The sequence below is a fragment of the Micavibrio aeruginosavorus ARL-13 genome, from assembly GCF_000226315.1.
Taxonomy (GTDB): domain Bacteria; phylum Pseudomonadota; class Alphaproteobacteria; order Micavibrionales; family Micavibrionaceae; genus Micavibrio; species Micavibrio aeruginosavorus_B.
Map to the genome: position 1 here is coordinate 346030 of NC_016026.1, position 454717 is coordinate 800746.

Annotated in this window: 452 protein-coding genes, 8 tRNA genes and 3 rRNA genes (2 of these 463 running past the window's edge); 238 read left to right on the plus strand and 225 right to left on the minus strand. The window is 55.1% G+C overall.

From position 1 onward, the window contains the following. From MICA_RS01465 to MICA_RS01485, 5 genes are all read left to right on the plus strand, one after another. Nucleotides 1-243 carry the end of a glycosyltransferase family 4 protein gene (locus MICA_RS01465; protein ID WP_014101886.1) on the plus strand. The gene continues 885 nt to the left of window position 1, outside the view, so the window shows 243 of its 1128 coding nt (coding positions 886-1128); its start codon lies off the left edge, out of view; the stop codon is at nt 241-243. A gap of 60 nt (nt 244-303) precedes the next feature. Next, nucleotides 304-2001 carry a DNA polymerase III subunit gamma/tau gene (locus MICA_RS01470; protein ID WP_014101887.1) on the plus strand — a complete coding sequence of 566 codons (1698 nt, stop codon included), beginning with the start codon at nt 304-306 and terminating at the stop codon, nt 1999-2001. Nucleotides 2002-2014: 13 nt separating this feature from the next. After that, a complete protein-coding gene (locus MICA_RS01475) occupies nt 2015-2335 on the plus strand; it encodes a YbaB/EbfC family nucleoid-associated protein (RefSeq protein ID WP_014101888.1) in 321 nt (106 codons plus the stop codon). A 25-nt stretch (nt 2336-2360) separates the two neighbouring features. Beyond that, nucleotides 2361-3176, plus strand: a complete 816-nt coding sequence (gene xth, locus MICA_RS01480; protein ID WP_014101889.1) for an exodeoxyribonuclease III — start codon at nt 2361-2363, stop codon at nt 3174-3176. A gap of 158 nt (nt 3177-3334) precedes the next feature. Beyond that, a complete protein-coding gene (locus tag MICA_RS01485; protein WP_014101890.1) occupies nt 3335-4009 on the plus strand; it encodes a hypothetical protein in 675 nt (224 codons plus the stop codon). Here the strand turns inward: MICA_RS01485 and MICA_RS01490 are convergent. The 3 genes from MICA_RS01490 to MICA_RS12400 form a co-directional block, all read right to left on the minus strand. Next, nucleotides 4006-5202: an MFS transporter gene (locus MICA_RS01490; RefSeq protein ID WP_014101891.1), complete on the minus strand. Its 1197-nt coding sequence runs from the start codon at nt 5200-5202 to the stop codon at nt 4006-4008. The two genes, MICA_RS01485 and MICA_RS01490, sit on opposite strands and share 4 nt — an antisense overlap. Next, nucleotides 5199-5816 carry a GNAT family N-acetyltransferase gene (locus MICA_RS01495; protein ID WP_014101892.1) on the minus strand — a complete coding sequence of 206 codons (618 nt, stop codon included), beginning with the start codon at nt 5814-5816 and terminating at the stop codon, nt 5199-5201. Before MICA_RS01495 ends, MICA_RS01490 begins: the two co-directional genes overlap by 4 nt. A gap of 115 nt (nt 5817-5931) precedes the next feature. Continuing rightward, complete coding sequence (locus MICA_RS12400; protein WP_014101893.1) at nt 5932-6060, minus strand: hypothetical protein; 129 nt, start codon at nt 6058-6060, stop codon at nt 5932-5934. A gap of 118 nt (nt 6061-6178) precedes the next feature. Here MICA_RS12400 and MICA_RS01500 point away from each other — a divergent pair, with 118 nt between their 5' ends. Beyond that, nucleotides 6179-6439: a DUF6356 family protein gene (locus MICA_RS01500; RefSeq protein WP_014101895.1), complete on the plus strand. Its 261-nt coding sequence runs from the start codon at nt 6179-6181 to the stop codon at nt 6437-6439. Nucleotides 6440-6634: 195 nt separating this feature from the next. After that, a complete protein-coding gene (gene rimO, locus MICA_RS01505; RefSeq protein ID WP_014101896.1) occupies nt 6635-7966 on the plus strand; it encodes a 30S ribosomal protein S12 methylthiotransferase RimO in 1332 nt (443 codons plus the stop codon). A 40-nt stretch (nt 7967-8006) separates the two neighbouring features. On the opposite strand, the gene MICA_RS01510 is transcribed toward rimO, so the two are convergent. Continuing rightward, a complete protein-coding gene (locus MICA_RS01510; protein WP_014101897.1) occupies nt 8007-8480 on the minus strand; it encodes a hypothetical protein in 474 nt (157 codons plus the stop codon). Nucleotides 8481-8492: 12 nt separating this feature from the next. Beyond that, nucleotides 8493-8798: a hypothetical protein gene (locus MICA_RS01515; RefSeq protein WP_014101898.1), complete on the minus strand. Its 306-nt coding sequence runs from the start codon at nt 8796-8798 to the stop codon at nt 8493-8495. 272 nt (nt 8799-9070) lie between these two features. Here MICA_RS01515 and MICA_RS01520 point away from each other — a divergent pair, with 272 nt between their 5' ends. Next, nucleotides 9071-9637, plus strand: coding sequence for an EF-hand domain-containing protein (locus MICA_RS01520; protein WP_014101899.1), 567 nt, complete (start codon nt 9071-9073; stop codon nt 9635-9637). Nucleotides 9638-9780: 143 nt separating this feature from the next. Here MICA_RS01520 and typA read toward each other — a convergent pair whose 3' ends face one another. Further along, complete coding sequence (typA, locus tag MICA_RS01525) at nt 9781-11625, minus strand: translational GTPase TypA (RefSeq protein ID WP_014101900.1); 1845 nt, start codon at nt 11623-11625, stop codon at nt 9781-9783. A 201-nt stretch (nt 11626-11826) separates the two neighbouring features. Between typA and MICA_RS01530 the strand changes: the two genes are divergently transcribed. Both MICA_RS01530 and MICA_RS01535 read left to right on the plus strand, forming a co-directional pair. Continuing rightward, entirely contained in the window at nt 11827-12111 is a 285-nt protein-coding gene (locus MICA_RS01530) for a chorismate mutase (protein WP_014101901.1), read from the plus strand. A 5-nt stretch (nt 12112-12116) separates the two neighbouring features. Continuing rightward, nucleotides 12117-12662: an NUDIX hydrolase gene (locus MICA_RS01535; protein ID WP_014101902.1), complete on the plus strand. Its 546-nt coding sequence runs from the start codon at nt 12117-12119 to the stop codon at nt 12660-12662. On the opposite strand, the gene MICA_RS01540 is transcribed toward MICA_RS01535, so the two are convergent. Both MICA_RS01540 and MICA_RS01545 read right to left on the minus strand, forming a co-directional pair. After that, a complete protein-coding gene (locus MICA_RS01540) occupies nt 12659-13750 on the minus strand; it encodes a DUF6782 family putative metallopeptidase (protein ID WP_014101903.1) in 1092 nt (363 codons plus the stop codon). The genes MICA_RS01535 and MICA_RS01540 overlap by 4 nt on opposite strands. Nucleotides 13751-13866: 116 nt before the next feature. Beyond that, nucleotides 13867-14907: a DUF6782 family putative metallopeptidase gene (locus tag MICA_RS01545; protein WP_014101904.1), complete on the minus strand. Its 1041-nt coding sequence runs from the start codon at nt 14905-14907 to the stop codon at nt 13867-13869. A gap of 265 nt (nt 14908-15172) precedes the next feature. Here MICA_RS01545 and rpe point away from each other — a divergent pair, with 265 nt between their 5' ends. Both rpe and MICA_RS01555 read left to right on the plus strand, forming a co-directional pair. Continuing rightward, nucleotides 15173-15835: a ribulose-phosphate 3-epimerase gene (gene rpe, locus MICA_RS01550; RefSeq protein ID WP_014101905.1), complete on the plus strand. Its 663-nt coding sequence runs from the start codon at nt 15173-15175 to the stop codon at nt 15833-15835. Nucleotides 15836-15868: 33 nt separating this feature from the next. Then, nucleotides 15869-17509 carry a heparinase II/III family protein gene (locus tag MICA_RS01555; protein WP_014101906.1) on the plus strand — a complete coding sequence of 547 codons (1641 nt, stop codon included), beginning with the start codon at nt 15869-15871 and terminating at the stop codon, nt 17507-17509. Between the two features lie 227 nt (nt 17510-17736). On the opposite strand, the gene MICA_RS01560 is transcribed toward MICA_RS01555, so the two are convergent. Continuing rightward, nucleotides 17737-18696, minus strand: a complete 960-nt coding sequence (locus MICA_RS01560; RefSeq protein ID WP_236619937.1) for a metallophosphoesterase — start codon at nt 18694-18696, stop codon at nt 17737-17739. A gap of 114 nt (nt 18697-18810) precedes the next feature. Between MICA_RS01560 and radA the strand changes: the two genes are divergently transcribed. The 6 genes from radA to MICA_RS01590 all read left to right on the plus strand — a co-directional run bounded on the left by radA (nt 18811) and on the right by MICA_RS01590 (nt 25097). Continuing rightward, nucleotides 18811-20256 carry a DNA repair protein RadA gene (radA, locus tag MICA_RS01565; RefSeq protein WP_014101909.1) on the plus strand — a complete coding sequence of 482 codons (1446 nt, stop codon included), beginning with the start codon at nt 18811-18813 and terminating at the stop codon, nt 20254-20256. A gap of 103 nt (nt 20257-20359) precedes the next feature. Further along, complete coding sequence (locus tag MICA_RS01570; protein WP_014101910.1) at nt 20360-21115, plus strand: CvpA family protein; 756 nt, start codon at nt 20360-20362, stop codon at nt 21113-21115. 14 nt (nt 21116-21129) lie between these two features. Continuing rightward, a complete protein-coding gene (locus tag MICA_RS01575; RefSeq protein ID WP_041793726.1) occupies nt 21130-21837 on the plus strand; it encodes an SDR family NAD(P)-dependent oxidoreductase in 708 nt (235 codons plus the stop codon). A 103-nt stretch (nt 21838-21940) separates the two neighbouring features. Next, nucleotides 21941-22231, plus strand: coding sequence for a hypothetical protein (locus MICA_RS01580; protein WP_014101912.1), 291 nt, complete (start codon nt 21941-21943; stop codon nt 22229-22231). A 178-nt stretch (nt 22232-22409) separates the two neighbouring features. After that, nucleotides 22410-23762, plus strand: a complete 1353-nt coding sequence (locus MICA_RS11810; RefSeq protein WP_014101913.1) for a hypothetical protein — start codon at nt 22410-22412, stop codon at nt 23760-23762. Nucleotides 23763-23831: 69 nt separating this feature from the next. Then, the gene (locus tag MICA_RS01590; RefSeq protein ID WP_014101914.1) at nt 23832-25097 is read left to right on the plus strand and encodes a hypothetical protein; all 1266 of its coding nucleotides are present in this window, start codon (nt 23832-23834) and stop codon (nt 25095-25097) included. Between the two features lie 9 nt (nt 25098-25106). Here MICA_RS01590 and der read toward each other — a convergent pair whose 3' ends face one another. From der to MICA_RS01605, 3 genes are read right to left on the minus strand one after another with little or no spacing between them, the layout of a single operon-like run. Then, on the minus strand, nt 25107-26534 hold the full coding sequence (der, locus tag MICA_RS01595) for a ribosome biogenesis GTPase Der (RefSeq protein ID WP_014101915.1): 1428 nt from the start codon (nt 26532-26534) through the stop codon (nt 25107-25109). Beyond that, nucleotides 26534-27856, minus strand: coding sequence for an outer membrane protein assembly factor BamB family protein (locus tag MICA_RS01600; protein WP_014101916.1), 1323 nt, complete (start codon nt 27854-27856; stop codon nt 26534-26536). The genes der and MICA_RS01600 overlap by 1 nt, the downstream gene beginning before the upstream one ends. A 25-nt stretch (nt 27857-27881) precedes the next feature. Further along, complete coding sequence (locus MICA_RS01605; RefSeq protein ID WP_014101917.1) at nt 27882-28544, minus strand: DUF2659 family protein; 663 nt, start codon at nt 28542-28544, stop codon at nt 27882-27884. Nucleotides 28545-28709: 165 nt separating this feature from the next. Between MICA_RS01605 and MICA_RS01610 the strand changes: the two genes are divergently transcribed. The 3 genes from MICA_RS01610 to MICA_RS01620 all read left to right on the plus strand — a co-directional run bounded on the left by MICA_RS01610 (nt 28710) and on the right by MICA_RS01620 (nt 31747). Beyond that, nucleotides 28710-29063 (plus strand): hypothetical protein, encoded by a 354-nt coding sequence (locus MICA_RS01610; protein ID WP_148260399.1) that lies wholly within the window; start codon nt 28710-28712, stop codon nt 29061-29063. A 119-nt stretch (nt 29064-29182) separates the two neighbouring features. Next, complete coding sequence (locus MICA_RS01615; protein ID WP_014101919.1) at nt 29183-30406, plus strand: NADP-dependent isocitrate dehydrogenase; 1224 nt, start codon at nt 29183-29185, stop codon at nt 30404-30406. A gap of 39 nt (nt 30407-30445) precedes the next feature. Next, a complete protein-coding gene (locus MICA_RS01620) occupies nt 30446-31747 on the plus strand; it encodes a L,D-transpeptidase family protein (protein ID WP_236619938.1) in 1302 nt (433 codons plus the stop codon). 8 nt (nt 31748-31755) lie between these two features. Here MICA_RS01620 and MICA_RS01625 read toward each other — a convergent pair whose 3' ends face one another. Both MICA_RS01625 and MICA_RS01630 read right to left on the minus strand, forming a co-directional pair. After that, the gene (locus MICA_RS01625; RefSeq protein ID WP_014101921.1) at nt 31756-32049 is read right to left on the minus strand and encodes a hypothetical protein; all 294 of its coding nucleotides are present in this window, start codon (nt 32047-32049) and stop codon (nt 31756-31758) included. 519 nt (nt 32050-32568) lie between these two features. Beyond that, nucleotides 32569-33900: an N-acetylmuramoyl-L-alanine amidase gene (locus MICA_RS01630; RefSeq protein ID WP_236619939.1), complete on the minus strand. Its 1332-nt coding sequence runs from the start codon at nt 33898-33900 to the stop codon at nt 32569-32571. Nucleotides 33901-34520: 620 nt separating this feature from the next. Between MICA_RS01630 and MICA_RS01635 the strand changes: the two genes are divergently transcribed. The 4 genes from MICA_RS01635 to MICA_RS01650 all read left to right on the plus strand — a co-directional run bounded on the left by MICA_RS01635 (nt 34521) and on the right by MICA_RS01650 (nt 40922). Beyond that, nucleotides 34521-37454, plus strand: a complete 2934-nt coding sequence (locus tag MICA_RS01635) for an Rne/Rng family ribonuclease (protein WP_014101924.1) — start codon at nt 34521-34523, stop codon at nt 37452-37454. A 562-nt stretch (nt 37455-38016) separates the two neighbouring features. Next, complete coding sequence (locus MICA_RS01640; protein ID WP_014101925.1) at nt 38017-38667, plus strand: hypothetical protein; 651 nt, start codon at nt 38017-38019, stop codon at nt 38665-38667. Nucleotides 38668-38854: 187 nt separating this feature from the next. Then, entirely contained in the window at nt 38855-40141 is a 1287-nt protein-coding gene (locus tag MICA_RS01645) for a hypothetical protein (protein ID WP_014101926.1), read from the plus strand. Nucleotides 40142-40178: 37 nt separating this feature from the next. Next, nucleotides 40179-40922 carry a hypothetical protein gene (locus MICA_RS01650; RefSeq protein ID WP_014101927.1) on the plus strand — a complete coding sequence of 248 codons (744 nt, stop codon included), beginning with the start codon at nt 40179-40181 and terminating at the stop codon, nt 40920-40922. Nucleotides 40923-41090: 168 nt separating this feature from the next. On the opposite strand, the gene MICA_RS01655 is transcribed toward MICA_RS01650, so the two are convergent. Then, entirely contained in the window at nt 41091-42125 is a 1035-nt protein-coding gene (locus MICA_RS01655) for a COX15/CtaA family protein (RefSeq protein WP_014101928.1), read from the minus strand. Nucleotides 42126-42191: 66 nt separating this feature from the next. Beyond that, nucleotides 42192-42947 (minus strand): AIM24 family protein, encoded by a 756-nt coding sequence (locus tag MICA_RS01660; protein WP_014101929.1) that lies wholly within the window; start codon nt 42945-42947, stop codon nt 42192-42194. A 167-nt stretch (nt 42948-43114) separates the two neighbouring features. On the opposite strand from MICA_RS01660, the gene MICA_RS01665 reads away from it, so the two are divergent. Then, complete coding sequence (locus tag MICA_RS01665; protein ID WP_014101930.1) at nt 43115-44164, plus strand: NAD(P)/FAD-dependent oxidoreductase; 1050 nt, start codon at nt 43115-43117, stop codon at nt 44162-44164. A gap of 43 nt (nt 44165-44207) precedes the next feature. Continuing rightward, on the plus strand, nt 44208-45047 hold the full coding sequence (locus MICA_RS01670) for a hypothetical protein (RefSeq protein WP_014101931.1): 840 nt from the start codon (nt 44208-44210) through the stop codon (nt 45045-45047). Here MICA_RS01670 and MICA_RS01675 read toward each other — a convergent pair. Beyond that, on the minus strand, nt 45039-45413 hold the full coding sequence (locus MICA_RS01675) for a hypothetical protein (protein ID WP_014101932.1): 375 nt from the start codon (nt 45411-45413) through the stop codon (nt 45039-45041). The genes MICA_RS01670 and MICA_RS01675 overlap by 9 nt on opposite strands. Before the next feature lie 288 nt (nt 45414-45701). Between MICA_RS01675 and MICA_RS01680 the strand changes: the two genes are divergently transcribed. Then, a complete protein-coding gene (locus MICA_RS01680) occupies nt 45702-46031 on the plus strand; it encodes a 2Fe-2S iron-sulfur cluster-binding protein (RefSeq protein WP_014101934.1) in 330 nt (109 codons plus the stop codon). Between the two features lie 132 nt (nt 46032-46163). Further along, nucleotides 46164-47258: a hypothetical protein gene (locus tag MICA_RS01685; protein WP_236619940.1), complete on the plus strand. Its 1095-nt coding sequence runs from the start codon at nt 46164-46166 to the stop codon at nt 47256-47258. A gap of 10 nt (nt 47259-47268) precedes the next feature. Here the strand turns inward: MICA_RS01685 and MICA_RS01690 are convergent, their stop codons facing one another. Continuing rightward, entirely contained in the window at nt 47269-47535 is a 267-nt protein-coding gene (locus MICA_RS01690) for an usg protein (protein WP_014101936.1), read from the minus strand. Between the two features lie 279 nt (nt 47536-47814). Between MICA_RS01690 and MICA_RS01695 the strand changes: the two genes are divergently transcribed. From MICA_RS01695 to argS, 11 genes are all read left to right on the plus strand, one after another. Continuing rightward, complete coding sequence (locus MICA_RS01695) at nt 47815-48105, plus strand: co-chaperone GroES (protein ID WP_014101937.1); 291 nt, start codon at nt 47815-47817, stop codon at nt 48103-48105. A 63-nt stretch (nt 48106-48168) separates the two neighbouring features. After that, nucleotides 48169-49818 (plus strand): chaperonin GroEL, encoded by a 1650-nt coding sequence (groL, locus tag MICA_RS01700; protein WP_014101938.1) that lies wholly within the window; start codon nt 48169-48171, stop codon nt 49816-49818. A 113-nt stretch (nt 49819-49931) separates the two neighbouring features. Continuing rightward, complete coding sequence (locus tag MICA_RS01705) at nt 49932-50618, plus strand: hypothetical protein (protein ID WP_014101939.1); 687 nt, start codon at nt 49932-49934, stop codon at nt 50616-50618. Nucleotides 50619-50620: 2 nt separating this feature from the next. Beyond that, nucleotides 50621-51457 (plus strand): bifunctional DNA-formamidopyrimidine glycosylase/DNA-(apurinic or apyrimidinic site) lyase, encoded by an 837-nt coding sequence (mutM, locus tag MICA_RS01710; protein ID WP_014101940.1) that lies wholly within the window; start codon nt 50621-50623, stop codon nt 51455-51457. A 19-nt stretch (nt 51458-51476) separates the two neighbouring features. Then, nucleotides 51477-51872: a hypothetical protein gene (locus MICA_RS01715; protein ID WP_014101941.1), complete on the plus strand. Its 396-nt coding sequence runs from the start codon at nt 51477-51479 to the stop codon at nt 51870-51872. A 248-nt stretch (nt 51873-52120) separates the two neighbouring features. Continuing rightward, complete coding sequence (gene rpsT / locus MICA_RS01720) at nt 52121-52390, plus strand: 30S ribosomal protein S20 (RefSeq protein ID WP_014101942.1); 270 nt, start codon at nt 52121-52123, stop codon at nt 52388-52390. Between the two features lie 757 nt (nt 52391-53147). Further along, entirely contained in the window at nt 53148-54563 is a 1416-nt protein-coding gene (gene dnaA, locus MICA_RS01725; RefSeq protein ID WP_014101944.1) for a chromosomal replication initiator protein DnaA, read from the plus strand. A 231-nt stretch (nt 54564-54794) separates the two neighbouring features. Further along, nucleotides 54795-55910, plus strand: coding sequence for a DNA polymerase III subunit beta (gene dnaN / locus MICA_RS01730; RefSeq protein ID WP_014101945.1), 1116 nt, complete (start codon nt 54795-54797; stop codon nt 55908-55910). A 68-nt stretch (nt 55911-55978) separates the two neighbouring features. Further along, on the plus strand, nt 55979-57175 hold the full coding sequence (gene recF / locus MICA_RS01735) for a DNA replication/repair protein RecF (RefSeq protein ID WP_014101946.1): 1197 nt from the start codon (nt 55979-55981) through the stop codon (nt 57173-57175). Between the two features lie 260 nt (nt 57176-57435). Continuing rightward, a complete protein-coding gene (gene gyrB, locus MICA_RS01740) occupies nt 57436-59898 on the plus strand; it encodes a DNA topoisomerase (ATP-hydrolyzing) subunit B (protein ID WP_041793730.1) in 2463 nt (820 codons plus the stop codon). A gap of 81 nt (nt 59899-59979) precedes the next feature. Beyond that, the gene (argS, locus tag MICA_RS01745) at nt 59980-61746 is read left to right on the plus strand and encodes an arginine--tRNA ligase (protein WP_049782159.1); all 1767 of its coding nucleotides are present in this window, start codon (nt 59980-59982) and stop codon (nt 61744-61746) included. Between the two features lie 3 nt (nt 61747-61749). On the opposite strand, the gene MICA_RS01750 is transcribed toward argS, so the two are convergent. From MICA_RS01750 to MICA_RS01765, 4 genes are all read right to left on the minus strand, one after another. Next, nucleotides 61750-62520 carry a hypothetical protein gene (locus MICA_RS01750; RefSeq protein ID WP_041793731.1) on the minus strand — a complete coding sequence of 257 codons (771 nt, stop codon included), beginning with the start codon at nt 62518-62520 and terminating at the stop codon, nt 61750-61752. Next, nucleotides 62501-65083, minus strand: a complete 2583-nt coding sequence (locus MICA_RS01755) for a TraM recognition domain-containing protein (RefSeq protein ID WP_014101951.1) — start codon at nt 65081-65083, stop codon at nt 62501-62503. Before MICA_RS01755 ends, MICA_RS01750 begins: the two co-directional genes overlap by 20 nt. Nucleotides 65084-65163: 80 nt before the next feature. Continuing rightward, entirely contained in the window at nt 65164-65745 is a 582-nt protein-coding gene (locus MICA_RS01760) for a hypothetical protein (RefSeq protein ID WP_014101952.1), read from the minus strand. A 48-nt stretch (nt 65746-65793) separates the two neighbouring features. Continuing rightward, the gene (locus tag MICA_RS01765; protein WP_014101953.1) at nt 65794-67008 is read right to left on the minus strand and encodes a secretion/conjugation apparatus DotM-related subunit; all 1215 of its coding nucleotides are present in this window, start codon (nt 67006-67008) and stop codon (nt 65794-65796) included. Nucleotides 67009-67336: 328 nt separating this feature from the next. Between MICA_RS01765 and MICA_RS01775 the strand changes: the two genes are divergently transcribed. From MICA_RS01775 to MICA_RS01785, 3 genes are all read left to right on the plus strand, one after another. After that, nucleotides 67337-67963, plus strand: a complete 627-nt coding sequence (locus MICA_RS01775) for a TetR/AcrR family transcriptional regulator (RefSeq protein WP_014101954.1) — start codon at nt 67337-67339, stop codon at nt 67961-67963. A 145-nt stretch (nt 67964-68108) separates the two neighbouring features. Beyond that, nucleotides 68109-68948 (plus strand): hypothetical protein, encoded by an 840-nt coding sequence (locus MICA_RS01780; RefSeq protein WP_014101955.1) that lies wholly within the window; start codon nt 68109-68111, stop codon nt 68946-68948. A 98-nt stretch (nt 68949-69046) separates the two neighbouring features. Then, nucleotides 69047-69121: transfer RNA gene (locus MICA_RS01785), tRNA-Thr, on the plus strand. Between the two features lie 44 nt (nt 69122-69165). On the opposite strand, the gene MICA_RS01790 is transcribed toward MICA_RS01785, so the two are convergent. Beyond that, complete coding sequence (locus MICA_RS01790) at nt 69166-70626, minus strand: helicase HerA-like domain-containing protein (protein ID WP_014101956.1); 1461 nt, start codon at nt 70624-70626, stop codon at nt 69166-69168. 145 nt (nt 70627-70771) lie between these two features. On the opposite strand from MICA_RS01790, the gene MICA_RS01795 reads away from it, so the two are divergent. After that, nucleotides 70772-71002 carry a SlyX family protein gene (locus MICA_RS01795; RefSeq protein WP_014101957.1) on the plus strand — a complete coding sequence of 77 codons (231 nt, stop codon included), beginning with the start codon at nt 70772-70774 and terminating at the stop codon, nt 71000-71002. 14 nt (nt 71003-71016) lie between these two features. Next, entirely contained in the window at nt 71017-71571 is a 555-nt protein-coding gene (gene greB, locus MICA_RS01800) for a transcription elongation factor GreB (protein WP_014101958.1), read from the plus strand. A 6-nt stretch (nt 71572-71577) separates the two neighbouring features. On the opposite strand, the gene MICA_RS01805 is transcribed toward greB, so the two are convergent. Together MICA_RS01805 and MICA_RS01810 are read right to left on the minus strand one after the other, a co-directional pair. Then, nucleotides 71578-72831, minus strand: coding sequence for a hypothetical protein (locus MICA_RS01805; protein WP_014101959.1), 1254 nt, complete (start codon nt 72829-72831; stop codon nt 71578-71580). 225 nt (nt 72832-73056) lie between these two features. After that, nucleotides 73057-73458 carry a flagellar basal body rod protein FlgC gene (locus MICA_RS01810; protein WP_041793733.1) on the minus strand — a complete coding sequence of 134 codons (402 nt, stop codon included), beginning with the start codon at nt 73456-73458 and terminating at the stop codon, nt 73057-73059. 102 nt (nt 73459-73560) lie between these two features. Here MICA_RS01810 and MICA_RS01815 point away from each other — a divergent pair, with 102 nt between their 5' ends. After that, a complete protein-coding gene (locus MICA_RS01815; protein ID WP_236619941.1) occupies nt 73561-74040 on the plus strand; it encodes a hypothetical protein in 480 nt (159 codons plus the stop codon). Here MICA_RS01815 and MICA_RS01820 read toward each other — a convergent pair. The 7 genes from MICA_RS01820 to hflK form a co-directional block, all read right to left on the minus strand. Further along, complete coding sequence (locus MICA_RS01820; RefSeq protein ID WP_014101964.1) at nt 74010-74501, minus strand: OsmC family protein; 492 nt, start codon at nt 74499-74501, stop codon at nt 74010-74012. The genes MICA_RS01815 and MICA_RS01820 overlap by 31 nt on opposite strands. Before the next feature lie 5 nt (nt 74502-74506). Further along, on the minus strand, nt 74507-74929 hold the full coding sequence (locus MICA_RS01825) for a hypothetical protein (RefSeq protein ID WP_014101965.1): 423 nt from the start codon (nt 74927-74929) through the stop codon (nt 74507-74509). A gap of 97 nt (nt 74930-75026) precedes the next feature. Further along, the gene (miaA, locus tag MICA_RS01830) at nt 75027-75977 is read right to left on the minus strand and encodes a tRNA (adenosine(37)-N6)-dimethylallyltransferase MiaA (RefSeq protein WP_014101966.1); all 951 of its coding nucleotides are present in this window, start codon (nt 75975-75977) and stop codon (nt 75027-75029) included. Continuing rightward, nucleotides 75970-77592, minus strand: a complete 1623-nt coding sequence (locus tag MICA_RS01835) for a DegQ family serine endoprotease (RefSeq protein ID WP_014101967.1) — start codon at nt 77590-77592, stop codon at nt 75970-75972. Before MICA_RS01835 ends, miaA begins: the two co-directional genes overlap by 8 nt. A gap of 87 nt (nt 77593-77679) precedes the next feature. After that, nucleotides 77680-77883: a DUF2065 domain-containing protein gene (locus MICA_RS01840; protein ID WP_014101968.1), complete on the minus strand. Its 204-nt coding sequence runs from the start codon at nt 77881-77883 to the stop codon at nt 77680-77682. 12 nt (nt 77884-77895) lie between these two features. After that, on the minus strand, nt 77896-78855 hold the full coding sequence (hflC, locus tag MICA_RS01845; RefSeq protein WP_014101969.1) for a protease modulator HflC: 960 nt from the start codon (nt 78853-78855) through the stop codon (nt 77896-77898). 12 nt (nt 78856-78867) lie between these two features. Further along, nucleotides 78868-80076: an FtsH protease activity modulator HflK gene (hflK, locus tag MICA_RS01850; RefSeq protein WP_014101970.1), complete on the minus strand. Its 1209-nt coding sequence runs from the start codon at nt 80074-80076 to the stop codon at nt 78868-78870. A gap of 108 nt (nt 80077-80184) precedes the next feature. Between hflK and MICA_RS01855 the strand changes: the two genes are divergently transcribed. Continuing rightward, nucleotides 80185-81300 (plus strand): Mrp/NBP35 family ATP-binding protein, encoded by a 1116-nt coding sequence (locus tag MICA_RS01855; protein WP_014101971.1) that lies wholly within the window; start codon nt 80185-80187, stop codon nt 81298-81300. Here the strand turns inward: MICA_RS01855 and MICA_RS01860 are convergent. The 3 genes from MICA_RS01860 to MICA_RS01870 form a co-directional block, all read right to left on the minus strand. After that, nucleotides 81253-81780: a dihydrofolate reductase gene (locus MICA_RS01860; protein ID WP_014101972.1), complete on the minus strand. Its 528-nt coding sequence runs from the start codon at nt 81778-81780 to the stop codon at nt 81253-81255. The two genes, MICA_RS01855 and MICA_RS01860, sit on opposite strands and share 48 nt — an antisense overlap. Before the next feature lie 6 nt (nt 81781-81786). Next, a complete protein-coding gene (locus MICA_RS01865; protein ID WP_014101973.1) occupies nt 81787-82581 on the minus strand; it encodes a thymidylate synthase in 795 nt (264 codons plus the stop codon). A gap of 86 nt (nt 82582-82667) precedes the next feature. Beyond that, complete coding sequence (locus MICA_RS01870; RefSeq protein ID WP_014101974.1) at nt 82668-82991, minus strand: hypothetical protein; 324 nt, start codon at nt 82989-82991, stop codon at nt 82668-82670. 722 nt (nt 82992-83713) lie between these two features. Between MICA_RS01870 and MICA_RS01875 the strand changes: the two genes are divergently transcribed. The 8 genes from MICA_RS01875 (at nt 83714) to MICA_RS01910 (ending at nt 92876) form a co-directional block, all read left to right on the plus strand. Beyond that, entirely contained in the window at nt 83714-84253 is a 540-nt protein-coding gene (locus tag MICA_RS01875; RefSeq protein WP_049782078.1) for a Dps family protein, read from the plus strand. 97 nt (nt 84254-84350) lie between these two features. Continuing rightward, entirely contained in the window at nt 84351-86336 is a 1986-nt protein-coding gene (locus tag MICA_RS01880; RefSeq protein ID WP_014101978.1) for an O-antigen ligase family protein, read from the plus strand. Between the two features lie 154 nt (nt 86337-86490). Next, nucleotides 86491-87009, plus strand: a complete 519-nt coding sequence (locus tag MICA_RS01885) for an SspB family protein (RefSeq protein WP_014101979.1) — start codon at nt 86491-86493, stop codon at nt 87007-87009. A gap of 11 nt (nt 87010-87020) precedes the next feature. Next, entirely contained in the window at nt 87021-88004 is a 984-nt protein-coding gene (locus MICA_RS01890; RefSeq protein WP_014101980.1) for an alpha/beta hydrolase family protein, read from the plus strand. Between the two features lie 201 nt (nt 88005-88205). Next, nucleotides 88206-89393, plus strand: a complete 1188-nt coding sequence (locus MICA_RS01895; protein WP_014101982.1) for an efflux RND transporter periplasmic adaptor subunit — start codon at nt 88206-88208, stop codon at nt 89391-89393. Next, a complete protein-coding gene (locus MICA_RS01900) occupies nt 89390-91324 on the plus strand; it encodes a MacB family efflux pump subunit (RefSeq protein ID WP_014101983.1) in 1935 nt (644 codons plus the stop codon). The genes MICA_RS01895 and MICA_RS01900 overlap by 4 nt, the downstream gene beginning before the upstream one ends. A gap of 1 nt (nt 91325) precedes the next feature. Then, entirely contained in the window at nt 91326-92702 is a 1377-nt protein-coding gene (locus MICA_RS01905) for an efflux transporter outer membrane subunit (RefSeq protein WP_014101984.1), read from the plus strand. Between the two features lie 97 nt (nt 92703-92799). After that, a tRNA-Arg gene (locus MICA_RS01910) sits at nt 92800-92876 on the plus strand. Between the two features lie 182 nt (nt 92877-93058). On the opposite strand, the gene MICA_RS01915 is transcribed toward MICA_RS01910, so the two are convergent. Beyond that, nucleotides 93059-94435: an ABC1 kinase family protein gene (locus MICA_RS01915; RefSeq protein ID WP_014101985.1), complete on the minus strand. Its 1377-nt coding sequence runs from the start codon at nt 94433-94435 to the stop codon at nt 93059-93061. 141 nt (nt 94436-94576) lie between these two features. Here MICA_RS01915 and MICA_RS01920 point away from each other — a divergent pair, with 141 nt between their 5' ends. From MICA_RS01920 to MICA_RS01940, 5 genes are all read left to right on the plus strand, one after another. Beyond that, nucleotides 94577-95209, plus strand: coding sequence for a COQ9 family protein (locus MICA_RS01920; protein WP_014101987.1), 633 nt, complete (start codon nt 94577-94579; stop codon nt 95207-95209). Next, nucleotides 95206-95988 carry a DotI/IcmL family type IV secretion protein gene (locus tag MICA_RS01925; RefSeq protein WP_014101988.1) on the plus strand — a complete coding sequence of 261 codons (783 nt, stop codon included), beginning with the start codon at nt 95206-95208 and terminating at the stop codon, nt 95986-95988. The genes MICA_RS01920 and MICA_RS01925 overlap by 4 nt, the downstream gene beginning before the upstream one ends. A gap of 7 nt (nt 95989-95995) precedes the next feature. Then, nucleotides 95996-96814: an N-formylglutamate amidohydrolase gene (locus MICA_RS01930; RefSeq protein WP_049782079.1), complete on the plus strand. Its 819-nt coding sequence runs from the start codon at nt 95996-95998 to the stop codon at nt 96812-96814. Nucleotides 96815-96903: 89 nt separating this feature from the next. Further along, on the plus strand, nt 96904-97191 hold the full coding sequence (locus MICA_RS01935; RefSeq protein WP_014101990.1) for a DUF2312 domain-containing protein: 288 nt from the start codon (nt 96904-96906) through the stop codon (nt 97189-97191). Between the two features lie 100 nt (nt 97192-97291). Further along, nucleotides 97292-99271 carry an O-antigen ligase family protein gene (locus tag MICA_RS01940; RefSeq protein ID WP_014101991.1) on the plus strand — a complete coding sequence of 660 codons (1980 nt, stop codon included), beginning with the start codon at nt 97292-97294 and terminating at the stop codon, nt 99269-99271. A 10-nt stretch (nt 99272-99281) separates the two neighbouring features. On the opposite strand, the gene MICA_RS01945 is transcribed toward MICA_RS01940, so the two are convergent. Continuing rightward, nucleotides 99282-99614, minus strand: a complete 333-nt coding sequence (locus MICA_RS01945) for a hypothetical protein (RefSeq protein ID WP_014101992.1) — start codon at nt 99612-99614, stop codon at nt 99282-99284. 205 nt (nt 99615-99819) lie between these two features. Here MICA_RS01945 and MICA_RS01950 point away from each other — a divergent pair, with 205 nt between their 5' ends. Further along, nucleotides 99820-100458, plus strand: a complete 639-nt coding sequence (locus MICA_RS01950; protein ID WP_014101993.1) for a hypothetical protein — start codon at nt 99820-99822, stop codon at nt 100456-100458. On the opposite strand, the gene acs is transcribed toward MICA_RS01950, so the two are convergent. The 8 genes from acs to tsaD all read right to left on the minus strand — a co-directional run bounded on the left by acs (nt 100433) and on the right by tsaD (nt 107698). After that, entirely contained in the window at nt 100433-102370 is a 1938-nt protein-coding gene (gene acs, locus MICA_RS01955) for an acetate--CoA ligase (protein WP_014101994.1), read from the minus strand. The genes MICA_RS01950 and acs overlap by 26 nt on opposite strands. A gap of 226 nt (nt 102371-102596) precedes the next feature. Then, a complete protein-coding gene (locus MICA_RS01960) occupies nt 102597-103481 on the minus strand; it encodes a DMT family transporter (protein ID WP_014101995.1) in 885 nt (294 codons plus the stop codon). A gap of 26 nt (nt 103482-103507) precedes the next feature. Next, on the minus strand, nt 103508-103918 hold the full coding sequence (locus tag MICA_RS01965) for an EVE domain-containing protein (RefSeq protein ID WP_014101996.1): 411 nt from the start codon (nt 103916-103918) through the stop codon (nt 103508-103510). Between the two features lie 99 nt (nt 103919-104017). Further along, nucleotides 104018-104428: a hypothetical protein gene (locus MICA_RS01970; RefSeq protein ID WP_014101997.1), complete on the minus strand. Its 411-nt coding sequence runs from the start codon at nt 104426-104428 to the stop codon at nt 104018-104020. 24 nt (nt 104429-104452) lie between these two features. Next, entirely contained in the window at nt 104453-105010 is a 558-nt protein-coding gene (locus MICA_RS01975; protein ID WP_014101998.1) for a hypothetical protein, read from the minus strand. A gap of 24 nt (nt 105011-105034) precedes the next feature. Beyond that, nucleotides 105035-105517 carry a hypothetical protein gene (locus MICA_RS01980; RefSeq protein WP_014101999.1) on the minus strand — a complete coding sequence of 161 codons (483 nt, stop codon included), beginning with the start codon at nt 105515-105517 and terminating at the stop codon, nt 105035-105037. 91 nt (nt 105518-105608) lie between these two features. Further along, the gene (locus MICA_RS01985) at nt 105609-106598 is read right to left on the minus strand and encodes an NAD(P)H-dependent glycerol-3-phosphate dehydrogenase (RefSeq protein WP_014102000.1); all 990 of its coding nucleotides are present in this window, start codon (nt 106596-106598) and stop codon (nt 105609-105611) included. 17 nt (nt 106599-106615) lie between these two features. Beyond that, a complete protein-coding gene (gene tsaD, locus MICA_RS01990; protein ID WP_041793737.1) occupies nt 106616-107698 on the minus strand; it encodes a tRNA (adenosine(37)-N6)-threonylcarbamoyltransferase complex transferase subunit TsaD in 1083 nt (360 codons plus the stop codon). Nucleotides 107699-107745: 47 nt separating this feature from the next. Here tsaD and hemC point away from each other — a divergent pair, with 47 nt between their 5' ends. From hemC to MICA_RS02010, 4 genes are all read left to right on the plus strand, one after another. Further along, nucleotides 107746-108681, plus strand: a complete 936-nt coding sequence (gene hemC / locus MICA_RS01995; protein WP_014102002.1) for a hydroxymethylbilane synthase — start codon at nt 107746-107748, stop codon at nt 108679-108681. Next, nucleotides 108678-109397 carry a uroporphyrinogen-III synthase gene (locus tag MICA_RS02000; protein ID WP_014102003.1) on the plus strand — a complete coding sequence of 240 codons (720 nt, stop codon included), beginning with the start codon at nt 108678-108680 and terminating at the stop codon, nt 109395-109397. The genes hemC and MICA_RS02000 overlap by 4 nt, the downstream gene beginning before the upstream one ends. Nucleotides 109398-109460: 63 nt before the next feature. Continuing rightward, nucleotides 109461-111008 carry a COG4223 family protein gene (locus tag MICA_RS02005; RefSeq protein ID WP_148260400.1) on the plus strand — a complete coding sequence of 516 codons (1548 nt, stop codon included), beginning with the start codon at nt 109461-109463 and terminating at the stop codon, nt 111006-111008. Nucleotides 111009-111043: 35 nt separating this feature from the next. Next, on the plus strand, nt 111044-112441 hold the full coding sequence (locus MICA_RS02010) for a heme biosynthesis protein HemY (protein ID WP_014102005.1): 1398 nt from the start codon (nt 111044-111046) through the stop codon (nt 112439-112441). On the opposite strand, the gene MICA_RS02015 is transcribed toward MICA_RS02010, so the two are convergent. Continuing rightward, nucleotides 112438-113196, minus strand: coding sequence for a rhomboid family intramembrane serine protease (locus MICA_RS02015; protein WP_014102006.1), 759 nt, complete (start codon nt 113194-113196; stop codon nt 112438-112440). The two genes, MICA_RS02010 and MICA_RS02015, sit on opposite strands and share 4 nt — an antisense overlap. Nucleotides 113197-113284: 88 nt before the next feature. Between MICA_RS02015 and MICA_RS02020 the strand changes: the two genes are divergently transcribed. Further along, complete coding sequence (locus MICA_RS02020) at nt 113285-114616, plus strand: aspartate aminotransferase family protein (RefSeq protein WP_014102007.1); 1332 nt, start codon at nt 113285-113287, stop codon at nt 114614-114616. A gap of 163 nt (nt 114617-114779) precedes the next feature. Here MICA_RS02020 and MICA_RS02025 read toward each other — a convergent pair whose 3' ends face one another. Together MICA_RS02025 and MICA_RS02030 are read right to left on the minus strand one after the other, a co-directional pair. Next, on the minus strand, nt 114780-115097 hold the full coding sequence (locus MICA_RS02025; protein ID WP_014102008.1) for a hypothetical protein: 318 nt from the start codon (nt 115095-115097) through the stop codon (nt 114780-114782). Between the two features lie 12 nt (nt 115098-115109). Continuing rightward, a complete protein-coding gene (locus tag MICA_RS02030) occupies nt 115110-115367 on the minus strand; it encodes a hypothetical protein (RefSeq protein WP_014102009.1) in 258 nt (85 codons plus the stop codon). Nucleotides 115368-115614: 247 nt separating this feature from the next. Between MICA_RS02030 and MICA_RS02035 the strand changes: the two genes are divergently transcribed. Genes MICA_RS02035 through MICA_RS02060 form a run of 6 tightly spaced genes read left to right on the plus strand, consistent with a single transcriptional unit; the run spans nt 115615 to nt 121374 of the window. Next, nucleotides 115615-116223 (plus strand): hypothetical protein, encoded by a 609-nt coding sequence (locus MICA_RS02035; protein WP_014102010.1) that lies wholly within the window; start codon nt 115615-115617, stop codon nt 116221-116223. Nucleotides 116224-116265: 42 nt separating this feature from the next. Next, nucleotides 116266-117072, plus strand: a complete 807-nt coding sequence (locus MICA_RS02040; protein WP_041794210.1) for a sulfite exporter TauE/SafE family protein — start codon at nt 116266-116268, stop codon at nt 117070-117072. Next, complete coding sequence (locus MICA_RS02045; RefSeq protein WP_014102012.1) at nt 117053-118333, plus strand: hypothetical protein; 1281 nt, start codon at nt 117053-117055, stop codon at nt 118331-118333. The genes MICA_RS02040 and MICA_RS02045 overlap by 20 nt, the downstream gene beginning before the upstream one ends. A 7-nt stretch (nt 118334-118340) precedes the next feature. After that, nucleotides 118341-119672, plus strand: a complete 1332-nt coding sequence (locus MICA_RS02050; RefSeq protein WP_014102013.1) for a glycosyltransferase family 4 protein — start codon at nt 118341-118343, stop codon at nt 119670-119672. Nucleotides 119673-119675: 3 nt separating this feature from the next. After that, a complete protein-coding gene (locus MICA_RS02055; protein ID WP_014102014.1) occupies nt 119676-120536 on the plus strand; it encodes a Wzz/FepE/Etk N-terminal domain-containing protein in 861 nt (286 codons plus the stop codon). Then, nucleotides 120529-121374, plus strand: coding sequence for a glycosyltransferase family 2 protein (locus tag MICA_RS02060; protein ID WP_014102015.1), 846 nt, complete (start codon nt 120529-120531; stop codon nt 121372-121374). The genes MICA_RS02055 and MICA_RS02060 overlap by 8 nt, the downstream gene beginning before the upstream one ends. On the opposite strand, the gene MICA_RS12490 is transcribed toward MICA_RS02060, so the two are convergent. Continuing rightward, nucleotides 121329-122282, minus strand: a complete 954-nt coding sequence (locus MICA_RS12490; protein WP_081463057.1) for a glycosyltransferase family 2 protein — start codon at nt 122280-122282, stop codon at nt 121329-121331. The genes MICA_RS02060 and MICA_RS12490 overlap by 46 nt on opposite strands. After that, nucleotides 122282-124939: an SLBB domain-containing protein gene (locus MICA_RS02070; protein ID WP_014102017.1), complete on the minus strand. Its 2658-nt coding sequence runs from the start codon at nt 124937-124939 to the stop codon at nt 122282-122284. The genes MICA_RS12490 and MICA_RS02070 overlap by 1 nt, the downstream gene beginning before the upstream one ends. Before the next feature lie 172 nt (nt 124940-125111). On the opposite strand from MICA_RS02070, the gene MICA_RS02075 reads away from it, so the two are divergent. The 12 genes from MICA_RS02075 (at nt 125112) to MICA_RS02130 (ending at nt 135239) form a co-directional block, all read left to right on the plus strand. Beyond that, the gene (locus tag MICA_RS02075) at nt 125112-125570 is read left to right on the plus strand and encodes a DUF1489 family protein (protein ID WP_014102018.1); all 459 of its coding nucleotides are present in this window, start codon (nt 125112-125114) and stop codon (nt 125568-125570) included. A 117-nt stretch (nt 125571-125687) separates the two neighbouring features. After that, a complete protein-coding gene (locus tag MICA_RS02080) occupies nt 125688-126344 on the plus strand; it encodes a hypothetical protein (RefSeq protein ID WP_014102019.1) in 657 nt (218 codons plus the stop codon). A gap of 4 nt (nt 126345-126348) precedes the next feature. Beyond that, entirely contained in the window at nt 126349-126879 is a 531-nt protein-coding gene (locus MICA_RS02085) for a hypothetical protein (RefSeq protein ID WP_236619942.1), read from the plus strand. A 74-nt stretch (nt 126880-126953) separates the two neighbouring features. Next, entirely contained in the window at nt 126954-127484 is a 531-nt protein-coding gene (locus MICA_RS02090) for a hypothetical protein (protein WP_014102021.1), read from the plus strand. 564 nt (nt 127485-128048) lie between these two features. Continuing rightward, nucleotides 128049-129533, plus strand: a 16S ribosomal RNA gene (locus MICA_RS02095). 155 nt (nt 129534-129688) lie between these two features. Then, nucleotides 129689-129765: transfer RNA gene (locus MICA_RS02100), tRNA-Ile, on the plus strand. A 13-nt stretch (nt 129766-129778) separates the two neighbouring features. Further along, nucleotides 129779-129854, plus strand: a tRNA-Ala gene (locus tag MICA_RS02105). A gap of 177 nt (nt 129855-130031) precedes the next feature. Continuing rightward, nucleotides 130032-132774 (plus strand): 23S ribosomal RNA (locus tag MICA_RS02110). Between the two features lie 133 nt (nt 132775-132907). Beyond that, nucleotides 132908-133022, plus strand: a 5S ribosomal RNA gene (gene rrf, locus MICA_RS02115). The 16S, 23S and 5S rRNA genes sit together here with 2 tRNA genes alongside, the layout of an rRNA operon. Before the next feature lie 144 nt (nt 133023-133166). After that, the gene (locus MICA_RS02120; protein WP_014102022.1) at nt 133167-133520 is read left to right on the plus strand and encodes a DMT family protein; all 354 of its coding nucleotides are present in this window, start codon (nt 133167-133169) and stop codon (nt 133518-133520) included. A gap of 144 nt (nt 133521-133664) precedes the next feature. Then, nucleotides 133665-133741: transfer RNA gene (locus MICA_RS02125), tRNA-Met, on the plus strand. 175 nt (nt 133742-133916) lie between these two features. Further along, nucleotides 133917-135239 carry a methyl-accepting chemotaxis protein gene (locus MICA_RS02130; protein ID WP_014102023.1) on the plus strand — a complete coding sequence of 441 codons (1323 nt, stop codon included), beginning with the start codon at nt 133917-133919 and terminating at the stop codon, nt 135237-135239. A gap of 62 nt (nt 135240-135301) precedes the next feature. Here MICA_RS02130 and MICA_RS02135 read toward each other — a convergent pair whose 3' ends face one another. Together MICA_RS02135 and MICA_RS02140 are read right to left on the minus strand one after the other, a co-directional pair. After that, entirely contained in the window at nt 135302-135832 is a 531-nt protein-coding gene (locus MICA_RS02135; protein ID WP_014102024.1) for a hypothetical protein, read from the minus strand. A 13-nt stretch (nt 135833-135845) separates the two neighbouring features. Continuing rightward, on the minus strand, nt 135846-136244 hold the full coding sequence (locus tag MICA_RS02140; protein WP_014102025.1) for a response regulator: 399 nt from the start codon (nt 136242-136244) through the stop codon (nt 135846-135848). A 299-nt stretch (nt 136245-136543) separates the two neighbouring features. Between MICA_RS02140 and MICA_RS02145 the strand changes: the two genes are divergently transcribed. The 4 genes from MICA_RS02145 to MICA_RS02160 are packed head-to-tail and all read left to right on the plus strand — an operon-like array spanning nt 136544 to nt 141671. Next, nucleotides 136544-139207, plus strand: coding sequence for a hybrid sensor histidine kinase/response regulator (locus MICA_RS02145; protein WP_014102027.1), 2664 nt, complete (start codon nt 136544-136546; stop codon nt 139205-139207). Between the two features lie 21 nt (nt 139208-139228). Next, complete coding sequence (locus MICA_RS02150; protein WP_014102028.1) at nt 139229-139711, plus strand: chemotaxis protein CheW; 483 nt, start codon at nt 139229-139231, stop codon at nt 139709-139711. A 6-nt stretch (nt 139712-139717) separates the two neighbouring features. Next, on the plus strand, nt 139718-140866 hold the full coding sequence (locus MICA_RS02155; RefSeq protein WP_014102029.1) for a protein-glutamate methylesterase/protein-glutamine glutaminase: 1149 nt from the start codon (nt 139718-139720) through the stop codon (nt 140864-140866). Beyond that, on the plus strand, nt 140856-141671 hold the full coding sequence (locus MICA_RS02160) for a CheR family methyltransferase (protein ID WP_014102030.1): 816 nt from the start codon (nt 140856-140858) through the stop codon (nt 141669-141671). Before MICA_RS02155 ends, MICA_RS02160 begins: the two co-directional genes overlap by 11 nt. Nucleotides 141672-141705: 34 nt before the next feature. Here MICA_RS02160 and MICA_RS02165 read toward each other — a convergent pair whose 3' ends face one another. The 3 genes from MICA_RS02165 to MICA_RS02175 all read right to left on the minus strand — a co-directional run bounded on the left by MICA_RS02165 (nt 141706) and on the right by MICA_RS02175 (nt 145047). Beyond that, entirely contained in the window at nt 141706-143091 is a 1386-nt protein-coding gene (locus MICA_RS02165; RefSeq protein ID WP_014102031.1) for a homospermidine synthase, read from the minus strand. A 166-nt stretch (nt 143092-143257) separates the two neighbouring features. Continuing rightward, nucleotides 143258-143956, minus strand: coding sequence for a hypothetical protein (locus tag MICA_RS02170; protein ID WP_014102032.1), 699 nt, complete (start codon nt 143954-143956; stop codon nt 143258-143260). Nucleotides 143957-144123: 167 nt separating this feature from the next. Further along, on the minus strand, nt 144124-145047 hold the full coding sequence (locus MICA_RS02175; RefSeq protein ID WP_014102033.1) for a hypothetical protein: 924 nt from the start codon (nt 145045-145047) through the stop codon (nt 144124-144126). A 292-nt stretch (nt 145048-145339) separates the two neighbouring features. Between MICA_RS02175 and MICA_RS02180 the strand changes: the two genes are divergently transcribed. Next, nucleotides 145340-146956 carry an SEL1-like repeat protein gene (locus MICA_RS02180; RefSeq protein WP_014102034.1) on the plus strand — a complete coding sequence of 539 codons (1617 nt, stop codon included), beginning with the start codon at nt 145340-145342 and terminating at the stop codon, nt 146954-146956. A gap of 124 nt (nt 146957-147080) precedes the next feature. Here the strand turns inward: MICA_RS02180 and galE are convergent, their stop codons facing one another. From galE to MICA_RS02200, 4 genes are all read right to left on the minus strand, one after another. Further along, nucleotides 147081-148100: a UDP-glucose 4-epimerase GalE gene (galE, locus tag MICA_RS02185; protein ID WP_014102035.1), complete on the minus strand. Its 1020-nt coding sequence runs from the start codon at nt 148098-148100 to the stop codon at nt 147081-147083. Further along, complete coding sequence (locus MICA_RS02190) at nt 148097-149233, minus strand: glycosyltransferase family 4 protein (RefSeq protein ID WP_014102036.1); 1137 nt, start codon at nt 149231-149233, stop codon at nt 148097-148099. The genes galE and MICA_RS02190 overlap by 4 nt, the downstream gene beginning before the upstream one ends. 84 nt (nt 149234-149317) lie before the next feature. Continuing rightward, on the minus strand, nt 149318-150559 hold the full coding sequence (locus MICA_RS02195; RefSeq protein ID WP_081463058.1) for an MFS transporter: 1242 nt from the start codon (nt 150557-150559) through the stop codon (nt 149318-149320). Beyond that, nucleotides 150560-152911: a tetratricopeptide repeat-containing sulfotransferase family protein gene (locus MICA_RS02200; protein WP_014102038.1), complete on the minus strand. Its 2352-nt coding sequence runs from the start codon at nt 152909-152911 to the stop codon at nt 150560-150562. A 340-nt stretch (nt 152912-153251) separates the two neighbouring features. Here MICA_RS02200 and MICA_RS02205 point away from each other — a divergent pair, with 340 nt between their 5' ends. The 14 genes from MICA_RS02205 to MICA_RS02270 all read left to right on the plus strand — a co-directional run bounded on the left by MICA_RS02205 (nt 153252) and on the right by MICA_RS02270 (nt 166050). Beyond that, nucleotides 153252-153776, plus strand: coding sequence for a DUF4402 domain-containing protein (locus MICA_RS02205; RefSeq protein WP_014102039.1), 525 nt, complete (start codon nt 153252-153254; stop codon nt 153774-153776). Nucleotides 153777-153891: 115 nt separating this feature from the next. Beyond that, a complete protein-coding gene (locus tag MICA_RS02210) occupies nt 153892-154461 on the plus strand; it encodes a DUF4402 domain-containing protein (protein ID WP_014102040.1) in 570 nt (189 codons plus the stop codon). Between the two features lie 128 nt (nt 154462-154589). Beyond that, nucleotides 154590-155456: a fimbrial biogenesis chaperone gene (locus tag MICA_RS02215; protein WP_014102042.1), complete on the plus strand. Its 867-nt coding sequence runs from the start codon at nt 154590-154592 to the stop codon at nt 155454-155456. A 314-nt stretch (nt 155457-155770) separates the two neighbouring features. Then, the gene (locus MICA_RS02220; protein ID WP_014102044.1) at nt 155771-158392 is read left to right on the plus strand and encodes a carboxypeptidase regulatory-like domain-containing protein; all 2622 of its coding nucleotides are present in this window, start codon (nt 155771-155773) and stop codon (nt 158390-158392) included. Nucleotides 158393-158520: 128 nt separating this feature from the next. Then, nucleotides 158521-159108 (plus strand): response regulator, encoded by a 588-nt coding sequence (locus tag MICA_RS02225; RefSeq protein ID WP_041793742.1) that lies wholly within the window; start codon nt 158521-158523, stop codon nt 159106-159108. Next, nucleotides 159105-159605 carry a hypothetical protein gene (locus MICA_RS02230; protein WP_014102046.1) on the plus strand — a complete coding sequence of 167 codons (501 nt, stop codon included), beginning with the start codon at nt 159105-159107 and terminating at the stop codon, nt 159603-159605. Before MICA_RS02225 ends, MICA_RS02230 begins: the two co-directional genes overlap by 4 nt. A gap of 179 nt (nt 159606-159784) precedes the next feature. After that, the gene (locus MICA_RS02235; RefSeq protein ID WP_014102047.1) at nt 159785-160174 is read left to right on the plus strand and encodes a hypothetical protein; all 390 of its coding nucleotides are present in this window, start codon (nt 159785-159787) and stop codon (nt 160172-160174) included. Nucleotides 160175-160252: 78 nt separating this feature from the next. Then, a complete protein-coding gene (locus MICA_RS02240; RefSeq protein ID WP_014102048.1) occupies nt 160253-161182 on the plus strand; it encodes a sterol desaturase family protein in 930 nt (309 codons plus the stop codon). A 124-nt stretch (nt 161183-161306) separates the two neighbouring features. Beyond that, nucleotides 161307-161594: a hypothetical protein gene (locus MICA_RS02245; RefSeq protein ID WP_014102049.1), complete on the plus strand. Its 288-nt coding sequence runs from the start codon at nt 161307-161309 to the stop codon at nt 161592-161594. Beyond that, complete coding sequence (locus tag MICA_RS02250) at nt 161591-161887, plus strand: hypothetical protein (protein WP_014102050.1); 297 nt, start codon at nt 161591-161593, stop codon at nt 161885-161887. The genes MICA_RS02245 and MICA_RS02250 overlap by 4 nt, the downstream gene beginning before the upstream one ends. 226 nt (nt 161888-162113) lie before the next feature. Continuing rightward, on the plus strand, nt 162114-163193 hold the full coding sequence (gene gmd, locus MICA_RS02255; RefSeq protein WP_041793744.1) for a GDP-mannose 4,6-dehydratase: 1080 nt from the start codon (nt 162114-162116) through the stop codon (nt 163191-163193). After that, nucleotides 163177-164136 carry a GDP-L-fucose synthase family protein gene (locus MICA_RS02260; RefSeq protein ID WP_014102052.1) on the plus strand — a complete coding sequence of 320 codons (960 nt, stop codon included), beginning with the start codon at nt 163177-163179 and terminating at the stop codon, nt 164134-164136. The genes gmd and MICA_RS02260 overlap by 17 nt, the downstream gene beginning before the upstream one ends. Before the next feature lie 3 nt (nt 164137-164139). Continuing rightward, the gene (locus MICA_RS02265; protein ID WP_014102053.1) at nt 164140-165006 is read left to right on the plus strand and encodes a mannose-1-phosphate guanylyltransferase; all 867 of its coding nucleotides are present in this window, start codon (nt 164140-164142) and stop codon (nt 165004-165006) included. 60 nt (nt 165007-165066) lie between these two features. Beyond that, complete coding sequence (locus MICA_RS02270) at nt 165067-166050, plus strand: arginase (RefSeq protein WP_014102054.1); 984 nt, start codon at nt 165067-165069, stop codon at nt 166048-166050. On the opposite strand, the gene MICA_RS02275 is transcribed toward MICA_RS02270, so the two are convergent. The 6 genes from MICA_RS02275 to MICA_RS02300 all read right to left on the minus strand — a co-directional run bounded on the left by MICA_RS02275 (nt 166025) and on the right by MICA_RS02300 (nt 173470). Further along, nucleotides 166025-166399 (minus strand): hypothetical protein, encoded by a 375-nt coding sequence (locus tag MICA_RS02275; RefSeq protein WP_014102055.1) that lies wholly within the window; start codon nt 166397-166399, stop codon nt 166025-166027. The genes MICA_RS02270 and MICA_RS02275 overlap by 26 nt on opposite strands. Before the next feature lie 15 nt (nt 166400-166414). Next, nucleotides 166415-167425 carry an L-histidine N(alpha)-methyltransferase gene (locus MICA_RS02280; RefSeq protein WP_014102056.1) on the minus strand — a complete coding sequence of 337 codons (1011 nt, stop codon included), beginning with the start codon at nt 167423-167425 and terminating at the stop codon, nt 166415-166417. A 15-nt stretch (nt 167426-167440) separates the two neighbouring features. Beyond that, a complete protein-coding gene (locus tag MICA_RS02285) occupies nt 167441-168100 on the minus strand; it encodes a helix-turn-helix domain-containing protein (protein WP_014102057.1) in 660 nt (219 codons plus the stop codon). A 191-nt stretch (nt 168101-168291) separates the two neighbouring features. Next, nucleotides 168292-170361: a M3 family metallopeptidase gene (locus MICA_RS02290; protein ID WP_014102058.1), complete on the minus strand. Its 2070-nt coding sequence runs from the start codon at nt 170359-170361 to the stop codon at nt 168292-168294. Between the two features lie 23 nt (nt 170362-170384). Then, nucleotides 170385-171197: a hypothetical protein gene (locus tag MICA_RS02295; RefSeq protein ID WP_236619943.1), complete on the minus strand. Its 813-nt coding sequence runs from the start codon at nt 171195-171197 to the stop codon at nt 170385-170387. Between the two features lie 149 nt (nt 171198-171346). Beyond that, nucleotides 171347-173470, minus strand: a complete 2124-nt coding sequence (locus MICA_RS02300; RefSeq protein ID WP_014102060.1) for a M3 family metallopeptidase — start codon at nt 173468-173470, stop codon at nt 171347-171349. A gap of 87 nt (nt 173471-173557) precedes the next feature. Between MICA_RS02300 and mnmC the strand changes: the two genes are divergently transcribed. Then, nucleotides 173558-175339 carry an FAD-dependent 5-carboxymethylaminomethyl-2-thiouridine(34) oxidoreductase MnmC gene (gene mnmC / locus MICA_RS02305; RefSeq protein ID WP_014102061.1) on the plus strand — a complete coding sequence of 594 codons (1782 nt, stop codon included), beginning with the start codon at nt 173558-173560 and terminating at the stop codon, nt 175337-175339. A 68-nt stretch (nt 175340-175407) separates the two neighbouring features. Then, a complete protein-coding gene (locus MICA_RS02310) occupies nt 175408-176502 on the plus strand; it encodes an MraY family glycosyltransferase (RefSeq protein WP_014102062.1) in 1095 nt (364 codons plus the stop codon). Here the strand turns inward: MICA_RS02310 and MICA_RS02315 are convergent. The 4 genes from MICA_RS02315 to MICA_RS02330 form a co-directional block, all read right to left on the minus strand. Further along, on the minus strand, nt 176499-177086 hold the full coding sequence (locus MICA_RS02315) for a hypothetical protein (protein ID WP_014102063.1): 588 nt from the start codon (nt 177084-177086) through the stop codon (nt 176499-176501). The genes MICA_RS02310 and MICA_RS02315 overlap by 4 nt on opposite strands. Before the next feature lie 105 nt (nt 177087-177191). Beyond that, on the minus strand, nt 177192-178520 hold the full coding sequence (locus MICA_RS02320; RefSeq protein ID WP_014102064.1) for a dicarboxylate/amino acid:cation symporter: 1329 nt from the start codon (nt 178518-178520) through the stop codon (nt 177192-177194). Between the two features lie 50 nt (nt 178521-178570). Next, complete coding sequence (trhO, locus tag MICA_RS02325) at nt 178571-179491, minus strand: oxygen-dependent tRNA uridine(34) hydroxylase TrhO (protein WP_014102065.1); 921 nt, start codon at nt 179489-179491, stop codon at nt 178571-178573. A gap of 11 nt (nt 179492-179502) precedes the next feature. After that, nucleotides 179503-180423: a hydrogen peroxide-inducible genes activator gene (locus tag MICA_RS02330; protein WP_014102066.1), complete on the minus strand. Its 921-nt coding sequence runs from the start codon at nt 180421-180423 to the stop codon at nt 179503-179505. A 148-nt stretch (nt 180424-180571) separates the two neighbouring features. Here MICA_RS02330 and MICA_RS02335 point away from each other — a divergent pair, with 148 nt between their 5' ends. Further along, nucleotides 180572-181135 carry a peroxiredoxin gene (locus MICA_RS02335; protein WP_014102067.1) on the plus strand — a complete coding sequence of 188 codons (564 nt, stop codon included), beginning with the start codon at nt 180572-180574 and terminating at the stop codon, nt 181133-181135. A gap of 88 nt (nt 181136-181223) precedes the next feature. Next, on the plus strand, nt 181224-181775 hold the full coding sequence (locus MICA_RS02340; RefSeq protein ID WP_014102068.1) for a carboxymuconolactone decarboxylase family protein: 552 nt from the start codon (nt 181224-181226) through the stop codon (nt 181773-181775). 56 nt (nt 181776-181831) lie between these two features. On the opposite strand, the gene MICA_RS02345 is transcribed toward MICA_RS02340, so the two are convergent. Beyond that, complete coding sequence (locus tag MICA_RS02345) at nt 181832-183181, minus strand: mechanosensitive ion channel family protein (RefSeq protein WP_014102069.1); 1350 nt, start codon at nt 183179-183181, stop codon at nt 181832-181834. Between the two features lie 2 nt (nt 183182-183183). Further along, a complete protein-coding gene (locus MICA_RS02350; protein ID WP_014102070.1) occupies nt 183184-183849 on the minus strand; it encodes a TetR/AcrR family transcriptional regulator in 666 nt (221 codons plus the stop codon). Between the two features lie 408 nt (nt 183850-184257). On the opposite strand from MICA_RS02350, the gene MICA_RS02355 reads away from it, so the two are divergent. Continuing rightward, nucleotides 184258-185289, plus strand: a complete 1032-nt coding sequence (locus tag MICA_RS02355; protein ID WP_014102071.1) for an ATP-grasp domain-containing protein — start codon at nt 184258-184260, stop codon at nt 185287-185289. A gap of 58 nt (nt 185290-185347) precedes the next feature. Here the strand turns inward: MICA_RS02355 and MICA_RS02360 are convergent, their stop codons facing one another. After that, a complete protein-coding gene (locus MICA_RS02360; RefSeq protein ID WP_014102072.1) occupies nt 185348-186694 on the minus strand; it encodes a penicillin-binding protein activator in 1347 nt (448 codons plus the stop codon). Between the two features lie 101 nt (nt 186695-186795). Between MICA_RS02360 and rsmI the strand changes: the two genes are divergently transcribed. The 9 genes from rsmI to glmM all read left to right on the plus strand — a co-directional run bounded on the left by rsmI (nt 186796) and on the right by glmM (nt 195769). After that, complete coding sequence (gene rsmI / locus MICA_RS02365; protein ID WP_014102073.1) at nt 186796-187665, plus strand: 16S rRNA (cytidine(1402)-2'-O)-methyltransferase; 870 nt, start codon at nt 186796-186798, stop codon at nt 187663-187665. Next, complete coding sequence (locus tag MICA_RS02370) at nt 187662-188027, plus strand: YraN family protein (protein ID WP_014102074.1); 366 nt, start codon at nt 187662-187664, stop codon at nt 188025-188027. Before rsmI ends, MICA_RS02370 begins: the two co-directional genes overlap by 4 nt. Before the next feature lie 30 nt (nt 188028-188057). After that, nucleotides 188058-188678 carry a BON domain-containing protein gene (locus MICA_RS02375; RefSeq protein ID WP_014102075.1) on the plus strand — a complete coding sequence of 207 codons (621 nt, stop codon included), beginning with the start codon at nt 188058-188060 and terminating at the stop codon, nt 188676-188678. A 17-nt stretch (nt 188679-188695) separates the two neighbouring features. Continuing rightward, complete coding sequence (locus MICA_RS02380) at nt 188696-189574, plus strand: SirB1 family protein (protein ID WP_014102076.1); 879 nt, start codon at nt 188696-188698, stop codon at nt 189572-189574. Nucleotides 189575-189786: 212 nt separating this feature from the next. Continuing rightward, complete coding sequence (gene pal, locus MICA_RS02385; protein WP_014102077.1) at nt 189787-190308, plus strand: peptidoglycan-associated lipoprotein Pal; 522 nt, start codon at nt 189787-189789, stop codon at nt 190306-190308. 26 nt (nt 190309-190334) lie between these two features. Then, nucleotides 190335-191315 carry a tol-pal system protein YbgF gene (gene ybgF / locus MICA_RS02390; RefSeq protein ID WP_014102078.1) on the plus strand — a complete coding sequence of 327 codons (981 nt, stop codon included), beginning with the start codon at nt 190335-190337 and terminating at the stop codon, nt 191313-191315. Beyond that, entirely contained in the window at nt 191303-192343 is a 1041-nt protein-coding gene (gene tilS, locus MICA_RS02395) for a tRNA lysidine(34) synthetase TilS (protein WP_014102079.1), read from the plus strand. The genes ybgF and tilS overlap by 13 nt, the downstream gene beginning before the upstream one ends. A gap of 132 nt (nt 192344-192475) precedes the next feature. Then, nucleotides 192476-194401, plus strand: a complete 1926-nt coding sequence (ftsH, locus tag MICA_RS02400; RefSeq protein ID WP_014102080.1) for an ATP-dependent zinc metalloprotease FtsH — start codon at nt 192476-192478, stop codon at nt 194399-194401. A gap of 6 nt (nt 194402-194407) precedes the next feature. Further along, complete coding sequence (gene glmM / locus MICA_RS02405; protein ID WP_014102081.1) at nt 194408-195769, plus strand: phosphoglucosamine mutase; 1362 nt, start codon at nt 194408-194410, stop codon at nt 195767-195769. 63 nt (nt 195770-195832) lie between these two features. Here the strand turns inward: glmM and MICA_RS02410 are convergent, their stop codons facing one another. Next, nucleotides 195833-196867, minus strand: a complete 1035-nt coding sequence (locus tag MICA_RS02410) for an aldo/keto reductase (RefSeq protein WP_014102082.1) — start codon at nt 196865-196867, stop codon at nt 195833-195835. Between the two features lie 170 nt (nt 196868-197037). On the opposite strand from MICA_RS02410, the gene MICA_RS02415 reads away from it, so the two are divergent. The 16 genes from MICA_RS02415 to MICA_RS02490 all read left to right on the plus strand — a co-directional run bounded on the left by MICA_RS02415 (nt 197038) and on the right by MICA_RS02490 (nt 213543). Beyond that, nucleotides 197038-197310, plus strand: a complete 273-nt coding sequence (locus tag MICA_RS02415) for an ankyrin repeat domain-containing protein (protein WP_014102083.1) — start codon at nt 197038-197040, stop codon at nt 197308-197310. A gap of 113 nt (nt 197311-197423) precedes the next feature. Continuing rightward, nucleotides 197424-198716 (plus strand): adenylosuccinate synthase, encoded by a 1293-nt coding sequence (locus MICA_RS02420; protein ID WP_014102084.1) that lies wholly within the window; start codon nt 197424-197426, stop codon nt 198714-198716. Nucleotides 198717-198840: 124 nt separating this feature from the next. After that, a complete protein-coding gene (locus tag MICA_RS02425; RefSeq protein WP_014102085.1) occupies nt 198841-200988 on the plus strand; it encodes a protein kinase family protein in 2148 nt (715 codons plus the stop codon). A gap of 12 nt (nt 200989-201000) precedes the next feature. Next, complete coding sequence (locus MICA_RS02430) at nt 201001-201522, plus strand: hypothetical protein (protein WP_014102086.1); 522 nt, start codon at nt 201001-201003, stop codon at nt 201520-201522. A 168-nt stretch (nt 201523-201690) separates the two neighbouring features. Continuing rightward, nucleotides 201691-202212 carry a TadE/TadG family type IV pilus assembly protein gene (locus MICA_RS02435; RefSeq protein WP_236619944.1) on the plus strand — a complete coding sequence of 174 codons (522 nt, stop codon included), beginning with the start codon at nt 201691-201693 and terminating at the stop codon, nt 202210-202212. Further along, a complete protein-coding gene (locus tag MICA_RS02440) occupies nt 202213-202755 on the plus strand; it encodes a TadE/TadG family type IV pilus assembly protein (RefSeq protein WP_014102088.1) in 543 nt (180 codons plus the stop codon). A 15-nt stretch (nt 202756-202770) separates the two neighbouring features. Then, nucleotides 202771-204111, plus strand: a complete 1341-nt coding sequence (locus MICA_RS02445) for a vWA domain-containing protein (protein ID WP_148260401.1) — start codon at nt 202771-202773, stop codon at nt 204109-204111. Nucleotides 204112-204510: 399 nt separating this feature from the next. Continuing rightward, on the plus strand, nt 204511-204750 hold the full coding sequence (locus tag MICA_RS02450) for a Flp family type IVb pilin (protein WP_014102090.1): 240 nt from the start codon (nt 204511-204513) through the stop codon (nt 204748-204750). 64 nt (nt 204751-204814) lie between these two features. Next, complete coding sequence (locus tag MICA_RS02455; RefSeq protein WP_269082934.1) at nt 204815-205360, plus strand: A24 family peptidase; 546 nt, start codon at nt 204815-204817, stop codon at nt 205358-205360. A 150-nt stretch (nt 205361-205510) separates the two neighbouring features. Then, a complete protein-coding gene (cpaB, locus tag MICA_RS02460; RefSeq protein ID WP_014102092.1) occupies nt 205511-206407 on the plus strand; it encodes a Flp pilus assembly protein CpaB in 897 nt (298 codons plus the stop codon). 74 nt (nt 206408-206481) lie between these two features. Continuing rightward, nucleotides 206482-207903, plus strand: a complete 1422-nt coding sequence (locus MICA_RS02465; RefSeq protein WP_236619945.1) for a type II and III secretion system protein family protein — start codon at nt 206482-206484, stop codon at nt 207901-207903. A gap of 35 nt (nt 207904-207938) precedes the next feature. Then, nucleotides 207939-208595 carry a CpaD family pilus assembly lipoprotein gene (locus tag MICA_RS02470; RefSeq protein ID WP_014102094.1) on the plus strand — a complete coding sequence of 219 codons (657 nt, stop codon included), beginning with the start codon at nt 207939-207941 and terminating at the stop codon, nt 208593-208595. 127 nt (nt 208596-208722) lie between these two features. Then, complete coding sequence (locus tag MICA_RS02475; protein WP_014102095.1) at nt 208723-209979, plus strand: AAA family ATPase; 1257 nt, start codon at nt 208723-208725, stop codon at nt 209977-209979. A gap of 16 nt (nt 209980-209995) precedes the next feature. After that, a complete protein-coding gene (locus tag MICA_RS02480) occupies nt 209996-211603 on the plus strand; it encodes a CpaF family protein (RefSeq protein WP_014102096.1) in 1608 nt (535 codons plus the stop codon). Further along, nucleotides 211603-212577 carry a type II secretion system F family protein gene (locus tag MICA_RS02485; protein WP_014102097.1) on the plus strand — a complete coding sequence of 325 codons (975 nt, stop codon included), beginning with the start codon at nt 211603-211605 and terminating at the stop codon, nt 212575-212577. Before MICA_RS02480 ends, MICA_RS02485 begins: the two co-directional genes overlap by 1 nt. A 6-nt stretch (nt 212578-212583) precedes the next feature. Further along, complete coding sequence (locus tag MICA_RS02490; RefSeq protein WP_014102098.1) at nt 212584-213543, plus strand: type II secretion system F family protein; 960 nt, start codon at nt 212584-212586, stop codon at nt 213541-213543. Nucleotides 213544-213609: 66 nt separating this feature from the next. Here MICA_RS02490 and MICA_RS02495 read toward each other — a convergent pair whose 3' ends face one another. The 27 genes from MICA_RS02495 to MICA_RS12005 all read right to left on the minus strand — a co-directional run bounded on the left by MICA_RS02495 (nt 213610) and on the right by MICA_RS12005 (nt 236525). Then, entirely contained in the window at nt 213610-214569 is a 960-nt protein-coding gene (locus tag MICA_RS02495) for a tetratricopeptide repeat protein (RefSeq protein WP_148260403.1), read from the minus strand. 84 nt (nt 214570-214653) lie between these two features. Then, nucleotides 214654-215406: a pilus assembly protein N-terminal domain-containing protein gene (locus MICA_RS02500; RefSeq protein WP_014102100.1), complete on the minus strand. Its 753-nt coding sequence runs from the start codon at nt 215404-215406 to the stop codon at nt 214654-214656. Between the two features lie 400 nt (nt 215407-215806). After that, nucleotides 215807-216043: a hypothetical protein gene (locus MICA_RS12100; protein ID WP_148260404.1), complete on the minus strand. Its 237-nt coding sequence runs from the start codon at nt 216041-216043 to the stop codon at nt 215807-215809. A 204-nt stretch (nt 216044-216247) separates the two neighbouring features. Continuing rightward, entirely contained in the window at nt 216248-216628 is a 381-nt protein-coding gene (locus MICA_RS02510; protein WP_014102102.1) for a M15 family metallopeptidase, read from the minus strand. Between the two features lie 232 nt (nt 216629-216860). Next, nucleotides 216861-217190: a hypothetical protein gene (locus MICA_RS02515; RefSeq protein ID WP_014102103.1), complete on the minus strand. Its 330-nt coding sequence runs from the start codon at nt 217188-217190 to the stop codon at nt 216861-216863. A gap of 14 nt (nt 217191-217204) precedes the next feature. Next, nucleotides 217205-217849: a hypothetical protein gene (locus MICA_RS02520; protein ID WP_148260405.1), complete on the minus strand. Its 645-nt coding sequence runs from the start codon at nt 217847-217849 to the stop codon at nt 217205-217207. 11 nt (nt 217850-217860) lie between these two features. Then, nucleotides 217861-218964 (minus strand): hypothetical protein, encoded by a 1104-nt coding sequence (locus tag MICA_RS11815; RefSeq protein ID WP_014102105.1) that lies wholly within the window; start codon nt 218962-218964, stop codon nt 217861-217863. Further along, nucleotides 218961-219797: a hypothetical protein gene (locus MICA_RS02530; RefSeq protein ID WP_041793749.1), complete on the minus strand. Its 837-nt coding sequence runs from the start codon at nt 219795-219797 to the stop codon at nt 218961-218963. Before MICA_RS02530 ends, MICA_RS11815 begins: the two co-directional genes overlap by 4 nt. Further along, complete coding sequence (locus tag MICA_RS02535) at nt 219797-221467, minus strand: hypothetical protein (RefSeq protein ID WP_014102107.1); 1671 nt, start codon at nt 221465-221467, stop codon at nt 219797-219799. Before MICA_RS02535 ends, MICA_RS02530 begins: the two co-directional genes overlap by 1 nt. Further along, nucleotides 221467-224904 (minus strand): tape measure protein, encoded by a 3438-nt coding sequence (locus tag MICA_RS02540; RefSeq protein ID WP_014102108.1) that lies wholly within the window; start codon nt 224902-224904, stop codon nt 221467-221469. The genes MICA_RS02535 and MICA_RS02540 overlap by 1 nt, the downstream gene beginning before the upstream one ends. Then, nucleotides 224901-225146: a phage tail assembly chaperone gene (locus MICA_RS02545; RefSeq protein ID WP_148260406.1), complete on the minus strand. Its 246-nt coding sequence runs from the start codon at nt 225144-225146 to the stop codon at nt 224901-224903. Before MICA_RS02545 ends, MICA_RS02540 begins: the two co-directional genes overlap by 4 nt. Before the next feature lie 62 nt (nt 225147-225208). Next, on the minus strand, nt 225209-225628 hold the full coding sequence (locus tag MICA_RS02550) for a hypothetical protein (RefSeq protein WP_014102110.1): 420 nt from the start codon (nt 225626-225628) through the stop codon (nt 225209-225211). Between the two features lie 122 nt (nt 225629-225750). Beyond that, entirely contained in the window at nt 225751-226677 is a 927-nt protein-coding gene (locus tag MICA_RS02555) for a phage tail tube protein (protein ID WP_014102111.1), read from the minus strand. A gap of 62 nt (nt 226678-226739) precedes the next feature. Continuing rightward, complete coding sequence (locus MICA_RS02560) at nt 226740-227144, minus strand: phage tail terminator-like protein (protein WP_014102112.1); 405 nt, start codon at nt 227142-227144, stop codon at nt 226740-226742. Further along, nucleotides 227141-227548, minus strand: coding sequence for an HK97 gp10 family phage protein (locus MICA_RS02565; protein ID WP_014102113.1), 408 nt, complete (start codon nt 227546-227548; stop codon nt 227141-227143). The genes MICA_RS02560 and MICA_RS02565 overlap by 4 nt, the downstream gene beginning before the upstream one ends. Next, the gene (locus MICA_RS02570) at nt 227545-227820 is read right to left on the minus strand and encodes a hypothetical protein (protein ID WP_014102114.1); all 276 of its coding nucleotides are present in this window, start codon (nt 227818-227820) and stop codon (nt 227545-227547) included. The genes MICA_RS02565 and MICA_RS02570 overlap by 4 nt, the downstream gene beginning before the upstream one ends. After that, nucleotides 227817-228185, minus strand: coding sequence for a hypothetical protein (locus MICA_RS02575; RefSeq protein ID WP_014102115.1), 369 nt, complete (start codon nt 228183-228185; stop codon nt 227817-227819). The genes MICA_RS02570 and MICA_RS02575 overlap by 4 nt, the downstream gene beginning before the upstream one ends. Beyond that, nucleotides 228182-228646, minus strand: coding sequence for a DnaT-like ssDNA-binding protein (locus MICA_RS11820; RefSeq protein ID WP_014102116.1), 465 nt, complete (start codon nt 228644-228646; stop codon nt 228182-228184). Before MICA_RS11820 ends, MICA_RS02575 begins: the two co-directional genes overlap by 4 nt. 3 nt (nt 228647-228649) lie before the next feature. After that, complete coding sequence (locus MICA_RS02585) at nt 228650-229048, minus strand: hypothetical protein (protein ID WP_014102117.1); 399 nt, start codon at nt 229046-229048, stop codon at nt 228650-228652. Then, nucleotides 229045-229848: a hypothetical protein gene (locus MICA_RS02590; protein ID WP_041793751.1), complete on the minus strand. Its 804-nt coding sequence runs from the start codon at nt 229846-229848 to the stop codon at nt 229045-229047. The genes MICA_RS02585 and MICA_RS02590 overlap by 4 nt, the downstream gene beginning before the upstream one ends. Next, complete coding sequence (locus MICA_RS02595; RefSeq protein WP_014102119.1) at nt 229848-230840, minus strand: major capsid protein; 993 nt, start codon at nt 230838-230840, stop codon at nt 229848-229850. The genes MICA_RS02590 and MICA_RS02595 overlap by 1 nt, the downstream gene beginning before the upstream one ends. 61 nt (nt 230841-230901) lie before the next feature. Beyond that, a complete protein-coding gene (locus MICA_RS02600; RefSeq protein WP_014102120.1) occupies nt 230902-231573 on the minus strand; it encodes a hypothetical protein in 672 nt (223 codons plus the stop codon). A gap of 66 nt (nt 231574-231639) precedes the next feature. Next, nucleotides 231640-232707 carry a minor capsid protein gene (locus MICA_RS02605; RefSeq protein ID WP_014102121.1) on the minus strand — a complete coding sequence of 356 codons (1068 nt, stop codon included), beginning with the start codon at nt 232705-232707 and terminating at the stop codon, nt 231640-231642. Continuing rightward, nucleotides 232691-234103 (minus strand): DUF4055 domain-containing protein, encoded by a 1413-nt coding sequence (locus MICA_RS02610; protein WP_014102122.1) that lies wholly within the window; start codon nt 234101-234103, stop codon nt 232691-232693. Before MICA_RS02610 ends, MICA_RS02605 begins: the two co-directional genes overlap by 17 nt. Beyond that, complete coding sequence (locus tag MICA_RS02615) at nt 234100-235401, minus strand: phage terminase large subunit family protein (protein ID WP_014102123.1); 1302 nt, start codon at nt 235399-235401, stop codon at nt 234100-234102. The genes MICA_RS02610 and MICA_RS02615 overlap by 4 nt, the downstream gene beginning before the upstream one ends. Further along, nucleotides 235385-235930 (minus strand): hypothetical protein, encoded by a 546-nt coding sequence (locus MICA_RS02620; protein WP_014102124.1) that lies wholly within the window; start codon nt 235928-235930, stop codon nt 235385-235387. Before MICA_RS02620 ends, MICA_RS02615 begins: the two co-directional genes overlap by 17 nt. A gap of 298 nt (nt 235931-236228) precedes the next feature. Beyond that, nucleotides 236229-236525: a hypothetical protein gene (locus tag MICA_RS12005; RefSeq protein WP_148260407.1), complete on the minus strand. Its 297-nt coding sequence runs from the start codon at nt 236523-236525 to the stop codon at nt 236229-236231. 798 nt (nt 236526-237323) lie between these two features. Here MICA_RS12005 and MICA_RS02635 point away from each other — a divergent pair. Next, complete coding sequence (locus MICA_RS02635) at nt 237324-237578, plus strand: hypothetical protein (RefSeq protein ID WP_014102126.1); 255 nt, start codon at nt 237324-237326, stop codon at nt 237576-237578. Here the strand turns inward: MICA_RS02635 and MICA_RS02640 are convergent. From MICA_RS02640 to MICA_RS12105, 8 genes are all read right to left on the minus strand, one after another. After that, the gene (locus tag MICA_RS02640; protein WP_014102127.1) at nt 237562-238074 is read right to left on the minus strand and encodes a hypothetical protein; all 513 of its coding nucleotides are present in this window, start codon (nt 238072-238074) and stop codon (nt 237562-237564) included. The genes MICA_RS02635 and MICA_RS02640 overlap by 17 nt on opposite strands. Next, nucleotides 238071-239075 (minus strand): DUF1376 domain-containing protein, encoded by a 1005-nt coding sequence (locus MICA_RS02645; protein WP_014102128.1) that lies wholly within the window; start codon nt 239073-239075, stop codon nt 238071-238073. Before MICA_RS02645 ends, MICA_RS02640 begins: the two co-directional genes overlap by 4 nt. Further along, entirely contained in the window at nt 239072-240208 is a 1137-nt protein-coding gene (locus MICA_RS02650; RefSeq protein WP_014102129.1) for a DNA-methyltransferase, read from the minus strand. The genes MICA_RS02645 and MICA_RS02650 overlap by 4 nt, the downstream gene beginning before the upstream one ends. Then, nucleotides 240205-240390, minus strand: coding sequence for a hypothetical protein (locus MICA_RS02655; RefSeq protein WP_014102130.1), 186 nt, complete (start codon nt 240388-240390; stop codon nt 240205-240207). The genes MICA_RS02650 and MICA_RS02655 overlap by 4 nt, the downstream gene beginning before the upstream one ends. Further along, nucleotides 240387-240587 carry a hypothetical protein gene (locus MICA_RS02660; protein WP_014102131.1) on the minus strand — a complete coding sequence of 67 codons (201 nt, stop codon included), beginning with the start codon at nt 240585-240587 and terminating at the stop codon, nt 240387-240389. The genes MICA_RS02655 and MICA_RS02660 overlap by 4 nt, the downstream gene beginning before the upstream one ends. Further along, on the minus strand, nt 240584-240934 hold the full coding sequence (locus MICA_RS02665) for a RusA family crossover junction endodeoxyribonuclease (protein ID WP_014102132.1): 351 nt from the start codon (nt 240932-240934) through the stop codon (nt 240584-240586). The genes MICA_RS02660 and MICA_RS02665 overlap by 4 nt, the downstream gene beginning before the upstream one ends. Further along, nucleotides 240935-241222 carry a DUF2312 domain-containing protein gene (locus MICA_RS02670; protein ID WP_014102133.1) on the minus strand — a complete coding sequence of 96 codons (288 nt, stop codon included), beginning with the start codon at nt 241220-241222 and terminating at the stop codon, nt 240935-240937. A 151-nt stretch (nt 241223-241373) separates the two neighbouring features. Beyond that, nucleotides 241374-241811, minus strand: coding sequence for a hypothetical protein (locus MICA_RS12105; protein WP_148260408.1), 438 nt, complete (start codon nt 241809-241811; stop codon nt 241374-241376). A gap of 50 nt (nt 241812-241861) precedes the next feature. Here MICA_RS12105 and MICA_RS02685 point away from each other — a divergent pair, with 50 nt between their 5' ends. After that, nucleotides 241862-242071 (plus strand): hypothetical protein, encoded by a 210-nt coding sequence (locus MICA_RS02685; protein WP_041793755.1) that lies wholly within the window; start codon nt 241862-241864, stop codon nt 242069-242071. Between the two features lie 106 nt (nt 242072-242177). Here MICA_RS02685 and MICA_RS02690 read toward each other — a convergent pair whose 3' ends face one another. Then, complete coding sequence (locus tag MICA_RS02690; RefSeq protein WP_014102136.1) at nt 242178-242375, minus strand: transcriptional regulator; 198 nt, start codon at nt 242373-242375, stop codon at nt 242178-242180. 95 nt (nt 242376-242470) lie between these two features. On the opposite strand from MICA_RS02690, the gene MICA_RS02695 reads away from it, so the two are divergent. Then, nucleotides 242471-242779, plus strand: a complete 309-nt coding sequence (locus MICA_RS02695; RefSeq protein ID WP_041793757.1) for a helix-turn-helix domain-containing protein — start codon at nt 242471-242473, stop codon at nt 242777-242779. Beyond that, nucleotides 242766-243485, plus strand: coding sequence for a helix-hairpin-helix domain-containing protein (locus tag MICA_RS12110; RefSeq protein ID WP_148260409.1), 720 nt, complete (start codon nt 242766-242768; stop codon nt 243483-243485). The genes MICA_RS02695 and MICA_RS12110 overlap by 14 nt, the downstream gene beginning before the upstream one ends. A gap of 48 nt (nt 243486-243533) precedes the next feature. On the opposite strand, the gene MICA_RS02705 is transcribed toward MICA_RS12110, so the two are convergent. Beyond that, the gene (locus MICA_RS02705; protein WP_041793758.1) at nt 243534-243863 is read right to left on the minus strand and encodes a hypothetical protein; all 330 of its coding nucleotides are present in this window, start codon (nt 243861-243863) and stop codon (nt 243534-243536) included. 143 nt (nt 243864-244006) lie between these two features. Here MICA_RS02705 and MICA_RS11825 point away from each other — a divergent pair, with 143 nt between their 5' ends. The 18 genes from MICA_RS11825 (at nt 244007) to MICA_RS02790 (ending at nt 255593) form a co-directional block, all read left to right on the plus strand. After that, the gene (locus MICA_RS11825; protein WP_014102140.1) at nt 244007-244642 is read left to right on the plus strand and encodes a helix-turn-helix transcriptional regulator; all 636 of its coding nucleotides are present in this window, start codon (nt 244007-244009) and stop codon (nt 244640-244642) included. Continuing rightward, a complete protein-coding gene (locus MICA_RS11830) occupies nt 244642-245253 on the plus strand; it encodes a hypothetical protein (RefSeq protein ID WP_014102141.1) in 612 nt (203 codons plus the stop codon). The genes MICA_RS11825 and MICA_RS11830 overlap by 1 nt, the downstream gene beginning before the upstream one ends. Nucleotides 245254-245434: 181 nt before the next feature. Next, on the plus strand, nt 245435-246016 hold the full coding sequence (locus MICA_RS02720) for a hypothetical protein (RefSeq protein ID WP_014102142.1): 582 nt from the start codon (nt 245435-245437) through the stop codon (nt 246014-246016). 236 nt (nt 246017-246252) lie between these two features. Next, the gene (locus MICA_RS02725) at nt 246253-246708 is read left to right on the plus strand and encodes a hypothetical protein (protein ID WP_014102144.1); all 456 of its coding nucleotides are present in this window, start codon (nt 246253-246255) and stop codon (nt 246706-246708) included. A 96-nt stretch (nt 246709-246804) separates the two neighbouring features. Further along, on the plus strand, nt 246805-247185 hold the full coding sequence (locus MICA_RS02730; RefSeq protein WP_014102145.1) for a hypothetical protein: 381 nt from the start codon (nt 246805-246807) through the stop codon (nt 247183-247185). A gap of 123 nt (nt 247186-247308) precedes the next feature. Then, nucleotides 247309-248433: an SAP domain-containing protein gene (locus MICA_RS02735; protein ID WP_041793760.1), complete on the plus strand. Its 1125-nt coding sequence runs from the start codon at nt 247309-247311 to the stop codon at nt 248431-248433. Nucleotide 248434: 1 nt separating this feature from the next. Beyond that, complete coding sequence (locus MICA_RS11835; protein WP_014102148.1) at nt 248435-249475, plus strand: AAA family ATPase; 1041 nt, start codon at nt 248435-248437, stop codon at nt 249473-249475. 23 nt (nt 249476-249498) lie between these two features. Further along, the gene (locus MICA_RS02745; protein ID WP_014102149.1) at nt 249499-250752 is read left to right on the plus strand and encodes an AAA family ATPase; all 1254 of its coding nucleotides are present in this window, start codon (nt 249499-249501) and stop codon (nt 250750-250752) included. Between the two features lie 263 nt (nt 250753-251015). Then, the gene (locus MICA_RS02750; RefSeq protein ID WP_014102150.1) at nt 251016-251222 is read left to right on the plus strand and encodes a hypothetical protein; all 207 of its coding nucleotides are present in this window, start codon (nt 251016-251018) and stop codon (nt 251220-251222) included. Further along, nucleotides 251219-251521: a hypothetical protein gene (locus MICA_RS02755; RefSeq protein ID WP_014102151.1), complete on the plus strand. Its 303-nt coding sequence runs from the start codon at nt 251219-251221 to the stop codon at nt 251519-251521. The genes MICA_RS02750 and MICA_RS02755 overlap by 4 nt, the downstream gene beginning before the upstream one ends. Next, nucleotides 251511-251879: a hypothetical protein gene (locus tag MICA_RS02760; RefSeq protein WP_014102152.1), complete on the plus strand. Its 369-nt coding sequence runs from the start codon at nt 251511-251513 to the stop codon at nt 251877-251879. Before MICA_RS02755 ends, MICA_RS02760 begins: the two co-directional genes overlap by 11 nt. Nucleotides 251880-251947: 68 nt before the next feature. Then, a complete protein-coding gene (locus MICA_RS02765; protein ID WP_014102153.1) occupies nt 251948-252373 on the plus strand; it encodes a hypothetical protein in 426 nt (141 codons plus the stop codon). Next, entirely contained in the window at nt 252373-252735 is a 363-nt protein-coding gene (locus tag MICA_RS02770) for a hypothetical protein (RefSeq protein ID WP_014102154.1), read from the plus strand. The genes MICA_RS02765 and MICA_RS02770 overlap by 1 nt, the downstream gene beginning before the upstream one ends. Next, nucleotides 252735-252938, plus strand: coding sequence for a hypothetical protein (locus tag MICA_RS02775; protein ID WP_014102155.1), 204 nt, complete (start codon nt 252735-252737; stop codon nt 252936-252938). The genes MICA_RS02770 and MICA_RS02775 overlap by 1 nt, the downstream gene beginning before the upstream one ends. 429 nt (nt 252939-253367) lie before the next feature. Further along, complete coding sequence (locus tag MICA_RS02780; RefSeq protein WP_148260410.1) at nt 253368-253982, plus strand: hypothetical protein; 615 nt, start codon at nt 253368-253370, stop codon at nt 253980-253982. Between the two features lie 59 nt (nt 253983-254041). Then, the gene (locus tag MICA_RS12440) at nt 254042-254485 is read left to right on the plus strand and encodes a hypothetical protein (protein WP_321162953.1); all 444 of its coding nucleotides are present in this window, start codon (nt 254042-254044) and stop codon (nt 254483-254485) included. Continuing rightward, a complete protein-coding gene (locus tag MICA_RS12225; RefSeq protein WP_014102159.1) occupies nt 254482-254757 on the plus strand; it encodes a helix-turn-helix domain-containing protein in 276 nt (91 codons plus the stop codon). Before MICA_RS12440 ends, MICA_RS12225 begins: the two co-directional genes overlap by 4 nt. A 26-nt stretch (nt 254758-254783) precedes the next feature. Next, a complete protein-coding gene (locus MICA_RS02790) occupies nt 254784-255593 on the plus strand; it encodes a tyrosine-type recombinase/integrase (protein ID WP_014102160.1) in 810 nt (269 codons plus the stop codon). Between the two features lie 65 nt (nt 255594-255658). On the opposite strand, the gene MICA_RS02795 is transcribed toward MICA_RS02790, so the two are convergent. Both MICA_RS02795 and MICA_RS02800 read right to left on the minus strand, forming a co-directional pair. Beyond that, nucleotides 255659-255733: transfer RNA gene (locus tag MICA_RS02795), tRNA-Val, on the minus strand. A 108-nt stretch (nt 255734-255841) separates the two neighbouring features. After that, a complete protein-coding gene (locus MICA_RS02800) occupies nt 255842-256198 on the minus strand; it encodes a response regulator (protein ID WP_014102161.1) in 357 nt (118 codons plus the stop codon). Nucleotides 256199-256323: 125 nt separating this feature from the next. Between MICA_RS02800 and glk the strand changes: the two genes are divergently transcribed. Continuing rightward, nucleotides 256324-257298, plus strand: coding sequence for a glucokinase (gene glk / locus MICA_RS02805; protein WP_014102162.1), 975 nt, complete (start codon nt 256324-256326; stop codon nt 257296-257298). Between the two features lie 106 nt (nt 257299-257404). On the opposite strand, the gene MICA_RS02810 is transcribed toward glk, so the two are convergent. Further along, nucleotides 257405-258466, minus strand: a complete 1062-nt coding sequence (locus tag MICA_RS02810; RefSeq protein WP_014102163.1) for a glycosyltransferase family 4 protein — start codon at nt 258464-258466, stop codon at nt 257405-257407. A gap of 104 nt (nt 258467-258570) precedes the next feature. Between MICA_RS02810 and MICA_RS02815 the strand changes: the two genes are divergently transcribed. The 3 genes from MICA_RS02815 to MICA_RS02825 all read left to right on the plus strand — a co-directional run bounded on the left by MICA_RS02815 (nt 258571) and on the right by MICA_RS02825 (nt 262610). Continuing rightward, nucleotides 258571-260094 carry a PQQ-binding-like beta-propeller repeat protein gene (locus MICA_RS02815; protein ID WP_148260411.1) on the plus strand — a complete coding sequence of 508 codons (1524 nt, stop codon included), beginning with the start codon at nt 258571-258573 and terminating at the stop codon, nt 260092-260094. After that, nucleotides 260091-261095 (plus strand): RluA family pseudouridine synthase, encoded by a 1005-nt coding sequence (locus MICA_RS02820; RefSeq protein ID WP_014102165.1) that lies wholly within the window; start codon nt 260091-260093, stop codon nt 261093-261095. Before MICA_RS02815 ends, MICA_RS02820 begins: the two co-directional genes overlap by 4 nt. Nucleotides 261096-261485: 390 nt before the next feature. Then, the gene (locus MICA_RS02825) at nt 261486-262610 is read left to right on the plus strand and encodes a Glu/Leu/Phe/Val family dehydrogenase (RefSeq protein ID WP_014102166.1); all 1125 of its coding nucleotides are present in this window, start codon (nt 261486-261488) and stop codon (nt 262608-262610) included. A gap of 67 nt (nt 262611-262677) precedes the next feature. Here the strand turns inward: MICA_RS02825 and MICA_RS02830 are convergent, their stop codons facing one another. Continuing rightward, complete coding sequence (locus MICA_RS02830) at nt 262678-264717, minus strand: YjbH domain-containing protein (protein ID WP_014102167.1); 2040 nt, start codon at nt 264715-264717, stop codon at nt 262678-262680. 215 nt (nt 264718-264932) lie between these two features. Here MICA_RS02830 and glpD point away from each other — a divergent pair, with 215 nt between their 5' ends. Genes glpD through MICA_RS02845 form a run of 3 tightly spaced genes read left to right on the plus strand, consistent with a single transcriptional unit; the run spans nt 264933 to nt 268345 of the window. Beyond that, the gene (glpD, locus tag MICA_RS02835) at nt 264933-266519 is read left to right on the plus strand and encodes a glycerol-3-phosphate dehydrogenase (protein ID WP_014102168.1); all 1587 of its coding nucleotides are present in this window, start codon (nt 264933-264935) and stop codon (nt 266517-266519) included. Between the two features lie 14 nt (nt 266520-266533). Continuing rightward, nucleotides 266534-268018, plus strand: coding sequence for a glycerol kinase GlpK (glpK, locus tag MICA_RS02840; RefSeq protein ID WP_014102169.1), 1485 nt, complete (start codon nt 266534-266536; stop codon nt 268016-268018). Next, nucleotides 268019-268345, plus strand: a complete 327-nt coding sequence (locus tag MICA_RS02845; protein ID WP_014102170.1) for a hypothetical protein — start codon at nt 268019-268021, stop codon at nt 268343-268345. It abuts the gene before it with no gap. A gap of 65 nt (nt 268346-268410) precedes the next feature. Here MICA_RS02845 and MICA_RS02850 read toward each other — a convergent pair. The 8 genes from MICA_RS02850 to MICA_RS12230 all read right to left on the minus strand — a co-directional run bounded on the left by MICA_RS02850 (nt 268411) and on the right by MICA_RS12230 (nt 273336). Next, nucleotides 268411-268486: transfer RNA gene (locus MICA_RS02850), tRNA-Phe, on the minus strand. A 105-nt stretch (nt 268487-268591) separates the two neighbouring features. Then, nucleotides 268592-269833 carry a ribonuclease E/G gene (locus tag MICA_RS02855; RefSeq protein ID WP_014102171.1) on the minus strand — a complete coding sequence of 414 codons (1242 nt, stop codon included), beginning with the start codon at nt 269831-269833 and terminating at the stop codon, nt 268592-268594. A gap of 2 nt (nt 269834-269835) precedes the next feature. Next, nucleotides 269836-270429, minus strand: coding sequence for a Maf family protein (locus MICA_RS02860; RefSeq protein WP_041793763.1), 594 nt, complete (start codon nt 270427-270429; stop codon nt 269836-269838). Then, nucleotides 270419-270637 (minus strand): translation initiation factor IF-1, encoded by a 219-nt coding sequence (gene infA / locus MICA_RS02865; protein WP_014102173.1) that lies wholly within the window; start codon nt 270635-270637, stop codon nt 270419-270421. The genes MICA_RS02860 and infA overlap by 11 nt, the downstream gene beginning before the upstream one ends. 75 nt (nt 270638-270712) lie before the next feature. After that, entirely contained in the window at nt 270713-271180 is a 468-nt protein-coding gene (locus MICA_RS02870; RefSeq protein ID WP_014102174.1) for a UPF0262 family protein, read from the minus strand. Further along, entirely contained in the window at nt 271177-272451 is a 1275-nt protein-coding gene (gene murA / locus MICA_RS02875; protein WP_014102175.1) for a UDP-N-acetylglucosamine 1-carboxyvinyltransferase, read from the minus strand. Before murA ends, MICA_RS02870 begins: the two co-directional genes overlap by 4 nt. 93 nt (nt 272452-272544) lie before the next feature. Continuing rightward, nucleotides 272545-273165, minus strand: coding sequence for a dCTP deaminase (gene dcd, locus MICA_RS02880; protein WP_014102176.1), 621 nt, complete (start codon nt 273163-273165; stop codon nt 272545-272547). Between the two features lie 3 nt (nt 273166-273168). Continuing rightward, entirely contained in the window at nt 273169-273336 is a 168-nt protein-coding gene (locus MICA_RS12230) for a hypothetical protein (protein ID WP_014102177.1), read from the minus strand. Between the two features lie 198 nt (nt 273337-273534). Here MICA_RS12230 and MICA_RS02885 point away from each other — a divergent pair. After that, nucleotides 273535-273609 (plus strand) — tRNA-Thr (locus MICA_RS02885). A 15-nt stretch (nt 273610-273624) separates the two neighbouring features. On the opposite strand, the gene arsB is transcribed toward MICA_RS02885, so the two are convergent. From arsB to MICA_RS02905, 4 genes are read right to left on the minus strand one after another with little or no spacing between them, the layout of a single operon-like run. Then, the gene (gene arsB / locus MICA_RS02890) at nt 273625-274683 is read right to left on the minus strand and encodes an ACR3 family arsenite efflux transporter (protein ID WP_014102178.1); all 1059 of its coding nucleotides are present in this window, start codon (nt 274681-274683) and stop codon (nt 273625-273627) included. Further along, entirely contained in the window at nt 274680-275090 is a 411-nt protein-coding gene (locus MICA_RS02895; RefSeq protein ID WP_014102179.1) for an arsenate reductase ArsC, read from the minus strand. The genes arsB and MICA_RS02895 overlap by 4 nt, the downstream gene beginning before the upstream one ends. Further along, a complete protein-coding gene (locus tag MICA_RS02900; protein ID WP_014102180.1) occupies nt 275090-275533 on the minus strand; it encodes an ArsI/CadI family heavy metal resistance metalloenzyme in 444 nt (147 codons plus the stop codon). Before MICA_RS02900 ends, MICA_RS02895 begins: the two co-directional genes overlap by 1 nt. Next, nucleotides 275530-275907, minus strand: a complete 378-nt coding sequence (locus tag MICA_RS02905; RefSeq protein WP_014102181.1) for an ArsR/SmtB family transcription factor — start codon at nt 275905-275907, stop codon at nt 275530-275532. The genes MICA_RS02900 and MICA_RS02905 overlap by 4 nt, the downstream gene beginning before the upstream one ends. Nucleotides 275908-275996: 89 nt before the next feature. Here MICA_RS02905 and MICA_RS02910 point away from each other — a divergent pair, with 89 nt between their 5' ends. Continuing rightward, nucleotides 275997-276473 (plus strand): invasion associated locus B family protein, encoded by a 477-nt coding sequence (locus tag MICA_RS02910; protein ID WP_014102182.1) that lies wholly within the window; start codon nt 275997-275999, stop codon nt 276471-276473. Between the two features lie 6 nt (nt 276474-276479). On the opposite strand, the gene MICA_RS02915 is transcribed toward MICA_RS02910, so the two are convergent. Further along, nucleotides 276480-277358: a hypothetical protein gene (locus MICA_RS02915; protein WP_236619946.1), complete on the minus strand. Its 879-nt coding sequence runs from the start codon at nt 277356-277358 to the stop codon at nt 276480-276482. A 200-nt stretch (nt 277359-277558) separates the two neighbouring features. Between MICA_RS02915 and MICA_RS02920 the strand changes: the two genes are divergently transcribed. Beyond that, nucleotides 277559-279349 (plus strand): potassium/proton antiporter, encoded by a 1791-nt coding sequence (locus tag MICA_RS02920; protein WP_014102184.1) that lies wholly within the window; start codon nt 277559-277561, stop codon nt 279347-279349. On the opposite strand, the gene xth (MICA_RS02925) is transcribed toward MICA_RS02920, so the two are convergent. Genes xth (MICA_RS02925) through erpA form a run of 3 tightly spaced genes read right to left on the minus strand, consistent with a single transcriptional unit; the run spans nt 279346 to nt 281081 of the window. After that, a complete protein-coding gene (gene xth, locus MICA_RS02925; protein WP_014102185.1) occupies nt 279346-280107 on the minus strand; it encodes an exodeoxyribonuclease III in 762 nt (253 codons plus the stop codon). The genes MICA_RS02920 and xth (MICA_RS02925) overlap by 4 nt on opposite strands. Before the next feature lie 3 nt (nt 280108-280110). After that, the gene (locus MICA_RS02930) at nt 280111-280740 is read right to left on the minus strand and encodes a hypothetical protein (protein ID WP_014102186.1); all 630 of its coding nucleotides are present in this window, start codon (nt 280738-280740) and stop codon (nt 280111-280113) included. Beyond that, on the minus strand, nt 280740-281081 hold the full coding sequence (gene erpA, locus MICA_RS02935) for an iron-sulfur cluster insertion protein ErpA (RefSeq protein ID WP_014102187.1): 342 nt from the start codon (nt 281079-281081) through the stop codon (nt 280740-280742). Before erpA ends, MICA_RS02930 begins: the two co-directional genes overlap by 1 nt. Nucleotides 281082-281175: 94 nt before the next feature. Here erpA and MICA_RS02940 point away from each other — a divergent pair, with 94 nt between their 5' ends. The 12 genes from MICA_RS02940 (at nt 281176) to MICA_RS02995 (ending at nt 293042) form a co-directional block, all read left to right on the plus strand. After that, a complete protein-coding gene (locus tag MICA_RS02940) occupies nt 281176-282417 on the plus strand; it encodes a deoxyguanosinetriphosphate triphosphohydrolase (protein ID WP_014102188.1) in 1242 nt (413 codons plus the stop codon). A 106-nt stretch (nt 282418-282523) separates the two neighbouring features. Next, nucleotides 282524-283507 carry an SPOR domain-containing protein gene (locus tag MICA_RS02945; protein WP_014102189.1) on the plus strand — a complete coding sequence of 328 codons (984 nt, stop codon included), beginning with the start codon at nt 282524-282526 and terminating at the stop codon, nt 283505-283507. Beyond that, nucleotides 283491-284492: a glycoside hydrolase family 3 N-terminal domain-containing protein gene (locus tag MICA_RS02950; RefSeq protein WP_049782087.1), complete on the plus strand. Its 1002-nt coding sequence runs from the start codon at nt 283491-283493 to the stop codon at nt 284490-284492. The genes MICA_RS02945 and MICA_RS02950 overlap by 17 nt, the downstream gene beginning before the upstream one ends. Continuing rightward, complete coding sequence (locus MICA_RS02955; RefSeq protein WP_014102191.1) at nt 284485-285462, plus strand: segregation and condensation protein A; 978 nt, start codon at nt 284485-284487, stop codon at nt 285460-285462. Before MICA_RS02950 ends, MICA_RS02955 begins: the two co-directional genes overlap by 8 nt. Nucleotides 285463-285465: 3 nt before the next feature. Then, complete coding sequence (gene scpB / locus MICA_RS02960; RefSeq protein ID WP_014102192.1) at nt 285466-286653, plus strand: SMC-Scp complex subunit ScpB; 1188 nt, start codon at nt 285466-285468, stop codon at nt 286651-286653. A gap of 5 nt (nt 286654-286658) precedes the next feature. Continuing rightward, the gene (gene tatA / locus MICA_RS02965; protein ID WP_014102193.1) at nt 286659-286841 is read left to right on the plus strand and encodes a twin-arginine translocase TatA/TatE family subunit; all 183 of its coding nucleotides are present in this window, start codon (nt 286659-286661) and stop codon (nt 286839-286841) included. A gap of 45 nt (nt 286842-286886) precedes the next feature. Beyond that, nucleotides 286887-287192 carry a Sec-independent protein translocase subunit TatA/TatB gene (locus MICA_RS02970; protein ID WP_014102194.1) on the plus strand — a complete coding sequence of 102 codons (306 nt, stop codon included), beginning with the start codon at nt 286887-286889 and terminating at the stop codon, nt 287190-287192. Continuing rightward, the gene (gene tatC, locus MICA_RS02975; RefSeq protein WP_014102195.1) at nt 287189-287965 is read left to right on the plus strand and encodes a twin-arginine translocase subunit TatC; all 777 of its coding nucleotides are present in this window, start codon (nt 287189-287191) and stop codon (nt 287963-287965) included. The genes MICA_RS02970 and tatC overlap by 4 nt, the downstream gene beginning before the upstream one ends. Further along, entirely contained in the window at nt 287962-289134 is a 1173-nt protein-coding gene (zapE, locus tag MICA_RS02980) for a cell division protein ZapE (protein ID WP_014102196.1), read from the plus strand. Before tatC ends, zapE begins: the two co-directional genes overlap by 4 nt. A gap of 183 nt (nt 289135-289317) precedes the next feature. Beyond that, nucleotides 289318-290682: a DUF2336 domain-containing protein gene (locus MICA_RS02985; protein ID WP_014102198.1), complete on the plus strand. Its 1365-nt coding sequence runs from the start codon at nt 289318-289320 to the stop codon at nt 290680-290682. 141 nt (nt 290683-290823) lie between these two features. Continuing rightward, a complete protein-coding gene (gene mdh / locus MICA_RS02990) occupies nt 290824-291774 on the plus strand; it encodes a malate dehydrogenase (RefSeq protein WP_014102200.1) in 951 nt (316 codons plus the stop codon). A gap of 143 nt (nt 291775-291917) precedes the next feature. Next, nucleotides 291918-293042 (plus strand): helix-turn-helix domain-containing protein, encoded by a 1125-nt coding sequence (locus tag MICA_RS02995; protein ID WP_014102201.1) that lies wholly within the window; start codon nt 291918-291920, stop codon nt 293040-293042. Between the two features lie 21 nt (nt 293043-293063). Here the strand turns inward: MICA_RS02995 and MICA_RS03000 are convergent, their stop codons facing one another. From MICA_RS03000 to MICA_RS03010, 3 genes are all read right to left on the minus strand, one after another. Further along, complete coding sequence (locus MICA_RS03000; RefSeq protein ID WP_014102202.1) at nt 293064-294041, minus strand: hypothetical protein; 978 nt, start codon at nt 294039-294041, stop codon at nt 293064-293066. Nucleotides 294042-294186: 145 nt separating this feature from the next. After that, nucleotides 294187-295209, minus strand: coding sequence for a lysozyme family protein (locus MICA_RS03005; protein WP_014102203.1), 1023 nt, complete (start codon nt 295207-295209; stop codon nt 294187-294189). A gap of 119 nt (nt 295210-295328) precedes the next feature. Beyond that, entirely contained in the window at nt 295329-297491 is a 2163-nt protein-coding gene (locus MICA_RS03010) for a coiled-coil domain-containing protein (RefSeq protein ID WP_014102204.1), read from the minus strand. A gap of 217 nt (nt 297492-297708) precedes the next feature. Between MICA_RS03010 and sucC the strand changes: the two genes are divergently transcribed. From sucC to MICA_RS03045, 7 genes are all read left to right on the plus strand, one after another. Further along, nucleotides 297709-298911, plus strand: a complete 1203-nt coding sequence (sucC, locus tag MICA_RS03015) for an ADP-forming succinate--CoA ligase subunit beta (RefSeq protein ID WP_014102206.1) — start codon at nt 297709-297711, stop codon at nt 298909-298911. Between the two features lie 14 nt (nt 298912-298925). Then, a complete protein-coding gene (locus MICA_RS03020; RefSeq protein ID WP_236619947.1) occupies nt 298926-299363 on the plus strand; it encodes a DUF2059 domain-containing protein in 438 nt (145 codons plus the stop codon). A gap of 36 nt (nt 299364-299399) precedes the next feature. Beyond that, nucleotides 299400-300281, plus strand: coding sequence for a succinate--CoA ligase subunit alpha (gene sucD, locus MICA_RS03025; RefSeq protein ID WP_014102208.1), 882 nt, complete (start codon nt 299400-299402; stop codon nt 300279-300281). Nucleotides 300282-300408: 127 nt separating this feature from the next. Continuing rightward, entirely contained in the window at nt 300409-300990 is a 582-nt protein-coding gene (locus MICA_RS03030; protein WP_014102209.1) for a hypothetical protein, read from the plus strand. A gap of 21 nt (nt 300991-301011) precedes the next feature. Continuing rightward, nucleotides 301012-301635 carry a hypothetical protein gene (locus MICA_RS03035; RefSeq protein ID WP_014102210.1) on the plus strand — a complete coding sequence of 208 codons (624 nt, stop codon included), beginning with the start codon at nt 301012-301014 and terminating at the stop codon, nt 301633-301635. A 174-nt stretch (nt 301636-301809) separates the two neighbouring features. Next, a complete protein-coding gene (locus MICA_RS03040) occupies nt 301810-304713 on the plus strand; it encodes a 2-oxoglutarate dehydrogenase E1 component (protein ID WP_014102211.1) in 2904 nt (967 codons plus the stop codon). Nucleotides 304714-304771: 58 nt separating this feature from the next. Next, a complete protein-coding gene (locus tag MICA_RS03045) occupies nt 304772-305797 on the plus strand; it encodes a hypothetical protein (protein ID WP_014102212.1) in 1026 nt (341 codons plus the stop codon). On the opposite strand, the gene sugE is transcribed toward MICA_RS03045, so the two are convergent. Next, nucleotides 305784-306104: a quaternary ammonium compound efflux SMR transporter SugE gene (gene sugE, locus MICA_RS03050; RefSeq protein ID WP_014102213.1), complete on the minus strand. Its 321-nt coding sequence runs from the start codon at nt 306102-306104 to the stop codon at nt 305784-305786. The two genes, MICA_RS03045 and sugE, sit on opposite strands and share 14 nt — an antisense overlap. Nucleotides 306105-306294: 190 nt before the next feature. Here sugE and odhB point away from each other — a divergent pair, with 190 nt between their 5' ends. After that, nucleotides 306295-307500 (plus strand): 2-oxoglutarate dehydrogenase complex dihydrolipoyllysine-residue succinyltransferase, encoded by a 1206-nt coding sequence (gene odhB, locus MICA_RS03055; protein WP_014102215.1) that lies wholly within the window; start codon nt 306295-306297, stop codon nt 307498-307500. 37 nt (nt 307501-307537) lie between these two features. Here odhB and MICA_RS03060 read toward each other — a convergent pair whose 3' ends face one another. Beyond that, nucleotides 307538-308533, minus strand: a complete 996-nt coding sequence (locus MICA_RS03060; protein WP_014102216.1) for a deaminase — start codon at nt 308531-308533, stop codon at nt 307538-307540. A 182-nt stretch (nt 308534-308715) separates the two neighbouring features. Here MICA_RS03060 and MICA_RS03065 point away from each other — a divergent pair, with 182 nt between their 5' ends. Next, on the plus strand, nt 308716-309951 hold the full coding sequence (locus tag MICA_RS03065) for a hypothetical protein (RefSeq protein ID WP_014102217.1): 1236 nt from the start codon (nt 308716-308718) through the stop codon (nt 309949-309951). Then, nucleotides 309944-310567, plus strand: coding sequence for a ribonuclease D (locus MICA_RS03070; protein ID WP_014102218.1), 624 nt, complete (start codon nt 309944-309946; stop codon nt 310565-310567). The genes MICA_RS03065 and MICA_RS03070 overlap by 8 nt, the downstream gene beginning before the upstream one ends. A gap of 65 nt (nt 310568-310632) precedes the next feature. On the opposite strand, the gene MICA_RS03075 is transcribed toward MICA_RS03070, so the two are convergent. Next, the gene (locus tag MICA_RS03075) at nt 310633-311718 is read right to left on the minus strand and encodes a CYTH domain-containing protein (protein WP_041793766.1); all 1086 of its coding nucleotides are present in this window, start codon (nt 311716-311718) and stop codon (nt 310633-310635) included. Nucleotides 311719-311914: 196 nt separating this feature from the next. Here MICA_RS03075 and lpdA point away from each other — a divergent pair, with 196 nt between their 5' ends. Beyond that, nucleotides 311915-313312, plus strand: coding sequence for a dihydrolipoyl dehydrogenase (lpdA, locus tag MICA_RS03080; protein ID WP_014102220.1), 1398 nt, complete (start codon nt 311915-311917; stop codon nt 313310-313312). 48 nt (nt 313313-313360) lie between these two features. On the opposite strand, the gene MICA_RS03085 is transcribed toward lpdA, so the two are convergent. The 5 genes from MICA_RS03085 to fsa form a co-directional block, all read right to left on the minus strand. Next, nucleotides 313361-314332, minus strand: a complete 972-nt coding sequence (locus MICA_RS03085; protein WP_014102221.1) for a tyrosine recombinase XerC — start codon at nt 314330-314332, stop codon at nt 313361-313363. Continuing rightward, entirely contained in the window at nt 314311-315012 is a 702-nt protein-coding gene (locus MICA_RS03090; RefSeq protein ID WP_236619948.1) for a DUF484 family protein, read from the minus strand. The genes MICA_RS03085 and MICA_RS03090 overlap by 22 nt, the downstream gene beginning before the upstream one ends. A gap of 132 nt (nt 315013-315144) precedes the next feature. Further along, nucleotides 315145-315459 (minus strand): hypothetical protein, encoded by a 315-nt coding sequence (locus MICA_RS03095; protein ID WP_014102223.1) that lies wholly within the window; start codon nt 315457-315459, stop codon nt 315145-315147. A 147-nt stretch (nt 315460-315606) separates the two neighbouring features. After that, nucleotides 315607-315942, minus strand: coding sequence for a hypothetical protein (locus MICA_RS03100; protein WP_014102224.1), 336 nt, complete (start codon nt 315940-315942; stop codon nt 315607-315609). A gap of 120 nt (nt 315943-316062) precedes the next feature. After that, nucleotides 316063-316719: a fructose-6-phosphate aldolase gene (fsa, locus tag MICA_RS03105; protein ID WP_014102225.1), complete on the minus strand. Its 657-nt coding sequence runs from the start codon at nt 316717-316719 to the stop codon at nt 316063-316065. Between the two features lie 54 nt (nt 316720-316773). On the opposite strand from fsa, the gene MICA_RS03110 reads away from it, so the two are divergent. Then, complete coding sequence (locus MICA_RS03110) at nt 316774-319443, plus strand: primosomal protein N' (RefSeq protein WP_014102226.1); 2670 nt, start codon at nt 316774-316776, stop codon at nt 319441-319443. Between the two features lie 2 nt (nt 319444-319445). Here the strand turns inward: MICA_RS03110 and MICA_RS03115 are convergent, their stop codons facing one another. Next, nucleotides 319446-320408, minus strand: a complete 963-nt coding sequence (locus MICA_RS03115; protein ID WP_236619949.1) for a DUF6782 family putative metallopeptidase — start codon at nt 320406-320408, stop codon at nt 319446-319448. Further along, nucleotides 320408-320896 carry a hypothetical protein gene (locus tag MICA_RS03120; RefSeq protein WP_014102228.1) on the minus strand — a complete coding sequence of 163 codons (489 nt, stop codon included), beginning with the start codon at nt 320894-320896 and terminating at the stop codon, nt 320408-320410. Before MICA_RS03120 ends, MICA_RS03115 begins: the two co-directional genes overlap by 1 nt. Nucleotides 320897-321027: 131 nt before the next feature. Between MICA_RS03120 and MICA_RS03125 the strand changes: the two genes are divergently transcribed. From MICA_RS03125 to MICA_RS03165, 9 genes are all read left to right on the plus strand, one after another. Beyond that, nucleotides 321028-321873, plus strand: a complete 846-nt coding sequence (locus MICA_RS03125; RefSeq protein WP_014102229.1) for a TraX family protein — start codon at nt 321028-321030, stop codon at nt 321871-321873. A gap of 170 nt (nt 321874-322043) precedes the next feature. Beyond that, nucleotides 322044-322601, plus strand: a complete 558-nt coding sequence (locus MICA_RS03130; RefSeq protein ID WP_014102230.1) for a F0F1 ATP synthase subunit delta — start codon at nt 322044-322046, stop codon at nt 322599-322601. Between the two features lie 60 nt (nt 322602-322661). After that, on the plus strand, nt 322662-324212 hold the full coding sequence (gene atpA / locus MICA_RS03135) for a F0F1 ATP synthase subunit alpha (protein ID WP_014102231.1): 1551 nt from the start codon (nt 322662-322664) through the stop codon (nt 324210-324212). A 74-nt stretch (nt 324213-324286) separates the two neighbouring features. Further along, nucleotides 324287-325198, plus strand: coding sequence for a F0F1 ATP synthase subunit gamma (locus MICA_RS03140; RefSeq protein WP_014102232.1), 912 nt, complete (start codon nt 324287-324289; stop codon nt 325196-325198). 84 nt (nt 325199-325282) lie between these two features. Then, the gene (locus MICA_RS03145) at nt 325283-325684 is read left to right on the plus strand and encodes a hypothetical protein (protein WP_014102233.1); all 402 of its coding nucleotides are present in this window, start codon (nt 325283-325285) and stop codon (nt 325682-325684) included. 99 nt (nt 325685-325783) lie between these two features. Next, nucleotides 325784-327205, plus strand: a complete 1422-nt coding sequence (atpD, locus tag MICA_RS03150; protein ID WP_014102234.1) for a F0F1 ATP synthase subunit beta — start codon at nt 325784-325786, stop codon at nt 327203-327205. A gap of 2 nt (nt 327206-327207) precedes the next feature. Then, on the plus strand, nt 327208-327459 hold the full coding sequence (locus MICA_RS03155) for a hypothetical protein (protein WP_014102235.1): 252 nt from the start codon (nt 327208-327210) through the stop codon (nt 327457-327459). An 11-nt stretch (nt 327460-327470) separates the two neighbouring features. After that, entirely contained in the window at nt 327471-327896 is a 426-nt protein-coding gene (gene atpC / locus MICA_RS03160; protein WP_014102236.1) for an ATP synthase F1 subunit epsilon, read from the plus strand. A 131-nt stretch (nt 327897-328027) separates the two neighbouring features. After that, the gene (locus MICA_RS03165; protein ID WP_014102237.1) at nt 328028-328360 is read left to right on the plus strand and encodes a hypothetical protein; all 333 of its coding nucleotides are present in this window, start codon (nt 328028-328030) and stop codon (nt 328358-328360) included. Here the strand turns inward: MICA_RS03165 and MICA_RS03170 are convergent. Further along, nucleotides 328352-328597: a hypothetical protein gene (locus MICA_RS03170; RefSeq protein ID WP_014102238.1), complete on the minus strand. Its 246-nt coding sequence runs from the start codon at nt 328595-328597 to the stop codon at nt 328352-328354. The genes MICA_RS03165 and MICA_RS03170 overlap by 9 nt on opposite strands. 188 nt (nt 328598-328785) lie before the next feature. Here MICA_RS03170 and MICA_RS03175 point away from each other — a divergent pair, with 188 nt between their 5' ends. Further along, nucleotides 328786-328971 carry a hypothetical protein gene (locus MICA_RS03175; protein WP_148260412.1) on the plus strand — a complete coding sequence of 62 codons (186 nt, stop codon included), beginning with the start codon at nt 328786-328788 and terminating at the stop codon, nt 328969-328971. Here MICA_RS03175 and MICA_RS03180 read toward each other — a convergent pair. The 3 genes from MICA_RS03180 to MICA_RS03190 form a co-directional block, all read right to left on the minus strand. Then, a complete protein-coding gene (locus tag MICA_RS03180; protein WP_014102240.1) occupies nt 328952-331756 on the minus strand; it encodes an ATP-dependent DNA helicase in 2805 nt (934 codons plus the stop codon). The two genes, MICA_RS03175 and MICA_RS03180, sit on opposite strands and share 20 nt — an antisense overlap. Nucleotides 331757-331888: 132 nt before the next feature. Continuing rightward, nucleotides 331889-332227 carry a hypothetical protein gene (locus MICA_RS03185; RefSeq protein WP_014102241.1) on the minus strand — a complete coding sequence of 113 codons (339 nt, stop codon included), beginning with the start codon at nt 332225-332227 and terminating at the stop codon, nt 331889-331891. A gap of 273 nt (nt 332228-332500) precedes the next feature. Continuing rightward, nucleotides 332501-333205 (minus strand): hypothetical protein, encoded by a 705-nt coding sequence (locus MICA_RS03190; protein ID WP_014102243.1) that lies wholly within the window; start codon nt 333203-333205, stop codon nt 332501-332503. A 105-nt stretch (nt 333206-333310) separates the two neighbouring features. On the opposite strand from MICA_RS03190, the gene lysS reads away from it, so the two are divergent. The 3 genes from lysS to MICA_RS03205 all read left to right on the plus strand — a co-directional run bounded on the left by lysS (nt 333311) and on the right by MICA_RS03205 (nt 335539). Beyond that, nucleotides 333311-334816: a lysine--tRNA ligase gene (lysS, locus tag MICA_RS03195; RefSeq protein WP_236619950.1), complete on the plus strand. Its 1506-nt coding sequence runs from the start codon at nt 333311-333313 to the stop codon at nt 334814-334816. A 118-nt stretch (nt 334817-334934) separates the two neighbouring features. Further along, nucleotides 334935-335222 (plus strand): type II toxin-antitoxin system HicA family toxin, encoded by a 288-nt coding sequence (locus MICA_RS03200; RefSeq protein WP_236619951.1) that lies wholly within the window; start codon nt 334935-334937, stop codon nt 335220-335222. An 11-nt stretch (nt 335223-335233) separates the two neighbouring features. After that, nucleotides 335234-335539 carry a type II toxin-antitoxin system HicB family antitoxin gene (locus tag MICA_RS03205; protein WP_014102246.1) on the plus strand — a complete coding sequence of 102 codons (306 nt, stop codon included), beginning with the start codon at nt 335234-335236 and terminating at the stop codon, nt 335537-335539. Here the strand turns inward: MICA_RS03205 and MICA_RS03210 are convergent. Next, complete coding sequence (locus MICA_RS03210) at nt 335511-336122, minus strand: nitroreductase family protein (protein ID WP_014102247.1); 612 nt, start codon at nt 336120-336122, stop codon at nt 335511-335513. The genes MICA_RS03205 and MICA_RS03210 overlap by 29 nt on opposite strands. An 87-nt stretch (nt 336123-336209) precedes the next feature. Between MICA_RS03210 and MICA_RS03215 the strand changes: the two genes are divergently transcribed. Both MICA_RS03215 and MICA_RS03220 read left to right on the plus strand, forming a co-directional pair. After that, nucleotides 336210-336989, plus strand: a complete 780-nt coding sequence (locus tag MICA_RS03215) for a hypothetical protein (RefSeq protein ID WP_041794273.1) — start codon at nt 336210-336212, stop codon at nt 336987-336989. A 2-nt stretch (nt 336990-336991) separates the two neighbouring features. Further along, nucleotides 336992-337261, plus strand: coding sequence for a hypothetical protein (locus MICA_RS03220; RefSeq protein WP_014102249.1), 270 nt, complete (start codon nt 336992-336994; stop codon nt 337259-337261). 14 nt (nt 337262-337275) lie between these two features. On the opposite strand, the gene MICA_RS03225 is transcribed toward MICA_RS03220, so the two are convergent. The 3 genes from MICA_RS03225 to MICA_RS03235 form a co-directional block, all read right to left on the minus strand. Beyond that, a complete protein-coding gene (locus MICA_RS03225; protein WP_014102250.1) occupies nt 337276-337956 on the minus strand; it encodes a response regulator transcription factor in 681 nt (226 codons plus the stop codon). Between the two features lie 15 nt (nt 337957-337971). Beyond that, nucleotides 337972-338466 (minus strand): CBS domain-containing protein, encoded by a 495-nt coding sequence (locus MICA_RS03230; RefSeq protein ID WP_236619952.1) that lies wholly within the window; start codon nt 338464-338466, stop codon nt 337972-337974. A gap of 404 nt (nt 338467-338870) precedes the next feature. Beyond that, entirely contained in the window at nt 338871-340349 is a 1479-nt protein-coding gene (locus tag MICA_RS03235) for an aminopeptidase (protein WP_014102252.1), read from the minus strand. Between the two features lie 124 nt (nt 340350-340473). Between MICA_RS03235 and uvrB the strand changes: the two genes are divergently transcribed. Further along, nucleotides 340474-342525 (plus strand): excinuclease ABC subunit UvrB, encoded by a 2052-nt coding sequence (gene uvrB / locus MICA_RS03240; RefSeq protein ID WP_014102253.1) that lies wholly within the window; start codon nt 340474-340476, stop codon nt 342523-342525. Between the two features lie 74 nt (nt 342526-342599). On the opposite strand, the gene MICA_RS03245 is transcribed toward uvrB, so the two are convergent. After that, nucleotides 342600-343343 (minus strand): SIMPL domain-containing protein, encoded by a 744-nt coding sequence (locus tag MICA_RS03245; RefSeq protein WP_014102254.1) that lies wholly within the window; start codon nt 343341-343343, stop codon nt 342600-342602. A gap of 159 nt (nt 343344-343502) precedes the next feature. Here MICA_RS03245 and MICA_RS03250 point away from each other — a divergent pair, with 159 nt between their 5' ends. Next, the gene (locus MICA_RS03250) at nt 343503-344132 is read left to right on the plus strand and encodes a hypothetical protein (RefSeq protein ID WP_014102255.1); all 630 of its coding nucleotides are present in this window, start codon (nt 343503-343505) and stop codon (nt 344130-344132) included. Between the two features lie 40 nt (nt 344133-344172). Then, on the plus strand, nt 344173-345159 hold the full coding sequence (locus MICA_RS03255; protein WP_236619953.1) for an N-acetylmuramic acid 6-phosphate etherase: 987 nt from the start codon (nt 344173-344175) through the stop codon (nt 345157-345159). Nucleotides 345160-345355: 196 nt separating this feature from the next. On the opposite strand, the gene MICA_RS03260 is transcribed toward MICA_RS03255, so the two are convergent. Next, complete coding sequence (locus tag MICA_RS03260; RefSeq protein ID WP_014102257.1) at nt 345356-345778, minus strand: organic hydroperoxide resistance protein; 423 nt, start codon at nt 345776-345778, stop codon at nt 345356-345358. A 290-nt stretch (nt 345779-346068) separates the two neighbouring features. After that, nucleotides 346069-347877, minus strand: coding sequence for a translation elongation factor 4 (gene lepA, locus MICA_RS03265; protein ID WP_014102258.1), 1809 nt, complete (start codon nt 347875-347877; stop codon nt 346069-346071). A 157-nt stretch (nt 347878-348034) separates the two neighbouring features. On the opposite strand from lepA, the gene MICA_RS03270 reads away from it, so the two are divergent. Next, nucleotides 348035-349063 (plus strand): DUF6782 family putative metallopeptidase, encoded by a 1029-nt coding sequence (locus MICA_RS03270; RefSeq protein WP_014102260.1) that lies wholly within the window; start codon nt 348035-348037, stop codon nt 349061-349063. A 96-nt stretch (nt 349064-349159) separates the two neighbouring features. Continuing rightward, nucleotides 349160-349510 carry an I78 family peptidase inhibitor gene (locus tag MICA_RS03275; protein ID WP_014102261.1) on the plus strand — a complete coding sequence of 117 codons (351 nt, stop codon included), beginning with the start codon at nt 349160-349162 and terminating at the stop codon, nt 349508-349510. Between the two features lie 70 nt (nt 349511-349580). On the opposite strand, the gene MICA_RS03280 is transcribed toward MICA_RS03275, so the two are convergent. The 11 genes from MICA_RS03280 to MICA_RS03330 all read right to left on the minus strand — a co-directional run bounded on the left by MICA_RS03280 (nt 349581) and on the right by MICA_RS03330 (nt 358132). After that, entirely contained in the window at nt 349581-349760 is a 180-nt protein-coding gene (locus tag MICA_RS03280; protein WP_014102262.1) for a hypothetical protein, read from the minus strand. 32 nt (nt 349761-349792) lie between these two features. Next, nucleotides 349793-350143 carry a hypothetical protein gene (locus MICA_RS03285; RefSeq protein WP_014102263.1) on the minus strand — a complete coding sequence of 117 codons (351 nt, stop codon included), beginning with the start codon at nt 350141-350143 and terminating at the stop codon, nt 349793-349795. 180 nt (nt 350144-350323) lie between these two features. Beyond that, nucleotides 350324-351007, minus strand: a complete 684-nt coding sequence (locus MICA_RS03290) for a hypothetical protein (RefSeq protein ID WP_014102264.1) — start codon at nt 351005-351007, stop codon at nt 350324-350326. 63 nt (nt 351008-351070) lie between these two features. After that, nucleotides 351071-351496 (minus strand): hypothetical protein, encoded by a 426-nt coding sequence (locus MICA_RS03295; RefSeq protein ID WP_014102265.1) that lies wholly within the window; start codon nt 351494-351496, stop codon nt 351071-351073. 85 nt (nt 351497-351581) lie between these two features. Further along, nucleotides 351582-352898: a hypothetical protein gene (locus MICA_RS03300; protein WP_014102266.1), complete on the minus strand. Its 1317-nt coding sequence runs from the start codon at nt 352896-352898 to the stop codon at nt 351582-351584. 24 nt (nt 352899-352922) lie between these two features. Continuing rightward, nucleotides 352923-353552, minus strand: a complete 630-nt coding sequence (locus tag MICA_RS03305; RefSeq protein ID WP_014102267.1) for a glycine zipper domain-containing protein — start codon at nt 353550-353552, stop codon at nt 352923-352925. Between the two features lie 182 nt (nt 353553-353734). Further along, nucleotides 353735-354601 carry a CheR family methyltransferase gene (locus tag MICA_RS03310; protein WP_014102268.1) on the minus strand — a complete coding sequence of 289 codons (867 nt, stop codon included), beginning with the start codon at nt 354599-354601 and terminating at the stop codon, nt 353735-353737. Between the two features lie 6 nt (nt 354602-354607). After that, the gene (locus tag MICA_RS03315; RefSeq protein WP_014102269.1) at nt 354608-354973 is read right to left on the minus strand and encodes a response regulator; all 366 of its coding nucleotides are present in this window, start codon (nt 354971-354973) and stop codon (nt 354608-354610) included. A 154-nt stretch (nt 354974-355127) separates the two neighbouring features. After that, a complete protein-coding gene (locus MICA_RS03320; protein WP_014102270.1) occupies nt 355128-355766 on the minus strand; it encodes a histidine phosphotransferase family protein in 639 nt (212 codons plus the stop codon). 16 nt (nt 355767-355782) lie between these two features. Continuing rightward, a complete protein-coding gene (gene pgmG, locus MICA_RS03325; protein WP_014102271.1) occupies nt 355783-357219 on the minus strand; it encodes a phosphoglucomutase/phosphomannomutase PgmG in 1437 nt (478 codons plus the stop codon). Between the two features lie 13 nt (nt 357220-357232). Next, on the minus strand, nt 357233-358132 hold the full coding sequence (locus MICA_RS03330) for a UTP--glucose-1-phosphate uridylyltransferase (RefSeq protein ID WP_014102272.1): 900 nt from the start codon (nt 358130-358132) through the stop codon (nt 357233-357235). A 130-nt stretch (nt 358133-358262) separates the two neighbouring features. Between MICA_RS03330 and MICA_RS03335 the strand changes: the two genes are divergently transcribed. Continuing rightward, nucleotides 358263-358880: a hypothetical protein gene (locus tag MICA_RS03335; RefSeq protein ID WP_014102273.1), complete on the plus strand. Its 618-nt coding sequence runs from the start codon at nt 358263-358265 to the stop codon at nt 358878-358880. A 99-nt stretch (nt 358881-358979) separates the two neighbouring features. Further along, nucleotides 358980-359834 carry a hypothetical protein gene (locus MICA_RS03340; RefSeq protein WP_014102274.1) on the plus strand — a complete coding sequence of 285 codons (855 nt, stop codon included), beginning with the start codon at nt 358980-358982 and terminating at the stop codon, nt 359832-359834. 6 nt (nt 359835-359840) lie between these two features. Here the strand turns inward: MICA_RS03340 and MICA_RS03345 are convergent, their stop codons facing one another. Continuing rightward, nucleotides 359841-360293, minus strand: a complete 453-nt coding sequence (locus tag MICA_RS03345) for a J domain-containing protein (RefSeq protein ID WP_014102275.1) — start codon at nt 360291-360293, stop codon at nt 359841-359843. A gap of 100 nt (nt 360294-360393) precedes the next feature. On the opposite strand from MICA_RS03345, the gene MICA_RS03350 reads away from it, so the two are divergent. Further along, entirely contained in the window at nt 360394-362244 is a 1851-nt protein-coding gene (locus MICA_RS03350) for an aminopeptidase P family protein (protein WP_014102276.1), read from the plus strand. Nucleotides 362245-362258: 14 nt separating this feature from the next. On the opposite strand, the gene MICA_RS03355 is transcribed toward MICA_RS03350, so the two are convergent. The 3 genes from MICA_RS03355 to rpsU all read right to left on the minus strand — a co-directional run bounded on the left by MICA_RS03355 (nt 362259) and on the right by rpsU (nt 363303). Then, the gene (locus MICA_RS03355; RefSeq protein WP_014102277.1) at nt 362259-362612 is read right to left on the minus strand and encodes a hypothetical protein; all 354 of its coding nucleotides are present in this window, start codon (nt 362610-362612) and stop codon (nt 362259-362261) included. A 112-nt stretch (nt 362613-362724) separates the two neighbouring features. Continuing rightward, nucleotides 362725-362940: a hypothetical protein gene (locus MICA_RS03360; RefSeq protein WP_014102278.1), complete on the minus strand. Its 216-nt coding sequence runs from the start codon at nt 362938-362940 to the stop codon at nt 362725-362727. Nucleotides 362941-363093: 153 nt separating this feature from the next. Further along, the gene (rpsU, locus tag MICA_RS03365) at nt 363094-363303 is read right to left on the minus strand and encodes a 30S ribosomal protein S21 (protein WP_041794280.1); all 210 of its coding nucleotides are present in this window, start codon (nt 363301-363303) and stop codon (nt 363094-363096) included. Between the two features lie 166 nt (nt 363304-363469). Between rpsU and MICA_RS03370 the strand changes: the two genes are divergently transcribed. After that, complete coding sequence (locus MICA_RS03370; protein WP_014102280.1) at nt 363470-364321, plus strand: esterase/lipase family protein; 852 nt, start codon at nt 363470-363472, stop codon at nt 364319-364321. A gap of 7 nt (nt 364322-364328) precedes the next feature. Here MICA_RS03370 and MICA_RS03375 read toward each other — a convergent pair whose 3' ends face one another. Beyond that, entirely contained in the window at nt 364329-365951 is a 1623-nt protein-coding gene (locus tag MICA_RS03375; protein WP_041793772.1) for an ABC transporter ATP-binding protein, read from the minus strand. A 135-nt stretch (nt 365952-366086) separates the two neighbouring features. Between MICA_RS03375 and MICA_RS03380 the strand changes: the two genes are divergently transcribed. Next, nucleotides 366087-366644, plus strand: coding sequence for a hypothetical protein (locus MICA_RS03380; RefSeq protein ID WP_014102283.1), 558 nt, complete (start codon nt 366087-366089; stop codon nt 366642-366644). Between the two features lie 32 nt (nt 366645-366676). On the opposite strand, the gene MICA_RS03385 is transcribed toward MICA_RS03380, so the two are convergent. From MICA_RS03385 to MICA_RS03415, 7 genes are all read right to left on the minus strand, one after another. Then, nucleotides 366677-367294 carry a GNAT family protein gene (locus tag MICA_RS03385; protein WP_014102284.1) on the minus strand — a complete coding sequence of 206 codons (618 nt, stop codon included), beginning with the start codon at nt 367292-367294 and terminating at the stop codon, nt 366677-366679. Nucleotides 367295-367460: 166 nt separating this feature from the next. Then, the gene (locus MICA_RS03390; protein WP_014102285.1) at nt 367461-368654 is read right to left on the minus strand and encodes a M20 aminoacylase family protein; all 1194 of its coding nucleotides are present in this window, start codon (nt 368652-368654) and stop codon (nt 367461-367463) included. Between the two features lie 76 nt (nt 368655-368730). Continuing rightward, entirely contained in the window at nt 368731-369468 is a 738-nt protein-coding gene (locus tag MICA_RS03395; RefSeq protein ID WP_014102286.1) for a hypothetical protein, read from the minus strand. A 142-nt stretch (nt 369469-369610) separates the two neighbouring features. Further along, nucleotides 369611-370411 carry a hypothetical protein gene (locus tag MICA_RS03400; RefSeq protein WP_014102287.1) on the minus strand — a complete coding sequence of 267 codons (801 nt, stop codon included), beginning with the start codon at nt 370409-370411 and terminating at the stop codon, nt 369611-369613. Nucleotides 370412-370519: 108 nt separating this feature from the next. Further along, nucleotides 370520-371560, minus strand: a complete 1041-nt coding sequence (locus tag MICA_RS03405) for an ABC transporter permease (RefSeq protein ID WP_014102288.1) — start codon at nt 371558-371560, stop codon at nt 370520-370522. Next, nucleotides 371561-372661, minus strand: a complete 1101-nt coding sequence (locus MICA_RS03410) for a microcin C ABC transporter permease YejB (protein WP_014102289.1) — start codon at nt 372659-372661, stop codon at nt 371561-371563. It abuts the gene before it with no gap. A 218-nt stretch (nt 372662-372879) separates the two neighbouring features. Beyond that, entirely contained in the window at nt 372880-374397 is a 1518-nt protein-coding gene (locus MICA_RS03415) for a carboxypeptidase M32 (protein WP_014102290.1), read from the minus strand. 99 nt (nt 374398-374496) lie between these two features. Between MICA_RS03415 and MICA_RS03420 the strand changes: the two genes are divergently transcribed. Next, nucleotides 374497-375297 carry an endo alpha-1,4 polygalactosaminidase gene (locus tag MICA_RS03420; protein WP_014102291.1) on the plus strand — a complete coding sequence of 267 codons (801 nt, stop codon included), beginning with the start codon at nt 374497-374499 and terminating at the stop codon, nt 375295-375297. A 2-nt stretch (nt 375298-375299) separates the two neighbouring features. Here the strand turns inward: MICA_RS03420 and MICA_RS03425 are convergent, their stop codons facing one another. The 7 genes from MICA_RS03425 to MICA_RS03455 form a co-directional block, all read right to left on the minus strand. Further along, nucleotides 375300-375899 carry a hypothetical protein gene (locus MICA_RS03425; RefSeq protein WP_014102292.1) on the minus strand — a complete coding sequence of 200 codons (600 nt, stop codon included), beginning with the start codon at nt 375897-375899 and terminating at the stop codon, nt 375300-375302. A 740-nt stretch (nt 375900-376639) separates the two neighbouring features. Further along, nucleotides 376640-377263 carry a histidine phosphatase family protein gene (locus MICA_RS03430; RefSeq protein ID WP_014102293.1) on the minus strand — a complete coding sequence of 208 codons (624 nt, stop codon included), beginning with the start codon at nt 377261-377263 and terminating at the stop codon, nt 376640-376642. Beyond that, nucleotides 377260-379077, minus strand: coding sequence for an O-antigen ligase family protein (locus tag MICA_RS03435; RefSeq protein WP_014102294.1), 1818 nt, complete (start codon nt 379075-379077; stop codon nt 377260-377262). Before MICA_RS03435 ends, MICA_RS03430 begins: the two co-directional genes overlap by 4 nt. Nucleotides 379078-379079: 2 nt before the next feature. Then, on the minus strand, nt 379080-379898 hold the full coding sequence (locus MICA_RS03440; protein ID WP_014102295.1) for a 3-deoxy-manno-octulosonate cytidylyltransferase: 819 nt from the start codon (nt 379896-379898) through the stop codon (nt 379080-379082). Further along, the gene (locus MICA_RS03445) at nt 379898-381706 is read right to left on the minus strand and encodes an extracellular solute-binding protein (RefSeq protein ID WP_014102296.1); all 1809 of its coding nucleotides are present in this window, start codon (nt 381704-381706) and stop codon (nt 379898-379900) included. Before MICA_RS03445 ends, MICA_RS03440 begins: the two co-directional genes overlap by 1 nt. A 116-nt stretch (nt 381707-381822) precedes the next feature. Next, entirely contained in the window at nt 381823-383325 is a 1503-nt protein-coding gene (locus MICA_RS03450; RefSeq protein ID WP_014102297.1) for an EAL domain-containing protein, read from the minus strand. 41 nt (nt 383326-383366) lie between these two features. Further along, nucleotides 383367-384446 carry a quinone-dependent dihydroorotate dehydrogenase gene (locus MICA_RS03455; protein ID WP_014102298.1) on the minus strand — a complete coding sequence of 360 codons (1080 nt, stop codon included), beginning with the start codon at nt 384444-384446 and terminating at the stop codon, nt 383367-383369. Between the two features lie 173 nt (nt 384447-384619). Between MICA_RS03455 and MICA_RS03460 the strand changes: the two genes are divergently transcribed. The 3 genes from MICA_RS03460 to MICA_RS03470 are packed head-to-tail and all read left to right on the plus strand — an operon-like array spanning nt 384620 to nt 389036. After that, the gene (locus tag MICA_RS03460) at nt 384620-385795 is read left to right on the plus strand and encodes a prepilin-type N-terminal cleavage/methylation domain-containing protein (protein WP_014102299.1); all 1176 of its coding nucleotides are present in this window, start codon (nt 384620-384622) and stop codon (nt 385793-385795) included. A gap of 32 nt (nt 385796-385827) precedes the next feature. Beyond that, nucleotides 385828-387906, plus strand: a complete 2079-nt coding sequence (locus MICA_RS03465) for a type II secretion system protein (protein WP_014102300.1) — start codon at nt 385828-385830, stop codon at nt 387904-387906. After that, nucleotides 387903-389036, plus strand: coding sequence for a type II secretion system protein (locus tag MICA_RS03470; RefSeq protein ID WP_014102301.1), 1134 nt, complete (start codon nt 387903-387905; stop codon nt 389034-389036). Before MICA_RS03465 ends, MICA_RS03470 begins: the two co-directional genes overlap by 4 nt. A 10-nt stretch (nt 389037-389046) precedes the next feature. Here MICA_RS03470 and pgsA read toward each other — a convergent pair whose 3' ends face one another. From pgsA to MICA_RS03500, 6 genes are all read right to left on the minus strand, one after another. Further along, complete coding sequence (pgsA, locus tag MICA_RS03475; RefSeq protein ID WP_014102302.1) at nt 389047-389601, minus strand: CDP-diacylglycerol--glycerol-3-phosphate 3-phosphatidyltransferase; 555 nt, start codon at nt 389599-389601, stop codon at nt 389047-389049. 37 nt (nt 389602-389638) lie between these two features. Next, entirely contained in the window at nt 389639-390607 is a 969-nt protein-coding gene (locus tag MICA_RS03480) for an endonuclease/exonuclease/phosphatase family protein (RefSeq protein WP_014102303.1), read from the minus strand. 3 nt (nt 390608-390610) lie between these two features. Further along, on the minus strand, nt 390611-391318 hold the full coding sequence (gene ctrA, locus MICA_RS03485) for a response regulator transcription factor CtrA (RefSeq protein ID WP_014102304.1): 708 nt from the start codon (nt 391316-391318) through the stop codon (nt 390611-390613). 317 nt (nt 391319-391635) lie between these two features. After that, the gene (locus MICA_RS03490; protein ID WP_236619954.1) at nt 391636-392670 is read right to left on the minus strand and encodes an ELM1/GtrOC1 family putative glycosyltransferase; all 1035 of its coding nucleotides are present in this window, start codon (nt 392668-392670) and stop codon (nt 391636-391638) included. After that, on the minus strand, nt 392667-393755 hold the full coding sequence (locus tag MICA_RS03495) for an ELM1/GtrOC1 family putative glycosyltransferase (RefSeq protein ID WP_014102306.1): 1089 nt from the start codon (nt 393753-393755) through the stop codon (nt 392667-392669). The genes MICA_RS03490 and MICA_RS03495 overlap by 4 nt, the downstream gene beginning before the upstream one ends. Before the next feature lie 5 nt (nt 393756-393760). Continuing rightward, complete coding sequence (locus MICA_RS03500) at nt 393761-395002, minus strand: ELM1/GtrOC1 family putative glycosyltransferase (RefSeq protein WP_014102307.1); 1242 nt, start codon at nt 395000-395002, stop codon at nt 393761-393763. A gap of 125 nt (nt 395003-395127) precedes the next feature. Here MICA_RS03500 and fliI point away from each other — a divergent pair, with 125 nt between their 5' ends. Further along, on the plus strand, nt 395128-396480 hold the full coding sequence (gene fliI, locus MICA_RS03505; protein WP_014102308.1) for a flagellar protein export ATPase FliI: 1353 nt from the start codon (nt 395128-395130) through the stop codon (nt 396478-396480). 14 nt (nt 396481-396494) lie between these two features. Beyond that, nucleotides 396495-396926: a flagellar FliJ family protein gene (locus MICA_RS03510; protein ID WP_014102309.1), complete on the plus strand. Its 432-nt coding sequence runs from the start codon at nt 396495-396497 to the stop codon at nt 396924-396926. Here the strand turns inward: MICA_RS03510 and MICA_RS03515 are convergent, their stop codons facing one another. Continuing rightward, nucleotides 396927-398909: a GGDEF domain-containing protein gene (locus MICA_RS03515; RefSeq protein ID WP_014102310.1), complete on the minus strand. Its 1983-nt coding sequence runs from the start codon at nt 398907-398909 to the stop codon at nt 396927-396929. It lies immediately after the preceding gene. 72 nt (nt 398910-398981) lie between these two features. Further along, the gene (locus MICA_RS03520; protein WP_081463060.1) at nt 398982-401153 is read right to left on the minus strand and encodes a hypothetical protein; all 2172 of its coding nucleotides are present in this window, start codon (nt 401151-401153) and stop codon (nt 398982-398984) included. A gap of 98 nt (nt 401154-401251) precedes the next feature. On the opposite strand from MICA_RS03520, the gene MICA_RS03525 reads away from it, so the two are divergent. After that, nucleotides 401252-401932, plus strand: a complete 681-nt coding sequence (locus tag MICA_RS03525; RefSeq protein ID WP_014102312.1) for an NMCC_0638 family (lipo)protein — start codon at nt 401252-401254, stop codon at nt 401930-401932. A gap of 159 nt (nt 401933-402091) precedes the next feature. On the opposite strand, the gene MICA_RS03530 is transcribed toward MICA_RS03525, so the two are convergent. From MICA_RS03530 to flhA, 4 genes are all read right to left on the minus strand, one after another. After that, nucleotides 402092-402928: a MinD/ParA family protein gene (locus MICA_RS03530; protein ID WP_014102313.1), complete on the minus strand. Its 837-nt coding sequence runs from the start codon at nt 402926-402928 to the stop codon at nt 402092-402094. A 4-nt stretch (nt 402929-402932) separates the two neighbouring features. Next, entirely contained in the window at nt 402933-404006 is a 1074-nt protein-coding gene (locus tag MICA_RS03535) for a flagellar biosynthesis protein FlhF (RefSeq protein WP_014102314.1), read from the minus strand. A gap of 129 nt (nt 404007-404135) precedes the next feature. After that, nucleotides 404136-405053, minus strand: a complete 918-nt coding sequence (locus MICA_RS03540) for a DUF3137 domain-containing protein (RefSeq protein ID WP_014102315.1) — start codon at nt 405051-405053, stop codon at nt 404136-404138. 190 nt (nt 405054-405243) lie between these two features. Continuing rightward, on the minus strand, nt 405244-407346 hold the full coding sequence (gene flhA, locus MICA_RS03545) for a flagellar biosynthesis protein FlhA (protein WP_041793777.1): 2103 nt from the start codon (nt 407344-407346) through the stop codon (nt 405244-405246). Between the two features lie 180 nt (nt 407347-407526). On the opposite strand from flhA, the gene MICA_RS03550 reads away from it, so the two are divergent. Further along, nucleotides 407527-408417 carry an OmpA family protein gene (locus MICA_RS03550; protein ID WP_014102317.1) on the plus strand — a complete coding sequence of 297 codons (891 nt, stop codon included), beginning with the start codon at nt 407527-407529 and terminating at the stop codon, nt 408415-408417. A gap of 59 nt (nt 408418-408476) precedes the next feature. Here the strand turns inward: MICA_RS03550 and MICA_RS03555 are convergent, their stop codons facing one another. From MICA_RS03555 to fliF, 7 genes are all read right to left on the minus strand, one after another. Beyond that, the gene (locus MICA_RS03555; RefSeq protein WP_014102318.1) at nt 408477-408785 is read right to left on the minus strand and encodes a hypothetical protein; all 309 of its coding nucleotides are present in this window, start codon (nt 408783-408785) and stop codon (nt 408477-408479) included. Between the two features lie 44 nt (nt 408786-408829). After that, the gene (locus MICA_RS03560) at nt 408830-410239 is read right to left on the minus strand and encodes a sigma-54-dependent transcriptional regulator (RefSeq protein WP_014102319.1); all 1410 of its coding nucleotides are present in this window, start codon (nt 410237-410239) and stop codon (nt 408830-408832) included. A gap of 105 nt (nt 410240-410344) precedes the next feature. Beyond that, nucleotides 410345-411220, minus strand: coding sequence for a motility protein A (locus MICA_RS03565; protein WP_014102320.1), 876 nt, complete (start codon nt 411218-411220; stop codon nt 410345-410347). A 31-nt stretch (nt 411221-411251) separates the two neighbouring features. Further along, nucleotides 411252-411500, minus strand: coding sequence for a flagellar motor switch protein FliN (gene fliN / locus MICA_RS03570; protein WP_407635804.1), 249 nt, complete (start codon nt 411498-411500; stop codon nt 411252-411254). Nucleotides 411501-411626: 126 nt separating this feature from the next. Then, complete coding sequence (locus tag MICA_RS03575; protein ID WP_014102322.1) at nt 411627-412364, minus strand: FliH/SctL family protein; 738 nt, start codon at nt 412362-412364, stop codon at nt 411627-411629. Between the two features lie 21 nt (nt 412365-412385). Beyond that, a complete protein-coding gene (fliG, locus tag MICA_RS03580; RefSeq protein WP_014102323.1) occupies nt 412386-413402 on the minus strand; it encodes a flagellar motor switch protein FliG in 1017 nt (338 codons plus the stop codon). 23 nt (nt 413403-413425) lie between these two features. Then, on the minus strand, nt 413426-415069 hold the full coding sequence (gene fliF, locus MICA_RS03585; protein ID WP_014102324.1) for a flagellar basal-body MS-ring/collar protein FliF: 1644 nt from the start codon (nt 415067-415069) through the stop codon (nt 413426-413428). A gap of 700 nt (nt 415070-415769) precedes the next feature. Between fliF and MICA_RS03590 the strand changes: the two genes are divergently transcribed. Next, nucleotides 415770-416246 carry a flagellar protein FlaG gene (locus tag MICA_RS03590; protein ID WP_236619955.1) on the plus strand — a complete coding sequence of 159 codons (477 nt, stop codon included), beginning with the start codon at nt 415770-415772 and terminating at the stop codon, nt 416244-416246. Nucleotides 416247-416599: 353 nt separating this feature from the next. Here MICA_RS03590 and flaF read toward each other — a convergent pair whose 3' ends face one another. From flaF to MICA_RS03605, 3 genes are all read right to left on the minus strand, one after another. Beyond that, nucleotides 416600-417061, minus strand: a complete 462-nt coding sequence (gene flaF, locus MICA_RS03595; RefSeq protein ID WP_014102328.1) for a flagellar biosynthesis regulator FlaF — start codon at nt 417059-417061, stop codon at nt 416600-416602. Next, nucleotides 417054-417437 (minus strand): flagellar biosynthesis repressor FlbT, encoded by a 384-nt coding sequence (locus MICA_RS03600; RefSeq protein WP_014102329.1) that lies wholly within the window; start codon nt 417435-417437, stop codon nt 417054-417056. The genes flaF and MICA_RS03600 overlap by 8 nt, the downstream gene beginning before the upstream one ends. A 566-nt stretch (nt 417438-418003) precedes the next feature. Next, nucleotides 418004-419755, minus strand: a complete 1752-nt coding sequence (locus MICA_RS03605) for a flagellin (RefSeq protein ID WP_014102332.1) — start codon at nt 419753-419755, stop codon at nt 418004-418006. A gap of 495 nt (nt 419756-420250) precedes the next feature. Here MICA_RS03605 and ppdK point away from each other — a divergent pair, with 495 nt between their 5' ends. Together ppdK and MICA_RS03615 are read left to right on the plus strand one after the other, a co-directional pair. Next, nucleotides 420251-422947, plus strand: coding sequence for a pyruvate, phosphate dikinase (gene ppdK, locus MICA_RS03610; protein WP_014102334.1), 2697 nt, complete (start codon nt 420251-420253; stop codon nt 422945-422947). Continuing rightward, entirely contained in the window at nt 422947-423792 is an 846-nt protein-coding gene (locus tag MICA_RS03615; protein ID WP_187287641.1) for a hypothetical protein, read from the plus strand. Before ppdK ends, MICA_RS03615 begins: the two co-directional genes overlap by 1 nt. Here MICA_RS03615 and ygfZ read toward each other — a convergent pair. Next, on the minus strand, nt 423789-424565 hold the full coding sequence (gene ygfZ, locus MICA_RS03620) for a CAF17-like 4Fe-4S cluster assembly/insertion protein YgfZ (RefSeq protein WP_014102336.1): 777 nt from the start codon (nt 424563-424565) through the stop codon (nt 423789-423791). The genes MICA_RS03615 and ygfZ overlap by 4 nt on opposite strands. Between ygfZ and MICA_RS03625 the strand changes: the two genes are divergently transcribed. Continuing rightward, nucleotides 424564-425550 (plus strand): glycosyltransferase family 9 protein, encoded by a 987-nt coding sequence (locus MICA_RS03625; RefSeq protein ID WP_236619956.1) that lies wholly within the window; start codon nt 424564-424566, stop codon nt 425548-425550. The two genes, ygfZ and MICA_RS03625, sit on opposite strands and share 2 nt — an antisense overlap. A 135-nt stretch (nt 425551-425685) precedes the next feature. On the opposite strand, the gene MICA_RS03630 is transcribed toward MICA_RS03625, so the two are convergent. Both MICA_RS03630 and MICA_RS03635 read right to left on the minus strand, forming a co-directional pair. Further along, nucleotides 425686-426234, minus strand: a complete 549-nt coding sequence (locus tag MICA_RS03630; protein ID WP_014102338.1) for a hypothetical protein — start codon at nt 426232-426234, stop codon at nt 425686-425688. Between the two features lie 86 nt (nt 426235-426320). Further along, nucleotides 426321-428081, minus strand: coding sequence for an extracellular solute-binding protein (locus MICA_RS03635; protein ID WP_236619957.1), 1761 nt, complete (start codon nt 428079-428081; stop codon nt 426321-426323). A 31-nt stretch (nt 428082-428112) separates the two neighbouring features. On the opposite strand from MICA_RS03635, the gene MICA_RS03640 reads away from it, so the two are divergent. Then, nucleotides 428113-428700 (plus strand): macro domain-containing protein, encoded by a 588-nt coding sequence (locus MICA_RS03640; RefSeq protein ID WP_081463061.1) that lies wholly within the window; start codon nt 428113-428115, stop codon nt 428698-428700. A 6-nt stretch (nt 428701-428706) separates the two neighbouring features. On the opposite strand, the gene MICA_RS03645 is transcribed toward MICA_RS03640, so the two are convergent. After that, nucleotides 428707-429714, minus strand: coding sequence for an adenosine kinase (locus MICA_RS03645; protein WP_236619958.1), 1008 nt, complete (start codon nt 429712-429714; stop codon nt 428707-428709). A 75-nt stretch (nt 429715-429789) separates the two neighbouring features. Between MICA_RS03645 and MICA_RS03650 the strand changes: the two genes are divergently transcribed. After that, the gene (locus tag MICA_RS03650) at nt 429790-430458 is read left to right on the plus strand and encodes a TetR family regulator (protein WP_014102342.1); all 669 of its coding nucleotides are present in this window, start codon (nt 429790-429792) and stop codon (nt 430456-430458) included. 94 nt (nt 430459-430552) lie between these two features. Here the strand turns inward: MICA_RS03650 and hemA are convergent, their stop codons facing one another. Continuing rightward, complete coding sequence (gene hemA / locus MICA_RS03655; protein WP_014102343.1) at nt 430553-431782, minus strand: 5-aminolevulinate synthase; 1230 nt, start codon at nt 431780-431782, stop codon at nt 430553-430555. 209 nt (nt 431783-431991) lie between these two features. On the opposite strand from hemA, the gene MICA_RS03660 reads away from it, so the two are divergent. After that, entirely contained in the window at nt 431992-432915 is a 924-nt protein-coding gene (locus MICA_RS03660; protein WP_041793783.1) for a ribokinase, read from the plus strand. A 1-nt stretch (nt 432916) separates the two neighbouring features. Here the strand turns inward: MICA_RS03660 and MICA_RS03665 are convergent, their stop codons facing one another. From MICA_RS03665 to MICA_RS03675, 3 genes are all read right to left on the minus strand, one after another. After that, nucleotides 432917-433096 (minus strand): hypothetical protein, encoded by a 180-nt coding sequence (locus MICA_RS03665; protein ID WP_014102345.1) that lies wholly within the window; start codon nt 433094-433096, stop codon nt 432917-432919. 77 nt (nt 433097-433173) lie between these two features. After that, nucleotides 433174-433692 carry a hypothetical protein gene (locus MICA_RS03670; protein WP_014102346.1) on the minus strand — a complete coding sequence of 173 codons (519 nt, stop codon included), beginning with the start codon at nt 433690-433692 and terminating at the stop codon, nt 433174-433176. Further along, on the minus strand, nt 433689-434276 hold the full coding sequence (locus MICA_RS03675) for a response regulator (protein WP_014102347.1): 588 nt from the start codon (nt 434274-434276) through the stop codon (nt 433689-433691). Before MICA_RS03675 ends, MICA_RS03670 begins: the two co-directional genes overlap by 4 nt. A 140-nt stretch (nt 434277-434416) precedes the next feature. On the opposite strand from MICA_RS03675, the gene MICA_RS03680 reads away from it, so the two are divergent. Then, nucleotides 434417-436069, plus strand: a complete 1653-nt coding sequence (locus tag MICA_RS03680; protein WP_014102348.1) for a thiamine pyrophosphate-dependent enzyme — start codon at nt 434417-434419, stop codon at nt 436067-436069. A 92-nt stretch (nt 436070-436161) separates the two neighbouring features. Here the strand turns inward: MICA_RS03680 and MICA_RS03685 are convergent, their stop codons facing one another. Beyond that, nucleotides 436162-436467 (minus strand): 4a-hydroxytetrahydrobiopterin dehydratase, encoded by a 306-nt coding sequence (locus MICA_RS03685; RefSeq protein ID WP_014102349.1) that lies wholly within the window; start codon nt 436465-436467, stop codon nt 436162-436164. Between the two features lie 71 nt (nt 436468-436538). Between MICA_RS03685 and MICA_RS03690 the strand changes: the two genes are divergently transcribed. Continuing rightward, complete coding sequence (locus tag MICA_RS03690) at nt 436539-436970, plus strand: metallopeptidase family protein (protein ID WP_014102350.1); 432 nt, start codon at nt 436539-436541, stop codon at nt 436968-436970. A 120-nt stretch (nt 436971-437090) separates the two neighbouring features. Here MICA_RS03690 and htpG read toward each other — a convergent pair whose 3' ends face one another. Beyond that, nucleotides 437091-439004 carry a molecular chaperone HtpG gene (gene htpG / locus MICA_RS03695; RefSeq protein WP_014102351.1) on the minus strand — a complete coding sequence of 638 codons (1914 nt, stop codon included), beginning with the start codon at nt 439002-439004 and terminating at the stop codon, nt 437091-437093. A gap of 105 nt (nt 439005-439109) precedes the next feature. Continuing rightward, a complete protein-coding gene (gene pdxH, locus MICA_RS03700; protein ID WP_049782089.1) occupies nt 439110-439727 on the minus strand; it encodes a pyridoxamine 5'-phosphate oxidase in 618 nt (205 codons plus the stop codon). Between the two features lie 117 nt (nt 439728-439844). On the opposite strand from pdxH, the gene MICA_RS03705 reads away from it, so the two are divergent. After that, nucleotides 439845-440315 (plus strand): RT0821/Lpp0805 family surface protein, encoded by a 471-nt coding sequence (locus MICA_RS03705; protein WP_014102353.1) that lies wholly within the window; start codon nt 439845-439847, stop codon nt 440313-440315. A 163-nt stretch (nt 440316-440478) separates the two neighbouring features. Here the strand turns inward: MICA_RS03705 and MICA_RS03710 are convergent, their stop codons facing one another. Continuing rightward, the gene (locus MICA_RS03710; RefSeq protein WP_014102354.1) at nt 440479-442023 is read right to left on the minus strand and encodes a hypothetical protein; all 1545 of its coding nucleotides are present in this window, start codon (nt 442021-442023) and stop codon (nt 440479-440481) included. 225 nt (nt 442024-442248) lie between these two features. On the opposite strand from MICA_RS03710, the gene fabI reads away from it, so the two are divergent. The 3 genes from fabI to sppA all read left to right on the plus strand — a co-directional run bounded on the left by fabI (nt 442249) and on the right by sppA (nt 446210). Beyond that, on the plus strand, nt 442249-443094 hold the full coding sequence (gene fabI / locus MICA_RS03715) for an enoyl-ACP reductase FabI (protein WP_014102355.1): 846 nt from the start codon (nt 442249-442251) through the stop codon (nt 443092-443094). A gap of 89 nt (nt 443095-443183) precedes the next feature. Continuing rightward, a complete protein-coding gene (gene aroC, locus MICA_RS03720) occupies nt 443184-444254 on the plus strand; it encodes a chorismate synthase (protein WP_014102356.1) in 1071 nt (356 codons plus the stop codon). Nucleotides 444255-444308: 54 nt separating this feature from the next. Further along, entirely contained in the window at nt 444309-446210 is a 1902-nt protein-coding gene (sppA, locus tag MICA_RS03725; RefSeq protein WP_014102357.1) for a signal peptide peptidase SppA, read from the plus strand. Here the strand turns inward: sppA and MICA_RS03730 are convergent, their stop codons facing one another. The 5 genes from MICA_RS03730 to MICA_RS03750 all read right to left on the minus strand — a co-directional run bounded on the left by MICA_RS03730 (nt 446211) and on the right by MICA_RS03750 (nt 450378). Beyond that, entirely contained in the window at nt 446211-446900 is a 690-nt protein-coding gene (locus tag MICA_RS03730; RefSeq protein ID WP_014102358.1) for an HAD family hydrolase, read from the minus strand. Further along, nucleotides 446900-448789 (minus strand): 1-deoxy-D-xylulose-5-phosphate synthase, encoded by a 1890-nt coding sequence (dxs, locus tag MICA_RS03735; RefSeq protein ID WP_014102359.1) that lies wholly within the window; start codon nt 448787-448789, stop codon nt 446900-446902. The genes MICA_RS03730 and dxs overlap by 1 nt, the downstream gene beginning before the upstream one ends. Before the next feature lie 61 nt (nt 448790-448850). Continuing rightward, nucleotides 448851-449135 carry a GIY-YIG nuclease family protein gene (locus MICA_RS03740; RefSeq protein ID WP_041793784.1) on the minus strand — a complete coding sequence of 95 codons (285 nt, stop codon included), beginning with the start codon at nt 449133-449135 and terminating at the stop codon, nt 448851-448853. Between the two features lie 57 nt (nt 449136-449192). Next, entirely contained in the window at nt 449193-450107 is a 915-nt protein-coding gene (locus MICA_RS03745; RefSeq protein WP_014102360.1) for a polyprenyl synthetase family protein, read from the minus strand. A gap of 40 nt (nt 450108-450147) precedes the next feature. Beyond that, on the minus strand, nt 450148-450378 hold the full coding sequence (locus MICA_RS03750) for an exodeoxyribonuclease VII small subunit (RefSeq protein ID WP_014102361.1): 231 nt from the start codon (nt 450376-450378) through the stop codon (nt 450148-450150). A gap of 190 nt (nt 450379-450568) precedes the next feature. Here MICA_RS03750 and MICA_RS12235 point away from each other — a divergent pair, with 190 nt between their 5' ends. Continuing rightward, nucleotides 450569-450739, plus strand: a complete 171-nt coding sequence (locus MICA_RS12235) for a hypothetical protein (RefSeq protein WP_014102362.1) — start codon at nt 450569-450571, stop codon at nt 450737-450739. A gap of 108 nt (nt 450740-450847) precedes the next feature. Here MICA_RS12235 and MICA_RS03755 read toward each other — a convergent pair whose 3' ends face one another. Continuing rightward, nucleotides 450848-451777, minus strand: coding sequence for a histone deacetylase family protein (locus MICA_RS03755; protein ID WP_014102363.1), 930 nt, complete (start codon nt 451775-451777; stop codon nt 450848-450850). Nucleotides 451778-451841: 64 nt separating this feature from the next. Here MICA_RS03755 and MICA_RS03760 point away from each other — a divergent pair, with 64 nt between their 5' ends. Then, a complete protein-coding gene (locus MICA_RS03760; protein WP_014102364.1) occupies nt 451842-453116 on the plus strand; it encodes an AGE family epimerase/isomerase in 1275 nt (424 codons plus the stop codon). A 34-nt stretch (nt 453117-453150) separates the two neighbouring features. On the opposite strand, the gene MICA_RS03765 is transcribed toward MICA_RS03760, so the two are convergent. Continuing rightward, entirely contained in the window at nt 453151-454029 is an 879-nt protein-coding gene (locus MICA_RS03765) for a hypothetical protein (protein WP_014102365.1), read from the minus strand. A 144-nt stretch (nt 454030-454173) separates the two neighbouring features. Between MICA_RS03765 and ispH the strand changes: the two genes are divergently transcribed. After that, nucleotides 454174-454717, plus strand: the 5' portion of a protein-coding gene (ispH, locus tag MICA_RS03770) for a 4-hydroxy-3-methylbut-2-enyl diphosphate reductase (protein ID WP_014102366.1). It continues 431 nt past the right edge of the window; 544 of the gene's 975 nt are visible here — the first part of the coding sequence; its start codon is at nt 454174-454176; its stop codon lies beyond the right edge, outside the window.

Here is a 454717-nt window from a genome sequence, read left to right on the forward strand (position 1 = left end):
GTGACTGATTTTCCGGGGCAGGCGGATTTGGTCCGTGAGCAGGGGTGTGGAGTCGTGATTCCGGCGGAAGATGCCGATGCATTGGCCCGAGCCGTGACCGATTTGGCAGCAAACCCAGAACTGGCATCGGCTATGGGCCGGATTGGGCGTGATTTGGTCCAGCGAGATTATCGCTGGCCTGTTCTGGCGCAGCGGACTGGGGCCTTTATTGATCGACAGATTTCGGGCAAAACCCCCGGATAAGCGCCGTTTTTAACCTTTGTCTGGTTGCCGGGTGCGGTTAAACCCATTAAAACGGAACCCATGGCAACAGAATCGCAAAGCACCGTCCCGTACCGCGTTTTGGCCCGGAAATACCGGCCGCAGAATTTTGACCAGTTGATTGGTCAGGATGCGCTGGTCCGTACGCTGACCAACGCTATCAATTCCGGGCGGATTGCCCATGCCTTTATGCTGACCGGCGTGCGCGGGGTGGGGAAAACCACCACGGCGCGTATTATCGCAAAGGCGCTGAATTATACCGGGGCCGATGGCACCGCTGGTCCGACCACGGGGCCGACCGATGATTGCGCCGTGTGCCAGGCGATTTCCGAAGACCGTCACCCTGATGTGATCGAGATGGACGCGGCGTCCCGCACCGGTGTTGATGATATTCGCGAAATTCTGGATGGTGTGCGCTACGCCCCTGTGTCCGCCCGTTACAAAGTCTACATCATCGACGAAGTGCACATGTTGTCCAAGCAGGCGTTTAACGCTTTGCTGAAAACGCTGGAAGAGCCACCGCCGCATGTGAAATTCATTTTCGCCACCACCGAAATTCGCAAAGTGCCCGTGACCGTGTTGTCGCGGTGCCAGCGTTTTGACCTGCGCCGCGTTGAAATTCCGGTGCTGGAAAAACATTTCACGAATATTTGCGGTTGGGAAAAGGTCGGCGCGGAAGATGCCGCCATTTCCATGATCGCGCGCGCCGCGGATGGATCGGTGCGTGATGGGTTGAGTTTGCTGGACCAGGCGATTGCGCTGGGTGGCGGTGTTGATATTACCGCCGCGCAGGTGCAGGCGATGCTGGGCTTGGCCGATCGTGGCCGTGTGCTGGATCTGCTCGAACATGCGCTGAAGGGCGAAGCGCCGGAAGCTTTGGAAATTATGGGCGACCTGCATCGTCTGGGTGCGGACCCGGCGGTGATCGTGCAGGATATGCTCGACCTGACCCATTTGATGACGCGCCTGCGTGTCGCGCCGAAAACCAAGGATATGCCCGTGGGCCTGTCGCCCGAGGCGTTGGAGCGTGCGATTGATCTGGCTGCGAAACTGTCTATGCCGACGCTGGGGCGCGCATGGCAGATTTTGTTGAAAGGGTTGGGCGAGGTTACGGCTGCCCCGAACCCGGTGGCCGCATCGGAAATGGTGATCATTCGCTTGATCTACGCCGCCGATTTGCCAGACCCGTCCGACCTGCTGAAAAAGATCAAGGACATGAAGGACACGGGCGTCACGGGTGCGCCGGGCATGAATGTGGATGCGGGACGCAGCCCGGAACCTGTGGGTTTGCGTGCGGTGTCCGGCGGAGCGGCTGTTGCGATGACCGCGCCGATGCCCGTGGTTGAAACCGCACCTGTGGCCGCACCGATGCAGGCTGTCGCGCTGAACAACCTGTCTGATGTGGTTGCCGTGTTGCAGGCCAATCGTGAAATTCGTTGGGCCACGGAGCTTTATAACTACGCCCATTTTGTCGCCATCCGTCCCGGCGTGCTGGAGGTGCGTATGGCGCCCGAGGCACATCCCAAAACAGCGCAGGAAGTGGGTGCCATTCTGACCCGCGCGATGGGTTCGCGCTGGCTGGTATCTTTGTCATCGGCGCCGGGCGCGGCCACCTTGGCCAGTGCTGAACGTGCGGAAATGGGTGCCAAAATTGAGGCCGCGCGCGCCCATCCGGTTGTATCGGAAGTTTTGGTACGCTTCCCCGGCTCCGACATCGCCATCAAAACCAAAGACAATTAAACGGAGAATTTCCATGAACATTCAGAAAATGATGCAACAGGCCCAGGCCATGCAGACGAAAATGCAGGAATTGCAGGAGCGTCTGGGTGAAATGGAAGTTCAGGGCATGTCCGGTGGTGGCATGGTACAGGTTGTGATGACCTGCAAGGGCGAAGTGCGCAAGCTGACCATCAACCCGGAAGTGATTAACCCGGACGATCGCGAAACGCTGGAAGATCTGGTGATGGCGGCGATCAACGCGGCGCGCGCCGTGGCCGACAACACCATGACCGAAGAAACCCAGAAATTGATGGGCCAGTTTGGTATTCCGGGTGGGGCAAAGCTGCCGTTCTAATCGAACGGGCTTTGGTTCTGTCTCTATGCGCATCCTGACATGGAATATCAACTCGGTTCGCCTGCGGATGCCGCTTTTAAAAAAGCTGGTTCGCGAATGCGCGCCCGATATGATCTGCCTGCAGGAAACAAAGACGCCGGACGACCTGTTCCCCCTGCGTGATGTTGAAAAGGCGGGATATGCCTACACCCACATTCACGGCATGAAATCCTATAACGGCGTTGCAATTTTATCCAAAATCCCGTTTACAACGACCGAAATTCATCACCGTGTTGGCCGTGAAGATTGCCGCCATATCGCCGCCCATGTGCAGGTCGCGGAATTTAAAAAACCCGTGCAAATTCATTGCCTGTACATTCCCGCCGGGGGCGATGTGCCCGATCGCACTGTGAATGATAAATTCGGCCACAAGCTGGATTTCGTTGATGAAATGGCGGGGTGGTTTGCGAAGGAAGGTAAGTCAGGCGACCCGATGATTGCGCTTGGTGATTTCAACATTGCCCCGCTCGAACATGATGTGTGGTCGCACAAACAATTGCTGGATGTCGTATCACACACGCCGGTTGAAGTTGAAAAACTGACCGCGATGCAGGATTCGCTGAAATGGCATGATGCCATTCGCCATTTCGTGCCGGATGATCAGAAATGTTACACATGGTGGTCGTACCGTAACCGGGATTGGAAAAAATCCAACCGGGGTCGCCGTCTGGATCATATCTGGGTGACCAAGACGTTGGTGCCGCATTTGACGGGGCATGACATTCTGGCGGCTGCCCGCGACTGGGAAAAGCCCAGTGATCATGTGCCGGTCATGATCGACCTTGATCTGAAGGCCGCTTGAAGTGCGCTTTTTATGCGCGAAAACCGTTCTGGATAACGCGTCCGTTAATTCTGCAATCAATTTGATTTAATTTGATTTATTTGACTTTTGTGACCCGTGCGGGCGATGATTAATTTATGCGTCACTGTGCATCGCTTTACCACGCGACATGATGGATCATGAATTTCGATTTGAATTTGCCGTATCACGTTTACTGTGAATCTGCCTCGTTCTTCGGGGTCTCCCAGCCATTGAATATTCTCTCTAACTTGGCGTTCATCGCCGGGGCGTTTTTGCTGTGGTCACAGGACCGGGGGCGCGGCACGTCATTGTCGCTGCTGGCCATGTTGATGGCGGTGGTCGGGTTTGCGGGCATGGTGTGGCACATCACCGGACAACAATTTGCCGCTGCCATTGATATTGGCGCGCAATTGGTGATGGGCGCGATCCTGACCATGATTTTGGCGCATCAAATTCTACGGTGGCATCCCGTCAATGCGGTGATTGTGGGCGTGATTATGCTGCTGTCCGCCATGTTGGGGCGGGATTTGGGCTTGCCGTTCATGTTGCAGAATGGCGGTGCGCTCCTGCCCGCCATGGTGTTTTTGGTTATTCTGGCGTTCGTGGAAATTCAACGTGGACGTATGCGTGAAGCCAAGTTTTTGATGGGCTCGGCCTACGTCTTGTTTGTCGGGTTGATCTTCTATTCGCTCGATTGGGCTTTGTGCTGGTCATTCCCGTATGGCCTGCATTTCATGTGGCATCTCTGCATGGCCCTGTCGATCTGGTTGGCGGTGGAAGCCATCTGGACCGATCGGCAGGATAATGCGAGAGAGGAAAAGCTGGCCGCTTAAACCACCAGTCTTTTTTCCGCCCGGATCAGGCCAATCATAAACGGCCCGCCCAGCAGCGCGATAAACCCGCCAAGTGCCAGCAATGCGCCATCAATACCGATCGACCCTTCCAATATGCCAAAAACCGTCATGGCGGGAATGGCCATCACATGCACCATCAAACTGGCGGTCGACAAAATGGTCGCGCGCCGCGTGCTGTCCACGCGTTTGTTCAATGCGGCCTGCATCCGGGGTTGACCCAGACCATAGACCAGATACCCACACAGGATCAGCACAACACCAACCCAGCCAATAAAAATCCCGGCTATGGCGCAAATCAACACCTCAAACGCCAATAACCCGCCCAGAACATACCGGTTGGGCCAATGCGCGGGCAGGATATGGCTGAATTGCCCGGCCACGGCGCTGATCAGGAACCCGCTGGCCCCCAATACACCGAACCATGCCGCAGGCACATCATTGGCGATGTAATAAGGCTGCTGCGTCCACAACAATACTTTCGTGCCGCAAAACATCACGGCCCCGGCGAAGATCAGCATGGCCACCTCGCGATGGCCGTGCAGGGCGTAACGCATGGTTTCGATCATATCGGCAATAGGGTGCTTTTCCGCCGCGCGTTTATGCCGTGCCGGTTCCACCAGCAAGGCCGCGCAGACAATGGCGAACGCATACCCAAATCCGGTCAAGCCCATGGCCAGATGCGGGTCGATGGCGTACAGGAACCCACCCACCGCGCTGGCCGCGGCAATCGAATAAAACCCGTACGAAAACCGTGTGCCCTCGCGTTTGGAAAATTCGTCTTCGCGCCCCTGATCCAGCAGCGTGTCATATAAAAACGCTTGTACCGTACCGGAATTCAAACTGACACCAACACCCAGCAAGCCTTGGGCAATGCAGGCATCCAGAAACGAATCCGCATTCCAGAGTAACGCAAACCCAACCATATTGATCGCGCTGCCAAGCATGAGGGTGTGTTTGCGTTTCCACACATCAGACAGCCACCCGCTGGGCACTTCCATCAATAAAACAACGGCGGAGAAAATCGCTTCCCCGATCATCAATTCACGGAACCCAATGCCGATCACGTCCTGATAATACAGCAGGAAAACAGGCAGGATAAAAATCGCACTGATCCCGATATTATGCAGGTTCAGAAGCAGGATGTTGCGGTTTGTAATCTGCTCTTTTGTCATTTTTCCAATCCCCATTCTATATCAAGGGCGGGTAATCCGTCTGTGTCAAAACGCACATAATCGTGATGATCCGTGACTGTGCCATCGGGCAGGGCCGCGTTCATTTTCCGAATCGTTTCCGGAATGAAACCCAGTTTTTCAATCACGCGGCGGCTGGCCTCGTTTCCGGCGGCGTGGGCAATATCCACACGACGTGCTTTCAGTGCGCCAAATGCATAACGGGTCAGGGCGTTGGTGCCTTCCGTGGCGTAGCCGCGGCCTTGCGCGCTTTTGGTCACCCAATAGCCGATTTCAAAGCGGCGCACGGTCCAGCAATAACGGTGCAGACCCGTACCCATCACGATGTGACCCGTTTCGCGGTCAATGCCGATCATCATCATGTCATCGCGCCGGATAAATTTGGCGTAGGCCTCGCGCACCGTGGCCTCGTCATTTTCTGCGGTGCCTATTGCTTTGGCCCACGGCATCCAGCGGCTTAATTGATCCCACGTTTCAATTTTATTGGCGTGGATGGCCGCGCCATCGCCCGGCATGGCGGGGCGAATAATTAAACGAGGGGTCACGATCGGCATCGGAATATCGATCAAAATCGGGCGAATATCGGTGGTCTGCATAAAAATCTCCTGTTCGGTTTGTTATGAACCGAAAGGCGGATGCAGATGATATTCCGGATGGTTTGGGAGGAGATCTGTCAGCCTTTCGGGGTGGTGGCTGACAGAGGAAGAAACCTTATTCCATCAACCCATCCATGGTGCGCACGGATACAACGAAGCCGCCCACAACTCCGGCCAGAATTTCTGTTTGGCCCGGATTTGCGGCAGGTGCCTTCGTGTTTAGTGGTGCCATAAGGCGGTCCATGGAAAGATCCTCAATGTCTGTTCATTCATGGAAACACAGGTCCGCATTGCGACGCAACACAAATTTGTGATGAAAAGGGGATTCAATCATCCGCGCACATTCGGTTATAATCACGCCCATGAGCGATTCATTCTTCACACGGCATCTGCACGATGCGGACGAACGGTATTTTGAACATCTGGCTTTCACGGTGAAGGTCGGTGGGGCGTTGATTGTTATTGCGTGTGTGGTGGTGATTCATGGGCTTTTGCCCTTCCTGTTCACCCATACCGGCAGCCGGATGCTGGACCGCCTGAATGCCGATATGGCCGCCCGCCGGGCGCATTGCCAGGCCAAATCCGGGGCCAAATGTGCGGCCAAACAGGGTAAAAACGGCTGAAAACGGCCCCCAATTCGTCCTTGGTATAGGGCGTAAATCACAAAAATCTCGCTTTTTACCCCCTGTTTCGGGTATATCTCCGCCATGTTGATGAGAGACGGATTCACGTTTTAAGCTGGTTTCCCGCAAGGGACAGCGTTTTAGATAATCCCGATCCATTGTTTTAATGGCACAGCTTAAGAACGATCCGGCTCTATGAAACAAGTCAAAAAAGCCCCCACAGTTGGTATGGTCTCCCTCGGTTGCCCCAAGGCGCTGGTGGATTCCGAACGCATCATGACGCAGCTCCGGTCCGAGGGGTACGATTTCTCCGCGACCCATGACGGGGCCGATGTGGTCATCGTCAACACATGCGGGTTCCTGGACTCGGCGAAGGAAGAATCGCTGGCCGCCATTGGCGATGCGCTGAAAGAAAACGGCAAGGTCATCGTGACCGGTTGCATGGGCGCCGAACCTGAATCCATTACCAAAATTCACCCGAAGGTGATGGCCGTGACCGGCCCGCAACAATATGAAGATGTGGTGGGTGCGGTGCATGATGTGGTCGCCCCGGTGCATGACCCGTATGTCGATCTGGTTCCGGAAGCGGGTTTGAAGCTGACACCCCGCCATTACGCATATTTGAAAATTTCCGAAGGTTGCAACAACCGTTGTACCTTCTGCATCATCCCGTCTTTGCGCGGTGATCTGGTCAGCCGCCCGGCCCACCACGTGTTGTTCGAAGCGGAAAAGCTGGTCAATGCGGGCGTGAAGGAATTGCTGGTGATTTCGCAGGATACGTCGGCCTATGGCGTTGACCTGAAATATGCCGACAGCCCGTGGAAGGGTGGTCGCGTGCGCGCGAAATTCTATGATCTGTGCGCGGCGTTGGGTGACATGGGCGTGTGGGTGCGTTTGCACTACGTTTACCCGTATCCGCATGTTGATGACGTTATTCCGCTGATGGCGGATGGGAAAATTCTGCCCTATCTGGATATTCCGTTCCAGCACGCCAGCCCGAACGTGTTGAAGGCCATGAAGCGCCCGGGTAACGTCGACAAAATTGCCGATCGTATCGGCAACTGGCGCAAGCAAGTGCCGGATCTGACGCTCCGTTCCACCTTCATCGTCGGCTTCCCCGGCGAAACGGAATCCGATTTTGAAATGCTGCTGGATTTCATGAAGGACGCGAAAATCGACCGCGCCGGATGCTTCAAATACGAAGCGGTGCAGGGCGCGAAGGCGAATGATATCGATGGCGCCGTTCCGGAAGAAGTGAAACAAGAGCGCTATGACCGCTTCATGCAGGTGCAACAGGAAATCAGCGCCGCCAAATCCGACGCCAAAATCGACACCATCGTTCAATGTATTGTTGACGAGGTCGATGGCGAAGGTGGGGCGGATGCCCGTTCCATGGCCGACGCCCCGGAAATCGACGGCAAAGTCTTCCTGCGCGACGTTCCATCCGATGTGAAGCAGGGTGACTATGTCAGCGTGCTGGTGGAAGATGCTGATGCGTATGATTTATACGGCGTTGTCGTTGAATAAATAAAAAAGCCCCGGGTGATCCGGGCTTTTTTATTGCGGCTCAGTTGAGCTTTAACCCAACCATCTTTGGCGTACGAATACGGCTTTCCTGCCATTTCAGCATGTCACGCTCCAGCGCTACGTCAATCTGGCCGAGGATGGTTGCGTGTTCGATCCCGTTTTTCAGGACATCGCTGTGCAGGTAAAAATCCCCGGTGGCCTCGTTGATGTGGATGTGGTCATCTTTCGGGCTGGTGCGCAACGGGCGGATTTGTTGCGCCAGCTCGGCCATGCGTGGCTGGGTGTAATACCGCATATCGGCGGACATGGACCAGCCCAGCAACGGGTCGGAACAATTCACGCTGACCGTGTAGGGATAGATATTCCGGCCATGTTTGGTCCGCACCGTGCCATCGGCTTGCAGGGTCTTGGGATCGGGGCTGATCTTTTTGATCAGGTCGATCCAGTCCTGTTCCTGCTTGGTCAGTGGTTTGAAGAACAGTGCGCGGAATGCTTTGGTCAAAAGGCCAGCCATCAGATGCAGTCCTTATCCATTCGCCGGGCGCGGTGTATTTGAAGCGTGTGCGATTTTCTGGCTGAGTATCTCGCGCGAGGCAAATTTGAACATGGTGATTTCGGTGTTCAAATCGATGCGACCCAGAGCCGTGGCCTGGTCCATGCCGTTCTTCTCAACATCGCTGCGCAGGTAAAAATCGCCTGTTTCGTGGTTCAGCATGATGCGGTCGTTGCGGACCGGGCTGGACAGCAGCGGGCGCATCTGGCGTTTCAATTCAGCCATACGGTGGTGCAGGTCGGCCAGATCAAAGGCAGGTTTCAAATCGCGTGTCATCATGAATATCCCTGTTTTTATAATTCAATGCCAAACCATAGCCCGGCGGCATCAAGGCGGCAAGGTGACCAAATTAAGGCATTGAAAAATAATAATTTTTTAAATCGGGGGTTGAAATGAGGGGGATGTGATCTCCCTTATTACGCAAGGGGGCAAGGCCTGTTTGTCGTGCCCTGAATAAGATTGGGCCGACGGCAGGCCTGTCTCCTGTATTGGGTGGGGTGTTTTGTTTGCAAACTTATAAACACCATGAATGAAGTCAATGGAGGCTCCACATGAAAAATCTGATGCGTAAAATATTGCTGACCGGTTCTGTTCTGGTCCCTGGGTTTCTGGCTCTGGGCGCGATACCGGCTGGGGCTGAAACCGTGATGCGTGATACATACGTCAAGCAAATCGATATGCCCAATACGACCGTCGTGAATTTCGGTGCCTTCGACACCAATAAGGACGGCATCCTGTCGCGTGACGAAGTGGGTGAACGTCTGTTCATCAGTTTTGACGGCGACGGCAATGGCGTCATTGATAACGTCGAATTTGATCAACGTAACGTGCTGACCTACATCCCCATGGAACGCGGCACGATTTTGTATTTTGATTATAACGATGACGGCATCATTGATGACATGGAAAAACTGAGCCAGCAAAGTTTCATTGAGAAATCCATGCTGGATCGTTTTGCCAAGGACTCACGCGGCCTGTCCCCGCGGGACTTCATTGAAATGGGGTTCTGGCAATTGGACACCGATCGGTCCCGTGTGATCGAGCTGAGCGAATGGAAACGCGGATATGAGGTCGCCCTGCGTCCTGAAGTCGCGGAATCCTATCTGTATAACCAGTAAGGTTCTTCTCTAAATCTCCATGTGGCATCCCCGCTTTCGCGGGGATGCTAAAAAGGGGCGGTCGTTTCCGACGGCCCCTTTTTGTTAGGTCTGAGCTATAGCGTTATTATTTACGTTACGCGCGCGCTATCGTTTGTTCACACTTACGCGCTCAGGGATTCCTTCGCGGATTTCTTCTTCGCAATCTCGCGGTCATTCGGCGAAAGGAATTTTTTGCGCAAACGCAGGGACTGCGGCGTGACCTCGACCAGTTCATCATCATTGATGTACGCGATCATGTCTTCCAGGCTCATCTTCCGCGGCGGGACCAGGGTCACGGCTTCGTCTGAACCGCTGGCGCGCATGTTGGTCAATTTCTTGCCCTTCAACACGTTGATGTCCAGATCGTTGTCGCGGCTGTTTTCACCGACGATCATGCCCTGATACACCTTGTCGCCATGGCCGATGAACATTGTGCCACGATCCTGCAGGTTGAAGATGGCGTATGCAACCGCGTCACCCTTGTCCGTGGAGATCAGCGCGCCGTTGCGACGGCCCGCCATATCACCCTTGTACGGGCCATAGGAGTGGAACAAACGGTTCATCACGCCCGTGCCGCGCGTATCGGTCAGGAACTGGCCCTGATATCCGATCAAACCACGGGACGGGGCCAGGAACGTAATACGGGTTTTGCCCGCGCCCGACGGGCGCATGTCGGTCATTTCCGCTTTACGCTGGGTCATTTTTTCAACGACCGCACCGGTATATTCCTCGTCCACGTCGATGAAGACTTCTTCATACGGCTCGGTCAACTGGCCGTTCTCATCTTTCTTGAACAGAACGCGCGGGCGGGATACGGACAATTCGAACCCTTCGCGGCGCATGTTTTCGATCAGAACGCCCAACTGCAATTCACCGCGGCCGGCCACTTCGAACGAGTCCTTGTTCGCGCTTTCGTTGACGCGAATGGCGACGTTGGTTTCGGCTTCGGCCATCAAACGGTCACGGATCATGGTCGATGTCAGCTTTTTGCCCTCGGTGCCCGCATACGGGGAATCGTTGACGGTCAGCGTGATGGACATTGTCGGCGGATCAATCGGGGTCGACGGAACCGGGTTGGTCACGGAGGGTTCGCAAATTGTGTCGGACACGGACGCGTTCACCATGCCGGCGATGCAGATAATGTCGCCCGCTTCGGCTGTTTCCACCGGAACGCGCTGCAATCCACGATAGGACAGCAATTTGGTCAGGCGGAAGTTTTCAACGGTTTTGCCATCCAGGCTCAGCGCCTTGACGGTCATGTTCACTTTCGCGCGGCCAGATGTCACACGGCCGGTCAGAACACGGCCCAGATACGGGTCGCGGTCCAGCAACGTGGCCAGCATCGTGAACGGGGCGTCCACTTCCAAGCCCGGAGGCGGAACGTGGGACACAACCAGATCCATCAGCGGCGACAGGTTTTCGCGCGGACCGTCCAGTTCCATCGAGGCCCAACCATCGCGGCCCGATGCGTACACAACCGGGAAGTCCAATTGTTCCGGTGCGGCGTCCAGCGACACGAACAGGTCGAACACTTCTTCCAGAACTTCGTCCGGGCGCGCATCCGGGCGGTCAATCTTGTTAATCACAACAATCGGGCGCAGACCTTTTTTCAAGGCCTTGCCCAGAACGAATTTGGTTTGCGGCAAAACGGATTCAGCAGAGTCGACAAGCAGCAAGACGCCGTCCGCCATGTTCATGATCCGCTCAACCTCGCCACCGAAATCGGCGTGGCCCGGTGTGTCGATAACGTTCACGCGTACATCTTTCCACTGCACCGCGGTGCATTTGGCCAGAATGGTAATGCCGCGCTCTTTCTCCAGATCGTTGGAGTCCATGGCGCGTTCGGCAACCTGTTGGTTGTCGCGGAACGTACCCGATTGTTTCAGGATGTTATCCACCAAAGTGGTTTTGCCATGGTCAACGTGGGCGATAATGGCGATGTTGCGAAGATTCTGGACGAACGTCATAAACTCTAAACCTATTGTTGCGATTGCGAAAAACTGGCTGCTGTGTACAGGAAATAGGCCGAGAATGCCATAAAAAAAGCCAGTTTCCGCGTCTTTCAGGGGTTTAATATCGCATTTTCCATGGATGGGGTTCCGCCAGAGGGAAAACGGGGGTAAAAATCGCTAAGATCCGCCTGAAATCAAGCCAAAGGATATGTGCCCATGGAACTCTTGAAACCCTATCGCGCCCGGATTGACGCGCTGGATGATAAAATCGTCGATCTTCTGGTCGAACGGGCTGGAATCATTGCCGAAGTTGGCCATCTGAAGGCCCGCGAAGGCATTCCGGCCATCCTGCAGGACCGGGTGGACCAAGTGCGTGAACGCAATGCCGCCCGCGCGGCGGAGAAGGGGCTGGACCCCGATCTGGTCCGGGCGCTTTACGCCATGCTGATCCAGTGGAGCTGCGATCTGGAAGAACAGATCAAGGCGGAGAAGGCCGCGTAATTTTCATGTTCGACCTGCGGACTGCGCTGAACAATCACATCCCGATTGATGACAAAGAGGCCACCGATCGCGATGCGATGCTGGCCTTTTTGGCCTCTGGTGCGCCGTGTTTTGACCGCGCCCATTGGCCGGGTCATTTCACCGGGTCGGCGTTGCTGATCAACCGGGATGGGTTGCGCGTATTACTCAACCATCACCGGGCGTTGAATGTCTGGCTGCAATTTGGCGGGCATGCGGATGGCAATGCCGATCTGCTGGATGTGGCCGCGCGGGAGTTGGTGGAAGAATCCGGCTTCAGCGCGTTCGAACCCGTGATGGATGGCATCTTCGATCTGGATATTCACCCGATTCCCTACAGCGCCAAACGCGGCGAACCCGCACACCTGCACTATGATGTACGCTTTATCTTTCGTTTGAATGCGGATGATGAACGCTTCACGCTCAGCGATGAATCGCTGGATATGCGCTGGTGCAATTATGACGAGGCCATCGCGCTGACCGGGCCGGGATCTGTGGCGCGGATGCTGGGTAAATGGCGGGCGCTGGCTTAGGGCTTGTATGATGGAAAGGCCGCTTTACGCGGTGATTCCTGTAACAGGATGTTGCGCAACCCACCGGCATCTTCGATGAAATTGATCCGATAGGTGGGCACTTCGCCCAATCGTCCCAGAATTTCATTGTCGGCATATCCGGGAATTTTGCTGGCCTTGAACGGGGCAAATCCGGAATCACGGAAGAACATGGAGCGATAGGTGGATACCGTCACCGGATGGTCATACCACGCATAGACAGCGGCGCGCATGGCGGCCCCATTTGTGACATTGTCCGGATTATCCTTGGCAACACGGGCAAACGCATCGGATACCGATTTGTAGCAGATGCCCGGCGTACTGCGGCATCCTTGAAACGTGTTGTGCCCGTGCCATGGGCCGGGGAAGCCGCTTTCCTTCATTTCCCACAGGGCTTGAACGGACAGGGCTTCTGCGGACGCTTCCTGGGCGAAGAACAGGTGCAGCAAGCCTTCTTCATCCAGCACGTTGCGCAGGGCATAGGGTGTCAGCCCCTCCAGCTCTTGCGTCAAATGCGCCAGCTCATGCGACGCGGCGGCGATTTGGGCGGCCATCGTCGACCGGTCATTCAGGACCAGCACGCCTTCGCCATTATAATATGCGCCGTGGCCGCGCATGTTTTTGTTGAAACAGATCCAGGCCGGGCCGGTTTTGTATTGGGCGGCGTTGGCCCATTGATCGCGGCCAATCGCGGACGTGCTGAGAATGGAATAGATATCGTGAACCTTGCCGTTCGCGTAATCATTCGGACCGGGGCCGGTCACGGGCGCGCACTGCCCATCGGCCTTGGCCAGAAAACGGTTGAGATTGCGCGGCGGATCGAGTCTCTGTGCGGTGGGGTCGTATGTCGTCGGCCCACTTGCCGCGTCCTGTTCCGCTGTGACCTTTGGCGCGCTCTTCATCGAATCCGGTAACATCGGTTGAATAACGTTGGAAACGCTGGTGCATCCGCCCAGACCCAGCGCGCCAAGCGCCAGCGCGGATCCCAGCAACACGGATCGCGCCTGCACCATGAAGGCGGGCTGGTCTTTGACGGTGGTGCCGCGGTTATAGAGGCTGGATAAACGCATGGGCCGGTCCCTGTTTTTCTAGATCTGTTTTTTATTATGAAAACAAAAGCATGGTTTGGCCCCCGCTGCCAAGTTTTTTGTGCAGACACAGGGAAAAACCAACGGTTTGGCCATTCTTACGGGGAGGGGTCGTCCCGGTAATAGATTTTTGTGCTGTGCGCGGGCTGTTTCAGGATTTTGGCCACATCCCCGCCCAGATAATCAAACCCATAGGGGGCGATGAACCCCAGGCCGGTGACGGCCTTGGCGAAATCATCCGTGGGTACGCTGTGGGATGACAGGCTGCCGCGGGGTGAAAAGTGACGCCCGCGCCCCATGTACCCGTAATGGTGTCGTTCATACCGGTCCATCAATTCCAGATCCGCATACCATTCGCGGAAGGCGGCGCGCGCGGCGGTTCCGTCTGTGATGGCGTTGGGGTCGGCTGTGGCCACGGCTTCAAATGTTTTTGAAATCATGGCGTAGCAATTGTTCATCGTCTCCGGGCACATGGCGGTGTTGTTGTGGGCATCCCATCCGGCGGGGTATCCCGCCTGTTTCTGTTCCCACAAGGTCAGCGTGGCGAAGGCTTCTGCATCGGCTTCCTTCGCCAGTTGCAGGTGCAGGCGAGCCTCTGTGTCGGTCATGCCCAACGCGTCGGCGGTAAAGCCGCGCCTCTCCTGTTCCAGATGGCGTAATTCATGCGGTATGGCGGCGATATGTTCAGCCTCGGGCAGGTCGCTGTTTAAAACCAAGACGCCCGCACCCGTGTAATAAAACGCATACATGTCCGATGAGGGCGTGAAGCAGATCCAGGCCGGGCCCTTTTCGTATCCGGCGGCCTGTTCCCATGCATGGCGGCCGAGCGGCGTTTTTTCCATCAGCGTGTTCAGCGCATGAACGCGGCGGTTGGCATAGTGGCTGGGGCCGGGGCCAGTGACGGGGGCGCACAGCCCGTCAAATTTTTGGGCATGATCCGCAACATGGGCGGGAACGGATTGTATGGGGGCCGAAGGGTTATAAAGCGGCGCAGGGGGCGCAGATATATCGTTGGCCCCAGTATCGTTTGCCCGAATATCATTGGCTGGTGCCGAAAGGGCGAGAAGCAGGGCCGTGCTGGTGCTCAATCCGGTGATCAGGTTCCGCCATGGGCGGACCTTGCGGAAGTGTGGAGTCATTGGTCTGGTATCCCTGTCTTTTATAACGCTTTGTCTTATGCAAAACGTGTGGCTCTAACGGCCTGCAACCACGATAGAGGTCTGCGGGGGGATGTCACGCCTAATCTTTGGGAATCTGTTGGAATCACAAAGAAATTTTACCCACAGGGTGAGGATAAGTGGTGAAAGCCCCTGATTTCTTTGGTACATTGAATCATGACGTATGCAGTTCCGCGCCCCGTCATTTCCCCATAAGCCCCGGTTTCCAAACGGTTTTTTCGCAATTATGACCGCCACCAGCCCGATTCGCATTGCGCCTTCGATCCTGTCCGCCGATTTTGCGGCGCTGGGTGAAGCTGTGCGCGCGATCGATGCCGCCGGGGCCGATTATATCCATGTCGATGTGATGGATGGCCATTTCGTGCCCAACATCACCATCGGCCCGAATGTGGTGAAGGCGTTGCGCCCGCACTCAAAGAAGATTTTCGATGTGCATCTGATGATCGCGCCCGCGGATCCGTATCTGGAATCCTTTGCCGCCGCCGGGGCTGATATCATCACCATCCATCCGGAAGCATCACCGCATTTCCATCGTTCCCTGCAAACCATTCGGGGTTTGGGCAAGCGCGCGGGCCTGGCCCTCAACCCGGCAACGCCGGTCGACGTGCTGGACCATGTGATGGATCTGGTGGATTTGATTTTGGTCATGACGGTGAATCCGGGCTTTGGTGGGCAGGCTTATATCCCGCTGGCCGATAAAATTCGTTCCGTGCGTCAAAAAATTGCCACATCGGGTCGCGACATTGATCTGGAAGTGGACGGGGGCATCAATCCCGAAACCGCACGTGAGGTGATTGCCGCCGGGGCGAATGTTCTGGTAGCGGGGACAGCGGTGTTCTCCGGGGGTGCCGAGAAATATGCGGCGAACATCGCTGCATTGCGTGGTTAAGGGCTGGGGCGTTTTCAAGGTTTTCTGAAGTTCATGATGAATCTGAATATCATTCATAAAATTAAACACCGTGTGCACGCAGCCACGTATAACAGCGCCCTCTATCGCTGGACCCTGAATGGTACCGTTCCCGAACATCTGATCGTAAAGCCGGCGGACCCGTGGCCGGGTGATGCCGCCGCCGGGCGTTTCCTGTGCAATGGCATTTTCACATTGCATGGCGAACAATTTCCCGTGGCACAGGGCGATTGGGCTCCGTCCGGATGCAGTGCGGTGTGGACCGCGCATATTCATGGTTTTGAATGGCTGCGCGATCTGCGCGCGCTGGGCGGTGATGCCGCGCGGCGTCAGGCCCGCATGATGATCGAAAGCTGGATCGAACAATGCGGTCATTGGCACGACAGCGCATGGGATGCCGCCATCACGGGCCGCCGCATGGCGCAATGGATTGCCCTGTACGATTTCTACGCGGGCAGCGCGGACGAAGATTTCCAATCTCTGGTGCTTGAATCTCTGGTGCGTCAGGGACGCCACCTCTCCCGCGTTCTGATGGGCCGTGGTGTTGAGGGCATGGGCGCATTCCACGCGATGAAGGGGCTGGCCTATGCGGGTCTCGGCTTCGAAGGACATGAAAATTGGCTGGAACAGGCGCTGGATATGCTGGACCGCGAATTGCCGCGCCAGATTTTGAGCGATGGCGGCCATGTCAGCCGTTCGCCTGCGGTTTTGCTGGATGTTTTGCGTATCCTGATCGACTTGCGCGGGGCGTTGCGCGCGGGTGGGTTCCCGGTGCCGGACGACATTCAACCCACCATTGATCGTGCTTCCCAGGCTTTGCGCTTCATGCGCTACAGCGACAAAGGTTTCGCTCTGTTCAACGGCGCGCAGGAGGGGGATGTCGCGTTGGTGGATGCCGTGTTGATGCAGTCCAACGCGCGTGGAAAAATCCTGCGTTCACTGCCTGATACCGGATTTGAACGCGCCAGCGTGGGCCGGTCCGTGTTGATGGTGGATGCGGGCCGTGTGCCGCCATACCCGCATGATGTCGATGCCCATGCTGCACCGTTGTCGTTTGAATTCTGTTATGGCCGCGAACGGATTTTCGTGGCCTGCGGGTCCAACCCGGTGGATGATGAATGGCGCAACATGCTGCGCGGAACCGCCGCGCATAACAGCGTAACGCTGGATTGGCGCAACGCCGCCGAAATTCGCAAAGACGGCCATTTTGGCCGCCGCCCGCGCAGCGTCGTGGTGAACCGCCAGGATACCGGCGATGCCTGCCTGATCGATGCGGTGCATGATGGCTATGTGCCGTTGAACGGCGTATCACACCGCCGCCGCCTGTATCTGTCGGAACAGGGGCATGATCTGCGCGGGGAAGAAACATTGACCTGCGCCACCAACCTGACCCGCGAAATCGGCGTGGTGGCCCGCTTCCATTTGCACCCGCGTGTGACGGTGTCATTGACCAAAGACGGGACGGAAGCGTTGTTGCGTCTGCCGGGTGGGGCGGGGTGGAGTTTTGTACAAAGCGGTGGCGTACTCAGCCTCGAAAACTCCATCTATATGGGGCAAGGGTGCCGCCCGCGCAAAACCAAACAACTGGTCATCACCACGACGATGAATGCTGATCTGGCTGTCCTGAAATGGGCCCTTCAGCGCGAAGGCGCGTGATGATCCTTCCCCCTCTCCCTCCGGGAGAGGGCCGGGGTGAGGGTGCGGTATCAACAATTCAATAAAACCAAAGATTACCGTCATTGCCCGGTTTATCCGGGCAATCCATCAGCCAGTGTGGATCACCCGGATAAACCGGGTGATGACGAAATATGGATGGGATTGTGTGGATCTGAGAGTGTGGCACCCTCACCCCAACCCTCTCCCGGAGGGAGAGGGGGATACCGTCAGGGCCGGTACGCCGGAATCGAAACCAGCCGTGCCGCGCTTAAAGGTTCGCCATCATCCCAGCGATACGCCGTCAAATGCTTGCGGTAATCCACGCCAACAATCGTATCCGACAGCAAGCGCAAAGGCTGGCTCAGTGAATAGTGACCGATGAAGGTCGGTTTGCTGGCCGCGTTAAACACATTTCTCAGTGCAATCGCCTGACGAATTTTTCCATGATGCTGGGCCGGGATGTTGGCCACGCGCGGGTCGGCAATGTCGGCCAGCGGTTTGTTCACATCGGCCCACCATTGCAGGCGGGCTTCGTCCCGGTCGTGCCCCATCGTGTCCTGAAACGTGATGCCATCGGGCAGCTTGACAACCGGACCCTTCAACGTTTCTTCCAGCGCCGTATAAACCGGTTCAATCCGACGGTCATAGGCATTCAAAATGCCTGTATTGATGCGGTTTCCATGATCCAGATGCGGGGCCAATGTGGTGATGTAATCATCATTCCAGCACGCGTGTACAACGCGCAGCGGACCCAGATCCAGATAAACGGGCAGGGTGCTCATCCACGCAATGGCGTCGGCGTGCTGGGCGCTGCCCAGCGGAAATTCGTGCAGGAACGCCTCGTGCTGGTGCCGGTTCTTGCTGCTGTGCGGGCGGATGTAATCGCCGTTGGCGTTGCGTGTGGCATAGCAGATGGCATTAAATTCGTGATTGCCCATGATGGCGTGGGCGGTGTCTGCATCGACCATGTCGCGGATGATGCGTAATGTTTGCGCTTCCTGCGGGCCGCGGTCGATCATGTCGCCGATGAAAATGACCTTGCGATCCTCCGGGTGGGTGAAGGCTGCGGATGTGTGTTGATAGCCCAAAATGCCCAGCAATCGCTCCAGCTGGTCGGCGCGTCCGTGAACATCACCGATAATGTCGTACCCCTGACTCAAATCAACGCCTCCCAGCGAATATGGCAAGAAGCCTATCGTTGCATTTTGCGGGGGTCAAGTTTATCCGGCGCGCGCATTGTTCTTGATTTGTTCGCGTGTTGCGGGCAGGATGAGGGGCATACTTCTATAAGGAACCCCATCATGGCCAAATCCCGATCCTCCTTCGTTTGCCAATCCTGCGGCGCGGTCACCACGCGCTGGGCCGGGAAATGTGAAGCCTGTAACGAATGGAACTGCATTGTTGAGGAGGTGGCCGAGGCCGCCATCCCGAAGGGCTTAGGCGCCGGGGCGGGTGCGGCGAAGAAGGGCCGCACGCTGGCGCTGGTCGATCTGAAGGGTGAAGATGCCAACAAACTGCCGCGCCGTGTAACCGGCATTGCCGAATATGACCGCGTGACGGGTGGCGGCATGGTGCCGGGATCGGCCATCCTGATTGGCGGCGATCCGGGGATTGGGAAGTCCACCCTGCTGCTTCAGGCGGTGTGTGCGCTCAGCGCGCGCGGGTCGCGATGCCTGTACGTCTCGGGTGAAGAAGCGGTGGATCAGGTGCGCCTGCGCGCCAGCCGTTTGGGTCTGGACGGGGCGAATGTTGAACTCGCCTCCGCCACCAACGTGCGCGATATCGTCGCGACGATGGAGGATACATCGACCTCCGGCGTTGATCTGATCGTCATTGACTCCATTCAAACCATGTATATCGACACGATCGACAGCGCCCCCGGAACGGTGACGCAAGTGCGCACATCGGCGCAGGAATTGATCCGTGTGGCCAAGCGGCGCGGCGTGATTATTCTGTTCGTCGGTCACGTGACGAAAGATGGCCAGATCGCGGGCCCGCGTGTGTTGGAACACATGGTGGATGCGGTTTTGTATTTCGAAGGGGATCGGTCGCACCAATTCCGTATCCTGCGTGCCGTGAAAAACCGTTTTGGTCCCACCGATGAAATCGGCGTGTTCGAAATGGCGAACGAAGGGTTGGTTGAAGTTGAAAACCCCTCGGCCCTGTTCCTCGCCCAACGGCAACAAGATGTTGCGGGCAGTGCGGTTCTGGCCGGGCTGGAAGGCACGCGGCCGGTGTTGGTCGAGGTGCAGGCCCTGGTCGCGCCCACGGCATTGGGCACGGCGCGACGCGCGGTGATCGGGTGGGATACCAGCCGTCTGGCCATGGTGCTGGCCGTGCTGGAAGCGCGGTGCGGCGTGCAGCTTTCATCTTCGGATATTTATCTGAACATTGCGGGCGGTATTCGCATGACTGAACCGGCGGCCGATCTGGCCGTTGCGGCGGCGTTGGTCAGTTCATGGACCGGCGTGCCGGTTCCGGCGGATATGGTGCTGTTCGGTGAAATTGGTCTGGGCGGTGAAGTGCGTCAGGTGGCGCAACCCGATGTGCGGTTGAAGGAAGCGGCCAAGCTGGGCTTTGGTCAGGCCTGTATTCCGAAACGGAAGAAAACCCCGGCCTCCGACGCGGCGGCCAAAACCGCCCCGGCCATTCGCGTGAATGAATTGGCGCAGGTGCAGGATATCGTCGATCTGTTCTCCGAGATGAAACGGGAAATGGGCGGCGGGATTAAATATGCGCAAGGATAGGGATTTTTCGGCTCCCATATCCCCCAAAAACCCTTGAAATCCGGCCCGCTTTCCCCGACAATCGGGGCAGGATTTCACGGGTTTTAAGGAAAATCGCCCCATCATGTTTATCGACATCGTCGTCGCCGTTATCGTCGTCATTTCCGCCATTATCGCCTTCCTGCGCGGATTTATCCGTGAGGTGCTGACCATTGCCGGGGTTGTCGGCGGTTTGGTCGCGGCTGTGGCGTTGGGCCCGGTTGTGCGTCCCTCTTTCAATGGCTGGCTGGGTGTGCCGGCGGATGAAACGGCGGACATGCCGAAATTGTTCGACATCGTGCCGATGGATATTGTGGCGCTGGTCTGTGCCTATGCCTCGATCTTTCTGGTCGTTGTGATCGCGCTGACGGTGGTTAGCCATTTGCTCTGCGGCTTTGCGAAGAAAATTGGTCTGGGTCCGGTTGATCGTACGCTGGGTGTGGTGTTTGGTATTGCCCGCGCGGCTGTTCTGCTGGCGCTGCTCTATCTGCCGGTCTATCTGATGGTGGACAAGGATGATCGCGATGAGTGGTTTAAGGACAGCCGCTCCGCCGTGTATATCGAAGGGTTGGCGGCATGGATGGCTGATTTCATTCCTGAAGATACGGCTGAGAAACTGGCCGAGGGCGCGGGGCGCACACGTGAAGACGTTGAAAATGCCCGTGAGCGGATCAACGCGCTGGATGCGTTGAAAGAGCAGATGCAGAATGTTGAGGAAGCCGTGCAGGATGGTGCCGAAGCCATTACCGCGCCCGAGGAATCCAGCGAAGGGTACGAGCCGGATCAGCGCGATACGCTGGATCAGTTGATCGAAGACACGCAACAAGATACGCAACAATAAACAGGAATACGACGATGAGTGTTGATTTGACCGGGCGCGTGGCCGTTATCACCGGGGCCAGCCGTGGCATTGGCGCGGCCGTCGCCCGCCGGCTCGCCGCCGCCGGGGCGCATGTTGTTCTGGTTGCGCGCACAACCGGCGCGCTGGAAGCGTTGGATGATGAAATTCGCAATGCCGGTGGCCGCGCGACCTTGATCCCGCTCAACCTGCTGGATTTTGACAAGGTGGATACGCTGGGCCCGGCGCTGGCCGAACGGTTTGGCCGTTGCGATATTCTGGTGGCCAATGCGGGGATGCTGGGCACGCTCGGCCCCCTGCCGCATGCGGATGCAAAAGAATGGGACCGCGTGATTGGTTTGAACCTGACCGCGAATTTCCGTCTGGTGCGTACACTCGATCCGTTGTTGCGCGCATCGGACGCGGGCCGTGCAATCTTTGTCACCTCTGGTGCAGCCGAAGGACCGCGCGCCTATTGGGGAGCCTATGCCGTTTCCAAGGCGGGGCTGGAGGCAATGGCGCGGTCTTACGCGGCGGAAAATGAAAAAACCAATCTGCGCGTCAACATCATCGACCCGGGCCGCGTGCGCACGAAAATGCGCGCCGCTGCCTATCCCGGCGAAGACCCGCAAAGCGTGATCCCGCCGGAAGATGTCGTGGATGCGTTTTTGGCCTTGGCCGACCCGGCCATGACGGCCCATGGCCAGCGCGTGAAAGCGGCGTAAAGACCTTATTTTTCAATGTCTTTCCGGTATTGTTTGCCCCGTCGGCGCGGTGGGGTTACAAAGACGTATCGAAAAATTAAAAATAAGACGAGGGAAGACGCCGATGACGAAACTGACCAAGGGGACTTTGCTCCGTTTGTTTGATGCGGTTGTAAATGCGCCGAAGGATGCGGCCTATGGCCTGCTGTTGCCCACGCCGGATGCGGACTGCGACGAATACAAACCGGGCATGATCGCGACGGGCGCGTTGGGGGCCGCGACCATGGTGGCCGGGTTCACCGTTGCGCCGATTGGCCTGTCTGTCATTGGTGGCTTTTTTGCCGCGCGCGCGGGGCTTTGGCTGGCGGCGCAGGGACGCGACATTCGCCGGGGCCTTGGCAACGGCCCGCAATAAGCCGATAGCGACAGAATGGAACGAAAAGCCGGGCCTTTGCCCGGCTTTCTCTATTTTAACCTATTGGTATTTCAGCAGAAAGTCAGTATTTCAAATCTGTTGCATCATTACGGAAAATGAGGCATTGTGTCGCATCAATATTATGGCAATTAATGGGCTTTATAGCCGAGGCTTATTCATGATGCGCAGTTTGAAATCTCTTTGGTCCTTGGGGCGCACCGCTAATGATAATGTGCAAACCGTAGCGCAATTGCCGGCCCCGGATGTGTCCGCGCCCGCCGATGAAAAATCATTGCGTGAACGCCTGCTCCAGGATTTTACCCGTGCCCATTATGGCGCAGTGTGCCGTACATTGGCCTTCCCCGGTGTGGTCGATGGCACATCTGTTTATTACCGCGCCGTGGCCGCCGATACGATCTTCAGCCAATGGGTGATTCAGCGCGTAACGGAATCATCTGTACAAATGGAAACGAATACCCTTCCGGTTCAGACGGACAACGCGAAATTCGACGTTGTTAAAACCGGTTTGGATTTTTTCCATGCGATCGAATATCTGGCCCGTACCGAGATGCTACAGGATAGCCCATCCATCGGCCCCACGCGGGATGATCTGAAATTGGGCCATTACGAATCCTTCGCCAAACTGCACCTGATCGGTTTTGATTTAAAGGGCATGCCCCAGCCGACCATGAACGGCCAGATTGTCACCGGCGGATCGTATTCCAAGGCGATGATGGATGATTTGCAACAATCGCTGAACGATCATGAAACCAAAGCCCACCTGGCGCAAAAAGCATGGGAAGGGGCGTTGGCCAATGTCGGTAAGCCCGCTGATCTGTACAAAGAAACATTGGCGCAGGCGCAGGATTTGAATGACCTGACACGCGCTGCGGGATTGTCCAATTTATGGGTCGATATTTTGGGCCGCGTATTGAAAAATGATTCTTTCTATTTAGCGGATGAGGAAGAAGATCAAATCCTTGCCGCTGAGCCCCACGGACGTTTCGTGGATCGAGATGGGGTATACTATTGGCTGTCTAGATTTACTGATAAAATTAGATCGGACCGTTTTTCTAACTTTTTTGACAACACAATGTTTCAAGTCAATCAAATTGAATCTGACGAGATTAAAATTCAGGCTACGCAATTCGTAAAAGATATTACTTGCTTTGCGCTGGTGCAGGATGCGGCATTTTTTCTTCGTATGCATGGCGATGATGCAAATATCAACATGATCGACCGCATGAATAAATACGAAACTGCGTATGTGAAGGTCAAAACTGGAAGCTGTCCTGATGGTGGCTGGAGGAATAAAATTGAGTGTCTGCAATGGAAAAGCGCAGAGAAAAAAGCGCGCGCCGAATTTACATCCTTGGTGGCATCAACCCCTAAAATTGAAGCGGTTCCGGCAAATTTCGTTGAGGTGGCGCAGCGTTTTGACGCGTTGCGCATGCAAGCGCAATATGACGCCGACCGTGCCATCACAAAAATCCGCCGTGGTCCGATTGGCGGGTCGCGGGAATGGGTGTAGGGCGAAGGGATGCGGCTATTGAATCACGATAAAATGAAAATCATACAGATGGGCAGGGAGCCGAAATAGGTGGTATTGAAAACGCTTTGGCCATTTGGTGCGGCATCGAATGTACAAACGCCGGCTTTGGAATTGCCGACGCCGGACGTATCGGAAAACCAATCCGGGGCGCGGTATGGACGGCGGTTTCGGACGCAGGCTTTTGTCAATCCGCATATGCCGGAAGGGGATGAAGAATATTATAAAGCCATTGCCAAAGGTCCCAATGATTGGCGCGTGATCAAATACACGAAAAAATCCGGTGATGTACAAACCTTGGTGATGGATGAATCTGTGTCGTTTGTAACGGCGGCGCAGAAGCTGGTGTCATATGAAACGGCGGCGGAGGATATGGGGTTGTTGCCACTGGGCAACGGTCCGGAAGAATTTGGTTTTGAACATGTGACGCAATTCTGCCTGCGCGAAGGTTTTGTGCCGGATCGTGGCGGGCGGTTGCATGAAACCGAAAACGGCGAAATTGTCACCGAGGGGCGTTTCGACGGGGCGGTTACGGCGCAATTGGAAGATATTGTGAACAGCGTGCGGTCGGGGCAATTGTTCCTGCGCGATGTGTGGGTGAATAATTTTATCCATGATCTGTTCAATGGCCGGGCCGAGCCACTGCGTTGGGTCGATTTTAGCGAGCGGTTGAAAGACACCGATGTCCTGCACAAGGCGGTCTTCCTGATCCGTGCGGCCATGATTGCGGAACGCCGCGTTGTTAAAAACGGCGGCAATGAAGGCGTGTGGAAGGCGGATCATTTTATCAATGAAACCAAATTCCTAAATTCGGCCTTTTCCGAAGGGTATGTGCAGAATGCGCTGAAATCCACGACGCCGTTGACGGAAGATTTGTTGAACCGTGCGGTGGATTTCCTGAAAAAAGACGGATCGACCTTGCCCGAAGACATTGGCAAGGAAGCCCAGCGTCTGGTCACCGATTTGCAGGTGTTTCAAATCACGCGCCGTGTGCGGTCCATGATGCGGGTCGGGGCGCAATATATGGATGGCACCGTACGCGATGATGTTGGCACGTTGGTCGGCAAGGCCAAGGATCTGATGCACGGTATGGGGTATGATGCGGCGATGATTGCCGACGCGGAAAGTTCCATGCTCTGCACCGAACCCGTGCGCGAGTTCCCCAAGACGTTTGAAGATCGCGTGGCGTCGTTTGAAGATCTGTACAAAACGTCCATCGACATTTTGAACAAGAAATTGTCACCGCAAATTGATGGGTTGGAGAAAAGCCCTCCAACGCGACCATCGCGGCCCCCTTTGGGTGTCGGGCCCCGCTAATCCTGTCCCTTAATCCACGTACGGGTTTTTACTGGTGCGGATCATCACGCGCACCGGAACGCCCGGAATGTCGAAATCGCGGCGCAACCCGTTAATCAGATACCGTTTATACGTATCCGGGAAATCACCGGGGCGTGACACCCACAATGCGAATGTCGGCGGGCGGGCCTTGATCTGCGTAATGTAACGCAGGCGGTTCGGGCGGCCATTGGCCATCGGGGCAGGGTTTTGTTCTTCCATCCCGCGCAGCCAGCGGTTCATACGCGATGTCGGCACGCGGCGGTTCCAAACGGCATGGGTTTGCAAAATCAAATCCAGCATCGGTTCCAGGTTTTTACCCTTCAATGCCGAAATGGTGATGACGGGAATTTCACGCAACTGGCCCAAGGATGCTTCGATACGGTCTTCGATGCGTTTCATGGCGGCGGCTTTGTCTTCGACCGCGTCCCATTTGTTGATGGCCAGGACCAGGGCGCGGCCCTCGTCAATAATATGTTCGGCAATCCCCAAATCCTGTTTTTCCATCGGATTGTTGCCGTCCAGAACCAGAACGCACACCTCGGCCAGGCGAATGGCGCGCAAAGAATCCTGTACAGCCATTTTTTCCAGACGGTCGTCAATACGGGCCTTGCGGCGCATACCGGCGGTGTCGACCAGACGGAACAGGCGGTCCTTGTACGTCCATTTCACGGCGATGGCATCGCGCGTTGTGCCCGCTTCGGGGCTGGTCATCACGCGTTCTTCTTGTAACAACGCGTTCAACAGTGTGGATTTGCCAACGTTCGGGCGGCCAACGAAAGCCACGCGCAACGGAATGGTGTCGGTGTCGACCTGCGGCTCAATGGCGCTGAGGTCGAAATCGTCGTTACCTTCCAGCGCGTCGATTTCTTCTTCGGTCAAAGACGGGCCGAATGATGCGGCGGCATCCTCGATCTCTTCTTCTTCCTCAAAATACGGGGACAGCATGTGGTACAGGTCATCCAACCCGTATCCGTGCGCGGCGGACATCGGCAACGGCTCGCCCAAGCCAAGGGCATAGGCCTCAGCCAATCCGGCGGCGGCGGCGTTTTCATGTTCGCATTTGTTGACGGCCAGAACGGTCGGAATGTCCTGACGGCGCAGCCAGTTGGCGAAATGCTTGTCCATCGGGGTGATGCCGCTGCGGCCATCAACCATGAACAACACGGCGTCGGCTTCCTGCAATGCCAGCTCCGTTTGGCGGCGCATCTTGCCGCGCATGGAATCGTCAAACGCTTCTTCCAACCCGGCGGTGTCGATCAGGCGGATTTTCTTGTCGAGCAACCAGCCCTCGGTCTCACGCCAATCGCGCGTCACGCCGGGGGTGTCGTCGATAATCGCCATCTGCTTGCGGGCCAGACGATTGAACAAGGTCGATTTGCCGACATTGGGTCGGCCGATAATTACGAGGGTAAACATTACTTATACGCCGCCAATGTCCCGTTATCAGACAGGATGTAAAGTGTATCGCCCGCAACAATCGGGGCAATATGCACGGGGCCTTCGGTGCGCCATTCGCTGGTGCCTTCGCCGGTGGCCGGGCTGACCTCTAGCACGTAACCGTGGCTGGATGCCACAAACAAACGCCCACCGGCCAGAACCGGGCCGGTCCAGGTGATTGCGTCCTTGCGTTTATCGGGGTTCTCATACTTTGGGAGGGGTTTAACCCAGGCAATGGCGCCGGAATCACGGCTCATGCCAATCAATTCGTTGTTGGCGGTAATCATGAAGACATGGTTGCCCGCCACCCACGGGGTTTCCGACCCCGGAATGTCGCGTTGCCAGACGCGCGCGCCGGTGCGTTCATCAATCGCGGCAATGCGTCCGCCATAAGACACGGCAATCACCATACCCTTGTCCAGAACCGGCAAGCCACGAATGGCCGCCATGCCGGACAATCCGCCCGTGCGGCGGAAGGAGGTCAGGTTATCCGTCCACGCCACCGATCCGTTTTCAACGCGCAGGGCAAAAATTTCACCGGATGAAAAGGCGGGCACAACCATTTCACGGCTGGCCGCGGGGCTGGCCGCGCCCAGCAGGCCGGTGGTTTCGGCCAATCCAGAGAATTCCCACAGCAACGCGCCATCGGCGGTGTTCAGGGCCAGCAATTTGTTATCCATCGTCATCACGAACACGCGGCCATCCATGACGGTCGGCGCGGCGCGGGACGGGGCAGGCAACGGTTTGCGCCATGCAATCGTGCCATCCTTTGGGTTCATGACCAGAATTTCGGCGTAGCCGTTGGTGACGAACAATTGGCCTTGGGAGTACGCGATGCCACCGGCAATCACCGGTTCGCCTTCTTCGGCTTCCGGTGCGATATCAACGGACCACAGGCGCTTGCCACTGGTCACGTCAAAGGCGGACATTTCCGCGCGCGTATCAATCGTGTACACGCGGCCATCAATCACAACCGGTTGCGACACCAGCGGCAGGCGGTCATTGCCGCCATCGCCAATATTGGTTTTCCAAACCCGCTTCAATGATCCTTCGCTTAAGGACAAATGTTGCATGGCGTGGTTCGGGTACCCGCCGGTTTGCGGCCAGAATTCGTTCTTCCACGGTTGCGGAGCGATAAAGCCCTGGGCGTCCAGTGCGATGTCATCGGGTTCCAGCGCACGCTGCATTTCCAAAACGGAAATCCGTGTGCCGGGCAGCGGGGCCTTGTCATCCGACGATCCGCAGGCGGCCAATGTGATGGCCGTGCCCAGCAACAGAAGATGCAGTGAAAAACGTTTCATGGTTTTTGTCCGTTCGTGATCTTATTTATTTTTGTTCCGACAGGCGCAACGCGTAAATGTGATCCAGCGCGCGGGCCCGTTCCTTCATGCTGGCCGGGGCCGTTTCGGATTGCAGAACGATGTTCAAATGGCCCAATGCGCCTTTATAATCGCTTAGGCCTTCGCCCGCGATGATGGCGGCCTGAATGGCGGCATGCAGGACCCAGGGGTTCTTCGCGTCATTGGCAATTTTCGCCACAGGGGCGTAGAGCGCTTTCAAATCTGTTGCATCGGTACGGCTGTCAAACGCGATGCGCGCCCCCATCACGCGGGCCAGATCGCGATAGTCGGACGGAACGGATCCATCATCGGCCAGCGTGTTATACAGCGCCAGTGCCTCGGCCTGTTTGTCATTGCGGATATGGTCGCCCGCAGCGTTCAGCAACGCCAGCGCCCGCGGCCCGCCCTTCAACAAATCGGCGGCGGCGATCAGGTCTTGCGGCTGGTTGGTACCGGTCATGGCGTCCATCAGGATGGCGGTCTGCTGGCGGGCGGTGTGGGCCTTCCACGCGTTCCAGCCAGAAAAAATCCCCGTGAACACAACCAGCATGACGGCACCGGCGATCAATGTTGGGCCGTTTTCTTTCCAGAATTTTTCGGCCTTGTCGCGTTTCAGGGCTTCGTCGATGTCGTTGAGAATATCGCTCATAATGCGTGGTCCACTCTAGATTGGGTCCGGGGTTCAATATCGGGGGCTATATTAGCCATTTTTCCTTCTGTTTCCAGTGCTTAATGACATAATTCGGGTGTGCGCGGTGCTTTTATCCCGGAAAAATCCGCTCCGCTCCGCCCCGCCGGGTGTTATAATGGCCCTATGACCCTGACTTTGATCAATAATCCAGCCTTTGAAACCCTCGAAAAAGCGGGGTTTACCCGGTTCCAGTTCCAGCGGCTGGACGCCCTGTTCCTGCGCGCGGCCCAGACCAAGGTGTTAAACGCCCGGTTTGTCGATTGTGATTTCGAGGAGGGGGTCATGACCTTCTCTTATGCAAAAACAAATGCGCATGCCCCGATGTTCACCTTCGTGATCCGCCAGGTTGGCCCGCGTCAGGTGATGTACGAACTGCATCAGGAGGGCAAGGGGCGGGCGTTCAAAAGCGGTCTGTTCGACCGGGTGTATGAAAAGCTGGAATCCGCCATCGACGCCATCCTGCCCCCGCCGCTTTAAACGCCGCCCTAAATCTCCAAAAAATCGCGGATTTTTGCGCCTCTCCTCTGGTTTTTTGGGGGGAAGGGGCTATACATTAACGGGACATTTTTTCAAAAACTTCAGGGGAGGCAAAACCCATGGCCAAGATCAAGGTTGATAATCCGGTTGTTGAAATCGACGGCGACGAAATGACACGCATCATCTGGCAGATGATCCGGGAAAAACTGATCTTGCCGTACCTTGATATCGACCTGAAATATTACGACCTGTCGATTCAGAACCGCGATGCCACCGATGACAAAGTGACGGTTGATGCCGCCGAAGCGATCAAGAAATATGGCGTTGGCGTCAAATGTGCCACGATCACGCCGGACGAGGCCCGCGTGCAGGAATTTTCCCTGAAGAAAATGTGGAAGTCGCCAAATGGCACCATCCGCAATATCCTGAACGGCACCGTGTTCCGCGAGCCGATCATTTGCAAAAACGTGCCGCGTTATGTGCCGGGTTGGACCAGCCCGATCGTGATCGGCCGTCACGCCTTTGGCGACCAATACAAAGCCACCGACTTCAAAGTGTCCGGCCCCGGCAAGCTGACCATGCGTTTTGAACCGGCCAATGGCGGCGCGGCACAGGAATTCGAAGTGTTCGATTTCCCGGCGGCTGGTGTGGCCATGGGCATGTATAACCTGGATGAATCGATCGAAGGGTTTGCGCGGTCCTGCTTCAACTATGCACTGGCCCGTGAATGGCCGTTGTACATGTCGACGAAGAACACGATTTTGAAAGCCTATGACGGCAAGTTCATCGAAGTTTTCCAACGTGTGTACGAACAGGAATTTAAATCGACGTTCGAATCCAAAAAAATCTGGTACGAACACCGTTTGATCGACGACATGGTGGCTTTTGCCGTGAAGTCGAACGGTAAATTTGTCTGGGCCTGCAAAAACTATGACGGTGATGTGCAGTCGGATGTTGTGGCACAGGGCTTTGGCTCGCTGGGCCTGATGACCTCCGTTCTGTTGACGCCGGATGGGCAGTGTGTTGAGGCTGAAGCCGCGCACGGCACCGTGACGCGCCATTACCGCGAACACCAGAAGGGCAAGGAAACATCGACCAACCCGATCGCATCCATCTTTGCATGGACGCAAGGTTTGAAATATCGCGGTCAGTTCGATGGTAACCATGCGCTGGTTGATTTTGCTGAAACGTTGGAACGCGTTTGCGTCGAAACGGTTGAAGCCGGTGCGATGACCAAGGATCTGGCGATCTTGGTTGGCCCGGACCAGAAATATCTGACCACCACCCAGTTTATGGATGCCGTGGTCGCCAATCTGGATTCCGCCATGCGGAAGGCCGCGTAAAAAAGCTGTAACGGGTTTAACAGGAAAGCAATGCGTATCATGACTCTCTCTCGCCTTCATTTGTCAGCCGCCTTGGTGCTGGGCCTTTTGCTCGGAACATCGTCCGTTCCGGCGCAGGCGGAGGAGATGAAGCTTGCGTTCCTGAAATTCCCGTTTGGGACCGAAAAGCAGGAGGAGAAGAAAGAAGACGCTCCTCCGGCTGAGGCTAAAAAAGAAGACAAGGGCGGCAAGGCCGAAAGCAAAAAAGCTGAGGCCAAGAAAGACGACGCTAAAAAAACAGCCAGTGTTCCGGATCCAGATAAGAAGCCGGCCAAACCCGCTCCGTTCACACCGTACGACAAAGACTGGGTCGGCACGATGAAAACGCACGTCGCCACCTATGACGACATGTTTGTCGAGCTGGCGCGGAAATATAATGTTGGCTATGTCGAACTGCGGTCCGCGAACCAGCATCTGGACCCGTGGATTCCGGGTGAGGGCAAAAAGGTCGTTATTCCAACCATGCATTTGCTGCCCCAGGCTGAACGCCGTGATGTGGTGATCAATCTGGCGGAAATGCGGATGTATATTTTCAAAACACCGGGCAAGGCCCCGTTGACCTATCCAATCGGGATCGGTCGCGAAGGGTTGCAAACGCCGGTGGGACAAACCACGATCGTGCGGAAAAAAGACGGCCCGCAATGGCGCCCGACCGCGCGGATGCGTGAAGAAAATCCGGCCCTGCCCGCCGTGGTCGAACCAGGGCCGGATAATCCGCTGGGCACACACGCCATGTATTTGGGATGGCCGGAATATTTGATCCACGGCACGGACAAACCGTACAGCATCGGCCGCCGTCTCAGCAGCGGGTGCATCCGTATGTATCCAGAGGATATTACCAAGGCCTTCGGCATGGTTCCCGTTGGTATGAGCGTCAATGTCGTGGACCAGTCGGTGAAGGCCGGATGGGTCGGCGATAAGTTCTTCGTCGAAGCCTCCCCCACAACCGCTCAGGTGGACCGCATGGAGATTGACGGCGGCTTGCCGGGCTATGTGTTCAGCAATGATGACATGGCCGTGATCATGAAAGTCGCCGGTGATTATGCGGATGATCTGGATTGGTCGGTGGTGCGTCGTGCCGTGCGTGAACGCCGCGGTTATCCGATCGAAGTGTTTCGCAAACCGGACCCGGTGAAGCAGGTTGCCGCCGAGGCTGGGGCTGTTCCCGCAGAGAAAGAGGCGCCGAAGGATGATGCTCCGAAGGAAGATGTAAAAAAATCCGATGACGAAAAGGCTGCAGCCGATCAGTCACAGGGCGAAGTAACGAAAGTTGCTGATGCGGAATCGCAGACGAACGATTGATACGGTTGTTACATCAAACGCATCAGTGTGACGATGCTGTACAGTAAGGGTAGGCTGAGGGGCAGGCTGGCCAGCACGGCGTAAAAACGCGGGCCGCTCATCAATGAAAACGCGCCAATCGCGGTGCCTGCAAGCCAGGCCCACATGGTGCCGCCCATATAGAATGTTTTAAATTGATCCATCTGCGCATCTGGCGGTAAAGCATCGTACAGTCCCAGCTGTAATCCCAGCGTCAAAACAAACGCGCCGCACGCGGAACCCAGTGCGACCATAACGATCCAGATGGTCAGTTTTTTTATCATGGCGCGTGTGTCCCCGTTTCCATTCCGTTCATCATAAATCAAACGCCCAAAAGAAAAAGACTGTCTGGCGAATAACCAGACAGTCTTTTGTATCCATTCAACCCCAGAGGGTCGAAGCAGGCAAATTATTTGCCTTGCTTGTGGTGGAATACCGGCTCGCCAGTGGAACCAACGGTACGCTCGTGAGCGTACGGAGCTTGGTCAACTTGTGCACTGTTCGTGCTGGAGCAAGCGGACAGACCAACGGCGGCAACAGCCATCGTGAGCAGGACGAATTTTTTCATTTTGTTCCTCATTATTTTCCAAAGATGGTTAGGTAGTCACGTAAGAATTACTACGTGTTTGTGCCCTCTGACCAGAGCAGAAGTCCGTATCTTTATACACGACTCACAGGAACTTGAATATGGTTTTTGCGAATTTTTGCTTTTTTTTCAAAACGTTTGCGGCATTTTCGTGGCGCGGGGCGCTTTATCGAAAATGAGCGGGCGTGCGGGTGTGCGCAGCGGGCATAAATTGCCCTTAGTTCCCGCCATTTCTGCGAACCTGTTCGAAGTAGGCATCGATGCCGCGGACGATGGCGGCGGCGATTCGGGCACGGTGGGCAGGTGTATTCAGTTTGTTGGCTTCCTGATTGTTCGACATGAACCCGGCCTCAATCAAAACGGATGGAACGTCCGGGGCTTTCAACACGGCGAACCCTGCATAACGATGCGGGTTGTCCAGCAGGCTCAGGCTGTGGCTTTGCATGACGTCCACAATCGTGTTGGCGAAAAATTTTGACTGGTTCATCGTATCGCGCATAGCCAGGTTGACCAGAATGCTGGCGACTTCCTCATCCTCAACGCTCAAATCCAATCCGGCGATCAGGTCGGATTGGTTTTCGCGTTCGGCTAATCGTGCGGACTCCGAGTCGGATGCCTTTTCCGACAGGGTATAGATGGATGCACCACTGACATGTTTGCGGTCGAGTGAATCGGCGTGCAGGGAAATAAACAAATCCGCGTTATGATGGCGCGCAATTTGAACGCGCTGGCCCAGGCGCAGATAAACATCCTTGTCCCGTGTCATCATAACGCGGTAACGGCCCGTATCCTCCAGGGCCTTTTTCAAATCACGGGCCATGGCCAGCGTGATATTTTTTTCCTTCAATCCGTTCGGCCCCAACGCACCGGGGTCGTTGCCACCATGTCCGGCATCCAGAACAATCAACGGACGTTCGCCTTTGGGGGCTGCGGTGTTGTTTTGGTTTTGTGGCGCGGAGGGTTTGCGTGTCGGGGTGATGGCCTGCACCGTCTGTGCGGCGGAGGCGCTGACCGTTTGTACGGGGGTTTGTAAATCGTTGTTCCCGGCCACCGCATCATTGATTTGCAGTGTGCCAAAGATCTGGTTTTGTCCGGCCGCATCCTTGGCGGCGGAGCTGTAATCAATCACCAGCCGGTCCCCGTTCTGGCCAGACCGGGGCAGCATCATCGTGCCGCGAATGGCGATGGCCTGATTCATATCAATAACGATGCGGGAGATGCCGGGTTGGGTTGGACCCTGACGAATGTCGGTGACAAGGGTGGATGTCGGGCGGGTGATCGTGCCGACGGTCCACCCGAAATGCGGCAGGTCAATCACCAGCCGGTCCGGCCCCTGCAGGGTGAAGGCCCGATATTGGGCTGGGGCGTTCAGGTCGATGACCAGACGGGTTTTGTCTTCGTGCGCCCCGAAACGGATTCCCGTGACGGTCAGCGGGGCTGTCCCAGCGCTTTTCTGGGCCAGAGCGGCTTGGGGGGCGATGGCGCACATCATCACCCCGGTCCACAGGGTGAGCATCAGGGCAATACGAACGATAGTTTTCATAAGCATGAGTGCGGCTGTGGTCATTGTGGGTTTCATACGCGTCGCAGGGTGGGTCAAATTGAATAAGCGTCTTTGGATCAGATGGATAGATACACTATAAGCGATCCATGTTCATATTATGGCACACGCCACGCCGGGAAACCAGTCTGTCCGCCCGATGGGCCGGGGGTTATAATGAGAGTTTGTGCGGGTATTTTGCCCCGGTGACGAACGCCGCAGGCCCCCAAAAACCGGGTTTTTTATAAAGGGATAGGGGCTGTACTTTGTTGTTGTACAGGGACCCCCACCTGGCGTATTGTGGACTTGTGCGACACGTTGCGGCTTTAGCATGTGCATGTGAGATGAAACAGGTTTCGCTAGCTGCAACGGTGAAGGAAGGTCTTGAACTTGCCTTTCTACCGGCGCTGGATAACGCGAAGATCTGCGTGTAACCGAGGGACCGATCCCCGTTTGAGTATGGATCCCACCCCTCCCGAATGGCGAGTCTATAAGCGCCATCCGACCGCGAAAAAACCAGCCCGATCAAGACCTGACGAATTTTTTAAGGCGCATTCCGCGCCGCATGACTGCATTTGTTGCATGGTGGTCATGGCGGGCGCGTGCGCTTGATCCATGAGGAGATAAACATGGCTAAACGTATGTTAATTGACGCAACCCACGCGGAAGAAACCCGGGTTGCGGTGGTCGATGGAAACCGTCTGGTTGAATTCGACTATGAAAGTAAAGTCCGCAAACAGCTTAAAGGCTCTATTTTTCTGGCCAAGGTGACACGGGTTGAACCCTCGCTGCAGGCCGCGTTCGTGAATTTTGGCGGCAACCGCCACGGCTTCCTGCCCTTCACGGAAATTCACCCCGACTATTACCGCATTCCAATCGCCGACCGCGAAGCCCTGCTGGCCGAACAACAGGCCGAGCTGGATGCACTGGCTGCCGAAGAAGAAGCGGAAGAAGCCGAAGCTCTGGCCCGTGCCGCCGCGCAACAGGCCCAGTCTGACGGTCAGCCCGCCATCGACATGAATAGCGATGAAGACGCTGAACAGGATCAAGCGGAGTCCGATGAAGAGGACGACGAGGATGAGGAAGACGACGAAGAGGAAGACGAAATCGTTGAGGAACTGGGTGGTGAAAACCGCGCAGTTGAAATGATCGACGAAGAATCTGAAGACGACGACGCAGATGATGAAAACAGCAACGAACCCGTATCGGTTCAGCTGATTCCCGTTCCAATCCCGGTCGATGGCGTGTTTGCCGATGAGCAGGATCAGGACGACGAAGCCGGCGATGTTGACGGCAATGATGGCGTGCGTGACGATGTCGAGGATGACGGCGAAATGGCCGCGTCCGAAGGCGAAGACCAGGCCGATGGAGAAGAAATCCCCGAAGGTGCCTCCGAAGAAGGGGGCGAGGGCGAAGGTAACAATGGCCGCCGTCGGGGCCGTGGCAATGATCGTGGCCGTGGCCGCGGTCGTGGTGGCCGTGATCGCGGTCGTGGCCGCGGGGGTCGCCATATGGCGGCCAGCAGCCGCCGCGTAGAAATGCTGGGCGGTGACGGCGTGGACGGTGATCGTCCGGTGCGCCCGTCCCTGCGCAAAAACTACAAGATTCAGGAAGTGATCAAACGCGGCCAGATCATGCTGATCCAGGTCAGCAAGGAAGAGCGCGGCAACAAAGGCGCGGCCGTGACGACCTATCTGTCTCTGCCGGGCCGTTACTGTGTTCTGATGCCGAACAGCCCGCGTGGCGGTGGCGTCAGCCGCAAGATTGCAAACTTCGAAGAACGTCGCCGGATGAAAGAAATCCTCGCCGAGCTGAACGTGCCGGAAGGCATGTCCGTGATTATGCGGACCGCCGGTATGTCTCGCACGAAACAGGAAATCAAACGCGATCTCGATTATCTGCTGCGTCTGTGGAACGATATTCGTGACCTGACCCTGCAATCATCGGCCCCGGCCCAGATCCACGAAGAAGGCAACCTGGTTCGCCGCGCCGTGCGTGACCTGTACAGCCGCGACATCGAAGAAATTCATGTTGCTGGTGAAGACGGTTACAAAATCGCCCGCGACTTCATGAAAGTCATGATGCCGTCCCACGCCAAACGCGTGGTGCATTATCAGGATGAACAAATCCCGCTGTTCCATCGTTATCAGGTCGAAAGCCAGATCCGCGATATGGGCAGCTCGACCGCGCAATTGAAATCCGGTGGTTATCTGGTCATCAACCCGACCGAAGCGTTGGTGTCTGTCGACGTCAACTCCGGTCGTGCGACCAAGGAGCGCCATATCGAAGAAACGGCATTGAAAACCAACCTGGAGGCCGCGGATGAAGTGGCCCGCCAATTGCGCCTGCGCGATCTGGGTGGTCTGGTTGTCATCGACTTTATCGATATGGAAGACCGCCGCAACAATGCAAAGGTCGAACGCCGTTTGAAAGAGGCGCTGTCTACCGACCGCGCCCGCATTCAGATGGGCCGTATTTCCAGCTTTGGTTTGCTGGAAATGTCACGCCAGCGTCTGAACCCCAGCCTGACCGAAGCGCAGTTTGAGAAATGCCATGAATGCGGTGGTGCCGGACACGTCCGGACCGAAGATTCCGCCTCTATTCTGGCCCTGCGTGCGTTGGAAGAAGAGGGCATTCGTGGCCGCGCCGCGACGGTGCACCTGACCGTTCCGCCGCGTGTTGCGTTGTACATCCTGAACCACAAACGCGCGATGATGGAAGATATTGAGCGTCGTTATGGTTTCACCATTCTGATCCGTGTCGATGAATCGCTGACCGCGTCCGATTTCAAGATTGAATCGATCAAGGCCCAGCCGCGTGATGACGATGAAGAAGGCCCGGCCCCGCGCCGCCGCCCGGAACAACGCGCGCCGATAGCCCGAAGCGTTGTTGAAGATGATCAGGACGAAAGCGGCGAAGACGAAGATCAATCGTCCGACACTGATGCAGAGTCCGATGGTGAAGCTGGTGAAGTCGATGCTGGTGCGCCGCGTGAAGAGGGTGAAGACGGTCAACGCCGTAATCGCCGCCGCCGTGGCCGCCGTGGTGGCCGCAACCGCAACCGTCGTGACCGTGATCCGAACGGGGGCGAGGATCGCCCGACCGATGAAGATGGTGAGATTGATGGCAACCGTGCCGAAGCCGATTTCGCCAGCGACGATGATGCTCAGCCGCGTGAAAATCATTCGCGTGAGCATGCGCCCCGTGAAGGTGCCCGTGAAGGTGGTCGCGAAGGTCAGCGAGGTCGTAACCGCAATCGCGGTGGTCGTAACCGCGGCGGTCGTGACAATCGCGGCAACCGTGATGATCAGCCCATGAACCAACAGGGGCAGGAACGCAACGACAATGTTGATCACGGCTATGCCGTGAACATTGGTGACGTTCCGGCTCCTGTGTCTACGCCTGCACCTGCGCGCGAACGTACACCGGCATTTGAAATGGCTCAGGCTCCCGCCCAAGAGCGGACGCAGGAGTCGACGCCGCCGGTCGCGCGTGAGTATGAGCGTGTGAACGAAGAGCCCTCGGAAAAGAAAAAAGGCTGGTGGAATCGTTTGATGGAGTAATCCATCCGGCGATCCTAACGTCATTAAAAGCCCGCCGGATTGGCGGGCTTTTTTTGTCCGTTGTGAAATAGATAGCATTTTAGGCAAAATTCACGGCCACTTTACCATAATACGCTAAAGTAAGAGAATGGAGTGCGGCGATTGCCGGATAGGACCTTCGCCCTTGGTCATGGGGGAGCGAAGGAGAGGCCGGGACGAGCGGCTCCACACGAATTTCTAGGCGAGTTTCTGGGTGCCTTTGCGTACCTGTACAAGTTTGTTTGTCCGTGAGCCAACGGTTGCCGCAGCCCCGCAGTCAGCGGTATGCCGTTTCTCCTCTGGCGTTGACCGGAGAAACAAAGTCCCCCCTCTAGGCCGCCGGGTTCATCCCGGCGGTTTTTTTATGGGGTTGGGGGGGAAGAAAATGGGTGAGGCCGGGTGCGGGGCTGCCGGGATGGGTCTTTGTTTGGATCTGCTGCGCAGATCGGGCCGGCGGTTTTTTGCACCCAGATGGTGGAGGTTTTTTTGTGCCGGGATTCCTGCTATTCTCGGCGCAGTTTTTCATTTGAGAAAAGGCCCTATCATGCGCATCGTTTCCGCTCTTCTGCTTTCCGCTGTTGTGTTGTCTGGCGTTCTGGCCGTTCCCTCTGTGGTATCAGCGCAGGAATTGAACAAGCCGGAAGCCGCGAAAAAATTTATGGAAGCGGAAAACCTGCATTTGAAAAAACTCAATGCCCGCACTGATGAATTAACCAGGACGCTGGGCGAAGCGGAGTTGAAGAACCTGTTCTATATCCGTGAAACCTTTGGCACGGTGCGTGCTGTGACCGTGGTGCAGCGTGATGTGGGCGCAGCGGTCAAAAGCTGTGGCAAGGCCAACCCTGATATGAAAGAGGCGATGGATGCCCGGTTCAAGGAATGGTCCGATTCCGTTGGCCCGGTGGTCAAAGATCGCGAAGCCATGATGGATAAAGCGATTACCGCCCAAACCTATATGAAGCCGAAGGAGATCCGCGATTATCTGAAGCTGATCCAGCAAACGGCCGAGTTTGCGGATAAGAGCATCGAGAAAAATTACGCCACCGCCAAGGAGGATTGCGAGTCCCTGCTGAAATCCATGGACCGCACGCAGGAGGTGGTGACAGAATTGCTGGCCGATCTGAAGATCCCGGCCTATGACCCGAAGGACGATACGTTTGAGGGCGTGCCCGAGGCCTATAAAAAGGCCGAGTGAGTCCGCGGACCCTCTCCAAAGGGTGTAAGGCACGGGAAACAAAGAGCAATCATGCTTTTGTGAAATTTGCTTTCGCGGGCCCGCCTGTGTCAAAATGGGTCCAAGAGATATGCGGGCGGGGTGCGGTATCCTGTTAACGTATTGAATTTCATCTCTTTTTCCGCATAAGGAAGAGGGGCTGAGGGCTGTGGCAAACACGATAGACGTCAAAAATGGGCCGAATTCCCCGGTGGATGAAGAATCCGCCCGCGATGGTGCGCCTGCATTGACCCTTGATGTTCCCGAGCCGGAACGCGCGGCCCAGGCCGCCGGCCCCGCCGCAGATGACCCATCCCCGGCCCAGGATGCCCCCGAAACGCCGGATCAAACCGATGCGGATGACCCCGCCATTGCACCGGACCCGGCGGCGCTTGACCCGCTGGCGATGAAGCTTGCACCGAAAAATGCGTCGACGCCGACCGATGAAAGCTGGAAAGCTGCGATGGATAATGCGGCGGAACGGATGGATGGTGCGGCGCTGGCGGATGCGGCGACGAAGGGCTCTGTCCTGAACGTGACGTTGAGTGATGAAGCCTTTGGTCTGGAGACCGCCGTGGATCAGGCGCCAGAGGAGGAGGTCGAGCTCTCGGCCTTCGATCGCGATGAAATCACCGACCCGACCGCCGATGGCATTGACCCGTTGATGCTCCTGATCGGTGGGGGCGAACGCCCATGGGAAAATGAAAGCCTGTCCTTCCTCGAACGGATGAGTTTGTACGGTTATAACCGGAATTTAGAGGCTGTTGACGCCGCACAGACCGGCCAGGTCGTCAGTGGTGCACGCATCGGGGCGGCAACCGTTGTTGCGGGGGCGGCCGTGGCGGGTATTGCGCTGGCTGTTGGGGCGAACCCGGCGTCCGCCGGGCCGCAAAATCGGGCCACGGATGCGCAAAACACACAAAATTCAGGTCCAAAACAAAACGATCCGCAACGATCCGAAACATCGGCTTTGGCCGCGCAAAAAAGTGCCAGTGACGCAAAAATGCAGGCCGAGGCACGTCAGATTGAAACAAAACTTTCGCGCGAAGCGCTCTACCGCCAGAATGTTGATGACGTCGCCGTGCGCCGGCTGCGCGAGGCCAGCGTCGCATCCGCCCTGACCCAGAAGCAGGGGCACGATATCGCAGATGAGATGATGCAGGGCGCATCGGGCGGGGATGCGCTGACATGGGAGGGGACAGGCGGCGGCAACCTGTTCGACCAGACCATGGGATATCTGTACAGCCAGTTGGGGGCAGACCCGGCCAATGACCCGTCCGCCGGCTGGCGCGTGTCGATGTGGGATGAAAAACGGGTGGAATTTACCGAAACCGCCCATTCCGCCACGGCCCCGGCGCAAACCGTGGAGATTCCGGTTTACGAGGGCCCGGCCATGCGTCCACCTGAGCCTGAGCAAAATTTCCAAATGTCTTTTGCGCCCGGTATGGGCATGTGATAGGATAAGGCGTTTCCAGAATGCGGGATTTTGAACGATGAGCGACCAGTTTCCGATTGTTCCAGATGACGACAAAAAACCATCAACGGCTTTGGTGGCGTTCAACCGCGCTGTCGCGGTTCAGGACGAGCCGGACGAAAAACCGGGCCACACTATTGAGGGTGAATTCCGCCGCATTGGTGTCGATGCCCGCCCGAAGTTAAACGGTCCCACGATTGAAGAAGAATTTGCTGAGGATGAACAGCGCCTGTTGCGCCATGAACGTGCGGGCCTGCTGCGCGCCGCGCACAAGAAAGCGGGCGAAACGGAACCGAAAAATTCCGACACCGTGTTTTCGCCGAAAAATCCGTTGATGCAGGGCCCGGACCAGCCACTGGCTTTGCCGGGGCCAAAGGCCGATGCTGCTGCCGTTGCGACGGCGGAAGGTTATCCGCGCAAGATCCGCTGTGCCGACGGGCGCTATGTTTATGATTATGGCCACGAACTGCGCACGCGCGAAGGCAAATTGTCGCAGGCCCAGGCCGCGAAAGTGGCCGAGCTGTCCTGTGAAAAGGGCTGGACGAAATTGTACGTCTATCGCGGGAATGGCCGCACCGTGAATCCGGACGCCGCAAATATCATCAACATGGTGTCGCGTGGCGCGGGCATCAATTTCAACTTCGTTATAGACCAGAAGAAAGTGGGCAGTGTTCGTTCGCATAAAAGCGAAGCGCTGCAAGCCATAGAAATGGCGGCGCGTTTGCATGAGGCCATTAAAGCGCAGCAGCAAAAGCCAAGCTGATTTACCCAATATTATAAAATTGAAATTCTATTGGCATCCCCGTGAAAACGGGGATCCATTGTTTTTGGCGTGTGCCATAGAGTGGATTCCCACTTTCTCACACTCAAGCTGTCACCCCGGAAAGAGCGCTTGAGCTCTTGTCCGGGATGACGAAAGAGTGTTTTGGGATTAGCCGCGAATGAGCCGATGCTGGGCATTCAGTAAGAGGCCGAGCAGAATAAACGCCCCGGCCTGGTGCGCTGTGGCGATGTGGATGTCCACTTGGGTCAGCAGGGTGGCGATCCCCAACCCGACCTGAATCAGGATCATGGCGCCCAAGGCCGCAACATCCCCGGTGATTGCGCCATCTTTGGTCCGCAGCCAGATATAAAATCCAGTGATGCACATTGTCGCGATGGCCAGCCAGCGGTGGGTGAACTGGACAGCCGCCGGGTTTTGCATGATGTCACCAATGAGCGTCGCATGTGTGCGAAAATCCGGCGGGATCAATCCGGTGCCCATATGCGGGAATTGGTTATAAATCATCCCGGCATCCAGTCCTGCGACAAATGCTCCCCAGATGATGGTGACCGATGTCATGGCCAATGCGATCCACCCGCTGATGATGGTGGATTTTGGTGTGGTTGTTGTGCGGGTCGTGCCGCGCCACAAGCCAATCGCCAGCCACAACATCAGGGCGAAGACCAGGGCCGCCATAAACAGGTGCAGGGACAGGCGGAAATGCGACACGGACGGACGATCCACCAGGCCGCTTTGCACCATGAACCAGCCGATAAAACCCTGCGCGCCACCAAGGGCGAGCAGGCCCAGAAATTTCAATCCATACCCCGGCGGGATTTGCTTGCGGATCGCGAACCAGACCAGCGGCACAGCGAAAACAATTCCAATCGCGCGGCCCCACAGACGATGCAGCCATTCCCAGAAATAGATTTTTTTGAAGTCTGATAATTCCATCCAGAAATGTTTGGCATCGTATTCCGGCGTCTGTTTGTACAAATCAAACTCTGCCTGCCAGGCGTCTTCGTTCAGCGGGGGCAATGTGCCCGTAATGGGTTTCCATTCTGTGATCGACAGGCCGGATTCAGTCAACCGCGTCACCGCGCCAATCATCGCCATGCTCAACACCATGAAACAGCAAATGAACAGCCACACGGCAATTTTGCGGTGGGGGGCAAATGATGTGGTTTGATGATCGGTGGACATGGTTTTACTCCTTCACTCACCGGGTTTAGCCCTGTGGGTGCGGAATGTCCAGTTTGATGGAGGAGTTTACCGTTTCGGGCCCAAAGCCTGTTTGGTTTCAAAGGGTTTGGATCCAACCCAGATCGTGCCCGGGCCCTCGGCCTTGGCGACGAACGCGCCTTCGCCGCCCGTAACCATGGTCAGTAAACCGCCCGACAGGGCCATGCCCAGCTTGACGGAGTCGCTGGCCGCGACCAGGCAGCGGGCATCGGTTTTGTACACTTCGCCCGCGTCCAGCTGGATGCATTGGACGTTGCCCGGCGCGTTCAGGAAGGTCCAGGCCTCGCCCTTGATTTCCTGCATCACAACGCTGTTGCTCAACATACCGAACAGCGAGAGTTTCATTTTCGATCCCAGTTGCGCGCCCTGTTCCGCAGCCAGAAAACTGCCGCGCTGGGCGACGATGCGCTTGCCGTGTTCGGCAATATCAATCGCAACGATTTCACCCGGCAGGGCGGCGGCTAAGCTCAACTTGCCCACCTTGTCCGATGCCATATTGACGTATTGGTTGATAAAGAAATTCTCGCCACCCATTTTGCGCATGACGGACCGGAACAGGCTGCTCAGGAAACCGGAATTGGACCCGTCACCCAGTGTGGATTTCATTTTTACGCTGTCGGATTGTCCCATCAATGTGCCCGCTTCGCCAACGAACGCCTGCCCCGGCTGCATGTGCAATTCCAGATAAGGTGTGTGCGCGCCGTTAATGCGGAATTCGAACCCGTGCGTCTGGGCCGTGCCGTTAAAGGCGGTGGAGGCTTTCGGGGTGTCGATGGTCGTCATGGCATTATCCTTACGCGCTTGATCCGGTTGGCATCTTTGGGTCAAAAAACTTTAAATTCGGCGGGGCCTGTGCTACCGCAAGATGGTTATAGCATGACCGCCCCCCTGTGCCAAGAAAATTATGGTAAATAAGCGGGTCAAATCAGGCGGTCCAGAATGGTGAAAACATGGAAAATCAATCGGTTAGAACGGATGTGGTGATCATTGGCGCGGGCCCCGTGGGGCTGTTCGCCGTGTTTGAGCTGGGCTTGCTGGATATGAAGGCCCATCTGGTCGATATTCTGGACAAGCCGGGCGGTCAGTGCGCCGAGCTGTATCCCGAAAAGCCGATTTACGACATTCCCGCCTGGCCGGTGATTACGGGTCAGGATCTGACCGATCGGCTGATGGAGCAGATCGCGCCGTTCAAACCGACCTTCCATCTGGGTCAGATGGCGGAGGCGTTGGAGCGGACGGATGACGGGTTCTGGCGTCTGACCACCGATATTGGCACCGTGATCGAAGCGAAGGTGGTTGTGATTGCCGCTGGCGGCGGATCGTTCGTGCCGAAGAAGCCGTCCATTCCGGGGCTGGAGGCGTTCGAGGGCACGTCGGTGTTCTACGCCGTGCGCGAAATGGAAAAATTCCGCGGCAAGAAAATTGTCATTGCCGGGGGCGGGGATTCCGCACTGGATTGGACGATCAATCTGCAACCCTTGGCCAAATCGATGCATTTGGTCCACCGCCGTGACGATTTCCGCGCGGCCCCGGACAGCGTCAACAAAATGCGGGCTCTGGTGGCCGATAATAAGATGGCGTTGGATATTGCCGCTATTACCGGGTTAGAGGGCGAAAACGGCATCCTGCGCGCCGTGCATATGAATTCGGCGGAGCGGGGCGATTACGTGGTTGAGGCGGATACGTTGCTTGCCTTCTATGGCCTGACCATGAAACTGGGGCCGATTGCCGATTTCGGGTTGCACCTGCATGAAAATCTGGTGCCGGTGGATACGGAAAAATTCGAAACATCGACCCCCGGGATTTTTGCCATCGGCGATATCAATTATTACCCCGGCAAGCTGAAACTGATCCTGTCCGGGTTCCATGAGGGGGCGCTGATGGCGCAGGCCGCGTTCCGTTATGTCTTCCCCGACAAAAAACTGCGGTTTCAGTACACCACATCATCGTCCGCCCTGCAGGACAAATTGGGCGTGCGCGAGTCCAAGGATGCGGCGTAGAGCCACCTTTTAACCCCGCCCATGCTGGTGTAGAGTAAGGCCCATGAAACAGACGGCTCCGGCCCTGCCTACATTCGATATCGTTGATGCCGCCAGCTTTGGTTACCAGCTGGCGTGGGCGGAGCGTCAATATCTGGTCCGTCTGGCCACCGTTCCGATTCTGGTCAGCATCGTCTGTCAATTGATCGTCACAATGCTGGGGTGGGAATCCAATTACCTGCGCCAGGCCATGGTGATGTTACCGGCCTATTTCGCCGAAGGGTGGATGGTGTGCCATATGGTGCGGCTGGTGTTTTTGGGGCAACGCTGGCCGTTCATGCCCAGTGGCGATCCGGTGCGCGATGAAACGGCGCTGGATGACCGGGCCTATGGCATCTTTGCCGGGACGCTGGTGTACGTGCTGATCAAGATGATCGCTTCGGCCCTGCTGGCGTTTTCATCGATGTTTCAGATGTCTGATGACATGGAGACATTGGTGCAATCGGGCGGCAACCCGCCTGCGGCGCTGCTGATCATGCAGGTTGTGATTGTCGTTGTCGGCGTGTGGGCGTTCCGGTTCTTGTGGGTGCACATTGGTGTTGCGGCGGGATATCGCATTCGCACGTATCTGCGTGCGGTGAACGGACTTGGCGTATCGGTGCAGATGCTGGGTGTTTCCCTGCTATGCTTTTTCCCGCTTTTTGTTCTTCTGTTATTTGTGACCATGGGGCTGGTGTCCAGCTATCACCAACAGAATGTGCCCGTTCCATTGTCCACGAAATTTATCGTGATTACCCTGCAGGTGTGCGGTGGCGCCGCCATTACACTGATCAACACAGCCGCCATTGCGCAAGGCTTTGGCAAGCTGGTTGATATTTACCTGCGCAAAAATCCCTCAGCATGACCAGCCGCCAAATCCAATCGCGCGTGCCGGGTTTTGGGCCGCGGCCGCAGTGATTCCGGTTGCGCGGTTATGCGCGGCCTGGGCTGTGATAATGCGTTCGGCCAGCGCGCGATTTGCACCCTGCTGGTTAAAATAATCTTTCAAATCATTCACGATCGCGGGTGTGGTGCCCAGCACGGTGCAGGCGGCGGTGATGTCGTCGCTTGCGGCAACGATTCGGGCGCGGGTCATCAGGCCGCTCAATATCGCCGCAGCCATCTGGGCCTGGGCCAGGTGTAATGTCTGATCCGGTGTGCGGGGCAGGATGGTTTGATGAAACTGATCCCGCAAGGTGGCCTGCATGGTTGTGGTGTGTGTGGGGGTCATGATTTTTGTCCTTGTCCTTAACGTGTGGTGTGTCTGTGTGGTTTGGAAAACCAGAAGGCCGGGACAGGGTGTGCAAAACGCATAAAAAAAGCCCGGACCCTTCGCGGGTTCCAGACCATTTCCATGTTTCGATTTATACCAAAAGAAATGCGCCGGGGCCCGCTATGACAGGGGCCACCACCAATTCATCGGCATTGTTGCGTTCATCGAAATCATGCATCACCCATACCGCAGGTGCCGTTCATTCGTCAAGAAAAGTTGAAATCATCGCCGCCCCGGTATAGATAGATGGGCATGAACACATACAAAATTCATGTCACGAACCCGGACGGCACCCGCACCAGCCTTGACGCGCTGGAGGGGTGGCAGGTCATGGAAATCCTGCGCGATTACGGTTTGCCGGTGAAGGCGGAGTGTGGCGGGGCGTGCTGCTGTGCCACCTGTCACGTGTATGTGGATGCCGATTGGCTGGATAAATTGCCGCCGATCGGGGACGAGGAAGAGTGCATGCTGGACAGTGCCCTGGCCCCAAAAGCCAATTCCCGCCTGTCCTGTCAGATCGTTATGACCCCGGAATTGGACGGGTTGAGCCTGACCATTGCCCCCAACGGGGTCTAGGGTTGTCTATTTTCTTTACATAACACAATCTTTGGGGTAGGTTGGCACCAGCGTTTTCTGGGTTCCATCCGTTTTTGAACGGGTGGTGTGTGATCGTTTGGACCCATCATGGTGATGGGCCGGGTGAGCGTGATGCCAAGACCTGACGATTTTATCGCCCTGTCTGTGGGGTCGGATTGTGACATTGACCTGTATAGCCGTCACGACCACGGCGATGCCGGGGACACGTGGTCGCGCACGCGCATCAGCATGGTCACGAAAAAAGTGCGGGTTCAAACCGGCCCGGTCGATTCATTTTCAAACCCCAGACGCCGTCTTCAATTCGCGATCGTCATTCCGGTGTCTGCCATGGCGGCGGGTCGCCTGCGCGATTTTTGTGACATGGCGTTTACGTGCGAACCCGATGGCAACACGGGGGAAACATCCCCCGATGTGATCTGCACCAGCCGGGAAATCCCGTATTATTTCACGCAGGATATGGCGCCGTTGGAGCCGTTTGAAAAAGACCGCGATGCCAAGGGGCTGGCACGGTTGTTCGGTGGGCCGGAAACGCGATATTTCCAACATGCGATTTCCGCTATTCATGGGCGTGCGGGTCGATTGGCGTCTGTGCAGGCCAATATCCGCAATATTTGGGCGCGGGCCAGTGCGCCATTCCGCACACGGGCGGATACATCAACAACGACGGATGATATTCTGCGCGCACGGTATAATTGCTGGACCGCGGCACAAGGCCTGTCGGAATATGTGGCGCGCGTGGATCTGGCTGACATTGATCCCGATTTATCGCGTTATCACCGCGCCTGGCAGGTGACCGCATGGTTCGGCGCGCAAATGCGCACGGGCGTGTTGTGCAAGGATCGCCAGGTGCAAGAGAATATTGAGAAGGTTGGTGCTGTGCGCCACCCGGTGCGCACGATGATTCCACCGCCCTATAATTCCGATGCGGTGTATGTGTTGGATAATGATGGCGCGCACGCGCCAGTGTTGCTGGTGCCGGAATTGGATTCCTTCACGACATTGGTGCGATCCAATTTCCGCGATTGGGATGCCGAAGGGCGCAGCATCAATTTGTGGCGCGACCTGTATGATGAAAACACGAAATTGTTTGGTGATGAGGCCATGGGGCATCCGTTGAAAGATGTAGCCGCACGGCCCGATCTGGATGGGCCGCATGCCTTGGTCGTGTCACGCCGTCGCAATCGTGACCCGCGATTTAATCTGTGATCCGTTGATTTTAATGCAGCTGAAATTCCGCGCGGATAAACCGGGATTCGCCGGGCGTGATCAGCTTGTGGCTGGCGACGTAAACGGAATGCAGTTTGCCGTCCAGATTATGGCTCCAGAAATCCAGGAATTTGTTCAGCACCGGGTATTTCGGGGCCAGGTCGTATTCCTGCCAGATATAGGATTGGAGCAAATCCGGATAATCCGGCAAATGGTACAGAATCTCCGCCGTGGTCAGGCGGTAGTCTTTCATGAATTGGGCGCGCAGATCGGCCATGGTCTAACCTCCTGATGTTCCATTCTGAATCGGGGGTTGGTTGCCGGGATTCCTTCCCGTTTTACCAGAATGCCATGAGGGCCCTTTCAAAATTCTTAATTATCCCAGTCTTTCCTATGGTTTCTGGGGGTTTCACCTGTGTGTGGATCGCACGGAGAGGCTTGAAATCCGGAGGCGATTGCCTTAAATCAAGGCCTAGCACTCCCCGGGTCAGAGTGCCAAATGGGCTCGGACGGGGAATGTTGTTGTAAATCAAAAGCTTAAAATTGGAGGAGTCGAATGAAGTTTCGTCCTTTGCATGATCGTGTTCTTCTGCGTCGCGTTGAACAGGATGAGAAAACCAAGGGTGGTATTATCATCCCGGATACCGCGAAAGAAAAACCGATGGAAGGTGAAATTGTCGCTGTGGGCTCCGGCCTGCGTGATGAAACCGGCAAGGTTGTGCCGCTGGATGTGAAGGCTGGCGACCGCGTCCTGTTTTCCAAATGGTCCGGAACGGAAGTGACGATTGATGGCGAAGACCTTCTGGTAATGAAGGAAGCCGACATCATGGGTGTTCTGGCTGCGTAATGCGGTTCCGTACCACCCCCCGTACGATCATTTAACAACGCAATTTTTAAGGAGAAGACAGCTATGGCTGCAAAAGATGTAAAGTTCCGCGGCGAAGCCCGCGACAAGATGCTGCGCGGCGTGAACATTCTCGCTGACGCTGTAAAGGTAACGCTGGGCCCGAAAGGTCGCCTGGTCGTGCTGGAAAAATCCTTTGGCGCACCGCAAGTGACCAAGGACGGTGTAACCGTTGCCAAAAGCATCGAACTGAAAGACCGCCACGAAAACATTGGTGCGCAATTGGTTCGTGAAGTGGCCAGCAAGCAGAACGACGTTGCCGGTGATGGCACCACCACCGCGACCGTTCTGGCGCAATCCATCATCCGCGAGGGCGTGAAAGCCGTTGCGGCGGGCATGAACCCGATGGACCTGAAACGCGGTATCGACAAGGCTGTTCTGGCCGTTGTTGAAGACCTGAAATCCCGTGCGAAGCCGGTAAAGGACAACAGCGACATTGAAAAAGTCGGTCTGATCTCTTCCAACGGTGATAAAGAAATCGCCGAATACATTGCCAAGGCCATGGACAAAGTCGGTAACGAAGGCGTGATTACGGTTGAAGAAGCCAAATCGCTGGAAACCGAACTGGACATCGTCGAAGGCATGCAATTCGACCGTGGTTACCTGTCCCCGTACTTCATCACCAACGCTGACAAGATGGTGTGCGAGCTGGAAAACCCGTACATCCTGCTGCACGAAAAGAAACTGTCCAACCTGCAATCCATGCTGCCGATCCTGGAAGCTGTGGTGCAGTCGGGCCGTCCGCTGCTGATCGTGGCGGAAGATGTTGAAGGCGAGGCTCTGGCAACGCTGGTTGTGAACAAACTGCGTGGCGGTCTGAAAATCGCTGCTGTGAAGGCTCCGGGCTTCGGTGATCGTCGTAAGGCGATGCTGGAAGACATGGCCGTTCTGACCAAAGGCGAAGTGATTTCCGAAGATTTGGGGATCAAGCTGGAAACCGTAACCTTGCCGATGCTGGGTCAAGCGAAGAAAGTCCGTATCACGAAAGACGATACGACGATCATCGACGGTGCAGGCGAGAAAGCCGACATCGACGCACGTTGTGCACAACTGCGCGCCCAGATTGGCGAAACCACATCTGACTACGACCGCGAAAAACTGCAGGAACGTCTGGCCAAACTGGCTGGCGGTATTGCTGTGATCCGCGTTGGTGGTGCATCCGAAGTTGAGGTGAAGGAGCGTAAGGATCGCGTTGATGACGCAATGCACGCCACCCGCGCCGCAGTTGAAGAAGGCATCATCGCCGGTGGCGGTGCAGCCCTGCTGTACGCAACCAAGGCGCTGGCCAACCTGAAGGGTGACAACCGCGATCAGGATGTCGGCATCGACATCGTTCGTCGCGCGATCCAGTCCCCGGTTCGTCAGATCGTTGAAAACGCTGGCGTTGAAGGTTCGGTCGTTGTTGGTCATATGCTGGAAAAAGGCGATGCCAACTGGGGTTACAACGCCCAGACCAACGAGTATGTCGATCTGATCTCGGCTGGCATCATCGACCCGGCGAAAGTCGTTCGTGCGGCTCTGCAGGATGCGGCCTCGGTTGCTGGTCTGCTGATCACCACCGAAGCGATGGTCACCGACGCACCGGAAGACAAAAAAGCCCACGACCATGGCGCCGATATGGGCGGCATGGGCGGTATGGGTGGCATGGGCTTCTAATAGCTCATGGGTGGCATGGGCTTCTAAGCTCTGCCGTTTAACCCGATTTATTGAAAAGGGCCGGATTGTTCCGGCCCTTTTCTTATGCGCCCTTTTGACGCATATTAGTGGGCATGACACAGACACCACCGAAGCCGAAAAAACCATCCAAGCCGTCCAAATCCACGCCGCCTGCGGCGTATCTGGTGCTGGTTTTTGGGGTTGCGGTGTTTATTGGCGTGGCTGTTTTGGTTGCGCAGCGTTTCATCACTGTGCCCACATCCAGTCAGACGGCCGAGCAGGCCGCGACAATCACAGCCCCCGTGGGGCCGCTGGAAGTGGTCACGCCGAAAAAACCGGAAATGCCAAATTTGCCGGAGCGTGATATCGCCGATAAAGACGTGCAGGGCAATTGGATCGCCAAGTTCCTCGACTACACCGCGTTGTTCCAGGTGCGCAACGGCGCATTCCAAATTCTGGTCAGCCGTGATGATCCGTCATCGCCGGTTTATTATTCGCGCGGGACATATACGCTAAACAAGACGACCATGACGTTGGTGCCGAATGCGGCTTTAGGGGCGCCCGAGGCCAACACGCAAACGCAATACCTGCCGCTGGCTGGTCGTGCGTTCGATGTCATCATGATGCTGGACAAGGATATGATGGTCTGGCGTCCCGGCAAGACGGACCCGAATTACCCGAACCGGAATGCCACGCATCCACTTATTCAGTACAGCAGCCAGGAATTTTTGGTGTTTGATCGTGACGATGCCGCACCGTCGGCCTCTCCGGAAATATCCCCGGCGCCGGTGACGCCGTAATCATGCCCGAATTACCCGAAGTTGAAACGGTTTGTCGCGGTCTGGCCAAGCCTTTTACCGGGCAGATTATTGCCTCCGCACACGTGCGCCGCCCGGATTTGCGCCGTCCATTTCCGCGTGGCCTGGTGAAAAATATTACCGGTCGTAAAATTGCGTCGGTGACGCGGCGGGCGAAATACGCGCTGCTGAATATGGATGATGGATCCGTGCTGGTTCTGCATCTGGGCATGTCGGGGCGCGTAAAAATTCTGCCTCCGGCACAGGCCCGCGTGTATAAACCCGAAACACACGACCATTTTTTATTTACCTCGGCGCGGGGGCACATGATGGTGCTGAACGATGCGCGCCGTTTCGGGCAGGTGATGTGGTTCAAATCCGAGGATGTGATGGCGAAAGATCCGTCCTTTGCCACGTTGGGGCCAGAGCCCTTGTCGAATGAATTCAGTGGTCCGGCCCTGCTGGCGGCGCTGGCGGGAAAGAAAACCGCAATTAAGGTCGCGTTACTGGATCAGCGTGTTGTTGCGGGGATCGGTAATATTTATGCCAGCGAGGCGCTCTACATCGCGGGGATCAAACCGACCCGTGCAGCGGGATCAATCCGCGCTGATGAGGCGGAGGCGCTGGTCGCCGCCATCCGCCAGATTTTGACCAAAGCGATCGAATCGGGGGGATCGTCCCTGCGGGATCATCGTCAGACGAATGGCGAAATGGGCTATTTTCAATTTGAATTTGCCGTCTATGATCGCGAAGGGGATGGTTGCGCCCGCTGCGGGAAACCCATTCAGCGTTTGGTCCAGGGTGGCCGGTCGACCTTTTATTGTCCCGCCTGTCAGAAGTGAGCCAGAGATGAGAGAGCATATGATCCGGTTTTTGACGATTATCGTGGTTGCGGTGATGATGCTGAGCGCATCAGCGCAGGCGGCGGAACAACGTTTTTTTAGCAATATCAGTGACTTGCCGTTGATGTCCGGCCTGTATGAACTGCCTGATGCGGCGGTTGTCTTTGACAAGGAAGAGGGGCGCATCGTCGAAAGTGCCGCCGCGGGTGAAGGGGTTCATCACACGCAAGTTATTGATTTTTATACAAAAACTCTGCCGCAATTGGGGTGGGTCGTGGTGTCGTCGGCCCCAGCGGCTGGGGTGGGTCTGTATCAGCGCAATGGCGAGATGCTCAGCCTGACGGCCAGACCTGAGGGAAATCAAGGGGATGGGGTGGTTATACTCCAGGTGTCGTTGGCTCCGCTGACCCGATAGGGCTGAAAAAGAGCCCTGTGCGCGGGAAAAGATGGCACCGGGGTGTAAAAACATCTAAAAAACCAAAGAAATCTGCGGCTTTCACCTGTGTATGAATCTCTTGACAAGGGTGGGGCCCGAAGCGTAAAACACACCGTTCCCGACCGGGCCCCTTTGAGGGTATTGGTGCGCGATTGTGACGCAGCACGGTGGGACGGCAAACAAGCCACAAAGAATTGAAACAATTGTAAGGATAAAGCGAGCAAACAATGGCCAACCATAAATCGGCAAAAACACGTATCCGTCGTAACGCACGCGCAGCCGCCATCAACGGCAGCCGCGTTGGCCGTATTCGTACCTTTGTGAAAAAGGTTGAACTGGCTCTGTCCGCGAACGATGCATCCGCCGCTGAAGCCGCTCTGAAAATGGCGCAGCCGGAACTGGACCGTGGCGTTGCCAAAGGCGTGATGAACAAAAATGCCGTTGCGCGCAAAATGTCCCGCCTGACCGCACGCATCAAGGCAATGAAAGCCGCGTAATATAAACGCGATTTCGAATTGAGTTTTTAAAAGCGCCGCAAATACTGCGGCGCTTTTTCTTTCTGCAGTCTGGGTCGATTCGCATCAGCGATTCTGATTCATCGCGCGGAGTCAGAAAGTGGTTGCCGCGTATCGATGCAAGCAAAAAATTTTTTATTTTTTTAGTGAATAAAAAATGCACGAAGTGCGAAAAAGCCAAGTGACATAAGCACTGAACGATTCTTGCTTTTTAGTTGTTCACATTTTGATCCAGTTGCATTGATAAAAAAATCTGGATAACGTCACCCCATCGAATGACGGACCGATGATCAAAAAATTGATCGCCACCATCAAACGATGTCACTCTTCAAAAATCGGAAGCGGCCGTTCGGTCCGTTTCGGGAACAGCCAGTTCCCCACCCGTGGTCTTCACCACGATTGAAGAACAGAGGATGTGTTGAACGCAAACGATCGCCTGCGATCGATTGATTCAGAAAGTCCCTAAAATTTTCGCTGATCTGTGTTGGGCTTCGAAATGAAATGCCCCGGATGTGATGGGCCCGGTCTTGTACCGCGGTGCAATCGCAATGGGATTGTTTTATCGCGTCGCCGGATATGCAAGCGGACATTTTTTGAAGAGTGCACGAAAAGAGTAAACAAAAAATAAACACCATTTGGCGGGGTTTGTTTTTTGGTTGGGGTCCGGTCCAGGGCCCTGTTTTATGGACTATTAAATTTGTGGGAGAAGTAATCCATGACGACTGAAGCCGGGGGAACTATGAAGAGCAATGAAGTCCTTTCTTTTAAGAATGATTCTTTCAAGCCAACACCTGAAATTCTTGATCTGTGGAACACGATCCACAACGCCCTGCGCGGTGAATTCGGCGAAGCCGTATTCCGCAGCTGGCTGAAGCCCCTGACACTGCAAGCCTATTACCACGGCACGCTGGAAGTATCGGTTCCCACCCGTTTCATGCGTGACTGGATTCAATCCCACTATTCCGCACGCATTCTGGAGATGTGCGCAGGTGTGAACGCCGACGTGCGCCGTCTGGAAATCGTTGTTGTTCAATCCGGTGCCCGTCCGGCCGAGGACGAGCAGGTTGCTGCCGCTCCGGCTCCGGTGGCCCCGGTCAAGTCCAACCAGAACGAAGAAGAAGATCCGTTTGGTCTGAGCGCGCCGTTCGACCCGCGTTTCACCTTCGACACGTTTGTTGTCGGCAAACCGAATGCGCTGGCTCATGCCGCCGCACGTCGTATTGTTGAAAGCCCGAACGTGCCGTTCAACCCGCTGTTCCTGTATGGTGGCGTTGGCCTGGGGAAAACCCACCTGATGCACGCCATTGGTCAAGCCATGAAAGACAAATGGCCGAACCGTCGCGTTGTGTATCTGTCGGCTGAAAAATTCATGTATCAGTTCGTGCGGGCTTTGCGCGCGAAGGATACGATGGCGTTTAAAGAAGCCTTCCGTTCCGTTGACGTGCTGATGATTGACGACATTCAATTCATCAGCGGCAAAGAATCGACCCAGGAAGAATTTTTCCACACGTTCAACGCCCTGGTTGACCAGAACAAACAGATCGTGATCTCTGCCGACAAGGCGCCGAGCGATCTGACCGGTCTGGAAGAGCGTTTGCGTTCCCGTCTGGCCTGGGGTCTGGTGGCTGATATTCACCCGAGCACCTATGACCTGCGTCTGGGCATTCTGCAGTCCAAGCGTGAACAGCTGGGGGCTGAGATTCCGGATGCCGTTCTGGAGTTTCTGGCGCTGAAAGTGACCTCGAACATTCGCGAGCTGGAAGGCGCGCTGAACCGCATTGTGGCCCATGCCGATGTAACGAAACAGCCGGTGACGTTGGAATCCACGCAGGATGTTCTTCAGGATCTGTTGCGTGCCCATGACCGCCGCATCACGATTGATGAAATCCAGCGCAAAGTGGCGGAACACTACAATATCCGCCTTCCGGATATGCATTCTGCCCGCCGTGCCCGCAACGTGGCGCGCCCGCGTCAGGTGGCCATGTATCTGGCCAAGCAACTGACCTCGCGCTCCTTGCCGGAAATTGGCCGTAAATTCGGTGGCCGTGACCACACGACCGTGATGCACGCCGTGCGCAAGATCGAAGAGCTGATGGTTGAGGACGCACAGATTGCCCAGGATGTAGACGTGATTCGTCGCTCGCTCACGGGCTGATTGGCGGGCTAAAATTTGCTGTTCTGGTTCACTGGTTCGCCCCCCGGCGGCCATTGGACCCGATCCTTGAACGGCCCCGCTCCGGTGGGGCCGTTTTTTTATCCAGAATCCCGTGAAAAGCGGTGGATTTCCGGGGGTTTTTGCCCTTTACCCCCCTTGGCGGGGCAGGGCCATCTGCTATAGTCCAAGCAATCTTTCAGGTTTTAAAATTATTACGACGGATGGGTGACCATGAAGCTGACGATTGATCGTGCCGCGCTGTTGCGTTCCTTGAGCCACGTGCAAAGCGCTGTAGAGCGCCGGAACACTATTCCAATTCTGGCCAACGTTCTGCTGCGCGCGGAAGACGGGGCTCTGGCCATGACCACCACGGATATGGATCTGGAAATCAACGAATCGGTCGCCGCAACGGTACAGGCCCCGGGCGCAACGACCGCTCCGGCCCACACGCTGCACGACATTATCCGCAAAATGCCCGATGGCTCCGCGATTGAACTGGCGGTTGATGGCTCTGGCAACACCATGACGGTGAAGGCGGGTCGTTCCACCTTCAAACTGTCCTGCCTGCCGGTTGGCGACTTCCCGGAACTGGGTGGCCACGATATGCCGGTGAATTTCGCGATGCCCGCGGCTGAATTGCGCGCCTTGATTGACCGCACCAAATTCGCGATGTCAACGGAAGAAACCCGTTATTACCTGAACGGTATTTATATCCATGCGGGCGCGAACGGAAACCTGAAGGTTCTGCGCGCTGTGGCGACCGACGGTCACCGTCTGGCCCGTTTTGAAATGCCGTTGCCGGATGGTGCGGATGCAATGCCGGGCGTGATTATTCCGCGTAAGGCCGTTGGCGAACTGCGCAAATTGCTGGACGAAGCGGCCGATACCATTGAAATCGGCCTGTCCCAAAGCAAGGTGCGTTTCGCGTTCGATCACATCGTGATGACCTCGAAGCTGGTTGATGGCACCTTCCCGAACTATGAACAGGTGATCCCGACCGGCAACACCAAAGTGGTCGAAGTGAACCCGAAACTGTTCTCTGGTGCGATTGACCGTGTATCGACCATTTCCGATGGTAAATCCCGTGCAGTGAAAATTGCACTGAACGGCAAAACCATGACCCTGTCCGCCAACTCTCCCGATTCGGGCAGCGCGACCGAGGATCTGGAAGTGAACGGCAACGACAACATGGAAATCGGCTTCAACGCCCGTTATCTGATGGACATTACAAGCCAGATTTCCGGCGATGGTTGCCGCATGATGCTGGCCGATGCCGCATCCCCGACGATCATTCAGGATACGAGCGATCCGTCCGCCCTGTACGTTCTGATGCCGTTGCGTGTCTAAACGCCAAATACACTGAATTTAAAAAAGGCACAGGGAACATTTTCCTGTGCCTTTTTTGTTCACGGTGCGTGCGTGATCGCGGCGATATGGTCTATGGTAAGGCCATGAGCTTTATCGAAACCCTGCATCTCAATCACTTCCGTTGTTACGATGACGGCGTGCTGGACGGATTGAAATCCGGGCCGGTGATTTTGTGCGGGCCGAATGGTGCGGGCAAAACCAATGTGTTGGAAGCGGTATCGTTTCTGGCCCCGGGGCGCGGATTGCGCACCGCCAAAATTGCCGAATTGCAGAAAAATGATTGCATCGAAAAACCATGGGCGATTTCCGCCCGGGTTGAAAGTGCCTATGGTCCGGTACGCATTGGCACGGGGCGTGATGGTGCGGATGATAAACGCATCGTGCGCATCAACGGTGAAAATGCCAAGGGTGGACAATCGGCATTGGCGGAATATCTGTCCATTCTGTGGCTGACGCCGCAGATGGATCGGTTGTTTACTGATGCCGCATCGGGGCGTCGCAAGTTTCTGGATCGCATGGTCTTTGCCTTTGATCCCGGCCATTCCGGGCGCATGACGCGGTATGAAAACGCCATGCGGCAACGCTCGAAACTGTTGCAGGACGGGGCTTTAGGCCGGACTCCGGATCCTGCCTGGCTCGATGCATTGGAAATCACGATGGCTGAAACGGGCGTATCCATTGCCGCCGCGCGGCAGGATTTCGTCCAGCGCTTGCAACAGGCGATCAACCGCGTGCCCGCGGATTTGGCGACGTTGTTCCCGCGAGCGCAGCTCACGCTTTCCGGCACGATGGAGGAATTGGTTCGCCGCGTTCCCGCGTTGGAGGTTGAGGAAATGGCGCGATACCAATTGCGCCAAAGCCGCATGCGCGATGCGCAAACCGGCGGGGCGGCCACGGGCCCGCATAAATCGGATTTGAATGTGACCTATATCGCCAAGGCGATGCCGGCCGACCAATGTTCGACGGGCGAGCAAAAGGCCCTGTTGATCGGGATCGTTTTGGCCCATGCGCGCATGGTGGCCGCCGAACGTGGGGCGCCGCCGGTGTTGTTGATGGATGAAATCGCCGCCCATCTGGATGAAAACCGCCGCGCCGCCCTGTATCGTCAATTACTGGATTTGCGGGCGCAGGTCTGGATGACGGGCACGGATCTGGCCCTGTTCGATTCGGTGGTCGATTCCGCAACCTTTATCGGCGTGGAAAACGGGCGTTTAAGCCCGGTTTTTACCCGCGCCGTGGCGTAAGCACGCCTGACCTTTTGCAGGGTTGTTTTTAGTGCCGCCAAAACCATCTTAATTTACTGAAATTAAATGAAAAAATTCATCCCGAGAAACCCCCGGAAAAGGGGTGAAACTCTGTTGATTCCGGGTGTATTTGGGGATGGCTTATGCTATAACCAGACCACGTCAAAAACCCCGAATTTCTGCGCTTTTTCAGGTGCTTGCAGGGGAGAAAAAGACGATATTGTCATAACCTTTAAAAAGAGCCAATGGACCCGCGACCCATGAGCGAACCGGCCCAAAAGAACATCATGAGCAACGACGACGCCGCCCAAAATTATTCCGCAGATTCGATCAAGGTTTTGCGGGGTCTGGATGCCGTGCGCAAACGCCCGGGTATGTATATCGGTGATACCGATGACGGATCGGGTTTGCACCACATGGTGTACGAAGTCGTCGATAACGGTATCGACGAAGCCTTGGCCGGGCATTCCGATTTGCTGATCGTGACGCTGAACGCCGACGGGTCCGCCACCATTCGTGATAATGGTCGTGGTATTCCAGTTGGTATCCACGCGGAAGAGGGCGTGTCCGCCGCCGAAGTCATTATGACGCAATTGCACGCGGGCGGTAAGTTTGACCAGAACTCGTACAAAGTCTCCGGCGGTTTGCACGGCGTTGGCGTATCCGTTGTGAACGCGTTGTCCGAATGGCTGGAATTGCGCATCTGGCGCGAAGGCAAAGAATGGTTCATGCGCTTCCGCCACGGTGAGGCCGAGGCGCCGCTGAAAGAAGTGGGCGACATGAAACCGGGCCAACGCAATGGTACGGAAGTGACCTTCCTGCCTTCGCCCGCAACATTTACCATGACGGAATTTGATTTCACCACGTTGGAAGATCGCTTGCGTGAGTTGGCGTTCCTGAACTCTGGCGTGCGCATTACATTGCGCGATAACCGTGGCGACGCGCCGCGCGAAACCGAATTTTTCTACGAAGGCGGGATTGAAAGCTTCGTTCACTATCTGAACCGCAACAAAACACCGATCGCGAAAAAGCCGGTGTATATGCGCGCCGAAGAAAACAACATCACGGTCGAAGTTGCGATGGAATGGACCGATGCGTACCATGAAACCATGCAATGCTTCACCAACAACATTCCGCAGCGCGATGGCGGTACGCACTTGCAGGGCTTCCGTAACGTCCTGACCCGCGTGCTGTCAAAATATGCCGAGGAAGAAGGTCTGCTGAAAAAGGCAAAAGACCTGAAAATCACTGGCGATGACATGCGCGAAGGTTTGACCTGCGTCTTGTCGGTGAAGGTGCCGGACCCGAAATTCTCATCCCAGACGAAGGATAAATTGGTTTCATCCGAGGTGCGCCCGGTTGTTGAATCGGTCGTGGGTGAATATCTGAACATCTGGCTGGGTGAAAACCCGGTCGAGGCCAAAAAGGTCGTCGGCAAGATGATCGAGGCCGCCACCGCCCGTGAAGCCGCGCGGAAGGCCCGTGATCTGACCCGCCGCAAAGGTGTGATGGATATTTCCACCCTGCCGGGCAAGCTGGCCGATTGTCAGGAACGCGACCCGTCCAAATCCGAAATCTTCATTGTCGAGGGTGACTCGGCTGGTGGTTCGGCCAAGCAAGCCCGGTCCCGCCGGAACCAGGCCATTATGCCGTTGCGTGGTAAAATCCTGAACGTCGAACGCGCCCGTTTCGATCGCGTGATCGGCAGCCAGGAATTGGGCACGTTGATTACTGCGCTCGGGACCGGGATTAAAGATGAATTTAACATCGATAAAATCCGCTATCACAAAATTGTTATCATGACTGACGCGGACGTCGACGGTGCGCACATTCGGACGTTGCTTCTGACGTTCTTCTACCGCCACATGCCGGAAGTGATCCAACGCGGGTATATGTACATCGCCCAGCCGCCGCTGTTTAAAGTGAAGCGCGGCAATTCCAGCGAAGTGTATTTGAAAGATGAAGCCGCGTTGGAAAACTATCTGATCGATGCGGCGATTGATGATGTCGTTCTGGGCGCTGGCCCGTCGGCGCGCGGCGGTAACGATCTGCGTGATTTGATGGTGCGGTCCCGCACGGTCCGCAACGCGATCAACACGCTGGCGCAACGGATCGGCAATGATGATGTGGTTGAACAGGCCGCAATCGCCGGTGCGTTTGATGAAAACGTGTTTGCCAATGCGGAACTGGCTGGCAAAATCTGTGCCGCCATGGCGGATCGCCTGAACGCGATCGCCGGGCCAAGAGAAAAAGGCTGGAAAGTCGAATTTACCCCGGTGGGCGGTTATATGGCCACACGCACATTGCGCGGCGTGACCGACCGTGTTCGCATTCCGGCGGAACAGGTTCGCGGGGCCGAGGGCTATCGTCTGGCTGGTGTGATTGATTTCCTGCGTGAAAACTTCTCTGAATCAGCCGATTTTGTGACCAAGGAAGGCAAGGTTATCTGCACCATCAATGGCCCGATGAGCCTGCACACTGCGGTGCAGGAATATGGCCGCAAGGGTCTGCAGATCCAGCGCTATAAAGGTCTTGGTGAAATGAACCCGGAACAATTGTGGGAAACCACGTTGGACCCGGAGGTGCGCACCCTGTTGCAGGTGACGATTAAAGACGCGCAGAAGGCCGATGAATTGTTCTCGACCCTGATGGGTGACGTGGTTGAACCGCGTCGTGAGTTCATTCAGAACAACGCGCTGAAAGTATCCAACCTAGACGTTTAAAACAAAAACCACGAATGAACACGAATTGACACGAATGGTTGTCGTATTTGTGTTCATTCGTGTTTATTCGTGGTTAAAATCATGACTTCTCTTATTCAAACACTCTCTCAAATCGTTGGTGATGCATTCGTGGCTGAGGGGCTGGATGCGGCCATGGGCGCGGTGCGTGTATCCGACCGCCCCGATTTGGCGCAATTCCAGTGCAACGGCGCGATGATGGCGGCCAAGGCGGCGAAGAAAAACCCGCGCGCTGTGGCTGATGCGATTTCCGCGCGCCTGTCCGCCAATCCGATTTTTGCGAAAATTGAAATTGCCGGGCCGGGGTTTATCAATCTGGTTTTGACGGACGCCTATCTGTCCGGCTTTGCCGAGGGCTTGAAGGGCGATGATCGTTTCGGTGCGGTGCCGTATGCCACTGGAAAAACCATGGTGCTGGATTATGGTGGACCGAACGTGGCCAAGGCCATGCATATCGGCCATTTGCGCCCCTGCATTATTGGTGATTGCCTGCGCCGCATGGCGATTTTCGCCGGGTACAAGGCGATTGGCGACGTTCATTTGGGCGATTGGGGCACCCCGATGGGGATGATCCTGTCCGAACTGGAAATCAATCATCCGGAATGGCCATATTTCGATGCGAATTTCACCGGGCCGTATCCGGCGGAACCGCCGGTCACCATGGCCGATCTGGAGGTGATTTATCCGCGTGCGGCCAATGCGTGCAAAGATGATCCGGCCCGTATGGATGCCGCACGTCAGGCCACCGTGGAATTACAGGATGGCCGCCCGGGTTACCGTGCCCTGTGGAAACATTTCGTCGATGTGTCGATTGCGGGCGTGAAGCGCAATTATGATTTGCTCGGCGTGCATTTTGATTTGTGGAAGGGCGAGGCCGATTCACACCCCTATATCGCGCCCATGGTTGATGATCTGCGCAAACGCGGCATTGCGATCGAAGATAACGGCGCTGTCATCGTTCCGGTGAAGACCGATGATGACCAGAAGGAAATTCCGCCGCTGATCCTGTATAAACGGGACGGGGCGGTGATGTATGGCACCACCGACCTGGCCACGATTGTGGAGCGAGTGAAGGATTTTAACCCCGATAAAATTGTCTATGTCGTCGATCAACGCCAATCCCTGCATTTTGAACAGGTGTTCCGGGCCGCGCGTATTGGTGCAATCGTGCGCGATGATGTCGAATTGACCCATGCCGGATTCGGGACGATGAACGGGGCCGATGGCAAGCCATTCAAAACCCGCGCCGGTGGCGTGATGCGGTTGGAAGATATGATCGGCATGGCGCGGGACGCCGTGGTCGAACAAATGAAATCCGCCAATGTCGCGCAGGATATGGATGACGCGGCCAAGGACAAGGTGGCGTTGCAGGTGGCCGTGGCCGCGATTAAATTCGCCGATCTGCAAAACCAGCGGCAATCGGATTATATTTTTGACCTGAACCGTTTCACCAGTTTCGAAGGTAAAACCGGGCCGTATCTGCAATACCAGGCGGTGCGGATTAAATCCCTGCTGAAAAAAGCGGCGGACCAAGGGTTTGAACCGGCGGATACCATCACGGTGAATGATGAAGGGCGCGCCTTGATCCTGTTGATGGCGGAATGGCCGGAAACGGTGGAGATGGCCCTGCGCAATTATACGCCGCATGTTCTGTGCGATTTCGTTTATCGCATGGCCAATGCGTATTCCAGTTTCTACGGCAATTACCACATTTTGTCGGAAAGCGATGCGGGCTTGCGCTCCAGCCGTCTGGCTCTCAGCGCGCTGACGTTCAAGCATATTGAGCTGGCGCTGAATATGCTGGGCATTGATGTTCCGGAACGGATGTAGATCCTAACGCGCAATCAGTACGTGATAAAAATGGTACGATCCGGCGATGGACTGGCTCGCCGACGGTGCGTTGGCTGTGTCGGTGAAGGCGTTGTCGCTGTTCGTTTCCCGGGCGCATGCGGCCTTTAATCCGGGCTCGCTCAGTTCCGCTTGCCACGTATCATTAAATGACCCGGTGTAATACAGCCCGGCATAAGGGCCATCGACGAAGGTCGGCATCGGGTCGACCCCCAATTTTTTGTTGATGGCGGTGCAGACATCGGCACTGACGAAGCCGATCCACAAAATCAAATCCTGATCCGTGGCATCGTTTCCACCAATATCCAGCATGCGGGCGTCGCTGCCGAAGATGGGCAGGCCGTACCCGTCTTTATCATCATGTTCGTCATCCAACCATTGCGGCGGGATGGGGGTGAAAGACACACCACCGCCATTGGGGGCGAAAACATCGCAACGCCCATCGGCGGGTGCGGCGGCGTTATCGGAATTGGTAATGGTTGAATTTTCGAAATTCAAATCGCTTTCCGAACAATTGCGCGACAGCAGGCGATTAACCGCGCGGTCATATTTGGCGGCATAATCCAGAATTTCCGTCGCCGATAAATCGGCACGGCGGTTGGCGATGTTCCCGCCCCCTTGCTGCGCACCACGGCTGAACGTGAACATCAATGCGGTGAACAGGACGACCCCAATCAGGACAATAAAAAACGCATTCCCCGCCTCGGTTGAGCGGGGGCGTGTGGAGCGGCGTGTGTTATTCAGCCGCTTCACCATCGTCCTTGCCTTTAATCAGGTTTTTGCGTGCGGCTTCGCCTGCTTTTTTCAGGATGTCCTGCGTTTCCGCATCCAGCGCGCTTTGATTTTGTGCGGCCTGTTGCGGATTTTGCGCGCCGGGAAGGGCGGAGCCATCGCCGGCGGCGTCGACCAATTCGTCCCAGCTGAGCGGGCGCTCGACAGCGCTTTGGGTTTGCTGTGCGGGAGCTGCCGGGGCTTGCGGCGCGACTTGCTCGGTTGCCGGGGTGCTGCCCGGTGCTTTGGCAAAGAATCCCATCGGGCTGCCACCGGCTTGGGCAGCGGGTTGTTCCGGGGTGATCGGCGTGGCCTGACTTGCCGGTGCTGTAACAGGAGCGGCAACAGGAGTCTCGGCGGGGGCGGCCATGGGGGCCGGGTTTTCATCACCCTTCGATTTTTTCAAAATCTGCTGCATCGGGTTAAAGCCCGGCTGTTGTGCGACGGGATCCGCCGGTCGTGTCGCGGTCAGTGGCGGCATGGTCGCGGCGGGTTGGTTGGTGATCTGGGCGGTGGCTTCGGCCTGAATGCGCTCCGCCGGGCCGGCGCTGGCCGATCCGCTGACGCTGGCGTCACCATTCATCACGGCGATTGAGGCTACGGCCGCCATGCCCGCCGTAACGCCCGCGCCCAGTACGGGCAGGGCGGCTTCGTATGTTGTGTTCATCGCCGTGATTTCCTTCGGCGTTTTTGTCTGCACGTCGGCTTTCAAGGCGGTCCAGGTTTTATGAACCATCAAATCGCGCAATTTGGTGATGGATGGCGCGTTGGTCAGCAATGTTTCATCCGTTGGCGGCAGCGCCATGAAACGTGTGACGCGCATCGCCTTGGCGTGGCCGGGGTTGGAATAGAAAATCGCCGTATCAATAACGCCCGTACCAAACGAAATAACCGCCTGGCCTTCTTTAAATGCTTTCAAGCCGTCATAGCTGGCTTTGGAACGGATCTGCAGGCCCGCTTGTTTGTTGTCGTAGTATGAGCCGACACTGCGGTCACCGGACAGCTGGAAACCGGAGGCTTCCATGACCAGTTCCGAGCCCACGGTTTTTTCAAAGAATTCTTTCGTCTGGGTCGGGTCTTCCAGCTTGCCGAAGATTTTAATGTTACAGTTCGCGGTGATAGAACGCGCTTCTTCCTTCACGCGTTTTTCCAGCGCGGGCAAATCCTGTGCCGAATAAATCAGGCAGAAGCCGAGCGAACGAGCCTGCGCCGCCATAACGGCCATACCTTGCGCGGTGTAGTAACCCACCTCGTCAAACACCACCATGAACGGGGTTGATGAGTGCGTGGGTTTGTTTTCAATGACGGTGGCGGATTCACCTTCAACGGTGGAGCCCAGCGTCGAGCCCATCATGCCCTTCAATGTTGCGGCAACGATTTTACCGAGGTTGGCGGTTTCGTCCGATGATTTTTCCAACGCCGGAATCAGAACGACCAGAATACGACGGTTCAAAACCACGTCGACCATTTCAACGTCGGCGGCTTGCGAGTCGAAGATGTACCCGTAATCATCGCCCAGCGATTGCAGCGAACGCGTAAACTGCATCGCCAGATAGCCGTGCTGCTGGCGTGCGGTTGTTGTGTCGATCATCGGCTGATCCGGGCCCGCCGGTTTTTCGCGGCCCGTATCATCAAACGCGGCATCCACATAACCCGGCAACGTGTCCAGATAACCGCGAATGGAGGAGCGCAATTTGTCCGGCAAAGCCTGATCGCGAGACAAACGGATAACGTTGTTCAGGTTCAGATATTCACGAATGGTGCTGACCGACAGCGGCATTTCCTGGTGCGCGCGTTTCCATGTCAGTGCCGGCATGAGTGAGCCGACCAACGAAACCGCCCGTTCTTTCCACATGGCGTTGTCGCCTTCGGCTTCCGGCATCAGGCTGACCAGCATGTTGGTCAGGTACGATGCGGAACCGGAGCTGAACGGGTTCATGGTGTTGGACGGCGCACGGCTGTCCGAGTTACCGGTCATGTAGTTCAGAACCAGCAAATCGTCATCACGGCCAAAACGGCGCACAAGCGAAGAGAGGGACGACCATAAATCCGTATCGGCCTTACCGTCGACGTAAACGAAACCCGATCCCCATGACAACGCGTTCGTCACCATGGATTTCAGGCCTTCGGTTTTACCGGAACCGGTGGTGCCCAGATACAGGATGTGCGTGCGGGCGTCGCTGTTGGTAAACCATACTTCTTCGTTGGTTTTTTCCATGTTGCCCAGATACAGAATGCCTTCGCCCTTGCCGCTGCGGCCCGGGCCTTTGTTATTTGCATCCGGATATTTTGAACCCATCGGCAATTTGAACGCGATGGCGCGGTCCGATTTTTTCAGCCACCAGAAATACAACAGCGCCATAATCATGACGAGGTCGCCCGCTGCCGCGAAGCCCGGTGAGAAATAAATACCACCCGCGGCCATGGTGAAAATGGCGGTCGAGTTGGATGGCTTGCGCATCCATTCCGCAACGCGCACCAGCCAAGGGCGGGTGTCGCGCAGGAGGTCGGTATGTTTCTTGCCGTACTTTCGTGTGTCGAGGGCCATTTTCGGTCCGGGCTTTCTTCAGTGTGGCGCGCAATGCGCCGTTACTTTTTCAGTGTTGTCGTTTACGCGTGTTCTAAATTTTATTGTCCCAGCGATCGCAGGTAATCATCCGCCGAAATTGGCGCACCGGATTCGGGGCGTGCCGTGGGTGCCGGGGTGGTTTGTGCTGTCGCGGTGGCCATGCTGCGGCCCGTCTGGGGTGCCAGTGTGCGGCCCGATGTCAATGCAACGTTAATGGCGATCACAATCACCGCGGCGACAATCACGCCGGTCAGGATTTTTCCGGCCTTACCGCCATCGCTTTGCTTTGTCTGGTACAAGGCGGGCAGGGTGTTGCTACGATATTCGTTGTTGGTGGTGGGGCGCAATTGGCCGCGGGCCTGTTCCATGGCGCGGCTGGCGGCCTGCAATGCGGCCACGGCGCGGCCACGGTTGTCGAATGGGGCGATGTCATGCACATCACCACGCGGTGTTTTTAGCACCAGGATAAAATTATTTTCGTCCTGTTTGCGCAGTTCCAGGGCGGACGCGCGCGCATGACCCAATTCCATCTGCCACACTGTGGGTGTGACGGCATCCAGCAAGGACAGGATCAGCGTGCCATCAACAACACTGGCCGTCGATGAATAATTACCCGTCAGATTGGTGAACAGCGATTTCATGGTGTCATCGTCCTTTGTGTGTCTAGTCTTTTGGTATTGGGGCGGTGTTTATTTCTTGCCGCTGCCCTTTGGTTTTTTCAGGCCACGCTTGCCGCCCTTGTAATCCAGTTGCGGTACCGGTCGCGCACGGTCAGAGGCCATGTAATCGCGGATCACCTGCACGGCGCCTTCGACTTTCGGGCGCGGGATTGGGCGTTGGGTCATCTTTTCGGCCTTGTAATGCGCCATCGCTCCCAAGCCTTCCATGTGGAAGGCCTGACGGCCAAGGTTGTTCAGCGGATACCACAGCGTGCGGTCATGCGCGCGCAACCAGACGAATTGCGCCGGGGCCAGAACGCCACCCTCTTCGCGGGCGGTGGCCATGGCGCGCAGCATTGCTGTCGTATGGAACGCGTGCTGGTTCGCACGGCTGAGGACCAGACCGGCCAGATCTTTGTTTTTCAAAACCTTGCGGGCATCACTGACCAGCTTGCGGTCCTTTGACAGTTGCAGTCCCTTTTCAAACGACCAGCATGCCGCAATGCGGCCCATCATCGCGTCACCATCGGCGCGTTTACGCGATGCTTTCAGGCAGAAGGCCGCCAGCAAGACCTGCTTGTAATCCGGCAATTTCATCCATCCTTGCCAACGTGGGCCCAATTGACGGGCGAACGCCATATACGCGGCACCTTCGTCAATTTTTCCATCCGGCATCGGAATGTTGTTGTAGGCCAGCCATTCCTCCGGCCCCAAGGCTTCGGCAAACGCGGGCAATTCAGACGGCACGGGCGATCCGGGCGGGCGCGGCGGTTGCGTGGACGGGTTGAAATTCACAAACGGCGCGACAGCGGGAAAGTTCTTCGCCTGCGCGCGGATCAATCCGTTCAAATCCAGTTTGCGGCGGTTGTTGGTGCCGGGGCCATACATCTGGCACCACAATGCAATCGCGGCCAGAATGGCGATGAAGATATATTTAAACGGCGCCATCGACATCGTGCCGATATAGCTGACGTTCAAGGCGTTCAATTCCCGTTTCGGGATTGTGGCGATCGCGTCTTTGGCCTCCTTGAAATTAAAATCCTGCCCCTGGAAATTGACCGAGTAATCATCCGGAACAACGAGCGACACAACCGACATCTCCGCCCAGCGAATCCAGCGGAATGCGTCCTTCACCGTGTATTCGTTGAAATACCAGAACAGGATGAACAGGCAGAAGAACACCACCGCCAGAATGGAATAGCCGACGGCGTTTTCGCTGGTCGTATTGGAAGCCTTATCGGACAAAGCACTCTCCGTCAGGTGCGCCGTTTGGGGCGGGCGCAAACATGGTGAATTGGTATGTAAACTCGGGGGAGCCAGAGCCCATGGACCGCGCCCTTCGGCACGGATGATGAACGGACCCCAAACCCTTCATAGGATAGCAGAAAAACCCAATTTTCACCAAGTCCCGCGCGGCCCAAAACCATAAAAAAGCAAGGCGGGGCCTGTGAAACCCGTCTTGCCTTATGAAAACATAGCCCTTGGGTGTAAGGCGCAGAGTTTTCTTGTGATCCGCGTCCGTCATGGGTACAGTCGCCATTCCCTTTTAAATTGATGGAGCCCGGCAGATCCAATGGCTGAAACCGCCTGCGCCGCTGTGACCGAATTCAACCCGAAACGTGACGCCATCATGGTGGCGGCCACGCGTCTGTTTTTGGAGCGCGGCTATTCCGGGACCAGCATGGAGGCCATTGCCGAGGCCGCCCCGGTGTCAAAACCGACGCTTTACACCCATTTTCGCGATAAAAACGACCTGTTCGCCGCCGTTGTGATGCAACGGTGCGAGGCGTTTCTGGCCAATATGGAAGGGCTTTTGGATCACGCGCTGGAGCCGGATCTGGCGCTGCGCCCGCTGGCCACCAAATTCATCGAAATGATCCATGATGAGGAAGCGCTGGCCCTCTACCGCACCGTGATTTTCGAGTGGCGGCAGTTTCCCGAGCTGGGGCAGGGGTTTTACGATTGTGGTCCGTGCAAGGCGCACAACATGCTGGCCGCCTATCTGCAACACCAGCACGACCGCAAACGCATGCATGTACCATCCCCCGTCGATGCCGCGGCCCTGTTTTTCAGCATGCTGGAGGGGGATCAGCACATGAAATGCATGCTGGGCGTGCGCGGCCCGCTGACCCAGGCCGAGCGTGATGCGGTGGTCGATCTGGTCGTTCCCGTCTTTATTCGTGGTTTTTTAGCACGTTAATGGATCTTTGACGCCTGGTGCCACCGCCCGGGCTCACGCTGCACCCACGCAATAGGAATTTTTTCTTGATATAGGATTTAATTCCTGTTACTCTCCCTTTCGTCTTTTGGTTCACGAACGGGAATAAAGCAGGGGGCACGAAGTGATGCTGTGCAGGGTTGGATATGGTGTGCGCGGGGAATTTTTTGGGACGGGGGGCGAACCCGGTCCCACGGACCCGTCGTTAAAGGCGGTTCTGTCCTCCACCGTCGCGGATCTCGACGCCACCATGGCGGCCAGTTATGGCGGAAGCGGAACCACATGGGCCAATCTGGTCGCGGCCCCGGCGGATGGATCGGCGCAAACCGCGTATGATTTTTATCGCGGCGATGGTGCGACCGGCACAACTTATCCAACCTTTACCGGCACGGCGGGGGATGCGGCGGCGTATTTCGCATTGGATGGTGGTGATTATTTCCGTCTGGCCAGCGGGGCCAACACGGCCTTCCTTCAAAATATCAGTAAAACAACGGGCGGGGCCGATTTCTGGCTGGGCTTTGCATTGCGTGGGGCGGACTGGTCCGGTGTGCAACGGTTGTTTAATGGCGGTCCGGATTCGGCCCCCGCCGGATGGTGCAGCGCCTATGTGAATGGCGGTGTCGTCTATCTGGCGCAACGCGGGGCCAGCGCCGCGTCGGTGTCATCGGGCGTGACACTGTCCACCAACACGGATTATTTGATTTTAATATCGCACAGCCACGCCAACAACCGGACCCGGTTCTGGATCAATTCCGCCACCGCCGTTTCCGTGACGCACACTTTCAGTACGAACACATCCGCCATGCCGCTGATGGCGGCCTATGCCGAAACCGATGCCGGATTTGCGTTAAAAAACGGGGCCCGGGTCTATGGCCTCTATATCGGGAACGAGGATCTGGATAACACCAAGGCCGCCGCCCTGATCAATGCGCTGGAAACGCGGCACGGGCGCAATTACGCCCCATAAGGCCAAAAATCCGCCTTTTGCCCGGGGATTGCGTCATTTTCCCAATTGAAAACCGAAATCCCCCCCGGTATAAAGGCCGGGTTCGCCCTTCACGGCGCGCCGGCGTAGCACAGCGGTAGTGCAGCGGTTTTGTAAACCGAAGGTCGGGAGTTCAATCCTCTCCGCCGGCACCATTTAAAAAACCCTCCCATGCGGGAGGGTTTTTTAATGCGTATTTTTACCGCCGCATCGACCCCATAATTCCGCGCATGATTTCGCGGCCCACTTGGTTGCCGATGGTGCGGACGACGGATTTGACGAAGGCTTCGGTCGGGGTTTGGCGGGTGGATTTGCGCGGGGCTGATTTTGTGGCTTGGGTTTTCTTTTCCGCTTGGCTGGCTTTTTCTGTTGCGCGTTTTTGCAATAATTCGGCGGCGGATTCGCGGTTGATGGTGGTGGCGTATTTGGCGTGCAGGGGGCTGCCCGCTATGCGCTGGGTGCGCACCGCGTCATCGGCCACGCCGACGCGGGAGAAGGGTGGGCGGATCAGGGTTTTTTGCACGATGGAGGGTTGGCCGCTTTTTTCCAGTGTGGACACCAACGCTTCACCCACGCCCAATTCCGTGATGGCATCGGCCACGTTGAAGGCCGGGTTTTCGCGATAGGTTTGGGCGGCCAGTTTAATGTCCTTTTGCTGTTGCGGGGTGAAGGCGCGCAAGGCGTGTTGCACGCGGTTGCCCAATTGGCTCAACACCGCTTCGGGAATGTCGGCGGGGTTTTGGGTGACGAAATAAATGCCGACGCCCTTGGATCGGATCAATTTCACGACCTGTTCAATTTTATCCAGCAATGATTTGGGCGCGTCATCGAACAACAAATGCGCTTCATCAAAAAAGAACACCAATTTTGGTTTGTCGGTGTCACCCACCTCTGGCAAATCCTCAAACAATTCGGACAGCAGCCAGAGCAGGAAGGTCGCGTACAGGCGCGGGGTCTGCATCAATTTTTCGGCATTCAGAATATTGACCATGCCGCGCCCATCCGGCGAAATGGCCATGAAATCGTGCAGGTTGAGGGCGGGTTCGCCGAAGAATTTCGCGCCGCCCTGATCGTCCAGCTGCAATAGTTTGCGTTGAATGGCGCCGATGCTGGCCTTGCTGACATTGCCGTATTGCAGGGACAGCTCGCTCGCCTTCTCCCCCACAAACACCAACAGGCTTTGCAGGTCTTGCAGGTCGAGCAACAACAATCCTTCGTCATCCGCCAGACGGAAGGCGATGTTCAACACGCCTTCCTGCGTATCGTTCAGTTCCAGAATACGGGCCAACAACACCGGGCCCATTTCGGAGATGGTGGTGCGCAGGGGTAAACCCTTCTCCCCGAATATATCCCAGAAGGCAACGGGGAAGGCTTCGGCCCGGAATTGCGTGGCGAAGCCAATTTTTTCGGCGCGCTCTTTCACAAAATCCGGCATGTCCGATGGTTGCGCCAGGCCGGATAAATCGCCCTTCACATCGGATAAAAACACGGGCACACCCGCGCGGGAAAAGCTTTCGGCCATGCCCTGCAACGTGATGGTTTTTCCCGTGCCCGTTGCCCCGGCAATCAGGCCGTGGCGGTTGGCGTATTTCAGGCGCAGAACTTCCGGAACATTCGTGTCGTCGGAGCGGGCGCCAAGATAAAGATCGGTCGGGGACATGTCGGTCATGGTGCAGGGGGCCTTTTAAAATTATGCCGTGATTATAGGGCGTTGTGCCTCGGCCCGAAAGGGTTTTTGCACGGTTGTTTGACCTGCTTTTCTGCTATAATACAGGGGTAAGCAAAAAGAAGGATGGCGCGAGCCGATGGATTCAAAAATCGAAGAATTGCAAATTGCCATGGCGCATCAGGATCGGCAGATTGCTGACCTGAATGACATGATCACACGCCAATGGGGCGAAATCGACCGCCTGCGCCGCGATTTGAATATGGCGCTGGGGCGGGTGAAGGCGTTGGAAGCCGCCACGCCGGATGGTGAACGCGAGGGCCTCAGTTCAATTGAACAGGCCGCGTTGGATATTCCGCCGCATTACTAATCAGGACGACGTAAATGAGCAAAGCCTTCACCAAAGAAACCGACGGTGCGGACGATGAAGACCGCGATGAAATTGACGCCCTGCCCGCAGGCGTTAAAAATTACATGACACCCGAGGGCTATGAAACGCTGGCCAGCGAATTGCGCTTCCTGCTGCGCGAAGAACGCCCGCGTATCACCGAAATCGTGTCATGGGCCGCAGGCAATGGCGATCGGTCGGAAAATGGCGATTACCTGTATAACAAAAAACGCCTGCGCGAAATTGACCGCCGCATTCGTTACCTCACCAAGCGCACCGAAGATGCCGAAGTGGTCGACCCGAAAAAACAACAGGGCCTTGACCGCGTGTTCTTCGGCGCTACCGTCACCTACGCCCGTGAAGACGGCACGGAACTGACCGTCAAATTGGTTGGCGTGGACGAGGCTGACCTGACCCACGGCAAAATCAATTGGCAAAGCCCGGTGGGCCGCGCGCTCATGAAAGGCCAAGTGGGCGACGAAGTCACCGTGCGCACGGATGCCGGGTCCGAGGTGATTGAGATTTTGGATATTGCGTACCTGTTGGACTAGTCCGCGTTACGGGTGTGGATCCATGCCCGTTTTTTTATCCTTGGTCATTTGCGTGATACTGTCCTGCGCCGCCTTCATCCAGAACGGGTGGATGGTTTCAACGACATAGGCCCAGGCGTCGTCGGTTAAATCCGCATGGCGGGTGCGGGCGGTGTCGGTTTTCAATGTGTTTATTTCACGCAAGGTCCAGTGCAATGCGCCCGTCATCCCGTCACTGTTGGAGGTGCCGGGGCCTTGGGCGGTTGGATTGTTCATGCGTTCGCGGAGGGTATCGCGCAGGATTGAAAATTCCTGGGTGGCGACCGTGGCGATAATTTTTCCCAGCGGGGTGTCGTTGCCGACATTGTCGGCATAACCACGTGTAGACGCCAGGGCGTTAAAGTGCTTTGTCTGCAAAATGTTGTAGAGCAGTTTCAGGCCAAAGCTGAACCCCGCCGCATAGCCCATGCCGTTATTGGGCTGGTCCAGCGTGGCATCATCCATCGTCATAAGCGGGACCGGGATGGGAGCGGGGGTTTGCGTCGAGGTTTTGTTCTGCACTGGTGTCGGCGGAATCAGGGCGGCGGGGCCGACCTGTAACGGGGGCCAGCATGGTGTCATTTTATCGCGGCGCATGCCGAAACGGTCCAGATAATGGCGCTGGTTGCGTAAGACTGTCATGAACATTTCGGTGAGGGTGCGTTTGCGCGGGGCATCTTCGCCCCCATTTCTATTCATGCCATCGTCATATGTGATGGCCGCCGGTTTCGGGGTTTTGGCGATGATGCGCTCATGAATACGCATGAAGAGGCTGTCGGTCAGAAGCGCGTGGTTGTAGGCGCAGATTTTACTGAAATCCACATCCATCAACGGGTTTACGCCGTCTGTGGCATTGGGGGCCAGTGTCGGCGGTGTGAAGACTTTGGCCGTGTTGATGGTGGCGAGCAGGACGACCATATCCTCCGCCGCCGATAACATGCCGGCGTTGTAATCGCCATCCACAATGGCGCGGTATGTCGGAATGGATTTTTGCCCGGTAATGGCATAAACGGAATGGCCGGATTCCAGTGCGACCAGCGCATCATTCACCGCGCGCATATGCATTTTGGTCAGACGGCGGCAAATCTGGATCAGCGGGCTTAACACATCCTGCTTCGCGCCGGGGCCAGTGAAATCAACAACGGCGGTCGATGCGACTTCGCCAATATCAATGTCAAACAAAACACGGATTTGCAAAAAACCGTCACGGCGGCCAGATTCGAAATCGGTCGGAAGAGTCATTGTGAGGGCGTATCCCTGTTGTCTTTTTTAATTATGCAGGGAAGCGTAGCGCAGGGATGCGGGGGCGTAAACCGTGAATTGCGGTGTTGCGGTGCGAAATGCGCGCCCGTCCCGGCATTCCCGCGAAAGCGGGAATCCATTGCGGGGTGTTGGCATTTGCGTGGATCCCCGTTTTCACGGGGATGCGGGTTTGTGGGGGGATCGAGGAGGCGTTACAGGCGCGGTTCAAACACGCTTATCAAACGCATCCAGCAATTCATCCATCATATCGGATGCGGTCTGGATGGTTTTGATGTTGGCCTTGTACGTGGTTTCGGCCAGGGTCAAATTCACGGCTTCTTCGGCCAGATCGACATTCGGTGCCCCGATGATGCCTTCGCTGTTCGCGAACGGGGAATCCGGGGCATAGGACGGAACGAAGGGCGGGTTTTTCGGAACGACCGTGGTGGATGTGCCGCCATCCCCATTCGCTTCCTGCTGAACCGTCTGGGCGGTGTAGGACGCGGGGCCGTTTCCGCCCTTGACCGCGCCGCCGCTGGTCATATTGGCGATATTGTTCGCGGCCGTGTTCACCCGTGTGGATGCGGCATTTAATCCGGATAACGCGATCTGTATGGCCTTAATCATATTTTCACTGTACCATAATTACATTAACAAAGGCCTGAATTTTCACATTTGGGCTGTGTCCGCCTGATCCATTCCTATGATCCTTTTGGGGTTATTAACACCATGAAATATATGAATAAAGCCCTGCTTTCCGCCGTGTTCGCTGCGGGCCTGATGATGGCCCTGCCGGCGCAGGCCGAACCAAAACCAACCATCTGGGGCTGGTGGCCGTCCCATTGGCAGAACATGGATTTCGAACCCTATCTGGAAAATGGCAAGGACCCGCACAACACCCAGTGGGACCGCAAAATCTGGAAGCCGGCCGATTGGGTTGCGCAAAAAGGTTCAACACAGGATTTGTTGAAGGGATTTTATTCCGCTGAAATTCTGAGCGATCAATATGTGGATGACGATGTTCCGGTGTTGGAGGTCGGTCCGAATTTCTATCACCTCTCCGGCTTCGATAAACGCCGCGTCGCCCGCACGGTGGATGAGGTGTATCAGATCACGGCGTCCAAGCCCGATGGCATGTTCATGCTGTATGATTGGCGGACGAAGAAAGCGGTTGGTATTTACACCGCGCATGGATTGCAGATCCAGTAATGAATACTGATAAATAAAAAACGCGATTGTATCCGGCGTTTTTTATTGGGTTCGACATCGGTCGTTTCAATGATGACCTGTGAACTGAGTGTGCGATGCACGGGGCATTTATTTGCAATCTCGATCAATTTTTCACGATCACCGCGCGTTAAGGCCGGGCCGTGCAGGACGATTTCCCGGGTAAAGCGATCCCGCTTTTCGCCGTTCACTTCAACCTTTTCATGCGTCAATTCAACATCAACCCCAGTGAGGGGCAAGCCCTTCATATCCGCGTACATACGCAATGTCATCGATGTGCATGCGCCCAGTCCGGCCATCAGGAAGCCATACGGATCGGGGCCGCGATCATTTCCGCCCGCATTGCGATCTTCATCGGCAATCAAACGGTGCGGGCCGCATTCAATCGCTTGAACGTAGCGGCCTTCACCGGTGGAATGGACAGTAACGGGGCGTGTGCTCATGATGCTTAGTACATCGCTTTGCGGATGGCGTCGGTTAGTTTCACGAAATCATCGAACGATCCCTGAATCTGGTTGCCGGACTTGCCGTAGATTTGGCCGTTCACGCGCACCTGATAAATGGAGGCCGTGTGGCTGGCATTCATGAAGCCGAAGCTTTCTTCGAAAATACATTCATATGTCGCTTCCTGTTCCAGGTATCCGTCCATGGTCACGGCGGTGATGGCAACGTGGCGTGTATTCGGACCTTCCGGTGAGGCGGAGAATTCGGATTTTCGGACGTCGCCCAGCGTTGTGCCCTCCGGCAGCAGCGAAGCCACGCCCGCCGCGCATCCCTTGGCCAGTGTCGCATCAGCCTGTTCACGGTTAACGCACCCCGTCAGAGTCAGGGCGCAGGCGGTCAAAAGCATAAAGCGAATGGCTGTTTTCATAATTTTATCCTGATTTTGAAATGAGAAAACGAATCGGTCTGCGTTAAGTTTAGCGCGGACAGGAGGGTGTGAAAATACGAAGCTGTAAGGGGGGTGGTTAGGGCCCGTCCCAGAACGATGCGGGTAACTGGTCGGCATCCGGCATGTCCAGCCGGTGCAAAGCGCGCACTGCGCCGGTGGCGGCGATCTGGTGACGGAACCATGTTTCTTGCCGCTTGGCGTACTGGCGGGTTTCGTTGATGGATCGCTCAATCGCGATGTCGCGCGGCAACCGCCCACGCATCAGGGCGCGCAATGGGCGGAACCCAAGTGCGTTGGTAATCGGGGCTGTTTCGGCCACGGTACCCGCGTCAATCTGGTCCTGCAACTGCGCCACTTCGTCCATCACGCCGCGATCCATCATGTGATGAAAACGCAAAGCACACCGTTCGCGCAACCAATCGCGCGGCGGGGTCAGGGCGATGAAGTCAAACGTTAAATGCGCCGGTGGTGGCTCCGCCGGGGCGGATTGCCAATCGGCCAGACTTTTGCCTGTTGCCTCGATCACTTCCCAGGCGCGGGTGATACGTTGCGTGTCGTTCATGTGCAGGCGGGCGGCCATCACGGGGTCGCGTCGCGCCAGATCGGCCTGCAACGCGGCCAATCCTTCACTGCGGATAATCATAATGGCGCGGTTGCGCACGGCCACCGGAACATCCGGCATGGGCGACATCCCGTCGGTCAGGGCTTTCATATAAAACCCGGTACCGCCGACAATGACGGGGGTTTTGCCGTTTAATGCGGCCTTGGCAATTTCTTCCAATGCCATTTTACGCCAGATCTGGGCGCTGCAGATGTCCGATGGGGGCAGCGCGGCGTAGAGGCGGTGCGGGATGCCCGCTTGGTCGTCGCTATCCGGCTGCGCACTCAGGCGGGGCAGGGCGTCGTACACCTGCATGGAATCGGCATTGATGACAACGCCGTCCAGTTTTTGCGCAAGCGCAACGGCCAGCGCCGATTTGCCGCTGGCCGTGGGTCCGCCGATAATGACGATGCGCTGTTTATTCAACGGTCGTATCGTCCTTCTCTGCGTCGGTCGTTTCCTCGATCGGAGCGTCCTGCTTCGGGGTTTTCTCAACCCGGTCTTTTTTCTTTTCCGAGGTTACGGGCTTGCGGTCGAGATCCAGCGCTTCGAAGCGCGTGTTGCCCTCGCGGCTGATCAGCAACAGAATTTTTTTCCGTTTGCTGTCAATGGCGGCCTGGATCAGTGTGGCGGCATCGCGCGCGTCGCTGACGGGCTGCTGGTTGATCTCTATGACGACATCGCCAACCATGAAGCCTTTTTCCGCCGCCTCCGATCCGCGTTTAACGGCGCTGATGATCACGCCTGTCACATCGTTCGGAATGTTAAATTCCGTGCGGTGTTCACTGCTGATCGCGGAGAAGGTGAGGCCGACGGAATCCACCGTTACGCCCGATCCTTTTTTCTCTGGCGTTTCAACGCTGGGGTCATCGGAGAGCAGGCCGGTTTCTTCAGCCTTTTCCAACTCACCAACCATGACGGTGGTTTTGTTCATTTTGCCTTCGCGCCAGAACTCAACCTCAACATCCTTGCCGATTTCGGTTTCGGCGACGATGCGGGGCAGGCCACGCATGGCGGTGACATCCTTGCCATCGAATTTCAGGATAATGTCACCCTGTTTCAATCCTGCTTTTTCCGCCGGACCGGTCGGGGTCAGGCTGGCCACCAAGGCACCGCCGGTTTTGTCCAAACCCAGGCTTTCGGCAATGTCTTCGGTCACTTCCTGAATACGAACACCCATCCAGCCACGGCGGGTTTTGCCGTATTTGGCCAATTGGTCAATGACCGGGCGGGCAAGGTTCGACGGAATGGCAAAGCCAATACCGATGGACCCACCGGTTGGGGAATAAATGGCGGTGTTGATGCCAATCACTTCGCCGTTCAAATTGAACATCGGTCCGCCGGAATTGCCGCGGTTAATCGACGCATCGGTTTGAATGTAATCATCATACGGGCCCGATTGAATGTCGCGGGCGCGGGCGGAGATAATCCCCGTGGTCACCGTACCACCCAGACCAAACGGGTTGCCGATGGCGATGATCCAATCACCCACGCGCATTTGTCCGCTGTCGCCGAATTTCACGGCGGTCAGTTTTTTCGTTGTGGTGACTTTCAACAAGGCTAGATCGGTTTTTTCGTCCTTGCCCAGAACTTCGGCGGGCATGGTGGTGTCGTCATGCAGGGTCACACGCACTTCGTCCGCGTCCTGAATAACGTGGGCGTTGGTAACGACATACCCTTTTTCCGCATCGACGATAAAGCCGGAGCCGAGCGAGGCGGGCGGGGCCATCGGTGCACCATTTTCACCCTGTTGCTGGCCCATGAATTCTTCAAAGAAATCTTCGAACGGGGATCCGGGTGGGAAGTGCGGCATGTCGGGCATATCTTCAATCACCTGCACACGCTGGGTTGAAGAGATGTTCACGACAGCTGGAAGCAAGACTTCAACCTCATCCGCCAGGCTGGCTGGGCCGCTGAACGTCGGGGTCTTGACGCTGGGGTTGATCGCGCCGCTGGGGCCTGCTGCGAATGCGGCGGCCGACAGGGTCAGGCTGGTGCCCATCAGGGCGCAGAGTACGGCAAGACGAAGCGTGGTACGCATGGTCATCCTCATCGAAGGGGTGTGAAAAATCCTGCACTAAAATTAGGCGTTGCCGTGCGGCAGGTCAATGGCGAGGGTGGAAAGAGATTACCCCGCCAGCCCCCGGATTATCCATATCAGGCATAATCCGCTGATGGCCATAATCGCGCCGAACAGGCGCAGGCGTTGCACGGGCAACATGATGGCCATGGCCATCATGCGCCGGACCATATCGGGGAACAGGGCGTACATCAGCCCTTCGATCACAAAGATCAGGCAGAAAGCGGTCAGGATATAGGCCGCAAAATCCACGACGCTATAGCCTTATGGGGCGTTGTTAAAATAACGGAAGAACGCACCATCCGGGGACAGGATCAGCTGTGTCGCCGGATCGCCCAGCGTATTGCGGTACGCCTCCAGCGATCGGGTAAAGGCATAGAAATCCTTGTCCTTGTTAAATGCGGCGGCATAGGTCTTGATGGCGGTTTCATCGCCCTGACCACGCACGATCTGGGCATCCTTCTCCGCTTCGGCCAGAATGATGGCGCGTTCCTTGTCGGCTTTGGATCGGATCTGCTGGGCCAGCTCCTGACCCGTGGCGCGGGTTTCGGTGGCTTTTTCTTTCCGTTCGGTGATCATCCGGCTGACCGTCGATGTGCGCAGCGTGTCGGTCAAATCGGCCTTGGCGATGCGGAAATCGACAATCTCAACGCCGCGATCGGCCATGGCGGTGTTCACGCGGTCGCGAATTTCATTCATCACGGTCGATCGACGCGATGACAGCAAGGTGCGCAGGGTGGTTTGACCCAGAACGTCACGGGTTGCCCCCTCCATCACAGCGCGAATGCGCTGTTCGGCGACATCTTCGGTCACCATACGCTGCAGGAATAACAGCGGATCAACGATGCGATAGCGGGCGAACGCTTCAACATTGATGGGTTCACCGCTGACCTCGGTGGTCAGTTTTTCCAACGCTTCTTTCTGTTCGTCGGAAATCTCCAGATCCTCATCCTTCACGCGCAGCGGGCTGGATTTGTCGGAGGACAAGTTCATACGCTGGGTTTGCGGATCAACGCTCAGGATACGGTTGTCGAAATAACGCACGTTCTGGATCAGCGGCAGTTTGAAATGCAAACCAGCTTCGGAAATCACGCGTTTGGGTTCGCCAAACTGCAGAACAATCGCGTGTTCGGTTTCACGAACCGTGAACACGGACAGGGCTGCGCCCATTACGACGACAGCCAAGGCAATCAAAACACCGGCGTGGGAGGGTTTCATGGTCATTCTATCCTGTGATTACGGTGTAACGGTCGTTTTGGCGGGCGCGGCATCCGGCGTGGCATTACCAGCAGCGGGCGCAATCCGGTTCAGAGGCAGATACGGCACAACGCCGTCCGATCCATCCTTGTCCATGATGATTTTTTGCGCGTTTTTCAAAACAGATTCCATCGCTTCGATATACATACGCTCACGCGTGACATCTTTGCCCTCCAGATAGGCACGATAAACGGAGTTAAACCGTTCGGCGTCACCCTCGGCGCGGGCGATGGTGGATTGGCGGTAGCCTTCGGCTTCTTGCAACATGCGTTGCGCTTCACCGCGGGCTTTCGGAATGATGTCGTTGCGGTAGATATTGGCCTCGTTCTGGAAGCGTTCAGCATCCTGAATGGCGGCGACGACATCTTCAAAGGCGTCCAGTACGTCCGGATGAACGGTGGCTTCCTGAATAACGACCTGTTTGATCGAAATCCCGGACTCATATGCGTTCAGCGTGTCCTGCATAATTTTCTGGGCGCGGGTGGCCACTTCATTCCGGTTGCCGGTGATGATGGGCTGCAAATTGGTCTGGCCGACCACTTCACGCATCGCGCTTTCGGCGACTTTCTTCAACGTCGCATCCGGGTCCTTGATTTTGAACAGATAGTTCTCGGCATTTTCAATGTTCCACAGAACGACCAGGTCCAGATCGACGATGTTGGCATCGGCGGTCAGCATCAGGCTTTCCTCCGGAATGTCACGCTTGCCTGTGCCTTCGCGGCCCATCGCATCGACGAAGCCGATTTGCACACGGCGGTCAACGGTGACGTTCAGAACGGTGGATTCCTCAACCGGATAGGGCAGGCGATAGCCCAGGCCCGGTTCCGTTTGTGTGCGGTTCCATGCGCCAAAACGGGTGATGACCGCGTTTTCGCCGGGCGTGACGTAATAAAAGCCACTGCTCAGCCACAAGGCCGCTCCGGCCAAAAGGCCCAGAACGATGAATTTTGTCGGGCCGAAACCACCAGGCAAGGCCTGGCGCAGGTTGGCTTGTGCTTTTTTCAGCAATTCTTCCAGGTCCGGGGGAATTTCACCGCCGCCCATACCGCCACCGGGGCCGCGCCCCGATCCACCGCCCTGACCGCCGCCCCATGGGTTGCGCGGGCCGCCGCCACCGGATCCGCCTCCGCGGTTACCCCACGGATTTTTATTGGGATTATTGTTGTTCGGATCGTTCGGGCCGGGCATGGGCTGGTCCTTTTTTCTGAAAAATCTTGATGCGCTTTAAAAAGCCCTCTAACAATAGCTTTTTTCCGCGGGAAAGCAACCGCAACAGGTACTGAATACGGGTTTGCCATGATTCAGAAGAATATTCCGGAAAACGAAATTTTGAATGCGCTGCGCACCGTGATTGACCCGGCAACGGGCTTGGATCTGGTTGGCGCCAATCGCATTTCTGGATTACAGGTGCGCGGCGGCGACGTGCTGTTCCTGATCCTGATTGATCCGGTGCAGGCGGGCGCGATGGAAGCCGTGCGCATGCAGGCGGAAAAAACCGTCGCCGCCATTGCTGGGGTGAAGAAGGTGACGGCGGTGCTGACCGCCGAACGCGAAGGCCCCGCGCCATCGATGAAAAAGGGCCCGGCCCCCTTACGCGAAAAACTACCCATCAAACACATTGTTGCCGTGGCATCGGGCAAAGGCGGCGTGGGCAAATCCACTGTCGCCGTCAATCTGGCCGTCGCACTGGCGATGGATGGGTTGAAGGTCGGGTTGATGGATGCCGATATTTACGGCCCCAGCGTACCGATGATGCTGGGCCTGCAAAACGCGCCGCGCCCGGTGGTGGATGCCGATACGAAAAAACTGATCCCGCATATCGCGCACGGTGTGAAGGCCATGTCGATGGGCATGCTGGTCGATGCGTCATCGCCGATGATCTGGCGTGGCCCGATGATCCAATCCGCCATCCGCCAGTTTCTGGAAGATGTCGATTGGGCGGGCAGTGACGGCGAACTGGATGTTCTGGTCGTCGACATGCCGCCGGGCACGGGTGATGCGCAATTAACGTTGGCGCAGAAGGTGCCGCTGTCCGGTGCTGTGATTGTTTCGACGCCGCAGGATATCGCCTTGATCGATGCACGCAAGGGCATCGCCATGTTTGAAAAGGTGGGCGTGAAGGTTCTGGGGCTGGTCGAAAACATGTCCTATTTCTGCTGCCCCGGCTGCAACACCCGCACCGATATTTTCGGCCATGGCGGTGCGCGGGATGAAGCCGCAAAAATGAATGTGCCACTGCTGGCGGACATTCCGTTGCAGGCCGAGATTCGTATGTTATCGGATGCGGGAACGCCCGTTGTTTCCGCGCGACCTGGTCTGGCCGAAGCGCAAAGCTATCGTGCACTGGCGCGCGACGTTATGGCGTCAATTGCGCTCGAGCGTCAGGATGACACAAGACGGGTTACCGGGTAATTCGGTGCGGGCGGTTTCCGTCCATTCATCCATATTGATGGCCGGGAAAAACGCATCGCCCTCGGGCTCCAAATCCACGATGGTCAGATAGAGCCGTTGAATGCGCGGCATCGCGGCCTCATAAATCTGGCCGCCTCCAATCACGAACACTTCATCCACATTGCGGCGGTGCGCGTCATTGATGGCATCGTTAATGGCGGCATCGATGGTGAAGGCCATCATCGGCGGGTTTTTGCCGTCGCGGTGCGCGGCGGGAAAACGGTAATCACGGTTGGATGTGATGACAATGTTGGTGCGGCCCGGCAACGGGCGGCCCAAACTTTCATACGTCATGCGCCCCATAACAACCGGTTTGCCCGACGTCACGGATTTGAAATGATGCATGTCGCCGGGAATATGCCACGGCAACGCATTGTCGCGCCCGATCACGCGGTTTTTGGCCATGGCCGCGATGGCGCAGATAACGGGTTCGTTGCTCATGTGATTTTAAACCGCGATGGGGGCTTTGATGGAGGGGTGCGCTTGATAGCCGACCAGTTCGAAATCCTCAAATTTGAAATCAAAGATGTTCGTCACATGCGGGTTCATGTGCATTTCCGGCAAGGGGAAGGCCTCACGCGATAATTGCAGTTTCGCCTGTTCGATATGGTTGGAATACAAATGCGCATCGCCCAGCGTGTGAATAAATTCGCCGGGTTTCAGTCCGCACACCTGCGCGATCATCATGGTCAGCAGGGCGTAGGACGCAATGTTAAACGGAACGCCCAGGAAAATATCCGCGCTGCGTTGATACAGCTGGCAGGACAGTTTCCCATCCGCGACATAAAACTGGAACAGGCAATGGCACGGCGGCAACGCCATCTTGCCAATCTCCGCCACGTTCCAAGCGGATACGATCAGGCGGCGGGAATCCGGGTTGGTTTTGATCTGGTGGATCAGGTTTGAAATCTGGTCGATATGGTGACCATCAGGGGTGGGCCAGCTGCGCCACTGGTGGCCGTAAACGGGGCCCAGTTCGCCATTTTCATCGGCCCATTCATCCCAGATGGAAACGCCATTATCCTTCAGGTACTTGATATTGGTATCCCCCTGCAGGAACCAGAGCAATTCATGGATGATGGATTTTAAATGCAGTTTCTTCGTCGTGACCACGGGAAATCCCTCGGCCAGATCAAAACGCATCTGATGACCGAACACGCTGAGCGTTCCGGTGCCGGTGCGGTCTTCCTTTTTCGCGCCTGTTTCCAAAACGCGGGTCATCAAATCGTGGTATTGCTGCATGATTAAATCCTCGTCCTTTCAACATGGGGCATGAGGGGCAAAACGGCAAGGTTTTGCCCCATTTCCGCCCATGAAAGCTGGGGACTTTAGTATTTCAGGATGGCCGGGGGCATCATGTTCCGGTGCAGGTTGGACGGTTCCGGCAATTCATCAATGCTCCAGGCCAGATTCCAGTTTTTGTCCTGCTGGGTATAGGCCTCGACAAATTTGGACAGCAAAACGGTGTCACCGGCTTTGATATTCAGGGATGCGGGCAGGTCCAGCTCTGTCGTATCGCCTTGTTTCATATAGGGGTAGATAATATCGAATTCCATAAAATGTGGCGCCGCCTCGTTGGCGAGGCAGTTGAACGTGACGCGCAGCGTGTCGGCCTGGGTCGGGTGCGCGGTGACGGATTGGACGATAATCATGGAAAGACTCCGTTTGAATGGGGTGTGGCCGGGTTATAGGTTACCCGTAATGCAAATGCAAATCATTCTTATCTAATTGGTTTTGGGCGGTTTCTGGGAAATGATTGAAAAATCGCTGGTTTGCCTTATACTTATATGTGCCGGGTTCGCCCGGCTATGAGGCTAAACGCCGTTCGAAATAAGCGACGTGGACCCGGGGGCAGTGCCCGGCAGCTCCACCAAAGTCCGCAGTTACGAGCGAAGCGAGTGTTACGAGGACTTTGTCGCGCCGTAGCGGGTGAAACCCGCGGAGGCGGACAGAGATGAAGCCCGCCTCCGCCCCCAAGGGGCTACGGCGCGGCGCTCAAAATCCTCAGGCTCACTTCGTTCACCAGCGGATTTTGGCGGGGCTGAAACAGGATCGACACGCGTGGTAAAGGGATGGTTTGTCTTCGGCATTGTACCGCCGTTATCGGGCTATTTTATATTTGCAAACGACAACTTCGTCGTAGCGAATGACAACAGCCGTGAGGCTGCTGTCGCTATCGCTGCCTAATTTATTAGGCAGTTGTAGTGAGTAGCTGCAAATCAATCCCTGTCGTCTAGACAACGGCAGGTGGGGCCCGGGCCGAGCCTCGCAACAGAATCGGCCCACTTTTTCTTCTTCGTTTCGGGATCGGTAGAATTTTGATGTGGCGCGCATTTATCGCGCGCCACACGATCTTTCGCGTAAGGAGGTCATCATGACAGCACGAAAACAATCCAGCGGTAAAATCAACGATCTGCAAGCGCGTCGCCGTGCACCACTGACAACGCCGACCAGTTTGAATCCTCAAACGGTTGCCGAAATTGCGGGGGCGATGAACGCGCTTCTGGCCGATGTTTATACGCTCTATTTCAAAACCAAAAACTTCCACTGGCATATCAGCGGGCCGCATTTCCGTGAATATCATCTTCTGCTCGACGATCAGGCGGCAGAGATTTTGAATATGACGGATATCGTCGCGGAACGTGTCCGCAAGATTGGTGCGGGCACGCTGAAATCCCTGAACCAGATTGTTCAGCAACAGCGTCTGCTGGAAAACGAGGCCGATTTTGTCGATCCGCGCGATATGCTGGCCGAATTGCGCGATGATAATCTGACCCTGATCCAATCCATGCGCAATCTGCATGACCTGGTCGCCGAAAAAGAAGATGTGGCCGCCGCCAGTCTGATCGAAGTCTGGATTGATGAGGCGGAAAGACGGGTCTGGTTCCTGTTCGAAACGGGCCGGGCCGCATAACATAAGTACCCGGCCAGAAAACACCCCGCCCCCTATTCGGGCGAGGTGTTGATTTGGGGGATTTTGCAAACCCGGCCAATGGGTTATAAATAAACCCATGACACAGATATCCAAAAAATTATTGTCTCCTTCTCTCCTGATCTCAATCGCGGCCTGTTTGTGGGTTGTCGCGCTGGTGGCGTCGTTGGCGCTGGGTGGCGATGACATTTTGATGCGCATGGGCGCGGTGGGTGCGGCGGTTCTATCGGCGGGTCTGGTGCTGTATGCGGCGCGGCCTGTATCGTGGCCATCGGGCATCATCATGCCAGCGCTGGCACTCAGTGCGGTTTGGGTTGCGGCCTCTGTGCTGTGGTCCGATGCGCGGGCCATCACCATTATGATGATGCCGACCTTTTTGGTCTTTCCACTTTTGACCATCGCTGTGGCGGCGTTGCGGGGCGATAATCTGATCCGTTTTATCCGCGTGGCGGGTGCGGGTGGCTTTGCGGTGATTGCGGCGCTGTGCGTCTGGGCGCTGGTTCAGTATTACGCGTTACCGGATATGCTGGTCGCGGGGCAAGTGCGCGAACCCTTCGCCAACCCCAATGCCTATGCATCGTTTTTGAACTGCGCCATTTTTGCTGCGTTGGCTGTTGCCTTTGTTGCGGCGGGGCGCGTGCGGATAATGGCCTGGGGGCTAATCGCGCTGATCCTGATTGCACAGGCCACGATCAGCAGTCGTGGTGGTTTGTTCGTTCTGATCGGTGGTCTGGCCGTTTTGACGGTGTTGGAACCGCGTATGATGCGGGCCCATATCAAACCGCTGCTGGCCTGTATCGGGGCGGGCGTTCTGGGATTGCTCGCGACGCTGATTTTTGCACAGGATGGACAGGCCACGATGTTCAGCCGCATGGCGAACATAGCCGATCATCCCGATAATTTTATTCTGGGTCGCACCGCGATTTGGGATGCGGCGGTGGGCATTGTCGCGCGTTATCCCATTTTGGGAACGGGCTATGGCACGTTCTTCCTGCATTATCCGTATGTACGCACGCCGGTGGATGAATGGTCCGGTGGGTTTATGGCGCATAATGATTATCTGCAAATCCTGATCGAAACGGGCCCGGTGGGTGTCATTGTCATGGCGATCATTCTGGCCGCCGCCGTGATGATGATGGCGCGGGCGCGTAAGATTGGGGGCGGCGATATGCGTCGTGTTGTGGCATCGGTGTTGTTCTGTGGTATCGGTGCACTTGTCGCGCACGCGATCTTTGATTTCCCGTTTTATACGTTGCCAATCATGCTGGTCCTGCCGCTGATGATGGCGGTGTGGGTGGTTTGTGTATCGCCGTCTAACGTGCAGCGCCGTTCTGTATTGTTTGGGCATCGTTATGCCGATCTGGCTCTGGTTGTGGCCTTGGTCGCCGGGATGGGCGTATGGGCGCAAACGATGCTGGGCGAACGGGCGCTGGTGACGGCGGAACGCCTGTTCCAGCAGGATGATGTGAATGGCTTCGCCGCCAAGGTGAATGAAGGGCACAGCATCGGTATGGGCATGAATGATCGGTCCTATGCCATGGCGGCGCGCATCCCGATGGGCATTATCGTGGGCAAGGGATCGCGCATCAATGATGCGGAGAAGCAGGCGCTGGTGGCGCAGGCGGATAATCTGCTGACCGCGGCACAGCGCCACAACCCGTTCCGGCCCGGTCATTATATGCAACAGGCGGAGCTGGCCGTGATGGCCGGGGCGTATTGGCCATCATGGATGCCGGATGCAGAAGGATTATTGCGGCATGCGCTGATCATCGACCCGCGTTATTTGCCGGCGCGCACACGTCTGGCCGCGTATCTGGCCCAGAACAAGCGTGGTGACGAAGCGTACGAGGTTCTAAAGGCGGGCCTTGACCGCGTCTATCTGGACCGGGTGGGTGAGGCGATTGAATATTATGATGACGTTCTGGCCATGGCCGACAAACGCGGGGATGGGGATGACCCCCTGATCCAGCGCGGCCGGGCGGAACAAAAGCGGGCGCAGGCCATCCGAGCCCGGGCTATTCTTAAGGCGCAGGCCTGGCAGGGGGGCGAAAAAGCGGCGGAATAACTTGTCCACAGCATAGTGGGCGGGTTCCGGGGCGGGCGCTGGCCAGCCGAATCCCGATATGTCACAAAGGGGAGAAGGGGCGATTCGCCCCGCTTTGCCCTTTGGGGGTAAGGCTCGTTCCAGATTTTTCCGCCGACAGGCTTAGAGATTCAGTATGAAAGACGACGATATCCTGCGATATGACAGAATGGTCGAAGGTGCCCTGCGCGGCGTCGTGCGCCAGGCCATCCAAGAGGTTGTGGGCGAAGTGGCCGAAGATGGCCGCCTGCCGGGTGATCACCATTTCTATATTACATTCATGACCGACTACCCCGGTGTGAAGATTCCGGACTACCTGCGCGAACGCTATCCGGGCGAAATGACCATCGTCCTGCAATACCAGTTTTATGACCTGGGCATTATCGAAGATAAAAACGGTGGCCGTATTTCCGTGACCCTGTCGTTCAACAACGTTCCGGAGCGTCTGGAAATTCCGTTGGCGGCGATCAGCATTTTTGCCGATCCGTCGGTGAACTTTGCCCTGCAATTCCAGCCGCTGGGCGATGATGACGGCCCGGATCTGGACCCGAGCGAAGATTTTGACGATGACGACACGTCCAATCGTGGCGGCAATGGCGGTGAAAAAACCGGCGAAGTCGTATCGCTCGACAAATTCCGCAAGAAAGACACGTAAGGTCTGTCTCCATGGCTCTTGACCTCTCTTTGCTCTGGGACGATTCCATCGACCCGGCGGTTGAACCGCGCCGCATTTTGATTACGCGCGGCGAATTTATCGACCCCGCGCGGGATGACCGCAAGGTGCCATGGAAAATTTATTACCCCACCGATGATGCGGGCGAACAATTGCCCGTTGTGATCTGGTCCCACGGCCTGGGGGGCAGCCGCGATGGCGCGGGCTTTATCAGCCGTTTTGTATCGTCCCATGGCTACATCGTTGTGCATGTCCAGCACAGGGGAACGGATTCGTCGCTCTGGGAAGGACAGCCGGGACATCCGTGGGATGCCATTCGCCGCGCGACCATTACCCGCGAAACCGTATTGAACCGTTACCGCGATATTCCGTTCTTACTCGACCAGTTGATGATCTGGGCCAAGGATCATCCCGATATTGGCGCGCGCATGGATTTTTCACGCATCGGCATGTCGGGCCATTCGTTTGGCGGCGGTACGACGCAAATCATGGCCGGGCAAAAGTTAGACGAAGGCGATGGGTTATATGATATGCGCGAACCGCGCTTTACCGCCGGTATCGTCTACAGCCCGGTGCCCAGCTCGATCCGTTCCTTGGCTAGTCCAGCCAGCGGTGATGACCGTGCGGCGATTTACCGTGATATCGCCATTCCCCTGCTGATGATGACGGGGACGGCGGATGAAAGCCCGATTGAAGGGTTCGGGTATGATCGCCGAATGGAAGTGTTTGAACTGTCCGGTGGGCCGGATCAAAACCTGCTGATGCTCAATGGTGGCGATCACATGGTCTATAACGGCAGTCGTGGCCAGTTGGGTGACAACCCGTTGCGCGAACCGCATGAAACCATCATCAAAGTGGCCAGCCTGGCGTGGTGGGATGCCTATTTGAAGGGCGATCGCGTTGCCCATGAATGGCTGATTGGCGGCGGTCTGGCGCGCTGGATGGATGATCTGGGCACGCTGACGCATCGGCCTTAGCAGCTCATTCCCTCCCTCATCGTCATCCCCGCCTTGTGCGGGGATCAGGAAATGACCGGGAAAAACTGGGGTTTGTGGCCCCGGATCCGCGCACAAGGCGGGGATGACAGCGGTAAACACGGGGCTTTGCCATGATTTCACCCCATATTTTCGCTATCCTTTTTTAACTGAAAAAGCGATTCGGCGTTATGGAAGGTTTTTGTGAGCGTAAACAGCCCCAAAAGACGACGATTTAAATTTGTTCTGATCACGTTGCTGGTTCTGGTTGCCGTTGGTGCCGGGGCGTGGTTCGCGTGGAAGGCCCCGGCCAGCAAAAACCCCGCCGCCACCATGATGACGGTACAGGTGCAAACCACAACGGTCGATGATGTCGTGACCGCACAGGGTAAATTGGAACCGCGCGATTATGTCGATGTCGGCGCGCAGGTTTCTGGCCAGCTGGAAAAAATCCATTTCGAATTGGGCGATGTTGTGAAGGCCGGTGATTTACTCGCCGAAATTGATCCCGAAGTCTATGAAAAGCGCGTTGAGGCCGACGAGGCCGCGCTGAAACGTTTACAAGCCCAGCGTCTGCAACAGGAAGCCAGCGTTTTACAGGCGCAACAAAAATTCGACCGCAATAAAAAATTGGTCAAAGACAAGGCTGTCAGCCAGGAAAATTTTCAGGACGCGGAAACGGCCCTGAAAATCGCACAGGCACAATTGGCCGCTTTGGATGCGCAAATTGCCGAAGCGCAATCGACATTAGAGGGCGATCAGGCGAATTTGGGCTACACCAAAATCTATGCCCCGATGGATGGCACCGTCGTCGTGCAAAGCGTGCAGGAGGGCCAGACCCTCAATGCCAGCCAGCAGGCCCCAACCTTGGTTCAATTGGCCAATCTGGATACCATGACCGTGCGGGCGCAAGTGGCCGAGGCGGATATTATGCGCCTGAAACCCGGTATGGATGTGTCTTTCACCACGCTGGGGTCGCAGGGGCGCACATGGACCGGGACCGTACGTCAGATTTTGCCCAGCCCCGAAACCATCAATGATGTTGTTCTTTATAACGTTCTTGTCGATGTTGATAACAAGGATCGTCAATTGATGACGGGCATGAGCACGCAAATGTTCTTCGCAATCAACAAGGCTGAAAATGTACTGGCGCTGCCGGTTTCCGCACTGGGTAAACGTGTGCCGGATCAGGATGGTGAAGATACGCTGGCCTATTCTGTGCGCGTTGTTCAAGGACGTAAGATTGAGGACCGCGCCGTGCAAATTGGTTTGATGAACCGCACGATGGCCGAAGTGAAATCCGGCCTGTCCGCTGGCGATGAAATCGCCCTGCCGTTGGCGGTGGCATCATCATCGTCCGGTGGCGGCTTCCGTGGCGGGCCGCGCCTATGAGCGAGCCGTTGCTGCAGCTTTCGGGCCTGAGCCGTGTGTATGAAAGCGGCGACAGCATCGTCCGGGCGCTGGACCATATCGACCTGACCATCCATGCCGGGGAATTTGTTGCCATTATGGGGCAATCGGGGTCCGGTAAATCCACATTGATGAATATTCTGGGGTGTCTGGATCGTCCGACGGGTGGCACATACCATGTGCTGGGGCGCGATGCGTCGGTGTTGGATGCTGATGAGCTGGCGGCGTTGCGCCGTGATACGTTCGGGTTTGTGTTCCAGCGTTATAATTTGCTGGCCACGGCCAGCGCGGCGGAAAATGTTGAAATTCCGGCCATCTATGCGGGTTTAAGCGTGGCCGATCGCCGGGCGCGGGCGCAGGAATTATTGTCGCGGCTGGGGCTGGGGGATCGGGCCGATCACCGTCCGTCGCAACTCTCCGGTGGGCAGCAACAGCGCGTGGCGATTGCCCGCGCATTGATGAACAATCCCCCCGTCATTCTGGCCGACGAACCCACGGGTGCGCTGGATTCAAAAAGCGGGGCCGAGGTGATGGACCTGCTGAAATCCCTGCATGCCGAAGGGCGCACAGTGATTTTGATTACCCACGATGAAAAAGTGGCCGCCCACGCCAGACGCATCATCCGCATCAGCGATGGAAAAATCACGGATGACAGCGGTGACGGCAAGGATGGCGTAACGACCATTGCGCCGCATGTGGACCGCAACGCCCATGCCAGCGTGATGGCGGACATCATGGAATCAACCAAAACGGCCATGCGGTCGTTGCGCGTGAATTTGTTCCGTACGGCGCTGACCCTGCTGGGCATTGTGATCGGTGTGGCCGCCGTTGTCACCATGCTGGCCATCGGGCAGGGCAGCAAGCAAAAGGTTCTGGATCAGATCGGGGCCATGGGCACCAATCTGCTGAACATTCGTCCCGGCGCACCCGGTGTGCGCAGCAGTGGTGATAATGCATCATTAACCGTTGATGATGCCATGGCGTTGGTGGGCTTGCCCAATATCGATGTGGTGGTGCCGGAACGCTCGGGCCGGGCGACATTGCGTTTTGGCAATATTGATTATTCCACAACGGTGCAGGGCGTGGGCGAGGGGTTTCCGCTGGCCCGCGACTGGCCCGTGGCGCGGGGCGCATTTTTTATGGACCGCGATGTGTCCACTTACGCCCCGGTTCTGGTGCTGGGGAAAACCGTGGCTGATATTTTATTCCCCGGTGGGGACGATCCGGTGGGGCGCTATGTTCTGGTTGGTAATATTCCGTTCCAGGTGATTGGCGTGATGGGGTCAAAAGGCGCGGCCCCGTGGGGCGGGGATCAGGATGATGCCGTGTTCGTCCCCTATACCACGGGCATGATCCGCCTGTTCGGGCAAAATTTCCTGAACAGCATTACCATCCGCGTTGGCGATATTGCGTTGATGGAGCAGACCGAGGCGGCGATTGGGCAAGTTCTGCTGCAGCGTCACGGCACCGAAGATTATCGTATTCGCAATACGGCCTCGATTCTGGCGGCGGCGACGGAAACGCAGAATACATTGACCATCCTGCTGGGCACGGTGGCGGCGATTTCGTTGCTGGTCGGTGGTATTGGCGTCATGAACATTATGCTGGTCAGCGTGACCGAACGCACGCGCGAAATCGGTATTCGTATGGCCACGGGGGCGCGCCGCCGCGATATTATGTTGCAATTCAATACCGAAGCCGCCGTGGTGTGCGGTGTCGGTGGTGTGCTGGGCCTGTTGGGCGGGTTTCTGGCCGGGTGGATTGCGTCCTTGTTTCAAGTCACGGTGATTTTTACGGTGGCCCCGGCGGTTTTGGCGTTTACCTGTGCCTTTGTGACGGGCGTGTTGTTCGGCTACCTGCCCGCGCGTAAGGCTGCATGGCTGGACCCCGTCGTGGCCCTCAGTTCGGAGTGAGATGATGAAGCGTTTTTTATTGGCCTCCGTTGCCGCTCTGGCTCTGTCGTCCTGTTCGCTGACGCCTGATTACACGCGTCCCGACGTGGGTACGCCCACCGCGTGGCACATTGATGCCAAAACCGGTGTCAATGTAACGGCGGATTGGTGGGGCAATTTTAAATCGACGGAATTGAACGCGCTGATTATTCGCGCACTGGAAAACAACAATGATTTGCGCGCGGGCATTCACCGCATTGAACAGGCCCGCGCCAGCCTGAAAATCGCCGGGGCGGATATGTATCCATCCATCGATGGATCGGGCGGCGTATCGTGGTCGCGCAACAATCCGACCAGCGGCAAAACCACATCGGAAAATTCTGGACGCGCCGGGTTTGGTGTGGCGTACGAGGTCGATTTATTCGGCGCCAATCAGGCAGCAATCGATGCCGCGGCCGCGAATGTCGAAGGGGTCGTTGCCGATCGGCAGGCCTTGGCCCTGACCGTGATGGGTGATGTGGCCACAACATACTTCACCATTCTGAATTTGAATGAACGGATTGGTATTGCCGAAAGCAATTTGAAAATTTCGCGCGAGGTTCTGCGGATCGTACAGGCGCGTGAGGATGCCGGGTCCGTTTCGGGGCTGGAAGTTGCCCAGCAAAAAACAATCGTCGCCAATACCGAAGCCGGATTGTCCAGCATCCGGGAACAGCGCGTGAATGCGTATAATGCGCTGGCCGTGTTGTTGGGCCAACCACCGCAAACGGTGGCGGTGCAGGCAAAGGATTTGTCGGGTGTGACCTTGCCCACCATCGCTGCGGGGCAACCCTCGGATCTGCTGATCCGTCGCCCGGATATTTACAGCGCCGAAATGGATTTAATCGCGGCCAATGCCAATATTGGTGCGGCCCGCGCGGCGTTTTACCCCTCGCTTAATCTGGGGCTGGATTGGTCCGTGGCGGCCAGCCCGCTGGGTGATCCGACAGCGACGGCGTTGTCGCTGGCCGCCGCCCTGACCGCGCCGATTTTCCAAGGTGGACGTTTGGAAGGTGGATTGGAACAAGCCACGGCCCGTCAAATGGAATTGGCCGAAACCTATCGCAAAACCGTTCTGGTCGCGTTCCAGGAGGTGGAGGATGCGCTGGCCGCAATCCGGTCCTCTGGCGAACGGCAAACGGCGCTGGATGTTGCGGCGACGGAATCGCGCCGCGCATGGGAATTGTCGGTGAAACAATATGACGCCGGGTTGATTGACTTCCAGACGCTGCTGGATGCGCAAAGATCCATGCTGTCTGCGGATGATACGGCGCGTTCGGCACGGCTGGCGACCTATACGGCGGCGATTACCCTGTTCCGGGCCTTGGGTGGCGGATGGGAATCGAGCGTAATGCGCTGATTTTTCAGGGTGTTTTTGCTGGAATTGGGGGCTTTTCAAGATTTTGAATTGCCTTGGTTTGGGCTTTCTGTTAATCCTGTGCCGTCTTTTCGAAGAAGCGCTCGTAGCTCAGCTGGATAGAGTATTGGTTTCCGAAACCAAGGGTCGCAGGTTCAAGTCCTGCCGGGCGCGCCATTTCCCTTGGAAATGGTCGCCCTCTTATAAAAGGGTGGTTCGAACTTTGTTCGAACGGGCGCGCCATTTTTCCCCATCATATAAATCGTATCCGTCACTCCGGCGAAGGCCGGAGTCCATGGGATAGAGTGTATGGATACCGGCCCCATGAATTTTTGGCGCCGGTATGACGTAAAAGGGGATTAGTGTGATTGGTTTAATCCAGCTTTTTTCAACGCGGCCTTCTGGCGTTTCTCCAGCGCGGCTACATCGAAATCGGCAATCATCTCGTTAAACAAACGGTGCCAGTTTACTTCCGCTTTCAAATGCAGGAAGACGGAACCCAATCCCAATGCGGCGCGATCCATAAACACGAATTCACGCGGGACAGTCACACCGCCGAGGGAGCGCAGGCGTTCATGCACTTCGGTTGCGGTTTCGCGGCCATAGATGCCGTTGGTCACTTCGCCAATCGGGCGGACGCGGTCTTCCATCACCGGGCCATACAGGAATTTGGCCCAGATATTGAGCGTTTCAATGTGGCCCTTGGACAGGTTGTTGAAACCCCATGTTTCATAGGCGTGCACAGCGCGGGCCGTGTCGTCGTTCATCAGCGCGTGATACAGGTCGATGACGCCGCCAATAAATTTCGGCGGGAAGACGCGGACACATCCAAAATCCATCAGATTAATGGACAGGTCGTCACGCACTGTATAATTGCCCAGATGCGGATCGCCGTGGATCACGCCGTAATAATACAGCGGCACATACCACGCCCGGAACATGTTCAGGGCAATCTGATTGCGTTGATCCGCGTGGGCGTCGACGTAATCCAGAATCTTTTCGCCATCCAACCATGTGGCGGTCAGTAAACGGTCCGTCGATAAATCGTCAATCACCCGCGGAACATGCACGGCCTTCTCATCCGCCAGCATATTGCCGTAGAGTTTGCAGTGGCGGGCTTCCAGCGCGTAATCCATTTCTTCGAACAATCGGGCGGACAGTTCGTCATGGATGTATTTCGTTGAAATCGCCTTGTCGTGTTTTTCGTACAGCGAGAAGATCAGTTTCAGCTGGTTTAAATCCGCCTGAATCACCGACTGCATGTCGGGGTATTGCAGTTTGCAGGCCACGCGCGTGCCATCATGCAAAACGGCGCGGTGCACTTGGCCCAGGCTGGCGGCGGCGGCGGCGTCATGTTCGAACGATTTGAATTGGCTTTCCCAATCGGCACCCAATTCCGTTTTCATCCGGCGGCGCACGAAGGGCCAGCCCATTGGCGGCGCGTTGGATTGCAGCTGGCGCAGGGCGTTGGCATATTCGGGGGGCAGAGCCTCCGGGATCGTCGCCAGAATTTGCCCGACCTTCATCAACGGCCCTTTCAGGCCACCCAGAGCCAGCAGGAGTTCCTCGGCGTGCTTTTCCCGCTCAATCTTCAGGCCCAGATAGCGTTCGCCCGCAACTTTCGCGGCCAACCCGGCCATCGCGCCAGAGACTTTGGCGTAACGGGCCGCGCGGCTGGCGATTTTGCTGCCGCCGTCGCCGGATTTTTTCGATTTGTTTTTCGGATCATGTGCCATGGGTGCAATGTGGCGGGACTGACAAAAAAGTCCAGCCTTATTTCCCGTTTATATCCATAATTTCACTGATTTATGGCTTGAAAAGCGGGCTGGGGCACGCCACTCTAACTCTCTGAAATATATAAACGGACGGCTTTTCCCATGACCCGCCAGATTGATACGCACCGCGACCATATCCTGCTCACCGGACTGCCCGATGTGGTGTTTGATGGCTGGGCGGTGTCCACCTTTGAAACCGCGTTGAAAAATGCGGGCGAAGACCCTGCGCTGGTGCGGGCGGTGTTTCCGGGCGGCGTGGCCGATATCGTGGCCCATTTTTCCGATTGGGCCGACGTGTCGATGATTGATGCGCTGGCCGATATCACGCCCGAAGAACTGCGCGTGCGCGATCGTATCCGCGCGGCGTTGCTGGCCCGGTTCAACGGCCTGGCCCCGTGGAAGGAACAGGTCCGCATGGCCTCGACATGGTGGGCGGTGCCGGGACGGCAGACGATGGCCGCCAAATGCGTCTGGCGCACGGCGGATTGCATCTGGGACTGGGCGGGCGATATTGCCACGGATTACAACCGCTATACGAAACGGGCGTTGTTGTGTGGTGTTCTGACATCGTCCACGGTGGCATGGCTGAACCATTCCGGCGATGATGACGCGGCGCTGGAAGAGTTTATTGATCGTCGCATCGACCGTATTATGACGCTCGGGAAAATGATGGGCCGCATCATGCCCGGTAAGAAAGATAATAATAAAAGATCCGGGAAGGGACATTCGGCATGAATAAAAACGCCATGCGTACCGTTGTATTATCCGTTGCGGTTGCCGGAATGCTGGGGGGCGCACTGCCCGCCCATGCCAGCAACACCCTGCCGCCCGGTGCGCAGCCTGTTGCGGAAAAAGCCGGTTTTTTCGAATCCATCGGGGCGAAAATCAAGGCCATGTTCCCGCAATATTTTCAGGATCGTGACACCAGTGCCGCGCCTGCTGAAACATTGCGCGCCCCCTTTGCTGACCCCAGCCTGCCCCCCGTAACGCCGACGCCGTTGATGCAATTTGGTATTGGTGTCAGTGAACTGGATAAAACCGCCGGAAAGAACCTGGATGTTCCGCACCGGAACCAGGATGAATTGGCCAAGTGGCTGGATCGTGCCGTGGCCGAAACCATGTCGTTCAGTCCCGCTTCCTATCCCGATCATATTAAACATCTGGCCACGGGCTTTACGCCCGAAGGGTTGGCGCAGTTCCAGGCCTGGGTCCAGAATGCCAACCTGATTCAGGCGATGGAAACCGGCCATCTGCAGATGAATGGTTTTGTTCAGGAGGCGCCGTTCCTTCTGAACGAAGGGGTTGTGAACGGGCGGTATCGCTGGTTGTTTGAAATTCCGGTGATGATCAGCTTTTTCGACAAGGACGTGAAGTTCATGAAAAGCTCGACCCAGATCAAGGAAACACGCCGCCTGTTGGTCCGCCTGCAAATCGGGCGTGTGGCGTCGGGTGGTCTGGAAAATGGCGTTTTAATCGAAACATGGGAAGTCTACGCCAATACGCGTAAAAACTGATCAGGCGATGCGTTCTTTGCTTCAGGCGGGCGATCCGCCTCCCGTTGAAATTCTCAATCCTGATGGACGCAGTGACTGCATCCTGATCTGCGAACATGCGGGGGCGGTGGTGCCGGCCGCCCTGGGGCGTATGGGGCTGGACGACGATGATTTTGGTCGTCATTACGCTGTGGATATTGGTGCGCGCGGTGTGACGGAACATCTCTCCCGTCTGTTGGATGCGCCTGCGATTGTCGCGACCTATTCCCGTCTGGTGGTGGATATTAATCGCACCATTGATCACGAAACGACATTTCCGGTGACGGGCGAGGGCAAGCCCATTCCCGGGAATGTGGGATTGAGCGATGCTGACAAGGCACAGCGTATCAATGAAATCTACAAACCGTTTGATCGGGCGGTGCAGGATGTGATGAATTCCGTTCTGGATCACGGCGGCCGCCCGATGTTGCTGGCGGTGCACAGCTACACCCCCGTCTTTTTCGGAACGCCGCGCCCCTGGGAATGTGCCGTGCTGTGGCGCGAGGATTGGCCCATGTCCCGGGCTATGCTGGGCCATTTACAAGCGCTGGGTCTGAACGTGGGGGACAACGAACCCTATGACAGCCGGAAACAATGTTTCGGCACGCTCGATCGCCATGCCGGGGGCCATGGCGACGGGGCGGACGGGGCGTTTTTATGGCCCCATGCTTTGGTAGAAATTCGTAACAACCTGATCCAAAACGATAAAGACCAGCAATCCTGGGCCGAAATTCTGGCCAATGTGGTGCATAAAATTATGGCGGATGAATCGAATCGCGGCCTTCCGCCCGACACCCCCTTGGGTTAAGATCGCCCCGTTAACCACCATCTGTGACCGCAGGCGACCTGTTTTATGCAAACGGGCTCCGGTCCTTGTATTTGTAACGGGATTTGAAAATGGCAGAAGCACAATTGAAAAGCGTTGGGTCCGATGATGGCACACGCGAAGTGGATGGCGTGACGGGCAAGCGCCTGAAGGCGTTTATTGAGCGTCTGGAACGCTTGGAAGAAGAAAAATCCGCGCTGGCCGAAGATATCAAGGACGTTTACGCAGAATCCAAAGCTGTTGGTTTTGACACCAAAACCATTCGCAAAATTATCCGCATGCGCAAAGTGGCGTTGGATAAACGCCGCGAAGAAGAAATGCTGCTGGAAACATACAAAGCCGCGCTTGGTATGGAATAATTGCTTTCTTTGCATTCGGTGTAAAAACCGACACAATAAAGGCCGGGGTGATCCCCGGCCTTTGCTTTTTCGGCCTTTGTTTTTTGCGACGGATTTTCTTATGACGCATCTTTTGTCCCGCTTATTGATCCCGGCTGTGTTCGGCGTGGTTGTTGCGCTGGCGATGTTTTTTCGCGGGATTGAACAGGCCTTGTTTGCGCCAGTTCTGGGCGGGGCGTGGGTGTGCGCGGCCATGGCATTTTGGCCGGCGCGGCGGATGGTTGGCTGGGATGCGCCGTGGGCGCCGCTAACGGTGGCCCTTGTGTTGTTCTTTGGCTGGATCGGGCTGGCCGTGTTCCGGGCCGATGTGGCGTTTGTCAGCGGGGCCTTCACGGCCATGCTGTTGCTGGTTCCGGCCCTGTTTTTCACATTGACGCTGTATCGCGATCACGGGCCCGACATTTTACCGGCGATGACCCGTGTCCTGACCGGGCTGGGTGCGGCATTGTCCGTGTGGACGATTTTTCAGGCGGCGGTTCTGCCGGATCTGGCGGGCGGTCGCATTCACCATCCCTTCCTCAACGCCAATGATCTGGGTGCGTTTATCGCGATGAGTGTACCGTTCGCGTTGGCCATGCTGTTACGCGGGTCTGGTCGCGTGATGGTGGCGGGCGGCGTGATGGTGGCGTTGGCGCTGGTGGCGATTGCCATGACGGAAAGCCGGGGTGGGTTTCTGGCTGCGGGGGCGGTGATCGTGGTAATGGCGCTGTGGTGTGCGCCACAAACACGCCGCCGCATCGGGCCCTTTGTTCTGACCCTGGTGGCGGCATGGGCGATGTGGTTTGCGTTGTGTGCTTATTTGAATGATGTCGATACAATCGCAACACGCTTTGGCGGCATTATGGGGGATTCCAAGGCCAGTATTGATGAACGCTATCTGATCTGGACCACAGCGTTGTCGATGGCGGCGCATCACCCATGGACGGGAATGGGGGGCCTGGCTTCGTTCTATTTATCCTATGCCGGCATGCGACCGTTCGGGGATACCAGCGACGGATATTTCGTGCATCTGGATCCCTTGCAATTCGCCGTTGAAACCGGGATTCCGGCTTTGATCTTTTTCTATCTGCTGCTGGACGTGATTGCGGTGCGCACGGTGATGGCGGCATCGGCCACGCAGGATATGGGCCAACGTCTGGCGGTGCTGGCTCCGGCGGCATCCTTGCTTGTTCTGGTTTTGAATGCGCATCTCAGTTTCCAGCTTTATATGCCCGTCTTCTTGATCCCCGCCGGTGTTATTCTGGCCGTATGGTATGCGGCGACGGAACAATGTCTGGGACGGAACCGCTTTGCCCTGTCATTCAAGGCTCCGTTTGTCCGGCATGCCGTTTTCGCTGGCGTGATGGTCGGGCTGGTCTTGACGGCGGCGTGGTGTGTGCGGGCTGGGGTGGGTATTTATTACACGGATCGTGGGCATGCGATGCTGGGACGCGATGATTTTCAGGCGGCGGAGCACGTCCTTGCCATCGCGCACAGGTGGGCGCCTGAATCTTATGGCCGCGTATATTATATTGATGCGGTGGCGGCCCGGTTGCGTTTGAACAAAAATGTGCTGGACGGTCAGGACCCCCGTGTTGTGTATGATCGTGCGCTGGCCGGATATGACCGCGCGATCGCCCTCAATACCTATAACGCCTATTACCGCAATGAAAAGGCCTTGCTGATCTATACGGTTGCCGGTGTGATGGAGCCCAACGGCGCGGCAATGGCGGAACAGATTTTGCGAGAGGCCTTGGCGCTGGATCCGCTGAATTTTGAAGTACGTGTTGGCCTGGCGCAGATCTATGCGGCATCCGGGCGCGTGGACCAGTCCGTGGCGGTGCTGGAGGATGTTATGCGCTGGCGCGTGGCAGAGCTTTATGCGTCCCCGCAATATCTGGGCATGTTGGCGCAAATGCATCAACGGGCGGGGAATGCGGACCGTGCCGCATTTTATGCCGATAAGATCGCCGCGCGGACAGAGCAACGGAATATACAAGTGCGGAGCCGCACAGGTGTGGACCAGTGGCTCAAACAATTACGGGACCGATTGGCCCCGTAATAAAAGCGCATTAGTTGATGGTGGGATGTTGCGGTACGGTGGGGCGCTTCATCGTGGCTTCGTCGCGGAAGCGCACTTCAACTTCGGCTAGGCGCGCCAGCGTGTTTAACATGCGCACAGCCTTCGGCGTATCATTATAGGCTTCGCCAAACGCGGCCAGTTCCTTCATAACGGCTTGATCATCGTCGGACATAAAGCGGGAGCGCATCAGGGCGCTGGCGACCAGCAGAAACATTTGGTCCGGATTGTAACGGGATTTGCCGGCGTCGGCACGCGCCAGCATGCGGTCGCCAATATGGGACCCGGTGGAGTTTTCATTGAAAGTTCTTTTCAATCCCGACATATCTACATCCTGTTCTTTAACGCTACTGTTAATTTATTAACATTTTTTTAAACCTTACCTAAAAAGCGGCTCTGGCGCAAGGAAAAATCAGGGTTATGGGAAGTTTGCGGTTTGCGCGGCGGCCGAAGCAGGTGTGAATTTACCGATTGTTTATATTTTCCCTATATCGTGGCAGCGAACAGGAAGACCATAAAAAGAGGATTTGATGAAACCCGTTTCGCTCAACCATACGATGATCCAGATGTCGCAACGTCTCGACGCGTATCTGGATGCACGCGATGCGGAAATTCGTCAGGAAGAATCCGGCCAGGACGAAGAGCGCGCCTTGCGTGCCGTTGACAGCCTTCTGGCCCATCTGCACAAACAGGCGTTGGACGCCGAAATTCACTTCAAGCGGCTGGAAAAACAGCGCGGAGCAAAAGACCCGATGGCGCAGATTGCCGCCGATATGATGGACAGCGCGAAAAGCGCCTATCTGACTCGTCTGTTGGAAGCCCGCGAAGACGACGCCGTTCAGGCCGCTGTGAAGGCCATGTTGGTTCGTCTGGATGAAGAGCGCGAGGCCGAGTTGGCCGCAACCAAACAGAAATTCTGGGATCGCTTGAATGCGTTCCACTTGCGTATGCGCAGGCAGATGGAAGCGGAGCAGAACACACATGACCCGTTCATGGCCTTTATGGCGATGATGATGTTGAACGGTGTGACCGCGAATGCGCAGGCTTATAATCCTTTTGACGCCATTCAAAAACAAAGACGGCGCCAAAGAAGCTTTGCCGCCGCCTTTGCTGAAGCATCCTTCGGGCCGCAGCCCGGTGGCTCTATGTCGGTGTTTGCCGGTTCTTAAGCAACTCATCCACCACGGCCGGATCGGCCAGCGTGGATGTATCGCCCAGGCTATCAATCTCACCAGCGGCGACCTTGCGCAGAATGCGGCGCATGATTTTTCCTGACCGTGTTTTGGGCAGTCCGCTGACCCATTGGATCACATCCGGCGTGGCGATGGGGCCGATGATCTTGCGGACCACCTGCACGATTTCCTTTTTCATCTCTTCGCTCGGTTCACGCCCGGTATTCAGGATGACATAGGCATAAATGCCCTGACCCTTTAAATCGTGCGGGAAGCCAACAACGGCGGATTCGGCAACACAATCATGTTCGTTAATGGCGGATTCGATCTCGGCCGTGCCGAAACGGTGGCCGGATACGTTGATCACGTCATCCACACGCCCGGTGATCCAGTAATACCCATCATCGTCACGGCGGCATCCGTCACCGGTGAAATATTTGCCTTTGAACGTGCTGAAATAGGTTTGTTCAAAACGCGCATGGTCACGGAATACGGTCCGCATCATGCCGGGCCAGGCATCGGCGATGCACAAATTGCCTTCGCATGGGCCATTCATAATATGGCCCTCGCCATCGACAATTTCCGGGGCAACGCCAAAGAACGGTTTGGTGGCCGATCCCGGTTTGGTTGCAACAGCACCGGGCAGGGGCGTGATCATGTGGCCACCGGTTTCGGTTTGCCACCATGTATCAACAATCGGGCAACGCCCTTCGCCAACGACGGCGTTATACCACATCCAGGCTTCGTGGTTGATCGGTTCACCCACGCTGCCCAAAATGCGCAATGTGGAACGGCTGGTTTTCTTGACCCATTCGTCCCCTTCGCGCAACAACGCGCGAATGGCGGTGGGGGCGGTGTAGAAAATATTGACCTTGTGCTTGTCCACCACCTGCCAGAAGCGGGAAAAGTCCGGGTAATTCGGGACGCCTTCGAAAATCAACGACGTGGCCCCGTTGGCCAGCGGACCATAAACGATATAGGAATGCCCGGTGACCCAGCCCACATCGGCCGTGCACCAGTACACTTCGCCCGGTTGGTAATCAAACACCCATTCGTGGGTCAGGCTGGTATACACCATATACCCACCCGTGGTGTGCAACACGCCCTTCGGCTTGCCGGTCGATCCCGATGTGTAAAGAATGAACAGGGGATCTTCGGCATTCATTTCTTCGCACGGGCAGTCGGTGCTTTGCGTATCGACAATGTCGTGCCACCACACATCGCGTTTTGCATTCCATGCGACATCACCACCGGTGCGTTTCAAGACAATCACGGTGGACACGTCGGGGCAGGATTTCAGCGCTTCGTCCGTATTTTTCTTCAACGGCACTTTCTTGCCACCGCGCAGACCTTCATCCGCAGTGATCACGATATTGGAATCGCAATCCAGAATGCGGTCTTTCAATGAATCCGGTGAAAACCCACCAAATACAACCGAATGAACCGCCCCGATGCGGGCGCAGGCCAGCATGGCGTATGTCGCCTCTGGCACCATCGGCATATAAATGGTGACGCGGTCGCCTTTCTTCACGCCGCGCGCTTTCAACGCGTTGGCCAGTTTGGACACTTCGTCCTTTAACTGGGCATAGGTGATGTGCTTGCTCTCATTCGGGTTATCTCCCTCCCAGATCAGTGCGGTCTGGTTCGCGCGGGCGGGCAAGTGGCGGTCGATACAATTATACGCCGCGTTCAATACGCCGTCTTCATACCATTTGATCGACACGGGGGCGTTGAAACTGGTGTTCTTGATTTTGGTAGGTTTTTTAAACCACGTGATCCGGTCCGCCATGTCACCCCAGAACCCATCTGGGTCGCTGATGGATCGTTGATACAAAGCGTCATATTGGGCGGCGGTGATATGCGCCTTGGATGTGATGGCGGCGCTGGGCTGGAACAGTTCCTTGGTCATTGCGACTCCGGCTGGGTTTTTCGTGGCGGTTGATGACATGGCGAAATAGCCCCTGAAAACGTCTGAAAATGTCTTGGATTCTTAATTCTATGCCAAAATTTGTAACACAGCCCTAAAGCGCGGGGGAGGTTGGGATTTTGTGCGGTGCAAAATATCGGGGCTTTCCGCCATTTTTCAGGGGGTGGCCGGATGTGAAATTATTTTGCATAGGATGCTGGGGGCGGCGTTATAAAACCGGATCGGTCTCAATCGGCTGGGCTTTCTGCGCCTTGCGCAGGGCGATGATGCCGACGCCGGACAAAGTGAGGGCGCCGCCAATCACCAACGATTGATCGATATGTTCGCCCAGCATCATGGCCGACAGGATAATCGCCACCACCGGCATTAGCAGGATAAAGCACGTGACCTTGGCCACCTCGTTGCGGGAGAGGAGGGCTTGCCACAGGATATGCGACAGGCTGACCAGCACGACCTGATACCCAATCGCACCGCCCAATTGCGTCCAGTCGGTTTCGGCGACCTGCGCCCACCCGGTCGGGGCGATGATCAGTGAGGCGATCAGAACAAACGGCACGGCAAAGCCGTTGGTCAGGGCGATAAAGGTGGCGGGATGCACGCTTTTCAACTGGCGCATACGAATATAGCTGAACGCCAGCGCGATGGTGCAGGCCATGGTGATGGCGAAACCCAGCGGGTGTCCGGCGACATCCGGCCCCTTGAGTGTGACCAGCAGGCCCGCAAAACCCAAGGCAATCCCGCCCCATGTGCGCCAACCAATTTTTTCCGCCAGCAACCACCACCCCAGCAACGTCGCAAACAGGATTTGCGATTGCAACAGGATGGCCATGGTCGAGGCATCCATCATCTTCATGGCGACGAACAGGAAACCCTGGTGCAGGACGCACATATAGAAAGAGATTTCAGCGATCTTTTTCGCCACATCCCATCCCGGCCATTTGATAAAGGGCAGGAAGACCAAGGTGGTCAGGGCAAAGCGCAGCGTGATGAAGGTCAGCGGTTCGGCCTGGTTCACGCCGATTTTAATGGCAACGATGTTCCCGCCCCAAATGACGATGACCAGCAGGCTGAGAAGAACATCACGCAACGACATAATACGCAGAACCTTGTTTCAGGGTGTTATTTCAATCCGCCCATTTTGCAAATGATTTTCCATTCGGCGGCGGTGACGGGGGATACGGACAGGCGGGATTGTTTGACCAATGCCATATCCTGTAACGCCGGGGTGTTTTTAATGTCGGCCAAAGTTACGGGTTTGGGCATGGCGCGGTCGGCCTTTACATCGACCATGACGAACTTGCCCTTTTCATCGGTCGGGTCGGGGTAGGATTCGCGGGCGATGGTAACGATGCCGACGATTTCCTTGCCTTCGTTGGAATGATAAAAAAATGCTTCGTCGCCCTTCTTCATGGCGCGCAAATTATTGGCGGCTTGATAATTGCGCACGCCGTTCCAGCCCTCGATACCTTTTTTCACCTGTTGGTCCCAGGACCAGACGAAGGGTTCGCTTTTGACCAGCCAGTAAGCCATTGGGGAAGTTCCTGATTGAAATTAAAACGGACGGCCCCCGTCGGGACCGCCCGTCTATGATATGGACCGGATCCGGCCCTTGGCAAGGGCCGTGACCTGTTAAGGTATTGTCGGCGGGGCGATATTCATGGTCCGGAACCGGTTTTTATAGGCATCGGTTCCCGGAATGTCGGCGGCGTCGCGTGTATCAATAATTTGCGGCAGGCCGTTATTGATAAAGGTCACCTGGACCTCGTCCAGCGTGATGGTTCTGGCCGTGTTCGATTGCATGACGGCGTCAACCGTGTCCGGCGGCAGGAAGCTGTGGACATTGACCACAGCCCCATCCGGCAAGGCGGCACGATGTTTGTCGTTTTGCGCGGAGGCCGGCAGGTAAAAAATCTGCGCCAGAAAGGTGCGTTGCTTGTCGCCAATCCGGTGGGCCCCGTAATAATTCCCGGGCATGGGGGATTGGATCGGCTGGACAATGACACTGGACAGATCGTCGGTGATGTCGCTTGAATTGCACATGGCTGTTTCGATCCTCTTGTCTGGTTACGGGTTGATCTGGCGATGGATCATCGGCTTATACCCCGGTCCGCGGTTGCAGGCGCAATCGGCGCAAGGCGATGCCCCTTTGCCAAACATGGTCTGGGACGCGTGGGCATTAAATGCCGCCGTTCCATCAATCTGGCATGCCGTGCGGGCATCGAAAGCCTTGGGCAGATTTTGGGAGTGGTGTGCGACGCGGATGGATTGGGTTTTCGGCATTTCAAACTGCAACTGATCGAACGTGATCGTTCCGGGGTGTTGCATGGCTTGTTCGACCATATCGCGGGGGAGGAGAGAGGAGACGGATACGCGGTCGTTTTCGTTCAGGACTTTTTTGATTGCGGCGTTTTCGGGTGTGTCCGGGATGTAGAAAACGCTGGCGGTGAAATCGTGGCGGATCAGGCGGACATTCCCGTGTGGGTCGCGTTCGACGATGTTGCTGGGCGGGTCAATGGGCTGAAGGATAATTCCACGGGCATTAATCAGGGCTTGCTGGCGGGCTTGTTGTTCTGCGGCTTGTTGCTGTTGCAAGGCCTTGTAGTGATCAGAAATACCTTCCATGGTGTGTGCTCCGTTCCTGTGGGGTTAAAGTTCGTAGCTGTAATCCGTCTTTGGGGGTTTACGGTTACCTTTTTCACATGTGCAGGTGTCGCAGGGGCTGGGCATGTCGCGCCCCATCACGGCCTTGCGTGTGGCTTCCACGTGAAGCACATGTGATTTTGTTCCGGGTGTCTGGCACGCGGTGCGCAGGTCAACGGCATCGGGATAGCCGAGGGCGTTGAATGTCACGCTCAATTTTTCAAAGGTGATGGTATTGCCGCATTCATTGATCCGGGCAACATCGCTATCGGTCATATAGCTGTGAATGTTGAGCAGCGTGTCTTCGCGCAGGGTGCTGCGGAATTTTTTGTTTTGCGGGGTGTCGGGCAAAAAGAAAACTTTGGCCATGAAGCGGCGGACGTGGTCGTAATTGTCACTGCTGCGCGAACTGCCGAGGGGCGTAACAATCAGCCCCTGAACGTCGTAGGGGGTGTTGATTTCAACCTTGGCGTCGTCTGTGTTGGCCATCGTCGGCTCCAGCGATAGGTTACGATGACGCACACTATGAAAACCACAATGTTTATGTCAAGAAATTTAATTACCGCGGTTTTTCAAGGGGTTATTTGCCTTCGGCCTTGATCGGGCGTTCCAACAGGGCCGTCATGGCGTCGCGTACGGCCAGTCCGCCATCCAGACAGGCATGAACGGCGGCGGAAATGGGCATGTCCACGCCCTTATCCTTGGCCATGGTGGCCAGCGCGCGGGCGGTATAAACGCCTTCGGTCACGGAGTTCCGCGCGCCGAGGATTTCGTCCATCGTTTTGCCTTCGCCCAAAGCCGCGCCGAGGGAGAAGTTGCGCGATTGCATGGAGGAACAGGTCAGCATCAAATCGCCCATGCCGCACATGCCCATCAACGTCTCACGCTTGCCACCCATGGCCACGGCCAGACGCGCAATTTCGGCCAGACCACGCGTGACCAACGCCGCGCGCGCGGAATCGCCCAGACCCAGCCCGTGGATCATGCCACTGGCAATCGCAATCACGTTCTTCACTGATCCTCCAACCTGCGCGCCGACCAGATCGTCGCTGGCATAGGGGCGCAATGTGCGGCACGCCAACGCATCACATAATCCTTCGGCGGTTTTTGAATCGCGCGCGGCGATGGTGACGGCGCTGGGCAATCCGCGGCCAATTTCGGCGGCGAATGTCGGGCCGGTCAGAATGGCGGGAATGGCGCTTGGGGCTTCTTCCATCAACGCATCGGTCATCAATTTGCCGGTGGAAATTTCAATGCCCTTGGCGCAAATCACGATGGGTTTGTTGGCAATCGCATCTTTGATCGGGCGCAGGCTGGCGCGCAGATATTGCGCGGGCGTCACCATCAAAATAATGTCCGATGCCAGTGTGGCGTGAATGTCATTCGTCGCGCGAATGGATGGGTTCAATTTCACGCCGGGCAGGAAGGGCGTGTTTTCATGTGCGGTGTTGATGGCGGATACAACTTCATCTTCCATCGCCCAGATGGTGAGCGCGCGACCACTTTCGGCCATGCATTGGGCCAATGCCGTACCCCACGCGCCGCCGCCGATGACTCCGATTGTTTTCATGCTCGTTATGTCCTTCGTTATGCTTTGATGCCTGCACCGGTTTTGGGTTCCGCATCCGGGTCCAGCGGCCAGCGCGGACGGGCCGCGAAATTGAGGGGGGATGTATCGCCACGGCGCAAGCGTTCAATTCCTGCCCACGCAATCATCGCCCCGTTATCGGAGCAGAGTTTCAGGGGCGGCGCGACAAAAGTAAAGCCCTTCGCGGCGGCCAGATCTTCCAGCGCGCCGCGCACGGCCATGTTCGCGGCCACACCGCCCGCCACGACAATCGTGGGTGTGGTGTGCGCGGGATAGGATTTCTTGAATTGATCCATGGCGCGTTTGCACCGATCCGCCACAACATCGCGCACCGATGCCTGGAACGAGGCGGCAATGGCCGCGACATCGCTCATCTGCAATTCACCGGGCGGCAACGCATCAACATGATGGCGCACAGCGGTTTTCAGGCCGGAGAATGAAAAATCACAATCGGGTCGGTGCATCATCGGGCGCGGCAGCGGGAAGCGGGTCAAGGCCGCATCCAAATCGGAGCATTGATTGGCCGCGCGTTCCAGATTGGGACCACCGGGATAGGGCAGGCCCATCAATTTCGCGGCCTTGTCGAAACACTCACCCAACGCATCATCCAGCGTGGTGCCCCAGCGGTGATACACACCGACATCTTCAACCACCAAAATTTGCGTGTGTCCGCCCGAGACGAGCAGGAGCAGATAGGGGAATTGCAAAGATTGATCGCTCAACCGTGGGGTCAGGGCGTGGGCTTCCAGATGGTTCACGGCGATAAAGGGCTTGCCAGCGGCGGCGGCAATGGCCTTGCCCGCCATCATCCCCACCATGACCCCGCCGATCAGGCCCGGGCCACAGGTGGCGGCCACGCCGGACAGGTCGGCGAAGGATAATCCCGCCTCGTCCATGGCGCCCTTGATCAGGCGGTCGAGGTGGTCCATATGCGCGCGGGCGGCAATTTCCGGCACAACGCCGCCAAAAATGCGGTGGTCATCCAGCTGGCTCAGGATCGTATTTGACAGAATCGTGCCGTTGCCGTCCACAAGGGCGGCAGCAGTTTCATCACAACTTGTTTCTATGCCTAGAACGACCATAACCGGAATGCTATAAGGGCCCCGTCTTTAATAAGCAAAGTAAAAAAATGGCCCAAAAACTGCGTATTGGAACAAGGGGATCGAAGCTGGCATTGGTTCAGACCACCATGGTCGCCGATGGCTTGAAGGCTGCCCACCCGGGTCTGGACGTTGAAATTGTTGTGATTCAATCCTCTGCCGACTGGAAGCCGGAACAGGGCGAAACCCGCCTGTCCGAAGCCGAGGGCGGCAAGGGTCTGTTCGCGCGCGAGATTGAGCAGGCGATTCTGGCCGGTGCCGTGGATTGTGGCGTGCATTCGATGAAGGACATGGCGTCCTTCCTGCCCGAAGGGTTGCAGGTGGTGCATGTTCTGGACCGCGCCGATCCGCGTGATGCGTTACTGGCCCATGATGGCATCAAGGCGATTGCAGACTTGCCCCAAGGGGCCGTGGTCGGTACAGCCAGCCTGCGCCGTCAGGCGATGTTGCTGGCGATCCGTCCGGATTTGAAAATTGTTCCCCTGCGCGGCAACGTGCCGACGCGGATTGAAAAATTGCGCAGCAAACAGGTGGATGCCACCATTCTGGCCTTGGCCGGGTTGAACCGTCTGGGGCTGGCGCATGAAGCGTCCTGCACCATCGACGCCGACACCATGTTACCCGCCGCAGGGCAGGGGATTGTCGGTATTGAAACCCGCGTGGGTGATACGCAAACAATGGCGCTGCTGGATGCTATTCACAACCGTGAAACGGGTCTGGTTCTGGCCGCGGAACGTGCGGCGTTGCAGGTTCTGGACGGATCATGCCACACACCGATTGGCGCGCATGCGACATTGAACGGCGACCAATTGCATTTACGCGTTCTGGTCGCCTCGGGCGACGGGGTGCAGGTGTTTACGGACGAACAATCCGGCCCCGTGCATGTGGATCATGATGCGGCCCTGATTGGTCAGGTGGTCGGCGCGCGTCTGAAATCGCGTTTGCCGGATGGTATTTTGCAATGATTTTTTCCGGCTTTTGTCGGCCGATTGTTCTGGTCACGCGCCCGGCGGATGATGCCGGGGATTTGTGTGACGCACTCCGCACCGCCGGATTTATTCCGATGCTGGCACCGATGCTGGATATCATTCCGCTGCACCCGACACTCCCATCCTTTGATGATATTCAGGCGATTGTGTTCACCAGCATGAATGGCGTGCGGCATTGTCCGGATGTTCCGCGTGATCTCCCCGTTTACTGTGTCGGTGATCGCACGGCGGATGCGGCGCGTGATGCGGGTTTTAAAACGGTGGTCAGCGCCGGTGGCGATATCAATGATCTGGAAACCGTTTTAACGGGTGCAAATCTGGATCCGAACCGGGTCATTCTGCATGTCTGTGGGGCCGATGTGGTCCGCCCCATGGTCGTGCCCGGCGTACGGATTGCGCCGTTGGTGGTCTATCGCGCCGATATGGTCACACGCCTGCCATGGGTGGTGCGGGTGATGATTCGGCTGGGCTGTGTCACGGGCGTTTTGTTTTTTTCGGCACGGACGGGGCAAGCCTTTGTGAATACTATGAAAAAGATGAATTTGGATCGGGCGTGCGCGGGCATCGGGGCCTTGTGTCTGTCGGATTCAGTGGTAGAGTCTGTATCGGACCTGCCATGGCGCGGACTCTATACTGCACAACGCCCCGACCGGGCCGCCATGCTGGACCTTTTGGATCATCTGCGTCCTTAAAGTATACGTAATCTCTTCACCGCCCGTGTTTCGTTAATGGGCCGCAAAGGGCCGATCAAGACCATGCAAAATTCTTCTGCGCCAATCACCCCGGATGACAATGCCATTCCCAATGCCGAAACCGTCATTGAACGGTTTGGCGGTATTCGACCGATGGCCACCAAAATGGGCGTGCCCGTGACAACGGTACAGGGGTGGAAAAAACGCAACGTCATTCCCGGTAACCGCCGCGCCGATGTGGTCAGCGCCGCCGCTGCGCACAATGTGAATTTGTCGGGCGTTCTGGATGCCGTGTCGATGGCGACACCCGCGCCGCAGCCGCAAGCGCAACAGCAACAGCCTGTTCGCCCGGTCATGCACGAACAACCCACCATCAATCTGGGCGCGGATCAGGATTTGGATAAATTCAAGCGTCAGGCCGTGCGCAGCGCGATGCTCGGCTCTGCCTCGCTGGTGATGGTGTTTGTGTTGATCAGTGGCATGTTGATCGCCGTTGGCAAACAAAAACTGGATCAAACCAGCAACCGCGTTGCCACGCTGGAGCGTGATGTCGAAGCGGTGCAATACACCGACCCGGACAAGGCCGCAAAAATTGCCAAGGATCTGGGTGACCGGATCAACGATTTGAAATCCGAAGCCGCCGGCCTGCAAAGCCGCGTCGCCGATTTGAAAGATCAGGCCGAAGGCATTGTCGACCAGATCAAGGCCGCCGATGTTGCGGGCCTGATGAACCGTATCTATGCGTTGGAACAACAGGTGCAGGGGATTGCCGGGGCGTCGCCGGAGTTGTCCGACATGCTGGCGCGTCTGGGGGATATGCAGACGACGCTGGAGGGGCAGGCGCAATTGCAAAATTCCCTGGCCGACCTCAAAGCTTTGGTTGAGGGTATGCAGGGCCGCATGGGTGAAATGGATTCAACGCTGAAAGAAGTGCAGGAAGGCGATTCCGCACTGGCCCAGACGTTACAAGGCGTATCACCCGCCGATTTGAAAGCGGCCGCCTTGTTGCTGGCGTTGACGCAGGTGCGTGAATCCGCCGCGCGGGAACAGCCGTTTTATGATGACCTCGTTCTGCTGAAAAACATGGTGGGCGAAGATGACCCGGAACTGGCTGCCGCGATTGATCGTCTGGCACCGCTGGCGCAGCAGGGTGTTCTGTCCCCCGAAGGTTTGTCCAACGAGCTGCGCAGCCTGACCGGTGATATTGTTGTATCGTCATTGAAGGGCGAAGATGTGTCGGTGCAGGATAAAGCGATGGCGCGTCTGCACGACGTGCTGAAAATCCAGAAAGATGGCCAGTTGGTCACCGGTACGGATACGCAGGCGCGTGTCGCCCGGGCGCAGGTGATGCTGGATAACGGCGATGTCGAAGGGGCCTTGGCCGAGCTGGAGGCCTTGCGCGGCCCGGCGGCGCAAACGGCGCAACCGCTGATCGATCAGGCGCAAATGACCCTGATGCTGGAGAACCTGCAAAGCACGGTGACCGAAGGGGTGATGGGCCATATTGGTCGCGCCCGGTCTATGGGCGGGGCCATTGGTGGAGCTGTTGGTGATGCTGTCGGTGCGCCAACATCGGGATCGACCGCCCCCATCATGATGCCGAAACAATAACCGTTGAATGAAACCTTGAACCGGAGCTGATCATTATGATCCGGACGTTGTGGATCCTGACAAAAATTGCCGTTCTGGTCGCCGCCGGTTGGTGGGTGGCGCATTGGGCCATGAATAATCCGGGCACGGTGCAGATTTCATGGCTCGGCTATGATATCGAGGCGCATATCGGGCTGGTCCTGCTGGCCGGGTTTGTTGTTATTCTGGCGGCGTTGGTGGTGTACCGCATTTGGCTGGCGCTGGTGTCGCTGCCGATGATGTGGGGAAAAAAGCGCGCGGATAAACGCCGCGATCGCGGTATGCGCGCGCTGGTTCTGGGCCTGTCGGCGGTTGCGGCCGGTGATGCACGCGTTGCCGGATATCAAGCCGCCCGTATGCGCAAATTCTTGCCGAAGGATGGTGGTCTGCCGCATCTGCTTGAGGCCCAGGCCGCGCGCCTGCAGGGCAATGATCTGGTCGCCCGCGCGCATTTCGATGCGCTGATGCGGGATAAAGACACGGCGTTTCTGGGTGTGCGCGGTTTGATGCAGGACGCGATGGATCATGCCGATGTCGATGCGGCGCTGGTTCTGGCCCGCAAGGCACAAGACATGCACCCGAAACAAAAATGGATTTTGCGCACCGTCTTTGGATTGGAAGTGCAGAAACATGATTGGGCGAGTGCCGAGAAGACATTGAAATCCGCCGAACGCGTGGGTGCATTTACACCGGAAGAAGCGCAATCCAACCGTCTGGCCCTGCTGATGGCGCAGGCCGATCAGGATTTGCGTGCGGGGTTGCAGGCGCAGGCGTTGCATCATCTGCGTGACGCCATTCAAATTTCCGCCGCGTTCGTTCCGGCGGCGGTGCGTCTGGCGCGGTTGTGCATTGATTTGCAAAAGAAACGCGAAGCCGCGCGCATTATTGAACGCGCCTGGCGCGCCAACCCGCACCCGGATTTGATTCCGCTGTGGGATGCGTTGGCGCCGGAAAACAAAGCCAGCGACGCCATGGTGCGGATGCGGTGGTATGAACGTCTGGTCGCCCTGCGCCCCGATCATGCCGAAAGCCAGTTGGCCGCCGCGCGCGCCGCGTTGGAAGGCGGGCTGTGGGGTGAGGTGCGTCAATATCTGGTGATGGCGGAAACATTGCATCCATCACCGCGCATTTATCGCCTGTGGGCGCGACTGGAAGAAAAAACAGGCCACCCGGAAACGGCCAAACGCATGTTGGAAAAAGCGGCGGATGCGCCGGCCGATCCGGTTTGGACATGCCGTCAAACGGGCCGTATTTACGAACGCTGGGCCCCGATTGCGGAACCGCATGACACGTTCAATACGATTGTCTGGGATTACCCGGACGCGCGGAAAAACCTGCTGTCCGACGGCTCCATCCTGCACATGCAAGCCGATCCATTACTGGCGGCCCCGATGCGCAGTCTGGGCGGGCGTTAAATCTTCAACCGCATCACCAGTGGGAAGAACGCGAAGCCTGCGATGAAGCCGCCAATATGCGCAGCCCATGCGATTGAGCTGCCGCCCGGCCCGCCCATGGAGCCGAATGCAACCGAAATGACGATCCAGAGCAGAATAAACGGCCATAAACCGTATTTTCCGCCCATGCCGCCGGGATTTTGGGCGTAAAGGATCAACATAATCGCCGCGAATAATCCGCTGATGCTACCCGATGCGCCGATAACGGGGGCGTCGGATCCCCAATTCAGGGCCATGTGAAACGCCGCCGCGGCCAATCCGCATAATACAAATAAAATAATCATGCGTTTAGCGCCGAGTACCCGTTCGCATCCGGCACCAAAGGCCATCATCATCACGCTGTTCAGTCCCACGTGCAACCATCCGCCGTGGATCAGCATATAGGTGAACGGACCGACAATCATCGGCCAGCCAAATCCGAATTGTCCGGTGTAATAGGCGGGTACGAATCCCAGATGCGCCATCACCCAAAAACGCCATTCCGGGCTGAGGCCGAGACTCATAATCAGTTGCACCAGGACGAAAGACGCGATCATCCATTTCGTCACCGGGGGCAGATTGATCAGTGGCGCGTTGTCGTCATGCGTTGGTGTCGCTGCATTATGATCACGCTGTGGGCGGCGTTGAAAACGGACAATATTACTGTCCGCGCCCATGGTTGTGTTGGGCGTTTCATCACGATTTTCGCCATTATTATGGCCATTATCATCCTGCATGCTGACCCCTTTGGCCAAACTGATTTCTTCGCCTATACTGCGTACGACTTTTCGAATCTAGGGTTTTCCCGCACAAAGGACAAGTATCATGGCATATGATTTTACAACCGCGGCAAATTCGTTGGACGAATTTTGGATGCCGTTCACTCCGCAACGTTATTTCAAAAAGGCACCGCGTATGATCGTGCGGGCCAAGGGGATGTATTATTACGATCCGGAAGGCAAAGAAATTTTGGATGCGGCCGCAGGGATGTGGTGCGTGAACGCTGGCCATGATCAGCCGAAAATTAAAGAGGCCATCACCGCGCAATTGGAATTGATGGATTACGCGCCGTGTTTTCAGTTCGGCTACCCAACCGTGTTCAAGGCCGCATCGCGTTTGATCGCGGATATGCCGGAACCCTTTACCAATGTGTTTTTCAGCAATTCTGGGTCCGAGGCGGTGGACACCGCACTGAAAATTGCGCTGGCTTATCACCGTATTCGGGGCGAGGGCACGCGCCGCGTTCTGATCGGACGTGAACGTGGGTATCATGGCGTTGGTTTTGGCGGCATTTCCGTTGGGGGCCTGCCGTATAACCGCGCGACCTTTGGTCAATTGCTGCCCAATTTGGACCATTTGCGTCATACGCATGATTTGATGCGCAACGCGTTTGCACGCGGCATGCCGGACCATGGTGCGGAATATGCAGACGAACTGGATCGTCTGATCTATCTGCATGATCCGATGAACATTGCGGCGGTGATTGTGGAGCCTGTGGCCGGGTCCACGGGCGTTCTGCCGCCGCCGAAGGGGTATTTGCAGCGCTTGCGCGAAATTTGCACCAAGCATGGCATCTTGCTGATTTTTGATGAGGTTGTGACGGGCTTTGGCCGCTTTGGCACGATGTCATCGGTGGATTATTTTGGTGTAACGCCGGATTTGATCACGATGGCTAAGGGCATTACCAACGGGACCGTGCCGCTAGGCGCGACGTTTGTGACCAAAACCATCTATGACGCGTTTATGAACGGACCGGAACATGTCATTGAATTGATGCATGGCTATACATACTCCGGTCACCCACTAGCGGCGGCGGCCATCATCGGAACCATGGACACCATTCAGGACCAAAAAATCTGGGACAATGCCAAAGCCATGGCGAAACCGTTCGAAGATGCCGTGCATTCATTGAAGGGTGAACCGCATGTTGTGGATGTCCGCAATTGCGGCATGCTGGCCGGTATTCAACTGGCGGAAAGCAAGGACCCCAATGATCTGAACAAATACCCACGCGAAGTGTCGTATGAATTGTTCCGTCGTGGATTGATGGTGCGGTACACGGGGCCGAATTTGTATCTGTCCCCGCCGCTGATCATCAATCAGGCCCAGATTGATCAGATTGTGACGACGATCAAGGATGTTTTGAAAACGTTGTAGAGGCAATGTCATCCCGAACGCATGTGAGGGATCTCACCTTGTCTTTAGGAGGGGATCCCTCGTCGCTGCGCTCTGTCGGGATGACGGGTAGGGAAAGATAGAAAAACCCGCGCAACAGGCCATGCCTCCTGTTGCGCGGGTTTTTTGTTCAATGCTGGAAACTTTATGGGCCGCCGGGTGTTGGTGGCGTCGGGGCTGTTGCGCCAAACATTTGTTCGTTATCCGCTTTGTATTTATACGGAACGGTTTCGTCACCTTTCGGGGCCAATCCGCCGCCTGGTGTGGCACGAATAACGGCACCTGCGGCCCGTGTTTCAATCGCGGCCGTGATCAAATCCACATGACCATGTTGCAAACCGTGCCCAATACGATTGGCCAGAACGTCAATTTGTTCTGTTGGCTTGCCGACGACGGTGGCGCTGGCATCGCCTCTCTCTGCAATCTGCCCTGCGGCTGCGCCGCTAAAATGCTGTCTACCCATATCGTCCTCCTATTAACGGACGTTGATTTCGATGAAGGTCGGCGTCTGGAAGCTGACCGGATATTTCTTCAATTCCTTCGGCGGCAAGTCACGCCCGCTCAGGCCTGCTTTGACCTCGATCCGAACTTTTTCCGGATCGCGCCAGTCATAGACGACGCAGTGGCTTTTGAACTCGCCCGCCTGGCGGCATTGTTTAACAACGCGCTTGCCAGGATAGAGCGGTTCATCCAGTCCTGCCTTTTGCAGGATGTCCTGAATGTTGACTTGCATGGTGACACCTCTTCTTCTTTTACCATGGCCCTTATTTATGGCCGTTTTCCGTTCTGGTTTCCGAATTATTTTCCGGAATGATTGAGCCTATAATGTCCTCAAAGGCTTAAAAGGGGGTTAACATAAGTTCGATCTTTGGGGGAGGGCGTTTTTCTGCGCTTTTTGCCCCATTTTGGTGTGTGGGAATTTCCATCCAGAGGCATGGGCTGATATAATCGAAAAACAGGTTTTGAAGAGGGGAATATCCATGGCGGCGTGCGCATTGAATTATCGATTTTTCGTGACGGCTCTGGTTGTGGCTGTGTTGACGGCGACGGGTCCGGTTTGGGCCCAGACCGCGAAGAATAACGGCACCACCAGCGGCAGCGCCGTGTACAACAGCACGAAGTCGAGCGGGAATGCTACGGCTCCAACAGGGGGCGTTTATAATTCAACGAAGAAAGAAAGCGGGGCCTCGCCTCTGTTCACCAAACGCGAAACGGCGAACGCTTTGCCGAACGCCGTGCCGAACGGGCGGTCTTATGGCATGAAGGGGACGCAGGTGTCCAAGCCCGTTGACCCGAACAAATTGTACAAGGACAATCAGGCCGCCAAGGCCGCGCAGGCCCAGCAAAATGCCAGCGAACGCAGCGCCCGGGCCGCGCAGATCAAGGCGCAGTTTGAGGCGCAGATGAAGCAGGCGCAGAAAAAAGCGGAACAATCCGGGGCAAGCGCGGGGGGCGTGACCGGTGCGACGGCCCAGGCCCAAACCAATCCGGCGGATCCGTATAACGGGGCGAACGTTGTTTTTTCCAATCCACGTGCGGAGAAGGACAAGGCCGACGCGCCGCGTAAATTGTTCAATTCGTCACGCTGATCCGTTTGCATTCTTTCTGTGTCGATTGATCCTTCATTGTTGATGGTTTGGGGACCGCTCTTGGCGCTGCTGGGGGCGGTTTCCGGTTTTCTGGCCGGGTTGTTGGGTATTGGCGGGGGCATCGTTCTGGTGCCGGGGCTGTATTTCATGTTTGCGGCGCTGGGGTTTGCGCCGGATCATCTGATGCATGTCGCGGTGGGGACATCGCTGGCCGTGATTATCCCGACGGGGTTGTCATCCGTGCGTGCGCACGCGTACCGGGGCAGTGTGCGAATGGATTTAATCAAATCCATCGGTATCGGGATTGTGGCGGGCGTTTTGATGGGGACGTTGATTGCGGATTCCATTTCCGGCCAGTCGTTGAAAATGGTTTTTGCCTTTGCATTGGCCGCGTTGGCCGTGATCATGTTGGTCGATCCGCGCCGGACCACGGTGTGGAATGATGTGCCGGACCAGCCATGGCGCACGGTGGCGGGGGCTGTGATCGGGTGTTTATCAACCCTGATGGGCATCGGTGGCGCAACGGTCAGTGTGCCCTTTATGACCATGGGGCGCGTGGATATGCGTCAGGCGGTTGGAACGGCATCGGCACTGGGGCTGGTGATTTCAATTCCGGCGATGATGGGATTTATCCTGATCGGTTGGTCCGCGCCGGATCGCCCGCCTTTCAGTCTGGGGTTCGTGAATATGCTGGCCGCCATCATGATTATTCCGCTGGCGGTCGCCTTTGCGCCGCTGGGCGCGCGCGTGGCGCATGCCATTCCCGTTGATATGTTGCGGCGGGTTTTTGCCGTGTTCCTGATCATTGTTGCCGCACGGATGATGATGGATGTTTTCAACCTATCGTGATGTGCAATGCGCGGCGTTATGTGCCGCGATTTTGGTCTACGCCCTGTGGGGCGAACCCACGCCGCCCGCTTTTGGCTGGCCCGAAATTCTTGTTGGGGTGTTGCTGACCGCGGCGGTGGGGTTGCGGTCCTTTGCGCGGGCTGTGACACCGGTGCGTGGTGATGCGCATCCGTTTTGGTTCCGGGCGGGGCAATTTTTCCTTCTGTATGGTCTGAGCGTGCCGCTGGTGGGTGCGGTGATCGCCGGGGCCAGCCCCGGTAACATCGTGCGTGATATCGTCCCATTCCTGTTTATGCTGTTGCCCGTGTTTATGGTTGATACCGTGCGTGACCGGGTGCGGTGGCATTTTATTGTGACGGCTTGTGTTGTCGTTCTTGGCGTTATTTTTGCCGCGCGTGTTGTTGCGCCACTGGCGCTGGCCAGTTCCGGTATGGATCATGCCGCGCAACTGGGTATGAATCTGAGCGGGCAAGATCCGCGCCGTCTGGCCAACGCGCCGAGCGTTTTGTTTGCCGCGATGGCGTTGCTGGGGGCGGCGGGGTGGATCATCACCCGACGGATCAACGCGAACGCTATGATAAGCGCCGCGATATTATCGGGTGTGGCATTGATCCCGCTGGCGGCGATGGCGTTGGTGTTGCAACGGGCGTCACTGGGGTTGCTGGCTTTGGGGCTGGCCTTCTGGATCGCGATTGGCATCGTCAAAAAACCACGTCGCATGGTGGTGCCGCTTTTGGGTCTTGCGGTGTTGTGTCTGATGGTGTGGGCCCCCTTGGCCGATGTGGTGGCGGGGCTGGCGCACAAGAACGTCATGGTCGGGGCCAATATGCGGTGGCAGGAAGCGGCCGCCGTGCGGGACGCCCTGCACGGAATCGGGGCCATCCTGTTTGGGAATGGGTGGGGGGCAACCGTCCAATCCCCGGCGGTGGGGGACAGCATCGTCACATTTACCCACAACCTTGGCACGACGTTATGGCTTAAATCCGGTCTGATCGGGGTGGGGCTGGGGTTGGCCTATTTCGGGGGCTTGGCCCTTGCTTTGATACGGTTTTTGCCGATTCACCCGATTTTGGTCGTGGCGCTGGGCGCGCCCATGGTCATCGACTATCTGCTCTATGCCAGCTTTAAGTCATTGGATTTCGGTCTTATTTTGCTTCTGGCTGCATTGTATAGCGCCCGGACCGCAGCCGTGTCCCCCGGTGGACAGCCCGGCAATCCTGTTGTATTCAAAACCATACCCAATAACGCAGATTTTAAATGATTTCGGGATGAGCAGACCGTCCGTCATATTTTTCAACCGTGTATACCCCTCGGACCGGGGGGCGACGGGCCGTGTCCTGCGCGATCTGGCGCGGGCGATGGCGCGTGATGGCTGGGCGGTGACGGTGGTGACGACCGCATCCGTGGCGCGTGAAGACCGCGACGGTGACGTGCGCGTGATCCGTCTGAAATCGAATACAAAATCCCGCAACCTGTTCACCTATGGCGCGGCCTGGGTGCGCATGATGATTGCGGGTTTGAAATTGCCGCGCCCCGATTTGATCGTCACGATGACCGATCCGCCGATGATGGTGGTTGCCGGTGGCATCATGGCGCGTGCCCGTAAAACCAAACACATCCATTGGTGTCAGGATCTGTACCCGGACTTGTTGCCCTCCATCGGTATCCGCTTGCCTGATTTTATGATGAGCGGGTTGAGCGCACTGTCATTCAACGCGATGCGCCGTTGTGAAAAAATTGTTGTGATTGGCCGGTGCATGGCCCGTCAATTGACGAAAACCGGATTGGACCCGAAGCGCATTGCGGTTATTCCCAATTGGCCGGATCAGGAACTGACCCGCACGATGACGGATGCAATGAACGAAGCGGCGGTTGAAGCCGATGCGTCCATCCCCGCCAAGCCATTCGAAGAATTGTTCAAGGATGATGGCGCGCCGAAATTCCGCGTTCTGTATGCCGGAACGATTGGCCGGGCGCATCCGATTCACACCATTGTCGATGCGGCGGCCATTCTGCAACATCAATGCCCGGATATTGAATTTGTATTCGTGGGTGATGGCCCGGGGCTGGACCGTCTGGCGCATGAACGCGCGCGCCGCGGCTTGGAAAATATTCGTCTGCTGCCGCGCCAGCCGAACCGCCGTTTGCGCCCGCTGATGGAAAGCGGCGATGTTCACATCATTTCAATGAAGCATGATGCGGCCGGGTTGCTGGTTCCGTCCAAACTTTATTCTGCGCTGGCCGTTGGTCGCCCGTGTGTGTTCGTCGGCCCGATGAACAGCGAAGTGGCCAAGGTTATTTCCGATTTCCATGCCGGCGCCGTTGTGGCCCAGGGTGAGCCGGAAACATTGGCACAAACCATCCTGACCCTGCGTATGGATGGGAACGCGTGGCACAATGCCCATGATGGCTCGGCGCAGGCCGGGCGCATTTTCGTGCCGTCCGAATCCATCAATGCGTGGATCAAACGGGCTCGTGACGTGGTGGGTCGTCCGCTGACACCGCCGTCGGCCAAGCCGAAGGTTACCGTGCCCACCCCGGTGGCGCAGGATAATGCGGTTCAACAGCCCCCATCCGTGACCATTCACGCAGCCGAGTAATTTATGTCCACACACAGCCAGACCATGAATGCCCCGGAACCCGATCTGATCGATCTGTTGCGCGATTGGTGGCGTTTGCGCGGATGGATCATGGCGGGCATGGTTGCGGGCGTGCTGGCGGCCTTTGCTTTTCTGGCGCTGGCCGTGCCGCAATACCGGGTCAGCATGCTGATCGCCCCGGCGGATCGCGGGACGGGCACGGATATCAAGGCGTTGCTGCCCGATAACGCAACCTTTGCCTTGCAATATCTGGCCAGCTCCATCGGGGCGCAGGATACGACCGATTTCTCCCGACTGGAAAATATCATGCGCGGGGCCGATGTGGCCGCAATTGTGATGAAGAACAAGGATGTGGCGGATGGTGTGCGGGCATCGCGGTCCTTGCGTATTTCCGCGGGGGCGGACATTCGTGATCCGGCGGAATTGGCCGACTGGATGGCGCGCACGATTAAAATTGAACCCGTTGGCACCACCACAATGCGCCGCGTTGTTCTGAACCATCCGGATCGCGAATGGGCGACCGGTTTTTTAACGCTGGTGCATGATGCGGCGGATCGTTTGATCCGCAATGATGTGCGCACGCGGGCCGATGCGCGCTCTGCCTATTTACAGGACGCTTTGCGCCGCACCGATCACCCGGACCACCGCCGGGCGCTGACCAATCTGCTGATGGAACAGGAACATGTCCGCATGATGCTGGCGATGGATGAAGCTTTTGCCGCCGTGATTGCGGAATCGCCCTCGGCGTCCGCCCGCGCGGTGTGGCCGCGTAAATCCATCGTTCTGCCCGCCTTTGTCTTTGCCGGGGCCGTGCTCTTCTATTGCCTGGGGCTAATCTTCGGTCGCCGTGATCGCCATGCCTGACCATCCGGTCATTCCCGTTTCCGTTATTATCGTGACCAAGGGCGAGGGGGCATTCCTGTCGCCCACACTGGCTGCGTTGTCCGGCTTTGATCAAATCATCGTGGTCGACAGCGGCGGTGATGCCGATACGTTTTCCGTGGCGCAATCCTTTGGTGCGGACACGGTTGCCTATACATGGGATGGGGCGTATCCGAAAAAACGGCAATGGTGCCTGGATCATGTGACATTGGCCCATGATTGGGTGTTTTTTGTCGATGCGGATGAAATTGTCACGCCGGACCTGACCCGTGCGATTGCCGATTTGTTTGTATCGGGTGCGCCGGATGCGGATGGGTATTTCGTGCGCGGGCGTTACGTCTGGGGTGGGCGGGTCCTGCGCTTTGGACTGACCAATAACAAACTGGCGTTGTTCAACCGCCATGCCTTCATGTTCCCGGTCGTCGATGATCTGGGTTTGCCGGGTATGGGGGAGATTGAGGGGCATTATCAACCCGTGGCAAAAAAATCGGGCGCGCGGATTGGTGTGCTGTCCCCGATGCTGACCCATGATGCGGCGACGGACCCGGCCCGGTGGTATGAACGGCATGAACGCTACGCCCAATGGGAAGCGGGCATGAACGCGCGCAATGCGTGGCCTGTTGACCCTGTGGCCGGGCGGCATCGTTTGAAACGGATCTTTCGCGCATTGCCCGCCCGGGGTGTCGTGGCGTTCTTATATTGCTATGTCTGGAGATGCGGGTTTCTGGATGGATGGGCGGGGTTTGATTTTGCCCGCGCGCGCGGCTGGTATTATCACCGTATCGCGGCGTTATCACGCCGGGCCTTCAATGCCCAATAAAGGGGCGGGCATATCCGCCGTACACCCATATTGATCATCTGTAATGTTGTAATGGCCCGGTTCCTGATGGGGCCAACCACACCCAATTCCCGGCGAATGTCAAATTGCTCCCGCCGCCCGAGCGCGGTGCGGGTTTGGGACAGGCCGCCATGGGCGAAAAGGCAAAACGGGGCGGGCACATAATAAATCGCCCGTGTTGCCCCAAGTGTTTGCAGGGTGAATTTATAATCCGCCGCGATTTTATACCGCGTGTCGTAGTGCATATCGCCGATAACGTTGCGGGCATAGACCATGGCTTGATGATGCGTGAACATGCCCAGATCCACCTTGATAAAGGGACGGGCGGCTTTATAGGCTGTTTGCCCATCGGGCAGCGTTTCCAGCGCATCGCCGTAAATAAAGCCGGGCTTTGTGCTGGCCATGCCGATCAATTGCGACAAATTGCTTAAAACATTGTCATCGGCAAACTGGTCGCCACCGTTCAGGAAGATGATGTAATCCCCTGTGGCACGGGCCAGTCCCTTGTTCATTGCGTCATACAGGCCCGCATCGGGTTCGCTGGTCCAGAGGATTGCACGCCCCCCAGTGCCATTTTCTCTCCCCCCACCCAGCCTCCCCCCTCGCTGAGGGGGGAGGGGTATTTCTTCCTCCACCCTCACCTCTTGCTCAGGGGGAAGCAGTATTTCTTCTTCTTCTTTCCTCCCCTCTTGTAAAGGGGGGAGGGTAGGGTGGGGGGATGAAGGGGTTTGGGAAGATAAATTTTGCAAATATGCCACCGTGCCATCATCCGATGCACCGTCAATCACGATCCATTCGTAATCGGTGCAGGTCTGGGATTGAACGGATTTATATGTGGCGTGTAACCCGGCCAGATCATTCCGAGTGATGGTGACGATGCTGAACATCATCAATCATCATCCCGGATATCGCTCAGGAAAATGCCCGTGACGGCCAGATTGGACAGGATCTGGCTGACATCCTTCGCGCTCTCGATAAAATCGAACGGTTTGGGGTCACGCGGCACGACAATGGTGGACCCCGGCGGGATCATGCTGGCCTTGTGGTTCCATGCGCTGATGAACAAAGGTTGAGCACTGCCATCGGGGTACAGGACAAAGGCGCGATCCTGATCCGCGAAATGGCTGGGGCCACCGGCCTCGGCAATATAATCACGCGGATTTTTGCCGTTGCGGAATTGCAGGGCGGCGGGGGATAGCACTTCGCCTTCAACCCGCACGGTCAACGGGCGGCGCGGCACGTAAATACGGTCACCAGCCTCCAGCAATATATCCAGTTCCGGTTGCACCTCCAGCACGGTGGGGTCGGCTTCAACCGTGATACGGCCTACGGCCTCGACATTCCGCAATTCGGCGGCCAGATCCTGCACCATCGCAATCTGGGTCATGTCTGGTGCGTCTTTTTCCTTGTGCAGGGCGGTGGCCAACGCACGTTCCATTTCCCGCGCGGCGGCGCGGAAGCGTTCTTCCTCGGCCTTGCGTTCGGATTCGCGGCTGAAGATGGTTCCGTCGGGATAGGCTTGGTCGGTAATACCGCCCGCGCGGGCGAACAGGTCGCGCAATGTGTCACCGGGCACCAGATCATACTTACCGGGGTTGTTGACCTCGCCAATGATGGTAACGCTCTGGCCTTCGGCTTTGCGGAATTTCTGTTTGACGCGCACGGTGTCGCCGGGGTTGATCGCAACCGTTTTCGGATCCGTGTCATTCATATTGACGGCGGTGCGGAACGGGATCGAGCTTTCCGTATCCGGAATGCTGGCGTCATGCGTGCGGGTCACTTCGATATTCGATGTATTGGCTTCCAGGCTGAGACCCCCAGCCACGGCCAGAACGGAATCGAGCGTGGTGCCAGCGGCGACGGGCCATACGCCGGAATCGCGCACCGCCCCGCGCACCGAAATCGTGCGCTCTGCCAGAAAGGCGGACAGGGCTGGGTCGCCCGTGACGGTGTCCGCCGGATCTATATCGGTTTCATCAACCGATCCGGCGGCGGGTTCGATGCTTGCTGGATTAAATTTTTGTTTCTGCAGGGCCATCATCTGCGACCGGGAAAACAGATGGACGATATCGCCATCTTTTAATTCCTGATCATATTGCCCCTGCGCCACCAGAATGGGCGGGAAGTCGAGGAAGATGCGCGCCATGCGCTCATCATCCCACCGTTCAATCGCGCCAATCAGCGGGTAAATATCGGCCCCGAACATGGATCGGTCACTCAGCAATGCCGCCAGTGTTTTGCTGGAGGATAATGGGTGCAATCCCGGCTGGCGTGTGTGCCCGACCAACTCGACCAATCCGGCGCGTTTGTCATCGGCGCGCGCCACCATCAAAATCGATCCGTCATTTAATGCGGGTGTGAATGGATCGGTGATCGTCTCCACAGTTTCCTGGCCATTGCGATGCAGGCCCAGTTTCATGAAACGATTATTTCCCGGGCTGACCAAGCCGCCAGCCATATCCAAGGCTTCCTGCATGGACAGAAATTCACTGGATTTTTCCGGTGCGTGTTTCATGCCCTTCAAGGCAGGCAAAATCTCATAGATGCCCGGGCGTTTTACGCCACCGGCCACGGCAATCGTGGGCCCCAGCGGCGGAACGATCAAACGGTCCCCATCACGCAGGGCCAGGTCCATGCCGCTGCTGCCATGAATCAATAGGCCGTATAGATCCACCATCGTCGTGCGGCCATCGCGGACCAGTTTGATCTGGCGCAACGATCCGTTCTTATCAATGCCGTCTGCCTGCATCAGCGCATCCAGCGCCGTGTGGAACACGGTCAAGGTTTGGCGGCCCGGTTTGCGGACATTGCCGACCACCAGCACGTTCACCTGCCGAACACTTTCCAATGAGACGTAAATATCAGTGTTGTACAAACTATCCGCTGATGCGGCGAGGGCTTCGCGCAATTGGCCGATGGTGCGCCCGGCGGCGGAGACGGGTGGCAGATCATCAAGGATCAACAGGCCGTCTGTTGTAATTGTATAAATGCCCTGATCGCGCCGTTGGCCGCGGAAGGTGATGTTCAGGCGGTCACCCGTGGATAAAACAAAATTGTCCTGCACCGCGCCGGCTGGTAATGCGGCCTGTGGGGTGGGAGATGGCTCACCATCCGTCTGTTTGCCGCGCGCTTGCGTGCTGGGTGCGCTGAAATTCTCAAACAGATCGTAACCAAATTGCTCCAGCGGATCGACTACGCGACCAGCGTAAAATTCTTCGATGCTGGACAGCGGGCTGACATGGTGCCCCACCATGCGGGCCAACATTTCGTCCCGCGCCAGCAAATCGGCCAGCAGAGGTTCGTAATCCTGTGGGGTCAGTGGCGTCAGGGTTCCGGCTTTGCGGGCGGGGGGTGATGCGGCGGCTGGGGCTGCTTGCTGGTGTCCTCCGGCCTGAATATCCGTTCGGGCCTGGGTTACGCGGGCGATGTTGCGGGTATCCGTGGACCAAGGCGCAATTTGCATAGGCAGGAAATCCTGCGCCCGGGCGCTCGGCGCACCGAAGGCAAGCCCCGTCAACACCCAGACGGTGCACAGGCCGCTCTGCATAAAAAATCGGGTGGACTTGAATTTCCGGGCTCTGGCCATGATATAGACGAGGTATAAATCAGTACAAAACAAAGTGGTTATATAAAACATACTATAGCAACCATTAGTATAGCCTCGTTGTTTTGGCCTTGTTAATCCCCATTCACTCCTTTGCCCCGGACAATCCAGTAAAATGGCCAAAATAATTTCCAATGACCCCATTCATCTGATCAAGCTGGCCGTTGGTGTGGACGATGTCGGGCACCTGCATGCGCTGCAATCATCCCGCCTGTTTGATTTTGATGGCGCGTTGGCCACTTGTGCGTGGACCCGGCGTAAGCCCACGCGGGATGGTGGGCTGCTGAATGGCGGGTCCATATATTGGATCATCAAGGGCCGTATTCAGGCGCGACAGGCCTTTTTGGGCTTTGAGATGGAGGATACGGATGAGGGGCCGTATTGTCGGCTGGTTCTGGACCCGGCTTTGATGCTGGTGGCGGCCATGCCGCACCGAGCATTTCAGGGGTGGCGATACCTTGATCCGGCCAAAGCCCCGCCCGATCTGCGCTTTTTCGACCCGGATCTGGCCGCTGAAGATGATGAAATGCCTGCCGATCTGGCCGCGCAATTGCGCGATGCGGGATTGATTTAAGGGGGCATCTCGAATTTTCTTGTAATATTCTGGAAAATAAGGCTTTCTTTTCCTGCATTTTATGGACTAAATCGCAGCCATAAGAAAAAGAAAAACAAGAATGCAGGGATTAAAAACATGGATTGGAAAGATCTGGGCGGAAAGCTCCGCCGCGCCTTTGGTTTGCAAACGCAGCCAACCCCCGAGCCTCTTCCTCCGCCGACGGATCGTTATTTAAGCGCGCGGGAACTGAAAACCCTGCTCGAATGTGTTCAGCACATAAAGGATATCACCCAGACCAATGCGCTGGCCTTGAAATCCCTGTCACAGGCAACGCCGCGGCCTTTGGGGGACGCGGAGCGCGATTTTCAGGATGCGATGTGCGCGCAGTTTCGTCCCCTTGGTGGCGATCCGTTGCAAAACTCGCAAATGGCACTCGGAACCTGTGTGGCCTGGCTGGCGCAGTTGAACCAGGCGCATAATATCGCCGCCCGCAATGAAACGGTCGTGACCCCCAACCTTGCCTTACCGGTGCGCAGCGGCTCGCGTAAATTTGCTGCCGATATCGGTGTGATGGCACGCGGAGCCACCACTGCGATGGGGGGCATTTGCGCCAGTCTGTCGTCAGCAGCACCCTTTCTGGATATTCCAAATATCCAGCGCATTCATGAAGAGTACGCGGAACATGGTGCTGTGATGAATCAGATTCTCGAAAAAATCACCACGATCCTGACGGATGCCACATATGGCGTGCGCGACCAGACACCGAAGCAAACATTGAGCTTGAAAAAATAAGGCAATGATCCTCGCGACGTTACGGGAGCATTTTAAAAAAACTCTATACGGTTGGGTGCCTGCACTGGATCGCACAGCCGTTAAGCACCGTGCGCAAATTGAGAGTCTGTTGCAGCAGATCAACGACATTCATGGTCTGTATGCCATGCCGTTGGCGAAAAACTTTCAAACGATGCCGGATTATACCGTTCACTATGACTGGATGTGCCTGCTCGCGGACCGGGTGGGTGAACCGGCGGGCGTGCGCACGGCCTTCCGTTTGCGCTGGGCTCATGGTTGGGCATCGCAGCGTATGGGCTGTGCGCCGTATGGTCAGTTGGGTGATCCGGCTTATACGGAATTGGGCATTGTGCTGCCGCTGGAAAAAATTTTTCCTGTAATGATGGTGTTGCAAGATGAAAGGCGTCGCGTGTTCGGCATTGGTCCGTGTACAATGACGTTCGAGCGCACCACGATAGAAGATGCGCGCCAGCTTGTGGATGCCTATCGCATGCTCTGCCCGGTGAAAAAAGATTTTCTCAAGCTGGTGAAGTAGCATCCGCTCATGCATCGTCCTGCGTAACTATTCTTTGACCCACGCGCCTGATTGGAAACGGAGTGCATGTGCCGATGTCTGGTTATGACGGCCTCAGAAAATTTTTCGGATTGATCGTGACGCGCCGCACGCTGTCAGATCCTGTCGCCGCGCCGCCCGATCTGTCTGTCATTGTTGGGCACCTGGATGCGGTGTCTGCATTTAACACGGTTCCTATCGGGCGCGATTTTAGTATTAGCGAAAACGGATATATGCAGCGTGCGTGGGATTGCCTGCTCGCGGAGCGTATTGGAAAACCGGCCGGTGTGCGGACATTGTTTGCGGTGCGTCGTGTCAGCGGCTTTATGGAAGGTCGAGGCCATTGCGCGGATTGCGTTACGACAAGCGTGGTTTCCGAGCCACTATTTGGCCGTCCTATGGCGTTGGAGGCGGTGATCCCGGAAATGGAAACCCTTTTAAGAGCCCTGAGGTTGGGTGATGCAGGCTGTTTTCTGGACCAGGTGCATTTTAATCAGCCGACTCTGGCGGAAATGCAGGCTTTGGTCGGAGCCTACCGGGCTTTGGCACCACGCAAAACAGGTCATTTGGCCCTCGTGCCCAAGTAAAAAATGGCGGATTTCCAAGGGGTTTACGATTTTTTAAAGTTTTTTGTAAAAAATCGCCAAATTCCCTTTGACAGGGTCAGGGACCCCCTATATAAGGGGCGACCTCGGCAGGCGGCAACGTCAGCCAGCATCTTCGAAAAACTTTGAAAAAAGATTGAAAAAGATGATTGACAACGGAGTGAGTACCGACTAAATACTCGCTCCCTCGGCAGATGGAAACGTCGGCCAGCATCTTGGAAAAACTTTGAAAAAAGATTGAAAAAGATGGTTGACAACGGTTCGGGTAACGACTAAATACTCGCTCCACAGTCAACGAAGACGTCGGGTTCGCCCGGCTTTTTTATGAACGGACACGACACGCTTTATGCGGTGTCCGGCTGTAAGAAAACGGTTCTTGTACATCGTGAATGAAGGAAGAGATGCGCAGGCAGCAGTGCTTGGTGGTCGTGTTGAACACGTTACACACAAGCCTGCTTAATGATGTCTGCGTGTCTATTCGACGCACATGACGCATATATATAAGCAGGTTCTCGAACTTTGCTGTTTTTTAACAGTGATGGATTCAAACTTGAGAGTTTGATCCTGGCTCAGAACGAACGCTGGCGGCAGGCCTAATACATGCAAGTCGAACGCCCCGCAAGGGGAGTGGCGCACGGGTGAGTAACGCGTGGGAATGTGCCCTTAGGTGCGGAACAACGTTTGGAAACGAACGCTAATACCGCATAATATCTCCGGATCAAAGATTTATCGCCTAGGGATCAGCCCGCGTTGGATTAGCTAGTTGGTGGGGTAACGGCCTACCAAGGCGACGATCCATAGCTGGTCTGAGAGGATGATCAGCCACACTGGGACTGAGACACGGCCCAGACTCCTACGGGAGGCAGCAGTAAGGAATATTGGACAATGGGGGAAACCCTGATCCAGCCATGCCGCGTGAGTGATGAAGGCCTTCGGGTTGTAAAGCTCTTTTAGGTGTGAAAATGATGATGGTAGCACCAGAAAAAGCTCCGGCTAACTTCGTGCCAGCAGCCGCGGTAATACGAAGGGAGCGAGCGTTGTTCGGAATCACTGGGCGTAAAGCGTGCGTAGGCGGTTTTGTAAGACAGAAGTGAAATCCTGGAGCTTAACTCCAGAATTGCTTTTGTGACTGCAAAGCTTGAATCCAGGAGAGGTTGGGGGAATTCCGAGTGTAGAGGTGAAATTCGCAGATATTCGGAGGAACACCAGTGGCGTAGGCGCCCAACTGGACTGGTATTGACGCTGAGGCACGAAAGCGTGGGGATCAAACAGGATTAGATACCCTGGTAGTCCACGCCGTAAACGATGTGTGCTAGCTGTCGGGAGTCTTAGGCTTTCGGCGGCGCAGCTAACGCACTAAGCACACCGCCTGGGAAGTACGGCCGCAAGGTTAAAACTCAAAGGAATTGACGGGGACCCGCACAAGCGGTGGAGCATGTTGTTTAATTCGAAGCAACGCGAAGAACCTTACCTACTCTTGTATCCTCCTTTTGACTTTCAGAGATGATTGTCTTCGGTTCGGCCGGGGGAGTGACAGGTGCTGCATGGCTGTCGTCAGCTCGTGTCGTGAGATGTTGGGTTAAGTCCCGCAACGAGCGCAACCCTCATCGTATGTTGCCATCAGGTAATGCTGGGCACTCGTGCGAGACCGCCGGTGATAAGCCGGAGGAAGGTGGGGACGACGTCAAGTCATCATGGCCCTTACGAGTAGGGCTACAAACGTGCTACAATGGTGGTGACAGTGAGCAGCCACTCCGCAAGGAGGCGCTAATCTCTAAAAGCCATCTCAGTTCAGATTGTCCTCTGCAACTCGAGGGCATGAAGTTGGAATCGCTAGTAATCGTGGATCAGCATGCCACGGTGAATACGTTCCCGGGTCTTGTACACACCGCCCGTCACGTCATGGGAGTTGGTTCTACCTGAAGGCGGTACGCTAACCTATGGAGGCAGCCGACCACGGTAGGGTCAGTGACTGGGACGAAGTCGTAACAAGGTAGCCGTAGGGGAACCTGCGGCTGGATCACCTCCTTTCTAAGGATGTGTTTGGCATAACCTTCATCGTAAGATGAAAGCCTCGCACTGCTGCCGGCGTATCTCTTCCTTCAGATAAGAACCACTTCATAGCGACTGGGCTTGCCCTGGTTGTTGTGAATACCGAACCTAGAGAGTTTGGTTTTTGCAAACGGGGGCTTGTAGCTCAGTTGGTTAGAGCACACGCTTGATAAGCGTGGGGTCGAAAGTTCAAGTCTTTCCAGGCCCACCATTTTTCAAAAGATGGGCCCATAGCTCAGCTGGGAGAGCGCCTGATTTGCATTCAGGAGGTCAGGAGTTCGATCCTCCTTGGGTCCACCATTTTTTCTCTTCCTTCCAATGTTCACTCCAGTTTCTGTGTAAACGGGAATTGCAGTGAAGATTGAAAGATCTTCGGTTCTTTGACATCGTAAATAGGTATGACATCAATATCCAATGTCTAACGAAATGCTGAGTAAATAAGCCAGCGTAGCGGACTTGTCCCTGCGCGTGGTTTGAATTCAAGCGTCTTAAGGGCATCTGGTGAATGCCTTGGCGATCAGAGGCGATGAAGGACGTGGTACGCTGCGATAAGCTGCGGTTAGGGGCGAACACCCATTGACCCGCAGATCTCCGAATGGGGGAACCCACCGCTTTATGCGGTATCCTGCACTGAATTCATAGGTGCAGCGAAGCGAACCTGGGGAATTGAAACATCTCAGTACCCAGAGGAAAGGAAATCAACCGAGACTCCGTTAGTAGTGGCGAGCGAACGCGGACCAGCCCAATGGCAGTTGTGTAAGAACTAGAAGTGTCTGGAAAGGCACACCAAAGTAGGTGATAGTCCTGTATAGGTAGAAAGCACAAATGTCTATGAGTAAGGCGGGACACGAGTAATCCTGTCTGAACATGGGGGGACCATCCTCCAAGGCTAAGTACTACTGATCGACCGATAGTGAACCAGTACCGTGAGGGAAAGGTGAAAAGTACCCCGATAAGGGGAGTGAAACAGACCTGAAACCGGATGCCTACAAACAGTCGGAGCCTCTTTATGGGGTGACGGCGTACCTTTTGTATAATGGGTCAGAGAGTTAGTGTTGCATGCGAGCTTAAGCCGGTAGGTGTAGGCGCAGGGAAACCGAGTCTGAATAGGGCGACCAAGTATGCAGCATTAGACCCGAAAGCCGACGATCTAGCCATGGGCAGGTTGAAGTTAGGGTAACACCTAATGGAGGACCGAACTCATCACTGTTGAAAAAGTGTGGGATGACCTGTGGTTAGGGGTGAAAGGCCAATCAAGTCGGCTAATAGCTGGTTCTCCGCGAAAACTATTTAGGTAGTGCGTCATGCGAATACCCCGGGGGGTAGAGCACTGGATGGGCTAGGGGGGCGCGAGCCTTACCAAACCCAACCAAACTCCGAATACCCGGGAGTAATACATGGCAGACAGTCTTAGGGTGATAAGGTCCTAGGACGAGAGGGAAACAGCCCAGACCTACAGCTAAGGTCCCCAAATCATGACTAAGTGGGAAAGGATGTAGAAACTCCAAGACAACCAGGATGTTGGCTTAGAAGCAGCCATCATTTAAAGAAAGCGTAATAGCTCACTGGTCTAAATAAGAGTTTCCGCGCCGAAGATGTTACGGGGCTCAAGTCATGTACCGAAGCTTAGGACTCCTACGGGAGTGGTAGCGGAGCGTTCTGTAAGCCTGCGAAGGTGACGCGTGAGCGTTGCTGGAGGTATCAGAAGTGAGAATTCTGACATAAGTAGCGACAAACAGTGTGAGAATCACTGTCGCCGAAAGTCCAAGGGTTCCTGCGCAAGGCTAATCCGCGCAGGGTGAGCCGGTCCCTAAGGCGAGGCCGAAAGGCGTAGTCGATGGGAATCACGTTAATATTCGTGAGCCAGATGGAGGTGACGGCGGCCGAAAGCAGTATGCTCTTAACGGATTGAGTGTGCTGCCTGGGACGTCCAGGAAATAGCCCCATCATTATTGACCGTACCCGAAACCGACACAGGTGGACTGGTAGAGTATACCAAGGCGCTTGAGAGAACTGTTCTGAAGGAACTCGGCAAATTACTTGCGTAACTTCGGGATAAGCAAGCCCGGCCTATGGGCAACCAATGGCCGGGGACACAAACCAGGGGGTGGCGACTGTTTATCAAAAACACAGGGCTCTGCGAAGTCTAAAGACGACGTATAGGGTCTGACGCCTGCCCGGTGCTGGAAGGTTAAGAGGAGGTGTGCAAGCACTGAATCGAAGCCCCAGTAAACGGCGGCCGTAACTATAACGGTCCTAAGGTAGCGAAATTCCTTGTCGGGTAAGTTCCGACCTGCACGAATGGCGTAACGACTTCCCCACTGTCTCCAGAGCAGACTCAGCGAAATTGAATTCCTCGTGAAGATGCGGGGTTCCCGCGGTTAGACGGAAAGACCCTATGAACCTTTACTATAGCTTTGCAGTGGCATCAGGATTGTCATGTGTAGGATAGGTGGGAGACTTTGAAGCATGGGCGCCAGCTCGTGTGGAGTCGTCCTTGAAATACCACCCTTGATTTTCCTGGTGTCTAACGGCATCCCGTTATCCGGGATCCGGACCCTGCATGGTGGGTAGTTTGACTGGGGCGGTCGCCTCCCAAACAGTAACGGAGGCGCGCGATGGTAGGCTCAGGTTGGTCGGAAATCAACTTTTGAGTGCAATGGCATAAGCCTGCCTGACTGCGAGACTGACAAGTCGAGCAGAGTGGAAACACGGTCATAGTGATCTGGTGCACTCGTATGGAAGATGCATCACTTAACGAATAAAAGGTACTCTAGGGATAACAGGCTGATAGCGCCCAAGCGTCCCCAGCGACGGCGCTGTTTGGCACCTCGATGTCGGCTCATCTCATCCTGGGGCTGGAGCAGGTCCCAAGGGTATGGCTGTTCGCCATTTAAAGAGGTACGTGAGCTGGGTTCAGAACGTCGTGAGACAGTTCGGTCCCTATCTGCCGTGGGTGTTGGAAACTTGAGAGGAGCTGTCCTTAGTACGAGAGGACCGGGATGGACACACCTCTGGTGCACCAGTTGTCACGCCAGTGGCACAGCTGGGTAGCTATGTGTGGAAGGGATAAATGCTGAATGCATCTAAGCGTGAAGCCCCCCTCAAAACAAGGTTTCCCTATCAGAGCCGTGGAAGACCACCACGTTGATAGGACAGGTGTGGAAGAGTGGCAACACTTGAAGCTAACTGTTACTAATTGCTCGATCGGCTTGAATTCACTCCATGTCGTATGGTTTACCATCGATATGAACATCACGCGCAGCGGCAAGCTCGTTGCGGTTGGCTTATAGGCCAGCATTTTGAAAGACAAAAACGGATATTGGTTGTTTGATACAGGCGGTTTTGGATGACCTGGTGATTTTAGCGAGTGCGCAACACCCCATCCCATACCGAACTGGACCGTGAAAAGCCTCAGCGCCAATGGTACTTCGTCTTAAGACGCGGGAGAGTAGGTCGTTGCCAGGTCTTCCAAGCCCGCTTGGATTAAACAATCGTTGTTGTCATACCTATTTACGATGATCAATTTTTTGTAACGCGCCCTTGGCGCGTTTTTTTGTATCTAATCTTTGCTTTTTTCTTATAAAACCACTGTTCTGCGGGGCCTATGCAATGAGTTTCTCTCTTCCCGTGCCGATTGCGACGATCGGGTTGTTGTTGGCGTCCAACATCTTCATGACTTTTGCCTGGTATGGTCATCTGAAATTTAAAACAACGCCATTGTTGATTGTTATATTTGTCAGCTGGGGCATCGCTTTTTTTGAATATTGTTTGCAAGTTCCTGCAAATCGTATGGGGCACGCTGTCTTTAATGCGGCACAACTCAAGACCATTCAGGAATGCTTGACCCTATTGGTGTTTATGGGTTTCTCGATCTGGTATTTGAAGGAACCGATCCAATGGAATCACCTTCTCGGCTTCGGTCTGATTGTGCTTGCGGCGTGGGTGATTTTTAAAAAATGGTAGCAGCGCCCGGCTGTGTCTTTTTGCAAAAAGATTTATCGTCTTTATCGCGAATAAGGTTTGCGTTCTTGAAGTGAACGGTCTATAACCCCATATCGCTTGCGCGCCCCGCATTTCTAACCGGTTGGGGCCGCCATTTCTCGGTGACGCGGGGTGGAGCAGCCCGGTAGCTCGTCAGGCTCATAACCTGAAGGTCGTAGGTTCAAATCCTGCCCCCGCAACCAATTCTCTCTAAGCATAATTATGGTGTTTTTGTTTTGGTGAGTGATCTCACCATCCCTGCGCATGTAAAAACAAGATCGGCTTTCATTGTCCTTTTGGTCCTGATGTAAACTGGCGTTCGTATTTTTTGAATCGTCGTGTTTTTACATCAATCGATAACAGGAAGGCTGATCTGCCATGAAGAATCTTGCTTATGCTTTGGGCTTTCGCGAAAAGCAATTCGCCAATGATGATGATAGATTTCTATCGTTAAAAATGGGGGCGTTGCGTGGATTGTCTACCAATATCATGATGGCGGACAAGGATTATAATATTGTCTATGTGAACGATGCCATTATTGAGTTTCTCCGCGCGCTTGAAGGGGATATCAAAAAAGATTTTCCGTCGTTTAATGTCGATCAATTGATTGGAACCAATATTGATATGTTCCACAAAAGTCCATCGCATCAACGCGGTATGCTGGATCGTATGAGCGGTGAGTTCGATACATCAATTAAGGTTGGTGGAATTGTTTTTAATCTGCATGCTTTTCCGGTTTTTGATGACAATAAAAATCGTGTCGGAACTGTTGTGGAGTGGCAGGATTCAAAACAAATGGATGGCGTTTCGCAAATTGCATCCATTCATAAATCCATGGCCGTTATTGAGTTTAATATGGATGGTACCATCATCACGGCGAATAAAAACTTCCTTGATACCGTTGGATATGGCCTGGATGAGGTGAAAGGTCACCATCACCGCATGTTTATGGAGGCGAGTGAAGCCGACAGCGCGGAATACAGAAAATTCTGGGACGATTTGCGCGCGGGCCAGTATCAATCTTCAGAATATAAACGTGTTGGCAAGGGGGGGCGCGAAATCTGGATCCAGGCCAGTTATAATCCTGTGTTTGACCTCAACGGCCGCCCGTTTAAGGTCGTCAAATTTGCGACCGATGTCACAAAACAGGTCATTGCAAAGCAAAACGCCGGAAAAATGATCGAAAGCGCCGCCGTGGGAACGGAAGAGTTGAGTGCGTCCGTGAAGGAAATCACGGAAAGCATGACAAAATCCCGTGCAACAACGGAGAAGGCTTACGGCATTGTTGATCAGGCCGATCAGCAAACCAATAAGCTGGCCGATGCCGCGGCGTCCATGGGTGGAATTGTTGAATTGATTAACAGTATCGCAGGGCAGATCAATCTGCTGGCCTTGAATGCGACCATTGAATCCGCACGTGCGGGTGAGGCTGGTAAAGGATTTGCCGTGGTGGCAAATGAAGTAAAAAATCTGGCGGCGCAGGCCAAAACAGCGACGGATAAAATTTCGCTAGAGATCAATTCCATGCGTGATATTTCATCGAATGTTGTGTCATCCTTGAATGCGATTAAAGAATCGATCGAAACTGTGCGCGAATACGTGAATTCAACGGCCAGTGCGGTTGAGGAGCAAAGCGCTGTTGCCAACGAAATTGCCAGCAATATGCAGCGGGTAACGCGCGAAGTAAACAGTATGGTCTAGATAGATTTAGGCCCATAAAATCCCCCCCGTCAGATGTGTCTGGCGGGGGGATCTGTTTAACATCAAAAGTTTGTTGTGGGGCCGTTTAATAAATGCGCATCTGGACGTTCGGATTTGCGTGTGCGCGTCTTTTGTAGGGGGGCATCGCCTGATCCGCTGGAAATGCTGGTCATGCAATTCTGTAATGCCAGCATATCATCATTTAATTCTTTCATACGCAGGCGAATTTCGTTCAGGTGCTGGGTCACCAAATCCTGGAAACTGGTGGCCTCGAAAATAATATTGGCCTGGTTTTGGATTTCTGCAGCGGCATCGCCCTTCATCTTGGCCAATGATTTCATGATACTTTCAGCGGCTGTCAAAATTTGATCGGCGGCCTTTTCTGTCCGTTTCTCGGCTGCAGCAATCTGGTCGTTGATGGCGGGCATGGTAAATGCTTGATAATGGCTGGGTATATCATCCAGTGCGCTGACATGATCGGCCAGGCGTCTGGCCAGCTGGGCCATGGAATCGACCAATGCGGCGCGCTTTTCCGGCGATACGTGGCCCATGGCTTGGCTTGTTTCCTGTATGGTCTGGATGAGGGATGTCATTCAAAAAATATCCTTATCGCTGTTTTTTGGTCATAACTGATTTTATTTTTGTTTCTAATGTGTCCGCGTTAAAAGGCTTGATGATGTAGTTATCAACGCCGGCCTGTTTCGCCTCCATGACGTTTTCGGGGCGAGATTCCGCCGTAATCATAATAAATGGAACATTTTTATGTTCGTATGTTGAATCAGTTCGAACAAATTGCAGTAATTGCAACCCGGTCATGGGCATCATGTTCCAATCCGACAAGACCAAATCATACTTATTGTGCGCAAGCTTTTGCAGGGCCGATTGTCCATCCGTTGCTTCGTCAACATTGCTGATATTAATTTGTGAAAGCAGATTTCGAACAATGCGCAGCATCGTTTTGTGATCGTCAACGATCAATACTTTCATATCCTTGTTTATATCCATTTCTGATCACTTTCTTTGAATAAGAGAAAAATGAATATACGCAGTAATAATGTTCAGTATCAGTGTTGAGCGTAAACCGTAAAATAACGATGAATCACAATCGTGTATATCGTCGCACGAGTGATCAATTTTGCGTGGTGATATTTTCATGCCTGCGCGGGTATTCACTTTTAAATTTATGCGCGTGTTTATTGCATATCGCATTACCATGTTTGGCGTTTATATCTCGATAAGAATTGCCCGCCTAAGATACATCCTGTTTCCGAATCTTCTGCCATTTTATAAACGGTGATTGCGCTATGGATGACCTCGTCACAGAATTTATAACAGAAACTGTTGAATCGCTTTCGACGCTGGACCTTGATCTGGTGCGATTGGAGCAGGAGCCGGAAAATAAAGATCTTCTGGGTAACATTTTCAGGCTCATGCACACAATCAAGGGAACGTGTGGATTTATCGGTCTTCCGCGCTTGGAAAAAACTGCGCACGCCGCCGAAAACCTTCTTGATAATTTTCGCAATGACAAAATGGACGTCAGTGAACGGGCCATGACATTGCTGTTTATGTGCATTGACCGTGTTCGGTTTTTGGTGAGTGAAGTCAGTAAAAGTGGAGCAGAACCAGAAGGGAACGATTCCGATATTATTCAGGTGATTGAGGCTGAGATAGAACAATCCCTGCATGGCGGAGAAAAGAAAGAGTCGGCGGTTTCAAACCGTGATCCTGTGCCAGAGCCGCCGGTTTCTGTCGATATTTCCCCGGCCCAGACGGTTGAAAAGGGGCCTGAATATCTGCGTGTACAGATGAATGTTCTGGAAGATCTTATCAATATGGTTTCCGAGCTTGTTTTGACGCGAAACCAACTGTCGCAATTGATCCGTATGGAGGAAAATTCAAATCTGACAACGCCATTCCAGCGGTTGAACAGGATTGTATCAGATCTTCAGGATAGCGTCATGAAAACGCGAATGCAACCCATTGGGAATGCATGGTCAAAATTGCCGCGTATCGTGCGTGATTTGTCGACCGAGATGAAAAAGAAAATTGTCCTGGAGATGGAAGGCGAGGAAACCGAGCTGGATCGTCAGGTGTTGGAGCAGATTAAAGATCCGCTGACCCATATGATCCGAAATTCGTGCGATCATGGTATTGAGCGCCCCGCCGATCGATTGGATGCCGGTAAAAAAGAACAAGGATGCATTCGCCTACGTGCATATCATGAGGGTGGGTTTATTGTTCTGCAGATCAGCGATGACGGCAAGGGTTTGGACCCGGCGAAAATTGCCGAGAAGGCAATTGAAAAGGGGCTGGCTGACCCAGATAAAATTCAGGCTATGAGTGATAAACAAATCCTCAGTTACATCATGCGCCCGGGTTTTTCAACGGCCGAACAGATCACGAATGTATCGGGGCGCGGGGTCGGCATGGATGTCGTTCGCGCCAATATTGAAAAAATTGGTGGCTCAATTGACATGGAATCTACCCCGGGAAAGGGGACGTGTTTTACGATCCAAATTCCACTGACTCTGGCGATTATTTCTGCATTGATCGTTGAGATTGATTCCTATCGTTATGCCATCCCACAAATGAATATTCAGGAATTAGTGTCCATTAACCCGACAGATTCCGACATGATTGAATATATAAATGACAAACCGGTCCTGCGCTTACGTGACCGCATTATCCCGCTTCTTGATAGTGAAGCGTTGTTTGATTTTAAGAGTGATCAAGGACAGAAGCCACATAATGAAAAGCTGATTTGCGTGATTAGTACGGGTTCCAGCTATTACGGCATTCTGGTGGATCAGATCTATGATACGGAAGAAGTTGTGATTAAATCTGTATCCTCTGTTCTTAAAAATGCCGGTATTTTCTCTGGCAATACCATTTTGGGTGATGGGCGGGTCATTATGATTTTGGATCCTGCGGCCATTGCCCGTAAATTCAATGTTGAAAAAGCGGTCAACCAGATAGAGGCGGAGAACATCATGGCGCGCCAGGCACGCGAAAGTGTGAAAGAGCGTGCCTCAATGCTGGTCTTCAAGGCTGGTGATGGCGCATTGAAGGCGGTGCCGTTGGCGCTGGTGTCCAGAATTCAGGTTTTTCCACGCGGTGAAATTACCTGTTCGGCTGACAAGATCGTTGTGCGATATAACAACACATTGATGCAGTTATGCTTCATTGATTCCACGACGCAGGGGCTGAATGATCATGAGGTCATGAGCCTGGTTCTGTCCGACGATATGTCGGATGCTTCAATGGGCCTGATTATTGACCATGTGGTTGACATTATCGAGGGGGATTTAGACCTGACAACGGCGACATTGCGTCCTGGCGTTTTGGGCAGCATGATTTTAAGCGACCGAACGGTGGATGTCATCGATATTGCTCACTTCCTGTCGCTTAGCCGTTCAGACTGGTTCTCTAAGATGGCGCATCAATCGGCGCCCTATGCCAATTATCATATTGAACGCGTGCATGAACGGTTGGATATAGTCGAAACCGGTCCGCATACAACAGGCCGCTCTGCAACTATCGGCGAGCTGGAGCAGACGGCCATGGCGCACAGGCCCATGGCGGAATATAGGGGGCAAAAAATGCGCCTTCTGGTCGTGGATGACAGCCCATTTTTCCGCAGCATGCTTTATCCAATTTTGACGGGTGCCGGATACGATGTGACATTATCCGAGGACCCGTTGCATGCCATTCGTCTGCACGATGATGGGCATATGTTCGATATTGTTTTGAGTGATATCGAGATGCCGCATATGGACGGGTATGAATTTGTTGAACGGATGCGCGACGATTCGTCGTGGAAAGATGTTCCCTTTATTGCCATTACCTCCCACAACACAAGGGAAGATATCGAGTATGGCTATAAAAAAGGGTTTAACAAATATATTGGAAAATTTGACAAAGATGAATTGATCCGGTCTTTGGTCAGCATCCGCAATAATGAGTAATTAATTGCCATGGGGAACGCTATGAATAATGCAAAGCCAAATATTGTCGCGGACACATTCAAAATTCTGATTTTGAATATTGGAAATCATTATTTTGGCGCGCCGATTGAAAGTATTCAGGATGTCATCCAGCGCAATCCAACCACGCCTGTACCATTAACACCCCCCAATATTATCGGCCTTTTGAATTTGCGGGGGCATATTGTGACCGAAATTGACGTCGCTTATACGCTGGGCATTCACAATCGGGATTGGCTGGCGGGCAATAACGGATATTCCATCGTTATCAATCGGGGTGGCGAAATGTACAGCCTGGTGTTTGAAGGAATCGGTGATGTTGTCGACGTCATGGATTCGAGCATTGAAAAACTGCCGGATACGATTAACCGTAAGTGGTTTTCCATTTCGCGTGGTGTTTGTCGCATGGGGGACAAGCTGGTTGTTCTGCTTGATTTTAACCTGATGATTGACCATTTGACCCCGGAACCGGCAAATATGGTGTAACACGCTATGGATATTTCACCTGTACGCGTCATGCTGGTCGACGATTCTGTTGTTGTGCGTGGATTGTTGCGTAATATCATTGAAAAACATAACGATCTGGACATCGTCGCTGCGGCGGCCGATGGCCAGACCGCTTTGCGCGATTATCGCACCCATCGTCCTGATATTGTCTTGATGGATGTTGAGATGCCGCATATGGACGGGCTCAGCGCCCTGCGTGAGATTTTGGTCCATGATCCAGATGCACGGGTCATTATGTGTTCAAGCCTGACGCAGGCCGGGGCGGAAACGACGTACCAGGCTCTGCATATCGGCGCTGTGGACTGTCTGGCGAAGCCGTCGTCAAAATCGATTGATCGGGGTTTGACGTTCGAACAGGAATTGCTGTTAAAACTGCGTACGCTGGGGCGGAATGGTGCGAAAAGAAAGGCGGTTTCGATAACCGCGCGGTCTTCTGGGGTGCCGGAACTGGTGTCTTTGTCCACGCCTTATATGCACAAGTTGGGCGGGGACGTGGTTTTGCGCCGGATGCCTGATCATTTACCCCCGAATTTTCCCTTGGCTTTGGCGATCGGTGCATCCACGGGCGGGCCGAAAGCGCTGGTCGAATTTCTGACCAGCGTTGATAAAAATATAATGTTGCCCATTTTCATTACGCAACATATCCCGCCCGGCTTTTCCCGCTTTCTGGCGGAGAATATTGAACGTAAAACTGGTTTTCCTGCGCATGAGGCGGAGGAGGGAATGCTGGTATCCCCCGGCCACGTGTATATTGCGCCGGGGCAAAAGCATATGGGTGTACAAAAAGGGATCCCAAAGCGCATTACTCTGACCGATGGGCCGCCAGTCAATTTTTGTAAACCATCTGTCGATGTTATGCTGGATTCATTGGAGCATGCGTATGGCGGACATTTGCTCACCGTTATTCTGACGGGTATGGGGGCTGACGGGCATCAATCCAGCCGCCGCATGGTTGTTGACGGTACGCATAATATTTTAATCGCGCAGGACGAGGAATCGTCCGTAGTTTGGGGTATGCCGGGTGCGGTGGCAAAAGATGGGATATGTCACGCTGTCCTGCCACTCTCGCGTATTGGGGCCGCAGTAAACAAGTTGGTACGCCGTGAATCCATAGGGGATCATCATGCAAATTGATGATATTGAATTTCACTTCTTCCGTAATTTTCTGAAGGAATCGTCCGGCTATCATTTGACGGATGATAAGCGCTACCTGTTGGAATCGCGATTAGAGGATGTGCTGCGAAGCTGGAAGCTGAATGATCATCGCGCGATTATATCGTCAATCCGGAATGATTATTCATCGAAAATGGCGACCGATGTGATCGAGGCCATGACGATCAACGAAACCTTCTTTTTCCGCGACCAAATCCCGTTTGATGTGTTTGAAAATCAATTGCTGGATCGTCTGGCGGAATCCGCCGTGGCCAATCGTGTGCGCATATGGTCGGCCGCATGTTCCACTGGTCAGGAACCATATTCAGTGGCGATGATTGCGACGGAAAAGCGCTCGGTTTATCCAAAATTACTATGCGAAGTTGTGGGCACGGATATTAACAGCCGGGTTTTGTCCCGTGCGCGCCAAGGGGTTTTTTCGGATATTGAGGTGCACCGTGGCTTGCCCGATCATTACCGCGACAAATATTTTACGCGCGATGGATCAAACTGGAAAATCAACGACGATATTCGGGCCCAGGTTCATTTCCGGCAAATGAATTTGAAAGGTGATTACGATGTTGAGGGGCCATTTGATTTTGTCCTGCTGCGGAACGTTTTGATTTATTTTGATACGGCGTTGAAGGAAAATATCCTGCGCCGTATTGCTGACCGTATGCGTCCGGGGGGCTATTTACTGCTGGGCGCGGCGGAAGGTATTTACGACCTCAACCATCATTTCCAGCGCTGCCCCGATATAAAAGGTCTCTATGAATATCGCGGATGAAAAAAGCCCCCGGATTGCGGGGGCTTTTTTCTATCTAGTGGACCAGGATATTCCGGAACTGCCACGGGTCGGAGGTGTCGATATCCTCCGGGAACAGGCCAGGGCGGTTATCCAGCGGGGTCCAGTCGGTATAATGGCCTTCAACCGTGCCCAGATACGGGCTCTGGACCTCCAGGCAGCGGCGGTGATCCATTTCCTCTGTCTCGACAATCCCGGCCATGGGGTTTTCCAGTGCCCAGACCATGCCGGCGATAATCGCGGATGTCACCTGGAGTGCCGTGGCGTTTTGATACGGGGCGAGGGCGCGGGTTTCCTCAATCGTCAGGCGGGATCCATACCAATAGGCATTCTTGGCGTGCCCGAACAGGAGTACACCCAATTCATCCCGCCCATCGACAATTTCGGATTCGCCAAGGATATGCATACGCGGCTGCATTTTTCCATCACGGCCAAACAATTCATGCCATGACAAAATGGCATTGTTGCACGGGTGATAGGCGTAATGGCATGTCGGGCGGTATTCCGGTTTCGGCCCGGACCCAACGGTGAAATAATCGGAAATTGAAATGGCCTCGTTATGCGTCACCAAAAACCCGAATTGTGCGCCCGGGGTTGGGCACCATGTACGGACGCGGGTCGCGGCGCCGGGTTGGTTCAGGTAAATCGCGGCCTGGCACCCGAACGAATGGGTGGAGGCATTGGGCGGCATCCAGTTTTCATGCGTGCCCCATCCCAACTCTGCGGGCTGATAGCCTTCAGATACGAAGCCTTCTACCGACCAGGTGTTGACGAAGACATTCATTTCCTTTGGCATCCGGGCGCGCTGGGTGTCGCGTTCGGCGATGTGCACGCCTTTGATGCCCAATGTTTGCATCAATCGGGCCCAGTCTTCGCGTGTTTGTGGTTCGGTGAACGGTGTGTTGGTGTCGCGGGCGATGTTTAACACGGCCTGTTTGACAAACCACGATACCATGCCGGGGTTCGCACCGCAGCAGGATACGGCGGTGCGGGTGCCGCGCGCCAGAGCCTTTTCCTCGATGATGTCATCGCGCAAATCATAATTTGTGCGGTCGCCGGGGTGGGCGTTTTTGTTATCGTAATACCCCGCCCACGGTTCGGCCACGGTGTCGATGTAATGGCAATCCAGTTCGCGGCACAGGCGCATGATATCGCGGGATGACGTATCGACTGATACGTTGACGCAGAACCCAACACCTTCGCCATTACGTAGCAGCGGTGTGAGGATGTCGCGGTAGTTTTCAAGAGAAAGTTCAGCGTGAATGAAGCGAATGCCCAGCCCCTCAACCACGGGGCGGTAAATATCTTCCGGATCGATAATGACGAAACGGTCCCGGTCAAATTTGAAATGTCGCTCCAGCAGGGGAACCATGCCGCGCCCGATAGAGCCAAATCCAATCATCACCACGGGCCCGTTTATCGTCCCGTGTACCGGCCAGTTTGCCATTCTCGATTTTTTCCACTTCTGGTCAGAGGTTCACAATATTGACCAGATAGCGGCAAATGATCCCGGAAAGCAAGGGGATTATGATTGTCGTAAAACGCCCGTATGGCGGGCGCTGCGGGCGTTACTGGCCGCCGCAGACAAAGCGGATCTGGCGACCGTTGGTCACCACGGGTTTGCATTGTTGTTTGGGCGTGTTTTCCGGTGTTGTCGGTGGTGTGGCTTGTGTCTTGGCAACGTCCTGCTCGGCGCGGCTGGTGGCCTGTTCTTGGGCCTGGATCATGGCGCGGCGATCGTCGTCGTTCAGGGTCAGGGCAACCTTCGGGTCAATCCCACGCTTCTGCAACAGGCTGTTGACGGTGGCGCGGTCGTCTTCGTTCATTTTTGCGTAGAGCTGTACGCCCGTATAGCGGCTGACATCCGGTGAGGCCAGCAATGTGGCCACCGTTTCCGGTTCAATGCGCAAGGCACCCTTTTGGCCCAGGCGCGCTTCCAGCTGGGCGCGTGCGCCTGGCAGTTGATCGAGATAGAGCAGAAAACCAAGCGCATTGCCGACCGGGTCGTTTTTCTTGCGCAACAGGGTTTCCGCGAATTCCGCGTTTGCGCAATCCTTGTCCCATTTGCTTTGCCCGACACCGTAAAAACCGATGCCATTATAATCCGTGCCCATGCAGGTTTCGGTGTTCAATCCCGGTGTGGCGCATCCGCTCAAAATCGCCGCTGCTAGGCCCAGTGTCGATAACGCCCCTGCACGGCGCAGGTTCGCGTTTTCAAACACAGAACGCAGGGGGGCGTTGTCGTTGGTTGCGGTTTTTATGGTCATTGCTACACACCCTTTTTTTGGTTTTTTAAGGTCGCAAATAATTACCATAATGTAAAGCTGTCCGTCAATAAAAACCGACGGAAGTTTATTAATTTGTTGAAATATAAAGAAAAAGCGCCCGGCTTGGGGCCGAGCGCTTTCCTGCACAATTCTTGGGCTTTAACCGCTTACGGGCGGGAGCACGGGCTTACATAGCGTTTCGTGGTCGTGGAGCCGCCGCTTTTCTCGGTGACGTTCACGGTTACTTTACCGCCGCAGCCAACTTGCTGCTGAACAACCGGTTGGGCCACAACCTGCTGAACCGGAGCCGGTGCAGCGGAGTTGTCGAAGCTGACGCCGATACCCAGCAATTGGTTCCAGTTTTCGGAACGAACGCTGACCGGCTGGCCGTTTACGGCTTTCTGTTGAACGTTTTCGCGGATGGCTTGAACGGCCTGGGCCACTTTTTCGTCGGACTGGGCGCGTTCCTGAACAGCGATTGCGCGCAGCATCGGGTCGCCGCTTTCGATGTAGGCTTTGCGTTCTTCATGCGCCAGGCAATCTTTGTCCGAGCTGTTGGCTTCGGAAGAACCCAGGCTGATACCGCCGCCGATCACTTGGATCGCGCCGACTTTGGTTTTCACGTTCGCGCATTTGGACGTTGCAACCGTGCTCAAAGACGGGGCGATTGCGGACGCTGCAGCCACTTCGTTTTTGAAGCTGACGTTGTTGTCACCGCCGACAGCATTGGCGTTGGATGCGGATTGGCCGCCTTGACCACCCTCACCACCTTGGCCGCCCTGACCGCCTTGGCCACCGGTTGCCGTGGCACTGCCACCTTGGCCACCGTTTGCGACAGCGTTTCCGCCGTTGGCAACAGCGTTGGAGTTGGAGCCGGATACGGCACCCGCAACGGCCCCAGCGTTGGCGCTGGCATTGTTGTTGTTGTGATTGTTGTTGTAGTTTTTGTTGGTGTTGTTCACATCAACATTGTTTGTCGGTGTGGACGGCTGCTCCGGATATTCCGGGTAGTAGGTTGCAGAAGCCGGCGCGGCGAAAGCGGCGCTCAGGGCCAGGGCAGCAGCGGTCAGTTTCAGTGTCTTGAAGCTCATATTTTTTCACCTTCTATTGTTATGCGGCCCATGATAGCTGGAGCCGCCTTTTGGGTTACGGGACTAAAAGTCGCGCCCTTGATATTCCATAATTGAACTTTATGTCAAGAAAATAATCACGCCTTAAGGATGTTCTTTTTGCAGGGCTGCTATCACACGAAAAGTTTGCATAATTCGCCGCTCTTATGTATAGACCTTCGGAACATTTAAAAAAAGAGGCCATAAAGACCACAAAACCCGGGCCCATAAGAAACCAAAGTTTGTAATAGAGAGATCAAAAGGACATTCACAAATGACCGAGACACCGAACACCCAAACGGCTGACGAAACCCTGAACGCCCCGCAACCACCTAAAAACTGGAAACAAAAAGGCTTGTCGATCGGGTTTAACATTGCGTCCGGTTTTGCCGTGGCGGGAATGCTGGCAAAATTTGGTGTTGTTGGTGCGGTTTTGACGGCGGCAATGCCGGTGGCGGCTCCCGCAATTGCGGTGACGGCGGCAACGATTGTCCTGACTGGGATTTTGACGGGCCTGGGCACCAGCGCACTGCGCTATGGTTATGATCGCGTGACTGCGGGCAAGGCCAGCATGACAGCCACCGATGTTGTAAAACGTATGGGCTGGGCGATGATTGGTGGTGCGCTGTTCTTTGGTGCCAACGAACTGATCGGGTCATTCTTCGGTGCACCGGATGCAGCTGTATCGGCACCGGAAGTCACCCCGCAAGCGACCGCTACGCCAGACGTGACAGCAGTCGAGCCGGCTGCTGGCGATGCCATTGTGACGACTGATGTCGAATGCGAAGATGCTGTGGCCAAGGCCGCCGAAATTCTGGCGAAAGAAAATGATCTGACGCCGTGCGCAGACGAAGCCCTGCACTTGGCGCAGGCGGGTTCGGCCCAGGCAACCAAGGACCTGGGTCTGTTCTTCCTGAGCGGGTATGAAGGTGTTCCGGTGGATACGGCGATGGCCGTTGATCTGCTGAAACAGGCCGCGACCGCTGGCAACGAACAGGCCATTCAGGATTTGGCCTATCTGGAATTCCATGGCAAGGCTGGCTTCGTTGCCAACCCGGGCGAAGCGCTGAAAGCCATGATGACCGTGGATACCGCAACCGCGCGTGAATTCGTTGCCCAATGGACCGCCATGGGCGTTGAGGCCCCGGCAGATGTCGTGGCACCGACCGTGGATACTCCGGTTGTTGAAACCCCTGTAGCGGAAGCACCTGTTGTTGAGGCCCCGGTTGTTGAGGCTCCTGCCGCTGAAACCGTTGCGCCGGACGCGCCGCAGGCTGATGGTGTTGCTGCCGACGTTGATTGCGTTGATCCGGTAGCCAAGGCCGCCGTGATTATGGCCGCGGAAACGGATCTGACGCCGTGTGCGGAACAATCCCTGAAAATGGCGCAAGCCGGCAATGCCCAAGGCGTGAAAGATCTGGCGGCGTTCTTCCTGAACGGCACCGATGGTCTGCCGAAAGATCCGGCGCTGGGTGTTGAATTGCTCAAAGGCGCGGCTGAGGCTGGTAATGTTCAGGCGCAAGTCGATCTGGCGTACCTGCAATATCATGGTTTGCATGGCGTTGAAGGCGGAAAAGATGCCGCGTTGGCCGCGATGCAGGAAATCAAATCCGCAGCCGCCCGCGAATTCGTGTCCGCATGGACCGGACAAGCCGTTGAAGGCAGCGGCGATATGGTTTTGGATATTTCCGCAGACGCCAAAGGCAACATGATCATTGATATTGATGCCGGAAGCGAAAAAGTTCTGAGCCAGTCCTGCACATTCTCGATGGCGGCGAATGGTACGGGTACGGTAGATTGCGCGATTGAAACGAAAGCCGGTGTCAAAACCATTCAGGCGATCATTGAGGATTGCGACAAAATGTTCCCGAACCTGAAACCGGCGTTCTAATTCCGCAAGAAAATATATCCGTTTCGATGCTACCCCGGCGAAAGCCGGGGTCTTCGTTTATGGGTTTTGGTAAATCTTTCTCTTTCCAGCATTCCCGCGAAAGCGGGAATGCTGTGTAGGAGGGTTATTCCGCCGCGCGGGCTTGCAGGCTGGGGACCAGATCGCCGTAAAACGCGCTTTTGTGCCATGTCACTGCGCTGGAAATAATGTCGTTCAGGCTGGATGCGGCTTTCCACCCCAAAACGCGCTGGGCTTTGTCCGTTTGGGTCAGCATCACGGGCACATCTCCGGCGCGGCGTGGCGCGATACGCACATCAATGGTTTTGTTCAGGTGTTTTTCAACCGCATCAATAATCTGTTGCACCGAATATCCGTGCCCGGTGCCCAGATTGACGATGTCACTGCCCCCGCCATTTTGCATGTGGTGCAGGGCGGCGATATGCGCATCGGCCAGATCGCAGACATGGATAAAATCGCGCAACGCCGTGCCATCCGGCGTATCATAATCATTCCCGAACAGGGACAGCGGCCCTTCGTACCCCAGACCAGATAAAATCACACGGGGCAACAGGTTGGTTTCCGGCCAGTGTGCCTCACCAATGCCAATGGTTTCGGGGGCCGCGCCTGCCACGTTGAAATACCGCAGGACGACCGAGCGCACACCGTGTGAATCCAACGCGCGCAGGGCATTTTCCGCGCGGATTTTGCTTTCGCCATAGGGGTTGGCGGGCTGGAGTTTCGTATCTTCGTTCACATACCCATCGGCATGGGGCACGCCATAAACGGCGGCGGTGCTGGAAAAAACGACATGGTTGATGCCGCAATCGGCCGCCGTGTCGAACAGGGTTTTGGCCCGGGCGGTGTTGTTGTCAAAAAAACGATCCGGTTCACGCATGGATTGCGCCACGTCGGTCAGGGCGGCGAAATGCATAACCGCGCTGGGTTTATAATCGGTGCAGATTTTGCGGATCAAATCGGCATCGCCAATATCACCCTGCACCAAATCCCCCCATTGCACGGCCCATGCATGTCCGGTGGACAAATTGTCCAGCACGACGGGCGTATATCCGGCGTCATGCAAACGCCAGCACACATGCGATCCGATATATCCGGCACCGCCGGTGACAAGAATGGTTTTGCTCATGTTCGTGTCCCGATTAAAGATTGGTACACATCATACATGGCTTGCGTCACATGGGTGGATGAAAATTTTTCGGCAATCAGCGTCCGGCTGGCCAGCCCCATGCGCGTGGTTTTTTCGCCATCACTGGCAAACGATTGGATGGCATCGGCCAACGCCTGTGGGTCTTGTTCGGGGATCAGGATGGCATTGATGCCATCCTTGGCTACTTCGCGGCATCCGGGCACGTTGGTGGCGATCATCGGGCGGGCACAGGCCCCGGCCTCCAGCAACGATACGGGCAAACCTTCGCCACCAATGGTCGGTTGCAGGGCCAGATGCGCCTGTGGCCACAGGGCGGCCATATCGGTTTGATATCCGCGATAAATAACATTTGGGTTGGATGCGGCCCAATCGGTCAGGCGTTGTTCATCCCATGATTCCGGATTGCCCGGGTCCGGCGTACCGCAGAGCCAGAGTTTAATATGCGGCGCGGTATCCTTTAAAATCGCAAACGCATCATGGATGGTTTGCAACCCCTTCATCGCAATCATGCGGCCCGCAAACATGCAGATGAATGGCGGGGTGGCGGGCATCGGCGCGGTTTGATACCGGTCAATATTCACGCCCGATCCGGGAATGATGGTGGTGCGGTCTTGCACGGCCATGCGGTCGCGGGTCATGCGGTTTGCGTCGTCGCTGTTTTCAAACAAGGTCCAGACCGTGTCGCGTTTTACAACGGCGCGCAGCAACGGGAAGATCAATGGGCGCAAAACGCGGGTCAGGGGAATATCGCTGTAAAACAATGTGCCCAGCCCGACATAGCCATTCACAATGCGCGGCACACGGGCCAGCCATGCGGCCAGTGATCCGAACAAGATGGGTTTCAAGGCAATGTGGTGGACAATGTCCGGACGTTCACGGCGATAAATATTGGCCAGTGCGAAAATATTACCGATGGCGGTGATCGGGTTTTTGCTTTTCCGGCTGAAGGGGAAGGGAATGACGCGCACACCTTCGGCCTCGATCCGGGCGCGGTGCTGGTCCACGCGGGTGATCAGCGCAACGTCAAAACCGGCCCGCACCGCCGCCCGCATGGTGGGCAGGCGGTGGATGTAAAAAAACCAGTCTTCGGTCACAACGTAAATCAGTTTCATGCCGCCATCGTCTTACGGGAAAGCGCGGTGCAGAGCAAGGCAAGGCTTGGTCCTTGCCATAATTATTCGTCAATTATTCGACAATTATTCGTCTCTGGCCCCCGGCTTCCGGCGCGGGAAGAGCAGCCCGGTCAGAATGGTGGCCTGCCGTGGCATGGGGACCAGTTTTTGCTGTTCATCCAGCGGCACGGGTGGGCGCACCCGCATCCGGTGCAGGACAAAGCCGGCCAGTGCCGCAAATGTCACGGCGATGAAGGCGAAGAAGGCGTGCGGCCCGAACATATCCATCAACGCCGCCGCCACCGTGGGGCCAAGGCAAGCCCCAATGCCGTTATAGATCAGCATGCTGGCGCTGGCCGATACGAACTGGCTGGGGTGTAAATGGTCGTTGGTGTGGGTGATGGCCAGCCCGTAAAGCGGCATCGCCATCCCGCCATAGAGAATAACGGCGAGGATACCCGGAAATTGCGCCGGGCTGCCAAGCGCGCACAGGGCGGCCATCAATGCACCGATGCACGATGTCACCAAAATCATTTTCCGGTGGTCGAACCGGTCGGACAACCATCCCATGGGCAATTGCGAAATCATCCCGCCCAGAATGATGCTGGCGATAAACAACCCAATCTGGTGCGATTGTAATCCTGTCTGCGCGGCATAGACGGGGCCAATGCCAAGGGCCACAGCGCCCAAAACTCCGGCGCAGGCCGTGGCCACAACACCCAACGGTGAGGCGTGGAATAATTCACGCAAGCCCAGCCGTGCCGGCGCCGCGAAGTTTGGAGCCGATCGCGGGATCAGCGCAATCGGCAACAACGCCAGTGAAATCAGGATCGCGATAATCACGAACAATTCCATCTGGGCCGGGTCCGCCACGGGCAGCAGCAATTGCCCGGCGGCCAAGCCACCATGCGACAGCATCATATAAATGCTCAGGATCCGTCCACGGTTGCCCGCCTGCGCCAGATCGTTCAGCCAGCTTTCAACAACAACGTACAGGCCCGCAAAGCTCAATCCGCTGAAAATGCGTATGATGGCCCAGGCGAGCGGGTGGACAAACAGCCCGTGCAACAAAATGCAGATGGCGGCCATGGCGGCCAGCGCGGCAAAGACGCGGATATGCCCAACCCGGGCCAGCAATTTCGGCGTGGTCAGAGACCCCAGCAAATATCCGCCAAAATAACACGACATGATCAGGCCGATGACCGTCGTGTCATAATTTTCAATCGTCGCGCGCAGACCCAGCAACGTGCCCTGTAGCCCGTTGCCAATCATCAATAATGCAAAACCAAGGAAGAGGGGCCACGACTGGGCTAGTACGCTTTTCATTTATTTGGACACGCGATCGATCAGGGGTTGAATGTGCGATTCATATTTCCGCCAGCTTTGTACGGCGGTTTTGTAAACGGGCTTAATCACCTGCGCCTTGCTGGCGGTAATGACGGCGCGTTTATGTTCGTGCGGTTTCAGACAGGCATCATTCCACGGCAGACCGATATAATCGATCAGCTTGCGGGCCTGTGATTCCAGATCGTTGACCGTATCCTCGTAATCAATCTCGATAAACGCATCGGGGATGGTGTCGCGCCAATGCTGCATCATGCGTTCATAGGCCTGATAATATTGGCCCAACTCGTCCAGATCGTAACTCCAATATTGCCCGCGCGCGAAAAGCTGTTTGTAACAAGACAATCCCGTATCGACGGGGTCGCGGCGGCAATGGATGATTTTGGCATGGGGCAGGGCTGCGGCAATCATGCCGATGCGTGAAAAATTGCCCGGCATTTTGTCGGTGATGCGTTTGGCGCGCCCGGTTTTATCCAGTTTGCGAATGCGTTCGACGTACATGCGACCAATATCGGCGGCATTGTCCGGTGTGACACGCCCGCCGAAGAGTTGTTCGCACACGGTGAAATCGTGTAATTCTCCGGCACCGTAAACATCTGGGTGGGATGACAGGATTTGTTCGGTCAATGTCGTGCCCGATCGTGGCATGCCGACGATAAAGACAGGAATATCGCTGTCATAGCCAAGGTTTTTGGCAATCGCGGGCGATGCAAACCGGGCAATATCATCCAGTTGTTTGCACGCGTCCCCAATATCAAAGAAAATGGTTTTGCGCTTGGTGTCGTTGCCACGGCGCAGATAATCAAAGGCGCGGTCGTAGTCCTTCAAATCTTCGTAGGCTTTATACAGGGCAAAATACAGGCTGATTTCCTGTTGCTGTCCGAATTGTTTGATGCGCGGTTCCAGTGCGTGCATGGCGGCCAGGTCCGCATCATCGGCGGATTCAAATTTTTTCAATTTGACCAATGTCAAATACGGCCCGGGAATATCCGGCGCCATGGTGATGGCGCGGCGGATATAATCGAGCGCGTCCGCTTCGTTCCCCAGTGACAGGGCAATTTCCGCCTGCATGGCAATGCCGTGCGCGAAATCGGGTTTGAGGGCGAGGGCGCGATCAACATTGTCCCGCACGGCGTCCAGATCGTTTTTAATAAATAGAATTCCAGCCTTGCGGTAATACGGATCTGGCATTTCGGGGCTGATGGCAATGGCGCGGTCGATGGACGATAACGCATCATCAATCCGGCCTGCGCGTTCCTGTGCTGCCGCCAGTTTCATATAAACGCGTGTTGAATCCGGTTTCAGTCGCAACGCTTCGTTCAGCGCCAGTTCCGCCTCATCAAATCGTTCGGCCATCAGCATGACATCGCCGAAATCAACCTGCGCTTCGGCGGAATCGGGTTTGAGTGATACGGCACGGCGTGCTGCATCTTCCGCTTCGCGAAGGCGTCCAAGTTCGCGCAAGGCCAGGCTCATACTGCTCCACGCTTCGACGTAATCGGGGTCGAATGTTACGGCGTATTTGGCCGCCACGGCGGCATCGGCCAGCTTCATCTGGTCGATCAGCGCGATGGCCAGATTGTGGTGGGCAACGGCGTAATCGGGTTTAATGGCGGTGGCATGGCGATAATAATCCTCGGCTTCGACACTGCGGCCCAGATCACGCACGGCATTGCCCAGATTGCACCATCCTTGCGCGTTGTTTTCATCCAGTGTGATCGCCTTGCGGCACGCTTCTTCCGCATCATGCAATCGCCCCAAATCACGGTGGGCATTACCAATATTGCTCCATGCGTTCGAGAAGGTCGGATTGAAGGTCAGGGCCTGATGCCAGGCGGCAATCGCCTCTTCGGCGCGGCTCTGTTCCACCAGCGCGTTGCCCAGATTGAGATAGGCGTCGGCAAAATCGGGGCGCAGGGCGATGGCGCGGCGGGCTGCATTTTCTGCATCCGCATAACGTTTTAAAATCCACAGCGTGTTGGCGCGGTTGCTGTGGACATCGGGGTAATCGGGGTTGATGGCGATGGACCGATCATACTCCGCCAGCGCCGCGTCATATTGCCCCGATTCCGACAGCATGATGCCGTGGTGGTTGGCGATTTCGCAATCATCCGGGGCCTGTGTTGCCGCTTCGCGCAGGCTGTGGACCGCGTCCTGTAACTGCCCCCGGTGGTAACAGGTTAGGCCCAGCATGTGGCGCGCCGGGTAGTAGTCAGGCATATTGGACAGAATGTCGCGGAACGTGCGGTCAGCCACCATCAGATTGCCCGCCTGCAAATGCTGGACGCCAATATCAAAGGCTTCGTTGATGGTGACAGTGCGTGGCGCGGTCATGGCTTTAAATTACATAATGTAAAAATTGGTTTTGTTGTTTTGGCTCTCTCCACCTCTATCACGCCACGAATGCAGCGGGCCAGAGGATGCGTGTGTTGCAATCGAAAAAAACATTGGTATTATGAAATTTCACTTAAATGACTCTTCAGGCGAATCAGGCACACTGCTGTGTATCGAATCGAAGAATCAGTGCGGCGTGCGTGTGCTTGTTCTTTCCGCCTGCGTGTTTGTAAAAAATTTCTCGCGTACATTTTCTCATTATTGATTGAACCCGCATTCGCATGGTTGTGATGATCCGTGACGAGTGACAACAAAAAGAATAGTTAGAAGGAACCATGCCATGAAAATGATAAAAATTCTGATGCTGGGCGCTGCGGTCGCTGTGATCGGCTCCGGTATTGTGATGCAGAAGGCCGACGCGGCAACCGACGCATTGGATGTGGAAGCGCGGATTTTGAACGCCGTAACCATCAACTGCACGGATGAGTTGAACTTTGGTTATCTGGCCGTTGGTGAAGCCGGGACGGTAACGATTGATACCGCAGATGGTCGCACATCAACGAACGCCAACCTGATTATTCCCGGTGGTACGATCCAGTCCGGCAGCTGTGATGTAACTGGCGATAACACTGTTGTCATGGAAATTACGGGTACGCCGGGGACCATCACCGATGGAACGGATACGCTGACCGTTAACAACTTCACTTTTGACGATCCGGTCGGTGCGCCGGGTGCGGGCCCATATGCAACAACGGGAACGGGTGCGGCTGTGGCCGTCACTATTGGCGCTGATCTGGTTGTAGCTGGTACGGAAGCTGCTGGTTCCTATACCGGCACCGTCGATATCACTGCCGATTACCAGTAAACTATACTCTTGCGTGTCAATGCTGGTTCTTGGATCATGAAAGCCGGGGGTTGTGAAACCTCCGGCTGATCCTCTCAACGAATAAGAACCTTAAAACGAAAAGGCGATCGCTTCTATGGCACGACGCCACGCTCCATGGGGAAAGACACTGCGTTCCGGGGCCGCGCTGGTTTCGGCGGGGGCGTTGATGTCTGTTGGCGCGCTGGGCGTGGTGCGGGCGATGGCGGCCACGGTGACATTGCCCATTCTTGTGAATGTCGTTAAGTCCATCGAAGTCACGATCAATACGTCGTTAAATTTTGGCACGGTGGCGATCACCAATCCCGATGTTGTCGGTGCCGTACGGTTGGACCCGTCGACCAGCCGGCTCAGTCTGGATGGTCGTGGCGGTCTGGCGCTGGCGGGTGGCACGCCGAAGGCTGGCCGGATTCGTATCAGCGGCGCGCCATTTCCGGTAAATGTTTCCCTGGCCGCCGATACCATGCAGATCAGCAACGGCGTCGATTTCATGACGGTCAGCAAATTTAATTTCATGACGGATCAAGCGGGCCCCCGCGTCACCATTACACCGGGTGGTGCGGGCAGCTCGGCCTTTCTGAATATCGGGGCCACGCTGACATCGCGCACCGGGCAACCGACAGGCACCTATACCGGGGCCAACACAATCTATGCCAACTATCAATAAAGCGCTGTTTTATTGCGTGTTGTCATATCGCGCCATTGTGGCTGTCATTGAATTGCCGGATGAAGTGGGGCACAATGGCATGATTATAAAACCATTTCACATTTTTGCGCGATCATAACGGATACGTCATGTTGATGAATAAAAAACCCAGAACATCATCCCGCCACAATATTTTTGTACGTGGTTTGTGTGTGACAGCGGCCGCACTGGTTCTAACGCTGGTCGCGAATGATGCGCAGGCCATCCGCCTGACGATGAAACGCGTGATGTTTGAAGGGTCGCAACGCACGGCGGATTTGACCATCATCAACAACACTGCCGAAGAACAGGTTTACCGCCTCGGTTTCAAAACCATGCGTATGACGCAAAGCGATGGACTGGAAACATTGGAAGACGGCGCGCAAGATCCAGCTTTGAAAAGTGCGGATAGCATGGTGCGGTTTTCGCCGCGCCGCGTGACCATTCCCGCCGGTGGATCGCAACAGGTGCGCCTGATGCTGAACAAACCGAAAGACGTTGTGGATGGGGAATATCGGTCCCATTTCTGGATCCGGCCCGAGGCTGAATCCGCAAAATTCGATCCTGCTCCGCAAGACAATGCCGCCAACGGGCCCAGTGTGCAGATTAAAATGCTGGCAGGCGTGACGTTGCCGGTTTTCGTGCGGGTGGGGCCAATGAATGTCACGGCGAGCATCGAAAATGCCAAGGCCGTGCGCAATGGCGACCGCATCGCCGTGACCATGGATATCAACCGTGATGGGAACCGCAGCCTGTATGGTGACGTTGAATTTTCCTGTAGCGGAAAAACGCTGCATCAGGTGCGGGGCATCGCGGTCTATACCGAATTGACGAAGCGGACGGTCCGTTTGAATATGCCCGTACCAAAGGACGGGTTTGGTGGATGTGCTACGATGGATGTGGTTTATCGGGCCGAGGCGAGTGACGCGCAGTACAAAGGCGGCGTGATTGCGCAGACCAAAGTTGCGGTGCCATAAGGGCTCTTTGGTGTTTTATTGCCCGCCGGGCTGAAGCGTTTATTACCAAATAAAAACCCGTCTGATTCAGGCGGGTTTTTTCCTGTCCACAACCTGCGCAAAACGGCTTGCGTGCTTTGTGAAGCCTTTGAAAATCATGCTAGAATCGGCATCCGCCCTTGGTGTTTTGAGGGGCGTCTCTGGCCGCCAGTCTGGCGGGGTTTTTATCACGTTCTGAATTTTTGAATTACGCCATTTTGTCCGGGTCAAAACGATCACAATTGTATTCTATTGCACGTGCCCTGGTGTTCGGGGTTGCGCTGATATCCTGTGCGATGATCGTGGCACAGCAGGCTCGCGCACAGGATGATGGTTATTATATCGACGGGCCGGAAGAATTGATTTTTTCCGTTATGGTCCCGCCCTATGTTCTGTCATCGGGTATTATTGCGTATCAAAACGATGTGCGGTTTTATTTGCCCGTTGTGACGTTGGCCAATCTTTTTGATTTTGGTATTGAATCCGATCTGGGTCGTGGCGTCGTATCTGGCTGGGCGTTGGAGGAAGGAAATACGTTCAGCATTGATACGGAACGTAAGACATACGAAGTTGCCGGCAAACGCGAAACGCTGGGCGACCTGGATGTCTTGTCTGGTGATGCAATCGATTCAACGGATATGTATGTTGAAATTGGTGTGCTGAATAAAATATGGCCGGTGGAGCTGGGGATCAATATTTCCATGCTGGCGGTTGAGGTGTCATCGGATGAAAAGCTGCCCTTTATGCAGAAAATGGAGCGGCAGGATAAGCGCGACATGCAGTTGGAGATGCGCAAGGCCCGTCTGGCGGCAAAACGCTCCGATCTGCCTTTTGTGCCAACGCCCTATCGCGCGTTCAGCCTGCCCTTCGTCGATCTGGATACGGAATGGGGGTATGACAGCGACGAAGACGACACAACGGGCACGTTGCGCCTGACGGGTGTGAATGATCTGGGATATTTCCAGGCGGATTACACAACGACGCTCGGCTATAAAAACGGCGATCTGGAAGAACCGGACAATATTCGCCTGCGATTCTCACGGGAGGCACAGGGAGAGGATTCTCTGTTTGCGGGGTTTCGTCACATTGAATGGGGCGATACGCGGGCCCGCCATTCGACGTTGATTGAAAATGGAACGTCGGGACGCGGTGTTTATGTGACATCGACGGATCGCGCCCGTGATGGCGAATACGATATCACAACAGTCGAAGGTATTGGTACACCGGGATGGGAGGTCGAATTATACCGCAATGGCGAATTGCTGGACTTCCAGATTGTGGATGCGCGCGGTGAATACCGGTTTGAAGATGTGCCACTGAATTTCGGCAATAACCGTATCCGCCTGGTTTTTTACGGGCCGCAGGGGCAAATTCGCGAACGGATCGAAAATTATTCCTTCGGTTCCGGCATGGTTGAGCCCGGCCAGTTCCAATACAGCCTGTCCGCCGTCGATGCGAACGAGGATTTGATTCGCCTGAGCGATGATAATGTCGATAACCCCGAGGGAATCGCCTATAGCGGGCGGGCATCATACGGCCTGATGCGGGGCCTGACCGTGTTTGCAACAACATCACAAACGCCAACGCGTGATGATGACACCCATAATTACGTAACCGGTGGGGCGGCTCTGTCCACGGCTCTTGGTCTGTTTCAGGTCGAAGGGTACAAGCAGTTGGACGGTGGGCAGGCCATTGACCTGCGTTATAACACCGAATGGAAGGGTGTTAATGTGGCCCTGCGGACGGCGTTGTACAACGATTTTGAAAGCGCGGACGCCGGTTTTGGCGATGGTGCGTTGAAGCGCGATCATGAGGGGGATTTGTCCCGCAATTTCAAACTGCCTTTTGGGTTGCTGACGCTGGGCTTTAATGCGCGGGAAGAAGAAAACAAAATTGGCGATACGCGCACATCGTACCGCACACGGCAAAGCCTGTCTTTTGCCGGTGTGCGTGTTGGGAATACGACCACAACATCCCTGACGGATGGCAGCCATTCAAACTCGACCGGGCAGGTGAGCGTCAACGTGCGGCAGCAACGCTGGTTGCTGCGATCACAACTGGACTATGATATTTTTCCAGATCGTGACGTCACCAATGTGCAAAATGAATTACGGTACAGCGAACCGGAAGGTTTTTTTACGGCGCTGAATCTCAATCATAATTTTGTCGAATCGCAATCCTCTGTCGGGGTGCAGTTGGGATATGATTTCGAAAAATTCCTCGGCAGTGTTGAAAGTCGGTGGCAACAGGACGAAGGGTTTAGTGTGTTGATGCGGGCCTCGACCGCCTTGGCGCCGTTGGGTCCGAATGGCAATTATACGATGACGTCGGATCGTCAATCGGCCGTGGCCCCGGTGCGTGGCCGCGTGTTTCTGGATCAGGATGGCGACGGTATTTTCGATGAGGGTGAACAGCCCCTGCAACATGCCCAGATTATGGTGGGCAGTTACAACGGAGCCAACGAAACGGATGAACACGGGCAAACGATCAATTACGGCACGGCCTATCGCCCCAGCAATGTGATGCTGGATGACAGCAGTCTGGAAGATCCGTATTACCGTTCGGGCAGTGAGGGGTTCAGTGTTTTTCTGCGGCCCGGTGTGGTGCCGTCATTTGATTTTCCGGTTGTCGTAACGGGGGCGATTGACGGCATGGTCGCGCGGGTCGATGGCACCCCGGTTCAGGGCATGCGACTGGAACTGGTGAATAAAGACGGCTCCGTTGTCATGACGACGGACAGTGCCTATGACGGATATTACACTTTTGAATTTGTGCCGCCTGGTACCTATACCGTGCGGGCTGATCCTGCCTATGGCGTTGATGTGCCGCACCAGACCGTAACCGTTGAGGGTGATGACCTGTTTCCCGGTGGGGTTGACCTGCAACTGATTACCCCTGCGGCAGGCGGATCGGATTAACCCGATGTAAAGGGGCTGGATGCTAGCGTGAACTGTGTTGCATTTTGCAAATTGGGCGATTGCAATTTTGAATGTCTGCGTTACCATGGTTGAAATTATAAGTAATTTCTTTTTTGGTTTTTTCAGTGATGCAGAATATGGATTTACAGCCGGGGCGCTCGGCGACCTACACGCTCAGGGACTTTTCCGTCCTTGTTGTCGAAGATTATGATTTCATGCAGGGTCTGATCAGTTCGATGCTCAAGGCTTTTGGCGTGGGTAATATTACGGTATGCGCCAATGCACGCGAAGCCCAGACGATGTTGAATATGTCATGTGTATCCGGCGGGGCTGTTCGTCCAATCGATATGGTCTTAACTGATTGGATGATGCCGGGTGGGTCTGGGCGTGATCTGATCCGGTGGATGCGGGATCATAAAAACGAACATATCAAATTTATGCCCGTTATTCTTGTTTCCGCCTTCACCAGTGAAGAAACGATTTTTGCGGCCCGCGATATGGGGGCCAATGAAATTTTGGTGAAGCCCTTGTCGGGTGAAAAATTGGCCAACCGCTTGTTGGGAATTATCGATCATCCGCGTCCCTTTGTGAAAGCACCCAGCTATTTCGGCCCGGATCGCAGGCGGCGCATCAAGGATATTCGTGGCAAGTGCCGCCGTGTTCTGACGGCTGAAAAAATGGTAACCCATGTTGAATCGATACAGAGTGCATCATGAGCGACGACACACCAAAAATCGAAATATACAAACGCGCCAACAAGCTGAAGGTCAAAGCGGGTGGCGATCCAAAGGGTGGTCCGGGGCGGTTTGATGCCACGGCGGTCAACCGGGCCAATATTGTCATTCAAAAAATGTCCGATATGTACCCCAACGAAATCAAAAAATCGTTGGAGGAGCTGGATCGTCTGTGGAATGAAACGAAACAGATGGACAGCAATGCGCGGGCCGACCATGCCGCCTTAATGTCCAATACGGCGAACAAGATCAAGGATCTGGCTGGAACCTTTGGGTATGAACTGATGTCCTATTTCGGGACGTCGTTGCGGGACTATATTCTGGACACAGATTTGAGCCAGCCGGAACAGGCCACAATTGTTCAGGCGCATGTCGATGTTATGCAGGTGGCCTATCGCGAAAATCTCAAGGGCATGAAACACCCGCTGGCGGACGAGCTGAAACGCGTCGTGGCCGAGGCGATTGCGAAGTATAGTTAATCGGCTATGTGGTGCCCCCATCGAATGGTGGGGCTGGTGGGGCGACCCCTTGATTTAATCCGAATGAAATCAATATATTACCCGGTATGTCCCCAAACATGGACTGGGAGCGATAAAAAGTTTCACTTTTTTATCGAAAATAGCTATGGTGCGGGCCTGATTTTAAAGGGTTTTTTGTCATGGATCTGTTCCACCGCTTTGTACACTGGGTTGTCCTGTTCACCTTCGTTGGGCACATTTTCTGCTGTGGCCTGCCGCTGGTGGTCAGTTTCCTGTCTGTGATTGTCGGATTGGGGTTGCTCTCGGGTGTATTGCCGGCGTTGGACCATGTGCATCACGTCGTCCATGGCTATGAAGCCGGACTTGTGATTTTCTCAGGTGTGATGCTGGCGCTGGGGTGGATTGCGCAATGGGCCAGCACCCGGTTCGATTGTCACGACACCGGGTGTGACCACCCGCCATGCGATACGAAAAAAATACGCAATGCCCGTATTTTAGGCGTCGCTACGGCGTTGTTTATGTTCAACCTGATTGTGCTTCTGGTTGCAAATCACACAGCGGTGCACTAATCCCCCTTTTCCTGTTGTTGCCTCTGCGGTAATTTGGTGCGCGATATTAAAGACTGTTCAAAACGGTTGGGGCGAACCATGCAAACCATTCCCGCAAATCTGCGTATCTTCCTGTCCTGGGTCACGTGGCCGTTTTTAATGGTGACTTGTATTGCCGCAACGGCCTATGGCTTTGCGATTGATCGTCCGGCGCTGGTGTTCACCATCGCCTATTTTATCATGGCGACGATTTTGCTGGTTCTGGAACGGGTGATGCCGCATGAACGCGAATGGAATGAGAATGATGGGCAGACCTTTGCCAACATTGCCCATACGCTGGTGACCAAGGGAACGGTGCAGACCTGTATCGTCTTTGCATCGGTCATTGGTATCACCAATTACATTACGCCGATGGCGGAGCCGGGGCATGGGATCTGGCCGCGGGATTGGCCGATGGCGGTACAAATTTTGATGGGCGTTGTCGCGGCGGAATTTGGTCTATACTGGGGGCATCATATCGCCCACAAATGGCGCCCGATGTGGCGTTTCCACGCTATTCACCACAGCGTCACGCGCTTGTGGATCGTCAACACCGGGCGATTCCATTTTATCGACTCGTTTAAAAGCGTTGTTCTGGGGCTGGGGATTCTCACCCTTCTTGGTGCGCCGTTGGAAGTGATGTCGTGGGTGTCGGCGATTACGGCGTATTGTGGCATGCTGACCCACTGCAATGTTGAAATGCGATTTGGGTTTTTGTCGTACCTGTTCAACACGCCGGAATTGCACCGTTGGCACCACAGCAAGGATCTGCGTGAAGGCGATAAGAATTTCGGTGAAAATATTATGTTGTGGGACTGGGTCTTTGGCACATGGTTCAACGAAAATCGCCGCCCGCCGGTCAATATCGGGATCAAGGAAACGATGCCGCCGGGCTTTGTCCAGCAGCTGGTCTGGCCGTTCGTGCATCGCTATCCGCCGAAAACGCCTGTACAGAACCCCGTACAAACCGTTCCGGACGCTGCGGAATAGGGCATTTTCATATCTTTAGCTTTTTTTAACGCGCACCCGGCACAATGAAGGCCAATGGGGCGAAAAGTCCCCTGCGGTATAAACCGCATTGGGTGTTAAAAGTTACAGCAAGGCGGGGTCTGCAATGTTCCAGAAATGCGATTTCCTGTTGGGAGAGGGCGATAGTATCGTGGTGGTTATCCCCGCGCGATTGCCCCACGCCGAAACCTATACATTGTCGGTCAGCGATCGCGATATACGCTTTCGCGCCGGGTACGATGACATTGCCGAAATGCCGATTCAGGGTGCGGAAATTTTCCGCCGCTTGATGAATTACACGCAAGTGGGTGTAGTTGAATATCCCCCCAATGCCGAAAGTTTCCCCAAGACCATCACCAATGTTGCCTATATCGAATTACGGAGAGCGGCATGAGTTTCGAAGCGCATATCGGGGATTCTCTGAGCGACCTCGGCAAATTTACAGCGATCAGTTCCGATGGCGGTGCGCCGTCCATGGCAACATTGGGCGCGATGGTGAATGCGGGGCTGGATGTCTCCGTTGATCCGTCCATGGGGCGCGGGCTGAGCGCACAATTCGGCATGGCCCATGGCGGCCTTGCCATGGGTGTGGGCGGTGCGCTGCATCTGGCGGGCGCGGCCCCGGCGCAGGGTGCGGGCCCATCGGCGCCTTCTCTGGCGAATCGTCAGCCGACTTTGGGACGTTAGAGCCGCTGAAACTCTGTCTTTTCGATAAAACGGGCCTATTCGGGGCCTGTTTTTTCTTGAATGCGGCCATTTTTGAAATCTTTGGTCCTTTTTCTCGCTCATTTCAGAAAAATCTCGCCATTTTGGCCCTCTTGGGGCATATCTGCATACATTCGCGTGTTTATTTTTGTTGGATTTCAAGGGGGCCGATGCCGCGCGATGTGCGGGGTCGGACCGGATTTTACGCATGCAGGCAAGCCCATCAGCCCTGATTACAGGGATCACCGGACAGGACGGCGCGCATCTGGCGGAATTTTTGCTGGGGCGCGGGTATGTGGTGCATGGCGTGCGCCTGTATTCCGCGACCGATGATACGCAACGCCTGCGCGATATTCTGGATCATCCACGCTTTCACCTGCATATCGGCGATTTGAATGATGGCGGGTCGCTGGCCCGCTTGATCCGCGATTGTGCGCCCGATGAAATTTATAACCTGGCCGCGCAAAGCCATGTTCACGCCAGTTTCAAAGTGCCTGAGGCGACCGCGCAGATCAACGCGCTGGGTCCGCTGCGCCTGCTCGAAGCCATTCGCCTGCTGGGGCGCGAGCATGAGATTAAGTTTTATCAGGCATCCAGCTCTGAAATGTTCGGCAATGCCCCGGCCCCGCAAAGCGAAGATACGCCGTTTACACCGTGCAGCCCCTATGCCGCCGCGAAACTCTACGCCTATTGGCTGGTGCGCAATTACCGCGATGCGTATGGTATGTTCGCGTGTAACGGCATCCTCTTTAACCATGAAAGCGCCCTGCGCGGTCAGGAATTTGTGACGCAGAAAATTGCGCGCGGCGTTGCGGCGCTGGCGTCTGGCCATGATGCCCCTGCGCTGGTTCTAGGCAATTTGAATTCCCGTCGCGATTGGGGCGATGCGCGTGATTATGTGCGTGGCATGTGGATGATGTTGCAACGGGATACGCCGGACGATTACGTCCTAGGCACCGGGCAATCCTACAGCGTACGCGATTTCGTCAATGCGGCATTTGATGCGGTGGGTTTTACCCTGACATGGACGGGGATTGGCGTGGGGGAAACCGCGCGCTGTGCCCGCACTGGCCGGTTATTGGTCAGCATTGACCCATCCCTGTTCCGCCCGACGGAAGTGAATAACCTGATCGCCGATGCGGCCAAAGCCCGAACCGTTCTGGGCTGGATGCCGGAAACGGATTTTCAAACGCTGGTGCGGGATATGGTTGCGGCGGCAATGGATAATACACAGAAATCGCACGGCGACGATGACTGGACGAACGATAACTATGCCCGCCTTGCGTAAATTACCGTATCGTCGGATCTGGATTGCCGGGCACCGTGGGCTGGTGGGCGCGGCATTGGTGCGTCATTTGCGGGACAACCATCCGGATTGTGAAATTTTGGCCGTATCACGCGATACACTCGATCTGCGGCGGCAGGATGAAACCGAACACTGGATCGCACAGAACAAGCCTGATGCCATCATTCTGGCGGCGGCGACCGTGGGCGGTATCGGGGCGAATGCGGCGCGCCCAGCAGATTTCCTCTACGACAATCTGGCCATTGCCACCAATGTCATTCATGCCGCCGCGGCCCAGAATGTGGGCAAGCTGCTGTTCCTGGGTTCATCCTGCATCTATCCGCGCGATTGCACGCAGCCGATTACCGAGGATGCGTTGCTGACCGGCGGGTTGGAGCCCAGTAATGAATGGTATGCGATTGCCAAAATTGCGGGGTTGAAATTGTGTCAGGCTTATCGCCGCCAAGGCGGGCATGATTTTATCGCGGCGATGCCGTGCAATTTGTACGGTCCCGGTGATCAGTTCGATCTGGAACAATCCCATGTTATTCCGGCCTTGATGATGCGGTTTGATAATGCCCGTCGCGCCGGTGATGCGTGCGTGACCTTGTGGGGAACGGGCCGTCCTTTGCGTGAATTTTTGTACGTTGATGATCTGGCCGATGCGCTGGTGACTCTGCTGGGCCATTATAGTGGTGAAAGTCCAGTGAATATTGGCGCGGGGGCGGATATATCAATTGCTGATCTGGCCTTGAAAATTGCACGTGTCACGGGGTATGGCGGACGCATTGAATGGGATTCGTCGAAACCCGATGGGACACCGCGGAAAATCATGGATTCATCGCGCATGCGTGCGCTGGGATGGGCCCCACAAACCGGTCTGGATGACGGTTTGGCTTTGGCGTGGGATTGGTACATCAATCATCGGGATCAACGGGCGGCCTGATCCATGTTGCACAATATTATTCCGGTTATTTTGTGCGGTGGTGTCGGGCGGCGTTTGTGGCCGTTATCGACGCCGCGTCGGCCCAAACCTTTCTTACGGGATATGTCCGGGCAATCTTTGTTGCAACAGACCATGGATCGTGCCCGTGGCATGAAGCCCCCCGTTATTGTGTGTAATAAAATCCATGCCGATTTGGTACGACGGGATATAGGAACGACGTCATCGGCTCTTCTTCTAGAGCCCTGTGGCCGGAATACGGCCCCGGCGATGGTGGCGGCGGCCCATTATATTCAGCGTGAATTTGGCAGCGATGCCGTCATGCTGATCATGCCATCCGATCATTTTATGGCCGATCCGGCGGCTGTGGGGCGGGCGGCGCTGACCTTGTGGCCGTATCTGGACCATGACATTGTTGGCGTGTTTGGGGTGCGTCCAACGCGCGCCGAAACGGGCTATGGCTATATTCAGGTCGATGTCGGTGCGCATGCGCGCCCGGGATCGCATGCTGTGCGCTCTTTTGTCGAGAAACCGGATCGGGAATTGGCGCAAACCTATCTGGATCAGGGGTGCTGGTGGTGGAACAGCGGGTTGTTTCTGGCCCGGGCGAAAACTCTTCTTGATCATGCGCAAACCCATGCCTCCGCCGCGTATGTGGCAACAGGGCGCGCCGTTGAAAACGGTGTCTGGGATCAGCAGGCTCTGCATCTGTCCAGCGATTTTGCCGACGCTCCGGCGGTGTCCTTTGACAAAGCGGTGATGGAGCGAATCGGCGGCGTGCGGGTGGCTGCGTTGGAAACCGTGTGGTCCGATTTGGGTACCTGGTCGGCATTGGCCAAAAACATGTGTGCCAACCTGTTTTCAACCGGTTGAATGTGCGGCGCATCATGGCGTAGTCTGGGGGGCTGTTAAACCCTTGGAGTCGCTCTTTCTATGACCACCCCGTCGGATGCGTTGTTACAGGTCGCCCTGATCCCCTATGTCTGTGGCGCGGGCGCACAAACCCCTGGATGTGAACAGGGGCCATTGGATTTCGAATTGCGTGGCTTGTCTGATGCGCTGCAGGCCTCAGGTCGCGATGTGTGGTGGAGCGTCGATCCCGAAGCATTACTGGCCGGGCCATACGGGTCCAGTGCCCACCGCGACTTGCCGCCATTGGGGTCCGATGAGCGCAACGAGATTGTGGTCTGGCACGTGCGCGGTCTGGCCGACCGTGTGGAAGAAGATGTTCGCAATGGGGCCTTCGTTGTGACGCTGGGGGGTGATCACAGCATGGCCGCCGGATCAATAACCGGTCTGGCCCGTGGGTTGAAGAAAACGATGGGCGCCGATGTTCGGCTGGGGTTGCTCTGGCTGGATGCGCATGCGGATTTGAACACACTGGCGACCACCCCGTCCAAAGCCTTGCACGGCATGCCGTTGTCACAGGTTTTGGGGCTGGATGTTGCGCATGATCCATTTGGTCTGGGGCATGACGCGGTTGTTGTCGCGCCCTCGCACCTGCTTTATGCGGGATTGCGTGATCTGGACCCGGGCGAGGTTGATTTTATCCGTGACATGAATATCCATTCATTTCCAATGCGGGATTTGGTCGGGAAAGACTTGGCTTCGACGTTAATCGCGGCTATGGCTGCGATGGATGTCGATGTGTGGGCCATTTCGTTGGATCTGGATGGGTTGGACCCGGCCTTTGCTCCGGCGGTGGGTACACCGGTTGCTGGCGGACTAAACCATAGCGATGTTCTTCAGGCCCTGCGCGCGATCATGGATCGTTTTGATGTGCGCCTGTTTGAAGTGGCGGAACATAACCCGACTCTGAAGGGGGCTGGGGTTAATTATCAAACCGCATTATCTACTTTGCAGGTGGTTTTGGATGGGGCCACACAGCGTTTTAAGATTCGATCCGACGCAGCGTGATAAAGGTCACGTTACCACCATATTCAACTTGGCCTGTCATTTGGATTTTGTCGCCCTTGCGCGCCAATTTTAATGTGGTGCGGTACGTGACCGGTTGGCGTGACGGTGACCCGTCCGGGCGCAGTAGAGAAAAATCTGAATCGGCATCGGTGGGATCGGCAATTGAAACCATTTCGACTTCGTTTTCATTCAGCACGGTGAATGTACTGGTCCACAGGCAATTGGCGGCGTCACGGCGTTCAGTTTTTCCGTCGTGGATGTGTGTGATGCCATCGGCTTTCATTTCCAGTGGGCCTTGATATGAGCTGGTGCTGCTGACTTGGTATTGTCCATCCAATTCATGGGTCATTTTTGTTTTTCCGTTTTATGTGCTGAAAACATGCAGTGTCGGGCCGTTGCGGTGCCGATAAATATCCGCCGTGAGCAGGCCGATATTGCGACCCACCGAATCCAGCAATTGCGGGCGCGGTTTTAACGAGGTCATCATCGTCAGTCGTTGTCCTTGTTTAAGCTCAAACGTCATCGGGGTTTTATTGCGGTCCATAATGGTAATGGTTTGACCCTGTTTAACCACCAATCTGTGTTCAACCATAGGGGCGCACGGTATCACGCTGGCCTCGTAGCCAAAGTAATCGGGCCCGACCTTCATCAGTTGCGCCCCCGGGACATTGTCCCGAATGACACGCATAATATTGATCATGAAAGGCTCAAGGCACTGATCATACGCCCGCAACAATGTGTTGATGTTGTCGTTTGAGTCGTATCCGATCAATATTCTCCCATTGGGCCCGGCGAGTTGTTGCAACCCTTGCATAAAAATTCGGGCTTTGACCTTAGGAAAAGCTTCTGTCGGCTTTACGTTTTCCAGATTTGATATCAATGATCCCGTGCATAAGACCGCAGTGTCCTCTCGTGGGGCAAGGAAATGCGCGGCAACACGAAAGTTCATTGTCAGATAAGACGCACGAGCGCCGATGCAATTGAAGATATAGGATCGATCAATCACCTTCTTCGCCGCATCATTAAACTTCTGGCTCAAGTCGATAAAAATGATCTCTTTCAAATGAGGTATATGCTTGAGGATATGCATTTCCTTCTGCATAAAGCTGTCTCGTGGGCCGGGGCCGACAATGATGGCACGGGTGCAAAAGCGGAAATTCCGGGACAGTTCGGAACAGTTTTTTTGAAACAGTTCAATTTCGTCGTTATACAGGTAGTAATTCGGGTTTTCATGGACAAATTTATTGAACAAAAATGCCCCGTTATCGAGATAGGCGATCCGGCCCATGTGGCCGTGCTCTATCCCGCTGAACAGGTTGATGGCCGCAGCAGTAACATCACTTTTTTGTTCGTCGTTTAGTTTTGGATGAACCATGATGTGCTTTTAAATCTATGCCGCAACTTTCACGGATGTTCCAACGGGGGTTGATCGGGTCCACATATCGGCAAACTGCATGCGATAGGCGCTGGCAATCGCCGGATAATCCATCAAAATCACGGTCACATTGGCATCAAACAACATGATGGCCAGTTTGTCACCGTAAACATAAAACGGAACCGATGCGAACAGCTCGCTGGGGATCCAGCGATATTCTGCGTAGGATTCGCCCGGAACAAAATCATCGCCCTCACGGATCAGGATTTTGTATTTGATTTTTTTCAAGGCGCGCATGCGGTCAATATGGGTTTGGGCGTATTGGCCCAGATGTTTGATGAACAAGCGTTCATCCACATTGCTGACCAAAATGTCGCCGGCATAATTGCGCACGGTGCTGTAAATATCTTCGTAAAAGTCGATCAGCCCGGCCTGGCCCGTGAACACGCGTACCTCGCCACTGCGCAGGCGGATGCCTGTGGTGCCCAGAAATTCAATCCCTGCGGATTCGAACGCCTTCTGAATGGTGTGCAGGGTGTTGTTGCGGGGTGTACTTTGATTATTTTCGATGCTACCAATGGACGTCGCAGACAATCCGCATCGATCGGCCAGATCTTGTTGGCTCCAGTTTAATACGGCGCGTGCGCCACGAATTTGTGCTGTGGTAATGGTCATTTATGATGTCCTGTCCTTTATAATTCGTTTTTTCTTAAGCGTTTCTTGGGAAATTCGTAAGTATTGGTAGCGCTCGAATGTAGCGGGCGCAACCAAAATTATCGATCTATCCATTGGAAATCCGGGTTGAAAAATCCCCTGTCAGCCAGAGGCCGCAGGGGATTTGTTAATTGTCTGTTTTTATTGATCTTTTATGCAACCTGCCCCGGGCTGGTCTGGGCGGGGTCCAGCAATCCTTCGCGGCGGAGCAGGGCATCCGGGTCGGCATCGCGGCCCCGGAACCGGACATACAGCACCTGCGGGTGCTCGCTGCCGCCGCGGGACAGGATTTCGGCCTTGTATGCCTTGGCCGTTTCCTGATCATACAAACCCTTTTCCTCAAACAGGGCGAAGGTATCGGCATCCAACACTTCGGCCCATTTGTAACTGTAATATCCGGCGGAATATCCACCCGCGAACAAATGGCTGAACGCGGTGGATTGCGGTCCGGCCAGACGCGGGAACAGGGACATATCCTTCATCACGCTGTCCTCAAACGTGGCCGTGTCTTTGATCGTCGATGGGTTGGCTGTGTGCCATGCCATGTCGAGTAGGGCAAAGCTGACCTGACGCAATCCGGCCCAGCCACCCATAAAGTTTTTGGCATCGTTCAGTTTCTTGACCAGATCGGCTGGAATCTTCTCACCCGTCTTGTAATGCGCGGCGAACAGGTCGAGCGTTTCCGATGTGTAGGCCCAGTTTTCCTGCACTTGGCTCGGTAGTTCCACGAAATCCCACAAAACATTCGTGCCCGCCATAGACATATACGTCACATCCGACAACATACCGTGAATGGCGTGGCCCATTTCGTGGAACAGGGTCAGCAATTCGTCGAAGGTGAGGAGCGATGGCTGATCCTTCGCCGGTTTGGTGAAGTTGCAGACAATCGCAATGACGGGACGGCGGACTTCACCGCGATACAGGCCCTGATCGCGGAACGCGGTCATCCATGCGCCATCCTTCTTCCCCGTGCGCGGGAAGAAATCAGCATAGAATGTGCCCATGAATTTATTGCTGTCATTGTCAAAGACGTCATAGGCGGTCACATCCGGGTGCCAGACGGGGTATTTGTCGTTGGCGACGAAGCGCAGATTGAACAATTTTGTAAAGTGCTGGAACACGCCCTTTAACACATTGTCCAATGGGAAATACGGGCGCAAATCTTCGGATGAAAATTTGAACAGGTCCTGTTTCAATTTTTCACCGTAATATGCCACATCCCACGGCTGGATCGGGTCCGGGCCGCCGGCCTTGCGGGCGAAATCCTGCAGCATCTTTAAATCTTTTTCGGCGGCCGGTTTGTATGCGTTTTTCAACTTGGTCAGAAACGCGCGCACTTCATCTTCGGTCCGGGCCATGCGCTGTTCCAGCACATAGGCCGCATGGTCGTTATAGCCCAGCAATTTGGCCCGGGCATCGCGCAAGGTTACAATGTCCAAAACCATCTGGCTGTTGTCAAATTCATCGCCATAGGCGCGGCTGGCAAAGGCGCGCCAGATTTTTTCGCGTAAACTCCGTTTGTCGGCATATTGCACAACAGGCAGGTAGCTGGGGAAATCCAGCGTGAACAGCCACGCGTCATTGCGGCCTTTTTCTTCGGCCATCTGGCGGGCCACGGCGCGGGCACCATCGGGGATGCCGGACAAATCGGATTCATCCGTAATCCACAATTCAAATTTTTCCGCCGATTTTTTAACGTTGTTTGAGAACGCCGGACCCATGGTCGACAGGCGTTCATTCATCTCACGCAATTTGGCTTTGTCAGCATCGTTTAATAATGCGCCGCCACGAACGAAACCCTTGTATGTTTCATCCAGCATACGGGATTGTTCCGGGGTCAGGGACAGGGTGTCACGTTGATCCCAGACGGCCTTGACGCGTGCGAATAAGTCCGGGTCCAGCGACACGTCGCTGGAAAAATTCGCACTTAAAGGGCCAATCTTGTCGGACAAGGCCTGCAGCCCATCCGTGCCATTGGCGGACAGCATGTTGTAAAACACACCCGATGCCGCGCCCAATGTTTCCGATGCGGTTTCCAACGCCACAATGGTATTTTCAAATGTCGGTGCGTCTTTATTGGCTTTGATCGCGGCAATGTTCTTGCGGGCTTCCTCAATCCCGGCCTCTACCGCGGGCAGGAAATGCTCCTCGCGAATTTTATCAAAGGCCGGGGCCATGTTCGGTACATCGGACGGGGTCAACAGCGGATTGGTATTGGTCATGGATGGTACTCTTTCCTTTTTAGTTATTTTTGGGCGGTTTTTTCTTGATCGCTTGGCGTCAATACGATGCTGCTGGCGGCCATGCCGCCTTCCTTGGTCATCGGGTCAAACGCTGTCACGTAAATTTGATATGTGCCGGGTTCGGGCATGCGGGCCTTGGCCACAAATTCGCCCGCTGTTTTGCCGGGTTGCATTTTGATGGTGCCAGCGGGGACGGATCCTTTGTACAGCGCCATTTCAATGTCATAGCGGCTGGGATCCCACGCCGTATCGGTGCCCACGGCACAGCCGCATAATTTAGTGATGTTGGCGGTGATGTCGATAATTTTATTCGGATCGTGCGCGGCGGTTTGGCCAGCAACGGGGGCAACAATATCAATCGAAAAGCCAGGCAGTTCCAGCAGGATGCCATTCCCCGTTGAATAATCTTTGCCGGGGATCAGAATCATATCCATGCTGGTCGTGACGGCGTTGCCCCGGGCTATCATCGGGCCTGTGGCTGAAATGGTCACGGGCACCGGGTGGGCCAGATCAACGGACACATCGAATTTCGCGCTGTCATCATCGACCAGAACCGCATCGCGGGCGCGGGGTGATGCCATGATTTTTTTTGTATCGCCCGTACCGCCGTGGGTGACGCCGTTGGCAATAATATCACCCGTCATTTTATCGCGGATGACCACATGCGCGCCGCCCATGGACGTGCCGATAAATTTTGCATCCTTGGCCATGACGCGCACGGTCATGGGCGTTTCCACCTGCGCCATGGCGGGTGTGGCCAAGGGGATGGACAGGCACAGGGCGGCAACACTGGTCAGAAGGGCAAAAGCGCGCATAATCAAAATCTCCGGCATGAAAATAAATATAGGGCAGTGTCCGGCTTTCAAGGCGCTGGGTCAAGGCATGTTTGTCATAAGTTTGGGCGCTGGATAAAAAGAAACGGTGCCTCCGCTTGGGGGCACCGTTTCTTTAAAAGGGGTGGGGGTTAAGGTGCCGGGGTCGGACCCTTGCGTTTTTGGGTGGCTTGCGGCGCGGTGCCTGCGTTGTCGTTGGCGGGCAACAAGCCTTCGCGGCGTAACAACGCATCCGGGTCAGGGTTCCGGCCCATGAAGGCACGGAACAGGTTCGAGGCCTGACGCGTGCCGCCCTTCTCATAAATATGGCGGCGCAGATCATCGCCCAGTTTCCGGTCATACAAATCCGTGGCCTTGAACTTTGCGAAGACATCAGCGTCCAGAACTTCGGCCCATTTATACCCGTAATATCCGGCGGCGTACCCGCCCGGGAAAATGTGGCCGAATGACGTGGACATCATGCCGTTGCCATTGCGCGGCATCAACCAGGCGCGGGCGATGACAGAGTCCTCAACATCCTCGGCGGATGTAACGTTGGCCGGGTCAATCATCTGCCACTCCATGTCAAGCAGGCCAAAAAATGTCTGGCGCAGTCCCGCATATCCGGCGGCATAATTACCCTTGGCAATGATTTTATCAATCAAGGCATCTGGAATAACAGCGCCCGTATCCTTGTGGAAGGCATAGGTTTTCAAAACGTCCTTTTCCAGGGCCCAGTTTTCTTGAACCTGGCTGGGCAGTTCAACGAAGTCTCGGGTGACATTCGTGCCGTTCAGGGACGGATAACGCCCCTTGCCCAACAATCCATGCAACCCGTGACCCATTTCGTGGAAAACGGTAATCACTTCGTCCAACGACAGCAGTGCTGGCTCGCCATGGGCCGGTTTGATGAAGTTGCAGCAATTGAGAATCAGCGGAATTTGTTGCTTTCCATCCTGATCAATCCCGGCATTGCGAAATGAATTCATCCACGCGCCATCTTGCTTGTTGCCACTGCGGGCGAAGTAATCGCCGTAGAAAACACCAATCTGTTTTCCGGTTTTCTGGTCATGAACGTCGAATGTTTTAACATCCTTGTTCCAAACCGGATATTTTCCGTCCGTGGCGGTGAAGCGGATGTTGAACAATTTTTCCGCATGAGTCATGACGCCCTTTAATACATTGTCCAGCGTGAAATACTGACGGATTTCCTGGTTATCAATGTTAAACGAACGCTGCATGTTGATATTGTTATAATAGGCGTAATCGTATGGTTTGAAATCGGTGATCCCATCCATATCTTTCGCCAGTTTCTGAATACGGTTCAGATGTTCCTCAGCCCGCGGGCGATAGGCTTTTAAGTTACGATCCAGGAAATTCAGAACCGTTTCCGGGTTTTTGGCCATGCGCGTGCTAAGCGCCATGTGTGCATAGGTTTCAAACCCCATCAAATTGGCCTGATCTTTGCGCAGGGTGATGATCTTCATAATGGTGTCGTGGTTGTCGTATGTGCCGCTGGTGGATTGTTCCATTCCGGCGGTGTGGACGCGGGCGCGCAAATCACGGTTTTTGCCGTAAATCAGGACGGGCGTTGATGCGGCATCGCTGATCAACCATTTGCCTGTCAGGCCTTTTTCTTCTGCGGCCATGGCGTAAGCGCCAATGACGTCTTTGGGTATGCCATCCAGTTGCGCAATATCATCCACGATAATCGGATTTGCTTCGGCATCCTTGATGTTGTTTTGTTCGAATTCTTCGCTCGCCTTGGCCAGAGCTTCGGAAATTTCCTGAAAGCGGACTTTGCCTTCGGGGGGCAAATGAATGCCCGTGCCAAGAAAACCCCGATACGTTTTTTTCAACAATGTTTTCTGTTCAGTCGACAGTTTCAGATTCTGGCGATCATCGTAAATCGTTTTAACGCGTTCGAATAAGCCTTCATCCTGCATCATGGCGATGTGGTGCGGGGTCAGGAGGTTGGTGACCCACTCGCTCATCTCCATCAATTCTTTGGATGTGTTAAACGATGTAAAATTGTAATACGCGCTGATAACCGGATGCATGATCCCGTCCAAACGCTCCAGCGCCTCGATCGTGTTTTCGAATGTCGGTGCGTCGGGGTTAAAGCGGATTTCATCCAGCGCGGCCTGGGACTGTGCCAAAAAATGCTCGAACGCGGGTTTGAAATGTTCGGTTTTGATCCGGTCAAAGGCCGGCACACCATGGGGCAAAGCGGGCGGGTTGATCAGCGGATTCGTGGTGTCGTCGTGCGTCGTCATGGCTTTAACGTCCCTGTTCTTCATTTTTTGTTGTATATGGTTGGGGTCAGTTTTAAGACGGGGCCTTGGAAAGGGCAAGTTTTTCATATGATCCGGTCGGAAATATTTGATGATATTTACTTTTCTGCCGCCAATGGCTGGGCCGAGACGCAACATGTGTTCCTCGGGGGTAATAATCTTGCGCAGCGCTGGGCGGAGGGCATGGCGGATCGGGCCCGCTTCACCATCGCCGAAACGGGGTTTGGTACGGGCCTGAACATGCTTTCGGCGTGGGCGTTGTTTGATGATGTTGCGCCAGCCCATTTGAAACTGGATCTGGTGTCTTTCGAACTCTACCCCCTGACCAAAAATCAGATTGCCGAAGTTCTGGCCCCGTGGGCGGACAAATTGGGCCAGCACCGCATTGATGCGTTGCTGCGCGATTATCCCATTCGCGTCGCCGGGTGGCATCGGATTGAGTTATCGCCGCGCGTGACGTTGACCCTGATTTTCGATGATGTAAATGCCGCGTTATCGCGCGTGGTTATACCGGGCGGCGTCGATGCGTGGTTTTTGGATGGGTTTGCTCCGGCGAAAAACCCGGGCATGTGGACGGACACCGTCTTTAACGGTATGGCGCGGTTATGCGCGCCGGGGGCCACATTTGCCACCTTTACTGCGGCGGGATTTGTAAAGCGCGCTATGCGCGAACTTGGTTACACGGTCAATCGGAAACGTGGATTTGGGTATAAATGGCACATGCTGGCCGGATCATTTCCGGGGACGGTCCATGCCGCACCACAATCACAACATCAAAAAATCGCCGTGATCGGCGGTGGGCTGGCCGGAACATCTGTGGCCCGGGCCTTGGTGGATGATGGGCACCGTGTGGTTTTATTTGAACGGGATGATATCGCGGCCGGGGCCTCAGGCAATGTGCGCGGTATGATCAATCCGCGGATCAGCGCGTTGCGCTCCCACGATTCTGATTTCTATGCCTCTGCCTACGCGCGGGCCTTGCGGGTTGCGGCGCGGTATCCGGGCGCCGGGTTTGCGGCCTGCGGCAACCTGCATTTGATCCGTGATGCGGATAAGGAAAAACGCTTTACATCCTGTCGCGATCATTGGGGCTGGCATGCTGACCATATGCAGATTGTGGATGCGGATACGGCATCCGCGATTGCGGGTGTGCGCGTGGATGATGCGGCCCTGTATCTGCCCGATGGCAGGCAAGTCAGCCCCCGTGAATTCTGCCGCGCAATGGCGCAAGGCATTGAATGCCGTAATGGCGTGGATATCTCTTCTATTGTTCGTCGGGATGACGAAGCGGGGGGGTGGAATGTCGGGGGGGAATCCTTTGACGCTGTTATTCTGGCCGCCGGGATTGACTGTTTGAAACATCCAGCCTTGGCCGCGTTGCCGCTGCATACCGTACGGGGGCAAATTATGAGTGTTGAGGCCGGAACGCCCGCGCCGCGCGCTAATCTTTGTTTTGGTGGCTATATTGGTGCGGCTCAAGATGGCGTGCAGGTGATGGGATCGACATTCCAGAAATGGCTGGATACCACAAACCTGCGCGATGAAGACAATATCTATATTCTGGATCAGGCCCGCGGTGCGGTGCCCGCTTTTGCGCCCGGTCCGGTCGTGGATGCGCGGGCCGCATTGCGGTGCGCGGCTCAGGACCGTTTCCCGGTCATCGGGGCGTTGATGGATCAACCCGGTCTCTATGTCACCACGGCGCATGGGTCGCATGGGATTGTATCGTCCGTGGCCGGGGCGCGCATTTTGGCGGACATCATCGGGGGTGGGGTGTGGTCCCTGCCCGGGGATGTGGTCGAGGCCCTGAATCCCGGTCGTTTTGCCCGTCGCACGGCTCAGAAAGGCTGATCTCCGGCCGCTTTATTTCTGGTCTTTGGCGCGGTACACTGGCGCCCGGTTTCATAAAGAGCGTTAAAATGGTTTTGAACTCCGTCGATATTCTGGTCTGGGCTGTTGTGGCGTTGGTGGTGGCTCTGGCCTGTGTGCCTTTGGCGGCACGTTTGGCCATTCGCACCGGGTTCGTTGATGCGCCGGGCGGGCGCAAGGATCATGCCGGTCTGGTGCCGCCTGTGGGCGGACTGGTCGTATTCCCGGTTTTTGTGGCGGTGCTGTTTGCATCGGGTCTGATCGATTCCGCTTTCATGTACTTTATTGCGGCTTTGGCTGTGATCGTTTTCGCCGGGGCCATGGATGACCGTTTCGCGATTTCTCCGCGCTGGAAATTTGTCGCGCAATTTATTGCCGCGTTTCTGATCGTTATTGGCGGCGGGGCGCGTGTTGGGTCGCTGGGTAATTTGTTTGGCTTTGGTGATGTCTGGCTTGGGTGGATTGATATTCCATTCTCCGTTGTGGCCACGGTCCTGCTGATCAACGCCATCAATTTGATTGATGGGCTGGACGGTCTGGCTGGTGGGAAAAGCTTCGTGGCCTTTGCGTGGTTGCTGGTCGCGTGCCTGTTGGGTGGGGCGCATGATGCGGCAGTGCAGGTCGCGGTGCTGATGGCGGCGCTGGCCGGATTCTTGGCCTATAATATGCGGCATCCGTTACGCGAACGGGCTTCCGTCTTTTTGGGGGATTCGGGCAGCATGGCGCTGGGCTTGTCGCTCGCGTGGTTTTGCATCACCTTGGCCAAACCGGGTACGGGCGTGATCCAGCCGATTTCAATCGCATGGATTTTGGCGTTACCGATTATTGATACATGCGCGCAATTTGCCCGCCGTGTGGCGCAGGGGCGTCATCCATTCTCCGCTGATCGGAACCACTTCCACCACCATTTCGTCAATGCCGGGGTCAGCGTGGGCTGGACTATGGCAGCGCTGTGCCTGATCGGGTTTGGGACGGGGGCTGTGGGGATTGGTGGCATGGTTCTGGGGGCGCCGGAGCCGGTTTTATCCTATGCGTGGATTGCCATGCTGTTTATGCATATTTACATCAGCCTGCGCCCACGGCGATTCCGCCGTTTGGCCGCGTGGGCGTTGCGTTGCGTGCGCGGCGAAAAAGCAGCGGATTAAAGGATTCCGCCGACCCATTGCACGAAATCGGTCGTGCCCTGATCAATGGCAAAAGCGATGAAGGCCAGAAACCCGGCAAATTCCAGTGGCACGCGTAACACATGCGCGGCCATGAAGGCCGTAAAGAAATAGGTGTAGCCCATCAGGCACAGCATAAATGGATAAAGATCCGTCATGGTGTGCGACCCGGTGACCACCATCAGGGCGACGGGAATAAAAATCGCCGTGGCCGGAACGGTCAACCAGTTGTTGGCGGTAACGAAGCGATAGAAATGATCCATCCGCCCAACTTCGCGCAGAATCCAGTACACAAACCCAAAAAACAAAACCCATGATGCAAACAGGCGCAGGGAATAAAGCAGGGCGATCGTGTTTGTTGAGGTATCGGCCATCGCGCCAGGCGACATATAAACGGCAATCAACGATGCTGGAAATAAAAGGGCAGGCACGATAAAGGAGCGGAGCGCCGTGTCGCGGTCATTTGAAAACCGATCTGTACCCTGTGGCATCAACAGGGCCAGCTCCAACGTGCCAAGCAGGTTGGTTTTAACGCTGGATGATGTGGTTTCTGAATCCGCAACCATGCACACCTCACTCTGACCCTTTTTCTTTCGATCAGATAATTATAGATATGAGGTCTTAAGACTTTTTTACAAGTCTGGCGTAAAAGGGCATTCTATCCCAATGGGTTAAGGCTTTTTGCGCGGAACCCACCGGTCCATGACGGTACAGGCGGTCAGATCGCCGCTGATATTCACCACGGTGCGGCACATATCCAGAATACGATCGACACCCAAAATCAGCCCAACGCCTGCGGGCGGAACGCCAATGCCGGTCAAAATCGTGGCCAGAACAACAATACCGACGCCGGGAATGGCGGGCGTACCGATCGACGCCCCCACGGTGGTCAAGACCAGCAGAACCGTTTCACCGAGGCTGAGGTCTACACCAAACACCTGGGTCAGGAAGATTGCCGCCGCCGCCTGATACATCGCGGTGCCATCCATATTGATGGTCGCGCCAAGGGGAATAACCACCTGTGTCACGGACGGGCGAATCCCCAGATTGCGTTCCGCCACCAGCATGGACACCGGCATCGTCGCCGCCGAACTGGAGGATGAGAACGCCAGCAATTGGGCTTCGCGTATGCCCCGCATGAAATCCACCACAGATCGTCCGGCCACGAACCGCACCATGATCATGTAAAACACCATGATACAGGCCAGCCCCAGCAGGATGGTGATGACATACCCGCCCATGCCGACCAAAACGTCCTTGCCCGTGCGCGTGGTGATATCGGCCAGCAATCCAAACACGGCCAGCGGCGCAATGGTCATGGCCCAGCCGATAATCTGCATGGTCAGAGCCTGCACGGATTCGCTGATTTCAATTAAAGGGCGCGCGGTGCGGGCAGGCATGGATAAAATAGCCACGCCAAACATCAAAGCCGCAATGACGATTTTCAACATATCACGATGCAGACTGGCCTCCGCCAGATTTACGGGCAGCATATTGACGATGCGTTGCGGCACGGTCAGGTCGTCCAGCGTCTTTTGCTGCAGGTTTGCGGCCTGTTGTTCGGCAATGTGTAACGTGTTTTGCATGTCGGCACTGTCGATCATGCTGCCGGGATTGATCACCGTGCTGATTGTTATGCCGATGACCACGGCAACGATTGTGGTCAGGATAAAATAAGGGACCAGCCGCAGTCCAATCTGGCGCAGGAAGCTTAATTCCCCACTTTGGCAAATGCCCAGAATGATGGAACTGAAAATCAGCGGGATGATGACCATTTGAATCAGGCCCAGAAAGATCACGCCCGGCAAAGCCAGCCATTCCCCCACCGGTGCGGCTTGATCGGCATTCAAAACACCGCCCGCATCCGGTGACAGGATCAACCCCGTGCCAAGGCCCGTAACAAGGCCAATCAAAATCCACAGCCACAAACGGCGCGGTAATTTGAGGGGGAGGAGGTCCGATGGGGCCGGATTGGCCGTGGCTGCAGTATCCTGTGTCATGGGCAACAGGCTACCATGACTTGGCTGAAGTCCCAAAATCGGCGGAAAAATTACGCCCGTGTGCCTTCGCCGCGTTCGCGAATCAGGAAATTGTGCCGTTGGCGCAGCATGGTCCTGCGCTCGTCGCTTAATCCCGCATGGCAGTGGGAGCAGGAGACGCCCGCTTCGTATGCGTCATGGTCATGCTCCTCCGGGGTCAGCGGATGGCCGCAGCCCAGACAGATATCCCATGTGCCTTCTTTCAACCCATGGGTCACGGCGACGCGTTGGTCGAACACGAAACACCCGCCATCCCACAATGATTCTTCGGCCGGAATATCTTCCAGATATTGCAGAATGCCACCCTTCAGGTGATACACTTCTTCAAAACCCTGCGACAGCATATAGCTGGATGCTTTTTCACAACGGATGCCGCCGGTGCAATACATGGCGACTTTTTTATGCTTGGCCGGGTCCAGATGCTGTTTCACGAAATCCGGGAATTCGGTGAAAAATTCCGTTTTCGGGTCAATTGCGCCACGGAATGTGCCCACGGCAGTTTCATATTGGTTGCGGGTGTCCAGAACAACCACATCGGGATCGCTGATGATCGCGTTCCAGTCTTTCGGCGCGACATAGGTGCCAACCAGTTTCGTCGGGTCGGCCTCCGGCTGTTTCATGGTGATGATTTCTTTTTTCGGGCGAACCTTCATACGCTTGAAGGGTTTGTCCGATGCGTGTGAATATTTCAATTCACCCTGGCGGACGGCAAACAATTCATCCAGCACATCCACAATCGCATCCAGGTCGTCGGGCGCGCCGGCGATGGTGCCGTTGATTCCCTCCGGTGCCAGCAACAACGTGCCACAGATGTTCAGGCGCGCGCATTCCGCCGCAATGCGGTCCTTCAGGGCCGGAATATCAGACAGGGCAACAAAGCGGTACAGGGCCGCGATTTTATACGGATATGTGTTCGTCATGTTCATCACCATGGAATGGGGCCTTACCTATACCCCGCTTGGCTTTTCTGTTCAACATTTGCGGCAATATGCTGGCCCAGCAGGCGAAATTCCGCCCCGCGCGCGCTGTTTTGCCGCCAGACCAGGCCGATTTTACGGCGGGGGGCCGGGGCGTTAAATTCATGAATCTGAAGCCCTTGGGGCAAAAACCCGGCCCGGACCGCCATGGCGGGCAACAAGGTGGCCCCGTATCCGTGCTGGACCATCTGTAACAGGGTGGGCAGGCTGGTGGCGCTAAAAGTTTTTTCCTTTGCGTGGTCTTGCAGGTGGCAGGCCTCACGGGCGTGATCGCGCAGACAATGCCCATCCTCCAGCAGCAGGATGGTTTGATCCTTCAGCGCATCCAGCGTGATGTGCGGGGGCAGGGCCGCGCCCTGATCCGCAGCCTGAACCAGGACAAAGGGTTCCGAAAACAATTCCATCTGCACCATGCCATTTGCCTCGTAAGGCAAGGCGATCAATGCGGCATCAATATCATTGCGATCCAGCGCGGTGATCAGCCGGGCGGTCATATCCTCGCGCAGATGCAGATCCAGCGCCGGATAATCGGCGTGCAGGCCGGGCAGAATGTCGGGCAGAAGATAGGGCGCAATGGTGGGAATAACCCCCAGCCGCAAGGCCCCGGTCAATGGTGTGCGCCGGGCCCGGGCCTGATCAACCAGCCGCTCCGCATGATCCAGTGTGGTGCGGGCATAGGGCAGTAAATCGCGCCCGAAGGTGGAGAGGGTGACGCGGCGGCTGGTCCGTTCCACAACGGGCTGGCCCAGAAGGGCCTCCAGATCGCGAATCCCTGCGCTCAATGTTGATTGCGTGACATGGCACAATTTCGCCGCGCGTCCGAAAGACAGGGTTTCGGACAATGCTAACAGATATTGTAATTGCCGCAGGCTGGGCAGCGTCTTCATGGTTTGCCTTTATTTTCGGGGTGCGAGGGCTATTTATCGGAAAAAACGATTGATAGCAATGAAAATTCTCGCTTGATTTCGCGGGCGCGAAGGGGGCATGGTGCTCCCGATTTCAATTCCAACCCCAAAACTTAGAAGGAACAGCACAATGCTCGGTATTGGCGATCGTCTCCCGGATTTTTCCGTCACCGGTGTAAAACCGAAATTCATGAAGCACGAAGAAAACGGTGAATCCGCGTTCGAAACCATCACGCAGGACAGCTTCGAAGGGAAATGGAAAGTCATCTTCTTCTACCCGAAGGATTTCACCTTTGTGTGCCCGACTGAAATCGTTGAGTTCGCGAAACTGAACAAAGAATTCGCCGATCGTGACTGCGTCGTTCTGGGCGGCAGCACGGACAACGAATTCTGCAAACTGGCCTGGCGCCGTGAACATAAAGACCTGGCCAACCTGGATCAGTGGAGCTTTGGCGATACCAACGGGTCCCTGGTCGATGGTCTGGGCATTCGTGATTACGATGCGGGCGTTGCCCTGCGCGCGACGTTCGTTGTTGATCCGCACAATGTGATCCAACACGTCACGGTCAACGGCCTGAATGTTGGCCGCAACCCGAAAGAAACGCTGCGCGTTCTGGACGCTTTGCAAACGGACGAACTGTGCCCGTGCAACCGTCCGGTTGGTGGCGACGTTATCGATCTCAAAGCCGCTTAATTGAGGATTTGAATCGGTCAGGAAGGTTGGTTCATACCTGCACCGACCTTCCGCATCGGTTCAAACTGTCAATCCAAGGAGTAAGATGATGAGCATTGAAGCCATTCAAAACCTGATCCCCGATTATGCGAAAGATATTCGCCTGAACCTGTCCACGCTGGCCTCGGAAGAAACCCTGAACGACCAACGCAAATGGGGCACGTTCGTGGCCTGTGCCCATGGGGCTCGGAATGCGGACATTATCCGTCTGGTCGAGGCCGAAGCCGCACCGAAATTATCGCCGGAGGCCCTGAACGCCGCCCGCGCCGCCGCTGCCATCATGGCGATGAATAACGTTTATTATAAATTCGTCGGGATGTCCGACAACGCTGATTACAAAACCATGCCGGCCAAACTGCGTATGAACGTGATCGGCAACCCGGGCGTGGACAAGGCTGATTTCGAATTGTGGTCGCTGGCGGTGTCCGCGATCAATGGCTGTGGCTTCTGCGTGAACGCGCATGATGCGATTTTGATGAAGGCCGGCGTTGAAAAAGCCGAAGTTCAAGCCGCCGTCCGTATCGCCGCCGTGATCAACGCTGCCGCCGCGATTGTTGATGGTGCTGCTGCGATGGAGCAGGGCTTGGCTAAAGCCGCCTAGTCCACGGACGGATCGAACAATAAAAAACCCGCCAGTGATGGCGGGTTTTTTTGTTCTTATGATTTGTTGTGAATGAAGACTTCCCGGTGCGGGTAGGGGATTTTTATATTGTGTTCATCAAACACATCCCACAACGCCAGTAAAATATCACTTTTGATTCCGGCGGTGCCGTTTTCCGGATCCGCGATCCAGAAATTCAATTGGAAATCCAGCGAATTGTCCCCAAAGCCGGTGAACAAACAAGACGGTTCCGGGAATTGCAGGATACGGGAATGCCCCTCCGTCGTGGCCTTGGCCAAGGTGATGATCTGGTGCGGGTTGTGGCTGTAATCAACGCCAAACACAACACTGACCAGGCTTTCACGCCCGCCCCGTGACCAGTTGATGACGGGCTGGGTTACCAGTTCCTCGTTCGGGATGAGGTAGGACCGCCGATCCAGCGTGATCACCTCGGTGCATCGCGATCCCATTTGTTTCACGGTCCCAACACCGCCCGTGGGCAATTCAATGACATCGCCCGGCTGGATGGTGCGGTCCATCAGCAGCATCATGCCCGTAAACAGGTTGGACACGCCGCGTTGCAGACCCAAGCCAACCCCGATACCAACCGCACCGGAGAAGACCGCCAGTGCCGACAAATTGATCCCCGCCATGGTCAGGCCGATCATCACCGCCAGAATGGTCAGGACGATGCGAACGATTTTACCGATCAACAGGCGCGATCCGCTGGTCATGCCCGGAATATTGATCAGGCGGCGTTCCACGGTGCGCGATATGCTGGACGCGATATAGACCATGATCATGGTTGCGATCAGGCATTTCACCACTGTCAGCGCCGTCAATTGGAAATCGCCGATGGTCAGGGATGTTGCATGCAACGCCTCAACCGTGTTGTCGAGAAAGCCAAAGATGCTGAGCGCCGCAATCGACCATGTGATAAAGGCAATTACATTCCGCATGGTCGGATTATGAACGATCTGAACCACCAGCCGGATCACGATCCACGCCGCCGTCAGGCGCGTGACGGCATCAACCAGCTCCAGCCGGATATCCGGTACAAGAGAGGGTGCGATGGTCAGGCACAGCGATAGCAGGATAAAAATGCTGACCGGAGCCAGAGATTTACGAATTTTCTGCAAGACGCGTTTGACAATATGGGGCGCATGCAGACGGTTGATAATCTGGGCCAGTTTGGCCGACGATATCTTGTCGATCAGGAATCCCGCAACAATCGCTGTGATGATTATGCCCACTTCAATGGCTGTATCCAGTGTCAGCACATGGGTGGCGGTCCAGTCAGCGGCATGCTCGCCCCAGTTTTTCAGGGCTTCAGGATCAATATCCAAAACCTCCGCCGTGAGTTCGGCCAGGCTTTCTTCTGTGGCCGGGTTTGTCTGTCCCGTCATCTCTAGGCTCCACGGATCATGTTGAGGACGGTGATCGGGTAATCCTCAATAAAGCGCTCATCCAGCCCGTCCCGCGTGGTCAGCAGGCGGAAGAACACGGGGCCCATGATCATGTCGGCGGCAATGTCCGGCGCAATGACGGCCCCGAATTCGCCACTGCGTTGTCCCTGGTAAACGATGTGTTGCAGGGCTTGCTTGCGGGTATCCATGTAAAACGCTTGGAACAGGGCCATCACACCCTCATCGGCCTGAGCTTCGGCCATGATGTCGGCAATGATGCGGCCGTTGCGGCCACGCAAATGGCGGATCATTTTATCGACCTGCGCCATCAGGGCGTCGGTGGTGGTCATCGACACTTCGGTCAAATGCGGGGTGTGCAGGTCCAGCTGGTCGGAAAAAGCCTCGATCACCACAGCGACCTTGTTCGGCCACCAGCGGTAAATGGTGGTCTTGCCCACGCCGGCCTTGCGCGCGATCGCTTCAATCGACAAATCACGCAGTGGTGTGTGCAGCATCAGGCGACGGGTCGCATCCAAAATGGCTTTGCGGGATTCTTCGCTGCGCGGGCGGCCTGATTTCACCGGGGCGGCGGTTTGCACGCTGTTCAATCCACCATCATCCATGGCGGCGTCGGTTTGAATCTGGTTCAGGGCGTAGGCGTGTGACATAGGAAATCCTTGGGTGCTCATATATATGTGCGAAGTGAAAACGATACGCCCTGTATCCGATTTTGGGCGAGGGGGCATGAATCCATAGCCAGCGCGTCAGCGCAACCCCTTGGACGGAAATCTGCACAGATTCTGCACTGTGCCCGCAAATCGCCACAATTGGTCTATTTTCCAGAATAATTATGTTGTGTAACCTATTGATAATGAAAGAAAAGCCGCGGCCTGTTTGGCGCGCGCGACATTTTCAGGTATAAAAAGGGCCATCGAAGACTGTGCATGGCGTGATGGCCAAACCACTTAGGCGTATTCGACGAGACCATCAGGCAGCGGCCCGCGCATAAAGTTAAGTCGCGTAATTGACGCGGACCGCTGGAATGTTAACCAAAAAACACAGGACGTACTCGACACATGAAAATCTGGTTTATTTACGAGCGTGACCTCGATACCCCCGAAGCGTTTGAAACGCTGCGTTATATGGAAGAGGGCAAAAAGCTCGGCCACGATGTGACCGTCTATAAACCCAACCAATTCGAAATTCTGGTCGCCGATGGTGATGCGGAACCCAGCATCCTGATCGACGGCGTCAAAACTGCTTTGCCGGATGTGTGCTTCCCCTATCTGGCGCGCAATGAAAACATGTATTTCTGCATGGCCGTTATTCGTGAAATGGAACGCCAGGGCGTTTTGGTCATGAACGATGCCGCCACGATTGAATGCGTTTGCGACAAACTGCACACGCACCAGGTTCTGGCCCAACACAACATTCCGACCCCGACCACCATGCTGGCCAAATTCCCGGTCGATGTGAAAATGGTTGAAAAACATCTGGGCTTCCCGGTTGTTGTAAAAACCGTTCTGGGCACACAGGGCAGCGGTGTTTTCCTGCTTAACAATGAAAACGAATTTACCGACATGATGGCGTTTATCGGCGAAACCAGTTCGGGCGTTCAGCTGATAATGCAGAAATTTGTGGCCGCATCATCGGGCCGTGACCTGCGCTTGTTCGTGGTTGATGGCAAGGTCATCGGTGCCATGGAACGCCGGTCCGGCAACGGCAGCTTCAAAGCCAACTATTCCCTGGGTGGATCGGTTGCGAAATTTGAACCCGATGCCGAAGCCGAATGGATTGCGGTGAAAACCGCGCGGGCGTTGGGCGCGGATATTGCGGGCATTGACCTGTTGTTTACCGATGACGGTCATTACACCGTTTGCGAAGCCAATGTGTTCCCGGGCTTCAAAGGGTTGGAAAAGGCCTGTGGTGTGAATATTCCGAAACAGGTCTATGCCGGTATTGAAAATCTGCTGGCTGAACATCGTGCGGCGCGTCGTGCAACGGCGGCGGTGGCCACGGGTGGCGGCGCGTCCTTTACACGCTGGCTGGGCAACGTGCGCAGCATCTTCGACACGAAGACCGCCAAAGCGAAAAAGAAAGCAGCCTGAGCAAATTCCCAATCAGAATAAGAAAAAGGCGGCTCCAACCGGGCCGCCTTTTTTGTATTTACTGGATCACGCTGCTTTGCTGGATCGGGGTTTGGAATGTTTTCGGGGCGGGGTCGACCACCACGATCTGGCCATTCCTGTATTCCAAAACGGCCAACCCGCGATCCACCAGCCCATCCGGGCGGAAACGGAAAATGCCGTCCAGACCAGCAAACCCGTTCGGGTTCATAATGGAATTCCAGTCAAAGGCGGGGGCTCCCTGCGTCATGTGGCCATTACGGGCCAGCACAACGGCCAGCGCCGCGGCATCATAACCCAGCGTGGCCACGCGTGGCGGTGTGATGCCATAGGCATTGCGATATTTGCTGTTGAAGGTTTGCAGGGCCGAGGGCTCTGGTGCCGCAAACCACGCCCCTTGCAGGTTTTTATCAGAGGCCAGCGTAATGTCGTCCCACAATCCCGTTCCGATACGGCGCACCTGTTGCGGCGGCATGTCGAAATAGGTGAGCAGATTGGCCAGCACCCGTGCGTCGGTTCCGCCCGCCGGAATCATCACGGCCTCGAACGGGGCCGGCGCACCAGAGGCATGACGCATGTCATACTGGCTGAATTGCTTCACCGCATCGGTCATGTTTTTGTCACCGGGGGTAAACCGCATGGACGATGTCATTTGCATGCCAACAACCGGGGCGCGGTTTTGGAAAGCGCCGTACACCATCTGCCCGTATTCACTGTCGGGGATCATAACACCGACATTGCGGATGCCGCGTGTGGCCGCGTAATCGACAACGCGCTGGACCTGGCCAAACGGCATAAAGCCCATGAGGAAGGTGTTGCCACCGGCCAGCTTCCAATCCGTCGAAAATCCGATGACGTTCAGATTGTAACGGGCGGCCACAGTTTTGACTGCGCGCACTTCATCGGCGAACAAGGGGCCCAGGATCAGCTGCGCGCCATCGCGGGCGGCGCTTTCGGCGGCGGCGGATGCGCCCTGTGCCGTGCCATGGGTGTCACGCGGCATCAATTCAAATGCATCATAACCAACATCAAACAACGCCAGTTGTGCGGCGTTCATAATCGCCTCACCAACATCCTTGCCTTGGCCGGACAGCGGCACCAGCAAGGCCACCTTCACCGGCGGCAGGTTTTGAACGGGCATGGCGGGGGGCGGGGTGAATGTACCCGTGCTGTCGCTCGGCTGGTTCAGCAGGGCGTCCGTCTGCGGGGTGGTTTGCGGATCGGTGTTCAGCCATTGGTTCCGGGCATCCAAAGAGCCGGGGGCCTCGCTGGCCGGGGCCTGAGTCGTCGGGCGGGTCCATGGATCGGAAGAGGACGACCCACAGGCGGTCAACAGGGTGGCCGCCGTCAAAATCATGAAAAACAGAACGGAAAGACGCTGAAACATGTGAAAAGTCCCCTTTGTGGGAGATGCCGCGGTGTGGCGCAGAGCCTAGCACACTCATAAAGGGCTATAAAGGCCGGGTTTTGTCGCTTATATATAGAAGTATGAAAACACTGCACCCCGTTTCCCTGCCGCCCGGTCTGTATCTGGTTTCCACGCCCATCGGTAATCTGCGCGATATGACGCTGCGGGCGCTGGATGTGTTGACCACGGTCGATACCATTATATGTGAAGACACCCGTGTGACTGCCAAGCTGCTGCAGGCGCACGGCATTCCGAACAAGCCGCTGCTGGTTCTGAACGACCATAGCGAGAATAAAGGGCGGTCCGCGATCCTCAGCCGTCTGGCCAATGGGGAATCCATGGCGCTGGTGTCCGATGCGGGGACGCCACTGGTGTCCGACCCCGGTTATAAACTGGTTCGTGATGCCCAGGATCTGGGGATCATGGTCACCAGCCTGCCGGGGGCGAATGCGCCGTTGACCGCGCTACAACTTTCCGGACTGCCCAGCGATGCGTTTTGCTTTATTGGGTTTTTGCCGTCCAAATCGGTTGCGCGCAAAAAAGAATGGCAACGTTGGGCGCACAGCCCCGCGACCTTGTTGGCCTTTGAAACCGCGCCCCGCCTGTTGGATTCATTGACTGATATGCGCGATGTTCTGGGCGACCGCGATGCCGCTGTGGTGCGTGAAATCACAAAAATGTTCGAAGAATCCCGCCGCGGGACACTGTCGGAGCTGATTGCGCATTATACGGCCGATGGCCCCCCGAAAGGGGAAATCGTTCTGGTCGTATCCGGGGCGCCCGATAATGTTGAAATGGATGATGCGGCGATTGATGCGATGATTGCATCCGCGTTGGACAGCATGCGGGTCAAGGATGCCGCCGCGTTTGTGTCGGAACAGACGGGCCGACCGAAAAAGGAAATTTATGAACGCGCGCTGATTGTTTCGAAACAAGGACGCGATGAATGAAGAAGGGCGAACCGGATCGCTATCGCCGGGGTATGAACGCGGAATTTTGGGCTGCGGTTTATCTGCGCGTGTGCGGATATCGTATTCTTGAACGCCGTTGCCGTACCCCGGTCGGGGAAATTGATATTGTCGCGCGGCGTGGAAAAAATCTTGTGTTTGTTGAGGTTAAAACCCGGATGGATATGGTCACGGCGCTGGAATCCATTTCCCCGACGCAACGCGGGAGGATTGTGCGGGCGGCACAATATTATATGGCGCGCTTGCGAGGCGAATTTGATCCGCGTTTTGACGTGATTGCCATTGTTCCGCCCTTTTCCTTGCGGCATATTAGGAATGCGTGGGATTTATCCGGCGCGCTCTAACGTATTTCTACAATCATCGGGGTTCCCAACATGAAAATTTCTACCTCATCCGGTTTTATGGCTTTGGCGTGTGCGACAATGTTGGCGCTGGGGGCGTGTTCGCCGCTGGGTGTGGCCACGGGCGCGGGCGCGACTGTGGGTATTGCCGCCGCGGGCGAGGGGGGAATCAGTGGAGCGGCCACCGACGTGCGTATCCGCACACAAATTAATGAAAGCTGGTTCCGTCACGACGTTGACATGTTCCGCAAGGTCGGCCTGACCGTGGATCAGGGGCGCGTGTTGCTGACCGGTATTGTGCAAAACCCCGATCACCGCGTTGAGGCCGTGCGTCTGGTCTGGCAGGTTGAAGGCGTGAAGCAGGTCATCAACGAAATTCGCGTCGATGAAAGTGCGGGATTTGTCAGCTACGCCAATGATGCGTGGATTTCGGCGAATATGCGCACATCCATGACGTTTGATCGCAATATTTTGTCTATCAACTATTCGATCGATACGGTGGATGGTACGGTTTACATCATGGGCGTTGCGCGGGATCAGGCGGAGCTGGACCGCGTGATTGCGCTGGCGAAAAATATTCGCGGCGTAAAACAGGTGGTCAGCTACGCCAAAATGCTGGGTGAACCCATCGTGTCACAAGCGGGTCAGCAGTAAGACCGGATTTGTAACCTATGAACCAATCCCCTATATCCACATTACGCACCGATAATCCCGCCGATGTCATGAATCATCTGCGCGGATTGGGGGCGTTGCCGGATGGGAAGATTGATTTAGCGGGCACGGCATTATTATTGGCGGCGCTGGACCAGCCGGGGATTACGCTGGATCAGTATGAAAGCCATCTGCGCCGTTTGTCCGAGGATGTGCGTGATCGTTTCGTGGCGTTGATTGATGCCGGGGCGGACGATACGCCGGAAACAAAAATCGCGGCCCTGAAGCATATTATTTGCGATCAGTACGGGTATGACGGGGACCGCGATGATTATGACGATCTGCAAAACGCCAGCCTGATCCGCACGATTGACCGTCGTCGTGGCATGCCCATTACGTTGGCGATTTTGTGTATTGAGGCAGGACGCCGCATTGGGTGGAGTGTTCAGGGCCTGAACATTCCCGGTCATTTTGTGTGCCGCATGGACGATGGGGCTTTGCGTGTGATTTTTGATCCGTTTAACGGATGTAAAATTTTACAGGCACCTGATTTGCGCCAATTGGTGAAACAGACTTTGGGTCCGAATGCAGAACTTTCTGCTGATTATTACAATCCGGCGGATAACCGCACCATTCTGGTGCGACTGCAAAACAACATCAAACTGCGCCGGATTGAGGCTGAAGATTACGAAGGTGCGCTTCATGCCGTCGAAGCCATGCGCGCCTTTGATCCGAATGAAGTCCGCTTGCTGCTGGATGCGGGGGTGTTATATGCGCGGACGGGGCGGTTGAATGACGCGGTCGCGGCGTTAGAGGCGTATATTCCCCGCGCGCCGAGCCCACAGGATCGGCAGGACGCGGAAATGTTGTTATTTCAGGTGCGGGATATTCTGAACTGACTTATTTTCATAACCATAGCTTGCGGACGTCTGCCCGCAAAGCGCCGCGCCCTTGCCTTAAAAATGTCCAGAATATGTTATGTGATGGACCTGTTCGGCCCTTGCAAGTACTTGGGGAACCGAATAAAAGATTCTGTATTAGCTCTCTGGGGGCGTGATTCTGCGTCTCTCAAACAACCTGAACCATTCATAAGAATTCAAGGAGTCGTCCCATGTTCGTCCGTAATCTGCTGCTGGTGTCCGCTATGGGCCTGTCTCTCGCTGCTTGTTCTTCCAAGGATGATCAAGCTGAAGTTGGTGAAGTGCGCGTTGGCGCGAACGACACCATGACCCCCGGTGCGCTGGACGGTTCCTATCAAGACATGGGCGGTCCGATCCCGGGCACGCAACAGGATCTGGTTGTCAACATCGGCGACCGCGTCTTCTTCGGCTATGACCGTATCGACCTGACCCCGGAAGCCCAAAACCTGCTGAAAATGCAAGCTGACTGGATGGCTCGTTACCCGAACGTCAACGTTGTGATCGAAGGTCACGCGGACGAGCGCGGTACACGCGAATACAACTTGGCTCTGGGTGAGCGTCGTGCGAACTCCGTTAAAAACTACCTGACGGCCATGGGTGTTTCTCCGGCGCGTATCCGCACGGTCAGCTACGGTAAGGAACAACCGGCTGTACTGGGCTCCACACCGGAAGCTTGGGCACAAAACCGTCGCGGCGTAACCGTTGTTGAATAAGAACAGAACATAAGGAAGGAAAGCGCGTGATTATCAGTCATTCCGGTCGTCCGTCGATCCGTAAGACCGTTCTTTCCACCCTTCTTGTTACAGTGATGGCCGGCGCGGTTTTCGCGCCGGCTTTCGCACAATCGGGGGGCGGCGATACGCAAGCCCGCTTGTCCCGAATTGAAAATGAAATCCAGACATTGTCGCGCGCGATTTTTAAGGGCGAAACACCGCCGCCGGGTGCCTTTGGCGCATCCGCTGATCAAACGGCGCAGGCTGAATTGCAGTTGCGCCTGACGCAGATGGAGGAAGACCTCCGCGTTCTGACCGGCAAAGTTGAAGAACAGAATTATCAGATGGAGCGCCTGCGCGACGAACTGACGCAGTTGAAAAACGCATCCCTGTCCGCACCGGTTACGCCCACGCCCGCCGTGCGCAACGGTATGATTGGATACCCTGATCAACAGCCAGCAACACCGCCGAGCGACATGGATGGCGTTGTGGACATGCCGGTGCAGAATAATGATTTTTCCGTTACTGATCCGAATGCGCCCGCGCCTGTCAATGCGCCGACATCGGGTCAACTGGGATCGGCTGTCACTGCCCCGACGGGCCAGGCGGTTACCGCAGGTACGCCTGCGGCGTTGTATGAAGAATCCTTTGCTGCTGTGCGCAGTCGCGATTTCGCCAAGGCGCGCGCCGGGTTTGAAAAATTTCTGAGCGAAAACCCGGAACATAATCTGGCTGGCAATGCCACCTATTGGCTGGGTGAGACCTATTACGCGCAGAATGATTATGAATCTGCCGCGCGTATTTTTGCCGAAGGGTTCCAAAAATTCCCGAAGGGAACCAAGGGGCCTGATAATCTCCTGAAACTCGGCCTGTCTTTGGCGGGCTTGGGCAAGACGAAGGAAGCGTGCATCGCGCTGGGCCAGTTGCGCAAGCAATATCCATCCGGTGCCGTGCCTGTCCTGACGCAAGGCGATCAGGAAATGGCGAAGTTGCAATGCAATCCCTAAACGTATCTGCGAATTCTGAAACGCCGGATGCATTCACGGCGTGGTTCGGGACTCTGCCCATCGTTCGTGACCACATTCAATCCGGTCATATTGCCGTTGCACTGTCCGGCGGGCCGGATAGCATGGCGCTCCTGCATCTTCTGGCACGGGTGTGTCCGTCACAAACGATCATTCATGCCATCACAGTTGACCACGGCCTGCGCGCCAATTCCGCGGATGAGGCAAAGCAGGTGGGGACATGGGTGTCATCTCTGCACAATGTGCATCACCATATCGTGCGCTGGGAGGGTGACAAACCCGACAGCGCCATCATGGAATCGGCGCGGGCCGCGCGGTACCGTTTGCTGGAACAATTCTGTGTCGAGCGCGGCATCGAAAATTTATGGGTTGCGCATAACCGCACGGATCAGGCGGAAACCTTCTTGTTTCGTTTGGCGAAGGGCAGCGGGCTTGATGGATTGGCCGCTATTCACGAGCAAACATCATCGCCATCGGGCTCTGTACAAATTCTTCGCCCGTTGCTGGATGTGGCCAAGGATGATTTGACCGCATGGTGCGTGGATCAAAATATTCCCTTTGCCACCGATCCATCCAACCAGAATACGGCCTTTGCCCGCATCCGTTTGCGTCAGAGCATGGATGTGCTGGCGGCAGAGGGTTTAAGCGAAAAACGTCTGGCGACCACCGCCCGCCGCATGGGCCGGGCCCGCGCGGCCTTGGACCATTTCACGGATCAGGCCTGGGCGCAGGTGGTGACGGTTCAAAATGATGGCATCACGATGGATCTGCACGCGTTGGCGACATGGCCGGATGATATCCGCCTGCGCGTCATTCGCCGGGCCTGTGACCATGTGACAATGGACCGCGAAGGCTTCGGCCCGCGTCTTGATAGGCTTGAGGAGATCGTGGATCAGATCTTTACGGATCATGATTTCCGGGCGGCCACATTGGGCGGCGTTCTCCTGCGCCGTGCACCGGGTGGCGGGGATCGTCTGCTGATCGCGCGCGAAGGCGGAAAAACGTCCTAAAACCAAGCGAATCTGCGCTTTTTGAACCCCTGCCACCGCTTGTTTGCTTGGACAAATGTGCTACATATCCTGTAGAGTTCGAAAGCGTGTAAAACCACGCATTTTCAATAACGTAGAGGCGGAGCAATCACTGTGAACAATTTTGGCCGTAACCTGCTGTTCTGGCTGGCCGTTGGCGTAACGCTGGCGTTCCTGTTCAATGTGTTTCAAGGGGGCAAGACCGCGACCACGGGCGGCATGAGCGGCGAAACGCTCGCCTACAGTGATTTCATGGCCGATGCGGGCGGTGGTCGTATTTCCGATGTCACGATCAAGGGGCAGGAAATCACCGGGCATTACAGCGCCGATGGCCGCGCGTTCCGCGTTCTGGTTCCGAACAATGAAAACGTGGTTGACCGTCTGGCCACCACGGGCGTTCGCATTACCGCCGAAAAAGACGACAGCGGCAAAGTCAGCCTGATGGGCGTTTTGCTGTCCTGGTTCCCGATGCTGTTGCTGATCGGTGTGTGGATTTTCTTCATGCGCCAGATGCAGGGCAAAGGGGGCGGCGGCGCCATGGGCTTTGGCAAATCCCGCGCCCGTATGCTGACCGAGGCACATGGCCGTATTACGTTTGATGACGTTGCCGGTATTGAAGAAGCCAAAACCGAACTGGAAGAAATTGTTGAGTTCCTGAAGGACCCGCAAAAATTCCAACGTCTCGGCGGTAAGATTCCGAAGGGCGCGTTGCTGGTCGGCCCCCCGGGTACGGGTAAAACCCTGATCGCGCGTGCGGTTGCGGGTGAGGCCAACGTACCGTTCTTCACCATCTCTGGTTCTGACTTCGTTGAAATGTTCGTTGGTGTTGGTGCATCCCGTGTGCGCGATATGTTCGAACAGGCGAAGAAGAATGCACCCTGCATTATCTTCATTGACGAGATTGATGCGGTCGGTCGTCACCGTGGTGCCGGTCTGGGCGGCGGGAACGACGAACGCGAACAAACCCTCAACCAGTTGCTGGTTGAAATGGACGGGTTCGAAGCCAGCGAAGGTGTCATCCTGATCGCTGCGACCAACCGTCCGGACGTTCTGGACCCGGCCTTGCTGCGCCCGGGCCGTTTCGACCGTCAGGTTGTAGTGCCGCTGCCGGATGTGAATGGCCGCGATAAGATCCTGAGCGTTCACATGAAGAAAGTGCCGCTGGCGAAAAACGTTCAGTCGATGGTGATTGCGCGTGGTACGCCGGGCTTCTCCGGTGCCGATCTCGCCAACCTGGTGAACGAGGCCGCGTTGCTGGCCGCACGCCGTGGCAAACGCGTTGTCGGTATGGAAGAATTCGAAGACGCCAAAGACAAGGTGATGATGGGCACGGAACGTCGTTCCATGGCCATGTCCGACAAGGAAAAGAACCTGACCGCCTATCACGAAGCCGGTCACGCCATTCTGGCCATCCACGAACCGGAATCCGATCCGATCCACAAAGCGACGATTATCCCGCGCGGTCGCGCGCTGGGTATGGTCATGCGCCTGCCGGAAGGGGACCGCCTGTCCGTTGCGTATGACAAGTTGAAGGCCGACCTGGTTGTGGCCATGGGTGGCCGCGTGGCCGAAGAATTGATCTTCGGCAAGGAAAAGGTCACGACGGGCGCATCCAGCGATATTCGTTTTGCAACCGATATGGCGCGCCGCATGGTGACCGAATGGGGCTTTAACGAAAATCTCGGCCCGCTGCATTACGGCGCGAACCAGGAAGAAGTGTTCCTGGGCCACTCCGTTACACAATCGAAAAACATGTCGGAACAAACCGCATCGGTGATTGATGCCGAAGTGCGCAAGATTGTTGAGGTTGCATACAAACGCGCCCACGACAAATTGACCGAACATCTGGATCAATTGCACACGCTGGCCAAGGCGTTGCTGGAATATGAAACGCTGAGCGGCGAAGAGATCAAGGCCGTCCTGCGCGGTGAAGCCATTATCCGTGACACAGGTCCGGATGAAACCGATGATCGTCCGCATTCATCCGTTCCGACGGGCGGCGATATCGATCTGGGCTCCATCAAGCCGCAAGGGGCGTAGGTCAGAATGGCCCGTAAATATTTCGGTACCGACGGTATCCGCGGTCGCGCCAATACATTCCCGATGACTGCCGATATGGCGTTGAAGGTGGCCATGGCTGCCGCGGCGTCCATTCGCGCGGATCAGGGGGGCCTGCACCAAAACCGCGCCATTATCGGCAAGGACACACGCCTGTCCGGCTATATGCTGGAAGAGGCGATGGCCGCCGGTTTCGTGGCGATGGGGATGGAAGTCATTCTGGTCGGCCCGATCCCGACCCCGGGTATTGCCATGCTGACGCGTTCTTTGCGCGCCGATGTCGGGGTGATGATTTCCGCATCCCACAATCCGTATGAAGATAACGGCATTAAACTGTTCGGTGCCGATGGCTACAAACTGCCCGATGCGCTGGAAGAAGCGATTGAGGCACGGATTGATACACCGGATTTATCCGCCGAACTGGCCCCCGCCGATCGGATTGGTAAGGCCAGCCGTCTGGAAGATGCGCCGGGCCGTTATATCGAATTTATCAAAAGCAGCTTCCCCAAGGGCATGAGCCTGGAGGGACTGAAAATCGTTGTCGATTGCGCCAACGGTGCCGCCTATAAAATCGCGCCGCAGGTTCTGTGGGAACTGGAAGCCGAAGTCATCGCCATGGGCGTGGCTCCGAATGGCCGCAACATCAATGACAAATGCGGGGCTACGGCCACGCAAGCGTTGCAGGATCGCGTTGTCGCGGAAAAGGCCGATATCGGTATCGCGCTGGATGGTGATGCCGACCGGATCATCATGGTCGATGAACGTGGCAACCGCGTTGATGGCGACCAATTGATGGCGCTGCTGGCCCGTTCGGGCCAGGCCAATGGCACATTACGCGGCAATGGCGTTGTCGCCACCGTCATGTCCAATCTGGGGCTGGAACGCTATTTGAAAACGCTGGGCATGGATTTGATCCGCACGCCAGTGGGGGATCGCCATGTCGTCGAACGCATGCGGGCCGATGGATATAATCTGGGCGGTGAACAATCCGGCCACATCATCATGTCCGATTTCGGCACGACGGGCGACGGGTTGCTGGCGGGGTTGCAAATTCTGGCCGCGCTGAAACAACAAAGTTTTCCTGCGTCCACGGCGTTGAACATTTTCACACCGGTGCCGCAAATCCTGAAAAACGTGCGTTTCCAAAAGGGCCACAAGCCTTTGGATCACGACGCGGTCAAGGCCGCGATTGAAAGCGCCGAAGCCAAATTGGTCAAAGAAGGCCGCTTGTTGGTCCGGGCATCCGGCACCGAACCCCTGATCCGCGTGATGGCCGAGGGGGATGACCAGTCGCTGGTCGAAACGGTGGTCAATGATCTGTGTGGCGTGATCGAAAGCGTCGCGGTTTAATCGTCGCTTATAAAAAAACGCCCCGATGTCCGGGGCGTTTTTTCTTGGGGGGAGAGGAAAATTTTACCACTTCACCGGTTTCGGATTGCGTTCATCAAACCCCATTTGGTGCCAGTATGGATAAGCCGGGGTTTTATGGCTGACATTATCCAACCGCTCAATTTGATCGGCGCTTAATGTCCACCCCAATGCGCCCAAATTTTGGCGCAACTGCTCTTCGGTGCGGGCGCCAATCACAATGTTGGAAATGGTCGGCCGGGTGGTCAGCCAGTTGAGTGCCACCTGCGGAATGGTTTTTCCGGTTTCCTTGGCGATCTCGTCCAATACGTCGACGATGTTAAACAAATGTTCTTCGTTCACCTCAGGCCCGCCGACGGCACCGGATTCGCTGGCCATGCGGCCTTCGGTCGGTTTTTGTCCGCGGCGGATTTTTCCGGTTAAGCGGCCCCAACCCAGTGGGCTCCAAACCATCGTGCCCAATCCCTGGTCCTGCGCCAGCGGCATCAATTCCCATTCATAATCACGGTTGGCCAGTGAATAATACCCTTGATACGCGATGTAGCGGGCCAGCCCGTCTTTCTCCGATGCGGCCAGCGATTTCATCACATGCCAGCCCGAAAAGTTGGAGCAGCCGATATAGCGAATTTTGCCCGCAGTGATCAGGTCGTCGAGTGCGCGCAACGTTTCATCAACCGGGGTCAGCGCGTCAAACCCATGCATGAAATACAGATCGATATGATCGGTGCCCAGACGTTTCAAGCTGTCTTCACAGGCCTTGATCAGGTGAAAGCGGGAGGATCCCTTGTCATTCGGGTCATCGCTCATGCTGAACGTCGCTTTGGTGGAAATCAGCATATCATTGCGGCGTCCCTTGATGGCCGCACCCAGAACCTCTTCCGATGCGCCGGCGGAATAAATATTCGCCGTGTCGAAAAAGTTAATGCCGGCTTCCATGCAAATATCGACCAGCTTGCTGGCCGCTTTCACATCGGTATCGCCCCAGACTTTGAAAAATTCCGTGGTCCCGCCAAAGGTGGCCGTGCCAAAGCTGAACACGGGTACTTTCAGGCCGGACCGGCCCAATTGTCTGAATTCCATGGTTTTTGTTCCTTTTGGTTAAAATCGCGCTATCCAATGTGGGGCAACGGGGGGAAAAGAAAAGGCCGGATCGAAGCTGAATACAGGATTATCCCGTTGACAAAACCGGATATTTTTCATATTCTTCGGCCAGTTTTTAGGATAGGCCCGATTCGACGAAAGGACCCCAAATGACCATCAGCAACCAGGACAAATTGTTTGCCGCCGCCCGGTGCGGGGATAATGCCACCATCCGTCAATTGGCGTTCAGCGACGTTGATTTTGGTGCCCGTGATGAAAAGGGGCGCACGCCGTTCAATCTGGCCACCCAATATGGTCACGCCGATACGGCCAAAACCATCCTGGCCGCTAAGGAAATGAAATATATGCAACAGCTGGGTCTGGTGGGCGAGGGCTCCGTGGCTCCAGTTCGCGAAGACGAAGCCCAAAAAGCTGTTGGTTAAGCCGCCTGTAATGGCCAAATAATGTTTTTTAAAACCGACCCTTGAATACAGGGGTCGGTTTATGTTTGTGTACAGCGTAACAGCCAGCTATGGCCAACAACGGAGAGTGTATTATGGCGAATGTCGCGGTCATCGGGTCCCAATGGGGCGATGAGGGCAAGGGTAAGATTGTCGATTGGTTATCCTCGCGGGCTGATGTGGTTGTCCGTTTCCAAGGTGGTCACAATGCGGGCCACACGCTGGTGATTGACGGGGTGACTTATAAACTTCACCTGCTGCCGTCCGGCGTTGTGCGCGGTGGCAAGCTCTCCATCATTGGCAATGGTGTTGTGATCGACCCGTGGGCGTTGATGAAAGAAATTGGTGACGTGCGCGCGCAAGGCGTTGAAATCACGCCGGACAATTTGATCATCGCTGATAATGCGTCGCTGATCCTGCCGGTTCACTCGGCCGTTGATAAAGCCTTCGAAGCCGCACGCGGTAAAAAATCCATCGGCACGACGGGCCGTGGTATTGGCCCGTGCTATGAAGACAAAGTGGCACGTCGTGGTATCCGCGTGTGTGATCTGGCCGATGATGAATTGCTGATGGAAAAGGTGGAACGCCTGCTGGTTCATCACAACACCTTCCTCAAAGGTTTGGGTGCCGATACGATTGAACCGAAAACCATTTATGATTCATTGGTACAAATTCGTGGCGATATTTTGCAATTCGCCGCGCCTGTGTGGCAACGTCTGGACGCCGCCAACAAGAACGGAGAAAAAATCTTGTTCGAAGGCGCGCAAGGCATCATGCTGGATGTCGATCACGGTACCTATCCGTTTGTGACATCATCCAACACTGTGGCGGCCCAGGCTGCAACGGGGTCCGGCGTAGGCCCGCGCACTGTGGGTTATGTTCTGGGGATTACCAAGGCGTATACAACGCGCGTTGGCTCCGGGCCGTTCCCGACCGAATTGCTGGATGATGATGGTGAAACGCTGGGCCGTCGCGGCCATGAATTCGGCACCACCACCGGGCGGAAACGCCGTTGCGGCTGGTTCGATGCGGTTCAGGTGCGTCAGGCCATTAAAACATCCGGTATTGATGGCATTGCCTTGACCAAGTTGGACGTTCTGGACACGTTTGCGGAGATTAAGGTTTGCGTTGGTTATGATTTGAACGGTGTCCGTCTGGACCGTCTGCCCGCCGGGCAGAAGGAACAGGCTGCGGTTACACCCATCTTCGAAACCATCGAAGGCTGGCAGGAAAGCACGCAGGGGGCCCGCAGCTGGGCCGATCTGCCCGCCAAGGCGATTAAATATATCCGCCGTTTGGAGGAATTGATCGAAACCCCGGTCGCCATGGTCTCCACCAGCCCGGAGCGGGATGATACCATTCTGGTTCAGGATCCGTTCGCGGCCTAAGGTCTCGCAATCTAAGACTTTGCGGGTTTTACAAAAACCGGATTGGGATATACAATGAAGAAAGCGGTGTCATGCAACACCGCTTTCTTCGTTCTGACAAATCCTCGCCCGGTTCTACGCCCGTATGACATCCGATGAAGCCACAGAAAAGGCCGCCAATGCCACCCCGGTGACCGAACCGGTGGGGGAGGCTGCGCCGCAGGCGGTTGAGTCCGATCCCGCTCCGTCGCCTGCGCCGTCATCCGCATCGGGCGGGTCTGGCGCGGTGACGTCGCTGGCGGATAAGTTTTTTATCCACCCGCAAAAACCCCTGCCGCAATTTGATCAGGGGCCGGTGAAGGCCTATGGCGTGACGCAAGGCCGGGATGCCGTTGCGGTGGACCATTTCGCCTTGATTTGTGAGCCACATTTGACGCCGCGGGCGCGATTGGCGGGGGCGTATAACGGTATTTCCAATCCCAATGTCATCCGGTTGGTGGGGTCTGGCGTCATCTATTGGCCACCAACATCGGAAGAGCGTTACACCTTTATCTACGAAAAGCCGATTGGGCCGCCTTTGATGCGGCATAATGAATTCAAGGGGCTGGATATGAAGCCGGACATCGTCGTGTCCAGCATTATTCGCCCATTGGTTACGGCGCTGGCCGATGTTCGGGATCGGGATATGGCGCACGGGAATGTGCGCCCATCGAATATTTTTGCGGCGATGTCAGGCGATGTGATTGACCGTATTGTTCTGGGCGATTGTTTGTCTACGCCGCCATCCTATGCACAGCCGGTCATCTTTGAAACGATTGAGCGCGCCATGGCCGATCCGATCGCGCGTGGCTTGCCGTCGCAGGAAGATGATATGTACGCGCTGGGTGTAACGCTGGCGTTGCTGCTGCGTTCCCGCGACCCGCTGGAGGGGATGAGCGATGAAGACATCATTCGCCAGAAAATTGAAAATGGAAGTTACTCGGCCTTACTGAGCCGGGATCGATTCACAGGCGCCATTCTGGAGCCCTTGCGTGGGCTTCTATATGATGACCCAGGGCAGCGCTGGTCTATATCCGATTTGCAGCAATGGATGGATGGGCAGCGGTTAAGCCCGAAACAGGCCGCAAAAAAAGTCAAAGCCGCCCGCCCGTTGCATTTCAACGAAGAGCGGTATTTCCGTCCGTCATTGCTGGCCATGGATTTGCACAAGGACCCGGGCGCGGCGGTTCAGTTGGTTGAAAACAACCATATGGAACAATGGATCAGCCGGTCGCTGGACGACCCACAGGTCATGAAGCGCTATGAAAGCGTGGTTGAAAGCATGACTGAACTGGGGCGCGGGGCCGGGTATTGGGATCGGCTGTTGTGCCGTTTGTCGATTGCCCTCGATCCTGATGCACCCATTCGGTACAAGGGCCTGTCCCTGACGCCGGATGGCATCGGCACGGCATTGGCACAGGCGGTGATTAAAAAAGAAGACATCGCTCCTTATGCCGAATTGATGTCCCAGCAAACGGTCATGTTCTGGGTTGGGGCCGCACCGGCGGCGCAAATGGATGTCGGGGTTCTGGTTGGGCGTTTTGATGCCTGTCGCGCGTTCTTGCGGCAAACATCCCCCGCCTACGGGATTGAGCGATGCCTGTATTTTCTCAATTCCGAATGCCATTGCCTGAGCGACAAGCTCAAAGGTTATCTGGTCCGAACGCCAGAAGATTTGTTGCGGGCCTTTGAAAAAATTTCATCATCGCCCAAGCGTCCGGAATTATTCCTGGATCGTCATGTCACGGCGTTCTTATCTGTAAAAGATCGTAAGGATATTGATCCGTATCTGATCGAACTGGGCGCGGATGAGCCATATAAGCGTATTTTGGGAAATATCAAAACACTTGCCACCATTCAGCAACGGTCACGCATGGAAAAATTGCCCGGAATTTGTGGGTGGATGGCGGATATTCTGGACCCGGTTCTGGCGCAGCTGCACGATCGCGATTTGCGCGTCAGCATGAGTGAAAAAATACGAAAAATTGCGGCGGGTGGCGATATCACAAAAATAGCCGCTTTGCTGGATGACCCTAAAATTACGCAGGATGATACAAAAGCCTATAATGACGCACGGATGGAGTACTTCAAACTGCGTCAGGAAAGCATGGAGCTGCAGGCTGATATGGCCGATCCGGACCGGATCAAGCTGACCACGGGACGTGAAATGGCGGCGATTTTCTCCTGTGTTCTGGCTGGCGTCATCATGTTGTTTTTCGCCTTTATGTTCTTCACCAAATCGTCAGGGTTGTAAAAGGCGTAGATTATGGCGGCAAAAAAGAAACGCAAAAAACCGGTGACATGGCAAACGCAGGTTCTGCTGCTTTTTGCATTCATTCTGTCGATCGTGTTTTTACCGACGACCATTTTGATTTTTTTCGGGATGCTGCCGACGATGGTGGCTTCGTTTATTGGCCGCGGGCGCGAGGGAAGCCGGGCGCTGACCGTTGGGGCCATGAACTTTGCCGGATGCTTCCCCTTTATCCTTGATCTCTGGACATCGCGCAATACGGTGGAACAGGCTGTGTCGATGCTGTTCGATCCGCGCACGATTGTGGTGATGTATTGCGCGGCGGCGGTGGGATACCTGATTGACTGGGCTGTGTCCGGGTTGGTGGGCAATATTCTGGTGCAACAGGCAAAATCCCGTATTGCCGCAATTGATGAACGGCAGGCTGCCATGGTCAAGCGATGGGGGCCTGAGGTCACGGGCGAAGTGGCTCTGGATGAACAGGGATTTCCGTTGGATGATGATGGACCCGTTGGGTCCAAGGCAAAGAAGAGTTGAGATTAAGCGTAAAATTTTATCTGCTTTTACAATGTCTTTGATCAACAGTTCACTCTCCCTTAAGTGCAAGAAACGATAATGGAAGATGGGTTTTTCCGGCTCGCTGGGGCTTGGAACCGAATCCGGGGAATGAAAAACATGGGAACGCAATATCGGGGGCGCAGGTTCTTGTCCTTCTGGCGCGATACGCGGGGTTCGACCGCGGTCGAATTCGGCCTTGTCGCCATTCCCTTCATCTTCATGACCATCGGCATCATTGAACTGGCCCTGGTCTTCGCCGCGGCCAACATGCTGGAAGGCGGCGTGGCCGAAGCCTCCCGCCTTATCCGAACGGGCCAACTGCAACAGGCAGGCGGCGACCCGGAAGAAACGTTTCGTGAGGCATTGTGTGGTCATGCGCTGGTGTTGATTGATTGTGATCGTATCGTGATTGAATCTATTGCGATTGAAGATAATACGTTCGGTGGTATCTCCGATATTCCTCCGCAATATGATGAGGATGGAAATCTTATCCCTGCTGGATTTGAACTGGGTGCCGTGAGTGACGTTGTTCTGATTCGTGCGGCCTATCGTTACGAATATATGACCCCTTTGTTTGGTGAAATTTTTTCCAATCAGCCGGATCGGACGTATCCTATGCTGGCGACGTCTGTGATGCGAACTGAACCATATGAATTCGAGGATGAATAAATGAAGAAAAATCCTCATTTTTTCGATTGGTGGAAAGACCAAAAGGCGAGCATTGCAGCCGAGGCGGGAATTTTTATTCCTATCCTGTTCTCAATGCTTGTTGCTGTTTACGACATCGGGACTGCGATTTTAATCAACCAGAAAGCGATCAATGCATCGCAGATGACCGCTGATCTGATCGCCCGGGAAATCAGCTTGGATGATGCGCAGATCGAAGATGCGATAGAAGCTGCGCGGCAAGCGATGTTACCACTCAATCTTACGAATTTCGGGGTCGGTATTGCCAGCGTTCAGTATAACGAAGACGATGAGCCAGAAATTCTCTGGCAAGAAGTGACGGGTACGTCAACCGCATTCGAAGTTGAAGATGCCCCCATACAAGGAACAATCGGCCTTGGTGGTGAGGGCGATGGAATGGTGGTTGTTAAAGTGAACTATGATTATGATCCGGTTTTTTCGGGATCGTTTTTGCCATCAATTATGATGCAGGAAGTCAGCTATACGCGTGGCCGCCGATTGCCAGTGGTAACGCGTATTGAATAACCCGGGGTGATGGGCATGATTCAGTTTCTACGAAAGTATTGGTACGATTCCGGGGCATCGTTGGCGGCCTATATGGCCTTGACCATTCCGATCCTTGTTGGATCCATCGGCATGGCAACCGATGTGGGCATGTCCTATCTTGTGCGCGCCCGCTTGCAGGGGGCGCTGGATGCGGCTGCCCTGGCGACGGCGGCGGCTACATCATCGGGAGATGCGGACATTGGCGAGAAGCTGGATGCGTATTTCGAGGCAAATTACCCGCCGGAGAAAATCGGCGTACCGTATGATTTGGACTTTACGGATTCCGATGAAGCGCTACAGGTGAGTGCGATGGCCCGTTACAACACGATGTTTGTTCGCGTTCTGGGCATTGATGAAATTAATATCGCGGCCTCAACCACGATCACCCGTGCCGTGCGGGGGATCGAGGCTGTTCTGGTTCTGGATAACACGGGCTCAATGTCGAACAATAATAATATTCAGAAATTGCGTGATGCGGCAGAAACCTTTGTTAATACACTGTATGATCGTGCGGGCGAGGATGAGGAGTATGTCAAGATCGGTATTGTACCCTACAGTTCAACCGTAAATGTCGGGCGTTATGGTTTGGGGCTCAATCCCGATGGGTCGGCGTATGGGGATCCCTTTGTAACATTACCGAATGGCGTTACTTATAATTCGAATTGCGGCGGGAGCAGTACATCACGCTGGTGCGGATGTGTTCTGGCCGAAAATTATCCCGGGGATGTCGAGGAATTTGAGAATAACGTCGGGGCCTATCTTTATAGAACTTGTTCCTACAGCAACTGGACTAAGGCATGGACTTGCACTGTCCAATCGACGCCAAACCGTTATTGTCCGCCCCCGATTACGCCTTTGACCAGTGACCGCGAGGTTTTACTGGACGCGATTGATGATTTGCGTGCCGACGGAAACACGCTGGGGAACTTTGGCATGATCTGGGGCTATCGTGTTGTGTCGCCTGAATTCCCGTTTGAGGAGGGGGCGGCATGGGATGACTATATCTGGCGCAAGGCGGTTGTGATGATGACGGACGGTGATAACACCATCGGGAACAGCAGTTTTTATTCCGCCTATGGTTGGGGCGCAATGCATGGCATCAGTACGGCCGATATCAATGATCGCTTTGAAGAGGTGTGCGCGCTGTTGCGATCACAGGGGGTGCTTGTCTATACGATCGTTTTTACATCCGGGATTAACGAGGCAACCAAGGACATGTATCGCGCCTGTGCCACAACATCGAACATGTATTATTATGCACCTAGCGGTGATGATCTTGAAGAAGCGTTTGAAAAAATTGCACGTGAGCTGAGCAACTTGCACGTCAGTAACTGATGTGATCGATATTTGTGTGTTGAATCAACGGGGCTCGATTTCGAGTCCCGTTTGGTTTTTGGGTAAGTATTCGATGGGGGTGTGATTCAGTTTTACTATAGATTGTTCGATTACTATACGGATTTTATGCGTATAAATACTTATTTGTGATGCTTATAGTAATAATTTGTATATTTATAGTTGTTCTGTGCTTTCTATATAAAATTTTATGTAAAAACACTCTAAGTTTTATTTGTTTGTTCTCTTTTTTTCTATAATTCGTGCTCTTATTTCTTCAATTTTTTAACCCCTCGTTAAAAATTTAGGGTATATTCTGGAGACTGTGGGTTCACGCATCGGTGCAATGCCTGTGCGATTAGGGGAACCAAAAAGCTGGAAACCAAACGAAGGAGACTTCAAATGTTGTTTACGTTCATTCGGGCTTGGAAAGAAGCCTATGTAAAGGATATCAAAGGCGCGACCGCTATTGAATACGGTCTGATCGCCGGTGGGATTTCCTTGGCGATTGTGGCATCAGTATTTTTGTTCGGTGAGCAATTGGCAAGTCTGTTCGCCTCTATCGCGGACTCTATGCAGCAAGCTGCTGAGCAGGTTACCGAAGATACGTCCGGTGGTACCGGCGGCGGCACGACGCCGTAATTAAAAGTTTTAAAGGGCCCGTCCGGGGGGAAACCTTCGGGCGGGCCTTTTTGATTCTGTGGGGGTGAAATTGATATTTGCATTTAATCTTATCTATTGCGTCTGTTTTATCGGTGTTTGTTTGGCTGCGCTGGGTGCTGCCTGTTCGGATGTGCGCACAATGACTATTCCGAATGTTTGCAGTGTCGTAATTATGGGGTTGTTTGTAATCGGCTATGGCGCGCTGGCTTTGTCGGGTGGGGTGGTCGCACCATGGTGGAGTTATGTGTCCTCTCTGTTGATTGTTTTTGTGGTTACGCTGGGCATGTTTGTTGTTGGCGCTATCGGGGGGGGGGACTCTAAATTTGCGGCGTCTTGCGCGTTGTGGGTTGGTTTGAAGGGGTTGGTGTCCTTTTTGTTGGTCATGATGGTTGTGGGTATGGTTTTGGCTGTCTTTGCATTGGTTTTGCGTAATCGGGTTGTCTTTGCGCGCGTTGCGCCGGATAGTTGGGTGGGGCGGGTGCAGCGAGGGGAAAGCGCGATCCCCTATGGCGTTGCCATAACGTCTGGTTTGTTCGCGGGAGTTTCGGCCGGAGGCGGTTTGGGTCCGCTGATGGCATTTTTCTATTAAATGCCAATGGCTTTTCGGGCTTTGTTAAATGGAAAAATCTGGGTATAATGGGGCGTGGCACGATCGTGCCGGTCCTGTTTATTTCGTGGTTCAATCCATCCTGCGCGGTTTTTGACGACCGTATCTTTTCTCCCTGACAGGGGCTTTGTGATGAATAAAAATCTTTTAATCGCCTTTGCCGGCGCATTGTTGATTGCCATTCTGGTGGCGATGTTGATGAGCACCTTGTTGGGCGGCACGAAGAAAAAACAGCCGCGTGTAGCGGAGGTGAAGCGTATCGAAATTCTGGTCGCCGCCAAGCCGATCGCAATCGGCCAATATCTGCTGGACGATAATGTGAAGTGGAAGCCGTGGCCAGAAGAGGCCATTTTCCCCGGCGCCATTATTCGCAAAGGAAATCAAAAAACATCCGAAGCAAAAGAAGGGCGTGTCGTTCGCGCTTTTGTAATTGATGAGCCCATTGTATCCAGTGCGGTTATCTCTGGAGAGGGCAGTTTTACGGCGGCGCGGCTGGAGCCAGGAATGCGCGCTGTATCTATTAAGGCCAATGCAACGACAGCGGCTGGGGGCTTAGTTCGTCCCGGCGATTATGTTGATGTGATCATGGTCTACAAGGGTAATGTCGAAGTAGATAGTGCAGATGAAGCCACTAAAAAATACCTTGAGATGATCAGTGGCATGAATATTGACAAAACCGGAGCGCAGACAATTTTACAAAATGTTCGTGTTTTGGCTGTAGATCAAAGGGAAAAACCTGCTTCGTCCGATGACAAGTCTGGAGCAAGCGGGAAGTTAAAAACGGTGACATTGGAGGTTGATACGCGCGGCGCTGAAAAGTTGGCGGCGGGCGTGAAGGCCGGAACTTTGCATTTATCCCTGCGTTCCCTTGGCGACACCAGCCGGTTTGACGAAAAGCGCCCGGCCACGACGGATGCGCGGATGATTTTGATTGATGACGAGGTTCTGGAGCAGGCGAACAAATCACTGGGCGGTGGTGCCAATGGTGGTGGCGTGCGTATCTACAGTGGCGGCGTTCCGGCGCAATAATACATTCAACCCGGGGGCTATAATCGGCCCGGTCCGATATGTTGCGAGTTTGAAATATGGTCGAGATGAAAAACATGATGAAACGTCCAATCGCCCTGGCCCTGATCGGCACAGTCGTGGCGGGGCTGGCTTTTGGTCCGGTGTTGCATGCGCGTGCCGACAGCAAAATGAACCCGGTCAGCATCAATGCGGCGAAGAAAAGCAACTTGCTTGAAGTCACGTTGGGCAAGGGCGAGGTTTTGACCATTCCGGGTGATGTCGCCGATGTTCTGGTGGCCGATCCATCCATCGCCGATGTATCGGCGCTGCAGGCGGACAAGCTTTATGTTGTTGGCTCGCGCCTGGGTAATACCAACCTGATGGTCCTTGATGCGCAGGGCAACGTTCTGAAACGTGTTGACGTGCATGTTAAAATTGATGAGGCCGCGATTCAGGCTTACCTGAAAGAACTCTATCCGAATGAAAATGTATCGGTACGGGCGGTGAATGGCCGTTTTTTCCTGACTGGGAATGTATCGACGCCGGATGCGTCTAATAAAATCGCCAATGTTGTCGCAGCCTATTTTAACCAGGGTGGCGGTGCGCCGAATATGGATTCCATCGTGAATCTGCTCCAGGTTGCGGGCGAGCAGCAGGTAATGCTGCGTGTAAAGATTATGGAGGTTTCCAAATCTCTGCTGCGCGAATTGGGGATTGATACGCAGCTGGATGATACCAGCCTGTTGGGCAATAATGACAACCTGATCGGTGCGATTGATACAATCGCCGGGACCGGTTTGACGCAGAACCCGTTCGCGACGGGGTCATTGATTTTTGATGATGGAAGTTTCGGTCCTTTAAGCTTTATGCTGAGTGCGCTTGAAAATGACCAGATGGCACAAACCTTGGCCGAGCCGAACCTGACCGCAATTTCGGGTGAACAGGCTGGCTTCTTGGCTGGTGGTGAATTTCCTGTGCCTGCGGGGCGAGATAATGATGGCAACGTTATTATTGAATATCGTTCATTCGGTGTGTCTTTGAACTTCCGCCCTGTTGTGTTGTCGTCGGATCGGATCAGTCTGCAAATGAACACTGAAGTGTCGTCCATTTCACGCGACAATTCGGTGACGCTGAACGGTCTGGATGTTCCGGGCTTAAGCATTCGTCGGGCCTCGACCACGGTAGAGATGGGCAGCGGCGGCAGTTTGATGATTGCTGGCCTGTTGCAATCTAATGCGCTGAAAGGTATGGCCGGTTTGCCGGGGATCCAGCAGACGCCGGTTCTCGGGGATCTGATTTCGTCTGAAAGCTTTAACCGCCAGGAGTCGGAGCTGGTCATCATCGTGACACCTGTTCTGGTGAAGCCCTATGCAGAAACCAAAGCGGCCCGTAAGGTGCAGGCTCCGGCCCAGACGCCGTTGCGTGAAGCCTTTATCAACAATATTCGTCGTATCTATGGCCGCAAGGCTCCGGCTTCGTTGAGTGATGATGGCAGCTTTGGCTACATCCTGAATTAATCGGTTCGAATAAAGGTAGAAGGCTCGTGATCAAAATGTCGTTTCAAAACCGTGGAATTTTAATGGCGGCCAGCGTGGTGGCTTTGCTGGGTGGGTGTACGATTTCACTGGATCGGGATTCCGAACTGGCCTCGGCCGACCGCCAAATGCAGGTGGTCAGCGATGGGGCCGAAATGCAGTTACCGGTCGCGGCGATGAACGAAGCGGCCATTCGTCAAATGGCCAGCAATTACACCAGCCATGGTGATGGCGCGATGGTTGTATCGGTGTTATACGACCCGTCGTCACGGTCTGGCACCGCGATGAAAGCGGGACAGGAGCTGGCCCGTATTGTCGAAACACTGAAACAGAACCATGTTACTGGTGTTCAGGCCGATATTATGCCGGTGCAGGCGTTGGGCGACCAAATGCAGGTTCTGGTCAGTTATAACCGCCTGAGCGCGCAGGTGTCGGACGCATGCGTGGGTCAGGAAATGGACCAGTCTTTTACAGACCTTGATAAAGCCCGGGCCTATCCTTTGGGCTGTACGGTCGATCAGATGGTGGCGCGCCAAACGGCGCAGCCGTCGGATTTACTGGGCCGGGGCCCGGTTTCGGGCTCGGATGGGCGTCGTGGCGCTGCCGTGACCGAACCTTACCGCGCCGGCGAGGAGAATGGCGCGCTGAGCGGTGAGAGTGCCTCTGGAAATTGATGCCATAATCATTGGTTTTAGCCAGTTTTTGTAAATCAATTGGTAATAAAACCGCGCGATGATGGGGTGGCGGGTCAAATCCGCGATTCCTTGTTGAATATCAAAAGTATAATCCGGTTCCAATCACATGACCGCTGCTGATGCCACCTTTACTTCTGTCCTGTTGCCGGGGGCCCGCGTGACGATGTTCGCGCGTGATCGCGAGTCATTGGAATCGTTCCGCTCTCTGGTGCAGGATTGGCGTTTTGCCCGTGTGCAGATGGAGGCGGTTGAAGGCGGCGTTGATGAGGCGATCGCAACATTCCAAAGCCGCGAAGCGCCTGATCTTCTGATCATTGAAACCGACACGATTGATGAAGGCTTCACACAAAAGCTGGAGGCGTTGTCGGCTTATTGCTCTGAAAATACGGCGGCGATTGTTATTGGCCCTGTGAATGATGTGAATTTGTATCGCCGTTTGATCGGTATGGGCATCAGCGAATATCTGGTGCGTCCGGTGAAACCGGATACGCTGGCCTTTGACATTGCGCGTTCTTTGATTGAGAGAATTGGGGCGACGGGCAGCCGCCTGGTCACCTTTATCGGTGCCAAGGGCGGGGTTGGTTCCACTGTTCTGGCCGAAGGCATGGCTTGGGGCATGGCCGAAATAATGCATCAGAAAACCATGCTGCTGGATGCGGCCGGTGGCTGGTCCTCGCTGAGTGTGGGTATGAATTTTGAGCCGGTGACAACATTATCCGAAGCTGTGCGGACGGCACAATCAGGCGATGCCGATGCCTTCCGTCGCATTCTGTTCCAGGCAGATGACCGTCTGCATGTGCTGAGCACGGGCGGTGACGTCATGTTGGACAACACGGTCGATCCTGCAACGTTCGAACGCCTTCTGGATCATTTGATGACCAGTTATCCGGTCGTGATCGTTGATTTGTCTGCGGCTCCGGTTGGTTTGCGTCAGGCGACGTTGTTGCGGGCGCATGAAATTATTGTCGTGACCACGCCGCAATTGCCGGCCTTGCGTGCAGCTCGCAGCTTGATGAACGAAATTCGCGACTTGCGCGGGGGCAAAGATGACACGGTTATTGACCTGATCGTCAATATGATCGGTTCCGCCCAGAAACATGAAATTCCGAAGGCGGATATTGAGGCGGCGCTGGATCGCAAGCCGTCTTTGATGCTGGATTACAAACCCAGTTTGTTTATGGCGTTTGAGAGCGAGGGCCGCAAGATCACCTCCAGCCCCGAAGGGCGCGATATCGCGCAGACTTTGTTGCAATTGGTGGCAAAACTTATTCGTGGTGCCGGATCGGATGTATCTGGCCCTGCCAACGATGCAGGCGGCAAGGGGCTGTCCGGTATATTAAACAAATTCAAAGCAAAATCCTGACGGGTAGGGTGGCGCAATGTTTGGGAAAAAGGGCATATCCGGACCATCCGCACCGCCGCCGCCATCGGCGCCGCGGCCCGAATCTGTCTCTGCTGCACCCGCACCGGAACCGGTAACGCCTTCTGCGCCATCTCCGGCAAAGGAAACATCATCCGCGATGCCGCCGATGGATGCAGATATGCTCGGGGCTTTAAATGCTCTGAATGCGGAAAAGGGTACAACGTCGGCCGGGCAGGTTCATATTCCCGTTGCTGAAGCTGAGAAAGCCAAGCCAGCCAAAGCGCTTGATGACGATTTATTGCCCAAAGCCGAAGAGCAGATGGTGAAAACTGAGGCCGGAGCCAGCATGGCGTCTGTGCGCCTGCAACGTGCGCGTAATCGCATCTGGCTGGATTTGCGCGATGGTATTGACCTGAAGGCCCTGGCGCGCATGGATGCCAAAGCCGCGCGCGAAGAAGTGGCCTCCGCCGTTCAGGAGATTGCCCGTTTTCGCAATCTGGATATTACGCCATCGGAACTGGATCTGATTTCCAAGGAATGCTCTGATGACATGCTCGGTTATGGCCCGCTTGAGGCCTTGCTGGAGCGCGACGATATCGCCGATATCATGATCAACGGCCCGGAGACGACCTATATCGAGGTCAGCGGTAAAATTCAGCGCACCGATATTAAATTCCGTGATAACCAGCATTTGACCACGATTTGCCAGCGTATCGTGGGGGCTATTGGCCGTCGTGTCGATGAATCATCGCCGATTTGCGATGCGCGTTTGCCGGATGGAAGCCGTGTCAACGTTATCATCCCACCGCTGGCTGTGGATGGCGCAACCATGACCATTCGTAAGTTTAAGAAGGACAAGCTGACGCTGGAAAAGCTGGTTGAATTCGGGGCCGCCACGCCCAGCTGTGCCAAGCTGATTATGGCAGTGGGTCGCTGTCGTGTGAATGTTCTGGTGTCCGGCGGTACGGGTTCGGGTAAAACGACGATGCTGAACTGTTTGACCCGTTATATCGAATCTGGCGAACGCATTATTACATGTGAAGATGCCTGCGAATTGCAATTGCAACAGCCGCACGTCGTGCGCCTTGAAACACGCCCGCCCAACCTTGAAGGTGCGGGCGAAGTCACGATGCGTGACTTGGTGAAAAACTGTCTGCGTATGCGCCCGGAACGCATTATCGTGGGTGAGGTTCGTGGACCGGAAGCCTTTGATTTGCTGCAGGCCATGAATACAGGCCACGATGGGTCCATGGGAACCGTGCACGCCAACAACCCGCGCGAAGCCTTGTCCCGTATGGAAAACATGATCGCAATGGGGGGCTTGAACCTGCCCAGCTCCGCAGTGCGCGAACAGATTGCCAGCGCGGTGAATGTTATTATCCAGGTCCAGCGTCTGCGCGATGGTTCACGTAAAGTTACACACATCTCCGAAATTACCGGGATGGAGGGTGATGTGGTGACGATGCAGGATTTGTTCCAGCTTGAATTCCTTGGCGAAGATGATGACGGAAAATTGATCACGCGCCAGAAGTCAACGGGATTGCGCCCAAAATTCTACGACAAAGCCCGCCAATATGGCGTTGAACAACTGGTTCTGGATGCGATGGCGGAGGCTTTTGGATAATGCAGCCGATGATTTTTGTCATCGTTGTTCTGGTTGTCACGCTGCTGTGTTTTGGCGGCGTTTTGCTGGTGATGTCGGCCCAGGAAAAAAAACGGCGCAGCCGCATTCAATCCGTTATTCGCGGCAATGTCGTCGTTGACAAAAAATCTGCTGCAACAGCGGAAAAAGATAAACGCGTTGCTGATATCTCGCGCAAATTGAAGGAAACAACCGAAGAGAATAAAGCGAAAAAAAATCGGCTTTCGTCACGTTTGATGCAAGCCGGATTATCGATCTCTCCCAAGCAGTTCTGGATATATTCGATTTTATTCGCGATTGTTGTTACGATCCTCACGAAGTTAAGCGGCCAATCGCCTCTTGTAACGATTTTGGTCGGGATTACAGCTTTGCTAGGGTTCCCGCGCTATTGGTTAAAACGCCGCATTAAAAAACGTCAGGCTAAATTTTTGCTCGAATTTGCGGATGCGCTGGAGGCGATGGTGCGATTGTTGAAGGCGGGTATGCCGGTAACCGAAGCTATCAATATGGCGTCCAAAGAGTTTGAGGGCCCTGTTGGTGAAGAAATGGCCATGATTTACGACGCTCAGCGTGTGGGTATTTCTTTGCCAGAAGCCTCGTTAGAGGCTGCGCGCCGGATGCCAATCACGGAAATGCAAATGTTTGCCACTGCCATGGCAATTCAAGCCCAGACGGGGGCTAGCCTGTCTGAAATTTTGACGAATCTAGCCAAGGTTATTCGTGCTCGTTTCCGCTTGAAGCGAAAGGTTGAAGCCTTGTCGTCCGAAGCAAAAGCATCGGCGATGATTATCGGATCACTGCCCTTTCTGGTCGGTACGGGTATGTATTTCATTAACAATGAATACATGATGGTCATGTTTACGACCTTTAATGGAAAGATGATGCTGGCTGGGTGTGCTGTATTCATGCTGATGGGGGTCATGGTGATGAAAGCCATGATCAATTTCAAGGTATAGCAAATCATGCAGGAATTTTTTGAAGGTGACGGATTAATTGTTTTTTTGGCGGCTATTGCGGCGGCCATATCGTTTGTCGCCTTTCTCTTGCCACTGATGCAGCGGTCTGAGAAAAAAGAGCGTTATCGAACCGTTATTGAGAAAAAACGTAAGGCGCTCTTTGAAACAACGCGCGAGCAGTCGAAAAAGGGTTATCGGCTGGATGAAAAAACCATGTCGGCCAAGGATTCAATGACAACCTTGTTCAAGGTTGAACAATTGATGGGCGATATGGGGGAAAAGGTCCGCGACATGATGTTACAAGCGGGCAATCGTGATCCGTCTGCGCCGATTAAGTTTATTGTTTCCCGTTTTGCCATCGCAATTTTTTTAGTCGTTTTTGCGATTATCATTATTACATCGTCTGATAAAGAAATTTCCAATGGCCTGTCGGCGCTGATCATTATTGCGGCGGCGGGGCTGGGGTACCAAATCCCCAAAATTCTGGTCAAAAACCAGATCATGAAACGGTCTCAGGAAATTAACCTGACCTTTGCCGATGCTCTGGACATGATGCTGATTTGCGTTCAGGGCGGCGTTGGCCTGGAGCAAACGATTAATCGCATCGCCGATGAGATTTCAGAACATTCCCCGACATTGGCCGAGGAACTGGGTATCCTGAGTGCTGAAATGGCCATGCTGAATGACCGTCGCGGCGCGTTGCAGGATTTTGCGCGTCGCGTGGGCAGTGGCGCCGCACGATCCTTTGCAACGGCGCTGATTCAGGCTGAGCAGTACGGAACGTCTGTATCACAGGCCATGCGTGTGATGGCCGATGAATTGCGAGATCAGCGTATGGCAGAGGCCGAGCGCAAGGCCGCCTCGTTACCGCCCAAGCTGACGGTCCCGATGATCCTGTTCTTTCTGCCCGTGTTGTTTGTGATCATTATTGCCCCCGCCGTGATGCGCGCGTTTTCAAAAATGTAATGATCGCTGTTTCATTAAAAAAGGCCGCAGCGCATGCTGCGGCCTTTTTGTATGCTCTGAATTCACTTATTGGTTCACGGCTGCGGTCGAAACCGGTTTTTGTGTGGGCACCGGGGCCTGTTTGACGGCCGGGTCATTCTCCATGATCGGCTTGACGCTCAGGCTGGCCTTTTGCACGGCAGGGGCCGGATGGGGTTTGCTGGGCGGAACGTAAGGCGCGTCATGGTCAATGGCGGCTTTCTTGTCGTTCTTTTTTTCATCGTCTTTCTTCGGTTTCTTTTCTTCGTCTTTCTCTTCTTGTTTCAGATAAGACGGAACCTGTCCGCCGCTGACTTGCAGGGCGTTTACGATGCGTAAATTGCGTTCGATTTCTGCACGGTTGGGCGCTGTGGCCGCGGCTTTGCGCAAGGTTTCGGCGGCTTCATCTAGGAACCCTTGCGCCGCCAGATTAAGGCCCAGATTGTTTAGCAGGGGTGAAGGGTTACCCTGCCAATATTCAAGGCCGCTACGGAAGGCTTCTTCGGCGGGTTTGTGTTTACCCTGGGCATCCAACGCGACGCCCAGAACATGATAGGCTTTACCCGATTCCGGGTTCTTGTCTACGGCGCGTCGCGCAGCCGCTTCGGCACCGGCATGGTTCCCCATGGATGTCTGGATAGAGGCATATTCAACCAGGACATCTGCCGTTGCGGTCTTGCTATCTTGCGCGAACGGTTCAATCACCAGATTGGCCCGGGTTAAGCGGTTTTCGTTTCGCAGGGCGCGGGCATAACGCGTTGCAACGCTCGCGTCTTTCGGATTGCGTTTGTACAGTTTTTCAACCAGGGCCAGAGAATCCTGCGCGCTGCCTGCGGCATCGGCATCGTTGGCGGCGCGTTCGATGGCCTGATCGATTTTGGCCTGACGGCCGACTTCTCCGCCTTGCGCGGATGACCCCGTGGTCTGACACGCGGCAAGCGCTGTCAAGGCCACCACGCTGGTCATCATCAGGGACAGGGTGCGAATGGAATGGCTGGTCTTGGTCATCGTTTTCTTCCGCATTGGCAATGTTGAAAAGCGTCAGGGTTATAGCAGGTTTTTAGCGGGCCGGAAGCCGCATTTACTCAAATATTACTGGGGTTCACCGTCTTCGCTTCCGTCCTCCGTCGTCTCTTCAGGCTCCTCTTCCATATCGGCTTCGGTGTCCTGCATCTCCTGCTCATCAACCTCATCGGCTGGCGGGGGCTGGATAGACGGCGGTGTGATCTGAGATTCTCCGTCAATGTCAGGCGTACTGACTACGGGCAAGCCCATGCTGGTCGATCCGGCATTCGCCGCATTTGTGGTCACTAAATCAACGGCATGGCAGGTGTCGGGGCAATAATAAACCGATGTCTCCGCGCATCCATCCACCCCATTACAGCTGCGCCGGATCCGGACATAGTTTTTGGCGGCGGTGGCTACGGCGACGTGACGCTGCATCATCACCTTGCCCTCCGGGTCCAGAATGCGCAGGAAGGTCGAACCCGGCTGGCGCGGCACCAGAAGCAGGCTGCGCGGCGTTTCCATGACGACGCTCAATTGGTTCGGGTTGCCGACGATAATGGTGCCTGCATCCTGATCCAGCCGCAAAATCTCGGTTTTATCCGGGGTCAGGGACAGTTGCGGGTGTGTTGGTGCCGTGCTGAGCAAGCGGCCCGCAATATCATCGCTGCCCGTGGCTGTGGTGCCCTCTCCATATTGAACAATGGTTTGCGGCATTAAATCTTTGGCCGGGGCGACGGTGTTTTGTGCGAAGGCTGCGGTCGTGCTGAAAACAAACCCGACAGATACAGCCAGAATGGCAAACGCAGCCCGGCGGCTTTGAACAGAAAAATGGGACATGGCAAACCAACGATAATGTGGTGTGAAGGGCGGACGGAAGGGTGCCCGTATGAAGCTTTGATTATACCGCTGGAATCGCAAGGAATCATCAGTTTTTTGTGGAAAACTGTATTTGAGCGTGATTTTACGTGTTATGGAATTTTGGGAGGATGGTGCGCAATACAGGGATTGAACCTGTGACCCCTACGATGTCAACGGGCTGTGCTGTTGGAAAATGCGCGTAAATCCGCCGCTTTTCGTACAAGCCCTTGCTAATATATGCGTGAACAAAGCGTGAAGGTGCGTGCCCGTTGGTTCAAATGCTCCAAACAAGCGCTATTTTTATGATCGCAATGATGTCAATCGGTTGCGTAGACTCCATTACCCACCATTAGCACTTATTACCCGTCATTAGCGGTTATTATCCAGTTGGCGTGTGTCCCAACAAGGATCGGCATTTATCAATAGCCTCGGCCTGCCGAAGAACCAGGATCGCGCGTTTCTGGTCCGTATAGGGGCGCTCGGGCAGGGCCGGGTGATGGCACTGCTCGGCAGGGTCATTGACCACCACGGTGCGCCCACAGCCCGTCAATAGCAGCATCGACAGCAGGGGCGGGATAATCAACACCAGCCGGAAGGTTTGTGATAATTTGGTCATAATCATTCTGGATTCTCCCGATCTGTTTTTGGGCTTTGGTCTGGGCCGCCTGTGCCGCAGTGGCGTATCTCGCCTCGCAGGATGCCCGACCGGCGGTGTACCTGGTAAATCCGTACCCATACACAGACGCGGCCACCAGTGCCGCCATAATCGCCAGCCCTATGGCTTTGTACTTAACGGGGATCAGACCCCAGATTTTGGCAATCATCTGTATTTGCTCCGATCCAGTTCAAAGTGCGGGCCATCCTTAAACGTGGTCCAGTCACCGCCCCACACGATGGCCACACCCAATTCCTTTGCTGCGGCTTTCACAGCCACGGCGATGGCGTCATACAGGGGCCAGTCCCAGCGGATGCCATTGACGTAAGCGGCTAGATCAACCGCATGGCCTGTCAGGTGTCGGCTGTTCATGGTCTTGCTGGCGCCGGCGGCCACCAGTTCCTTTTGGCGGGATACGGAGCGCAGGCCTTCGATCACCGCGAAATCAACCGGTGTAAGCTGGATGGCGCGATGGACAACGGCAACCAGATCGGGATGAACGCCTTTTAGGTTATCCAGGCTTCTTTTGCTCAGGGTGTATGTCATTTCGTCACCTCTGTCTTAATTAAGCAGCGGTTCAATGGCTGAGATGACGCTCGACACCCCAAACGGAACAATGAGAAGGGCAATAAACCAACGAACGCGCCAACTTTCCTTTCGGTTAAGAAATTCAATACACATGGCGACTCCTTGCATGTCTGGCATATTCAAGCTATAATTTCTCCATCATCAAAATGTGAAACCCCCGCAGGATTGCACTCCGTCGCGGGGGTTGTTTTTACTTGGTAACTTTGTCGGTCAGGTTCTCCGCTGCCCGCTTCAAAAGCTGGCCCAGAAATACCCGGTTGTTCATAATGCCGAGCAGAAAATCATGCGCCAAAAGGCTGGCCGTGCAGGCACCGGCCATGCTGGCAATGTCAGGCACGCCCAGCTCAAGGCAGAGCGCGCCCGCCAATGTTCCAACGGGGATCGATGTTGCGATCGAAGCCAGGTAAACCTTTACGGGCTGGCCGCCCGGTAAAAGCAAAAGCCGCACAATCCCGAAGATCAGTGCGGCTGCGGCAAAAACAAAGAGGTCGCCGATTTGGTCGGCCAAGCGTGCGAACATTGTGCGGTTCCTGTTTACAGCGAAAGCCCGAAGCCTAAGCCAAGAGCCAGTCCATAAAGAGGTTCCGCATAACCCCATCCAATACCAACAGTATTACTCCGATACTGGTAAATTGAAATACCCAAAAAATACACGATCGGGAAAGTGGCCCCGGCAATGAGCAACGGCGCTGGGTTTGCGCCGATCATGGTTGCCAGAACAATGGCCAGCGGTGCCGCCGTAAAGATGCCGCGCTGCACCGCCTTCTTCACCCAAAACATGCGATCGAGGTAAAACAGCTCGTGCCCACGGTATCCGCCAACGGACGCGCATTCCTCTTTAATCCGCGGGGATACACCCAAAGCCCATGCGACCGCACAGAGCAGGGACAGCATGATCCACCCATCACGGAAGACGTATTTTGCGCCGCCTGCAACCATGCCCACATATTCGGCGGTCAGGAAGGGCACGGCCATAAACAGCAGAATAGAGGAAAGCACTTTTCCATCTGTGATCTGGTAGGCCAAGTATTGCCGCCATCCCTGCGGGTCTGGCTTTCCGTCGTCCGCGAACGGGATACCGATAGCGCGGGCATACCGGTGGCGTAATGGGGCGTGCCAGCCGCCCTTAATGCTGTAGAGGATGGCGAAGAGCAGGGCGTGAATTGTGATTGTCATCATGCCATCCTTGGCTAAATTTTGATTTCTTCAATGACTAGCGTTGCTTTTGAAACTCCGCCGAACATTCTTCCAGTAGAAATTCCATTGATGTAATACGTACCGGCGGAAACACCGATCCTGACCTTCAAATCAATTGTAGAAGCCCCCGGTGTGATTATTACTGGCGGTATACGAGTTTGAGAGAACCCACCAGCGGAACCAGATGTGAATCCAAATGAAATCGCGTTTGCAACGCTATCTCGGAAAATACCCGCATAAGAAGCCGTGGCCGTACTATGTGATCCTTGGCATTGGAAATAAACGCGCAGGTTATTGCCACTGTTCACCATCGTGTATGTCGTACTGATAATTTCAATCCCCTCAGTGTTTTGAGGGATCGTGTCGTCAAGAGGGAAAGTGGCAGTAATCGCTGCGGATGTTGCATATTCTACAATTGCAGTCTTTACAATCTGCCCTGCTAAAGGCTGTAACGCTGTGTCTGCTTTTGCGCCTTGGGTGGCGGTCGCAAATACGTTTCTTGGTGGGTTAACCATTTCAACCCAATTGTTGGCTTCACTATACCGACCAACCATGAGATCGCCAGTGTTGTAAGCACCTGATGTGAGATCAGATCCGCGCCACTTAAGGGTTTTTGCGCCCAATTCGTTGGGGTTTACCGTTGCCGATCCTGTGATGTTTCCGGCTGAATACCAGGCCATCAACATTCCATCGCTAAATCCTATTGGTGCAGGATAGAGCGTTAGTGTTTGAGCATTTGCTGTTCCTCCAGCGGTGCTGAATCCTTCTTTGCTGACAAGATTTTCGTCTCGCCAAACCATCGCGTGAGAGATTGCCCCTATGAATACGTTCCGTGTCCCGGCCCCCCAGTTTACAAGGGCATCGCTGTTGGAAGATTCAAGAACGGCATCACGGCTTAATGTGTCAGGAGTTCCGGCAGTAACAGTACCAATACCGGATTCCCAATCCGTGCCATCTTCAATAAAATACGCAACCTTTGCGCCATTCCCAACGCCGGAAACAAATGATTGTGCACCGATGGTTGGGCCAGCAAGGTTGATCGTTCCGGTTCCAGTGGTTGTGCTGGTTTCAAGCACGCGGTCGGCATACTTAATCATTCGATTATCTCCTCGATACGGTAGGATTTTTCAAAAAGTTGGAAATTTGCATTAACGATGGGAGCAAGGCCTTTCATAAGGCCGTAAATTGTTCGCTTTTGGAGTGTGTCTTTTTTAGAGGGATCATTGATAAACAGAACGTCCCGCGTTGTTCCGCGCAGGCGGTCGATTTCAAACGCGATGTCGTACATCTCTTGCTCTGATGCAAAGGACAGCTTCAGCTCGCAAAACCTGTATTTGGGGCGTTCGTTTGCAATGTTTTTTCCGGAAACCATCCGGGCGATTGTGGATGGGTCGATAAATCCATCTGCAACGCCATAATCCATGTTGGTGACGGGTTGGAATGCTTTGGCCATGTATAGGCGACCAACATCGAGATAGCTGATTTCGGTATCAACCATATCAATGCGCCAGTATCGGTAATTCTGGGCCGTATCCAGATGCAGGATGAAGTGGTTTGTATCCAGTGCTCCGTATTGTTCATCATCAACACCGGAGGCCCATGTTTCGTCGTATCCGGATTGGTGGCTGCGCAGGGGAAGGTTTCCGCTGTCATAATCTGGGTCGGCCAGCAGGTCGGCCTCAACGTCGGCGGCCCGGACACGGGCATACCCACGGCTTGATCCGTTATGGCCCAGCAGGGCGATTAGGTTGACGGCCTTTTCCGTACCAAGATCAATCTGGATAAAAGCATTCTCCGGATCAATAAACCGGCACACTTCGCCAATTGGCATCCGTTTCAAATTTCCGACAGGAAGGCTGGCCGGATATGTGGACGCGCTTAATGTCGCCGCATCCGAAAGGACGGGCGTTGCCAACAGCATGTTTGCCATTATCCCCAAAGCTCCAATGTGGTTTGATTGGTTTCCGCGTCCTCTGAAATGCCGACAACGGATAGGTTTTTGTTAATGTTGAAGCGTGGATATTCCAATTTCACTGGGTCACCAACATAAAGGCGGAAAAGTGTGCCATATGAAGGAACCCGGTATATTTTACGTTCCACGCCATAAATGCGAACCAAGCGGGCAAGTAATGACTCGGCATCTGCTTTATCTGCAAGCGTTGTATAAAAAACCCGCTCAACGGCCTGCGCGTTTCGGGTTCTGACCGACCGGTCTTCGCTGACAACAGTGCGGTAATCTTGCCCCACAAATGTGCGGTATCCGTCTGTGGCTGAACCGGCGAGTTCATCTTCCTTCTGGACAACCCATGCCGGCGCATATGCAACCGATATTCGCCATGCTGGTGATATTGGTGCAGGGGCTTCAATCCCTGACGTATCAATATTGCTGGCGTTGATTGTGGCGATTTCGACGCCAGGATCGTCAACATAACCGGCCGTCAGCATTCCGGTCCGGCCAAAGTTCCAATAGGCCCCACATGGGTTAATCAGTGCATCCAGAAAATTGCGGATAGGGGCTTTTTCTGTGATGTACAGCCCCATGGCCCCGGGGATTTCATCGTCCAGACGGTTAAATGCGGCGCCATCAATTTCTGTGGCTGAAAACGACTGGATGCCGAGCTTTGTCATCACAAGACGACGCGCAATGTCGGCGGCGCTGGAAACATAACCCCCCGCACTGTCCCCGTGTGCATCTGCCGTAATTCGGCCCGCTGGCGTTGATCCGAGCTTGATGAATCCACTGGATAAACTGGTTGCGTATTTTCCGGCGTCGGGCGCTGCTTCGGCAATGTCCGTCACGTCCTCATCAAAGGCCAGCAACGCACCTTTGTCGTAAACCGCGTCAACACCCATCATGGGCCCGGCGTGGATCTGGTAAATCAGATTTACCGGGTCAACCAGAACAGGCTCAATGTTGAACGCTTCGCCATAGAGCAGGGGTTTCATCTTCCCCGATAGATCGTCACCGCCCTCAAGTCCACCTGTCCCGTCATAGGTCGCGGAAACAATGTCCTGATCGATCTTCAAGCCATTATCCCGGATGGTAAGAGTTATGACATCATCATCAAATTCGATGGCGTTGCATAGACCGTCAAAAACCGTGGTGAATTGGCTGTATTTGAACGATGGCCCGCCAGCTTTGACAACAATACGGCGGCCTTTCCAGCTCAAACCGGCCAGATAATCAAAATCACCGTTTCCGTTCTGGATCTGGATCGCGCCAAAGGATGGGCTGCTGATCCCGAACTCTTCACCCCGGAGAATGGAAAAATCGAACTGCAACGGATTGTTGACCACCGGGGCAAAGTATTGGTTCGCCGGGGTGTCCGTCGGTTCGGTAATAAATTTCATGTCTGAAAGGTAAACCGTTTCGATTCCACCCAATGTTTTGGCCTTTGTATATCCGAACGGAAGCCAACCGATCGGCGCAGGCAACCACGTATGCTCCACGATATTCGATTCATCGTATGGGTGCAGTTCGATCAGGTACCGCAGCTGGATATCCGGCTCTGACAAAAGCGCGCGGAAAGGGTCCGGCACAGAATTGTCGTATTCTGGCGGAATGTACCCATATGGCAGGAACCCAAATGGCGCGAACATTACGACCTCGCCACAATCATCTGGTTGGCCACTCGGCTCAATTGTCGGGACATTTCGCGCAGGTCTTTACGCATGGCCGCGATCTGCTCGTTATTTTCGGCCATTTTTACTTCCATCTGTGCCGATGAGCGGCCAACCATTTCCATGGATTCCTGATTGGTGTGAACGCGCTCACCGCCCCTGAACCGGACCAACTCGGGCCCGCGCTCACCAACCCACGCCAACCCTGCCGGTGCACTGGCCGTGCCGGTGGCATAGCCGGGGATATCCAGCTCTTTGGCGATCTGGCCAATCGAAGACCGGACAAAGCTTTCCAAAGCGGCAAAGCTGGTTGAGGACGCATAAACACCCTGACCAACGGTCAGAAGTTGCTGGGCGGCCTTCAAAAGATCCTGAGTGACGCTGTAATCACCGCCTTGTGCCGTGCTGAGAAGCTTTCCGAACTGATCTTGTGCCAGTTTCAGTTTGTCCATGGGAGATGCGGACGAAACGCTGCTCATGGACTGTTCATATAACCAACCGTCGAATGTGGCCTTCATCGCCTCCATAGACTGGAACCCGGCCTGCATGGCCTTGACGGCTCCGATTGCGACGTCCCGCTGTTTTTCCAAAGCCTCCGTCACCTTATCCAAAGGCAGGCCTAATTGAGCGGCACGGGTGTACATGGCATCAAACTGTTCATTGATTTGTTTGATGGCCTCAGCCGCCGATTCTGCGGGCGTGGCGGTGTCCTCAAGGATCGATCGGGCGAATGTGATATCCGACACCAATTGTTCCACATCGCTGCCCAAGCTCAAGGAGCGGCGCGCAACGGCCATCACGTCACTGTTTGCTCCGGTCAGGTATGAATCGCTGTTCAGAACCTGGCGGATAACGGCGTTTATGTCTCCGGCCGTGCTGGAAATTTTGCTGCGGGAACCGCCCCAGAATGTTCCCGTGTCCTTTTTGCCGATGTTCGTCTCGATCAGCGGGATAGCCTGCGCAAATGTTGCATTCAGGGCGCTGGCCACGGCGTTCAGGCTCTTTGTGACACCTTCCGCGAACTGGTTGGCCTTGGACATGTCAACGCCTTTGGTGCTGACAGCATTGATGCCGAGCAGTCCATCTTTCCCGACGTTGTACGATGTTCCGATGGTTTCCCGCTTCGGTCCGCCGCTGAACAGCCCACCAACAGCGGTACCAAGGAATCCACCAATCGCGGCACCAATCGGGCCACCGAATCCGCCGCCAATCAGAGAGCCAACGGTGCCCAATCCGGTATCGACCAGGCCATTGCCCGATCCGAGACCCAACAGGTTTGCACCAAGGCCACCAAGAGCGCCGAACGGAAGTCCGCCGAATGCTTTACCAAGCATCCCGGAGGCCTCAAAGCTCAAGCCAAGGGAACTGCCCAGACCTGCGCCGGTGTTGTACAAACCTGTGAAGCCCTGCGCCATGGTGATGCTACCGCCTGTGAGCAGGTTCTTACCCAACCCCAACAGGTTACCGATGCCACCAAGACCACCACCACCGGTGCCGCCAATATCGCCCAGAATACTGGCCTGTGCCCCGGATGAAATTCCCATGGCGCCACCGATGCCACCAACAACGGACAGGATAACCGGACGTGCCAGTGCCATGTATGCCAGATCAGCCAGGAACGTCTTGAAGGTCGATTTCCAGCCTTCGATCAGTTTTTTGAATCCGCCATCGCTTTCGGTGAAACCGGTTCGGAAGGCATCGCGGAAACCGTCATCGATCTGGTTTGCAAGGCTTTCAAACGCCTTTGCCACGGGGCCATTGCGCTCCGCCTGCACGCGAACCTTTTCCAGTTCATCGCCTGCCGCCTTGATGCCACGCTCGATCGCGGTGATTTCCTCTGCGGTTTTCGCGTATCCGCGCAAGGCTTCCAGTTCTTTGATCTTGGCGTTGTATTTTTCCTGCTCTGTCGCCGTGGATTTCACCAGCGCGGCAAGTTTCTTTGCTGTCTCCTCGGCGGATTTAGCGTCTCCAGATTGTCCCCCACCGCCACCGCCCGATCCTTTGCCTGAAAGGGTGCCAAGCCATGTCTGATACGCCTTTTGTGCCTGTGTGCTGCTGGCGGCAACGCCGCGCAGGTGGGCTTCAAGTTTACCGCCATACTGAAGCTGGTTTTTGCTTGCTTCTTTCATGACGCGATCAGCCGCCCGGTCTGCAACAGATTCAGAGAATCCGCCGAATAAGGGGGTGTTTGAGCGCGATCTTATGCTTGTTTTGCTGTTTTGAATGACGCCCTGATCATAGGCGCTCAATTCACCGGGTAATACTTTTTTTAAGGTCAGGATTAATATCGATAATCCATCAATAAGGTCATAAACATTGTTTTTAACGCGCAACAGAACCTCGTCGGCTACATCACCGAACGTCGCCATAGGGTCAATCAGCGCGGCAAGATCGTCACGGAAAATTATGGCTGCCGTAGAGGCTCCGGCAAGGATGGTTGCCAATAACATGATCGGGTTTGCCAGAAGTGCCGCAGCAAGGGCGGCGAGCGCCGGGATCACAACGGATGATATGGCTGCGGCCAGAGCAGGGAGGGCCGAACCTGCTAAAATCAGGACCGTGTTTCCGACCACATCGATATTTTCAGCAAGGAACGCGACCGCTTTGGCCAAAGACTGCGTCCCGCCAATCGTGGCATCTGTTTCTCCGATGTATTTTTGAAGCGCATTGCTCAACATCTGCGTGGCTCGTGCCAAAGAAAGTGGCATATCAGCGAACCGTGCGGCAATTTCTGCGGACTGCCCAGCGAGGGAATCGAACACATCCTTGGCCAGAACCTCGCCCGCCAGCACGGCCTGGCGAAGGCTTCCAACTGTCAGGTTCATACCCTTGGCAATCGCGGCTCCGACCTCTGGGATGTTTTCCATGATCGAGTTGAATTCTTCGGCACGCAGGATGCCACCGGCCATTGCCTGCGAAAACTGCATGGTACCAGCCGCAAGCGCCATCGTGCTGGCACCGCCGAGTAATCCGAGCTGATTAATTGTTTCGGAAAGCGCCAAAACTTCGGAATTTGTTTTTTCTAATTCTTTTGCCCCGATATTGATCCTTTGGAACAGTTGGATATTTCCCTCAAGCGCCGATCCTGTGCGTTGGGAAATATCGAACAATTCACGGCTGACGCGGGTATAGTCACCGGTTGCCCGGGTTACACCCTGAATACGGGCCATCAGAACCTGGTACGAATCTGCCGATTTCAGGATTTGCTGGATGCCAAAAGCACCCAGCAGCCCCATCATGGTATTACGCAGAGCACCAGCAGCCCGATCAAGGCTCTGCATCTGGCGTTCTGCGCGTTGCGTTGCTGACGTTACCTTGTCACCGCTGTTGGCGATATCATCCAACGTGCGCTTGACTGTACGGCCACCATTGGTTTCACCACGAACGGCAACAACAATTTCAGCATCTGTGGTCATGCGTTGCCTTTCTTTTCATCATGTTCGCGGTCCGCCTGTTCCATTTTACGGATCAGGTGGTTGAGTTCGTGGAGGTCGTCGAGGTCGAGGGAGTGGATCTGTGCGAATGTCACAATGGACGACCATGGAATAGGGCCTATGGCCATGCCCATGGGGCGATCATTCTGCAGATCGATGTACGCGTTGAAATAAAAGTCCAGACCGGGGAGAAGGGCGGGGCGCTCCAATAAGGCCTTGGGCATCTGCCCCATGGCCACTACGGCTTCAAGATCATTGATCTTGTCGCCCCACTTTCTCCACCAAATCAGGACTTCGCAGAGTTTTTTGCGTCTTCTTCCAGCTGTTCGGCACGGAACAGAGCAAAATCATCGGCGGCCTGCTGGATGTTTACAAACAGCTCCGGCAAATCGATCAGCAATTTCACGCAATTTTCTTTGGTGAATTTCATGGGCTTGCCATCTGGGCCAGAAACCCCGCTCCAGCCGATAATGATGGATTCGGCATAAATCTCAGCCATCACGCGGTTAATCACGTCAACATCAGCCGTTTTTGCCTGAATTTGGCGCGCATACGGTTTCAGCTTTGCGCTTGCCACTTTTGCGTATTTTTGATTCGACCCACCAGCGCGATGGATGGTGATGATGCCAGAGGCACCGTAATCCAGATCCACGCCTTTGCCGCTTTCCAGATTTTTGTCCGTTGTAAAGTGCTTGTAGAAGCTCATTTTTTAGTCCTTGTTTTCGGGTTGTGCGCAGTAGTGGGGACAGAACCCGATGACTGTCCCCACCATCCTGCGCGGGATATGGGTATTCAAGCCGCCGAAGCGGCTACCGGGTTGTTAAATGGTTACGGGGTTTCGGGCACGCGGGTGATTTTCAACGTGCACTGCTCTGTCGGGTCGTAGAGAGCTTGGAACGGCAGGGTAATCATAACGTCCTGATCGTTCCCCGGTGTAGCAACATCGGCATCACTGAATTTCAGCCGAGGGATGACGAATTCATAATTCGTTTCCGATGCGCCGCCGATGGTGAATGTCAAATCGGTCGCCGTGCCGGCCAAGAACAGGTCGTACGCTTCCTTGTTCTCAAAATACATGGTCACGGTACCCGTCAGAACAAAGCGACCAGCGCCGACGCCGAGGCTTTCAACGGAACCGACAACGGGCTTCTGCCGCAGGTTGTTGGTGCCTTGCAGGGACAGGGCTGTGATTTTCGGGCTGGTTACGCCTGTGACAGCCAATGACGCAAAGTTTGTCCCGGCGTTCATGACGTCATAGGTCGGCGCATCTGTGTACGTGGCACCGGAAATGGCCGTTGTAGCTACACTTCCGCCTTTGCCCATAAATCCGAATGAACCGGTCACGATCTGCTGGGTTGAAATATCCAGATTGAAGGTGTTGGCGATCATTCCGGTGTAGCGGAAGAAATTGTCCGTTGCTCCGGTTTCGAATGTTTTTTCGATTGAGAACGATTTCGGTGTGATACCGTTCTTCAGGACGTTGCTGCTCCATGCGCTGTACATGAAGGATTCCAGAAAATCATCGAATGTACCGTAGGACAGTTCGAAGTTTACCCCACCTTCTGCGCCACCAGCCACCTGTACCAGATCGGCCACGTTGCGGTCTGGGCGGATTTCGTTGCTGGTAATGTTCTGGCGCGCGTGTTTCAGCGATTCGCCGGTATATCGGACCTTTTTAAAGGTCGGGGTGGCCGGGGTGGTGCCATATACGCTTTCGGCGATATAGGCGAGGCGTGTCTGCGAGGTATCAGCCATTTCGATGGTCTCCTTTTGGCATTAAAAAAGCCCCTGACGGGGCGGTGGGGCTTTATCGGGAATTAGGCAATCCGGTCGTACTTGAATGCGGCGCTGACCTTCCATTGGTAGGCGCCTGTCGCATCCTTTCCGATGTCCCTGGCATTGATGTTGCTGAACGTGATGCCGGGCAGGGTGTTAGCAAGGAAAATGTCGTGCGCGATATCGGCCTTTTTGCGGGCGTCGATACTGCCCTGACCAGCAGGCTGGAAAATGTCGATATAAACCATACCGACGCGGCGGAACCGGTTTGAACCGGGGCTTCCCATGCTGGCCTGATATCCGTCGTTATTCTTCATACTGAACCGCACCCACGTCGCATTGTTCGGCGGGGTAAAGGATACGTCCGGCCATGCAATAGGGGTCCGCGCGGCCCATCCTGTATTGAAATAGGCGCGCACCGCGGCTTCGGCTTGTTCAAATTTCATGATTGTTTCGCCAGTTCCTTGCCCTGCCGGACGCCAATCTGCACCGCGGCATCCACGAAACCAGCCGGGGCTTTTGTTGAGCTTCCATCGTTCAGGGGACGGATATAGGGCAGGTTGTTCGATATATAGATCGTGTCGTTCAGTTTGTACGAACCGATAACAGGCAAGGCCTTTTCGGTTCCGTCGTACGACCCGCCTTCCATGCCAGATGGATCGACCAGCGACACATCTACGGTGTTCAGGTCGATATTCCAGTTTGCACGGGCCCGGCCAGTATCGACCGGGGTATTTTCAACAATGTTATTGAAAACCTTGAGGGCGATCAGGCGAGTGACTTTTTCCTGCGTTCCCAAAACCTTTTCTTCATAGGCCTTGTTTAACTGTCTGCGGAAATCTGCGCTCATGCTGATTTTTGCACCTCATCCATGACACGCTTTGAAAGCCATCCACAGGCCCCATGCAACAGAACAGGGTTTTCGTCCGGTGATATGCTATAGGCGGTTTGCACATAGCCTTGGGCATTGATTCCGGCGATCGCAATACTGCGAAATTCTCCGGTTTTCGCCTGTTCTAATGCTTGCGTCAGGTACCGAACAGCATCGTAATTGATTGGGTACGGCATCGGCTCGACCACGGAAAGCTTTGGTGTGACTTTGCCGATGCGACAGCCTGTCATTTCCGTACCTGCACCATGTACAGCAGGACGGTGTCGCCGGGCTGCACAACGTCTGTGTTGATCACGTTGTAGGTGACGCCACCATCAATGATCTTGTGGTCCGTATCCGGAGCCATATCCAGCGATGCACCAGCAATCAGGACGCGTTTATCTGTGCGTTTGATCTTTTCCCCATCCACATCGTTTTTGGAAAAATTCGTGAACAGGGCCTTTACCGTTTCATCCACCGGGGTGGCCGCCGTAAAGGTATCGTTGGATGGGTCATAGACCTGGCCTTCGCCGGGGCGGCGAACGGTGATTTCGCGCCCTTTATCTGCGATCTGTTTCAGCGCAGTTTTGGCCATGTTTTCGTAAAATTCCGTCATGTGCGCACCAATGGGCGGTTATAGATAGATCCGGAAAGCAAGCCAGACAGCAAGCCATCGATCGCGGGGCGGGTTTTGCCGTTCCGGGCATTGTCCATGTATTCGACCTCGATCACATCGACCTTTTCCCGCTTAACGGCGCGGTCCTGCGTCGGGTTCAGGTCAGTGGCAATGGCCTCCAGGGCCAATTGGATGACGGCCTGTTTCAGTTTGGCCGGGACGACAGCCTCATCGCGAGGGAACGAAAGGGCTTGCTCTTCGGTCAGTGCACAGCCCTTCCAGCGGCCCGCATAGGCCTGTTCCACATAATCCGTGGCGCGGACGAGGGCGGCTTGCTTTACCGAATTGCTTCCGGTCCACGCGGCGTTACCGCGGTCCGTATGATATGCGTCTGCCTCAGCGACAGATGCATAGCTGTTTGCGTCCGGTAATCCTGTGCCGTCCTCGACCACGAATGCCATGGATTATTGACCTTCGCCTGTGGCCAGCTTTGCGGCCCGTGCCAGATCAGCCAAAGCGGCTTTATTCGCGTCTGTTTCGAAGGTAACCTTGTTGGCTGTGAGGTATTCGGCCAGTTGTTTTTTGGTCATCTGGTCGAATTCGTCGCCCTGTTTTTGATTGGGTTTTTGTTCTTCGAGATCTTTGAAGGCCTGCACTTTATCACCGTATGCGGCTTCGATTTTCTTGTGCGTTCCAAGGGTGATAACGGTATCACACGGTTCGATTTGATCTGCCGTGAACAGCCGGGCGGAGCGCAGGCTAACGTGTGCAAATTTGTCTTTTGCCCGGATGTCTTCGGACAGGTCCTTCATGGCTTTGTCGTCATCGCCATAAATCAGGGTGGTTGTTTTCTTGCTGCTCATTGCAATCTCCTTATTGCGTTTATGATAAATTCTATGGCCTCTCCGCTGCGCATTTCATCCAGCGTCCACTGGGAGTATGCCAAGCGAGAAAAGTACACTCGTTTCTGCTCTTCTGATGGCGCCATGGGCAATTCTGCGTAAGGCGCAGATGGTTCGCAGATGACACGAACGCCATTGATAATTGCCTCGTGGCCCACATTCGAATTTATGCAATGAACGGCATGTACAGAGGCCCAATCGATTGGGCCAGACGATATACCATCATGACCAGTTGCGTTCACATCTGGGCTATCAGGGTGTGGCCGCCACAGAACGGGCCTCGCCCCCTTTGCTTTCGCAATTTCTCGGGTGGCCCAAGCGGAAATTCCATCCGCATCAAGGCCATGTGACGGATCGCCCACATGCTGACCGCAGACCAAGACGTATTCACCATCATGTTGCGGTTTGAAAAAAATCCCGAGACGATCAAGCCTGTCGGATAGGCACTGGAAAGGAGGAACCCACCCCAATCGGTTAAGGCCCACCTGCCAATGTCCGGTGGCCCATGTTTTTATCCCAGAAACTCGGGACATGTAGCCGTAATCAATAACGATAACCGGTTTACCCTTTTTAGCGTATGCGTCCCGGATAACTGTGCCTTTATCGCGCAGCCCAGACACAACCACGACGTCGAAATCTTCGACTTGATCAGGGGTAAACGGGTTATGGTTACGATATTTGAAAGGAAGAGTGGCGGCTCTTAACCCTTGGGCAAAAGCCGCCACTTCCATATTCTCTTCTAAGGCATAAAGCCCCAGCATTATCGGGACTGAATGATGCAGCCAGCAAAATCCTTGCTGGATGTGAAGGCGGCGTCCCAGTTTGATCCGGTACCGAGGGCGGCAGCGTTCGGGTTTTTACCGCCGTTCGCCACATCCCATTTGAATCCTTTGACGCCGAGGTTGTACCCAAACTCACCCTGCATACGCATAAGGATCTGTTCTTTCCCGGTGATCTCTTGGAAGGTCATGTACTCTTCCTCGGTTTCGTCCACGATCAGGCCATCAGCGGTCAGGCCGAGGGTCATGTAGTTCGTGTATGCGCCGGTACCTGTGCCGCCTGTTTGCACCAGAGACGCACTGTCCGTTACCAGAATAGGGCGGTTCAGGGTCACCGGGCCACCGTTGACAATGGTGGTATTCGCAATCAGGTCGCCGTTGTTGGCTGGCGTGACCTGGTATTGGAACAGGTCGAAGAACACCTTCGAGTGCATTACGAAGGCCTGAATGCGGTTTGCCTGATCCCCGAACTTGGAAAGCCCTGAAACCATTGAGGACGTGTTCAGGGTTCCGTTTGTCGGAACCGTGTACTTTACCGCTGCTTGGTTGTTCAGGGCGGCAACACCAGCCAGCAAGGAACTGTTCAGCATGTCGGCCAACGCATCAGCGGCAGCCTGTTCACCTGCAGCAACTTTGATAGCGTCCATATCCAAGCCCGGCTTCAGAATTGCCGCTCGAGACCAGTCAACCGGGCCGATTTTACGGTTCAGTTTTACGCTGATAATCTGGTCTTGCGTCAGTTTAATGGACGTCGCATCCGAAACGGATGTTTGATCCTGACGGGAAACCAGACCACCAGCGTTCTTGAAGAACGCTGAATAATCATAATCACCCGGTTTGCGGTTGCTACGGAAAACAATGGTGCCCGCTGATTGGCCGTTAAAGCCATCGATCATTTGGGTGATTTTTTCTGTGTATCCAGTTTGGATCAGCGGATCAAAATATTTCATATCGGTAGGAAGGGATGTCGCCATGATGTTGTCCTTTCAGGTCTGACAATTAAAAACCCATCGTATGATGGGGGGTTTCTTCTCGTTATTCGGGAAGCGCGAGATACGCTTCTTGGCCGTGTTCTTTGATGTACGCCGCCTTATCAACATGGTTCATCGCAGAACGCGTTTGACCGCCAGCAGCCTTGCCGCCACCGTTTGAGCCACCGGCTCCGCCGCCACTATTTGCTGTGGCGGCAATGAAATGCTTCCCGTCCTCGCCTTGCGCGAACGATGAAACGAATTCTTGAATGGGCTTGCCGGAGATTGTGGCCACAGCAGCGCCATCCGCATCTGATACCTCAGCCTTGTTTTCCGCCAAAATCATGGCCTTGGCCGCTTTCAGATGCGCCGGATTGGTTACACCGGCCTTGGTCAGGGCCTCGGTCAGGCCGTTATCGACCAGAAGTTTGTGCAATTTCGCCTCGCGGTCAGCCAGCTTTGCGGACAGATCGCCCTTTTCTTTGGCATGGCGCGCTTCCAGCGTGGATTTTATTTTCTCCACATCGCCCCCTTTGGCGGCGGCTTCCTCTTCTGCGGCGTCCTTGGCGGCTTTAAGTTCGTCCAACTGTTCTTGGATTGATTTTGACGAATCCTTGAGTTTTTTAACCTCACCCAAAAGCTCATCTTTTTTAGCCTTCAGGCCCTCAGTTTCTTTGTCGATCATCTTTTGCAGTTCGGCCTTGCCTTCTGCGGTATCGGTATCAATTACGGGCATTCAATCATTCCCCTCGGGTTTGAGTTTCGCGGCCTTGCCGCATTAAAAACCCGCCAACGCGGCGGGTTATTCTGAAAATGTCTTGTTCCAGATATTGGCATCGCGCCGCTTCAGTTCCGCCAGCGTATATTCGCGCCCGGTATCGTCGGCGAACCGGTCAAGCGGTAGGCCACCATCGCGGAACAGTTTGGCTTTTTTGACGCCTAAGACCTCCTGCTGGACGGATAGAGGCTGGCGTTTAAGCCATTGCTCATAGGTCCAGTCATCGGGCACCGGGCCAAATGCGCTGGCCCGCGATCCCTTGATCGATGTTTCGCCCATATACGGAACCTTTCGGCTCCGGCACCGGAAGTGCGCCGGGATCGGTGGCGCGGATTTGACCGGGTACACGCGGCCATCGCGCTCCCGGCATGTGGCCGATGTGCGGCTGTCGAGGGTTGAAACCCATTTCAGGCCCTTGATTATGTCGGCGTTGGCTTCCCACACATACTGTCCTGATCGGTCAGCAACATGGGCAATGGCGGTGCGCACGATGGAATCCACATCGCGTCTGGATATTTCCAGCACACCGTCACGGTACCGCGCTGCGCGTGTCCCGCGTATGCGGCGCACGATCTGGTCCGTTGTCTGACCCTCGGCAATACCTATCCGGACAGCATCATTGATGCGGCGGGCGTCGGTCTGCGCCAGGCTGGAATACCATTCCTTGAGCAGGCGGCCCTGAAACGGCTGGGCCCGTACAATTGCCCGGAGCTGTGACGTTGCGGGGCGGTTCATTTCGATTACCGCGGCACCGATTGCTGATTTCTCAATCAGGACGGCCTGAAATTCTGCCTCATACTCCGCAAAATCCACCATACCTTCGGCGGATACGTCGGATAGGCCATCATAGAGCGTGGCCCGCATCTTTGCGATCGATGCACCCATGTCGCGGATGCGTTTCGTTGTCTCCGGCCCGAGGTCAACACCTCGTTCCTCGATCTTGTGAAGACGATCCAGAAGGGTTTTCTGCAGGCCCGCATCCGCCTTGTTCAGGAGGGCGATTATCTTCCGGACTTCACTGGCCTTGAACCGTTCCAGCCAAACCATGTGGCGAACGGAGGCATCAAGGATGCGCTCATTCGCTGTCGTCATCGACTGTCATCGTTCCGAGGGCAGGGGCGCTATCGGCTTTACGGTCCTGTTCCTCTTCAAAGGTCAGGCCTTCACTGATGACTTCACCAGATTTCAGGCCCTCAAAGAACGTCCTGTCGGACACGCCGCCCGATTGCCATGCACCAACCCATGCGGTCAGGTCTTGAGCCGACATAGGCGTAGGCAAATAATCCTTGTTCATTTCATAGACGGCTTTACCGCCGAGCCCGGCCCAGTCCACCATAAACTGTAGAGCCTTTCGGACCTGCATTTCAACGGAGCCGGCCAGCGTTGCCAGAACACTGTTTTCACCGCCGCGCTTTATGCCCAGAGCGTCCGCCGTTTCTGTTTGGCGCTTCTCCGGGGCCAGCATGCGGGCACCAAGGGAGGCCATTTGTGCGTCTTTGCGATCCATAAGTTTTTCAATGGACGAGAAACCTTCGGCACCACACTGCAGGAACCCGGCGGTGGCATCCCGCGGCAATGCCATACCGCTACCGCCCATGTTGAATGTAAAATTTCCAGGATCATCGACGCCAGTAACGTAGGGCGTCGGCAGGCCAGCCATGTGCGCACCATTCTCAAGATCGGCGCTGTTCCGATACTGGGACAGGTTCAGATCGGCCAGATCCTCGATCGGCGGTTTTTGAACGCTGCAATCCGGCTCTTTTGGGGCCAAAAAGTAAAACGGTATATCGGTCAGGGGCGTGCCCCCCTTAAGAGGCTGCGCCATGTCGGCCATTTCCCAACCCTTGCCAGTCTGACGCCAGATGATCTGGACGTAGTAGCCGTCATAAAGGGTCAGTTCGCGGATCTGCGGCTTTACGGTACCGTCCACATCCTCATAGATTTCTTCAAGCGCGACGCGGGAAAGCTTTGTGACATTCCCAATCCTGGCCATTTTCCAGTTCAGGATGGATTCGGCTTTGTATGCGGTCATGTACGGTCGGATTTCCAGACGCGACATGTCATGCAAGGTCAGCGCGGCCCCGGACGCAAGATTCGGTGAGGGCGGATAATCAACCAAAATCCCGGCGCGGCCAACCGTGATCACGTCCTCGGTCAAACCGCGCACAAATCCCTCCAGGCTCATTCCGGCCAGATTGATGTTGGAGGTCCAAGCGTCCTTTACCGACGCGGGCAGGTCAACCACAGGAGCCTTGCGGAATATCAGGCCTGTGTAGCCATCAACCGTCCTGCCAGTGGCATTGTAGAAAACCGCACGCAATTTGTACGCGTTATATGCTTCCTTGCTTTGGCCATCCAGTTTTGGCAGATAATTCTCACCGCCGGCATGAACCTTGCGTTGCCCACCAACCACATCGCGGCATTTTCTCCACACCGGTGCATACTCATCGTATTCCGGGTGTGTTTTGTCTGGTGTTGGTGCGGTCATTTACCTGTGACTTTGATGGTTTGGACTTTGTTGTGAGTAATCGGGAATAGATAGGCAATCGGGTAACCGCCTGCATCGTTGGCGTGGTCGTGTCCGGATGATTTGTCCGGCTCCCCATTTTCACCCCATATCTGCCGCTCAAGCGATTGGGTGAATTTGGGGCAGGCCGCTGTATTCACCAGATAGCGCCGATCTCCGCATGTGTTGCAGAACATTGCGTTCATGCTGTTGATGCGATCTTTAACCGAAGGGTTCCGCGAATTGACGCGGACGATAAACCCAGCCTGTTTCAGCAGGGCTATATCCGTTTCACTGGCATTGCTGCTCTTGCGGTTATCCCCGGAGGCATCAGGATAAACGATAATCTTGTGGCCCGGGTACCGTTCCTTGATCTTGGCGATCATGGCCGGCGTGTCAAACAGGTCAATCAGTTCAGCGGCGGCACGCGGCAATCCATCGCGCATGACATTGACGATCCCTGCCATTTTCCCGACGTTGAAGTCCATCCCGATATGGAGGTCTTCACCCGGCTGTACGGTATCCGTGCAATGGTTCAGGCGGCGGTCGAAACAGTAATAGATGACGCCCTGATAGTTTTCAAAACTGGCTTCGTATTCCTGCCGAAACGTCCGTGGATCCATTGTCCGGCGCGCGGAATCAATCTCATCCTCTGGGACGTTTCCACCCTGGAGCGAGGTGTAAAGCCAGCTTTTGTGATCTTGAAGCTGACCCTGTCCGTCCAGATAGGTGTCGTAACAGTGGTTAAACCCTTTGGGCGTTCCGATGCGCAAAGCATGGCCGCCGCGGTATTCGACCCCATCCACCGTATAACGGCAGGTGGACAGCATCGGACGCAGAACTTCTTCCCATGCCTCATAGGCGCAATCGGCCCATTCATCGACCAGCACAAAGAACAGGCCGGAGCCGCGGAGGTTATCGTAATTGTCCAGCCCCACAATCCGGATAACGTGCCCGGTGCGCAGGGTGATGCTGCATTCTGTTTCGTTCGGTTTTCCGGCGCGCCATTCGCGGGGTATCGCCTGCTTTAGCCTGCGCCAGAAAACCCGCTTAGCCTGTTTGAATGTCGGGGCCGCGTACCAGATTTCATCCTCGATACTGACGCCCCACTTCATGGCCAAACGGGCAGCGCGGCGCATTTCAGCCTTGCCAAGGTATGTCTTGCCAAACCGGCGGCCACAAACAGCGTCGCGAAAGCGGGCGCATTGTTGCCATCCCCAGACAAAGATGTTGGCCTGTTTGGGCGTCAGAGCCACCGGGCCATCAGAGGATGGGCGCATTCGGTACCGCCTCGTCAGGCTTCAAAGCGTATTCATCACCAATCGGCGCATCCGAGGGCGGAAGCGCCTCTGGTTTAGGTGCCCATGTATCGCGGCGGCGGTTTGTCAGCCAAACCGTACAGGCCTGCGTATCTGGCGGGGCCTGTTTGCGAATGGTCACGACCTTGACGTCTTCATACTCACGGGACTTTTTACCGCCCTCGTACTCAATGACCTTAACCTTGAACGCGACCTCTTCGGTCCATTCTGCACCATTGGCACGTCGGAACAGAGAATCCGCCACCTCGGTGTCAGCGGGCGTCTTGCCTGCGCGTATAGCCTCCGAGAATTCGGGATAATCGACTTTCCACTTATTGATCGTGCTTTCCGATTTTCCAAAGAATTCAGCAATATCTGTATCTGTGGCATCAGATTTAAGCAGGAACAATTTCCGGACTTGTGGCGCAAATTCTGGGCGGTAGTCACTTGGACGGCCTGCGCCAGTTCCTTTTTCTTTTTTTGGGGCCTTGCCCTGTGTTTTCTTTGCCATGCTCGACCCCTTGGGTGGATGGTTGCAGGCCTAGCCCGCGTGAAACATGCCGCGCTTCCGTGATTAAGCTGAAATCCTTTACGCCGATCAGCTTTGACCGGGCTCACCTGCATGTCAGGGGCAGGTGGAACGGCATCAACGGCTTTTCACTTTGGCGCGGGCAAAGTGGGGTCAGGGAGGTATCGGCAACCCACGAAAATCTGGAGGGTGGGGCAATCCGTTACTGTGAGGCAGAACCGACAAGGCCATGCGGGGCCAATGCCCCACCCATAGAAAAACCCGCCGAAGCGGGTTTTTTTTAATCAAACTTTACTTTACCTGAGGAAATCCGAGTTAAAATGTAACGGGACATTTCATCAACCTCACCACCAGATGGTGAGTATGTCACCAAAACCTCTGCTGTATGGTGCCCCTCATTATCTGCGATACACACCATGCGCCTCAGGTCTTCGACATTAAGAGAGAGCGAAAATGTCAGATCTTTAACCTCACAATTTCCTAAATCAGCAATTTCAAAACGGGTATTGATCGATACTGCGCCTGATTCGTTTTCGTCATTGCAGGTGTAAAATGTAGATTTGGCCGCGTTCATCATTAATCCCTCACGCTATGCTTTTCGCAATGCGCGCCTGATGGACATATACAGCCAGACTTGCAGAAAGAAATTCCGGCACCCTCAAAAGCAAGGATGATGTTTTTTACCGTTGAGAACGAAGATGTCTCCGGTCCATTTAATTCTATGCGCTTTATTGTTGGGGCAGAAACCCCAGAATGTTCCGCCAGATCGCCCTGATTCCAATCAAGAAAAGCGCGAGCTGCTCGTATCTGTCCAGATGATATCATCATAACCTCTATGTTGATCGTTATTGCAACATAAATGTATTACTTTGATACTTTTTTGTCAACCTTTAATATTAAAAGTTTTCGACTTGAATTGTCTGGACGGGCACCCGGGGCTTGATACCACGCGCATAAAGCGCGCTGTCACACGCGATTGGCGACTCGACCACATCCGGCGTTGCCCGTCCATGTGTGCTGTGTTCTGGCCTGTACCCGCTCATGGCGGGGATTGGAGCGCATAGTCACAGCACGCATCGAGGGGCGCATCGAGTTACATAACGCGTTCTGATGTGGTATAACGAGCAAGGTAAAAACAATGAAATACAGCGCATTCGGTGGCCCCGTTTTGCGCTGATTTTAGTAAGAAAAACGAAAGGGGTGATGGGAGCGGGGGCTTGATTTTGTACCCGCCGGATTTGGTACAATTGTCTAATCAATAAAAACCCCACCATGGTGGCGGGGTTGGTACTGGCGCAAAACACCAGCATGCCTATGAGTATAGGGGGGCCTGGGGTAGGGGGTCAAGTGCATAAATTTAGAAAAGGAAAATAACATGAAAGTATTTTTACACTGCAGCAATAAAGAAGAAACGAATTATCCATACAACGATGTTGTGATCATGGAATCATTACCGCGCGTTGGTGAATATATCTCAGTACAAAAAGACGATGATGGAGATATTGACGGCTTTTTCGAGGTGAAGGGCGTCATTCATTGTGTGGATTATGGCGACGACTCTGAGTGGGACGTCGATGTATTCGCAACAGAAACTGACAAAACAATGGCCGACATTAAGTTTGGTTCGTAATCGCCCATAACACAGCCAAAGCCCGGAGCCCCGTCAAAAGGGCCCGGGTTCTTGCCGGCGTCCCTGCGTATTGGTCATTCCCGCACACATCCCAGATAACATCCTGCTCCTGCGGTGTCAGCACTTCCAGCGCCTTCTCAAGCCGGATTTGGTAATCGGTCTTTGATGCGAATGGGTCCTGCCCGCGGCGGCCGGAAACGAAATCCCCATACATTGGCGTTGTACGCGGCAGTTTCCCGGCACAGAAAAAATAGAACGTAAACCGGCACCCGGCCTTCCACATGTCCTCGGTGATGGTCCCGGCGTTCAGGTACCAATCCAGCTTGCATGTGATCTTTGCGCGCTGGCGGACCTGCACGACCCCGCCCTTGGCATCCCGATCAACAGCCTCGATCGATACACCGCCTTCCTGCCGCATACGTTCTGGGGTGGCGAACTCGCTGGCCTTGATCAGGGGCGCTTTGTCTGCGGCTGATTTCTTGGTCTTTTTGGTCATGCTGCGGTCTCCTGTGTGGGTTTGGCTGGGGTGTAGACGAGCTGGATGTCTGCTCCGAGGGCACGTTGCAGAGCGGTGAAATAGTCGGTCTTGACGCGGTCCATGGCGAACTTACCCGGCATCGTCAGAACCGGGGCTGACCAGAGGGCGTCGCGGAACCATGCCACCGTGGCCGCGGCGCCGATCTCGGCGGCGATGGCGCGTTGCCAATCGGCCATGTCTTCGGTGCTGATGGCTTTTGGTTCCGGCACGTTCAGGGCGGCATCGAGATAATACTGCTCATGCAGCCATTTCTTTGCATGCGTCACGAACTTTGGCTCGATCTTGTTCTCGGCGCATTTCCGGGCGTAGGCCTTGGCCGCACGGGTCATCTGGGCGGGATCAGCGCCTTTGAACATGATCTGATTCAGGAACTGCGCCCGCGCCGCGGTTTCCCCTTCGTCGCTGGGATATGCGGCCCAGAACTCAGCGAACCCGCTGTCATCGGCAATCGGTCGTGGCTTCGGTTTGGTTCCACGTGAAACCTTTTCACCCGAAGGGGGCAAGGGGGATTCTTTTAATTGGTTATTGGGTTCTTGGTTAGTTGGTACGCCCGTGGGTTCAGCCGTTGCAACGTCCGTACCAACAGCCGTTGAACCTGTTTCGTTATCTTTCAATGCCTTGCGCGCCTCAGCGGACAATTTTCCGGCGACGCTCTTTTGCTCAATATTTGCACGAGATTTTTCTAATTTTTTCGTGCATACGACGTTGCGAATTTTTCCATTCTCGACATAGATTTTTTTGTGCACCTCGATCAGGGCCTTTTTAATCGCCTTCCATTTCGGTCCGGTCTTCGTGCTGTACTGCAGGACTTTGTCATCATCCAGCAGGTCGTCATTGGTCGCATAGATCATGTCCAGCACCCGGCGATAGGCCAGTTCTGTCATCGGGTCCATTTGCTGGGTACCGTCCAGCGCATCCTTTGCGCACCATTCAACGAAGAGAACCTTGTGTTCGGTCATGCTACGGCCCCCGCAAACAACGGGCCAGCGTCTTTGCTTTTCTCTGGCGTATCTGCCTTGACAGAAACCAATCCAGCACGTAGTCGGTCACGGGCAATGTCGATATAATCGGCATTTAACTCGATCAGGATGGAATCCAGCCCCATGCTTTCCGCAACCAGCCCCGTAGTGCCAGATCCGCCGAATGGATCCAAAACAACCCCACCAGATGGGCACCCGGCCAACAGGCAACGCCGGACCAGTTCCGGCGGGAACGTGGCAAAATGCGCGCCGCTGAATGCATGGGTCGGGATTTCCCAGACCTGCATATAAGCGGGTTCATAATTGCGCAGTGCCCGCCCGTTGGATTGCTGCTCCGCTTTGGACATGTGATCCCAGCGGTCATTAAACCCGGCATGCCGGCGGCTATGCCCCCGCTGCTTTTCCGGAAGGTTTTCGCCAAGCGTATGGCGGCCATAAGTGTCCCGTCCTCGGGTTTTGTGTGGTGTCCGGCCATCCTTGTTAAATTTACCGTGCGAACCTTCGTCGCCCCAGCTGGACGGTGCGTAATAATCACCAGACGTCTTTTGCTGAACCCTGACATCCTGATGGTTGTAAAAATACTTTCTGGATTTTGTCAGAAGAAAGATTTTTTCATGTGCGACTGCGGGGCGATCTTTGGCACTGTCGGGCATTGCGTTGGGTTTTGCCCACACAATTTCAGACCGGACCCACCACCGGGCTTTGCTGCCTTCCGGTTCCCATTCCTGCAAGGCAATAGCCAGGCGGTTGGGCAGCATGCAAAGGTCTTTGGCTTTCAATTTCCCTTGGATGGTGCTGAAAGGCTTGTCCCGGAATGCCCGGTCATCATTTTGGATGTCTTTGGCCGGGCGGCCGTTCGGGGTTGATGCATAGCAATCCCCATAGTTCAGCCACACGGTTCCGGTTTTTTTCAGGACGCGGTGAATTTCTGCGAACACTGCGACTATGTTCTGGATATGCTCGGACAGCGTCATTTCCATGCCAAGCTGCCCTTCGACGCCATAATCGCGCAGGCCCCAGTATGGTGGGCTGGTCACGACAATATCTACAGATTCATCGGGCAACGATTTTAAACGATCAATTACATCACCGTGTAGTATTTGAACGGTCATTTCTGAATCCCTTCCAAAATCGTGCGCTTATCGCCTTTTTTGACCCAATCAACGGTTTGCATACGGCGCAGGTTGTTCAGTGCGGCGTCCATGGCAACGCTGTGCGGGAAGGTCAACAATTCCTCGCGTCCGGTCGTTTTGTATTTGACGGTCAGCTGGTATTTTTTGCGGTTCAGGGTCATTGCGCTCTCCGTTTCCCGAACATCTTTTCGGCGACGTTTTTCATGTGCTGGCCATCAAAGGCGTTGTGAATCCATTCCGGTTTAATCATCACGGTGCCGGTTTCGTGCCAGAGCTTTGCGGCCTTGTGGCGCAACTCTGCATCGTTCATCGGCGTATAGGGCTGGTACCGGGCCAAGCTGGTGCGAGGGTGGGTCATGGCTGTATCTCCTTGATCGTCACATAAACGCCGTTGCCGGTGTTTAGGCGCGTCATTCGCATGTCATCAATCTGGCAATCGTTCAGGTAGACACCGGATTCTTCCAAAAAATCGGACAGGGCTTTTTCGAAGTTTGCGATGTCCCGGCGGCGCTTGTCCGGAAAACCGAACCCGTAATGCACAATCAGACGACCGGTCATTGGGGCGATGGTTTCGATCTGTGATTTGAGGGCCTGCTCCGCTTCCGCCGACCATGCGCGATAGCGTGCCGATTTGATCACCCGGCCATTTACGGCGCGGTATGCGGCATTCACGGATGGGGGGATAGGGAGCAGGGCCTCGAACATTTATTCCATCCCGATCGCGGCTTTGTACGATTCCCGCAACATGTCGCGTTCCCGACGTTTTTCGAGGTCGATTTTGCGTTCGCGCACGATCTCGCGGATGGTTTTGGTATCAAACCCAGTGGCCTTAGCCTCGGCGTACACGTCCTTGATGTCTTCGTTCAGGGCGTCTTTTTCCTCACCCAGACGCTCAAGGCGTTCAATGAAGGCTTTCAGGCGCTTACCCGTCACGCCATCAACCTCGCGTTCTCCATCGCTGTTGTGGCCGATTCCTGGCGTATCCTCTGTCATGGTGTCCTCGTTTGATTGTGATTAAAGGGGCAGGCGACCTTGCTTGGCGTCCGGCTTTGGTCGCGGGATGCCAGCAACGTCACAAAGACGATCGATAAAGTCGTGTCGAAGAATCCAGAAGGTCAGGAACCCTGCACACAGAATCCGGACGTCACGGTTTCTGGCTGCTGATAGTCCGTGCCAACCGTGGATCTGGATCAGTATTGATTTCGGCATGTTCTCCCCCACTGAGAATGCTCATAATTTGCTGTATTCGATGATTGTCTAAGCCGGACGGCTTCACTGAATTGCGGTCGGCAAGGCACAAAACGGCCTCATGAACCTCGTCGAACTCCCGCATGAGTTGGATGAGGGTGGCAGCTGATGGGGCATTAGCCCCTTCCATGATGTTTCGGATCGTGCGCGCGTTCTTACCCACACACCGCGCAACACGTTTCCCCGGGGCCGACAACCCGGACACAGCCGACCGCAAAGCGCTTGATACGCTTTCGGCCACCATATCGGATGTAATCACCCCGGATTGCATCATGGCTTTTTCACCCCGCAACCTGCGCGGCGGAAAAGTTCGGTCATTTTTTGTGAAAGACATTTCCATACGTCCTCTGTCATGGTTTCGACATGACGAGGAAGGGACGGAAAATGGAAAGCACTGAGAACGTTATTCAATTTCCCAAAGGGCGCACCGGCTGCAACCGGTTGCGCGCCCCTGGACCAGAACTCGATATGGCCCGGGATTTCTTGGCCATAGCCAATTACCTGGACAGCATTTCCCACCGGACGGACTGGTCCGGATGGGTTGGAACCATTGCAAATGAAATTCGAGAAATGGCGAGAGATATTGGCGGATAGCATCAGAAACCATCCTCCAGATTGACGGCCGCATTGACGGCCATGCCGACCAAAACAGCAATAATTGCCAGAAATGCAACGATCCCAATAAACAGCAGTAAAATTGTCATACCTTGACCTCCGCATAGAAGCTGTCGGCGGTGACTTTCCCGCCGGTGGCCTCAATAATCCGGTTCATGATTGGCTTGACGGGAATGCGCCGACCGCTGCGGTAATGGCCAACAGCATTCGCGGTTACGGAGATTTTCCGCGCGAATTCGGCGTTTGAGGTGTTTGTGTCGGTAAGGTGCTGATCCAGTGTCATGGAGCAATACAAACATATTGTTTGTATCCAATCAAGGCAAAAATACAAACAGTGTGTTTGTATCTAAAATTTAAGATTTTCCCTACTATTTCATTGTGAAACATAGACTTAAGGAAATTAGAAAAGATCTGGGCTTGACCCAGACCCAACTGGCAGAGATGTGCGGATCATCTCTACAGATGATCCAGTATATCGAAAATGGTCAACGGCAATTGACCCCGAAGTGGATGGAAAAGATTGAATCGGCTCTCGGCGTAGAGCCATGGATGCTTTGGGTTGATCCCAAAACAACGGTCGATGAAAAGGATCGGGAAATCTTATCCCGCTATCGTGCACTGCCTGATAACTTGCGTGCCGCCGTTGATGCGATTTTGTTCGGGGAACAGAAAGATGTTGCCAAATAAAAACACTCCCCATAAATGGTCGCATTATACCGTTTTTTTACTCCTGTTTTGTATTGGGATTGCGTTTTTTTCTGCCGCCCCAGTTTCGTCCTTTATCATTTGGGGATGTTCGCTGTGCTTTCTCCCAGTATGGGGAGCAGGAAAGGGGGCGCGCTCTCTCTTGGGGGTAAGGCCGCCTCATTCAGAAATTAATGCGAATACAATTAGAAACCGAGATTTTTATAATCATCATAGCGATATTATTAAGGGCTATAAACTGTTAGTGACGCTGAATTTTTGGACGCCCTTAGAATACTTAAAAATGCACGGTGTTTTGTTCAAAACCCCAGAAGAAACATTTGAAATTAACCCTCGCTTTGGGGCGTGGATTCCATATTTAGGCGAAACCTCCACACCATCACCGCACGCATCTGTTTTTGGATTAGTAATTCCTGATGAGGTTTTGCCAATCCTGATGCATTACAGGGAAATTGTGGAGGCTGATTTTCCACCGGATGAAAAATTCAGGCGGTTGCAAAAAATGACCGCCGATGACACCAATCCGAATTGGTTGCGACATATCCAATATGCATTACATGGGAAATATTCTGACATGGCGGAATATTGGGCAATAAACGATCTTACATCTTTGCAAGGGGTTGGCCCGGCAAAAGCGCGCAAGTTAATTGGGCGGGGTATTTATACCGCAGACCAAATTCTGCAATAAAAACCCGCCCGGTGTGTGGTCCGGGCGGGCGTGGGGTAGAAATCTGTATCAGGCTGCGCGGAATGACTGCGCGGCCTTTTGTTTTGCCGTTGCGATGTACACTTCGCTCATGATGCGGCTATCGCGTTGAATGGCACGATAGGTGGAAACGGCGGCACCCATTTCCTGAACCTTATGGCCCAGAAGGACGCAGAGCTGGTAACGGTGGATCAAGTCACGGCTACGCCCCAGTTGGGTGCGCAGGGCTCGGATCTCGGCAACCATGGATCGGACGTTGTTGCGCCACTCTATGGTCATTTCATTCATGGCTTTACAGTCGATATAGCCAGGCTCAAGGGCGTCCCCATCCCTCAGCCCGTAAATTGAGTTTATAGTCATAATTTCCCCATACACGTCAGTGTTTTTGTTGTTTTTATTCGTCACACCGAATAAAATATATTCTTATGGATAAAGAATAAAACTGGAAATTGCAATAAAAAATATGGTACAAGAAATAAATTATTGCTTATTGGGGTAAATCTATGGATTTTCAGGGTCTTATACCCGCAGCGCGCGCCCTTGTCGGATGGTCCCAAGCGGATCTGGCCAGTCGTGTTGGCATGACGCAGGCATCGATCGCCGGCATCGAAAAGGGGCGGGGCGATCCGCACAAATCATCGCTGGAAAAAATACGCGCGGCCTTTGATCGGGTTGGTGTCGAGTTCCTGCCCAGTGGCGTTCAACTGCGCAGAACCCCGGTGTTTTTTATCGAGGGGGATACCTGGTACACCAGCCTTCTTGACGATGTTTCCGCCACCCTGCCAGATGGGGGCGAGGTGCTTATTGAGAATGTGGATGACCGCAAATCATCCCCACGGGTTATTGATCATCTGCGCCAGATGCGCCGCGCTGGTATTACATTCCGGATGACCGCAATGGAGGGCAATACGTACCTTTCCGCACCCGTGAGCTGGTACCGCTTTATTCCGGCCCAATACTTCAAAAACTGGATTGTAATGGTGTACGGCGACAAGGTTGCATATTCCGTTGCCGATGAAACCGGGTGCATGGTTATTACCGATGCGAACCTGGCTGACGCCATGCGCAACCGCTTTGACATGCTGTGGAACATGTTCCCGGAGCTGAAGATCGAAAGCACCGCGGCGGAGCGTATTTGATGAATTACAAGGTCAAAATCCTCGGCCCGAATGCGACACACAGCCACCCGGTAGGGCGGTTGGATATCAGTGTTGGTCAACCATACCACGAAGGCGAAAAGCTGGCTGCCACCATTCAATGGGCGCATGCGCGCTTTGGTCACGTCATTGTGTCGGTGGCGGACACCCTGCAACGGTTCAACATGATGGCTGATGGGGTGGAGCAGGGCGAGGCATGGCAGAAATCATACGATGCCGGTACCGAATGGATTGGCCGCAACGCGAACCTGTTGAAGGGCTGCACCGTGATTCGTTGGGACGAGCGTGTTCGTCATCCATTGTTCCAGCAATTCATGATGCGCACCCTTGATCTGATCAGGGATGACGCGGATCTAATGGGCCGGATGCATGCCGCGGCCAACCAATATGCAGACCGGCGAGGTGTGCATCACGCCGCCCCGCGCATGGGCTATCTGATCGAGGAAATGGCTGTATTCGATATGCTTTTCCGCCTTGAACCGGCGGCGGACGTGTACCCGGGCAGCATCCTGCCATTCTGGTCACACCCGGCCTATGGCGACCGTGCTGCGTTTACACGGATTGATTTCGTGCGTCGAGTCGCGATTTCATAATGGCGGACTAAGTCCTAAATTATCCACAAATGGTTAACGAAAATAGGATATTTCCTAAAAATACATTTGTATATCAATGTGTTAAATAAAAATTTAACTTGTTGATTAAGGCTGGTCGTGTACTATATAAGGACCAGGTGCCGGAAAATACAGAGTGGGGCCGGCGCCATGTGAGGGATTTATGGTTGAGCTTTTTACAGCGCTGCAGTCAGAGCTTAATAGCAGCGTTTTTGTTTTAATTGTCATATTGGTGATGGCGTTTGTGCTGACCTTCAAGGTTGGTGGCTGGAAACAGACGTTTATTGAGCATCAGGGAAGGATTGATAAGGTCGAGAAAATTTCTGATCTGATCGTCGAAATCAAAACTAAAGTTGATCTTATCTATCAAAATAATCCGAATGCCTTGTATAGAGCACAAAGCCCAATAAGCTTGACAGACTTGGGAAGGGAGTTGGCTACGAAGGTTAACGCCGACTCAATAATTGAGAAGTATTCTTCCAAGTTAGTGAAGCATGTCGATGATAAAGGGCCTAAAAACGCCTATGACATTCAAAAATGCGCCTTTACGGTAGCTCGCAATGAGCTCAAAGACCTCTTGAGCGATGTGGAGCTGACAGCCGTTAAGCAGGAAGCATTCAACAGAGGCCTTCCGGTCGAGGAGATATATACGCTGTTCGGGATTTTATTGAGAAATAAAATTCTTAAAGATAAAGGGATACCAATAGCGGATGTAGATAAGCACGAGAAAGCCTCTAAGGAATAAGAAAAACCCCGCTTCGGCGGGGTTTTTGTTTGTGCGCTTTTAATTTCTTACAAAAATTTCACACGAAAAACGCCCGGATTTTCCGGGTTTTTTGTGCTCAAATAAAAATACAAACAAATTGTTTGTTTTTCTGTTGACGTTATACAAACAATCTGTTTGTATTCCCTCACACCACCTGATCTGGCTCCGGCCACGCAAGACGGTGGGGCGTGCTGACACACGAGATGAGGACAGAAATGAGCATTAAACCCCGCACGGCGCTGATTGCCGACCTTGAGGCTTTGCAAGCTAAACCCGCCTTTGCTGGCCGGGACATTGTTGGCAAGGCTGATAATTTCCAGAATGATTTCCAGTTGCATTGCTATGTCGAACGTTGCCGGAAAGAGGTGGCCACCGATCAAAGCAAGCCAGACCTGTACACGGACCTGAAGGCGCTGGACCTGCAGCTTAAAAAGCTGATGGAAGTCCACGCGACCGAAATTGCCGGGACCGTCCATTACTCCCGCCACGGAATTTCCACCACCGCATTCAAATTGCAAAGCCACCTCGACGGTGTCGCTGACCATCTGTTTGATGCGCTGGACACCTACCGCGAGGCCAACCGCAACCATGGCGCCGAGGAAGAAGCCGAGCGCGCCGAAGCGCGTCAGGCCGAGCTGGACCGTTCCCATTTCCACAGCATCACAGGTTAGGGCCAGCCATGACCAGCAACAATGTACCGCGGTGGTTCTTCCGCGTTGATTACGACCGCAACGAAGAACCGGTGAGCGTGACATTCCGCCGGTTCAATGAAAGCCAGTGCTATCGCGTCCAGTTCGATGCGCCGCATTCTGAACGCCGAAGAACAGCGTCAGAAATTGGCACAGCGCGCGGAAATCGCTTGGAATGTCGCTAAAGAGCTTATCCGTGAACTGGACGGACGGAGTGATTGCAAGACAGCCGTTGGCATCCTGCGTCGTCACCTGACCACGTTTGAGCTGGAAACGGAAAATCTGGGTATCGGCCTGACCTTTGACCCGGATCGCCCGGCACCGCCCCGGCCCGTCGGTGAGGTTATTAACGCCTCGCTTGTTATCGCCGGCTGCGTGTTTTGCTTTGTCGCCGGGATGGTGGTGATGGCTTTCCTGAGCAGTGGAGGGTGCGCCGATGCGATTCAAAATCTGCTCTGACAGCTTCGACTTCGTCCACTGGATGATTTGCACGCCATCCACAATGCGGCCGCCAGCGAACGACAACAACGGATTGGCCGTGATGGCCGGACTTAAATTTTAATACTGACAATTGAGAACGAAATGACCCAACAGATTATTTATGACGTGATGGATCAGGCTATGATCCCGGAACTGCCTGCGCATATTAAAGCGCCGCAGATCGACACAGGAATGCTGCATGAACCGGGCATCTATTTTGGTATGCCGGACGACGAATATCATGCAATCCCGGCATTTTCGACCAGTGGTACCAAAGAACTGCTGGTGTCTCCGATGGATTTCTGGACCCAGTCATGGATGAACCCGCAACGGGTGGATAAAGACACTCAGGCAAAGATTGAGGGAAGGGCATATCACGCTCGAATTTTGGAAGGAAAAGAAGTCTTTTTCCTTCGGTATGTCGAATCTTTTGATGAAAGCTTGCATCCAAATGCTTTGGATACTGTGGATGATATCAAAAAAGAGCTGAAGTCTTTGGGACAGAAGGTGACTGGGAAAAAAGATGAGTTGATCGAACGGCTACTGGATGCTGATCCGTCTTATCAGATCATGGACCATCTTTGTGCAGAATATGCGCGCAAGAATCCCGGGAAAATCATGATTTCCAAAAGCTTGATTGCCAATATCGAGAAGAGCGCATTCATGATTGAGCGCGATCCTGCCGCAATCAACTGTTTCCGGGGTGGATATCCTGAGGTGGTCATTATCTGGATTGACCCGATTACAAAAGTGCCGATGAAGGCCAAGCTTGATTATCTGAAAATCAAGGCAATCTGCGATCTTAAGACGTTTAGCAACCCGCAGAGAAAGCATATTGACGCCGCGATTGGTGCCGCTGTTGGCGGTCGCCGCTACCACCTCCAGGTGGCCAATTATCTCGAAGCAGATGAACATGCCCGAAGATTTGCCGCAACCGGCAGAGTGTTTGGTGATGTTGATCCGGACTGGCTCAAGGCTTACGCGGAATACAGAGAACCCTGTGCATTCTTCTTTGTTTTCCAGCAATCCGGAGATTCCCCGATTACCCGGGTGAAAGAGTTCTCCCGGGTACTCGAAACGTACAAAGCGGCCACCGGCGCGGTTCGGCAGGCGCGCGCCACGTTCGCTGAATACTGGCGGATATACGGCACGGACCCATGGCTTGATCTTAAGCCGATCGAACAGTTCAGCGATTGCGATTTCCCCCTTTACATTATGGAGGCATAAAATGTCACAGGAAGATTTCTCTTTTAAAATTCAAGAATCCGTACGGGAAGCGGTGCCGCCGCTGATCTCCCTCTGGTCAAAATCTGGTGGCGGGAAAACGTACTCCGCCCTGTTGTTGGCGCGCGGCATGGTCGGACCCAGCGGCAAGATTGTGGTCATCGATACCGAAAACGGGCGATCCAAATTCTATTCGGATGTTTCTGCGCCATGGTTCCACCTCGACCTGCAACCACCATTCACACCAGACAAATACAAAGCCGCCTTTGAGTTTTCCGAAAAGTGGGGCGCGGACGTGATCATTGTCGATTCAGGCTCACACGTCTGGGAAGGCGAGGGCGGTGTTATCGACATGGCCGATCGCAACGGCGGCTCCGGCCTTCAGAAATGGAACGCGCCCAAGATGGCTCACAAACGGATGATGAACAATTTGACCCGCTCGCCGATCCCGGTGATTTTCTGCCTTCGTGCCAAGGAGGGCGTCAAGCAGGTTGGGAATAAAATTGAGCATGTTGGGCTTGTACCAATTGCTGAGAGGAACTTCGTTTTTGAAATGACGTTGGATTTGTGCATGACCAAAGACGGTCATTACGATCTCGAAGCCTCAAAAACCGTTCCCGAAGGCTTGCGCGGTGTTGTGACCAAAGGCGGCCGAGTCACGTCCGAAATGGGCAAAAAAATCGCTGAATGGATGGGGTCTGGTGCCAAGGTTGATGCCGAATTCCTGAAGCTGAAGCGCGACGGTCAGGAAGCCGCTATGTCCGGGCTTGACGCCTATCGTGCATGGACCGCTTCCCTGTCAGAGGATCAAAAATCTAAGGTCCGCCACCTGCATTCCGGATGGGTCGCCGAAGCCAAAACAGCCGATGCCGACGCGGCAATGAATGCTCCGCCAAAACAAACACAGCAGGGCCCCTCCGGGGCGTCGGCTCTGGATGATTCATTCACGGGCACCTGCACCAATTGCAATGGCCGCGGCGTCATCGTCACCGACGACAGCAAAGAGCCGTGCCCGAACTGCTCTACACAAAAGAACGCTGCGTAATTTCAAACAACGAGAGGTCAGATATGAAAATCCTTAATTTAAAAGCAGAGAATATCAAGAAACTGGTGGCCGTGGACATTACGCCCAATGGGGACACCGTGGTCATCAGCGGAAAGAACGGGGCCGGGAAATCCAGTGTCTTGGATTCGATCTATTGGGCTCTGGCCGGTTCAAAGCACATCGATGCCATGCCGATCCGGCAGGGTGAAGAGAAGGGATCGATCCGCCTTGATCTTGGAAAATATGTAGTTGAGCGTCGCTTCACAGAGAAAAGTAGCTATTTGACGGTTACGGCAAAGGATGGTGCCCGGTACCCAAGCCCGCAGGATCTGCTGAATGAAATGACGGCGTCAATCACGTTCGACCCGCTGGAATTTTCCCGCCTTAAACCGCAGGAGCAGTACGATGCATTGCGCGGTTTAGTCAAAATTGATGCCGATATCGAAGCGTTGGATGCACAAAACGAGAAAGATTTTGACAATCGGACAGATGTAAACCGGCAGATCAAGGCCCTTGATGCGCAGATCGAAGGGATCAAGGCAAAAATCCCAGACGGGACGCCGGACGAGCCGATTGATGTAATGGATCTGAGCAATAAAATTAACGGCGAGAAGGACAAAATCCGTACGCACGGCAATTATTGCGAACGTATTGCAAACGCTGACAAGGCGATTGCCGACACCGAAAGCGAGATTGAAGCATTAAGCAAAAAATTGGATGGGTACCGGAAGGCGCGGTTGGACATTGCATCCGCAAAATCTGAGATCACGCTTGTGGATGCCGCGGTTGTTCAGGATTGGCAGGATCGTCTTGAGAAATCACAGGAAACCAATCAGGCCGTATCCCTGAAAGCGGACATGCTCGAAAAGCGGAGTACGCTGGATGATCTGATCAAAAAATCAGAGGGCCTGACGAAAGCCATTAAAGACCGGGAGTTGGAAAAGGCTCAAGCCATTGCCGATGCGGAAATGCCAATCCCGGGCCTGACGTTGGCCAACGGTGTGGTCTTTTATGAAGGTGTCCCGTTTAGCCAGGCATCCAGCGCCCAGCAACTGCGCGTATCTACCGCCATCGCCATGGCAATGAATCCAGAACTGCGCGTGATCCGTATCAAAGACGGTTCCCTGCTGGATCGGGAGGGCATGGACATGATCAAGTCCATGGCCAAGGACAAGGATTTCCAAATCTGGATTGAGCGTGTTGCGGATGATGACCCGGTGGCCATCGTTATTGAAGACGGTCAGGTAAAGCAAAGCGAGATGTCAGAGGCCGCATAAGAATACCAGTCCGCCGATAATGTCTTCATCGGCGGCGGGCTCGGTACCGGGCGGTGGTGTCAAAAACACCCCAGTGTCAGTGGGGGATACCCCGCCCGGATCAGCCCCTCGATGTGTGCCGCTGGATTGTCGGAAACCTCCGGCGGCACACATGGACGGGTTCATGGCCGAATGAAATAGGAGATCGGCTGATCGGCGTACGCGATCATGACGCGGGTGCAATTCCCGCCCCGTCTACCAACAACAGCCCAGAGGAGGGCATCATGACGAACCAATGGGACACATTCAAGGCGGCTTTCGACGAAGCCACGCGGACAATCAGGATCGCGGATAACCATGTGAATGACATGGCCGGGATGGTCCGTGGACGTTTGCGGGCATGTTCTGTGTCGCACTCAACGCTCTGCGAATTGAAGCGCGAACTGGCAGACTACAACATGCACACCGGGAAATGGAAGGAACAGCAATGACCAACGACAACAACGCACTTCACGCAGCCGCCGGGTTGTGCGCGCCGAAATCGGATATGGCCGCAAATGTCAGAACGCACGTTCCTGATTTTGACATGGCCACAGAGATTATCCGCATTATCGGGTGCCATGACGCTCTGTTTGAGGCTTTAAAGGAAATTGCGAACGCTGATGTTTATTATGATGACCTTGGTGGGGATATTCCGCGCAGTCAGATAAATGAGGTCGTAACTGCAAACGTGGTGAAAATCGCAAAAGCCGCCCTCGAACTGGCGAAAGGAGAAGTCCATGACCGATAAATTCAACCCATGCGATCCGGCGCAACTGGACGCGCTGATGGAATTGGCGAACGGGGCAACGCCGGGGCCTTGGGAAACAGGCGAGGCTTCGTGGAACGAAGAAGGTGATGCACGATACACTTTGCATGGCATTAAAGAAGTTCATGCTTTTGATTGCCAATTCATCGCCGCCAGCCGCGAAGCCGTCCCCGCGCTGATCGAGGAAGTGAAGCGGTTTCGGAAATACGTTCAGATAATTGCGATGCAGAAAAAGGTTCATGAGGTGGACGAAGAAGATCGCGATGATGAATGTTTTAAATACGCATACGACAAAATCATCGACACCGCCCGCGAAGCACTGAAAGCGGAGGGCGTGTGATGACAGATTTTTGGTGTGAAAAATGCGAAGGACCGAAAGAACTGGTATGCCATTACAGGAGTGGATGCATGTTCGAGCAGGACAAGGCCATGCTTGCGGAAAAACTTGAAGAGATTTTTGAGCAAATTCCCTGTAACGATTTTTACGAAACTGGCTCAAAGTTCATTTGTAATCCGCCTGTTCTGGACACGGACGAGGATTATGTTTTCGATTGCAGCGAAGTCGGGCAGGCTGATGCGGCTGGTGAGTTTCTGTCTGGGTACGGATTTTATGTGCTGGACATGGCAGATGATGAATATGACGACATCAGGGAAAATTTTACGTCGTACAGACTTGGCGATTTGAATTTCATCATTTGCAATAACAAGCTGTTTTACAAGAAATTTGTTCTAGCTACACAGCTATCCGCAGAATTAAATCTTTTGAAAAAAGAAGATCGAATCCTTCTTTTTCAAGCGATTTTGTACGGAAAAATTCATGGGGAGGAAGTGTAATGACCACAGACCCGATACAGGCCGCGATTGATGCGCTGGAGAAATGCCGAAACTATCAAATAGGCGATGAGATTGATCGGATTGTATGTCCGGTAATCGAACAACTCCGCGCCCACCAGTCAGCGCAGGGATGGCAGCCTATTGAAACTGCGCCGAAGGATGGAACACCATTTTATGCACGATTTAAAACACCGTTCCGATGGTGGCCCTACAAGAAAGACGCCCAGCGACAGGGGTACCCAGAGGGGCGATGGCAGGAAATGAATGAATATGGTGGGTGGAAAAACACAGACATCGTGCCGGAGGAATGGATGCCGCATGAAAAACACGCCTCCACGATCAAAGCGGCTGGGGGTGAGTGATGTGTGAGCAAGAGCAACAGTTTGAGCAGCAATACTTTGAACAAATGCAACTCGAACAAGAATTGGATCAAGCCGCATCATTTCTGATGTCGCATGGGTTTTTAGTAATACCAAGAGAGGACATTGCTAAATTCATGGGCCGATACTCAATCGTTCCTTTGCCTGACAATAACATCGTGAATGAAGATGAAATCCCTTTTTAAGGAGAAAGCAGAATGACGTGTGTTTGTAAACGGTGCGGATTGTTCGATAGGCGAATTTTTATCTATTGCCAATCCTGCGCTGATGAACTTTGGAAAAAGTTATGGAGATAATAGAATGATCGAAGCTTTAATGTACGTGGTAATGGGGTTCTTTGCAGGTTTATCGCGGCAGAAACAATGAGAAAAAAGTGATGGAAAATACACAAGCATCAATAGATCGAGTTTGCGAATATCGCGGATTACCAAAAATAAAAAAAGGGCATCCATGCATTGTGGATGGTCATGAAGGCGTGATTGTTGGCGGAAATTCGTCCGCAAACTTCAACGTCGAATTTCCCGTTAAACAGATCAGAAACTGCCATCCATACTGGCGAATGACCATATGGGACACAGGCGGAAACGTGGTTTACCAGAGCAAGGACGATTAAAATGACAAACGAAAATGAACTGATGCAGTGCCCGTTTTGTGGACATGTCCCAGTATTTTACGCGGTCACTCAACGTCTTGTTACTTGCAGATGTGACAACCCATCCTGCCTATTGGAGTTGTCATTTTTTTTCGAAACGTATGAAGAAGCCGCCGCCGCATGGAACACCCGCGCCGCCGCACCAAAACAGAATACACCCCCCACGCCTCTCAACGATGCGCACCTTGGAGACCTGAATCAACAGGATGATCCGCCGGACGCGGTGGAGAGGGGTGTTGATATTGAAGAGCTGAAGCGTGATGTGGTCGATTTACCCAGCGTGTACAAAATCGACAGCGTTCATCGTGCGGAACAATATGAGGACCGCCTCCGCGTTATAAACTATCTCCACCAGCGCGGACTGATCAGTTGTCTATCAAATTCCGAGAAATCTGAACATCAAACGGGTTTGACCGTCACGGGTGAACAACAAGAACCGGAGTGGTTCTACCGCTGGGCGGCGCGGGCAACGGCTGGTAACTGCACGGCGGAGGAGGCAATCAGCATGATTTTCTGCTGTCCGTTCAATCCGTATGCGGACAATAACCCTTGGGAGAAAAAGCAGGAGGCGCAGTAATGGCACACCCTGATCTTTTCCCAGAAACAAAGCCACCCAGAAAAAAGCCCCGTGTTTTGATGCACTTTATTGATGCGGGCAATGGCGATGGCTTTGGGACACCGTATTGCGCGCAATTCCAGTGCCGTAAATGCGGACGCAAAAGCGATTGGTTTGGCTTCACAACCATAACTGAAATCAAGCGCGGGATACCGTGCGATTATTGCAACGGTGTAAGAAAGCGCCGCCGCCTTGTCCTGCACGTCAAGGATATTTATTTCCAGCAGACGCTGGCGGGCCTGAAACCGTTTGAGTTCCGCCTGCGCACCCCGTACTGGACCAAGCGACTGGTCGGACAGCACTATGACGATTATGTCCTCATGTCGGGATACCCGGCAGCCGGGGACACCAGCAAGATTCTGGTCATGCCGTACCGCGGGTATGAGGAGCAGACCATCACGCATCCGCACTTTGGCGATGGTCAGAGGGATGTTTTTGCAATTATTCAGGAGGTGCAACAATGACGGACAAGGCATTTTCAACACGGGCCCTCGCCGAACGCTGGGACTGTACCGAGGCCCACATACGCGGCATGATCCGTGGCGGGGCAATTAAGGCGTTCCGGCTGGGCACGTTGTGGCGAATTAAATTGGAAGAGGTTGAAAGAATCGAATGCGGCTCAAGCAATACCGAGGAACATGGTGCGCTGTCTGGAATGACGGAAAAACAACCCGCCGCGCGTCCCTTCGTACCAAGGACCGTGCCATTGCTGAACAGCGCTTCCAAGGCTTCATAAAGGAAGCCAGAACCCCATCGCGGACAGTGGCCGAGATATTTGCCGCCTATCAGGACGACAGGCAGGGCCGGGCCAGCCATGAGGGTTTGAAATATGTGTGGAAAAATATTAAGCCATATTTTGGCAACCTGACCCCGGAGCAAGTTGATCGCGGGCTTTGCCGGGATTACCGGGCATTCCGGAACAAGGCCGGAATATCAGATGGCACAATCCACCGCGAACTGGGCATGTTGCGCGCCGCCCTGCGCTGGCACGATCCGAACACCAAAGCCGTGGTTGAATTGCCGTCAAAACCAGCACCCAAAGATCGGTATTTGACCCGGGATGAATACCGGGCGTTATTGGATGCGGCGGAAACAAACCATATCCGGCTTTTCATCGTCATCGCGCTGGCCACCGCTGCGCGGGCCGGGGCCATTCTGGACATGACATGGGACCAGGTTGATTTTGACCGTGGCCTGATTCGGCTTTCGAAAGGGAAGGAATCGCGGCTTAAGGGCCGGGCAACCGTCCCGATGACGGCCCTGGCACGGGATGCGCTGGCGCAGGCCTATGAGGCAAGGGAAACGGATTGGGTGATTGAATGGGCCGGGAAGAACGTGGCATCGATTAAAACGGGGTTCAGGCTGACCGTGCGCCGGGCCGGTCTTGATGGCGTCACACCTCATGTGTTGCGCCACACGGCGGCCGTATGGATGGCTGAGGCTGGAATACCGATGTCAGAGATCGCCCAGTATCTGGGCCATACATCCACAATGGTGACGGAACGGGTTTATGCCCGATATAGCCCTGATTACCTGCGCGGGGCCGCTTCTGCCCTTGAGGTTCAAATGTAACAAATGCACCCTATTTCTTTTTGAAACAGGATGTGCTTAATGCTTTGATTATAAAGGGAAAAGGATGGTGCGCAATACAGGGATTGAACCTGTGACCCCTACGATGTCAACATAGTGCTCTACCGCTGAGCTAATTGCGCGTCTTAATCCTAACGTCCGGTGCCGGCCAATTTTGTCCGCCGTAACCGAGGGTGAAAAAACCAGAAATCGGCATCGATGACAAGTGGTTTTTTACGGGAATGCGGGCTTTATGCCGCCAAAAGCTGCCCCACCTGATCCACCAGGTCTTTCAGGTGGAAGGGTTTGGACAGGATTTTGGCGTCGTTTTCGGCCCCGTTCTCGGCGGCAACAGCCGCAAAACCCGTGATAAACATGACTTTCAGGGTGGGCGCGACGGCCACGGCCTTGCGAGACAGTTCAATCCCGTCGATTCCGGGCATCACAATGTCCGAGAGCAGCAGGTCATAGGCCGGGTCGGTTTCGATGGTTTGCAGGGCCAGGATACCGTTTTCACATAATGTGACCGTGTGCCCCGCTTTTTCCAATGCCATCGCCAGAAACTGGCGCATTGATGCGTCATCTTCGGCAATCAGAATGCGGGCCATGGGCGTATCCTTTGTGGGTGGGACGGGTGGTCAAATTACAATACGGGCCTGATGTGTCAACAGGGGGTGGTCTTGAACCAAGCCTTTCGCGCCTATATAGCAAAGGGCAGGGGAGACCATAAAGAATGACCGCCACAGGATTGATTGCCGATATTGGCGCGACCAACGCCCGCTTTGCCTTAGTTCGTAATGGGGTGCGGAATGGCGCGCTGGAGAATGTGCAGGTTTTGAAATGCGCCGATTACGCCACGATCGTGGATGCGGCGCGGGCGTATCTGGCCATGTGCGGCGCGCCGGATGTGCGGGCGGCCAGCTTTGCCATTGCCGGCCCGGTGACGGGCGACCATTTCACCATGACCAACCATCCGTGGGATTTTTCGATTGAGCAAACACGCCTTGCGTTGGGGCTCGACCATTTCACGTTGATGAATGATTTTAAGGCCGTCGCGCTGGCCATTCCGCATTTGCACGAAACGGATCGGCGGCAAATTGGTGGCACACAAACGCCAGTGAATGAATCCCCCATCGCTGTCATTGGCCCCGGTACCGGATTGGGTGTGGGGTCACTGGTCTGGGATGGACAGGCTTATCGTGCGATACCGGGTGAGGGTGGCCATGTCACCATGCCCGCAAAGACGCAGCGTGAATTTGATGTGTTTCAGGCCCTGCACGACAAATACCGCCATATATCCGCCGAGCGCGTATGTTCGGGCAAGGGGTTGGTGAATATTTACAATGCCCTGCGTATTATCGACCACCGCAATGATTTGCCGGATCGTTCACCGGAGGAGATCAGCGCGGCCGCTCTTGATGGATCCTGCACACTCTGTGCCGAGGCTCTGCGTATGATGATTGCCTTCTTGGGCAGCATTGCGGGCAATCTGGCGCTGACGCTGGGGGCGGCGGGTGGTGTGTATATTGCGGGTGGAATTTGCGCACAACTGGGCGAGGCATTTTTCCAATCCGATTTCCGCGATCAATTTGAATCCAAGGGGCGGTTCCAATCCTATCTGGCACCCATTCCAACCTATCTGATCACGCATCCCTTCATTGCCTTTATCGGGTTACAGGCTGAATTAAAGCCGTTCTTGTGCGATTAAACTCAATGATGTCGTCATCACCCGGTTTATCCGGGTGATCCATGCAGGGTTGTGGGCTGTTTATGGATTGCCCGGATAAACCGGGCAATGACGAAAAAGAGTGACCTTAGCGCTTAATCGCGGCGGCGTGTTGCATGTCTGCAAACTGGTTTGCGGCTTGATCCCATGTGTAATGGTGCAGGACGTGGGCATAGCGCCCTTCCGCTGTGCCGTGGCCCATGGCCTTGTGCGTGGCGATTTCGAGATTGTCGTCCAGCGCCCCCAGCGTGTCATCGGTGACAATATCCATCGGGCCGGGCACGGGATAGGCGGCGATGGGCAGGCCGCAGGCCATCGCCTCGATCAAGACCATGCCAAACGTATCGGTTTTGGATGGAAACACGAACACATCGCCCGCGCGGTAATGGGCGGCCAGATCGTGGCCCACCTGTTTTCCGGCAAAATGCACATTCGGATAATCACGCATTAAAGCCGGGCGATCCGGACCGTCACCGACAACAATTTTCGATCCGTCCCAATGCATGTCCAGAAAGGCGCGAATGTTTTTTTCAATCGCCACCCGGCCAACATACAGGGCCACAGGGGTTTTCATGTTTGGAATATTCGCAACCGGTGCGTTGTCATGCGTGCGGGGGTAGAAGATGTTTTTATCAATCCCGCGTGTGACGCGATGAAACGGCGTTTCAATGGCCCAGCCACGCAATTGATCCTCAATGCTTTGCGTCGTGGTCATCACAGCATGGGAATACGCATGAAATTTGCGGACCAGATAAATACAAAAATTCCGCACAGGGTTATACAAAAACGGTAAAAATTTCGCGGCGCGCAGGGCGGTGTAATCCGGGAATTGCGTGTGATAGGCAGTGGTATAAGCCCACCCACGCGAACGGCATAATCCGCGCGCGGCCCAGCCCAACGGCCCTTCGGTCGCGATATGGATGGAATCGGGTTTCAGCGCGTCAATTTTTTGCGCCAATCCCGTGCGCGGGAACATCACCAGTTCAATTTCTCGATATCCCGGCATGGGGAATCGTTTGGGAAAATCGGCGGGGCCAATCACATGCACATCATGCCCCATCCGTTCCAGATCGGGGATCATCAATTCATAGGTCCGCACCACCCCGTTGATCTGGGGCTTCCAGGCGTCGCTGATGATAACAATACGCATGCGTTGATCCTGTATCAAAGAGGGCAGATGGACATAACGGGCAAAGCGGACTAGAGTCAATATACGGTCCATTTTTATGCTATGATAAAAGCACGATGTCCTTGATGTCCTTTTCTTTTTTCAGATTTATGCGCGGCACGGCCCTGGTGGTCGGGCTGGGGGTGTTGGCATCCGGCCCCATGGCGGGTTCGGCTGTGGCCCAGGCCCCCGTTCCGGGCCTTCCGGCCTGTGATTTAGCACGCGAAGCGATCGTGAATTTAAAGAAGCCGAATTTCGGCGTTCCGGTGGTTTGGGACGGTCTGTTTGGCGATGAATCCAAATTGATGCGTTTTTCCGCCGCGACGCCGCTGCCGTCGGGCAGCGTTCTGATCGCCGGGGAACATTTGAATGAAAAATTCGAACCGCTTCAAACGTTCATTGTTGAGATGAACAGCCGCGGGCGCGGCATTGGCGAAAAACGGATTCAAGCGTTGAAGGGGGAAAAGGTCACCGACCTTGTCCCCGTTGATCATGGGTATGTGGTGGCTAGCAATATTCTGGCCGGGGCCAATGATGAAAAACAGGTGCGGCTGTCGTGGTATGATGAAACACGCACTTATATCCGTGATCTGATTTTAAAAGATGCCGCCCACGATTTTGAATCCTACACCTTATTACCCGCGAACGAAGGAAACGGATTTATCGCTGTGGTCCATGCCCGCCCGCGTCAGGGTTCGATGGATGAACACGGTATTCTCTATCGCATCAGTGCGACAGGAAAAATTTTATGGAAGCGTGCCTATCGTTCCGGCGCGGCCAGTCTGATGCACGGTATCGCCCCGGTGGGGGATAAGGGATATGTTGTAACGGGGCGTGAGCTGGCCGAAAATGGCCGGATTTCCGGTATGGCCATGGAAATCAACAATGATGGAACGCTGGTGTGGCAACAACCCTATCCGCGCGGCGTTCATGCCCTGTTGCGCAAGGCCAGCGTGCGGGACGATGGCCGCGTGGTCATGGTCGGGCAAATTACACCGTTTGGTGAAACCTATTCCACCGCCTGGGTGATGGAGGTGGATACGAATGGCGAAATATTGTGGCAACGTTATTTCCCGCTGGGTGGAAATGAAACTGACGCGCGCGGGGTTATCACCTATGACGATGGCCGCACGGTGGTGATGCTGAATGTGCGAGCGCGCAATGAATATGCTGATGATCGGGACCATATCCGGTTGCTGACCTTGTCGCCGCGCGGCGAAATCCTGCGGGATGAACCTTATGTCGAGGGACAGCATGCGCAAGCCAGCCAGATCAGCCTGGGGTATAAAAGCGAACGCGTCGTGATTGCCTTTGTTGAGGGCACCGCCGGGTCGTTGTTGCCGGACGAGGTTGTACTGATCACCGAACAGATTAAAAAACAAGGCCGCCGCACCGTTGGTGCCGATGGCAAGGTCGTTGAATCATATGTTGCGCCAGAAGAAGAAAAGATAGAAGACAAACCTGTAACGCTGCCTCCGCCGGAAACGGTGGCAACTGAAGAAAAGAAAGAGGATCCGTCCTTCCGTGGTTGGGTCTTTGTTGCAACGGCATTGGATCCGTACAAGGATCCGTGCCTGCCCCTTGAAATTCCAAGAGTACAAGACAAGTGATCGAAATCGAAGAAGACGATGACAATAACGGCGTACAAGTCACTGTATCCGATGAACTGAATGGCATGCGTCTGGACAAGGCGCTGGCGGCCTTGTGCCCCGATCATTCCCGTACACGGCTTAAGGCCCTGATCGAAGGCGGGCAGGTCACGGCGGGCGGAAAAAAGTTACGCGATGCCTCGACTCCGGTGAAGGCCGGCCTGGTGTTACAGGTCGTTGTGCCGCAAGCGGTTGAGGCAACGCCACAGCCGGAGAACATTCCGCTGGATATTGTGTACGAAGATTCCGATTTATTGGTCATCAATAAACAGGCCGGGTTGGTTGTGCATCCCGGTGCGGGAAACCCCACGGGCACGTTGGTGAATGCGTTGCTGTATCATTGCGGTGATACGCTCTCTGGCATTGGCGGCGTCATGCGCCCCGGTATCGTCCATCGCTTGGATATGGAGACAACGGGCCTGATGGTTGTGGCCAAGAACGATATCGCGCATCGCGGATTATCGGATCAATTGGCGGATCGCACGCTGCACCGTTTATACATGGCGATTGTCTGGCGCATTCCGGCGCACAAAGGTGTGGTGGACATGCCCATCGGGCGTCACCCATCCTTTCGCCAGAAAATGGCGGTGAATGTGCGCGGTGGCCGCGAAGCACGCACGCATTACAATGTGGAGCGCAGTTTCGGTGAAGCCGCATCGTTGATTACCTGCAAACTGGAATCCGGGCGCACGCACCAGATTCGTGTGCATATGACGGCCATTCGTCACCCGCTGGTGGGCGACCCGCTTTATGGCCTGCAACACAATGCGCAGGAATCATTGCTGCGAAAGGGGGGCCTCAGTCCGGAGGAGGCGGATTTCGTTCTGAAATTCCCGCGTCAGGCCCTGCATGCCCGTCATATTGGCTTTATCCACCCGGTGACAGGTGAGGAAATTGGGTTCGATGCGGAACCGCCAGCGGATATTGAAGAGCTGCTTTCTGTAATGGAAACAATAAATTAGAAATTCGCATAAAAAACCGCTTGAATTTACATAAAATTGTATGTATTCTAGAATTATGGAATACGACGTTGAGCAGGTGATCAACGGATGAGAGGCAAAAGCCTCCTGTGTGAGAGATTAAAAGAACCGCGCCGAACAATAATAGGCGGCCTGATGTGGTGGGACACAAGCGTAAAGAAGAATAACTGCGAAATTTAAAGGCGACTTTTTGAAGGGGTTCGAGAGGCGCTTTTCCAAGGTTTACCTTTGACCGATCTGGTATCGAAACTGGCCATCAACGAAAGTTGATGGCCACTTTTTTGTTTGATTTGTTGCGGTGCAGATCGTTATCTGCACATGATGGTGTTACAATGACGGTATGTTTTCTGACAATAAGACAGGATCAATCCCATGGCGTATGACGATCTCTCCCCTGAATTTCTTTCCGCGTTCCCCGACTATGATGGGCACGAAACCGTGCGCAAGATTGTCGATGCGGATACAGGGCTGACGGCTTTTATTGGCGTGCATAACCGCGCGCTGGGGCCTGCGCTGGGCGGGTGCCGTATGTATCCCTACGCAGGTGGGGAGGCGGATGCCATCCGCGACGTTTTGCGTCTCTCACGCGGGATGACATATAAAAACGCGCTGGCGGGCTTGCCGCTGGGCGGCGGGAAAAGCGTTATTCTGGGCGATCCGTTTACGCAAAAAACCCCGGCGCTGATGCGCGCCATGGGTCGGGCCGTTCAATCGCTGGAGGGTCATTACATCACCGCGGAAGATAGCGGCACCAGCGAAGCCGACATGCAGGAAATGGGAAGCGAAACATCTTACGTCGTTGGTCTGCATTTACCGCAAGGTGACACCAGTGCATTGGGGGGCAACCCGTCACCCGTCACCGCCTATGGCGTGTATATGGGGATCAAGGCGGCGGTGCGCCGCAAACACAATACGGATTCTGTTGCCGGTCTGCACGTTGTCGTGCAAGGGTTAGGGTCTGTGGGTTATGCCCTGTGCGAATATCTGCACCGTGATGGCGCCAGCCTGACCGTGACGGATACACGTCCTTCCATCCTTGACCGGGCCGTGGCCGAAATGCCGGGGACGAAAGTGGTCACGCCGGATCAGATTTTCGCGGTTGAAGGTGATATTTTCGCGCCGTGCGCGCTGGGGGCCCAGATCAATGATGAAACGGTGCCGCAATTGCGCGTGGGCATCGTGGCCGGGGCGGCCAACAACCAATTGGCGACGAAACAGCATGACGACATGCTGGCCGATCGCGGTATTTTGTATGTACCGGATTACGTCATCAATGCGGGCGGTGTGATTGCCGTGGCCTATGAATATTTCGCCCGCACGGGCCGTAACCCGTTCACCGCACCGTTGACCCGCGATGTGATGATGGATCATGTCACCGGCATTGGCCGCACCATTGATAAAATTCTGGCACTGGCCGAAACCCAAGGCCTGCCCCCGGGCCGGGCCGCGGACCGGATGGCGGAATCCATTTTCATGGCGGAAAAAATCCGGGCGTAATTCACGCAGAATAAAAAATTCATGGCGTCACCCCGGCCTGCGCCGGGATGACGGAGTCCGTGAGGTTCTATTTCTGCAACTGGTCCCAACTGCGTGAAATGGCACGGTAGGATAGCGGTTCGCTCACGTCGTACAACGGCAACGGCGTGTCCAGAGTTTGTCCCGCATTCCGGCCCAGCGGGGCAATGGTGGTGCGCATTTCGCTGCCATCCACCATACGTCGCCATGTGCCGAGCGGCAGGGTCAGGCGCAGGCCGCTATAGAGATGGGTAGTCCCGCCGAAAATATCCGGGTCTTCATCTTCGCTGGCCGTGACAAAGGCGGTAACGCGCACGCCGCTATCCATCCGTTTATCCAGCGATACCGTCGCCCCAAAATCTTCACCCAGATAACGGCCCACTTTTAACCCGGCGGTCAGGTCGCTGTCCGGAAATTCATACCAGGCATTGAAAAAGCCGGTCAGGGTTGAATCGTCCTGTAAATCCAGAACCAGATCGCTATACGGATCGCGCCGCCAGACATTCCATCCCTCCGCCCCGATGGCGAATGTTTTACCAAATGGGCGATAGAGAATTTCGCCGCCAAATCCCGCATACATTTCCTCCAGATATCCGGCCGTGAAACCGGTATGAATATCGGGGGACAGGCTGTGCATAAACGCGCCATACAGGCGATCAACGGATACCAAAGCCCCGGCGAATTCGGCGACATCACTGCGCACCGGTTTATCAACGGGCAGATATTGCGATGACAGCGATTCCAGATCATCGGAAAAGTTCAGCCGGAACCCGCCACCAACCGTAATATTTTTCGGCCAGTTCAGTTGCGTTTCCTGCACCAGCGATTCCCGGTGCAAAATGCCGCCATCTTCTTCGGACAGGCTCATTTGATTGTCCAAAATGAAGCGGAAGGACGCGAAGGGGCGGTTGGGGCTGCGGAGATCTTTCACCTTTTCGGCGTTTTGCAGGTCGGTGGGCACAATCGCGGGCATGGTCATGTTGCGCCAGATTTCCGCCGGGCTGCCATTGCGCTCCTCGCTCAGGGCGGCGGCCACATCACGGCGCACCATGCGCAAGGTCGGCCCGGTCAGGCCGTAATGGCTGGGCGTAATATAAATTTCCGCCGGGCCTTCAGGATCGACTTCGGTCAGGTGCCGCAGGGCGCGGCCAATTTGCATGCCAATCGGTAATTCGTCGTGGGCGTATAGATTGGCCCATACACCCTTATCATTCGCGCGGGTGGTTTGAATTTGAATGGTTGATGGATCTTCCGGCGAAGGTTCTTCCCATTGATAGGGCCAATCATTCAAGGCACCGGAAATATTCACGCTGGCCATGATTTTTTCACCACCCAGGATGCCAAGGCCAAAGCCCAGATGTTCGGTGGGTTGATAATGCAATCCAACCGACCACGGATCGGGCGCGTCATAACCGGGGTCGATAAGCGCCTCCGTCGAATAATCATCCGCTCCCCAATCGGCTTTCAGGGACAGGCCATTGATCGGTGTAAAATATTCCACCCCGGCGAACAGGCCGATTTTATCCCCCGTGAACCAATCATCGGGGCCGTTGGCATCTTCGCTGGTGGCATCGCGGTCGCGTTCAAAATGTGATCCGAACACTTTCAGTGGGTTGGAAAAATGCCCGGCGCTGGCCATGCGGCCCCAGCCAAGACCGCCTGTAAAGTCAAAGTTATTATAGCGTTTTGACAGGGCCAGATATTCCGCCGCCATTTGTTTATGGCCATAGGCGGACATTAAGCCCAAGGCGATTTCAGGACGATAGGCGCTTTCATTCAGCAGGCGCACTTTCAAATCCACCGCCGGATACAATCGGTCTGCGGCCTCGCGCAAATTTGAAACATATCCGTTCTGGCGCAACGTGATGTTCAGCGGGTCCGCAATTTGCATCGACAATGCGGCGGTGGCATAGGGGTCGAGTGTGGACAGATGAAACCGCATCATGCCCGATTTATCCATGCGGGCGGAGGGAACCGTATTCAATCCCAGCGATCCGGCCCAGTTCGGGCTGGGCTTTGGGTCCTTCGGTGCGGCAGGCGGCAGCAATTCCGCCCCGGCGGGGACCGGAGCACACAATAATCCAGCCATACCGATCAGCAAAGGAAGTGCGCGCAAGACGAATACAAAACGAAAAAGATGGAGAAAATGAATACACAGAAAAGTGGTTCCGTAATTCTTTCGAAATATACGATTGTAGTCAAATAAAACGGACATTATGTCATTTCATGCCTGTGGAATGTTCGGCGCGGCCTTGTATAATGGCGGACGGTTCAGTGTTTACCCTCCTTCAGGCAGGCGATTCGATGTCATCCCGACCCAGCATTCCCGATTACGATCTGTGCATCATTGGCGGTGGCGTGAACGGGGCGGGAATCGCCCGTGACGCAACCGGGCGGGGTTTGAGCGTTTTGTTGCTCGAGATTGGCGATCTGGCTGGTGCGACCAGCTCGGCCAGTTCGAAAATGATCCATGGCGGGTTGCGTTATCTGGAATATTTCGAATTCAAACTGGTGCGTGAGGCGTTGATCGAACGCGATGTCCTGCTGGGCATCGCCCCGCATATCATGTACCCGATGGATTTCATCCTGCCACACGCGCATACCATTCGCCCGGCGTGGATGATCCGGCTGGGGTTGTTCCTGTATGACCATCTGGCGCGTATTCGCCATTTTAAACGCTCCACCGCGATCAAGGTGGCGGAGGATGCGCGGTGCGCCCCGCTGAAAAATGATTACAAAACGGCGTTTACTTACGCTGATGGTTGGGTGGACGATGCCCGTCTGGTCGCATTAAATGCGGTGGATGCGGCGGAAATGGGTGCGCATATCCTGACCCATGCGGCGTGCACGGGCTTGCACGTTGAAAACGGCATCTGGCACGTTGAGATGTATGATACGGATACGGGCCAGTCGGCCACCCATACGGCCCGCATGGTTGTGAATGCGGCGGGTCCGTGGGTGCGCGATATTCTGGATGGATCGCAACTGACCATCCCCGGAAAAACACCGAATGTCCGTTTGGTAAAGGGCAGCCATATTGTCGTGCCGAAATTGTATGACGGATCGCAGGCCTTCAACTTGCAACAACCGGACCGTCGCGTCATTTTTGTGATTCCGTATCAGGATAAATACACCTTGATCGGCACCACCGACATCGATCATCCGGATGATACGCAAGCCCCGGAAATATCGCCGGAAGAAACGCAATATCTGTGTGATTGCGTGAACCGTTATTTCAAATCATCCATTGCGCCATCCGATGTGGTCTGGAGCTATAGCGGCGTGCGTCCCTTGTTTGACGATGGGCGGGGTAAAGCCAGCAAGGTCACGCGCGATTATCGCCTGATTCTGGATACGGACCATGGCGCGCCGATTCTCTCGGTCTTTGGCGGGAAAATCACAACTTATCGCCATCTGGCACAGGAAGCGGTGAATAAATTGATCCGGTTCTGGCCGAATTATGCGGCGGCGCGTGGTATGGATACCATCAAACCATGGACGCATACGATGCACCTGCCCGGTGGGGATATTGGTGATGATGGTATGGATGCGTTTATCGCCGAACGCACCCGTCGTTATAAATTTTTACCCGCCACTGTGGTGCGGCGTTATGCCACCACCTATGGCACACGTATGGACCGCATTCTGGCCGAGGCCACGGATCTGGACTCGCTGGGGCGGCATTTCGGTGATGGCGTGTATATGGCCGAAATCAATTATCTGATCCAGAATGAATGGGTTAAATGCGCGGATGATATGCTGTGGCGCCGGACAAAACTGGGCCTACACATCAGTGATGAAACGCGGACGGCGATTGAGCAGTATTTTGAGGGCCATCCGGTCTCATCGCAGACGGCCCGTGGTGCCAACGTGACGCGACAGATTCATTAAGGGGTGATTTGAAGATGCAAAAGACAACCATCCTCGCCATCGATCAGGGCACGACATCATCCCGCGCGATTTTATTCTCCGCCAGCGGTGACATTCTGGCCGTGCGTCAAAAGGAACTGGAATTATTCTATCCCCATAATGGCTGGGTGGAACAGGACCCGGTGAATATCTGGAACGATACGCTCTGGGCCTGTCGCGCCGTGATGGAGGATTCACCGGATGCGGCGGCGAATATTGCCGCCATCGGTATCACCAATCAACGCGAAACCACGATTGTTTGGGACCGCAAAACGGGCGAACCGGTTTATCGCGCCATCGTTTGGCAAGACCGCCGCACCGCCGATCTGTGCCAGAAATTGAAGAAAGCCGGGCACGAGGATGCCGTGCGCTCCAAAACCGGGCTTTTGCTCGATCCGTATTTTTCGGGCACGAAACTGGCGTGGATCTTGGACAATGTTCCCGGTGTTCGCAAACGGGCCGATGCCGGGGATCTGGCCTTTGGTACGGTGGATTGTTATTTGCTGTGGAAATTGACGGGTGGGCGTGTGCATGCCACCGATGCCACCAATGCCGCACGCACGATGCTCTATAACATTGTGACGCAAGAATGGGACGATGATCTGCTCCGCCTGCTGAATATCCCGCGTGGCTTGTTGCCCGATGTGCGCGATAACGTGGCCGATTTTGGGGCAACCGATCCGGCTTTGCTGGGACGCTCTTTCACCATTGGCGGTATGGCGGGTGACCAGCAGGCCGCTGTGGTGGGGCAGGCGTGCTTCCATGATGGCATGGTGAAATCCACCTATGGCACCGGATGTTTTGCGCTGATGAATATTGGCGGTACGTTCCGGGAATCGAAAAACCGCCTTCTGACCACGCCGGCCTATCGTTTGAACGGTGATATTACTTACGCGATTGAGGGGTCCATTTTCGTCTCTGGTGCCGCCGTGCAATGGCTGCGCGATGGACTGGGCCTGTTCCGGCAGGCGTCGGAAAGCGAAGGGCTGGCAACATCCGTTGCCGATACCAATGGCGTTTACCTTGTCCCGGCCTTCACCGGCATGGGTGCCCCGTATTGGGATGCGGATGCGCGCGGGCTGCTCTGTGGTATTACGCGCGACGTCACCGCCGCCCATATCACCCGCGCCGCGTTAGAGGCCCAAGCCTATCAAACCCGCGATCTGATCGGCGCGATGGAGGCGGACACAGGCAAAAAAATCGACATTATCCGCGCCGATGGCGGATTGGTGGCGAATAAATTCGTCTGCCAATTCCTGGCCGACATCCTGAATTGCCCCGTCGATATTCCCCGCGTGGCCGAAACAACGGCCCTGGGCGCGGCGTACCTGGCCGGGTTACAGGCGGGCGTTTATAACGGTCTGGATGATATCACCAACGCCTGGCACGCCGTTCGCCATTACGCCCCATCCATGGATGTTGATACGCGGGATGATTTGTACGCCGGATGGCGTAAGGCGGTGGAAAGGACGCTGCTCTAGATGGATGATATTGCGATTGATAAAAACCGGAATTTAAGACTGTCATTGTTGGCTTTCTTTGGCCCATTCCTTGTTCTTCTTTGTGATGGGATGTTTGCGTCGGTTTTTAAGTTCAGTCTTTTGTTCAACGGGCTTGAGAAGGTTGGCGTATCCGACGGGTCGCTTTTAATTCTTTGTTTTGTTCCAAGTGTCATCGCTGTGTTCAGGATGGAGATTGGGCTGGCTATGAAATTGGCGGGTCTGTTGTTGGGTGGCTTGGTTATTTCGCCTTTTTTGTTTGTGGCTGTTCTGATGGCGGGATGTTTGTTTGGCGGCCGGTGTTTTTAATTTTCTCTGACCTGCAACAATAAAAAACCGCCCAAACCACAATGTGGGGGCGGACGGTAGAGAGATGGTGCCCGAGGGCGGATTTGAACCACCGACACGGCGATTTTCAGTCGCCTGCTCTACCAACTGAGCTACTCGGGCCCGCTTCGAAAAACGGATTATGGGCTTATACAGGTCTGAAACCGGAATGTCCAGAGGGTTTTATATGAAATATTTCAAAGATTTGCCGGATCGGGTCAGGCGGTTTTAGTCGAATTTCGTGTAAAACCGGTCGTGCAACGGCGGGGTGCGGCGGCTGCGGGTGATTTCCATCAGGCCCATGGGTGAAAAACCGTGAATTTGGACGGTGCACGGGTCGGTGCCGATGGCATCTTCCATCGCACGGCGCAGGGCGTCTTGTTCATCCTTGCTTTTCAGCCGAATAAAATCAATCAGGATCATGCCGCCCAGATTGCGGATGCGGATCTGGCGCGCAATTTCGATGGCGGCCTCGATATTGATGGCCAGATTGGATCGTTTGTCGCCGCCACGGTTTACATCAATCGCGGTCAGGGCGGCGGTTTTCTCGATAATCACGCTGCCGCCGTTTTCGAGGACCATATAAGGCTGAAACAAATCTTCGATCTGGCCCATAATGTCGCGCTCATCGAACAGGGCCATATCCTCTTCGCCGTTTTCCAGTTCGACGGCCTGAATTTTGGTGACCAGATCGGGAGCGAAAATTTCACACCATTCTTCGGCGTATTGATAATGGTCCATGGTGGCCACTTCGATACGATTGATCCGGCCGATCGATTGGTCGCTTAACGTCCGTTGCACGGAATCGGGGCCGAGCATGAGCAGGGTGGGTTCAACCCCCGTAAAATGTTCCTGCACCTGTTCCCAGATCGCACGCAAAATTTCGGCTTCGCGCGTCAAAATAACCGTTTGTGTGTCGGCGGCAGCGGCGCGCAGGATATAGCCATGCATTTCATGGAAAGAATCCAGCATGGTCTTTAATTGATCGCGCATCTGTTTATTGCGAATGCGTGATGATACACGGTTTTCCCGGCCCAACGGCGTGTGGATTAAATAGCGGCCCGGTAAAGCGATGTTCATGGTCAGGCGGGGAATTTTCTCCTCGCTGTGCGGGAACATTTCGTCATCTTGTTTGGGGACGTATCCGGATTTAGCCTGTACCGCGATCATTTGTCCGGCTTGCAGGATTTTACCAATAGCGACATCGCCACCCCGGCGGATTTTTCCGTCCGGTTCCTGCAAATACACATCGGCGTTGTTCAGGATGCCCTTGTTCTGCCCGTCCAGATCGACGAACACGGCGTCCAATGCGGCATCAATGCGGAAGACGCGGCCCCAGTAAATGGAGCCCCAGCGGACTTCTTCATGCACCGGATCGACCTCGAGCCCGACCAGACGGTTTTTCTCCATCGTGGCGACCCACAGGCTGCCATCCAGCTCTTCGATCAGAATGTCAACGCCACTGGCCATGCTTAATCCTGACTGTACCCTGCACGATTCAACAGACGCATTGTATCATACAGGGACAACCCGACAATTGTGGAGTATGACCCGCTGATAAAGGGAATGAATGCGGCGGCGCGGCCCTGAATGGCGTAACCGCCCGCCTTGCCGTGCCATTCGCCACTGGCGATATAGGATTCGGCTTCAACGCGGGACAGGGCCTTGATCCGCACGATGGTGTTGGTGATGGCCGTGTGCTCCGTGCCATCCGCGCCAATCACGCAAATGCCGTTATAAACACGGTGGCGACGGCCGGAGAGGATTTTCAAACATTCGCGCGCTTGCGCTTCGCTCTCGGCCTTGGGCAAAATGCGGCGGCCACAGGCGACGACCGTATCGGCGGCAAGAACGATGGATGCGGGGTGTTTGGCGGCCACGGCGCGGGCTTTCTCAATCGCCAGGCGCAACGCGTGCGCGTCCGGCGTTTCCGCCTTCAACGGCGTTTCATCAAGATCAGCGGGGGCGATGTGATCGGGGGTAATGCCCATCTGGGCCAGAAGGTCCAGACGGCGCGGCGACGCCGAGGCCAAAACCAACGGCGCGCGGTTTAGATTATTTTTCACGGAAAATAATGCGGCCTTTGGTCAGGTCATACGGGGTCATTTCAACAACGACCGTATCACCCGCCAGAACGCGAATGCGGTTCTTACGCATCTTGCCCGCCGTGTGGGCCAGAATTTCGTGGTTGTTTTCGAGTTTGACGCGGAACATTGCGTTGGGAAGAACTTCCAACACCGTTCCCTTAAACTCCATCAGATCTTCTTTTGCCATTCAGTCCAAATTCCAAAAAGTGCTTTAAAACAGACGGTTATTTAACGCAATCCGGGGCCGTTTGCAACCCGAAGCCTATAAAATCGGCCCACGACCCCCATAAAGCGCACAAATCAGGGTGAAAAGGCGCCGGGCAGTTTCAAAATCCATGGAAATCCGGTCTTTTAACCGGTCCTGAAGCAGTTCGGCCCCTTCGTTATGCAGGCCGCGGCGGCCCATATCGATGGCCTCCAATCGCATATGGTGACCGTCCCGGCGGGCGGTTTCATAACTTTCAATCATCATGAAATAGTCGCGGATCAGCCGGGCATAGGGGCGCAAGGACAGGACCAAGGTGGGCAAGGACAGGCCATTGGCATCGGTTAATTCCATGACCAGCCGGTTATCCTGAATCGACAGGGTCAGGTCGAATGGACCCGGCGCATCGGTGCCCAGCGGAGAAAAATTATTCTTGGTCGCCAGCCCATCCAGCGCACTTTTACGTTCACAGGACAGCGACCCGGTTTCATCACATTCTTTTAATGTGATGTTTGCAATGCTCATGCCGACGCAACGCGCTCGATATCCGCGCCAACGGCGGACAGTTTTTCAACCAGACGTTCATATCCGCGGTCCAGGTGATAGATGCGGTTGACGTATGTATCGCCATCGGCGACCAGACCAGCCAGAACCAACGCAACGGACGCGCGCAAATCGGTGGCCATAACCTCGGCCCCCTTCAAACGTTTCACACCGCGCACGATGGCGGACCCGTTATGCACGGTGATATTCGCGCCCATGCGGCACAGTTCCGGAACGTGCATGAAACGGTTTTCAAAAATCGTTTCCGTGACCATGCCCGCGCCCTCGCATTGGGTCAGCATGGTCATAAATTGTGCCTGCATATCGGTGGGGAAACCGGGGTAGGGCTCGGTCATAATATCCGTGCCCTTCAACGGCGTGCCGTTGCGGCTGACGATGACGCCGCTGCCATCCGCGCTGTCTTCGATATGGACACCAGCGGCTTTCAACGGGCCGACCAGGGCCTTCAAATGTTCCAGTCGCGCACGTTTCAGGGTCAGTGACCCGCCCGTCAATGCAACGGCAATCATAAACGTGCCGGTTTCAATGCGGTCCGGTACGACCGGGTGCAAGGCGTCGTGCAGTTTTTCAACACCGCGAATGGTGATGGTATCGGTTCCATGACCGGAAATATCCGCGCCCATGGCGATCAGGCATTCGGCCAGATCGACAATCTCCGGCTCTTTCGCCGCGTTGTACAGTTTGGTTTCACCCTTGGCCAGTGTTGCGGCCATCATGATGTTCTCGGTCGCGCCCACGGATACTTTGGGAAAGGTGATTTCCGCGCCCTTCAATCCGCCGGGGGCTTTGGCGTGTACATATCCGCCATCCAGTTCGATTTTTGCGCCCATGGCTTCCAGCCCCATGATGTGGAGGTCGATCGGGCGTGTGCCGATCGCGCATCCACCCGGCAGGGATACGGTGGCCGTGCCCGTGCGCGCAACCAGCGGACCCATAACCAGAATGCTGGCACGCATTTTACGCACCAGTTCGTAATCGGCGTGGGTGTCGCTGATTTGCGTGGCCTGCATGATCATCGCGCCATCATCGTTGGTGGCGATCGCAACGCCCAGGCTTTCCAAAACCTGGCGCAGGGTTTTAATGTCCTGCAACCCGGTCGGCACGTTGGTCAGGCGCAGCGGTTCCGCACTCAGCAAGCACGCGCACATCAGCGGCAGGGCTGCGTTCTTGGCACCGGAAATTTCAATGGTGCCATTCAGGCGGTTACCACCGCCAACGCGAATTTTATCCATGCCCTTTTTCTCCGGCGATGTTTCTGCGCTGTTATCGGCAACGGCCTGTGCGGATTGTGTCGGTGTCATGTCGGTGCTTTCTTGGTGTCTGAATTACAGGCGCGGCAATGTGACGCCACGTTGGCCCATATATTTACCGCTGCGGTCAGCGTAGCTGACTTCGCATGCATCCGATCCCTTGAAGAACAGGAACTGGCACAGCCCTTCGTTCGCGTAAATTTTCGCGGGCAGGGGGGTGGTGTTGGAAATTTCCAATGTCACATGGCCTTCCCAACCCGGTTCCAGCGGTGTGACATTCACGATCAGACCGCAGCGTGCATAGGTGCTTTTGCCCAGGCAGATGACCAGAACATCCTTTGGAATGCGGAAATATTCCACCGTGCGGGTCAGCACGAAGCTGTTGGGTGGAATGACGCACACGTCGGTTTTGCGTTCAACGAAGCTCTGGTTCGAAAAATTCTTCGGGTCGACGATGGCGTTGTCGATATTGGTGAAGATCATGAAATCGTCGGAGCAGCGCGCGTCATAACCATAGGATGACAGGCCGTACGAAATCACGCCCTCGCGGGTTTGTTTTTCCACGAACGGTTCGATCATGCCCTCGTTCTGCGCCAGCCAGCGGATCTGGTGGTCGGCCAGAATGCCGGGAATGGCATCGGCGCCCACGTTTGCGGCCAGCTTTTCAATATCTTTCAGGGCGTGTTCGGCGGTCATGTCTTACTGGTCCTTCTCGGTCTTGTCGTTATTCTGGTCTGCAATTTGTTCTGCGCGCTCGCGGCTTTGTCCTTTGCGACGGGCCAGATTTTGGCGCAGGGCTTCGGCTCGCTTTTCGGCTTTCGCCCTGTCTGCGGCCAGCGTCGCGGCGTTTCTGGTTTGATTCGTCATAAGGGTCGAATCCTGTCATCGTTTTTGGGAAACACGGTTTTTATAGCGTCCAAACCCCCTTTGGACCAGTAAAAACCGGATTTTCCGCCCGGTTATCCGCCATTTTGCAGGTTTCATGGTCCTGTAATATGGTGCTGGACACCGGGGAATGAATGGGTTAGAAGTTTGCCCGGTTTCAAACGACCGTTTCCCCGGCGCGCTGCCGTAGCTCAGTGGTAGAGCACTCCCTTGGTAAGGGAGAGGTCGAGAGTTCAATCCTCTCTGGCAGCACCATTTTCCCTTTATATATCAATGTATTGTGTTTTTGTTCCAGAATCGTTTCCGGAACCAGAAGGCCACGCTGACCATGGCGATCAGGACAGGGACCTCGACCAGCGGTCCGATCACCGTGGCAAAGGCAACGGGCGAGGCCAGGCCGAAAGTCGCAATGGCCACGGCGATGGCCAGTTCAAAATTATTGCTGGCGGCGGTGAAGGAGGTTGCGGTGGTTTTACCGTAATCGGCCCCGATCATTTTCCCCATGGCAAAGCTGATGACAAACATCACCACAAAATAAATGGCCAGCGGAAGGGCAATGCGCACCACGTCCAGCGGCAATTCCAAAACCATGCCGCCCTTCAATGAAAACATCGCCACGATGGTCAGCAACAGCGCAATCAATGTCATCGGATTAATGCTGGGCAGGAAACGGGTTTCGTACCAATCGCGTCCTTTTTTCTGGATCAAGATTTTGCGCGTGAAAAATCCGGCAAAAAACGGAATGCCCAGATAAATGAAAACACTTTCGGTGATGGTGATGAAATCCACATTGATGATCTGGCCGTTTAATCCAAAGGCGGGCGGCAAAACGCTCAGGAAAAACCACGCATAGACACTGAAGAAAACCAGTTGAAAAATACTGTTAAACGCGACCAATGCGGCGACATATTGGTTATCCCCCTCGGCCAGTTGGTTCCACACAATCACCATGGCAATGCACCGCGCCAGACCAATCAGGATCAGGCCCGTCATATATTCGGGGTAATCACGCAAAAACAAAACCGCCAGCGCGAACATCAACACGGGCCCAATCACCCAGTTTTGTACCAACGACAGGGTCAGGATTTTCCAATCCTTGAAAACGAGCAGCAATTCTTCGTATTTCACCCGCGCCAAGGGCGGATACATCATCAAAATCAAGCCAATCGCTATGGGGATATTGGTGGACCCGATGGACAGGCTGTTTAAAAAATCCGGTGCGCTGGTGAAGATGGACCCAATTCCAACACCCATCGCCATGGCCAGAAAGATCCAGAGCGTTAAATAACGATCCAGAAAGGACAGGCGGCGCGGAGTGCAGGAGGTCATGCTAGGTACTCTTCAATCCGGTGCTTCAGTTGGTGGAATACGTCATCAAATGCGGCTTGAATATCCGCATCCGTTCCTGTTGCCTTGGCGGGATCTGGGGTGGACCAGTGCAGTTTTTTGGTTGGTCCCAAAAATACCGGGCAAATTTCCGCCGCCGCTTGATCGCAGACGGTGATGACCAGATCAAAATTTTGATCTGCAAAGGCGTCCCATGACTGGCTGCGCGGCTGGCCGGGATCGATGCCGTGACGATTCAACGTGGCGAGGGAGAGCGGGTGAACGTGGCCCGTGGGGCGGCTGCCCGCGCTGACCGACACGACACGTCCGCGCCCCAGATGATTGAGCAGAGCCTCGGCCATGATCGACCGGCACGAATTGCCGGTGCAGAGAACCAAAATCCGTTCCATTATCCGCAGCAGCTCCCGCTTTTTGTAGTGGGAACGCAGCACGCACCGCTTTCTGATGATGTATCGGCGGCGGAGAAAATCTGTGCATCCTCCATGGTGTGGTAGGCTTCCCATGCAATGCCATTCGGATCTTCGACCCATGATTTTTCGGATTTGGCGTAGCAGCAAGTTGTTTCGCCGTCGCTGTGCGTGCTGATATTCGCATCCGACATCTGGGTGCGGATGGCGTTTAATTCATCGGCCGTATCGACCTGAATGCCCATATGGTCCACGCCGGTTTTTCCCGCGCGGGTGGAGATGGCGAAATTGACGTGCGGGTCATCCAGCATCCATTTCGCGTAATCCGGTTTGTGTTTGACCGGATCGGCCCCGAACAGGGCGGAATAAAACCGCACACTGTCATCAATATTTTTTACGCCAAGGTGAATGTGTAAGCGTTTCATTGTGTTTTCTCCTTCTGTGATGTGGGGCAGCAAGGGGTGAGTTCAATCACTGCGCAGCCGCGTTTTTTGTCATCTTTGATCCGCGCGAAATCGACACTGCAACAATCTTCGATCATGAAGCGGATCAGCCCGGTGAACAGATCGAAATTAACGGAATAGATAATCGATCGCCCCTCGCGTCGCGACTGGATCAATCCCGCATTGCTCATATGGTTCAAATGGAACGACAGCGTATTGTGCGGAATGCCCAGTGTGTCGCTCAGATGCCCGGCGGGGGCACCGTCCGGCCCATAACCGACCAACAGGCGAAACGCCCGCAGGCGGGTTTCTTGAGACAGCGCATCAAAGGCGATAAGGGCGTTTTGTATGTCCATATGTCCAGAATAATCGACATATTCGGGAAATGTCAAGCGGGATGATAAAGTCAGTCTTTCCAACACGCTAAACCGCTAGGAGCGGCCCTATGAAAGTCTTAGCCTTGGTTTTTTTATTGTTGTGTCTCGGGTTCGCACCGGCGGCCCATGCCGCCGACTGGGCCGTGCGTTGTGCGCCGGATGGAACGCAGTGCGAAGCGTGGCAACGGTTGATGGTCAAGGGCACCGTGCAACGTATGGCGGAAATTGCCATCGGGTTTCCCGATGGGCCGAGGCAACCAGCGCGCGGGGTGATGGTGTTGCCGTTGGGCATTATGTTGCCCGCGGGGGTTAAGCTCTCCATCGACAATGCGGCCCCGTATGGGGCGCAAGTGCGGTATTGCACCCATGATGGATGCATGGCGTTCTTAACGCTGGATGATGTGGTGCTGACCGAATTGCGCAAGGGGCGTGCGGCCACACTGGCGTTTCAAAGTTTTGCGGGCAAGGATGTCACCCTTCCCATTTCCCTGAATGGCATAACGGCCGCTCTGGATGAAGCGGCCGCTAAGACGAAACAGGATTAAATCGGTTTATTGATCGCTGTTGCAATCAACAGGAAGATCCATGATGGAGGGCCAGCGGTTGACCCAGCCATCGGCGCCATCGGCTTCATCAATCTTGCTCATTCGGATGCAGGTGGACGGACCCATCGCTGCGCGGAAATCATTGTAGTTATAGGTGGTGATCAAATCATCCCACGCACCGATAAAGTGATGTTGCGGGATGGTCGCGACATCGCGGGCGAAATCTTTCGCGTTCAATGATCCTTCCAATGCGGGGATCTCTTTGTTCGCGGTCCAGCTTTGGTGATCCAGTGTGCTGGCCACCGTGCGGATGGTCAGGATGTCTTTACGCTTCGCGCCCAGCAGAATGGCCACCTGGCCGCCGCCGCCATACCCAATCAGGTTAAAGCCAACGAAGCCGTATTTGTTGCGCATGTTGTCCAGCGCATCATTCATCGCGTCCATATTTTCGACGGAAAAACGTTTTGCGGCCCAGCCTTTTTCATCGCAGGCCGGGTTTTTATCGGCGGTCAGATATTGGCACGGGCGGGCCAGATAAATGACATTGTCGCCTTTGTCCCGCGTTGCCAGATGCAGGGCCACCGGATTGTCGGGCGTGGGGTCCAGCGTTGGGGCGGCCTGATGCTCGCCTTTCAGAACCAGTCCGTCGCCTTCGATATAGACGTTGGCGATGCCGCCTTGTTTGTGCACACGCTCATAGGCGACCAGGCTGGTTGATCCGGTTTCGATCTGGCGCTTGTTCATATGAACCGGGGCGGCCAGGCGGGTGGCCCCTTCCTCGCGCAGGATGGTGCAGGCGCTGGTCATCGCCACAACACCAACGGCCAGTCCCAGCAATCCCAATGTGAACAGGGGGCGGCGGATAATTTGTAATTTCAAAGTCATGATAAAATCCGGATGGTGAACGGTGGAATTATTCAGATATCCATACATATCATATGGGGTTGCCCTGTGCCACGCTGTTTCCCGCTCGATAGAGCGGTGATTTTTTCATAACGTTTTTTTTGCAAGGTATTCTTGTGTAATGCTGGGGCCACGTTACACTATCGTGCACACACATGCCGCCAAGGGGAACATACACCACAATGGAAAGCATCTATCTGGTCAATGCCTCGCTTTTGCTGGGGGCCGCGTTGGTTTTGGTTGGAATTTTTTCCAGTCTGATCGCCACGCGTTTTGGCGCGCCGATGTTGTTGGTCTTCTTGGTCATCGGCATGCTGGCGGGGGAAAGCGGGCCGGGGGGGTTGGCGTTTGATAATTATCGCCTGGCGTACCTGATCGGGTCGTTGGCGCTGGCGATTATTCTGTTTGATGGCGGCTTGCGCACCCGATTAAACAATTTCCGCAGTGTTCTGGCCCCATCCATGGTGTTGGCCACCGTCGGCGTTTTGATAACGGCGGGGTTGATGGCGGTGCCCGCGGTGTATTTCCTGAACCTGACATGGGCGCAGGGGTTTTTGCTGGGCTCCATCGTGGCGTCGACCGATGCGGCGGCGGTGTTCTTTTTGCTGAAATCCAGCGGGCTTTATCTGCGTCACCGCGTGGGGGCGTTGCTGGAGGTTGAATCCGGCACCAACGATCCCATCGCCGTGTTCCTGACGCTGATGATGGTGCAGATCCTGTCCATGGTGACGATGGAGGGGGCCGCGCTGCAAATGGCATCCATCTTCATTCTGCAGGCCGTTGTGGGAACGATGGTGGGGATTGGCGGCGGATTGTCGGTGTCGGCTTTGCTGAACCGTATTCACCTGCCGGGTGGATTGCACCCCTTGTTTGTTGTGGCTTTTGCCGTGTTTATTTTTTCCGTGGCGGCCCTGCTGCAGGGGAGTGGATTTCTGGCGGTGTATATCGCGGGTCTGATCGTTGGTAACCGTCCGGTACGGGCTTTTCCCAGTATTGTGAAATTCCACGACGCGGTGACCTGGCTGTGCCAGATTGTCATGTTTATCGTGCTGGGTTTGCTGGTGAATCCAGCCAAGTTGATGGAGTATGCCGTGCCGGGCTTGGGCCTGGCGCTGTTTCTGATCTTTATTGCGCGCCCCGCCATGATTTGGGTCTGTCTTGAGGCCTTCCGTTATAAACCAAAAGAAAAATTATTTATCTCTTGGGTGGGGTTGCGCGGCGCGGTTAGTATTTTCCTGTCCACCCTGCCGGTTCTGGTCGGGCTGCCGCACGCGGAAGTGTATTTCAACACGGCGTTCTTCGTTGTTCTGGTGTCACTGGTGTTGCAGGGATGGACCATTCCGCTGATGGCGCGGCGATTGGGCATGGGGTTACCCAATACGGTGCCGCAAGTGCGCAGGGTGGAGCTGGATCTACCTGGCCAGCTGGATATGGAGCTGGTCGGTTATACCATTACCGAAGACAGCAATTTCTTCCGCAATCGTATTTTGCCGTCTTGGGCGCGGCCATTGATGGCGGTGCGTGAAAACACCATTGTCGATATTGATAACAGCACGGCCTTTCATGTCGGGGATTACGCTTATTTCCTTGCGCCGCCGCACCAAGCCCACCGTCTGGACCGTTTGTTCGCTTCTGATGGTGATGACGCCGCCCCGGTGCAGGTGGGTGATACGATTTTCCAGACCTATTCGGTTTTGCCGGATGCGGTGATGCGCGACCTGGCCGAAGAACATGGTTTTCGCGTCCGATCAGAGGAAGAGGAAATGACCGTGCAGGAAGCATTCGATATGCATTTCCTGGGGCGTCCGGCGGTGGGGGATAAAATCACCTATGACCGTGCCATCATGATCGTGCGGGCGTGTAATGCCGGGGATATTACGGCGGCGGACATTGTCGTCGAAACCATCAAGACCGGCCCGGACGTGTCGGCGGCGCGCGCATTGTTCAACCGCTTTGTCCGTCCGTCAACTTAATCAATCGTCATCACCAGCGGCGTATGGTCGCTGGCCTTATCCAATGCCCGTGGGTCACGGTCGATCACACAATCCTGCAATCTATCCGTAAGGGTGGGGGAGAGCAGGAAATGATCGATACGAATGCCCTTATCCGCCGGCCATGCACCGGCCTGATAATCCCAATAGGTGTATTGGCGCGGTGCGTTATTGACGACGCGCAGCGCATCGGTCAGGCCGAGCCAGAGCAGGGCGCGAAACGCCGCGCGGCTTTCTGGCCGGAACAGGGCGTCGTTTTCCCATGCTTTGGGATCGTGACAATCTTCTGGCTCCGGGATGACGTTGAAATCCCCGCCGACGGCGAAGACAATGCCCTCACGCCGCAAATGGGCCAGACGATCTTTTAACCGGGCCATCCATTGTAATTTGTATGGGAATTTTTCACTGTCCACCGGATTGCCGTTGGGCAGGTAGATGTTGATCAGGCGCAGGCCCTTGACCTCAACTTCCAGATACCGTGCCTGTTCATCCGCATCATCGCCCGGCAGGCGGTTCAGGATGACATTAATCGGGTGCGGCGATAAAACGGCCACGCCGTTATACGCTTTCTGGCCCACAAATTCGGCGTTGTACCCGATGGCTTGGAATGTTTCGGATGGAAAGGCTTCGCCCTTTAATTCCTGAATCATCAAAACGTCTGGGTGGTTTGTTTCAACCCAATTTTTGGCATGGTCCAAACGGACCTTGATTGAATTGACGTTCCATGTGGCGATTTTCATTTTTTAATCTCCCTGTGGGGTCCAGCCCATTTTCCACTCACCCATGGGCACGATTTCTGCCGGATGGCCGTTATCATGGAACCATGAATCGGCGGCGTAACGCGCGCCTGTTTTAATTTCGATCAGGGCGGCGGTCTGGTGCGGGCCTTGGGCCACGAAGATCGGAACGCGGGCGGTGGGACGGGTGGTTTTGTGGAATTTGAACAATCCCGCTTCTTCCATCATCGCCAGATAGACGGTGGCGTTCGTGCTTTCATCCACGCAGTCCAGTTGATAGGGGCCGAGCGTGTCGTATGTTCCGGCCACATCAACGGCGGTGCCGGTTTTCTGGCCCACAACGCGCTCCATCAAGCCGATGGATTTGGCGATGGCGGCCCGTTCGGCGGGCGCGTTGGTGATGGTTTGGCGCAACGGTGCGGTGGCCTTGCCCCACTCAGCGGATGACAGCGACACACGGTCGCGCGATGCACACCCATACCCACGGCAGACATCAAAGGATTTTGGTGCGGGGGCGGTCAGTTTCTTCTGCTCGAAATATCCGGCATAGGGGCGCGGTTCATTCACATCCACACTGGCGCACGCGCTCAGCAGCAAGCATATAATGGCGGGGGTAAAGAAAAATAATTTCATCATCACATGGCAAACGATGTGCCGCAGCCGCAGGACGATGTGGCATTCGGGTTTTTGATCTGGAAGCTGGCGCCAACAAGGTCTTCGACATAATCAACGGTCGAACCGTTCAGGTAATCCAGCGACACGTCATCGACCAGCACGCGAATGCCGTCATGGTCGAACACATGGTCGTCACTGGCCACATCGCTGGCGAAGCTGAATTTATACTGGAACCCTGAACAGCCACCGCCCAGAACCTCGACCCGGAGCATCAGGTCCGGGTTGGATTGCGCGGTCTGGAGCGCCTTTATCCGGCGGGCCAGAGCATCGGTCAGGGTGATTGTGCGGGTCTGTGTGTCCATACACTATATATAGAGTGCCAAGGGGGGTATTTTCAATTCCCCATTAACGCGTTAATCTGGCCCGAAATTTCAACCTGTTACGGATAATCGCGTGATGAGCAACCTGGCCGCTGACCAAGCCACCTATAATTACTGTGCCCTGCCACTGGCGTCTTATGCCTGCCGCCCGGACCAAACGGCGGGGCGGATTTACCCGTCCACGGAATCGGCCACCCGCACCCCGTTCCAGCGTGATCGTGACCGCATCATTCATTGCAGCGCGTTCCGCCGCCTGAAATACAAAACGCAAGTGTTCGTCTATCACGAGGGCGACCATTTCCGTACACGCCTGTCCCATACGATCGAAGTCGCACAAATTGCCCGGTCCTTGGCCCGGGCCCTGTTCGTGAACGAAGATCTGGCCGAAGCCGTTGCCCTGGCCCACGATCTGGGCCACACCCCGTTCGCGCATGTGGGCGAAGATGTGATGGTGGAATGCATGAATGATGTGGGTGGGTTCGATCATAACGATCAATCACTCCGCGTTTTAACGCACCTTGAACGCCGTTACCCGGCATGGCCGGGCCTGAACCTGACATGGGAAACGCTGGAAGGTGTTGCAAAGCATAACGGCCCGTTGCTGAAAAAGGGTGAAACGCCGGAATCGGCGGGCTTGCCTGTCACGGTTACGATGGTGAATGATCAGATGGATTTGCGTCTGGATACCTATGCCTCGGTCGAGGCACAGGTGGCGGCATTGGCCGATGATATCGCGTACAACAACCATGATGTTGAAGATGGTTTGCGCGCTGGGCTCTTCACCTTGAATGATCTGCGCACCGTGCCGCTGCTGGCCGATATTATTCCGCAGGTGGAATCCGAATGGCCGGATTGCGAACCCAAAATCATCATTTTCGAAGTCATCCGCGAAATGATTGGCGTGATGATCGAAGATGTTCTGGGCGAAACGCGCCGCCGTTTGAAAGCCCTGAACCCATCCAGTGTCGAAGACGTGCGTATGGCGGGTCACGCCATGGTGGCGTTTTCCGACCCCATGCGGGACAAGGTCGATGGCCTGCGCGAATTTTTGTATGAAAATATGTACCGCCATTACACCGTCCGCCGCATGCGGACGAAGGTCAGCCGCGTGGTGCGGGATTTGTACGAAGCATTCATGAATGAATACCATCTTTTGCCCCCGGAATGGCAAAAACGGGTCGAGGATGTGGGGGGTGGGGATGTCGACGGAATCCGGCCCCGGGCGCGGATTGTGGCCGATTATATCGCCGGGATGACCGACCGATATGCCATAAAAGAGCACGAGCGCCTGTTTGATCTGCACTGGGATTTGCGTTGATTCCCCTAAATCTCTGATTTGTCAGCGATTTTTCCGCCATATAACCCTGCGGATAAGACTCAAGGAATGCTTGAGGAAAAGCCCCGGTTTTCCTACAGTAGCGCCCATGACCTACCATGATGAATTTGATGATCCCGAAGGGGGAAACCCCTTTGGCCGGATTGCGCGGGCGCTTGAAAATGGGCGCACGCGTTTGAGCGCACGCGCACCGTTCTTGACCGTTTTGATGGGGTTGGGCGCGCTGTTTATCCTTCTCGCTGTCTTTTGGGTCAGCTACCCGCGCGGTGATGATCCGACGCGTCCTGTCCCGATGGTGCAGGCCGATGCCGATATGGCGTCCGCGTCCTATAAAACCACGCCGGATGATCCGGGTGGGATGGATATTCCGTACCGTGACAGCACCTTGTTCGACACATTGCGATCCGCAAACAATGCCGAAGATGGCGCCAGCAAGGTTGAAAACCTTCTGCCCCCGCCGGAAGAGCCGATGACGCGCGAACAAATGTTTGCCGGTTTGAAAACCGAAACATTGACGCCGGAGACACAAATGGCCGATGCGTCCGATGTTCCGGCCGCAAAAATGGTTGATGATGATTTGAGCGCCGAGCCGAAGCCCAACGCGGCGCTGGAAAAAGAATCTGCCGTCGATGAACCGGAAAAAGCCGCGGATGAAGAGCCTGTTACACCGGTTGAAGATTCCAAACCGGCCGGCATGCCAACCCCGGTGATTGCCCCGGAAAAGAAAACCGACATCCGCAGCGCGGAAAAGGTTGAAGAAAAAGTGGCCGCCACCGAACCCGCTGCTGGTGCCGCCGCGCCTGCTGTGAAGGCGGTGCAGGATGGAACCCATTTCGTTCAGATGGCCAGCGTGAAGGATGAAGCCGCCGCCCGTGCCGAATGGAAGAAAATGCAGGCCGCATTCCCGGCGCAGTTAGGCAGTGTTGAGCTGCGCGTGCAGAAAGCTGATCTGGGGGCCAAGGGTGTGTTCTACCGCATTCAGGGTGGCCCGCTCAGCCAGGATCAAGCCAAATCCATCTGCACGGCCATTTCCGCCAAGCGTCCAGGGGGTTGTATTGTTGTTGCCCGTTGATCCGCAGAACGCGCCGCTGGCGGCGATCTTTGGTCTGTCGGGCCCGGCCCTGACGGATGAAGAACGCGCGTTTTTCAAAACGGTCAACCCGCTGGGCTTCATTCTGTTCGCGCGCAACGCGATCGACCCGGTTCAATTGATGGCGCTGACGGCTGACCTGCAATCTTTGCTGGGGCGTGAGGTTCCAATCCTGATTGATCAGGAAGGCGGACGCGTCGCTCGTCTGCGTCAACCGCACTGGCCCGCAACCATCGCGGCGCAGAATTTGCCGGACACGGCGGCGGTTGCGGCACAAAGTGGCGCCATTGCCGATACGCTGAACGCCATGGGCGTCAATGTAAACTGCGCCCCCGTTCTGGATGTTCTGTTTGACGATACGCACGCCGCCATTGGCGATCGTGCGTTTTCCAAGGATGCGGCGATTGTATCCGAACGCGCCATTGCATCCTGCCGCGCCTATCTGGCGAAGGGTATTGTACCGGTGATTAAACACATGCCGGGGCAGGGCCGTGCAACGCTCGATTCCCACCTCGATCTGCCGCATGTAAAGGCCGCGATGCTTGATCTGGAAGCGGTTGATTTCTTACCTTACCGCGATCTACTGAAACAGGATTTCGTGGATGCTGTGTGGGGCATGGTGTCGCACATTGTTTATGACGCCGTTGATAATGTTTTGCCCGCCACATGTTCGCCGGCTCTGATCGGTGGCGTGATCCGCAAGCAACTGGGTTTTGATGGCCTGTTGCTGACCGATGATATTGTGATGAACGCGCTGGGCCGCATTGGTGATATGGGCGTGCGCGCGAAAGCCACGCTGGATGCCGGGTGCGACATCGTCCTGCATTGCAGCGGCAAGATGGATGAGATGAAAGATGTCGCGGCCGCCATTCCGGTGATGACCGCCGATGCGGTACGCCGTTATAACCGCAGCCTGCCCGCATCGGGCCAGGGCCCGAATGTTGCGTATGGGGGATTGCATGTCTGATGAAATGATGGACGCCGATTCCGGTTTAGAATTGGATGATGTCATCGGGTTCGAAGAAGACCCGCCGCGCGATGGTGTGGAACCGGGCGAATATAATCCGGATGAATTGCTACTGAACATTGACGGGTACGAAGGTCCGATTGATGTCCTGTTGGTGATGGCCCGCGACCAGAAAGTTGATCTGGCGAAAATTTCCATCCTGCAATTGACGCGCCAATATCTGGTGTTCATGGATCGCGCCAAGGCGATGAATTTGGATTTGGCCGCCGAATATCTGGTGATGGCGGCATGGTTGGCCTATCTGAAATCGCGCCTGTTGTTGCCGCGTGAAGAATCCAAGGGCAATGAACCCTCTGCCGACCAGATGGCCGAAGCCCTGCAATTCCAGTTGCGCCGTTTGGAAGCGATGAAGAATGCGGCCAATGCGTTGTTCCGCCGTCCGTATCTGGGCAATGGTATTTACACGCGCGGCATGCCCGAAGGTCTGGGTGTTAAAACCGATATCACGTGGGACATCACGTTGTTCGACTTGCTGAAGGCTTATGGCGATATTCGCCGCCGTCAGGAATTTTCGACGTTTGAATTGCCCGTCTTCTCCATCATGACGATGGAAGAGGCGCTGGATCGTGTCGGCACCATGTTGGGCAAATTGCCGCGCAAGGGTCCATACAGCGCATGGGTGACGATGAACAGCCTGATGCCGGAAAAAATCAAAGATCCGCTCTATGGTCGTTCGTCCATGGCATCCACTTTCACCGCCGGTTTGGAATTGGTGAAACAGGGCAAAGTCGAAATTAAACAAGACGGTTTGTTCCGCCCGATTTATATGCGCGCGACCTTTGTTGATCGTGACCGCGTGGGTGGGCCGGATACCGAACAATCTGACGACGTTGAACAAGATAACAACCCGGATGCCGCCGATGATTTTGATGGCGAGTCCGAAACCAGTTACGCCGAAGCGGGAGTATAAAAGATGAGCATGGATGACAACGATTCCAAAGAAATGATCAGCGACAACACCATGGCCAGCGTTGCCGAAATCATGGCCGAAATAATGGATGGGGCCATGGATGAAGATGATGCCGAGGACATGGAGGCCATCGAGGACATCGCCGAAGCGGTTGAGGCGGATCTGTCCGCTGGTGAGGAAATTGAAGAAGACGATTTCGAATCCGAAGATGAGTTTTCGGAGGATGAAGTTTTAGCGTCCGATGCCGAAGACGATGCTGTCGTCGCGGACGCCGTCGAAGGTGAGGTGGAAGAAGAATCTGGCCCGCTGGATACGATCCGCATTCTCGAGGCCTTGTTGTTTGCATCCCCCGCACCGCTCAGCATGAGCGCGATGCGTGAACGCCTGCCGGAAGATTCCGATGTTGGTGGCATGCTGATGAAGCTGAAGGAAGAATACGCAACGCGTGGTGTTCATTTGATGGAAATGGATGGCCATTGGGCGTTCCGGACCGCTGACGATCTGAACGATGCCCTGTTACTGAAACGCGAAGTGCGTCGCCCGCTGTCCCGTGCCGCCATGGAAACATTGGCGATTGTGGCCTATCACCAGCCGGTGACCCGTGCGGAAATCGAAAATATTCGCGGTGTCGTGATTGCCAAGGGTACGCTGGATATTCTGATGGAATGCGGTTGGGTCAAACCGGGCCGTCGCCGCGAAACGCCGGGCCGCCCGTTGACCTGGGTTACCACCGCCAGCTTCCTGGACCATTTCGGTCTGGAAACCTTGAGCGAATTGCCGGGTCTGGATGATCTGAAGGCCTCCGGCCTGCTGGATCGCCGTCCGGCGATTGAAAACATCGCCCCGGACCTGTTCGACCAGATTGAGGAAAACGACGCCAAGTCCTTGAGCGAAGATGACGAGGACGACGAAGAAACCGCAGGTGGTTTCGAAGCGCACTTCAACGAAGAAGACGCCGTAGCCCCGGAAACGGAAGAAGAGGCCGATGCCGAACTGTCTGCCATGATCGACGATATGGAAGAAGAGGGCGCGGAGCCTGTCGAAGCCGCCGCATCTTCCGACGATGATGAGGATGATGACAGCGACGAAGAATCCGATTCTGATGAAGAAGACGATGAAGATGATGCCGATGATTCGGATGACGATGAAGACGGCTATGATGACGATGAAGAAGACGAGGATGAGGAGTAAAAATCATGGGTATTAGCATGGGCCACATTCTGGTCGTCATTTTGGTTATTCTGGTTCTGTTCGGGGCTGGTCGCATTCCGCGCCTGATGGAAGACATCGGCAAGGGGATCAGCAGCTTCAAGAAAGGCCTGAAAGAAGACGAAGCCCCGGCCAAAATTGAGAAAAAGAACGATCAGGACCCTTCCTGATCGTTTTTACTGCGTATCCGCACCCCATAAACGGGACCTGCATTCATGTTTGATATCAGCTGGGCCGAGCTTTTGATCGTCACGTTGGTGGCGCTTCTCGTGATCGGTCCGTCCGACATTCCGAAGGTGATGATGTCGCTGGGCCGTCTGGTCCGGAAGATGCAGCATATCCGTTTTGCTCTGACGCACCATTTTGACGATGTCATGCGCGCCGTGGATATCGAGGAAATTCGTAAATATAACGAAACATCATCCGCCGCCATTCCCGATACAAACGAAGCTGAATCCGACGATGAAGCGGATATCGTACCCGTGAAAAAAGATATTGAAAAAACCGGGGGTGCGTCATGACCAATCCGCATCAGGAACCCGATCACGTACCAAAACCACTGGTCGATCATCTGGTCGAACTGCGGACGCGATTGCTGTGGTGTTTTGTGGCCATTCTGGCCGGTACGGTTTTTTGCTATGTCTTTGTTCAGGACATTTACGGTTTTCTGGTTCGTCCGCTGGCCGATGCCATGGGGCCGGGGGATAGCCAGCGCCTGATTTACACCAACCTGACCGAAGCGTTCTTTACTTATTTGAAGATTGCTTTCTGGGGCGGGGCGTTTTTGACGTTTCCGGTTTTGGCTGTGCAAATCTGGGGCTTTATTGCACCTGGTTTGTATGGAAAGGAGCGCAAGGCCTTCCTGCCCTATCTGGTGGCGACGCCAGTGTTGTTTATCACCGGGGCCGCGCTGGTCTATTACCTGATTATGCCGATGGCGTGGCGGTTCTTCTTGGGGTTCCAAAGCACGGGGGCCGAAACAGCCTTGCCAATCCAGTTGGAAGCGCGCGTCAGCGAATATCTGGATCTGGTGATGGTGCTGATGTTTGCGTTTGGATTCTGTTTCCAGTTGCCGGTTTTGCTGTCCCTGATGGCGCGGGCGGGTATGATTACCGATGCTGTTTTGGTGCGGGGGCGCCGTTACGCCATCGTCCTGATCTTTGTTGTGGCCGCTGTGATTACGCCGCCGGATGTGATTTCCCAGATCGGGCTGGCCATTCCCTTGATCGGTTTATATGAAATTTCGATCCTGCTGGTCCGGCGCATTGTTCGTGAACGTGCCGCTGCGCCATGACCCATGCCCCTGTCGATCTGTTGGCGCGCTATAAAACCCGTGTCGCGGATGGCGGGTTGCAAGCGGACCCATATCAGGAACGCGCGATTGAATCCCTGCAAATGCTGTTGGACGATGTTCTGGCACAACCGGGCTCCCGTGGGTGGTTTGGCATAAAACGTAAAACGGCACCCATCCGCGGGCTGTATTTATATGGTCCCGTAGGGCGGGGAAAGTCCATGGTCATGGATTTGTTCTTTGCCAACTTGCCCGATGGGATCAAAAAGCGCCGGGTCCATTTCCATGACTTTATGATTGGCGTGCATGATTTTATGCATAACCGCCGTCTGGCCGCATCGGGCAAGGCGGATAATGATGTGCGCGATTCCGCTCTTCTGGCCTTTGCCGATGATCTGGCCAAAAACGTCCGGGTTTTGTGCTTTGACGAATTTCATGTCAGCAACGTGGCTGACGCGATGATTTTAGGGCGGTTGTTTACCGCCCTGTTTGACCAAGGTGTGGCTGTGGTTATGACCAGCAACCGTGCTCCGGATGACCTGTATAAAGGGGGGCTGCAACGTGACCGCTTCCTGCCCTTTATCGAATTGCTGCAGAATCGGATGGAGGTTTTGTCCCTGTCCGGTCCTGTGGATTACCGGCTTCAATATCTGGAATCGAGCGGGGTGTATTTTTCACCGCTGGGGTCCGCCGCCCATGAATGGGCCGACCAGATTTTCGCCCACCTGACTGATGGTGTCGACGCCCATGCGGATACGCTGGAGGTTCGGGGGCGGATCGTGCCCGTCATGCAAACGGCCCGCGGTGTCGCCCGGTTCACCTTTGCCGAATTGTGCGAACGTCCGTTAGGGGCCGAAGACTACATCACCATCGCCCGGACCTATCACACCATCCTGCTGGAGGGGGTGGCGAAACTGGGGTATGATCGTCGGAACGAAGCGGTGCGTCTGATGACTCTGGTGGATGCGCTGTACGATGCCGGCACGCGGTTGATCGTCACGGCGGATGCGCCGGTCGATCGTCTCTATCACGGGCATGATCATGCGTTCGAGTTCCAACGCACGGTCAGCCGACTGACCGAGATGCAGAGCACCGACTGGTTTGCCCGAACCGCCCGATCGGTCAGTGAATGGCACCAAAACGATACGGCGCGGACTGGGGCAGGGGCCTGAAATTTTCGTTTTTGCCAAATACGGCCCGTGTCGTATCTTTACTATTGCATGCCTGTGTGTGGTTTATAAAATTTAAGTAATTCAATGCATTGCGTTGTGTTGTCAAATTGCTTTTATATCCGTGCCGGATATCCTTTGGGGCTTTAAATCTTTGTGAAAGTCTTTCCTGTACATTGGTGTTACATGTTTGCATTCATTCGTAAGCTTTTGTTAAAGAACGCAAAAAGCGCTGTTCTGCCGGGTCAGGCCCCGCGGAATGATGCGCGTTACGAAATTGAAAAGCAAAAAGCGCGGTCCGGGTCGCTGGATGAACGTATGGCGATTGCGCGGAACCCGGAAACGCATCCCGAAATTCTTTATTATCTGGCCCAGACCGATCCATCGGATGATGTGCGTCATGCCGTTGCCGAAAACCATGCGACGCCTTTGCAGGCCAGTTTACTGATCGCACGGGACTCCAGCGCGGATGTACGATTGGCTCTGGCCGAACGTCTGGTTCGTCTTCTGCCCAACCTGACTCAGGAGGAGCAGGCCGCACTCTACGCACACGCGGTGCAGACTTTGGGCCTGCTCGCGCTCGACGAAGTTCTGAAAATTCGTAAAGCGTTGTCCGCGACGCTGAAGGACAAGGCCTATGCGCCGCCCTCCGTCGTATCGACTCTGGCGCGGGACGTGGAGCGGACCGTGGCGGAACCGATCCTGCGGTTTTGCGCCGCCGTGCCGGACGATGTTTTGATTGATATTCTGAAAATGCATCCGGAAGGCTGGGCTTCTGAAGCGATCGCCGGACGTGACAGTGTCAGCGGCGATGTGTCCGTTGCCGTGATCGAACACGGTAGTGCCGCCGCCGGAAAAACCCTGATTGAAAACAAAGGGGCCGACATTGGCCCGACCCTGTTGCAGAAGATTATCGACCGGGCCCGGGATTTGCCGGAATGGCAACGTTCCCTGGCCGACCATCGCACATTGCCGCCCGAGATGGCGGAGAAACTGGCCGAGTTTGCCAATGAGTCCGTTCGCCTGATTTTGGTGCGCAGTGGCAAGTTTGACCGCCGCACGACCGAGGAGGTTGCCACAGCTTTCAAACGCCGTTTGGGTTATGCCGCGAACCAGTCGGATGACAAGATTGTCGATGCAATCCCCGATGAGCTGCAAAGAAGCAGTTCACCGGATGGAAAGCCGGTAAAATCCGAGGAAGAACAATATGCCTATGCCTCCCGCATGGCGCGCGAAGGGCGTCTGGACGAAGAGATGTTGTCCGACGCGCTGGCGATGCAGGATTATGATTTTATCTATGCCGCGATCAGCATTATGGGTCGGGTGACGCTGGCCGATGTTCGTCGTGTTTTTGCCCTGCGCGCGCCTAAACCCATCGTCGCCCTGTCGTGGAAGGCGGGGCTGAGTATGCGTATGGCCCTGCGTCTGCAACAGGATCTTGGCCGCGTTCCGCCGCGGCAATTGCTGTACCCCAAGGGCGGTACGGATTATCCGATGGATGAAGACGAGCTGCGTTGGCAGCTGGAATTTCTTGGGCTGGAGGCGGCCTGACCTTATTCAATATTCTGTAAAACATGACGCGGGGCGCAGGGGGTTCTTGCGCCCTTGCCCTTGTTTGTCGTGCGCGAAGGGGCTATGTCTGTGATCAGGTTTTTCTTACCAAACAGAACGACAAAGGGAGTCTTTAAGATCATGGCACGGAACAAAATCGCCCTGGTGGGTGCGGGACAAATCGGCGGTACGCTGGCCTTGCTGGCGGGCATGAAAGAACTGGGCGATATCGCCATCGTCGACATCGCCGAAGGTGTGCCGCAGGGCAAGGCGCTGGACATTGCCGAAGCCGCCCCGGTCGAAGGGTTCGATGCGAAATATTCCGGCTCCAACGATTACGAAGTGATCAAGGATGCCGATGTCGTCATCGTCACCGCCGGGGTACCGCGTAAACCGGGGATGAGCCGTGATGACCTGATCGGGATCAACACCGGCGTGATCAACACCGTTGGTGCCAACATTAAAAAATACGCACCGAACGCATTCGTGATCGTCATCACCAACCCGCTGGACGTGATGGTTGAAGTGATGCAGCGCGCAAGCGGCCTGCCGGCGAACAAAGTCGTTGGCATGGCTGGCGTTCTGGACTCCGCACGCTTCCGTCACTTCCTGGCCGAAGAATTCAAAGTGTCGGTTGAGGATGTCAACGCCTTCGTTCTGGGCGGCCACGGCGACACGATGGTGCCGCTGGTGCGGTATTCCAGTGTGGCCGGCATTCCGCTGCCTGATCTGGTGAAAATGGGTTGGACCACGCAAGAGAAACTGGACGCGATCGTTCAGCGCACGCGCGACGGCGGTGCCGAAATCGTCAACCTGCTGAAAACCGGTTCCGCGTTCTATGCTCCGGCATCCAGCGCGATTGCGATGGCGGAAAGCTATCTGAAGGACAAACGTCGCGTTCTGCCGTGTGCCGCCCGTCTGGATGGTCAGTATGGCGTGAAGGGGCTGTATATCGGCGTACCGGTTGTGATTGGTAAAAACGGTGTTGAAAAGATCGTAGAGATCGAGCTGAACGCCGAAGAGCAGTCGATGTTCGATCATTCCGTCAGTGCGGTGAAGAGCCTGGTTGCGGCGATGGAAAAAGCGGCCTAAGGGCCGTGGGGAAAAGCGGCTGAAAGGCTGATTTTTTCAGGATTTTGCGGGGAAGGGGGCTGTGTCAGCCCCCTTTTTCTTGCCAAAGCCGGTAAAATTCGGCACTGTTTAGACATAATAATAAAAATGTAGGATTTGGGGCCGTGGGACACGTCAATTATCACAAAACCACAGAGCATGCATCGGGCCACCCCGATCTGGTCAAACGCAAATTCAATTGCGCTGGGCGTCTGTCGCATGACGTTTACGCCACCGGGTTTGAACGGGTGCGCGCGCGTGCCAGCATGATGCCCGAACAGGCCGCTACCGCCATGGGAATAAAGGCCGAAGATTATGTGGCCCTGGAACAGGGGAAAGTCCGCCCCAGCCGTAAGACGATCGAAGATTTTTGCGCGGCCTTGCGTTGCCATCCGTTGGATTTACAGGATGAAAAAGCCCATTCGCCCCTGCCACGTGTGATGATTGAAACCCTGCACGATCTGGCCGCCAACAATCAGGCCAGCCGTACCGATCGTCGCCGTGCTGTTGATCGGTTACGCATGGAGCATGAATGCGCCGCATGGATGATGCAAACCCACGGCGATACAGGATTGGATGTATTAAAAACGGCAGAGGGCGCGGTGTGTATACGCCCCATTCTCGGATCGGTTGATGGGGATATGCGTCGTTGGCTGCGGGCGGACGATCCGCGCGGCTTGATGGATGCGGCCCTGGATCATTATGTTTTTGCACTGGATGATATGGTGGATGAACAATATGCGTTGATCAATCATTGCAAATCCGTATGCAACGAAAATTATGATGATCTGCTGTCCTTTGGCTTGACGCTGTATGGGTCGAATAATTTTTTGACGGCGTTAAACCGCATGTGGGCCACAAGCCATGAACATGGATTTGACCATGTTCGCCGCGTGATCAATGATGTGCCGGACATGTTCGGGCCGATGCATGAACGGTTGTTCAAAACCGGTGCGGTAACGGTTGATGGTGTGCGGATGAATATGCGCAAGGCCATAAACCGGATGCTGGATCATGCAGAAACGCATATCAAAATGTGTGACGCGGTGAATGGAAAAACCGGTATTTTTGACCGTATTCAATCCCTGAAAAATCAGAAAGACGACATTCTGGCATGGCGTGGATTGTTAAAAACGCAAACGCTTCTGGCGTGGTGTGAAAACCATCGTCGGATTGATCTGTCCCGGCTGGATGAAGTGGACCGCGCGCTGGGCCGGGCCAGGCCAGCCGCACCGGTGTCGCAGCCGTAATCAAGACAATTGTAATCTGTTTTATGCTCCCGGCATCGGTGGGGCGATGGGGGCTTGGCGGAATTGCTGTTCCATTGTTGCGTCGACCGTCGTGCCGGCGCGTTGATAATCACCCAACGCCGCGATGGAAAACGCGGTACGCAGTGCGGGCATGCTGGCCTGTAATTCTCCCTCTGGTGCGTATGTGGCGGCAGCACTTTTTCCAGGCCTGCAGGCTTGTTCCTGAACATCTTCGACGATCGACAGCATTTTCTGGCCTGTCGGATCTTCCAGCTTCTTTTCAATCGCCTTTTCATAGGATGAAATTTGTTTATCGGCGGAGGCCTTTCCGGCCAGGCCTTTGTTCGCGTCCACTTCCCATCCGGATGCGGCTTTGCCGTCCTGTAATTTCTGCGCATTCCCCGGGCCGATATTGTAACCAGCATAAACGATGGGGAAGCTGTCCGGTTCGGCGGGGTCGACATCCAGTTTTTGTGCAATGTCCTTGCTGTAAAAGGCGGCGGTATATGTTGTGGCTTCCGGTGCTTCGCGCAGTGAATCGATCAGGTTTCCGTTCTTTTTGACGAAAGACCGAATCTCATCCCCATCCATATCCTTGGCTTTTTCATGGATTTTTTCAATTTTATCCGCTTGCTTTTTGAGGCCTTGCGCATCGAGCCGTTCGGCAATTTCACCACCGTTTTTGGCCAATGTTTCAACGACGGCGACGCGGCTGACCTGAAAATCACCTTTCACACCTGTGGGGCTGGTCATTGTGTCGTGTGTGCTGAATTCACTTTCGCGGCCCCACATGCCGACCAGCAATTCCGGCGCAACGCCTGTGGCTGCGGCGGCGTCAGGCAGCACGCTCATAACGCGGGCCTGGCGGTCGGTTAAATCATCGGGAAGGGATTGGGGTGTTATGACTCCGCCATCCTGGACCACGGCGCGTGCAGGGGTGAAATCAATTGGTTTCGCTTGTGTATTGGCTTCGGTGTTTTTGTCTTTGTCTGTTGCCATGGGCTTATACTCTGATTGACGCGGCGGTTGCTCTCCCCCTTGTTGGATTCTTTTTTTCGATCTGCGAACAATTCTAAACTGTAGATGTTAAAAAATAAAAAAGCCCGCCGGGAAAGACGGGCTTTTTAAACTGTTTTCTGGACCGTTATTGGATGGCCAGTGCCGGAATGACCGGGGCGGGGCGCTGCGGATCGGGTGTTTGATCCTGTGCCGCATCGATTCCTTGTGCCGGTTTGGCAAAGGCCAAACTGACGGGTTGCGCAGACACCTTCACGGCACCATCCGGATCGTATTTGTTGGCAGCACTGCCCGTTTCGCGGGTCAGGGCATTGGCCACTTGCTGTTCACGCTCGGCACGTAAAACGGCCACAACGGCCTGCGGCGGCACGTGCGCTTTGTTCAACCCATCGCCATGGTAATAGCTTTTCCCGGCCATATCTTTTGGCAGGGAGGCCCATTCCATGGACATGTTGCGCATGAATTGGCTTTCACTCATGTCGCCGTTCAGGAATTTGCTCAGGCCGCGGCGCTCCATCAGAACACCGGCCATTTTATCCTGCATATCCTGATCGAATTTTTCGTTCCCGCTCAGGCCCATTTCATTTTTCAAGCCGCGCAGGGTCTTCTCGATAATCTGGTAGCGGCCCGCGGCGGAGTTGCCCGGGTCGTTGTTTTGCCAGGCCAGAACTTCGTTAATCGTCATGCCGGTGAAGTTCACATGGCGGTTGCCAAAGGCCGTGTTGTAAGATTGGCCAGTCTCGTGATTTTTTTGGCTGTGTTCACCCGTGGAAATCAGGTCCAGCAGGTTCTGCGGCGGGTTGAGAACAACGGCGCGTGCTTTGCTGAAGTCTGTCTTGCTAAAATCTGTGCGGCTTTCCCATTCGCCGTCATGCGCTTTTACATCATTGCGCCAGCCGCGATACTGGGTGTCATCCATGCCCATGATACCGGCGAACAATTTGTTCAGGCCGGTTTGGCTGCCGTTTTCAGGATCCAGGAATGACATGAAGTACATCAGGATCTGGGCCAGAACCTGTTGCAGGAAGCCGAGCTGGCCATAGGCCATGGCGGGGGCAACTTGCTGGGGACCCTGCGTCAGCTTGCGCGGATCAACCCCGTTTTGTACGGGGGCGGGTTGGGCTGTGTTTTGTGTTGTATCTACCACCATAGTCCTACACCCTTGTTTTTATTCTATTTATTGGGGCCTCTGTCAGGCTCTTCCTGTCTGTGATTGCCCCCATAATATCGAAAAAGCCCCTGTTTTGTCAAACTTTTCCGGCTTTATAATCAGGCCATCCCCATGCTCATCGTTTGGCCGTTCAGGCCCGCGCGGCGGGTCTGTTCGGTCATGTCCATATCAGCGCCCGGCACTTGCGGTGTGGCCGCAGTCGGTTGATTCGGGCTGGCTGCGGCGGCAAAGGCGCTGTTCATGTCCATGCCCGGATCAATGTCGGATTTTGCGGCCGATGTGCCCACGCGACTGGTTGCGGCATCATTGCCGGTCGATGCGACCATTTCGCGCTCCGGGGCCATGCCATAACGTTCGTCAATCAGGCGTTTTGTATTGTCCATCGATGTGGAGACATAGGTGCGCAATGATTCCGGCGTTTTATCCAAAATTTGCGTGCGGTCGATTTGCTGGCTTAAAATTTGTTCGCGCGTATCCGTGTTTTCTAACCAGGCCTGATAATCATTCATCTGGTTGATTTGGGCATCGGCGCTGTTGTTGGCATTCTCCAGTTTTTGCTGGGATTCGGCCAGATTTTTTTCTGCTGTTTCCAGTTCTTGAATAGCTTCCAATTGCTCTTGCTGCGCGGCGGTCAGGTTCCCCTGCTTTTCCATCAATTCGGCTTTGGCCTGGGCCAGGTCACCCTTTGCAATGCCCAGCTCTTCAACTTTTTTCAGCTTCGCCTGAGCAAGGGCTTCCCCTGCGCTAACAACGTTTTGCAATTCTGTTTGGTTTTCCGCGAGGTCGGCTTTCAAATTGCCGATTTCCTGGCGAATGCCCACCATGCCTTCTTCGTAGTATCCGCGCAGTTCTTCAAGGCTGACACGACGTTCGCTCAGCTGCGCGTTTTCGGCTGTTTTTTCGTTTACTGTGTTTTGCGCCTGTTCGGCCTGCGTTTTTGCATCATCAATTTCGACGGTTTTGTTGATAAACTTGTCAAGGTTATCGCCGCTTTGTTGTTTCAAGTTGCTGTAGCGTTCGAAAGAGGACAGGGCATTTGCGTTGTCGAGATCGTCTTTGGAGATGTCCTTCACATCGCCATTTTGGTTGACGATCTGGCCCTGTTCATTGACGAACAGTTTGTCGCCATTTTCCGGGTCGCGCGGTGCGTTGGCTTCCATCGCGTTCAGGCGGCGGAAAACCTCGGAGTTATCGGTTGCCACGGCCATCTGCTCTTCTTTGGCCGTGTTCAACTTGTCGAGATTTTCTTCCAGAATTTGCTGGTTGGTTTCAACCATGGCCTCGTTCGCGGCCATTTGCCCGTCCAACACGGTCATTTGGGCGTCGATCTGGTTGATTTCCTGCTGGGTATTGGCTTCTTGCTCTTCCAGAACGTCAATCTGATTGTTGAGCTGTTCGCCCTCGGCTTCCAAAACGGCACGCTGTTCTGCGTTTTCTGCGATCTTTTGATCCAGAACAACGACGTCTTCGTTCAAACGCTCGACGCGCTGTTCGGCGGCCTGAACATTTTGTTCGGCTTCTTCCACTTCGCGTTCTGCCTGCGCGACACGTTCGTTGGCTTCGTTCAGGCGTTTTTGGGCTTGTTCGACGGCCAATTGGTTCTGGCGGACGTTTTCTTCCAGCTGGCGGATATATTGGCTGTAACGAATGGCCTGGGCTGTGCGTTCTTTTTCTTTCTGCTCGGCCTGGGTCTGGCCACCGCGCACGCTGCTATTCACCGGTCCGGTCGTGCCCATGCGTTCGGCCAGGGTTTCCATCGCGTTTAATTCACGTAATCCCTTGTGACCGTGTTGTGATTCATAAACGGCATCCATCACGTTTTCGGCGGCGATGGTGCGCGCATTCGGTGTTTTCACCTGTGCTTCAAAAATCGGGCTCAGGGCTTCAATCTGAATGGCCTGTTGATCCGGGCCGCTGGCTTCGGAAGCCGCGTTATTATTCTGGTTTGTTCCTTGTGAGGATGCTGACGGTGCGCTGTCTTTTGTCGCGGCGGCCTGGGGCGCGGAATTGTCAATCGCTGCGATATTGGTCGCGCTGTTGATTTCATTCGGGATCGTTTGGGATTGTGCGGCCGCATCGTTACCCAATTCCATCGCGCGTCGCGCCGATTGCAGCGGGGCGGTATCGAACAACGCGCGATCAGCCTCGGCCCCCTTCATGCCGATGGTTGTGGTCGATTCATTGAAGATGCGGCGATAGGTGCCGCGTTCGACATCATATACAGCGTTGGTTTGGTTCGGTGTTTGGCCTGATTCTGCCACTTCATATCCCCCGGGGTGTACTCACACGCCCCCATCATGCACAAAAACGAATAATATTATGTTAAAAGATCAAGTTTTATTAAAATTTTATCTATTCAAACAGGAAGATAGCCGGGGACAGCCGTTTGAAGCGGGCTTTGCAGCTTTGCAAAAGAGGGGCCGGGTGGTAAATCTCTGGGGTTAGTCTGATAACCCACCTGATCCAAACGGGGTCCAAATGAATATTCATGAGTATCAAGGCAAAGCCCTGCTGAAAAAATACGGCGTTCTGGTGCCCGAGGGCATTCCGGCCATGACGGTTGCCGAGGCTGTGGCCGCGGCGAAACAACTGCCAGGTCCGCTGTATGTTGTAAAATCCCAAATCCATGCGGGCGGCCGTGGCGCCGGTAAATTCAAAAACAATCCGGAAGGCAAGGGCGGTGTTCGTCTGTGCAAAACGGTTGATGATGTGAAAGACGCCGCCGAGGCGATGCTGCACCAGGTTCTGGTGACCAAGCAGACCGGACCGGATGGTCAGAAGGTTCAACGCCTGTACGTCACCGACGGTGTGGACATTCAAAAAGAATATTACTGCTCCGTCGTTCTGGACCGCGCAACGTCCCGCGTGACGTTCATGGTGTCCACCGAAGGCGGCATGGATATCGAAGAAGTGGCCGAAACCCACCCGGAAAAAATCATTCGCTGTGCGATTGACCCGGTGACGGGCATGCAGGGCTTCCACGCCCGCAAGCTGGCCTTCGGTCTGGGCCTGTCCGGCGATGCGCTGAAGAGCGCGCAAAAATTCTTCATGTCCCTGTACAAAGCATTCGTGGACATGGATTGCTCGATCGTTGAAATCAACCCGATGATCGTGACCGACAAAAACGAAGTGATGGCGTTGGACGCCAAACTGAACTTCGACGACAACGCCTTGTTCCGTCACCCGGACATTGCCGATCTGCGCGATGAAGCCGAGGAAGACGAGAATGAGCGTTTGGCCAAGGATTGGGAATTGTCCTATGTCCGCCTGGACGGGAACATTGGCTGCATGGTCAATGGCGCCGGTCTGGCCATGGCAACCATGGACATTATCAAACTGTATGGTGGTGAACCTGCAAACTTCCTGGATGTGGGCGGCGGTGCAACGACCGAACGCGTGACCGCAGCCTTCAAGATCATTCTGTCTGATCCGAATGTGAAGGGCGTATTGGTCAACATTTTCGGCGGCATCATGAAATGCGACATCATTGCCAACGGCATTATCGCCGCGGCGAAGGAAGTGTCGCTGTCGGTTCCGCTGGTCGTTCGTCTGGAAGGCACCAACGTTGAGCAGGGTAAGAAAATTCTGCGCGAAAGCGGTTTGCCGATCACGTCCGCGGATAATCTGGCCGATGCGGCCCAGAAGGTCGTGGATGCAACGAAAAAAGCGCTGGCCGCTTAATCACGAAAAGGATCATGAGCATGAAAAAAATCCTGTCTTTGTCCGTTCTGGCGATCCTGCTGGCGACCACGCCAGCTATGGCCCAGACTGCGGAAACCACAGCGGCGGCCAAGCGTTATGTTGAGGCTGTTCCGTCCCAGAAAATGGTTGATGAAATGTTGGACCAGTTCAAATCCAACGAACAAATCAACCTGACCGAAGCCGATATTGCGGCCATTCGCAATTCCGTCAATGCGGCCAATCTGGACGCGGTGATGATTGATGCCATGGCCAAACATTTCACGGTTGAGGAAATCAATGCACTGGCCGACTTCTATACGTCTGCGACGGGCAAATCGATCATGAAAAAGATGCCGGCTTATATGAATGAGATCATGCCGACGATTCAAAAAGCCGTGATGGATGCCGTGATTGCCGAGATGCAGAAAAAGGCACCTGCATCGGCTCAGTAATCGAAACAACCAGTAACAAATTTGGAGTGTAGGCTTATGGCCGTTCTTGTCGATAAAAATACCAAAGTGATCTGCCAGGGTTTCACCGGCGCACAGGGCACGTTCCACTCGGAACAAGCCATTGCGTACGGAACGAAAATGGTGGGCGGCGTGACCCCGGGTAAAGGTGGCACGAAACACTTGAACCTGCCCGTGTTTGACACGGTGGCTCAGGCGAAAGCAGAAACGGGATGCAACGCATCCGTGATTTATGTTCCGCCACCGTTCGCGGCGGATGCCATTCTGGAAGCCATTGATGCCGGTATCGAACTGGCCATCTGCATTACAGAAGGCATTCCGGTTCTGGACATGGTGCGCGTGCGCCGTGCGCTGGATGGGTCCAACACCCGCCTGATCGGACCGAACTGCCCGGGCATTATCACGCCGGATGAATGCAAAATCGGCATTATGCCGGGCCACATTCACAAGCGTGGCAAAATCGGCGTTGTATCCCGTTCCGGTACCCTGACATACGAGGCTGTGGCACAAACCACGGCCGCCGGGTTGGGCCAATCCACCTGTATCGGTATTGGTGGTGATCCGGTCAACGGCACCAACTTTATCGACTGCCTGAAAATGTTCCATGACGATCCGGAAACCGAAGCCATCATCATGATCGGCGAAATCGGTGGCAGTGCCGAAGTGGATGCGACGGAATATTACAAATCCTTGACCAACAAAAAGCCGATCGCTGGTTTCATCGCCGGTGTGACCGCGCCGAAGGGCAAGCGTATGGGCCACGCCGGGGCGATTATCTCCGGTGGTGCCGACACGGCGGAAGCGAAAATCGCCGCCATGAAGGCCGCTGGTTTCGTTGTTGCCGACAGCCCGGCCAGCCTGGGTCAGGCCGTTCAGGAAGCCATGAAAAAGGCCGCTTAAGCGCGATCATTCGTATTTTAATAAAAAGCGGCGAAGCCCACGGGTTTCGCCGCTTTTTGTATCCGGTTTTATTCCCCGCATTTTATGGTAGAATCGAAGGGTTATACCGAATGGGGGATGGCCACCAATGCTCGACCAATTTTCTGAAGACCAGCAAGCTTTGTTGATCGCGTTGCCCTATCGCACCGGGCTGTGGCTCAGCCAGTGTGATTCCACGGGCGGTGGCGATGCCGATGAGGCCGAGATGCAAGCCCTGCACGAAATTGTCACCGGTTTTGCCGAAGATTTCCTGAAATCCGAATTTGTTCAGGCTTTGATGGAACAAACTGTGGCGCACAAAAATGCGTGGAGCACGTGGAACCGCGACATTGATCTGGTGCCCGAGGAATGCCGCAAGGCCGTGCAGTTGCTGGCCGATCATCTGGATCGCAAGGAATTTCTGTCTTTCAAACAAAACCTGATGGAAATCGCGACCGACGTGGCGTTGGCTTATCGTGAAAACGGGGATGACAGCCTGTCGGGGCGCGTGAATGTCTATACGCGGTTGGTTTCTGAAAAGGTCCGGTCGATGATGATGGGGCGTCCGCCACGGTCATTGGATGAAATCCTGAATATTTCAGAAGCCGAACAGGCAGCACTCGACCGTCTGGCCGAGGCCTTGGATTTGGACGGACGCTTGTTCAAAGCACGTGAACCCAACGCCGCTTGATCAAAAGGAAAGAGCAACGCCATGGCCTATCTGGAGCATTTTAACGGACATGACCTCGATCTGTTGGTCGCGTTGCCGTATCGCGCCGGCCTGTTCGTCAGCAGCAGCGATTCCCAGGGTGAAAACAAAGCCGATGCCGAAGAGTTAAAAGTTCTGCACGATTTGATCGAGGCCCAGGCGAAGGGGATGTATGAATCCGCCTTCGTGCATGAAGTGATGGTCGAAACCTTTGCCCGTCGGGCCGATTGGCGCAATTGGGGCGAGCATCTGGATACGGTGCCGGGTGAATGCCGCAACACCGTTTTGATGTTGTCGCATGTGGTTCCATCCGGAAAAATTCAGCAACGCGATATTGATGCGTTCAAAGGTATCCTGCTGCAAATTGGTCTCGACGTGGCCAAGGCCTATCGCGAGTATGACCGCAACGAGAGTTGGACCGCGCGCTTCTATCGCCGTTTGGGCATCATGGTGGACGGGTTGCTGGGCATCGTGCGCGGGGAACATTATTCATCGTCCGAATTGCTGAACATCAGCTATGAGGAAGACATCGCCCTCAATACATTGGCCGAGGCCCTGCGGGCCGATCTGGTGGCGCAGGTGGAAAAAGCCACCTTGCACACGGGCGAAACGATTCCGCACACCTGATATATTTTCATAATTATATGATGGACTGGGTTTTCCTATGGATTCCCGCGCCGTACCCTTTTTTTAACCATGGGCGGTGCTATAGTCCGTGGCAGAATACTATACCCTTTGTTGTGCCGGGGCCGTCGGGGGCACACACCAGTAATGACGACAACAAACCGAGAGTGAAAAATCGTGACCTCTGAAACAGCGAAAATGAGTGTTTTGACCGGGATGAACGCGGAATATATCGCGCATCTGTACGCCCGTTACATGCAGAGCCCGGAGAAAACGGATCCGAGCTGGAAAGCCTTTTTTCAGGATTTGAACGATAACGAACTGGCTGTGTTGCAGGATTTGGCTGGCGCCAGCTGGACCCCCGATGAAAATAAACGCAGCCGCCGCGCCTTTGGCTCTAATACCGGGAATGTTGTGGGCATGACGGTGGCATCATCCGCCGCGCGGGCATCGGCACCGGCCGCATCTGCGGAACTGACCGATGATGTGCGTCGTGCAACGCTGGATTCCATTCGTGCTTTGATGATGGTGCGGGCTTACCGCGCACGCGGTCACTTGCTGTCCAATCTGGACCCGCTGGAATTGAAAGAAAAAACATACCACCCGGAACTGGACCCGGCGCATTACGGTTTTTCCGATTCCGATTATGATCGCCCGATTTTTATTGATGGTGTTCTGGGGTTTGAAACGGCGACGTTGCGCGAAATTGTCACGGCTCTGCGCCAAACCTATTGCGGGGCTGTGGGTGTTGAATTTATGCACCTGAGCGACCCGGCCGAAAAATCATGGATCCAGCAGCGCATTGAAGCACCGCGCAACCAAACCGATTTCACGGTTGAGGGAAAACGTGCCATTCTGCAACGTTTGACGGCGGCGGAATCGTTCGAAAAGTTCCTGCACGTTAAATATGTGGGCACGAAACGCTTCGGTCTGGATGGTGGCGAATCCACCGTACCGGCAATTGAACAGGTTTTGAAACGCGGGTCGCAACTGGGTGTGAAGGAAGTTGTGTTCGGTATGGCGCACCGTGGCCGTCTGAACGTACTGACCAATGTTCTGGGCAAGCCATTCACGGCAGTGTTTTCGGAATTCCAGGGCAATTCGGCCAACCCGGATGATGTTCAGGGATCGGGCGACGTGAAATATCACCTTGGCACATCCACCGATCGTGAATTTGATGGCAAGACTTTGCACTTGTCGTTGACCGCCAACCCGTCCCACCTGGAAGTGGTCGACCCGGTTGTGATCGGCAAGGTGCGTGCAAAACAGCAACAGCGTGGTGACAAGGACCGCACGCAGGTTCTGCCGATCCTGTTGCACGGTGATGCCGCTTTTGCCGGACAGGGACTTGTGGCCGAAACGTTGATGATGTCGGAACTGAGCGGCTATCGCGTCGGTGGCACCGTTCACATTGTGATCAATAACCAGATCGGTTTCACCACCATGCCGCAATACAGCCGTTCGGGCCCGTACCCGACCGACGTTGCGAAAATGCTGGCTGCGCCGATCTTCCACGTCAATGGCGATGACCCGGAGGCCGTTGTCCACGCCGCCCGTATCGCCATCGAATTCCGTCAGGAGTTCAAGAAGGACGTGGTGATCGATCTGGTCTGCTATCGCCGCTACGGCCACAACGAAGGGGATGAGCCGGCCTTCACCCAGCCGTTGATGTACAAAAAAATTAAAACCCACATGTCTGTGCGTGACATGTATTCGAACCGCTTGGTGGCCGACGGCACATTGAGCGAAGCTGAATCCAAAGCGATGGTGGATGAGTTCAACACCTATCTGGAGCAAGCGTTCGAAGCGACCAAATCCTATAAGCCGAACAAAGCGGACTTCCTGGAAGGCGCATGGACCGGGTTGAAGGTTGCCAGTGGCGATGAACGCCGTGGTGTGACCGCGATTGATGATGCGATGATGCAAAAATTGGGCAAGGCGCTGACGACCGTGCCGGCCAATTTCAACATCAATTCTAAAATTGCCCGTCAATTGGAAGCCAAGGCCGACATGTTCAAAACCGGCCAAGGGTTTGATTGGGCCACGGCGGAAGCGTTGGCGTACGGTTCCTTGGCGGCTGAGGGCTATAATGTCCGTTTGTCCGGTCAGGATTGCCAGCGCGGGACATTCTCGCAACGCCACGCTGTTGTGACGGATCAGGAAGATGAAAGCAAATATTGCTTCCTGCAACATATTGGTGGCAATCAGGGCACGTTCGAAGTGCATGACAGCCCGCTGTCCGAAGCGGCCGTTCTGGGCTTTGAATACGGTTATTCGTTGGCCGATCCGAAAACGCTGGTTCTGTGGGAAGCGCAGTTCGGTGACTTCGTGAACGGCGCACAGGTCGTGATTGACCAGTTTATTTCATCCGCTGAAACCAAATGGTTGCGCATGTCCGGTCTGGTCATGTTGTTGCCGCACGGGTTCGAAGGGCAGGGGCCGGAACATTCCTCCGCGCGCATGGAACGTTTCCTGCAAAACTGTGCGGAAGATAACTGGCAGGTGGCAAACTGCACCACCCCGGCCAACTATTTCCACATCCTGCGCCGCCAGATGGTTCGTGATTTCCGCAAGCCGCTGATTATCATGACGCCGAAATCATTGCTGCGTCATAAATTGGCGGTGTCACCGGCATCCATGATGACGGGACAATCCACATTCCACCGTATTCTGTGGGATGATGCGATGGACCAGATGAACAAGCCGAAGGACATCAAGCGCGTGATCATCTGCTCGGGCAAGGTGTACTACGACCTGTTTGAAGAGCGTGAAAAGCGCGGTCAGAAAGACGTGATCATCCTGCGTCTGGAACAATTCTACCCGTTCCCGGCGAAAGCCTTGGGCGAAGAATTGTCCAAATATCCGAACGCCGAAGTGATCTGGTGCCAGGAAGAGCCGTATAACCAAGGCGGCTGGCACTTCGTTGATCGCCGGATCGAAGATGTCTTGAAATCCATCAAACACAAATCCAGCCGTCCGCGTTACGCCGGACGCCCAGAGGCTGCCGCCCCGGCCACAGGCTTGATGAAGCGTCACAACGCGGAACTGGCCAAGTTTTTGGATGAGGCCCTCAAAGGCTAAATTTGACAGAATCTGTCCTTTTGGCGTAAAAACCCCTCTCGTGAAAACGGAGGGGTTTTTGCTCGATTTCCTGAAAATTCCCAAGGCCCGCGCGGTCTTGGATGATGGCACGGTTGAAGATGTCGTTCTGCCCACCGCACTGGCGCGGGTGGATGCGGTGGCCTATGACCCGGACCGGCATAAGGGGAAATTGCATTGCCCATCCTGTGACGTGAAGGTCCATTTCAATCGTGGCAGTGCCGTGATGTGTGGTGGCACGATGCAGGGGCAACGCCCGCATTTCAAAACCAATCCGGGCAATCCGCATGATCCGTCCTGTGCCTACATCGTCACCTATGATGATGTCGAGCATGAAGAGGTGGATCGCACACGCGGTTATCGCATTCACCTGAATCTTGCGGCGCTGTCGACATTGTTTAATGAACGCGCGCGTCATTACCAACGTGCGGATGGGCGTCGCATTGTGACGGATGATCCGCGTCTGGTCGGCCGGGAATCGCTGGCCGTGCAATCGGCATCTGATCTGATTACGCGGCTTTTAAAAAACGGCGACCCGGCACGCATTCGTGATTCCGTTGTGGTGCAGGGGAAACATATCCTGCCGTGGAATCAGTTTTTTATTCGTCATTCATCGGATGGCAAAGATAACACGCGTTTTCACGCCTTGACCGAACGTTTGTTGGGTATGAATAAAGGGGCGCGCGTTCCCGTGTTGATGGAGATACGGGCCGATCAGCCGGCGCAATGGAATCAACGTGGCGATGCGGGTGTGATGGATTCGCAAAAATTCTTCTGGCGCCGCAGTGATGGCGGAGCCGAATTTATCGCGCCGCGTTTATATCTTGATCCGCCGGCACATGGAAAAATGGCCGCTGAAACGGCGCATTTGTTACAGGCGATTACAAGCGAAGCGGGGGCGTATCTGGTGATGGGCTTTGCGCGCTTGCATACCTATCAAACACGCACTGGACTTTTGCATGCGTTGAATATCAGCGTCAGCGATGAAAGCCAGATTGCGCGCGTTGAACTGCGTAATCTGCGCAAGAAGGTGGCGGCACCCGCGCTTGCGCCTAAGCCGGACTAAAAACCTTTAGCCCGACAATTCCTGCCACGATCATGGCAATGCAGGCTAGGCGCAGCGCCGTGGCCGGGTCACCGAACAGGATAATGCCCAAAATGGCGGTGCCCACGGACCCGATTCCTGTCCACACGGCATAGGCGGTTCCAATCGGTAAATCCCGTACGGCCAGACCCAACAGGACGATGCTGACCGTCATGGCGATCAAGGTCAGGACGCTGGGGACCAGAACGGTAAAGCCCTGCGTGTATTTCAGGCCGATGGCCCAGCCGATTTCAAATAATCCCGCCAAACTCAGTAAAATCCATGCCATGTCATGCTCCATCCATAAGGGCTGGAATCAGTATAGCCTGTCCATGGGGTGGGGGTAGCCCTTGTCGCTGATATTACGAAAATAAAATGCTCGAAACTGCATAAAAACCCCTGTGTTCACTGTTGACGCTGGGGGCTGTTCGGGCCAAATTAAGCCCGTCCAACATCTTCTTATAAAGGCGTTTTTTAACATGGCTCAAATCAAAGTCCCGACGCTGGGTGAATCCGTGACCGAGGCCACTGTGGCCCAATGGCTGAAGAAGGAAGGCGATGTCGTCGCCGCCGATGAGCCGATCGTGGAGCTGGAAACCGACAAGGTGACATTGGAAGTCAACGCACCGTCCGCTGGCGTGTTGGTCAGCATCGGTGTGAAGTCGGGTGAGACGGTTGGTGTTGGTGCCATTCTGGGCGAAATCGCTAATGATGCGGGTGCAAAACCGTCCGCGCCTGCGGCTGCTGCGCCAGCACCGGCTGCGACCCAGGCTGCAGCCCCTGCACCTGCGAAAACGGAAGAGCACAAACTGTCCCCGGCGGTTCAGAAAATGACCGCGGACAACGCCATCAACCCGGCCAGCGTAGAAGGCACGGGCAAAGATGGCCGCATCACCAAGGGTGACGTGATCAACCATATCGAGACCGCCCGCGCACCGAATGCCGTGACGTCCGCCGTTCAAGCTGCACCGCGCGCCATTGGCCCGCGTGAAGAACGTGTGAAAATGACCCGTCTGCGTCAGCGTATCGCGCAGCGTTTGAAAGAGGCCCAAAACAATGCCGCCATGCTGACCACCTTTAACGAGGTGGATATGACGGCCGTGATGGAACTGCGCAACCTGTACAAGGACCAGTTCGAGAAGAAACACGGCGTGAAGCTGGGCTTTATGTCCTTCTTCGTAAAGGCGGCTGTGAACGCCCTGAAAGAATTGCCGGCCGTGAACGCGGAAATTTCCGGTGATGAAATCATCTACAAAAACTACTACGACATTGGTGTGGCTGTTTCCACGCCGCAGGGTCTGGTGGTTCCGGTTGTGCGTGATTGCGAAGAAAAATCCATGGCGACGATTGAATCTGAAATCGGTGCCCTGGGTCTGCGCGCACGTGATGGAAAAATCACGCTGGAAGAAATGACGGGCGGCACGTTCACCATCACCAACGGTGGTGTGTTCGGGTCCCTGATGTCCACGCCGATTTTGAACCCGCCGCAATCCGGTATTCTGGGCATGCACAAAATCCAGCAACGCCCGATGGTGATGCCCGATGGTTCGATCAAGGCCCGCCCGATGATGTATCTGGCGCTGTCCTATGATCACCGCATCATTGACGGCCGTGAAGCGGTGACCTTCCTGGTCCGTATCAAGGACGCACTGGAAGATCCGCAACGTTTGCTGCTGGATATCTAAGGATCAACAAAAAACCCGCCGGATGGCGGGTTTTTTATTATTTCCATTCCACGGCGGTTACGATGTCGTGATCGGTCAGAAGTTTCAGGGCATCCAACCCATTTTGATCCCGGGCGTGGGTGATATCCCCGATCAGCAATTGCGTCTGTCCGCCGCCAACCATGTTCACGAATTCACGCGGGCTGGGCACAATCGCGCTGTACACATAGCCGGGCATAATGCGCAGGCCCAGCCGGGATGCGTTCATCAACAAACGATTGATCGGTTCCAGTATGAAATTGTATTTCCCGCCCGGTGCCGCACGCGGATGATCGTCATGGGTGTAACCGATTGTGATATGGTCGCGGGCGCTCAGCACATAAACGCCTTTCCCGGTGGGGTCTTCGGCCACAACAACGGCAAAACGTTCATTGATATAATGCGGGCGTTCGGCGGCGATGACTTCAGTAAAAAATCCCGTATCGGCCTTGCGGCGGAATTTTGTAACGCGGATCGGGTTATCGTTTTCTGGGATGAAGTCATCCGGCATCTCCAAAATCGGCGTCAGGATTTTATCCTTGCGCCGCACTTCGTACACGCTGATCCCGGCTTTTTTGCAAATTTCCAGCGACATGGCTTGAAACTCATCACCGCGACGTTCGGCAAAATCCTTCTCAAACCCTTTGTGGTCGATAAAGATTTTTTTGATCCCGGCTTCGGCGATATTCTTGGCGCAGTTGGGGCAAATGGGGTCGGTGACGTAAATGCTACCCCCCTCTGTCCGCGGCGCGCGCAGAAGGCACGCGGTTTCCGCGTGAATGGTGCCGCTGCTGTTGCCGATGCGTGTGCCTTCATCCAACCCCGCCTGAATCGGCTCCGGCCAGAAATTGGTGGCGGCGGTCGCAAACGGATTGCCATTGTGGTCGATGCCCGATACGGCGGCGGCGATCTTGTTGGTGGGGTGGGGGCTGGAATTCACAACTTCAACCGCCATCTGCATCATGGCAAATGGGTCGGGTTGGTTGGTCTGGGCCTGCGGACGCTTAAAAATCATGTTTTTTATCAGTCTACTAACTGTCTGGTCCGTCCCATCAGACGGGATAGAAGAATACAGAAAATCGGGCTGAAATGCCAATTTTTCGATTTTTCGGCGAATTTCCCTAATTTTCTTGACTCTTTTGGTCCTAATTCCTTATGAAAGGCCTAGGTTTGACCCAGCGTAATACGGAGATGTGAATGCCCGTTGATCAGGTGCTCGAAGATCACGTTAAACCCTATATTCTCGAGCGCTTTAAAGATGCTGACATGATCCTGCTCTGCGGTTCGCAAGCCCGCGTGCTGAATCAAGGTGGTGCGCTTGATGCGTCCGTCGCGCCGAAAAAAAATTCCGATTACGATTTTATCCTTCTCTATCCTGAACTTCCCGAAAAATACCCTGCGGCCTTGTTTGCCTCCGGCTGGATCGATGTGCCGGGCCATGGCGAGCGGGTCAGTATCGATATGAAGATCATGGATTACGATTATCTGGCCGTTCACGCCCAACACACACGCGAATTGCGCCGCTTCCCGTTCCTGTTCGATATGTTGAAAGATGCATACCCCATTCAAGACGTGAATGGGGTATTGCCAACTTTACGCCAGGAAGCTGTCCGTTTGTTGAATGCAGGTCCGTTGCCATTGGGGCCGACGCAAATCAATGAAATGCGGTCGCAATTGAACAACCTGTCCATGGCGTTGAACCAACCACATTCCAATGTGGGACAAAAGATGGTGGCGGTGGAATCGCTGCACATTCTGGCCAACAGCTATCTGCGGTCTTCCGTTATCTGGGATTCGCCGTTGGACCGTCATTTGTCATCGTTGTGTCAGGCTATTCCATCCGCCGGTATCCGCTTGGCCAAGGCGTTTAACGAGGCGAGTGTCGGTGATTTCGGCAGTTATCAAACCTTTATCCAAAAGGTGCAGGGCAAGCTGGATAAACGGGCCGGTGAAAACAACGCCGACTCTGTTTTGTTGCAACAGGATATTGGCAAGTTCGTCACGGTCGAAGAAAAACAAAAAAGCGACCAGCAGGGCGCCAAGATCATGGTGGGCCAATATCTGGCCCGTATGAAGGACGTGCAGGCCTATGAAACGGTGCGCCGTTATGGTCTGGAAAGCGTTCTGTGGTTGACCCTGAAGAAATATCAGTGCGAACAGATGAACGTGCCGTTTTCCTATGGTGAGGCCGCCGTGCAGAAGGCGGATGATGCCGCTGGCCGCCCCATCCTGCGCACCTTGTTTACCGCCATCCGCGACAACAATACGCACAAGATTGAAGGGCTGGCGAACACCATTCTGGCCAACCAAGGCGGTCTGACCTTCGATTATCTGGAACGAATCTATGTCGAAGATCTGGCCCGCCGTCGTGAAACTGCTAATATGAACCGACCGAAACCTGACCTTCGTGCCGGATTCTTTAAATATGGCTGATTATACGATCCACCGCGGCGATCTGGCTGCCGGTATCACCTTTGGCGATGTCGTGTCCATCGATTGTGAAATGATGGGCCTGAACCTCAATCGCGACCGCCTGTGCGTGGTGCAGATGTACGATCTGCACAGCGACCACGTCCATATCATCCAATTCCCCGATGCGGTGTATAACGCGCCCAACGTGCGCGCGGTTCTGTCTGATCCGGACCGTCTGTTTCTGGGCCATATGATCCGCCTCGATCTGGGCTGGATTTTGAAATATCTGGGCGTGGCCATCACCAATGTCTATTGCACGCGCACGGCGTCCCGTCTGGGCCAGACCTTTGGCGCATCGCATGATTTCAAGGATCTGGTCAGCAATTTGCTGGGCGAGAAAATTGATAAAAGCGAAACGTCCAGCTATTGGGGGGCGGATACGCTGACCCCGGATCAAATCCGCTATGTCATCAACGATGTGATTTTCCTGCACCGTTTAAAGCATGTTTTGGATGTGTTGCTGGAGCGTGAGGGGCGGATGCCATTAATGCGGGCCGCCATGCAAACCTTGCCTGCCCGGGTGCAGATGGACGTCGCTGGGTGGTGGGGCGATGATATTCTGAGCTTTCCGTTCTAAACAGCGAAGGTCAATAAAAAACCCCGCAATGACTTGCGGGGTTTTAATTTTTTTGTCCTGATGAATTACATGTCCAGCGTCATCGCGATCGGGCGGTTCTGGCGGAACAGGTACCCGTAATCACCACTCAACAGATCATGGATCTTGGTCGGGCCTTCGTTATCGTTGCTGGCGTTCAGACGGAAGGCGCTCTGGATCTTGGAGCCTTTCTTGTGCCCGGTGCGGGTGTTCAGCACGCTTTCCAGGTTCGGCAATTCACGATCCAGCGCCTTGAACCCACGTTCGGCCTTGCTGTCATTGTTGATGACAACGCGGTTGTTTGTGGCCTCCAGAATAGCTTTCTTTACGGCGGCCATGGCGATGTTTGTTTCATGCTTGTTCAGCGGGGACGAAACGTAGTTTTTCGCTTCCGGATTGCTGTCATAGTCGCAGGGCTTGAACAGGGTTTCGCACTCGATCTCCAGATCATGGTGGAAGACCAGCGGTGCGCCCTTGCGGCCCGGAATGTCCAAAACGAAAGCCACATCATCCAGCAGCAATTCACCAACGAAGCGGCGACCTTTCAGGCCGGTCACTTCTTCCGGGATTTCCACGACATAACGGGTGCGGATGCAATCAATGCGGAAATATTCGCGCAGATCACGGACGCTGATACCCTTCAGGGCGGCATGGATTTCGGGGAATTGGTCTTTGGGGTATTTTGCGCGGAGCGGCTTCAGGTCGGAATGTTCAAAATCGGCGATGCGGGCTTCAAATTCGCCACGGCGGACGGCGCCGCTTTCATCTTTTGTCTTACCGAGTTTGACGCAAATATCGGCTTCGGAAACTGTTTTCAGATCGCGGTTCTCGCACTCGCCACGGACGCGGAGGGTGACCCCTTTGTCATACATGCGGCGGTCGGGGGTGTCGAGCTGACGAGTCAGGAGACTCTTGCCGGGGCGTTCCAGCTTGATCCAGCCTTTTTCGCGGAAATATTGGTCGATTTGAGAGAAGGCGGATCGGTCAACGCCCGTGTCCTTTTCAGCGGACGGCGGGACCAGGAACTTGATTTCGACCTCACACACTTTGCGTGCCAGATCATTGAACGTTTGCTTTACGTTCGGGGAAGTATCCACCCCGTCGGTAAGGTCTAAATGATGGTTTTTCATCATTGCTCCTAAAGAGAAAGGCCTCACAGTTGTCGTGTTATAAGGGCTAGGGGGCTTCGGAGTCAATAAAATATTATGGCAATCTAATGTAATTTTTCGGCATTCTGTCCAAACCCCCTCGCCATCCCCTTGTTTTGCGCGTAAAAAGGGGGCTGACCACTCCGAAAACTTCTTTTAATTACATGTGGATAAAAGGATCATGACCGACGCACCCTCTTATGATGTCATTGTTATCGGCTCCGGCCCTGGCGGCTATGTTTGCGCCATCCGGTGCGCCCAGCTGGGTCTGAAAACGGCCTGTGTTGAGAAGCGGGACACGCTGGGGGGCACTTGCCTGAATGTGGGTTGTATCCCGTCCAAGGCCCTGTTGCAGGCGTCCGAGAAATTCCATGAGGCTGAGCACGCCCTGGCCGCTTTCGGGGTCAAGGTGGGCAAGCCGGAACTGGACCTGCCAACCATGATGAAGCACAAGGACGCGGTGGTTGAATCCAACACCAAGGGTGTGGAGTTTTTGTTCAAGAAGAACAAGATCGACTGGCTGAAGGGCGAAGGCAAAGTGGCCGCCGCTGGCGTGGTCGAAGTGGCCGGAAAAACATACAACGCCAAAAACATTGTGATTGCGACGGGCTCGGACGTGGCGTCTCTGCCGGGGATCACGATTGATGAAAAACGCATTGTGTCCTCCACCGGAGCCATTGCGCTGGAATCCGTGCCGAAACATCTGGTCGTCATTGGTGGCGGTGTGATTGGTCTGGAACTGGGCGCTGTCTGGGGGCGTCTGGGCGCGAAAGTCACTGTGGTTGAATATCTGGATCGCATCCTGCCGACGATGGATGGTGATTTGTCCAAGGAAGCCAAAAAAATCTTTGGCAAGCAGGGCATGGAATTCAAACTGTCCAGCAAAGTTACATCCGTCAAAGATAATGGCAAAGGCGTAACGTTGAGCGTTGAGCCGGCCGCTGGTGGTGCAGCAGAAACGATCGAAGCCGATATCGTTCTGGTCGCTGTTGGGCGCAAGGCCTATACCGATGGTTTGGGTCTGGATGCGGTGGGTGTTGAGCGTGATGAACGTGGCCGCGTCAAAACCGATGCGCATTTCCAATCCAATGTAAAAGGCATCTTCGCCATTGGTGATGTGATTGCCGGCCCGATGCTGGCGCACAAAGCTGAAGACGAGGGCGTGATTCTGGCCGAAATGATTGCCGGGCAAACGGGACACATTGATTACAATCTGGTCCCCAGCGTTGTGTACACATGGCCGGAAGTGGCCAGCGTGGGCCAAACTGAAGATCAGGTGAAGGCCGCCAACGCCCAATATAAAGTCGGTAAATTCCCGTTCAGCGCCAACGGCCGCGCCCGTGCGATGAACGCGACCGAAGGCTTCGTTAAAATTATTGCCGATGCCAAAACGGATCGCGTTTTGGGCGTGCACATCATCGGGCCAGAAGCGGGCACGTTGATTGCCGAAGCGGTCATCGCCATGGAATTTGGCGCCTCCGCCGAAGACATCGCCCGCACCTGCCACGCCCACCCGACCTTGGAAGAGGCGGTGAAGGAAGCGGCGCTGGCGGTTGATGGACGTCCGCTGCATATGTAAGCGGATCAAATGGAATAAAGAGCGGGGTGCATCATGCGCCCCGTTTTTTTATGTATCGATTTTATTGCGGGGGTGGGCTGCGTGGTGAATGCGGATCAATTCTTCGGCGTTCACTTCGGTATAACGCTGCGTGGTGGACAGGGAAGCATGGCCCAGCAATTCCTGAATTTCCCGCAAATTGGCCCCGTTTTCCAGCAAATGCGTGGCGAAGGAGTGGCGCAGCGCGTGCGGTGTCGCCGTTTCGGGCAGGCCGAGGGCGAGGCGAATATCGCGCATGGCTTTCTGGGCGACACCCTGATGCAGACGTTTACCGCGCTCGCCGATGAACAACGGGCGGTCGCTGGTTTCCGCAAACGGGCATTCGGCGCGGTATTGTGTGATCATGCGTTCAACGATTTGAAGAACGGGAACCTGTCGTTCCTTGTTCCCCTTACCGCGCACGCGGATAAATCCATCGCGGGGCAGGCCGTTGATATTCAGTGACAAGGCTTCGTCAATACGAAGACCACATCCGTACAGCAGGGTAAACAAAGCACGGTTGCGTGATCCGATCCATCCGTCATTGGTGGCGGCGGATAAGGATTCGGCATTGTCCAAAACACTTTGCGCCTGACGTTGGCTGAGGGGGCGGGGCAGTTTGTGGGGCAGTTTCGGTGTGCGTACCGTTTTAATAGCCCCGTTATGCATGATGCCGCTGCGATCCAGCCACCCGATCAGGTTTTTAACACCGGATAATCCGCGCGCCCGTGTAGCGGCGGATGCGCCGTCAATGGCGCGGCGGGACATCCATGCGCGAAATTCGCGAATGGTGGCGTCGGATAAATCGTTTAAGGATGGCGGGCGGCCCAAATGACCGCATAAAAATGTGACGAACCCTCCCACATCACCGCAATACGCCCGCACCGTGTGTTTGGACAGGTTTCTTTCCCGCAACCAATCCACCCAGTGCCCCAACGCATCGGCCAGATCCGGCGCGCATTGTTCGCGTTGCAGGTGCGTTAAATGGGGAGGCTCAGCCATGTGCGGAAACAGCGTTCAATCACGCCGCCCAAAAACCCGATTTGGTCCGTGCCTTGACCGGGTTGGAAATGGTTTGGATCACGGCTGCCAAACGCCACGATGGCCGGGGGGGCGTGGCGGGAAATGTCCAATCGCATCAATAATTGCGATTTGACCAATCCGGCCCCGCCGCCATAAATTTCATCCAGTCCGGAAATGTTTGATTCCAAAACGGCGTTCTGGCCTTTGGTCAACAAATGAATGGTTCCGCTGGGCACAACACGCACACCGGTCAGGTCGATATGGGGAATAACATCCGAGTCAATTTCAACGATCAGTGAAACAATGTCCACGTCCAGAAGGGTCGCGCAATCCATCGTGATGGTGCGAACAAAATCGTCAAAGCTGGTGGCTTCCAACAGCATCAGGACGGCATTGTGAATGCGGGCCTGGTTGTTCATGTTGGCGCGGCTGTTTTCAACAATCTCGCGCGTGGCTTCGATCACTTCGTCTTTATCTTCGCGCAGACGTTTAATCATAAAGGATTGGAAGTCGGTGACTTTGCGGTCATTATCCTTGCGCGTCGGCGGGAACAGCAGGTCACACGCATCCGGGTTTTTATCCAGAAAATCGGGGTTCTTGCGTAACCACGCAATAATGTCGTCGGCGTCAAATGATGGGGGTACAGATTTTTCGGTCATGGCGTTCGACATTGTTATGGGCGGCTTTCAGATACGAAAAGGTAGGAAAGGAAACAGGCACACTGTGATTTTTTCAGTGTGCCCGTTTTTCAGAATTGTTTCAATCTTAATGCGCGCTTACCAGCGCAGGCCTTACCAGCTTGGGCCGTCCAGATCATTGTCCTTGTTCAGGCCCAATTTGTCGCGCGTGGCGCGAATGGTCGTGATGTAGGTGTTTTTCAGCGGCAGACTGGCCGGTGTGTTGTCAATCAACGACCCGTCCGGCGTAATGACATGTTTGAACGCATCGGTGATGCCGATATCCGGAACGTGAATGGGGTCGGTTGTAAATTTCCATCCGTCTTTTTCCATCTCTTCGCGCACGGCTTTTTCCGGCCATGACACGGCATAATCCTGTTTCGTGTTAAATACGGATGCAAGTTTCTTAAAAAAATTACCGAGTCCCAATTTGATCTCCCCTGTTCTCAGGTGTTTGGTTGAGTCCGTTTCGATCGAACGTCGTAATTGTATGAATAAATTGAGAGTCTGACCAGAGGCCAAAAATAAAGCCACCGTTTCCGGTGGCTTTAGAATCCATAATAATATCGGCGTCTTTTACACTTTAGGGACAGGCTTGTTCTGGGCCAGTTCACGCCGCGTCGCAGCAATTGTGTCGTGATAGCGCGTCACATCCGATTCCCGTGCGTTGGGGCCAACCAAATCGCGTCCTTCCGGTGTCTGGATATATTTGTTGACCGACCCGCCGCCAATGCTGGCCAAACCGTGCGTGGCGAAACATTCGAATTTCCAACCTTGCTTCTGCATGGCTTCCATCACCTCGACTTCGGGCCATTTGATGCCGCCTGCATGATGGGTAAAACCCTCAGCCCAGCTGTCCAATCCCTTGTCCAGAACCTTTACCAATTTGTTCCATATTGTTTTGAGCTGCATGTGTCCCTCTAATCCCTTGAAATAAATGGATGAACGGTTGTACGGCAGGCCCGCTGGAAAAGTCAAAGGCCGCATGAAAATGCGGCCTTTATCAATGGGTTATTGTGGGTGGACAGGGGGTCAGAGAATGCTCTGGCCCGTCTTTTTCCAGTCATCCACGAACGCGGCCAGCCCCTTGTCGGTCAGCGGGTGGTTATAGAGTTTCTTGATCACATCGGCCGGGCAGGTGGCCACATGCGCGCCGATTTTTGCGGCTTCAACAATGTGCATCGGGTGACGCACGGACGCGACCAGCACTTCCGTTTCAAACTGCGGATAGTTGTCATAGATGGAAACGATGTCGGCAATCAACTGCATGCCATCATGCGCGATATCATCCAACCGTCCAACGAACGGGGAGATAAAGGTTGCGCCAGCCTTGGCCGCCAGCAACGCTTGCGCCGGAGAGAAGCACAGCGTGACGTTTGTCATGACCCCCTTGTCTGACAGTTCTTTGCACACTTTCAAACCGGCGGGGGTCAGCGGAACCTTCACGGCGATGTTCTTGGCGATCTTGGACAGCTTGTCCGCTTCCTTGCGCATCGTGTCGTAATCGGTGGCGGCAACCTCGGCGCTGACCGGGCCGTCGACGACGCCGCAGATTTCTTCGATCAGCGGAATAAATTGCTTGCCCGATTTGGCGACCAGTGTCGGGTTCGTGGTCACGCCATCCAGCAGGCCGGTCGAGGCCAGATCGCGGATTTCGTTGATATCGGCAGTATCGACAAAGAATTTCATAATGCGGCGGCTCCGGCTTTGGCGGTTTATCAATCTTGTGCTAGGTCTTAGCAGATGCAGACCCTGTTTGAAAGTATGGAAGAAAAGGCCCCCCCGGGGGGAGCGCCGGTGCCCGAAACGGCGCGCCGGGTTCTTGTGCTGGTCCCCTATCCGGTGGACCGGGCCTATACCTACGCCGTGCCGGACGGGATGGATGTATCGCCGGGTGATTACGTGACCGTGCCGCTGGGCAAGCGCGAGGTTCCGGGGGTGGTCTGGGGGACATCGGACGAAGACGTGCCGCCCAAAAAATTAAAGATGATCGTCGATCGTTTTGATCTGCCCCCGATGCAGGCCGCGCACCGCGATTTTTTAAGCTGGGTCGCCCAATATACGATGAGCGCTCCGGGCGCCGTTTTGAAAATGTGTCTGAGCGCCCCCGCAGGGCTGGAACCGCCGAAAGCGACGACGGGGTATGTGCTGAATGATTGGGTGCGGGATGTGCTGGCGCACTCCCCCCACCTCAATCCTCCCCCCTCGCGGAGGGGGGAGGAGGGGCAACGCGCAATGGATCAGGCGCGTGAGCTTCGCAAGGATATGACCGATGCGGAGACAAGGTTGTGGTTCTGTTTGAGCAAGGACCAGCTGGGGCATAAATTCCGCCGTCAGCATCCTATCCCGCCATATGTAGCTGATTTTGCCTGCATCGAAAAAAATCTGATTATCGAGGTCGATGGCGGGCAGCATAATGACAGTGCCCACGATGAAAAACGCACGGCGTTTTTAAACTCTCTGGGCTGGCGCGTTCTCCGTTTCTGGAATAACGAGGTTCTGGAGAATATCGATGGTGTCCTGCAGACAATCATCACAAAACTTGCCGAACATTCTCCTCCCCCCTCCGCGAGGGGGGAGGATCAAGGTGGGGGGAGAGCGAAGCTCCTCCGTAACCTGAACCCGCAACGGCGCAAGATTTTAGAGGCATTGTCCGACGGCCACCCGCGCCGCGCATCGGAAATCACGGATATGGCCGGATGTACGCCCGGCGTTATTAAAACCATGGTCGGGCAGGGCTTACTCCGCACCGTCAATCTGTTTTCATCTGCCCCGTGCCGCAATCCGGATATTGATCGCGTGGGGCCGGATTTATCGCCCGACCAACGCGCCACCGCCGATCATTTGATCGCGCAGGTGAAAAGTGGTGAACACCATACATCGTTGCTGGACGGTGTAACGGGTGCCGGTAAAACCGAAGTGTATTTTGAGGCGATTGCCGAAGCGGTCCGGTCGGGGAAGCAGGGCCTGATCCTGTTGCCGGAAATCGCTTTGTCGAATGCGTTTTTGGATCGTTTTAAAAAGCGCTTTGGATGTATACCTGCGCTCTGGCATTCGCATTTAACGCCCGCACAACGCCGCACCACATGGCGCGGTGTGGCCGATGGCACGACGAAGGTGGTGGTGGGGGCGCGATCGGCTTTGTTCCTGCCGTATCAGGATCTGGGCATCATCGTTGTCGATGAAGAACATGATCCGGCGTATAAACAGGAAGATGGTGTTATTTACCACGCCCGCGATATGGCGGTGGTCCGCGGTCATCGTGGGAAAATACCCGTGGTATTGGTGTCGGCCACGCCGTCATTGGAAACCATCCTGAATGCATGGAACGGGAAATATGATCATCTGGTCCTGCCCGTGCGTCATGGCGGGGCGGAAATGCCGCATATCGACCTGATCGATATGCGGGCGGATAAGCCAGCGCGGCAGCATTTTATTGCGCCAACCCTGCATAACGAAATTCAATCGACATTGGATCGGGGGGAACAGGTGTTGCTGTTCCTCAATCGCCGGGGATATGCACCGCTCACCCTGTGCCGGACGTGCGGCCATCGTTTTGAATGCCCGCGCTGCACAGCGTGGCTGGTCGAACATAAAAAAACATCGCGCCTGCATTGTCACCATTGTGGGTTTGCAACGCCAATCCCAAAGGAATGCCCGTCGTGCCATGATACGGATTCCCTCGCGGCCTGTGGCCCCGGTGTGGAACGGATCAAGGAAGAGGTCGCGGCCCTGTGGCCCGATGCCCGCACGGTTATTCTGGCCAGCGATATCGTCGATACAAACGATAAATTAAAGGCCGTTTTGGACGATATCCGTGAACGCCGCATCGACATTGTGATTGGCACGCAAATTATTGCGAAGGGGCACCATTTCCCGCATTTGACCTTGGTTGGCGTGATTGATGCCGATCTGGGCTTGGGCGGTGGTGATTTGCGTGCGGCGGAACGCACCTTCCAATTGTTGCATCAGGTTGCAGGCCGGGCCGGGCGCGAGGAATTAAAGGGGCATGTCTTCCTGCAAACCTTTATGCCGGAAAACAAAGTCATGCGCGCCATGGCCGCCGATGATCGCGATGAATTCCTAGCGGTCGAGGCCGAGGAGCGTGAACGTGCACTGATGCCCCCTTACAGCCGTCTGGCCGGAATTATCGTATCGGGTCGTGATGAAAAGCAGGTGATGGAAACGGCGCGTGCGCTCGGGGCCTGTGCGCCGCAGGGGCCGGATGTTTTAACGCTGGGCCCGGCGGAGGCGCCGTTCTACCGCCTGCGCGGCAATTTCCGCCGTCGCTTGCTGGTGCGGGCCGCAAAAACAATCAATCTGCAACGCGCCATCGAAACATGGGTCGCCAGCGTGAAAATCCCATCCACCGTGCGGGTGCAAGTGGATATTGATCCGCAAAGCTTCTTGTAAATTTACGGCGCTGGATGGTTTGATGGTTTTTTCAAATCGTGCGGCATCGGACCGTAGCCCAGTCCTTCGACTTTGGGCAGGGTGGACAGGCAATCATAAAAATCGCCCGGTTTAGCGCAAAGAGGGGCGTAGATTTCATCCGGCGCGTTTTTGTATGTGCGGATCTTTTTTGTTGTGTCCAGTTCGTCCAGATACATATCGATGGATTGCGCACGATAGATAGCGTTCAGCCATTGATTATTCCGCCATGCGATAGCGGCGGCGGCTGTTGCGTCCCTTTGGGCTGTTTCATCAAGCGGATCTTTGCCCGCCATTGCGGTTTCAAAGGCGACACCCGTGTCACGGTAATTTTCAATGCTCATCAATCCGTCCCACACGCGTGCATCGCCGGCGGCGCGGGTCTGCCATGCCAGCAGGGTGGCCAGGGCCTGTGCATCCGCCTCCATAACATAGGTAAAGCGCACATATTCGTCCCGACTGTATTTGAGTGAGCGTTCAAACCCCATGCGATATTGTACGTGGTGGCGCAATTCATGCGCGGTAATTAACGCCTGCTGGCCGAATTCCATGCCATCATGCACCATCATCATGTTCAGCCCCGTATCATAAAATCCGCGTTCCATCGGATTCTCATAGGTACAGAACAAGGTTTTGTGATCAGTTGCGGTTTGAACCAGTTGGCGCCCAAATGCCGTTGTTTCAAACAGGGCCAGGATTTTTTGTAAATTGTCCGTGGCGGGTGTGGGTGTGTCCACGGGATCGCCGGGGACAATACAGGCCCCGCGCGGGTTTTCACGTGCGGCGGTGGGCCACCAATAGGTGGTTTGTTTAATATCTTCTTCGGCCAGCCGCGCATCAAGCGCGGGGCCGGCCAATGCCGCACCGCCAGCCGCCAGCATAAAAGGCAATGTCAGCCCCGCAATATGACGGGACGATATTTTTTGAAACAATCGACGCATGGTCATCACCGTTGCAGCGTGATGCCAAAACCGCCTGCTTTGCGGATGGTGTCGACATGTGTGCGGTCAAAATCCTGATAGGCCGGGTATAAAATCCCGTCATTGCTGCCGTTGATGCCCATATGTTGAAATTCAACATCGACGGCGAAAACGGGAATGTTTTCGTTGGTGGCGCACCCATTGAAATCAAAAACGATTGTGGTGACGCGCGGATCGGCCAGTGCGGCATTCACCAGGTTTTTATCAACCATGCTGAAAAACACCCATTTATAATGGTCGTTCCATTTTTGGCCCGTGTGCGCATCGCTGGCGGGCAGGACGATCATGCCGGTATCATCGACGGCGCTGTGTGTTCTGTCGCAACCATCTTTCAGGGTGATCGTATGATCGACGCGGTCGATATGTGGCTCTTCGGCGACGGCTGCGCCACAGGCCAGGGCGGCGGCCAGCGCGAATGAAGCGGGCAAAATTGTGCGGAATGATCGTGTGGTCATTATTTGTATGTCCCTGTTTATGTCTTATTTTTTGATTATGGGCACCCTGCACCTGATGGGAGAGCTTGTCAATTTTCGACTTGCCAGCGGATGGAGAAAGGCGGACCCTGAAAAGAAGAGGGGGCTCCACCATGTTCAACCGCGCTGCATTGCCAAAGGACATCACATCCTATGATCTGTTGAAGGCCTTTGCGGTCCTGACCATGCTGGTCGACCATATTGGCTTCTATTTCTTTCCCGACGATATGTGGTGGCGGGCGATTGGGCGGCTGTGTGTGCCCATCTGGTTCTTTCTGATCGGGTATGCCCGCTCGCGCGATATTGGGCCGCGGCTCTGGATCGGTGGCACTCTTTTGCTGGCCGCCGACCTGATCGCTGGTAAGTATCTAATACCATTCAATATTTTGTTTACTATGCTGGCCATCCGGTTGGTGATTGACCCGTTGATGCGCGGTGTGACCCGGGCGGGAACGCAGGCGCTCTGGGCGGTGGCGGTGCTGTGTTTCTTTGCGTACCTGCCCACGGCCTTTGTGTTGGAATATGGGACACAGGGCGTCCTGCTGGCCATGCTCGGATGGTTTATGCGCCACCGGGCGGAGGGGGACCGGGGCTTGATCTCCGAGGCAATGGTGCAGAATTATGTCATCTTTGCCGCCGTGTCCTTCGTTTTGATCCAGACGGTGTCCTTTGGTTTCGTACAGGGGCAGATGCTGTTGCTGGCCACTTGCGCCTTGCCTGTCTTTGGGGCGCTCTACATGTTCAAGCCCATGAACTTTCCCCGGCTGACGGGGGTTATGGGCCCGCTGGCGGCGGTGATACGGTTTATGGGGCGCTGGACTCTGGAAATTTATGTCGCGCATCTGGTGATTCTGAACATCATCGGGGTGATCGTGTTCCCGGACCGGTTTGATTTGTTTTCCCCGCACTGGACGACCCTGGATTTTGGGACTCCTGCGGCCCCGGGCCCCACGCCGTAAATTAAGGGAATCCCCGAACTTTCCCTTGTCTTTGGGATGGGGCGAAAAAGGCTGGAAAACCGCCGGAAATATCCTTGCCCGGGCCCCTGTCCCCGTGCTACACCGTGCCCGAGCTCAAAATAGGTCTCAAAAACAGGTTTAAACCCCTAACGCGATTTGGGTGACGGACAGTGGCCACACAAACAAGTCAGGTTGCATCCCGTTATGCTGTATCCCTGCTGGATATGGCGGGTGATGCAGGTTCTGTTGAACAGGTTGAAAAAGACCTGAATGCACTGGCGGGCATGATTGCCGCGTCGGACGATTTGCAAAAACTGATCAAAAATCCGCTTTTCAACCGGACGCAGCACCAGCGCGCCATTTTGGCCGTCGCTGAAAAGGCCGGGTTCAACGAACTGACGCGCCGTTTTCTGGGTGTGCTGGCCGGCAATCGCCGTCTGGGCATCATCTCTGGCGTTATTCAAGCTTTCGGGAATGAACTGGCCCGTCGTCGCGGCACCGTATCCGCACGCGTTCAATCGGCCTTCGTTCTGTCCCCGGTTCAAACCGATGCCTTGCAAAAAGCACTCAGCGACAAGATGGGCCAGAACGTGACCCTGAATGTCGAAATCGACAAATCCCTGCTGGGTGGCATGGTGGTAACGGTTGGTTCGGTGATGATCGACAATTCCGTGAAACGCAAATTGGAACGCCTGAAACGCGCAATGGAAAGCCGGAGCGCGGCGTAACAACAAACGATTTAGTAACAGTTTAAGTAAGACACACGCATACAAAACGAGGTTCAATCAATGGAAATCCGTGCGGCAGAAATCTCTGAAATCCTGAAAAAGCAAATCGCGGAATTTGACGCGCAAGCAGACGTGGCCGAAATCGGTCAGGTTCTGTCCGTCGGTGACGGCGTGGCGCGCGTTTACGGCCTGGACCAAGTCCGCGCCGGTGAAATGGTTGAATTCCCGGGCGGGATCAAGGGTATGGCCCTGAACCTGGAAGCCGACAACGTTGGTGTTGTTATTTTCGGTGATGACCGCTCGATCAAAGAAGGCGATATCGTAAAACGGACCGGCGAAATCGTTCAGGTTCCGGTTGGTAAAGGCCTGCTGGGTCGCGTTGTTGACGGTCTGGGTAACCCGATCGACGGCAAGGGCCCGATTAAAAATGCTGAAATGCGCCGCGTTGAAGTGAAAGCCCCGGGCATCATTCCGCGTAAATCTGTGCATGAGCCGATGCAGTCCGGCCTGAAAGCGATTGATGCGCTGGTTCCGGTTGGCCGTGGCCAGCGTGAGCTGATCATTGGTGACCGTCAGACGGGTAAAACCGCTGTGGCTCTGGACACGATCATCAACCAAAAAGTCATCAACAAATCCGCGAACGAAAAAGACCACCTGTACTGCATCTATGTTGCTGTTGGTCAAAAACGTTCGACCGTTGCTCAGCTGGTTCGCCAGTTGGAAGAAAGCGGTGCGATGGAATATTCCATCGTTGTGGCCGCAACCGCGTCCGACCCGGCCCCGATGCAGTTCATGGCACCGTACACCGGTTGCACCATGGGCGAATTCTTCCGCGACAACGGCATGCACGCTCTGTGCGTTTATGACGATCTGTCCAAACAGGCTGTGGCGTATCGCCAGATGTCCCTGCTGCTGCGTCGTCCGCCGGGCCGCGAAGCGTATCCGGGTGACGTATTCTACATTCACTCCCGCCTGCTGGAACGCGCGGCGAAGATGAACGACGAACATGGTGCTGGTTCTCTGACCGCTCTGCCGGTTATTGAAACGCAGGCCGGTGACGTTTCCGCATACATTCCGACCAACGTGATTTCCATCACCGACGGTCAGATCTTCCTGGAAACGGGCCTGTTCTTCAAAGGGATCCGTCCGGCCATTAACGTTGGTCTGTCCGTATCCCGCGTGGGTTCCGCCGCACAGATCAAAGCAATGAAACAGGTTGCCGGTACGATTAAACTGGAACTGGCCCAGTACCGCGAAATGGAAGCCTTTGCGCAGTTCGCATCCGACCTGGATGCGTCCACGCAGAAGCTGCTGGCCCGTGGTGCCCGCCTGACCCAGCTGCTGGTTCAGCCGCAATACCAGCCGATGCCGGTTGAAGAACAAGTTCTGGTGATCTTCGCCGGAACGAAAGGCTTCCTGGACTCCGTGCCGGTGGCATCCGTTCGCGAATATGAACGCCGCCTGTTGGAAGATGTGCGCGCCAACGGCAAACACATTCTGGATGCGATCCGCACCGAGAAGGCCCTGAGCGACAAGCTGCAGAAAGACCTGTCCGATTACCTGAGCCAGTTCGGCAAAGGGTTCGAGGCGGTTGAGAAAAAAGCAGCCTAAGTGAATATGGTGGTCACATGCGCTGATGAACCGGCGCATGTGATTTTCAATCAGATTTAAACGCGGTCAAAGCAATGCCAAGTTTGAAGGAATATCGTAACCGTATCGCCTCCGTGAAATCCACGCGGAAGATTACGTCGGCCATGAAAATGGTGGCGGCATCCAAGCTGAAGAAAGCACAGGAACAGGCCGAAGCGAGCCAACCCTACGCCCATGCGATGGCGGGGATGATGAGCCGCGTGGCCAAGGGTGTTGTCGTCGGCCCGAACAGCCCGAAATTGCTGATCGGTACGGGTTCGGATCAGGTGCACATGATTGTTGTTGTGTCGTCTGATCGTGGCCTGTGCGGCGGGTTCAACGGTAACCTGGTGCGCCGCGTTCGTAACGAAGTGCGTGGGTTGTTGAACGCCGGCAAAACGGTGAAGCTGGTGTGCGTTGGCCGTAAAGCCCGCGACATTCTGCGCCGCGAATTCCCGAAGCATATTACGCACAGCTTTACCGGCCTGGCTGGTAAAAACCGGATCGGTTTTGCTGAAGCCGATGAAGTATCGCAATACATCCTGTCCCAGTTTGATGCGGGTGAATTCGATGTTTGCACGCTGATGTACAACGAATTCAAATCGGTTTTGACGCAGCGCCCGGTGGGTGCACAGCTGATTCCGTTCCGTCTGCCGGAAGTGGAAGCGGCCAATCAGAACGTTGATGCCGCCGAAGCCGACAAGGGTGCAACATCCCCGTACAGCTTTGAGCCGGACGAAGCGGAAATCTTGAGCGCGTTGCTGCCGAAGAATTTGAGCATTCAGATTTTCGGCGCGTTGCTGGACAGCGCTGCCGGAGAACAGGCCGCGCGGATGACGGCAATGGACAACGCAACACGGAACGCGGGCGAGATGATCAAAAAACTCAGCCTGCAATATAACCGCGCGCGTCAGGCCTATATTACCAAGGAACTGATCGAAATTATTTCGGGTGCCGAGGCGCTCTAATAAAGAAGACCTTTCGCGGGCATTCATACCGGGCGTAGATCCGGGGCCTCGCGAAAGAAAAAGAACATGGGAAGGGAAAACGTTATGGTTCAGACAAATGGGCTTGGGGAGTCTTTTGGTCGCTGTGCAACCGTCAATCCGGCGGATGACAAGCTGGCCGTCGCGATGCAGGCGCTGGAACGTGCGGAACGTCATATCGACGCCGTACTGGATCCGAAGGCAAAAGCATCGCGCGATGTAAAGGTGAAGGCGTTTGCCGAATTGGTTCGCGTTCTGGATGTTATGCAGGATGCAATCGCAACGGCGCCGTTTCTCATCGCGCGCACCGCGCAGGATGTTGTGGACGACGCGTTCTATCGGGCCTTTGGTCTGATGAACAAAGAAGGAATTGACGAGGACGAAGTGCGGGCCCATGTGCACCACTTCACATCCTCAACCGGTGGGCGGATGATTTCGCCCGATTTTTCCCGCCGGTTTGATGCCTGATTTTTCAGGCGCGTGAATAAAGGGCGAAGAGTTTTTAAAAACTGGTTTTAACAACGGGCAGGAAGACGCCCTAAACGAGTGAAGGTGAAAGACGAAGCGATGACACAGGCAAAAGGAACGATCACACAGATCCTGGGCGCTGTTTTGGACGTGCAGTTCGAAGAGGGCAACGTGCCCGCAATTCTGAACGCGCTGACCACGCAGAACGAAGGCAAAACGCTGGTTCTGGAAGTGGCGCAGCACCTGGGTGAAAACACCGTGCGTTGCATCGCGATGGACACCACCGATGGTCTGGTTCGCGGTCAGGAAGTGCTGGACACGGGTGATGCGATTTCCGTTCCGGTTGGTCCGGAAGTTCTGGGTCGTATTCTGGATGTTATCGGCAACCCGATCGACAACCTGCCGGCACCGAGCGCGAAAAAGCGTTACCCGATTCACCGTCCGGCTCCGGCCTTCGTGGATCAGTCCACCGAAGCTGAACAGCTGGTCACCGGTATTAAAGTTGTCGACTTGCTGTGCCCGTATTTGAAGGGTGGCAAGATTGGTCTGTTCGGTGGTGCCGGTGTGGGCAAAACCGTGACCATTCAGGAATTGATCAACAACATCGCAAAGGGCCACGGTGGTGTGTCTGTATTCGCCGGTGTTGGTGAACGTACCCGCGAAGGGAACGACCTGTATCACGAAATGATGGATGCTGGCGTTATCAAGCTGGACGGCGAATCCAAAGTGGGTCTGGTGTTCGGTCAGATGAACGAACCGCCGGGAGCCCGTGCCCGTGTTGCGCTGACCGGTCTGTCCATGGCTGAATATTTCCGTGACGAAGAAGGCCAGGACGTTCTGTTCTTCATGGACAACGTATTCCGCTTCACACAGGCCGGCGCCGAAGTGTCCGCTCTGCTGGGTCGTATCCCGTCCGCCGTGGGTTACCAGCCGACGCTGGCCACCGACATGGGCGCGTTGCAGGAACGTATTACCTCCACGAACAAAGGTTCGATCACCTCGGTTCAGGCCGTTTACGTGCCTGCTGACGACTTGACCGACCCGGCTCCGGCAACGACCTTCTCCCACTTGGATGCGACGACGGTTCTGTCCCGTCAAATCGCTGAATTGGGGATTTACCCGGCCGTTGACCCGCTGGACTCCACGTCCCGCATTCTGGACCCGCGGATTGTTGGTGAAGAACACTACAAGTGCGCTGCTGATGTTCAGAAGACTCTGCAAACCTACAAGGCTCTGCAGGACATCATCGCGATCTTGGGTATGGATGAACTGTCGGAAGAAGACAAACTCATCGTGGCCCGCGCACGGAAGATCCAACGCTTCCTGTCCCAGCCGTTCCACGTTGCCGAAGTCTTCACCGGTTCCCCGGGTAAATTCGTTCAGCTGGAAGACACCATTAAGGGCTTCCGCGCGATCGTTGACGGTAAGTATGACCACTTGCCGGAATCGGCCTTCTACATGGTTGGCACGATCGAAGAAGCTGAAGAAAAAGCCAAGAAAATGGCTGCTGAGGCTGCTTAATCATGACAACGGCACCGGCGCATTCTTCACCCATGTTGCAACAGGTTCAAACGATCCTGCGCGGTATGGGCTATGCGCCGGTTGCTGGTGATTTGGGCATGTATATGCGTCCCATCGGATCGACACCGTCAATTTCCGGCACCTTCTACATCGTTTCACAAGATGATGTGCAAAAGGTTGGTGAATTGCCCGTGAATGAACCGGTGCCGCATGCCGTGTTCGTCGCTCAAAAGGCGCAGTATCTGTTTCGCTAAGGATTTGAAAAATGGCTGATGCAACGACAAGCAATGACGTTCTGACCTTCGAACTGGTTTCACCGGAACGCAAATTGATGTCCGGTACCGCATACCGCGTCACCATTCCCGGTGTAGAAGGGGATTTCGGTGTTCTGGCCGGTCATGCTTCGGTTCTGTCCACCGTGCGTATGGGCGTGGTTGAAATTCTGGAGTCAGCATCGGCCGCACCGGTCCGTATTTTTATCACGGGCGGTTTTGCCGACGTGACCCCGGTCAATTGCACCTTGCTGGCTGAAGAAGCTGTGAACGTGAACGATCTGGATGCCGCCAAGCTGGAACAGGACATCCGCAACCTGAGCGACGATCTGTCGGTGGCAAAAGATGCGTTTGAGAAATCAAAACTGCAGCGCCGTCTTGATGTAACGCGTGCGAAGCTGAAAGCCGTTGCGGCATAAGCAAAAACAACGCTTTCGCAATAATATATAGAATACGAAATAAAAGCCGGGGTCTGGTAAGACCCCGGTAATTTTTTATTGACCAAAGCTTAAACGGGGCGTGGCACACTGAAAGAAGAAGGGATAACGCAATGACCGCTTCGATCATGTGTGTTGTGTTTCGGCCTGCACACGACAAAAATATTGGCGACGTATCGCGCATGATGCCGGTGATTGAACAGGTGATCGCCGATTGTGACGGGTTGAATTTCAGCGAAGATGTTTATGATTCATCGGCCTTTCGCTTCTTCTTGCCATCCGGCGCAAATGTGTATGATGCCGACCGTGTGGTTCAGTGTTTAAACCGTCTGAATGACCACGATGGGGGTGCATTGCTGGAGGCCGAGCAGGTCAGCGTTCCGGAAAAATCCGTGACGTTGACACGGTATCCGGGCATAGAACGCAATATTGTGCGCTTAGGGTGATGGCGGTTTTAACCGTTCGTGCGTGTCCGACACGGCGATAATGTCCTGAATAACATCATCCCATTCATCCGGGGTTAACTGTGCGCCCTGTAGGTCGTCGCGGGCGTTCAGAACGGCCTGACGCGCATCATCCACCGCGTCCCATGGAACGGAGCGGGCGTTTTCCCATTCTTTGGCCAATTCAAAAAAGCGATTACAGGCCGCATTGAACGCGGCCTTGAGAGATTTTTTTGGCATGTGATACGCAGTCCCTGTTCATTATATTTTTTTGAGAGTCTATCCCAAGATTGTGGGGTGCTCAATATGAAAAGGGTTTATATAATATGGGAATAGGACGGGGATTTGACTCCGGCCCATTTTGTTTTTGTGCTATTTCTGCAAAACAGGGTTTTGGTCCGTTGCGGGCCTTTCAAAAGGTTTTAAAAATGGAATTTATTTACGACGAACAAAGCACGCCGATTGCCCTCCTGACGCCGGAATTGAAGGCGGAATTTGAACGCGCGGGGCTGTTTCGAATGTTGGATCCGTATTATCAGTATCCGCAAACGACGTCGGAACCTGCGTCGCGGGTCCGTCATCTGGCGTTGGTGATTAACCCACCGAATCCGTAGACCAGAATTCTTTAATCCCTTTGACCGCGTCTGCCAAACCGACGCGTTCGATTGTAACCCCTTCGGGGAAGGCGCCGTGCAATCGGGTGGGCAACATGGAATCCAGCATCACAAACACGCCGCGGTCATCCGCGCGGCGGACCAGACGGCCAAAGGCCTGGCGTAATTTTAACCGGGTCAGCAATTCATCATAACGGCGTTTGCCGAATGCTTCGCGGCGGGCCTTGTGCAAAATGGTTGGGCGTGTCCATGGCACGCGGTCATACACCAACATGCGCAATGAATCACCGGGTACATCAACGCCATCGCGCACGGCATCCGTGCCCAACAAACACGCATGTGTATCGGCGCGGAAAATATCAACCAACGTGCCCGTATCCATCTCATCGACATGCTGGGCGTACAGGGCGATGCCATTATCTTCCAATTTCGGGGCAATGCGGTCCCGTACGGCGCGCAGACGTTGAATGGCGGTGAACAATCCCAACCCGCCACCGCCTGCGGCTTCGAACAACGCTTGATACGCGCCCGCAACCTGATCCAGATCATCTTTGCGTACATCGGTGATGATGTAAACGCGCGTCTGGTCGGCGTAATTATAGGGTGATGAAACGGCAAAGCGATGCGGCGACGGGGTGAGGGATAACGCCCCCGTGCGTTCAATGGCCACGCGCCAATCCTCTTCCTCATCACCCGTGCCATCGCGCAATGTTGCCGATGTAATGGCGATGCCGTGGGCTTGGGTTTTCATCGCGGCGGCGAAGGGGATCATCGGGTCGACCCAATGACGATACAGGCCAACATCAATCGCCTGTCCCTCAATCCGTTCAATTTCCATCCAGTCGACAAACTGATCGTCCGCGTTTCCGCTCTCCAGCGTATCCAGCATGGCGATCCATGCCCCAATTGTCACTTCCCCGCGACGCTGCAGGGATGCGGCGACGGATTCCAACCGGCGGCGCGTGTCGGTGTCCAGCGTGGCCGATTGTTCGCCCAGGCGGCGACGCAAGCGCCCGGCCAGCACCATCATCGGCGTACGCAAATCATTCAGGCGGGATTTCAACAAACGTGCCGCATCGCCCAGCCCGTCAATCAAAGGCAGGGTGGTGCATTCCAGCGAGTAGGGGCCATCCCGCCCATCCGCCCGGGCATAGACCTGCTGGTACACCAGCGCCAAAAATTGTTCTGTCGCGCCAAAGGCGGCATTGTCCTTAAACCGCTTCGACCATCCCGGCCCGGGCAGGCTGTGCGCGGCCTGGATGATTTTCTCTAAATCTTCCTCTGCTGCCCCATCGCCGGCGATTAAATCCTCCATCCGGCGTTTCAGGCCGCGGGCGCGGCTGCGCTTGCCGCCTTCTTGGCCGAAAATCCAGCGGCGCAAATCGGCGGTTTCTCGCGCACTCAGGTTTCCGGAAAATGCGCCGTCGGCGGCATCAAATAAATGGTGTCCTTCGTCAAAGACATAACGATGGGGCTGGTCATCCGGCGTGGCGGTCCCGGCCAGGGCGGTGTTGATCATCACCAACGCGTGGTTGGCGACCACAATATCGGCGTGGCGGGCCTTGCGGATGGACCGTTCAACGAAACAACGGTGGTAATGGTCGCATGCGGAATGAATACATTCCCCGCGTTTATCGGCCAGTGATGTCGTGCCGCCATAGCCCAGCAAAGCGGGCAGCCATCCGGGGAAATCCCCGCCGCTTAAATCGCCATCCTTGGTCGCGGAAATCCACCGCGCCATCAATCCGGCGGCAATAATCTGGGTTGCATGGCGCGCCAACGCGGCGGCATTGGCCAGATCCTCATAATTCAGCAGGCAGAGGTAATTTTCCCGCCCCTTGCGAATGGCCACGGCCCGGTCCCGCACCATCGGGTCGGGGTAGAGCCGTTCCAATTCCTGTCCGATCTGGCGTTGCAGGTTGCGTGTGTAAGTGGATACCCAGACGGGGCCGCCATTCTTCTCGGCCCAGACGCTGGATGGCGCCAGATAGCCCAGCGTTTTTCCAACGCCCGTCCCTGCCTCGGCCAACAAAACATGGGGTTGATCGGCATTTTGTGCGGGCGCGAAAATGGACGCAATCTGGCCTGTGTAATCCATCTGTTGCGGGCGGGGTTCGGCGCTGCGCCCTTGCGTCAACATGCTGCGCAGACGCTCGCGCGCTTCTTCGCCGCTCACGCTATCGTGCCCGGCGGGCGGGGGCGGTGCGCCTTCCGACCATTCAGGCAGGTTTTTCCAGATATTCAGGGCGGTGCGCGTCAAAATCTGACGTTCGGGGTCATATTCGGCATTCAGGGCGGAAAAAATATACGGCGTCCACACCCAACCCTTGCCCTGTGCCCCCATCGCGTCGGCAATCCCGAGGAGATTCGCGCGAATCTCCTGATCTGATTCGCAGGCCCGCAGGTCGGATAAAAGCACCCGAACGGACTCATGCAAGGCCAGCGGCGCATCCTCGGAATTGTCCCCGACATGGATGCCCAGCGCGGTCGCAATTCCAAACGGTGTGGGGACACAAAATTTTGCCGGATGCACGAATGCAAAAAGTTCGAGCACGTCATACGCGATCAAATCATCCGTGCCCAGACGGTGACGTGTGTACGGTGCGTGACAAACGATGACCGGACGTTTGTGAAAAATCATTCGCGCCTGATCATGCGGGTATGATTTTATTTCCCCATCCGGTGACAGCGCAGTTGTCGTCCGCGCCGTGACCGTGATGACGGCGGCGGCGGGCATGGAAACGCGTGCGCGTTTTTGTGTTTGTTCTGCGACATGTCCGGACATGATTGGACGCTATCATCCATCATCGCGCTGTTCCAGACCAAACAGCATAAAACCCCCGATTTTACGGGCCTAAATGCAAAAATCCCCGTGGGGAAGACCCACGGGGATTTTGATCACAACACCAAGGAAGAATTACTTCTTCTTGGCAGCGGTTTTGCGCTTCGTTGTGGTTTTCTTCGCGGCTACTTTTTTCGCCGGAGCTTTTTTAGCAGCAGCTTTTTTCGGAGCGGCTTTCTTAGCGGTTGCTTTTTTCGGAGCAGCTTTTTTCACTGTCTTCTTAGCAGCCGGCTTTTTAGCAGCAGCTTTTTTCGGAGCAGCTTTTTTCACCGTCTTTTTCACTGCCGGTTTTTTAGCAGCTACTTTTTTCTTAGCCGGAGCTTTTTTCTTCGCTGCCGGTTTCTTTGCTACGGTTTTCTTCACTGTCTTCTTTGCGGCAGGTTTCTTTGCTGCCGGCTTTTTCTTGGCTACCATTTTAGTTTCTCCCCAAGGAAGTGACATTGCCCGGTCACACGGGTTGTACCAACCATTGATACGTTACCCATATAGTAACCCATTTTTTTAAAAAGAAATAAAGAAAATTACATTTTGGGAAATTGTCATCCGCGATGGTGTGACCGTGATGACACAGATGACGAGTCGTTTTCATCGCGCGCACGATGCAAAAACACCCCCGGATGAATCACATCGCGGGGGTGTTTTGAATGATGATGGTGGGGTCGTGATGGGGTGATGCTGGATGGATGATCAGCGTGCAATCAGCACATGGTAGTAGTGATAAAAATCCTGATCCAGTTCATCCGCATCACTGCCGTTACCCCCCACGCAACCCGCAGATTTCTGCAGAATTTGCGGTGCTGTCACAGTGTTGCCCGCAGTGTATGTGCCAGTGAACGGCGTGTATGAAACGACGGCGGAAATGGGGGGCGGATTGCCGCTGGCGTCATCAATTTTCATCATGCGATTGATCCGCAAGCAATCGGCCTTACCCACCCCTGACAGGATGAAAACAAGGTCGGGTGCCGACGTGCCAACACCGTCGATGGCCAGGGAGCCGGTATAAATAATTTTTTGGGTTGCGGTTGTCTTCGGCATGCCTAAACCAGCCCCGGCGGGGTCGAAAACACGGTTTTCGGCATCGGCGCAGGCCGCAAAATCATAATCGTTGGTGGCCCAGTCATCGCTGTCGAAACAGATGTCATTTTCGCTGCCACCCCGTGCCAGCATTTGCTGAATCGCGGTTTGCATGGCCTTGCCATCCCGCATGATCCGTGTCGCTTCGACCGTGGCGCGCTCGGTTTCCCCGGCCTGTTGCACGTTATCGCCGGTTTTGGTGATGGCGATGGTCAATGCGGTCAAAAGCGCGATGGCCAGCAGGATAAACCATAGCGCATTGCCGGATTGACCGGATTGGGGTGTAACAGGGGTTTTGGGGGTCAAAAAGGGCATCATTTAAGGGGGTATCCGGGTGTTGAAAAGGGCGATAGGGCTTGCATTTTCGTATCGCATAAGCGACAAAATCAGGACCTGAAACAATTGTACCACGGTGATTTGAAAATGGGACAAAATCCAGCACAGAATTCTGAAACGACCGTAACCACAGCCGGGAACCCCCGTCTGGCGAAGCAGGTGAAGCTGGATGCCCTGAAGGCCGCCGGGATCGACCCGTACCCGCACGTTTTCCCGCGCACCCATCAAAACGGCACGCTGCAGGACATGTATAAAGACCTGCCGAATGGCACGGAAACCGATGATCACGTGGCCGTTGCCGGCCGGATCATGGCGATCCGGAACAATGGCATGTTCCTGGACCTGATGGACCCGAGCGGGAAAATGCAGGTCTTCTGTCACAAGGATTCGATGTCGGAAGAGGCGTTGTCGATCCTCGATTATTTCGATATTGGCGACATTATCGGGGCCGAAGGCACGGTGCGCCGCACCCCGCGTGGGGAACTGTCCGTCCGCGCGAAAAAGGTCACCATGCTGACCAAATCGCTGATGCCGCTGCCGGAGAAATATCACGGTCTGACCGATGTTGAGCAGCGTTACCGCCAGCGTTATCTGGACCTGATTATGAATGATGAAAGCCGTCAGAAATTGCTGATGCGCTCGAAAATCATCTCCACCATCCGGAAATTCATGGAAGAACATGGTGCGATTGAGGTTGAGACCCCGATGATGCACCCGATCCTGGGCGGTGCCTCGGCGAAACCGTTCGTGACGCACCATAACGCGCTGGATGCCGATTTCTTCCTGCGTATCGCACCGGAACTGTATCTGAAACGTCTGATCGTCGGTGGTCTGGCCGATGCGGTGTTTGAGATCAACCGCAATTTCCGGAATGAGGGGATTTCCTATAAACATAATCCTGAATTCACGATGATTGAATCTTACCACGCGTATAAAGACTATTACGATGTGATGGATCTGATCGAGAAACTGGTGCAGGCCGTGGCCATGGCCGTACACGGTACTCTGGAAATCAATTTCCAGGGCAATGTCATCAATCTGGGCAGCCCATGGGCGCGCAAAGGCATGGTTGAGCTGGTGCAGGAAGAAACCGGCGTTGACTTCATGTCGATGGATGCGGCCCAAGCCCACGCAGAAGCCAAAAAACTGGGCGTGCATGTCGATCCGAAGGCCAACTGGGGCCAGGTTGTCGAAACCATCTTTGGTGAGAAGGTGGAGCATAAACTGATCCAGCCGATCCATGTGATTGACCACCCGCTGGATATTTCCCCGTTGTCCAAGGTTCACCGCAACAACCCGCGTCTGGTGGAACGGTTTGAGAGCTATATCAACGGCTGGGAAATGGCCAACGCCTTTACCGAGCTGAACGACCCGAAAATCCAGCATGACCGCTTTATGGATCAGGTGGCCCAGCGCGAAGGCGGAAACGAAGAAGCCATGATGGTGGACCATGATTTCGTCACGGCGCTGGAATATGGCCTGCCGCCGACGGGTGGTTGGGGGATGGGCATCGACCGTCTGACCATGATTATGACGGATTCGCATAACATCCGCGAAGTGATCGCCTTCCCGACGCTGAAGCCGGAGAAATAAGGGATCATCTTGCGATGGATTTTAAAAGGCGGCCAGCGACGGTCGCCTTTTTTACGTATTGTTAGGAAATTCCGCGTAGGGTCGGGGGTAACTCTGCACGAAAGATGGGGGTCTGGGCATGTCACATATGCCGACATTAAAACATAACGATATGGTCGATATTCTGCTCCATGATGGGTGGAAATGCGTGGGTCAAACGGGAAGCCACGAACAATTTAAACATGATGCAAAACCCAATGTCGTGACGGTGACCAATCACGGGCCAAAGGATATTCCCTGCGGGACAGTCCGGAGTATCCTGAAAACAGCGGGTCTGGATAATGTGCTGAAGCAGCTGCAACACGGCGCATCCATCAAGCAACTGAGCAAACAGATGGCCAAAGAGATGCGGGCGCATCTGGCCTAGGGATATCCATCATGAGCAAATCCTATGTCGCGCTGATTCGCAAAGAAGACAACACCGAATACTGGATTGATATTCCCGACGTGCCTGGTTGTGCGTCATGCGGCGAAACGATTGATGCAGCCATCGCCAATTTTGAAGATGCCTTGCAGTTTCATTTACAGGGCATGAAAGAATCCGGTGTGTTCCTGCAAGACCCACGTTCAGTTCAAGATGTGCTGCGCAGTGAGGAAGATCCGTTCATCGAATCCTATATGGTGGAAATCGATGATATGACCCCGCATCTGAAATTCAGCTTTTCACGCCTGTCCATTGTGTAACAATCGTGTCCATCTCCGGGCGCGGGCGTTCTTCCGGTGTTTCGGATGGTGTGCCGAGATAGATAAATCCAGCCACCTGATCCTGATCCGTTTTTAAACCCAGCGCGGTGCGCACGGTGTTGTTGGTGGCATACCACTCCGTAACCCATTGCGCGCCGAATCCCATCATGGTCGCGGCCAGAATCAAGTTCTGGCACGCCGCGCCAGCGGACAGGATTTGTTCCCACGCCGGAATTTTCCCCTCCCGCACATGGGACAGGACGGCAACGACGACGGGGGCGCGCAGGAAGCGCTCGGATTCCAGGTCCAGCTTGGCGGGTTCCGCATCGGGGTTGTCCTGTTTCCAGGCCTGAGCCAGGATTTTTCCGAAATCGGCGCGGGCATTCCCCGTGAAGGTGACAAAAGACCACGGGGCCAGTTTGCCGTGGTCGGGAACCCGGGCGGCAATTTGCAGAATGATCGCCAGTTGCTGGTCATCCGGCCCCGGAGCGGCCAGTGTCTTGATCTTGCACGACCGGCGGCGCAACAGAAATTCGATCGCATCGGGTTGCACGGTGGCGGGCTGTGGCGTGATGGTGGTCATTCAACGCTTTCCTCTGGTCGGATGGGATAAAATCGGCAAGAATAGGGGGCTATTCCTTGTGTCGGGCAATCATATACGTTGGCTTTGATGAAATACAATCTCTTCGAAAATCCGTTTTTTCAGGATAAACGCCGCGTGGCCCTGCTGGTCGCGGCGGGTGTTGTGTTGGGGGGGATTGTGGCTGTGGCAACCATGCCCGATCGGGTCACGAACAAAAGCCCGGTGACACATGTTTTACAACCTGTCCCTGCGGGCATGATGACGTTGCGGGGGGAGGGCACCTTGCCTGACCTGCATGTGGCACAACAAAATGATACCGTGTTGAAGGATATGGTTACGAATTTTGCCGCGGCCGGGGCTGTTGGTCTGCTGTCCAGCGTGAATGACCTGGATAATCGTATCATGGTATTGCTGTTCCGTTGGGGCGGGGTAGACAATATCAACCCGGACAGTTACGGCGGCGGTATGGATGGGCGGATTGTTGCCCTGTTGCAAAAGGCCGGACAGGTGCCTGCCGATGTGCGCCCCGATATGGTGATCAAGGCGGATGAAGTCGTGCGGCTGACCCAGCGGTGGAATAATGGGTTTAATCATTTTAAAATTCGCTTGCTGGCACAGGCCGCCGGACCGGAAGTGTTTGATGGCCAAATTCGCTATGATGTTCGCAGTGACCGGCTGGATGTGACGGGCGGGTTATCGCCGGCTTTTATGGCGCAATTTGCCCGCGCGGTTCGTGATAACCCGCAATCGGCGTCCATCATGGCGCAATTTTTGGATTTCATTGATTCAACGCGCGGGTTTGCGAATTTGTCCGAAGATGATCAGGATGCCATTATGGCCCTGTCCGCCGGCCCTCAGGGAGAGTAAAGATGCAGATAATTAAGGTCTGGTTGAAAATTACGGCTGTTCTGGCGGTGCTGGGCTGGGTCCTGCATTGGGCCAGCCCGGATTTTGCCGCGTGGCTGGATGGCGTGTTTTCGAAGAAGGAGACGGCCGCCGTCGTGGAGCAGGTCGCCTCGCCCGGGTCCGCAGATGTGATTCCGCCATCCGATGCCGGTGCGATTCGCCCGGGGCAACAGACGGATGGTCAGGGCGATGCGAAACGCGTTCCGCGTGCGCCCTATCAATTCAATCAGTAGATATTCTTCGGGGTTTATTCTTCGGTCCGTTCGGCCAGCACGTAGCCCAGGCCGCGCAGCGTGGCGATTTGCACATCGGCCCCCGCGTCTTCCAGCTTTTTACGCAAGCGGTGGACCAACACCTCGATGGAGTTTGACGAGCCTTGTTCGCCATAGCTGTACAGGCGGCTTTCAATCAGCTCTTTGCTGACCACCTTGCCGCTGTTGCGCATTAATTGTTCCAGCAGATCGATTTCACGGCGCGTCAGTTTCATCGGCGCATTGATCACGCTGGCCGTGTGGGCATTGGTGTCCAATGCCAGATTGCCAACGGTAATAACGGCGTCCAGTGCCTGGGCCGGTCGGCGGAGCAGGGCGCGCACGCGTGCGGTCAATTCCGGCATTTCAAATGGTTTGGGCAGGTAATCATCCGCACCCAGATCCAGCCCCTTGACCTTGTCGTCCACGCCTTGGCGCGCGGTCAGGATCAAGACGGGAATGTTTTTATTGTGTTCGCGAATTTTTTTCAGAAGGCTCAAACCATCCTGATCCGGGAGACCCAGATCAGTGATGATCAGATCGTAGCTTTGCGTGCGGACAAGGGCGAGCGCTTCATCCGCCGTATAGGCGCAATCACTTTCATACCCCGCCTGGTGCAACCCGGCGGCGATGAACTGGCTCAATAATTCGTCGTCTTCGATCAATAAAAGACGCATGGATCTTTCTTACTATCATGGGCGCGCCCCACCCATCGCACTGCCATCGTCGGGGGAGAAGAATGAAAACCCAATCTTCTTCCGCATGGCGTTTAATTCGCGCGACAGTTCCAGACGCAAAATATCATCAGAAACCAATCCTAAGAACCGGCCATTTTGTTCAACCGGTACATAAGGGAATCCATTTTGGCACACTGTTTGGAAAACGTCACGGCACGATTGTTCGGCATCCACAGGGGCTGGGGCTGTGTTCATAACCTCATCCAGCGGGGTATTTTCCGCCTCTTTGCCGCTGCGTAAAACATTGCCCAGATAGCTGGCATAGGTAAAAATCCCCACCAGATCGCCACGGTCCATGACGGCGACATATTGGGTTTTGTAGCGATACATTAAATCCAGCGCATCCGCGGCAGAGGCATTATGCTCTATCCTTGGGGTTATGCTGCTCCGGATCAATTGCCCAACGGCTTTGCCGGGGTGGGTATTGGAAGAAGGGGGCGTCTTGAGCATTTAAAGTCTCCTGTTTTTCAATGAATTAAGGTTTTTTTCCAACACCTTTTTCATAATCTTTTATTTCCTTTATGATGCGGTGCCGAACTTACGGACGACTTACCGCCTTCGAAAAACAGGATTTTTTGAAAATATTTCCAGAAAAATAAATCTGTCAGTTTTCTGTCAGCTTGATCGGCGAAACTGGACTTACGGTCGGATTGCCAAATGCCTGTAGCGCCGCCAACCGCCCCCTCTCTCCTCGGTGGCTTACAGGTTAAAACTCCGACCCCCACACTACCTGCACACACGTCTAAGCCCGGATCAGCCCCCCTGATCCGGGCTTCCTTCTTATTTTCGGTTCGTCATCCCGGAAAAGGCGTAAGCCTTTGTCCGGAGTGACCTTTTATAATTATGATGTGGCGTTACAATTTCGGATCGTAATTTTTCCAGTATGCCGGACGATCCTTGCGCGGAATGGCGGCCCATCCGCGATTGAGAACATCGTATTGCGGGTCGATCCACAATCCATTCTCCATCACCTTGCGTCCGTCGAGATAGATGATCCCGTCTTTGCCATACAACATCGTGGTGATGTCCCAGTGCAGTTTACTGCGCCCGCCGTTATCGACCTTGACCTGCACACCCTGATATTCGGTGTAGGAATAAGGGCGTCCCAGCGCCAGATGAAATGACCCGCCAATTTTTTCAACCAAAAGGCCGTTGGCGACATGCTGTTTTAAATGCGGGTTGGTACCGATACCAAGTTCGCCGACGAATCGCGCGCCCTCATCCATTTCAACCGCGCGTTTAAAGGCGTCGAGGCCGGCTTTCGCTTCGTATTTGACCAATTCGCCATTCTTGAATTCCATGGTCAGATCTTCGATCAACGCGCCGCCATGGGTAAATTTCCCCTTGGCAACAACAACGCCATTGACACTGTTCTTGCGCGGGGCGCTGAAAATTTCTGATCCCGGCACGTTCTTGGCGATCAGGCTGTTGCAGAATGTGAAGTGTGATCCATCATCATCAACCAACTCCATCGACACATCGGTGCCGTCATTGTTGGTGATACGGACATGCGTGGCGATGTTGAATTCCTGAATCAGTTTTAAATGCGCGTCGCTGATGGCATCCCATGGTTGGTCGCACATTTCAAAGAACAGTTTGATGTAATCGTTATAGGTGATGCCATCAATCTTTGAATCGTTTTCAGTGGGGATGCAGGTCAGGGTGTAGAATACCTCGCCTGTTCCGGCCTTCTGAAAGAACGGCGCGGTTTCGTGATCATAAATTTTTGCTTTGTCCGGGTGGGCGTGGACAATTTTGCGGTTGGGCGTGTTGGCGCGCACGATCATGCTTTTGTTCACGCCATCCACCATGCGCATATAATCAGCGGCCAATGCCTTCACGCCATCCGGCGTTGCGTGGTTCAGCAACAGGGCGTGGAAATCGCTATCCTGAAAATAAACGCTGAACGGCACCTTATCGCGCAGGCACCATTGCACCAGATACGAGCCAATGGCACGCGACGTATCGCCCAGTCGCATGGTGGCAACATCATTATTATTTGGCTTCACGTTATACAGTTTTTTGGCCAGCGACAGGTTCAATTTATCTTCCACCGGTGGGGCGGTGAACGCGGCCCATCCGCTGGCGGGCATATCTTTCAAATCGGCGCGGAACGATGATTCATGTTCCAGCCCGGCCGCAACGATATAGGCCAGCCGTTGCATATCGCTCAGCGTGGCCAGCAACGCATCCGCGTCGGCGCGTTTATAACTTTGGGTAATCCGGGGCAACAGGGCCTCGGCCTCGGCTTTCCACAATGATGATCCTTTGGCCAAGGCCTTGATAGTCTTGATCTGGTCTTCATAATACGGGCCCAGTGATTGGATCTTCATGGTGGATTAAACTCCCTACAGTGTGTCGGGGGGATTTTAGGCGGTTTTTCGCCCCCCGTGCAAATGGCGAAAAAAGACGCTTGTTTCATTTGAGTTTCCGGTTTGTTCCCCCTATATAATGCGTATGACCAAATCAGCCCCCACCACCTCCGATTCGCCACCTGGCCCGGATTTTGTCCGGCCCTTCAAAATCGTGTCCGATTACAAACCGGCGGGGGACCAGCCGACGGCGATTGCCGAACTGGTCGCCGGGATCAATGGGGGCGTGACGGATCAGGTGCTGCTGGGCGTGACCGGTTCGGGCAAGACCTTCACCATGGCCCATGTGATCGAGGCGACGCAGCGCCCGGCGCTGATTCTGGCACCCAACAAAACATTGGCGGCGCAGTTGTATGGGGAAATGAAATCCTTCTTCCCGGAAAACGCGGTGGAATATTTCGTATCCTATTACGATTATTACCAACCCGAGGCCTACGTCCCGAAAACCGACACGTTCATTGAAAAAGATTCATCGATTAACGAACAGATCGATCGGATGCGCCACGCCGCCACCCGCGCGATTTTTGAACGGCGCGATTGCATTATCGTGGCGTCCGTATCCTGTATCTACGGTATCGGGTCCAAGGAAGATTATCAGGCGATGATCGTCGACCTGAAAAAAGGCGACCAGATCAACCGCCAGGAATTGATCCAGCAATTGATCGCCCTGCAATATAAACGCAACGATCTGGCTTTTGAACGTGGTACGTTCCGCGTGCGCGGTGATACGGTTGAATTGTTCCCGGCCCACTATGAGGATAAAGCGTGGCGGTTCTCCCTGTTCGGGGACGAACTGGAAAACGTCACGGAATTTGATCCGCTGACGGGCGAAAAATTCCTGACACTGAACGCCGTGCGCATTTATGCCAACAGCCACTACATCACCCCCGGCCCGACGATGGAACAGGCGATCCGCAATATTAAAGCGGATCTGAAAACCCGTCTGGCCGAATTCCGGGAGCAGGGAAAATTGCTGGAGGCCCAGCGTCTGGAACAACGCACGCAATTCGATCTGGAAATGCTGGCCGCCACGGGCATGTGCGCGGGCATCGAAAACTATTCCCGGTATTTAACGGGCCGCGCCCCGGGCGAAGCCCCGCCAACCTTGTTCGAATATCTGCCAAAGGATGCGCTGGTCTTTCTGGATGAAAGCCACGTCATGGTGCCGCAAATTGGCGGCATGTATAACGGCGACCGGGCGCGGAAAACGACCTTGTCGGAATACGGGTTCCGTTTACCATCCGCCATGGATAACCGCCCGCTGAAATTTGATGAATGGAATGCGATGCGCGGGCAAACCATTTTCGTCTCCGCCACGCCCGGCCCATGGGAATTGGAACAAACCCAAGGCGTGTTTTCCGAACAGATCGTCCGCCCCACGGGTCTGACTGATCCACCGGTTGAAATCCGCCCGACAACGCATCAGGTCGATGATCTGATGGGCGAATGCAAACGGGTCGTGGCCAATGGTGGTCGCGCACTGGTGACAACACTCACCAAAAAAATGGCCGAAGACCTGACGGAATATCTGGCCGAAAACGGGTTGAAAGTACGTTATCTGCACAGCGATGTTGATACGCTGGAACGCATTGAAATCATCCGCGATCTGCGCCTTGGTGCGTTTGATATTCTGGTCGGCATCAACCTGCTGCGTGAGGGGTTGGATATTCCCGAATGCCAATTGGTGGCGATTCTGGATGCGGACAAGGAAGGGTTCCTCCGTTCCCGCACATCATTGATCCAGACCATCGGCCGCGCCGCCAGGAACGTGGATGGCAAGGCGGTGTTGTATGCCGACCGCATGACCAAATCGATGCAGGCCGCGATTGATGAAACCGACCGCCGCCGCGAAAAACAAAAACTCTACAACGTCGAACACGGCATCACCCCGGAATCAATCCGCAAATCCATCGGCGATGTTATGAACAGTGTTTACGAACGCGGCGACCACGTTACGGTCAAACGCATGGATGTCGATGGCGAAGAATTGTCATCCCCCGCCGCCATCGCCAAAAAAATCAAAATGCTCGAAGAAAAAATGCGCACCGCGGCCTCCAACCTCGAATTCGAAGAGGCCGCCCGCTTGCGCGACCATATCCGCAAGCTGGAAGCGATGGATCTGGCGGTGCGGGGCTAGGGTATAGAAAGTGTAATTAAAAATCCCCGCGAAAACGGGGATTTTTATGAGGGTACTGGATTGCGGATGCTGTCCTATTTCAACAGGGCTCTGGCCGTGACGGTCAGGGTGATCTCGCTCATTCCCGGTTCGGCGGTGGGGGCGGCGCCCTTTTCCATGACGCCATCAGAGGCCATGGCCCGCATCATCATCGGTTGCGGATAGGATGGCATGGCGGCATCGACGCTGACTTCAACCAATTCAACTTTGGTTTTGCCCAACGCTTTGCCTGCGCGGTCGGCCTTGGCCTTTACTTTGGCAAGAGCGGCCTCCATCAGAGAGTCACGAGCGGTTTCGGTGGCTTCGGGGGACAGGGTGTAATTCAACCCGCCCATCACCAGACCCATCGATTGCAATTCACCGGCCAGCTCCAGCAGGGCTTGCGGATTTTTACCGCTGATGGTGATGCCTTGGCTGCCGCGCCATTGTTGTTCTTTCTTCGGCGTTACGCCTTTTTCAACCGGCTGGGGGTTCGGGTCGTACGGGTACACGTAATATCCGTCGGTGGATGTTTTCACATCGGTGACGGCCTTCGCCTTATCAACGGCGTTTTTCATGATGGTGTTGATGTCGTTTTGCAGGATGGCGGGATCGGTGCCTTCCTTTTCAATGCGCAGATTGGCGATCAACAGATCCTGTTGAACTTCGACGCGTTCGCTGGCGCTGACATTCAGCAATGTTTCACCGGCGGCGGGCAGGCGTGAAGTATCCTGCGCGAATGCGGCGGGTGTGAAGGCGAATGTGGCCAGAGCCAGAGCGGGAAGAATTAAAGCGCGCATGCGGATCATCCTTGGTTTGTTGTGGTGGTCGAAAGGCATAGAAATGATAGGGTCATTTCAGCGGGAGAAAAGGGCTTTTTTAAGACTTTCAATACGATAGCACCTATCCCCTTGAATATAGGGGAAAAGAGCGCAGACTTATTGGAGCAGGAGCCCCATATGACCCGATCACTCTACGCCGCAATTCTCGCTTCGTTGATTCTCGTATCCTGTACGCCCACCACGCGCACGGTGGGGTCCAGCTTTACCGATCCCGGCTTCCGCCCGGGCAGCGTGCACAGCATGGTGGTGCAGGTGAAAACCGATGATCTGGGTGAACGTCAGGCGTTGGAAGGATCGGCGGTCAGTGCGCTGACGTCATCGGGCACATCGGCTGGGCGGTCGATTGATTTACTGCCGCCCACGCGTGATATTGGTGATGCCGCCAGCAAACGCAAAATCATGAACAGCGGCACCGATGCGGTTTTGGTGATTACGCCGAAGCAGAAGAAAGTGGTGGAGGAATATATCCCGCCCAGCTATTACCCCGGCCATCGCCGCTATTCCCGGTATCACAGTGGGTATGGTGATTTTTACAACGTGCCCGGTGTGATTGATGGCGGATATTTCATTCGCGAACCCGTTGCGACCTATGACGCCACGCTCTATTCCCTGCCACACTACCGCACGCTCTGGACCGGGCAATTCACCATTCGCGGGTCCACCGGGGCCGATTTTAATGCGCTGGCGGGGCGGTTTGGGCCTGAACTGGTCAAACGCATGGGGGCGGATGGTATTCTGGGGCCTTAAGAGGGCTTAGGTGCCTTGCACCATCGGGTTTGAATTGTTTATGATGACAGGGTCATCTGAACCCGTTGCCAAAGCGATTCCCGCCATGACGTCGAAAAAACCCGAAGACACCCCATCCTTGCCCGCCACCGAAGCCTTTGACCCGCGTTTTGCGGGCATTGATCATTTGCCAGTGACGGATGCGTTGCAGATGCAATTGATGGCACAGGCCGAAGCGATCAAGGCGGTGGAAGCCGCCATTCCCGATATTGATAAGGCCGTGAAGGCCGCGACCGAAGCGCTGCGGAATAATCCGCGTGGTCGATTGATTTATGTGGGTGCGGGCACATCGGGCCGGATTGGTATTCAAGACGGCAGCGAACTGACCCCCACCTTCAACTGGCCGACCGATCGCGTTGCGTATGTGATGGCGGGTGGGTTGAAGGCCGTGTTGAAAGCGGTCGAACGCGCCGAAGATAATACACGCCGCGCCGAAGTAGCGATCATCCGGTTAAAAGTAAAACCGGGCGATGTCGTCATCGGCATGGCGGCCAGCGGCACGACCCCATTCACCATTGCGGCCCTGAAACGCGCCCGCATTCTGGGTGCCACCACCATCGGTATTGCCAACAGTGCGGATGCGCCGTTGCTGGACGCGGCGGAATTTCCCATCTGCCTGAACACCGGGGCCGAGGCGATTGCCGGGTCCACGCGGATGAAGGCGGGCACGGCGCAAAAAATCACCCTGAACATGATTTCCACGCAAATCATGATCGGCCTGAACCACGTTTATGACGGGTTGATGGTGGATATGCGCGCGACCAACGAAAAATTGATGAAACGCGCCGCCCGCATGGTGCGCCATGTCACCGGATGCAACGCGAAGGAAGCCGAAATGGCTTTGAACGCGGTGCAGGGTCGGGTGAAACCCGCGATCCTCGTCGCGCTGGGCGCCGGGGTTACATCAGCCCACGCGGCGTTGGAACATAATGACGATAATCTGCGCGCGGCGATCCGCGCGCTGAATCTATCGCCGCCGAAGCCGTAAGAATTGAAACACGAATAGACACGAATATGTTTTTCGTCATTCCGGCGCAGGCCGGAATCCATACGATCCATCCATTGGATACCGGCCTTCGCCGGTATGACGGATGAATTGGTGTTTATTTGTGTCCATCTGTGGTTCCTGATAAAAAAGCCCCGGTGTGAAACCGGGGCTTTTTATTTGTTCAGTTTTGCGCGGTTTAAACGACCGTCAGTGTCACATCAATGTTGCCGCGTGTCGCATTGGAATACGGGCAAACATTGTGCGCCTTGGCCACCAGAGCTTCGGCCGCTGCACGGTCCATGCCGGGCAGGGAAATTTTCAATTCAACCTGCAACCCAAATCCACCCGGAATGGTGCCAATGCCGACATGGCCGGTGATGGATGCATCATTCGGCACGGTGATCTTGTCCTGACCCGCGACGAATTTCATAGCGCCCAGGAAGCACGCGGAATAACCGGCGGCGAACATTTGTTCCGGGTTCACACCCGCGCCATTGCCGCCCATTTCCACCGGCTTGGCCAATGTAACGTTCAACACACCATCCGGCGTGGACGCCTTGCCATCCCGGCCACCGGTTGCGGTTGCGACAGCGGTATAAAGCAGTTTTTCGATAGCCATGGTTTTCTCCTGTGTGAGTTTGAATTTCAGGGGTGATGATGGGCTGAGGGGACGGGGGCGTCAAGGGGGAAGGGGTAAACCACGAATGGACACGAATTCACACGAATATATTTTCGTCATACCGGCGAAGGCCGGTATCCAGTGGATGGACCGTATGGACCCCGGCCTTCGCCGGGGTGACGGATAAATTGGTGTTTATTCGTGTCCATTCGTGGTTTTGGAAAAACGCATGGATCCCCGCCTGCGCGGGGATGACGGAAACCTAAGCGGCTATGCCGCTAATGTTTCCGTCACTTCTCATCACCCATTTTAAGGGCCGCGATAAAGGCCGTCTGTGGGATTTCCACGTTGCCGTATTGGCGCATTTTCAGCTTACCCTTTTTCTGCTTTTCCAGCAGTTTGCGTTTCCGGGTGGCGTCGCCGCCGTAGCATTTTGCGGTTACGTCCTTGCGGAAGGCGGAGATGTCTTCGCGGGCGATGATCTTGCCACCGATGGCGGCCTGGATCGCGATCTTGAACATCTGGCGCGGGATCAGGTCTTTCAATCGTTCGCACAGATGGCGGCCACGGCGTTCGGCTTGCGAACGGTGGACGATCATGGCCAACGCATCGACCGATTCCTGGTTCACCAGAACATCCATCTTCACCAGATCGCCTTCCTCGTACCCGTCCATTTGGTAGTCAAAGCTGGCGTAGCCACGAGAGATGGATTTCAGGCGGTCATAGAAGTCAAAGATCACTTCGTTCAGCGGCAGGCGGTAAACCAGCATAGCGCGGTTGCCGACATAGGTCAGTTCAACCTGCGTTCCGCGGCGTTCCTGACACAGTTGCAGCAGGCTGCCCAGATATTCATCCGGGGTCAGGATGGTAGCGCGAATCCACGGCTCTTCAATCTTATCAATGCGCACGACGTCCGGCATGTCGGCGGGGTTGTACAGTTCCATGACCGTCTTGTCGGTCTTGTGAATTTTGTACACAACGCTCGGCGCGGTCGGGATCAGGTCGAGGTCGAATTCACGATCCAGACGTTCCTGAATAATTTCCATGTGCAGCAGGCCGAGGAAACCGCAACGGAAACCCATGCCGAGGGCTTGCGAGCTTTCCGGTTCGTAATGCAGCGACGCGTCGTTCAGCTTCAGCTTGCCAATCGATTCCCGCAATTTTTCGAATTCGGATGAATCAACCGGGAACAGGGAACAGAACACCATCGGTACGGACGGTTTGAAACCGGGCAGGGCTTGCGCCGCCGGTTTGCGTTCGTCCGTAATCGTGTCACCAACGTTGGTTTCAGAGATGTCTTTGATCGCGGCAGTGATGAAGCCCATTTCACCCGGGCCCAGTTCATCCACCATCACGTGTTTCGGCGTAAAGATACCAACGCGTTCCACTTCGCGCGTTGCGCCGTTGCTCATAAACTTGATCTTCTGGCCTTTGCGTAATGTCCCGTCGATGACACGGACCAGAATAACAACGCCCAGATACGGGTCGTACCATGAATCGACCAGCAATGCTTTGGTCGGTGCAGTCACATCCCCCTTCGGCGACGGCAGGCGTTCGCAAATGGCTTCCAACAGGTCGGTGATGTTCAAGCCCGATTTACCCGACACGCATACGGCGTCGGACGCATCAATGCCTATCACGTCTTCGATCTGGGTGCGCACGCGTTCAACATCTGCGGCGGGCAGGTCGATCTTGTTAATGACGGTGATGATTTCGTGGTTGTTGTCGATGGCCTGATACACGTTGGCCAGCGTCTGCGCCTCAACCCCTTGCGTCGAGTCAACGACGAGGAGGGAGCCTTCGCATGACGCCAGCGAGCGGGACACTTCATACGCGAAGTCAACGTGGCCCGGTGTGTCCATCAGGTTCAACTGGTATGTCACGCCGTCTTTGGCGGTCCAGTTCAGGCGCACGGTCTGCGCCTTGATGGTGATGCCGCGTTCGCGTTCAATCTCCATGTTATCGAGAACTTGTTCCTTCATCTCCCGCTCGGCCAGGCCGCCGCAGGTTTGAATCAGGCGATCGGCCAGGGTGGATTTCCCGTGGTCGATGTGGGCGATAATCGCAAAGTTGCGAATTTCAGAAAGGGGCTTGCTCATGGCCGGGACAATAGGGATCTGGCCCCGAAAAAGCAACGATTTCCCGCGTTTATCCCCGGCCAGAATGACGGGAAAACGGGCTTTATGGGGCTGGTGAGGGGTGGTTATTTATGGTAATGATCGGTCAAAATAAAAAAACAGGAACAGGGACCATCCAATGAAATCTTTGCCGCCGCCTCATCGGCCCGGCCAATCATGGCAGAATCAGGCTTTTTTTGCCGCTGCGGGCTTTGCCCTCGGGCTTTGGCTTTTGCGCGGCATGATCGGGGCGCATGAACCCGTGACCCCGGGGGGCGTGGGGATGCCGCTGGGGGAATCGCCGGATTTAACCTGTATCGCCCTGGGGGCCGCGCATTATCCCACCGTGGACCCGAAAACATTGTCGCTGGCGCGGATCGAAAAACGGTCGCAGGAAACGGATATTGGCCGGGCCACTATGAGCGCGGCGATAGCGGATGGCCTGCGTGTTTGTTTCAATCCTGCTATGGCGGTGCCAAAGCCCAGCGGCAACCGGACGGTGGGGGCCTATATTCTGGGACGCAAGCGGGTGGACCTGAACCCTGATGTCGATACTGATATGCTGACCACCACCATGGTTCATGAAGCCCGCCACAGGGTGCAGGAAGTGTTGGGCGTGAATTTTCTGGCTGAGGGGAATATTCCCGAAGCCGAGCGCATGATCGTGGCGTGGTTGACCGAGGCTGATGCCCGTCTGGTCACCATTTTATCCGCCCGTGAAGCGCATCGGAACGGTGATCTGAGCCAGATGGAGCGGTTGATGGGGGATTCCGCCTATCGCCCGATGATTTACGCGATGATTGCGGCACAGGTGCAAAACCCCGATGATCGCGCCGCCGAAATGGCCGCCGCGATCAAGGCCTTTCGCCAGAGCCGCGAGCTGATCGATCTGTATGATCCTGATTTTATCAAAACAATTGTCACGTTCAGTGCCCCATATGATCCTACGAAGCCGCGCCAGATTTTGGTGCATGACCAAATGTTATCGAAGCTGGGCGACATGGGACCGTATGGCAATTACATGACGAATGATTTGAAAAAATTTATCCGGGCCAGTTTTACGGACCAGGATTGGCGCGATATGAAGGCGGCGCAGGATTGCCTGCAAAAACGTAAACTGGGCCAGATAAAGGGCGTGTGCCCCTCTTGGCCGCGCCCATCGGCGTAAACTTTTTCCATATTTATAATGGAATTGCAAAGTTGTTGCCCCGGTGGTACATGGGGGCGGTATTTTTCTGACGAACCCAACCCAATGAGGCCCCTTATGGACCGTAAGATTCGTAATTTTGCCCTGACCTTCCCGGTGGTGATCGCCATTCTGGTTGTCGCCGTGGTGATTTATTCCGTTGTGAAACCTGCTGGCTCAGTCGCGGGGCAGGGGACAACCCACGAAGAAATCGCCGCCAACCCGGACGTGGCCGTTCAGGAAATGGTGTGCGAATTTGATCAATGGATCGGCAAGGAAGTGGCCGCCGCAGAAGAAGAAATCCGCAAGCTGGGCCGTGCCGTTCGCATTCTGGGTAAAGACAGCCCGGCGACAATGGATTACCGCCATGACCGTGTGAACGTTATTCACGACGATAACGGTGTGATTATCAGTGTGACCTGTGGTTAAGGTTGAGATGAGATAAAGAAAAAGCCGCTGATGAATTTCAGCGGCTTTTTTTATGATCCTGTGTGATGGTTTACATCGACGGCATATCGTTCTTCGGTACCGTTGGGGCAGGTGTGTTGGTGGCCTGCGCCGATGCGTTTAAATCCTGTCCGCCCAGATGCGTGCTGATTGTGGCCTCGGCAATAAGCGGATGCAGGCTCTGGGCCTGTACGATCGTGCCGATGACGTTGTCTTTCAGACGGTTGCTCATGATCAATCCCCTCTATTCTTTTTATTTATATCTTAGTGGCTATGCAGGATCAGCGGCATCCAGACCGCTTCTTCCGGTTCCATCGTGTCTTCGTCGACCTGGACCACCATGATCTGGTAGGTGTTTTGCATCAGCTTGGCCAGATCACCGTGAACGGGAACGCCAAATTGCCGCACATCACCGTCATTCATAATGAAGTCCAGCTTGCTGTTCGTCATATCGAATTCCAGCCATGACAGGCGTTTGGTGAACGGGCGGGAATGAAACACGATCAAGCGCCCCGCATCATTCACGGCCAGTTCCAGATGGAATTTGGAATCGGTAATTTCGCTATAGGCGGGCGGTGTGATGCTTTCGGTCGCCGGGTTATTAAAAAATGTCATGGGTTTTGTCTCTTTTCAAAAAAGCCCTTCTTCTGCGCCCATTTCACCTGAAAATAGTTAAATCATGATGAATGTTTGGGTGGTTTTACCCCTGATTTAAAAGGAAATGGCAAAGAAAAACGGGGCCCAATGGGGCCCCGTTATGTATGCGTCACACAGCAGTGTGCTTGGGCGGTGTGCCTAGAATGTCACGTCATCCATGCTCAGACCGCGGTTGCCCAGGGCGGTGTCCGGGGCTTTTGCCTGTTGCTGCTGCTGGAAGGCGGCTTCGCGTTCGGCGCGGGCCGGGCTGGTCATTTCGCCAACCGGGGTTTTGACGATGTCGGTCGATCCATCATGCGGCACGCGGAATACTTCGTCACGGTTCATGGCGTTGCGGCCTTCGGCCGTTGTCGGGTCCAGCCCTGCGGTGCTGGCGGCCAGATCGGCGGCCAGACGCCCAGTGCCTTGAATAATGGCTTGCGGGCCTTCAACCTTTGCGCCGGCAGGGGCGTAAGCCGCGTGCGCATTCGGCACCAGCGTATCAACCAAGCCACCCAGGGCTTCGACCAGAAATGACACGAGAACCTTCAGCAGGGCTTCGATTTGTTCGCCCAATCCGCCCCACATGCCCTTCAGCTTGTCTTGCAAACCATCCATGCCACCGGTCAGGGATGCGAGCGCATCCGTCGGAATGCCCATGCGTTCCATGATCGGTCCGGTCAATTGTTCACCCGCGATTTCCAAGCCCTTGTCCATGACGGGCTTTGCCGCATCCATGGCCAGCTCGGTGGATTTACCGTCGGTGGCTACGTGCGCCACGGTCCCAGTCAGGAACGGGTGACGAAGAGCAAATTTTCCAGCGCCTAAAAGAAGTCCCAGCATTTTATAGTCCTTTCACATCCTCAAACTTTGTACCGCTTTTATTTTTTTGCGTGATCCGGATTTTTACGCGCTCCGCTTTTTGTTTTTTGGGTCTTTGTCTTTGGTACTGGCGTCACGCACGACCAGGGCCACATTGAAGAAGTCGTAAATCTTTCCGCCTTCGGTCTGGATCAGAAATACACGTTTGGCGTTGTACAAATATTTCCGCACCGGGGCCTGAATCTTTGCGCCCAATCCCTTGACCGTTCCGCGATAGGACACGAATGTCAGTGTGTCGTCATCGGCATCAAATTCGATCCACGCGATGCTTTCTTCGAACGGTTTGTTGTGCAGAATCCAGACCTCTGAATTCTTGTTCACGACAATATCAACTTCCATATTCGCCAATGCGGGCGGATGGACGGGGGCGGATTTGACGATATCATCGTCACCGAGGCTAAAGCCGAATTCTTCGTCCTGTGCGCCCATATTCAAACCCGTAACATTCATTCATTGTCGTGATGCCCGTATCTTAACGAAAAAACGGCGGAATTACAACTTTTCCGCCGTTTCTAATCCTTTGAATCGGCACAGATTAACCCGGCATTGGCGGGGCATAGGCCAAATTGACACCTGTGCGGCGGGCCACATCCTGTTCCGTATCCGGTGTTTGTGCGACCACAGCGGGTTGCGGGGCGGCTGTCTGACCGCTGGCGCTGAGGCCAAAGGTTTCGCGCAAGCTGCCCGTATTGATGCCCGGTGCCGACAGGCCCATTTTTTCCGCGCCCCAAATCAAGGCGCCAACGATCAACGTGGTCATCGCCACCTGAATCATGCCGCCCATGCCGCGTCCTTGGGAAAAATTGCTCATCGTACCCAGGGCCAGAACGGCCGGGATCAGGCTCCATGCACCGTTGCGTTCCAGCATGTCCATAAATCCGTTGGCCATATTGGCGCCTGCGTTCGGTGTCGCGGTTTGTTGGCTGGCTTGCGGGGCCGGGGTTTGGATTCCGGGTGCCGGCGATGCAGGCGCTTGCGCGGCTTGTGCAAAAGATGTCTGCGGTGTTGGTTGCGAAACTTGGGTATCGCGCGCGGCGCGTTCGGCGGCCAGAATGCGTGCGGCCTCGGCTTCGCGTGCGGCGTCTGTTGTTGCGGCGGCGGACAATTCTGCGCCCTTCGGGTCTTGTTCCGGGCGGAAGGTGGTCAGCCAATGCTGGGCCGTGGCTTCGGCACTGGCGGCCATGCGCATGGCTTCCAATCCGCGCAGGGCTTTTTCATTGCCAGCATCATCGTAATACTCTTCGATTTTTTCGAAAATCTCGTCATTGCGGATGGCATCGGCCATGCTGATCACGCGGCCCTGACCCAGATTGACGGTCGCGGGCAATTCAAATCGTGTTTGAATATCGGCATAGGTCTTGGCCATTTGCTCCGGGGAATATTTTTGCTCGACACGGGCCCATTCCTCGGCACTCAGGCTGGGGTCCATGGCCAGATCGCTGACAAATTCCGGACGGATCATGCGGCTCATGACCGGATCCACATCAAGTTCAGAGAGCAGGGCATCAAAGGCAACTGCGCCGCCGGTTTCGGTTGCGGCCATGGCAAATACACCGCCAAACCCGGTTGCAGTGTATCCTGCTAATGCTGCACGAATTGGATTGATCGCGTCTTGTGAAATCAAGCCTGTGTCCGCGGCCAGTTCGGCGCGTTCGTTGGCGAAGTAGGAAGCCCCCCCGTTAAAGGCCGCCCCCAGCAGAGGCACACCTTTTCCACCTATTGTTGCCACTCGCCCGATTTTGGACAGGACACCGGCGCCACCCTTTGCGGCGACGGCGACGTTGTCGATCAGGCGTTCGCCAGCGAAGAGGGCCTCATCTGCGATATGCGGTAAAGCAAGAATGTCAGCCATGATGGTACGCTCCTCGATCAAACCTTAACCAGCAGGGGTGAAGGCCAGCGGGGCCGGTTTCGGTTGTTGTTCGATATCGGCCTGCAATGCCGCGGGGGCAGGGCCGCTCGGCAGGCCAAAGGCCGCCGGATTAAACTGTGCGGCGGTTCCGCTTTGCGGACCATCATTGTTCATCAAACCGTTCAGGGCAGGCCCTGCGAATTTGCCGATCACGCCACCCAGAACGGCACCGATAATCATGCCGACAATCCGGCCCATGATGCCGTCGCCGCTGAGTGCGCCAATTGCTGCACCGATTGCGGCTCCCGGGTTGTTGCCAAAGGCAGCGCCCATGCTCTGCATGAGGCCGGCAATCGGGTTTGCATTTTGGTTAAATGTGGTGCCCAGATTCAGCGTGGTCCCGTCGCTGGATACAGTTGGATCTTGTACCGCTGTCGTACCTGCCGTGCCCGTTGCACCGGCGATGAAATTTGTCGCTGCGTCCTGACCCAGATCGAGAGCTTCGGGGATGAGGTTGCCAGCCGTGGTGCCTATGCCCTGGCCTGTGATGGCATCGGTTGCGAATGTGGCGCCAATACCGGTTTTAATCGGGTTCGAAATCCCAAATCCCAAACCTTTGCCGGCCAGTTTGAAGGTTGTTGATAATGCACCCATGCTACGCTCCCTCGAATTACCGTCACACAAACATGTTTTTTCTTCTTGTTATTGTGTCCTCACCATACGGAAAATAGGTAAACAAGGTCTTAATATTTAAAAATTTACATAATTTTATTTTTGGTTTGCGGATAAGCGATTGTTTTATAATGATTTAAAAGGGCGGTGGCGGGGTGGGGGCGTTACGTTCCGCTGGTCTTCTTTAATTTCTCCAGCCGGTCCATGCGGTGCGTGCCATCGGCCGGACCGTAGAATCCGGGCAGATCAGGCAGCGGGCGCAGGGAGACGCAGGAGGTGGGCAGGGTTTCCTCATCCCCCAGAATCAGGAAGCCATCCGGCTCCAGTGTGCGGGCGAGGTTGTCGAGGATGCGGGTTTGGGCCGCATCATCCATGGCGCATAAAACATTGCGGCAGAAAATCACATCAAACGGCCCCAGATCACGAACGGGGTCGAGCAGGTTGGAATGCAGGAAATCGACCATGTTCATGATCGATGGGTCCAGTTGCCAGCCACCGCCATCGGCCTGATGAAAATATTTGATCAACATCGGGCTGGGCAGGCCGCGTTGGACATCGAATTGCGAATAATGCCCTTCGCGTGCTTTGGATAGGACGCTGTGCGAGATGTCGGTGCCGATAATATCAATGTCCCAATTTTTTAACGGCGTGCCGCATTCCTTTACTGCCATGGCGATGGAATAGGGCTCTTCCCCTGTTGAACACCCGGCGGACCAGAAGCGCAGGGACTTATATTTTGCCCGTTCCTTGGCCAGATAGGGAATGATGGTGTTTTTTAAATCTTCGAATGGGCGCGCGTCGCGGAAAAACATGGTTTCATTCATCATCATGGCTTCGACCACGTCGATGATCAATGCGTTTTCCGGCACACCGCGCAGGGCGATCGTCATGGATTCAAATGTCGGATAACCCCATTTTTTTGCAATCGGGGTCAGTCGCGCATCCAGCAGCGATGATTTATCCGGCGTCAAATCAACGCCGGTGTGACGGTGCAACAATTCACGGTACATTTCAAAATCAGCCAGCCTCATCCAGACCTACCCCAAACCGATTTGCAGGAATTTAGACATCAGGATTTCGCTGTCGAAAGGCTTCATAACATATTCATCGGCTCCGGCCTTGATCGCGCGTTCAACATGAAAGGAATCATTTTCGGCAGAGCAGAGGATGACCTTTGGATGTTTTCCGTTTTTCATGCCGCGCAGGCGTTCCAAAAATTCGATTCCGCTCATGGATGGCATGTTCCAGTCCAGCACGATGGCATCAGGCATGGCGCTTTCACAAATTTCGAAGGCCTCGACGCCATTATCGGCTTCAATGCATTTGAATCCGGCCTGTTCGGCAATGCGGCGGGCCACTTTGCGCACCACCTGGCTGTCGTCGATCACAAGACATGATTTCATCGGGGGCCCGTCTGCATCATTATGAATTAAAAGAAACGGGGAACGCCCGCCCGGTCATTCTAGGCATCTGTTTCTTAAAGGGGATTTAATGCCCAAACAAAAACCCCGGCCCATCCAGAAGGATTGCCGGGGTTTTGGAAAATAAAGCGCGGACTTAAGCGCGTTTGATCAGGAATGTCACCATGCTGTCGCCAGCCTTTTCGATGGTGATATTCAACCCGTACTGACGGCCCAGAATGCCCGTGGCAAACGGGTGAACCAAGCGGGGGTCCAGATCGGCGGGGTCCAGCTCAACGGCCAGGGCTTCGCGGACCTGCGCGCGCGGGGCGGCATCGGGGCCACCGGCAATCACGCGGGTTTCGCCGTTTTCATGGGTCACGCCAATCGCGCCGCCCTTGGGCATGCATTCGGCGGCCAGCATCAACGTGGCGGTCAGGATTTTGCAGAACCCTTCCGGCAATTCGACATCGGCGAATACCGCGCGGGCATCCCAGTTTTGTTTAATCTTGCCATCGGCGGTGATCAAATTGTCGAACGTCTTGTGAATGTCCCACGGTTTAATGTTGGGGTCGCGGCCACCCGCCCCATAGGCGAGGCGGAACACCTGCAACCGCGCGGCGGCGGCCTGGGCGCTCATGGAAATCAGGGCGATGGCTTCGTCCCCGGCATCGGCACCCATGTCTTCCAGAAATTCGACGCCGTTATTCACGGCCCCGACCGGAGAGATCAAATCGTGGCAAATGCGGGACGCCAGTAATTCCAGAACCGTGGCGTCAATCATTGTGTTGTGCATGGGGGATTCTTTTTCCTTAAGCGAAGCTGACGTCATAACCAATTTTCCCGACTTCTGTGCGAACCATGTCTTTCAGGCGTTCCAGTGCATCGGCACTTTGGGCCTCGGCGCGAGTGACCAGCACGTTTTGCGTGTTGGAGGCGCGCAACAGCCACCAGCCATCTTTCGTGTTTACGCGGGCGCCGTCAATATCATTCACGGCAATGGATGGATCTTTTTCGGCTTGCGCCTTGACCGATGCCACGACGGAGGCCACCAGATCAAATTTCTTCACCTCGTCCACTTCGAACCGGATTTCCGGGGTGTTGAAGATTTGCGGCAAATGCGCGGTCAGGGTCGATGCCGGGGCGTTTGCATCAATCACGGCGTTCATCAAACGAATGCCGCAATACAAGCCATCATCAAACCCGTACCAACCATCACCGAAGAAGATGTGGCCGGACAGCTCACCAGACAGCGGCGATTTTTCTTCCGCCATTTTCGCCTTGATCAACGAGTGGCCGGTTTTCCACATCACCGGTTTGCCGCCCAGACGGGCAATTTCGTCGTACATAACCTGAGAACATTTCACATCACCGACGATGGTTGCGCCCGGGTGGCGTTTCAAAACATCACGGGCATAGATGGTGATAAGGGAGTCGCAGCGCAAAATCCCGCCTTTTTCATCCACCGCGCCAATGCGGTCGGCGTCGCCGTCAAAGGCGATGCCCAGATCGAAGCCGTTGTCTTTCACGCACTTGATCAAATCTTCCAGATTGTGGTCGACCGTTGGGTCCGGGTGGTGGTTGGGGAAGGTGCCATCAATTTCATCGAACAGCAGGATATGCTTGCCCGGCAGTTTTTTGGTCAGGCGGCGGGTGATTTCCCCGGCGGCACCGTTGCCGCAATCCCAAACGACGTTCAGCGGTTTGTCCGTTTGCTTCAGGTCGGCCATCAGACGATCGACATAAATATCCTGAATGTCGAATTCTTTTACGGACCCTTCGCCGGTTTCGTAATCGCCCTCGCGGGCGATGCGGCCAATTTCCTGCACAGCCGGGCCGTAGACCGGACCGGTTTGCAGGGTCATTTTAAAGCCGTTGTAATCGGATGGGTTGTGCGACCCGGTGATCATGATCCCGGCATCGGTTTTCAAATGTTTGACCGCGTAATACAGCATCGGCGTGGGGCCGAGGCCGATATCGGTGACATCCAATCCCACCGCCATCAAACCGCGCACAACCGCCGCGGACAAAACCGGGCTGGATGCGCGGCCATCAAAGCCGAGTGCAACCGTCTTGCCACCTTTACGGCGGACATAGGTGCCATAGGACAGGCCAACGGCATAGGCCACATCTTCGGACAGGTTTTTGCCAACCTGACCGCGAATGTCGTATTCGCGCAAAATTTCCTGATCAAAATTGAAAGCAGCTTGTGTCATGTCTGTCTTCTTCGCTGTGTTTGCGGTTGTCATGGTGAAATCCCCCTTACAGATTTTGGGCGTGTTTTTTAATGATGGATTTGACGGTGTCGCCGATTTCCGGGTCATGCATGGCAAAGGCGATATTGGCTTCGATAAAGCCCACGCGGCTGCCGCAATCGTAACGCTGCCCGTCATAGCGCAGTCCGTGGAACGGTTGCTGGCCAATCAAATTGGCCATGGCGTCGGTCAATTGAATTTCCCCGCCTACACCTTTTTCGAATTTATCGAGATAGGTGAACAATTCCGGCTGCAGGATATAACGGCCAATGATGGACAGGGTGGAGGGGGCGTTTTCCGGCTTCGGTTTTTCGACCAGGCCTTTAATATCCACGCGTCTACCGTCATCGGATTTAATATCAAGAATGCCGTAGCTGGCGGTCTTTTCGCGCGGCACATCCATCACGGCGACCAGATTTCCACCGGTTTGATTATAGGTTTCAATCATCTGGGCCAGACATCCGGGACCACCGGGATTCAGCACAACATCATCGGGCAGCAAGATCGCAAACGGATCATCACCGATCAGTTTCTTCGCGCACCAGATGGCATGGCCCAGGCCCAGCGGTTTGGGCTGGCGTGTCAGGAACAATTGCCCGGCGGGAATTTCGGAGGCTTTGACCTTCTCCGCCATATCCGGTTTGCCGCGGGATTCCAGCAGGGCGGCCAGTTCGGGCTGGTAATCAAAATGCTCTTCCAGCATTTCCTTGAACCGGCCCGTGATGAAGACGAATTCGTCGATGCCCGCATCGCGCGCTTCTTCAATCGCGTGTTGAACCAGTGGGCGATCGACGAGGGGGAGCATTTCCTTTGGCATGACTTTCGTCGCGGGTAGAAAACGCGTGCCCAGCCCGGCAACGGGCAGGACGGCTTTGCGAATGGGCTTCCATTGTTTCGATGCGCTCATCGGTTGCCATAATCCAAAGGTTATTATGAAGTGAGTGGATTAAGGCATAGGGGCGGGGGGTTTTCAAGGGTGGGGCTTTTCTTTTTCCGTATTAACGTTTCAGTAATGCCCCTTATATAAGATTTCGCTCATGGGACCTGAAGATGTAACACGACGCGATGTTGAAAACTTTCTGGCCGGGCGGGACATGGTGGATGCCCGCGTCGTGGACCAGATTTGCGACCGGGTTCGACAGGATCCAAAGGCGCAGAGCGAAGTGGCGCAAATGTTCAACAATGCGGCGGGTAATATGATGAGCGGTATGCGCTCAAATAAATACCTTCTGGCAATGACCCAGACATTACAGGACCCGGAATTTTCCGACGTTCGCGACCATATGATCCGGGCCACGCAGGCCATTCAAAAAGCCATGGAAGGGTTTTTAGAAAATGATGCCCTGGCCGAAGCGATGGAGGATAACCCGCGCACGGACCAATGGGGGCAACCGACATTGTTCGTGCAGATGAAACCCGAGAATGCTGAGCTTTTGGTATGTGATCCGAATTTCATGGACCCGCTGGCGCGGATCAGCAACATGAAACCCCTGTCCGAAGAGCGCGTTGACCAGTTTAATGAAGCTGTGTCCCAACGGGCGCGGGCATTGTATCCGATGGATGAAGAGGCGTTCCGCCAGGAAGCGGTCAAGGCCGAGCCCCAGGGGCAGGATTTGTTGCGCCGTTTTGGATTGGTGGACGGGCCGGGGGTTTAAGTCAGTATCCTGATTTTATTCCCCAAAACCTGAATTTTGACAGCGCATCCGCCATTCGGCTAGGGTGCGTTTTTTATATATTTTCAGAAGGTTTTTGACATGTACCGCATGATCATTAAGGCCCAAAATCCGCGCGACGTGGCGACGCAGCCGATCGACGAGATTATTGGCCGGGCGGCATCACTGGCCCCGATCATGGCGCATCTGGGTAATTGGCCCGCAACACTTGATTCCACTCATGCCATGACCGACCGCATTCCCGAGGGGGATCGCGTGTGCGCCGGGTTTGATCCGGGTCTGGCCTGTGCGCTGGGGTTTGTCCCCAGACATGCACAGGCTCTGCTGGCGACGTTGCATGCGGCGTATACGCCGGGTGCGGTGCTGGCTCTGCGCGCGGGGATTGATTTTTCTGGTACTACGCCCGTCATTCGTGATGCCGATGCGCCGTCCACATGGTGGTTTGCCGCCGTATCATTGTGTGATGAAGATAACGGCGTGGATGAGGCCGGCTTTCGTGCACAGATCGCCGGCTTTCAAAATCTGGTCGATGATCCACAGGCGCGTGTGGATGCGGCCAATGTGGCATTGTTGCACAGATTTGTCGGCACATTTTCCATGGATCGCGGTTATCCGTTCGGCACGGTCGATGGGTGTCAGCAAGCGGCCTATATCATGGGGCACGCGTTTGGTGTCATGCACCGTGAACGCACGGGGACGTATTATATTGGCACGTATCTGGATTCGCTGGGTCTGGAAAAATTTGTCTGGAGCACGGAACTGGATGATCGCGGTCGTCCGAAAAGTGGCCCCAATCAGGGAAGCCAGCAATTTGTCAAATGTGCTGATGAGGATGAATTGAAACGCGCCATGGCGGTGGTCTTACAAAATCCGATTTTTGCAAAAACATGCGTGGTCAAATCACCGACGCCACCGGCCCCCAATCCGGTGCCTTAAAAAACACTACGGTTTTTTCTTCAACAACCGATCCCGCGCGGCGTTCAACCGTTCCGCGACCCAGGGGCTGCCTTGCTGATCCGGGTGCATGGATTTCATCAGGCGGCGATAGGCGTCCTGAATATCTTTTTCTTCCGGTTCCCCGGACAGGCCGAGAATATCGAGGGCCTCGGCACGGGTCAGGTCCTGGCTGCGGGGTGGGCGGGATTCGTTGGGTGTGGCGGGTTTGGCGGTGCGCGCGCGCAAAATTCCCATAATGATTGGGGCGAGGGCGGCCAGAACCCCAATCGCCGCCGGTAACCGCCCGGTTAACGCCAGCAAAACAACCGCAATGGCCACGCCCAGCACGGCGGCGGAGAGAAACAGGCTTTTGACCTGATGCGTGTTGGCGTGCAGCATGAATTGGTACAGGCCATACAGGGCCAGCAACAGCGCGATAACACCCAGAATATAAGGCATTGGTTTTCCCCGCCCGTATTGTCGTTAAAAAACATGGACACCGCGTGCGGTGCCGCTAGTATTCTACCCTATGACACACAATCAAAAAAAGGCCAACGTCATGTCCGCACCATCCAGCCGCCTGTCCGATGTCCGTGCCCATATGGTTCAGGAAGGGATCGACCTGTTCCTGGTCCCGCGCGCGGATGAATTTCAGGGGGAATACGTTCCCGCCGGGGCCGAGCGTTTGTCGTGGTTGACCGGATTTACCGGATCGGCGGGCATGGCCGCCGTTGGTACGGACAAGGCCGTGGTGGTGACGGATTCCCGGTATGAATTACAGGTCGTGGACCAGACGGATGCGGCGTTGTTTGACACCGCCATTATGGATGGCAAGAAAACATTAGGCGGTACCGTTGCGGAATGGATCGCCCACAATGTGAAGACAGGGGCCGTGATTGGATATGATCCCAAATTGCATACCCCGGCGCAGATCAAAGCATTCAAGGATGATTTGGCCAATCATGGTGTGACGTTTAAGGCTGTGTCGCGCAATCCGCTGGATGCGGCCTGGCGCGATCGCCCGGGCATGCCGATGAATAATGTCGAAGAATTCCCGGAAGCGATTGCCGGAAAATCCGCCGCGCAAAAGCGCGATGATATTGCCGCCGTGGTGAAGAAAGAAAAACTGCACGCGATGGTGATTACCAAGCCGGATTCGATTGCGTGGTTGCTGAATATTCGCGGCACCGACGTGCCGCATACGCCGCTGGCGCTGTCCTATGCCACGATTTATGACGATGGGCGTGTGGATTGGTATATCCATCCGGCGAAGCTGACACCGCCAGTGTTGCGCCCGCATCTGGGGAACAAGGTGCAGATCATTGATCCGATTGGTCTGGAGCATGAGATGGAGAAACTGGCCCGTGCGGCCAAAGCGGGGAAGAAAGCCATCGGGCTGGATTTCGCCCGCGCATCAATCTGGTTCCAACAAGTACTGGAAGGCGCTGGGGCAACGGTGAAGGATGTCACAGACCCGATCATTATGCCGAAAGCACAAAAAACACCCGCCGAACAACACGCGATTATCAACGCCCATATTCGTGATGGCGTTGCGGTGACGCGATTCCTTGCGTGGGCGGATCGTGAATTGCACAAAGGGACATATTCCGAACTGGATGTGGCCGACCGTTTGGAGCAATTCCGCCGTATGGCCCCTGAATATCGTGATTCATCGTTTGATACGATTGCCGGGTGGGCGGAAAACGGGGCGATTGTGCATTACCGTGCCACGCCGGAAAAATTCAAACAGATCGATACGCCGGGTATTTTGTTGCTGGACAGCGGTGCGCAATATCTGGATGGCACCACCGATATCACCCGTACGATCACCGTGGGTAATCCCGATCCCGAAGTGTGTGCAAACTATACCCGCGTTTTGCGTGGGCACATTGCTGTATCGATGGCGCGACCAACCAAGAAAACACTCTCCGCCGATATTGACGCACTGGCGCGCCAGCCGTTGAAGGACGCCGGATTAAATTATGGTCACGGCACCGGGCATGGTGTTGGTTGTTATCTGGCCGTGCATGAAGACGGGGCGGGGATCTCATCGGCCCGCAAAACCCCGTTCATGCCCGGTACCCTGATTTCGAATGAACCCGGATATTATAAGGCCGGAGCCTATGGCATTCGGATTGAGAACTTGATTCTGACGCAAAAAGACAGCCGTGGGCGCATGTTCTTTGAAACGGTGACCTTGGCCCCGTATGACCGCCGCTTGATCCGTGCCGATATGATGAGCAAGGACGAGCTGAAATGGCTCAACGATTATCATGCGAAGGTGGAGCAGGTGATTGGCCCGCATCTGGATGCAACGGATCGTGCGTGGCTGAAAGAAGCGTGCGCCCCTGTAAAAAAGCCTGAGGCACCGCGCGCACAACCCGCCCGCGGTGCGATGCCCCAACCGTAATCATTGGGCCCTAATTACGGTTTCGGGGTAACGGGCATAGAGCCCTTGTAAAAACGGTCGGATGGAATTTCCGTTTCCGGGTGGTAGTGGATGTCACATTTGTCTTTGGCGTATGTGGCGATATCGCGGCCATCGCTGACGATGGTGACAAATCCGCCCAGGCTCAGCTTCACGCTGTCCGTCGCGCCCTGGCGTTTGCTGCGGTACCCTTCGTAGTGGGTGAGCGTGCCATTTTGGTTGGTGCAGGTGATATCCATTTTTTCCGCATCAACCGTGAGCGAGTCGTAATACGCGAAGGCAAAGGCGGCGCAGAGCGTGCCGCCCACAATGGTCATGGTTAATCCGGTTTTATGGCTTTTTTTCATCATGAAATCCCCGTTATTTATGATTTTTTGATTATGGGGAGCAGGTTACAAAAATACGGGGCAGGGGGAAAGAAATAAAAAACGGGCCGCATCACGGCCCGTTTTTTTTGAAGGATCAGAATGTGCGCGGCTTAAACAGCGGCTCTTGCGCCGGCTTCGTCGCGGCCGGAATCGGGCCCGCCTTGAACAGCGGGTCCTTGACCGTCACGTTCGGGTACGGTTGTGGAACGAAACGAACCGGGGCCGCGGTGTATTTGTCCTGACCGGACATCGCGGCGGCGGTGGCAACACAGAAGGCAAGGCCAACCAGAGTTTCTTTGACGTATTTCATGGGCAAAATCCTTCGTTCTTGGGGTTTTAAGGATATTGCTCCCGACCCTAGCAAGGGCGCTTAAAAAGGCGCAAGAAAATAAAGAGCGTAAAGAAAAACCCCGGCGTGTGGCCGGGGTTTTAAAAACCTGCGCAATGCAGAAAGGTCGTGGGTCTAGCCCTCGCGGTCGCGGCGTTTGCGCTCAACCTTGCGCCAACGACGCACGGCTTCAGCTTTTTCACGCTTGCGTTTTGCCGACGGCTTTTCAAAATCACGACGCATCTTCATTTCACGGAAAATGCCTTCGCGCTGCATCTTCTTCTTCAGAGCACGCAGAGCCTGTTCGACATTATTGTCGCGGACATGTACGCTAACCAACGAAATCACCCCTTTCTGATCAATAAGATGCCCGGTTTTAACCATTACGGGGGCGGATAGCAAGGGGAAAATCCGGAAAAAGGGGGAATAAAGCTGGACAGAATGGGACATTCTGGGCTGAAATACCGACAAATATAAAAAAGTATAATAAATTCAAGGGACAGGGGCGCTTATGGGCAAACGATTGGGGCTTCCCAGATTGTTAAACACGTTCACGGAACAGGTCCGGGCCGGGGCGGAAGTCTACGATTTTTTCAGAAAACGTGACGAACTGATCGACCTGACCCCGCCGGGGGATGGGCGGCCGGTGATGATTGTGCCCGGTTTTGGGGCCAGCGATATCAGCACCAAAATCCTGCGCGATTTTTTGCGGGACAAGGGGTTTGAGGCCCATGGCTGGGGCGGCGGTTTGAACGCTGGGCCGAGCGAGGGCGCGTTGCGCCAATGCCGCGAACAGTTGGAAATGCTGTCGAAGAAATTCCCGGGGCAGAAGGTAACTTTGGTCGGGCATTCGCTGGGCGGTGTGTTTGCGCGCGAACTGGCCCGGGCCTTTCCGGATCAGGTGGATCAGGTGATTACGCTGGGGGCACCATTCGGGGCCGATGATGACCACTCCGAATTGTCTGTGCGCGTTTTGTTGAAGGCATTCCATTTGCTCTATGGTGGCCGTCGCGATTTCGTCGGACGTGCGCCGCTCACCGATCATTTGATGGAACCGCTGCCCGTGCCGACCACGGCCGTGTATTCGCAGAATGACGGTGTTGTGAACTGGCGCCAATGCATCACCGCCCCGGCGGAGAATGCAGAGAATGTTGAAGTGCAATCCAGCCATATCGGGCTGGGCATGAACAAACAATCCGTCACCGTACTGATGGATCGTTTGAGCCAGAAGCCGGGCACATGGGTGCCGTTTGATCGCGCGAAATATGCCGATTTAGGCTATCCGCAGGCCCAGGCCCACGAAACATACGAAATGCCGTACCGCCCGAAGCGCCCGCACGGTCCGCATTCGAAGGTGTTTTGATCGTATTTCAAGCAGCTTCGCGCCGTGCTTTTAAATTCAGCGCCGCATCCAGCAGGGTGCGGGTGTAATCGGCTTGTGGATTGTCGAAGATGGCGCCGGCGTGGCCTTGTTCGACCACCTTGCCATCCTTCATCACGATCAGATCATGCGCCATGGCGCGCACCACGCGCAGATCGTGGGAAACGAACATATAGGCCAGGTTATGGCGGTCCTGTAATTCGCGCAGCAGATCGACAATTTGTGCCTGGACCGAAACATCCAGCGCCGAAGTCGGTTCATCCAGCATAACGAATTTGGGTTGCAGAACCATGGCGCGGGCGATGGCGATACGCTGGCGCTGACCACCCGAAAATTCGTGCGGGTAACGGTGGCGCGTGTCGGGGTCCAAATGCACATCGCGCAGGGCGGCGACAACCATATCTTCGCGTTGCGATGCGCTGTACTCGCGGCGATGGATTTCCAGACCTTCGCCAATAATCTGCCCCACGCTCATACGGGGGGAGAGGGCGCCGAACGGGTCCTGAAACACGATTTGCATATCTTCGCGCAAGGGGCGCATGGATTTGCGGTCGAATTTTGAAATATCGGTGCCGTTAAATTCAATCTGTCCGGTCGATTGGATCAGGCGGAGCAAAGCGAGGCCCAGCGTGCTTTTCCCGCTGCCCGATTCACCGACGATGCCGATGGTCTGGCCCTGTTTGACGGACAGGGACACGCCATCCACGGCACGCACCCATTCGGTTGTTTTTCCGGCCCAGTTTTTCTTACGCGGGAAATGCACGCGAATGTCTGTCGCCTTCAGAACGGTTTTCGCGCTGTCATTGATGGCCGGCGGTGTGGAGCGAGGGCGGGCGGAGAGCAACATGCGCGTATAATCATGTTTCGGCGCGTTGAACAATGTGGCGGATGGTTCGTTTTCGACCATGACACCATCCTTCATCACACACACGCGATCGGCCATGCGTTCAACGATGGAGAGGTCGTGCGTAATCAGCAATAACGCCATGCCCAAACGATTTTTCAAATCCTGCAACAATTCCAGGATTTGCGCCTGCACAGTCACATCCAGCGCGGTGGTCGGTTCATCCGCAATCAACAAATCGGGGTTATTGGCCAGCGCCATGGCAATCATCACACGTTGACGCTGCCCGCCGGACAGTTGGTGCGGATAGGCGTTCAGGCGGTCTTTCAATTGCGGCAGGCCGACAAGGTCGAGCAGTTCCAGAATGCGCGCACGGGCGGCATCCTTGCTCATGCCCTGATGCACGATCAGGACTTCGCCAATCTGGCGTTCAATGGAATGGAGCGGGTTGAGCGATGTCATTGGCTCCTGAAAAATCATGCCGATCTTGGAACCGCGCAAAGACCGCATCGCGTCTTCACCTGCGCCGATCAATTCCTGCCCGCGAAAACGGATGGATGATCCTTCGCCATGGCTGGCCAACGGATAGGGCAGGAGTTGCATGATGGATAAAGCGGTGACCGATTTCCCCGATCCACTTTCGCCCACCAACGCCACCGTTTCCCCGGCGGACACCGAAAAAGACGTCTTCCTCACCGCGTGGGACGGGCCCGACGGGGTGTGGAAACTGATGCTAAGATCTTGAATCTGTAAAAGGATATCGCTCATACCCCCATTGAAGCACACGAAACCGTGTCAAAACAGCCGAAATCTTAACAAGAATTAACCCTTTCCCCCGGAAAATCGGCTAGAATATAGGCATACTGGTTTCTTCAGGAATCAAGGCCCTTCAGGATCAAGGTTATGGCGACAGAAGTCGGAAACACCACACTCTATTCCGTTGAGGATCTGCTCTCGCGATCCAAGGCCGCTGCCGAGTCCGGCAGCACGGCGGGTATGAGCAAAATCCAGAAGATGATTGCCGAGATGGAGAAGGGGACCACAGACACGGTCAACCTTAGTCCTGTCGCGAAATTGTTGAAGCAAGAAGCCGCATCCAAACCCGATACATCCACGCCCTATACCGAACAAGAATGGTATATCAACGCCAAGGTTGCGCAGTTGCAGGGCCAATTGAACATGTATTCCACGCTGCCCGGGTTGGACCCGACGGGTGCGATCATGCAATCGTTGGAAGATGAAATTTACGGTCTGGTGGAAAGCCAGCAGGCCAAGCTGAAAAAATCACAAGACGAGGCCGCCGCAAAGCAGGCAGAGTTGGACAAGTTGAATGCTGAGAAGGCCAATGCACCGCTGAGTGCGGAGAAGATGTTGGAGCGTTCCAAAACATTGGCCTCGGGGCAGGAGATTAAAACCGAGCTGAGTGACGCGGCCAAAAAGCTTCTTGATAAATATGCCTGATAAAAAACCCCCGATAAAACGGGGGTTTTGTTTTATTTAGGTGCCAGCATGCGGTGAACGAAATACACCGTGCGGGTTGCGTCTTCCGGGCTGGGGCCTTCGGCCACGATGTTGAAGTCTTTGCGCAGGAAATTTTTCAAACTGTTTTCATTTGTCGTGCGCAACCGTGCGTGCAAATTCACGGTTCCACAGGCATGCGCATAATCCATCCATTGATCAATCATGCGACCCATCAACCCGTTGCCGCGATAATCGGGATGGGTCATGACAGTTCCGAAAATGGAATGGGTGGTTGTGTGTTGATCGGTTGTTTCCAGCGCCGCGCACAGTGTTGAAATGGGGCCCACACTGTTGCGAATTGTGGCCGCACCAATCATCATGCCGAATTGATTGAACACACCCAATGCAGCATGACCGTTGGCAAAGAGAGCCCCAAAGTAGGTCGCATCACGCGGGATGATTTCCTGATCAGCGGCAATGTGCTGCAATGTGATTAAAGCGGGAATGTGCGCGGTGCTCAGCCATTGGACGGTGTAGGCTTCGCCCGTTTTGGGCAGGATACCGGACGCAATCACAGCAGGCGCATCCGCAAGGAGCGGAGCAGATGGGGCAGCCAAGGGAACAAAGGCGCGCTTCAATGCTGTGTTCATGCGTCGGGTGTTTCTCCTTTATTATCGAAATTTGCGATGCGGAACTCTATACAAAACAGGGGCTTGCCGTCAAAATAAATTGTGCCCTGCGGCAAAGAAATGCGGAAAAAAATGGGGCCGCCCGGATGCGAGCGGCCCCCTATAGCGGGTCATAAACCTAAAAAGGTTATTTCTTCAGGGGCATAGCCTCTTCCACCAGGGCGGTGAAATAGCTCATCCCAATCGGGATCAGGTCGTCGTTGAAGTCATAGAACGGGCTGTGCAGGCCGTGGTTATGTGGGCTGTCCTGTTTCGTGCCCTGGCCCATGAAGACATAGGCGCCCGGTTTGACCTTCAGGAACGATCCGAAATCTTCGCCGCCCATGCACAAATCGGCCTTGGTGCTGACGTTGTCGGCCCCCAGAATCTTGGCGGCGCAGGATGCGGCGAAATGGGTTTCGGCTTCGGTGTTGATGGTGGCGTCGGTGCCGAAAATGAATTCGGTCATTTCCACCTTTGCCCCGAATGTTGCGCCAATGCCTGCACAAATCTCTTCGATCCGTTTGCGGGCGAATTGGCGCATGTCTTCGGTGAAGGACCGAACGGTTCCGGTCATTTTCGCGCTGTCGCCGATCACGTTGAATGCGCCGGTGCCGACATTGATGTTGGTGACGCTGACCACCAGCGGGTCAACAGGGGCGGCGTTCCGGCTGACGATGGTTTGCAGGGCGGTGACCAGATGCGCAGCGCAGATGGCCGGATCAATGGTTTTTTCCGGCATGGCGGCGTGACCGCCTTTGCCCGTGATTTCAATGACGAATTCATCCACGTTGGCCATCAAAGGACCCACACGTGTTTCCATGCGGCCCAACGGCAATCCCGGCCAGTTGTGCAGGCCGTAAACGGAATCGCATTGGAAATCGTTGAACAGGCCATCTTCAATCATTTTATCCGCACCGCGGCCGCCTTCCTCCGCCGGTTGGAAGATCAGGTGAACCTTGCCGTCAAAATTTTTCGTTTCCTGCAAATATTTCGCGGTGCCCAGCAGGATGGCGGTGTGACCATCATGGCCGCATCCGTGCATCTTGCCCGGCGTTTTCGATGCCCATGGCTGGCCGGATTTTTCGACGATATCCAGCGCATCAATATCCGCGCGCAGGCCGATGGTTTTGCCGGATGTTGTTGATTGTCCTTCGATTGTGGCAACAATGCCCGTGGTGGCATAACCGCGCTTGAACGAAATGCCCCATTCGGTCAGTTTCTGCGCAATCAGGTTGGACGCAAATTCTTCCTCATACGCGGTTTGCGGATTTTGGTGCAGTTCACGGCGCAGGGCGGCGATTTCATCTTTCATATCGGCAGCGCGGTTCAAAACGGGCATTTGAGTCTCCATCTTTCATTGAATGGGACCAATCATAGCCCTTTTGAAACGGTTTTCCAGCCTAAACAGGCGATTTTTACGGCTGTATGGCCAATAAATCGCGCCGTTTTAACGTTCCGGCGGCCATGGCCTCCAGCCGCTTACGGGTCAGGCCAACATGATCCAGTGCAGAAAAATCAACCGGGATCAGCGTGCCGGTTTTTTTGTTGATCAATCCACCCTGATCCATGAAATCAAGGAGGATGCGGGCCTGGTTTTTCAGCACGGCAGGGGTGGTGGTAAACCATTCGACAGGAAGCCCGCGTTCGGATGGTGCAAGGCCTTCGTCGCACAAAGATTGCAAAGCTGTTGTCTTATTTTTATCGGTGACATGTTTCCATTTCAGGCCATTAAAAAACGTGTGCAGTGACCCGCTGTTGGCCACATCAATCTCTGCAATAAACCGTTCACGCGGGGCGGCGGTCCACCATTCTTTCAGCGTCATGGCGGTGATGGCCAGACGCGCGCTGTTAAAACCGGGCAGGCGGGCCAGCGTTGTGCCCACCTCGGTATAGCGATGGCGTTGCGTGCGTGGTTGGTTTTTATCGTGCAGGTGATAGGTGGCGGTGACCGTTTGCGCTTCGCCGTGTTCATCGTTCAGGAATAACACGCCACCACGGGCCAGGGCGTGATCGATTACGGCGGGTTCACGTTGGGCCACAAACCCGCTCGGGTCAGACACATTTTTCACCGCCGGGTTGAACATATACATCAAACGGGGTTTATCCGCCGCGCGTGAAAATTCGAGTGTCAGTTTACCCGGCAACGGTGTCATGGCTGGTCTCTCCCCATTTTTGACGGGCGGTTGGTCCGCACATCGTCGTTTGTGCGGATCAGTATAGGGGGATTCGGGGGCATGAAAAAGCGGCCCTTCACACGTTGGTAAAGGGCCGCTTTCTGAACTTATTATGCGAATATTACGGTTGCGGGGTCGGGCCAGCCTTTTTCGCGGTGCGTTTCGGCATGGTGCCTGCGGCCCACTCAATGTTCTGGTTTGCAGCCGGGTCCAGCAGGATGGCGGACACCGGGCCGGTGGCAATATTTTCCAGCGCCTTGCGACGGGTTTTCAACCAGCCCATCTCGCTCAAATCCAGATGAACGGCTTGGCCCGTTTTGTGGTTGACGATTTTCGGGTTGTCCATAGTTTCCAGCAACAGCTTGGCCTGGTGCGGCAGCGTCTTGGTCGTGCAACGCAACCAGTCAAGCAAATGTTCCTCATGGCGGAAGCCCGTGGAATCCCACAAATCATCATTCGGAACGAAGAAGTCCCAGCCGATGACCTTGCTCAGCAATGTGCTGGCCTTGCTGTTGGTTTTGTAAATGTCGGCGAAGAAAAATTGAACCGGCGGGCGTTTGAACATTTCGTTCATGATCTGCGCGCTCACCATAAAAGAGGACAGGTTAAATCCCCCCAGCGTGATGTGCGTGGCACCCACTTCGGTCCATGCGGCTTTCTTGGTCGGGGCTTTTTTCGCCGGGTCGATGTTGTGGCTCAGTGCGATGGAAGATGCAACCGGTTGGCCATTGTCTTTGTTAAGGAACAGGATCACGCGACCGTCGGCCGTGTATTTATCCAGCATCGTGTGATCGCGGTCATCGACGAACTCATGTTTAAAGGTGCTGTAAAAATCACGCACCATTTGTTCGTCACCCGGTTTGGACATGCGCACCAGCAGGTGCAGGTCGGCGGGCTGGTTAAATTCGTTTGTCAGCGTCATTGGCGCTTGCTCCCGATTCGTTATGTTTATTTGGGACGCGGACTTTAGGCGAGGGTGGGTCCGTCCGTCAAATTTAGACTGTGCGCTGCAGTAGTGTTTTGATTTTACTTATAAATTCGTCTTTCTGGGGTCAAAGGCGTCCCGGACCGCCTCACCAATAAAGGTCAGAAGTGACAGCATCAGAGCCAGCGTGACAAAGGCCGTCAGGCCCAGCCACGGGGCCTGCAGGTTGTTTTTCCCCTGTGCCAGCAATTCGCCCAGCGACGCCGAACCGGGGGGCAGGCCAAGGCCGAGGAAGTCGAGCGAGGTCAGCGCCGTGATCGACCCGGTCAGGATGAAGGGCATCATGGTCATGGTGGCGACCATGGCGTTGGGCAAAACGTGACGGCGCATGATGGTGCCGTTGGACACGCCAAGCGCGTTGGCCGCGCGCACATAATCAAAATTCCGCGCGCGCAGAAATTCCGCCCGCACCACATCGACCAGCGACACCCACGAGAAGGCGAGCAGGATCAGCAGCAGCGTCCAGAACCCCGGCACAAACATGGCCGAGAAGATGATGAGGATATAAAGACTGGGCATGCTGGACCAGATTTCAATGATCCGCTGCATGATCAGGTCGAGCCAGCCGCCGTAATACCCCTGCATCGCGCCCGCGAACACGCCGATGATCGAGCTGGCAATCGTCAGGATCAGGCCGAACAGAACAGAAATGCGGAAGCCGTAAATGACGCGGGCGGCAACGTCGCGGCCCTGGTCGTCGGTGCCGAGCAGGTTATCGCGCGTCGGGTATGACGGGGCCGGGACGGGCAGGTTGTAATTGATGGTGTCGTAGTGATAGCGAATGGGCGGCCAGATCATCCATCCGTCTTTCTTCGCGATCAGATCGGAGACGAAGGCATCGCGGTAATCGGCCTCGGTTTCAAAATCGCCGCCGAATGTGGTTTCGGGGTAAGATTTCAAGACGGGCATGTACAGCCCGCCATCATATTTAATCAGCAACGGTTTATCATTCGCCAAGATCGGTGCGGCCATAGCCAGCACGAACAGGGTCAGGAAGATCCAGAAGCTGATATACCCGCGGCGGTTGGCGCGGAATTGGTGCAGGCGGCGACGAGCCAGAGGGGAGAGGCGGGGAGAGAGTTTCATTTACACAGACCTCGCCGAGAAATCGATGCGCGGATCAACCTTCACGTAAATAATGTCGCGGATCAGCGTCATGACCAGACCGATCAGCGAGAAGACATAGAGCGTGCCCAGCACCACTGGATAATCCCGGTTGATGATGGATTCATACCCCAGCAGGCCAAGGCCATCGAGGCTGAAAATCACTTCGATCAGCAAGGCACCGGTGAAGAACAGGCCAAGAAACGCCGCCGGGAACCCGGCAATGACGATCAGCATGGCATTGCGGAACACATGACCGTACAGAACGCGGTGTTCGGTCAGGCCCTTGGCCCGTGCGGTCAGGACGTATTGTTTGTTAATTTCATCCAGAAAGCTGTTTTTGGTCAGCATGGTCAGGCCCGCAAATCCGCCAATCACCAATGCGGTCACGGGCAGGGCCATGTGCCAGAAATAATCGAGGATTTGTTTCCACATCGGCATGGTGGCCCAGCCTTCGGACACCAGACCGCGCAGCGGGAAAATGTCGAAATACCGCCCACCCGCAAAGACGATGATCAACAAAATAGCGAACATAAAAGATGGAATGGCATAGCCGATAAAGACCACAGCCGATGTCCAGACGTCGAATTTCGATCCGTCCTTCACCGCCTTGCGAATGCCCAGCGGAATGGAGATGAGATAGATCAACAGGGTGGACCAGATACCGAGTGAAATCGACACCGGCATTTTTTCCAGCACCAGATCGACCACGGAAATATTGCGGTAGTAACTTTCACCCAGATCAAAGCGCAGATAGTTTTTCAGCATGATCCAGAAGCGTTCTGGCGCAGGCTTGTCAAACCCGTAGAGCTTTTCCAGTTCAGCGATAAATTCGGGGTCGAGGCCCTGGCTGCCGCGATACTTGCTGCCCTCACCAACATTCTGCATGGCGTTCATGGCCATGTCGGCCCCGCCCGCACCGGTGAAACGGTCGGTCGCGCCACCGCCATGCCCCTGCATCACCGCGATCATCCGTTCCACCGGACCACCGGGGACGAATTGAATGACGATGAACGAGATCAGCAGGATTCCGAACAACGTCGGAATCATGAGGAGCAAGCGACGCAGAATGTAAGACAGCATGGATGATGACATGCCGAAAGATTAGGAAATTGTGGGCCTTACGCCAAGGGCGGGGTGTGCATTTTCACGGGCCACCCCCAGCTTATATTTTTCCGTAATTCTAAATTGTCATTCCCGCGAAAGCGGGAATCCATACAATTCATCAGCTACCCCATGGATTCCCGCTTTCGCGGGAATGACAACGGGAATGACAATATGTGTGGAGAGACCAGTTTTTGTTAGGGTGCCCAATCCCGGCCCAGATAGCGCCGCGACAAATGGTTCAGGTAATAGGTGGCGTTCAGCGCTTCACCCGTGGCGGATGTGAACAATTCGTCTTGGCTCAGCAAGGACCCATGGCTATGCACATTGGTGTTCAACCATGTTTTCAAGGTCTGGAAATTGCCCGTGCCGATTTCGGCGGGCAACGACGGGTTGACTTTCACGGCGGCGGAAAAAAACTGTGCCGCCCCCATCGCCCCCAGCGTATAGGCGGGGAAGTATCCGGCGGACAGGCTGGGCCAGTGAACATCCTGCATATGCCCCTTGGACGCATCCGGCGGGGTCAGGTTGAAAGTTTTCTTCATCGCGTCATTCCATGCACCGGGCAGATCGTCGATGGTCATATCCCCCTCAATCATCGCGCGTTCGATGTTGTAACGCAGGATGATATGGCCGGGGTACGTCAGTTCATCCGCCGCAACGCGAATGAAGGAGGGTTCAACGTGGAAGATATGGCGGGCCAGATTGTCTGGGGTAAAACCCTTGCGGTATTTGCGTGGTAGATGGTGGTGCGCCAGCGTGGACAGATACCCGATAAATTCCGGGATTTTACAGGCCTGATACTCCAGAATCATGGACTGGCTTTCATGCACATCCATGCCCATGGTGTGGCCGGCGGGCTGGTACCGCCATGCGCGGGGCGATCCCTGTTCATACAGGCTGTGCCCGGTTTCGTGTGCGACGGTATAAAGCCCGTCCAGAATGTGATCGGGGTTGTAGCGCGTGGTCAGGCGGGAATCATCCGGCGTGCCACCGCTTAAGGGATGCATGTCGCCCGTGTAAAACACGCCGCGGTCATGATCGAAACCAAGGGCGCGCAAAAGATCCTTGGCAATCGCATGGTGATATTCCACCGGGATGGTTCCCAGCGGCTTCATTTTCTTTTGCGCCTTCTGGCGGTCCATCGCCTCGGCAATCATGGGGGGCAGGGCGGATTCCAGTTTCGCAAATTCCGTTTCGACAGTGGAGAGTTTCAAACCAGGGCTGAATTTATCCAGCAGGGCTTCATACGCGCTGTTGAACCCCAGGGCATCTTTCAAAATCAAGCCGACTTCGCGCGATGTTTTGAAGGCCTGTTCGTAAACGGGTTTCATCACCGCCCAGTTGCCGCTGGCGCGGTATTGGGTGTGCATGGTGTTGCCCTCGGTTTCCAGCCGGGCGATTTCACGCACCAGCGATTCCGGCAAGGCGGTGGCCGCAATCCACTGGCGGCGCATCAGATACAGATTTTTTTGATCCGCAGGGGACAGAGAAGCCGTATTGGATTCGCTTTCATCCAGCCAGTCCTTCACCACCGGATCGGTCAGCAGCATGTGGCCCGCACTGGCCAACGCCATCATCTGTTCGGACCGGTCATTGTCGCTGCCCGGTTTCATGGCGGTCATACTGTCCATGTATAAAATACTGCCCGCACCGCCCAGATTGGCGATGGTACGAAAACGATCTTTCAGTTTTTCATAGGCGGTATGTGTCATGGCCGTTGACCTGTTTGTCTTGCGTTATTGTGGATGAGGAATAGACTGGCACAGGCGGTTCATGGCTGTCAAAGTCGTGATCAGCGCGGGGGGCGTATTATGAGCAGGTTTTTCGGTCTTTTAATCATGATATTGCTGTGCACCCCGTCCGCAGGGTATGCGGGGGACGCCGTATCATGGTGGCGGCCCAATGCGAGTGTGCGCAATTGGGACATTTTGCTCCAGGACCCGCCCCCGATTGATAATCTGCCTGTCCGCGACATGCTGATCCTAGATCTGTTTGATACGCCTGCTGAAACAGTGGCGGCGTTACAGAAGCAGGGGACATGGGTTGTGTGTTACATCAATGTTGGGGCATGGGAAAACTGGCGCCCCGATGCCAAGGATTTTCCAACCAAGCTGATTGGCAAGCGGTATCGCGGCTGGCAGGGGGAAAAATGGCTGGATATTCGCAATCGTGGTTTACGACCGTTGATCGAGGCGCGACTGGATTTGTGTCGGGATAAGGGGTTTGACGGTGTGGACCCGGACAATATCAACGGGTTCGACAACACGACCGGATTTTCCATCAGCGACACCAATCAAATCACTTTTAATCGCTGGCTCGCACGTGCGGCTCACAGCCGGGGGCTGGGCATTGGTTTAAAAAATGCAACATCATTATCAACAGCGCTGGTGGCGGATTTTGATTGGGTGTTAATGGAAAGCTGTGTGGCTGAGGGATGGTGTGCGGAATCCGCCCCGTTCCAGAAAGCGGGTAAGGCGATTTTTGATATTGAATACCCGGAAAACAACATTGATCTGGCTGTCAGCATGGCTTGTAAGCGTAAGCCAGAGCATGTGAATGTGGTGTTCAAGGATCGCCAATTGACGGCGGTCCTGCATAAATGTCCGCAATGATATTACCCGCCGTAACACATTGTTGCCGCATAAGACGCATTCGATGACACGCCATACACATCGCACATGTTGTATGAGCGACACGTATTTGTACCGGCAATATGTTCACAGGCCCGCGACCCCGGCTGGGCCTCGCACCATGTCTGGCAAGCGGCGCGCGTTGTTTGCGTGGATTGTGTGCTGGCATAACTGCCGCCGCAATTAACGCGGGATGATTCCGCCCAGGACCGGCACACCGGATGGGGGGCGAAAACAACATGCCATGTGGAATCAGCACAGAGTTTGAGGAGATTGTTGCTGTCAAAAATCATCATGCCGCTGTTTGAAGAATCGCATGTAGCGTTACTGTCTTCAAATGTGAACGTTCCGCTTTGTCCGCCACCTCCACTGCTGCTTTGGGCCGCATTCCATGTCGTACCGTCACAAACCAAAATCACGCTGGCCCCATCCTGGTCGGCGTCGGCGGTCAGGCGTGTAGCACCGGATGGAAAGCCGGAACACGATGTTCCCGGGGCTGTATCATGTCCTGCAAGCTGGGCGGTGGCCGCGTGGGTGGTCAGGAAAAGAAAAATACCAGTCAGAAGAGCAATGAAAACGCGCATGTGTGATCCTTACCTTGCCGTGTAAAGCGAAAGCATCACTCTGGTGACCGGGGATCGAAAACCGTAGAATCAGAGACGGCGTGATGGTCTTTACTGCAAAGACGCTGGACATACACCACCACTCCCCGGTCGTAGAGCGAACGACGGGCACACCACTGGCCTGTGGCGCGGGGCCCAGACCTTTGCGGCCGATGTGGGCCGCTGATCCTAAGGGGTTTCGATGTCCTGGATGCGTACTCGGCATCTGGGAAAAAATTAGCGCGAAAAAAGTGTACGGATCAAGATATTGTTTGGACATAATGCGATAAAATGAAGAAAAAATTATGATTAAGTTTATTTTTTCTCAAGTTAGCGTTAATGTTTCAGGATCTCCGCCGTCGTGGGAACGATAAAAGAAAGGTCGCCAGAGTTTCTCTGGCGACCGGGGATCGAAAACCGTCGAATCAGTAACGGCGTGATGGTCTTTAGGCAAAGCCGCTGGACATGCACCACCACTCCCCGGTCATAAGAAAAAGCCGAGAAGCGCATCTGTTGAACCACGTTTTTACGCGGGATCGGCACGACCGATGCGGGTCGCTGACTCTTGGATAAGGGGTTTTCGAGCCCCGGATCGCATACTCAGCATCCGGTGGAATGCTATAACCGAAAAGTGCGCCGGATCAACCCGGCGGCTGTTCATAATGCGGCTAAAACTGGAAAAAAATTACCGTTGCTTTGGATAATCCCAAGTTCTGGGCCGCTCAGGGGCGAATGTTCCAGCCTTCGAGTATCCATTGATCATCGTCATGGACAAAGACGGACAATGACCCCGTGGCCATTTTCAATCCATGCGCGCGGGCCAGAGAATCAGGGTCGGGGCACAGATGTTGGGCAAAGCGGGCGATGCCATTGGAGGTGACGACCATGACGCATTGGCCCGGACGGGTGCGCACAATGTCGTCGGCAAATGTGGTCCAGCCATCAATGATAGTGGCGGGGCGCGGGGACCAGTCGGGCGGCATAATACCGTTCGTTTCCCAATCCTGTAATGCGGTTTCACCCAGACGTGCGATGACGTGATCTTCGGTTTGGTTTTCGTCCGGGCCGTAATCAATTTCATTCAGGAATGGCAGGGTGGATGATGGTGCATCAATCCGCGCCGCCTCCAGTGCCAGCGCCCCCGTCCGCATCGTGCGTTGCAGGGTGGATGTAAACAATACATCAGGCGTATAGCCGTTGGTGGCAATGTAGTGGCCGATGGCGCGCGCTTGATCTTCGCCCTTTGTTGTTAAGGGCAAATCGGTGCGGCATCCAACACGGCGCGGGGCTTCGCCGCTTTCAAATGTATTGCCGTGGCGCGCGATGATCAGTGTTGTGCGGGTCATTGGGCCAGTCCATAGGATTTCAACAAAGCGACGGATTGCGTGCGGTACCATCCCGGATGCGGCATGCGCAAGCCCATGTCCAGCAACTGCACCGCATCCGTCATTTTCTTATCATCCAGCATCGTATGTGCCAAGGCTATGCGTGCGTTAAAGTGCAAGGGGTTCTTTTGCAAGGCGCGGATATAATGCCCACGCGCGGAATCGCGCAAGCCGATGGCCAGGGCCAGATCACCGCGCAAGGCGTCAATATCCGCCCAATACGGGTTCCAGTGTGTTGCCGCATCCAGCAGGTCCGTGGTCTCGTTGATCAATCGCGTGCGGCTGGTTGGGTTGTCGTTGGCGTTGATCATTGAAATATTGATCCGGGCCAATGTGACTTCCGGATCGATAAAGCTGTGCGGGCCCCAACGATCCGCACGGGCCAGATGAATCAGAACATTGCGCGCATCAGCGGGCTCGTCCGACGCCCAGGCCCGGCTGGCGGCACGCATTTCAAACAAAGCGCCACCAATCGGAACGGTAATGGCGATAAACAAAACCAGAACCGCCAGCGTCGCCACCAGAAATCCCGTTCGTTTCGGCCCGGGGGCGTGGATGATGACGGCATCACCATTCTGCAGGGCCAGCGTGGTCGCGTGATGCCACGCGGCCAGCAGGATGCCGCATGGAACCAGCACTGCCAGCGTTTGCAGCGGGAACTGGACGTGCGATTGAATAGCTACGGCCAGCAAAGCGGTGAAGGGCACCAGAATATCCATCCGTCGGTCAGGCGTGGCCATCCGCATGGCTCGAATTGTACGGACCAAAACGGCGCCAAGAATAATGTAAAACAGGATCAATGCCGGAATCCCGGCCTCTGCCCCCCATTGCAGGGGATCGCAATGCGCCCACGCGCCCAGCGACGTATCGGAAATGGATCCGCGATAACCGGGATAGACCAGAAAGAAGGTGCCCGGCCCGGTGCCGACAACAGGATTATCCATCATCATGCGGATGGACCCCTCATGCATGATCAGCCGGGGCAAAAGACCGTTTTCGTCCGCTCCGTTCTGCGCCAGTGTGGCCATGCGGTCGATGGTGGTGGTTTGTGGCCCGAGGATAAAAACCATTATGGCCACGGACAATATCATTGTGATTGCCGGGGCCATGACCCGCTTGATCAGGGTGCGGTCCATAAACGCGATCAGTGTCACCACGGCGGCAAGGGCGGCGACCAATCCACCGCGGCTGCCCGTGGCGATAATCGCGGCACACAGCAAGGCACAAGCGATCAATCCTGTAATCTTCTGCACCCGGTTTATTGCCGTCAGTGCGAGGGTCAGAGCCAGTGGCAGGGCCAGTGCAAACAGGGTGCAGAGAATATTGGGATCCAGCATCGGCCAATGGGCCCGTGTGGTCACGCCTGTTATAAATTGCCACAGTGCGGGCAAAGCCAACAGGCAGAACAGTGCCAGCATACCGCCCATCAGCCACCGGACCATGTCATGACGATGCGGGTGTGTTCCGATGACAAAAAACGTCATGGGCAGAGCACTGAACGTGCAGAAGGCAATCAGGCTGTGAAAAGGCACCGGGCTGAACGCCATGGACACGCCCATCCAGCCCCACAGGCCGAGCAGGGATAAGGCCGTCACGGATGCGGGGATCATCATGCGGCCCGCGCGAAAAGCAGGGATCGCCGTAGCGGCACCGGCCAGCAGGATGAGCCCGATGACAAGGGCCAGACCCGGGTCCTGTAACGCGCTGAGCGGTAATGCGATGGCAGAAGCGGCCAACAGACACAGAACAGGAAGGATGGTCGCCGGGTGAATCATGGTTATGCCGCCAGCGGATCGCCAAATTCTTTGAGCATAGCCTCGGCCCGCGCGACATCTTCGGGGGAATCAATACCCGCCTGCATCGTGCCCGATGGTAAATCCACCGCGACGGTCTGCACCGGAATATTGTTTTCCAGCAGGCGGAGCTGTTCCAGCCCCTCCAACTCCTCATACCGCCCGGCGGGCAAGGTGACGAAGCGCTCCAGCACATCGGTGCGGAACCCGTACAAGCCGATATGCTGCTGCACCGGGGACGTGGCATCGGTCCCGCGCATTTTGTCTTCCTTGCGGATGGCGGGGATGATGTTTTTCGAAAACCACAGCGCCTGACCCTTGGCATCGGTGACGCAGGTGGTGCCGCTGAACGGTGTTGTTTTTTTGTTGTCGCGCAAACGATCCAGATCATCCCAGCTCAGACGGACAATCGGTGTGACGACGGAATGTGCTGGGTCGCCCACCCATGTCTTGATCACAGCGTGAACGATGGATGGTGGTGTGAACGGGGCATCGCCTTGCAGGTTGACGATAAAATCGGGGCGCTGGTCCATCTGGCGCATGGCGGCCAGAACACGGTCCGACCCCGTTGGGCAATCATCCGAAGTCAGGTAGCACGGCACATCCAGCGTTGCGGCATGGTCGGCAATCCGCTGATCCTCTGTCGCAACGGCAATTATGACGCCACGCATATCTTCGCAGGCCTTGCGGGCCAGTCGAACCACGCGGTCCAGCATGGTGATGCCTGCGATTTTGGTCAGCGGTTTACCCGGAAAGCGCGTCGACCCATACCGGGCCGGAATGATAATGGCGATGGATGACATTATTTCGCGTCCTTTGCCCACCAGGTGTCGGTCACGCCCATGCCATAGGTTGGGGCAATGGCGGGTTTTTCAAATTTGTCCCAATAGGCGATGCGCCATGCGCTCAAATACCAGTTGGGCACCATGTAATATCCCCATTGCAAAACGCGGTCGAGGGATGAACACAGAACGATCAGTTCCTCGCGCGTCTGGGCGGCAACGATTTTTTCGATCAAAGCGTCGACGACGGGGTCTTTGATCCCGATATAGTTGCGAGAGCCCGGCATTTCCGCGCGGTCCGAACCCCAGAATTCGCGTTGTTCGTTGCCCGGTGAACTGGATTGCGGGTACACCATCACCGTCATGTCAAAATCAAAATTGTTCATGCGGTTTTGATATTGGGCGTCGTCCACCGTGCGATAGGTGGCTTTGATCCCCAGTTTTTTCAAATTCTGGATAAACGGTGCGATCCAGCGTTCAAAGGCCGGGTTGTTGTCGATAAATTCAAATTCCAACCGTTGTCCGGTAATGGAATGCACGCGCACGCCATCCTTGCCCATGACGTATCCGCTTTTGTTCAGCAGTTCGTTGGCCCCGGCCAGCATGTCGCGGTTGTTGCCAGACCCGTCGGTCTTGCGCGGGTTAAATTCTTCTGCAAGGACGCCGGGCAAAAGCTGGTCACGGAAAGGGTCCAGAATGGCCAGTTCGGCGGCACTGGGCTGGCCTTTTGCTTCCATGTCCGAGTTGGAGAAATAGCTGCGCGTGCGGGTATAGGCATCGTGCGCGAATTGCTTGTTCGACCATTCAAAGTCAAAGGCATATGAAATGGCCCGGCGGACGCTGATATCCTGAAAGATCGGGCGGCGCAGGTTGAAAATAAAGCCTTGCGCCCCTTGCGGCAGAGTGTGGTGAACTTCTTCCTTCTTCACCTGGCCGCTTTTAACCACGGGGGCGTCATACGCGGTGGCCCAGGTTTTGGCGGTGTTTTCCTGGCGGAAATCGTACTGTCCGCCCAGGAATGCTTCCAACGCCACGTTGGCATCGCGGTAATATTCATATGTCAGCTTGTCGAAGTTGTAACGCCCAACATTGATAGGCAGATCCTTGGCCCACCAATCCTGCACGCGGACCAATTCGATTAATTCACCGGGTTTGACGGTGCCGTATTTATACGGGCCGCTGCCCAGCGGTGGAGTCAGGCTGCTTTCACCGAATTTGCGGCCCTCGGCGGTCCAGTAATGTTTCGGCAAAATCGGCAATTGCCCGACGATCAGCGGCAGTTCACGGTTACCCGCCATATCGAACGTGAATTTGACGCGCGTGGGGGACAGGGCCTCCACAGTCTTCACGTTGTGATAATACGCTTTGTAGAACGGTGCCCCTTCGGTGGTCAGCGTGTTGAACGACCAGACCACGTCATCGGCGGTGATTTGTTGGCCATCATGCCATTTGGCCTGCGGGCGCAGGTTGAAAATCACCCAGCTGCGGTCTTCCGGTACTTCGATGGTTTCGGCGATCAGGCCATATTCCGAAAACGGTTCATCCGCCGATTGTTCCAGCAAGGTTTCATTGACCAGCGATGATCCCGCACCGGGCGCGCCCTTGATGATATGGGGGTTCAGGCTGTCGAATGTGCCGATCACGTGCTGGCGGAATGTGCCACCCTTAGGCGCGTTCGGATTGACGTAGTCCAGATGTTTAAAATCCGCCGCGTATTTCGGTGCGCCATGCATGGCCAGGGCATGAACCGGTTTCACTGCGGCATCTTGGGCCAGCGCCGGGAAAGACAGGAGGGCGAGAACGACCACGCCGCTTAAAATCTTCAACATTCTTAATGTCCTCTTTGTTCTTTTCGTCATACCGGCACCAAGAAACAATGGGGCCGGTATCCATACGATCTATCCCATGGACCCCGGCTTTCGCCGGGGTGACGGTTGTGGTTTGTTTAGTTCACGGCGCGTTTCGGGTTGATCGCGCTTTTATGGCCGGTGGATCCGTACAGATCCGGTTTGGCGAACAGGAAGCCCTGACCGTAATCGATGCCAAAGTCCAAAACTTCGCGCAATTGGCCGGGGTTTTCGACCCGTTCAACGATCAAATCAATCCCGGCGCGATCCAGTTGGGCTTTCAGTTTGGTGATGCGGGCATTGCCGCCATCTTGTTGCGCCTCGCGGATCAACCATGCGGCATCCAGCTTGATAAACCGAATACCCATGGAGCGCAGGCGGTTGATATCGATGCGGCGGCGGCGCACTTGATCCACCGAGAAACGGCAACCCAGTTGCGACAGGCCCGAGAGGATTTCAGTCACGCTTTTGGGGGCGTTATCAATATCGCCCAACGGCAATTCAAACACGATGCGCGGGGCCAGCGTGCGATATTGGGCCAGGAACGTCACCAGGTCGTTCATGAAGCTGGTGTCATGCAAAGTGGCCGATGAAATATTGATGATCGAGGGCAGGGCATCATCATCATCACGCTGATCACGCAGGATTTGCAGTGCGCGCAACAGCAACAGGTTATCAATCGCGGGAACCATCGATTCCTTGTGCGCCAGTTCCATGTAGCGCGCGGCAGGAATGTACGATCCAGCGGCGGCGCGCAGGCGAGCATACAGCTCCTGAAAACGGGCTTTGCGTTGTGGCAGGCTGACCACAGGCTGGACGAAGACGTCGATATGGTCATTCTGAACCGCGTGGCGGATCAGTTCCATGACGATGGTGTCGCTGAATTTGTTGAAATCGGGGTTCAGGGCTGCTTCCAATGCCGATGGCGGCGTAATCATTTTCGGCGGCGGCGCGACCAGCAACTCCAGAATACCCATGGCTGGGTCTTCGGCTTGCGCGTTCAATGCGGCTTGTTCCTGTGGCGACAGGATGCGCGTGCTGGGGCGGCGGCCCAGTTCGGAGAGTTGCGTGATGATTGTTTCAATCATTTTTGCTTCGATCGTGTGGCCGGGGCCGAAATTTTTGCCAATGGCCATCACTTCGTCGGCGGCATCGGCCAGCCCTTCTTTCACCACGGCCAGATCGGTGCGGTTGCGCGCGACTTCACGCACCAGGCGGTCATGGTTACGGGTCAGGGATTCCAATTGTTCTGTGATGGTGCGTTCCCAATTACGGCGGCTGATGATGTCGTACATGACCAGACCCGACAGAACCAATATGCCGCCCAGCAAAGCAGCGGAACCAATTTCACTGTCCGGGCGGATCATGACAAACGCCACGATCAGCGCGCCAACAACGGCCACGGCGCCAACGGCAATGCGCATCTGCATCGTGCTGAGCGATTCAATGATGGGGCGGGGCAGGAAGGCGACCGAGAAGCGGCGTGTGTTTTGCGGTGCCTTGATGTCGGACATATCCAGATCAACATTAACCGGAGCAACGCGCGGGCGCGATAAAAGGGAATTTAAAAAAGACCAAGCGCGTTGTTTTGCCTGTGCCATGTGGCCATGCCCCGTATTGGTAAAGAGATGCGTTGTATACCTTACCGGTGATCGGCGCCCACGGCTTCGCCCACATGGGAATAGCCATCTGCCTGTAATCGTTCGATCAATCCGGATTTAATCTCTTTTACCACGCCGGGCCCTTTGAAGGCCAGCGCGCTATAGAGTTGAACCAGACTGGCCCCCGCTTTTATTTTGTCATAAGCGCTGTCTGCGTCATGCACGCCACCGGCCCCGATGATGGGCAACGTGCCGTTTGTTGCGGAATAAGCGAGGGCAATCGCGCGCGTTGATTTTTTATGCAAAATTTGACCGCTGAGGCCGCCTTTTTCGCGGGCGAAGGATTCGGGCAAATGATCGGGACGGTCCAACGTCGTGTTGGTCAGAATCAGGCCATCAACATGCGAATCGACGGCCACGCGGGCGAGGGTTTGCAGTTGATCATCCGGCAGGTCGGGCGCCAGTTTCACCAGCAACGGGGGCGGGGCCATGCCGCAAGACCGACCGCGTTCATGTAGGATTTTGCCGATCAATTCTTTGAATGTATCCGGCTCCTGCAAATCGCGCAGGCCGGGCGTGTTCGGTGATGAAATATTGACGGTCAGGTAATCGGCAAACGGGCCAAGCGCCTGCACCAGCAGCATGTAATCTTTCGCCGGATCGCTCTGGCCCTTGTTCATGCCGATATTGATGCCGACCAATCCGGGTGGGCGCGGGCGTTGATCCAGAAATTTTTCCAGATTTTCCTTGAACACATTTACACCGCCATTGGGAAAGCCCATGCGGTTGATAATGGCGTGGTGCTGATGATTGCGAAACACGCGCGGTTTCGGGTTGCCCATTTGCGGGCGGGGCGTAACTGTGCCCACCTCGACAAACCCGAATCCGAGATTCAGCATCGGCGCAATCACCGCTGCATTTTTGTCAAACCCGGCGGCCAGCCCGATGGGGTTGGGGAAGATGCGGTTCCACAAGGTGGTTTTTAAAACCGGATCATCCGCCACGGCCTGCGTCCGCGGCACGAGGGGAAGCAGCGCCAAGGTTAAATTGTGCGCATCTTCAGGTGGCAGGGCGAAGGCCAGTGTGCGAATGAAGGGGAGTGAAAAATCCATCATGGCCATGAAATTACAGGAAAATTACTGAATTGGCACGACCCTAGCAGGTTTTGGCGGTGGGGGCCAAGGGAGCATTGCGGCGCAATAAAATCTTGTCCTTCAGGCGTATGTCCGCTTATAATCAAAAGAATAGATTCTGCGTAAAAAGCCAAAAATAATAATAAAATCAGGTGTGTGTGATGTTTGGGACCAAGCCGTGCGGTGCGCTTTTGCACCGCAAACGCCCCTTTTTAGAGAGTGGGTTTTCGCTGATCGAACTTTCGATAGCGATGATTATCCTCAGTTTAATTCTCCTGCCTTTGATCTCGCTGGCCACGGCGCAGCGCGCAACCCGCATGATCGAAGACACAATGGGGTTCCAAAGCGACGTTAAAGACGCGATCGACACGTTTTACATTGAAAACAAACGCTACCCATGTCCCGCGCGTCTGACGTTGGGACCGAATGATCCTGACTATGGCAAGGAGGTTTGCACAGGGCTGCCGGCTGTGGGGGCGTGTGCGAATGGGCTGTGTCGTGCCGCCGGGGCCAGCGGGCGCAGACTTGTGACCGGGGCCGTCCCGTTTGTTGATTTGAAGATCGCGGAAACACGGACCTATGATCGCTGGTCAACAAAATTTTCCTATACCGTGACCGAAGATATGACGGATGAAACCACCTTCCCGGCCCCGGTTGTTGTGGGGACGGAATTGGTGATTAACGGTGCCATTCGCGCCGAACAATATGTTGATGATCGCACGTTGGGTACGAACGCGCTGGAACCGGTGGCGGATCTGCAACATTACATTTTAGTGTCGCACGGTCCGAATGGACAGGGCGGTTATACACGTGAAGGTGTTGTGCGTGCCGCCTGTATCATTGGTGCGAATGAAGATGCAAAAAACTGCGATAACAACGCAACCTTCTTATTGTCCAATTACGGGGCATCACGTTCGGAAACAGAGGGCAATACCCGATATTACGATGATTTGACACTGAACGTGTCGTCGATCAAGGGTGGGATTTGGCGTGAAACGGTGACAACACCCGATGATATTGTGAATACCAATCCTGGCGGTGTTGGTATTGGCACGGATGACCCGGAATACGATCTGGATGTGAATGGAAACATTCTGGCGACCCAGTTCGAAGTCGAAGAATTATGTGATGAAAACGGCGACAATTGTTTTTCGCCAGAAGTTATTGCCGGCGATACCGGAAAAATTATGTGCCCGACGGATGGTGGTGTTGTGACGCGTATTGCGAATGTATCGGTGAATTGCGGGGCGGCGGTCCCTGTTTCGGGGCAGGTGTGCCCAACGGGGCAATATGTGATCGGGATGAGTGGTGGGACGCTCACCTGTGGCAGTTTGTAGATATTATATTTTGAATATATAGGGGTGGGGCAATGTTTGGGTTCACGAAGACGTCGAAATCTGGCGGTTATACGCTGATCGAACTGGCTGTTGTGATGATTGTTGTCGGGTTGATAATCACGCCGTTGATGACTCTTTATAACAACAATAAGAAAAAGGAAATTCTGGATACGCAAACTGTTCATATGAACGAAGTTTTGCGAACCTTGGGCGAATATCGTGTGATGTACGGGCATTACCCGTGTCCGGCGTCGCTGACCGCCGCACCGGGAACGGCGGAATATGGTCATGAAAGCGATTGTACGGATACATCGATTGCTCCGGGTGGGTGTGCGGGTGGGCTGTGTGTGAAAAACAGTGTGCGCACTGTCACGCTGGTCGATGGGTCGACGATAAATCCGCGTGTGCGCATCGGGGCGGTCCCATTCCGTGCCCTGGGTCTGGATGACACCAGCTCCTATGACGGGTATTCAGCCCGGATGGTGTATGCGGTGACGGAAATCCTGACGGATAAGGCGTCATTCAATGCGGCGGCCGGCGGTGTTGATATTGTCGACGGCCAGGCGGTGGCAAAAACGATTTTACCCGTTGCCGGGTCCGGGCATTTTGTGTTGATCAGCATGGGGCCGAACAAAGCTGGTGCCTATTCCCGCGACGGTGTTTTGCAAAATGATTGCCCTGGCAACACAACGCTTGAAAATTTGAATTGCTCCACAGATGGTGATGCCATTTTCCGGGCCACCGCATACAGCGAAGCAAACAACGAGAATCATTTTGATGACACGGTTCAGTATTTCGCGCGGACCGATGTATCGCCTTGGGAATTGGTCCCGGACGGGCCAGGCGGGCCAATGATCCATGCGACACTGCTGGCAACAGGTGGTGTCGGTGTGAAGGTTGCAGCCGATAGCAATTTTACCGAAGCGGTTATTATTCAGGGTGATGCCCGTGCCCGTGATGGTGCCAAGGCACAATCTTATTGCGTTGATGGCAATATTACCGCGTCGGGGTGCATGTCCCCAACATTGATCGCGGGTGATCCCGCTATGGGTGGAGGCATGGTGTGCCCGATTGGTCAATATATGGTTGGTGTGCGGAACGGCCAGGTTGAATGTGTGGATGAAATTGTTCAAAAATGCCCGGCAGGTGAAGTCATGACCGGTGTGAACGCTGACCGAACGATCAAGTGTGAGAAGGATAAAACCTGTCAGTCGGAAACTGTCACAACGATTTGCAACGAAGAAAAAACTTTGCCAAAAGCCTCTAACGGGGCGACTTATACAATTTATTCCGGTGCAAATTATTCGCGCAAATATACGTGCAAAGATGGGTCGTGGATTCCGAATAATGCAGGAACAGGGGAGTGTACCTGTCAAACTGCAACCGAAACGCGGGAAAACCGTGCTTGTGGCACCGGATTTGAAACGGGCAATACCTATACACAAACCCGAAATAAAATTTGCCCAGCTGGTACATGGACCAGCTGGAGTCCGTCATCGGGCAATGGTGCGGCAACATGTACATGCGTGAATACATCACAACGTCGTACAGTGTCATGCCCGGCTAATTATACCGGAACGCATATTCAGGAACGGTCCTGGACCTGCACCGGGGCCAACACCGGGCAGTGGGGCAGTTGGGCCACCGTGTCCAACACATGCGCGTGCGAGGACAAAACTGAAGGGCCGACCGGCATCAGCTGCCCCAGCGGTTATACGGGATCGATTCAACGTAAACGCACATTCTCATGTGCTTCGAACAGCTGGAGCGCATGGGAAGAGGTCAGCAACACTTGTGTTTGTAAACCGGCTGCAGAAACAAAAACCGGCGCTTGCCCGGCGGGGTATGAAGGATCTGTAAAATTGACACGATCATTCCTGTGTCCATCGGCCACATGGTCGGATTGGACGGAAGTGCCAGGGTCCAATACTTGCACCTTGATCCCGCCTGTGGTTTGCACATGGGTGGCGCCCCCGGGTGGGGGCGTGACGGAATCAACACGCCGTGGCAGCACGGTCGGTGCGACATGCGATTGCGGTGGTTCTGGGTCCTGTAACCGCAGCGCTGGAGGTGGGATGTACACAAACTATAGCGGGTGTAATTGTAAATGAACAAGGTTCAGCGTAATGATCAGGGCTTTACCCTGATCGAAATGGCTGTTGTCACGATTATTATCGGCATCTTGATGACGGTGATGATGCATACCTATCAAAGCTATGATTTGCAACGTCGATTGAATATTACCCGTGACAACATTCAGGCTGTGCGTGAAGCTTTGACGGATTATCAGGATGCGACGGGAGCCTATCCGTTGCCTGCGCGCCGCAATCTTGAGGAAAATGATGGCGGGTATGGTGAAGCCGCTATTCTGGATGCCAACGGAACCCCGGTTTTGGGCGCATGCGTGAATGGGGATGATATTGATGTTGGGCTGTGCCGTGTATCGGGGCGGGATGCCAATGGTGATGGGGTGGGGGATGATGTTCTGATCGGCATTGTGCCCTTTAATACGATGATTCCAAATTTGACGAATGCCAAACTGGCGCGCGCCAATGTGGTTGACGGCTGGGGACGGGCGTTGACCTTCGCCGTAAGTCGCAGTTTGACCGAGCCTTTCAATTTCTCATCCAATGGCGGGGCTATCTTTGTTCAGGATGAATTTGGTCGCGATTTGACCGATCCGGCGGGGGCTGCGCACTTTATTATCATTTCCCATGGTGACAATGGCGGCGGGGCTTTCTCACCCACCGGCGGGCGGTTCAGCGATTGCCCTGTCGGTGTGACGGAACGGGAAAATTGTGACGTGAACGCCACGTTTGTCAGTGGTCTGCGCATGATGGGGAATAATGCCCAATATAATGACGATATGGCGCGGTATCTGGCTTGGTCGGGGTCATCCATCTGGAATTACGCCCCAGATGGGGAAAATATATACAACACCAACATCGGCAATGTTGGTATCGGGACCGATACACCGGCGGAACGTTTGCATGTTGTTGGTGTCTTGCGCGGGCGCAACGCATTGTCGTCCGGGTTCTGTACGGAAAATGGGGCCGATTGCATGACCACGGATGTCATTGCCGGGAATGAACCGGCCTGTCCCACTGGGCAGGTGGCAACGGGAATTGGCTTGAACAAGCTGATTTGCGCGACCGTAACGGGCAGTGTAACGACCAGCACGTGCGCATCCGGCACCAAGGCCGTTGGTTATTCGACCAAGACCGGACTGATCTGCGAATAATTCTTCTATTTTACGATTTAAAATAGCTGCGCGCGGTCTTCATATAATCCCATCCGGTAATGACGGTCAGGATTGTCGCAACCAGCAGAAGCAATAACCCTGCCTGTGCTACGCCTGTGTACAACATGCCGGGGATCAAGATGCCCAACGCAATCATCTGCACGGCGGTTTTCCATTTGGCCAGTTGCGTGACATGGACCACAACGCCCTTCGGTCCCAGAAATTCGCGCAAGCCCGCGACCAGAAATTCGCGTGTCATGATAATGATGGGCAGGGCCAGCCAGATACCGGGAATAGCCTTCGTCGCGGCCAGCATGATGAACAAGGCCGCGACCAGGATTTTATCGGCAATCGGGTCGAGGAAACGGCCAAAATCGGAATATTGATCATATTTCCGCGCGATCCACCCATCCAGCCAGTCGGTAAAGGCGCACAGCCCATACAGGACAAACGCCGTCCACACCGCCCACGCAGCCGGAACCAGCAACAGCCCCGCAATCACCGGAACCAACAGAATGCGCAAAACCGTCAGGATATTGGCGGTGTTTTTTGGAATCGTTTTCATGGGGGTGTTATAGCAGGTTATACGCGTTTCGCAATTTCTAGCGTTCAGTAAACCGGGTTGTTATGGCGTTATGGTCCGACCACGCGGTTCCCCGGTGGATAACCCGTTGGGTGGGGCTGAGGCTGGCACTAAAGAGCGTGTGGTCGATTGGGATTTTGGCGAAGCTGGGGGCGAATGTCGGCCAACTGGGTTGCTGTTGTAACCCGGGCACTTGGTAGATGAGGCCAGAAATTTGTAAAATATCACGAAAAACGGGTGCGTAGGGCGTGATGTTCCAATCACCGGCAAAGATGATGTGTTTGTCTTTTGTTTTTGAAATAAGTTTTGCGCTTTCGGTAATCTCGTAATCGCGCGTGGCTGTACGCCCCATACCCGGCGGAATAGCGTGAAGGCTGAAAATTCTGATTGGTAGGGCGAAGTTTTTTGGTCGGATATCAAAGCTAGCAACGAAGTTACTGTAAAGCGATGTAATTTCGCTGTTTGTGACCTCGTGCTTGCTCAAAATCACCATGCCGAAAGCGTGCTTGCGCGGTTCGTGAATTTGGTAAGGAAAATCCGAACGTAATGTTTCTAAACTCTCTGACAGAGCGGGGGAGGCCTCGTAAAACAGCAGGACGTCATGGTCCAGTGCATGTTTTCGAATCCATTCAATTACGCGGGTTTGGTCACCATTATTAATCTGGACATTAAACTGTAGGAGGTTGATGTGTGGCCCGTCTATGGTGGGGGAGAGGAAACGAAGCGGTTCGTTCATTGGCAGGCGCATAGCGGAAAAGCAAGCCAGTGTGATGGCAAGGGTTAGCAGTGCCGGACGAATTTTTCGTTGAATGAGCCAGAAGGCAGAGAGGGCCAGCCCAAGTAAAAAATATTGAAAGGTAAAATGGCTGAGCAGTTCAAAGTAGAACCAGAATGGGGCGAGCAGGGACAGTGCAAACAAAACAGCCAGGGCGATGGTAAATTCCCTGGCTGCTCCGATTAATGATTTTGCCCAACCAAACAGGGCCATGCTTTATGCCCGTGCGGCAGCTTTTTTCTTTTCGGCTTCCGGATCGCGCAGGACGTAGCCGCGGCCCCAGACGGTTTCGATGTAGTTATCGCCACCGGCGGCGTTGGCCAGTTTTTTGCGCAGTTTGCAGATGAACACGTCGATGATTTTCACTTCCGGTTCGTCCATACCGCCGTACAAATGGTTCAGGAACATTTCCTTGGTCAGGGTCGAGCCCTTACGCAAAGAAAGCAGTTCCAGAATGCCGTATTCCTTGCCGGTCAAATGCAGCGGCTTGCTGTCCACTTCAACCGTGCGGGTGTCCAGGTTCACTTTCACCTTGCCGGTCATAATGACGGACTGGCTGTGGCCCTGCGAACGGCGAACGATGGCTTGAATACGGGCGATCAGTTCACGTTTGTCGAACGGCTTGGTCAAATAATCATCGGCACCGAAGCCCAGTCCCTTAATCTTGTTATCCATTTCGGACAGACCGGACAGGATCAGGATCGGGGTGGTGATTTTTGCGGCGCGCAGATTTTTCAGAACATCGTAGCCGTCCATGTCGGGCAGCATCAGGTCCAGAATGATAATGTCGTAATCGTAAATCTTGCCGATCTCCAGACCGTCTTCCCCCAGATCGGTCGTGTCGACAATGTAACCTTCGGATTTCAGCATCAGTTCGATGCTTTTCGCTGTGGAGCTGTCATCTTCTACGAGCAGAACGCGCATGTTTTTTCCCCGCGGTTGGTTGGTATTCTTAAAAATGGAGGTCGCTGCAGTGGTGGGCTTTGAGATCGTTCTAATCCGCAAGCCTGCTGTGCCAGCTCCGATTAAACTTTATTAATATTAATATTAACAAATCCTGAACGGACCTGCAAATCTTTCACCCTTTTTTATGGTCGGGATGTGAGATTTGGTGCATTTTTCTCAATTTTTTCATAATGTTATGGCGGAGCGAGGGGCGCGTGAAAAAATTTGTGAAATCTTCAGCCCCGCTTTGTGCGACGCGGTGAGATGTAAGAGGATTCTTAAAGGACAGAGATTCGTTAAAACCGGGGTTGGTTAAGGTTGGGGGCGTGCACGAACGGGTTCTTCATGGCCATACCGTGCGGGTCGCACGTCCGTTGCAGGGCGAAGGCGTTAAATTTTTCGGCGATGTGGGCGGCGATGTGGTCCGTCACATTCAGGGGCGGCAATTCTGTTCCGGCCAATGGCTGGCGCGGATCGTGCCGATTAAAATCGCGAACATATCGCTGGGCCAGCAGGGTATGCGCGACCGCATAGGGCGTATCCGTATAGATGGCTCGCCCGCGCGTGATGCATTCCGACAAGATGGATTGAGATTCACCCAGCAGGATGGCGTGATCGGCCGCAGCAACCAATCCGTTATAGGGATTATATCCGTGTTCAATCGAGGTGTAGGATGGGGCAATAATGCGTATATGCTCAACGCGCCCGGTGTGGATTGCGATGCTTTTAAATCGATTTGTCAATGTCTGGTACAAATCCGGTTCGGTGCGGCGGCTGGGGCAAAAATAAACCGTGCCGTCTAGGTGGCCATGGCGTGCAAGGTCGTGAAACAAATTGTCCTGATCGCTATACTGCCACAGGCTTGTTGTAAAAATCGCGGTTAGCGGGCGGGGCAGGTCGGGGTGCCGGCAATCGAATTCTGTCTGCGCGTGTTTCAGATTGTCCGTGGTCAAATGATGGGGGACAACCCCATCCAATGCCGTCCCACGGAAAAGATCGTCTGCCATGGATGGCAGGGACGTTGGAATAAAAATGGTTGGCAAAGGGGATTGCGTAAACAGGCTTTCTTTCGCGGCATGGCCAATCACAAGGTCGGGTGCGCCATGCTGTGCCGCAAGTGTTTTGATGCGCTGGGCTGTTTCATGCGTATCTTTAAAGCAATCCTGCATCATGACGCGGTCAATCACCAGCGCGTTTCCGTTCAGACGTTCCGCAATACGTTTGGCAAGGCCAATCGCGCCATGGCTTTCGCCGCGCGTGGGGTCGTCGTTGCCGATATAGGCCCAGATGCGTGTTGTCCCATCCCTGTTACACCGAAATCCCATTGTCATGCACCGGATGGTTTGAGGTTCAGGCAACAGGGATTTTGCAAGGCCATCATCCCCGGGCGTAAGGTGCGCAGACGAGCACTGCGATCAAAGTCATTGGCGATTTTTGTGGCGATAATGTCCGATGTATCAACGGGGGCAAGGCGCGCACAATTCAAGGTCTGGTCTGGCCGTTGCTGGTGCAGATAGCGAATATATCCGGCATCGGCCAATGGTTTGTAATTTTTTTCATGGGCGGTCCGTTCCTGAGGTAACTCTTGCCAATGGATGTAAACCGGGCGGCCATTCACGATCGCTTCCGATATGATGGATTGGGATTCGCCAACCAAAACGGCGTGATCCGCCTGATCAATCAAGCCGATATAGGGGTTAAACCCTTTTTTCACCTCATCCAGTGGTGGGGCGACGATATTGAATTTTTCCTTCAATCCGCGGCGCTTCAGAATTTTGTCCAGATCATGCGTCATGCGGCTATAGAGCATCTGGTTCGTGCGCGTAGACGGGCAAAAATAAAGTGTTCCTTCGTCCCCGTTTAAGCACGTGTCGGCGATCACGCCGGCCGTGTCATCCGCACAAGACAGGCCGGCTAGAAAAAGGGCCGTGAGGGGGCGCCGGATATTACGATGACGCACCAAAAATTCCTGTCCATTCCGGGCCAGACGGTCGGGTGTTAAATGATGTGGAACGATCAGGTTTAACCCCATGCCGCTGGGCAGCATTCTTTCCGCTATAGTCGGTAAAATTGTATCGATCAGAAATGTTGGGTCGGCGTTTGTTTTATGGATGAGTTGTTCCGCCGTGTGTCCGATGACAATATCCGGGCGTCCGTCGCGCGCCATCAGGCGGGTGATTTTTTGGGCCATGGATTTTGTGTTTGGAAATGCTTTGTGCAGCATATTTTCATCGACATACAACATGCGCCCGTTCAGTTTTTCCGCAATGCGCTGTGCCAGACCGGTCGCGCCGCGGCTTTCCCCGCGCATTGGATCGTCTCCGCCGATATAGGCCCAGACCCGTATAATCCCGTCGATGTTGCATCGATAGGGGGGGGCATTGCGGACTGTGTTGTTCGGCTCTGGTGTATCCATGGTCGTTAGAGCTTTAAAACGGTTCGTATAATTTGATTCTTGAAATCATGCCCACAGCCAAAAGGCTGTTTTCTTGCCTGACTGCTGACGCTGCGGGCTTTGGCGGCCAGTTGGAAATATTCGACAATATGGTTGGCGACGGCTTCCGTGGCGTTCAGCGGTGGGTACTGTTCTTTCTGCAATGGGGCTGAATCGTCCATTTCTTCGATAATTTTTACATACCCGTGCTTTTTTAACTCCTGATAGCCAGTCCGTGCGTGATGGTCGCCCTGGCTCAGATAGATGGGACGGCCATTTGCAATCGCTTCCGACAGCATGGACACGGATTGTCCCAGAAGCACGGCGTGGTCGGCAAGGCTCAAAAGCCCCTTGTACGGATTAAATTTGCGCGCATTTTGTTCGCGGTTTGATGAAATGATGCGGACGCGATCCTGAATATTATCGTTGGCCAGTGCCTTTTTAAATGCAGAGACCAGTAAACCCTGTTGTTTTTCCGATGTGCGATGAGAGGCACAGAAATATACGATGGTTCTGTCATTGTGGCGGCACAGTTTTGACAATTTTTGAATCGCGTTTCGATGTTCGACTCTGGACGCGCTGGCCAGAAAGACGGCAATGATGGGGGCGGTCAGTTTTCTGTGGCGGCGGCGCAAATCACGTCCGGCCTCTTGTAAAAGATCCATGGTCAGATGGTGCGGTGCGATTTCTTTTAACAATGGGCTATGCAGTGTTTTTGTATGGCTTTCATTGACAGATATAACGTGCAGTGTCGGCGGTTGAGAAAGGGCACATATCGCCTCAATCGACCGCGTGCCCAGAATAATATCCGGCTGACCGTGGGTTTTGACCAGCGACGAAAGGCGTTTTCTTAAATCTTGTGTATTCGGGAATGAACGGTCGAGCATGTCCTGATCAATTTGCAAAATGTCCGCACCAAGACGTTCGGCAATGCACTGGCCGATTCCGATCGTTCCATGGGTGTCGCCGCGATGCATGTGGTCTGTGCCGATATAGACCCAAACACGTGGTTTTCCATCGGGGTTGTTTAAACGCACCGTGGCATGGCGCAGGATGGATTCGGCATAGCCCTCGCGATGGTCGCGGTCGAACCGGGCCATCATGCGCGTTAGTGCGATGGAGAGCTTCGTTTTCAATCCATTGGTGGAGGCGGAATCATTATCATTGGCCGCGCTGAGAGCGAGGCTGGCCATGGGTTTTGTCGTGTCGGCGTCCCGCACATCGCGCATAAGGCAGGGGTCCTTTATTTTAAGTTATGGAAATTTATAGCGGAAATGCCCCTGTCGTGCAAGCTTTGTGAAAAGGGCGGAAAATCGCCCCTGTCGGGCGGGTAAAACTGTGCCATAATAAGGGGATGGACCGTCTCGCCGAACAAGCCGAAGCTTCAATCTCAATCCTGCCCGACTATCAAGTCTGTGGGCGGGTGACGAAGATTCTTGGGCTTTTGGTGGAAATTGCCGGATTTGGGTCCGATCTGACCATCGGGTCGCGGGTCCGCCTGCACCCGGCGCACGCGCCATCCGTGCCGTGCGAGGTCGTGGGGTTCAAGGATGGCCGGGCGTTGCTGATGCCGTTTGGCAATCTGGACGGGATCGGCCTGGGCAATCCGGCGGAGATTGAGGGGCGCAAGCCCGTCATCTGCCCGGATGATCGGTGGCTGGGCCGCGTGATCAATGGCATGGCACAACCAATCGATGGCAAGGGGCATTTGCCGATGGGGGGGCACCCGGTGCCGTTGCGGAATACACCGCCACCGCCGCACAGCCGCCAGCGTATGGGCGAAAAACTGGATCTGGGCGTCCGTGCCGTCAATACATTCACCCCCGTCTGCCGTGGGCAGCGTATGGGGATCTTCGCGGGCTCTGGCGTTGGTAAATCGGTCCTGCTGTCGATGATGGCGCGGTATACCGAGGCCGATATTTCCGTGATCGGTCTGATCGGGGAACGGGGACGCGAGGTTCAGGAATTTTTGGAAGACGATCTGGGCCCCGATGGTCTGGCGCGATCGGTTGTGATTGTCGCCACCGGGGATGAACCCGCTTTGATGCGGCGGCAGGCGGCGTACACGACGCTGGCCGTGGCCGAATATTTCCGCAGACAGGGGAAGCAGGTTTTGTGCCTGATGGACTCCGTCACGCGTTTCGCCATGGCCCAACGTGAAATCGGGTTGAGCGCGGGTGAGCCGCCAACGTCCAAGGGCTATCCGCCAACCACGTTCGGCGAATTGGCCCGATTGCTGGAACGCGCAGGTCCGGGTGGCCCGGGTGAGGGATCGATTACCGGGTTGTTCTCGGTTCTGGTCGAAGGGGATGACACCAACGAACCAATCGCCGATGCCGTGCGTGGTATTATCGACGGCCACATCGTGATGGAGCGCGCCATTGCCGATCGCGGGCGGTATCCGGCCATTAACGTGTTGCGGTCCGTATCACGGGCCTTGCCACGGGCGCTGAACGATGAACAGAACGCCATTTTGAAACGCGCGAAGCAGGTGATTACCAGTTACGAGGATATGGCCGAGTTGATCCGCCTGGGTGCATACCGCAAGGGTACGGACCCGAAGGTGGACGAGGCGATTGATCTGTACCCGAAAATGGAAGAGTTTCTGGCGCAGAACAAAGACGATAACACCACCATCGTCGAAGGATTTGCGCGGATGCAAGAGATGTTAAATTCCGTCGCCACACCGCGCGGCCGTCGTTTTTAGAGTGGGGGTAGAGTATGGCTGATCTCAACCCCCTGATCCGCTGGCGCAAATATGTCATCGATGAAAAACAGAAAGTCCTCTCCAGCCTGTATCGTGAGGCAGAAAATCTGCAACAAAAGCGCGACAAGATGGAAGCGGATCTGGCCCATGAAAAAGAACTGGCCAGCCAGAGCGAAGTGACCGAAGCCACGACCTATTACGGGCGTTACGCCGAAGTCCAGCGCAAAAAAATCGCCCAGATGGATGGGGCCATCGCCAAGATCAACGCCCGGATTGAGCGGGCGCAGGATGAGATTCGTGCCGCCTTCGCCGATTTAAAAAAGGTGCAAATTACCCAGAAAAATCGTGAAGATCGCGAAGAGGCGGAACAAAACCGCAAGGAAACGATCATGCTGGATGAAATTGGCCTGGAAACATTTCGTCGCAATGATGAGGCGAAGGAATAGTTAGAACAAAGACCGATTTTTATCATGCGGTCCCGTTGGTTCCGGGGCTGCGCTATGTGGTGAGGGCAGGGATGCGAGTGTTTGGGTTCGCCGATCCTGAGTCGCTTCGAATAATTTTTCACCAATGAAGTTTGTGATGGTTCCGCCGCGGCGGGATGCATTTTTATCGGATATGGCATCCGTCTTGAATGGGGCGATAAAGACGGTGGCCACCACTCCGTCTTCGGTTCCGCGTAGTTCCGCGCGCGGGTTTTTAATGTCGGCGATATAATCGGGCATGTCGCTGGTGTCCATATGCCCGCCATGCAGGGCGATAAAATCATCAACCCGCACGACGTTCAGGGCCTGAACACCGGTTTGAATGTTTTGGTAAACATTCATCATGTTTTGGTTGGTGATGATCTGTGGCGGGGCATTGTCGCGTGGGATCACGGGTTGGATCAGGACACGAAATTCACCGCCACCCATATGGGCCAGAACGAAATTTTCATCGGCAATCCCTTCCTTGTGCAGGGCGGCGCCAATGATGTGCTGGGCCTGATAATGCAGGACGGAATTGCTGACCTCATGCCCCAATGTTTCATTCAAGCCGGCCAGATTGTGAAAGCTGACCCCCATGGTCATGGGTGGTTCATTGTGCCCGGTGCGCGCGTTGATATCGTCAATCACGCGCAGGGCCGCCCCGGCCATGGCCGGGAAATCACGCGCGATCAATGTGCCACTGGCAAAATCGGTTGAGGGGAATTTTGTGACCTTGGCGCTGAGTAACCGTTCCTGATCCCGCGTCAGGGTCAGTCCTTGATCCTTCATGGCGGTCAATAAATGATCGTGGAATGATGTTTCAATCTGTTTCAGGGTCAGGAAATGATCCGGTTTTAATTTTGTGGCCAGCGATTCCAGTGACGGTATCGTATTGATGTCCAATTTTATATCAACGTGCTTTTGATATAAATCCGCCATGGCCGCCATAACATGGGTGTAATGGTCGGCGGCGATATCTGGGTCGGTGTAAAGATTGGGGTCCATACTGCCCGATGGTTTCAGGGCGTTCAGAGCCGGATTGTTCAGGCGGTTTTGCCCCAATTCCGTTTTGGTGCGTTGAATATCATGGTCGGCGGCTTTAATGACTTCGCTATAGGCATTGTGCCCATTGGCTTTCAATTCAAAGATGGTTGCGCAAGCCCCGAACCCGTTGGATCGATCATCCAACGGGCGTTTGGAATGGATATGATCGTGCAATCCTGCGCGGGCGGTGACCTGTTCAATTTGATCATGCACATCGTTGAGCATGGCGCGGGCTTCATCTGCCGGTAATCCGGGCAGGACAATCCGCACTTCATCCCCGCCCGTGCGCAGGGGGATCATGGCGACATCAGCACGGTCACCGATATGATTTTGCACCGTATTCGTAATGGTTTGTGCGACGATCAGGGAAATATAATCCGTCATGTTCATGGCGTCGCGCATGACGCTGTCAGGGCTGCGTCCTTCGGCGGTGCCGATCAGGCGGGCAAAATGTTCGTTCGTGCCGCGCATATTGCTGTAATCAATTTCCATCACGCTGACGGGCTGGCCCGTTGTTTGTTCGTACAGGGCGGCCAACCCCATGACCAAGGGCACTTTGGTTTTTTGCTGGTACCCCGTCAATTGGTCGGGGATCATATCATCGGCGGCATAACGATCGGCGGCGGCAATTGCGGATTCCGGCATGTCGGGTTGCAATGTGCGGATCAAATCGTTTTCAAGATCCTGTGGGTCGCGATACCCGTTGTCGATATACAATGTGCGGATATGGTCCAACACCATATTGATGTCGGTGGCGGTGACGAACACGCCGCTCTTGCGGTTTAAATCGGGGATCAAATCGGGCGAAGGTTTTTTCTTTCCGGTCGCGGCGGCGGCCAGATTAATCAAATAACTCTGCACCTCCTGCGCGTGGGGCAGGGCGGCCAGCGATTCAATAACGACATGTCCGGTGGCCATAAACGGCGCCTCCCGTCTGATTCACGCGTATCCTATGCGGAAAAGGCTTAAAAACCATTAAGAAATGGGGAATCAGGCGGATTCCTGCACTTCTGCACGGCGAACATCGACGCGCACCCAATCTTCGGACCGGGATTGGAAGCCCAACGCCCCCTTCATTCCGGCGTTTTCCAGGGCGGCGACATACAGGCCTTTCATATGGGCCTGCATCGACGGGCTGAAGGATTTTTCCCGGGTGCGCAGGATCAAATCGAGCCGTTTGTCCTTCATCAATCCATCAATCTGCAGATCGCCCATACGGTCGAGATTCAGGTCGAAAATGAACCGGGTGCTGTCGCCTTTTTTTGCATCGGAATTTTCTTCATCCTGATCGCTGTGCTGGCGACGATAGAACATATGGATTTTGTGAATGTCGTTTTGCCACATCATGGGCAGGGTCAGGGCTTTCCAATCCTGTGTCACGGGTTCGGCATCGGTTTTTTGTAATCCGGCAATATCGCGTCCCATGCGGGTCAAAGCCTGCATCCCGCGAGAGTCGCGGCGCAGGGCACTGATGGCATCATCACCCAGCCATCCTGCCACATCGTTGGCGCGAATGGCGGCGAACAGGAACATCATTGCGGCCCCGGCCTGTGATGGTGATGCCGCGTTTGGAATCATCCGGGCCGTGGCGGCGGCGACCTGTGGCGCGGTTACCGACAGGGTCTGGATCATGTCGTCCATAGCGGGCCAGTCCCAATCGGCGAATAAAATGGATGGCGGTGTCAGGCTGGCCATGCCGGGCATAACGGGTGCCGTAGAGGTTGGTACGCCGGGCACAGGCAGGGATGATCCATCCGGGGCCACACCGGGCAGCGGTACAGGCACCGAACGCGGCAATAAATCCAGCGTCATACCGGTCATCGGGGCATCCCCTGCCCATTGGATGACAAACAATTGGTTGGAGGCAATCAATGGCGCATGCACCACGGCCACGGGATTATTTTGCGTTGGCATGTGGCCGATAATGGTGGCCTGTGTCGTGATGGGATTGGGGTTGTTCAACACCGGGACCGTCACATCTGGTGTAATGATCGACTGCGTTGATTGCGTGGGGGACAGGCGGACAATCCCTTCACCCGGATGAATGGCGGTGATGCGCGCATCCAGCGTGTGCGGGCGCAGGGCCGGGCCTGCGGGCGCGGTTTGTCCCTGCGGTGTGATCGAATTGGGAGCCACGGGCATAGCCTGAAGTATTGGCGTTTGGATCAGCGTGGTCGGCAGTGGGGCGGGTAAGGGCGCTGGCCATAGGGCCCCTTGCGGCAAGGCGGTCATGGCCATATCGGGCATGGTGGCGGGCGTTGTGATTGCGGGCGTTACCGTCGGGACAGCGTAAAAGCCGGGCGATGTCGCCGCGGGTGCCGGGCGTGACAGCGCCACAGGGGCGTCCCTCAGTGGCGGTAATGTGGTAACAGTTGCGGGTGAAACGGATTTGATGGCGGCCGGTTTTGTTGCGGGAAACGCGGGAACCAATGTCTGCGCAACATCCTTCGCAATGTCCTGCGGCACGACGCTTGCGCGAATAACGGACGTGGGGATTGTGACATCCTCGGCTACGGGAAGAACGATGTCGTGCAATTGTGCTGCGGGCAGGGGCACCAAACGGATAATCACATCCGGTTGTAACGGTGCGGGTGCTGGCGTTACGACTGGGCGCGGTTGTTGTGTTTGCGCCAGCGCTTCGCTTAATTCCGGCGGCAATGACGGGCGCGTGATAATTGGGGCTGTTGGGGCGGGGCGTGGTTTGTCATCCACGGACGCATTATTATTCCCGCTGGATGATGCGGGATCTGTTGCGGGTTTTGTGATGGTTGTTTGCGGTGTGTCCGGTTTCGGGGCCGATGTCGATGTCGGGGGCGGTTGATCCGGACGCGGGGCTACCTCCAGTATGCTGACCTGGCGCGGGGGTTCGCCATCGGCGCGCGCGGGGGGGATGGTAATTTCCACCTGTGTGCCCGGGGGCAGGGAATCGCGTCCGCGTAAAACCACATCCACGTCGCCATTCGCCGTGCGGATTTTGGTGCTTCCGTCTTTATTCTGACCGACGACGACGCCATTGACAGTGGTGGTTTGGATCCGTTGAATCAGAGCTTGCGCAATGGCGGCCACACGTCCGGTGACCAGCCCCAAAACAGAAGGGGTTTTTGCCGGCCTTTGGGGTGGGGGTGCCCCTGGTGGCAGGGATGATGAACCTGTGTCGGTCATGCCATTGCAAACTTCATAAAAAAGACGTAATCCAGAGGCTAATTTCCCCTTATTATACCACCAAATCGGGACAAAGACTGTTAACCGGGATAGGCAAAATGCACAATAATTTCAAAAGATTCGGGTTTGTTTTCATGGTTCTGGCCGGGCTGGCTTTGACCCATCCATCCATGGCCGAGGAGAAGGCCAAAGAGGCCGCCCCCGCTAAAGAAGCAACCAAGGAGGCCGCCAAGGCCGCGCCCGAGGGCAAGACCGTTAAAATCACCGAGGCCACCCCGGTGGAGCAGGCCGAGTTCGCCGTAAACCTGTTTATGCAGGCCTGTCTGGCCAATGGCGGGGACAAAGAGCGCCTGCGCAAATGGGTGAAAGAGGTAAAATTGCCGGAAGTCACCGGTGAAGACGCCAAGCCGTTTTTGAGCAACACACCGTCCGGTAAAGGCCTTGCATGGTCGGCCAGCGGCAAACAGGGACGTTTCGTTCTGGTGTCCGAAGATAACGGCGCATGCACGATTTATTCCCGCAAGGCCGATGAAAAGAAAGTCCACGAGATGATGAAGTGGATGAAAGACAATCTGGACAAGAACAAGGGTGAGCAAAAAATCACCTATGAACTGCGGACCGAAAACGACAAGGAGCAAAAATTGAAACGCACCTTGATCGCCGTGCGCCGTCCGGAGATGGGCAATGACATTGGCATGGTGGCCACCACCAGCACCACGCATCCCAGTCTGGCCGCGATTATCAGCATCTTCGCGATTGAGAGTGGTGCGAAGATGTAATCTCTCCATCATCCGGCATTCCCGCGTAAGCGGGAATCCATAGGATGTGTGGATCGTCCCTGTGGATCCCCGTTTTCACGGGGATGCCAAACGGAGGAAGAGTTTTAAAAACAAAAAACCCCGGAGCATCTCCGGGGTTTTTATTTTTCTGTTTTTTCTCTACGCCGTGGCCGCTGCGCGGGTTTCGGCCATGTCGCGCATAACGGCGCGGGCGATCTTCTCAACGTCTTCAGCCGCCTCGGTGTTAGGGGAGCGGATCAGCAACGGTGTCTGGTTGCGGATACATTCCTTCACGCGCGGATCAATGCGCACCATACCCATCATCGGCGGGGACAGGCGCAGGAAGTTTTCACAGGCTTTCAGCAGGGTTTTATATGTGCGCTCGCCCTCAATCGTGTTCGGGGCTTGGTTCACCACGATGCCGATATTTTTCGACATGCCGGCGGCATTGCCCAGTTTGATAAAGGCATAGGCGTCGGTCAGCGATGTCGGTTCATCCGTGGACACCAGCAAGGTGCGCGTGGATGTTGCGGCCATCATACGCACGGTGCGGTCAACGCCGGCGCCCAAATCGATGATGACGACATCATATTTGTCGGCCACTTCCAGCAATTGATCGCGCAGGAAGGTCAAACGCTGCCCCGGCAGGGCAGAGAGGGAGGCTTGACCGGAACGGCCAGCGATAATGTCAAATCCGCCTTCTTCGTAACGCTGAACAACTTTATCCAGACCCAGACGGCCACGGATCACGTCGTTCAAATCGCGTTTCGGCATCAGACCCAGTTGCACGTCCACGTTGGCCAGACCCAGATCCCCGTCAAACAACAGGACCTTTTTGCCCTGACGCGCCAGCGCGTGGGACAGGGTGATGGAAAACCATGTCTTGCCCACGCCGCCTTTGCCGCTGGCAACCGCGATAATGTTCTTCCCGCGCCGGAATGTCGGCGTTGTGGGCGTCGCTGGGTCTTTTTCAGCCGTTAATGGTGACTCGCTCATGGTCTTATCCTGCGTTTACTGTCTTTTTGGGCAACGCCGTTGCGGATGTGGCCGTGGAACCACGATCTGCGGGCGTACTGCGGGGCATCAAGATACGCGCCAGACGATCCGGCGACATCCCGAACAGGCCCTCGGCCACTTGAGATGTATTGCTGGCGTCTGCAAAAACCAGGCCACCATAATGGGCGGCGGCCAGAAGCCCACCAATACGGCGGGCAATATCCAAACGGGTCGAAATCATGGTGCGGACGCCCAGGCTGGCATACACACGGGCCATTTCCCCGGATTCATCGGCATCAACACCCGCCGGCATGACCAGAATGGGGTCCATGTTGGCCACGGCCATCATGCGGGCCAGATCGCGCATTTCCTGCGGGTTAAAGGGGTTCAGACCCCCGGTATCAATCACGATTTGGTCGGCACCGCGCACCGCATCCATCGCCCGGCCCAGATCACGCGGATCGCGCGCTTTTTCCAGCGGCACGTTCAGGATTTTGGTAAATGCGGCCAGTTGTTCGACGCCGCCAGCACGTAATGTATCGGTGGTGATAACCGCCACTTTTTGCCCGGCCATAACGGCGCGGGTGGCCATTTTTGCCACACCCAACGTCTTGCCCGCACCCGGCGGGCCGACCAGCACGAAATTTTTGCCGACCGCCTTGTGGGGCAGGGGGCGGAATACGTAAAGATGTTCAAGGGCGGCAACCAGTGCCTCATGTGCGTTGCCCATGCCGGCCACGGTGGCGCAGGACACGACCTGATCCGTGATTTCTTCCGGCACGGCATGCTTCAGCATGATGTCGGTCAGCTCTTCGGCGACCGCGTTTTCGTCCTGTTCGGAATCATATTGCAACCATCCGCCATCCTGCGCTCGGCTTTGCGGGGTGGAAATGGCGGGTTCGTCCCATCCATCATTGTGGGACTCAAACGTTTCCTGCTCCACGGCGGCGGTGACGCGCACGGATTTACCCCCGTTTTCTTCGCGGGTTGCGACGATAATGGCATCTTCTCCGAGCGTTTCGCGGATCATATGCAATGCCTCTGTCATGGTTTTGGCATAGAACGATTTAAGGCGCATGGGCGGGACCGTGAACTCTGTGATTCACTTAACGATTATATGTTTTCTAGAATCACTATTCTACAGAATAAACGTAAAGGGAGCCTAAGTGAATCCCCGGATTTGAGAAAAATGCGAGGAATGGCGGGGCTAGTCCGGGATTTTTGCGCCCAGCCCGGTATAGGGATTCAATTTCAAGGCGTTAACCAGCCCTTCGATGGCGGCAATTTCATTTTGTACCGTGGTCAGATCCTGCGCGGTCAGGGTGTGGAACAAATGGCCGATTTCAAATAATGCGCCGGGGCGTGAAATGGCGAAGAGGATTTCGGACCCGCGGAAACTCGCCTCGAAATGCTTTGTGCCGATATGCTCGCCAACGGCCAAGAAGGATTCCATAAAGCTGGGGTCGAGGATGTAGTGCGCTTCCAACTGGTCCGTGGCCATCACGTCGAACCGGTTTTCAAAATCCGGAGCGGACAGGCGGACGGGTTCAAATTTTGAAAAGGCGGTGCGCCAAAACCGCCCGGCAACCCCATCGGGCATAATCACCGTGTGGGCGTTCAGGGTTTTGCCGATCCCGATGCGGATGACGGCACCGTGAAAGACGGTGGTTTCGGTGGTGTCGCCATCACGGTCACGGCTGACATCAACCAGGTTCATTTCCTGAAACGCGACGGGAACATTGGCGATCGTGCCCGTGAAGCCATCTTCGATCCCGCACCGGTCGTGCGGGGGCAGAATGGCGTGGGGGGCGACATCGTCCCAGCTCATCACGCCGTCGGCTTTGAATTCCAATCCCATCCCGGCGGCCAGATCGCGCATCAGCGCGGCCTTGGTCCGCGTGCGGTATTTCATGTTCATCACGTGGAACAGGATCAACGAGGCAATCGCGGTCCAGAATAAAACGAACATCCACGGAAATCCCGTATCTTCCGTCATCATCAATGCGCCAATGGCACAGAGGGCAGCAAAGACCATCGGAGCCCCCATGACAAAAATCTGCATATAACGCTGGCGTTGTTCATCCAGCGTGGCGCAGAGGGTGGCGATGTCGGAAGCGTTTGTCATTCTTGTTTCCTGTAACCCCTCTCCCAAGGGGAGAGGGTTGCGAAGGTTTTGGCGCAAAGCGCCTTAGCCTTCGCTGGGTGAGGGGGTGCGGTGTGGAACAGAAGCGCCTGAACCCCTCACCCACTCAACCGAGGCTTTTCTAAAAGAAAAGCCGGGTTTCGTTGCCCTCTCCCTTTGGGAGAGGGGATAATCAAATCTGCCCCAGCGTCCTGATTTTCGCTTTCGGATGGATTTCGTTTTGGGACATCACCACCGTTTGTGGGCGGAAACGTTCGACGATCGACCGGACATAGGGGCGAATGCCGGGGGATGTCAGCATCACCGGAACTTCGCCCGTCTGGGCCAGTTTTTCGTATACGCCGCGCACCGCTGTAATGAAATCCTGCAATTGACTGGGGGCCATGGCCAGTTGTTTTTCTTCGCCATCACCCAGCAGGGATTCGGCAAAGGCCTGTTCCCAATCGGGGGACAAGGTGACCAACGGGACCACGCCATGGGCGTTGACGTTGCGTTCGCAAATCTGGCGGGCCAGACGGGACCGCACATGTTCGGTGATGATGGTGACGTTTTTGGTGTAGATGGAGGCTTCGGCAATGCCCTCCAGAATGGTGGGCATGTCGCGGACGGATACGCGTTCGGACACCAGATTTTGCAACACACGTTGCAGGCCGCTGACCGACATTTTTGTGGGCACGACATCGGCGACCAGTTTTTGGTAATCGCCCGGCAGTTCGTCCAGCAATTTTTGTGTTTCGGTATAGGACATCAGGTCGGCCATGTTGTCCTTGACGATTTCGGTCAAATGCGTGGTGACAACCGTTGGGGCGTCTACAACGGTGTAGCCACGGAAATGCGCTTCCTCGCGATATTGTTCGTCGATCCACATGGCGGGCAGGCCGAAGGTTGGTTCCACCGTATTTTCGCCGGGCAGAGTGATGGCCGCGCCCGTCGGGTCCATGCACATCAACATGCCCGGGCGTACTTCGCCACGGCCGGCTTCGATTTCCTTGATGCGAACGGTGTAGGTGTTGGCGGGCAGTTGCAGATTGTCCTGAATCCGCACGGCGGGCAGGATATAGCCCATGTCTTCGGCCAATTGGCGGCGCAGGCCCTTGACCTGATCGGTCAGCTTGTTGCTGCCTTCGCCCTGAACCAGCGGAAGCAAACCATAGCCCAATTCCAGCCTGATCGTGTCGATAGCCAGGGCTTTGGAAATCGGTTCCTCTGCCACCACGCCCGGTTTGTCTGGGGCGGCGAGGGCGAGCTTTTCTTCTTCCTTCGTCTGCTGGCCGCGCATGCTGATCCAGGCCAGGCCGCTGGTGACACCACCCAGGAACAGGAAGGGCAGGGTGGGAATGCCGGGGACCAGGCCGAGCGCGATGATCAATCCGCCGGTCAGGCCCATGGCTTTTGGATAACGTGAAAACTGCGCCGTCAGGGCTTTGTCAGCGGCGCCTTCGACACCGGCCTTGGACACCAGCATACCGGCCGATACGGATACGATCAGGGCCGGGATCTGGCTGACCAGACCATCACCAATGGTCAGCAGGGTATAATTCTGGGCGGATTCCGCCATGCTCAAACCGTGTTGCGCCGTACCGATGATGATACCAGCGACCACGTTGATGAAGGTGATCAACAAACCGGCGATGGCATCGCCACGCACGAATTTTGCCGCACCGTCCATAGCCCCGAAGAAGGTGCTTTCCTGCTCCAGGTTTTTGCGGCGGATTTTGGCTTCGTCCTCGGTGATCAGGCCGGATGACAAATCGGCATCGATGGCCATTTGTTTGCCGGGCATGGCGTCCAATGTGAAACGTGCGGCGACCTCGGCGATACGGCCCGAACCCTTGGTAATAACGACGAAGTTGACGATGACCAGAATGGCGAAAACAATACCGCCGATCACGTAGTTTTCGCGGATGATGAATGTTCCGAACGCTTCGATGACATGGCCCGCGGCGGCGGACCCTTCGTGCCCTTTCTCAAGGATCAGGCGGGTGGAGGCAATGTTCAAACCCAGACGCAACGCCGTGGTAATCAGCAACACGGTCGGGAACGTTGAAAATTCCAGCGGCGTGCGGATAAACAGCGCCGTCATCAGAACCAGAACCGAGAAGGTAATGGACAGGGACAACCCCATATCCAGAATGAAGGGCGGCAACGGGACCAGCATGAACATCAGGATGATGACAATGCCGAGAGCCAGCAACGCATCCCCGCGCAGCACCGATCCGGCCGCACCCTTGGCGCGACCAACATTCAACGAAAAATTCGACGGTGCATCAGCCATGAACAAACAGTCCAGAAGGGATAAGCGTATTACACAAAAAACGCCCGCCCCAAACCCCGGTTCGGGGGGGGCAGGTGTTCATAATATTTTACGCAGGGCGCGGGGAACATGCAAACCCTGATCCGCCGATTTCGGCGTTAAACACTTGTCATTCTGCGGTTTTCGATTAGGATTCGGGGGATGATTTCCACATTGCCCGCCCCCTGTTTTCCGTATCGTGGCTTTGCCCGTGTCGTTCGCCTTGTTTTACTGCTGGGCATGGCCGGCGGCATGATGTCGGCCTGTGTGACGACCAATGTCCGGTCGTTGAAGGTCAGCGGGTCCGATTATAACAGCTATCTGGCGCGGGAGTATCAGGCGCTGGCCGGGATGGAGCAGGAGGGCGGGGACCGTGACCTGTCCACCCATTTCGCGCGCAAGGCCTTTGCCGCGGCAAAAGCCAAGCCGGTCGCGCGGGATATCGTGGATCCCAATATCATCCCCGTATCGCTGACCCCCGATCTGGATCAGGCGGCGATGGCGCTGGACGAAGCGCTCTCCATCATGCGCGGGATTGGGAATGACAATGCCCTGGCCGTGGCGCAGGTGAGCTTTGATTGCTGGGTCGCGCAATCGGCCATGCGACAGGATGTGCTGTCGGTCATTGCCACGCTGCCCTGCCGCGATCAATTCCGAAATGCGATGCAAAGCCTGTCCGGTGACGTGGATCAGGCGGCAGTGCGCACCGCCGTGTATTTTGATACCAACAGCATCGTGATCAATGAACAGGCACGTATTGTGCTGATGGATCTGGCCATGGCCATGCGGCACCGCCCGCACTGGACGTTGGATTTATCTGGCGTCACCGATACCAGCGGGCGCAAGAAGGCCAATCCGTCATTGTCCATGCGCCGCGCCATTGCCGTACGGAATGCGTTAGCGCAAATGGGGATTGATCCGGACCGTATTGCGGTCGAGAACGAAGAACATGCCGATACGCTGTTGGGTGATAACGATACAGAGACTGGTGATCATTCCGAAAATCGTCGCGTGGATATTGTCGCCACGCCATCGTTTGGTTTTACCGGATAAAAAATCCGATAAAAAACGGGGCCGCTGGGCCCCGTTTTTGTATTCAATGCGGCACGGAATTACTGTGCAGCGCCTTCTTCAGCAGCCGGAGCTTCAACCGGAGCAGCTTCTTCAGCGGCCGGGGCTTCCATCGCAGGAGCTTCCATAACCGGGGCTTCCATCACAGGAGCGGTGTTTTCAACGGCTTCCGGTTGCGGCATTTCAATGCCCATTTCAGCGTTGCTCGGCGCAGCGTCAGCAGCCGGAGCGGCTTCTTCAGTTGCAGCGGCATCAGCCGGAGCAGCGTCTTCTTTTTTGTTGTCGCAAGCGGCCAGAGCCAGGGCCGGCAGGATCATTGCGCTCAGCATCAGGGTACGGAAATTGATCATGATTATGTATCCTTGTCAGTCGTTTTTGGTTGTTTCTTAGGGGCTTATCGCTCCCCGCCGGCGGCGGCCGGGACATCGATCCCCTCGTCTTTATACTGGTTCAGCTTGTTCCGCAAGGTCCGTATGGAAATACCCAGAATATTGGCGGCATGGGTCCGGTTGCCCAAACAATGATCCAATGTATTCAATATCATATGGCGTTCCACATCGGCGATGGTTCGGCCCACCAGGGTCTCGACCGCGCCCGGATTCTGGACGTCTGACGGGGCGGATGTGGCCGACGCGCCCGCGCCGGACACGCCGGACATGGACGGGGCGTTGCCGGGGCTGGCCGCTGGGGATGACCCCAGGCCGCCACCTTCGGGCAGGAAGATGGCTTCGGTTTCGATTTCGTCGGCCATCGACATCAGCACGGCGCGGTGCATGGTGTTTTCCAGCTCGCGAATATTGCCGCGCCATTTATAGGATTGCAGGGCGCGTTGGGCGTCCGCCGCGATACGTTTGCGTTCGACGCCATTCTGTTCGGAAAATTTGTCGGCGAAAAACTGAGCCAGTGGCACAATATCGCCCGGGCGTTCACGCAAGGCGGGCAGGCGGATATTGACGACGTTCAGACGGAAATAAAGATCCTCGCGGAACTCGCCCTTCTTCACGCTGTCTTCCAGATTGCGGTTCGATGTGGCGATCAAACGCACATCAACCTTCACCGGGTCGTTGTTACCAATACGGGTGATTTCGCGTTCCTGAATCGCGCGCAGCAATTTGGCCTGCAATGACGGGTGCATCTCGGTCACTTCGTCCAGCAGCAATGTGCCGCCATGCGCTTCTTCAAATTTGCCAAGGCGGCGGGATGTTGCGCCGGTAAACGCGCCCTTTTCATGGCCGAACAATTCGGATTCCAACAATGATTCCGGAATGGCGGCGCAGTTCAGGGCGATGAAGGCGCCGTCCTTGCGTTTGGATTTGTTGTGAATGTAACGCGACATCACTTCCTTACCCGTACCGGATTCACCCGTGATCAACACGGTGGCTTCGGAGGGGGCGATTTTGTCGGCCATTTTGACGACGGCCTGCATGACCGCATCATTGGCGATCATTGTGTTGTTTTCTTCGGTCACGGCGGACAAAACGGCCGCGATCAATTCCGCATCCGGGGGCAGGGGGATGTATTCCTTCGCCCCATCCTGAATCGCCTTTACGGCGGCGCGGGCATCGGTGTTGATGCCGCAGGCAACGACGGGCAAATGAATGCGTTCGACTTTCAACGCCTCAACGAACTGGCCGACTTTTTGTTTGACGTCGATCATGACCAGATCGGCACCCTTGCCGTTCCGCAACGCGCCGAGGGCTTGCTCGATATCTTCGCAATGGATGACCTTGGCCCCGCGCTGCAGGGCGATTTTACCCGCCGCGCTGATATAGCCTTCAAGTTGTCCGACAATCATAAGACGCATGTTCACTTAACCCCTTTGAGTCAATGATATTAGGGCCAAAGATGGGGAAGGAAAAGGGTGAATGGCGTATTTTGCCATAATTTTCACAGCTTTAAGGCTTGATTCTCAATCGAAATATTTGATGCGCTCGGTCGGGGGCAATTCGCTGTTTAACAGCATTTCCAGACGGCGAGGATTGTCCTGACGGGCAATCGACGTCATGGCCAGGGCGATCATGGTTTTGATTGTGGCCTCGTCATTCGAATTGCGTTCCAGCTTGGCCGCCAGCGGGGCCAGCAAAACCATCCCCAGCACCGCGCCATAAAAGGTTGTGAGCAAGGCCACGGCCATGGCCGGTCCGATGGCATCCGGGTTATCCAGATCGGCCAACATTTGCACCAAACCGATCAGCGTTCCGATCAGGCCCATGGCCGGGGCAATTTCGGATCCGCGACGCAGAATGTTGGCGGAACGGCGGTGGCGTTCGACCAGCGCGTCGATTTCCTGACTCAGCACACGGTCAATGTCATCGGCGTTGTAACCGTCGGTGACCAACTGTACGGCGCTTTGCAGGAATTTGTCTTTCTTCAGTTCACCTTCGGCCCCGGCCAGAGCCAGCAAACCGCGCTTGCGTGCAATCATGGCCAGATCCATCAATTGTTTTGCCATGACGGCAGGCTTCCAGACGCGGCGGAACAGGGAATTTCCCATGACGCCAATGGATTTGCGCAACTCTTCGCCGGTGAAGGAAATGCTGGTGGCGGCCACCGTGCCCAGAACAACAATCAGGATGGATGGCAGGTTAAAGAAGCTGGCGTTGCTTTGGCCAATGGCAATTCCCCCGGCGATCAGGGCCAGCGCGCTGGTGACGCCGATAACAGTGGCCAGATCCAGCTTGCGGCGGGGTGGGGTGATGCTGAGCACCACATCCGGACCACCCGCAGCCCCGGATGAATCATCGGAGCTTTGTGCGGCACGCAGTTGGGATGCATCACTGGTCATACAGTTTTACCAAAAAGAATGGGGCAGAGTATTAGTTGCGATCCGATTTGACAATCTCGGTCATGGTCACGCCCAGCTTGTCCTCGACCACGACGACCTCGCCGCGGGCGACCAGGCGGTTGTTGACGTAGATGTCGATGGCTTCGCCAACCTTGCGGTCCAGTTCAACCACCGCACCCCGGCCCAGTTTCAGCAACTGGCTGACCTGCATGGTGGAACGGCCCAGAACGGCGGAAATTTGCACTGGAATATCATAGATAGCGGTCACATCGCCGGCCATGGGTTCGCCGTATTCGTAATCCTTCTCGTCGCTTTCGGGCAGACCGACGGATTCGATTTCGTTCAGGTTCATCCCTGATTTGGCTTTTGTATCCTGATTATCGTCCGTCATGGGGACTTCTCCAGCTTATTGGCTTTGATCGGATGCGGGGGATTCAGTTACGGAAATCACCGCATTGTGAATATTCTGTTCACTATTATCGGTCAGGTTGGCCCGGTCTGCAAGGACCTGTTCAATTTGGGCGCTAATCTGTTCGGCCAGATGCTGGGGATCGCGCACGGCGGTGCCGTTGGCCCACCCCATCCGGCATTGTCCGGCGGCCAGCGACGGGTGGCTGCGCACGGTGCAGCGGGCCCCCTGGCCGCTGTCGCGCAAAATCGAATCAATATGCTGGCGAATCGCATCGACGTAAGATTCGGGTACTTCGATCACGATTTCCGGCATATCGCGTACCGTTTCCAGTACATTTTCGATCATGATTTTCACGTCATTCAGACCCGCCTGTTCATTCAACGACGGGAAACAGCGTTTAAAAATGGCGTGGGCCAGTTGCACTGCTTCTTCTTCAAACGTGTTGTAACGCATGGCTTCGGCGCGGAAGAGCAGGTCGAAATGATCGCGGATGCTGTTCAGCGTCATTGAAACGTCTTTTTCAATGCTGCCCAGCGTTTCGTTGATACCGTCCTTACGCCCTTGCTCCATGGCCGCGCGGGTGGCCTTGGCTAATTCTTCTTCGCTGAATGTCGGGGGCGGGGGCGGTTCGTCGGGTGCAAGGACCTCTTCCTCTTCCGCCGCATCGAATTTGTTGCGGTCGAACAGGAATTTTCGGACGTCTTTCGGCGATGCTGTATTCTTATCACTCATATTTTAACGCCGTTCCGAACTTTAGTAGATCAGCTCGTCTTCCTCGTTGCCGCTGGCAATCACGATCTCGCCACGGGCTTCCAGATCCTTGGTCACATTGACCACGTATTGTTGCGATTCCTCGACTTCTTTCAGGCGAACAGGGCCCATAGCGCCCATGTCTTCCTTCATAATCTTGGCCGCACGTTCCGACATGTTAGAGAAGAACAGATCGCGCAAAGATTCCGTCGCACCTTTGAGGGCGAGGGGCAGTTTGTCCTTGTCCACGGCGCGAATAATGGTCTGGATCGCCGCCGGATCCAGCTTGGCCAGATCTTCGAACGTGAACATCAGGCTGCGGATCTTCTCGGCCGATTCCGGTGTGATGCGTTCCAGTTCTTCCATGAAGCGGGTTTCGACCGAACGGTCGAGGTTGTTGAAAATCTCGGCCATGACTTCGTGGCTGTCGCGGCGCTGGGTGCGGGACAGGTTGGCCATGAATTCGGTGCGCAGGGTCTTTTCAACGTCTTCCAGAACTTCCTTCTGCACCGCTTCCATACGCAACATGCGATGGATAACCTCCATCACGAAGTTTTCGGGCAGCAAAGCCATAACGCGCGCGGCGTGGTCCGGTGTCACCTTGGACAATACGACAGCAACGGTTTGCGGATATTCTTTTTGCAGGAAGTTGGCGAGGATTTCCTCGTTCACGTTGCCCAGTTTTTCCCACATGGTTCGACCGGCGGGACCGCGGATCTCTTCCATGATCTGGCTGACTTTTTCTTTACCCAGAACTTTGGTCAGCAGGCGTTCGGTGGAATCCATCGTGCCGACCAGGTTGTTGGTCGAGCTCATTTGTTCCGCGAAATCGATAAACAGGCGTTCGACGACGTTGGCGCTGACCTTGCCCAGGTTCGCCATGGTCTGGGAGATTTCCATGATCTCCTCGTCATCCATATGCTCGAAAATCCGGGCGGTATGTTCCTCACCCAGAGCCAGCATGAAGATGGCGGCTTTTTCGGCACCAGTCAGGGTGCGATAATCCTCACGTACACGCATCGTGCGCTCGTTCCCTTTTTATCTTAGCTTTCCTGGCTCATCCAGCTCCGAATGACGGAGACGGTTTCAGCAGGGTAGGTGGATACAATATCTTCGACCTTGCGGACGGAGGAGGCTTTAACTTTACCCTCGACCTGTTTCATGTCGATCAGGCTGTCTTCTTCCTCGGTTTCCGGCGGGCTGAATTGTTCGCCGCCCGGACCGGTCAGGGCCGGTGTCGGTGCGCGTGCGGACAGCAGGGTTTGCTGGTCGCCTTCATCTTCATCGGCATTCAGTCCCTCGGTCGCCAACAGACGGCCCACCATCGGCTGCAGAACCAGCAGAACGACCAGAATGACCATGATCGCCACGGTGATAATTTCGGCGGCGCGCAGGATGTCGCTGCGTTCAAAACCGAACAGCAGGTTGGACGTATCTTCGATCCCCAGATCCATATCGGCGAATTGCATGTTGACGATTTCAACCGTATCGCCACGTTTTTCATCATACCCGATCGCGGAGCGTACCAGCTGGCGAATTTGTTCCAGTTCCTGTTCACTGCGCGGTTGGTATGTTTTGTTACCCTCGGCATCGGTGGCATAGGTGCCATCAACCAGAACGGCCACGGACAGGCGTTTCACTTCGCCGACTTCGCTGACGCGGTTGCGGACGGTTTTGCTGATTTCGAAGTTGGTGGTTTCCTCAACGCGGGACCCTTCGGCCGAGCTGCCCGGTTCACCCAGCAGATCGCCGGAAATACCCGGCAGGTTGTTTTGAACGGACACATCTTGCGGTGCGGATTCTTTTTCTGAATTCAGTTCTTCAACCGTTTGAACGGAGCGGGCAACCTGGCTTTCCGGGTCAAAGACCTCTTCGCTGGTCGTGACGCGGTCGAAATTCAGTTCGGCGGTGACCGTGGCACGCACGCGGCCATAACCAACCGTGCGGCCAATGATGTCTTCAACCGACTGCGTCAGGCGCGTTTCGTATGCGCGGCGCATTTCTTCCGCTTTCATCGCCATCAGGCTGGTATCCTGTTCGCCACCGCGCGCCAGCAGGTTCCCCTGGCTGTCAATCACGGATACGCTGTCGGCTTTCATGTTGGGTACAGCGGACGCAACAAGCGATTGGATCGACATAATTTGTTCGCGTTCCAGGCGGGCACCCTGGTTCAGTTGGATAAACACGCTGGCGCTGGCCGGGCGGTTTTCGCGGCTGAACAATTCACGTTGCGGCAAAACCAAATGAACGCGGGCGGCCTTGATGGGGCCGAGCGAGCCGATGGTGCGCGCCAGTTCGCCTTCCAGTGCGCGAACCTGATTGATGTTCTGGATGAAGTTCGTGGTGCCAAAGCCCGATTGTTTATCGAACAATTCGTAACCCATCGATCCGCCATTGGGCAGGCCAGCTTCGGCCAGCAACATACGGGCGCGACCCACTTCACTTTCGGGGACCATGATGCGCGTGCCATCGGGGGACACATCGTAGCGGATTTGGGATTCTTCCAGCTTTGCGGCGACGGATGCGGAATCCGTGGATGACAAATCGCTGTACAGTAATTTCAGCGACGGCGTGGATACGCGCATCGACACGAAAATGAAAAAGATCAAAAGCGTCACCAGCACGCCACCCATGATGCCGAGGCGGGCGGGGCCGAGCTGTCGCAATGTATCCATAAAGCTGTTCACGTCTGCAATCCTGACAGTAGCGTTAAAGCGGTTGAGCGCGGTGTTGTTTTTAAGTCAAACCGCACGGACGCGCGGCGCAGAAAACGAGGGTTTCTCATATCAAAGGTACCCGAGAATAGGGGGCCGCGCAAATGCGAACCGCATCGTAAAAATTATAGCGCGTTTCGGGCCCCATTGCCACGTATGCGGGCCTGTTCTGCAGGGGCTATCCCTTTGAGTTTTCTGGCTCTGTGTGCTGTTTCTCACGCCAAATCTGTTGAAATTCCAGTAATGGCTTGATTTCAAGTAATATTATGCGCTCGTTTTGTTTAATCTTTGTTGAATCTGTTCATTGTTACCGGAATGTTTCATTTAAGTTAATTGGCCTATCGCAAGTATAGTTTTTAAGTTGTGTAGTATAATTGGCTCTTTTTGGTGCGGTTTATTCACAGTAATCGGGTGTATTATTTAATAAAACTTGGTGGTTTAGTTTTTTCGAATATTTAAATGGTGTGGGTTTTTCCTTATGATCGGGGCGAATATTGACTGCATACATGGGTGAATATGCGCATTTTCTTGACAGCGGATGTGAAATTGCGGTAGCATGGTATCTAGGTAGTATACCAGAAGTGTGACCGCGCGCCGCGTAAGTTTAAAACGGTGCATCCGGGTGGGGACCCGGGATGGCACACCAAACAGAGGGTATACGGGTCAGGAAGGAATGATTGAAGCAGTGAACTCAGTGCTGTCTAACGCGCCGCTGATTCGGGGAAGCACCGAACAGCAGAGCACGTCGCGCACGCAAGCTGCGAACCCTGACAAGGTTCAAGTGGTGGCGCAGGCCCCCTATATCAGCCCCTATGTCCATGTTGATGTGAATCACGACAAGGCTGTCTTGCAATTGCGTGACCCGGACACGGGTGACGTTGTTCGTCAAATCCCGTCCGAGCCGATGCTGGATGCGATGCGCCGCCAGGATGCAACGCTGGAAGCGCGCCGTATGGCCCAGGCTGAAGAATCCGCCCGCGAAACCCGGGTGCAGCAGGTGTCCCAGCCGGTCCAGCAAGTGCAGGTTCAGCAGCCCGCGCCGCAAACACAGGCCCCGACGCCAACCCAGCAACAATTTGCCGCGTTTGCCAGTGCCGCAAACTTTGCGGCCGCCAGCCAGCCAACAACAACGGTGAGCGTTCTCGCGTAACATCTTGAGCAGGTGGAGAAAACTGAAAACAAGGCGACCGATCATCCGGTCGCTTTTTTGTTTGCGTTTTATAAATCCGGGGCGGATCGTATTGAATATTGTGGTGGTAAAAACCACGAATAAGCAGAAATCTTTCAGCCCAACCCTACGTCCCAGCCATCCGTCATTGCCCGGTTTATCCGGGCAATCCATGGGCTGGTATGGATCACCCGGATAAACCGGGTGATGACGACTTCTGGATGGCCGCCTTCTCATTCGTGTTTATTCGTGTCCATTCGTGGTCCAAAAAACAAAAAACCCCCGGCGCGTCTTCCGCATCCGGGGATTTTTAAAAATTGTGGGGCAGGGCGGTGTTACTTCTCTCCGGCCTTTTTCTCCGCCGTGGCTTCGCCCTCCGGCGCTGGCTTCGTCATCAATCCGGCGGCAATTTCGCGGTTGATGTCGATCAACACGTCCAGCTTTTCCTTCTTCGGATCGGCCAGAATATCCAGCGTGCGTTTGAAAACATAGGCACCAAGGTTGGCGATATTGGCGCGCAGACTGTCGGGGCGGCCATCCTCTTCGCCGGCGGTGGCGTTATCCACGAACATCAGCCAGATCTGGCGGTTGTGACGCAGGGCGTCGTCCAGTTCCTCCAGCTTGTAACTGTCCCATCGATTTTGAATGTCTTGCATTTTCTGCACGGCTTTTAACAACGCGCGCGCTTCGATCTCGCGCGGGTCGGTTGTTGTCGTGCGGGCGTGCTGGGCATAGGCCCCGGCGGCACTGGCGTGCGGGTTGGTGGGGGTCGATGGTGGTTTTTGATCACTAGGCATTATCAATCAAACCTTGTTCGTACTTGATCAGTTCACGCGCTTCTTTCATGGCCTGATAATACTGGCCGGAAAGAATTTTATCGTTAATGCTGGCGAAAAAAACGGTGGTGGTTGGGGCCGCTTCCTGAATTTCGCGAATGGTTGAGAAATACTTCTCAAAGTATTGATCCGGCTTGGAAGAAATGTACATGCACTGGATCAGAAAATAGATTTTCTTCGCCGGAGTGTTCACATCTTCTTCGCGCAGAACATCCTTCTCCCGCAGGATAGGGGCGTTGCCCGCAATGTGCAGGCGGGTGCGCTGGCTGTCATTGGTAATGACGGCTTCGCCGATCAGAATTTTTTCACCTGGCTTCAGGTCGATGATAAGAGCCATGAAGGATTTCTTCCCTGATAAAGCGAACGTCCCAAAATTGGGGGCCGGAATGGCGCCAGAATGGCTGTCACCGTCCGCAGTAAGACCAATACCATCTTAAAAGTAACATATTAGCGGAAAGTTAAAAAGTAAGCCTTTCATTTTCCAAAAGAAAAACAGGGCGATGGCGGTGCCCCCTCTCCCTTTGGAAGAGGGTTGGGGTGGGGGCGAGGGCGTAAACCACGAATAAACACGAATGTTGGGTTTTCATCATTCCGGCGCAGGCCGGAATCTTTATCCATTGTGTCTCGGCTCTCATGGCAAGAAGATTCCGGCCTGCGCCGGAATGACGGCGACAGGGTGGTATTCCCCTCATTATGGTCGATCCATACCGGACGATGGATTGCCCGGATGAACCGGGCAATGACGCGTGGTCGGGGTTTAGGCATTCGTGGTTTTTTCTCTCTTCTCCCGCCCTCCCCGCACAAGGCGGGGATGACGATGAAAGGGCACATTCTGGTTTCAGAATGTGAAAACCCCCGGCGGATTTCTTCCGCCGGGGATTTTCGCGATTAAATCTGTGCTTATTAGAACAGACGCAGGATCGACTGCTGGGACTGAGAGGCCAGTGACAGGGCGGTAACACCCAGGGACTGACGGGTCTGCAGAGCCAGCAATTTTGCGCCTTCCTCGTTCTGGTCGGCGTTAACCAGTTTGTCCGAACCTTCTTTCAGCGTGTTGATCAAGCCGTTGGTGAAGGTTTGGCGGGTCTGAATAACAGACAGGTCGTTGGCCAGAGTAGATCCGAATTCACGGACCGACGTCAGGGCGTCACTCACTGCACTGATTACACCATCAACGGAAGCCGCGTTGCTGAAGTTGGCTTCCTCCAGTCCCAGACCAGCGGACGTAAATGTCACGCCGTTCGTGGTGATCGTGCTGGTGCGGTCTTCGTTGAAGACGGTCAGCAGGTTGTCACCATTCAGCAGGTTGGTCCCACGGTAGCCCGTGTCGCCGTTGCTGACCAAGGCGTCAATCTGGTCGCGAACTTTGTTAAAGTCAGCTTCCAGTTTAGCCAATTGGCCCGCTGCTGCACCCATTTGAATATTTTCATAGGTGGCATCAGCGTCGTTGGTCGCCAGAGCTGTTGTACCAAAACCGAAGTTTGCGGTAGTGGCTGCTCCAGAAACACCAATCTCAATGGCTGTGACATCGGAACCAATTGCGCGGATGGACAATTCTCCCGTTGTTTCGTCGAATTCAGCCTTGATTTTGGTGTTCAGTGTGCTGTTGTTATTGATGGTGTCAATGAAGTCCTGCACCGTAATGGATTTATCGTCAGCATCTGCCAAGTCGATCGTTTGACGTGTGCCGCCATTAACGGATATTTCGTATGTTGAGGCATCGACGATACCAGCGAATAGAGCAGGGAAACCTGCTGCGTCACCGTTTCGCAATGCGCTCAATTGAGTGCTACGGTCTGCAACATCACCGTTAGTGTTTTTAACCAAAGCGTACGAACGTAAGGCAACATCGGCGACAGCGGTAAACTGAACTGTGGTGTCACCTGCGGTAGATTGGTCGCCTGCACTCTTGGCCAACTTGCCAAAGCCCAAATCTGCGGCCAAAGCCAAGTCAGCAGAATCTGAAGTACCTGCACCAGCAGTACCTTCAAACGTCATTGTAAAGTTACCGCCATTCAGTGCCCGAATTTGCAGTTGGCCTTTATCATCCAGCTTCGCTTCGAACGCTTGTCCGCCTGTTGCAGGGCTTGCAACGGTCCCGGTATCCAACTGAATGTCGTTGATAGCGGCAATCATTTGTTCCGTGGACATGTTGTCGTTGAGCGTGACGGTTGCTGTGGCCGCGCCGTTAGTATTGTACGGTGCGATACGTTGTACAGTACCATCTTCTTTGGTCAAGCTAAGGATAAGTTGGTCGCCGTCAACAACGCCAGCCAAAGCAGTAATGCTGTCAATGCCACGCAAGTCTTTGTTGCCTGTCACTTTGGCTTCAGACGTACCAGCAGCCAGAGCTTCTTGAGCTTGGGATGCAATGGAGTCAGCTTGTTCAACCAAAGAGGTCAGGGCGGTAACACCGGTATCAGCGGCTTTAATCACCTGAACGGACTGGCCGATAGAATCGAGCAGTTTGGTCAGGTCGGCTGCACGGTTGGTCAGGGCGCGGGATGCGAAGAATGCCTGCGGACCATCAAGGGCCGAGTTAATCTTCTTACCTGTACCCAGGTTACGTTGCGTTAAGTCGATGGAGTTTTGGGTGCTTTGCAGGGACAGCAAGTTTGTCCGCATAGCAGCGGAGAGTACGACATCGGATGTCATAGTAGGGTTCCTTTCCTAGGTTTCCTATTTTATGTCAGTATCGAATTCCTCTCGATACAGTACCCAGTCTAAGCCAGAAGGCCTTAACAAAGGTTTAAAAAGGCTAGCACGCGCTTTTGGGGAAGTCACTGAAATTATTGAGTCTTTTTGTATTATGAAAAAATTGATGCAAAAAAGTTTTGTTTTTCTGAGAAATTTTTGCGGGATTTGGGGGCTTCAATAGTTTCGTCACTCCCGCTTTCGCGGGAGTGACGATATATAGAGGGTGAAAACCACAAATGGACACGAATTCACACGAATATTCGTTTCCGTCATACCGGCTTTCGCCGGTATGACGCGGAGTGATGGTGTTTTTATATTCGCGTCGATTCGTGGTTTGAATGATGCAATGGTCCCATATTCCAAATGTGGACAACCCTGTCGCAATATCGTCAGCCTGTGCCCCGAATCGGATAGGATAACCCCGACATTTTTCGATCCGGGGAGATCACGCTTATGACCACGCAATGGGTTTACAGTTTCGGTGCCAAGGAAAGCAATGCGCGCCCGGATACACAGGGGCCTGTGAAAAATCTGTTGGGCGGCAAGGGGGCCAATCTGGCCGAAATGGCGTCGTTGGGTTTGCCGGTTCCTCCCGGTTTTACGATCACGACCGAGGTGTGCACGGCGTTTTATAAAAATGCTGAACAATACCCCGCCGAATTGCGCGCGCAGGTGGATGCGGCGTTGAAGAAAATTGAAAATGCCGTGGGTGTAAAATTTGGCGATGCCAAAAACCCGCTGTTGCTCTCCGTTCGGTCCGGCGCGCGTGTGTCGATGCCGGGCATGATGGATACGGTTTTGAATCTCGGTTTGAATGATGAAACGGTTGTCGGGCTGGCCACATCATCGGGCGATGAACGGTTTGCGTGGGATTCATACCGTCGCTTTGTCCAGATGTATGGTGACGTCGTTCTGGGCGTATCGCACCATGATTTCGAGGATATTTTGGATCAACAAAAACGCGACGATAACGTGTTTAACGACACCGATTTGTCGGCCGATGCGTGGAAAAACGTGGTCGCGGAATACAAGGCCTTGGTGAAGCGTGATACCGGGGCCGATTTCCCGATGAATCCGGTTGACCAATTGTGGGGTGCCGTTGGCGCCGTTTTTAAATCATGGATGACGGCGCGCGCCGTTTCATATCGCGCCATTCACGACATTCCCGAAGATTGGGGCACCGCCGTCAATGTTCAGGCGATGGTGTTTGGCAATATGGGTGACGATTGCGCCACGGGCGTGGCCTTCACCCGCGATCCATCCACGGGTGAAAATTATTTCTATGGCGAATATCTGATCAACGCGCAGGGCGAAGACGTCGTGGCCGGTATCCGCACGCCGCAATCCCTGACCATTCTGGGGCGCGAGAAAGAGGGATCAAACCTGCCGTCGATGGAAGAAACCATGCCGGGCGTGTTCAAACAATTGGACGATGTACGCCAGACATTGGAAAAACATTACCGCGATATGCAGGACATTGAATTTACTGTGCAAAGCGGCACGCTGTATATGTTGCAAACCCGCACCGGAAAGCGCACCAGCGCCGCGGCCCTGAAAATCGCCGTGGATATGGTGGGCGAGGGGTTGATCACGAAGGAAGAGGCTCTGCTGCGTCTGGAGCCGCAAGCGCTGGACCAGTTGCTGCACCCCACGCTTGATCCGGCGGCGCATAAAACCATTTTGACGCGTGGCTTGCCGGCATCGCCGGGCGCGGCCAGCGGTATCGTGGTGTTCAGTGCCGATGATGCCGAGGCGATGGCAAAGGACGGGAAGAAAGTCATCCTCTGCCGCCGTGAAACCAGCCCGGAAGATATTCACGGCATGCATGCCGCCGCCGGTATCCTGACTACGCGCGGCGGTATGACCAGCCACGCGGCGGTCGTTGCGCGCGGCATGGGCCGGGCGTGTGTGGCCGGGGCGGGGGCGTTACAGATTGATTATGAAACCGCCACCATGCGCGTCGGCGACCGTGTGGTAAAGGCCGGCGATGTCATCACCATTGATGGCGGTGCGGGTGAAGTGATGCTGGGCGCTGTGCCCACCGTGCAACCGGAATTATCTGGTGATTTTGCGACTGTGATGCAATGGGCGGATGATGTGCGTCGCATGGGCGTGCGGGCGAATGCCGAAACGCCGCTGGATGCCAAAACCGCGCGCGGGTTCGGGGCGGAGGGAATCGGCCTGTGCCGGACCGAACATATGTTCTTTGACCCCACGCGCATTCAACATGTCCGCGAAATGATTTTCGCCAACAATGCCCCCGCGCGCCGCGATGCGCTGGCGAAATTGTTGCCCGCACAACGGGGCGATTTTGCCGAATTGTTTGAAATTATGCGCGGTCTGCCCGTGACCATTCGTCTGCTGGACCCGCCTTTGCATGAATTCTTGCCGCAAAGCGATGCGGATATCGCGGAATTTGCCCGCATCGCCAATATCGGCGCGGATCAGGTGCGGATGCGTTTACGCGAATTGCACGAAACCAACCCGATGCTGGGGCATCGCGGGTGCCGGTTGGGCATGACCTATCCGGAAATTTATGAAATGCAGGCCCGCGCGATTTTCGAAGCGGCGATCAAGGTTGATGTGACTCCGGAAATCATGATCCCGTTGATCGCCACACACCGTGAACTGGCCGTTTTGAAAAAACTGGTCGATGAAACGGCGGTGGCGGTGTTTGCCGAAACCGGAAAAACCGTATCCTACACGGTTGGCACCATGATCGAATTGCCGCGTGCGGCGTTAACGGCGGATGAAATTGCACCCGATGCGGCGTTTTTCAGTTTCGGGACAAACGATTTGACGCAAACGACATTAGGCCTCAGTCGCGATGACTCGGCTTTGTTCATGAATGATTATCTGCGCCAGGGTGTGTTCGCGCGTGATCCGTTTGCAACGCTGGATATTGACGGGGTGGGGCAATTGGTGCGCATCGCGGTGGAAAAGGGCCGTAAAGTCCGCCCGGATATCAAACTGGGCATTTGCGGCGAACATGGCGGCGATCCGGCCTCGATCGCGTTCTGTGAATCGGTTGGATTGCATTACGTATCCTGCTCCCCCTACCGCGTGCCCATCGCACGACTGGCCGCTGCGCAGGCGACGATACGGGAGAATGCCGGAAAAAAGCCTGATGCCGTCAAACGGGCGGCGTAATGATTGATATGTGGATTGTTAATTTTATGCGGAAATATAAAAGACGATTAAAGGGTGTTTTTATTATCGCTCTTCTTTGCGTTTTGATGTTTTCTGCTGCCGCACATGCGCACAGACCCTATCTTGTGAAAGAGGGCACATTGGCTGACCCCAGCGGGCAAATAGTGCTCAAAGGGAAGCTTTACGGTGATGGGATATTTTCTACAGATCCGGTGACGTTTGAACTTCGTAATCGCTATGGCGCTGTTTTGGCCAATACGCCTGTGGCTGATCATGTTGCGGTTTTTTGTCCCCATGCAAGTTTTTGTTGGGCTTTCCCTTACGGCTCAACAAACCCATTTGTTTCAGGCTACAAGCTTGATTCAGAGAATATTGATTGGGAGGCTGGCTCTCAGCACGATAATGAGCGTGAAAGTTTAAGACGCTATTTAAATGATAGTAATGAAAAAATTCTTCATGATTATGATTTGAATTATCCTGAATTTACGAAGGATCATTCGGGTTTTATTGAGGTCAAAAAGGCTTTAGTCATTAGCCCTATACTAATCCTATTTGATAAATTTTTCGTATTGTTGTTCTTGTTTATTCTTACAATAGTACCGTTCTTTTTGTACTGGCTATTTTTCAGGAAAAAATGGACGTCAAATGGACATCTCAAGCGCATGATCCTTGTTTTCGGAGGAATGGTTATGCTTGGATACAGTGTTTGCTATTGCATAGTGTTAGTTATTATCGGGTTTACGTTTTCGACGCCTGTTTTATGTGTTTTGGTAGCAGTAATTTGTGCTCTGACGTTGGGGAGTGGATTCTTAAATAAAACGAATCGTTTGAACTCAGCCGGCTAAATTTCAGAGAGTGTTTCTATTTTTAATGCACGTATACGATCCACCGCATCCCGCTTTATCAAAGCCAATCCAATCATCCCACATGAACTGCGCATTTCGCCAATCTCCCCGGCATCATCGGCGATGAGGGTGCCGGCGGCTGGTGGTGTGGTGGGGAAGGACAAGGCCATCAAAAGCTTCTTCCCCAAATTGCGGTGATACATGCGGGCGGTGATTTCCTGGCCGACGAAGCATCCTTTGGTGAAGGATACGCCGTGCAACAGGTCCATATTATTTTCCATCAGCAAGGATTGTTCCGGTACCAGATCGCGTGACCCATCGGGGATGCACAGGCGGATGCGGTGGTCATCCCAGCGGGAAAAATCGGCTGGGGTGTCGTTGGTGGGGGCGGTGGGGCCGCGCCAACCCATATCCCCATGGCGGGGGTCGGTGCAATTTCCAACGGGAACCGGGCCGGTGCCGGCGTAAATGGTAATGGCTGGTTCGCAATCCAGTGTGACAGCGGAGCGGAGTTTATAACGCTTCAGCCGCGTGGTCAGATCCTCCGTCCGTGCGCCGCCCTCACACTCCAGCACATAATCATCCCCCTGTTTTGTCACAAAAAAATCGTGCAGGAAGCGGCCTTGTGCGGTGAGGAGGCAGGAATAAACGGCCCGGGTTTCCGATGCGGCTTCAATATCCCCGGTGACAAGATCCTGTAAAAATCGGGTGGCATCGTTTCCGCCAACGCGTACGCGGCCCCGGTTTGGCATCTGGCAATAAAAATGGTTCATGCTACAATCCGCCCTTATGAACATTCTCTTTATCACATCCAACCGTTTGGGCGATGCGGTTTTATCAACCGGCATTCTGGACCATCTGGCCAAAACCCATCCGGATGCAAAAATCGCTGTGGCCTGTGGCCCGATCCCGGCCTCTCTGTTCGAAGGGGCGCCGAACGTGCGGCGGGTGATCCCGTTCAAGAAAGAGAAATATAATCTGCACTGGTTCAAACTCTGGCGCAAGCTGGCGGGGACGCGGTGGGACATTATTGTCGATTTGCGCAATTCTGCCGTGTCGCGCCTGCTGACCGCGAAGAAGCGCTATATCTACGGCAAACATATCGATCCCAAAAAGCATAAGGTCGAACAGAATGCCGCCGTCCTGGGGTTGAAAACAACACCCGCGCCTAAACTCTGGCCCACCAAGGCGCAGATGGAGAAGGCTGCGATGATCGCGCCCGATGGGGGCCCGATTCTGGCCATCGGCCCGACGGCCAACTGGCGCGGGAAGACGTGGCCGCTTGACCGCTATATTGAACTGATCCGCGTGATCACCGCGCCGGACGGAATTTTACCGGGCGCCCGTGTTGCCGTTTTTGCCGCGCCGGGGGAAGAGACACAGGCCAAACCCGTATTCGATTCCATCCCCGAAGATCGCCGCATTGATGTGATCGCCAAGGGTACACCCGGCGATGTCGCGGCGGTGTTGAAGCGGTGTGCGTTGTTTGTCGGGAATGATTCCGGGTTGATGCATTCGGCGGCGGCGGTGGGCATTCCGACGGTTGGATTGTTCGGGCCGAGCTGGCCATATCTGTACCGCCCATGGGGCGCGCATGCGGCCTATGTCCGCACACCGGAAACGTTTGATGAATTGATCAACTTCCCCGGTTACGATCCACGCAAGGTGAAGTCGTTGATGACCAGCCTGTCGCTGGATGCGGTGGTGCGCAGCGTTGGGCAATTCTGGTATCTGCATCACCCGAAGAAATCGGCGTGATCAGCCCACATTAAATCTATGTCGTCATTCCGGCGAAAGCCGGAATCTTCCAGCCATAAGGGATGAAGACCCCGGCTTTCGCCGGGGTGACGCATACGGGGACAATAAAAAACCCCGCCGAAGCGGGGTTTTTCTTTATTCGTTGACCTGATATTGCGGGGCGGTTTTGGGCTTGGTGTTTTTGCCCATTTCGCGCGAGCGGCGTTTTTGTTCGATGATGGTTTCGACGTAAGTATCACGCGCCTCATCGGCCACTTTGTACGGAACATATTCTACGCGTTCCCAGCCCTTGGCCTGCATGCAGGTTTCGAAATCATGGTAATCCAGATGTTCGGCATACAGGTAGCCATCACGCTCCGGCGAATCCCACTGGGCCAAACGACCTTCCGGTGTGTTGGTGTCGGGGACGTTGCCGTTTTTATCGTTGTCGCCCGGCATTGCGGTGCGGATTGCGCCGAGGCGTTGCAGTTCACGGATTTCACCGGTGCAACGGGCAATGTCTTGGTTCAGCATCTGCTGCGCCTTCGGTCCGCGCATATACAGGGCGGAGGTCGTTTCCGCGCGCTGCCAGTATTGGCCGTTGGCTTTCGCCAATTGTTCTTTTGTCGAGGGCACGCTGCTGCAGCCTGCAATCGTAACCAAGGCCGCGCCGCAGAGGGCCAGTGTAACCAGAGAGCGTTTCATGAATTCCGCATCCATTATGGAGAAAAGTGTCAGACCCGGAAAATGTAGCAAGACCGGGCCGGGTACTCAAGCCGGGAAAGGGGGAATTAAGGGGTTTTGCCCGATTCGTCCCACCATGTTTCCAAAACCATGCCATAAAGCGGCATGGTTTCCGGGTGTTTCAGGCTGGCCCGGCGGGCCACGAAGTCCGCGCCCGGGTGGAATAGGGGGATCATATACCGCCCGGACATCAAAACCCGGTCCAGTGCCCGGGCGGCGGTGACCAGCCCGTCCCGGTCCTTGGCGGCGGCAATTTGCATGCTGAGGGCATCGACCACCGGGTCACAAATCCCGGCATAATTCCAACGGGCGGGTTGTTTGGCGGCTTCACACCCCCAGTACAAAATCTGCTCCGACCCCGGCGACAGGGTGGATAGCCAGAAATACAACACCATGTCGTAATCATATTCATTCAGGCGGCCAAGGAAGGCGGCGGAATCCAGAACACGCACCCGGACATCAATACCCAGCCGTTTCAAACCGCGCGTGAAAGACAACGCCAGTTTTTCATCATCCGGGGACGACAACATGATTTCGAACGTGAAGGGGGCGCCGGTTTTTTCATTCACGCGCACGCCGTCCTTAACGATCCATCCGGCTTCTTTCAACAGCGTATCGGCGCGCAACATGGCATCGCGCCCTGTGGGGTCTGGCGTGTCGGCTTCAAAAACACTGGCGCGCAATTGGGCGCGATGGGGTTCCAGCAAAGCCAGTTCCGCCGCATCCGGCGCGGTGTTCGGCGCGGCCAGTTCGGCATTGGGGTAATAGGAATCGATGCGTTTATAAAGTCCATGGAACATATTCTGGTTGATCCATGGTGCATCGAGGGACAAGGACAACGCCTCGCGCACGCGAATATCATCGAACGGGGCCTTGCGTGTGTTGAAGATCAGCGCATTGGTACGGTCCGGGCGGCCATGGGGCAGGGCTTCTTTCACAATTTCGCCCCGTGTCACGGCGGGGATGTCGTATCCCTTCGCCCATTTCCCGGCATCCCATTCACGGCGCAAATCCATGCCGCCGGATTTGAATGATTCAAACGCCACAGAATCATCGCGATAATAATCGAACACGATACGGTCAAAATTATAATGGCCGACATTGACGGGCAGGTTTGCGCCCCAGTAATTCGGGTCGCGTTCATAGACAATTTTGCGGCCCGGCTCGACGGACGTAATTTTGTACGGTCCGCTGGCCACCGGAATATCCAGCGTGGCGGAATCAAACGAACGGCCCGACCACCATGCTTTGGACAATACGGGCATCATCGCGATAATCATCATGGTTTCGCGGTCATACCCTTCGCCAAAGGCAAATTTGATCGTGTGGGCATCAATCCGGTCAACGGTTTTGACCAGCTTGTACACGCGGCGCATGTTCGGGCGGCCATGGTCGCGCAATGTTTCGAATGTGAAAATGACATCATCGGCGGTGATGGGGGTGCCGTCCTGAAACTTTGCGGCCTTGTTCAGATAAATGGTGATGGATGAACGATCCTCCGGCACATCGACCTTTTCCGCGATCAGGGGGTAAAGGGTGAAGGCCTCATCCCACACCCGGGCCATCAACCGGTCATGGACAAAGGCCAGCCCTTGTGCGGCTGTGCCCTTGATGGCGTAGGGGTTGAGGGAGTCGAATGATCCAATCGCGGCTTGCGTCAATGTGCCGCCTTTTGGAGCGTCCGGGTTGGCGTAATCCAGATGGGTGGCATCGGGGCCGTATTTGGGGGTTCCGTGCATGGCCAGACCGTAATATTCTTCTGCCCATACAGCCCCGCTGACGGATGAAACCGTCAGGAAAAAGGCCATTACCATAAAGGTCTTGCGTAGGATCGTTTTCATGTCTGAAGTGATAGCAGAGGGCCAGAGCCCTTCCAACCACCATCTGATCAACCGGATTGATCTCATCCACGGAGATTTGGTGGCACAGGACGATGTGGACGCGATTGTGGCGGCGATTCCCCATAATCTGGATATGAGCGGCTCCCTCAACCGGGCGATTCTGGGTGCGGCGGGGGAACAGATTGACAATTTTATTCTGGAACACATCTACAAACCCCGGCCCGGCGACGTGTTTGCTGTGCCCCCCTTTGGTTTGCCCGTCTCGCATATCTTGTTCGCCGTGACGCCGGATTGGAACGATGCCATTGCGCGCGAAGACCGCGATTTGACCCGGTGTTTCCGTGGCGCGATGCAGGTGGCGGCGCAAATGGGTTTACAGCGCGTGGCCTTTGCCGCATTGGGGACGGGCAAACATAAATTCCCCGTCATGCGCGCAGCACGATTGGGGTTGAACGCCATTCTGGATCGTCTGGATGATCGTTTTGTCGAGGTGCGGATCGTCGCCAACCGTGATGACGTTTTCGCCGCGTGGAATGAACGGCTGCACCATCACGGTTGGACGGGATATATCGACCCGACGGCGTAAGGTTTCTTACGCGGCCTTCGCAATTTTCGTTACGAAATCGGCATAGGCCATTTCCGGGCGCGGGCCCATGTGGCTGATGACTTCAGCGGCGGCCAGTGAACCCAGTTGGCCGCACATCTGCATATCCATGCCTTGTGTCAAACCATACAGGAAACCGGCGGCGTATTGGTCGCCTGCGCCCGTTGTGTCCATCAATTGGGCAACCGGGGCGGCGGCGATTTCGATGAATTCACCATCGGCCACAATGACCGATCCTTTTTCGCTGCGGGTCAGGGCGGCGATGCCGACTTTTCCGGCAACGATTTTGGCGGCCTGTTCAAATGTTTCGGTTTGATAGAGGGAGATGATCTCCGCCTCGTTCGCGAACAGAATGTCGGTGTGGTTTTCAACGAAATTCTGGAAGTCTTCGCGGTGACGATCAACACAGAACGGGTCGGACAGGCTCAGCGCTACGCGGTTGCCGGATTTGTGTGCAATGTCGGCGGCGGCGCGGAACATGGCTTTGGCTTGTTCCGGGTCGAACATGTATCCTTCCAGATATGTGACTTGGGCATTCTGGATCAGCGATGAATCCAGATCATCCACGCCCAGTTCCAGACATGCGCCCAGATAGGTGTTCATGGTGCGCTGGGCATCCGGTGTCACAAACACCAGGCAGCGGGCCGTCGGTGCACCAACGATCAGCGGGGTGGTGTTGTACACAACGCCCATATCGCGCATTTCCTTGCGGAACACTTGACCCAGCGTATCGTCAGCCACTTTGCCGATATACGCACCCTTGCCACCGAAGGACGCCACGCCTGCAATCGTATTCCCGGCCGATCCGCCAGAACGTTCAACCGTATCGTTCATCAGGCCATACAGTTCCACCGCACGCGATTGCTCGATCAGCGCCATGGCGCCTTTGATCATGCCGGCATCGGCTTGGGATTGGATAAACGCATCATCCGTATGGGCCAGAACGTCAACGATGGCGTTACCAATGGCAACAACGTCAAGAGAGCGAGAGGACATCAGCGGTTGATCCTTGTCTTTCAGTGGGTTTAATGGTTTGATTTTACGCGTCATTCATAAGGGATCAGGGGCATCATGGCCAAGAAAAAAGCGCAGGAATCCAAGAAAAAAACCGCATCCAAGGCAACCCCAAAGGGTAAAAACGCCCCGGTTTCCGCCATTCCTGTGCGCACGATCTCCATTCGGGACCGTGTGGTTCATGCGGCACTGGCGCTGGCCGCCGATCTGCGCTGGGCGGATGTCAGCCTGTCCGACATTGCCCGCCATGCCGAGATTGATCTGGCCACCTTACGCGAACACTTCATGGACAAGGACGATATTCTGGTCGCCTATGGCCGCATGGTCGATTGCATCGTGCTGGACCGTTTCCCGGCGGGCACGTTCGATGCCGAAACGCCGCACCGTGATCGCTTGTTCGATATTCTGATGGAACGGTTCGATGTACTGAACGATGACCGCGATGCGGTTTTGTCCTTCCTCGATTCATTCAAGGGCGATCCGAAACAAGCCATCATCGGCCTGCCGCACCTCGGCCGTTCGATGGAATGGATGCTGGCCGCCGCTGGCGTCGATATGCCCGGCTGGATGGGCGCGGTGAAGGTTACGGCTGTGACCGGTGTCTATCTCTACGCCGCCCGCGCCTGGATGCAGGATGACAGCGTCGATCTATCCAAAACCATGGCGGCACTGGATCGCGGTCTGGCCCGGATTGATGGCTGGGCGGAACGGGTTTTGGGGCGGTAACCTTCTTACTCGTCATACCGGCGCAGGCCGGTATCCATAGGATAGAACGTATGGACCCCGGCCTTCGCCGGGGTGACGGATGGGGGTGGATGGCTTACGCTGCCGCGTATTGCGCCACGTGCTGTTCTTCCCACAAATCGCGCAGGATGTCGGCGAAGGCGTCGACTTCGTCCAGGCTGTGGGCCGCGGTGGCGGTCAGGCGCATGCGTTCGGTGCCTTTGGGCACGGTCGGGTAATTGATCGGCTGAACATACATGTTGTAGTCGTTCAGCAGAATGTCCGTGACCAGCTTGCAGCAGCTTGAATCACCCACCACCAACGGCACGATGTGGCTTTCACCCTGCATGAACGGCAAATTGTCGCGGGTCAGGCGATCTTTGAACCGTTTGACGTTGGCGCGCTGGCGTTGACGTTCGATGGATGAATTCATCAGATATTCCACGCTGGCCTTCGCACCCGCCAGAACAGCCGGGGGCAGGGACGTGGTAAAGATAAAGCCGGAGGCGAAGGAGCGCACGGCATCAACAATCGAGGCGCGCCCCGCGATGTAACCGCCGATCAGGCCGTAGGCTTTGCCAAACGTGCCTTCGATAATATCGATGCGATCCATCAGGTCGCGTTCTTCGGCAACACCCGCGCCGCGTGGGCCATACAGGCCGACGCCATGCACTTCGTCCAGATAGGTCAGTGCGCCATATTTTTCAGCCAGCGCGATGATCTCCGCCATCGGGCAAATATCACCCTCCATTGAATAAACGGATTCAAAGGCGACGATTTTCGGGCGTTTCGGATCGGCTTTTTGCAACAACTCTTCCAGGTGTGCCAGGTCATTGTGGCGGAAGACGGCTTTCTCCGCGCCGCTGCTTTTCATGCCATGGATCATGGATGCATGGTTCAGCGCGTCAGAGAAAATAATGCAGTTCGGCAACATGCGGCCAATGGTGCCGAGGGCCCCTTCGTTCGCGGTGTAGCCGGATGTGAAGACAAGGGCCGCTTCCTTGTTGTGCAGGCGGGCCATGGTGGCTTCCAGTTCGACGTGATAACGCGTCGTGCCGGAAATGTTACGCGTGCCACCCGCGCCAGAGCCGCAGGCATCAATGGCTTCGTGCATGGCGTTCAGGACGACGGGGTGTTGCCCCATGCCCAGATAATCATTGCTGCACCAGATGGTGACTTCGCGGGATGTGCCGTCGGGGGCGTGATACATGGCTTGCGGAAAACGACCCGCGATACGCGACAGCGTGGCGAAGGTGCGGTAACGCCCTTCGGTTTTCAGCTCAGTGATGCGGTCAGCAAAAAATCCGGTGTAATCAAAGCCAGTCATACGCGTGGGCCCCTCTATTTTTATGCCTGCACCGTAACCAAATCATCCCGAGAAAACAACATTATGATGACCTTTCATATAGGGGCATTGTGGGTTGTAAAACGGACTTTTTTAGTCCCCATTGCGGGGCGAAGGGCGTGGATGTACACTTTTCCCAGTATTTGAAGGATTTACCCCGGCAATTTCGGGCCGGAGAAAAGTAGTTGAGAATGCTTATCATTTTCGGTTCAGTAAATATGGATATGACCCTGCCGGTGCCGTCAATGCCGATCCGCGGGGAAACCATGGTGATTCCCGCTTACGAGATCACCCCGGGGGGCAAGGGCGCGAACCAGGCGCTGGCCGCCGCGCGCATGGGGGTGCAGGCCGTGTTGGTCGGGCGTGTGGGCAAGGATGTCTATGCCTATGAAACCATCACCACCATTCGCCGTCAGGGTGTGGTGACATCCGGCGTATCCGAAGATGAAACATTGCCAACGGGCACCGCCGTGATTTTGCGTGAACCGGATGGATCAAACCGCATCATTGTGGCCAATGGCGCGAACAAGGCGTTGGAGCATGATCAGGTTCCCGACGAAATTTTAAAACCAACCAATATGCTGCTGGCGCAGATGGAAGTGGCTCCGGAACAGGTCTTCACCCTGATCCGTCGCGCGCATGAGAAGAAAGTGAAAATTCTTCTGAACGCGGCACCCGCCTGTGATATCCCGGCGGATGTTTTGCGCATGGTTGACGTCCTGATCGTGAACGAGGTCGAAGCGGCGCGTCTGGCTGATTTTTGCCGCTTGAAACACGACAACACACCCGAAGGCATGGCCCATGCGCTGGCCGGGGTAACGCATAAAACATGCATTATTACACTGGGCCCGGATGGATCGGTGGCCGTTTTGGATGATGGATCGGTTGTGCGTGTTCCGGCGTTGCCGATTGATCGCGTTGTTGATACGACCGGGGCAGGGGACGCGTATTGCGGGACGCTGGCCGCGTTGCTGGCGGATAAAATGAATATGCGTGAAGCGTTGCGCTGGGCTGCGGTTGCGGGCTCGCTCGCCTGCACGAAAAAAGGCGCATTGAGCGCCTTTGCCTATTCCGATGATATTCGTGATGCGTTGAAAAATTTGCCGCTGGTATAAACTATGCGGCGATATTCACGGTCGTGCCACGGGACGTGGACACGGGAACGGATGCGACAGATTCCTGTAACATCTGCACCATTTGTTGCTGCATGTCGGCGGCTTGTTTGATCATTTCCATCGCGATGGCCTGTTGCGTCATGGCCATGTTCGCGGCGATCATTGCGGGCAATTCAGTCATTTAACCAATCCTTGGTCATTCAATACGTTCTGTTGAAATTATATTAGCAGGGTCTTAATAAACGCTAAACCCCTTAATTATACCTTTTTAATCTGATGCTTACGGTAATAGCGCTTGCAGGCGGCATACAGTTCCTCAGCCAGGGCCCGGCCTTCTTTCCCACCGGGGCCCTTCAGATTCGATGTGGCGATGACGGTCATGCTTTTGTGGTGAATGGACACGATATCCAGCGCGTCTTTATCCAGCCGTTCCACACTTTCAAGAAAATCCAACAACACGGCGGCAATTTCCGACATCAGGCGATAGCCGAACATGCCGCCCCCGGCTTTGAGTTCCATGGTCGGGCGGCTGAGCAGGTCGCGGCATTCCGGCGTTGGTGTTTTCAAAGCCTGGGAAATGCGCCGTTCCAATTGTGACAAATATTCGCGGGCGTAGGGCAGGAAATCAAAATCATTGGTTTCAATAAATCGTTCGGCGCGTTCCATGCGCAGGGCATCAATACCGCCATGGCCAATTTTCTGGCGTAATGTATTGGGGGGCGTGATGTATCGCACGCCATCGGGTTTATGATCGTCCACGGTTGGAAAATCGCTCATTCCACTGTCCCTGTGACGTCTTTTGTTTCCTGTCGCAAGCGTTTCAGGATGGTTTGAATGCGCTCGTCATTCGCGGTTTGTGGCGCGTTTGTTTGTCTGTCACCGCCGCGTTTAAAAGGGCCCTTGAATTCATCGTTTTTACGGCGGCGGCGGTCGGGGCCAAAAAATTCATTGGCATCAACGAAACGGCGCGGCTTTTCAATCAATTGTTCAATGCGGGTATAAAGGTCTTTGGCCGTGAACGGCTTGACCAAAAATTCCGTTATACCAACATCGCGTGCCTGTTCCACGCGCACACGGGCGCTGTACCCGGTCATCAGAACAATCGGCACATACGGATTGGGGCATTTGGGATCGGTGCGAATACGATTGCATAAATCAATCCCGTCCTGTGGTTCCATCAACCAGTCGGTGATGACCAGATCGGGATTGTTAACGCACATGATGGCAAAGGCCTCGTCCGCGTCGACAGCCGTATAAACATTTTTGAATCCAAAAATTTTTAAAAGCGATGCGGTCAGCGCCAGCATCGGACGCATATCGTCTACGACCAGAACGGACGCTTTTTCAAATTGGTAGGTCATTGTCGGAGCATGTTCCGTTCAGTCTGAAAATATAGTATTGGTCAGTATCCGATGGTTGGCTGATGAAACCGTAAATATTGGTCCAATTCAGTCACTTGGCTGGGGAAAACAATAATTTTTAAGGGAAGAGCAGGGCGAAAATGGCGGAAATCAAGGGAAGCGGCGGACTGGTTCTGGTTGATGCACTGCACCGTTTGGGCGCGCGGCGAATCTCCTGCGTGGCCGGGGAAAGCTATCTGCCGGTTCTGGATGCCCTGCTGGATTATCCCGATATAGACGTGATTACCTGTCGTCACGAGGGCGGGGCCGGGTTTATGGCCGAAAGCTGGGGCAAGCTGACCGGGCAGCCGGGTATTTGTTTTGTCACGCGCGGCCCGGGTGTGTGCAATGCGTCTATCGCCGTGCATACCGCGAAACAGGACTCAACACCGCTGATCGTCTTCATGGGCCAGGTGCGCCGTTGGGAACGCGGCCGCGAAGCGTTTCAGGAAGTGGATGTGCGCGCCGTGTTTGGCGATCTGGCCAAATGGGCAGTGGAAATTGATGACCCGTCCCGCATTCCCGAAATTGTCAACCGCGCATGGCATGTGGCCACGACGGGACGACCGGGGCCTGTGGTCATCGGCTTGCCTGAGGATATGCTGAGCGAAATGACCACGGCGGTGCAGGCGGATTATGCTGTACCGGAACCCATCGGCATCGCGCCCGCGGCATTGGATAAAGTGGCAACGATGATCCGTGAATCATCGCGCCCGCTGGTCATCCTTGGCGGGGCCGGGTGGGATGATGCGGCGTGTGCAGAATTTGCAAGCTTCGCCAGCGCCGCACATTTGCCCGTTGCGGCGGCGTTTCGTCGCCATGACCTGATCGACCACCGTCATGCGTGTTATGTCGGTGAATTGGGTACAGGACCGAACCCAAAGCTGCTGGAACGTGTCAAACAATCCGATCTGCTGATCGTTGTCGGGGCGCGGTTGGATGAAATTACGACGCAGAGTTATGCCCTGATCGATGCGCCGGTGCCAACGCAGAAATTGATTCACATTCATGCCGATGCAGCGGAATTGGGCAAGGTCTATACGCCGACACTGGCCATTCAGGCCGATATGATTCCGGCGGCCAGTGCCTTGGCGGGGATTGCCTTTAATCTGGGTGGGCGTGAACGTGCCGGGTGGAAGGATGATGCCCGTGCCGATTTCACGGCATGGACAGATATTGATCTGGCCAACCGTCCGACCTTTAACGGCCCGGATATGACGGCGATTTTCTCTTACCTACGCGATGTGTTGCCGGACAATGCGGTGGTGACCACCGATGCCGGGAACTTCAGCGGTTGGGCGCAACGATATTTACGCTATCGCCGCCCGGGGCGTTTGTTGGCCCCGTTGAGTGGTGCGATGGGCTATGCGGTGCCATCTGCGGTTGGTGCATCCATTCATCACCCGGATCGTGTGGTTCTGGGGCTGTGCGGCGATGGCGGGTTTATGATGACGGGGCAGGAACTGGCCACCGCCATGCATCACGGGGCGCATCCGGTGATTATGATTTGTAATAACGGCATGTATGGCACCATCCGCATGCACCAGGAACGCAAATACCCGGGCCGGATCAGTGCCACAACCTTGACCAACCCGGATTTTGTCGCGTTGGCACAGGCCTATGGCGCATTTACCGCGCGGATCAGCAAGACCGAAGAGTTTGCGGGCGTTTGGGAACAGGCCGTGAATGCAGGGCGCGTGGCGGTGATTGAAATCGCCATGGACCCACGGCAATTGACGACAGGCGCGGTTTAGAAAAATTTGCGTCACCCCGGCGAAGGCCGGAGTCTTCGTCCATTATGGCTGGAAGATTCCGGCTTTCGCCGGGATGACAGTGGTGGATGGATTTAGGTATTCAGCGCTTTCGCATAATCGTTCATGGCTGTCGCCATTTTGATATCCAATGCGGTGATACCACCCGCATCATGGGTGTTTAAAGTCACATCCACACGGTTCCACACGTTGAACCATTCGGGATGGTGATTCATTTTTTCGGCCAGAAGCGCGCAGCGGGCCATAAATCCCCATGCTTCGTTGAAATCGGCAAAGCGGAAGGATTTGTGCAAGGCATCCTTGTCCGTGGCCAGAGCCCAGCCTTCCAATTCCTGTAATGCAGTGGAAACAGCGTCGCGTGTCATTTTCGTTTGGACCATTGTTCTTTTCCCCGGAATGGTTAAACTAGCGTTCGTCAAAGTCATCACGGTTTTTCAATGGGGTCAAGGTCATGGACCGGAAGCAGATTATTATGAGTTTTTCCGTTCCGCCCTCCACGGAGGATCTGGAGGTCATGGCACGCGAAGTGCTGGACACCGTGCCGGAGGAGTTGGTCGGGTTCTGTGAAGACATGAATGTCGTGGTCGAAGAGTTCCCGGATTCTGTCGTGGAGCAGGAACTGGAACTGGAAGATCCGTATGAACTTCTGGTTCTGTATCGCAGCGGTGCGGAAATTTCGCCCGGCGTGACCAAGAAAAGCACAGACGAAGAAGACACTATGATCGTCTATCGTCGCGCCTTGCTGGATTTGTGGTGCGAAACCGGTGATGATCTGGGCGCGCTGCTGCGTCAGGCCATTATCGAAGAGATTGGCCAGAACTTCGATTTCTCGGAAGAGGAAGTGGAAGATATGGTCGGCCGCCATTATCAGGGCATGCTGTAGGTTTTAAAAATCACAGATGGACACGGATAAACACGGATCATTGCGGTCCGTGTTTTTTATTGTCACTTCCTCCACCCGCTTCGTCATCCCGGCCTTCGCCGGGGTGACGGGTGTGTGGGACTACGCCGCTAATCCGCGTTCCATAAAACGCGCCATGCGGCGGGCGAAATTGGCGGGGTCGGGAATGGGTTCGCCTTGGATAATCCGGGCCTGATCCAGCAGCAAATGGGCAGCATCGTGCAAATCCGGGCTGTTGGTTCCGGCATTTTGCGCCAATGTGCTAAGGCGTTGGATCAACGGGTGGTCTTCGTTCACTTCCAGAATGCGTTTGGACTGCGCGTCATATTTCTGGTGAATTTTCAGGACGCGTTCCATGTGCATGTCCACCTCGCCTTCGGCGGCAACCAGACAGACGGGAGAGTCCGTCAAGCGTGACGAAATCCGCACATCGCCCACTTCATCTTTCAGCAGGTCTTTAAGCGAGGCGAGCAACGGCGTTGTGTCGCGGTGTTCAGATTCTGGCTTTTTATCGTCCGTTTTGTTCTGTTTTTCGAATTTTGACAGATCAATCGAGCCTTTGGTCACGGATTTGAACGGCTTGCCATCAAAATCATGGATTTGTTGCAGCCAAAAATCGTCGATCGTATCAGTCATCAGCAGGACTTCGATGCCGCGGGCCTTGAACCCTTCGATCTGCGGGCTGTTTTTCAAAGTCTCCAGATTTTCACCGGTGATATAGTAGATGGAGTCTTGCCCATCCTTCATCCGCGATACGTAATCGGACAGGGATGTCAGCGTATCCTCCTGATGGGTGGAGAAGAATCGCGCGATTTTGAATAATCCTTCGCGATGTTCAACAGCATCGTACAATCCCTCTTTCAGCACGGGCCCAAACTGGCCCCAGAAGGTTTTGAAGGCCGCTGGATCGTCCTCGGACAGTTTGTTCAGATCGGACAGGATGCGTTTGGCCACACCGCTGCGGATTTTGGCGATAACCGGGTTCATTTGCAGCATTTCCCGGCTGATGTTCAGCGGTAAATCCTCGCTGTCGATCACGCCACGCACGAACCGCATCCACGGGTACATTAACCCGTCCATCGTATCGCTGATAAAGACGCGTTTAACGTACAGGCGCACCGATGTCTTGCGACCAGGGTCATACATATCCCACGGGCGCAATGTCGGGATATAGAGCAGGGCGGTGTATTCAATTTTCCCTTCCGCGCGCCAATGGCTGGTCAGAACGGGCTCATCCAGCCCGTGGCTGATATGGCGGTAGAATTCTTCGTATTGTTCGGTGGTGATGTCCTGCTTCGACCGCATCCACAGGGCCGAACCCGCATTGACGGGTTTTTCGTCAATTTCCGTTTTGGCCGGGTCGGACAGATAAACAGGAACGCTGATATGATCGGACCAGATTTGAATAACCTGTTTCAGTTTTTCATCAATCAGGAAATCGCTGGCATCGTCATTGACGTGCAGAATGATCAAGGTGCCGCGGCCACTGGACAGTTTTTTGGCTTCGTCTGCTGTGGCTTCGCGTATGGTGAATCCCGCGCGGCCATCGGATTCCCAATGGTGTGTTTCGGCTGTGCCCGCGCGACGGCTGATGACTTCGACCTTATGCGCGACCATAAAGCTGGCGTAGAAACCAACGCCGAATTGACCGATTAAGGACAGGCGGTCCTGATCATTGGCCGGATTGGATTTAATCTGTTCCATCATGGCCCGGGTGCCAGATTTGGCGATGGTGCCGAGGTTGTCGATCATTTCCTGACGCGACATGCCGATGCCGTTATCCTGAACATGCAGGCAGCGGTATCCCGTGTCCTTGAACACGTTGATTTTAAAAGTGGTGTCACCGCTGGTCAGCGATGGGTCGCGAATGGATTCATACCGCAAGCGATCACATGCATCGGCAGCATTGGACACCAATTCACGCAAGAATACATCGCGGTTCGAATACAAGGCATGGGCCACGATATCCAGCAGGCGGGATACGTCGGCACCGAAGTTCATCGTTTCGTTTGTCATCGTTTACTTTGCCTCTTTGTCTATCGTCATCCCGGCGAAGGCCGGGATCTTTTTCCATTATGGCCACAAGATCCCGGCCTTCGCCGGGATGACGGCCTGATGGGGTTACGGGTACAGCATGGATCGGACCCAGTCATCGCCATCGCGTGTGTAAGCAACGCGGTGATGCATGCGGTGGGGGCCGTCCTGCCAAAATTCAATACGGGTCGGGATGATACGGTATCCGCCCCAATGTGCGGGGCGTGGAATATCCGCTGTGCCGTCATACAATTCTTCCAGCGTCTTTACCCGTGTTTCCAGTGCGCTGTAATGATCCAGCGGGCGGGATTGGTCGGATGCGGCGGCGGCCAATTGGCTTTCGCGCGACCGGCTGTGGAAATAGGCATCGGATTCTGCATCGCTGACACGCTCCACGCGACCTTCGGCCCGGATCTGGCGGCGCAGGGATTTCCAGTGGATACAGAATCCCGCCACCGGGTTGGCGGTCAGGGCGTTGCCCTTGCGGCTCTCTCCATTGGTATAGAATACGAAACCGCGTTGGTCGTAATCCTTGAGCAGCACCATCCGTACCGAGGGCATGCCATCGCCGTCCACGGTGGCCAGGGCCATCGCGTTCGGGTCGTTGGGTTCGCTGGCCGTTGCCTGTGCCATCCAGTTGGAAAACAGGGCAAAAGGATCGGCGGGAGCCTGATTGGCGTTTTCCAGATTATCAAATGTGTCCATATTTTGTGCAACCACCCCAAACAGGGTCTTTTTTTTGCTTCATTTAACACATAGAGTCACATCATAAATAGGGGGCTGTGGCTCCAAGTTCAATCAGGAAAAGGACTTGAGAACGATATGAAGAACATGATTTTGACATTGATGGCGGTTGCAGCGCTCGGCTTGGCCGGTTGCCAAACCACCGGTGGCCAGAAACAAACCTGGGGCACGGGCCTCGGCGCACTGGCTGGCGGTCTGGCCGGTTCCCAGGTGGGCAGCGGTTCCGGCCGTCTGTGGGCCACGGGTGCTGGCGTTCTGCTCGGCGGTCTGCTGGGCAGTGAAATCGGTGCATCGCTGGACAAGGCTGACATGGCCTATGCCCAACAGGCACAGAACAGCGCCATGACGTCCAAGGTTGGTGAGACGATCACCTGGAACAACCCGCAATCGGGTAACTCCGGTACCTACACCGCGACCCGCGATGGTTACAGCGACAGCAACCGTTATTGCCGCGAATACCAACAAACGATCAATGTTGGTGGCCGCAAGGAAACCGGCTATGGCACGGCGTGCCAGAAGCCGAACGGCGACTGGGAAATTATCAACTAATTTCTCCGTACAGAGTTTTAAAAGGCCGCTTGGAAAAGCGGCCTTTTTTATTGGGCTGTGAAGTTTGTCATTCCGAGCGCAAGAGAGGAATCTCATCTCGTGCGGACCTTATGAAGAGGAGATCCCTCGTCGCTTCGCTCTGTCGGGATGACAATGTGGACCTTTACTGGTCGGAAAGGCCATCATCATCCTGTGATGTTTGCGGTGGGCGGGCGGAGGATGATCCGCCGCCAAGGCCTGGCGCGCGCGGTGTCATAGCCGGTGTTGTTGGCGCGCGTGGTACAAGGGGCGGTGTCGGTCGCGCATCATCCGGAATAATGTTCAGATCGTTGGCGGCCTGAAGCTTGCGGACATAGGCTGGATCTTTGATGGTGACGGCAATCGCGCTGGAAACACTGGCCAGGGCGGGGCTGTCCTCGCAAAAATCCAGAATATCGCTGAACGTGACAATCTGGCCCTGGCGGTATTTTTCCATGATGTTCTCACCAACAGTGCGCAGGGCTTCCCACGCTGTTTTATGACGGGTGCCTTCAAATTCGCGCCGGGCGGCTTCGTCGGGTGTTTTGCTGCCGCTGGCTAGCGCGGCCTCAAATGCGCGGCCTGCGGCTTGCAAGGCAGCGGCGCACCATCCGGCGATATGGCCGTCGATCAGGCCCTCGTTCTGACGGTTGGCGGCTTCGCGGAAGGCTGTGCTGTTGCGGGAACCCATGCCGATTTCAATGACGTCGTGGATCACGCGATCAATCATCCGTTCATGCAGGCGCTGGTTATATTTATCTTCGGCAAACGGGCTGTGAATATCATGAATGGCAAGGATGGATGCCGGTTGAATATGCGTCAATTCCGAAACCAGAAAGCCCGTGGCACGAATGAATGTGTCGTGGCTGGTGTTGACCGCCGCGGACAAGATGATATCGCGCGGTTCGCCGCGCCAGGCCATGTCCTGTGCGGGTTGGCAGAAATAAATCCACTGGTTCAGAGATACGCCGTCATAGGTCAGGCCAATCTGTTCCGCAATTTTCATGGCGGTATCGATTTGTTTTTTACGGGCTGGCGGACGGCGCATCATTTCGGCGTAGGCATATTCCGTAGCGTCTTTTGCTAACGCAAAAGGGTACTGTTCAGGTGTTGCGCCGGGACGACGTTGCAGCGCGGCCATAGCGCGGTCATGGGCCAGTTTCTCAATCGCGTCCTTGTCCCCGTTGATACATCCCATGATACTGCTGAAAACATCCGCGCGCATGCAGGTGGCTGGGTTGGTTGTGTCATTCGGGTCGGGCAATAAAATCCCGCCGCGAAAATCGGTTTCGTAATCGGGATTGTTGCGCAGCGCGGCCATACGCAACGCAAACCAGGCCAGATGCCAGGCCAAAGCCCGCGCGGCGTGGGCGTTGTCGATGTCGTCCATGTTAAAGGTGGCCAACGCCAGAATGTTATCCTGACTGGCCAGTCCGCCGAACAAGCTTTCCCGCCAAATACCAAGACCGAGGAACGAGGAACGTTCGTCATCCTGCCCGGTTTTCAGCATGCGGATGGCCGCTTCGCCGGCGGGGTGGGTTAAGAGCTCCTGGGAGGCGCTGCTCAATGCCTCCAGCCTTTGGCCGTTGCGATGCGCCAGAAAGACCAGATGAACCGTGCGATCATGGTCACGCACCTGGCGCGCCACGCTATGGCAGATTTGTTCGGCAAGGTCACTCGGGATGGCCATCGATGAATTCCGTAATCCATTCAAAAGACTGGGAAATTACAGCCTTAACCTATCATCCCGTGGTTAATGAAATCTCAAGGGGGTCATGGCGGGGGGCAGAAGGGGCATAAACCGACGCTATACGGGTGGGTGAAGGGGGCTTAAACCACTGGACGAGGCTACATATTTGTGTAGGATGCGGAGGAACTCAATTAGCAATTTACGTAATATAATCAGGCGGATCAGATGTCCAATTTTATGCAAGGCAAACGCGGGCTGATCATGGGTGTGGCCAATGACCGGTCCATCGCATGGGGCATTGCACAGGAAGTCGCGCGTCAGGGTGCGGAACTCGCATTCACGTATCAGGGCGAAGCGTTGGAAAAACGCGTGCGTCCGCTGGCGGACTCTGTTGGGTCCAAACTGGTTCTGCCGTGCGATGTGACGGATGATGCGGCGTTGGATGCCACGTTCGATGCGCTGAAGAAGGAATGGGGCAGCATCGATTTCGTCGTTCACGCCGTTGCATTTTCGGACAAAAATGAACTGGACGGTTTATACATGAACACCACGCGCGCGAATTTCCAGCGCACGATGGATATTTCCGTTTACTCCTTTACCGCTGTGGCACAACGCGCCGCCGCCATGATGAACGCAGGCGGCAGCCTGCTGACTCTGTCCTATTACGGGGCGGAACGCGTGATGCCGCATTATAACGTGATGGGTGTGGCCAAGGCCGCGCTGGAATCCTCCGTTCGCTATCTGGCCGCCGATCTGGGCCCGCGCGATATTCGCGTGAACGCCATTTCCGCCGGCCCGATCAAAACACTGGCCGCCAGCGGTATCGGCGATTTCCGTTTCATCCTGAAATGGAATGAACTGAACGCGCCGTTGCGCCGGAACGTAACGATTGAAGATGTGGGCCGTTCGGGTCTGTTCCTGCTGTCCGATCTGGGCAGCGGTGTGACCGGGGAAATCATGTATGTCGATTCCGGTTACAACATCATCGGCATGGCCGGGGTGGATAACGCCGCCGGAACGGCCGAATTACTGCAATCCATCGCCCCAAAGGGTGACGAAAAGGCCGCATAATCGTCCTTTTGCCCTGTTGATTCAAAACGCCGCGTGGATGACAATAGACGTCGTTCTCGCGGCGTAATTTTTTAGGTGGTTCTACGGGCATGTCAGGCAATCGTTTCGGAACATTATTCCAATATCAAAGCTGGGGCGAAAGTCACGGGCCCGCCATTGGGTGTGTCGTGGACGGCGTACCGCCACGCATTGCGCTGAGCGAGGCGGACATTCAACCCTTCCTCAATCGCCGCAGACCGGGACAATCAAAATTTACCACGCAGCGTCAGGAAGCGGACGAGGTTAAAATTCTCTCCGGCGTGTTCGAGGGGCAGACAACCGGAACGCCGATTTCCCTGATCATTGAAAACAATGATGCCAAGTCGAAAGACTATACGGACATCAAGGATAAATTCCGCCCCGGCCATGCCGATTTCACCTATCAACAAAAATACGGCATTCGCGATTATCGCGGCGGTGGCCGATCATCGGCGCGTGAAACGGCGATGCGCGTTGCGGCGGGGGCGATTGCCCGCAAAATTTTATCCGATGTGACCATTCGCGCCGCCGTGGTGCAGGTAGGCCCGCATAAAATCAACCGCGATAATTGGAATTGGAACATTCTGCACGACAACCCGTTTTTCACGGTGGATGCCGATATTATTCCGGTGTGGGAAGAGTTTCTGGATGGCCGCCGCAAAGCCGGATCCAGCGTCGGTGCCATTGTTGAAGTGGTTGCCAGCGGTGTTCCTGCAGGTCTGGGGGCGCCCGTGTATGACAAGCTGGATGCCGATCTGGCCAAGGCGCTGATGTCGATTAACGCGGTGAAGGGCGTAGAAATCGGCGCTGGGTTCGATTGCGTGACGTTGGGGGGCGAGGAGAATGCCGACGATATTCGCATCGGCGCGGATGGAAACCCGGTGTTCCTGTCCAATCATGCCGGGGGCATTCTGGGCGGCATATCGACGGGGCAGGATGTTGTGGCCCGCGTTGCGTTCAAACCAACCAGTTCGATTTTGACACCCAAACAAACCATCGACGTGCACGGGAACGAAACCGATATTGTCACCAAGGGACGGCATGATCCATGTGTGGGTCTGCGTGGCGCGCCGGTGGTGGAGGCCATGATGGCCTGCGTTCTGGCCGATCATTGGCTGCGCCACAAAGCGCAGAATTTATAATTTAACACGGCCATCCCGGGGCAACCCCGGGATGGCGACAATGGAGAAACAACCATGATCCGCAAACAACCGTTATTTTCCCGCCCCGCCCAGCAAGCGGCCCCTGTGCCGAAACGCCGGTCTTTTCTGGGGCGTGTCTGGGGCGGCATGGGGCGGGCGTTGCGTAAAACTTGTACGGTGATTGGGGCGCTGATCCTGTTTTCTGCGTTTGTGAATATTCTCGTATTTTCCTTCGCAGGCGAAGAAAAGAAAATCACCTTGCCGGACCAATTTATTCTGACTCTGACTTTGGATGAAGGGCTGCACGAGGATGAAAATAAAACGGGCGGCCTGATCCCGCGCAGCCTGTTGCCGGAACCGATGGATATCTATGCCATGATTGATGCCATCGAACGCTCGGCGAATGACAAGCGTGTGAAGGCTTTGGCCGTGTCCATTGAGGGTGGTGGTTTTCCGATGACATCGGTGCAGGAACTGCGCGGCGCGATTACTAAATTCCGCGCCAGCGGTCGCCCGACGATTGTGTTCAGTCCGTCTTTTGCCGATGCGGCGTCCAATTTCACGGCTTATTATCTTGCATCGTCTTTCGACGAAATATGGATGCAGCCCGTGGGCATGATTTTTATGACGGGGATTGATACGGAATCTCCGTATATCCGCAGTGCTCTGGAAAAAATCGGGGTGAAGGGGGCTTATTTCCAACGCAAGGAATATAAAAACGCTTTTGAAGGTGTAACATCGGATTCAATGAGCGAAGCGAGTGCGGAGATGAATGCCTCCATGCTGGCCGACATCATGGACCAGTTGCTGGACGATGTATCCGCCGATCGTAAAATGGCGCGTGATGATGTCATGGCTGCGATTGATCTGGGGGTCTTGACGGACGAAGAATCTGTGGCCAGAGGTTTTGTTGATCATCTCGGTTTCGGTGATGACGCCATGAAGGCGTTACGCAAAAAGTTGGGTGTGAACGATGAAAAATCCATGCCCGCCATCGTGTTGGAAGATTATCGCGATGCCCGCAGCCACGAATATTTGCAGGCCCTGATGGCGAAAAAGCCGGGAGAGAAGGACAAAAAACGTCAATCCGTGGCCGTGGTCAATGTGTCTGACATGATTATGCCGGGCACAGGTGAATCTGGTGGAATGTTCAGCGATAAAATTGCAGGGGCTGAGGACATCTCCGCCGCCATCCGTAAAGCAGCGAAGGATGAAAATATTGCCGCCATCGTTCTACGCATCAACAGCCCCGGTGGGTCACCGTCTGCATCTGAAACCATTCGCCATGCGACATCATACGCCCGTGAAAAAGGCAAGCCCGTGATCGTGTCGATGGGCAGTGTTGCCGGGTCGGGTGGATATTGGATCGCAACCGATGCCAGCCATATTTTTGCCATGCCAACAACCATGACCGGGTCCATTGGCGTTATTGCCGGGAAATTTGACTTAAGCGGTTTGTGGGCGAAGCTGGGCGTGAATTGGGATGGTGTATCGGTTGGTGAAAATGCGGATATGTGGTCGTTCAACAAAGGGTTTGATGAATCCGGAACCGAACGTATGAACGCCATGACCGATCGGATCTATGCCGTTTTTATTAAACGTGTGGCAGAGGGGCGCAACATGACGCCGGAACAGGTGGAAGAGGTGGCGCGCGGCCGCGTTTGGACCGGGCGGCAGGCGCATAAAATCGGACTGGTAGATTCACTGGGCGGTTTGAATGATGCGCTGGATTATGCAGCCAAGGATATTGGCGCAGGTACACGCCATGATGTGCGCATTGTGCGTTTGCCGGAAGGGTCCGGCCCTCTCTATGAACTGATGAAGGAATTGGGGATTGAGGTTCGTATGCCGAACCCGATCAATGCCATGATGCAAACATGGACGGATCTGACCGCGACATCAAAAATGCCGGGCGGTGTAGCCGTGTATGATGCGGGATTAAATCGTTGGAAGTGATTATTTGAACATCTGTTCCAACCGGACATGCAAATCCGGCCAGGCCATGATGATATGCTCGACGCCGATATTATGTTCCAGAATGGACATGGCGGCGTTCAGGTTATACGCAAAGGGCAGAATGGGGCAGGGCAGATAATCGCGCGCGGCCAATGCGGCCAGAACATCCTTACGACGGTCGCCGAAATACCAGATCACGTCATTGGCGTCGGGTTTGCGCGGTAACAATTCAATCGCCTGCAGAATCGGGTCCGGATATGGTTTGGACCGGCGGATATCCTCGCGGAACACGGTAACATCATAATACTGTTCCAGATCGAACGTCTTTAAAATGTCGTGGCCGTATCCCTTGCCCAACCCGTTGCTGATCAATCCCATCGGGATTTTGTTGGTCTTCAGCAGGTTGAGAATGTCGTAAATGCCCGGGCAGGGTTCGACGATTTCGCCGACTTCCTTGCGGCGGATTTTGTGGATGGCGCGGTGGACCAGCAATTTTTTCCGCTTCCCATCCTGAAACCCGACCAGCGGCGGCGCATTGATTTTGCGTTTGGCTACGCGGGAAAAGAACGCCGCAATTTTATGCGCGCCATCGTCCATCCGCTCCAGCACGCCGAGCAGGGCGGGGTTCAAATGGCGTACCGTGGTGCCATCCATATCAAACAGGACAATGGTGGGTTTTTGTAAGGTCATTATTTCAACGCTTCGATTGCGTGGATGATCTGCTTCGCATTCAATCCGGCTTCGTCATATTGCTTGTCAGGGGTGTCCTGATCCTGGAACAAATCGGGCAGGTGCATGGTTTTCACGCGGCAGCGCCCATCCAGCAATCCGGCATCGTTCATGTATTCGAGTGTATAGGAGCCGAATCCGCCGATGGAGCCTTCTTCAATTGTAATCAGCTTGCTGTGATGGTTGGCCAATTGTGTGATCAGAGCGGTGTCCAGCGGTTTGGCGAAACGGGCATCGGCGACCGTGGCGCTGATCCCGCGTTCGGCCAGTGCATCGGCGGCCTTTAAGGCCTCACCCAAACGTGTGCCATAGGACAGGATGGCGACATCATTGCCTTCGCGCACAACGCGGCCCTTGCCGATTTCCAGTACGAAACCACGTGCGGGCAGGTCGATGCCCATACCTTCACCACGTGGATAGCGCAGACCAATTGGCCCCGCATCATACGCGGCCATGGTGGCGACCATGTGCATCAATTCCACTTCATCGCCCGCCGCCATCAAAACCATGTTGGGCAGGCATCCCATATACGCCACATCAAACGCGCCCGCATGGGTTGACCCATCCGCGCCAACCAATCCCGCGCGGTCCATGGCAAAACGGACCGGCAGATTTTGAATGCACACATCGTGCACAACCTGGTCATACGCGCGTTGCAGGAAAGTGGAATAAATGGCGCAGAACGGTTTCAATCCTTCCGTTGCCATACCGGCGGCGAAGGTGACGGCGTGTTGTTCGGCAATCCCGACATCAAACATACGGTCCGGGAATTCACGTTCGAACAGGTCAAGCCCCGTACCCGATGGCATGGCGCCCGTAATGGCAACGATGCGGGAATCGTGGCGCGCTTCTTCGATCAAGCTCTGGGCAAAGACTTTGGTGTAAGCCGGGGCGGATGGTTTGGATTTGTGTTGTGCGCCCGTGACCACGTCGAATTTTACAACGCCATGCATTTTGTCGGCGGAGGATTCGGCGGGGGCGTAGCCCTTGCCTTTCTTTGTAATGGCGTGGATCAGAACCGGGCCTTCATGTGCGCCATCGCGCAAATTGCGCATGATGGGCAGCAATTGATCGAGGTTATGTCCGTCCACCGGGCCGATATAGTAGAAGCCCATTTCTTCAAACAGCGATCCGGTGCCCATGGCGGTCCGCGCGGATTCTTCGGCGCGTTTGACAGCATGGCGCAGCGGCGGGGGGAGTATCTCGGTGACTTTCTTGCCCGTTTCACGCGCCTGCATGTAACGCTTGGATGACACAAGGCGGGTTAAATGTTTGCTGAGCGCGCCAACGGGCGGTGCAATCGACATATCGTTATCGTTCAGGATGACGATCAAACGGCTTTTCGCATCACCGGCGTTGTTCATGGCTTCGTACGCCATGCCAGCGGTCATGGATCCATCACCAATCACGCAAATCACATGATTGTCTTTGCCCAATTGATCCCTCGCCACGGCCATGCCGAGGCCAGCGGAGATGGAGGTCGAGCTGTGCGCCGCACCAAACGGGTCATATTCGGATTCGGATCGTTTGGTGAATCCGGACAGGCCGCCACCCTGACGCAGCGTGCGAATACGGTCGCGGCGTCCGGTCAGGATTTTATGCGGATAGCATTGGTGCCCAACATCCCAGATCAAACGGTCATCCGGTGTATTGAACACAGCGTGGATTGCCACGGTCAGTTCCACAACGCCCAAACCCGCACCCAGATGGCCACCCGTATGGGACACGGCGTCAATCATTTCCGCGCGAACTTCTTCGGCCAGCTGTTTCAACTGATCGTCCGTGAAATCACGGATATCGTCGGGCACGACAACATTGTTCAGCAGGGTATTGGCGGAATTGTCCCCCATCCCTCGATCGTCATTCCCGCGAAGGCGGGAATCCATAGGATCCTGCGGCGCGTGCGTGTTGTTAAAGTGTGTCATACAAATCTGTCCAATCTGGATTACTCTTCTGGATTAAGTCTATTTTCCAGCTCCTGTTCCACTTTTTAACGCGTTTCTCTCGCAAAATCGCGTTTTCGGGATCATCGTACACCTCGAAATAGACAAGGCTGTCGACGTCGTATTGTTTTGTAAATCCCTCAAGCGTCTTACCCTTATGTTCTACCACCCGCCGCTTCAGATCAGATGTAACGCCGACGTAAAGTGTTCCCACTTTATCGCTGGCGAGAATATAAAAATAATACTGCTTCATATTCAACACCGTATGGATTCCCGCTTTCGCGGGAATGACAACAGGGTGATTGTGCCTTTACGCCCGGCGTTGCAGGACGTAGTCAGCCAATTCTTTCAGCGTATCGGCGCGGCCATTGTCGAAAATGTGCAGGTGGCGTTTGGATTGTTCCACCAGCATTTGGGCGCGGGCGCGGGCCTGGTCTTTACCCATCGTGGACACGAAGGTTGATTTGCCGGCTTGTGCGTCCTTGCCCGTATCTTTGCCCATGGCTTCGGGGCTGGATTCAACGTCCAGAATATCGTCCGTGACCTGGAAGGCGAGGCCGAGGTCATAGGCGTAGTTGCAGAGTGCTTTACGCATCGGCTCGCTAGCCTTGCCCAAAACGGCACCGGCTTCGCAGGCAAACGCCATCAGCTTGCCAGTTTTCATCCGTTGCAGGCGGCTGATCGTGCCCAGATCGAATTCCTGTTTCTCACCAATCAAATCCAGCATCTGGCCACCGCACAGCCCGTGCGGGCCGGAGGCCTTGGCCAGCAAATTGACCAGCTCAACGCGAACGCGCGGATCTTCGTGCGTTTCAACATCGCTCAATACTTCGAATGCCAGCGTCAGCAAAGCGTCACCAGCCAGAATGGCGGTGGCTTCGTCATAAGCCTTGTGTGTCGAAGGTTTGCCACGGCGCAAATCGGCATTGTCCATCGCGGGCAAGTCGTCATGGACCAGAGAATAGGCGTGCACGAATTCAACGGCGGCGGCAGCGCGGCGGGCGCGGGCCATATCAACACCGAACAATTTTGCCGATTGCATCAGCATGAACGGGCGCAAACGTTTACCGCCGTTCAACGTGCCGTAACGCATGGCTTCGAACAACGGCGCTTCCGGCAGGTCGGATTCAGGCAACAGCCGCATAATCGTCTTGTTTACGGCTTCAGAGATTTCATTCATCTGTTCCTGAAGTCCGGGGGCGGCGTCGCGTGGTGATGGGGCCATCTGAATTTACTCCTGTGTCAAAGCTTTGAGCGGTGTTGGCTTACAGTTCGTGCGCGCTGGCGGCGGGTTTACCGTCGGCGCCCAGTGTGATTTTTTCGATTTTCGATTGCGCTTCGCGCAGCTTCTTTTCGCAATGTTGCTTCAGCGCGACGCCACGTTCATAGGCGGCGATGGAGTCCTCCAGCGGAGCCTTGCCCGTTTCCAGATCACGGACAATCCCTTCCAGTGCACTCAAGGCTTCTTCAAAGCTTAGACTTTCAACCGAAGTCATGGTTACCCTTTTGTTTTCGTATGGATTTTGCGCGTGGAGTGTAGGCCAGAGACCCCGATTCCTCAAGGCTTAAGCATGAAAATGGCGCGTTTGAGGGTTGATATCTTTGCAGGGCTGGGATGGGGCATCCTGTGGCACAATAAAGATAGACATAATAACTAAAAACCACTGCCTTAGGGAGGCTAAGTCCATGGAATCACAACAAAATACGACAGATCGCAACCGCCGTGATCCGCTGAAAGAGCTGGATTTTCTGACCTTGAGTGTGCGCAACGGGCGCGCCCGCCAACATGTGCGCGATGTGAACCTGATCATGGCGCAACGCCCGCGGACCCGGTCCCAGAGCCATAAAACGATTTAAATCAATATCTTAACCATCCCAAACACGTCATCCCGGCGAAAGCCGGGATCTTTTTCCGTTATGGCTGGAAGACCCCGGCCTTCGCCGGGGTGACGCAGGCGGATAGACTTAAAGATCGGCTAGGGCCAGAAGATGGGCTCTGGCCGATGTTTTCAGGGCGTCGAGGTTATATCCGCCCTCCATCACCGAAATGACCCGTCCTTCACAAAGCCGATCCGCCGCATCGCACAGGTCGCGGGTGATCCAGTCATAATCCGAATCCAGCAACATCATCCCCCCCAACGGGTCGTCGCGGTGGGCATCAAACCCGGCGGAGATAAGGATGAGGTCGGGTTTATAGGCTTCCAACGCCGGAATGACCGTGCCCGTCATGGCCGTGCGGTATTCATGTGTTCCGGCCCCGGCCTGTAACGGCACGTTGATGACGCGATCCGGGGTTTGATCGGTGGCACCACCGCGACCATCGGGGAACAGGCTGTCCTGGTGCATGGATATAAACAGAACATTGTCATGCTTGCGCGCCATCACTTCGCTGCCATTGCCGTGATGCACGTCGAAATCAATGATGGCAACGCGTTTTGCGCCATGCTGTTGCGCTTCCAACGCGGCGAGGAAGATGTTGTTGAACAGACAAAACCCCATCGCATGCGTGGGTTCCGCGTGGTGCCCCGGCGGACGCGCGGCGCAAAACGCACGGCGCGTGGTGCCGTTCATCACATCCCGCGCGGCGGTGCAGGCCGCGCCGGCCGCTTCAAACGCGGCATCGATGGACGCGGGGGAGATAACCGTATCGGCATCCAGATGCACCAATCCACGATCTGGAATCGCATCCTCAATCCGCATGACATAGGATTCGGGGTGGGCGCGGGTGATCTGTTTAAAACTGGCCGGGTCGGCGTTGATCTGCGGCAGGGTATCAAACGGGGATTCGCTGAGCAGATCGAAAATGGCCTGTAACCGCTCAATCCGTTCCGGGTGACCGGGGCCGGTGTTATGGCGCAATCCGGCTTGGGCTTTGTATATGGTCAAATTGTGCATTTTCGGTCTATCATCCCCATCAGTGATGGGAATTGTACAGGACCCGAAGCAGGGGACAAGGGCCATGAATTACAGCACACACACGACCGTGGATTTTCTGGCGCAAACCTTGCTGCAACGCTGGGTGCCGAAATGGTATGGCGCGTTTTGTGATCCTAACAACGGCGGGTTCTATGAACGGCTGGGCGACCAATTCGTGCCGCGCACGGGGCAACCGCGTCGCCTGCTGACCCATTGCCGCCAGATGGCCATGTACGCGCATGCCTCGGCGCACACGCGTGGGGCGTTTAAACCCGATCTGAAAAAACATTTCGACTATATGCTGAAAACCTTCTACGTCCCGGAAACGGGCGGGTGGCGGTTCAGCGTTGATGATGATGGCCGCCCGGTTGATGGAACGTATGATCTGTATGCGTTGTCATTCGTCATATTTTCCATGGCGCATTATTACGCGGCCACGCATGATGAGCGTGCACATACTCATGCGCTCGACCTTCTGAAATTTATCGAAACGCATTTCGTTCTGCCTGGATTGCCCGGCTATGCCGAAGCGATTGATGAACACTTAAAGCCCATTCAGCGCCAGCGCCGCCAAAACCCGCATATGCATTTGTTGGAGGCGTGCTTATTTGCTGAAGACACATGGGGCGACCGGGGTTTTGCCGTCATGGCGGATCGCCTGGTGGATTTGTTCCATCACTATTTTTACATTCGCGATTTTGGGCAATTGTGTGAATTTTTCACCGACACGTTGAAACCTGACCCTCAAGATGGAAACAAGGTTGAACCCGGCCATTATTGTGAATGGGTGTGGTTGTTGAAAAAACATGCCTATCTGCGCGGATACGATTCCATGCACGATGATCTGTGTGCCGAACTGCTCAGTTGGGCCAACGCCCATGGGTGGGATTACGTGCATGGCGGAATTTATGATGTGTTATCGCCCGATGGCGAAGTGCTGACCGACAGCAAACGCCTGTGGCCGTTTACCGAGGCGCTGAAGGCCAATGCCCTGATGCTGGATGTCGTGCCGGAGATTGATAAAACACCGTTGAAAAACCGTATGGCCAAAATGGTCAGCGTGTTCCGCGAACATTATATGAGCGAGCGCGGTTTCTGGGTTGAATGGCTGCATCGCGATTTAACCCCCGCAGTTGATTATATGCCGGGCACCACGCCGTATCATGTGTATTTCGGCATCATGGAAACATACGCCGTGATGCATGCGCGTGGGCGCAGCGTGTCGTGGCGGGCGGGCATCCTGCTGGGGCTGTATACGATCCGGCGGCAATTATCTGGTGTGGTGCGTGGCGTGAAGGCAAAAATAAAGGCCGGGTAAAACCCGGCCTTTCTTAATTTTTCTGTATACACGTTTATTCCGCGTATTCCTTCGGCGTCAACGTCACCGGGGCTGAACCGTTATTGTCGTTTGCGGCCGGTCCGGATGTTTTATAACTCATGAATGTCGGCGGCTCGATCGCGGCCGGAGCCGTTTCACCAGCGGCGGGTTCGACATTGGCAATCGCATCGGCCGACGGCGGCAAGGTCCGGTTATACGCCAATTCCTGCGGGCTCAACTGGAAGCCCACCAGAACGCGGTACGATCCGGTGTCGGCACCAGCGGGCATAACCTGACGAATGGCTTCGCTTTGGCTGATTTGATCGGTGGTTTTGTCATACGACAATGTTGCGGCAAAGATTTCTTTAGCCAGAATGGAGCCCTGTGCGTTTGTAACCGCTACGAAATAGGGGTAGGAGAAGCTCGGCTTCTCGCTGTTTGTGCCACGGCCCTTTGCGCCCAGCGATCCGTTGAAGCCCACTTCCATATCCATCACCATGCCTTTTTCATCAGTGGTGCAGCTATGGCTGACGATGTTCATGGTAACGGAGGACACTTCCTGGTCCGCCTTCGGCATGTCCGGGTTGGTGAATTGGTGCAGTTGTTTCAGATCGGTGACCAACTGAACGTGCGGGCATCCGCCAATGGTGCCGGCAACTTGTGTGGTGGCATCACCACCGGCGGCCGGCATGATGGCGGCGGCGTTTGCGGCATCGGCCACGGCCGGGTCGGTTGCGAACGGGTTCAAATCATCCAGCTTGATGCTGGCGATTTTGGTCGACAGGTCGGACACGCCGGTGACGACGGTATCGCTGACGCTGTTCGCGGCGGTTTCCATGGTTTCACAGGCGCTGAGGCTCAAGGCGGCAGTCGTGGCCAGCAGGAGGACAAAGGTCCGGGCATTGAATGTCATGGTGGGCTCTCCCCCGATCTATTTTTGATAACCTGACACTTGTACGAAATTGGGGGCCATTCGGGCAAGAAATGAATGGGGGTTCCCCGGCTTTATTCAGGGTTTTAATGGACAAAATCGGTCCCATTTCCTATATAAACCCTTATGACCCAGACAGAATCCGCAGAAAAACGCCCCCTTACCATCCTTCTGGCCGCCCCCCGGGGGTTTTGCGCCGGTGTGGACCGGGCGATCCAGATTGTTGAACGTGCGCTGATCAAATACGGCGCGCCGGTCTATGTCCGCCATGAAATCGTTCATAACAAGTTCGTGGTCGATAATCTGCGGGCCAAGGGCGCGGTGTTTGTCGAAGAACTGGATGAAATTCCCGATGATGGGCAACCGGTGATTTTTTCCGCCCACGGCGTGCCGAAACAGGTTCCGGCCGATGCCGCCGCACGCGAAATGTTTTACATCGACGCCACGTGCCCGTTGGTCAGCAAGGTTCACCGCGAGGCCGAACGCCATTTCAAAAATGGCCGCCAGTTGATTTTGATTGGTCATCGCGGCCACCCGGAAGTCATCGGCACGATGGGGCAATTGCCGTGCGGTGCCGTGGTTCTGGTGGAAACGCTGGACGATGTCGCAACGTTGCAGGTGCGCGACGAAAACAATCTGGCCTATTGCACGCAAACGACCTTGTCGGTGG

What these genes read in the sequence shown, in the direction of transcription:
- MICA_RS01470 (WP_014101887.1), top strand. Translation starts at nt 304, where the DNA reads ATGGCAACAGAATCGCAAAGCACCGTCCCGTACCGCGTTTTGGCCCGG.
- MICA_RS01475 (WP_014101888.1), top strand. Translation starts at nt 2,015, where the DNA reads ATGAACATTCAGAAAATGATGCAACAGGCCCAGGCCATGCAGACGAAA.
- xth (WP_014101889.1), top strand. Translation starts at nt 2,361, where the DNA reads ATGCGCATCCTGACATGGAATATCAACTCGGTTCGCCTGCGGATGCCG.
- MICA_RS01485 (WP_014101890.1), top strand. Translation starts at nt 3,335, where the DNA reads ATGAATTTCGATTTGAATTTGCCGTATCACGTTTACTGTGAATCTGCC.
- MICA_RS01490 (WP_014101891.1), bottom strand. Translation starts at nt 5,202, where the DNA reads ATGACAAAAGAGCAGATTACAAACCGCAACATCCTGCTTCTGAACCTG.
- MICA_RS01495 (WP_014101892.1), bottom strand. Translation starts at nt 5,816, where the DNA reads ATGCAGACCACCGATATTCGCCCGATTTTGATCGATATTCCGATGCCG.
- MICA_RS12400 (WP_014101893.1), bottom strand. Translation starts at nt 6,060, where the DNA reads ATGGACCGCCTTATGGCACCACTAAACACGAAGGCACCTGCCGCAAAT.
- MICA_RS01500 (WP_014101895.1), top strand. Translation starts at nt 6,179, where the DNA reads ATGAGCGATTCATTCTTCACACGGCATCTGCACGATGCGGACGAACGG.
- rimO (WP_014101896.1), top strand. Translation starts at nt 6,635, where the DNA reads ATGAAACAAGTCAAAAAAGCCCCCACAGTTGGTATGGTCTCCCTCGGT.
- MICA_RS01510 (WP_014101897.1), bottom strand. Translation starts at nt 8,480, where the DNA reads ATGGCTGGCCTTTTGACCAAAGCATTCCGCGCACTGTTCTTCAAACCA.
- MICA_RS01515 (WP_014101898.1), bottom strand. Translation starts at nt 8,798, where the DNA reads ATGATGACACGCGATTTGAAACCTGCCTTTGATCTGGCCGACCTGCAC.
- MICA_RS01520 (WP_014101899.1), top strand. Translation starts at nt 9,071, where the DNA reads ATGAAAAATCTGATGCGTAAAATATTGCTGACCGGTTCTGTTCTGGTC.
- typA (WP_014101900.1), bottom strand. Translation starts at nt 11,625, where the DNA reads ATGACGTTCGTCCAGAATCTTCGCAACATCGCCATTATCGCCCACGTT.
- MICA_RS01530 (WP_014101901.1), top strand. Translation starts at nt 11,827, where the DNA reads ATGGAACTCTTGAAACCCTATCGCGCCCGGATTGACGCGCTGGATGAT.
- MICA_RS01535 (WP_014101902.1), top strand. Translation starts at nt 12,117, where the DNA reads ATGTTCGACCTGCGGACTGCGCTGAACAATCACATCCCGATTGATGAC.
- MICA_RS01540 (WP_014101903.1), bottom strand. Translation starts at nt 13,750, where the DNA reads ATGCGTTTATCCAGCCTCTATAACCGCGGCACCACCGTCAAAGACCAG.
- MICA_RS01545 (WP_014101904.1), bottom strand. Translation starts at nt 14,907, where the DNA reads ATGACTCCACACTTCCGCAAGGTCCGCCCATGGCGGAACCTGATCACC.
- rpe (WP_014101905.1), top strand. Translation starts at nt 15,173, where the DNA reads ATGACCGCCACCAGCCCGATTCGCATTGCGCCTTCGATCCTGTCCGCC.
- MICA_RS01555 (WP_014101906.1), top strand. Translation starts at nt 15,869, where the DNA reads ATGATGAATCTGAATATCATTCATAAAATTAAACACCGTGTGCACGCA.
- radA (WP_014101909.1), top strand. Translation starts at nt 18,811, where the DNA reads ATGGCCAAATCCCGATCCTCCTTCGTTTGCCAATCCTGCGGCGCGGTC.
- MICA_RS01570 (WP_014101910.1), top strand. Translation starts at nt 20,360, where the DNA reads ATGTTTATCGACATCGTCGTCGCCGTTATCGTCGTCATTTCCGCCATT.
- MICA_RS01575 (WP_041793726.1), top strand. Translation starts at nt 21,130, where the DNA reads ATGAGTGTTGATTTGACCGGGCGCGTGGCCGTTATCACCGGGGCCAGC.
- MICA_RS01580 (WP_014101912.1), top strand. Translation starts at nt 21,941, where the DNA reads ATGACGAAACTGACCAAGGGGACTTTGCTCCGTTTGTTTGATGCGGTT.
- MICA_RS11810 (WP_014101913.1), top strand. Translation starts at nt 22,410, where the DNA reads ATGATGCGCAGTTTGAAATCTCTTTGGTCCTTGGGGCGCACCGCTAAT.
- der (WP_014101915.1), bottom strand. Translation starts at nt 26,534, where the DNA reads ATGTTTACCCTCGTAATTATCGGCCGACCCAATGTCGGCAAATCGACC.
- MICA_RS01600 (WP_014101916.1), bottom strand. Translation starts at nt 27,856, where the DNA reads ATGAAACGTTTTTCACTGCATCTTCTGTTGCTGGGCACGGCCATCACA.
- MICA_RS01605 (WP_014101917.1), bottom strand. Translation starts at nt 28,544, where the DNA reads ATGAGCGATATTCTCAACGACATCGACGAAGCCCTGAAACGCGACAAG.
- MICA_RS01610 (WP_148260399.1), top strand. Translation starts at nt 28,710, where the DNA reads ATGACCCTGACTTTGATCAATAATCCAGCCTTTGAAACCCTCGAAAAA.
- MICA_RS01615 (WP_014101919.1), top strand. Translation starts at nt 29,183, where the DNA reads ATGGCCAAGATCAAGGTTGATAATCCGGTTGTTGAAATCGACGGCGAC.
- MICA_RS01620 (WP_236619938.1), top strand. Translation starts at nt 30,446, where the DNA reads ATGACTCTCTCTCGCCTTCATTTGTCAGCCGCCTTGGTGCTGGGCCTT.
- MICA_RS01625 (WP_014101921.1), bottom strand. Translation starts at nt 32,049, where the DNA reads ATGATAAAAAAACTGACCATCTGGATCGTTATGGTCGCACTGGGTTCC.
- MICA_RS01630 (WP_236619939.1), bottom strand. Translation starts at nt 33,900, where the DNA reads ATGCTTATGAAAACTATCGTTCGTATTGCCCTGATGCTCACCCTGTGG.
- MICA_RS01635 (WP_014101924.1), top strand. Translation starts at nt 34,521, where the DNA reads ATGGCTAAACGTATGTTAATTGACGCAACCCACGCGGAAGAAACCCGG.
- MICA_RS01640 (WP_014101925.1), top strand. Translation starts at nt 38,017, where the DNA reads ATGCGCATCGTTTCCGCTCTTCTGCTTTCCGCTGTTGTGTTGTCTGGC.
- MICA_RS01650 (WP_014101927.1), top strand. Translation starts at nt 40,179, where the DNA reads ATGAGCGACCAGTTTCCGATTGTTCCAGATGACGACAAAAAACCATCA.
- MICA_RS01655 (WP_014101928.1), bottom strand. Translation starts at nt 42,125, where the DNA reads ATGTCCACCGATCATCAAACCACATCATTTGCCCCCCACCGCAAAATT.
- MICA_RS01660 (WP_014101929.1), bottom strand. Translation starts at nt 42,947, where the DNA reads ATGACGACCATCGACACCCCGAAAGCCTCCACCGCCTTTAACGGCACG.
- MICA_RS01665 (WP_014101930.1), top strand. Translation starts at nt 43,115, where the DNA reads ATGGAAAATCAATCGGTTAGAACGGATGTGGTGATCATTGGCGCGGGC.
- MICA_RS01670 (WP_014101931.1), top strand. Translation starts at nt 44,208, where the DNA reads ATGAAACAGACGGCTCCGGCCCTGCCTACATTCGATATCGTTGATGCC.
- MICA_RS01675 (WP_014101932.1), bottom strand. Translation starts at nt 45,413, where the DNA reads ATGACCCCCACACACACCACAACCATGCAGGCCACCTTGCGGGATCAG.
- MICA_RS01680 (WP_014101934.1), top strand. Translation starts at nt 45,702, where the DNA reads ATGGGCATGAACACATACAAAATTCATGTCACGAACCCGGACGGCACC.
- MICA_RS01685 (WP_236619940.1), top strand. Translation starts at nt 46,164, where the DNA reads ATGCCAAGACCTGACGATTTTATCGCCCTGTCTGTGGGGTCGGATTGT.
- MICA_RS01690 (WP_014101936.1), bottom strand. Translation starts at nt 47,535, where the DNA reads ATGGCCGATCTGCGCGCCCAATTCATGAAAGACTACCGCCTGACCACG.
- MICA_RS01695 (WP_014101937.1), top strand. Translation starts at nt 47,815, where the DNA reads ATGAAGTTTCGTCCTTTGCATGATCGTGTTCTTCTGCGTCGCGTTGAA.
- groL (WP_014101938.1), top strand. Translation starts at nt 48,169, where the DNA reads ATGGCTGCAAAAGATGTAAAGTTCCGCGGCGAAGCCCGCGACAAGATG.
- MICA_RS01705 (WP_014101939.1), top strand. Translation starts at nt 49,932, where the DNA reads ATGACACAGACACCACCGAAGCCGAAAAAACCATCCAAGCCGTCCAAA.
- mutM (WP_014101940.1), top strand. Translation starts at nt 50,621, where the DNA reads ATGCCCGAATTACCCGAAGTTGAAACGGTTTGTCGCGGTCTGGCCAAG.
- MICA_RS01715 (WP_014101941.1), top strand. Translation starts at nt 51,477, where the DNA reads ATGATCCGGTTTTTGACGATTATCGTGGTTGCGGTGATGATGCTGAGC.
- rpsT (WP_014101942.1), top strand. Translation starts at nt 52,121, where the DNA reads ATGGCCAACCATAAATCGGCAAAAACACGTATCCGTCGTAACGCACGC.
- dnaA (WP_014101944.1), top strand. Translation starts at nt 53,148, where the DNA reads ATGAAGAGCAATGAAGTCCTTTCTTTTAAGAATGATTCTTTCAAGCCA.
- dnaN (WP_014101945.1), top strand. Translation starts at nt 54,795, where the DNA reads ATGAAGCTGACGATTGATCGTGCCGCGCTGTTGCGTTCCTTGAGCCAC.
- gyrB (WP_041793730.1), top strand. Translation starts at nt 57,436, where the DNA reads ATGAGCGAACCGGCCCAAAAGAACATCATGAGCAACGACGACGCCGCC.
- argS (WP_049782159.1), top strand. Translation starts at nt 59,980, where the DNA reads ATGACTTCTCTTATTCAAACACTCTCTCAAATCGTTGGTGATGCATTC.
- MICA_RS01750 (WP_041793731.1), bottom strand. Translation starts at nt 62,520, where the DNA reads ATGGTGAAGCGGCTGAATAACACACGCCGCTCCACACGCCCCCGCTCA.
- MICA_RS01755 (WP_014101951.1), bottom strand. Translation starts at nt 65,083, where the DNA reads ATGGCCCTCGACACACGAAAGTACGGCAAGAAACATACCGACCTCCTG.
- MICA_RS01760 (WP_014101952.1), bottom strand. Translation starts at nt 65,745, where the DNA reads ATGAAATCGCTGTTCACCAATCTGACGGGTAATTATTCATCGACGGCC.
- MICA_RS01775 (WP_014101954.1), top strand. Translation starts at nt 67,337, where the DNA reads ATGGCTGAAACCGCCTGCGCCGCTGTGACCGAATTCAACCCGAAACGT.
- MICA_RS01780 (WP_014101955.1), top strand. Translation starts at nt 68,109, where the DNA reads ATGCTGTGCAGGGTTGGATATGGTGTGCGCGGGGAATTTTTTGGGACG.
- MICA_RS01790 (WP_014101956.1), bottom strand. Translation starts at nt 70,626, where the DNA reads ATGTCCCCGACCGATCTTTATCTTGGCGCCCGCTCCGACGACACGAAT.
- MICA_RS01795 (WP_014101957.1), top strand. Translation starts at nt 70,772, where the DNA reads ATGGATTCAAAAATCGAAGAATTGCAAATTGCCATGGCGCATCAGGAT.
- greB (WP_014101958.1), top strand. Translation starts at nt 71,017, where the DNA reads ATGAGCAAAGCCTTCACCAAAGAAACCGACGGTGCGGACGATGAAGAC.
- MICA_RS01805 (WP_014101959.1), bottom strand. Translation starts at nt 72,831, where the DNA reads ATGACTCTTCCGACCGATTTCGAATCTGGCCGCCGTGACGGTTTTTTG.
- MICA_RS01810 (WP_041793733.1), bottom strand. Translation starts at nt 73,458, where the DNA reads ATGATTAAGGCCATACAGATCGCGTTATCCGGATTAAATGCCGCATCC.
- MICA_RS01815 (WP_236619941.1), top strand. Translation starts at nt 73,561, where the DNA reads ATGAAATATATGAATAAAGCCCTGCTTTCCGCCGTGTTCGCTGCGGGC.
- MICA_RS01820 (WP_014101964.1), bottom strand. Translation starts at nt 74,501, where the DNA reads ATGAGCACACGCCCCGTTACTGTCCATTCCACCGGTGAAGGCCGCTAC.
- MICA_RS01825 (WP_014101965.1), bottom strand. Translation starts at nt 74,929, where the DNA reads ATGAAAACAGCCATTCGCTTTATGCTTTTGACCGCCTGCGCCCTGACT.
- MICA_RS01835 (WP_014101967.1), bottom strand. Translation starts at nt 77,592, where the DNA reads ATGCGTACCACGCTTCGTCTTGCCGTACTCTGCGCCCTGATGGGCACC.
- hflC (WP_014101969.1), bottom strand. Translation starts at nt 78,855, where the DNA reads ATGACCATGAAACCCTCCCACGCCGGTGTTTTGATTGCCTTGGCTGTC.
- hflK (WP_014101970.1), bottom strand. Translation starts at nt 80,076, where the DNA reads ATGCCCGGCCCGAACGATCCGAACAACAATAATCCCAATAAAAATCCG.
- MICA_RS01855 (WP_014101971.1), top strand. Translation starts at nt 80,185, where the DNA reads ATGATTCAGAAGAATATTCCGGAAAACGAAATTTTGAATGCGCTGCGC.
- MICA_RS01860 (WP_014101972.1), bottom strand. Translation starts at nt 81,780, where the DNA reads ATGAGCAACGAACCCGTTATCTGCGCCATCGCGGCCATGGCCAAAAAC.
- MICA_RS01865 (WP_014101973.1), bottom strand. Translation starts at nt 82,581, where the DNA reads ATGCAGCAATACCACGATTTGATGACCCGCGTTTTGGAAACAGGCGCG.
- MICA_RS01870 (WP_014101974.1), bottom strand. Translation starts at nt 82,991, where the DNA reads ATGATTATCGTCCAATCCGTCACCGCGCACCCGACCCAGGCCGACACG.
- MICA_RS01875 (WP_049782078.1), top strand. Translation starts at nt 83,714, where the DNA reads ATGACAGCACGAAAACAATCCAGCGGTAAAATCAACGATCTGCAAGCG.
- MICA_RS01880 (WP_014101978.1), top strand. Translation starts at nt 84,351, where the DNA reads ATGACACAGATATCCAAAAAATTATTGTCTCCTTCTCTCCTGATCTCA.
- MICA_RS01885 (WP_014101979.1), top strand. Translation starts at nt 86,491, where the DNA reads ATGAAAGACGACGATATCCTGCGATATGACAGAATGGTCGAAGGTGCC.
- MICA_RS01890 (WP_014101980.1), top strand. Translation starts at nt 87,021, where the DNA reads ATGGCTCTTGACCTCTCTTTGCTCTGGGACGATTCCATCGACCCGGCG.
- MICA_RS01900 (WP_014101983.1), top strand. Translation starts at nt 89,390, where the DNA reads ATGAGCGAGCCGTTGCTGCAGCTTTCGGGCCTGAGCCGTGTGTATGAA.
- MICA_RS01905 (WP_014101984.1), top strand. Translation starts at nt 91,326, where the DNA reads ATGATGAAGCGTTTTTTATTGGCCTCCGTTGCCGCTCTGGCTCTGTCG.
- MICA_RS01915 (WP_014101985.1), bottom strand. Translation starts at nt 94,435, where the DNA reads ATGGCACATGATCCGAAAAACAAATCGAAAAAATCCGGCGACGGCGGC.
- MICA_RS01920 (WP_014101987.1), top strand. Translation starts at nt 94,577, where the DNA reads ATGACCCGCCAGATTGATACGCACCGCGACCATATCCTGCTCACCGGA.
- MICA_RS01925 (WP_014101988.1), top strand. Translation starts at nt 95,206, where the DNA reads ATGAATAAAAACGCCATGCGTACCGTTGTATTATCCGTTGCGGTTGCC.
- MICA_RS01930 (WP_049782079.1), top strand. Translation starts at nt 95,996, where the DNA reads ATGCGTTCTTTGCTTCAGGCGGGCGATCCGCCTCCCGTTGAAATTCTC.
- MICA_RS01935 (WP_014101990.1), top strand. Translation starts at nt 96,904, where the DNA reads ATGGCAGAAGCACAATTGAAAAGCGTTGGGTCCGATGATGGCACACGC.
- MICA_RS01940 (WP_014101991.1), top strand. Translation starts at nt 97,292, where the DNA reads ATGACGCATCTTTTGTCCCGCTTATTGATCCCGGCTGTGTTCGGCGTG.
- MICA_RS01945 (WP_014101992.1), bottom strand. Translation starts at nt 99,614, where the DNA reads ATGTCGGGATTGAAAAGAACTTTCAATGAAAACTCCACCGGGTCCCAT.
- MICA_RS01950 (WP_014101993.1), top strand. Translation starts at nt 99,820, where the DNA reads ATGAAACCCGTTTCGCTCAACCATACGATGATCCAGATGTCGCAACGT.
- acs (WP_014101994.1), bottom strand. Translation starts at nt 102,370, where the DNA reads ATGACCAAGGAACTGTTCCAGCCCAGCGCCGCCATCACATCCAAGGCG.
- MICA_RS01960 (WP_014101995.1), bottom strand. Translation starts at nt 103,481, where the DNA reads ATGTCGTTGCGTGATGTTCTTCTCAGCCTGCTGGTCATCGTCATTTGG.
- MICA_RS01965 (WP_014101996.1), bottom strand. Translation starts at nt 103,918, where the DNA reads ATGGCTTACTGGCTGGTCAAAAGCGAACCCTTCGTCTGGTCCTGGGAC.
- MICA_RS01970 (WP_014101997.1), bottom strand. Translation starts at nt 104,428, where the DNA reads ATGTGCAATTCAAGCGACATCACCGACGATCTGTCCAGTGTCATTGTC.
- MICA_RS01975 (WP_014101998.1), bottom strand. Translation starts at nt 105,010, where the DNA reads ATGGAAGGTATTTCTGATCACTACAAGGCCTTGCAACAGCAACAAGCC.
- MICA_RS01980 (WP_014101999.1), bottom strand. Translation starts at nt 105,517, where the DNA reads ATGGCCAACACAGACGACGCCAAGGTTGAAATCAACACCCCCTACGAC.
- MICA_RS01985 (WP_014102000.1), bottom strand. Translation starts at nt 106,598, where the DNA reads ATGAAAACAATCGGAGTCATCGGCGGCGGCGCGTGGGGTACGGCATTG.
- tsaD (WP_041793737.1), bottom strand. Translation starts at nt 107,698, where the DNA reads ATGGTCGTTCTAGGCATAGAAACAAGTTGTGATGAAACTGCTGCCGCC.
- hemC (WP_014102002.1), top strand. Translation starts at nt 107,746, where the DNA reads ATGGCCCAAAAACTGCGTATTGGAACAAGGGGATCGAAGCTGGCATTG.
- MICA_RS02000 (WP_014102003.1), top strand. Translation starts at nt 108,678, where the DNA reads ATGATTTTTTCCGGCTTTTGTCGGCCGATTGTTCTGGTCACGCGCCCG.
- MICA_RS02005 (WP_148260400.1), top strand. Translation starts at nt 109,461, where the DNA reads ATGCAAAATTCTTCTGCGCCAATCACCCCGGATGACAATGCCATTCCC.
- MICA_RS02010 (WP_014102005.1), top strand. Translation starts at nt 111,044, where the DNA reads ATGATCCGGACGTTGTGGATCCTGACAAAAATTGCCGTTCTGGTCGCC.
- MICA_RS02015 (WP_014102006.1), bottom strand. Translation starts at nt 113,196, where the DNA reads ATGCAGGATGATAATGGCCATAATAATGGCGAAAATCGTGATGAAACG.
- MICA_RS02020 (WP_014102007.1), top strand. Translation starts at nt 113,285, where the DNA reads ATGGCATATGATTTTACAACCGCGGCAAATTCGTTGGACGAATTTTGG.
- MICA_RS02025 (WP_014102008.1), bottom strand. Translation starts at nt 115,097, where the DNA reads ATGGGTAGACAGCATTTTAGCGGCGCAGCCGCAGGGCAGATTGCAGAG.
- MICA_RS02030 (WP_014102009.1), bottom strand. Translation starts at nt 115,367, where the DNA reads ATGCAAGTCAACATTCAGGACATCCTGCAAAAGGCAGGACTGGATGAA.
- MICA_RS02035 (WP_014102010.1), top strand. Translation starts at nt 115,615, where the DNA reads ATGGCGGCGTGCGCATTGAATTATCGATTTTTCGTGACGGCTCTGGTT.
- MICA_RS02040 (WP_041794210.1), top strand. Translation starts at nt 116,266, where the DNA reads ATGGTTTGGGGACCGCTCTTGGCGCTGCTGGGGGCGGTTTCCGGTTTT.
- MICA_RS02045 (WP_014102012.1), top strand. Translation starts at nt 117,053, where the DNA reads ATGTTTTCAACCTATCGTGATGTGCAATGCGCGGCGTTATGTGCCGCG.
- MICA_RS02050 (WP_014102013.1), top strand. Translation starts at nt 118,341, where the DNA reads ATGAGCAGACCGTCCGTCATATTTTTCAACCGTGTATACCCCTCGGAC.
- MICA_RS02055 (WP_014102014.1), top strand. Translation starts at nt 119,676, where the DNA reads ATGTCCACACACAGCCAGACCATGAATGCCCCGGAACCCGATCTGATC.
- MICA_RS02060 (WP_014102015.1), top strand. Translation starts at nt 120,529, where the DNA reads ATGCCTGACCATCCGGTCATTCCCGTTTCCGTTATTATCGTGACCAAG.
- MICA_RS12490 (WP_081463057.1), bottom strand. Translation starts at nt 122,282, where the DNA reads ATGATGTTCAGCATCGTCACCATCACTCGGAATGATCTGGCCGGGTTA.
- MICA_RS02070 (WP_014102017.1), bottom strand. Translation starts at nt 124,939, where the DNA reads ATGCAGAGCGGCCTGTGCACCGTCTGGGTGTTGACGGGGCTTGCCTTC.
- MICA_RS02075 (WP_014102018.1), top strand. Translation starts at nt 125,112, where the DNA reads ATGGCCAAAATAATTTCCAATGACCCCATTCATCTGATCAAGCTGGCC.
- MICA_RS02080 (WP_014102019.1), top strand. Translation starts at nt 125,688, where the DNA reads ATGGATTGGAAAGATCTGGGCGGAAAGCTCCGCCGCGCCTTTGGTTTG.
- MICA_RS02085 (WP_236619942.1), top strand. Translation starts at nt 126,349, where the DNA reads ATGATCCTCGCGACGTTACGGGAGCATTTTAAAAAAACTCTATACGGT.
- MICA_RS02090 (WP_014102021.1), top strand. Translation starts at nt 126,954, where the DNA reads ATGTCTGGTTATGACGGCCTCAGAAAATTTTTCGGATTGATCGTGACG.
- MICA_RS02120 (WP_014102022.1), top strand. Translation starts at nt 133,167, where the DNA reads ATGAGTTTCTCTCTTCCCGTGCCGATTGCGACGATCGGGTTGTTGTTG.
- MICA_RS02130 (WP_014102023.1), top strand. Translation starts at nt 133,917, where the DNA reads ATGAAGAATCTTGCTTATGCTTTGGGCTTTCGCGAAAAGCAATTCGCC.
- MICA_RS02135 (WP_014102024.1), bottom strand. Translation starts at nt 135,832, where the DNA reads ATGACATCCCTCATCCAGACCATACAGGAAACAAGCCAAGCCATGGGC.
- MICA_RS02140 (WP_014102025.1), bottom strand. Translation starts at nt 136,244, where the DNA reads ATGGATATAAACAAGGATATGAAAGTATTGATCGTTGACGATCACAAA.
- MICA_RS02145 (WP_014102027.1), top strand. Translation starts at nt 136,544, where the DNA reads ATGGATGACCTCGTCACAGAATTTATAACAGAAACTGTTGAATCGCTT.
- MICA_RS02150 (WP_014102028.1), top strand. Translation starts at nt 139,229, where the DNA reads ATGAATAATGCAAAGCCAAATATTGTCGCGGACACATTCAAAATTCTG.
- MICA_RS02155 (WP_014102029.1), top strand. Translation starts at nt 139,718, where the DNA reads ATGGATATTTCACCTGTACGCGTCATGCTGGTCGACGATTCTGTTGTT.
- MICA_RS02160 (WP_014102030.1), top strand. Translation starts at nt 140,856, where the DNA reads ATGCAAATTGATGATATTGAATTTCACTTCTTCCGTAATTTTCTGAAG.
- MICA_RS02165 (WP_014102031.1), bottom strand. Translation starts at nt 143,091, where the DNA reads ATGATTGGATTTGGCTCTATCGGGCGCGGCATGGTTCCCCTGCTGGAG.
- MICA_RS02170 (WP_014102032.1), bottom strand. Translation starts at nt 143,956, where the DNA reads ATGACCATAAAAACCGCAACCAACGACAACGCCCCCCTGCGTTCTGTG.
- MICA_RS02175 (WP_014102033.1), bottom strand. Translation starts at nt 145,047, where the DNA reads ATGAGCTTCAAGACACTGAAACTGACCGCTGCTGCCCTGGCCCTGAGC.
- MICA_RS02180 (WP_014102034.1), top strand. Translation starts at nt 145,340, where the DNA reads ATGACCGAGACACCGAACACCCAAACGGCTGACGAAACCCTGAACGCC.
- galE (WP_014102035.1), bottom strand. Translation starts at nt 148,100, where the DNA reads ATGAGCAAAACCATTCTTGTCACCGGCGGTGCCGGATATATCGGATCG.
- MICA_RS02190 (WP_014102036.1), bottom strand. Translation starts at nt 149,233, where the DNA reads ATGAAACTGATTTACGTTGTGACCGAAGACTGGTTTTTTTACATCCAC.
- MICA_RS02195 (WP_081463058.1), bottom strand. Translation starts at nt 150,559, where the DNA reads ATGAAAAGCGTACTAGCCCAGTCGTGGCCCCTCTTCCTTGGTTTTGCA.
- MICA_RS02200 (WP_014102038.1), bottom strand. Translation starts at nt 152,911, where the DNA reads ATGACCGCGCCACGCACTGTCACCATCAACGAAGCCTTTGATATTGGC.
- MICA_RS02205 (WP_014102039.1), top strand. Translation starts at nt 153,252, where the DNA reads ATGAAAATGATAAAAATTCTGATGCTGGGCGCTGCGGTCGCTGTGATC.
- MICA_RS02210 (WP_014102040.1), top strand. Translation starts at nt 153,892, where the DNA reads ATGGCACGACGCCACGCTCCATGGGGAAAGACACTGCGTTCCGGGGCC.
- MICA_RS02215 (WP_014102042.1), top strand. Translation starts at nt 154,590, where the DNA reads ATGTTGATGAATAAAAAACCCAGAACATCATCCCGCCACAATATTTTT.
- MICA_RS02220 (WP_014102044.1), top strand. Translation starts at nt 155,771, where the DNA reads ATGATCGTGGCACAGCAGGCTCGCGCACAGGATGATGGTTATTATATC.
- MICA_RS02225 (WP_041793742.1), top strand. Translation starts at nt 158,521, where the DNA reads ATGCAGAATATGGATTTACAGCCGGGGCGCTCGGCGACCTACACGCTC.
- MICA_RS02230 (WP_014102046.1), top strand. Translation starts at nt 159,105, where the DNA reads ATGAGCGACGACACACCAAAAATCGAAATATACAAACGCGCCAACAAG.
- MICA_RS02235 (WP_014102047.1), top strand. Translation starts at nt 159,785, where the DNA reads ATGGATCTGTTCCACCGCTTTGTACACTGGGTTGTCCTGTTCACCTTC.
- MICA_RS02240 (WP_014102048.1), top strand. Translation starts at nt 160,253, where the DNA reads ATGCAAACCATTCCCGCAAATCTGCGTATCTTCCTGTCCTGGGTCACG.
- MICA_RS02245 (WP_014102049.1), top strand. Translation starts at nt 161,307, where the DNA reads ATGTTCCAGAAATGCGATTTCCTGTTGGGAGAGGGCGATAGTATCGTG.
- MICA_RS02250 (WP_014102050.1), top strand. Translation starts at nt 161,591, where the DNA reads ATGAGTTTCGAAGCGCATATCGGGGATTCTCTGAGCGACCTCGGCAAA.
- gmd (WP_041793744.1), top strand. Translation starts at nt 162,114, where the DNA reads ATGCAGGCAAGCCCATCAGCCCTGATTACAGGGATCACCGGACAGGAC.
- MICA_RS02260 (WP_014102052.1), top strand. Translation starts at nt 163,177, where the DNA reads ATGCCCGCCTTGCGTAAATTACCGTATCGTCGGATCTGGATTGCCGGG.
- MICA_RS02265 (WP_014102053.1), top strand. Translation starts at nt 164,140, where the DNA reads ATGTTGCACAATATTATTCCGGTTATTTTGTGCGGTGGTGTCGGGCGG.
- MICA_RS02270 (WP_014102054.1), top strand. Translation starts at nt 165,067, where the DNA reads ATGACCACCCCGTCGGATGCGTTGTTACAGGTCGCCCTGATCCCCTAT.
- MICA_RS02275 (WP_014102055.1), bottom strand. Translation starts at nt 166,399, where the DNA reads ATGACCCATGAATTGGATGGACAATACCAAGTCAGCAGCACCAGCTCA.
- MICA_RS02280 (WP_014102056.1), bottom strand. Translation starts at nt 167,425, where the DNA reads ATGGTTCATCCAAAACTAAACGACGAACAAAAAAGTGATGTTACTGCT.
- MICA_RS02285 (WP_014102057.1), bottom strand. Translation starts at nt 168,100, where the DNA reads ATGACCATTACCACAGCACAAATTCGTGGCGCACGCGCCGTATTAAAC.
- MICA_RS02290 (WP_014102058.1), bottom strand. Translation starts at nt 170,361, where the DNA reads ATGACCAATACCAATCCGCTGTTGACCCCGTCCGATGTACCGAACATG.
- MICA_RS02295 (WP_236619943.1), bottom strand. Translation starts at nt 171,197, where the DNA reads ATGCGCGCTTTTGCCCTTCTGACCAGTGTTGCCGCCCTGTGCCTGTCC.
- MICA_RS02300 (WP_014102060.1), bottom strand. Translation starts at nt 173,470, where the DNA reads ATGACGACGCACGACGACACCACGAATCCGCTGATCAACCCGCCCGCT.
- mnmC (WP_014102061.1), top strand. Translation starts at nt 173,558, where the DNA reads ATGATCCGGTCGGAAATATTTGATGATATTTACTTTTCTGCCGCCAAT.
- MICA_RS02310 (WP_014102062.1), top strand. Translation starts at nt 175,408, where the DNA reads ATGGTTTTGAACTCCGTCGATATTCTGGTCTGGGCTGTTGTGGCGTTG.
- MICA_RS02315 (WP_014102063.1), bottom strand. Translation starts at nt 177,086, where the DNA reads ATGGTTGCGGATTCAGAAACCACATCATCCAGCGTTAAAACCAACCTG.
- MICA_RS02320 (WP_014102064.1), bottom strand. Translation starts at nt 178,520, where the DNA reads ATGACACAGGATACTGCAGCCACGGCCAATCCGGCCCCATCGGACCTC.
- trhO (WP_014102065.1), bottom strand. Translation starts at nt 179,491, where the DNA reads ATGGTGATGAACATGACGAACACATATCCGTATAAAATCGCGGCCCTG.
- MICA_RS02330 (WP_014102066.1), bottom strand. Translation starts at nt 180,423, where the DNA reads ATGAAGACGCTGCCCAGCCTGCGGCAATTACAATATCTGTTAGCATTG.
- MICA_RS02335 (WP_014102067.1), top strand. Translation starts at nt 180,572, where the DNA reads ATGCTCGGTATTGGCGATCGTCTCCCGGATTTTTCCGTCACCGGTGTA.
- MICA_RS02340 (WP_014102068.1), top strand. Translation starts at nt 181,224, where the DNA reads ATGAGCATTGAAGCCATTCAAAACCTGATCCCCGATTATGCGAAAGAT.
- MICA_RS02345 (WP_014102069.1), bottom strand. Translation starts at nt 183,181, where the DNA reads ATGACGGGACAGACAAACCCGGCCACAGAAGAAAGCCTGGCCGAACTC.
- MICA_RS02350 (WP_014102070.1), bottom strand. Translation starts at nt 183,849, where the DNA reads ATGTCACACGCCTACGCCCTGAACCAGATTCAAACCGACGCCGCCATG.
- MICA_RS02355 (WP_014102071.1), top strand. Translation starts at nt 184,258, where the DNA reads ATGAAAATCTGGTTTATTTACGAGCGTGACCTCGATACCCCCGAAGCG.
- MICA_RS02360 (WP_014102072.1), bottom strand. Translation starts at nt 186,694, where the DNA reads ATGTTTCAGCGTCTTTCCGTTCTGTTTTTCATGATTTTGACGGCGGCC.
- rsmI (WP_014102073.1), top strand. Translation starts at nt 186,796, where the DNA reads ATGAAAACACTGCACCCCGTTTCCCTGCCGCCCGGTCTGTATCTGGTT.
- MICA_RS02370 (WP_014102074.1), top strand. Translation starts at nt 187,662, where the DNA reads ATGAAGAAGGGCGAACCGGATCGCTATCGCCGGGGTATGAACGCGGAA.
- MICA_RS02375 (WP_014102075.1), top strand. Translation starts at nt 188,058, where the DNA reads ATGAAAATTTCTACCTCATCCGGTTTTATGGCTTTGGCGTGTGCGACA.
- MICA_RS02380 (WP_014102076.1), top strand. Translation starts at nt 188,696, where the DNA reads ATGAACCAATCCCCTATATCCACATTACGCACCGATAATCCCGCCGAT.
- pal (WP_014102077.1), top strand. Translation starts at nt 189,787, where the DNA reads ATGTTCGTCCGTAATCTGCTGCTGGTGTCCGCTATGGGCCTGTCTCTC.
- tilS (WP_014102079.1), top strand. Translation starts at nt 191,303, where the DNA reads ATGCAATCCCTAAACGTATCTGCGAATTCTGAAACGCCGGATGCATTC.
- glmM (WP_014102081.1), top strand. Translation starts at nt 194,408, where the DNA reads ATGGCCCGTAAATATTTCGGTACCGACGGTATCCGCGGTCGCGCCAAT.
- MICA_RS02410 (WP_014102082.1), bottom strand. Translation starts at nt 196,867, where the DNA reads ATGGAATTCAGACAATTGGGCCGGTCCGGCCTGAAAGTACCCGTGTTC.
- MICA_RS02415 (WP_014102083.1), top strand. Translation starts at nt 197,038, where the DNA reads ATGACCATCAGCAACCAGGACAAATTGTTTGCCGCCGCCCGGTGCGGG.
- MICA_RS02420 (WP_014102084.1), top strand. Translation starts at nt 197,424, where the DNA reads ATGGCGAATGTCGCGGTCATCGGGTCCCAATGGGGCGATGAGGGCAAG.
- MICA_RS02425 (WP_014102085.1), top strand. Translation starts at nt 198,841, where the DNA reads ATGACATCCGATGAAGCCACAGAAAAGGCCGCCAATGCCACCCCGGTG.
- MICA_RS02430 (WP_014102086.1), top strand. Translation starts at nt 201,001, where the DNA reads ATGGCGGCAAAAAAGAAACGCAAAAAACCGGTGACATGGCAAACGCAG.
- MICA_RS02440 (WP_014102088.1), top strand. Translation starts at nt 202,213, where the DNA reads ATGAAGAAAAATCCTCATTTTTTCGATTGGTGGAAAGACCAAAAGGCG.
- MICA_RS02445 (WP_148260401.1), top strand. Translation starts at nt 202,771, where the DNA reads ATGATTCAGTTTCTACGAAAGTATTGGTACGATTCCGGGGCATCGTTG.
- MICA_RS02450 (WP_014102090.1), top strand. Translation starts at nt 204,511, where the DNA reads ATGTTGTTTACGTTCATTCGGGCTTGGAAAGAAGCCTATGTAAAGGAT.
- cpaB (WP_014102092.1), top strand. Translation starts at nt 205,511, where the DNA reads ATGAATAAAAATCTTTTAATCGCCTTTGCCGGCGCATTGTTGATTGCC.
- MICA_RS02465 (WP_236619945.1), top strand. Translation starts at nt 206,482, where the DNA reads ATGATGAAACGTCCAATCGCCCTGGCCCTGATCGGCACAGTCGTGGCG.
- MICA_RS02470 (WP_014102094.1), top strand. Translation starts at nt 207,939, where the DNA reads ATGTCGTTTCAAAACCGTGGAATTTTAATGGCGGCCAGCGTGGTGGCT.
- MICA_RS02475 (WP_014102095.1), top strand. Translation starts at nt 208,723, where the DNA reads ATGACCGCTGCTGATGCCACCTTTACTTCTGTCCTGTTGCCGGGGGCC.
- MICA_RS02480 (WP_014102096.1), top strand. Translation starts at nt 209,996, where the DNA reads ATGTTTGGGAAAAAGGGCATATCCGGACCATCCGCACCGCCGCCGCCA.
- MICA_RS02485 (WP_014102097.1), top strand. Translation starts at nt 211,603, where the DNA reads ATGCAGCCGATGATTTTTGTCATCGTTGTTCTGGTTGTCACGCTGCTG.
- MICA_RS02490 (WP_014102098.1), top strand. Translation starts at nt 212,584, where the DNA reads ATGCAGGAATTTTTTGAAGGTGACGGATTAATTGTTTTTTTGGCGGCT.
- MICA_RS02495 (WP_148260403.1), bottom strand. Translation starts at nt 214,569, where the DNA reads ATGACCAAGACCAGCCATTCCATTCGCACCCTGTCCCTGATGATGACC.
- MICA_RS02500 (WP_014102100.1), bottom strand. Translation starts at nt 215,406, where the DNA reads ATGTCCCATTTTTCTGTTCAAAGCCGCCGGGCTGCGTTTGCCATTCTG.
- MICA_RS12100 (WP_148260404.1), bottom strand. Translation starts at nt 216,043, where the DNA reads ATGACCAAATTATCACAAACCTTCCGGCTGGTGTTGATTATCCCGCCC.
- MICA_RS02510 (WP_014102102.1), bottom strand. Translation starts at nt 216,628, where the DNA reads ATGACATACACCCTGAGCAAAAGAAGCCTGGATAACCTAAAAGGCGTT.
- MICA_RS02515 (WP_014102103.1), bottom strand. Translation starts at nt 217,190, where the DNA reads ATGTTCGCACGCTTGGCCGACCAAATCGGCGACCTCTTTGTTTTTGCC.
- MICA_RS02520 (WP_148260405.1), bottom strand. Translation starts at nt 217,849, where the DNA reads ATGATGACAATCACAATTCACGCCCTGCTCTTCGCCATCCTCTACAGC.
- MICA_RS11815 (WP_014102105.1), bottom strand. Translation starts at nt 218,964, where the DNA reads ATGATTAAGTATGCCGACCGCGTGCTTGAAACCAGCACAACCACTGGA.
- MICA_RS02530 (WP_041793749.1), bottom strand. Translation starts at nt 219,797, where the DNA reads ATGGCAAACATGCTGTTGGCAACGCCCGTCCTTTCGGATGCGGCGACA.
- MICA_RS02535 (WP_014102107.1), bottom strand. Translation starts at nt 221,467, where the DNA reads ATGTTCGCGCCATTTGGGTTCCTGCCATATGGGTACATTCCGCCAGAA.
- MICA_RS02540 (WP_014102108.1), bottom strand. Translation starts at nt 224,904, where the DNA reads ATGACCACAGATGCTGAAATTGTTGTTGCCGTTCGTGGTGAAACCAAT.
- MICA_RS02545 (WP_148260406.1), bottom strand. Translation starts at nt 225,146, where the DNA reads ATGCCCAAGGCCTTATTGGAGCGCCCCGCCCTTCTCCCCGGTCTGGAC.
- MICA_RS02550 (WP_014102110.1), bottom strand. Translation starts at nt 225,628, where the DNA reads ATGAGCTTCTACAAGCACTTTACAACGGACAAAAATCTGGAAAGCGGC.
- MICA_RS02555 (WP_014102111.1), bottom strand. Translation starts at nt 226,677, where the DNA reads ATGGCTGATACCTCGCAGACACGCCTCGCCTATATCGCCGAAAGCGTA.
- MICA_RS02560 (WP_014102112.1), bottom strand. Translation starts at nt 227,144, where the DNA reads ATGAAATTTGAACAAGCCGAAGCCGCGGTGCGCGCCTATTTCAATACA.
- MICA_RS02565 (WP_014102113.1), bottom strand. Translation starts at nt 227,548, where the DNA reads ATGAGCGCAGATTTCCGCAGACAGTTAAACAAGGCCTATGAAGAAAAG.
- MICA_RS02570 (WP_014102114.1), bottom strand. Translation starts at nt 227,820, where the DNA reads ATGACAGGCTGTCGCATCGGCAAAGTCACACCAAAGCTTTCCGTGGTC.
- MICA_RS02575 (WP_014102115.1), bottom strand. Translation starts at nt 228,185, where the DNA reads ATGACGGAATTTTACGAAAACATGGCCAAAACTGCGCTGAAACAGATC.
- MICA_RS11820 (WP_014102116.1), bottom strand. Translation starts at nt 228,646, where the DNA reads ATGGCATTCGTGGTCGAGGACGGCACAGGATTACCGGACGCAAACAGC.
- MICA_RS02585 (WP_014102117.1), bottom strand. Translation starts at nt 229,048, where the DNA reads ATGAGCAGCAAGAAAACAACCACCCTGATTTATGGCGATGACGACAAA.
- MICA_RS02590 (WP_041793751.1), bottom strand. Translation starts at nt 229,848, where the DNA reads ATGCTGGGGCTTTATGCCTTAGAAGAGAATATGGAAGTGGCGGCTTTT.
- MICA_RS02595 (WP_014102119.1), bottom strand. Translation starts at nt 230,840, where the DNA reads ATGGCGACATCCCTTCCTACCGATATGAAATATTTTGATCCGCTGATC.
- MICA_RS02600 (WP_014102120.1), bottom strand. Translation starts at nt 231,573, where the DNA reads ATGCCCGTAATTGATACCGATACCGCAGAAGGCAAGGCCGAACTGCAA.
- MICA_RS02605 (WP_014102121.1), bottom strand. Translation starts at nt 232,707, where the DNA reads ATGACGACAGCGAATGAGCGCATCCTTGATGCCTCCGTTCGCCACATG.
- MICA_RS02610 (WP_014102122.1), bottom strand. Translation starts at nt 234,103, where the DNA reads ATGACCGCACCAACACCAGACAAAACACACCCGGAATACGATGAGTAT.
- MICA_RS02615 (WP_014102123.1), bottom strand. Translation starts at nt 235,401, where the DNA reads ATGCGCCCATCCTCTGATGGCCCGGTGGCTCTGACGCCCAAACAGGCC.
- MICA_RS02620 (WP_014102124.1), bottom strand. Translation starts at nt 235,930, where the DNA reads ATGGCAAAGAAAACACAGGGCAAGGCCCCAAAAAAAGAAAAAGGAACT.
- MICA_RS12005 (WP_148260407.1), bottom strand. Translation starts at nt 236,525, where the DNA reads ATGATGAACGCGGCCAAATCTACATTTTACACCTGCAATGACGAAAAC.
- MICA_RS02635 (WP_014102126.1), top strand. Translation starts at nt 237,324, where the DNA reads ATGAAAGTATTTTTACACTGCAGCAATAAAGAAGAAACGAATTATCCA.
- MICA_RS02640 (WP_014102127.1), bottom strand. Translation starts at nt 238,074, where the DNA reads ATGACCAAAAAGACCAAGAAATCAGCCGCAGACAAAGCGCCCCTGATC.
- MICA_RS02645 (WP_014102128.1), bottom strand. Translation starts at nt 239,075, where the DNA reads ATGACCGAACACAAGGTTCTCTTCGTTGAATGGTGCGCAAAGGATGCG.
- MICA_RS02650 (WP_014102129.1), bottom strand. Translation starts at nt 240,208, where the DNA reads ATGACCGTTCAAATACTACACGGTGATGTAATTGATCGTTTAAAATCG.
- MICA_RS02655 (WP_014102130.1), bottom strand. Translation starts at nt 240,390, where the DNA reads ATGACCCTGAACCGCAAAAAATACCAGCTGACCGTCAAATACAAAACG.
- MICA_RS02660 (WP_014102131.1), bottom strand. Translation starts at nt 240,587, where the DNA reads ATGACCCACCCTCGCACCAGCTTGGCCCGGTACCAGCCCTATACGCCG.
- MICA_RS02665 (WP_014102132.1), bottom strand. Translation starts at nt 240,934, where the DNA reads ATGTTCGAGGCCCTGCTCCCTATCCCCCCATCCGTGAATGCCGCATAC.
- MICA_RS02670 (WP_014102133.1), bottom strand. Translation starts at nt 241,222, where the DNA reads ATGACAGAGGATACGCCAGGAATCGGCCACAACAGCGATGGAGAACGC.
- MICA_RS12105 (WP_148260408.1), bottom strand. Translation starts at nt 241,811, where the DNA reads ATGTCTTTCACAAAAAATGACCGAACTTTTCCGCCGCGCAGGTTGCGG.
- MICA_RS02685 (WP_041793755.1), top strand. Translation starts at nt 241,862, where the DNA reads ATGGAAAGCACTGAGAACGTTATTCAATTTCCCAAAGGGCGCACCGGC.
- MICA_RS02690 (WP_014102136.1), bottom strand. Translation starts at nt 242,375, where the DNA reads ATGACACTGGATCAGCACCTTACCGACACAAACACCTCAAACGCCGAA.
- MICA_RS12110 (WP_148260409.1), top strand. Translation starts at nt 242,766, where the DNA reads ATGTTGCCAAATAAAAACACTCCCCATAAATGGTCGCATTATACCGTT.
- MICA_RS02705 (WP_041793758.1), bottom strand. Translation starts at nt 243,863, where the DNA reads ATGACTATAAACTCAATTTACGGGCTGAGGGATGGGGACGCCCTTGAG.
- MICA_RS11825 (WP_014102140.1), top strand. Translation starts at nt 244,007, where the DNA reads ATGGATTTTCAGGGTCTTATACCCGCAGCGCGCGCCCTTGTCGGATGG.
- MICA_RS11830 (WP_014102141.1), top strand. Translation starts at nt 244,642, where the DNA reads ATGAATTACAAGGTCAAAATCCTCGGCCCGAATGCGACACACAGCCAC.
- MICA_RS02720 (WP_014102142.1), top strand. Translation starts at nt 245,435, where the DNA reads ATGGTTGAGCTTTTTACAGCGCTGCAGTCAGAGCTTAATAGCAGCGTT.
- MICA_RS02725 (WP_014102144.1), top strand. Translation starts at nt 246,253, where the DNA reads ATGAGCATTAAACCCCGCACGGCGCTGATTGCCGACCTTGAGGCTTTG.
- MICA_RS02730 (WP_014102145.1), top strand. Translation starts at nt 246,805, where the DNA reads ATGAAAGCCAGTGCTATCGCGTCCAGTTCGATGCGCCGCATTCTGAAC.
- MICA_RS02735 (WP_041793760.1), top strand. Translation starts at nt 247,309, where the DNA reads ATGACCCAACAGATTATTTATGACGTGATGGATCAGGCTATGATCCCG.
- MICA_RS11835 (WP_014102148.1), top strand. Translation starts at nt 248,435, where the DNA reads ATGTCACAGGAAGATTTCTCTTTTAAAATTCAAGAATCCGTACGGGAA.
- MICA_RS02745 (WP_014102149.1), top strand. Translation starts at nt 249,499, where the DNA reads ATGAAAATCCTTAATTTAAAAGCAGAGAATATCAAGAAACTGGTGGCC.
- MICA_RS02750 (WP_014102150.1), top strand. Translation starts at nt 251,016, where the DNA reads ATGACGAACCAATGGGACACATTCAAGGCGGCTTTCGACGAAGCCACG.
- MICA_RS02755 (WP_014102151.1), top strand. Translation starts at nt 251,219, where the DNA reads ATGACCAACGACAACAACGCACTTCACGCAGCCGCCGGGTTGTGCGCG.
- MICA_RS02760 (WP_014102152.1), top strand. Translation starts at nt 251,511, where the DNA reads ATGACCGATAAATTCAACCCATGCGATCCGGCGCAACTGGACGCGCTG.
- MICA_RS02765 (WP_014102153.1), top strand. Translation starts at nt 251,948, where the DNA reads ATGTTCGAGCAGGACAAGGCCATGCTTGCGGAAAAACTTGAAGAGATT.
- MICA_RS02770 (WP_014102154.1), top strand. Translation starts at nt 252,373, where the DNA reads ATGACCACAGACCCGATACAGGCCGCGATTGATGCGCTGGAGAAATGC.
- MICA_RS02775 (WP_014102155.1), top strand. Translation starts at nt 252,735, where the DNA reads ATGTGTGAGCAAGAGCAACAGTTTGAGCAGCAATACTTTGAACAAATG.
- MICA_RS02780 (WP_148260410.1), top strand. Translation starts at nt 253,368, where the DNA reads ATGACAAACGAAAATGAACTGATGCAGTGCCCGTTTTGTGGACATGTC.
- MICA_RS12440 (WP_321162953.1), top strand. Translation starts at nt 254,042, where the DNA reads ATGCACTTTATTGATGCGGGCAATGGCGATGGCTTTGGGACACCGTAT.
- MICA_RS12225 (WP_014102159.1), top strand. Translation starts at nt 254,482, where the DNA reads ATGACGGACAAGGCATTTTCAACACGGGCCCTCGCCGAACGCTGGGAC.
- MICA_RS02800 (WP_014102161.1), bottom strand. Translation starts at nt 256,198, where the DNA reads ATGGCCCGCATTCTGATTGCCGAAGATGACGCATCAATGCGCCAGTTT.
- glk (WP_014102162.1), top strand. Translation starts at nt 256,324, where the DNA reads ATGACCGCCACAGGATTGATTGCCGATATTGGCGCGACCAACGCCCGC.
- MICA_RS02810 (WP_014102163.1), bottom strand. Translation starts at nt 258,466, where the DNA reads ATGCGTATTGTTATCATCAGCGACGCCTGGAAGCCCCAGATCAACGGG.
- MICA_RS02815 (WP_148260411.1), top strand. Translation starts at nt 258,571, where the DNA reads ATGTCCTTTTCTTTTTTCAGATTTATGCGCGGCACGGCCCTGGTGGTC.
- MICA_RS02825 (WP_014102166.1), top strand. Translation starts at nt 261,486, where the DNA reads ATGGCGTATGACGATCTCTCCCCTGAATTTCTTTCCGCGTTCCCCGAC.
- MICA_RS02830 (WP_014102167.1), bottom strand. Translation starts at nt 264,717, where the DNA reads ATGGCTGGATTATTGTGTGCTCCGGTCCCCGCCGGGGCGGAATTGCTG.
- glpD (WP_014102168.1), top strand. Translation starts at nt 264,933, where the DNA reads ATGTCATCCCGACCCAGCATTCCCGATTACGATCTGTGCATCATTGGC.
- glpK (WP_014102169.1), top strand. Translation starts at nt 266,534, where the DNA reads ATGCAAAAGACAACCATCCTCGCCATCGATCAGGGCACGACATCATCC.
- MICA_RS02845 (WP_014102170.1), top strand. Translation starts at nt 268,019, where the DNA reads ATGGATGATATTGCGATTGATAAAAACCGGAATTTAAGACTGTCATTG.
- MICA_RS02855 (WP_014102171.1), bottom strand. Translation starts at nt 269,833, where the DNA reads ATGGCCAGTGGCGTTGACATTCTGATCGAAGAGCTGGATGGCAGCCTG.
- infA (WP_014102173.1), bottom strand. Translation starts at nt 270,637, where the DNA reads ATGGCAAAAGAAGATCTGATGGAGTTTAAGGGAACGGTGTTGGAAGTT.
- MICA_RS02870 (WP_014102174.1), bottom strand. Translation starts at nt 271,180, where the DNA reads ATGAGCATTGCAAACATCACATTAAAAGAATGTGATGAAACCGGGTCG.
- murA (WP_014102175.1), bottom strand. Translation starts at nt 272,451, where the DNA reads ATGGATAAAATTCGCGTTGGCGGTGGTAACCGCCTGAATGGCACCATT.
- dcd (WP_014102176.1), bottom strand. Translation starts at nt 273,165, where the DNA reads ATGACCGCCGAACACGCCCTGAAAGATATTGAAAAGCTGGCCGCAAAC.
- MICA_RS12230 (WP_014102177.1), bottom strand. Translation starts at nt 273,336, where the DNA reads ATGACGAATCAAACCAGAAACGCCGCGACGCTGGCCGCAGACAGGGCG.
- arsB (WP_014102178.1), bottom strand. Translation starts at nt 274,683, where the DNA reads ATGACCTCCTGCACTCCGCGCCGCCTGTCCTTTCTGGATCGTTATTTA.
- MICA_RS02895 (WP_014102179.1), bottom strand. Translation starts at nt 275,090, where the DNA reads ATGGAACGGATTTTGGTTCTCTGCACCGGCAATTCGTGCCGGTCGATC.
- MICA_RS02900 (WP_014102180.1), bottom strand. Translation starts at nt 275,533, where the DNA reads ATGAAACGCTTACACATTCACCTTGGCGTAAAAAATATTGATGACAGT.
- MICA_RS02905 (WP_014102181.1), bottom strand. Translation starts at nt 275,907, where the DNA reads ATGGACATACAAAACGCCCTTATCGCCTTTGATGCGCTGTCTCAAGAA.
- MICA_RS02910 (WP_014102182.1), top strand. Translation starts at nt 275,997, where the DNA reads ATGAAAGTCTTAGCCTTGGTTTTTTTATTGTTGTGTCTCGGGTTCGCA.
- MICA_RS02915 (WP_236619946.1), bottom strand. Translation starts at nt 277,358, where the DNA reads ATGACTTTGAAATTACAAATTATCCGCCGCCCCCTGTTCACATTGGGA.
- MICA_RS02920 (WP_014102184.1), top strand. Translation starts at nt 277,559, where the DNA reads ATGGAAAGCATCTATCTGGTCAATGCCTCGCTTTTGCTGGGGGCCGCG.
- xth (WP_014102185.1), bottom strand. Translation starts at nt 280,107, where the DNA reads ATGAAAATCGCCACATGGAACGTCAATTCAATCAAGGTCCGTTTGGAC.
- MICA_RS02930 (WP_014102186.1), bottom strand. Translation starts at nt 280,740, where the DNA reads ATGATGAAATTATTTTTCTTTACCCCCGCCATTATATGCTTGCTGCTG.
- erpA (WP_014102187.1), bottom strand. Translation starts at nt 281,081, where the DNA reads ATGGACACACAGACCCGCACAATCACCCTGACCGATGCTCTGGCCCGC.
- MICA_RS02940 (WP_014102188.1), top strand. Translation starts at nt 281,176, where the DNA reads ATGAGCAACCTGGCCGCTGACCAAGCCACCTATAATTACTGTGCCCTG.
- MICA_RS02945 (WP_014102189.1), top strand. Translation starts at nt 282,524, where the DNA reads ATGACCTACCATGATGAATTTGATGATCCCGAAGGGGGAAACCCCTTT.
- MICA_RS02955 (WP_014102191.1), top strand. Translation starts at nt 284,485, where the DNA reads ATGTCTGATGAAATGATGGACGCCGATTCCGGTTTAGAATTGGATGAT.
- scpB (WP_014102192.1), top strand. Translation starts at nt 285,466, where the DNA reads ATGAGCATGGATGACAACGATTCCAAAGAAATGATCAGCGACAACACC.
- tatA (WP_014102193.1), top strand. Translation starts at nt 286,659, where the DNA reads ATGGGTATTAGCATGGGCCACATTCTGGTCGTCATTTTGGTTATTCTG.
- MICA_RS02970 (WP_014102194.1), top strand. Translation starts at nt 286,887, where the DNA reads ATGTTTGATATCAGCTGGGCCGAGCTTTTGATCGTCACGTTGGTGGCG.
- tatC (WP_014102195.1), top strand. Translation starts at nt 287,189, where the DNA reads ATGACCAATCCGCATCAGGAACCCGATCACGTACCAAAACCACTGGTC.
- zapE (WP_014102196.1), top strand. Translation starts at nt 287,962, where the DNA reads ATGACCCATGCCCCTGTCGATCTGTTGGCGCGCTATAAAACCCGTGTC.
- MICA_RS02985 (WP_014102198.1), top strand. Translation starts at nt 289,318, where the DNA reads ATGTTTGCATTCATTCGTAAGCTTTTGTTAAAGAACGCAAAAAGCGCT.
- mdh (WP_014102200.1), top strand. Translation starts at nt 290,824, where the DNA reads ATGGCACGGAACAAAATCGCCCTGGTGGGTGCGGGACAAATCGGCGGT.
- MICA_RS03000 (WP_014102202.1), bottom strand. Translation starts at nt 294,041, where the DNA reads ATGGCAACAGACAAAGACAAAAACACCGAAGCCAATACACAAGCGAAA.
- MICA_RS03005 (WP_014102203.1), bottom strand. Translation starts at nt 295,209, where the DNA reads ATGGTGGTAGATACAACACAAAACACAGCCCAACCCGCCCCCGTACAA.
- sucC (WP_014102206.1), top strand. Translation starts at nt 297,709, where the DNA reads ATGAATATTCATGAGTATCAAGGCAAAGCCCTGCTGAAAAAATACGGC.
- MICA_RS03020 (WP_236619947.1), top strand. Translation starts at nt 298,926, where the DNA reads ATGAGCATGAAAAAAATCCTGTCTTTGTCCGTTCTGGCGATCCTGCTG.
- sucD (WP_014102208.1), top strand. Translation starts at nt 299,400, where the DNA reads ATGGCCGTTCTTGTCGATAAAAATACCAAAGTGATCTGCCAGGGTTTC.
- MICA_RS03030 (WP_014102209.1), top strand. Translation starts at nt 300,409, where the DNA reads ATGCTCGACCAATTTTCTGAAGACCAGCAAGCTTTGTTGATCGCGTTG.
- MICA_RS03035 (WP_014102210.1), top strand. Translation starts at nt 301,012, where the DNA reads ATGGCCTATCTGGAGCATTTTAACGGACATGACCTCGATCTGTTGGTC.
- sugE (WP_014102213.1), bottom strand. Translation starts at nt 306,104, where the DNA reads ATGGCATGGATTTTACTGAGTTTGGCGGGATTATTTGAAATCGGCTGG.
- odhB (WP_014102215.1), top strand. Translation starts at nt 306,295, where the DNA reads ATGGCTCAAATCAAAGTCCCGACGCTGGGTGAATCCGTGACCGAGGCC.
- MICA_RS03060 (WP_014102216.1), bottom strand. Translation starts at nt 308,533, where the DNA reads ATGATTTTTAAGCGTCCGCAGGCCCAGACCAACCAACCCGACCCATTT.
- MICA_RS03065 (WP_014102217.1), top strand. Translation starts at nt 308,716, where the DNA reads ATGCCCGTTGATCAGGTGCTCGAAGATCACGTTAAACCCTATATTCTC.
- MICA_RS03070 (WP_014102218.1), top strand. Translation starts at nt 309,944, where the DNA reads ATGGCTGATTATACGATCCACCGCGGCGATCTGGCTGCCGGTATCACC.
- MICA_RS03075 (WP_041793766.1), bottom strand. Translation starts at nt 311,718, where the DNA reads ATGATGAAAAACCATCATTTAGACCTTACCGACGGGGTGGATACTTCC.
- lpdA (WP_014102220.1), top strand. Translation starts at nt 311,915, where the DNA reads ATGACCGACGCACCCTCTTATGATGTCATTGTTATCGGCTCCGGCCCT.
- MICA_RS03085 (WP_014102221.1), bottom strand. Translation starts at nt 314,332, where the DNA reads ATGGCTGAGCCTCCCCATTTAACGCACCTGCAACGCGAACAATGCGCG.
- MICA_RS03090 (WP_236619948.1), bottom strand. Translation starts at nt 315,012, where the DNA reads ATGACCGAAAAATCTGTACCCCCATCATTTGACGCCGACGACATTATT.
- MICA_RS03100 (WP_014102224.1), bottom strand. Translation starts at nt 315,942, where the DNA reads ATGCAGCTCAAAACAATATGGAACAAATTGGTAAAGGTTCTGGACAAG.
- fsa (WP_014102225.1), bottom strand. Translation starts at nt 316,719, where the DNA reads ATGAAATTCTTTGTCGATACTGCCGATATCAACGAAATCCGCGATCTG.
- MICA_RS03110 (WP_014102226.1), top strand. Translation starts at nt 316,774, where the DNA reads ATGCAGACCCTGTTTGAAAGTATGGAAGAAAAGGCCCCCCCGGGGGGA.
- MICA_RS03115 (WP_236619949.1), bottom strand. Translation starts at nt 320,408, where the DNA reads ATGACCATGCGTCGATTGTTTCAAAAAATATCGTCCCGTCATATTGCG.
- MICA_RS03120 (WP_014102228.1), bottom strand. Translation starts at nt 320,896, where the DNA reads ATGACCACACGATCATTCCGCACAATTTTGCCCGCTTCATTCGCGCTG.
- MICA_RS03125 (WP_014102229.1), top strand. Translation starts at nt 321,028, where the DNA reads ATGTTCAACCGCGCTGCATTGCCAAAGGACATCACATCCTATGATCTG.
- atpA (WP_014102231.1), top strand. Translation starts at nt 322,662, where the DNA reads ATGGAAATCCGTGCGGCAGAAATCTCTGAAATCCTGAAAAAGCAAATC.
- MICA_RS03140 (WP_014102232.1), top strand. Translation starts at nt 324,287, where the DNA reads ATGCCAAGTTTGAAGGAATATCGTAACCGTATCGCCTCCGTGAAATCC.
- MICA_RS03145 (WP_014102233.1), top strand. Translation starts at nt 325,283, where the DNA reads ATGGTTCAGACAAATGGGCTTGGGGAGTCTTTTGGTCGCTGTGCAACC.
- atpD (WP_014102234.1), top strand. Translation starts at nt 325,784, where the DNA reads ATGACACAGGCAAAAGGAACGATCACACAGATCCTGGGCGCTGTTTTG.
- MICA_RS03155 (WP_014102235.1), top strand. Translation starts at nt 327,208, where the DNA reads ATGACAACGGCACCGGCGCATTCTTCACCCATGTTGCAACAGGTTCAA.
- atpC (WP_014102236.1), top strand. Translation starts at nt 327,471, where the DNA reads ATGGCTGATGCAACGACAAGCAATGACGTTCTGACCTTCGAACTGGTT.
- MICA_RS03165 (WP_014102237.1), top strand. Translation starts at nt 328,028, where the DNA reads ATGACCGCTTCGATCATGTGTGTTGTGTTTCGGCCTGCACACGACAAA.
- MICA_RS03170 (WP_014102238.1), bottom strand. Translation starts at nt 328,597, where the DNA reads ATGCCAAAAAAATCTCTCAAGGCCGCGTTCAATGCGGCCTGTAATCGC.
- MICA_RS03175 (WP_148260412.1), top strand. Translation starts at nt 328,786, where the DNA reads ATGGAATTTATTTACGACGAACAAAGCACGCCGATTGCCCTCCTGACG.
- MICA_RS03180 (WP_014102240.1), bottom strand. Translation starts at nt 331,756, where the DNA reads ATGTCCGGACATGTCGCAGAACAAACACAAAAACGCGCACGCGTTTCC.
- MICA_RS03185 (WP_014102241.1), bottom strand. Translation starts at nt 332,227, where the DNA reads ATGGTAGCCAAGAAAAAGCCGGCAGCAAAGAAACCTGCCGCAAAGAAG.
- MICA_RS03190 (WP_014102243.1), bottom strand. Translation starts at nt 333,205, where the DNA reads ATGATGCCCTTTTTGACCCCCAAAACCCCTGTTACACCCCAATCCGGT.
- lysS (WP_236619950.1), top strand. Translation starts at nt 333,311, where the DNA reads ATGGGACAAAATCCAGCACAGAATTCTGAAACGACCGTAACCACAGCC.
- MICA_RS03200 (WP_236619951.1), top strand. Translation starts at nt 334,935, where the DNA reads ATGTCACATATGCCGACATTAAAACATAACGATATGGTCGATATTCTG.
- MICA_RS03205 (WP_014102246.1), top strand. Translation starts at nt 335,234, where the DNA reads ATGAGCAAATCCTATGTCGCGCTGATTCGCAAAGAAGACAACACCGAA.
- MICA_RS03210 (WP_014102247.1), bottom strand. Translation starts at nt 336,122, where the DNA reads ATGACCACCATCACGCCACAGCCCGCCACCGTGCAACCCGATGCGATC.
- MICA_RS03215 (WP_041794273.1), top strand. Translation starts at nt 336,210, where the DNA reads ATGAAATACAATCTCTTCGAAAATCCGTTTTTTCAGGATAAACGCCGC.
- MICA_RS03220 (WP_014102249.1), top strand. Translation starts at nt 336,992, where the DNA reads ATGCAGATAATTAAGGTCTGGTTGAAAATTACGGCTGTTCTGGCGGTG.
- MICA_RS03225 (WP_014102250.1), bottom strand. Translation starts at nt 337,956, where the DNA reads ATGCGTCTTTTATTGATCGAAGACGACGAATTATTGAGCCAGTTCATC.
- MICA_RS03230 (WP_236619952.1), bottom strand. Translation starts at nt 338,466, where the DNA reads ATGCTCAAGACGCCCCCTTCTTCCAATACCCACCCCGGCAAAGCCGTT.
- MICA_RS03235 (WP_014102252.1), bottom strand. Translation starts at nt 340,349, where the DNA reads ATGAAGATCCAATCACTGGGCCCGTATTATGAAGACCAGATCAAGACT.
- uvrB (WP_014102253.1), top strand. Translation starts at nt 340,474, where the DNA reads ATGACCAAATCAGCCCCCACCACCTCCGATTCGCCACCTGGCCCGGAT.
- MICA_RS03245 (WP_014102254.1), bottom strand. Translation starts at nt 343,343, where the DNA reads ATGCGCGCTTTAATTCTTCCCGCTCTGGCTCTGGCCACATTCGCCTTC.
- MICA_RS03250 (WP_014102255.1), top strand. Translation starts at nt 343,503, where the DNA reads ATGACCCGATCACTCTACGCCGCAATTCTCGCTTCGTTGATTCTCGTA.
- MICA_RS03255 (WP_236619953.1), top strand. Translation starts at nt 344,173, where the DNA reads ATGATGACAGGGTCATCTGAACCCGTTGCCAAAGCGATTCCCGCCATG.
- MICA_RS03260 (WP_014102257.1), bottom strand. Translation starts at nt 345,778, where the DNA reads ATGGCTATCGAAAAACTGCTTTATACCGCTGTCGCAACCGCAACCGGT.
- lepA (WP_014102258.1), bottom strand. Translation starts at nt 347,877, where the DNA reads ATGAGCAAGCCCCTTTCTGAAATTCGCAACTTTGCGATTATCGCCCAC.
- MICA_RS03270 (WP_014102260.1), top strand. Translation starts at nt 348,035, where the DNA reads ATGAAATCTTTGCCGCCGCCTCATCGGCCCGGCCAATCATGGCAGAAT.
- MICA_RS03275 (WP_014102261.1), top strand. Translation starts at nt 349,160, where the DNA reads ATGGACCGTAAGATTCGTAATTTTGCCCTGACCTTCCCGGTGGTGATC.
- MICA_RS03280 (WP_014102262.1), bottom strand. Translation starts at nt 349,760, where the DNA reads ATGAGCAACCGTCTGAAAGACAACGTCATCGGCACGATCGTACAGGCC.
- MICA_RS03285 (WP_014102263.1), bottom strand. Translation starts at nt 350,143, where the DNA reads ATGACATTTTTTAATAACCCGGCGACCGAAAGCATCACACCGCCCGCC.
- MICA_RS03290 (WP_014102264.1), bottom strand. Translation starts at nt 351,007, where the DNA reads ATGCTGGGACTTCTTTTAGGCGCTGGAAAATTTGCTCTTCGTCACCCG.
- MICA_RS03295 (WP_014102265.1), bottom strand. Translation starts at nt 351,496, where the DNA reads ATGAATGTTACGGGTTTGAATATGGGCGCACAGGACGAAGAATTCGGC.
- MICA_RS03300 (WP_014102266.1), bottom strand. Translation starts at nt 352,898, where the DNA reads ATGGCTGACATTCTTGCTTTACCGCATATCGCAGATGAGGCCCTCTTC.
- MICA_RS03305 (WP_014102267.1), bottom strand. Translation starts at nt 353,552, where the DNA reads ATGGGTGCATTATCAACAACCTTCAAACTGGCCGGCAAAGGTTTGGGA.
- MICA_RS03310 (WP_014102268.1), bottom strand. Translation starts at nt 354,601, where the DNA reads ATGAGGCTGGCTGATTTTGAAATGTACCGTGAATTGTTGCACCGTCAC.
- MICA_RS03315 (WP_014102269.1), bottom strand. Translation starts at nt 354,973, where the DNA reads ATGAAATCATGTCTTGTGATCGACGACAGCCAGGTGGTGCGCAAAGTG.
- MICA_RS03320 (WP_014102270.1), bottom strand. Translation starts at nt 355,766, where the DNA reads ATGCACAACACAATGATTGACGCCACGGTTCTGGAATTACTGGCGTCC.
- pgmG (WP_014102271.1), bottom strand. Translation starts at nt 357,219, where the DNA reads ATGACAACCGCAAACACAGCGAAGAAGACAGACATGACACAAGCTGCT.
- MICA_RS03330 (WP_014102272.1), bottom strand. Translation starts at nt 358,132, where the DNA reads ATGAGCGCATCGAAACAATGGAAGCCCATTCGCAAAGCCGTCCTGCCC.
- MICA_RS03335 (WP_014102273.1), top strand. Translation starts at nt 358,263, where the DNA reads ATGGGACCTGAAGATGTAACACGACGCGATGTTGAAAACTTTCTGGCC.
- MICA_RS03340 (WP_014102274.1), top strand. Translation starts at nt 358,980, where the DNA reads ATGTACCGCATGATCATTAAGGCCCAAAATCCGCGCGACGTGGCGACG.
- MICA_RS03345 (WP_014102275.1), bottom strand. Translation starts at nt 360,293, where the DNA reads ATGCCTTATATTCTGGGTGTTATCGCGCTGTTGCTGGCCCTGTATGGC.
- MICA_RS03350 (WP_014102276.1), top strand. Translation starts at nt 360,394, where the DNA reads ATGTCCGCACCATCCAGCCGCCTGTCCGATGTCCGTGCCCATATGGTT.
- MICA_RS03355 (WP_014102277.1), bottom strand. Translation starts at nt 362,612, where the DNA reads ATGATGAAAAAAAGCCATAAAACCGGATTAACCATGACCATTGTGGGC.
- MICA_RS03360 (WP_014102278.1), bottom strand. Translation starts at nt 362,940, where the DNA reads ATGAAATACGTCAAAGAAACTCTGGTTGGCCTTGCCTTCTGTGTTGCC.
- MICA_RS03370 (WP_014102280.1), top strand. Translation starts at nt 363,470, where the DNA reads ATGGGCAAACGATTGGGGCTTCCCAGATTGTTAAACACGTTCACGGAA.
- MICA_RS03375 (WP_041793772.1), bottom strand. Translation starts at nt 365,951, where the DNA reads ATGAGCGATATCCTTTTACAGATTCAAGATCTTAGCATCAGTTTCCAC.
- MICA_RS03380 (WP_014102283.1), top strand. Translation starts at nt 366,087, where the DNA reads ATGGCGACAGAAGTCGGAAACACCACACTCTATTCCGTTGAGGATCTG.
- MICA_RS03385 (WP_014102284.1), bottom strand. Translation starts at nt 367,294, where the DNA reads ATGAACACAGCATTGAAGCGCGCCTTTGTTCCCTTGGCTGCCCCATCT.
- MICA_RS03390 (WP_014102285.1), bottom strand. Translation starts at nt 368,654, where the DNA reads ATGCCCGTTTTGAACCGCGCTGCCGATATGAAAGATGAAATCGCCGCC.
- MICA_RS03395 (WP_014102286.1), bottom strand. Translation starts at nt 369,468, where the DNA reads ATGACACCGTTGCCGGGTAAACTGACACTCGAATTTTCACGCGCGGCG.
- MICA_RS03400 (WP_014102287.1), bottom strand. Translation starts at nt 370,411, where the DNA reads ATGACGCTGACAAACGAATTTAACCAGCCCGCCGACCTGCACCTGCTG.
- MICA_RS03405 (WP_014102288.1), bottom strand. Translation starts at nt 371,560, where the DNA reads ATGAAACTCTCTCCCCGCCTCTCCCCTCTGGCTCGTCGCCGCCTGCAC.
- MICA_RS03410 (WP_014102289.1), bottom strand. Translation starts at nt 372,661, where the DNA reads ATGCTGTCTTACATTCTGCGTCGCTTGCTCCTCATGATTCCGACGTTG.
- MICA_RS03415 (WP_014102290.1), bottom strand. Translation starts at nt 374,397, where the DNA reads ATGACACATACCGCCTATGAAAAACTGAAAGATCGTTTTCGTACCATC.
- MICA_RS03420 (WP_014102291.1), top strand. Translation starts at nt 374,497, where the DNA reads ATGAGCAGGTTTTTCGGTCTTTTAATCATGATATTGCTGTGCACCCCG.
- MICA_RS03425 (WP_014102292.1), bottom strand. Translation starts at nt 375,899, where the DNA reads ATGCGCGTTTTCATTGCTCTTCTGACTGGTATTTTTCTTTTCCTGACC.
- MICA_RS03430 (WP_014102293.1), bottom strand. Translation starts at nt 377,263, where the DNA reads ATGACCCGCACAACACTGATCATCGCGCGCCACGGCAATACATTTGAA.
- MICA_RS03435 (WP_014102294.1), bottom strand. Translation starts at nt 379,077, where the DNA reads ATGATTCACCCGGCGACCATCCTTCCTGTTCTGTGTCTGTTGGCCGCT.
- MICA_RS03440 (WP_014102295.1), bottom strand. Translation starts at nt 379,898, where the DNA reads ATGTCATCCATCGCCATTATCATTCCGGCCCGGTATGGGTCGACGCGC.
- MICA_RS03445 (WP_014102296.1), bottom strand. Translation starts at nt 381,706, where the DNA reads ATGTTGAAGATTTTAAGCGGCGTGGTCGTTCTCGCCCTCCTGTCTTTC.
- MICA_RS03450 (WP_014102297.1), bottom strand. Translation starts at nt 383,325, where the DNA reads ATGGCACAGGCAAAACAACGCGCTTGGTCTTTTTTAAATTCCCTTTTA.
- MICA_RS03455 (WP_014102298.1), bottom strand. Translation starts at nt 384,446, where the DNA reads ATGGCCATGATGGATTTTTCACTCCCCTTCATTCGCACACTGGCCTTC.
- MICA_RS03460 (WP_014102299.1), top strand. Translation starts at nt 384,620, where the DNA reads ATGTTTGGGACCAAGCCGTGCGGTGCGCTTTTGCACCGCAAACGCCCC.
- MICA_RS03465 (WP_014102300.1), top strand. Translation starts at nt 385,828, where the DNA reads ATGTTTGGGTTCACGAAGACGTCGAAATCTGGCGGTTATACGCTGATC.
- MICA_RS03470 (WP_014102301.1), top strand. Translation starts at nt 387,903, where the DNA reads ATGAACAAGGTTCAGCGTAATGATCAGGGCTTTACCCTGATCGAAATG.
- pgsA (WP_014102302.1), bottom strand. Translation starts at nt 389,601, where the DNA reads ATGAAAACGATTCCAAAAAACACCGCCAATATCCTGACGGTTTTGCGC.
- MICA_RS03480 (WP_014102303.1), bottom strand. Translation starts at nt 390,607, where the DNA reads ATGGCCCTGTTTGGTTGGGCAAAATCATTAATCGGAGCAGCCAGGGAA.
- ctrA (WP_014102304.1), bottom strand. Translation starts at nt 391,318, where the DNA reads ATGCGCGTTCTGCTCGTAGAAGATGACAGCTCCACAGCGAAAAGCATC.
- MICA_RS03490 (WP_236619954.1), bottom strand. Translation starts at nt 392,670, where the DNA reads ATGACAATGGGATTTCGGTGTAACAGGGATGGGACAACACGCATCTGG.
- MICA_RS03495 (WP_014102306.1), bottom strand. Translation starts at nt 393,755, where the DNA reads ATGGATACACCAGAGCCGAACAACACAGTCCGCAATGCCCCCCCCTAT.
- MICA_RS03500 (WP_014102307.1), bottom strand. Translation starts at nt 395,002, where the DNA reads ATGCGCGATGTGCGGGACGCCGACACGACAAAACCCATGGCCAGCCTC.
- fliI (WP_014102308.1), top strand. Translation starts at nt 395,128, where the DNA reads ATGGACCGTCTCGCCGAACAAGCCGAAGCTTCAATCTCAATCCTGCCC.
- MICA_RS03510 (WP_014102309.1), top strand. Translation starts at nt 396,495, where the DNA reads ATGGCTGATCTCAACCCCCTGATCCGCTGGCGCAAATATGTCATCGAT.
- MICA_RS03515 (WP_014102310.1), bottom strand. Translation starts at nt 398,909, where the DNA reads ATGGCCACCGGACATGTCGTTATTGAATCGCTGGCCGCCCTGCCCCAC.
- MICA_RS03520 (WP_081463060.1), bottom strand. Translation starts at nt 401,153, where the DNA reads ATGACCGACACAGGTTCATCATCCCTGCCACCAGGGGCACCCCCACCC.
- MICA_RS03525 (WP_014102312.1), top strand. Translation starts at nt 401,252, where the DNA reads ATGCACAATAATTTCAAAAGATTCGGGTTTGTTTTCATGGTTCTGGCC.
- MICA_RS03530 (WP_014102313.1), bottom strand. Translation starts at nt 402,928, where the DNA reads ATGAGCGAGTCACCATTAACGGCTGAAAAAGACCCAGCGACGCCCACA.
- MICA_RS03535 (WP_014102314.1), bottom strand. Translation starts at nt 404,006, where the DNA reads ATGCGCCTTAAATCGTTCTATGCCAAAACCATGACAGAGGCATTGCAT.
- MICA_RS03540 (WP_014102315.1), bottom strand. Translation starts at nt 405,053, where the DNA reads ATGACAAACGCTTCCGACATCGCCACCCTCTGCGCCACGCTGGATGAA.
- flhA (WP_041793777.1), bottom strand. Translation starts at nt 407,346, where the DNA reads ATGGCTGATGCACCGTCGAATTTTTCGTTGAATGTTGGTCGCGCCAAG.
- MICA_RS03550 (WP_014102317.1), top strand. Translation starts at nt 407,527, where the DNA reads ATGATTTCCACATTGCCCGCCCCCTGTTTTCCGTATCGTGGCTTTGCC.
- MICA_RS03555 (WP_014102318.1), bottom strand. Translation starts at nt 408,785, where the DNA reads ATGATCAATTTCCGTACCCTGATGCTGAGCGCAATGATCCTGCCGGCC.
- MICA_RS03560 (WP_014102319.1), bottom strand. Translation starts at nt 410,239, where the DNA reads ATGCGTCTTATGATTGTCGGACAACTTGAAGGCTATATCAGCGCGGCG.
- MICA_RS03565 (WP_014102320.1), bottom strand. Translation starts at nt 411,220, where the DNA reads ATGACCAGTGATGCATCCCAACTGCGTGCCGCACAAAGCTCCGATGAT.
- fliN (WP_407635804.1), bottom strand. Translation starts at nt 411,500, where the DNA reads ATGGCCGGCGATGTGACCGCTATCTATGATATTCCAGTGCAAATTTCC.
- MICA_RS03575 (WP_014102322.1), bottom strand. Translation starts at nt 412,364, where the DNA reads ATGAGTGATAAGAATACAGCATCGCCGAAAGACGTCCGAAAATTCCTG.
- fliG (WP_014102323.1), bottom strand. Translation starts at nt 413,402, where the DNA reads ATGCGTGTACGTGAGGATTATCGCACCCTGACTGGTGCCGAAAAAGCC.
- MICA_RS03590 (WP_236619955.1), top strand. Translation starts at nt 415,770, where the DNA reads ATGATTGAAGCAGTGAACTCAGTGCTGTCTAACGCGCCGCTGATTCGG.
- flaF (WP_014102328.1), bottom strand. Translation starts at nt 417,061, where the DNA reads ATGCCTAGTGATCAAAAACCACCATCGACCCCCACCAACCCGCACGCC.
- MICA_RS03600 (WP_014102329.1), bottom strand. Translation starts at nt 417,437, where the DNA reads ATGGCTCTTATCATCGACCTGAAGCCAGGTGAAAAAATTCTGATCGGC.
- MICA_RS03605 (WP_014102332.1), bottom strand. Translation starts at nt 419,755, where the DNA reads ATGACATCCGATGTCGTACTCTCCGCTGCTATGCGGACAAACTTGCTG.
- ppdK (WP_014102334.1), top strand. Translation starts at nt 420,251, where the DNA reads ATGACCACGCAATGGGTTTACAGTTTCGGTGCCAAGGAAAGCAATGCG.
- MICA_RS03615 (WP_187287641.1), top strand. Translation starts at nt 422,947, where the DNA reads ATGATTGATATGTGGATTGTTAATTTTATGCGGAAATATAAAAGACGA.
- MICA_RS03625 (WP_236619956.1), top strand. Translation starts at nt 424,564, where the DNA reads ATGCTACAATCCGCCCTTATGAACATTCTCTTTATCACATCCAACCGT.
- ygfZ (WP_014102336.1), bottom strand. Translation starts at nt 424,565, where the DNA reads ATGAACCATTTTTATTGCCAGATGCCAAACCGGGGCCGCGTACGCGTT.
- MICA_RS03630 (WP_014102338.1), bottom strand. Translation starts at nt 426,234, where the DNA reads ATGAAACGCTCTCTGGTTACACTGGCCCTCTGCGGCGCGGCCTTGGTT.
- MICA_RS03635 (WP_236619957.1), bottom strand. Translation starts at nt 428,081, where the DNA reads ATGGCCTTTTTCCTGACGGTTTCATCCGTCAGCGGGGCTGTATGGGCA.
- MICA_RS03640 (WP_081463061.1), top strand. Translation starts at nt 428,113, where the DNA reads ATGTCTGAAGTGATAGCAGAGGGCCAGAGCCCTTCCAACCACCATCTG.
- MICA_RS03645 (WP_236619958.1), bottom strand. Translation starts at nt 429,714, where the DNA reads ATGTCCTCTCGCTCTCTTGACGTTGTTGCCATTGGTAACGCCATCGTT.
- MICA_RS03650 (WP_014102342.1), top strand. Translation starts at nt 429,790, where the DNA reads ATGGCCAAGAAAAAAGCGCAGGAATCCAAGAAAAAAACCGCATCCAAG.
- hemA (WP_014102343.1), bottom strand. Translation starts at nt 431,782, where the DNA reads ATGACTGGCTTTGATTACACCGGATTTTTTGCTGACCGCATCACTGAG.
- MICA_RS03660 (WP_041793783.1), top strand. Translation starts at nt 431,992, where the DNA reads ATGCTTATCATTTTCGGTTCAGTAAATATGGATATGACCCTGCCGGTG.
- MICA_RS03665 (WP_014102345.1), bottom strand. Translation starts at nt 433,096, where the DNA reads ATGACTGAATTGCCCGCAATGATCGCCGCGAACATGGCCATGACGCAA.
- MICA_RS03670 (WP_014102346.1), bottom strand. Translation starts at nt 433,692, where the DNA reads ATGAGCGATTTTCCAACCGTGGACGATCATAAACCCGATGGCGTGCGA.
- MICA_RS03675 (WP_014102347.1), bottom strand. Translation starts at nt 434,276, where the DNA reads ATGACCTACCAATTTGAAAAAGCGTCCGTTCTGGTCGTAGACGATATG.
- MICA_RS03680 (WP_014102348.1), top strand. Translation starts at nt 434,417, where the DNA reads ATGGCGGAAATCAAGGGAAGCGGCGGACTGGTTCTGGTTGATGCACTG.
- MICA_RS03685 (WP_014102349.1), bottom strand. Translation starts at nt 436,467, where the DNA reads ATGGTCCAAACGAAAATGACACGCGACGCTGTTTCCACTGCATTACAG.
- MICA_RS03690 (WP_014102350.1), top strand. Translation starts at nt 436,539, where the DNA reads ATGGACCGGAAGCAGATTATTATGAGTTTTTCCGTTCCGCCCTCCACG.
- htpG (WP_014102351.1), bottom strand. Translation starts at nt 439,004, where the DNA reads ATGACAAACGAAACGATGAACTTCGGTGCCGACGTATCCCGCCTGCTG.
- pdxH (WP_049782089.1), bottom strand. Translation starts at nt 439,727, where the DNA reads ATGGACACATTTGATAATCTGGAAAACGCCAATCAGGCTCCCGCCGAT.
- MICA_RS03705 (WP_014102353.1), top strand. Translation starts at nt 439,845, where the DNA reads ATGAAGAACATGATTTTGACATTGATGGCGGTTGCAGCGCTCGGCTTG.
- MICA_RS03710 (WP_014102354.1), bottom strand. Translation starts at nt 442,023, where the DNA reads ATGGCCATCCCGAGTGACCTTGCCGAACAAATCTGCCATAGCGTGGCG.
- fabI (WP_014102355.1), top strand. Translation starts at nt 442,249, where the DNA reads ATGTCCAATTTTATGCAAGGCAAACGCGGGCTGATCATGGGTGTGGCC.
- aroC (WP_014102356.1), top strand. Translation starts at nt 443,184, where the DNA reads ATGTCAGGCAATCGTTTCGGAACATTATTCCAATATCAAAGCTGGGGC.
- sppA (WP_014102357.1), top strand. Translation starts at nt 444,309, where the DNA reads ATGATCCGCAAACAACCGTTATTTTCCCGCCCCGCCCAGCAAGCGGCC.
- MICA_RS03730 (WP_014102358.1), bottom strand. Translation starts at nt 446,900, where the DNA reads ATGACCTTACAAAAACCCACCATTGTCCTGTTTGATATGGATGGCACC.
- dxs (WP_014102359.1), bottom strand. Translation starts at nt 448,789, where the DNA reads ATGGGGGACAATTCCGCCAATACCCTGCTGAACAATGTTGTCGTGCCC.
- MICA_RS03740 (WP_041793784.1), bottom strand. Translation starts at nt 449,135, where the DNA reads ATGAAGCAGTATTATTTTTATATTCTCGCCAGCGATAAAGTGGGAACA.
- MICA_RS03745 (WP_014102360.1), bottom strand. Translation starts at nt 450,107, where the DNA reads ATGGCCCCATCACCACGCGACGCCGCCCCCGGACTTCAGGAACAGATG.
- MICA_RS03750 (WP_014102361.1), bottom strand. Translation starts at nt 450,378, where the DNA reads ATGACTTCGGTTGAAAGTCTAAGCTTTGAAGAAGCCTTGAGTGCACTG.
- MICA_RS12235 (WP_014102362.1), top strand. Translation starts at nt 450,569, where the DNA reads ATGGAATCACAACAAAATACGACAGATCGCAACCGCCGTGATCCGCTG.
- MICA_RS03755 (WP_014102363.1), bottom strand. Translation starts at nt 451,777, where the DNA reads ATGCACAATTTGACCATATACAAAGCCCAAGCCGGATTGCGCCATAAC.
- MICA_RS03760 (WP_014102364.1), top strand. Translation starts at nt 451,842, where the DNA reads ATGAATTACAGCACACACACGACCGTGGATTTTCTGGCGCAAACCTTG.
- MICA_RS03765 (WP_014102365.1), bottom strand. Translation starts at nt 454,029, where the DNA reads ATGACATTCAATGCCCGGACCTTTGTCCTCCTGCTGGCCACGACTGCC.